The following is a 461,373-nucleotide window of genomic DNA, read 5'->3' on the forward strand; positions in this document are numbered from 1 at the left end:
CAGCTTACTATGCAATGCAAAAAATGCAGCAAAACTAAAAAATAACTAAATATTATTTGTTATCTATTGAGCTGGGTGAGCAGTTTATGCTGCAGCCCAGCTTTTGTTATGCCAAGTGTTAGGGTAGTTTCGTGCGATTTTCTTCTAGAGTAGATGTGAGTGAGCCAAATCCTATTATTTTAGCTCAGCGAAAAGCTATTTTTAATGGCGTAAAGCTTACTAAATTAAACGATTCCAATCCAACGTCTCACGGCTTAGCTCCTCAATGTTTAAGCGGATGTTACACAGCAGACCCTAGAGGTCCTAAGGAAATTCGCGATATTCTTTCAAACTTCATCAATAAGCGAGATAACCGCACTGAAAAGTCTGTTCCACCAAAGCTTAATCCAGATCAGCTTTATGTGCTTTCTTCAACTTCTCAAGCTTACGCATGGCTTATGATGCTTTTATGCGATGCAGGGGATGCTGTTATGGGACCAACTCCTGGATATCCTCTTATAGAGTCTATTGCACGCTTGCAATGCGTGAATGCAATACCGTATCCTTTGCACTATGATGGTTCTTGGACTATTGATATTGCGCGTGTTAGAGAACTTTTAGAAGATGCGTCTTTGCGTATTAAAGCTCTTGTGCTTATTAATCCAAATAATCCTACAGGCTCATATGTTAAGCCTGAAGAACGTGAAATACTATTGCAATTATGTCGTGATAATGGTGTTGCGATTATTGCAGACGAAGTATTTTATGAATATTCGCTTGAATCTTTTGCTGGCAATGCTCGTTTTGCTGGAGAATCTTCTACTTTAGTTTTTGCGCTTGATGGATTCTCCAAAATGCTTGCTGCTCCTCACGCCAAAGTTGGTTGGATTGAAGTTTCAGGTCCTAAAGATGATGTTTATGAAGCACAAAAAAGGCTTGACGTTATAGCGGATGATTTTTTGCCTATTGGTAATACTGTTTCTGAGCGAATACCAGAATTATTGCAATATGCATCTTCTCAAAGCGCTATTGTACGGAATCGTGTTATTAATAATCTGCATACGCTTCGAGAAACATTGGTATCCACGCCTAAATGCTGTGTTAGCGCGTTGCGTGCAGAAGGCGGATGGAATATTTTATTGCGTGTACCATCTTGCATTGACGATGATGTATTAGCTTTGAGATTGATGAAAGATTATAATCTAGTTTCTCAACCTGGATATTATTTCGATATGCCAGTTAATGGGTATTTAGCATTGTCATTATTGCCAGAGCCGCAACAGTTTATTAGCGGATTACATGCGCTTCTTCGAACTGTAGATGCATTGTTAGAAGAATAGTAATTATATAAATAATTATTTAAAACAATGTCATCCAACTTCTAAACGCGAACCATAAGTTTGGATTAAAACGAAGCGTGCTGTCTTCACGTCCTGTAACAAACCAACTGAGTACAGCAATAGCAATAGAAGCAAATAGCAATACTGCTACAAGTAAGCGTATTGTGTAAGCAATAGTTTTTTTATGTAAAGAATTTTCTGATTGCAAGGTGGACGCATACTCTAAAAGCAAGCTAATTCCAATTGCGGCAGCTATGGCAAAAGCCCATGCAAAATCAGCAATATATCTCCATCCGATACCAGCTTTTAAACTGTCAAAAACAATAAGAACAAGCCCAACTATTATAGCTATTACGCTTGTGCGCCAAGCAATATGCGTACGGCAGTGTTTTTTCATAATAAATACGCATACTATACCAACCAATGCTAATGGTGAAAGTGTAAGCATTCCGCCAATCATAGGCTCTGCATATTGCCAACGGTCAAATGCGATAGGCTGAATACCAATCCAAGGAAAAGTTGGAATAAAACGCAAAGGTAGCGCAATATAGCTAAAAATAGACGGCAAAATATTTTGTGACGGCAAGCGCATAGTCGTCATGTCAGTAATAGTTATTTGATACTCATTGCCAAAATTTAACGGTGAGCCAAAGCGCAAAAGATTATAAATACCAAATGGAATTGCAGTAATTATGCATGGTAGTATCCAAGCTGCAAAATATTTAAAAGGCTTATACCATGAAGAAACTTGTTTCCAGTTGCGCAAAATATTTGGTAAATCTTTTTCTATGTGTGAATAAATTGCAGGAAGTGCAAAAAGAACAGCTATAGAAAAAGTAGGTCTGCATCCTAAATTTAATGCAATAAAGAAAGAACCTAAAACAATATTTAGCAAAGAGTGTGTTCTATTAAAACCTAGGTAGCACCACAATCCAAGAGATGTGAAGAAAAGTGAGGCTGCCATAGGTACGGAATAAAATGACGTTCTAAACCACAAATACACTGTATTTGAAGTAATGAAGAATAAAGTAAGAACAATAGATGTCGTTCCTAAAGATACTTTTTTTGAAGTCTGCTCAATAATTCGAATAACCAATAGGGAGCCTGCGATAAGAAAACCAATTAAGAATATTATCGTAGCTACTGTTGTTGGAAGCATAGAGCCTTCAGGAGTCCATAGTCTTGAAATAATGCGATAAGGCAAAAATAGCAATATTGCTGGAAGAACTCCAAAGTAGGAGTACCAGTGACCTTTGTAGTATGCGTAATCCCAATACATATGCTGTACTGAGTGGTTTAACAAATTATTTCTAGCCGTAGGGTCGTAAGGATTTTGCAAGTGTTCTAACTCATTAGGAACAGGAAGATTTAAATGCACTTGACCTTTTAACAATGCGTCTGCAGTGTGGGCATATTGATCAAAATCATATGCATAATTACCGTTTGTGTAAAAATGCATAGGAGTTGCGTTTCGTAAATTCCAAAAAATAGTTATTAAACCAACAGCAATAAATGGAAGAAGAGAAGCAGCAAAGCAGCAACGTTGAATAAGACTATGAGTGTTGAGTTTAATTTTCCAAAGCTTGGACCAAGGATTCCAAAGCGTAACAAGAAATGCAAAAAGAGCAAGTATTAATACGCGACCCCATGACCACCTAAAAGGCACTCGAACGTTTGCTCTTGAGTCTTCAATATTTAATATTGATCCTATTGGATGTTGCAGCCATACTCTTACAATGCAAGATTTTCCTACTGCTTGTTTTGGAAGTTTAAGCAAAGATGGGTCTAAAGAAGCAGTGTTTGTGCTTTGAGGTTTGCTTAAGTATTTGTTTGCTTCAACTAAAACATTGATGTTTGAAATAAGATTATTATTTTTGCTTTTCTTTTTAATAATTGCAGGCTCTAAGCGAATATAAGGCGAACTTCCGTCGGATGTTACTTCTAAATATGCTTCTGAAGGATCCGTTATAAGAATGCCGCCAGAATCTAAGCGTCTAATTCCAGAACCTATATCGTTGTGCGCAGAAATGCTATCTGTGCTTCCTGTAACACTGCTCCAAAATGGCAGATTTCCAATAGAACATTCAAATAAGGTTATAAGAATTATTACGATGAATGGTATTCGCAAAAAATGTAGCGCACGTTTTATGCAATGATTGTCAATTTGATTGCTTATACGGCTGTTGGCACTATTCGTCGTATTTGGCAAAGTCTTAGACGCGTATGTTGAAATCACTGCTTAACCATTCTATTGTACAATTCAAGTAATTCAGTTCAACATTTTACTCTTCGGCAACTAAATCGAGATATTCGTCATTCCACAAGTCTTCGTCGCCATCAGGCATGAGTAGCACTCGCTCAGGTTGTAAGGCTTGAACTGCACCTTCATCGTGTGTAACAAGAACGATTGCTCCCTCATATTTTGCAATAGCTTTAAGTATTTCATCTCGAGATGCTGGGTCCAAGTTGTTAGTAGGTTCGTCCAGCAGTAGCACATTGGCTTTGGAAGTTACTAGTGTTGCAAGTGCCAGACGTGTTTTTTCGCCACCTGAAAGCACTCTGGCAGGCTTCATTGCGTCGTCGCCAGAAAACAGGAAGCTGCCAAGCATAGAACGTGCTTGTGTGTCATCCAGGTTTGGTGCAACATGCTGAAGGTTTTCCAAAACTGTAGAATCCAAGTCTAATGTATCGTGTTCCTGTGCAAAATAACCGATTTTGCATCCGTGTCCGTATTGAACTTCACCAGTATCTGCTGTTTCTTCTCCTGCCAAAATTCGTAATGTTGTTGTTTTTCCAGCACCGTTATAGCCTAGAATGACAACACGTGAACCTTTGTCTATAGCAAGATTAATTCCAGCGAAAACAATATTAGAACCATACGCTTTGGAAATATCTTTTGCCATAATTGGAGTTTTTCCGCATGCAGCTGGTTCTGGAAAACGAATATCTGCAACTTTTTCTTGTTTTTGAGCTTCACTTGTTTCGCTTAATAAGCGTTCAGCTCTTCGCATCATGTTTTGAGCAGCAACTGCTTTTGTAGCTTTTGCGTGCAAGCGAATGCCTTGTTTCATAAGGCGTTCAGCTTTCTTTTCTGCAACTTCTCGTTCGCGACGACGTCTTTCTTCGTCCACTACGCGCTGATGCAAGTATGCTTTCCAGCCCATTGAGTACATGTCTATTTTTGCAAGTTGAGCATCTAAATGCCATACTTTGTTTACTACTTCGTCTAGTAATTCTGTGGAGTGAGAAATTACTAGGAAACCACCTTCAAATCGTTTAAGATAATTGCGAAGCCATATTATTGAGTCTGCGTCTAAGTGGTTTGTAGGCTCATCGAGAATTAATGTGTCTGCGTCAGAAAACAGAATTCTAGCAAGTTCTATGCGGCGACGTTGACCACCTGAAAGTGTGCCTAAAGCTTGTTGCATAACTTCTTGTGGAAGTCCCAAGCTTGTTGCCATCGATATTGCTTCAGATTGCACTGAATAACCGCCTGCTTTTTCAAAATCTTGCATTGCTTTGTCGTAGCGGTTCATAGCTTTAGTCATTATGTCTGGATCTGGATCTGTCATTTCTTTTTCCGCTTTGCGAATACGCGAAACGATAGAAGCAATATCTCGAGCACTCATAATGCGATCTATAACGCTTTGTTCTGGGTCTGCTGCGTGTGTGTCTTGAGGTAAGTAGCCTAAACCTCCACTAACTCTAACCGAGCCTCCTGCTGGCAGCATGTCTCCTGTAATAACGCGAGTAAGCGTAGTTTTGCCTGCGCCGTTTCTGCCGACTAAACCGATCTTATCTCCCTTTGTGACGTGAAAATCGGTAGGATTTAACAGCGTTCGCGCACCAATCTGAATGGTTAAAGCTTGTGCGTCAATAGGCATAATGTCTGTTCCGTTCCCCAAAATTAGGCTGCTATTATTTATTACTTATAAAAGTCATAAGCAAACTCACTATTATACTGCTTACTGGTAACGAATACAGCAAGTGGTTGATAGTCAAATACTTTACTTTTTCGAACACTTGTTCTATAATTTTCTTGTCAGTGATAAAATTGGGTATTGGTTGGGAATATTCAAGTGATTATGGGGAAGTGTGGAGGTAATTGTGTCAGAACAGGCGAATGAACAAAACGACTCGTTACAAGAATTGCTTGATAATGCTCCTATGTGCGCTAACAACGGTACTTTTATAGCTGATTTATCTAATATTCCTTCTGAATGGAAAATAACTATCCAGGGTGCTAGAGAGCACAATCTAAAAAATGTAAGTTTGTCGATTCCTAGGAATCGTATGGTTGTTTTTACTGGTCTTTCTGGATCTGGTAAGTCCTCGCTTGCGTTTGATACGCTTTTTGCAGAAGGTCAGCGACGCTATGTTGAGTCGCTTAGTGCTTATGCTCGCCAATTTTTAGGGCGTATGGATAAGCCTGATGTTGATTTTATTGAGGGTCTAAGTCCTGCTGTTTCTATTGATCAAAAAACTACGAATCGCAATCCTCGTTCTACTGTTGGAACTATTACAGAAATATATGATTATTTGCGATTATTGTTTGCAAGGATTGGTGTGCCTCACTGTCCTGAATGTGGTCAAATAGTAAGTTCTCAAACTCCTCAGCAAATGACAGATTCATTGCTTGCTATGCCAGAACGTACGAGATTGCAAATTCTTGCTCCAGTAGTTCGTGGTCGTAAAGGAGAATTTAAAGACACGCTTGAGCTTTTACGCTCAGATGGTTATGCTCGTGCGATTATTGACGGGCAAATGCATGAGCTTTCTGAAGATATTACTCTTACTAAACAGAAGAAACATACAATTGAAGTAGTAGTAGACCGTTTAGTTATTAAAGATGGCATTCGTGTTCGATTAACTGATTCGATTGAAACAGCATTAAAACTATCTAAAGGAGTAGTAATTGCTGATTTTGTTGACGAACCAGAAGACTCGCAAACGCGTCGTAAATCATTTTCGGAACATCGTGCATGTCCAAATAATCATCAATTAGAGCTTGATGAGATCGAGCCTAGAACATTTTCATTCAATGCTCCTTATGGTGCTTGCTCTGAATGTTCTGGCATTGGATACAATCTCGAAATTGATCCTGAACTTGTTATCCCGGATCCAGACAAATCTCTTGCGCAAGGAGCTATTGAGCCGTGGGCAATGAATAAGTCAGCTGGAATGTATTATCAGCACATACTTTCAGGACTTGCTAAAGATTTGCATTTTGATATGAATACTCCGTGGAAGGATCTAGCGGAAGACGTTAAACATGACATCATGTATGGTCATGATTTCACGGTTCAAGTTTCCTACACAAATAGGTGGGGGCGTCAGCGTGAATATTCTACTGGCTTTGAAGGTGTAGTTCGTACGCTTATGCGCAAACATGACGAAACTGATTCTGATCAAATGCGTCAATATTATGAGTCGTATATGCGTGAAGTTCCATGCCAAAAATGTAATGGAAAGCGTTTACGCCCAGAAGTTCTTGCGGTTACAGTATCTAATACTTCCATAGCTGAAGTTTGCGATATGCCAGTAGAGCGAAGTCTAGCATGGGTAAATGCTTTGCATTTGGATGGTTCTCAAGCAGTAATTGCAACAGAAATATTAAAAGAGATTCGTGCTCGACTTGGTTTTTTGAACGATGTGGGTTTAAGCTATCTTACTCTTTCAAGAGCTGCAAAAACTTTGTCTGGTGGAGAGGCTCAACGTATTCGTTTAGCTACTCAAATTGGATCAGGTTTAGTTGGTGTTATGTACGTGCTTGATGAGCCGTCTATTGGATTGCATCAAAGAGATAATGAGCGTTTGATTGCAACATTGCATCATCTGCGAAATCTTGGTAATACGCTTATTGTTGTTGAGCATGATGAAGATACTATTCGTCAGTCTGATTGGCTTGTTGATATTGGTCCAGAAGCTGGTGAGCATGGAGGAGAAGTAGTATATTCAGGTCCGTCTGATGGAATTATTAAAGCTCAGCGTTCAATTACTGGAGATTATATTGCTCACAGACGCTCAATAGATGTGCCAGAACAACGTCGTAGTGTAGACGAAAATCGTATGCTTCATATAATTAATGCCCATGAGCATAATTTAAAAAATATTGATATAAGCATACCTTTGGGAGTATTCACATGCATAACGGGTGTATCTGGATCTGGTAAATCAACACTTATAAACTCAATTTTGTATCCAGTTCTTGCAGACAAACTAAATGGTGCTCGAATTGTGCCAGGAAAACACAAACGTATTGATGGTATTGAGCTTTGTGACAAAGTAGTGCATGTCGATCAGAATCCTATAGGAAGAACTCCTCGTTCTAATCCAGCAACTTACACTGGTGTTTGGGATAAAATACGTTCATTGTTTGCTCAGACTCCAGAAGCAAAAGTTCGTGGTTATGGTTCTGGTCGCTTCTCGTTTAATGTTAAAGGAGGCAGATGCGAAGCATGCCATGGCGACGGTACTTTAAAAATAGAAATGAACTTTTTGCCTGACGTATACGTAGAGTGCGAAGTTTGTCATGGTAAACGTTATAACCGTGAAACTTTGGAAGTTACATATAATGGAAAGTCTGTTGCAGATGTTCTTAATATGCCTATTTGTGAAGCTGCAATATTTTTCAAAGCATATCCTTCTATTTCTCGGTATTTAGATACTTTAGTAAAAGTTGGCTTGGGCTATATTCGTCTTGGTCAAAGCGCAACAACGCTTTCTGGCGGTGAGTCTCAACGAGTAAAGCTTGCTACAGAGCTGCAGAGAAGATCTACTGGTAAAACAGTTTATATTCTTGATGAACCTACTACTGGACTGCATTTTGAAGATGTTAGGAAACTTCTAGCGGTTTTGCAATCTCTTGTAGATAAAGGCAACAGTGTTATTGTAATTGAACATAATCTTGATGTTGTCAAATCTGCAGATTGGATTATTGATTTAGGTCCAGAAGGAGGAGATAAAGGCGGAACCTTAGTTGCAGAAGGTAGTCCTGAGAGCGTAGCGCGTAATGGCGAGAGTTGGACAGGTAAATTCCTTAAGCAAATGTTACATTAAGCGTTCAAAAAAGTTACCGATTTGTAATTTGCGAACTTAGAAATTTATTCGACAAATCTTATGAATAGTTGCATAAATCTTGTTTAGGAAAGGAGGTGAAAATGAAAGATAATGATCTTAATAAAAATTCTTATAAACCATATGATTTGCAAGAAGAAAATAGGATGAGAGATAGTGAAAAATGGCGTAAAACGCAAGAAATGATAGATGAACAGTTTTCGAAAGATTCATCATTTGATAATGAAAGAGTAAATGCATTAGGAGCTCCATTGCTTGGTGATACTCGTGATTTATTCCGTCCAGCTTCTCGTGATATTCCAGCGCAACCTGGAGTATACAAGTGGCGTGATGGCGAGGGGCGAGTTATTTACGTTGGAAAAGCAAAAAATTTACGCAATCGTTTAGCGAATTATTTTCAACCTCTTTACCAACTTCATCCCAGAACTCAATCTATGGTTCTTACAGCTCGCAGTTTGGAATGGACTGTTGTAAGCACTGAATTTGAGGCTCTTACACTTGAATATACTTGGATTAAAGCTTTTAATCCTAGGTTTAATGTAGTTTTTCGTGACGATAAAACATATCCTTATGTTGCAGTTTCGCTAGAAGAAACTTTTCCAAGAGTATGGATTACTAGAAATCGTAGTGCGCGGCATGCTAGATATTTTGGTCCGTATGCAAAAGTGTGGCCTCTTCGTCATAGTTTAGATTCTTTACTTAAAACTTTTCCTATTCGCACATGCTCATCCTCTGTTTTTAACAAAGCTCATAGGACTGGTAGGCCTTGCTTATTTGCTTCGATTGGTAAATGTTCAGCTCCTTGTATAGGAAACATAGATCCTAGCGAACATCGCAAGATGGTAGAACATGTAGTTGGCATACTTACAGGCAGTGTTGGAGAGTCTTATATTTCACAAATTAAGAACGAGATGAAAGAAGCAAGTGAAGAGCTAGAATTTGAGCGTGCAGCTAAATTGCGTGACGAGATTGCTGTTTTGAACACTATTTTGCAACAAAATGCAGTTGTGTTTGACAATGATGTAGAAGCAGATGTTTTTGGATTCTGCGGAGATGAGCTTGAAGCGTCAATTCATGTATTTTTTGTCAGAGCTGGAATGATTCGTGGAGAGAAAAATTGGTCAGTAGAACGAAATGAGCATATCAGTGACAGTGATCTTATAGCTGATTTATTAACTCGCGTATACGCAGAATATGAGCAAAATTACACACAAAACCATGAAGATACTATTAGCATTAAGAAAGTTCGCGACGCTGTTAGCTCTACGCAACAAGCTACTGCAACTGATGTAATATTGCGAGCACAAGCTACTAAAACTCGTCGTGAACGTCAAGAGAGAACAGGTCGTGAGGATTTACTTGCTCCTATTTCGCCTGTTCCTCGTGAGATTATAGTTCCAATTAAAATTTCTGAAGAACGTAAGCAAGAGCTTGAATTGTGGCTTAGCAATATTCGTGGTTCTCAAGTAAGTATTAGAGTTGCAGAGCGCGGAGAAAAACGTGCTCTTATGGATCGTGCAAACGATAATGCTAGTCAGGAATTGAAACGCATAAAATCTAGCCGTATTAACAGCATAGATATGAGAACAGAAGCTATGAATGAAATAGCAAAAGCGCTTGGAATGAGTAAATCTCCTTTGCGAATTGAATGTTATGATATCTCAAATACAGTTGATGGCAGTTATCAAGTTGCTTCTATGGTTGTTTTTGAAGATGGTGTTGCTCGTCCTAGTGAGTACCGTCATTTTGCGGTTCGAGGTGAACATGGTGATGGTAAAACAGATGATTTAAGTGCTGTTTATGAAACATTATTGCGAAGATTTAAGCATAAAGATGTTTATGTAGAAGATAGGCTTGATACAAATGCATCAGATTCATCAGATATATCTGACTCATCTGATATTAATATTTGCGATGCTAACAGTATTTCTAATAAGCATTTTTCAGCTAATTCATTGACTAGTGCGCGGCATTTTGCTTATAAACCTCAATTAATTATTGTCGATGGAGGAAAAGAACAAGCAAAAGCTGCTAAAAGAGCTATGAAAGATGCTGGCGTAAGTGATATTACTGTTTGTGGTTTAGCTAAGAAGCTTGAAGAAGTGTGGCTTCCTGACGAAGATTATCCAATCATTTTTAAGAGAAGCTCAGAAGGATTGTATTTATTGCAGCGCGCTAGAGATGAGTCTCATCGTTTTGCTATTTCGTATCATCGTAAATTGCGAAGAAAAGGTTCATTGCATTCTACTTTTGATGCAATTCCTGGAATTGGAGCAGTGTATCGCAAGCGTTTGTTTGCATCTTTTGGTTCAATAAAATCTTTGAAAAATGCTTCATTAGAAGATTTGCAAAAAGTACCTGGAATTGGCGAGAATAAAGCAAAAGCTATATACAGTGCTTTGCGTAAAAATAATGATAAGTAGCTTTTGAATTACCATGAGTCTTACTATGAGTCGTAACTCGTCAGCATAAGGCACTAGCCTAAGAAGTATGTCTCAGGAAATTGAAATTGGTTTGGGCAAAAAAGCCCGAGTTGCATATTCGCTTGACGATATTGCTATTGTTCCTTCGCGCCGCTCGCGTGATCCTCAAGCTGTATCTACTTCATGGCAAGTAGATGCTTACACGTTTGATATCCCAATTATTGCTGCTCCGATGGATTCTGTTACTAGCCCGGATACTGCGATTGCAATTGGTCAAATGGGTGGTCTTGGAGTTCTTGATCTAGAAGGTTTATGGACTCGATATGAGAATCCAGAACCTTTGTTAAAAGAAATAGCTGAGTTGCCGTCAAATATTGCAACCCGCCGCATTCAGGAGATTTATACTGAGCCAATCAAACCAGAATTGATTGCAAAGCGTTTGCATACAATCAGAGATGCTGGAGTGACAGTAGCAGGAGCTCTTTCTCCACAACGCACGCAAGAATTATATAACACTGTTCTAGAAGCTGGTGTTGATTTATTCGTGATTCGCGGAACAGCAGTATCTGCGGAACATGTTTCTAAAGATCATGAACCTCTTGATTTAAAGAAGTTTATTTACGATCTCGATGTTCCTGTTATTGTTGGAGGTTGCGCAGATTATACTTCTGCTCTTCATTTGATGAGAACTGGAGCTGCAGGTATTTTAGTTGGATTTGGCGGCGGAGCAGTATCCGCAACCATGAATACTTTAGGGGTGCAAGCACCTATGGCTACTGCTATTGCGGATGTTGCTGAAGCTCGTAGGGATTATATGGATGAATCCGGCGGCCGTTACGTGCAAATTATTGCTGATGGCGGAATGGGTAATTCCGGCAGCTTTATTAAGGCTCTTGCAGTTGGAGCTGACGCAGTTATGCTTGGTACTCCATTAGCTCGCGCAACTGAGGCTCCTGGTCATGGCACTCATTGGGGCGCTGAGGCTCGTCATTCATCACTTCCTCGTGGGATGCGCTCAAATGTTGGCACTGTAGCTCCGTTAGAAAATATTCTTTTTGGCCCAAGTCATGAAGCAGATGGTACTACAAACTTTGTTGGTGCATTGCGCAGAACAATGGCTTCTACAGGTTATGTTGATGTTAAGAGCTTCCAGCGTTGTAGTGTAGTATTTAATCCATTCCATCAAGATATTCGTTAGTGTTAAGTATGATGCTTATTGCATAAAATATAGCGGTTCAGTAATTTGTTCTGAACCGCTATTTTTGTTTTCAAAATGCATATATCTATATGAACATTCTATTGATTCATGTATAAATATGATTTTTAACTATATTTGCTATTCTTTTAAACCGTAATGTGTATAATTCAACACGCATAAAATCGTTTATTTTCAATGAAAACGACGAATATTTTGTAATTTATCCACATTTTTATTAATTACGCAGTTAGAGAAAAATTACGTTGTAAGCTTTTATCTAAACTCGTTTAGTTTGTAGAAATATAAACTTAACAAGTTTTAAATAACAACAGTTTTAAATAATTGTTAAAACAGGAGAGAAATATGAAGATAGATTTTGCTGATGCCTATGGCATGGATGATAACGATTACAGTGATGATGAGCTGAAAGATAAGTCCTCAAAGACTAAGAAAAACAATGACGAGGATCCTCCACATGTTTTCTGTAGACCTCGTATTAGCTTGCCTGTATATGAGGGTGAAGTTAGTGTTGGTTTTTCTCGTGAATGCTTGAAATACCATGTTGGAATGTGTTATTTCGACAGTAGAGATGAGCAGGCTTTTGTTAATTTAGCTTTAAAAACTTGTCAAATTGCTTGTATAGCTGCAGATATTTCGAGAGGTAGGCCTATTTCTCCAGCAATGTCGCAGCTTCTAACAAAAAGTTGTATTACTAAATTAACTAACATGTGGAAACTGATGGATGAGTATTTCACTGATAATAACGATTCGGAAACTCGCTCTGCTGTGCGTAGTTTTCCTGCAGTTCCGAGTTTGTTTAATGGAATGTTAGTCAGCCCGAATCATTTTGAAGGTGTTGTGCGCATTTGTGCAGGACCTGTGAAATACTGGGCGTCGTTATCTTTGGAATTGAAAAATAATCGTTGGATTTGCACGTATGCAGATCTAGGATAAAATCGTCGCTTATAGTAGGTAGCTGAAATAAGACATCTATGATAATGCGTTTGAAGACTTATGTACATATATTCAAATAAATATGAGCCCCTTATTGCTTGATTTGCTGATTTTTCAACAATTTTAGCAATAAAGGGGTTCACTTTTGTAAGATTAAACATTCTAACTTGTACGACTTGTAGAATCTAAGTTTTTTCCCAGTGTTTGTTTGTAAATGACAATATTAAGTATTATTTTTTGTACTTCGTGCAGTCGTGTCGATTCTGTTATCAAGTACAATAAATAATATGCTCCGAGAATTTGCTGTAGAAGCCATTCACCCAACTCAAGACGGTGATACCATTTATTCCTTACTCGCCAATCGTGCTATGCGTAGCCCACAAGACTTGGTTGCTCAATGGCAAGACGATGAAACTCGTCGTTGGCATGATGTTACTTCATCTGAAATGCTCGCGAAAGTTCGTGCAGTAGCTCGAGGCTTAATAGCGCTCGGAGTTCAGCATGGCTCCAAAGTTGTTATTTACTCTGCTACATGCTATGAGTGGGGTGTTGTCGATTTTGCTTGTGCATGTATTGGTGCTGTAAGCATTCCTATTTATGAAACAGATTCAGCATTGCAGGCAGCTGACATTATCGATGAAGTTAAGCCAGTTATTGCTTTTGCTGGAGACGATGCGCATGCTCAATGCTTAGAGCGTGTTCGTCAGGATCATAAACATATAACTTTGAAAACCGTATTTAATTTCAAAGCTGGTGGCTTGGAAGCCGTTGTTGATTTTGGTAAATCTACTACTGATGATGAGCTTAATAAAGCTGTTGATGCTGTTAAGGCAGATGATTTAGCTACTATTGTTTACACTTCTGGTTCGACTGGTAGACCTAAAGGCGCAATGCTTTCAAATCGTAATTTTACGCATATTGTTTTTGCTGGTTATGATGTTCTTAACGATATGTTATGCAAGCCAAATCGTTTGCTTTTATTCCTTCCATTGGCGCATTGTTTTGCTCGGTACATTCAATATGTTGCTATTGGTGCTCACGGTGTTATTGGATATGTGCCTAATGCTAAGCATCTTTTGGCTGATTTGCGTAGTTTTAAGCCTACGTATTTACTTGGCGTGCCTAGAGTTTTTGAAAAAGTTTATAATGCTGCGTCACAAAAAGCTGGTGCTGGTATAAAGGGTCGTATCTTTGCTAAAGCTGTAAAACATTTCATTCAATGGTCTCGCGACAATGTTGAAGGTAAAACTCATTCTCTTGCTGCACGCATGAATCACGCGATGTATATGAAAACAGTTGGCTCGTCTATTCGCTCAGCTTTAGGCCCTAATCTTTCATGGTTGGCCTGCGGTGGAGCTCCAATGGATGCTGATTTGGCTCATTTCTTTAATGGTCTTGATGGCATTACTTTTATTCAAGGCTATGGAATGACTGAAACTGCCGCTCCTTGTGTAGTTAATTTTGAGCATGCAAATCAAGTTGGATCTGTAGGTCGACCTGGTCCTGGTATAGCTATCCGTCTTGCTGACGACGATGAAGTGCTTATTAAAGGTCCTAACGTATTTATGGGATATTTCAATAAGCCTGAGCTCACTGCAGAAGTTATTGATGAAGATGGATGGTTGCATTCAGGCGATCTTGGCTCAATAGATGATGAAGGATTCTTGTCTATTACTGGTCGCAAAAAAGATATTATTATTACTGCCGGTGGCAAGAATATAAGTCCTGCTCCTATGGAAGGTATTATTGCTCAATGCCCATTAGTTTCTCATGCTGTAGTAGTGGGCGATGGTAAGCCATTCGTTTCTGCTTTAATTGAGCTTGATCCAGATATGGTTCGTTCTTGGCTAAAGAATAAGGGTATGGATGTTAACCTTACTATGAGTGAGATTGCTACTAACGAAGCAGTGCGTTCAGTAATTCAGCAATTTATTGACCAAGCTAATAGTACTGTTTCTCGCGCTGAGTCTGTTCGTAAGTTTGTTATTTTGCAAGATGAATTTACTCAAGATGCTGGAACCTTGACTCCAAGTATGAAGATTGTTCGTCCGAAGATTCTTGCTCGCTATGCTGATATTATCGAAACGCAATTGTATGCTCCAAAGCCTAATACTCGTCCTTTGCCAGCAACTGTAAAGATTCTCGATAAAACTACTGAGACTGTTAAGCAAGCACAGGAGACTGTTAAGCAAGCACAGGAGACTGTTAAGCAAGCTCAGGAAGCTGTAACTCCTCGAGTACGTCAAGCTATCGATCAAGCTGCGAATCATTTGAAGCGTTTTGGTGAAGAATCTTCATCAGATTCCTCTTCGACATCGCATAGTGATCATAATGAACATGTCGAGTAAAAAGCTTACATATTTGTAGTTGTTTTCGTTATTTCTACTTACATAAAAGAAAGAGTAATCGAGTGTCTATTAGAAAAATTCGTATTGTTCCGGATCCCGTATTGCGAACTCCTTGTGATGAGATTCGTGAAATTACGCCAGCTGTGAAACATTTAGTTGATGATTTATTGGAAACGGTAAATGACCCAGGTAGAGCTGGATTGTCTGCTAATCAGATTGGTGTAAGTTTTAGAGCTTTTTCTTACAATATAAATGGTCGAATCGGCTATATTTTAAATCCCGTAATTGAAGAGCTAAAAGGTGAACAGTACGACGACGAGGGTTGCCTTTCTGTTCCTGGATTATGGTACAAAACTAGGCGTGCAAATTATGCTAGAGCTTGTGGAATTGATTTAGATGGTAAGACTGTAGTGCTTGAAGGTGAAGGTCTTATGGCTAGAATGATTCAGCATGAGTGTGATCATTTAGATGGTCATATTTATTTAGATAGGCTTGAAAAGGACGTGCGCCGTCAAGCGTTGCGTGAGTTGCGCAATAATATGCGTAACTAAGTTTTAGTTTTTATGCTTTATGCGTAAATAATTTTTTAAAAATTATCGGCGTTTTTGTTGCTTTTATCACTACAAGAATGCCGATTTTTAGTATTGAGCATCTGATATAATCGCTCTTTGCGTGTCCATTTTGAGCATGAGTATTGCCGCGTTGTATGATTGCTCGCTTTTTATTGTCTACACGGATTCGCAAATACGCGCCATGTACGCGTCCGTTCGTGTCGGTCGGCTTGGATTTAGACATGTGTTAACCAAGTTGCATGCGAACAGACATGGCCAGGAAATAACCGACAAGAAAGGTATATAGATATGGCACAGATTACCATGAGCGAAATGCTGAAGGCTGGTTTGCACTTCGGTCATCAGACTCGTCGCTGGAACCCAAAGATGAAGCAGTTCATTCTTACCCAGCGCAATGGTATTCATATCATCAATTTGTTCAAGTCTCTCGACATGATCGACAAGGCTTATGACTTCATCAAGCAGACTGTTGCTCACAACGGCACTGTTCTCTTCGTGGGTACTAAGAAGCAGGCTCAGGAAGCTGTACAGAATCAGGCAACTCGCGTAAACATGCCTTATGTTTGCGAGCGTTGGCTTGGTGGTATGTTGACTAATTTCCAGACTGTTTCTACTCGCGTAAAGCGCTTGAAGGAACTTGAGGAAATGGACTTTAGCGATGTTCGTGGATCCGGCTTGACTAAGAAGGAACTTTTGCTTCTCGAGCGCGAGAAGGACAAGCTTTCCAAGCAGCTCGGTGGTATTCGCAACATGAACCGCACTCCATCCGCCATGTTCGTTGTTGATATTAACAAGGAAGCTTTGGCTGTTGAAGAAGCTCATAAGCTTGGTATCCCAGTTGTAGCAATTGTTGATACCAACACTGATCCTGAGGCTGTTGAGTATCCAATTCCTGCCAACGACGATGCTATTCGTGGCATTGAGTTATTGACTAGCTTGATGGCTGATGCTGTAGCTGAAGGTTTGCTTGAGCATGCCGGTAAGGGCGCTAAGTCTGAAGGTAATGATGCTCAGCCAATGGCAGCTTGGGAGAAGGAATTGCTCACCAAGGAAGGCGAAGCTGAAGCTAAGCCTGCCAAGGAAGAAAATACTGAGGCAAACGCCTGATAAGCTAATTTGCAACCAGATTCTTATTTAGAAGCTGCAAAATCCAATTGATTTTGCTTTTTGCAGCTTTTAAGAATCATATTGATACGAGGAGAACAAAATGGCAGCAATTACTGCAGCGTTGATTAAGCAGGTGCGCGAAGAAACTGGCGCCGGCATGATGGACGTTAAAAAGGCTCTTACTGAAGCTGAAGGCGACGTTGCCCGCGCTAAGGAAATCATCCGTGCTAAGGGTATTCAGGCAGCTGGTAAGCGTGAAGGTCGTAAGGCTCAGGAAGGTACCGTCGCTTCTAAGGTTGTTAAGTCTGCTGAAGGCGAAACTGGTTACGCAGTTGAGTTGAATTCTGAAACTGACTTTGTGGCAAAGACACCAAAGTTTGTGGAATTCTCAAACACTGTTCTTGACCATGCTGTTGAAGCTAATGCTTCTACTGCTGAAGAAGTACTTGCAGCCCCAGCTGATGGTGCAACTGTTAAGGAATCGGTTGAAGAAGCAGCAGCTTTGTTCGGCGAGCATGTCAAGGTTGGTCAGGTTGCTAAGGTAAGCGGTCCACACGTTGAGATTTACGCTCACAAGAAGTCTGTGGAATTGCCTCCAAGCATCGTTTCCATGATTGCTACTGACGAAGCTGGTGCAAAGGTTGCTCACGAAGCTGCTTTGCAGATTTCCGCTATGGGTGCGCAGTGGCTTCGCCGTGAAGATGTTCCAGAAGAAGTTTTGGAATCTGAGCGTCGCGTTGCAACCGAGAAGTCCTTAGCTGAAGGCAAGCCAGAGAAGATTGTTCCAAAGATTGTTGAAGGACGTATGAACGCCTTCTTCAAGGAAACTGTACTTCTCGAGCAGGCATACGTTAAGGATCCATCCAAGAGCGTTGGTGACTTGTTCAAGGAAGTTGGCGGCACCGCTCTTGCCTTTGCTCGCGTTGAGGTTGGCAAAGGTGCTGCTGAATAAGCACTAATTATATAAGAATTTATTTTTGTTCTTGTATATAGGGTTGCGTGCACAAGTTGTGCGCAACCCATTTTTATATTCATTGTCCAGCTTAACGTGCGTTTTGAGTGTCGTTATTGATAGATAAACTGACAAAGATATACCTCATTCGCCGTTATGACTGGAGGAATCTGTATGGCTATTGCACAAACGGATGAAGGAAAGTCCCGTAGGGTTTTATTAAAGCTTTCTGGAGAAGCATTCGGTGGTGGTGCTGTTGGTATTGATACTCATGTCATTCGTAGGATTGCTGGCGAAATAGTAGCTGCAGTGAATCAAGGCGTTCAGGTTGCTATTGTTGTCGGCGGCGGTAACTTCTTTAGGGGAGCAGAACTGCAGCAAGCAGGTATTGATCGTAGCCGTGGCGATTATATGGGTATGTTGGGCACTGTAATGAACTGCTTGGCTCTTCAGGATTTTCTTGAGCAAGCAGGGCAAGCAACTCGCGTACAAACTGCTATTACAATGGGTCAGGTTGCAGAACCTTATATTCCGTTGAAAGCAATTCGTCACCTTGAAAAGGGTCGTGTGGTTATTTTTGGTGCTGGTGCCGGAATGCCATATTTTTCTACTGATACTGTTTCTATTCAACGTTCATTGGAAATTCATTGCGATGAAGTTCTTATGGGCAAGAATGGTGTGGATGGCGTATATAGTGCTGATCCTCGTAAAGATTCTACTGCTCGTAAGTTCCTAACATTAAACTACAAGCGCGCTATCGTTGATGGTTTAGCTGTTATGGATGCGTCTGCGCTTTCTATGGCTCGCGATAATAATCAAAAAATTCGTGTGTTTGGTCTTGAGGGCGAAGGTAACGTAACTAGTGCTCTTGTTGGAGAATCTATTGGCACATTAGTGTCTAATGCAGAGCCAACATTTGCTTAAATATTATAAAGGAGAACACATGTCAGCAATAATTGATCAAGCCCGTGAACAGATGAATAAGTCTGTTGAAGCTACTAAAGAGAATTTTATGGGTATTCGCACCGGTCGTGCTAATCCTGCTTTGCTAAACGGAATTATGGTTGATTATTATGGTGCTCCAACTCCAATTAAAGCTGTTGCATCTATTGGTGTTCCAGAGCCTAGAACTCTTTCAGTTACGCCTTTTGACGCTTCTCAAGCGAATGCTGTTGAAAAGGCTATTCGCGATTCTGATTTAGGTGTAAGCCCTAATCGTGATGGCAATGTTATTCGTGTTACTATGCCAGAGCTCACGGAAGAACGTCGCAAGGAATACGTCAAGCTTGCTAAGAATAAAGCAGAAGAAGGCAAAGTTGCAGTTCGCAATATTCGCCGCAAAGCTAAGGAATCTATTGACAAGTCTGTTAAAGATGGTGAACTTGGCGAAGATGAAGGTGATCGTTTACAAAAAGAGCTTGATAAAGTAACTAAGCAAGTTACTGATTCTTTAGACGTTTTGCTTGAAGGTAAGCAAAAAGAAATTATGGAAGTCTGAGATTTTTGTAGTTTCAAACTGAATGGGTGCCGTATGAGTCAAATAAAACAGCATAATTTTGTCAATGAAGTCAGTAAAGCAAATGCTGAAAAAACTGCATCAGAAGTAGGATTGTCTTCTGACAAAGCAGATACTGCTACACATGGCACCCATGAAACTTTAAGTGATATTAATCGTCGCACAGGCAGGAATATGCCTCAGGCAGTTGCTACCGCCGCAATACTAGTTGTTGCAATTGTTTCTTGCTTAATTATTAGCATTGATGTCTTTATCGTGCTTATGGCCATTTTTATGGTTCTGGCATTGTGGGAATTACATGTTGATTTTGCAACTCTCGGTTTGCGTATTCCTTTCGTGACGTTATCAATATGTTCGCTTGTAACTATTTTTGCAACATACTATGCAAAATGGCATGCTGTTGCTATGGCTAGTGGAATTACTGCATCTTTGCTTCTTACAGTAATTTGTGCGACTCTTAGCAGTACTATTTCAGATAGAACGATGCAAGCTGTAGAAAAAAAGCTCGATGGTTCTAACCGCTCATCATACGAACATACTTTATTTACGAATACGTCTGTTTCGCTATTCGTGGTGTTGTACATTCCACTTTTAGCTTCTTGCATCGTATTAGCTCTTACAAATACAAAATACGCAGTTGCTCACGCTATGCTTTTGGTATTTTTACCTGCATTAAGTGACACTGGCGGATTATTTGCTGGTGCATGGTTGGGCAAACATAAGCTTTCTCCGCGAATCTCTCCTAAGAAGTCTGTAGAAGGCTTAATAGGCTCAATGCTTTTTGCAATTATAGGAGCATATGCAATTATTGCAGGTTTTTATGGTTCCTCTTGGTTCAATTTCTGGTGGATGCCATTAGTCATGGGTATTTCTTCTGGAATTATTGGCACATTCGGTGACTTGTGTGCTTCTATGCTTAAAAGAGATATTGGTATTAAAGACATGGGACATTTGCTAAAAGGTCATGGTGGTGTTCTTGACCGAGTAGATTCTATTTTGCTGTGCGGTCCTGTGCTGCTTGTGCTTTTGCAACTTGCTCATTTCTGAATTTATCTGTCGCAATCGTGGGCTTAGACTAATATCGACGCCATGACAGTCTGTTTTATTCCGTCGCCAAGTATTTCGCAATTTTCTCTTGGCTTTGTAAACATAAAGTTTTACGCTCTTAGTATTCTTGCCGGTATTTTGATTGCAATGTGGATTACTACGCGTCGATGGAAGCGTCTTGGAGGAGATTTTAACCAGATACTTGATCTTGTTTTAGTCAGTCTTCCTGCTGGAATAATTGGCGCGCGTTTGTATCACGTTATTACAACTCCAGAAAAGTTTTTTGGCTCTAATTGTGATTTTTTAGAAATTTTTAGAATTTGGAATGGTGGTCTAGGAATTTGGGGCGGTATATTCTTAGGCGCATTGGCTGCTTGTGTATTATGCAAGTATCGTAAATATCCTATTGGATTACTAGCTGATTGTGCAGCTCCTGCTGTGCTTATTGCTCAAGGTATAGGAAGATTGGGGAATTGGTTTAATCAAGAACTTTACGGAGCTCCTACTAACTTGCCGTGGGGTTTGAAGTTAAATTATGATACTACTCAAGCAATAGGTCATAGTGAAAGATGTTATGATGGGTTAACGTGCCCAGAAGGCACATTATTTCATCCAACATTTTTATATGAGATGATTTGGAATTTCATCGGTGCTGCATTGCTTATTTATTTTGGCAAAGTTATAGCTAAGAAGTTAAAAGCCGGTTCCGTATTCGCACTTTATGTTATGTGGTACACAATTGGACGCGTGTGGATTGAGGCATTGCGAATTGATTTTTCACATGTTTTCTTAGGTGTGCGCATTAATGTTTGGGTTTCTATTATCGTATTCATGTGTGCAACTATTGTTTTTGCTTTGCTGCAAAAGAGTACTAGTACTCGTGAGTCTCTTGTTGAACGACTTATAGATATAACTTCAGACGAAAGAGAACGTGAGTCTCAGAACACTTCTAGTAAGTAAGATTCAAGTATTTGAAAAAGCAATTTTGAAAATCTTGTTTTTATAAAACTAGTCGCTTGCATTTTCTAGAATAGTACACATGAATATACAAATAGCACCTAGCATTCTTTCCGCAGATTTTTGCAATCTTGAGCGTGACCTCGATGCAATATCTAATGCGGATCTTGTTCATGTCGATGTAATGGATCATCACTTTGTACCTAACTTGACTTTGGGTGAACCAATTGTTAAGCGAATTTGTGAGGTTACTAAACTTCCAGTTGACGTACATTTGATGATTGAGGATCCAGATCGTTGGGCTCCAGAATATGCTAGACTTGGAGCTGCTTCTGTGAGTTTTCATATGGGTGCTACTCATGCTCCAGTGAGATTAGCTCGTCAGCTTCGCGATATGGGTTGTAAAGCTTGCTTTGCTGTGCGCCCTGCGGAACCAGTTGAACCTATTTTCGATATTCTTGATGAATTCGATATGGTTCTTATTATGACTGTTGAGCCTGGTTTCGGTGGACAGAAGTTCTTAGCTAATCAAATGAATAAGGTTCGCCGTTTACGTGACGAAATTACTCGTCGTGGTCTCAATACTCATATTCAGGTTGATGGAGGAGTTAGCCCTTCAACTGCAGCAATAGTTGCTGAAGCTGGTGCTGATGTGCTTGTTGCAGGTTCTGCAGTTTATGGAGCAGAAAGTCCTAAAGAAGCGATTGAAGCTATTCGCAATACTGCAAAAGCTGCTTGGCGTGAATAAATATTAGATGTATGTTGGGGGCATGAAATATGTCCCCAACATATTAAGTATTGCACAACAAGCGAGTTTTTTTGATGCGAATATATGCTGATTAATTGTGTGATTTCGTATGAGGAAGATATTATGACTAAGTTCGTTATTAATCAGGAATATAGTCCTGAAGCAATGAATCGAGTTTTGACAATACCTAATCTAATCAGTTTTTTGCGCATATGTTCAATTCCCTATATTGCTTGGCTTATTACACAGCAACAGATGACTTTTGCTCTTATTGTTTTAGCAATATCTGCGTTTTCTGATTGTCTTGATGGTTATATTGCTCGTACTTTGAATCAAGTTAGTAAGTTGGGTCAAATTCTTGATCCTATAGCTGATCGTCTATTAATTTTTTGCAGTACGTTAGCTTTAGCTGTTGCAATGATTATCCCTTGGTGGGCACTTTTATTAGTAGTATTGCGTGATGCTATTATGGCTATACTTGTAATAGTACTTGCGCAAAGAGATTATGGTCCTTTGCCTGTTAACTTTGTAGGTAAAGCTGGCACAGCACTTCTTATGCTTTCAATTGTTTCTTTAATGATTGTTTATGCTGTACCTACTGAGTCTATGCTCGTACTTTATGCTGCTGCACTTGCATGTGGAGTGTGGGGTATTGCTCTATATTGGTATGCTGGTCTGCTTTACTATATGCAAGCTTATTTGTTACTTGCTAAGTCAACAAAAACTAAATAAGGCGTGTACGCACATATGACTAAGCAAGATGAATTTGTTAGTTTAAAAGATAGTATCAAAGATTTAGATGTAAAACATACGTCTCATAAAAGCACTATGCCAATGTCTTTTGCTGCTCCTGATGGGATGTCGCTGACTAGGCGTAGGGCATTATTTTCGCACTCATTTACTGGTATTTCAACGCATCATGTTGTAATGTCTTCCAGTGGTTTTGCTCACAATCATGATCGTAGACGTTATATTGACGATTATGCTTTGCGTCTTATTGATGATTTAACTAATCGTCCAGTTGATCCAATGTTTATGGATGCAAGATTAAGTAAACAACCTGTTAAACCGTTTAATCTGTGGTTCACTAGAGCTATAGTATTTTTATTGTGTGTTTCTATTGGTACTGTTGGGAGCCAGTTTGTTCGCAAATTGCACACTGATCCTAGAAAAGCAATACGTTCTTCATTAGCTAATGAGTTGTCTGGCTATACGTCTCGTTTCGATAAGCTTGTAGAAGAAGTAACGTCATTGAGAAATAACGTAGATCATGAGTCGCAAAAAATTACTACGCCTGAAGAGGATGAAGTTAGTAAATCAGATGATATGGTTAATGGCACTCATGCTGTAGAAGGTTCTGGGATTACTTTGACTATTGCTAATCCTATTTCTGCTTCGAGCGATGTGAATAGCGGTTCTTTACCTCGCGAAAGTAATGGCGCAAGAATGCGATTAGTTACAGATCGTGATATTCAACAATTTGTGTCATTATTGTGGGAAGCAGGTGCTGAAGCTATTTCTGTTAACGGGCATAGACTTGGAGCGCAAACTTCTATTCGTGTTGCTGGTCAAACTATTCTTATTGGAGTTAATCAAACTCAAAGTCCATATGTTATTGAAGTTATTGGCGATTCTGATGATTTAATTAAACAATGTAATGATATGAAACGCATGAAATGGTACGCATCTTTAGTTAATGCAGGCATTAATCCACAGGTTTCACCTTCGAGAGTTATACGACTCAGTGCAGCAAACACAGGCGATATTAGTTTTGCCAATGAGAGAATTAGGAGATAAGCATGGCAGCGATTTTTGGATTAATTTTGGGAGTATTAATTGGAGTTGTTGTTCATCCAGATATTCCTATTGTCATTCAACCTTATTTACCTATTATGGTCGTTGCAGCACTAGATGCGTTGCTTGGTGCTGCACGTGCATATTTTGAAAGAAACTTTTCGGATAAAGTTTTTGTTATTTCATTCTTCTCAAATGTTATAGCAGCTACGTTGCTTGTTTTGCTTGGAAATCAGCTTGGCGTAGGTGCGCAATTACAAACTGCAGTTATCGTTGTTTTAGGAATTCGTATTTTCTCTAACGTTTCTGCAATTCGTCGTTTCATCTTCAGGAGTTAGCATATGGTTTCAATGTTTTCTCATTCTCCACAAGATGATGATATTCTTCATAAAATGCGTCGTCAAAAATCGCATGATCGTGAAAGTGATGAAACTCAAACTGGATCTTTCCCAGCAGTTCATCGTAAAGTAAAATCTTCACTAAGCGGTCACGTTACTCGAGCGCGTATATTTACGGGTTTTTTAATGATGTTGCTCTGCGCTTTATTAGGTTTTGCGTACATGATTCAAGTTAATCGTAGCAACTCACTTTTGTATGAAACAATGAGCGAAGAAGAATTGACTCGTCTTATTACAGAAACTCATTCTCAAATTCAGAGTTTGGAAAGCCGAAAAAGTGAATTAACAGGTCAGCTTAATTCGTTGCGTGAAGCAGTAGATAAACAAGATGAAGCTCGTCGTATTGCTCAGCAGAATGCTCAAGCAAATGGTCTTATTTCTGGACGTCTGCCGGCAGTAGGTAAAGGTATTGTAGTTCACATTACTGCAGGTGAAAAAGAGAATATTGATGCCGCTACGATGTTTCAGCTAATAGAGGAATTGCGAAATGCTGGCGTAGAAGTTATGTCTATTAACGATGTAAGAATAGTTACTTCAAGCTATATTTCGCAAACTAAACATGGTCTTATATGCGACAATATTATAATTGATCCTCCTTATATTGTGAAAGCAATTGGTGACCCTCAGAATTTGCAAAATGCTGTTAATATTGCAGGCGGTGTTGGGTCGCGTTTAAAAATTAAATTTGGTTCTTCTGTAATGGTTTCAGTGCCTGATGAAGTAGAAATTACTTCGACACGCGAACCAAAACAGTACGAATATGCAAAACCAGTCGAGTAACAAGGTAGAATAGCAAGTATGACTGAACCGATTCCTACAGCTGGCGAAACCACTATTATTGGTATGCCAGCTATTCATATTCCAATGAATACAACTTCAGATCGTCCTATGCAGCAGGATGATTTTGATACTATAGCGAAATTACTTCCTGGTACTGCGTTGTTGATTTCAACTAGGGGAGCAGTGTCTGGTTCTCGCTATCTTCTCGATGAAGATTTAGTAACAGTTGGACGTGATTCGCATGCTGATATTTTGTTAGACGATTCTACCGTTTCGCGTGCGCATGCAGTGTTTAAGCGCCATAATGGCGTGTTTAGCATTTCAGATTCTGGAAGCCTAAACGGTACGTATGTAAATCGTGAACGTGTTGATGAATCAGTGCTGCATAATGGCGATGAAATTATGATTGGCAAATTCAGACTGGTATTTTTCGCACATGACGCAGTCACAGTCCGATAATGTGATTAATGCAGTACAGGGGGAGCTTTTTAACTTTTCCTTGTCTGCTGATCACGCTTCAGGATACCGTGGTAGTGTCGCTATGAAGGTTGCCGGTATTACTTACCGGCAACTCGATTATTGGGCTCGTAAAAGCATTATAGAGCCTTCAATTCATGCATCTAGCGGTTCTGGTTCTCGTCGTTTGTATTCTTTTAAAGATATTGCGATTATGGCTGTAGCTAAAAGGCTGCTTGATGCTGGTGTTAATTTAGTTAATGTTACTACGGCTATTATTTTTCTTAATCGATACTCAGAAGAACGTTTGAGAAGTATGACTATTATTTGTGATGGTCAATCTGTTCAAGAGTGCGATGAGAATCAAGATAATATGCGTCGTATGCTTGCTTCTGGTTTAGCAGTATTTGCTATTGCTGTTGGTCGCATTGTTTCTAGAGTGGAAGAGGACTTATCTTCTGAAAATTCTGTTGATGCTACGCAAGTTGAAGAAAAAAGTAGTAAGTCTACTCGCAAATCTTGTTCAAAACCTACTTCTCATACATCTTCAAACTCATGGAGTCTTGTTCAGGAAACGTGGGGATAATGGCATGTTCGTAGTTGTTATTATCGCTGTTATTTGCTGGTTTGCTTCAGTATCATTGTTTTTATATAGTTTATTTGCTTGCGTACGTTTTTTAGTAAAATTTCGAAAAAATGCTTATTTGAAATCAAATAGTATTAGCAATAGTGATAAGAGAAGTTCTATTGGTTTAATGCCTTGGAGTATTGTTATTACGCATTGTTGTGGGCTTCCTTGCGCAATGCTTGCATACATGCTTTTGCATATTGTTCGCGATTTTGGATTTGTTTGTGATGATTATTGGTTATTAATGAGATCAACGCTGATTGCGTCATATGCGATTATTATCGCGCTTATTTTTGCTAATATTTTTGCAATGCTATTTTGTGCGTACCGAAGTTGCAAGTCTTAGATTATTTAGCAAGAAGTATATCGTAGGGATATTATTTGATAGTAGTGTGAGACTTTGTTGGTTGCGTTTGATTATTATCTCTAATTTGACATAACGTACATTATCGGATAAATATCAAGTAAATCTAGTCAAATAATAAGCTCAACCGGCAGAAACTGTGCAGCGTTGTAAAGAAACTGTCGTTTTCTCACTAAAATCCGACCGAAACTTTACGCACGTGTAAAGAAAAAGCCGTTACGACAAAAATTCTGATTAGATTAAGCGAAATATTCGCAAATTGCAGTGCTTAATTCGCTTACGCTATCAATAATTCTGTAAGATCCGTGTGCTTCAAGCTCTCCAGGCTCAGCATAACCCCATGCGCATCCCAAGCAATCCAAGCCGCAATCTTTTGCTCCATCAGCATCAGTCCAACGGTCGCCAACCATCAAAGCTCTGTCGCCTTTTTCTGGATTGTAATCAATCTCATCAAAAACATAACGAATAACTTGAGTTTTGCTAATACGCGACATATCTTTACTCGCGCCATAAATTCCGTCAAGATACTTCGTTAAACCAAAATAATCGCAAATAGGCTTTACTTGATATTCTGGCTTGCAAGATGCGGTTGCTAAATAATATCCAGCTTCACGAAGTTTTGTGAGTTGCTCAAGTATTCCATCGTATACTTTGTTAAGTAGGCATCCTGAAATTTTTGTACCAGGATTATTAGGATCATCAAAAGTTGCTACTTCAGAATAATACTTGCGATACGTAGCAAGTCCCTTTGCTAGCAGCGATTCAGGCACATTATTGCGTTGAAGAGATTCTAAAATTGAAGGACCTATAAAACGGTGCATTTCAGCATCGTCCGGAATAGGCTGTTTCAACTCTTTCAATGCAAGCTTTGCGCAAGTAATAATACCAGCATCTGACTTTGTTAATGTGCCATCAAGATCAAGCAGAATAATGTGACGACTAGTACATCCTGAAGACACTGAGAATTCACTCATAGTCAGGAATCCAGCCCTCATGATGCATTTTTAGACGCTTGTCTAGTAAAGTTTTTAATTCTTCTTCACTACGACGTTCAAGCAGCATATCCCAATGCGTCCTAGACGGCTTGTTGAAATCATCATCTGGGCGATCATCGTCGCCTTCGCGATGTGCAATCGTGCCGCAGCGGCATTCCCACTCTTCAGGAATTTCTGCGCCTTGAGCAAAAGGAAGAATCGTGCGATGCCCCTTTGGGCACACATACACAACATCATTTCGTGCAGCGAAATCTACATTATCGTCAGATTCCAATGATTTCGCACCAATGCTCATACCGCGTAAACTGCGTTCTGCCATAGTATCTCCTTGTGTAGTACTTTATAAAATTACCGAATTGCACGGACTATATATATAAAAACGATTTATATATACAAAATACATGCATTTTATTTGTATATGCTCATACTTATACATCTGAGTATGCTACAACTCCACGGTTTAATAGTTTTGCAGCTTCATAAGCGCATGAAGCAAGATTTTTATCTACGCCATCTATAGCTTGTAAATATTCTCCTGTTGCAAAAAGTTGAGTAAGTAAATCAATAAGACGTTTAGTTTGACGCACGAAATCTCCTCCAGTGCTGTCGGTATTGCGCAAAATTTCAGCTAGATCAGCACCATTAGCCCAATCGTACATAATATCTACAGCACCAAATTCAAGCGGTCTTAACGCTGGCAAATGAGCGTCTGCGCATAATGCGCTAGTACGCATAAATAATTCTTTCATTCGCAATACTGTATTAAATATCGCGCCATCCTTGCCGCCTGGATATCGTCTAGGTTCTCCCCCTGCAGGTCCTCTAGATTCATAAACTAATGCAGACAAGCACGATAATAATTCAAGCGGCGAAAGATCATTAAAAATTCCCTCGCAAATAGCTTCAGCAAATACAATGTCTAGTTCGTTATACAACCTTCTTAACAATTGACCGCGCTCAGTAAGGTGCAAAATTTGGTTTTGTGAAGAATCTTCAGATTGTAAATAATCCAAACTGTACAATACGTCACAAATATGGTCAAAAGTTCTAGCAACAGAACCAGTACGAGATTCGTAGCGTTCACGTACTTGATCAAGTTCCTTATGTTCTCTAATCCAATGGTAGCCCCAACGCAAATGTTGTTGAATATCTGCACAACCTGCACACGGATGCGTTCGCTCAGCTTCTCTAAGATTTGCAATAACATCATCCAACGCTTTAAACGCTGCTGTGCGTTCTGCATCTGTGCGGAATAAAGTATGTTTAAGTTTACGGCGTTGATCGTGTTGAGCTTCTTTAAGCTTCATGCGTAATTGTAAGAATTCAGCAAAATCTCCATGTTCGCAGTGGAATGCTTCTTCATAGCCTTTAAGAGCTGTTTCAAGTTCGTTCATGCGATTATGTAAACGTTCAGCAGAAGCATTAGCTTCCCATTGAGCAAAAGAACAATCTAGTGTTGTTCTAGCAGTGTCTGCATCGCTTGAGTTCAGCAAATTAACTGCCATATTAAACGTAGGAACGAAGCTGGAATGTAGCGGGTATACGCGTTTACTAGAAAGTGCTGCAGCTTGTTGAGGGACGAAATCAGCATGATCTACAAGAATTGCGTAACCAATATCGTCAATTCCACGTCTTCCAGCACGACCTGTAAGTTGCGTAAATTCTCCAGGCGTAAGAGGTACATGCCCAGTGCCGTCAAATTTTACTAGCTTTTCTACAACAACGCTTCGAGCTGGCATATTTAAGCCTAAAGCAAGTGTTTCTGTTGCAAAAACAACTTTAATAAGTCCGCGTTCAAATAGTGTTTCAACAATGTGACGGAATAATGCAATCATACCGGCATGATGTGCTGCAAATCCTTGTTCGAGAGCAAAACGAAAACGTTCAAAGCTTAAAGCGTGTAAATCTTCTTTAGAAAGTTGATTTGCAACCATACTGTCGACAATTTTACGTATTTCGTACATTTCTTCATCAGAGGTAAGTATTAATCCTGCGTTTAAACATTGTTGAACAGCTTGATCGCATCCGGAACGAGAGAAGATAAAATAAATTCCTGGCAGCATTCCTAGGTAATCTAATTCGTCAATAACAGCCCAGCGGCGAGGAGTATGTCGTTTCGCGCATTTATCTAACTGTGCAACTCCCCCGTTAACTCTGTGTTTCTTACCTTTTCTGTAACGGTATTTGCTATCGCTGTAAGATTCTTTACGGCGACGAGCTCGGTACTCGAATTCATTAAGTTTCCTAGTCAATGCAGGGTTAACGCGCTTAGTTACGTTTCCATTATTGTCATGGTCGTATAAATCGAGTAACTCAGGCTCAGTTGCAGAATCCTCTTGAATAACAACATGTCTTTCTAAAGGCACAGGTCTGTGTTCGTCGACAACCAAATGAGTTTCTCCACGCACTGATTCTAGCCATGCAGAAAAATCTTCAACATTTGAAACAGTTGCAGACAACCCAATAATTTTCACCGATTTCGGAAGGTGAATAATAACTTCCTCCCACACAGCTCCGCGGAATTTATCTGCAAGATAATGAATTTCGTCAAGAACGACAAAACCTAAAGATTGCAACGTAATCGAATGCTCGTAAAGCATATTTCTTAAAACTTCAGTAGTCATTACAACAATGTCTGCTTCAGGATTTACAGAAGTATCGCCAGTTAATAACCCTACTCTGTCTGAGCCGTACAGTTCGCAGAAATCGTGATATTTTTGATTACTTAAAGCTTTAATAGGTGTTGTGTAAAAAGCTTTTACATTGCGATTTTGCGCAAGAAATACAGCAAAATCCGCAACAACAGTTTTACCAGCTCCAGTAGGAGCAGCAACTAAAACATTATTGCCATTTTCTAGTGCATCAATAGCTTCAAGTTGAAAATCATCAAGTTCAAAAGACAAAGAACGCTCAAATTTAGATGCCATCGAGTGCTCGTGCTTCATTATATTTTTAAAAGCTGCGAAACGTTGTGAAGGAGATAATACTACATCATTCTCATTGCAGTCAGTTGGATTGCCTGATTTATTTTTGCAGTCTTTTTTCTGTGATAAATGAGACATAAAAAGTATTAGTCGCTTTCTTATATGCTATAGCTGAATGTCTTCTTCGCGAAGAGATTTTTTATCCCAATGCTGCCATATTTTACGGTGATTTTCGCGAATTTTTTGATGACGCTCAATAACTTTTGTGTGCGTTCGCTCATATCGATTCGTTGCATCTTTAATAGGAAGTGTAAATAATGGATCTCGAGGATTTTCATTATCTTCTTTATTTGGTTCGTGCAAACGTTCAAATCTAGAAGAAACGTCTTCGGAAATACCAAAACAGACCTTAGCTATTTTTATTGCGCTTAAAATGACAATAACAACTCCTAGCGCTACCATTATCAGCATAAAAACTGTTATGAGTAGCCAAATCCACCAAGGCATTGTTATTCCTCTGTATTCGCATTATCAGCGTGATTAACGCTTAATTCACGTTGAGCGCGAGCAATAATCATACTGCGCAATGTTTCAGGAGCAACAGCTGTAATATGACGTGCGTGAGCAATGCAAAAAGCAACGAACCATGAATCAGAAGAAACAGTAAGATGGACTTTTACTCCGCTGCCACAAGTTTCCATAGTGGCTCCAGAAAGATTCTTCAAAAAGTTCAATTCTGTTTCATCGGTAATGAAGCAAGTTTCAGTTCCGTTATCAAAGCTCCACTTGCGAAGTTCACTAACTGGCACATCTGGAATTTTAACTTGAGATACAGGCTCTACAACTTCTGCACGTTCAATACGTGCTACGCGAAGAACTTGCCAAATGCGAGGCAATCCATTCGCTTTATTAATTGTCGTATCTTTAGCAACAAATTCACGTTTATCTTCTGGTGTTTGCTGCTCTACATCAGTCCATACTGCAACATAGTAAACGCCTTCATCAACGTAAATCTTCGACGGTGCAACAATCTTGCGACGAATACGTCCTGCCCCGTCAGTGTATTCCATATCTAGTAAAGATCCAGAGTTAATAGCACTGCGAACAATAGAACAATTTCGAGGCTCAATTTCGTAACCTGTTAAACTCAGCCATGGAGTTTGACCAGGAAGAACATGACGGCGAAGACGCTTATACAAGGATTCAGCTTGTGTGCGCTGTTCAATAGGCAAAAGCAAGGAATGCGCCAAATAATTAGCAGACGCAGTAAGCATGCTCAAATATTGCTGTGAAATTCCAGCAAGTCTTTCCAATCCTAAAGAGTTAGTAGCAGAAACAATTCCCTCGTTCTCAAGAAGAGTCCAATCTATATCAAAGAATTGGCTTCCGGCCATTTCCCCATCGTCAGAAACAGTAGTAAGAGTATTTATATCCTTGTGAAGAATTGTAACAAATCGACGAAGTTCATCATCGCTTTTTGGTCTACCAATAAAACGCTCAGCAAGCTCGTCTAATGGGAATTCCTCTCCAAGATGAGCAGACAAGAAAAGCATCAATCGAAGCCTACGATCTACTTCACTTCCAGTTTGGAATGAAGAGCCTTTTTTGGTATGCGATTTATCAGTGTTGCTATTTTGTTCTTCAATATTTTGCGCTTCTTGTATAGCACCTTCTTCATCTTTTTGCTCATTTTCGTCATATTGAGCAAAATTAACTGCTGCGTGCAAACGGCGATGGAAAGCATCAACTGCTTCTTGAGGGCTTACTACGCTAGATCCAGGATGTTCTAGTACAAACATCGCTAAATCGTCAGCATCAGTATAAGCAACGTTTAAATGTTCACCATCGACATCCACAGTTGCGGCAAATCTGCGAGAATCAATAACTTTTACCAATGAATCAGGTAGCATTTGTGTTCCAAGACCAGGTGCGATTGAATCTAATCCTAAGCCAGGAATAGGAGTTTGTGGAACTCTAGGAGCAGTGCGAGAAGTGCGCTGTTGCTCGTGTTGACCTGAATCAAGAGAAGAAATAGACATTGAACGAGCAAGATAATTTGCTGCAGCTAAAACTGGTAATTCAGATTGGTCGAAACGTAAACGTACGCGAGGCTCATCGCCTAATTGCAAACGATAAGACGCAAAGTCTTGACCTTCGGACTTCGAAGAATATTCTGGCTGCCTAGACTCTATTGCAATACCCATAGCAGCAAGCTTTGCGCGATCTCGCTGGAACTGTTTTGCGAATGCTGCTTTAGCTGCTTGATCTGCAAGCTCACCGTATGAATCTGCATATGCCTTTACGCGCTGTGCAATTTGACGCGAAGTCAGCCATTGCGGGAATGCGGAAGACAATACAGCGAGTACATCTAACTCGTGTTTGCCCCATTTGTCGGAAAAACGTCGCCTTCCGTTGCTTCCTTCTACCATTAGTCCTCACGTATCATGTTTGTATCAATTTACTTATGCGCCTTGCATACAAGCGACTACGAAATGCAGCAAAACTTGTGTTGCAATATTGCGCACACCTTTTCTATTTTAATGGTGTTTTGCGGTACGTGTGGACATTTTTTTAAAAAACTTCTAATAATTATATATTTTTTATTCACACGAACATCAACAACGTTGAAATTACGCCATTTTTTCGCGACACGCCATATAATTTTTTATAGATAATTTTATTTACTATCAATAAAAATCGCATATTTGCAAGAAATCTGCTTTAAACCCAAGAGTCTGGTTCAATTCCTTGCGGTCCCACGAATTCTCCATTTGGCACATAACTTGGTTCTCCTGTATCTTCTAAAACAGCGTCAGCAAACATTGAAACTTGGTTTCCAAATGTCCAATCTCCCCTAATAGTTACTGATTTTGCAGCAGCTAAAGCTGGAACAGAATATGGGAATCTTTCGTTGAAATCATTGATGTTTTTGTAATAACGTGGATCCAAATCAATATCAGGAAATATATAGTTACCATCTTCCATTTCATATGAATCAGTAAGATGGAATCTATCTGATCGCATAATAAATAAGTCATTGGTTGTTTTAACAGGCAAGAAACGCATGCGATCAACTTCTACGCAAATTGCGTCATCGAAAAGTGAAGCTATTGCTCCCATTGCTGTTTCCAATTGCACTACCGGAGTGCTGCTTTCGTCAGTTGGGTCAACAGTTTTGTGATTAAAAATAACAGGCAAAGGCAAAATCCCTTTGTGCTCTTTTAACTTTTTTTCTAGAGCATCTACACGAACCCAAATATTATTTGTGTTGAAGTATGGATGTTTTTTAATGCTTTGTGCGCTTCTACGATCCTCAGGATGAACCTGTGTCATTTCTCGTAGCATTAGTCTTCCTGTTTTCGCGTCCCTAACAATGTGACCGCCCTTACGATCTGCTTGAGTTCGCTTCGCAACCTCAATCATGATAGGTGCGCCAGTATTTTCAAAATGTTGAGCAAGAGTGCGCGACGGTCTAGCACCTAAATTGTCAGAATTTGAAATAAACAAATACTCAATTCCATTTTCTTTAAGAGTATGCAATAAATCAGATTCCCACAGAGTTGAAAAAATATCGCCGTGACCTGGAGGACACCATTCAAGAGATCGATCTTCCTTGTGAGAAACCGGTTCTCCAGTTTCCTCTGCTAATTTTGGTTCTTGATGTTGAATAATTTCTACAGGAATATTGTCTTGCACAAACTTGCGATTGCGTTTTAGTACTTGCAAAGTATCATGAGACGTGCGGAAAGAATTCATGAAAATAAGCGGAAGATTAACTCCTAATCGCTGACGAGCTGTAAGAACTTGTCCAATAATAATATCAATAAAGCGCATTTGGCGAGCTTTATGCCTACGAACTGGTAGTAAAGATTTTGCGCAAGACAAGCCCATAGATGTTCCCAAACCGCCATTTAATTTAATAAAAGCAGTTTTTGCGAATGCGTTAACAGCTTTGTCGTGATCAATAGTTTCGTAAATTTCGTGGAAAGTTGGAACGCTTTTAATAGGCTCAACCGTGCTCTCGCGAATAAACTCCGCAGACTTATCCCCTGATTTATCTAAATTCCAAGCATTATATAAGTGTTTAAATTGTTCAATAGCAATTTCGCTCATGCCTTGTTCGCGCATCTTTGCAGCGGACAACTCAAACGCGTCATCCATGTAAAAGCCTCCTCGTATGCATGTGACCTTAATAGTTTAGCGATTTGTGCGTTGCTGCGCAAATATTGCTTTTAACGGTTATTTTGAAATACTATTATGATTCTACCAAAGTTAGAAATTGCAAGATAGAAAATAATAAGCGCAGCCAATAATAAATACCGACTGCGCTTATGAGAAAATTTGCTACTAAACACCACTAAATATGAAATTTAGTTATTTTCTGCATTGTTGTCATCATTTTCTTCCGGTTCATCGCCAGTTTTTAGATGATGCTCGTCGTAGCCTTGCAAGTAACGAGTGTGGCGCCAATGGTGAATAGAAGCGTTCGTACCGCGATGATGTACGTGATACTTACGTGGAGTACCGCCATAAGGAAGCTCTTTAACTTCGCTAGCAACTGCCATTTGGTTCACATTAGAAGGATCCATAATAGCAATTGGAGCAACAGGCTCTGGTTCTGTTGGAGCGGCAGTTCGATTCTTCAAGTGCGATGGCAACCATTGTGCAAACCAAGACAATGCCAAGCAAATAAGGAAATATATTACTGCTGCAACGCTTAATGTTTGCAAAATATTAAAGTACATTGATCCGAGTCTGCGCGATTCCTGAAGCAAATCAGTGTACATAATAATTGAACCAAGTGCAGTATCCTTCAAAACAACTACAAGCTGAGTTACTGCTGCAGGCATCATAGCAATAATTGCCTGAGGCATTTCAATTTGTGTCAATGATTGGTACTCGCTCAATCCTAATGCAAGTGAAGCTTCTCTTTGACCGTTTGGCAAGTTGCCAACACCTGATCTAACAAGTTCTGCAACAACAGAACCGTTATACATAATCAGTGCCAAAACAACAGCCCAGTATGATGATTCTTTCATACCAGAAAGTGCGAATGCTCTCCACAAGAAAATCATAAGCATCAATACTGGTACTGCGCGGCAAAATTCTACTACTATTGCGGAAATACTACGAATAATAAAATTAGGTAGTAAACGGCAAAGTCCGAAGAATAAGCCAAATACAATAGAACCAACTACTGCAAGTAACGATGCTTTTAGTGTCATCCATAATCCAGGAAGATAAAAATCAACCCAGGCCTCAGATTCGAGTGCAGGATTCCAAAGCGTCCAAGAAAGTTGGTTTTCTCCCTCTGGAGGATTGCTCAAACGAACGAGAATAGCAATAATGCAAATAACAAAAATGCAACCGGCAATAATATTAGCTATGCGAATTTTCTTAAGAGCTTTTGGACCTGGAGTATCGAATAATAATGATTGTTCACGTTGTTTAGCCATTGTTATCACCTTCTCACAGCAAGTTTATTTGACAAATAAGTAGTCAAAATGCCGATAGGAATGATGAGCATAATGTATCCGCAAGCGAAAATTAAGAAGATTGGAACAATCAAATCTGCATGTTTCTCAATCATTTCGCTCATCATTGTTGAAGTCTCAGTGGCAACTGATGCTGCAGCAGCAACTGTAGAATTTTTAAGCAAAGCAATAAATGTATTACCTAATGGTGCTACTGAACCGCAGAAAGTTTGTGGAAGAATTACTTGTGTTGCAGATTGGAAGAAATTTAATCCAAGGGCGCGGCAAGCTTCTGCTTGACCAACAGGTACGGTATTAAGACCAGATCTCAAAGATTCGCAAACAAATGCTGCAGTATAAAGCGACAATCCAGCAACTGCCAGCCAGAAGAAATTCACTTCAAAAATTGAGGAGAATCCTATCTTAAGCTGAGCGTAAACGCCTAAAACCATGAAAACCATAATGATGGTAAGTGGCATGTTTTTAAACAATTCAACATAAACTGTAGCAATCATGCGTAATGATGAAACAGGGCAAATGCGCATAGTAACAAGAATTACGCCAATAATTGATGAAAAAAGTACACTCCATAAAGTTATTTCAATATTAACCAAGAATGCTCCTGGAATATTGTAGGAGGTAAATAGCTGCATAAAATCTTGCATATTACTTCTCTCCTTCTTGAGGAATTGGCGGATTATACTTTGCGTTCGGCTTAAAGCCAGTGCCTCGTAAATTGTCGTCTAGAGCTCTTTTCCATGATCCGTTACGAATCATGTCTTTTAAGGCTGCATTAATTTTCTTAGCTAAGCCTGTATTTCCTTTTTTAATGCCAATTCCGTAATATTCTGCGGTAAATGGCTTGTTTACAAGCTTTAAACGACCTCGAGAAGCGGTTGCTAAACCAGCAAGAATAATGTCGTCGGTAGTTACAGCATCTACAATTCCTGAGAATAATGCAGTTGCACATTCTGCATAACCAGGCTGTTGCATAAGCTGTACTTTTGAAGAGTAACGCTCCTTAATAGCAATTGCAGATGTTGAGCCTGAAACTGAGCATAAACGCTTTCCGTCCAAATCATTTGGACCGCTTACTTTATGCTCATCTTTTCGAATTAGCAAATCCTGACCGGCAATAAAGTAAGGTCCTGCAAACGAAACCATTTTCTTGCGAGCGTCAGTAATGGAATATGTTGCAACAATCATATCTACATCACCGTTTTGAAGCATTGTTTCACGCTGTTTAGATGGTGATTCTTTCCATACGATTTGATCTTCTGAATAGCCGAGCTTTTTGGCAACGTACTTAGCAACATCAACGTCGAATCCAACGTAAGTTCCTGATTTTTTGAAACCCATACCAGGCTGATCGAATTTAATACCAATGCGTATGACTTTTTTACCATCGCTACGATCGCAAGCTGTAAGCGGCATAACGCAGCATACGGTACAAAGCATCGCTAGTATCGCACGAAAAATGCGATTTTGTAATATTTTCATATCTTTTCCCTTCGTAAGAACTGTTTTAAAGTTTCAGAATTTTTACTGAAAGATAAAACAAAAAAGCAGATTAATGCGTAAGAATCTTGGAAAGGAAATCTTTTGCACGATCAGTTTTTGGATGTTCAAAGAATTCTTCAGGAGTGCCTTGTTCAAGAATTTGACCATCTGCCATAAATACAATTCTGTCAGCTGCCTTGCGTGCAAATCCCATTTCGTGGGTAACACAAATCATAGTCATGCCTTCTTTTGCAAGCTCAACCATGACATCAAGAACTTCATTAACCATTTCCGGATCTAGTGCAGATGTAGGCTCGTCAAAAAGCATAACTTTTGGCTGCATAGCAAGAGCTCGAGCAATTGCAACACGCTGCTGCTGGCCGCCGGAAAGTTGTGAAGGCATTTTGTTTGCTTGATTATCAACTCCGACTCGAGTGAGCAATTCCATAGCAAGAGATTCAGCACTTTGCTGATCCATATGGCGCACTTTCATTGGAGCAAGAGTAACATTTTCCAAAATAGTCTTGTTAGCGAAAAGATTAAAGGACTGGAATACCATACCAACTTCTGCTCGCAAAGCTGCAAGTTCTTTTCCTTCTTGAGGAAGTGGCTCACCGTCAATACGTATGTCACCTGAATCAATAGTTTCGAGACGGTTAATTGTGCGACACATTGTCGATTTACCAGAACCAGATGGACCGATAATAACTAGTACTTCGCCTTTGTTAACAGTCAGATTGATGTCTTTTAGCACATGAAGTTTTCCATAATGCTTTTCGACATGACTTAGTTCTACGAGGGGATTTGCCGCTTTTTGCACTGAAATAGTGCGATTAGTCATATCCTCGGCGTTTGGATTTGACTTTGATACTTGCTTATCCATAACAAGAAGTTTAGCTAATCTGTGTTACAGCTATTTATCACTATCGTTACGTTTTGTAACTCTTACGTTACAAAAAAGCCGTTGATTGTGATTATAAAATCAACAATCAACGGCTTATCAATAATATTTTTTACAAGTATTTCTATTTACTCGTTTTCTTCTGGATCGTAATCAACGCCAGTTTCAGCACGCTGCTCGTCAGAAATCGGAGCAGGAGCGCCGGTTAGAGGATCTCGACCGCCGCCAGCCTTAGGGAATGCAATTACGTCGCGGATTGAGCTTGCGCCTGCCAAAATTGCAGCAGTACGATCCCAACCCAAAGCAATACCGGCGTGAGGTGGAGCACCATACTTGAAAGCTTCAAGCAAGAAGCCGAACTTTTCGTCAGCTTCAGCCTTATCGATTCCAAGAACATTAAGCACACGATCTTGAATATCGTCGCGGTGGATACGAACGGATCCGCCGCCCATTTCATTACCGTTGCACACGATATCGTAAGAATCGCTCATAGCGTGCTCTGGATCTTTATCAAACTTATCAATCCAATCAGCAGATGGCATTGTAAACGGATGGTGCATAGAAGTCCACTTTGAGTGGCCAACGGCGACGTCGTCATCATCTGGATCATCAGTGCGCTTAAATAGTGGGAAGTCAACAACCCAAGTGAAAGCAAACTCATCTGGGTGAAGCAATCCTGCGCGGCTAGCAAGTTCAACGCGCACTGCGCCGAGCAAAAGCTGCGAAGACTCGCGAGAACCTGCTGCGAAGAACACTGCATCGCCATCTTCTGCTCCAACAGCTTCCTTAAGACCTGCGCGCTCTTCTTCACTAAGATTCTTAGCAACAGGACCCTTTAACTCGCCATCTTCACCAAACACAACGTAAGCCAATCCCTTAGCTCCACGCTGCTTAGCCCAATCCTGCCAAGCGTCAAATTGGCGACGAGGAGTTGCAGCACCGCCCTTAAAGAGCACAGCGCCAACGTATGAAGCTTGGAACACGCGGAATGGAGTGTTCTTAAAGTAGTCAGTCAACTCAATAAGTGGGTTTCCAAAACGCAAATCAGGCTTATCGGAACCATACTTATCCATTGCTTCCTGCCAAGTAATACGAGACAAAGGAAGAGTAATCTCGTGACCAGCTTCCTTCCAAATAGCAGCAATAACGCGCTCTGCCATAGCCATAACATCTTCCTGGCTTGCAAAGCTCATTTCCATATCAAGCTGAGTGAACTCAGGCTGACGATCTGCACGGAAGTCTTCGTCGCGATAGCAACGGGCAAGCTGATAGTAGCGTTCGACGCCAGAAACCATGAGCAACTGCTTTAGAAGCTGAGGAGACTGTGGAAGTGCGTACCAAGAGCCTGGAACCAATCGTGCTGGAACAACGAAGTCGCGAGCACCTTCAGGAGTTGACTTAATGAAAGTTGGTGTTTCAACTTCAGTAAAGTTCATGTCTTCCAAAGCATGGCGGGCAGCCTTAGCCATATCAGAGCGAAGCTTCAAATTGCGCTGCATAGATGGGCGACGCAAATCAAGGTAACGATACTTCAAACGAACATCTTCGCTTGGAAGCTTGTTCTCGGACTCGTTTTCCAAAGCTGTTGAAACCTGGAATGGCAAAGCGTCTGACTTTGCGAGAATAGTAACAGTTTCTGCAACAATCTCAATTTTACCGGTTGCTAAATGATCGTTTTCGTTGCCATCTGGGCGCAAGCGAACTTCGCCGGTCACTTGCACAACGAATTCACTACGCAATGGTCGTGCAGTTTCTTCATCGTAAATAACAACTTGCACTAAGCCTGTGTTATCACGGACATCAACAAAGGCAACTCCACCATGATCGCGGCGACGATCAACCCAACCAGCGATGGTTACTTTTTGCCCGACTAATTCTTCAGTCACTTCAACGGCATGATGTGTGCGATACGCCGTCTGGCTCATAAGTCCACTTCCTCTACAATCTAATTGATATTCATTTGTTTCTATTGACATGATTTTGCGCACAATATTCAAGCAAATTTGCAAGACATTATTTAGCGCAAGAAACTGTCTGCCGGGCATAAACAGTATCCGGTTGCCAAGACGTGGCATCCGCGGTTTCCTGTTCGCCAGTAATAATATTTTTTACTTCATCGTGAGATGACTCTGATTCAGTGCTATCAGCAGGGAACCACACATAAGGAATGCCGAGCTTGTCAGCATATTTTATTTGCTTACCAAGCTTTGCTGCGCTAGGAGCAACATCTGCTGCAATGCCTCGATCTCGTAAAGTTTTAGCAATAGCATTGCATGCAGGGCGATCTTCTTCATTCCAAACTGCAACAAGTACTGCAGCAGGAGAAACTCGAGAAACAGTAGCACCTGCAGTGTGAAGCATATAAGAAAGCAGTCGAGACATGCCGATTGAAAGTCCTACGCCTGGATACTTCTTCTTGCCTTGTGAAACTAAATTATCGTAACGACCGCCAGAGCAAATTGAACCAAGAGATTCTGCGTTGTCAAGGAAAGTTTCGTAAACAGAACCAGTATAGTAGTCAAGTCCACGAGCAATCTTCAAATCAGCAACAACAGCACCTGGACGGATACGTGCTGCTTCGTCTACAATCATCGCAAGAGTTTCAACACCTTGAGAAGCTAAAACGTAAGACTCGTTATCATCGCTTCGAGAAATATTATGCTTATCGCATAATTCGTCGAAACGAGACTTCAACTCATCTCCTGTTTCGGCAGTAAGTTCAGCTAATTCTAAGCATGCATCAGCTTGAGAAGCCGTAGCGCTGCATTCTTTTACCAAAAGCTTAGATACTTCTTCAGCACCAATTTTGTCTAGCTTATCGATTTCTCGAAGAACTCCCTCAATATCGCTTAATCCAATACCGCGATAAAAACCTTCAGAAAGCTTTCGATTGTTAGCATGAACAGTTGCCTTAGGAAGACCAAACTTACGTAAACGTTCAAGAGCTTCAACCATAACAAGTGGAAGTTCAACTTCGTAGTGTGAAGGTAATTCGCCATTTCCTACTACATCGATATCAGCTTGTACAAACTCACGGAAACGACCTTCTTGTGGACGCTCCCCTCGCCAAACTTTTTGCATTTGCCAGCGCTTAAATGGGAACGTCAAATCACCAGTATGCTCAACGACGTAACGGCTGAGCGGAACTGTTAAATCGAAATGTAAACCAATGCGTTCTTCTACAGGAGTGTCGGATTCGTGACCAACTTCTTGTAAACGCGACAATAAATAAATTTCTTTACTGGTTTCGCCTTTTTTTAATAAGCTTGAACCCTGTTCTACTGCACGTGTTTCAATTCCAATAAAACCGTTGAGTTCAAACACTTCTCTTAGTGTGTCAATTACTTGCTGTTCAACAGCGCGTTCACTAGGAAGCCATTCAGGGAAACCCGATATTGATGAGCCTTGTACCATGTCCACTATAATAGGTGGTGTTGCGGAAAAATCATGGCTTACCGTCATACTTATTCGTAACAATGTTACCGTGCATCTGCTGTAAGGAGTCGTCCCGTGACCGAACAGACTAAACCTGAAGAAACTACTAAAACTACTACCGCGCCAAAGCCAGTTGCTCCATCTCCAGCAAGCTTCGCGCATAAGACTCGTGTTGTTGCTCAAGCACCAACCATTTCTTATAGTGAAGAGGATATTAAAGCCGCAAAAACCTTTGGCCGTGTTGATGAAAATGGCACTGTTTACGTTACTGAAAACGGTGCTGAGCGTGAGGTTGGTCAATACTCCACTGGCACTCCTGAAGAAGCGTTGACTTTCTATATTCATCGTTATCTTGATTTGAAGATTAAGCTTGATCTTTTCGCTAAGCGCTTGGAAGCTTCCAATGTAAAAGCAAAAGAAATTGACGAAACGCTTAATACTTTGAAAGCTGAATTGGAAAATCCTGCTGCCGTAGGCGATATTGCTGCTTTACGTGCGCGACACGCCGAATTGACTGCAAAAGGTAATAAAAAGAAAGAAGCAATCGCTAAAGCTCGAAAAGAAGCTCTAGAAAAAGCTTTGAAAGAACGTACAAATATTGTAGAACGTGCAGAATCGTTAGTAGCACAAATGAATGAATCTACAAACTGGCGTGAATTAAACGATAAGTTACGTGCTTTATTTGACGAATGGCAGGAGCATCAGCGTACTACTATTCATTTGAATAAGTCTGATGCCGATGCTTTGTGGCAGCGTTTTTCAAAGGCTCGTTCTGCGTTCTCTCAGGCTCGCAATTCTTGGGTTAAAGAACGTGAGCATGTGCGTAATACTGCTAAGCAGCTTAAGGAAGCTATTATTGCAGAAGCTGAAAGCTTAAAAGATTCAAAAGATTGGCGTGAAACTTCTATGAAGTTCAATGCTTTGATGGATCGTTGGAAGAAAGCTGGCAATGCTGGTCGTCAGCACGATGATGCTTTGTGGACTAAGTTCCGCGAAGCTGCTGATGCTTTCTATCATGCTCGTCAAAATGACCGTGAAAAGGTTAATGCTGGAGAACACGAAAATCTTGCTAAGAAGGAAGCTTTGCTCGTAAAAGCAGAGGCTTTGTTGCCAGTAGAAAATGAAGAAGCTGCTAAGAAGGCTCGTAAGGCTTTGTCTCAGATTCAGGAAGAATGGGATGCTATTGGTTTCGTTCCTCGTGAAGATATGCGTCGTATTGAGTCTCGCTTGAACGACGTTGATAAAAAGATTAAGGCTGTTGAAGACGCTGCTTGGCGTGAGGCTGATCCTGAAGCTAATGCTCGTAAATCCAGTTTTGCTTTACAGTTGGAAGCGCAACTCGAAGAGCTTAACGCTGCTATTGCTAAGGAAACCGATAATAAGCGTAAAGCTAAGTTGGAAGCTGAAAAGGCTACTAAAGAGCAGTGGTTGAACGCTGTTAAATAATTAGTTTTATAACTAACTAAAAGTATGGGGTCGCTTGATTTTAAGCAACCCCATACTTATTTTTTCGGCTGTATTTTAAGCTTTATTTGCTTTAAGAGTTTTTTATTAAAGATTTAGCTAAATGAATAAAAGTATTAGCTAAATTAGAATCTGCCAATTTTCCATCTTCGGTTAGAACAGCAGGTCTCCCTGCTTCACCAGTTTCTCTAAGCGCAGGATCTAAAGGAAGTTGAGCTAAAAGAGGCACATTAGTGTCAAGAGCGTTACAAAGTTGTTCGCTTACTCTCCTTCCTCCTCCTGAACCAAATAATTCTAAGCGCTCGCCGTTATTTTCAAACCAGCTCATGTTCTCAACAACTCCGCGAACTTTTACAGGAATTTGCAAAGCCATAAGACCTGACCTAACTGCTACATCTGATGCGCTAGGCTGTGGAGTTGTTACTACAACAAGCTCTACGTTTGGTAAGGATTGCGCTACAGCTAATGCCATATCTCCTGTGCCTGGAGCTAAATCAAGAAGTAAAACATCAGGGTTGCCCCACCAAACATCTGAAAGAAACTGCTCTAAAGAACGTTGTAATCGTGGTCCTCTCCACAAAATAGCACGATCAGTTCCAGCAAACATTCCAATAGAAATAAGCTTTACTCCCCAAGCAACTACAGGCATAAGCATTCCGTTTAAATTTGTTGGTTGAGAATTAACTCCAAACATTCGCGGTAAAGAAAAGCCGTAAATATCGGCGTCAATAGCTGCAGTATCGTAACCTAATGCTGCAAAAGTTGCAGCTAAATTAGCAGTTATAGAAGATTTTCCAACTCCGCCTTTCCCAGAAGCTATAGCAAAAATTCTCGTGCGAGTGCCAGCTTTATTAAATGGATTTTCTTTGCGTTCAGCTTTTAAATCTGCAACCAACTTTTCTAATTTAGTTTTACTCATTGCAGTAGCGTTAACGTGCGGTATGAGTATTGCTTGAGGATATTTAGATATAGCTTCTTGAACTCGTCCTGTAATTACTTCTGCAAGAGGGCAATTTGGCACAGTAAGTTCAAGATTTATTTCTACATCATAAGCAAACTTTGTTGTATCAATGGTTTCAGCTTTTTCTATCACATGCACTCCGGTTACCATATTTAATTCGGTAACAGAGCGACCTAATTCTGGATCAATAACGCTACCCAGCAAATCGTAAACTTGTTTTTCGAGTTCACTTGTATTCATGCGTTATGATTCCTCAGCAATGAGATTTGGAACAGTATTATTTGCAATTTGTAGTATTTCTTCTAAGTTCCCAGTTTTTAAAAGAGCATTAAACTGTTGTTCGTTAAGCATAGGGATGCCAAGTTCTTGCGCTTTAGTTGCCTTGGATCCTGCATTTTCGCCTAGAATAACGCAATATGTGTTCTTGCTTACTGATCCTGATGCTTTGCCGCCTCTTGAGACTATAGCTTCTTTTGCGCTGTCTCTTGTAAATCCTTGCAAAGATCCTGTAACAACTATTGTTTTACCTACTAATGTTTGAGCGAAAGATGATGCTTCAACTTTCCCTACTACACCTGCTTCTTGCCACGATTTTAATACTTCAAATTGCCAATTAGCAGGGTCTTTAGCTTGTTGGAACCAGTTGTATACTGCTTGCGCAATTTCAGGACCAACTCCATCAATTTGTGTAAGTTCTTCAATAGATGCTTTGGAAATATTGTCTAAAGATCCAAAATTTGCCGCTATAAGACGTGCAGTTGGTGGACCTAGTCTACGAATAGATAAAGCAACCAAAACTCGCCACAGTGCCGCATTCTTGCCTTTTTGAGCTATTTCTTCAAGCATACTACGAGTAGTTTCAGAAGGTCTTGTATACCATGGCACATTTATTGTTTCTTTAGCGTTGTCGCTAGTTTTAGCATTTCTAGTAATGCGCTTATTTTTCCAAAGTACCACTTTAGCGTCAATTGGAACTTGGAATTTAGGATATTGAGGATCCCATTGTTCGTTTGGTGAAGTAGTTTTTTCGGGAGTTCCTTCTGCTTCGTAATTTGTAGATAACTTTGCTTCGATTGTGCGAGTCCAAAATGCTCTAACTTGATGCCAAAGACCAGATCCGCCTATTTTGCGTGTACGCTTTTTAAAGCTACCGTCTTTACTAACTTCTTTCCACTCTTCAACAAGAGGAATTTCTTTCCAAACCATTACATTTTGCAAATCGTCGGCAGTAATACTAAATAATCCAGCTTCATTTCTAAGTACTGGAGTTTGTGGTTCAGGTAGCGTTAAATCTGGTGACGGTATATATGGTTGTTGAGTTGCGCCTCGCTGAATTATAATTTTATCCATATCTGGGCAGTAAACTTCTGCAGTTGTAGGTCTGCAATCCTCAGGATTTGTAAGAGCTAGCGCAGCGTTATCGCCCAAATTTTCAATATCAAAAGCTTGTCTGGAAGCCAAGTGAATTATTCGTTCTGTAAGTTGAGCTGGGCAGTTTTCTACATTTGGGCAACGAATGTCTTTATCTCCCTCTTTTGCAGGAGCTAGCTTAGTTCCACAAGATGGGCAGTATTCTGGCATAACAAACTTTCTAAGTTCATTTTCTCGCCCTTCCCTAGCTTTAAGTACCGGTCCGACTAATTCTGGAATAACATCCCCAGCTTTACGAACTACGACAGTATCGCCAATTAGCACACCTTTATGTTCAACTTCGTAAGCATTATGAAGAGTTGTGCGAGAAATTGTCGATCCTGCTACAGTAACAGGTTCAAGAACAGCTACAGGAGTTACTCTTCCAGTTCTTCCAACCTGGACAATAATATCCTTCAAATAAGTATTAACTTCTTCAGGAGGATACTTGTATGCAATAGCCCATCGTGGAGCTCTAGAAGTAGCTCCTAGTTGATGCTGTAATGCTCTGTCATCAACTTTTACAACTATGCCGTCTAAAGCGTGCAAAATATTTGCTCTATGCTTTCCGTAATAGTCAATCATTTCTTCTATTTCAGAAAAATTTGTGACTTTTCTTGTGTACGGAGAAACAGGTATTCCCCACTGTTGATAGAGCTTATATGCGTCAGACTGATTAAATTTTGTTTCACTATTGTTATGGTTTGTATTTTCTTTCCAACGAAGCTCACCTAGTCCGTGTGCAAAAAAGCTTAATCGACGCGTGGCTGTAATTCGTGGGTCTTTTTGGCGCAAAGAGCCAGCTGCAGCGTTACGAGGGTTTGCAAAAGCAACTCGTCCAGCATTTTCTTGTTCATCATTTAATTTTCTAAAGTCTTCCCATTTCATAAAAACTTCGCCACGAATTTCCACGAACTCAGGAATATCGTCAGGATTATCAGAATGAAGCTGTGTTGGTATTGCTTCAATCGTTCTTACGTTTAATGTAATATCCTCGCCAGTTACGCCATCGCCTCTAGTAAGACCTTGTTCAAGAGTACCGTTGCGATAAATAAGATTTAAAGCAAGACCATCAATTTTTACTTCGCAAGTCATAGGAAGAGGCTTAGACTCATCCCATTGTAAATCGCGAATTACGCTGTTATACCAATCATGTAATTCTTCAATTGAAAATACGTCATCCAAACTCATCATTCGAGACGGATGCTTTACAGAAGTAAAATCGTTAGAAAAAGTTCCACCTACGCGATGTGTTGGAGATTGAGGTGTGTCTAAAGTTGGGAAGGCAGCTTCTAAAGCGCTTAGCGCTCGCATTCTTGCATCATATGCTGCGTCTGAACTAGTCGGAGAATCTTCTACGTAATAAGCAATTTGATCAGATTGTGCCCAAGCTGCCAATTTCGCCCAAAGTTTCGCAGCTTGCTCTATAGTAAGCGTCGCTGGCTGCAAGTTTCCAAGAGTCAACGCATCAGTGTCTGTTGGTTTCAAGTTTGCAATCCACTTTTCGGTGTCTATTGTAGAGTTCCACTCATTCGCTTCATACATGTCAGTTTTGTTATCAGTTTTGCTATCAGCCTGAGTAACAGTCCCTGTTTTAACTGTACTTATGCTATTAGTTTCGTTTTTTGGCGCTTCATGAGATATAGTTTGCTCGTCAAAATCGTAAAAAAGCGATAACTGTTCGCTCTCTGTTGACTCTTCGCGAATACTATTTTCACTCATGAATATTCCCTTCAGCTACGTTTTACTAATGCCTATAAACAGTATCTAATAAGACTGTATAAGCACAGTAAAAACTATTCAATGATGTATTGAGTATTAAGCTAATAAATTTTAAAACTGCTTGCTCTATTTCTTAAGCGTTTAAAGATCTTAAGAACTGTGTTTGTACTGTGCTACTTAGATCTTCGTTAGAAGTCATTCGAATATTTGCAACACATAAAGTTCTTGCAATTACAAACATTCCATCGTTCACAGTTAATTTTGCTGCTTTATCAATAATCTCTTCTGCTTCAATATCAGGCCAAGCTGGTACATCTTCAGAAAGAAGAGCCATCTGTGCTTCATGTATATTGCTCGGTATTAGCTTGCACTGCGATCTCATTCTAGAAAGAAGCTCATCAAGTTCCATTTCTAGCGGCTCAATCTTTCCTGGAGCTAAGTATTGTGCCATTCTATATGAAGATGCAGCAATGAGGAAATTATTCTGCATCCATTCCGCATAAGCGAGCTTATAGTAAGCAAAAGCAGCATCATCCCTATCGAGAGACACATTCAAAGCGTTAATGCAAGCTGCAATAACAGATGACCAATCCTCTTTTTGCGCAAGTATATCAGCTAATCTTAAATGAGAAAGAGCGTAAGTAGGAGCGTACGAAACCATAATATTTAAATGGCGTAAAGCTTCGTCATGTTGGTTTAATTGCGAAAGTAAATCAGCAAGTTCCATATGTGCGTAGAAAAGACCGTCAGGAATAAGTCTTGTTCGTTCTTCTTTAGTTGCAAATAGATGATTATAAATTACTCTCTCAGCGTAGGAATTAAAGTATCTTGGTACAGCTTCGCTGCTAGTAAACATAGTATCGAATTGTGCTACAGAATTTTCGTACTCTTTTAAAGCCTCGCTAAGGTCCCCATTCATAAACTGTTCGTGAGCTTTTGTACGAATATCTCTTATACGTTTTGCTGTAGTAAATGAAAGATTAGGTAAATCTGTTTCGTCAATTAGCGCTCGCGTTATTGAATCTGCTTGAGCGTTAAGTTCAGGATCGTCAATGCTTTCAATAATACTCATAGCTTCGTGAGCTTTTTGTGCAGTTGTTGGCATAAGTTCTGAAGCAATATGATGGAAGTCGGCAACAGCTTGTTGCAGAAGATCTTCACGTTGTATAGAAAGCCCTTGTGCGTATTGTGTTCCCAGTATGCTTTCCTGATCTGCTGTAAAAATTTTGTCAGAAAATTCAGGTTCTTCTTGTGATCCATGAGGAGAAAAGCGGCTACTGTGAACATCAAAATCTGGTTCGATGGTATTTAATTTTCCATGAGAATCAATGTTTAATTTGGCATTAAATTTTTCGTATGTTTTTATAGGATTATTTAATCCGTTTTGGTGAATAAGTTTTATAAATCTGTCTCTGCTAAACGTAACTGTAGTTAGAGCTCGTATGGATGGTGCTGTAGTAAAAGCTGCAAATGAATTTTCTTCTTTAGACTTATCCATGCTGTTTTCGGACAGTTGATTTTCGTTAGAATCTGCGTTTGTGTCTGTTTCTGAGTTTAATTCTTGGCTGCTTGCGCTCGCATGCATTGATATGACATTATTGTTTGTCTTGTTTGCGTTACTAATATTAGTCTGCTGCATTTCTTGCAATTTAGACGGGTCTCCATGAATGTCACCGTCTTTTGGATCTCCTTTTGGCTTGGATGAATCATTATTTGCAGCGTCACTATTCATAACGTTAAGCGCATTAAGAGTACGATTTACAAGATTGTTCATAGCATTGTTTTGTGCTGTAACCATCTCTTCTAAGCCTATTGAATCTAAGCGTATAGAAACATTTTTTACTTTACCGCTTGCTCCAAAAGCTAGAGTAGACATTATCATTCCAACTTGAAGATTGTAGTTTGTAGCTAGTTTTTCTTTATCGTCGTCGTTCAGATTTTTCCAAGATTTATCCTCATTAGCGTAAGCTACAGATGGCATAAGTGCAGCTCCAGCTGTAGTAAGGTTTATTGCCACGTTACCATCTTCTAAATTAGATCGGAATTCCGCGTCAAAACGGAACGGCAAGTATACACTTCTAATAAGATTAGAAAGACGCTGCCTATAGGACCATTCACTGTCGTTATCTATCTTATTGAAATACTTATCGTTATTTTTTACCTGCTTTGCTCTTCTCCACATGTGCAAAATAGGTCTTATTTTGTCGTCCATCAGAGGATTGCCAAAAAATTGCATACCTATTGAACCGCTTGCTGCAAAAGCAACATCTTTAATCATTGCCATGTCGATTTGTGATGCCTGCTCTTCTTTTATAGTATTTTCGCAAGTTTTTCCTCCCATAATGGAGTTAATTTGCAGACAATCATAAATTGAATATAAACGGTTAATAGCGCCTTCTATTTTAAGTACTTTGAGTGCAGCATTTGGTTCCAAAGCATCATCCCAAAGTAAGTAGTTTGCTTCTGTTTGCTGAGATTTTTGCATGTGTAGGCGTTCTGCACCATGCACTGCTTCCAGGCTGCGTTCTGTTTCTAAAGCTCCAGTTGAGCGCATTAATTTTTCGAAATATTCTTCTAAACCTGAAACTCTTAAATTCTCTTTTTTCGCTATTTTTATGTCTTCTACACTTCTTCGTATTGCTCCTAAAGGTGCTTCGTGTTCTAGTCTGCGAAGTACATTGCTGTAACCAAATCCAGTTAAAGACTTGTGCATGTCTGGAATGAATAATGCTGCAAAGAATGCTATTGTTATTGCATTTCTGTATGTAAGATTGCATCGTAAGTTTTCTGGAAGTTTAGTTCGTAACTCTTCGAGAGTATAAGTTTTTTTAGTTCCGAACCCGTGTGAGATCCATGATCCGATTTTAATTAAACCGTTATCTTCTGAAAGTTGTAAAACTAAGTCTCCGTTTGATACGCAAAATACGTTTTCTTTTCTAATTTTTGAAAAAGTTTTAGAAAAGTGGTTTATTTTTCCGGCAAAAGTTTTAGAGCGATGTTCTGGTTTTAATGCGCTTTTAGACTTACTGCTTTCTAAAGAAGCGAGAAAATCTTCTACGGTTGCGTCGCCATTTAAATAGGATTCTACGATATTATCCATATCATAGTCTGTATGTTTGGTGTACGTTTCGTCAAACGCTTCCAAAAATGCACATTTTAGAGTAATTTTTGTTTTTTTATATTGTTTTCCATAAAAACGGTGTAAATCTTTCAGTGAAGAATTATTTTTTTCTACAAATGAAAGTTGCGGTCTCATGTCTTGAATATCTTCGTAGCTAAGTTTGCTGCCGAGAAATATTCGCCCTTCTGAATCTGCTACTGCTAGTTGAAGGAATTTTCTTCCGTCTTCTTTAAATAATCCAATTGACGTGTATTCTTTTTTCTTGTTAAGTTGAACCCAGCCTAATTGATTGTTGGTATTTGTTTGTGGAAAATCTTTAATAACGTACTTTTTAGCGCGCGACGAAATATCTATTGGATTGCCTTCTGACCACAACGAGTTAAGAGATTCTTGTAGTTGCAACATACTATCTTCCTGAGATTCTGAATTTTCAGTAGTTTGCATGTTGTTAGTCATAATCCCCATTCTTTCACTTTGCTTTGTGGCATGTGAGTTTTTGTTTTATATTTTTAGCGCACATAATGTGGCGTTTAATCACATTATTTTAGTATATAAGAAATTATGCATGTTATAAAATGCGCGACATTATTTATCGAAATTATTTCATCAATAGATTGCTAATAAGAGAATACGACGGCTTCGAATATTGAGAAAAAATGGAGCGGACAACGGGACTCGAACCCGCGGTCTCAACCTTGGCAAGGTTGCGCTTTACCAACTAAGCTATGTCCGCAAACAAGTGAATACCTTATATCATTTTCATAAAAAGTGCAAATTAGGTATGTCGCAAGCCTTACAAGTACTGGCTGCACTTGTAAGGCTTACTTGTTTCAGATTTTCAGTGTTTTAAGTTGAAGACTTATTTTATTTGTTTGCTTACTTGCTTTCGTCATCGCGCTTTGGAGAAGATGGTGTTGCACCTTTTTCAAGCACTCGACCAGGGCCTGCAAGATAAGCTGCGCGGCCTGCTTCAATACCAAGCTTGAATGCTTTAGCCATAAGCACAATATCGTTTGCAGTAGCAACTCCAGTATTTGCCATTACAGCTGCAGCACCCATTTCCATTGCTTCAGCAGCCTGGCTTGGAACGCCAATGCCGGCATCGACAATAACAGGAAGATCGATTTCGTCGATAATAAGCTGAATAAACTTCTTAGTTTCAAGACCCTTGTTAGAGCCAATCAAAGAGCCGAGAGGCATAATTGCAGCAGCTCCAGCGTCGCGCATTGCCTTAGCAAAGTACAAATCTGGATACATGTAAGGAAGAACAGTAAAGCCTTCGTCAGCCAAAATCTTTGTTGCTTGCAAAGTAGCTTCATTGTTTGGCAACAAATACTTGCGATCAGGAATAATCTCAAGCTTGATGAAGTTTCCGCAACCCATTTCGCGAGCAATATGTGCAGTGTTAACTGCTTCCTCTACAGTTACGCATCCGCTAGTATTAGGCAGAATGGTAACGCCTTCTGGAATATGCTTTAAAATTCCTGCAGCTTTCTCGCTATAGCGAATTGCTACAGTAATCATTTCAGCTTTAGCACTATTTACTGCGGCATCAATAAGCTCCTCAGAATACTTTCCAGAACCCAAAATGTATCGAGAAGTAAACTTCTTACCGCCCAATTCTAAATAATCTTCATTCTCCATAATTTCCTCCATTTTTTATCCATTTCAACGCTTCTAAGGCTTCTAAACTTGCGATAATCGAAACATAAGGCAAATACAAGCCTTCTTCGGGAGAAGACTTAAAATCACCCACTAAGCACACGTTTGAAAGATGCTTAATTTTTACGTTCCTAATATCTCCTAGTCCAGATAAGCCAGAAGCAGTAATAACATATTTGTTAGGATGATTCATGAAATAGTCAAGAACCATTGCTTTCGATTCGCGATTGTCGAATGCTTCAATAAACAAGTCGGAGCGTTCAGCAATCTCATCCAACGATTCCGGCGTAACTTTTTGCACAAAAGCTTCTACTTCAACGTACGGCAAAGTTTCATTAAGTCGCGCTTTAGTAGCATATACTTTGTGTTGTCCAATTTCGTTAATCGTATAATTTTGACGGTTTAAATTCGAATACTCGATACTGTCAAAATCGTAAATGTACAACTTTTTTACGCCGGCTCGCGCAAGCATCAACGCAATATTTGATCCTAAACCGCCGCAGCCAAGTATTGAAACTGATTGTTGAGCAAACAAATCATTATCTTCCTTTAGCTGACGTTTAAGAACTTTTGCGCGAATATCGTCACTTTCCATTCATCCTCCTCCCATAATGCTAAATACTTCAATTTTTGCGTTATCTTTAACTATGAAAGTTTCAAAATCTTTGCGTTTTACTAATTCACCATCAACTTCTATTGCAACAAAAGTACTGTCGTAGCCTTCGCGCTTAAGTAGTTCAAGTAAATTCTCGTTCTCAACATAATCCACAGTATCGTGATTAAGTTTCAGCACACTTACCTCCTTTCTATAGAATATGCTTTAAGTTTTGAATATTACGTTTGAATATTACGTTTAAAGATTTTACCTAATCCTTAGCTGGATGAAGAATAAACTTGCCTTTAAAGTCTTCGCAAACGCCGTTTTCTTTGCTGTAAATTTCTTCACCGCGAAGTAAAGTTCTTACCACCTGGCAGCCAATAGTGCGACCAACGTACGGGCTGAACTTATTGCGATACTCAAGGTCTTTAGCTTTAAGAACATAAGGAGCATTTGGTTTAATGAATGCCAAGTCTGCATCATAGCCCAAACGTATGCTGCCTTTTCCTTTCAAATCGAAGCGTTTTGCAGAATTGCTAGAATTCAATGCCACAAATTGAGTTAATGACATTCCGCGCTTTTGCACAGCTTCATCAAAGAACACGTCAACATCGTTTTGAACGCTACCAATACCACCCCAAGCTGTGAAAGCATCATCAGTTTGCTTCAAACTCAAAGGAGCTGGCGAATGGTCGGAAACAATGAAGTTAATAGAACCGTCAAAAACCTTTTCCCACAAGCCATTCTGGTTTTCCTTGTCACGAATTGGTGGAGTGCACTTAGCGATATTTCCAATCTCGTCAAGCTCAGAAGTGTCGAAATACAGGTAATGGTTGCAAGTTTCGCAGCTTACGTCAACGCCATTCTTACGAGCGTCAGCAACAGCTTGAGCACCTTCTGGTGAAGAAACATGAACAATATGAATTCTGCATCCAGTTTCTTTAGCAAAAAGACAAGCGCGCTCAATAGCTTCAACTTCAGTGAAAACAGGTCTGGTTGCTACGAACTCAGAAAGTTTTCTAGCTCCCATTTGATGAGCTTTCTTTCCAAGCTGATCTGTAATAGGAGCGTTTTCGCAATGCATAATCAAAATTTTGCCTGTTTTAGCAATCTGCTGCATACCTGTGTACAAGGAGTAATCGTCGCAATTGTATAAATCAACTTGCAAATCCTTGTCGCCAGTAGTTCCGAGGAATGCTTTGTAATTAACGACACCCTGCTTATCTTGCTCGCATATTCCGCCATTGAGGTTTTGTGGTTCCAAGCCACCAGTTTGACCAACATCAACCTTGAGCTTTCCGTCGGCTTCTTCAAGCACTGCTTCAAATGATTTTCCATCAGTAGTTGCAGGAATTTGATTGCAAGGCATTTGCAGCATTGTAGTAATACCGCCTTTTGCACCGGCAGAAGTTGCGGTTACAAAACCTTCCCAATCGTCGCGAACGCCGCCGCCTGGAGCGTTAATATGAACATGAGAATCAACTTTTCCAGGAACAACTATTAAATCAGTTGCGTCAATAGTTTTTTCTGCTGCAAAGTTGCTTCCAAAAGCGGCAAACTTGCCGTCTTTAATTGCTATATCGGCTTTGGTTGCTTCATTATCGAATACAACCAAACCATTTGTGATTACTACATCGTAGTTCATATTATTTCCTTTCTTTAGCCATTGTTGGCTGAAAAACTTTTGATAGTAATATTTGACACACGAAACCTACAGCGCATCCCACAATCCATGAGATTTGAGTAAGCGGTGAAAGTAGAGGAATTATCTGCCCGGAAAGAGCAAATAAAAGCCCAAGTATCGTAGAAGTATAAGATATCCAGTTAGTTCCAGAATAAGCAGATTTTGACGAGCTATTTGTATCGTAATAAATTTGATCAAGATCAATATGCGTGCGCTTTACTACGTAATAGTCAGCAAGTAGAACACCTGCAATAGGGCCTAAAAGCATACCAATAAGATTCAAGAAGCCTGTAATATTAGCCATAAACTTCCACGGCATTAACACAGTGCTTACAAGAGCTGCAATAACTACGCCACGCTTATAATTTACAAATCGCGGAGCTAAAGCAGTTAGCTGGTATGCTGCAGGAACAATATTGCCAGTAGCATTTGTACAAACTGTAGTAAGTAGAAGCAACCCAGTAGCTATTGCAATTCCAGGAAGACTATCCCACTTGTTTATGATAACAAGAACATCTGTAATGGTTTCATGGTAAAAAAGCGATCCGCCCACTAAAATAACTACGCTTGTAAAAGCAAAAAGTGCGTAACTCAGCAAGAAGCTAGCAATTTGACCTTTTAGTTGAGCCATAGTTGACTTTGCGTTTTGCGTAAAATCAGCAATAGAAACGGCAGGAGCAGCCCAAACACCCAGCACAGAATTTACAACCATCATCATGAAAAGCCCAAGACCGCAATTAGTTGGAGCTTGAACGGTAGCATGATATTGCATGATTGCAGATAAACCACCAGCACAGCTAATAGCCCATACGCTCATGCAACCAAAAACAACGTAAATAAGCGGGCTTAATACTACAGTTAGCTTATTAAGAGTCTTTCCTCCACCTAAGCCAATCGCCAAATTAAGCAACCAAAATATTGCGAAGGAGATAATAATAGGTATGTGCGAACCTACAAATGGTATTTTGCTTCCAAGCGTAAGAAACTCAGGGCAAATTTTGCCAACTAGAATCTCTAAAGCTTTCGCGCCTATATATGTTTGAATGCCATACCAGCATATTGCAGCAACTACTCCCCTAAGGAATCCTGGTAGTTGAGCGCCTGCTTTTCCGTATGTTGCGCGCAAATGCATAGAAAACGGTATGCCGTATTTGGAACCTACAACACCGTTAGCAACCATGACAATTGCTGTAAGAATTGCGCCAAGCATGATACCAATCATTACGTAAATTGGAGAGTATCCCATCAAAAGGAACGCGCCAACTGCAGCATAATTAGGAATATTGTGTACAGACTGCATCCACAAAGTGCAAAAATTAAGAGCACTCATTGTGCGTTTTTCTTGCGGCTTTGGCAGTAAATCTTCATTAGTGTAGCCGCGCTCGCGGTAACATTCCAAGTTTTTACTATCTACTGGCTCATCTTTTAGCAGTTTACTAATTTGCATGCGCACCTCCTTACTTTTCTTGTTTGTAAATTTGATTCTTTTTTGTGTTTTGTGTTTTGAGTTTTTTGAAAGTAATAATCGCAACTTTGCTCAAAAATAAAAAAGATACGAAAGGATGTCGTACCCGTGGTGGTGCGCCCCTTCGTATCAGCCTCTTATTCGTGAATAAGCGTTGTACTCTCATTCGATATTCACTTTTCTTCGCTGCGGTTAACTAAGCAGTGAAGTTTGCATAGTATATGCCTTTTGCGTCCTTCCTAAATTTCCATTTCTTTTTGGTTTTCGTTTGGTTTTCGTTATCTTTTAGTTGGTTTTCGTTAGTCCTCATAAGCCAAACTATGCAGAGCATCTCGTAAAAGCTTTACCCCGTGAACAGCGTCTTGTGGATCTGTGTACTCTTCTGGAGCGTGACTAATACCATCTTTCGAAGGAACGAAAATCATTCCGGATTTTACAAACGGAGCAAAAATTTGCGTATCTTGACCAGCACCTGAATGCATGACCCTGTATGCATAACCTTGCTTATTAGCTTGATCTTTCAAAAGATTAATAATATCGTCGCTAAGTGGTGTAGGATCGTCAGACATCCACTTATCAATCTGCGCTGTAATGCCATAAGACTTGGCAGTTTCGTGAATGTCCTCGTCGAGTTCCTGCAAGAATTTATCAAGAAAAGCTTTATCTGTATGACGGCAGTTCATTGAAAAAGTAACTTCTCCAGGAACAATATTTACTTGATTTGGAACTACGCTGATTCTACCGAAAGTAAGTACCAGTGGGTCGCCTGCTTGCTTAGCTTTGTCAAGATTCTTGGCGATTATATGAGACATGCAATCTACTGCATCGTGCCTGTAGGACATCATTGTTGTGCCAGCGTGATTTTGTACGCCTTTAAGATGAATATCCCAACGATGCTGACCAGCAATGCTAGTGATAATACCTAAATCTTCGTGATTGCTGTAAAGCGTTGGTCCCTGCTCAATGTGTAGCTCAATCCAGGCTTCAAGATTTGCGAACTTAGGTTGAGTTGTTTGATAATTGAACCCAGCTTCACGCATTGCTGTTTCGAAAGGAACACCTTCACTGTCGCAAATATTTTCTACGTCCTCTTTTTTGGCTAGTCCGAAGAAATTCTTTGAACCCCAGAATACGTATGGGAAACGTGAGCCTTCCTCTTCTGCTAAGCAGATAATGCGAAGACTTTTCTTTGGCTTTCCATATCTAGTAAGTAAATTCTTAATTGCTAAATAGGCTGCAACTATTCCAAGTTGACCGTCAAAACGACCTCCTCTTGAAACTGTGTCAATATGCGATCCACAAGCTATTATGCTTTCTGGCTTTTCGCATCCTTCAACAGTTGCAATTAGGTTTCCAACTTGGTCGAATTCCACAGTCATACCGAGTTTTTCAAATCGTTGACGAAGAGCAAAAAGAGCCTGTTTCCAAGATTTTGTGTAAAGAGGTCGAGTAACTCCTTGTTCTCCTGGTTTTTCTGTGAATCCTGCAAGCCAGCTTATGGCTGATTCTATAGTTTCAGCACTTATGCTGCTATTAATCATGTGCAGTATTCCTCCTCACTTGTGCAAGTTTTCCCAAAAGTGACATTCAGGCGGATATTTTTTGGTTTTGGTGTTTGGTTTTTAGTTTTTTAGTTGTTTTTTTAAAAAACTTTTTAATTGTTTAGTTGATACTCGTGTAACTGCTACTACTTTGTGGCAACGCAAGATATCACGAAAATCGTGATAGAAAGAAATCACTTACTGTAATTGCTCCCTACGCATGTCTTAACAAAACAGGTTCAAAGGGTGTTTCTCAACTGTTTCCAGTACCCCTGCAATTTTCACTTGTACTCGGATGAGTATAGCACGATATTAAATGAACTCAAAATGAACATTTGCATGTGTGTTTCTGTGAAGAAATGATTGGTTGCTTGCTTGGTTGACTGGTTGGCTGGTTGATATGAGATATTGCTTCCATTTGTGGTTGCATGTATGTTAGGCTGCCAAAAATTTTCATATGTAAGTTAGGAAACAAAAAATAGCCAGATAACAAAAAACGCAGTGCTTCTACACTGCGAACATATTGTGGGTGATATAGGAATCGAACCTATGACCCCTTCCGTGTGAAGGAAGTGCGCTAGCCGCTGCGCCAATCACCCAAAATTTTTTTAATTATGCGTGAAAGGCAATCCTTTCGAGTGGGCGATACAAGGTTCGAACTTGTGACCCCTTCCGTGTCAGGGAAGTGCGCTACCACTGCGCCAACCGCCCAGGTTGTTTATTAAGCTTGAAGCTTAATCGAGGTGGGTACGAGAGTCGAACTCATCTATACGGCTTTGCAGGCCGCTGCCTAACCGCTTGGCTAACCCACCGTAAGGTCGAATAACTCATCGGACCTAGAGCGGACAACGGGACTCGAACCCGCGGTCTCAACCTTGGCAAGGTTGCGCTTTACCAACTAAGCTATGTCCGCAATGCAACTTTACTGAACAATGTCAGCGCCGAAGCACGAGTAACTACTATACCCGAAATATTCTCAAATGCAAGCCCTCGCCTATTTGGCGTGTCGTTTGGTGGTGTTTGCGTGTGTTGGTTGGATGTTTGTTATGCGTATGGATTGGAGCATTTGCGAGCGCAAGTGTTACTTTCTCAGTTGGTTAGCTGAGTTTTTAACGATGTTTTGCTTATTTGCGTTACTTTCTCAGATACTTGACTGAGTTTTTAACAGTGTTTTGCTTATTAGCGTTACTTTCTCAGATACTTGACTGAGAAAATAACGGTCATATGTTACTGGTGCAGTAGCTAATCTGCGTTAATAACGAATAATTGCGATTTATCGTTACTAGCGCAGTGCGACGACCTGCCTTCGCGCGCTACGCTTTAAGCGCTCAGGCAGGTCGCAGAGCCCCGCGTATGCGGGAAAGACTTTCTTCATCTGTTGGAGTTGGTACGCTTTCAAGGATCACCCCCGCGTATGCGACGTCAATCTTCATAGGATCACCCCCGCGTATGCGGGAAAGACAAGGTTTCATATCGTACGGTTGTAATTCCAGAGGGATCACCCCCGCGTATGCGGGAAAGACCTCATAGAAGCACGCATTGTAAACGCTTCACAGGGATCACCCCCGCGTATGCGGGAAAGACAACGATTCTGCTCTCAAGCTTGTTCTTGTTTGGGGATCACCCCCGCGTATGCGGGAAAGACGCCGTAGATTAAGCATAGTGGAATGCTTATGTAGGATCACCCCCGCGTATGCGGGAAAGACCAGTCCACGGAGTCCAAGCAGTAAGCTTATATGGGATCACCCCCGCGTATGCGGGAAAGACACGTGATGTGCAAGTAATACCTGCATATTTAAGGGATCACCCCCGCGTATGCGGGAAAGACGTATCACGATAAAAAAGATAGATGTTTAATTCGGGATCACCCCCGCGTATGCGGGAAAGACCATAATGCGCGCATGAAACACAAAGCGTTTGGGGGATCACCCCCGCGTATGCGGGAAAGACTCAGGCGACTGGGCGCAAGTCATACAATACGTGGGATCACCCCCGCGTATGCGGGAAAGACCTAGTTCTGGGTTGAGTGTTTTTAAGGCTGGCGGGATCACCCCCGCGTATGCGGGAAAGACGCTTAAAAATCCCAATAAAATGGCCATTTTTATAACAGCAATAGTCAAATTCCATTTACTTTTCAAATTCAACCTATCACAGAGAGTAGTACATCAGTATTTTATTTTTATGAAATAAATTTTAGCAATCCTTTCAAATTAAAAACAAGATGCGCTGTTAGTCTAGCATCCAGAAGAGCTCTATGTGGAACAGATTCAGCAATGTTGTATTCGTGCAGCACTGTTTTTAATTGGTAGTTTTTTAAAAATTTCTTTTCTTTCTTTACAAAACGAGAAATATCAAAAATTTTGTTAATTGAAAGAGAATGATCAAATCTTTCATCTAATGAAGATAAAGCAGAATTTAAAAATGACATATCAAATTGTACGTTATATCCAAGTACAGGTAATTTTTCGACAAAATCAATAAATTCTTTTAATGCTAAATCTAATCTGACACCATAAGATTCAAGCATGCTGGATGTAATACCAGTTAGCTCAATAATTTCATTAGGAATAAAATTATTTTTGTTAAAATTACTAACGCTATCGCAATTAATATTTATTAATTTCTGGAATTCTTCAATTTTCCCATCAATGAACTTAACGGCTCCAATTTCGATAATTTTATCAACTTTGCTATTTAAACCTGTAGTTTCGCAATCTATTACAACAAAATTTTTATCTATTTTATCTATAAAATCCTTCCAGTAATCGGTACAAGTTATCTCTTCATCATCCGTAGTAAATTTTGCAGTTTGAGAAGCATTATCATAACTTAGATAACTAATATTTTCATTAGCAAGATTATTTTCAATTGTGCTAGAAGGAGTATTAATATTTTTACGCCTTATATTTGAAAATTTCTTTGCATTATGAAAATGTGCTGCATCGCTAAATCCATGTTTAATATCGTTTTCTAATGTATCAACTGTTGGAATACGTACCAGAGGTAATCCATCCGAATAAACCACCTCACGATGCGAATGTATAGTCTTAAAATCGTAGCCAATTTCATTTCTAGAAGAAAAGCTCATTGTTACAGCACCATTGCCAACACAGTCTTCTATGCGCTTCCATAATTCTTCTCGAACTCGACTATTAAAATTGCCGACGTAAACTCCTGATGCTATTTCTTGCATCCACTTAGTTAAATCACCTCTTAAAGATAGTGGACAGTTCGTCATCGTAATCACAGTTAACGGCATATCAATTCACCTCACTGTAATTTACGCCAGAAGCTACTAGATGTTCCTTATCGTCCCAAAGATGTATTACATCAACAGTAATTTGGTTGTCAATCGGGATTTCAAGAAGATTTTGTATATCATTAACGATACGAGACATTATGTTGCAATTTGCGAAGCAATCGCGCATCTTCAAACGCATTAACTGTTCAATGTCATCGTCGGATTCACAACGAGCAGCAATTTCAAAAGATGCAGGAATAGTTAATTCAGCTTTATATAAGTCTGCAATATCGTATACAAGAGAAAGATCATGTCCGGTATGCACGAAACCTAATCCAGGTGCTAAACCTAAAGCAGATATTATGCTATGTACTAAACCGTAAAGGCATACATTACCTACAGACAATGCTTGATTAACGACAGTGCCACTTTCAAAATCATCGACTTTATAATCGCGACCATTCCATTGGACATTGTATTTATTAGACATCTCCCTATATATGCTTCTTACGCGAGCTCCTTCTCTACCTCTTAATTGTTGCATAGTATATGACGATATATTTTCATTAGGGAAACGCATTTGATACATTTTTCTCGCAACGTTCAATCTTGATCTACTATTAGTAACAAGTTTTGCTTGTTTTTCCAATAATCTTGAGCTTCTTGACAATGCTCTACCATGAGCGTAATTGCGAACACCATGCTCGCCAACCCAAACTATGCTTGCGCCAACATCTCCAAGTAATTCCATAGCTCTGTGAGTAATCTCAGTGCCAGGACCTAAAAGTAAAACGCCAATCATTGCAGCAGGAACTCTTATAGTTCCATTTGCATCAAAGACTGTAACAGCACTATCAAGACGATTAATTTTCGCATGCTCTACATATATAAAACTCACTCTGTCGCTTATACGTGGAAGCTCTGGTATTTCAGCTTTTTTGGCACCGAATTTCTTTTTCATACTGTTACAGCCTTTAATAAAAATAGCGTAATTCATTTAATTGTTTAAAGGAATTACTGTCATCATTCCAAAGCCATATGCTTTCTTTTTACCAATTCCTTCTAGCAGTGTTTTACGCATGATGTCTGCATCACTAATTGTTAAAATACCTTGGTAAACAGCTTTACTTAATCGAATAGGTTTTTCTGACTTTGTAAATAAGCTATATCCGCGTTCAACAATAGCGAATTCATTTTCGTTCAACGAAAAACCTAATTTTTGTGCGCGACTAAGCAAAAAATTCATCTGCTGATCATAAGTAACATGTGGTACTACCCTACCTCTAGTAGTGCGAGTTTCAGCAGTATCAGAAATAGAAACAACAGGGTTAAGCGTCACACGAAATTGCATTCTCATGCCATTCATCAGTGAGCCTAAAAACTTATCATAAGTTTTACTTGACGCCGTCCCTATAACACCATACATCTCTAGACGTTGCAAATCTGGTTCAGAATCACTTACGATAAGCAAGTAATATTTTCCATGCAGAACATCAACTCTCCATAGTTTTCGGCTTCTTTCATGATTCTCCCATTCGTCGGGAAAACTTTGCTCAACCCAATTGTGGAAAGCTCCGACAGATTTAAGATCTCTCAATGATGAGGGCTTTTTATAATCAATTTCAACTCTGCTTAAATAAGACATTTAAGACTCCAATCCAGAAAAAGCATCATGCTCAGCAATAAAATCTCTAGTAGATTTCACATGCTTACTATCCGATGAAATACCTTCCGAATCCGAATTATTGTGGAGAATTCTCTTAATAGGTATTTCCATTTTTGACTCGTAACGGAATCCGAATTTTCTTTCCTTGTTAGAGAAAGAATTAACGAAATCCTTGCGCAATCTACGAACTGATTCCTGAATTTTATAAGTGCTAGTATCGTCTTTAACTAATTCTGCTGCAGCTTTATCTACTAAATCAGAATCAGCGTATAGGGATATAAATATCTCATTGTGCGATTCATTCGAAGACTCTGATACTTCAGATAGTCTAGAAGTATTAAATCTTTTTTTAGACCACTTGTTTGCAAGCCACTCATGCGTTAATAGAGCCTGAATTACTCCGCAATCTTCTACGCCTAGAATAAAATCAGCTGTAGGAGGCAGCGATCTTCTACCTAAACTAGATTGAAAATACGGCGAGTGCAACGCATCGTTAATACTTTGAATAAGTTGCTCATTGTCGGATCCTATTGCAACAAGAAATATAGCATCTTCTAGATAGTAACGATTTGTAACGTAATTTTTTTCAAAATCACCATTAGGCTTATATTTTGCAGCAATATGATAATCTCTAAGCAAATTACCTTGCTGATCTATTCGTACTGCAAAATCCAAATCATTAAGCTTTGCAATCTCCTCATCACAATCTGCGCTTCTTCTATATCCAAAAGCTGCAGCAATCATACCTACTACCGCACTTTTAGATGGATAGTAGTCTGTGTGACGAGTTTCAAAATGCGAATCTGTACCCCATGATTGCAACGGTCCAGAAAACTTCAGTAATAAACTTTTCATAAGCTTCCTAACTGTTAAACACTAAATATCAACTAATAAGTGTTATTTTTTAAGAAATTTACTGAAGAAATTCGGATACTTTAGAAGAAAAATCATCCAGTAATTGCTGCATACTTTGCTCTTCCGCCCCTAATTTAAGATTCTCATTTGAAGAATCCATGGTTACGTAGAATGATGCAAGTGGCTTATGGACGAATTTTTGAACTTTTTCGTATTCTTGAGATAGCTTATCTATAGACTTTGAGACATATCCGTCTTTAGATTTTACTGGATCTTCAAATGCACTAACTAAGTTCACTGGCCTGTCATCTCTTAAAGTTACCACCAGCATTTGCGGCAAAGTTTGGTTAGCAAAAGTATTTGCTTTTCCAGTAGGCATTGCATTAGCGAAAGCTTCAATAAAAAGTCTAAGAGCATTAATTGTAGATTCTTTGTTATCACTCAACTGATGGCTAAATTCATGTACTGCAACATTTGCATAACGATACAGCGTTGAAGAATTATATTCTATTGTGCCTAGCATTCCAGCTCCAGCATTATCCTCAGTAGATAAGTCATCAACAGCAGTATAGTAATCAAATTCAGTCCGAATAGCATGAGTGGAAATTGCGTGAGCAACTTGCGAAGAAGCGTCCTCATTAAGCGATGGATCGTCTGCAAGCATGCGACCAAATAACGCAATATCGATAGGTGGATTATCTTTCAAGATTTCTTGCAGTTGCTTCTTGTCAGTAACATTATTGATTGCTGCTTGAGCTAGAGAATTTGCTTGAGTTTCGCCTAAGAAGAATAAAGCTTTTGCTGTAGGAATTGTTTCTCCCTTATCTGTTTTAGTTTTAACTCCAGCAGTATTTAACGTTTTATCTGCTAAATCTAATGCTTCTTGTTCAGATAATTCTGGTTTTAATGTAATGATTTTATCGGCAACGTATTTAACAATATTTTTGCTTCGTATTCCAACATTAGATTCTCCGCTGTGTTCTTTGAAGTATTCGCGCATTGAGTGTTTCCAGCATTGAGAACTTATTCTGGTTCTAGTTACACCGCCATATTGAGCAGTTTTAGGGCTGCCTGCATCATCACGATTAATATTGCATGGTGGAACAGTTTGGATTGCTTGAATATCTAAGAATAAATGAGCGTTCATGATTTTACCTTTCTAAGTTTTAGTTAATTGTTTGAATTGTTTAATAACGTTGTTTTTGAAATATGTAATTTTTAAAATATGTGATGTTGCTAAAAAGTTATTGCTACTAGCTGAAGCGATAGTATTCTTGTGCCCAAGAAAGTCTTACTTTTTCTGAATCTTCAAACTGAAGCAAATATAAATCGTGAGCTAGTTTAGAATAATCAATTGCTTGTTGATTTTCTTTTGTTCTACTTTTTAGTAGTCGAACTAGTTGACGAAGGTAGTAGTAAAAACTTTCGTAATCGCTTGCAGTGATCATAACACTAAAGCGTCTATCCATAGCTCCACGTACGCCTTCATCACTTCTTAGTGATCTTAAAGCTGTTCCCATATTGTTATAAGATTTTTCATTTACTGAATCTTCAGATTTATTCAAATCTTTATAACTTGATTTTTCTGCAACACCTTGCTCGTACAATGCGTATATTTGCAAAGTGTTTATAACAGCTCGCAATTGGTAGCTAACTTCGCCATATTTATTGATGAAGCTTTCTGGCACATTGCTTAATATCCATGGCCATATTTCTACTGACTGACTTAATGGCTTACCGATTGTGTGACGTAGTTGAGCAAGCATAGTCCGTCTCGATGCGATATCTGAGCCGTTCAAGAATTGATTTATAATTTTACTGACAACGCTTGATACTTCAACAGATTTGCTTTTATTTTCAGCCATAATAGCCTCCTTTCTATGTCTTTTATTTTCCTGATAATTTTTTTAATCGACTAGTAAAAATGTTGTAAGCTGTAACTATATTTTTTGTAGATTCTTTCTCGCTTTGATCAGATGGTCTACCTGTAAAATCGCGCAATGTTGCATTTTCTAACATTCCTTTTGCCTCATTTATGAGTATGTTATGCAACGTATTTCTCCATTGAGTACAACGTTCATTCATTGAATCTTTTGGTTTAATATTTGCTAACCATTCTCTAAACGGTCGATCAACTAAGAAATAAACATGACTAATATACTTAGCAGAATATTTAGTTGCATCATCTTTATTTCTATTGCGTATTTCACATATGTCGAGAAGAAATTGCTTGTAAATGAATCCTATGGCAGATCTTGTATACTCAACTTCATTGTTAATTCTGTATACCCATCCATCGTCAGCATTATCAGTTACTACAACTTCATCAATATATAGAGTATCGCATATTTCATCTGTAGGAACCCAAGATGTAGCATTGCCATCATCTTTCATACTTATGGCTTGCAGTGAAATAGAACAACCAGTAATATCATGTTTAATTTTGTTAAGCCATTCCATAATTCCTGGTTTGTGATTTTTTACACTCCCATCATATGATTCTTGCGATGTAAGGAGTCCAAATGATCTCCACATAGCTTCTTCTGTTCTATGCTTCCTTGGGGTGTATTTATCTTTGTTTTCACCTTCCTTGTTATACTGCCATACTGTCATTGGTTCAATAAAAGCATTTTTATGATTAATATCAGGAAGTTTCACTATAGAAACCGATATTGGCTTGTCAAGATCAATATCAGGATTTATATATATTGCTCTACTCCATCGAGTGTAAAGCTGAGAAATATTGTCAATAAATGTTTCGTAAAATGAATTTTCAATATTTTCTGTTCCTGAATATTCCCAACATGGCTTTTGCCTTTTCTTAGGAGATTGCATTTCACCAACAAGCACACAGTTGAGCATAAGAGTTTCAAATAAATTGGATCCTACTATCTCAATACCGCCGAGATCAAAAAGCCAACCTTTAGAAGCCTTATATTTTTCCGTACCAAACATGGTCTTATCTGCTAATCCAGCGTATGACTGTAAGGTAATAATCCATCTTGCTAATTGTGGTTCATTAAGTGACGATTTGTTGTTATCAACATTATCTTTTGGAGAAAATACGGCTATTTTATTGTTACTTTCAGAAATCAATCGATTTATATTTTTACCAGATATCTCACTAGGAGATTTACCGCCAAGCTTTTTACTATCTATATCCTGTTTAAGTACTTGGAAAAATGGATATTTGTCATCAAAAAGGTAGAAATGATCATGCCATTGTTCTAAATATTTGAAAACTGCGTCTGGAAACTTTTTTGAATTCCAAACTTCGCGCCAAATATCCATTGTTTCTTCATTGAAATCATCTTTATCCTCTTCATCTGAATCAAATTCACGAGAATTTCCCTGAATATCGTACCTAGAAAAAACAGTATGAAGTACAGCTAGAAGAATACGAAGTAATGCAAAATCTTGAGTTTTCATATCGCCAGCAAGAGCTTTATATTCAGATGCATTCTTAAACACATCTGTAATTGATACGAGTTTATTGTGGCCTTTTTCGTCTACAATGACGGAAATCCAAGGCTCATCTAATAAATTAAATCTGCTCACCGTTTAATTTCCTTTCTGTCTTCTTCTGAACTCTTAATACATACAATACCACTTTTTTCAGAATATGCAACTCTGTATTTCGATAATTCGCAAATATTATTTTCATCGAATAGAAGCACCAAAGAACCTCGCAGCCAAGGCTGATCATCCCAATTTTGGAATTGCTTTTGTTTTCGCATTCTTTCCAATTCTGCAATTGTTTCTTCAACACGATTGCTGTTTATCGTAAACATCCACGGCAATCCTACTGTCTCTTGAGCAAGTTTCATTGCAACTTCCACATCATCAATATTTTGTGAAATATCTTTACAATCATGGAAAGTTCCATAACCAGAGCCGACTCTTTTAACAGCAATAACTTCTATAGATTCACCGCTATTACGAACTTGAGCATGTGCAAATTCATCAGACTCTTTTACAATTGGATTCTCCAACAAGCCAACAATAGATTTTTTACCGATTTCTGTTTTTGGATTTTCAATTCTATATGTTTCAGCATTACTTTCATTGTTATTTTTGTCTGAATCATATTCTCTTTTTGCAGCAACATACGCATCTGTCAAATCTTCTTGTAACTCTAAAGGATTATCACCATAAACTATTTGTACTAATCGAGAAATATCTTGAGGCATGTTTATAACATCTGGCAAATAGTATTGAGTCCTCATAAGTAAATATTTACTGTAAATAGACTCAGAGCCTTTATCAAATTCATACCGCTCACTGGTCCCCAACACATATAAAATTGGTTCTTTAAGAGAATTTGGGCGTTCTATCGTATGCCTGTGTAATCTGCCAGCACGTTGAAGTAATAAATCTATAGGAGCAAGATCAGTAAACAAAACATCAAAATCAATATCAAGTGACTGTTCTAATACTTGCGTACCAATAATTATTGCACGAGCAGGTCTATGAGCATTCTTGCCAATCATATTGCAAACCTGTAGTTCTTTTCTAACTCTATCCGTAGCAATAAATTGCGAATGAATAACTATAACTTCTTCATCACTAAACTCATTAACGCAAGCATTATAAATTTCTTGAGCTCTTTTAACGGTGTTTACTATAATTCCAGCAATACCGCCATTAGTTAACAAGTATTTAAGCTCACTAACAAGTGATTCATGTAAGTTATCATCTGTTATTTTTCTTACAGAAACAGATTTATTATCACTAGCATCATTTTCAATAAATTTTTGTTTTACACAGTTTTTATCACTGTATGTAATTAAAGGATAACCATTTGTTTCAAAATCAACATTAGACTTATCACATTCACTCCATTTAAATCCCAATCCACGCAGCAAATAAGATTTTATAAGTTCTTTTCTACGCTTTGCAGGTAAAGTGGCAGAAAGCAACACTACAGGAACACCATACGCTGCCATCCAAATAAGAGATTCTTCAAGATACTTATTCATATAAGCGTCATACGCGTGCACTTCGTCAATAATTACAACTTTTTTACTTAAACCCAGATGGCGAAGCATAAGATGTTTTTGTTTTAGCGACGCTAACAAAAATTGATCTACCGTACCAACTACAAAATCATCCAACATTGCGGTTTTTCGCCCCGTAAACCAATCATTAAGTATTACTCCATTGTTATTTGCCTCATTATTACTTGAAGCATTTTCACAACCATCATTCATATTTTGCATTCCATGAGGCAAATGGGCATAATCTGCATTCAGCTCAGCTTTACCATGAACTAAACGTAAACCAATTTCGCCCTGAAAATCACTATTCACACTTTTAAGCCAATTCTCAACTCGCCTAAACATTCCGTTAGAAGTAGCTTGAGTAGGAAGACCGAAGAATACTCCGCTTCTTCCAGTTAGATTTGCCAATTGCTCAGCAGCAACTAAAGAAGCCTCTGTTTTCCCTGAACCCATTGCAGATTCAAGAATAAAAATTCCAGGTTTTTCGCAATGAGAAATAACATTGTGCAACGCTGACTGAATATTATTTGGCAAGAAACCAAAACGATGTTTGTATATTTGCGAAACATCGCTATAACAATTTAATGATTCCCATACGTCTTTAGAACCATGTTGCAACCACTTTTCCCAACCTTTTCTATATCTTTCTTCCTGATTTTCTATTAAATCTTTTTCTATTGGAATAAGCGGAAAATAGTATTCATTACTAGCAATCCAATCAGCCATAATTACTAAACCACACAATAAAACTTGTGCTGGCTCGCTTATTTCTGGAAGATCATCTACATTAGAAAAATCGTTTCTTTCTAAAGCCCAATCCAAAATATCATTCTGCAACTTTTGCCATAATTTACTATTCTCACTTTCAGTTTCACTTTGATAGTAATTGTCAGGATATTCAGACTTATTACTTTTACAAACAGAATCATTATCTAAAGGTTTACCATGATGAGCTCCAACTATTGCACAAATCCCTTCAGGAACTCCAGCATTAGAAAGAATAAATTGACCAGTTATAGTGTGATGACTACTTGACCAACCTTCTGGTTTATCAATAAAATCATCAATATTTGTGAAACCAACAGTAGCTAACTTATTTTTTAATGCAATATCTAAATCTTTTGAATTTGAAGACGATTTGCGAAACTGGAAAACGGGAGTAGCTTTACCAATGTCATGGATGCATCCTAAAAATTGGGATAATTTTTTTGCATCAACATGTTTATTTAAGGAGGATTCAATAAATTTTCGCTGACCATCGCTAAGCCAATGATCCCATAATTGACCAATAACATTTCCAGTATCTTCAAGGTGTTGAGCAAGAGGAAGCCATTGCATAGTACCACTAACTTCTCTCTTTTTACCCCATAATTCAGGATTAACAACGTGATTACAACTCATGATCACCGTCTTTCCATTTTCCTAATCCACAATGATTATTAAATAATGGCAAATATACTCTCAATAAGAGCTTTAAGAAAGATTGTGTTGCATATTCATTACTAAAATATTTGAGCTTCAAACGTATTTGCATGCATTTGAAGCTCAAATAATTGCCTCGCCAATGCGAGAAAGACGATAGAACACGAAACACAGAAGGATCACCCCCGCGTATGCGGGAAACTCTATCAAAAGCGATTATACATCAAACAACATTGTTATTGTGATTCCTTGAATCTAGATCTTGTACGCCTTCAGTTAATCCGTTTGTAGTATAAATTTAAAATTGTTCAAAGTTGTATAACTCTTACAAAAGTAAAGCAGATGTAGATGTTTAATGCGTAAGAAAAGTATCATTCACAAAAATAGATATAACGCAAGTGTATCAAAATTGTTGCGTTAAGGAAACAGTTTTGATACGCGGGTGCGAGCGGTTTTAAATACTTTGCGGTTAGATTATAGCGACAAAAAAATATTGGGCACCAACTGCAGTGCTCTAGTGCCCAATATGATTTATTGCTTTGCTATGTTGCTTTCAGATTTCCACTTTTCTACGAGTTGCAGTACTTCATTCTCAGATACATGGTTAAAGTCGTCATTATTATTTTCATAATTTAGTACAAATGACGCTAATATTATTTGTTCTTCCTTAGTGAATTCGTCTAAATGATTTTTGTCAAAATCTTTAATTTCATTGTAAAGATCTTTTCTAGAAATATACTTTGAGTAACTTTTTAAATTAAAATTCCATCCATAATCATTCAAACCACGGAAGAAATATGCTTTAGTGCATATAAATTTAAGTTTACTCACTTTATCGTTAAATAGTTTTTTAACATAATTTTCAGATCCTTCTTTATCAAGATCTTCCCACAAATGAAATACTATGTTAAATACTCGCATATTTATCATATTTTCAGATTTTGCAATGAGTTTAATTTTATCAATATAAATTTTTTCGAGAGATTCTAAATGCTTTAAGCTAACTAAATGCAAATCCTTACGCTCGGTTTTATTAAATCTTCCAAATGACATTTCTTCTCGACTAAGAATATCTGCAATAAGTCCAAGATTAGATTTATTGGAATTTTTAAGAATAGAATAAATTATTTCATAACGTTCATATTCAGAGTCTAATGTTTGAATAAAATAGAGTACAAATTCAGATACTGAATCAGAAATATTATTTATATTATTTATTTCTGTTGCTTTATTTACAAATTCTCCATACAAATTTATAAGCGTAAATACAACGAACTTAAAACGCTCATAATGTTCTTTATCAAACAATGACTCCATGCTTCTTAACAAATAGTCAAGGTTGCCTTGTGAATTAATATTTTTAACAGTACTAATTAAAAGATCTTTGTCATATTTATACAAGCAATCATAAATTTTCTCTCTTGAAACCTTAATTCTACCTATATCGAACATAAAATATAAACTAAATTTTTCAACAGACGCGATGCGATTATATCTTAAAAGTTGCAGATTGCTTGAATGAGAATATTCACCATTGTAATGAATCAATCTAGCAAATGTAGGAAACATTAATATAATAATCTGCATAGATGATTCTGGATTTAAACCCAGCTGTTTAAATTCATTTTTATAGTATTCATAAGTTCTTTCTTCATATTTATTTAAATCGTTATATGATTGTGGCCCATATACATAGATTGCATTATTAATAATCCATTCATATAACTTCGGCTCGAAGATTTCTATTGCAGTAATAGCTAATAAATCAACAAATGATGTTTCTTTCCATAAAGCGCCATATTTGAATTGGAAAGAATTTAGCAACCTATTAGTATCTCTTATATTTTTGATATATGGATTCACGCAATTTTCAAGCACTTTTTCAAAATAATCATTGTTTTCAAATTCTTCTTCGCAATCATTTTGTATACAATTTTATTGAGTCTACTTTTTAATATTTCAGGCAATAGTGATTTATCAATTTCAGGAATTTCAAAAGAAACTTGAACAATTTTCTTTAAATATTCATCCCCGTCAATATTGTGATATTCAGACAAAGCATTGCAAACAATTTCCCTATCCATTGTAAGAACATAAATTATGTTTGGAAAATCGCCTACTTGTTTAACCAATTGGAAAATATCTTTAATTTGAGGAGTAGTCAATCTATCTATATCATCAATAAAAACAATTATTTTGTGGTTAAAATCTTCTAGCGCTTTACACAGTTTTTCTTTAGCTTCATCCAAACTAGGCGTTTTCATTAATTTAGATCCTGCTGCTTTGAATATAGTTTTCAGTATATGAGCGATTGCAGGCCCAGCTACTGGAATAGATGGCAAAGCGTCAATAATATAGGAATATTGACTTATAGCCTTTCCGATTTTTTCTTTATTCTCTTCGCCTTTAGCTACACCTAGTTTATTCTTCAATTCATAGAAAAATAAACTAATCAAATTGTTTTTATCTGAATAATTCCATGGCGAAAATCTTATAATTATTGGATAGTGACATTGATCTTCTTCTGCAGATTTTTGTGAAGTAAAAATTTTTTTGATTCTTTTGTATACTTTTGAATACCATTTTTTCTTCTCTGATTTAGCTACTGGAATCTCAGATATTGCCATATTTATAATAGATGTCTTGCCACTACCCCACTTTCCATACAAACCGATTACAAGACCATCTTTGCTATCATATTCACAAATCGATTTTCCAAATTGTTTAGCAAAATCAGATCTTCCCAACAAATCTTCATCAGCTTTTTCAATAGGTTTATCCGCAACGTAGCTCATATGCTTTCTCCCTACTTTTGCAATTGCAGTATTTCGTATAATAATTTATATTCTAATCATTTATGCAAATTATTCTTTGGCTAATCCTTACAATGTTAGGTATTCTAAAAAATTGAGTTATAAGATTATAAACACAAAATTTGAAAATACTATTACATAAAATACAAACTGGCATACAGAGTATTGATGGTTGAAAATCAAAAAAATAAAGGAGCCCACACAACGCCTAAGGTGAGTAAATCAACCGACGGCATGGAGCCGACTTTCAACGCAGGAAGACTCCTATAAAGGATATTAGTAAATATTGCATTATTGCACAACATTGATATTGTTTGTATATCAAATCTAATTTACAAAGTTAGTGTGAAGATGTATCAAAATTGTTGCGTTAAGGAAACAGTTTTGATACGTGAAGTTCGGTATTCTCAAAAGAAATTATCGATTGCTGGATTGGTTTATATCTCTAAAATTGCAAACAGTAAATTGTGGATATTTATATTTGTATACTAAAATATTCTCATTAAAAGCAACAAGTTAGTTGGAGATTAAGAGATTATGGAAGATAAAAGTCTTGATTTAACTACACCAGTTCTTGGTTTTTTAAAAACAGAGAATAATGATTCTTCTGAAACTGTAGTTATGTTACATGATAACGGACTGAAATTTGAACTGTCTGTATTATTTAAAGAACTTAGTGGCCAAATTTTTAGGTGGTTTTTAGGAAATAACGTTATATATGTAAACTCTGATGCAAAATATAAAACAATAAACAGATTGCCCGTACCTAATATTCTGCAAGTTTTATCACCAAGTAAAACATATACGTTAGTTGGATGTAGATATGTAAAATCATCTACGAATGTAATGCGTCAAATTGGAATTGGAACAATTACATGCGATTATATAATCGTTGGTTCTAATGAAAAACAATTCGAAAAAATAACTAATTTGAGAACGAGTTGTTCAAACCTATATGATTGGTTTACATCTGGAGGAATTGGTGTTAGCAATCTTACAGATAATGACGAAAGTATAAGAATAGATATTAAAAAATCTTGCAGCAAAGAGTTATGTAAAATAAATCCAATGCAAAATGAAAGCGATAACTCGTGCATCAGTCTGTCGCTTGCTATCGATCAGCAGGTAAGAAAAATATCAAAAAATGGCAGTATTGTAAGCTTTACAGAAGAAGCATTTATTGAGACTCATAGTGAAGCTGAATTGAATTGGGAAAAGCATATTTCAATTCATAATTGGATTTTAAATCTTATCTCTATATCTAAATTAGAGCGATGCGAATTTTCAAAAATGGAAGTAGGTGTGGAAAACAATAATACTTGCAATGATTCAACAGTAAAATGGTTCCATGTTCTTCATCATTTAAATGCTTATGCGCAAAACATTGATAAAAAGCATAATAAACAATTCTTGTTTGATTTTGACGATATTAATATTTATGGAATAGAAAAATGGTTTGAATTATTGCAAAGATATGGAAGAGCAATGGGAATAATATCGCACATAGCAAAAGAGCAAAATAATCTTCCAGTTGAATCTGTGAATATAATCTTAGGTGTTGCACTAGAAGATATTGGGTGGGAAATAATAAAAAGTACAGGCCAGAAAAATAGAATGAACAAAAACGGTGGATTGGCATGTTTTATGTGCGCATTATGCGCGATAAAAGACGAATTTGGCGAATATTTTCCAGTAGATATCAAGGATTTTGATTGGTTAAAAGAAATGAATGATATTTATAAGAAAAATAAACATGATGATGCTAACGAAAATATGGAAAAAACTCCGAAAGATTATGAAAAAATGTACAGAATTAATGTTTGCTTTATAAATATTATTAGATTATGGATTGGCAAGCAGCTTGGAGCTGATCTACAGACAATGCTTAAAAGACTTAATTCGAACATATTTAGATACAGTGAAACGTCTATATAAAAACATGCATACTGAACCATTTTATCTTGCATAAATATTAATTTTATGTAAGATAAAATGATGAATAGAGTAAAAAATAATTAAGATAAGCCTAATTTATTTTTTAGGTACAATTTAGCCAAACTAGTGAGAATATCAAAAGGAATATTGATAATTTTATCCGAAAAATTATTTTTTATCTTTTCCCATATTTCGTTAGAACTTATAGAATCAAGAAACTCATTACCATACCAAGTTATATCTAGAACGATAACATCTACAACACCAACTCCGCGTTTGTTGATTACAATTATTTTGTAAACTCTCTAGACATTTTTTAACACGTATATTATAAGCAATGCCTTAAAAGCGCACAAACTTCGGCGGATATGTAGTAAACTGAAATAATTAATGCATAATTAATTAGTAATAAAGCTTTACCGGAAAATATTATATTCTCTAATTGCAACAATGATCTCATCGACAGATTTATACCGTTTAGAATGTTCACTAGACAATCCTTTATACACAAAATTTCGGAGATTTTCTTTTTTTATTTGCGAAATATTTGTTTCACCTGTCAAAACATAATAAATTAACCTAGTTAATGCATAGGTCTCATGAATTATTTTATAATTTACAAAACCTTCAGTTCTTAACTCAGTATCATTAAACCATCCCTTAAATTCTGTATTAAAAGTTGTTAAATTGCTGTCTGGCACTTTTACCAATCCAAAGTCAGATACCTTAACAACAAGTACGTCATCGTATTTTTTTAAAAGTATGTTTTTAGGACTTATATCTCTATGCAATAATCCTTTTGAGTGTATGTATTTAAAGGCTCTTAGTATTTGAATTATGATGGATTTTTTGTATTCCATAGTTAAACTAGAGTTGTTTTTATTGATATAATCAAACAACGAGCAATCCATAAACTCCATAGTATATTCTTTGTTTTTATCATCGTATTTAAAAACTTCAACAATATACGGAGAATTTAGAGAGTGCATTTGAATAAATTCTTGTTTAAATCGTTTCACTTCCTTGTCTGTTAAGTCATCAAATGCTCTTTTCAATACAAACTTTCTATCATAGACAGGGTCATAATAGGAAAATACTTTAGCGTATGAGCCCTCGCCTATTAACTTTAAATCAGAATAACTTTGTTTACCAATGTGATTAAGACTGATTGAATCCCTTTTAATGAAAATAGGTTTCGTAAAATACAAATTAACTTTATTCATGTTCGAAGGTATTACACTTCCATTTGTAGAGTCAAGGAAACCCTTAGCTTTTTCAATGAGATTTTTATAATAATCGTCTATGTCAAAAGCTAAATCAGATTCTTCCAAATTTTGCTGCACTTCACATATAGTGTCTATTGCAAAAAGTAAATTTCTGCTTGATTCTGCCCAAAAATGAGCGGTGTCATTTTTAGTAGGCAATTTACTATTCATTTCTTTAAAATTGACTATAAGCAAATTGTGTAATGTAGAAAACATGATTCGCATTTTATTGTCATATACATCCTCATATAAATAAGCATATTTATCATTTATATATAAGTTAATTTCTCGCAATTTATTTTCAATATAGCTATCTACTATAGACACAGTTACCTCTTTCATTTACAGAATTCATTCAAAATTTTTTCAACAATGAACCACAGTCTTCATCTAAGTTCACAGCACACTATTCCATACGCTGTACTTTTTCTTCTATAAAGGCAATTTCTTCATCATTAAGACCATACTTACGGTAAAGTTGCTGATCGATATCATCGATGGATTTTGACCAGTCGATGTCGGATGCGCATGTGAAGTCTTGCATTGGTACATATTCCCATGTTTCAGATTTATTACCCTGAGTTACTTTTAATATTGCTAATAAAATTCTACAAAACTTAGTCTTTATATATTTAAGTAATGATTCTGCCTCAAATTGACTATCAAATGCGCCAAAACCTATAAATGTTTGAGTTATCCCATCTCCAGGAAGTCCAAGTACAGGCTTACTAATCATTCTTGCAGGCTTATCTCCTAGAGTTCCAGAAGCTCCATTAGAAAATGGAACAAATATTTTATATTTATCAATCCAAATCTCATCTTCTACATATTTCTTTGAAATATATCTATATTCTCTAGATCGTTTTATTAAACCTAATACCCTAATATCGCTATCTTCAGTTTTTTCTTTCGTAAAAACATCCAACCTTTCCATTATTATCTGTCTAAATCTCTTATCCCTGCCATTGCTGCCAATAATTGACGCATATTCGGGGTAATCACGATATAATAAATCTAAATTAAATCTATTTTGGCTATAAATTATAGACCTTATGCTATCATGCTCTTTTTCCCAAACTTTGTTTCGAATTATATTTAACTTAGGATAGCTAACAAACTTACCTATTTTACCAAATTCCACTCTTGAATCTCTATAAGTTATAGCAATTCCGCCAGGGATAAGTATATCCTTAAATATTTTTGTACTGTCATTTTCGAAAAATGGAACCCTCAAATGCGTATCGTTTAACATTTTTTTATTCCATTCTGATGGAGTTTTTCCTGCATTAAACAAAAATCTTGCTGGAGTAATTAAAATAACTATTTTCCCAATATGATGCGATATTTCTAGAAACATATGATATATTGGATCATCGCTTGAGCTTGTACCTTGCGCTGAAGCCTGATACGGCGGATTTCCTACGATTGCTCCGAATTTCACTTTTTCACCCCCTTGAATTTTATCTGTCAGCGTAATTTTATCAAAATCTTTCTTCTGACTGAGAAGTTCAGTTATTCGATTATAGTCCACCTCCTCTTTATCGTTTTTAATATCGAGAAGTTTGTAACTTGTAAAGTTCTTAGCAATACAAGCGGTATTTAGTCCAAGTATTTCGTAGAAATGTCTTGTGAACTCATAAGCAACGCTTGAAGTAGGAATAGCGTAGATACTGTTTCTTATTTCGTCAAGCGAAAAACCTAATGCCTGTAGACGTTTTACGAGCGCTACTGTATATTCGCCTGCCTTTGATGCAATATCAAGTAATTTTTCACCTGATTTAATGATATTGCGCAATTGGTCTTCGGAAAGCATCGCCACCATTTCATCAGCTACTTTTATCGGAGTTATGATTTCAGAAGTAGACATACGACTAAATTTAGCAAGTGAAGTTACTGCACGCTCAAGGGGCTTTAAGTTTTCGTCAGTGGCAAGTGTAGATATATTTTGGATTTTATAATCTAAAGCACTGAGCTTAAAAGCATTGAGTGAATTTCGCAAAACCTCGATATCATCCGTATTGATACCTAGGTTTTTAGCGAGTCGATCATTTTTACCGTTATGCAATGTTTCTAAAATGTCATCTAATGACTTTACTGATTCTGGACAAAGGAATGAGAAGAAGAGGATACGCTGATAATATGTGCGTATCCTGTTTTCTAAATCTTTGATTTCTTTATCATCAGTTATAGCTGTGAAAGATGGTTGTTTATGTGGCTCTATGTCCTCATTATGATCATCCAATGTTTCATCTGTATCATCATTAACATCAAAATCCTGGCCATCTGTTTCACTTGCATGGGCTTCCAGAGTTAAGCCTGTCTTAGATCCAAATGGATTTTGTGCTTCAATTACAGACCGCATATGCTCGTTATTTAGGATTGATAAATCTATCGGTAAATCTATTACCTCGTCGCTAATTGAACGAGAATTGTTGTAATGACTAACCTCTTTTAAGATATCAGTAGCTTGCACCTGTTCTAGGCGGTTATGATTCATTGTAATAACTGGCGATATACGAAGCTCGTCAGCAATACGCTTGTCAAGCAATGAATTACCATTCTTTTCAGTGTTAGCATTGTAAATTAAAGATTTTTGCTCCTGCATAGTAAAAAGACGATGTGGATCAAAATCTACGAGTAGCGTTTGCGGTTTTAGGCACTCTTTGATAACTTTTGTGCCGTCACTTAGTTCACGGACATATTGATTTTGTAAGCGAAATATCGCTTGATCGTATTCTTGCGGACTCGCTGTATCTTTCAGATAAATCATCGTATCCCATTGCTCAACAGTTGAGCCCGTAAGCATTCTATTTACTGTTAAAGTGAGTGTCTTTTTACCTTCTGATTCAAGTTTTGCAATACGATTTTTAATATCTGTTGGCGTATGGAAGTGATGTTGTGCATCTACGCCTGAAATATTTAAAATCTCATACTCACCAAGATTCTTAAATTCTAAAGCACGATCTTTAATAATCTTTTCCATTGCATCGCAAGAAGCACAATATGGCAAAACCATTACAATATGCCTGCACATTTGACCTTGCTTAATTTTATCGTAGTCTAAAAATCCTAAAAGTTTTGAGTCACTAGAAGTACCATCGATAATTTTTAGAAGGTCAAAAATTTCCTCCTCATGTTCAAATTTTTGATGCCTATTCGTTTTTGTGTCTTTCTTAATGGATTGAGGCTTAAAAAGAGCAGATAAAGCAAGACTAACTCCATGCTTTTTCAGTTCGTTCATTTTTTCTATAGCTCGCTTGCTTGGGTGGAACGCAAAACGAATCATCTGAGGAAAACCAAAATAAGGGTTATCCCATTCCTCAACATCATCTTTATCTAAGTTTTCAGCATCCCAAGCTGCCTGTTCTCGAGCAATATCAGTAAATTGAACAAAAGAAATAATATCTTCCGGTTCAAATTCTGAGCCCATTAATATTCGATAAGGAGTACCAGAGAGATGTAATCGAACTTTAGCTTTTAATTCCTTGATTTGTTTATCTGCATCTTCAAGATCTATTTGATTATCTTCCTGTTTATCAAGAAACTTAATATTTTCTTTTAGGTCTTTTTTCTCGTCTGTTTGCATATTACGCAAAATCTCGCCATAACTTTGAGCGCGAGCGCCAAAATGTGTTTCATCAACAATTAATAAGTCAATTTTATTTTCAAAAACTTGTGCATGCTTTGCCTTAATCTCGGTACCTTGCAAGTCTTGTAATGTTAGGAAAATAACTGCCGTTTCATCTTTGGCATGAATATCTGAAATAGCATTATCATTCTCTAATAATTCTTTTGAACTTAAAAAGTTATAGCCTTCAAAATTACCAGGCTGTTCTACATTTTTCTTCCATTCTTCGCGAACGTCTGCTTTAGCAGAAACAATAAGTACAGTCTTTGCATTTATAGCTTTGGCACATGCAAGCGATGTAAATGATTTACCAAATCGCATAACAGCATACATTAAAAGATTTGTACGTCCTAAGTTCATTGCCTTTATAAAATTGTCAACTGCTTCTTGTTGATTTGGGCGTAGTGTCCACTTTGTGCCGCGCTCATAATGTATCGTAACAGGCAATCGTTTATTGGAATCATAGTAGTCATATGTAGAGTTTTTCAATTTATATTGTTCGCATATATCGTTAATAGCTTCATCTAGTTCAGAAGTATTAACATCTTTAAAAAATTCCCTACTATAGTAAACATTATTTGTAGATAAATCTTCTGGTTTAAGACGTTTTTTGCCAAGCGAATTTTCTAAATAATCATGTACAGCATAATCGCGAAAATATACATTATCCGAAACTGTTGCTTTATGCTCATATTTTTTGATTAGGTCAGGGAACTTTTGTTCCCATTCCTTTAAACGAACACTGACTGGCCGATAAGTATCACCAACTTTGAGATAGTTTGGTATTGTGCCTGTTCGGAAAGCATAAATGTGAGGTGTAACTCTACCAAAAATAAGATTATCTAGCAATTCAAGATTGTCTACTTGTTCCATCGTTTTTCTCCTGTAAAAGTAAGTCATTAAATGTGTTGGTTTTATTAGTTCGCCAATCTTTTATTTGGCAGGATGTTGAAGTTTGAGAATCTATATTTTTTTCAGATTCTTCAAAATCAAATAAAGTTGGTTGTACGCTTGCTGGTATCTCACTACAGTAAGGGGGACATCCTGTAAGACCATCCATTTGCCAGATGTTCCACGAAATAATAGTTGCTATGCTTAAGAGTTCTGATTCTGTAGGTTTTCTATTAAGCGAATCACGCATATAATCAACATATGTCGCAAGAAGATTTTCTCTTGCTAGAAGCAGACTGTCTCCTTGATATTCAAAACCGTATATAGATTCAAATGCGCGTTTAGACCACTTGAGCCAATCTATTTCATTACTAGTATTCTCTTTAACTACTCTAAGCTTACGATCCAAAAGTCCGATACGTTGCTTAAGTGGAATTATTTCGCCAGTTGTTGCATCATATCTGCTAACTAAATAAGGAGCCTCTCCACATGTTATTTCCATTCGACGTTCATCTACATACGCCATCCAATTTTTTGAGTGATTATCTGAAAACTCGATTTTTTCTGTGGTAGAAATCCAACTTTTGTCATTAGTACGATTAAAAACATTAGATCTGCCAAACCATACCTCATCAACCAAATTATTTTGTTCATTGCAAATCCAAGATGGAGTAAATACCTCAGCCTTATTTTTAGTTCGAGATATTTGCAATTCACGAGATTTTGATGTTCTAGGTGCAATCAATCCTGCATATTTACCAGTAATTGAAGCAATGGTTATTTCGGAATGCGCTTGATGAATATGACCATAATTTTTATAATCATTCGTTGCCCAGCAAATATTGCGTTTTGTTGTATGATCTAACAATAAAGTGGAGAAAACCTTAGGATATTTCTCATAGAATGTTTGTTCATCAACATTTTGCTCAAAAGTATAATCAAGAATTGATTTACTCATTTACTCATTTCCTTAAAATTAGCCACCATTTCAATCAGTCTTCAATTTTTTTAGTCAAATGAAGCAAATAATTTTGTTGATATATTCATATAATCAAACTCTTTTTCCCCCTAAACTTAGTAATCAAATTACTGCCGCAATGACTTTCTTCTTAAGTTATATATCACTTATACTTATTAAAGTGCATTTATATAATCTGCTTATAATTCTCATTCTTCCCCTATAAACACATATAAGCATCACATATCCCTACTCAGTATGAGAAGAATAATCAGATAAATCTACTATTATTATATTTAACAATTATGACTGCAGCAACACAGTCATAAAATTTGTAAAAACATCAAAATTTGTACATACTCATACGTACAACAAGCTCACTTCACTATAGGAAGTGTTGATTGCTGTTGCATTTCTACTAAGAACTTATTAATTAGCTTTTTAAACACTATAAGTGTATAATGAAAATGTAATTGCGGTGTGCGTTTGCGGACACACACCTGTGGGAGCTGACATAGTTTCGGCTCCCTCTTTTATTTTGAGTCGTTGAATAGTAATAGCGGGTTATAGGCCAAAAAGTGTGTAAAGCCAATCTGGTGAATATTATTGGGGCATAATCCAAGATCTAAACACCGTTACTAACTCAGTCAACGAACTGAGAAAGTAACGGTAAAACGCAAAATGCCGTTAATATCTCAGCTAACGAACTGAGAAAATAACGGTGTTTAACGATTGCTACATACTACTTTCTGAATCAACCAGCTTAAAGCCGCAGCGCACTAAACTTTTTAGCGATAGTCTTCACTAAGTACGAACAACAGCCTAAAGCACGCAAAACCGTCTGATCCTAATACCCAATCACATCTTTTTCAACTTCGCGTATAACGTCCTCGGATATATTTTCAACAGCAATACGATAGACCTTATTCATGCGAGGATTATAAATACCCAAGTACTTAATATTCTGAAACTCTGGATGAATAGAATGCAAACCCATACGCCAATACATAAGCAGTTGAAGAGTCTGATCCTTATCCAACTTTTCTTTAGAAACTTTGAGATCCCACAAAGTATCAGCTGTTATAAAATCACCATCGCCAGCACTTACCGTATCGGTGTAACCGCCCTCTAGCGTAAAACCGTCAAGCACCTTCGGGTCATAACACTCAAGAAAATGAAGCGAGCGTTGAACCATAACTCTAATGTTTTGGATTGTGTGCTCATCGGGATTGATTTCATCAAAAGGCCTGTAGCCAATAGGATCATATCTAAAGCATACATCGAATCCAACAAGTTTGACGGCGTTAACTATATCTTCATCGCTAAGTCCTTTAATGCCGGACATAAGTTTCAACGCATTATCGCGTTCGTTTATAATCATTGCGCCCAGTAAAGAAATTTTAAACGCGTCTATTGCACTCGATCCAGACATTAAACGAGTCATGTAGTCAACTACTATACCAACTAAATTTGGGTGAATGTTCTCTTTATCGTATAAGTCTTCTATTCCATCACCTAACGATTCTTCAACAAAATCTTTTCGTGGCAAATACCCACCATAAGGTTGTTTAATGCTCTTAATGCGTTGTGTAACTGAATATCCCATAACTAAACACTCTCCTCTTTAAAAGTGCGTACAGATTATGAAAATAATTTAATAGAAACAACGTACGTATTTAATAGGATCAGCGTACGTACGAATTTGTTGAGACAAAAAACTGATATGTAGTCCTTTTTGTACTACCCCACTGCAATTTTTAACGTGTTAACAAAAGGCTCAAGTAGCGTGATACTTGCGAAACATATAACACAGAAAGCAACAGTTTCAGAGTACAAAAGGAAAAGTTTCATTGCATACAAGAGTTAAGAAACTAGACCTGCCCATTTACTACTTATTACAAGGCTGAGCAACCTCATAAATTCCTTATCTCCAAATCTCTAATAAAGTCTATGAGGAACTTGCCAAATGAAGTATTTAACACGAGAACAGGTGATTAAACTTTTGCTTTCAATTGCTTGCGTATGCTTGCAACTATTTTGTAAAATAAGCATAGAAAGGACGCGAACACAATGTCAAATACGAATGCTGTATATGCAAGAATCGATACAAATCTTAAAGAAAACGCTGAAAGCATATTGAACCAGCTTGGCATAACACCGTCTTCTGCGATTCAAATGCTTTACAGCCAGATTGTTTTACAAAAAGGCATGCCATTTGAACTTCGCTTGCCAACTAATAAGCAAGAAAAGCCGCTTGCTTTAGGCAGCTTAACAAGAGATGAGTTGGATAAGGAATTGCAAAAGGGTATCGACTCTATTTCGACTGGCAAACAATATAGTGTAGATGAAGTAGATCAGTTCTTTGCAAAGGAATATGGTGCATGAGTACAACTTATAACATCATCTATTCTCCGCAAGCGTTCCTTGATCTTACAGAACTATACGAATACATTCGCTTTACATTACAAGTTCCAAAAACAGCTGAAAAACAAGTCAACCGCATTAAGTATGCTATACGTTCTCTTGAGACTATGCCTATGCGATATCCTCCTGTAGCGTGGGAACCCTGGCATTCTGTGGGAATACGCAGAGTTTCAGTCGATAACTACACAGTTTTTTACCAAGTAGACGAAAACCAAATGACTGTAACAGTTATTCGTATCTTCTACTCAGGCAGAAATATTGAAAACATTGTTAACGACTCAAACAATTAATGCGCGATTTGGGATAGAAAAGTACTGGCAACGTATTCACACTTTTTTGAGTGCACACTATGGATATTGGGTGCACCTTTTAACGATAGGAAAATATCGCAAAAAGGTTTAAGATTGGCTTGATAACTTGATTCTTGAGCATAAAAACAGCCTAGAAGCTCCCCTAGGCTGGTTGCAACGTTTCGTGGGATTTGACACTCTTTTAACTTTTGCACTAGTTTATTTCTATGTCTTCTAATCGTTCCTTTTTTTAATTATCTTTCTTTATCAATCGTTCTCTTTCAGAGCAAGTTCTATAAGCTTATCCGTGTAATCAGCCATAAATAACGGAATATTCAACATATCATCGTCTAGTTTGAGATTATTCAGCGAGAATCGTATACGTAATTTCGTTTGATTAGGGAATAATTCTTTAAACTTTTTCAAACTTCTACTATTAATATTTGCTTCAGATTTAACTTCAATAGGGAAAATATCATTTTCTCGTTGAATAAGAAAATCCACTTCATACGGCGGATTCGTTTGAGACCAGTATCTAGGCATCACTTCAAATTGAGTAAGCAGCGCTTGCAAAACATAATTGTCTGTTAAAGCACCCTTAAACTCAGTAAACAGTCTATTGCCTTCCGCAAACGCAGTCGGAGCAAGTTGAGATAATCGCCTTAACAAACCAACATCTGCCAAATAAATCTTAAAAGCAGATACATCATCATAAGCAGCAATAGGTAAACTCGACGCAGTATTTCTATAAATTTTATACACCAATTGTGCTGACACCAACCATTGCAAAGCATCTTCATATTCTCTTGCTCGCGCACCATTTTTAACAACTTTATACAAGAATTTTTTGTTTTCACGCGCAAGTTGAGACGGAATAGAATTCCAAATCATTGATATTTTAGGAAACTCACTAACACTAGGATGTTTCGCAAAATCTCGTTCATAAGCTGTTATGATCTCAAACAACGTTTCTTGCATTGCGTTTACATCTCGCGCTTTAGCCCACATTAAAACTGACTCAGGCATTCCCCCTGTAACATAATACATTTTTAATTTCTCGCATAGAGGGTTAAAAAATGCGTCTGGAATCTGCTCTATTTTATCGATTTGTTTAATATACTTCGCTAGATTTTCATCTCCATTAGCAAGTAAAAACTCAGTGAAATTCATTGGGTTTATTTGCATAAAATTAACTTTTCCAACTGGGAATGAAGATGGTTTTGCAAGTGTTATTCCAAGCAACGATCCAGCGCAAGCAACATGATATTGCGGAGCGTTTTCACAAAAATATTTCATCGAGTTTATTACTTCTGGGCAATCCTGAACCTCATCAAATATAATCAACGTGTTTTCTGCTTCGATTTTTTGACCACTTGCAAGCATTAGATTTTGTAAAATTCGCTCCACGTTTTTAGTGGTTTCAAAGAATTGCTTATATTCTTTGTTTTCATCGAAGTTAAAATAAGCAATATTTTTGTAGTAAAGCTTACCAAATTCTTTTAGTATCCAAGTTTTACCAACTTGACGCACGCCTTTTAATATCAATGGTTTACGATACGGTGAGTTCTTCCATGCTAAAAGTTTACTCATAATCAGCCTTTTCATGACTACTCACCTTTCACTTGACGCTACGCTATTAAATATTGCAACCGTATTAACGCTTGACTATTTCTACGCGAGTTGCACTGTTGTTCTGTTATATTTTGCGGTATCTTTTATCGTATATCACATTATTATATACGTTTTGGCGCATTTAATCACATTATTATACGTATTTTAGTGTTTTTTATCACATAATTATACGCATTGAGCAATGCTGAGCATAAAAACACGTAAAAACACGCAGCAAAAATTACTTCACACGCACTAAATATCTTGCCCTTTATGACTCGATAACATGTATTTCACATACCGTGCTTTCCAATCATCTTCACGAACGCAAGCAAACGCATTCGTCACAGACTGCAAGCCTAAACTTTTAACATACTTACAAGCAATACTAAAACTATTATCAACGCTAATCTCTTCATTCACTAGCAAACTATACTCTTTCATAAACAGCAAGATTTACAGAAACAGAAGAACCAATATCATCGCGCGCGTTTAACGCCTCCAACAACATTCCCTCATAAACGAAGCAATCACATGCAAATCTTCACACTCATAATACTCAACAAGCAACTTCTTAAACTCAGGAACCTTATTTTCTGGAATAACCAACAAGCCCCTGCCATGAGAAATCAAATAATGTAGAGAACTTTTTTACAATTTTTACACCGTTTTGTTCTCCAAAACATAAGCAACTAGAGTACACAACTATGGATGCTACTATCTGGCAATCTTCCGATAGTCTTATATTCCTACATATAACCACTCTGCCCCACTACCAATATGCCCTACTGCTCTCTGCAATTACTCCAGTGCTATATTCATACGTGTAGGTGCTCTGCATATGAGCATCACTCGGCGACCAGCTTCCATTTGAAGATTTTGAAGCCTTAAACAGAATATAAAGACCACATTTTCCATCCTGAGAGTCCCTGTTATACTGCAGATAAGTAATGTCCGAACGGCTTTCACTCAGAACAAAGTACATATCTCCCTTGGCGGTATAGTTCTCCTTGAACGCAAAGCCTTTCGCCGCAAAATACTTATCAAATATCTTAAGCGCTGCATTTCTTTCCTTCTTTGATTCTAAATCATGCTCAGCGGAATCATGCAAATCGTAATTTTTATCTGGCTCTTCAACCTTTAATCTTGTATCTTTTAATCTTGTATCTTTCCTGTTATTACGATCAATTCTGCTATACCACTCAGATTCACTTATTTTTGGATCAGTATCAGTTGAATCTTTCATTGGTCGAAGATACTTAAGGAAAAACGGGCCTTCAGACTTATAAAGATAATACTCAAAAGGAGCATACATATCGTCCACGTGCTCTGTGTATGTACCATTATCATTTTGTTTCACAGAATATCTGCCAACAATAAACAAAACGTCAAAAAATCCAAGACCTAAGATAATCAATACACAAAGCAGAACATGTAGACAACGAAGTACAATTCTTATACCTATCTTCCGTACACGCGAAATAAGATAGAGATTATAGAAGACACATACAAGAGCAATCGTAATCATCCAAACAACTGGCATTGCCGCGCATATAACATATACCCAAGTCTGCAAAAGCCACTGATTTGGAAGACGTACCGCAGTTATTTCAAAGAATGCAGTTAGAATACCACTTAACACAAAAAAGCAACAAAGAATTAGCGAGATTCTACCCTTCCACCGTTGCTTGCCATAGCTAAGAAAAGATTTATTACGCTCTACATTTGCACTACTAAAACGGCTGTGTAGATTGCGCTGCCAAATAACACCAATAACCCAAATAAGAGAAACTACAACAAGAAGCAGAATTGCAAAACAATAGGTGAACCATCCAAAAAGCTGTAGCTTATTGGATGCCATAAAAACAGTTCCAATAATCATTAAGATGGAAAAGATTTCCGCACTCGGCTGCAAAACCTTATACTTGGATAATTCCTTATTTGCACTGCGAAGGTTTTCACATATTTGCTCATGTGATTCACAATATAGAGGATTTTTCTCATCTGTGGGAGTATGTTCCTGCTTTTCTTTCTCTTTCTCTCTTCCCCCTTGTAGATTATCTTTCTTTCTCAATTATTCTCCTTCAGCGCAAGTTCTATAAGTTTATCTGTATAATCAGCCTTTTCATGATTACTCACCTTTCATCTTGCATTACACTATTAGATATTGCAGCCGTATTAACGCTCGGCTGTTTCTACGCTTAGTTTCACTGCTGTTCTGTTATATTTTGCGTTATCTTTTATCGTGTATCACATGTTTTGGTGCATTTAATCACATAATTATACATATTTTAGTGTTTTTTATCACATAATTCTACACATTGAACAGTGCACAACGCAGTGAGCACATCCATCTGTTTTGCACACAATATTATGCAACCAAGATTTACTTTATTCTTATCAGAAACCTCGGTAATACCATTTTCCAGTTAATCATTCAACTCACCTTAAGTTCGCATCACTCAAGGTCTTATAAAACAATCTACCTTAAGAAAATAAACCTCAAAAAACCGTTTCTATAAACTTTTCTCATCAAATAGATAGATTCTTGTTACGATCTTCAATACAATTGCAAATTAAATCTACAGCTTTATAAAACTCATCAGATGATAATTCATCAATTTTTCTATTAAACGCAAAATGATTTGTCCAAAATTCTTTTGGATACCAAGAATTACTTTGTTGATCAACAAATGCACCTAAGTAATTTAAACGAACAAATTCCTTCCAATTATTGTTAAAATTATCCATCCATTTCTTGAATCTAAATACAGACTCAGCCATATGATCATTTCCATTATATCTGTTAAGCAATTCAAAAAGATATTTGTCATCATATGAATGACACCATTTAAAAATACAATACATGACTATATCCCAATAATCAGAATCGGCATATTCTCCACTCCTCTCTCTATTAAAATACAAAGGAACTGGAATTAAATTGCCCTTCGAATGTGCTAACTTTGAAAAATCCTCCATCCTTTTTGGCAATTTTGAACCCGCAATGATTTTGTCCGCGCATCTAATCTTGCCAACACTACGCATACCTTTAAGTCCTTCAGTTAACACAAAATACTTTCTTATAAAATTACCAAATGAAGTCATTGTATCCCCGTGATACACTATGCCATCTTTTACTATTTCAAATTTGTGTTTACTCTTACCTTCATATTGTTTTTTACACTTACCATTTTTTAAATAAGAATATTTTTCCAAATATTGATCGATAGCCCACTTCGATACATCTACATCTATTATGTTATTCTTTTCTTTATTAGTTTTACAATAAGCTGCCCATAATAAACTCGAAGACTTTTCAAGCTCTTCTTTATTGAATCTATTTTTTATATACAATGAGATAAATTCTTTTTTACCGTCATATAATTCCATAATGATTGCACCTACTTAATAATCTTTGTGAATTGTGAATTGTGAATGTTATATCATATACCTTTAATACTTCCAACATTTTAGCAACCCCTCAATCATTTTCCCATCCACTCGCGCCTTCCACATACCTACTTGTTGCCTTTGTTTCTACATTGAAGTATGTTATCAGCAATAGGAGGTACAAATTCATGGATAAAAATGAAAACATTAATTTACCTACGAAGGTCACCATTACTTTAGATCTTGACAAATTATACAATGAACTAAAAGAAAATGGTTGGAAACCTAATAGTACGGCTAAATACTACAAGCATTACATCCTTAAACATATTGGTAAAGAAGATACTATTCTTGGACCTGATGAAAGCGTGCGATATCTAATTGATCTGCTAGCCACAATTTCATCCCGTCATTTCTTATCAATGATTGAACCAGGCCCTGGCAAAGACGCTCTTATAAAACGTGTTATACACGAATATGAAAAATACCCCCCCCTATTTTTTCAAACACAAAAGTCTAACTTTTTTTGGGGGGGCACATCACATTTACATCTGATAACTATTTCTTAGTTCTAAATAATATTATTTATTCAACTCCTATGGAATTTAAAAAATCAATAAGTGTTTTTCCAAGTTCTTCGTTTTCTTTTACTAGTTTTATGCATTTTTTAGGAATGTAGTAGAATTTATTGGCTTCATCTCTTAAAACTATGAAATTTTTTTCTTCGCCTTCAGTGCAATTGTTTTTTCGCATAAAACTCCGTAGTGAGTTTGATTTTTACTTAAGGTATTTCTTACTAGCATGATTTGTTTAATTTCTGTTTCTTTTATTACTCCCTTCAAAGCATCATGTGGGTGAAAATTACCTGTAGTTATATCTACGTTATAATTGTTAGAATGTATTTTAGCTTTTTTATAATTTTTTTGTTTACTTATGCAATCAAATAAATTATTACCTTCTTCATCAACCAACTCATCATTTTCTTCATAATTTTTCAAATCTATTATATCCGTACTTGTATTTGTATTTAAATCATCTTCTGTAAGTCCAAAAGTATATGGCATTAAAAAAATTTTGTTATATTTACTGTAAATATCCACTTCATTTTCTAGATTTATTGCCCACCAATATAAATTTTTGAATTTACCTCTACCTCTAGTAGGCATGTTAATTTGATTTTGAATTGTTTTAAATTTACTTAAATACTTATTCAATGTTTCTATCTCAGAATATGCTTTTCCAGCATTTTTTATTTCAGTATTTAACTCTTCGTTCGAACTATTGTTACCCATAATAAACTCTCTTTCCTTCTGCGTAAAATCCACATACAAAGCCAGGTGCAAAAGCACTGGCCTTACATTCGTCTCACCCATCATCTAACCCTAGGAAAGGCAATTACGAGTAATTGGCTCGATACCGAGAATCATTTCCAAAAACTTAGCTCCATCAGAACCAAGATGAGCTTTAAGCTCTCCTCGCGCTTTCCAGATAGCCGACACAGTTCTATATATTTGCTTCGCTCGCTTCAGCCAACCAAGTGCCTTAGCAATAGGCACACCATATTGAAATACAAATGAAGCTATCGCTAATGCACATCCGACCCAATTAACCATCGGTGCGTAATGTCCAAACATAGAAACCCTATTCCTACGCATCAGTGACTTAAACGTTAAGCCATGCAATGCTGCATTTAAGCGTGCTTCATAATTTGAAGTTGTACGTGGATTAGCATACTGCAAATCAGCAGGCACTGATTCAAATGCACGGATCAACGCATCCAAGTCTGCATCTGTCATAGTTGTAGTAGAAGATAGGCTACCAGCAGCATATGTGAAGTTACCGCGCTCTGTCAATGTGTTAGCGGAAGACACTTCAGCTGAACACAATACTAGTGAGACACTAACAATCGGTACAGATAACATTTTCATTGCTTTACGCATCATTCTCTCTCCTCAAAAATCAGAAAACCCGAATTGATCCGCATTGTTAAGATGCGCGTCGGGTACTGTTATTTGCGTATGCTACACCAATGAGAGTATTTTATTAAATATTGCAAACTAAAACAAATTTTTCTTTCTAACAAGATTATTTAGTCTTACACTCACCTTTATGAACACAAATAAATGTCAGAACGAAAACGCTACAACAGGCTGCAGGCACAGTAGAAATCATCAAAACGCTATTGCGATTCAGTGAGATTTGCAAAGAAGCGCTACTGATTTTCTGTATGACTCGACTGCTTCATCTTGGTGTCGAGTGTGTAGCCAGATTCGTGCTCATTAGCTGGAATTGGTCAAAGCGCATTTTTGCCCGGAAACACACTGATTTTTGCCCTCATACGTTCTCGGAAACAGGTCAAAGACCATGTTCCTGCCTAATAATATGCAAACGCACAGATTTACCAACCGCCTCAAGACTTCGCTCTGAGGAAATAAGTCCGAAATCCCATCGTCTCGGCATACCTATTTGTGAAACCAAAACTATACATTGAATGTCCGTTTTCCTCTATTCGATATATGGTTTCTGTCTCCAATGGTCGCTTTTTAATCTTCAATGTTTACTTTTTTATATTTCTGGTTCCTGCTGTTTGGCTTATCTGGTATCGTCATTTCTATTTTTCCTGCACTAAGCAAAGGCTTGATATATTTTTCAGAAAAGTTTCTTCTACCGGTCAGACCCATAAATTCTTGCATTTCTTTCCGACTACGAGGAACGATACAAAATTGAAGGAGAGCTTGTATCGTAACTTGCTCCTTTACTTGCTCCCTATCTTGTTCCCTATCTTGTTCCCTTGGATCAAGTTCTTCGGTCGGCCCGACTGTAGCCGTTGCCGCCTCAGAAAGAGGAATCACTGTCGTAAAAACATCTGCCTCTGTAAAGACAGGCTCTCCACCAGAATACATCTTCGTGTATTTATAGCTGTTGCGCATACCGCTTCCCAGTTCGTCAGCAAGACCTATCTCACGAAACACTTTTGCTATCGGCGGATTCTTTGCAAATGGCCTGAATGTTTTCAGATTCAAGTTTCCGTGCCCATGCGCAAGGTTCGCATTCTCTGTTGTAATCTTATCCCGTTCAATGACAAGCTTCGGTACATATCCACTGGAAAAATCACGGTGCATCAACAAATTGGAGATAATCTCACGCAGGATTTTATCTCTGGCGCTTATCCGCTGGACACCATCCAATGTAAAAACATCATTCAGATGCTTCTTTCCAAATTCCATCAAACGATCATAACTTTCAATCAGGTTTGTAATCACCACGTCCCTGTCATCATAACGATCAACATTGAACACTCTGAAAATAGCGTCTGTCTTATGCTGAGGTAACACGGACATGATACGGTTATCCGTACCAAAGAGCAAGACTGCCGCAAGTGTTATACCTTCTTTGTTCGTTTCCGGATCCTCAAGTATAAGCCCACAGCTTCTGAGCATCTCCTCATCCGTCATGTCAACCCACGGATGGTGCTCAGTATTCACTCTCGTCATTCTCCTTGCCCGATTCATAAGATCATGGCGAAGGCTTGAAACCGGGATGGCAGGGTAGACCTTATTCACAAAATAGGTACTTTGCTTACGAGCATAAAGGTTGAAAACCATGTCCGCATTATCTGTAATATCGATGTCCGACTCATTATTGCGATCAAATATTCTGCCCGCATTGCGGTAAACGGTTTTTCCAACCGGGACATAGACATAAAGAACAATACGCCCATCGATCTCATATTCCTCTGTAGTCAAATAGAGTGGCGGATACATTTTTCTCTCATTGTTAATCGTAGTAACAAAATTTTTCTTCATCTGCTCAACGCAGTCTTTATCAACACCGAGAATCGTCCCGTTATCCTTCACACCAAAGAAAATATGACCGCCATCCCGATTAGAAAAAGAACAAACGGTATCATAGACATCCTTCGTAATATCTGTTGTTGATTTTTTGAATTCGACTGTCAGCCCCTCGCCCTGACGAATCAAATTCATCAAATTTTCAGGGAGTATCATATAACTCACCCCTTTCGATTATTCACTTATCAATTCCATTAGGCAAAATGGAATCAACCTCGTTCTCCTTAAAAGTCTGTTCTTCTTCCTTTTGCAAAGCCTTCTGCGCAGCCCTGTAGCTTCTCTCATCAGTTGCAGGATAATTATTATTGACTTCTGAAACTTTATTACAAAGAGCATCTCTCTTTTTTTGTATCTCACTATCGTCAAGCACTTCAAAATCAACTAATAAGGAAACATACTCTTCTCGAATACCCCACAACACATTTGCTGCATTTCGATGCTGGCTTACTTCATTTTGAATCTTATATTCCTTGGCATATAGATTTAGGCACAAAGACAATACAGCAGTAATTCCACCTACCCATGTCGATATGACCTTGTTTGTTATAATGCTGGCAAAAAATCCGCAAGAAGAAAGTGTGGTCAATATAATCTGTGCATTCTTCACATACTTATTTTCTTTCTCAAGTCGATCAGCTAATTTGTGATGCGCAGTATATGTGTATATAACTTTTCCACAAGCATCCTTTATTTGATTTTTTAATCGTGCCCTATAGCTTTTATCACTTTCCATTTTACTCCGATACCATTTTATTTAGGATCTTGCCGAGGACATCCCATCCCTTTGTAGTATCAATCGACATTCCACTTCCGGGAGCATATAGACTTGACGCAGATATTCCGTTGCATGGAATATGATTATAATAATTAAGTAATGCCTGTTCATACGATATTGGTTGGCTTGAGGAATTGCTATCTCCATCCGTAAAATGCCATTCTCCCATCGCAACATATACAAAGGAATCAATTAAAATTCCTGACAGATGATAGCTCGAATAAGAATCATCTCTGATCGTTCTTATGTGCTTACAAGTAGCACACAATAACCCATTAGATGAGCTGTTCTTTCCCTTTATTGCTTTTTGCTCAGACTTAGGATCTGTTGTTCTCCAGTTTCCTCCCATATTCGTATCTGGATATTTGTATGAAACACTACCACCCAAACTTGTCTGCGGAAACGCTGGTAACACTTCAAATTTCATCCCATCAGAAAAGGCAATTTTAACAACCTGACCATCTGCCCTAATATCGCTTCTTGAATAGGAAGTTTCAATCGCGTTCTTCACAGCCTGTAAAAGTCGAGATTGCCCATTCCATTTAGAATATGAGTACCGATTATATTCAGCTTCCGGAATTTCAACAAGTATATCTATGTCGCTTGTATTTTTCCATAAGAACCAACATAGAGACTATGTGTGGTTTCACTCGTTGAATTCCAAAACTCTTGATTTATAGCTTTCGTAACCGTATGATATCTGCTTGCTATGCTTTGACGCGTTACTAAAGGGATAATGTTATCATGTCTTATTACGTTTGAACTCATAATTATTTCTCCATTTCATTTTTGCCTTTTGATTATCAGGAAACTCTATTCGAAAGCCGCCAGAAACCACAACATCTTCTTTTCGTTATATCAGCTGTATCAGCACTTATTATTGTCATAAGCTCCTCTGTCTTCGGCAACCATAATCAATTCCTGATTATTACTCTCTTTCAGTACCTCACTATAGTTAACTACCCGATGCTCCATATCATTGTTGTCCGTCCAGAGGTCACACTGAAGCATTACAGTAGCAACAGCGTCATCCATGCCCTCCGTCGGTTATTTATGTTTCTTAAGGAGCACCACTATCCTCCTGAAGGTATGGAAGATGCTGTTCAAACAGTAATGACTCAGTGTGAGCTGTGGACTGATAGAACAGATCTATAGTTTTGCATAATTATCGTAATTGAACCACTTCGATAATTAGCCTAAACCTTATTTTCCCACTCCACAAGGTGGGTGCAGGGTGGGTGCAAAGTGGGTGCACTTTTTAACGTTATCCATCCTGTGCACTCGACCCTAGAGCGTTGATATGTTTCCTCAAACAGCAAAATCACGCTCAAAAACCGCGAGAACCCAGCTTAAAGCCGCCATACGCTAAACCTTTTAACGATAACCCTCGCTAACCCCTGCTACACAAGGGCAAATTTGCACCCACCTAATCAGCCTTTGACATCAATACAACACTCTCGACGTGAGGTTGTTAGGCGTTTTTGAAATCATGTCTTAATTCCATACTTTTCGCCTATTTATAGGCATGATCATCGGTTGGCTTACACCTGTTATTTTCTATCTCGATTAGGCAATTTGAAGACACTAAATATATACGCATTCTTTATTTAAATTTAATATATCTTTAATACTATTTACTTCAATTTTTATTTGCTTTTTATTAGCTTTCTTTTTAAACTCATAAACACTTAACGACCTATAGTAATAATTACATAATAGCAATCTCACAATAATATAACTATCTAGACTAAAATTTCTTCTAATTCCTTCTTTACCAAGCCTTATGAATTCCTCATATTTCTTTTCATCAAATTTTTCAAATAATGAAGACCACATCCATTTAATAAATTGACAAAATATAAAATGAGAAACATCTGACTTTGAAATTTCTCTACATATTTCATCTATAAATTTTGATTCTTTTAACTCATCAATATCTTTTCTTACTGTAAGTTTATTGAATGCACTTTTCCAAACTTTAAATTCATCAACTGTCATTATTCCTCTACCAGAACGTTTCGAATAAGCAAGTCTAAAAATCAATACTACGATAGCATCTTCTAATTGAATAAAGCCTAGAAGATACTCGAGAATATCATTTGATATCAAGTACCCACTCAATAATATATTCTTAGTAACCTCATTTCTTTTGCTAATAAGATATTCTGGTAAACCCTGTTTTTTCATCTCATCATAAAATAATTGAACAAACTCATTGTCTACATTTTTATTATCAATAGTATGTTTAAATATGGTACTAAATATTGGCGAAAAATATCTATCCTCTTCAATTTGACTATCTATCTTATTTAAGACATCAAACAAATTCATCATTGTATCCATATTATTAATACAATCTAGGAATTTAATATCTTTAAACTTTTTTTCTAAAATTTCACATATTTTTGAAATGCAGAAGTTACTTTTTTTATCTTCTCTAAAATAATTCTCATTCCTTGTGTAAATTTCCCAAAATATATTTTCATATTCTTTATTTCCATGCAACTTTGTCTCTATTTTCAACAATCTCTTTAAATCTTGAATTGCAATATTTATAATCCTTGACGGTAACACATGTAATTTAGTTATCATATTCCATTTTGTGTGATAGTACAATTTAAGTAGTTCCAAAATTTTGCTAAGCATATGAGTATAAATAAAAAATTTTATTTTTTTATCTTTTTTACATTCTGCGTATTTATACACTTTACTTAGTACATCGTCTATCTTATTCCCTTCACATTCAAATGCAATGTTATAAAATTCTATAATTTCAGAATCACTTGCACTAACTGCATCCCCAGTATTAACAATGCAATTAATGACGCTTTCAACATTGCTATAAAAATTATTTTCTAATCCTAATCTGCTTTTAATATTGAAAATATTATTAAACATTTCTTTAAAATACCGCTCTATCTCAATTTTAATTATGCGCCTTTCAAAGTTATTAGTTATATTATATAAATAACTTTGAGAGAAATTTTTTCTTGATAAATTCACTGACTCTATCAAAATTGCGGTGCAATAAAATGAGCTAACTATGAATGTAGCAAGCCATATTGAATCTATATATTTAATATGTGCAACTATTATTTCAACCATCTCATTTAATACTTTAGATTTGTATTTTAACTCAACAAAAATTGTGATAATTGGAATAATAGCAATCGCCCAAAACAGAAGTTTAACTGGAAGTTCATTAAATTTTTTAAGCCAAAAATTTTTATGAAATTTCAATTTTTTTATATTATATCCTAAGTAGAAATTATCTTTATTATCAATATCTATCGTCTGCTTCTCTAAAAAGTTCGATATGAATGTAATTATTGATACCAATCCAGCAGACATAACAAACATATCTTTTCCTTTTATTCCTATAGATAGATTTCCATAAATCAGTAGCGCCAACAATCCTACTAACCATATTGAAATATTTTTTATCGGATGCCTTATAATTTCATAAGCAAAAAATAAAGCTTCCATAAATTTTCTTAAACATACAACAAATAGATACCATAATTTGTCTTTTAAGTTTCCCATCATAATTTAGTACCTCTCTTTGAGCTATATTTTTTCTTCTTTCTAATAATAGTTCCGTCTTCTAAAACCTCTACATTACTCCGAGCCGCCATCTCAAGCTCAACGGCTTCAAACTTCTCTTTAGAAATAATTCCGGAATGATGATCCGAATACAAATATTGCCTGTCAGAACCGCCTGAATCAGCTATAGCCACATCGCCTGTATATTTACGCCTAGTCAAAGTGCTCTCAACAGCCCGTTTACTCCAACTGTCTTTTCCCTTTGGAGACTTAACACCTTTACTTTTTAATCTTTCAATAATTCTACCAACGCTTAAACCTTCCAGATACCAATCAAAGATAGCTCTCACTACCTTCGCTTGCTCTTCATCAATAATAAGCATTCCATGCTTATCTTTTTTATAACCATAACAAGCCCTACTATAAAGACCTGATGTGCCATCTTCTGCTCTATGTTTTAAGCCAAAGCGTATATTTTCACTTCGCCAATCATTTTCAGCCTGACTACAAGCTTGAACCACACTGATTAAAAGTTCATCATCGACAGTTTCCGTATCAATCTTATCGGTCTCAAAAATAATCCTTGTACCACATGATCGAATCTTTCTAATAGCCTCTAATCCTTCTTTCGTATCACGACCAAAACGGCTCACACTTTTAGTAAGAATAATATCAAGATTACCTTTCTCGCATTCTTCAATCATTCGATTAAACTCGTTTCTTGAAGATCCAACCTTAGCTGAAGCAACATCAAGAAAAATATCAGCAACAAACCAAGTCATGTGAGAAGCAGCAAGACGAGTAAGACCAGACACTTGAGTCGAAAGACTATCCAGCTGCTCTTTACGATTCGTACTCACACGAGCATAAATACCCACAGCATAATCCTTAACAACCCGCTTAGGTTTGATGACTATCACATCACTATTTAGCTCATCTATCTTATCCATAGCCATCTCTCCTTATTTTTAGACTAACGAAACTTAGATTTCTTCTCCACGATAATTAGCCTAAACCTTATTTTCCCACTTCACCAGCTGGGTGCAAAGTGGCGAATCGACTTGCATGAGCGATTAAATATAATTCGCGAATGCACTTCGATTCGCTGAGCTTGCTCAAAGTTGAAAGCACAGTGTGCTTTCAACGCAAGCGAAGTACGTTAACATCCTGTGCACTCGACCCTAGAACGTTGATATCTTCCCTCAAACAGCAAAACTGGTCTCAAAAACCGCGAGAAGTAAGCTTAAAGCCGCTTCGCATTAAACCTTTTAACGATAGCCCTCGCTAAGCCTTGCTACACAAGGGCAAACTTGCACCCACCTAATCAGCCCTAGACATCAATACGACACTCTCGACATACGAACTTTTGTCCAAACTCCCACATGTAAATATCAACATAAAATATATCTATGAGGATTATTTTCCTATTTTATTGCAAACCATCTTCTATCACGTTTTGTTCCGATTCTTTCGATGACTTTTTCATTTTGTAAGAAATAAATGTTCGCTCTATGGTTCTTTTTGTTAAACCAATTTAAATTGCTCGCTCATCTGAAGTGGAAGCTGAATCTTCAATAAGTAAAGAAACAACTTTCTTTTCAGATTTGTTCAAACCAACATTTTATTTGGCTTTATTATCTAAATATTCATTAAATGTATAAATATTTTCTAATCCAACTATATCGATTAGAAAATTTCTAAAAGTGGAATTAAGAGGTATTGAAACAAATAAAAATAATCTTTTCTTTGGTCTTGAGCAGCATACATAAAACAAATTTCTATTTCGTTCATATGATGCCTCTTTACCTACTGGTATTGGAACTTTCCCAGTTATCATAGGTGCATAAGTCTCAAATTGATATTGGTTCCATCCCTTACTGATAACGAAGACAACATTATCGTATTCTTCGCCCTTAACACCATGTTCTGTCGAAAACTCTGATTCAGGGTACAGAAATTCAATGGCCGCCTTAAATTGACTGTAATCTAAATCTAAAACATCCTGGATTGTTGCATCCAATCCATAGATTGTATCAGGGGCATCAAAATATAGATGGTAGTATCCATCAACCAATGATGGAATAGGCACTAACTTTGTCTCTACGATAGTGTTGATAACATCAATGGCTCTGCCATTACGAGCTTTCTTTAGCTGCGACTCAAACTCTTTCCATTTCATCTTATCAGCTTTTTTCGTGATAGGATATCGTATGATTCCAAGCGTATCAAACAGAAGTTGCATATTTGATGTGCTGAGTGCTTCATATATCGGTTCAACGGTATTCATGAAGAATAGCAAAAATGGATCTTGTTTATCTCGGAGTCCATCATCAATAATGGCTAATAGACGCTCATATCCTTGCTGTGTGGCAAGAACCTTATGAGTAATCATCAAAATTTTGATATTTTCATCCTTTGACACGTTTTTCTTGATGTGTTCTGAAAGCTGGAACAGTCTGGATTTCAGTTCTTCTGCGGGGAGATCGTCTTTGAATGTCCGTTCTGTTCGACGTTCTCCAGAAAAATCATCGCAAGTCACAACAACTACTTCACCTTCAAAATTATCTATTGCAGATTGTTGTGGTAAATCTGGGCGAATATCATTTAAAACCTTCACAATTCTGGGAGCTGATCTAAAGTTTGAACCCTTTTTAATTTCCTGAAGCTTGCTGTGCTCTATCGCACCGCAAGCGTTGTTGGTTTGGTAAATAGTTTGCCATGCATCTCCGAAAAAGCCAAATTGTGGGCCTATTCCTTCTGCAATAAAAAAGTTTATAAAACGTGTGATAATCGGTTTGTAGGAATCTTGGTATTCATCAATTAAAATCAACGGATAATTGTCAGAGAAAACACGGCGAAATTTTGCATTATCCAGCATAGTACAAAAAAGTTTCAAAACATCATTATGGTGCAAGTAATGAACTCCTTGGGATACATAACGGTGTCCTAAAGTATAACGAATCTCTAACACCTTGCTGAAGTCCGTTTCCGTCGTTGTTAATGACGCATCATTCTCGATAATGCTAATAAGGGTACTTTGATACTGCTTGATTGCATTCCAAGCAAATGAATGGATTGTTGACGGAAGAATAAATGAATCTTGGGATAAGCGCTGCGAAATCACATCAACAGCTGCATTTGTATATGTAATACATATTACATTCTGCTTTTTTCGGCGATAATCATTCCACTTATTTGCTTGAATCCATTCGATTACACGGTTTAGTGAGTAGGTTTTTCCAGAACCAGCGCCTGCCTCCACGCGGAAGCTACGCCCAGCCTTGAGTGCAGAAATTATTTGTTCGTCGACTTTATCTGCTTCCGCCTTAGCTATGTTATAATTTAAATACTCATAATTCTTAGACAATTCTCAATACCTCCTCATTCAAGAACTCGCTGCCGATTAAGCCATATTAAACCATTTTTAATATATTGAGGAATAGAATAATTAGGATTGTTGCAAATCAGATTGAGTGCAAAGTCCGTCTTTCTTTTCTCAGTAAACTCCAAATCTTCTTCGGCAACAGGTTCTGTGAACCCATAATGACTACGATTCACATTCATGATGGCTTCTTCCAAAGATCTGCCACATATCCCATTTTCCGAAGTTTGATATTCAATATGACATTTCCCCAAAGTCTTTTCTGCATCTGTTGCAGCGGTGATATCCGCAAGGTAAATCTTATCTTTACTATTCTGCGGAATACCCTTAATTTTGCGCATCCACCATTTTATTGTTGCATTGGAGGTAGTCTTACCTTTGCTGACAACAGCCTTTGTTCTGCCATCTATCATAGAATCTATATCCGTAAGGATTAAGCAAGGGAGTCCAAGGAAGTCTGCAAAAGGTATGAATTTGTATGCGTATGCTCCTCCAATTTCGATCAAAGCATAATACTGTGCGGGCAGTTTATATTTTTCTGAATCAAACAGTTTTTCTTTCTCGCATTTCTCTATCATGTCCGGTAGCAGCAACCGCTCCGAAGCACCCTCAACAAAAATGATCTTATCTGCAAAGAACAAATCGCATCTGCTAAGGGTAAGGTATTTCTTGATGAAATCCATGTTGTCAGCATTTTCTCTCGCAAAAATATCAAGGTTCTTATAAACAACTCCAGATTTAGACTTTTTCGCATACCGGATTTTAGAGAAATCCATAGTATTCGCTATATGTGCAGAGTGAGTAGTTAAAAACGTCTGAATATGAACAGTTGTAATTTTATCGAGGAATTTTTCTAAATGCTCCGCAAACGCATGCTGCATTTGAGGATGCATATGTGACTCAGGTTCTTCAATGAACAACAATGGAATGCAGGCGTCTCCCTTTTTCTCAACATCTTGTGCAAACGCAGCCAAGAGAAATTCCATTTTAATCAAATTCTTGTACCCCAATCCGTTATGGGAGCTGGGCAGGCTTTCGTCACCGGCGCCAGAGCTATATGAAAGCCGTGTCTGGTTTTTTATTTGATCGTCAATTTTTAACTCAGTAGTAACACCAAGCTGCAATTCTTCAACATTAGGATATCCAAAACCAACTGCCTTGCTGACCAAGTCACTGAGTATTCGATCGCTTTCTTTTTGCACATTTTTGTTTGCACCATCAACTACTGCACGGAGTTCCTTGACTTTCTCTGCTATATCAGGTGTCAAATCTTCCTCGTTCAAGCTGAAATAGTCCGCAATCAACGAACTAAGGGACTCGTTCTTTTGAGTACCATCTTCTCCAAGTATGCGTTCTGCAGGAATCGGATAATAAGGGAAAAGGTCTTTAAGTTCTCTATGACTTTTAACTTGCCAATCTTCTAAATTCTTTGGATTAACCGCATAGATAATTAAGCCAAACAACCTCGAAAAATTGGTTGCAAGCATAGCGTGCATTTCCTCTGCTTTGGGCGCAAATTTATCATTACTATAGCAACTATCCTTAAACAGTTCCCGCAGTTTGCTTTCGTCAGTTTTCAACTGATACTCCGCACGAATTAACGCTGTAGTGGTATCCACATCAACGTCAATAATGAAAGGTGATAATGCCCCCAATTTTGTATCTTGATCATCCAATGAATAATCAACTACAAACTCTATAGAAATAGGTTCTATTCCTCTGCAGAGATCTTCATAACTCAATTTTTTCTCCATGAACTGAAAAAACAGGTTGTAGAGGTTTTCTCGCTTTGATATAGGATAATCATTATATGAAAAATCGTTTCCTTGTAGCACGGTGTTGATACAGTTACTGCAGGAGGTCTTGGCCGTATTATTCCTGCCAACAATAAGGGTTGTTTTTGCATCGACATCCAATTCGGCATCAATAAGCAATCTGTAGTTTTTAATCTTTATCTTCGATAATCGCATTTTAGCCATCCTTTCACTATTTTTTTTAACTCTAACATTATTCCATAGGCTTAATCTTTTCTTCGAAAAATCAATTTCATATTCTGATAATTTATATTTATATAATAGTGCTCGCCTATTGCTAAAATAGACTTACTCTATTCAATATTTAATTATTAATAGGATACTAAACTTAAACATTTTCAAATACTAATTTTGAAATTTTAGCTTTAGCAAACATCTATTAGATCATCTGAAAATATCTAAACGCATCTTTTATTGCCTCTTCTTTTTCTATTGGACAAATTGGTTGTTTTAAGTCTTCTCTTTTAGGTTTATTATAATTTTCTCTTTCTTTAATTCCACATTTTTCTTTTACTTGTGCTATATATAAAACAGAATAAATCGGGCTTGACACTGCAAAATCATTCACAAGCATCAAGCCCAATACGTCAATTGCCGATCATTGCAACCATTTTGGATTCACAGCTGGAATTCCCGGATATAAATTCGTATTTTTCTAAGCTGTCAAATAGAGAAAATCTTTATTAACTTTTATTTTTTTCAATAATTTTCCAGTCTTCCTATCAAATCGTTCGATAACAAAATCCTTCAAATTAGAGGTATCGATAATCGATGGTATACGAACTATTTCATGGTTTCCTATCAGCAAACGATAGTTGACGCCCGCTGACGACTCTTGACGCGTAGCTTTATCTAACAATCGGCGAAGAACACCTGTTTGCGTATCAAGAGTAAACACTCGTCCATTCTCGGTATCAACAATATGAAGAAGCTTTTCATCGTATGCCTGTGCGTTTATGTAACCAGCAATCTCATAAGAGACCGTGGTCGGACCATACAACACTTGACCTTTGCTGTTCTTCAATGGAATTGTTGTTATTTTACCAGTTTTCACATCCCATCGCACAAGAAAATGTTCCTGAATAGTTTTAACATCATCAGCAGAATCGCTGTGTTCTACTGCCATATCCTTTGTGCGAGCAGACGATGGACCATACGAATATAAGAAAGTAATCACACCATTGTTGCATCGTGGGCTATAAGCAGCATCAATTACTCCTGTAGATTCATTTTCTCCTTGATATAATTGCTCACCCACCATGTCTTTTTCATGGTGCCGCGATACCTCATTTAGGCCAACATTTGCTTCATTGACCATGCGATACAATACAACTTCATGCTTGTCTGTTTGAGCAATTGCATACGCTTGATTGCCACAGGTAGAACAAGTTTTAATAAATAGGCTCTCTGAAAATTGTATTGTTTGCTGCTTACTCTCACCTTTAGAAGTCGTAGAAAGAATCTTATATGTTGTTTTACCTCTATGCTTCATCATGCTTTCGTCATACAGATCAACAAAACCGCCATTAGCAAGAGAAAATGCAAAATTCTGACGTTGCACCTTTTCTATAGAGTTTACCGTAGGTTTTCCAGCGTTCACTGGTATGAAATAACTATCACGGGAATCTGTATAGTGAAGCGCCTCAGTATTCCAAATTGGCGTTTGGCCTTCTATATTGCTCACCTTATGCAGCTTAAAACTGCCATCTTCATAAACAATTGACATAAATGCGTTGCCATTGGGAATAAGAGATGTCTGAGGGTTATGCAGCGGGATTGCAACAACCGCATGCTGCAACCGAAGATTTTCAAATTTCTCCGAATGAGCAGATACTGTATATTCTGTCGATAAAACCCAATGAAAGACACCTATAGTAACGGCTGCAATTACAGCAATTATACCTATAACCCCGAAAATCCAGACTACTACTCTATGAGTTTTATTCCCAGTTGTGCCTATTATATTTTTCAAAATATCTCTCTCTTTATAAGAAGGCATACTATGCATCTTTACAATAGTAAAACACCTTCCTCTTATGGTACGCTTCTATGAAAAAACATGCAATACTCTTTCCCTCATAAACGCAAAACATTCAATACAAATAGTAAATTATTCTAACATAAACGATAGGAAATCCGAAATGAAAGTTAATAACACTGACAAAATATTGCATACAGGAAATACAAAATAAATCGTTGATCACGACTTATTTATCAACAAACGAAACGCCAATAATTTACCTAAACACCGTTCTATCAGCAACGATATTTGCATAAAAACGACACACCAATTCTATGCACACTTTCTAGGAAATAACCACTTTAATTTGGAACGTTGAAAACATATATTAATTCTCCGAATATTATGGTGTTAATTCCTAAAAAAAAATAAAAATATAATTTGGACTTTCTTGAATAAGAGATTGACGCATTATATAATTATGCTGCATGTTGGATTCAGTATGACAAACATAAATACTCTAAGGAGGACATTGTGGAAATAACAATGTTGTACGAACCAGATGCAGTTATGTCACAACCAACAGAAATGAATAGCGTGTGGTGCTGTTGTTGTTACTTCTGCTGCTCGTGTGCATAAAGTGTGCATAAAGTTATTGAGTAGAAGGCGTTATATATGATTAAAATTTCTCACGGAGTTCAGTTTGTTCAAGATGGAGATTGCGTCTTGGTAAAGAGCAAAGGTGCATTGTGTAGATTATCTGGACCCGATGTGCAACAAATTCTAATACCCTTGCTACCAGAATTAGAATCAGGCTTTGATATAAAAGAATCCACGGTAGTTAATATCTTAGATTCTAGCAAAGTCCAAAAAGTTCTTGGGCAGCTGTTAGAGGCTAAATACCTTATGCTCTGTAATAAAGCTGAGCGCATTACATCTAACAATGAATCTCCTGAGAGCATCACTAGTACACCTTCTTTGGGAGTGATAGGTAGCGAGAGTCTTTATCACGAGTTGATCGATATCTTCACTCCCAACTTTCCTACTTGGACAGTAAGAAACCTTGATTTATCAAAGTTACAGCAAATAGCTGAATGTAATATTGCAATTTATGTTAACCATGGTATTGATAATGCTACAACACTCTCTTTTGCAGATCGCATGAATACCATGCATATTAATTATATAAACGTATCAATAGAAGAAGGCACGGTTAAAATAGGGCCTTATGTTACACAAGGTACAGGATGTCTACGTTGCTACAATTTGCGGCGTCTCTCTAACCTAACTTTCGCATATGAAGCTAGATTGTTTTCTAATGCAAGTAAAATTTATGCCAATCAAGAGGTACAGGAAATCTCACCACAAGAGGCTAAGTTTTTATCTGGAATACTTGCTAAACAGTGTCAACAAATTGTCAACGCTTCTTCTAGTATGTTTCAATCCCCTCTTCAAGAACGAGTTCTTGCCTTTAATTTATCTACTATGCAAATAACTGTAGAAGAGTTTTATAGGAATCCCCGGTGCTCTACATGCAGCTGTGATAATAATCACGTATCTGAAATTAAGCAATGGTCTGTCAATCCTTTTTTGAAAGAAAATAATGATGATATCGACTAATTTATTTTCTCCAAAACTTTTAAATTCTAAATTGGGTCTGATTAAAGAAGTTACTCAATGGTTGCCAGAATACGACGATCCAAGAATTTGTGTTGTTGCTGCTCTTGTATCAAATGTTGAACATTTAGGTCTTCCCAAGATAGGATCTACGCTCAATAGTGGGGCTGGCACTGATTTCAAAAGTGCTCTAGGAGCAGCAGTCGGAGAATCACTAGAACGTTATTGCGCTGCACTTATTCCTGATAATTTGACGTTATGCTCATTTAAAAACTTAAACAAGATAGCAGTACATCCTAGCAAATTCCAATTCTATTCTGATTCCCAATATGCTTCAGAGAATTTTCCTTTTAAAAAATTTCTTGAAACAAGTAACATCGCATGGACAGAGGCAGCTGAGATCGTCTCTGGAATAAAAACATATGTGCCTGCCGCTACGGTTTATCTCCCCTACTTTGTTAGACAAAAAAATGAATCAAACATTTGGGCACCTGTATCAAGCGGCTTATCTTGTGCGTCTTCTCCTGATACAGCCGTATTAAGTGGTCTTTTTGAAGTAATCGAGAGGGACGCATTCATGCTCTTTTGGCTACTTGGGCGCAAAACAAGAGTCTTAGATTGGCAAAGTAGTACCAGATTAAGCAATTTTATTTCCCGATATTTTAGGCATAGTATTCAATATATTCAATTACTTAACATTACTACTGATATTAATGTGCCGACTATTCTAGGTGTTTATAACAAACCAGGAGAAGGACTATTAGTAGCCGCAGCTAGCCGTGCAACATATGAGGATGCAGCAGAAAAAACTTTACTCGAACTAGCACAAGGTAGAATAACTTGGAGAAAAACATTTGAAAATGCTGCGAAACTAGATACGTCCATTCCTTCTTATGATAGCATTAGAACTTTTGAAGATCATGTTGGATTATTTACAAACCCTAAAATGATTAACAAAGTTCCTTATTTGTTCCCCAAACAATCTATTTCTATTGCTGAGCTTCAATCCTCAATTAATTCTCACTTGAATACAGCATTTGATCTTGCTAAGCATTTGAAAGATGCAGGATATGAGAGTTATTGCGTTAATTTAACTCAATATGAGGTAGCTGCAACTAATAACTGTGTTTATCGTTCTTTGATTCCTGGACTATTAGAAATTTCTAACGATCATGTTTGGCAGCGTTTGGGTAGCAATAGAATATCTCGCTTTTACAACACAAGATGTAGCGAAGAGTTTACATACACACCTGATTGTCTTAATCCAATTCCCCATCCATTCCCATAGGAGCAATATATGGCTAATGAATTTTCTTATACCGAAATAGCTTCCTCAACAGCGCAATTGAGAGGATTAGACGTTCCAACTGTTTACGAGCTTTATCATCTTCGTTCAAGCTTAGATGAGAAGCACTTAGTAGAACTCAGTTCAAGTATCCAACGAGCAGTCTCACAACCAGCTATCATAGACTCTTTTGGTAAGACTATAAACGCTGAAAACCTCTCGTCGGTGCCATTGTCTGACATATTAGATACTCACAGTCAACAGATTATGAATATATGGAGCAAGAGAATCTCAACGCGTACTTTTTCGTCAGAGGCTGTAGAATTGGAAGAGTTGTCTGTAATTCTTAAGGCATTATTAGGATCTTCACCAACGTTACAGCACCGAAGTTATGCATCAGCTGGTGCATGTTTCCCTAATGAGGTTTTCGTCAACGTAAGGAATGTCAAAGGAGTAATTTCTGGTTTCTATTATCTAGATTTGACTAGTTTGTCTTTGCGACTGGTAAAGCAAGGGAAGTTTAGACTAACACTAGAAGATCATGAGCAATATGCTTCTCTATCAATTGTCATAATTTCTTTGTTTAATAAAGTTACTTACAAATATGGCGAACGCGGTTATAGATTTTCACTACTTGAAGCTGGAGCCATGACACAGATTATCGAAACTACTACGAATCTAATAGGCTTAGGATCAGTTAGTTCTGGCGGCTTTAGAGATGACACTATCCTTAAGTTAGCTGAGCTATATCCACCACAAGCAGGAGTTATGGCTGTCGTACATATAGGAAAGAAGGCGTAGTATGAAAATTTGGTGCTCACAGAGAATTCTTGATGAAACACATATTAATGTCATGCTCGTTCTTCCAGTAGGGTCAAGAAATGATAGATTTCCACATGAACATCATTTACTAGAACACCTTATCCTTGAAATAGAAATGCCTAATGGAAATACATTACGAGAATATTTAGATAATAGAGGAATACAGTCTAAAGCAGCTACTTCTCGAGATTTAATAACATTAGCTTTCACCGCGCAAGCGACTAAAAAAGCAGCAAGTTTCATTAATGATGCTATATCCTCCATTATTTCTTCTCAATGGAATAAAAGCACTGAAAACAGCGTCGTATCTGTTTTAGAAAGTGAAATGTTCGCTATTCCTACAAACATGACAAAGGCAGCTCGCCTTAGTGCCGAATTTTCATATTGGAGAGAAGAGAATAATCTTGATCCACACTACGTTCACACTACAATGGATAATCTTTCACAACAGCTTCCAAGCTATTTGAAGAGTCTCATAAATGAGTCTCTTATCTTGATTGATGATCCAACTAATTTTCTTTATAAGGCTCTCAATGAGAGATTATCAATCAATAGAACTAACTCACCTTTACCAAAACTTCATACAGAGTATGCTTACGATAAAGATGAGAAATTCTCAGTTTTTGCACGCCCAACAAACCTCTCATCAATTATTATTGGAACAAATAGGAAATTACATATAGAAGAACAATTGTCTATGCTAGCTATTTCTTACTGCTTATCTAGAGGTATGCGAAGTGGTTTGCTTTGGAATATAAACCAAATGCGCCAATTTGCTTTGTATTATATGATAGCTTGGTTTAAAGCCAGTGCTAAGGATGCGATACTAGCTGTCGATTGGGTTTCAATTCCCGATAAAGAGCTATCTATTAAACACGAAGTACTTAATACTCTTACTTTAATTGCTAAAAATCATGATCTGTTAAAAAAGGAATTACCTTTTGCAATAAATGAAATTCATATACAAGCTCAAAGAATAAAAGAAATGCCTGTAATTGAACGCTTTAAAGCAATGGCGATAGAAATTTTAGATGGTAATGAAAATCCTAGCTATGATAGCATTTTTAGGAAAATAGACACTATTACTATAGAAAAATGCTCGCATTTATTGAATGAATTTATTCAATATCCTGTGCTATTTATTAATCAAAAAGGGCAGGCACAATTCCAAAAAATAACGGAAGAGGATTGATATGACTATTACAATTAATAACCTTATTGTTCAATATTCAAAGAAACAAAAACCTGCTTTAAATATTGAACATTTACAAATATCAGAAGGAGCCGTTGCAGTTATTGGCGAAAACGGCGCTGGAAAGAGTACACTATTCAAAGCTTTGCAAGGTTTCTTACCACTCAGCACTGGATCTATTTCCAAATCTAGTAGTTCTTGTGATACATTTTCGTCAGTTCAAGTTTTTCAATCAGAACAGTGCTTTGAAAATGCCACGGTGAAAGATTGGATTCAATTCCAAGGTCTTCTTCGAGGAGTGGAAATAACTCCATCTTATACCAACACTATCATTAATATGGCTAAGTTAAATGGTAAAGAAAAACAATTAGTAATTAATCTTTCAGGAGGTCAGCAGCGCAATCTTAATTTACTCTGCGCAACGTTTGGAGATCCTGATTTAATTATTCTTGATGAACCAACAACTGGTCTTGATCAGGAAGCGCGTAAAGAGTACTGGAAGATTATAAATAAATACCGTCATACACATCCTACTATCTTACTTTTTAGTAGTCATTATATGGATGAAGTTCAAGAAAATGCTGATCAAGTAATTATGTTAAGTCATGGGAAAGTAATTGCAACAGGTTCTCCAAAAGAGCTAATTGATGCGCTTGAAATTGAATATGTTGTAATTGTTTCTAAAAATAATACTTCTTTATTTAACCTTGAAGAAATTGAGAATACATACGACGGCGATAATTTAGTTCTTTATGTAAAAGATGCTAACCGCTTCTTCCGCCACTATGGGACTATGGATAATCTCATACAAATGGGAAATCAATTTCGCATTCCCAATATGACCGACGTTTATACTCTTCATTACTATAAGGAGAAAAACTACCATGCATAAACTAATTAGATTAAGCTACATCTTTTTCAAAATGGAATTGCGAAATAAAGCTTTTCTAGTGCCTTCCTTTATTTTTCCACTAGTCATGCTTACACTTATGTCTGTTGCAGGCGAAAAAGATGGTACACACTATGGCATAACATATTCAAGCTTTTTAACACCTGGAATTTTATGCATGGCTTATGCAGCTGTTGCTCTAGTAGCCATTCCAGTTATGATTTCTTCATACAGAGAAAAAGGTTTACTAAGGATTTTCAAAACCTCTAAGTTGCCAATTAGCATTATAATATTCGCAATTATCATATCCCAGATTATATTTATGCTATTGCAAACAATACTATTGCTTGCATTTGCTCATTTTGCATTACAAGCCCAATTTCATTTTAATTATAATAGTTGGATGGCAATACCCATTATTTTAGTTGGAATCTTCGCTATTCTATCACTGGGATTTTTCATTAGTTCTTTTCTGCCTACATCAAGATCTGCCACAATGGTTGGCAATCTGAGTAATTTGATCGCTATTTTTCTTGGGGGTGTTTTCTTCCCCATCTCTGTGTGGCCATCATTCCTACAGCCAATTATTTGGTGTAATCCGCTTACTTGGATTATTAAAGCCTTGAGACAATCTTTGTTGTACGGCACTATGAACCTTTATAACTTATATACCACGGTGGGAATTCTTTTCATAATTGGTGCAATCAGTTTCTTTTTATCTCGCAAACTATTTAAATACGAATAAAACTATAGATAACATATGAGTATGTGATTACTTATGAAATATAGTTTTCACATACTCAGTGTTTTATTTTCTCCTAGTATATAGAATTAATTAGTAACATCCATATGCTGTCCCTTTTACGGGAATTCTTACAGCAAAAACTAGGACTTTTTTGGACTTCTATTGTAATTACTTTTATGGTTACTTTTGCATAAACCACCCTGGGTGCAAAGTGGGTGCACTTTTTAACGTTAACATCCTGTGCACTCAACCCTAGAGCGTAGACATGTTCCCTCAAACAGCCAAACTGGGCTCTCAAATAACACTAAAAAGATAACATACAAAAAGATGGCTCTAACATATCGCTAGAGCCATCTTCTAATAACCAATACTCGTTACTTAAAACAAGCAGCGCCTACTTACTTGTTTTCTTCCATCATTTTCTTCTTACGAAGAATTGCAAGTCCGGCAATCGAGAAACCAAGTGCTGCAAGCAAGCCTTCAAACGATGCCGATTCGCCTGTCTTAGGAATCATGCCAATACGCTTTTCAGGCTGCGGCTTAGGAGCCGGTGTCGGTGTCGGAGCCGGTGTCGGCGTCGGAGTTGGTGTTGGAGCCGGCGTCGGCGTTGGAGCCGGCTTAGGAGCTGGCGTCGGTGTTGGAGTTGGAGCAGAATCTTTCGTGTAAATGGCATACACAGTCATATCACCATTAACTACGCTTTCTCCCGTAAACGTCTCACCCTTACCATTTTCCTTCGTATTCCACTCCTTGAAGGTATAACCGTCCTTCGTTGTATCCTTCGGCATGGACTCATTAGTCAACGCATCAGTATTAATAGCCTTACCAGTTTCCACTTTCACTTTTGCATGAGTCTTATCGCCATCCTTGAAAGTAACTGTTCTTTGAATCCGCTTCCACTGAGCGACGTATGTTACGTTAGCAGTCACCTTATCTGCAACGGTAGGAGTCCAGCCTGTAAAAACATAATCTTTTCTGCTTGGAGCGGTTCCCTCAAAAGCAGGAGTATCGGAACCCGAAGCAGCTTTGTAAACCTGATCGGTAAAAATTGCTTCGTTGTCAACGCCATCAGTATAAGTTATCGTGTATTCTCTTACAAAGCTTACTTCTATAGTGTGAGGCGATTTTACAGCCTTGAATTCATATGAACCCGAAGCTGTATGTTCGACGGTCTGTTCTACTCCGTCTATCTTCAGCGAAGCTATTCTGTATCCTTCGTTGGCTGTAAAATTGTATTTCTGATTTTCTCCGTATGTGACTTCTGTCTTTCCGGCAGGAGTTATCGATCCGCCTTCACCGGCAGTTGCCGTGATAGTAGGATTAAGGTTTGCATAGACCTTATAAATTCGCTTAATTAATGTTGATTCTCCTATAGTTCCCGTTCTGTTTACGGAAATCACATTTCCCGATGTATAAGGAATGCTCTTGTTGTTGTGATCTTTCGAAAATGAATAGAAAATACCTTTTTGGTTTCCGTAGTCCTTGCCTTTTAAAAACTGCTTGTACGTCCAATTCTTAAAAACCCAACCTTCTTTTGCAGCGGCAGTGTACTCCCTTACGCCTGTAAGCTGAGGGTCAACTCCACCCGAATTTTTGTGAGTGATAGTTATCGCGGCTGCAGGCGAGCCATTATCGTCTTTTACAGAATAAACATGCAGCTCTGCGTCTTTTATATACGGTTCCTGCATGTCTATTTCCGTATATTTGTCGGCTTGCTTAGATGCTACCGCATCGCCACCAGCAAATGCCTGCGTAGTTCCAGCTACTACGCCAAATGCTACTAATGTTGCCAGCAGTAGCCCCATTGTCTTTTTTGCTAATAATTTCATCTTATTCATATCTCCTTATAAATCTAATAATGTTCTTTTTATTGTTTTGAAAAATTGCATAAAAATAGGCAGAAACACATACCTATCCATCAGGTATATATTTCTGCCAATTAAAAAATTCTACGTGAAAATAGACAGAGTTATGCTGTCTGTCTGTTTATCTGTCAAGGATTTTGTCAGTCTTTTCATGGCTTGCCAACCTTTTATGCTAAATTTATTTGACGTTATTCACAAGCCTTCATTTTTTTGTAAAGTACTACAAGACCAGCTAAAGATAGCCCCAACGCAGAAAGAAATGCGCCAAGAGAGCTGGATTCACCAGTCTTAGGTAATGTTGATGGTGGTGTTGGAACTTCTTTCAGTTTGTCTACCATCACTATCGTGTTTCCTGTTACAGCTATACCTTTCACTATTGCTTTTCCATTTTTTACTTCAAATGTTATTGCTGTCGCTACTTGATATTTAGCTGGTGCAGATGTTTCTGTGAATGTGTACTTTCCGTCTTTTAATTCAAACTCTGTTACCGTTCCATCTGTTACCCATTTTTTGACTAAGCTTCCATCTTCTTTTGTCAATTGGATAGTTGCTCCCTTAAGATCTTCTCCATTCTCTGTTAATGCTTTCTTAGAAAACTTAACTTTTGTTGATGTTGGAACTTCTTTCAGTTTGTCTACCATCACTATCGTGTTTCCTGTTACAGCTATACCTTTCACTATTGCTTTTCCATTTTTTACTTCAAATGTTATTGCTGTCGCTACTTGATATTTAGCTGGTGCAGATGTTTCTGTGAATGTGTACTTTCCGTCTTTTAATTCAAACTCTGTTACCGTTCCATCTGTTACCCATTTTTTGACTAAGCTTCCATCTTCTTTTGTCAATTGGATAGTTGCTCCCTTAAGATCTTCTCCATTCTCTGTTAATGCTTTCTTAGAAAACTTAACTTTTGTTGATGTTGGAACTTCTTTCAGCTTCGCGCTAATTAAATTTTGCATCTTTGGGTTTTTTGATTTATAAATAAAAACTTCCATTATGCTATTAATCTCATCATCATGAGAAGAATCCTCAGCAAAAGTTCTTAAGTCTTGTTTTTGCTTGTTCAATTCTGGGTTTTGACTATAATGTGTATCATAAATTTTAGTTTTATTGTCTTGCTGATAGTAATATTCATTTTGTAAGACTGTATAATTAAGTTCCGGATGTTTTAATTTATAAAATAGCATCCTTTTGATTTTCTGAAAATCTCCTTTTCCACCGTTACTAGCATACGTATCTTTCGTAGCATTTTCGTTTTTTGAATATTTCCCTGTGGCTTCACCGGGTTTTCCTGGAGATTGTTTATGATGATCCATACATAAGGACCATTCTGAATCTGTTGTTCCATTTTCACTTATAACTTTTCTATGCTGACTAGCATCATACGCCTGATAAGTCTTATCAGTTTCACTTGCACTTGCACTTGCACTCACATTTAATGGAGCCATGCTTATAAGCATGACCACCGCCAGTAATAGGATCATCCATTTTTTTATTATTCTTGCTGTCATATTTATTCACCCCGCATTTTCATGTTGATGGCAACTAAAGTAGGGTTTAATTTACACAGTGGCTTTTTGTCAGCAAGCGTAGTAAAATCAAGGAAAAGGCAGGGTTGATTTGCAATATTTATTTGTAAATTAATTCCTAGATTTATTTACAAATTTTTTCAATTTTTCTTGCATGTAGCCACTTAGAAAAGGTAGTATGCGAAACAGAAAGCATTTCTGCACCCTCACGCAAATTTACCTGTCCACGCTGCCACCTAGTCGCCACAGCATAAAAATCATCAGGGATCTCAATCTTTGACCTACCAAACACCACACCTCTTTGTCTGGCAACACGAATCCCTTCCATCTGTCTTTGATGAATATTTTCTCGCTCAACTTGAGCAACATACGATAAAATCTGCAATACAAGATCGGCAATAAACTTACCTGTTACACCATTTACATGTTTTCTCGTATCCAGCAAAGGACAATCCAACACTACAATATTTGCTTCTTTTTCTTTCGTGATTTTGTTCCACTGCTCAATAATCTCATCATAGTTTCTACCTAAACGGTCAATCGACTTCACAAACAACTCATCACCAGATCTCAAACGTCTAAACAATCTCAAATAATTTCTACGGTTGAAATCCTTCCCTGATGCCTTGTCAACATAAATACAGCCTTTTCTAATGCCACTGTCTTCCAAAGCCTTAAACTGTCTGTCTACACACTGATCCTTTGTAGACACCCTTGCATACCCATAGCGCATACTTTTTATCTACTCCTTTTTTGAACACCATTATTTCCAAAAAAGAAAAGAATAATTCAGCATGAAGAATCTAGTTTCATTACGTGTTGGATACAATGAAACCTTGCCCTTGAACTCTGAAACTTTGACTTTGAACTCTGAAACTTTGACTTTGAACTCTGAAACTATTTATAGGAATCCTGAAACTTTGACTTAAAGCATCATACTTTTTTTTATTGAGAATAAGAAAGCTTACATCTCAAATAACACTTAAAAAATAGCATACAAAAAAGATGGCTCTAACATATCGCTAGAGCCATCTTCTAATAAACAATGCTCGTTACTTAAAACAAGCAGTGCCTACTTACTTGTTTTCTTCCATCATTTTCTTCTTACGAAGAATTGCAAGTCCGGCAATCGAGAAACCAAGTGCTGCAAGCAAGCCTTCAAACGATGCCGATTCGCCTGTCTTAGGAATCACACAAATATGCTTTTTAGGCTGAGCCTTACGAGCATCTGTAAGCGCCTTACGAGCATCTGCAAGTCTGCGTGTAGCAGAATCCACCTGAGCCTGCGTTGCGTTTGGATTAGCCGCAACACGCTTAGCCTGCGCCAAAGCCTCGTCTAACAATATCCGCCGCCTGCTTAACGGCCGCACCAGATCCATTTCCAGCATAGCCAGACTTATAATCACTTTCAGCACTATCAATCTGAATATTCAACTCGCCCTTATCCACAGTAGTAGGCGCATCATCGTTCATACCAGAACCAGAGCCAGAACTTGGGTCAAACACTCTCGCCTTCACCTTCAAAGCACTTGTTTCTGCAGTCAATCTTCCTCTTGTTAAGGTTACAGGCTTTCCATCAGTTAACTCTAGTTTCTTACCATTCTCAGGAGTTGCCGTGATGCCATTCGCTTCAAATTCTGCAGGAGTCACGTCTTTCGTCACACCCTTAGCATCGTCCTTTAACGTTACAACAAGACCAGTTAAATCTAGGGTCTCTCCCTCAGTGTACTTCAACTTAGTAGGCTGGCTCGTCACACTCATAGACGTTGGCTTAAACTTCTCTACCGTCAGATTTAAAGTCACAGCATCAGCCAAATCTTTTTTAGTTAAAGTAACAGGATTTCCACCATCAGTTAGTGCTAGTTTTGTACCATTCTCAGGAGTTGCCTTAATCCCATTTGCCTCAAAGTCTTTAGGCTCTACGACTCTTGTCACATGACCATCTGACAACTTTACAGTAAGACCATCTAAGTTCAGATTCTCACCCTCAGTGTAACTCAACTTATTAGGCTGATGCTCAACACTCATAGAAGTTGGATTAAACTTCGCTACCTTCAAATCATTTGTTGTTGCAGTCAAGTTTCCTCTCGTTAACTTAACAGGATTTCCGCCATCAGTTAGCTTCAGTTCTGCACCATTCTCAGGAGTTGCCGTAATGCTATATTGACCAAAATCTTTAAATTCTACTTCTTGTGTCAAGGTTTGATTGTCTGTTAACTTTACTTTTAGTCCTGTTAGGTCTAGTGGTTCTCCGTCCTTGTAGATGAGTTTTGTAGGCTGCTGTATTACTGCCATAGCCGTTACATGATCTTTATCAAATACTTTTGGATTTACTGTAAATGCATTCGTAGTACTATTCCATTTTGCCTTATATTTCCCTTTAGAAGTAACAAGGTCATGGTCTTGTCCTGTCAGATACAGATAAAATGCGGTATCTCCGCCAGGATGGTTGCCTGCTCTTGTGAATGTTTTTGCATTTCCTGTGCCACTGTCTACAGTATTCACACCGTCCTGATTTTCCAGTTTAGCAAGGTAGACGTTATTGCCCTTGCCATCGGTTGGTATTGCACCGAATCCACTCACTTTGACGCTTCCGCCAGTGATTTTGATGTCTGCTGAACCACCACCAATGCCAGCAGCAGCATATCCGCCTGTTGCGGTTACGGTTCCACCAGTGATTGTAAGGCCTTTTCCTGAACCCCAAGCACCACCACCAATGCCAGCTCCATACCGCATGCCTGTTGCGATCACGGTTCCACCAGTGATTGTAATGTTTTCTCCTGAACCACCCTGACGACCACCACCAATGCCAGCAGCATCCCACCCGCCTATTGCGGTTACGGTTCCACCAGCGATTGTAATGTTTTTTCCTGAATAACTACCACCACCACCAATGCCAGCAGCATCCCACCCGCCTATTGCGGTTACGGTTCCGCCAGTGATTTTGATGTTTTCTGCTGAGTTACCGCGATCACCACCAATGCCAGCAGCACCATCTCCGCCTGTTGCGATCACGGTTCCACCAGTGATTTTAATGTTCCTTGTACCACCGTTATGACTCCAATTCGATCCAATCCCTGCTGCATTTTTTCCGCCTGTTGCGGTTAGAGAACCATCACCCTCGATTTCTAACATTGAACTATTATCGGAATTGTTCCATGTTAACCCAGCCCGCTCTCCACCTGACTTCAACAAATTTGTTCCTTGTAGTATTATCGTTAAATGAACATTAGATTGACCATAACTTTTTGCACGAAAAGCCGCGTTGTAAGATTGATTAGAAACATCAATGTTTACATTGTTTAGGGTAATCTTAGCGGTGATATTACTTCCTGTCACACTAATCGTATTTGGCGTTGCTCGACCTGTTCCGTTAATCGTATAATTACCGCTTTTTGTTATATTTACACTACCAGCATTGATATTAAAAGTATTCTCCTCTGCATAGCTAGCTATTGGATTTAAAGACAGGCAACCCATAAACACTGCTAGAGCAAGGAATAATCCCATTATCCTTTTCATTTTCACTTTCATCTCACAACTCCATTTATTATTTCTATATTTCTTTCATATGTTCAAATGATTTACATTACTGTTTTGAAAAATCGCACAAAAATAGGCAGAAACACATACCTACCCATCAGGTACATGCTCCTGCCTATTAAAAAATTCTATGTAAAAAGAGACAGAGTTATGCTGTCTGTCTGTCTGTCTGTCTGTCTGTCTGTCAAGGATTTTGTCAGATTTCCCATAGCATTGTCAACCTTTTATACTAATTTTTCTTGTGCTAATTATACGAGAAAAAATCTATATTGACTAGCCTTTATATATTGTATATCTGTTATTTACTCGTCTATTTTCATTACGCTCCCATCAAGGAAGGTAAACTCAACCTTTCCATCTTTATGTACGGTTAGATAGTCGACCATGCTGAGCCAGACGTTTTCATCGAAAACTGTTAACAAGTCCTGCTTTTTCAAGCCATCAATAAAATATTCAACCTCATCACGTCTTGCTTGCTTTTCAACAATGCCGGCTTTTACTTCCTTAAGCCTTGATTCTACAGTATTAAACCTGTTCACTAGACTCGTATATTTTTTCTCCCACATATGATACAGTACATTTCCTTCTGCATAAATTTTTCCCACTTCACAGGGTGGGTGCAAAGTGGGTGCACCTTTTAACGTTAACATCCTGTGCACTCGACCCTAAAGCGTTGATATCTTCCCTCATACAGAAAAATCGCACTCAAAAACCGCAAGAACCCAGCTTAAAGCTGCTTCGCATTAAACCTTTTAACGATAGCCCTTGCAAACCCCTGCTACACAAAGCCTTCAATGCACCCACCTAATCAGCCTTTGACATCAATACGACAGTCTCGACATGGATTGAGTGAACGGGTAGTATATCTACACTTTTTTGAGTGCACACTATGGATATTGGGTGCACTTTTTAACGATAGGAAAAGCTATCGTTAAAATGTTTAAGATTGGTTTAATAGCTTGATTCTTGAGCATAAAAAACAGCCTAGAGAGGATTTCCCCCTAGGCTGACTTTTGTAACATTTCAAACGCTCACATTCTTTTGGCTTTTACGATGCCCTTTCAATATTCACACTAATCTCTGATTTAAAAGTTACGCTGAACTTGTCCTCGTAAACTTTTATTTTCTTGATGTACTTTCTTACTAGCTTCTCATCATACTCACCAATATCATGACGCTCATTTTTCAGAAAATCTTCCATTTCTCTGATTCGTCTTTTAGCATCTTCTTGACCTGCTTTTTCTATAAGAAGCTGCTGTTTCTTAGCCTTCAGTTCATCAATCTCATCAGCTATTTTCGTGTAGTCTTTTTTAGCTTTTAGCAAGGTTAGTAGTGTCGCTTGTTTGTCTGCGATTTTTTTATCAACCGTTTCAAGCTCGCTTAAGTTGTTGCCCGCGATAATTTCTCTAATATTGTTATTCAACGTATCCAATACTTCATCCGGTATACTAAACACCTTGTTTATGGCTTTCACTATGGCAGATTGCAGTTCGTTCTCTTGTACTGTCGGAGCATCGCAAGCACTAGGACCGTTTTTCACTCTGGTGCAACAACGCCAGACAACAGAATGCACTCCTCGGTTGTTCCAAGCAATTCTTCTGTAAACATCCCCGCATTTAGAACAAACACACAGGCTGGATAGAGCGTACTTACTGGAATAAACTCTCCTTTTTTTGTTCTCCTCACCGCTAAACATGTTGGCTCGTCTTAACATTTCTTCTTGAACTTTAAAGAAAATATCTCTTGGAATAATAGGCGTGTGGCTATCTTTTACATAATACTGTGGTTCTGTTCCATCATTTTTTATACGAACATGGTTGATAAAATCTGTCGTGATGGTTTTTTGTAAAAGAGCATCACCAATATATTTTTCGTTTTGCAAGATGCCTTTAATATTAGATAAATTCCATTTTAAATGCCCGGCACCGTTTTTAATGCCGTCTTTTTCAAGGCCCTCCGCTATGTCTCTAAGGCTTGCTCCTTCTAAATATTCTCTATAGATTCTTCTTACGACTTTTGCTTCCTGTTCAAGAATTACAAGATTCCCTTCATCGTCTTTTGTGTATCCTAAAAACCAGTTATGGTTGATTTGCACTTTGCCTTCCTGGTAGCGAAACTTAAGTCCAAGCTTCACATTCTGAGAAAGCGACGCTGATTCCTGTTGAGCTAAAGAAGCCATGATAGTAAGCAATAGTTCTCCGCTTGCTTCCATGGTGTTGATGTTTTCTTTTTCAAAAATGATCGGGATGTTTTTGTCTTTTAACTGTCTAACAAACTTTAAACAGTCTATAGTGTTTCTCGCAAAACGGCTAATCGACTTAGTGATAACCATGTCTACTTTGCCACTCATGCAATCGTGGATCATGTCGTTGAAACCGACACGTTTTTTCGTGCTGGTTCCTGAAATACCGTCATCAGCGTAAATGCCAGCAAACTCCCAGAGAGGATTTCTCGAAATATAATCCGTATAATGCTGAACTTGCGTGTCATAACTTGTTGCCTGTTCTTCACTGTCAGTACTGACACGACAATACGCTACTACTCTTAACTTCGGCTTATCTTCATGCTTATCTACCGTATTCCCCGCTATTTTTCTTGGTGGAATAATTGTAACGTTGGCACTCATTTTACACCTCCTTGATTTGACTGTAAGCGTATGCTGCTTGCCGATAAGGATCATCGTATTTCTTTTCTACCTTTTCTAACTGGTAGCTTGTAATAAGCCGAATTTCCTTTATTGGCTTAGGCTCTTTATAACGATGATTCCTGATAGCATTCTCATGCCTTATTTGTTGTACTTGTCTAAACATATCCTCATCGATAATCTGAGGATAAAACTCTGTTCCTAAATACAATTTCTTGCTAAGAATTTTGCCCGTGACTGGCCAATCCCTTTTTATACCTGATTTTTTAGCAGCTTGAGAAATATTTTTAAATTCAAGATAGAAACGAAAAAACTCTCTTACTTCTTGAGCTTTTACTTCATCTATAACCGCTTTACCGTCTACTATTCTGTAACCATATGGGATGCGTGCCATGTTTCTTTCACCTCTTCTTCTAATTCCAATCCGCATTTCAAATGAAAAATAAATTCTGTTCTGCTTTTAACTACGACATCGTCTACAAAATCTAGAAAATCCTCGTCCTTAAACTCGCTAAATACTTCTGTGACGCTTACGAACCGTTGAAGTTTTTGTGCCTCGTTTAAGTGCGTTAAGTTACCGTTTAAACTGTTGGAAAGCTTAAGTTTTTCCTTAAGACAAGTATCTATTTCCGTTTTAAGCTGATTGCTTTCTAGATAGTAGGAATCCATCTCAATGTATCCACCGGCGAAAAGCTTACTGAGTACTTGCTCTTGTTCTTGCAATTTAGCTATTTTTTCTTCGAGTTCGATAACTTTGTTCAAACCGTCTTTACTATTCACGTTTCTTAAGCTTTTTATGAAAGGCGTTAATATTTGAACGTATCCTGCTTTTAACTTGTTTAACATTTGCAGGAAGGAAATTTTAAGATAACTTTCCATAACAGACTTTTGTGAACAAGCATGAATATCTTCAAGATGCGTTATACAAACCCATATGCCATACGCCTTATTATGTTGATAAATTATTCGTCTTTTACACTTGCTTCCACACACACCACAACGAATTTTAGCTGAAAACGCATAAAGCTTATTGTACTTACCACTACCACATACTATGTTATTTTCACTTCTTCTCCACGCGATAATCTCTTTTACAAGATTAAAAGTTTCATGACTGATGATAGCCTCGTGATGGTTTTCAATAACATACTGTTGTTTCTCGCCACAGTTTTTATGACGGTTAAAACTATCATCCGTGTATGTTTTCTGAAAAATCACATCCCCTGTGTATGTTTTATTAGTCAAAACAGCGTTCACGGTACTTGAAGTCCAACTTCCGCCCTTTTTAGTTGGAATCTTTTTATCGGTCAATACTCGTGCTATTGCTTCTCCACCCATGCCGGAAAGAGCCATGTTGAAAATTTCTTTTACTACCCTGGCTTGCTCGGGAACTATAATCATTTTCTTATTCTCGTTTTTATACCCATACGCAGGGCAGGAAATGACGAAGCTTCCGTTTTCGAACCGTTTTTGAATTGCCCACGTGTTGTTTTCCGAGATGGATTTTGACTCGCTTTGTGCAATGGAACTCAGGATGGAAAGCATAAGCTCTGAACTCATATGCTCGGTATCAATGTTTTCTTTCTCAAAATACAAATAAATACCAAGACCGGTAAGTTTTCTAACTATTTCAAGACAGTCAACCGTGTTTCTTGCAAGCCTACTAATAGACTTTGTAACAATCCTGTCTATCTGACCGCTCTGACAGTCTTTAAGCAGTTGTTTAAGACTTTCACGCTTACCGATTTTCGTGCCGCTAATACCCTCGTCAAAGTAAAGCCCCGCATACTCCCAGCATGGATTAGACTTAATATAGTTTTCGTAATGCTCCTTCTGCACTTCTAGACTGAGAAGCTGCTCATCACTATCACTAGAAACTCTCGCATACGCTGCAACCCGCGTCTTTTTCTCAAAACCAGTTTTTCGTATTGTAGAGTCTATTTTTATTATTTCTTTCACTATTTCCCTCACTTTCAGCTAATACTATTCATCACTCTAAAAGCAGTGTTTATCAAGCTTTTAACCCAATAATTCCTTGTAAAACGGGTGAAATTTTTCCCTGTTAAGACGGCTTATTTTTTCTTTTTCTTGCTCGCTGATAAGCCCTTTTTTAAAGAGTGAAACGGTAAGTTTTTCGGCTATTTCAAAACAAAAATCCGCCTGCATACTCTCTTTTGTCCAAGCCCTCGCTTTAACATCCTTTAGCCCGTGAGCATCATTACTTATTTGCATGATGCTCACCTTCAAAACGATGTTCTATATAGCAGGCGTGGCAGCAGTATTTTCTGGTTTTATTACCGTAAGAGATAAAAGAATTTTTGCAGTTAAGACAAGCACACTCATAGTTTGCCTGTCTTTTTACCAACTGTGTATGCTTGTTCCACCACGTGTTTCTACACGCGTCAGAGCAGAAACGTTTAACTTTTCTTCCTTTGTTTTGCTTAATTGGTTTTGAACAAGATTCACATAATTCCGTCTGTGTTTTCATAGACTGGATTACGCCTAGACTGTTACGTTTGCAGTAGCTTTTAATCGTATTAACGGAAACATCCATACGGTTTGCAATCTGCGTATAGCTAAGGCCTTCATCTCTTAGTAATTTGACTTGCTGTTTTTCTTCCATATTCATTTGCCTGTGCCTCCTTACATCACAGGCAAAGAAAAAACAGTGTTTTTTAACCTCTTGACTTGACAATTTAACCTTAAAAAAAAAATAAAAAAAGCCCGAGGATTGCTCCAGTGTAGGAACAAGCCTCGGGCTTTACATGTTTCAAACTGTTTTACAAGAGTTCGTTTACTCGTTTTTGTACCGTATCATAATCGTATCCTGCTTGAGCTAGACGCTGTTTACGCTCATTTCCGTTACCCCACGTGCCTCGGATTACTTCACGTGCAAGCTCATCAACTGACTTTCTACAGGCTTTAACACCGAGAAGCCTATTAACCTTATTTTGCACGCTCGCATAATCGTATCCGGCAGAAGTTAAACGCTGTTTACGCGTGCTGCCGTTACCCCAAGCGCCGTTAATAACTTCTCGCGCCACCTCATCAATACTTGACGTGCGCGCAGCTTGATTGGATCCGCCGTTTTTACACCCGTTTAATCCAGCGTTTTTAATAATGCTCGGATAATCCTTGTAAGCATAATCCATGTCAACTCTGCCGGCTACTCCAGGCACACTGCCACTTGACGAGTATTGCCAAAGACCATACGAACCTTGATAATTGCAGTGCGTGTTCCACTGTGCGATCCACAAAGCGTAACGGTTTCTAACATGAGATGACACAAGATTATTAGCAGTTGAAAGCGAAGTGTAAAAACCTGCATAATACCCGCAAGCTTCCAGCTTATTGCAAAAACTGGTAATCAGCGAATCGCAGAAAGCTCGCCCACGGTTAAGCTGGCTTTTTTCTTCCAAATCAAAGTAAACAGGATACTCAAAACTCTTACCTGAAAGCATGTTCACACAGCTTTGAGCTTCCTCAGACGCTTCAGAAGCAGAGTTTGCGTACGAATACCAGTAGGCTCCAACATCAAGACCGCATGTTTTTGCTTTACGATAGTTCTGTTCAAACCACTTGTCTTTGCATCCGATACCGTATCCTGCTCGAATGATCACAAACTCAATGCCGGATGCTTTCACCGCGTTGAAATCAATGTCACCCTGCCATTCTGACACGTCTATTCCTTTTTTACTCATGAGTATTGTCCTTTCTGTTCTTGTCGTGTAATTGTTCTAAAACGTTTTTTAATTTCTCAGGCACGGGAAGCCCCAGGTGAGCCGCGTTTTCGGTTAAAGATAATCCTTCGTTAGATAGGTAGAAGAAAATTACTGCGGTTCTCATCACGCTTCCTTGTTTCAAAACATGAAAATCTATAATGTTTGCTATGCCAACAAGCATAAAAATGAGCACCTTTCTAAAAATGCCCTTAAAACCAATGCTGCTAGACAGTTTCTTATCCGTAACAGCACACATCACGCCTGTAATATAATCCGCAACCACAAATAAAACGAGTGCGAGGATAAGCCCGTCGCACCCGCCTAAAAAGTATCCCAGCCAGCCGCCTACCAGTGTGAAAGCCAGTTGAGCAATATTCCAAAATCCTCTCATAATTCTCCTTACAAGTTTTCCTAACATTTGCCAGTACTCTTATAAAAACAAAAAACAAAAAGTAGAAAGTAATAAAAAATGGCAGGCATGGTTTAACCCACACCTGCCCTAACATTTCAACATTTCAGCATTTCAACTGATATTATTTTTCAACACATGACTACTAATTAACACATTCTTCAGCATCTTCACCTTTCCCAGCCGTTTCACCTTTTTCAGTTTTTTCAGTTTTTTCGGCTTTTATTTTCAAAATTTCGTCGTTAAGTTCGCGTTCTCTAGAGTTAAAATAGTCTTCTAACTGTTTCACATACGCTTCATATTCCATCGAGTTTTCCGCAATCACTGCCGAACGCATATCAGATAATACGCTTGCAACAATGCCTTCTATCATGTAAGTAGGTATTGGTATTTGCTTATTCAACTCGACTATTTTTTCGTTTAACTCAGCCTTATATTTTTGCACAGCTACCGCGTAGCTAATTGTCGGTTTTACCACTACTCTCCTCCAATCTTTTTAGAATAATATCCAGCTTGTGGCTGATTTCGCATAAAATTTTCGTATTATCAACTACAGGTGTTGTAATACTTTCTGTCACATCTTTTAAGCGCGTACCCTTATTAGCCACTATTTTGTTTGTGGGAATAATTAGTTTCTCCATAACAAATTCTCCTCTACTTTCACTTAACGCTTCCACCCGCGCTTTTTAATAGTATTTAACTTTCATGAGTATCCCGTTTTTAAACACCATGTGAGCGTTAGAACCCCATTTTGAAGCTTTACCATCCTGGTTCATTTCAATAATCTGCACATAGTTAATATCCGCGTCTACTCCTGCACCGTCTTGCCAAACAGGATCTATAATCTTGTTACCATGCATGTAAAAGTTGCATCCAGCGTGAATACCATACTCTTTATAAATGCTTTGCGAACGTGAAAAACACAGCATAGTAGCGTATGTTTCTTCATCAGCCGTTTTACGCTGCGCGAAAGCCATATACTTTCCGTCGTTAGTAAGATGAAAAACTAGACCCTTGTGAGAATTATCTTCTTCCCACTCGCCGGTTCCAACATAGCCAATATACACGCCGTTACGGTAGAAGTTGTTCCCGTTTTTATCAAAAACAGCTCTTTTATGATCCTCATCAACTTCACCATCGTAAAGTTCTATCTGCCCGGGTGTTATTTGCACGTATTTACTCGAATGGTTAAACCCGAGAAGGAAACTGTTATAGTTTTGCTGCATGAAACTACCAAAATCACCTTTTTTAACCATTGAAGATATGGAATCTTCTACTATGGTTAGTTTAGAAATAGCCTTATCAGCCGTGGATTTAGCAGCCTCAATGTCTTTATCTTTAACTCTGATCCAAGCAAACGTTCTAAAACTACTTATACTGTCAGCTGAAACGTAATGCCATAGTTTGCTTGTTCCACCTTTATACGGGTGTTCAGACTCAGGATAATTTTCACCTTCAACCTCAATAATGTTAATATCTTCAGGCAGTTTAGACGCGTATCCTGAAATTTCTCCTGAATACTCTTTTTTAATGCTATCAATCTTAAAACCATAATTGTCAAACGGAGACCAGTTAGTTCTAAAATGTAGCCAAAACTCGTTTGATGGAACAAACACTGTTGCGCCAGAAATTTTTTCACCAGTTAAACCCGGTATAGCGTAAATTTTATCCTCATACTTGTAAAAAATGTCTACAAAATCGTCAAAAGCTGATTCCGTGTGCGACTTCTCATTAAATTTTACGGCTAAACTTTCCTGCTTAACAATAAGCCTGTAAGCGTAGCCGGTTGACGTGTCGTAGAAAAAATCACCAACATGCTGCATTTTTTCACTATCATTCAGCCACAAGCTCATAGGAGCGTTAAACTGGCTTGGAGTATACGAGCCGTAATAGTTACCGTTTTTCTGTTTAAGACTATGGTTAACGCTTTCAACACCAGCCTCAATCTTACCGTCTGTAACATTCAGTTTCGTGTTGATTTCACTTATCGTGTAATAGTTTTCAAGCCGCCTACCAGTGTCTTTTATAGCCTCGTTTTTTGCTTTACTAATCTGCTTTTCTACCTGGGAAGTGTAAGAAACTGAAAGTTTTTCCGCGTCAATCGAATGCCCGATAATCCTGTCACCATACACCATGCCGTCAAGAGTCATCGCAGTACTGTAAGGGCCTGAAAAACCGTTATGGCTTCCAGCAATACCATTCATGTTAACCTGTAAAACTTTCGTAGCAGTGTTCTTATCAGGCGTATCCATGTAAAGGTCACGAACCCACATGCCTTTACTATCGTATTCGCTTATCTTATAGCCGCTTTGAGAATTACCCATTTGCGCTTTAATATTATCGATCGCAGCTTTAACACGCTCGTTATCAATTTTTCTAGCTTCAACCGCTTCTTCTTTTAACGTTTGAACAGCATGCGACACGTTTTGCACATACCCTTTAGAAATCCTGCTCGCAAGCACGATTCTAACTTCGCCTGGTTTTTGAATCGGTATAGTCTGTTTTACTACAGGAAACACTCGGTCCATGCCAAATTGTGGAGCGAGACAACGAACCCTATCCCCACACTTAATCGTCGCATAATATAAACCTAACTCGGATAAGTCAACCGCGCTAAGGCTTATTTCTACATGCTCAAACTGGTTATCCTGTAACCATTTAGTAGCTTTGCGCATAAGATTAGTTGGAACTGTCACATTATTGAAATTAACAACTTTACAAACCCAGCCGAATGTTTTTTGCGCTTCACGAGATACTATATAGTTTTTCCCATTGTTTATTGAAGTAATATCAACATGCTTTTTAAGAACCTCGTTTTCACCATTCTCGTTTTCCAACTCTTTTCCGAGAGGAATAACCGCTGTAGTAACATCCTCTGCTGAAAGGTTTTCCGCGTATTCAAGCAGGTTCAAGCCGAAACTAATATGCTGGCTTGTAGCTTTACCTATTTCTTCTAAACGTAGGTAATCTAAGTAAAGTTTCCCGTCTTCTTTTCTAAGACGCACATATCCGCCAAGCTTTTCAACCATTTTTCCCATAATCGCTTCAAGCGTGGTTTCAAAATTAGTAAACCTGTAGAGTGAATCATTCGAGTCAGATACTGTGACGAAACCAATTCTTATTTTCTTATAATCATCTACCTGACTGTTATGAGCTTGTAAAAGTTTTTCTAAAAGCTGGTAGGAACTCTGATCATGATATTCTTTCTGAGGTTGAATACTATCAGCTAAGTAAGTTAACAACCCTACGCAAGTTACTTTCTTACTACCATACAAGTCTTTTACTTGTTCTCTAACCTCGCCGAAGAAAATCTCCTCATCGTCACGCCACACGCTTACTATTGATTTCCGGTTTTTAATAAGCTCATAGCAAGGGTTTTGACTCGGGCAAGTAAACGTTAACGTTCCTGCAGTATTAAGCTCCAAATTTAACGTGATATCATCAAGTACCGCTTTGTCATCATTTGGATAGTAAATCGTATTATCATCAAGCATGATCCTGTACACTCACAACCACCCCCTTTTATAGGAAATATTTACCATCCCGTTTCCAACGAATGTTAAACTCATGTTTATTTTTGAACGAAGCTGTGGGAAACGGTTAACACCTGTTTTAATCTCATAGTTTTTACCATTAGAATCCAGTAGCATACTGTTAGATGACAGGTTGTTAAATTCTGGAATCAGTGTCATGTCAAAATCGTGAACGAGTGTTATTTCCCGCTTATCATCTACTTGCACACCCCATATTGTGTGAACACCATCCGAATCATCTACACTATACTTATATGGTTGCAGCTTATAGTTGAGTGTGAGAGTTGAATAGTTTTTATCCGATTTAAAACCACTAACCCACATTCGACCCTGATAGTAGAACAATGGTTCATCATCAAGAGACAGTTTCACACTCTTGCCGTGGATTAACGTTTTAACCCTATGGCATGTTTCACTCCACTTGTTTTTGTTTGCAACAATGAATTCGAAACAGCCTTCACGCATCTCGTATAACACTTCACCAGCAAGACTTTCACTAATATCAATACTTTCCTGCCTGCCTGGTATTTGCAAATACTCTAATTTAGGTTCTGGAAGTTGAACGAGCGGACGGCTTGTAGCAACAAGCCCTAGATCGTTAAAACTATGCAACCCGTTTATTAGCATCCCATACACTTCTACCACCCCCTTGTTTTTCTTGTTTGAAGCTTAAAAAGCTCACTGTCCATCCTGTGCGCGATACCACCCACTAGTTCGCCAGTGTCGAGCACAATACTCTGGTTGGAAAACTGTGGGAAATACGCGTCCATAATCGCTAGAATCTGGTTCATAACACTAAGCATTTGCGTGTTCGCTCCAGTGGTCATGTTTTCTAAACTATTCAACCCCATAATCACTTCCGGGCCTTTTTCACCTCCGCCAAGCATACGCCCGTTTTTCTCACCGAAAATAGTCGCCCCGTTTAACAGCATCGGCTTGTTCATTGCTTTCTTATACCAGTCGATAGCAAGATACGGTACAGACGGTGGCGTAAGAGAGAATTGTCCTTTAATACTAAAATGCGGCAGTTTAATATGAGGAAGACTAAGTTTTATGCCAGAGAAAAACCCTGTTATAGCGTCGATTACTGCTTTAACCTTGTTTTTCGCAGCTTCAATTGGAGTGATGATCGCAGTTTTAATACCATTCCAAATTGACACAACCGTGTTTTTAATACCGTTAAACACAGACTTAACCATGTTTGCTACTGAATTAAACACTGTTGAAATGCTTGTTTTAATACCGTTTACCACGCTCATGATCGCAGTTTTAATACCATTCCAAACACTTGTTGCCGTGTTTTTAATACCGTTTAAAACGTTAGTGAAAAACGATACGATACCATTCCAAACATTCATGAAAAAGTTTTTCACACTCGACCACAGTTTGTTCCAACTAGTGCCAAAGAAAGACAAAAACACGTTAAAAACGTTTTTTAACGTGTTCAATACTGTCATGAACGTGTTTTTAACCGCGTTCCAAACAGCAGTAAAAATTTCTTTTACACCATCCCAAAGCTGAGACCAGTTACCGGTAAACAAGCCTATAAAAACGTCTAAAACGCCTGTGATTAAATCAAGAACGGTTTTGAAACTAGTAAAACTTAAATTTAAAGCGCCTTCAAACAGTGGAGCTAGAATAGCACACAAACCATTCCACACTGTTTTAAGCCCTTCAACAATACTCGTAAAATCAATACCAAGGCTTGACAGTTTTTCTTTAACACCATTAACAAAACCGGTGAAAGTTTCCTTAATTTTCTCCCAAACAGCAATAACACTGTTTCTAAACTCTTCATTCGTGTTCCATAAGGTTACAAAAGCCGCTACCAGAACACCAATAACCGCAACAACCGCGAGTATTGGCGCGGATACTCCACCTAAAACAGCGCCTAACCCTTCAAGAATGCTAGAGCCGGAAGTAAAACTTGCGAACATTTTACCTATAAACAAAGCTAGTTTAGAAAACCCTTGTATAGCAACACCTATTTTAGAAATACACGTTCCAAGAACCACTAAAAAAGGGCCGACTGCCGCAGCAATCAGCCCAAGTGTCACTATAAGTTTTTGGCTTTCTGGAGAAAGCTGTTTAAATTTAGAAAGCCATGCTGAAATTTTCTGCATTAATGGTGTTATGACGGGAAGTAAAACATTACCAATAGTCGCAGCAATATTCTGCAACTCTGTTTTTAGAATCTTCATAGAACCCGAAGCGCCAGCGGCTTCACGCCCAGCCTGCCCTTGAGCGTCAGCAGTCTGCTCCATAATAAGAGCCAAAGTAGCAGCCTGTTTCGCTTGCAAGCTCATCGCGCCTCTACCATCATGCAAACCCATGGCAAGAGCTTTAGCTTTAATAGTCGCCTCGTTAACACCCATACCATAATTGTCAAGCATCGCATTATTACCTTTAAGCGCGCCTGTTAAAGCAAGAACAGCAGACTCGGTTGTGCCACCAAACATAGCAGACAAGTCGCCTGCAAGAGCAACCAGCTTCTGACTCATCTCGGCTGCTTCAGCATCACTTTTCCCACCAATATTTTTCAACATCGCGCCCATAGTATTCGCATACTCTAAAGCTTGACCTTGAGCAATACCATAATAGGATTTCAAACTTCCTGACCATTTAAGCATCTTGTTAGCAGACTTACCGTAAATCTGCTCTGTTGCACCCATAGCATCCTGTAAGTCTGCTGCAGCAGTAAAACCAGCAGTACCAATAGCAGCAATCGGCAGCGTAACTTTCGTGCTTAAACTTTGACCAAGAGATGACATACCATCTCCTAGTTTCTTTATCTTTTTGCTCGTACTATCAAACTGGCTACTAAGCTTGGTTAAACTAACACTACCTACCTGTTTTAATTTTTCTTTTAAACTATCAAGATTATTTTCTGTTTCAACAATCTCACGCTGTAACGCATCATACTTGTCTCTGCCAAGCTCCCCGTTTTCCAACTGTACTTTAGCCTGCTTATCCGCCTGTTTCAAAACGTTAAGCTTATTAGACGTTTCTTTGATTTCTTTCTGCAAAAAAGCCTGCTTTTGGCTTAGAAGCTGCGTGCTTGTCGGATCAAGTTTCAAAAGCCTATTAACATCACGAAGCGACTGCTCGGTTGAGCGAATAGTCGAATTCACCTGTTGTAAAGACTTATCTAAGCCTGTAGTATCCCCACCAATTTCAACAGTAATACCTTTAATCCTGTTTGCCATAACTTCACCTCCCTTGACTCTTAATTTACGCGTGAAAAAATTCAGATTTTCTGTTTAATACCGCAATGTGAGAATGTTTGGTTCTCGTTTAGAACCTGTCAAATTCTGTTTGGCTTGCGAGCTTATCGTATTTCACACTATCGTTTGCTTTCTCCGTCCACATGTCTAAAACCATGCCGATGGTTAAAAGATCCAGTTCGCAAATACTAATACCGATTTCTGTGCATCTAAGAAGAAACAACGCGGTTGTCATTTGCCGTGTTGTTGTTTTAAATTTTTTTTAGATTTTACTTCAGTTTCCAAGTTTGCTCCCCAAAGTTCTAGAATTTCAGGAAGAATCTCGTAGATAGAAAACATTTCAAACTCGTCAAGCCACTCATCAATACTTGCTGGAATACTATTATCCGCATGGTAAGCCATGATATAGGCTACGTTTTCAAAAATTTCAAGATCTGCTATTTCAAAAACACCCTCGTTGATTTTGAAAGACTGCTCTAATTTTGACAGGTCTTTGAAAATATCACGCTTGAATTTAATACGATACAATCTTGGAATAGTGGCTGAAGAACGAAACTTCACGTCTTTACCATTTACTTTTACTGTTTTTTCTAACACGTTTACCCCCTTTAAAACTTATTTGTTTTCCGCGTTAGCTTGCGGAACGTACACGCTCTTATACCAGTTCTCATAGGTTTCTTTTGAAGTAGTGTCACCGCTACGGGATTTCACCAAACCATCTTCTCTAGGATCAGCCGTAAGCGACAAAGTTTCAGTACCCGGTTCTATAGTGTCTTCCTTAGTTTCTGACTCGATAGACGGTCGTGTTGCTGAACAGTTATATAAAACGTGTCTGATCGCGTTCACGTCACCATCAAACTCAAACAGGAGCGCGAATTTTTCTGTTTCACTAATCTTCGCGTTTTCAACCAGCACACCGTTTTTATCTAGTTCTTCTCGTAGTATTTGCGTCCTAAACCATTCAGGTATAAGAGCAATTTCCAAGTCGCCACTGTAACCGTTGTTAGCAGTCGACCTGAAGTAAACAATCCCGTCAGCGTAAAACGGTGAGGATTCACCCTCAGCCTCAAGGCTTATGCTCACCGCCCCCGGAATCGGCTTAGGCTCATCGTAGGAGAAACCACTCGAATCTTTTTTAAGTTTTGCCGCGTACACGTTTTTCAGATTGTATTTAACCTTGTTTCCCATTTATTGTTACCTCCATTTCAAAAATGTAGAGTGTTTCATAAAGCTGTTCCGACTCTATGAACGTTTCTGTTTTGTTATAAAAAATGCCGTGCCTATCAAGCACGGCCTCAACTTGTTCTTCCAGTACGGGGTTCTTATAGTCCGCGTATAGTTCAATATGAACTTCGTTTGCTTTAAAATACGTTTTCCCGTCTGCCGCAAAATTACTGCTCGCAGGCGTAAGAAACAGGAGAAAAGGCGGATTAGGTGATTCTCCCTCAGCAAAATGATGGTATGCGAAAGGAAAACCTATCTCTCTCATAATGTTTAAAAGATTACCCATTTTTAACCGCCTCCTCTATTTCTTTTTCAAAACTTCGTACTGCTTTACTTTCAGCCTCAGCAATGTGTGCTCTAGCTTCCACGCGTCCGCCTCCTCGTTTAGCATGACCGTACTCTAACAAGTGTGTAAGCTGATACTTGTTTCTAGAATGCACTACGAGAACTAGCCTGCTGCCTGTTTCGCTTAATGTTTTAACAGCCCAACTTTTCGCATACGCGCCAGTTCGTTTAGGAGCTGTCACGTTAATTTCTTCTTTTGCTGTTTTACCAGCGTTTTTTACTGCTTCTTTTACTTTCCCGGTTGTAACTTTCGCGTAAGTTTTAAGCTCTCTAATAACTTCTTTAGAGAGGCTTCCAATACTTACTTTGCTCACTTTTTACACCTCTTACAGTGAAGTTTCAGGCTTTTCTTCTTATAATTCATGTGGTCAACACCTAAAATCTCGTAAACCGTATCACGGAAAATAATCCTGTAACCAAGCGATGAGACTACAGCGGTTTCTTTCGAATATCGGATAGTAAAATCTATTTTTGACTCATCCCACACGTTTCCTGCATTAGTCTGCTCAGATGGGCTTTCAGCACTCACCGTAGCGTAACACTCGTAATATTTACTCCACTTAATCTTATGGTTACCAATATCATCAATTTCAACACTGTTTTTAAGCAGCACAATACGCTCGTTTAATAAGCCTATTCTCATTTAAAACCCCGTTTTTCTAACAGTAAAAAGCATCGAACGTAAAGTGAGCATAAGCGCGTGGTGGTCGGCTTCTTCCCGATGCTCATACAAGTAGCCTGTAGCGTATAAGACTGCGAGCCGATACTCGTCAAAGTTTTCACTAATCAAACTAGTATCGTTTTTACGAGCTACTCCCTGGCAGAGTTTTTCAGCAGAATGAATAAGGGTGTTGATAAGCTCATCATCTTCTCTACTATCCACCCTAAGATAGTTTTTTGCTTCCTCAACTGTAACTATCATCAACACCCCTCCTTAACTTTTAGCCGTCTTTTAAGCTGCTACGCTTGTTTTAACAGGTAGAATCTGTACTGCTTCTTTAAGCACGAGTTTGCCATCTACACGCTCTTTAGCGACGAAACCTATCATGCCGTTTCCAGCGAAAAGCTCGGTAAGCTCTTTAAACGAGCGTGAACCACGGTCACCAATGTTGTAGTACGAGTAGTCGCCAAAAGCCACCATGTTTTCAGGCGCGTAAGCAGACGTGTATACCGGGTATCCGAGAATCCTGTTCGGCTCATCATCCTGGTATGAAGGCTGCCAAACGTACGCGCCATTATTGTCTTTAAGTTTTCGTATGCTCGCGACTGTTTTATCGTTCATAATAAAACTCGCGTTTTTACGGTATGGTCGCCTCAAAGCGTGAACAAGATCAATCAGATCATCAGTTTTAATACTGGTAGTTTCTTTAAGGAACGTGCCACCGTCTTTCTTGTTGAAAATACCAGTCGGTTTTCCCACGCCATCCCCGTTAAGAAAAGCGTCTTCCTCAGCGTTAGCCAGCGCCATGCCGAAGGATGTGAGAAGATGATTCTCGAGGTTAAACGCATTATCATACAAGAGTTCTTCAGTAACTTTTACCGCAACGTGAAGCTTATGAGCGTCAAGCAGGATTTGAGCAAACTTGGAATCCCCAAAGTTAAGGCTTGCGCCTTCTTCAATCCAAGCCGCCGCAGGATCACTCATCGCAACATTAATCTTATGCTCTCCACTAGTGGTAATCGTGGTAGCAAGAGAGCGAATAATGTTTTCTTCTTTCAACGTTTCAATCAGACGATTATCGTATTCTTCCGGCACAAGATACCCACCGTCAGCGTCCACGCCTTCCTGCAACACGTTATCGACTCGTTTAAAATTACTTCTAAGAGCTGTAAGCATTGCCTGCTTATACTCGTCACGCGCACGACCTTGTTTTTCAAATTTCACGCCTGTTTTCATAGGTTTTGCAACAATCGCCTCAGATGTTGGTTTTGAAAGCTCCTTATCCATCACTTCCATCTGCTCCAAGCGATCAATTTCCATACTGTAAGCTTTCACTTTCGCTTCCATCTCATCATAAGTTTTCGCGTCTTCTTCTGAAATAAGCCCGTCCTTGTCACGTTTAGACTCAAGGAAAGCTTTCGCACCCTGCCAAGCCTTATTACGTTTCTCAACCATGTTTGAAATAGTGTTCATCATGTTTACCTCCAATTTTTGATTAAAAAAAGACGATCCATAAGATCGTCTGCACTAATATTGTTTGTTTCCTTACCGCTTATCCGGCAGGCTTTAGATATTTTTTCCAATAACGTGTTTTTCACGCTTGCTTTCGAATACAATGTTGAAACCTGTGGTATGCCAATATCAGCGGTTTCACCTCTAGTTAAAACACCGTCCGCGAACCCGAGTTCTACCGCCTTGTTAGCATCCATCCACGTTTCCGAATCCATTAAATGCGACAGTTTCACACGGTTAAGCCCTGTTTTAATCTCGTAAGCGTTAATAATGGACTCTTTGACCTCATCAAGCATTGATATTGCTTTTTCCATTTCGTCTCTGTTTCCAAAAGCAACAGTCATAGGATTATGAATCATAAGCATTGACACCGGGCTCATATAAACCTTCGTGCCAGCCATCGCAATAACCGAGGCAGCCGACGCAGCAATACCATCAATCTTTACCGTCACACAACCCTTGTAATCCATGAGCATGTTATAAATTTGTGCCGCAGCCACACAATCGCCGCCAGGCGAGTTAATCCACACGGTAATATTTCCACTACCAGCGTTTAACTCGTCTTTAAAAAGTTGTGGTGTAATATCATCATCAAACCATGATTCTTCAGCAATCGTACCGTTAAGAAACAGTGTCCTCTCCAAAATCTCATTATTCTCACTGTTGACCTTCTGGTTTTTCCACTGCCAAAACTTCCTCATTACCTTTTTCCTCCTTTCCGCTACTGTTTGCGAACGCTCCCGCACGGTTAAGTGGGAGCATGTTACCGTTAATCAAATACAAGTCACCACCCTCACAGGCGGGAATCTTATCCAAGTTTTCTAACTGTCTAATATCGTTCGCGCTCATCCAACCGTTTTGACGAGCGGTAGCATAACCATTCATACGACTCTGATAGTCTCCTCGAAGAAGACCATCCACGTTAAACTTCACATAATAAGTTTCTTTCTCCTTATCAGTAAAAAGCCGCCTCGTAATAGACTGTTCAAAACGCGCCACCCAAGGATCAAGCGTGTATTTCACAAACTCCAACGACTGCTGCTCAATATTAGAAAAACTTGATTTTTCCAAATCACCAACCATGTGTGGTGGGACTCTGAAAATACGAGCGATCTCGTTAATCTGAAACTTACGAGTCTCTAAAAACTGTGCTTCGTTAGGCGAAATAGAAATAGGCGTATACTTCATGCCTTCCTCTAAAATCGCTATCTTATGCGAGTTAGAACCCGAGAACCCCTTATTCCAACTATCCCTCATACCAGACGGATCTTTCACTGTTCCGGGGTATTCCAAGATTCCGCTTGGTGTAGCACCGTTAGCGAAAAACGATGCACCATACTCTTCCGTAGCTATCGCCATACCGATAGCGTTTTTTGCCATCGCAATAGGCGAATATCCAACAAGACCATCAAAACCAAGACCGGGAATATGAAGCACGTCAAAAGGTTTAAGTTTCACACTCGTTTCTTTACCCGCTAAAACATCACTATCATTTAACGTATACTCGTAAAAAATTTGACCACTCTCATCCCGGTCAACTCTCATACGATCAGGCATTAAAGGGTATAAGCCTAAAACCTCGCCTTTACCGTTTCGAATAATCTGCGCGTAAGCATTACCCCATAACAGTAGATGCGTCATCAAGGTTTCTCTAAACACGAAGCTTGTCATTTCAAGATTCGGCTCATCATGAAGCACCTTATACAAAGGATGTTTAACCGCTTTAGCTGTACCCGTACTCGTCCGCTCATACACGTGAAGCGGCAGGCTCGCCACCGCCTCAGACAAAATACGCACACACGAGTAGACAGCCGTCATCTGCATCGCCGAACGCTCATTCACCCTCTTACCGGACGAGGACGTACCCATTAAGAAACGATAACCGCCGCCTAACATCTTGTTTTCAGGCTTATCTCTGCTCTTAAAAATCTTACTGAAAATGTTCATGACCCTCCCTTTTACATGAATAGGATTCCTCGAGCGTCATACACGCTTTGAGTGTTCGTGTTACCGCATCTGATAGCACGGTCAAGTGCCATGATGGTGGCTATAGCACCGTCGATTTTCTCGGTTGATTTTTCTTTATCGCATTTAATGTTTCCTGCAGGATCTGTCCTAATAAATATGTTGTCCATGTTCCAGCGAAGCACCGGATGAGCGGAGTGTGCGATTTTCTGCTCGAGCACAAGCTTCATAAGCTCCTTGGTAGGCGGACTCATATCCTTGAATCCCTGTCCGAACGGAACCACGGTAAACCCCATGTTTTCAAGGTTTTGCACCATTTGCACCGCGCCCCAACGGTCGAAAGCAATCTCACGAATATTGAAACGTTCGCCTAATGTTTCGATGAATTTTTCAATGAACCCGTAGTGAACAACGTTTCCTTCCGTAGTTTTAATAAACCCTTGTTTTTCCCACACGTCATAAGGCACGTGATCTCGTTTCACGCGTAAACTCAAGGTTTCTTCAGGCACCCAAAAATAAGGTAGGATACGAAACTTATCCGACTCATCTAAAGGCGGAAACACAAGCGAAAAAGCCGTAAGATCGGTGGTGCTTGAAAGGTCAAGACCCCCGTAGCAGACCCTTCCTTCGAGTTCTTCCTCGTTCACCTGAAAACCGCAAGCATCCCATTTTTCCATCGGCATCCAACGAATAGACTGTTTCACCCACTGGTTAAGACGAAGCTGACGGAAAGCATTCTCTTCACCAGGATTTTGCCGAGCGGACTCGAAAGCAGCCTTAACTTTCTCCATTTGAACCGTCACTCCAAGAGAAGGATTAGCTTTCTTCCACACCTTAGGATCCGTCCAATCATCCGAATCTTTTGCACCATAAATCACTGGGTAAAAAGTTGGATCAATTTTCCTACCCTCGAGAATATCAACTGCTTTCTGATGCGTCTCATAGCAGATAGAATGCGTATCCGTACCGGCTGTGGTAATCAGAAAATATAGTGGCTGCATGCGAGCATCCCCGGAGCCTTTAGTCATCACGTCAAAAAGTTTACGGTTAGGCTGCGTGTGAAGCTCATCAAACACAACACCGTGAATGTTAAACCCGTGTTTAGAGTACGCTTCAGCCGACAACACTTGGTAGAAACTGTTAGTTGGTAGGAAAATAATACGTTTTTGCGAAGCTAAAATTTTAACCCTACGATTAAGAGCCGGACACATTCTAACCATGTCCGCCGCCACATCAAACACGATCGTTGCCTGCTGACGGTCCGCCGCACAACCATAAACTTCCGCACGCTCCTCATTATCCCCACAGCATAAAAGCAGTGCCACAGCAGCAGCCAGCTCACTTTTACCCATCTTCTTAGGTATCTCAATATAAGCAGTATTAAACTGACGGTAACCATTCGGTTTAACCACGCCAAACAAGTCCCTAATAATCTGCTCCTGCCAGTCAAGGAGCTTAAAAGGCTTACCAGCCCACGTTCCCTTCGTATGCGTTAAACATTCAATAAAACTTACGGCATAATCCGCTAAATCCTTACTATAGGTTGAATTTTCTTTTTTAAACTTAGTAACCTCGTATGCTTGCAACTTAAGCTCCTCCTTTCTTTAGGCATAAAAAAAGACGCTTTCAGCGCCCACATCATTTTCTCGTCTTTCTTACGAGAAACAGGGCCTTAAAAAGCCCTGCTACTTTTAATAAAACTTCAGTTTCTAGTTTCTAGCTTCAAGGATCATTTCTAAAGCCTCATTTGCAAGCTTGCTTGTTGGCATAATGTCCCAGCCTCTATCGTAGTTTGCGATAACCTTGTTATTGTTTTTCAAAGTAAGCTTGGAAATTCTTCCCTGGTTAATCCCATATTCGCTTGGCTCTTCAAAAACTTTCATGCTGTAGCTTACAACCTGATCTTCTACTTTAAGCGTATCTTGTTCCCACATGGTTTTTCTCCTTTGTTTCTGTGCTTTTTGTTAGTACTATATATCACTCTAAAAGCACATAATAGCAAGTCATAAATGAGAAAAAATCGCAGGTAATTCCACGATTTTTCTTTGGTTTAACCAATTTTTCTTTTTAATTTCTTGCCTGTTTAATCGCTTGGTAGGCTTTTTGAATATCCTTGTCCAAGGTTTCAGCATCCGCAAACAGTTCAAACTCCGTATCGTTTAGTTTTCCTTCGCTTACCTTCCAAAGCTCCTCGTGAGCTTTACTGGCGCAGGTTTTTGCTGTTTGTGCAATGTCGAGCATGCTGATAGCCGAACTAATTTTTCCTTCTTCAGCTTTTTTGATTGCGTTTAGTGTGTAGCGTCTGCAGGCTTTAACTTCGCTTGTAAGTCTTTGTAAGGTTTCTTTTTTCATAGGTTTTTCTCCTTTGCTTCTTTGCTTTTGCTGATACTATATATCACTCTAAAAGCACATATTATCAAGCAATAAATGGGATAAAACCGCTGATATTTCCACTAATTATTGTTCTTACAAGTCGCTAATTTTTCGGCACTTATCCACGCCATAAACAACACTTAGCCCGCTTCCTGTTTCCCAAGAAACCATGATTGAACCCATATCATCAACACCTCGTACTCTGCCTTTAGTGCCGATAGGAGGTGCCTGAACATCATCCATTAAGATAAGCTCTACCAAACAACCTATCGGATAAGTTTTTCTAAGCTTTTCAACCTGTTCTCTACTTACCGTTCTCATCATTCACCTCTTTCGTTTCTAAAAGCACAGGAGCCTTCTAAACGGGAAAGCAGAATCTTTCTATCCTTTTTAAACTCATCTCCGATAAACCCGAGCCTAAGAAGAAAACATCTGAAAGCATACTTATCGTTAACCGGCTTATGCTTAGTTTCATTCACATGTTTTACTTCCAAGCTCATTTTGCAAAGAGCAGAAACAAGCTTCATGTAAGTATCCATATGATCTTGGCTTACATCTTTAAACCAGGGAAAACTAACTGTTTCATCGTTTTCTTCTATTTCAAGGCTTGTCACATCGAGTGCTTTTTTGATTAAATCACCCTTGTTTTTGATGATTTTTCTAAGCTTAGTCACATCAAGCTTATCTTTTGGAAACTCGACTGTAAGCATGCGTGTGCTTTCATCTTGTGTTTTAGGAAGGCTTATACCATAGTCGCCCTCAAGTATTTGTTTTAGATCCTTTAGGTTTTCATCATCCGCAGATGTTACTGTCCCGGTTTTACCAATTGTGAAAGGACCTATCTTGTAAGCCATGCTGGGAGTTTTCAGATACGTGGCTTTAAGACCTGTTAAGTTTTCTATTGCTTGTATGAGTGGTTTTCTTTTAGAACCTTTTAAACCATATTCTAAGCTCATTTTAATACCTCCTTTAGGTTTTTCCTTGTGTATATACATCACTCTAAAGAAGGTATTTAGCAAGTCTTATGTGCTTTCTTTTCCCTGAAAATAAGCGATATTTTTGAGAACGAAATACACGCAGGGAAGTGCCACGCCGTTGCCCCACATCTTGTATTCTGCCGAATCAGTGTGAGGATTTTTAAGCCATTTGATTATCTGATTTTTACTTTTCGGCTTACAGGCGTTCGTGACTAGTTTTCGATGTGTTTCAAACACGTCCTGCCAAAAGATAAGCTCTTCATCGCTCGGATTTTCTGTTTGAAGATTATCACACCAACAGTCAGGAAAACCCTGCAGTCTTGCACATTCTTTCGGTGTTAAACGTCTAACCACATAGTGTTTATCCTCATTCATATCGTTTACGACAGGAGGATCTTTATAGTCACTTGCCACAAGCGTGTCTGTCATTTCAGCCCGAGCATTCGTGTGATGCGAGTTTTTACTCGTAGAGTACACGATTGCAAGACCGCCTTGATTAGCTTCAGGCGAGTTTAGCCCTGTGTTAATTGTTCTTGCCAGTTTCGTTTCATACACGTTAGCACGCTTGTTTTTCGTGTTGAGTGATGTTAAACGAACGTCAAAACAGGTTTTATCACAAACCACAAAAGGCTGATTATTCCCACCTGTTCCAAACGTGGAAAGTACAGTTTGAGACACGCTAAGAGGCCCTTTATATCGTGAGTCCTGACCGTGATTTTCAAACACGAGCGGTGGATGGTTTCCCACACTTGCTGTAAGCGTACCGCTTTTGTTTTCAAACACGTCCATTCTGCTTCCACCCTGATCGTTTAAACAGTATCTTTCGATTGCATCACCAGTGCCTGTTTCAAAATGTCCGGTAGTTTCTTGCCACGGCTTTCCGCTCGCCGTAAAATCCCCAGGCATGCTTTCTTGCTCAAATAATATTTTTCCGGCACTTTGTCCATCAAAATCTGCGACAAGAAAGATACGTTTTCTTCTCTGGGGTACTCCGAAGTATGAAGCATCAAGTACCCGCCATGCGAGTGAGAAATCTTCTGCCATGACAAGTCCTGCACTGCTCCATTTTTCAGGTCTAGGAGCATTAAACGAATGTCCTTTGACAGCACAGATTTCTTTGATAACTTTCTCGAAGTCTTCTCCTTTATTTGAGGAAAACGCTCCCGGAACGTTCTCCCAAACGATATATCTTGGTTTTTGTCCACCTGTTTTCCTCCTCATCTCTTTAATAATCCGAACCGCTTCAAAAAACAGGTTCGAGCGAGAACCGCTAAGACCTGCCCGTTTACCTGCAATCGACATGTCCTGACATGGGCTTCCAAACGTGATAATATCAACCGCTTCCACAGCATCGCCTTTAATCTTTGACACATCACCTAAATGCTTAACATCAGGCAATCTTTTAGTGGTAACTCTTATAGGAAACGGCTCGATTTCACTTGCCCATAAAGGTTTAATCCCTGTAAGCGTAGCTGCTAAAGGGAAACCGCCCGAGCCATCAAAAAGGCTGGCGAGTGTAAGTGTTTTACTCATCGCCAGCCTCTTTCATCATTTCAATTGCCTGCTTAAAGCTATACTGTTTCCCATCTCGTATAAGAAGCACGTCCTTGGTTTTATCATCGTGAAACTTCATGTAGCGTTTAACCGCAACATCAATGAATTTAGGTTCAAGCTCCACTCCAAAACAGACTCTGCCAATCTGCTCACAGGCTATAAGCGTAGATGCCGAGCCTAAAAACCCGTCTAACACAAGACTGTTTGTTTGCGTGCTTTGTTTAATAAGATAAGCGATTAACGGCACGGGCTTACTGGAAGGATGCCCACAGCCTTCTTCCTTCGAGTTTTTAATCCCGTCAAATTCAAACACGGCTGTCTGTTTCTGATCACCATACCACTTATGTTTACCGTCTTTACGCCAACCGTAAATAATCGGCTCCATGTTAAACTTCCAGTCCGTTCGCATAAGTGGAGCTCTTGGCTTTTTCCAAATTAAACCGGCTGCCACCTTAAACCCCGCGTCCTCAAAAGCATCGTAGAAAACACGTGCTTTCATGGTCGCGTAAAACTCGTAAATAGACGCGTCAGCTGCCATAGAGTTTTTGAAGTTGGTAAAAACTTTCATTAAAAACTCGTAGCCTTCTTTATCGCTTAAATCATCGTTTTTAATTTTCCCTGACGCGTTTTCAAGGTTCACGAAATAAGGTGCGTCCGTGCAAACAAGATTTACTTTTGTTTCACCCAGCAGTTTTTCAAACGTGGAAGAATCGGTTGAATCACCGCAAATAATACGATGCTTACCAAGCGTCCATATGTCACCTGTTTTAGAAAAACATGGTTCTTCCAGCTCTTTTTCAACATCAAAATCATCATCGCTTACGTCTTTATCAGCATCAAAAATACTGGAAAGCTCCGCCTCATCAAACCCGAGAAGCTCAAGATTAAAATCCGCGCCTTCAAGCTCCGATAACTCGACTGCTAAAAGCTCATTGTCCCAGCCGGCGTTAAGTGAAAGCTTATTATCCGCGATAATATAAGCACGCTTTTGTGTTTCAGTTAAATGGTTTTCTTTCACGCACGGAACTTTTTTAAGACCCAGTTTTAATGCCGCGGCAAGCCTACCATGCCCTGCGAGAATCGTATTATCCTCAGCCACCAGAATCGGGGATAGAAAACCAAACTCACGAATACTTGCCGCTATCTGAGCTACTTGTGCCTGAGAGTGAGTGCGAGCGTTTCTCACATACGGGATAAGCTCACTTACGTCAGCCAAATAATACTGCATTTCTTTTTCCATAAGCTTTCCTCCCGTTAGAAAAGACCCCAGCAAGCCAGCTTTTCAAAACCACCCACCGAGTCAATATAATCTTTCGCAATTTTCACAATCTGCGAATACGGTTTACCATCAACCATCTCGTCCCCGATAGCACAAGAAAACTCAACCACCCGACCGGTTTCCTGTGCTTTCAAAAACGCGTAAATGTTAACCGACACGTCAGCTTTCGTAAGATCCTTACCATGAAGGCCGCCGCCTGTAACAGAATCAGCCATGTCTGACCCGAGTTTTCGGTTAACCGCTCCCGTATCAACGCTGATACCGCCCGTCCAATCACCTAAAGGATTAACAAACGCATTCGGATACTCTTTCAATAAGTCTTCTCGTTTAGCGTGAGACTGGCAGATGATAAGCTTTTCACCATCAAGAACATACTTGCCGTCATACGGATACTTTTCATAAACCTTTCGAGCAATAGCAGAGAGTTTCTTCTGCTCGCCTGTTAATGGTACGCCTTTAAAAATCCCGTTATCAGCGCAGCGAACCATACCATCCTGGTTTCGGCTTAAATGCTTATCCTGCGGCACAACCGTAATATCAATCTTTACTTTCCCAGGGCTTAAACGGTGGATAATATTTTTAATATCCTTAAACTTAAACATCACCGTGCTTTCAATACACACGGCACACTTACCATGCCCGAGCATCACTTCAACAGCAATCTTCGGATTCTCATCCAGCTTGTATGCAAGATCAACAATTGCTCCGGCAATACGATCCGCAATCTTGTCCGGGTGACTTGGATTTACTTTTTCTATCATAATTTTTTCTCCTAAATGTTTTTACGTGTAATAAGCAGGCGTTCCATTAAATCGTTTTGAGGTGAAACGCCATCAAACTCAGTCGAACAGTTTTCTTTCACAATTTGGAAAATCTCATTCCAAAGCCTGACCGCCTGATTCATGTAGTTAATACCAATATTGATAAAAGGCGATGGTATCGGTTTACCCGTGGTTGGATGCTTGGAAAGAAACCCGAGTTTACTGGTTACTTCCTCGCATTGAATCCAACGAGCACAGCTCATCGCATACCGTTCAATAAGAGGAGATGGCACTTTACTGCTCACACCAATGTCTTTTAGCCACTTCCATGTTTCTTCAAAAATTTCTTTAGCCTGAAGCTGAGTACCGTCTTTTTGTGTGGCGGATAAAAACTCGTGAGGAACAGGCATTTCAGCACCTTCAAGCTCCGGAATATCAAGAACGCTTAAAGGCCTGCCACCGGGGTTTCCGTCATTCGCTTTTTCAACAACTGCTTTCCTTTTACGCCCGGCACCTACGCGTCTGCCGCCACGACCGCCAATATTATTTGATTTTGTAGGCAAACTTTCCGCCTCCTTCCCACGCGAGTTTTAACTATTAAAAAATTTTTGTGTCTGATTTTGCCTATTACCCTTTTGAATACGCTGTTTTTGCACGCGAGACCCTGCGCCCGTTCCCCAGGGAATAGGTTTTTAGAGATTTTGACCGCCCCTGGGGTGGTTTTTATCTGTTATGCCAGCGATCTCCACGCTTAGCGTGAATTTTAGAGTGACAGGATTTGCATAGAGAAATAAGATTATTCCTCTCATTCGTTCCGCCTTCAGCAATCGGTTTAATATGATGAACCTGCTCAACAGGAACAAGCACACGATTCTTAAAGCAAAGCTCACAGAAAGGATGCTCTTTCACATAAGAATCCCTTACTTTCTGCCATGCTCTACCGTAACGCTTGTGAGCATCATAAGGACGCTCGTATTTTTCGTATCGTCTATTCTCTTGTTTTAAGTGTTCTTCACAAAACCTGCCGTCAGTTAGGTTCGGACAGCCTTGATAAGAACACGGTCTTTTAGGTTTTCTTGGCAAGACTTATCCTCCCTTCGGGCATGAAAAAAGCCCTTTGAGATAATCTCAAAGAGCTTTTAACAAAATCATTTACAAAACTATATCACTATTTTCCAATTACATCGTTTAATACTTTCCAGCCTTTTTCACAAAAATTTATGTTTTCATTACATATAGTTTTTCCATTTTTCTCAATGATGATACTCGCCGCAAGGATACTATCACTATCTTGCTCAATAACATCACCATTTGCGGTTTTCCACTTTACTAGAATATCACTTTTACTTAATTTACCTTCAAATGGAACAACAATCCGATTTGGTTCGTCAAACTTACTATCAGAATAGGTGTTGATAATTATTTTATCTTTTTGCTTATATACATCTATGTAGTTATAGTTAGCCCTATATGAAGCTATTTTCTCTTTACTATCAATTTGAGCATTAAATGCATTATTATCAATACGATGCAAGAATAAGGTGATAAAACAAACGATAGCCACAACTATTGAAATACAAAATATCAGCACTTTCGCTTTTTTACTTATCTTATTCATACTCCACCAAATTCTAATATCTAACTTTACCTTATCATAAAGCAGATCCTATTCTCTTTCATGCATTCTATGCATCAGCAGCAACAACCAACCCTAATGTTACTAAGAATCCCAAAATACCTGTAATTAATACTGGAACAAAAGCACAAATAGCAACTACTCCCGCTACTGCTACACCTATTTCAACAACATCTTCAGGAATTTCAGGAACCTTTATTGTAAAATCACGAAATGTAATTAAGTATTTTACAATCACCGTTATATGTTCATCAACATCATCTAATGTTGGTAATAGATTTTCTGACATTACCTCAATAGCTAACTCCACTTGATTTGGAGAAATAACTTTTCCAGTGAATGCAATATCACCCGATTTTACTGATGCTGCAATATTTGCTATAGATTTTTGAATCATGTCTCCGCCCTTCATAATTCTAATATCTTTAGCAATTTTAGAAATTTTATTTTCACATGCAGCACTTAGAGAACCATCACTATTTAGTTCTATCGAAACGTTGTAGGAATTATTAGGCACTGTCATCAATTCTGTTACTGCTTCTACCGAGGTTTGAATACTAATAGTAGGCAGTTCAGTATAACTAAGAATAATTTCTTTATTATATGAAAGACCAAAACTAGTAAGCTGATTTAGCAGATGTAGAGGCTCTACTACATCATACACAAACTGTGTTCTTGCAATATTTACTTTGTCTTTTATATTTTCCTTTTCTAGTTCGCCTTTCGTCATTTTTGTTACACTATCAAATTTTGCGATACCTTTATCTCTTCCAGAATATGCATCTTTATCAAGAGCAAAAGTCGGTCTAGATTGGAAAGAGAATTCATTAAATTGGTCGAACGCCCAATTGTTAGGAATTGCATAACCTAAATTCCCACTAAAACCAGTAGACATATCCGCTACAAACGAATATTTAGCATATCCTGCTTTGCTTACTTTTGAGCAGATTAATCTTGGGCCATATACACCAACTTGGTATTTCTTAATATTTTCACAACTGTTGAATAGTAAACTTATCTTCTTGAAATACGGTAAAATCATGCTGTCCAGCTGATATCCATAAGCATCAAAATCAACAGCAAAGTATATTGTACTACCAGAAGGAATACCAATCCTTTTTGCAGCGGAAATAGCAACCTGTGCATCAACAGTTCCCTGGTTAGGATTCGCAAAATATTCAGGATAATATCCTCCATCTTGATAAATTGGAAATACGGAAAGACCAGCGTTTTTTATGTTTTTAATTTCATCTAAAGTTAGAGCTTTAGATGTTGACTTTCCAACATACCCAGTCAAATATCTTCCAACAATCTGGTATCCTGCCGCTTTTAAATCTTTAGCTTGTTGAGCATTTAGTACCGTTGCACAGTCACACGCCTTGGCAGCTCTGTCTGGATTGCCTTTACTAGTTAACAACGACATCCACGTGTTAACATCAAGTGCTCCGCTGACTGGAAGCTTATAGTCTTTCTGGAATTTAGTGAGTTGCTCAGCAAAATCATCATCCCAATTCTCATTTTGAAGACAATCATATCTAATACAATTAAGTACAGCTTTTGCTAGCCATACCCACTTACCATAGGAAGAAGCGTTTTGCCTGCTAATAGTTTTCAAATTACCTCGTGTACCATGTCCAAAATTACCCGTGGCATCATCAGGCGAATAGCCTTCTAACGACTGTAAAATTTGGATAAGTGCGGTATTCATTTCTCGACCATACAAGCCGTCACAAGGAATGATACCTGTATAATCCTTATAGGTTCGGTTAATAGTTTGTTGAATAATCCTAATAACGTCAATACCACCGTAACGCTTTAGTAAAACGAACTGCTGCATAGAAAGAAGAGCTTTCATTACATCAATTGTGACAGTAGAATCACCACCAATGCCCATATCATTCTTCAACTCTTTAATAGCATTCCCAGTACCACCATAAAAGTTTTGTGTAATATCATTACCAGTAGAGTAACCCTTGCACCATAAAGCACCTTGAATAATCGAGTAAACATTACTTTGCGACTTATCACTATCGGATTGTTGCTTAACACCATGTGGATAACGTTGATTAAATTTACGTGTTGTACCAGCACCAAAATTATTTGCTGTTGCTGTTATACCAAGCTCAATCTGCAAAGCACGAATAAGCCCATTAATTGTATCCCAACCAGTATTCCCATCAGTAATAACTGAACCAAACCCAGGCTTATCACCATAGGTTTTGTTTAACCATTGCTGTGTTTGCAATACCATCTGATCCATGTTGTGCCCTCCTTTTAGGCATGAAAAAAGCCCTGAAAGATTACTCTTCCAAGGCTTAGTATTTATAATTTTTGCTAACTATATAATACCATATAGAAGGCAGTGTCATCTCGTATCAGAGCGTACCAAACCGTACCATTTTTTCAGATTTGGATTAGATTATCTGGTAAAACCATGTGCTCTAACGCTTTACCATGCCACCTTATAATCGTCATTCTGCTAGCATGGAGTTCTTTACCAATATCCTCCCACGTCATGTTACTCATGTAACGGTAGCGTAAAATCATCTGCTCATCCACGCTTTCAAGTTTAGAAATCACATCCAAAATCTGCTCTTTCAAACTGATAAGCATCGTAATCTCCATGTTAATCTTTGCTTCTAAATCCATAACCCTTATAAGAGCTTTCACAAACGGAGCTTCTATACTTCGAGTCGTCTGCACATACTCCCTGTCGTATCTTAATGAAGAAACACTTGTAGCAAGCTCACGCAGTCTTACTACCTCATCCATGTCAGCTTTAATCCGCTTATCAAGAAGATAGGCTTGCCGTAAGTATTCTTTTTTGTTCATTCTTACCTCCATTTTGAGGTAAGTTCTCTCTAGAACCCCTTTCCCTCACTTCGTTAATTGATAGTCTTGCCTTAACCGACTCGATTAAAGCATCCTGCACTTTAGCCTTCATGCTTAAAGCCCTCATCACATCCTCATCAATCGTGTCCTTAGTGATGATGTGATGGATTACAACCGTGTCGGTTTGCCCTTGACGGTTAAGCCTGGCGTTCGTCTGCTGGTAAAGTTCCAAACTCCAAGTCAGGGAAAACCAGATAAGAGTTGAACCGCCAGCCTGTAGGTTAAGACCATGACCCGCGGAAGCCGGGTGAATCAATGCTACAGGAATTATGCCGGCATTCCAGTCAGCAATATCAGCACTCGTTTTAATCTCACGCACGTTAAAACGTTTCTTAATCCGCTCAAGATCATGCTTAAACCAGTAAGCTACAAGCACCGGTTTACCGTTAGCAGCCTCGATTAAATCCTCTAAAGCATCAAGCTTACGATCATGAATATGAACGCTTTCTTTTTTCTCGTTATAAACCGCGCCGCCTGCCATTTGAAGAAGCTTATTTGAAAGAGACGCTGCGTTAATCGCATCAATCTCTTTACCCTCCAACGACACCACCATATCCTGTTTCAGCTCATCATAGAGTTTTCGCTCCTTACCGGATAACTCTACTTTCACCTCGTTTATCACACACGCCGGCATTTTCAAATAGTCTTTCGACTTCATCGAAATCGTAATATCAGCTATCTGCTTATAGATTAAACTCTCAGCACCATCTTTAGGCTTATAAGAAAAAATCATGTGCTGGTTACGCTTATCAGGATCAAAAAAGTTCTGCCGATAATACGTAATATAACGGCCTAGCCTTTCACCCATATCAAGCAGCCTAAACTCAGCCCATAAATCCATTAGCCCGTTAGAAGAAGGAGTTCCTGTAAGACCAACAATCCTTTTAACTTTCGGCCTAGCCTTCAGTAATGCTTTAAAACGTTTCGCCTGATACGATTTAAAACTTGAAAGCTCATCTATCACAACCATGTCGAAATTAAATGGTAGTTTGCTTTTCATTATTAGCCACTCCACGTTTTCACGGTTAATAATATAAACGTGAGCAGGCGTTTTTAGTGCTTGAATCCGCTCCTTCTCAGTGCCTGTTACCACAGAATAAGTCAGGTGTTTTAAATGCTCCCACTTTTCTAACTCTAAAGGCCATGTAGTGTTTGCAACCCTAAGAGGAGCGATAACAAGAGTCCTGGAAACATCGAATGAGTCAAGCATCAGGTCGTTAATTGCTGTAAGACTTATAACACTCTTACCTAAACCGCATTCAAGGAAAACTGCTGACGCTGTGTGTGTGATAATGAAATCAGTCGCGTACTTTTGATACTCATGTGGCTCGTATCGCATCAATCACACCTCCAATCTGACTCTTCTCATCAACCACGAAAACCTTAAAACCTAAAGCCTGTAAATCCTTCATCCGTTTCACCTGTAAGACTCTAGGCTTTTTACCTGGTGTTTTAAGCTCGACAAAACCAATCTTGCCGCCGTTGAGTAAAACGAGCCTGTCTGGAAGCCCGTCAACGGAAGGACTCGTAAGCTTTAAACAAAGTCCTCCCGCAGCTTTGACTTCACGGACGAGTTTTCGCTCAGTTTCCTTTTCTCGTAAAAAGCCCATCAGATACCTCTTTTGCCATTTCAATGATTTTCTTATCAACTTCGTTTCTTGGCTCATCGGAAACATCGCCGTAAAACACGTCAATATAGTGATTGTTTAATTGTGGGTGATCTTTGAACATGTTGTCCTCAGCGTGTGAGGATACTTCATCAATCATGTTCATGGCTTTCAGCAGTCTGTCTTGGTCTTTCGCTAAAAGCACCGGGCTAATATCAACCACTAATTGGCTAATCAGACTCTTAGTCAGTCGCATTGTTGCTCCTGCTTGCTTGTAGGTTTCTACTGTTCTCTCATTTTTGTTAATCATGGTTTATTCCACCTTTCTCAAATCTTATTTTTTATCTATTGAATAGAGTTGTTTCATTCGTTGGTTTTGCCCCGTTTACATCAGGCGAATGTTATTTGTGTAGCCATGTATGCTTTAGACCCATCTTTTACTTTTCTCTATATATACTTATATTTCTTTTATTTTTTTCTCTTATATAAAAAGTAAAGAAAAAGGGTACACTACAATACAAAACCCCTATTTATCAGGCTTTTCTTTCTTGAAAACGTGCATGGTAGCGTGTAGGCAACGCCTATTTTCGTGTATGAAAAAATCCTATAGAACATTTTTCTCTGAACCCGGTTTTTACCATACGAAACATTTGCCTACACGCCTATACATTTTTCAGGAAGTATCTTTCAGTTTTACAGTGTTTTCCATCAAAGAAAATCCTCCTGTGCCTGCAAATTCGGATTGATGGAAAGACCACACCACTGGTAGCCTTTACCAGTCCGTTTTTTGCTATAACCTGCTAACAGTAAAGCCTTAGAAAAATCCCTATCGTTTCTAACATATTCACCGTTAAGGTTTGCCCACTGGCGGTAAGACAAGTAAAGACTCCTACTCATCTCCGTTTCATTCACACCCTTAATGCAATAATCAGTGATGAAATGGCCTATCCAGTCGTTTTCAGCCCGATAAGCGTCCTTAGCCTGCTCTACCACCTTACAAGCAGGGAATTTATAACTGTTTTGGATATAAATCTTGGCTCCTTCAATCATCCATTGAAGTATTGCCCCACCTGCTTTTTGCAAAAGTTCATCAACATAGTCTGTTTTCGGATTCTTGATTTCTTTCGTAAACGGTGCGACAAAGATTCTCCGCCACGTTCCCTTATCGTTTGAACCGACTTTCGGCAGATGGTTCGTGTAGAGAATAGTTGAGTGGCTTGGTGTAAACGTAAAAGGAGCATAATATTTCCTCTCAGCTGAAATATCATCCACGCTTGCTATCTGTTTCAGCATGGAAATAGAAAGCCTTTGTCCTTCCTCGGTTTCCGAGGCAAGAATAAACCTTTTACCGCAAAGCTCTGCTAAATCCACTTTCACGTTTTTAGCCCGAGTGGTTAAAGACTCTGCAGGTATTTTCCCAGCATAATCTCCAAGCACGTGTGCTTCCGCGTTAAACACGGTCGACTTACCGTTGCCGCCTGACCCGTACACCAGCAAAAGTGACTCTTCAAACACTTGACCTATAAGCGTACTACCCGCATGGCTTTGAAGAAATGTTTGAAACTCTTTATCGCCTGCGGTAACCATATCAAGCGTTGTCTGCCACAATCCCATGTTCTCCTGTGAAGGGCAAACAGCGGTCATTTTCGTACAGTACGAACACGGATCATGTGCTTTTAGCATGCCTGTCTTTAAATCCACGATTCCGCAAGGCGTGTTTAGAATGAAAGCATCACGGTCCAGTTCTTCGTTTGCAACTTCCAGCATGGATTTAGCAAGTTTCAATATTCCGGACACTTTACTGTGATCATTCATCTTCTTAGCAAACGAAAGATACTGTTTTGCCCGATTCACTTCACTTTTCGCTTTATCCGCCTGCTCTTTATCACCTGATGATTCGGCTTGAATGAACTGTTCGTAAGCTGTCTTAAACTCGATACCAGCATTTTTCAAAACCTTTTTAGCAATAAGCATGTAAAGTTTCATAACTTTAAGCTCAGACGCTTCCCACTTCTTGCCTGTCCAGTAAAGCCAGCCGGCAGACATCGTATAAACAGCCTTATTCTTGTTATGTTTGGCAAAAACCTCAGCCATCGCAATATCCGTTAAATCATCCGGCTTATACTCCTCATAGCTTTTGCCATACTCGCTAGGCGGAATATAACCTTCCTGACTTGCTACTTTAAGCCCGAACTTTTTAGCCGAATACCAGATTTTAGATAATTCTGCGTCAGGCAAAGGAGGATTACACCTCTCAGCTTCACTCAAAAACTTCTCATGCGCTTCATCTGTCGCCCCATAACGTTTGATGAGTTTTCCGGCAATATGACTAAGCCTAGAGTTTCTCTGCCCTGATGGTATTTCTTCTGTTCCTGCATCAAATTCACTGAAATCTTCTTCCGAGAGGAAATCAGTGATTGTTTTTTCACCATCGTAAAGTTCTACCTGTGGAGTTTTAACACCGTAGAGGAAACGTGCCGCATCAAGAGCGTTACTGTCAAAATACGGGAATACTGATTGAATCTTTGTTTTAAGCTCCACATAAGCTTTAGCATCGCTTACTTCTTCAATTGGAAAATAAACGTGAAAACGTGGTCTTGCACACTTCCCATGCTTGTCTTTCATGTGGTTTCTACTATAAGACGCGTAAAAGCACACGTTCGGAAACGCTAAAGCAACATCAAAAGGTGTCACCCAGTCTTTACCAACATCAGAATGGTCGTTATCACAGTCCATCGGAATACAGGTAGATGAAATGAAATTATCTTTAGACCTATAACTGTTAGTAAACTGTGCTGTGACATGGTCAAAAGAGATAGCCTTATTAAAACTATCTCGATCACAGACTTTTATTTCGTCAGGATACAAGCAGTTACTACTGTTTCCCACACAGGAAGCTGTATAAATTTTGCATTCAAGCATCAATATTCACCCCCTAAATCCTTATCCGTAAAATACTTAATCGGCTGGTTTCGTTTTTCAGCCAGATCAATTTCTACTTGCATGCCGCCTGTGATTTTCTCCCCGAACACCCACAGCTCGTTGCACTTGCCTAAGAGAATAATGTCCATAAACATCGCATCCCCTCTATGCTTTTGATTCTCATCATCCATAAACGGGAAAAGCAGGTGTGGTGTTACTGGGATTGCTCCGCGTGAATACGCGTAAGCCGCACACCGGATAGCGTGTTGCACGTTTCTTTCCTTATCTCCACGGTAGGGAGCACAAATGTAGACGATAGGCTTAAAATTCGGTGTCGTTTCTAAATGCTTTTTATAAGACTTACTCATCTTTAGCCTCCTGTTCAATCAACGGGTAGATCCCGTGTTGTGTCATGAGGTGATAGATGAAAAGCCTGCCTTTCTGAGTCCAATAAGTATGCATTTTTGAGTGTGTAACACCATTAGAATCCTCGTATGTATTTGTGCGAGATTTCGTATATTCCTGATTGGCATACTTTTGATATAAAAGCCAAATATCAGACTGCCTATACTGCACACCAAGGTCATGCAAAAAGTTATTCATCCACTGTGCTGACTTGCCATAATCTTTTGCAATCACACGCATAGAGATTATGTCTTTGCATTTAAGCACAACATCGTAATAGCTGGCTTTTGGCTTAAGCTCTGCTATCTGCTGTTTTTGCACAGCGGTCGTAAGCTCTAACGCTTCTCTTTTAGCACGCTCTTCTTTCAATGCGTTAAAAACAGCGATAGCCATATCAGGGTTGTTGATAAGCTCCTCTGTCGCATACATACCGTGCTTACGGATACTTGGAAGAACCTGTGATGTAACCCAGTGTTTAAACTGACACGCTTTAGGGAGCTGACTTCTAAGAATAAGACTGTATAAACCAGACTCGTTAATAACATACATTTCTCGGTTCTGACCTGAGTCGGTGAAACACCGAGTCAGCTTATCATCTTCATCTACATGCCTTTTCAGTGCATCAGATGTATCACGATAACCAAGAATCTCAGCCACATCCTTACCCACAAAATAAGGAATACCATCTACTACTGTTGTGCGAACATAGCCAAGCTCTACATTCTTAAAAACTTGTAATTCATTCATAAAATTACCTCCTATGATTTTTTTCTGAAGGCGGGATTACCTTCTAAATCACAGGCAAAGAAAAAGAGCAGGTTTTTAACCCTGCTCCTAAAATTTTTTTTAATTTTTTTAATCTTTTTTGTAAAACTCGCACTCGTAGCCGTCAGCTCGTAAAACAAGCCCTTCCGCCCAAGGTGGTGTTCTTCCCATTAGCTCACACACGCTTTGAACACTCACATTCTTATCGGCTTCGATAATGGCTTCATCATGCACGTGAGCGACGATGCGATATTCTTTCAGCGTTTGCATGGCGTAAAGTAGAATGTCACGAGCTATAGCTTGCGTAATGTTTTCCACAAATTTAGGCCCATAACTTTCCAGCCGCTCCCATTTTTTAGTAGACCCCACACCCTCATAGGTGACCGATTCACCACCATACTTGTTTTCTTCCACACGTGGCTTCACATAGTAAAGGCATCTTTTCGAAGGCAGTTCGATGATAAGAAACCCACTCTTGTAAGTGAACACAATATTGTGTGTTCGAACAGAAATGTGTTCGTGTACACACTGTTTTACCGCTCTGTCCACATCCCACCACAGTGAAACAATATGTGGGTTAGCAGATCTCCAATCATTTACCAACTGTTGCAAATCATCTTCATGTAAACCCATATCAAGAGCGCCCATTGCCTTTAATGCTCCTACTGCACCACCGTAGCCACAGTTATGCACGAGCTTTCCCGATACGGTAAAACGATGATTTGGTCCGGCATTTTGTATGTCATAAACTCGAGTCTTGCTTCGATTAAACGCCAGTTTTTTCTGTGTTGTGCTACAGCTGTATTTGCTCTTGATATGATTTCTTCTCTGCTTATTCCTTTCGATAACATTCTTGTAACTACCGATCTTGCGTATGGCCAATATTGTTGCTCCCAGCGTGTTAGGATAGCGTTCTGCTTGTTGTTTTGATTGACTATTCTTGGAACAAAGCGGATATTTCCTTTTTCGTAGTTGCCGTTTGTATTTATCCGATCTAATTCCCAGTCTTTTCGCACATTGTCTATCTCTTGTAAAATCCAAAGACCTGCTTCTAAAACAGAATGGAAGCACCACTTTATCCCTCTTGCTCCATAGTTTTTGTAGTTTGGATCTCTTGGATTGATGCATCGCTGTTTTGCAGCACTTAGCCGCTTTTCTAGCCATATTGGTATTTGTTTCGGCTGTGAGCAAGCTTGACACCCTTTTGATTTGCCCGACTTTAGACTGTTTAAGTCCTGCCATTGGACGCTTCCACACCCTACGCATTGTGTCAGTACATAACAGTGGTTTTGCTTTTGATTCCAATGTTTTTCTGCACTGATGATTTTCACCCAGCCATATTGTTCTCCGACCATCTCCGGTTTGTATGAGATGTGTTTTGCAGATGGCGGATTCAATAAACCGTATTGGCTTCGGTTTCCCTTTAACCCAGACGAGATGGTCTGGTGTTGCTCTAAGTCCTTCATACTCGATTACCTCCTTTACACCCTTAAAAACAACTCCGTTATGGTTGACCCAGTTTTCTCCGTCCCACACTTTTTGTTTTGTAGTGACTTCTTCAATTGGAACAAGCCCTTCATCTGTGAGTACAAGTTCACCTTCAGCAATACAAGCGAGCTCCGCGATCTTACCTTTCTGCCGCAGGTGCCCGTTTACCCCGTGCTTTTCAACAGGCACGCTAAACATTTGAGAGGCTGACGAGCAGTAAATGTCTTTACCTTCCGCGAATACTCGCATACGCCATTTTTCACCTGCAAGCCAAGCCAAGACTCTCGCTTCGATCGCTGAAAAGTCTGCGACAATAAACTTAAATCCCGTGCGTGGAATAAAAGCAGTGCGAATAAGCTGGGATAAGGTATCCGGAATATCCTCATAAAGCATTTCCAACGCTTCAACATTTCCCTGTTTAACAAGACTTCTAGCCTCCGCTAGATCAGGCAAATGGTTTTGAGGCAGGTTTTGTAATTGCACGAGCCTTCCCGCGAACCTTCCTGTACGGTTTGCACCATAGAAGCGAAACATGCCACGCTCCCGATAATCCATACAGGCAGCGTTTTTCATCGCCGTATACTTTTTCACCGATGATTTGGCAAGCTGCTGGCGAAGCCGTAAAACTTCCGCCAACTCTTTACCCACTGTCTTAAGCTCTTTAGCAACTTCTTTTTTACCAAGCGACTCCATTTCAAGACCATGCTCTTTAAGCCAAGAACGCATCTGCAAAACTGAGTTCGGGTTTTCTAAACCTGTAACATGCTTAAGCTCACTCATGAGATGCGTTTTCACCTCCTGGTCGAGTTTTATAGCTGACTCAACGAAAAGAGAATCTATTCCTATCCCACGGTCGTTAATCTCTTGGTCGAGATAAAACTCCTGCCATAAAAAGTCTGGCACGGGAAAGCGTGAGAGCTTTTCTTGAATACTCATCTCAACTTCCACATCACGCTTGTTATACGATTTAAACTGCTCCCATTTTTCCTTATCGTGAAAATACTTGTTTCTTGTTCTTCCACCGTTTACTTTCGTAGGATTACACGGCAGGCAGAAGTATTTAATAAGATTCTTACCTTCAGTTAGTTTCTGCTTATCAAGACCCAGTACTGCTCCCACGCTTTCCAAAGACATGGGAAGCCCCAGGGTGGCTGACCAGATCATTGTGCAATGCCACGAGCTGGGATTTAAAAACAAGCCTTCACTTTTCACTGTCTGACCGGGGTTAACATTGATGCCTTTATCTCGCAGGTAGCGTGATAGGCAGACTCTTTCAAACTGAGCGTTAAACGCCCACTTGGTCACCGTTTCATCCGTTAAAGCAGAAAGCACAACCTCGGGTATGGTTTCACCTTGCGCTAAATCAACGACCTGAACTTCACTACCGTCCACACTGTAGCCAAAGAGCAGTATTTCAAAATCATCCGATTCTGCGTACTTGTAAACACCACATTTACCAAGATTTACACTCGAAAACGTCTCTAAATCTATACTCAAATTTTCCAAATTACACCACCTCCAAGTTAATAAAAGAGGTGACAGAAAACATGCCACCCCACTTATAGAATCTTCTAAATCCTGTTTTTCAGGAATCTTCTAATTCCTATTTAGAATGTGTTTAATATCAACGTAAAGACTCACGAGTTTCTTTACCGTGAAATCAAGAAGTAATACTCCTATAAACACTGAAATAAAAACCGCTATAACAATTTCCATAATTAACTCACGCTCCTTATGCTAGAAAGTCATCATCTTCTAAAGTCGTAAAATCATCGGTTGCGAGGCTACGTCCGCCGAGTGGTTCACCGTCTCGAATTTTTTGAATATTGCCAAGACCGCAAGCGATACCCTTATTACCGTTAGAGTTAAACGCGTAGAAGTTGATGGAAACTCTCGCATAGCAGCCTGAATACACTTCGCTACGGTCCATGATTGGTTTTACCTGTTTGTCTACAATCTGCGGAGCCGTGGTTGAGTTCGCGTTAATGAAGTAGTGTCCTTTATACGCTTCATCATCACGCTCAATATCCCCGTCCCTGAGTGGTGTTTTAAGAGCAGCCTTGTTTGGTTTCTTACCGCCGAACTTGCCGACACCTTCCTCAATCGCAGCATCAATAGCTTTCTCAATAGCCGTAATCGTTTCAACATCACTTTTAGGGATAAGCAGTGAAACACTATATTTTTCAGGGCCGCCGTTAATAGACTTTGGCTCCCAACCGTTGAAATAGGAAAGGCGTGTGTTTTTGCCGGTGATAACCTTAGTGTTATTTAATTTAGACATAGTACTAATTCTCCTTTTTGAATTCTTGATTTACATTTGTTACGTTAACTTTTGCTCGCTTATCCGAGTCTGGTACGAGCGTAAGTTTTCCGGACGGTTTGATAATGAGGTCGCCCAGAATATCCTCAAATTTTTTCTTGCCCATCAGCTTTTGCATTTCTGTTAAACCGATAAGACTAGTTTTGAAAATGTCAGTAAAGCCTGCGGCTTTTGCTTTCTCAATAACCGCTGTCTCATCCTTAAACTTGCGAACTGATCTGCCTTCTACGAGTTTGAAACCGCTCCACTCTTTGCCGTGGTTAATAGCGGAATCTGTGGCGTACGCTAAAACATCATCAGCCCACTTCGTGAGCTTAGGTATAAGCGTGAGTACTTCTTCAATCTCACTATCTGTTAAAACAGAAGGCGGTTTGAACTCAAGTTCTGCAAGTTTAAGGTTTTCTTCCGCACGTTTACGGCACGTGTCTTTTGCCCTGCAAAACCTGCACCAGTCTCCGGCTTCAAATTCGCCTTCGCCTTTAATAGCAAGCCCTGCTTTAGGTTTAAGCACGCTTTCAGCCCAACAGATAAGCTCCGCGACAGGTAGTGTGAAAGTTGATACGTTGTCACGCCGCGGCTGAAAAATACTCATCTCAACAGTTTGAATCTCATACAAGCTGTCGAAAAGCGTTAAAGCTCCAAGCGCGTAGCATTTCATCTGAGGATTCTCGTAAGCATCAACCAGCACGCCTTGACCGTACTTAAAGTCGATAACCTGCAGCGTTTTTTCGCCTACAATAATGCAGTCCGCTGTACCAAAACCGTCAGGCACGTAAGCTGAAAAATCAACTTTCTGCTCTATGAGAAGGATAGGATCTTGACAGTTAAGTTTTGCCTGCTCGTATTTTTCCATTACGAAATCCACGTAAGCATCCGAGCATTCCTGCATCTCGTTTGAGTCATACTCTGTTGACGGTTTTTCACACGGACGGTTAAGAAGCTTATTCAGCTTGTACTCACACCACGCGTGTGCCGCTGTTCCTTCCTCAGCCGCTGTAGAAGTAGTGTTTTCAAACTTTTCTTCTAAAACAGCACTCGGAGTACACTTAATCCACCTGTGAGCAGAAGATGGGGAAAGTAAAGCATGCTTAGTCACTTGTCATACCTTTCGCCTCTTCAAGAAGCTCAGCGTACTTACTTTCATCAAGTTCTGAAAGCTTGTTAGCTCCGAACTTGACGATAAGCGCTTTTACTTCCGCGGTTTTACCATGTTGGCTAAGCTTTGCTAAAACCGCTCGCACATCCTCCAAACTCACCTTTTTAACAGACTCCTTATTATTAGGAACTGTTTCTTTACAACCAACACCAGAAGCACCGGCATCATCAAATAGCGTTTTAAGATGAGCTGTTAAGTTTTCCAAGTCTTTGATGACTTCTCTCAATATTTCCTTTTTCACGGTTTTCCTCCTTAAACTTCTTTGACATCAACTGACTGAACACTTTTCCCGGGATCTAATAGGTAGACTTGCGAGTAATCACCAAACAACCAGCGGATAAACCGTTGAGGTAATCGCATCACAGCTCCACGTAGAACCTGTTTCTTCTCACAGTTTTCACCGGTGACGTTAATAACGATCTTGTGTTTCACGAGTTTTGCCTCCTTTCTATAAGGGGTTTCTTCCTTACACATCACAGGCAAAGAAAAAGGAGGAGTTTTTAACCTCCTCCTAAAAATTTCTAGAATTTTTTAACGCGTTTTTCTAAGCTTTTCGAGAGCCTTATCCAGATGCTTTTTCACACCGGCAGACGAGATACCAAGCATGCTTGCAATCTCTGACTGAGTGTATCCTTCAATAAACATCAAACGAATAACCTGACGCTGCTTGTCAGTGAGTGTTGAAAACGCATGCTCCATTTCTTCTGACCATTCAAAACCATGGTCATCACCGCTAAAACCATAATCATCAGTAGTACTGAGAGCTTCAGCAATATAACTTTTATCTACTTCAAGCTCACCATCTGCATCAAAATCGAGCGAGAAATTATAGTTGGATGGGAAATGCTCTTCAGCAGCGTAGTCAACGTCGTCTTTGTTGGGTTTGTAGCCGTGTCTTTCTTCGAAACGTTTGACGTACTTCTCTTTCCACGCCTTAATTTCAGCTTTTTCTTCAGCAGTTCTACCTGGACGCAGGTTCTTATTGTTGTAGTAAACCTCGCTGTCATCCATTGAGTGAAGCATCTTAATATCCGCAACGGTTACACCGTTTTCGCCAGGTTTAATAACGATGACTTCTTTTTCATAGCCACCATTGTTGTTGGAAAGCAACCTCTCGTAAGTGTAGATATTTCTTTCCTTAATATTTGTTTTGCGAGTCTTCATGCTCACCCTTCCCGCCTGCAGCGGTAGGGTGAAGACACATACAAAAAAGAGCCGATACTTTATGAAGCACCGACTCTAATACCTGAAAAACAGCCATAGTAGAATAGAGGTACTTCATAGGAGTCATGAAAAACCATGAGGATCCTATTGACGTATCTCATCGCCCTATAGCTAATCAGGCTTTAACTGTTTATTAGTAGTGTCTTATTGATTAATCATTAACCACAATCTTGTTAATTGTTCCAAAAATTCTTATAACATTTACCCGCTCTTTCTTAAAACCCGTATCATGAGTGTAAAAAAGAGTGGAATAATCTCGTTTTTATAACAGTTTGACATGTAAAAACCACACTTGCCTTGAAAGCTACGTGCTTTGAGGTTTAAGCGTTAACAATGTTTTCACCCCCCTTCTCGTTAAACAACACTCGTTTTAGAAAACAAAACGAGCATTAGCCACGCTCTAATAGAGTCCCAACCGTGGCTAATAAAGTCCCAACTGTATTTAATACAATCCCAACAAATCTAATATAATCCCAACCGTATTAATATCAGAAATCCTCACTCCGCAAAAAGTGTTATAGGCCTAACTACTTTTAGTGTTACCGTTAGAGCTTCTGATTAAAACACTTCAGATAAAACGTTCAAGTTATTACTATGCTAAAAAGGCTCTTCAAAAAAACCTGACGAATACGCACATATACGGAGTTGCATACACGAGATTGCAGAAGAAAACTTCTTTACTTATGACTCTCCTAGAATATGGTTAGTGTTGAGAACTAAAGGTATTAGAGTATCTGAAAAAGTAGTAAGACGGCTCATGAAAGAAGAGTTAATTGAGGTTAGATATGCTAGGCGTAAAAGACGCTATTCAAGCTATAGAGGAGAAATTACTCCTGCATGTAGTAACATTGTTAATAATAATTTTCATGCAGATTCACCTAATAAGATTTGGCTTACAGATATTACTGAGTTTTCAGTAAAAGAGTCAAAACTCTATTTAAGCCCTATGATTGACTGTTTTGATGGTAAAGTGGTCTCTTACGCTCTTTCAAACCACCCAGATCAGTGTCTTGTAGATGAAATGTTAGAAGGGGCTTTAACTACCCTTGACACTACAGAATGTAAAAGCTTAGCTATTCATACCGATAGAGGAAATCACTATAGAGGTGGCAGGTGGATTGAGAGATTAGAAGGTCTTGGTATTACACGCTCCATGTCAAGAAAAGGAAACAGTTGAGATAATGCTGCCTGTGAAGGCTTTTTTGGACGAATGAAAACAGAAATGTATTATCCACTTAACTGGGATAGTACAGAAGAATTACGTAAAGCTATTCATACTTACATTGATTTTTACAACAACCACAGAATTAAAACAGGTCTTAATGGAAAGACAATTACGGAACATCGTGCTATAGTTGCACAAAATGTCTAAAAACTGTCCTAAGCCCCTTTTGGCCTATATCTCATGAGACGCAATAGCACTCGCAGTGATGAGAATATATAAAAATCTAGGCGAATAGCACAAAGGTTATTCGCCTAGAATCTGGCAGGTATATAGCAATCGGTACTACATTCCCTTATGAGAAAAACTAGTCATCGAATGCGCAAGAATATACCTAACTGTAGATTTTTCATATGGTTTTACTGTCACTTTATTTTGCGTTGTTCCCAGAATGCTAGGAATGTCACCACAGCACCGGACAAGATTGTAGCAACGGTGTTAATCTGCGTTCCAGGGCTCCAAGCATAGCTAACAACAGGCAATTTCAGCACACTGCATGCTATATAATCGCCAAATAGAATAATCAACAATGTAATTATAATCACTGTCACATCCACGATAGCTATAACTTTTCTGCGGTACAAACAAGTAGTTGTTATTGCAACCAATAACTGAATCAACGCACCAACAACCCCGCACGCCATGAGAGCGTAGAATGGAGCGTACAGAGCAGAGGTGTTCAACCAGAAGCGATAAACTAGTATTCCTAGGCCTGCTAGCACAGCTATTAGGGGTATTAGCTGTAGCCTATTACCTTTAGCGGCGGACACGATAGTACGTTCCTCTGCCATTTGAATCTGGCCATCCGCCATTCCATTTAAGGTAGTTGTTGGTATGTTGTGCAATCCGCAACTTTCTACCGCTCTTGGTGTGGACGAAGCCCACATGATCTACAGTCCCATCACTTGTGAAGTCTACAGCAATGAAATCTCCACTACGCACATTAGACACGAAACTATCCCAGTGCTTTGTGCTATAACCAGACCCCATGTAGTTTTTGAAAACATTGGCATTCACCCATGATGTAGAGCGATCTCCCTTCGATTTCCACCACCATCCTTTATTTTGATCATTATAGGTATCCATTGGTACACCACCGGCGTGTAGGATCTGCGAAGCAAAATTAGTGCAGTCAACAGGGGCACCATACCATTTCTTTTCCTCACCATATTTGCCATTAATCCCTGTTGCCCACTTCTCGGCATAAGCGCGAGCCTTACTAAGGTCGATACCGGAATTTCGCAAAGCATAAACTGGTCTATCATTCCCATTTTTAGGCTTGGTTGGAATCCACATTTTTGCGAGAGCAATACCATCGTCTTTAGAAAGCTCACCTTCGGAAATCTTAAGATTGAACGCATCTAACTGTTCGATAATTTGTGAGTTCTCTTTAGGGTTTTCATAAACATCAAGAAATTGAACCAATGGTTGTAAATCTGGACGGCCATCCAAAACTTCAGTAATAATAATCTGTTTGTACATAGATGCTGTGTCGACGGTTAGTTCTGGTAGAGAATATTTGGTTTGAGCAGCTCTGAGGTCACTCGCGTAGAGAGCAACATATTTAGCCTTGGCAGCATCGCCATTGACATAGGTATCTAATAAATATAAAGTCTTCCCTTGGAACTTAACAGTATTAGTTGCAGTTTCTTGATTGGCAAGAAAGTCTTCACTGTGAGGCGGGGATGCGGATGCCATTGATGGAAATATTCCAATTGTAAACAATAGGCAAAATGCACACATTTTTACTGTGGATTTGTGTTTCATAATATTACTCCTTTGAATTAATTACAACAACACAATTATATATTATACACAAACTTCTTTGAATGTCAAAATGTCACAGTATTAGTAGATCATTGCTGCTTTAGACGCTTTGCTCGGTTGGTTAATTGCCGCATCTGATGGTGCGGTTCAACGCAATGATGGCAGCGACAAGGCGAAGCCAACACAAGCTTGGTTGGCTTTCTTCAATACCTACTCGTTCGTCCAGTCATCTTCTGATGATGCTTCGTAGCACGTGAGATGATTCAAGGGATGATTAGATGAGTGCATTTTAAGCTTTGTATAGAATAGTTTTTATTTCAAAAAATATATAAAACCAATCTAGTGATTTTTGAAAATAAAATTAGGAATATTAAATTTATTGCATTAAAACTAAAAAGAAGGTCTATAGGCCGAAAAGGGGCTTATGATAATTTCTTAAGTATTTTATGCAGTAATAGCACGATTATCTTTTAAGCCCCTTTTGTTTTCAATGTCAAGTAATGCTGAATGTTAAGCTTTTTTAGCTTAATAACAGCGAGTTTTCCGTGGTATTTCAACGATAACTCGGGTTTTTAGACACACTTTTTTGCCGCTTATCCTCAAAAATGGTTCCTTCATTAGGCAACGACATCGTTGTCATCAAAGCAAGCATGAACATAAGCGGACCGAGCGCATTCCCATACGTTTTGAACATCACACCAAAATCATGGCCGAATACCACCATCGACAAGTAAAGGAACATAAAATTCACAGCTGTAAACAGAACCAACTTCAGCACGAACATAAGAACCTTGTACATAAGAATATTCTCCTCACTTACTCCACGGAGTCGCACACCAAATAGCAGAAGCTGCTAAACTTGCAGCTAGGGCCACAGCTCCACCTCTAAATGCGGCTGGACCAACTGCCTTTAAAATATACATAGCAGCTTGCTTCCAAAGCTGATTTTCAAGTAACTTTGTTAAAGCACCATGAAATATTCCAATAAGGCTGCTTAGACCAGTAGTTTCAAGTACACATTTAGCATAATCCTTCGAACGCACTGCATGATTATCATTAGACGAAATCTTATCAACAGATGCATTTGCATTGAGCTTATGAATTAAATTCTCAAGCACTTCTTTCGGAACATGAGAAAACTCCCCTGCTTGTGTTATAGTCCATTTTTTATTAATTTTATTAAACTTGAGATACCTTGAAAAAATAATTTCAAGACGCTTAGCATAATTATCTATATTCGCATCACTGACATTACTTTCTACAACACTTGGTCCATTATCCACTATCTCACTAGCTTGAGCAGTTGATACCAGAGAAATACAGGTTGATAATGCTGCAACAACTACAGCAATAGACTTAAAAATATGACATTTCATAGAAATTCTCCTTTGTAATTACAATATATAAAAGACCTATCATTAGGTTTAGTACTCATCTTATTCCATAATTTTTTGCCATACAATTGTTGTTGTTATTTTTGATAATATATAAAATGTATAAGGTGTTCTCAGTTTTACTTGTAACAAATAGGAATAGGGTTATCCCCCCCCCAAATACTAAATTATGCAAATAGACTACAATTAGAATACTCAAAATCACAACTACATCCCTAGTCTGTAGCGTAGCTCGTGTTTGGTAGCTGCGGCAAAACAACAAGAAGACCGGCGGTAAAAATCAGCGCGAGTATAGGCAAAACCGATCCTTCATACGCTTGATTGCCGAGCATAGAAAAACATAAGCCAACCAGAGCCCATCGCAATGCCGGACTAATAGATCTCATGCGAATAAAAATATTATTCTTACTAAATATTGACTTCACAGCAACCAGCTCTCCCCTAAAACTCTCTCCAAACAATGCAAACTTGCATGCAAGACTACATAACTACTTACACGCAGGCTTACATGCAAACTTACATAACTACCTTCAAATCGCTACCAAACTTAAATAATTCACTACAAACTACACAAATCCAATAGCTTATTTGACAAATTTGATAACACTATACCCTTGGCCAAAAAACAACAAATAATAATACAAAACAACAAAAACACTACAAAAAAACAGGGATCATAGACTAAAACAGTTCAAAACAAAAAGAGTGAAAAACAAAAAGCTTTCGGTTTTGAATGTCCCTAGTAGCAAACAAAACCGAAAGCAACACACTCAACACTCAAAACACACACGCATACGCAACCAACGCCAACACAAACCAGAGATAAAAATGTTAAAACAAAAACACAATCACTTTTATAACTCAATAAACATTACTGCTTTAATCAAAAACAATCTTGTTATACACTAGCTAAGCAATAAACAATAATGTAAAATAGTTTCATTATATTGTGTAGACTGTTTTATATTGCGTAAACTATTAAATTCTCATTTGAGAATCAAACCGCACTAGCAAAAGGTAGGAGTTTGTGAAAAATGATTTCAATTATGCCGACGATTCCGAGCGCGAATCAGACTCAGAAGCTGGAACAATATCGCCAGGCGTCAATGAAGAACGCTCAAAAACAAATCATGAATCGAAGAATGACTCGAATACTGCTGGGAGTGTCGACGGAATTACGTCAAATGACATTAACGAAACAATAGATTCAACTACCTTTGAAGAAAAACAAGCTGCTTCACTTATATTTGCACTCAAGACTCTAGGTTATAGCGACGAATGGAGCGGAATACTGCCAGATCCAGAAAGTTTTAATTTGTACCCAACGAATGTACAAGAAAGAATACTTAATCAGGCAGATGCTTTTACGGTCGATGAGTCTAAACGACAAGACAAACTTGTTAAAGCAGAAATAGAAACATCTAAAAGAAATACATGGATAAGCGCTGTACTATTTGTTTTATGCTTGCTTTCTGGACTAATAGCTTTCCTTATTACAAATAACCAATGGTCATGGACGCCATTGGCATTACCAGCAATTTCGTTCCTAAGAGATTTAATAACACACATAAAATCTCATTCAAGTAAGAATGAAACGGATAAAAACAGTAAAAACTAAATAGACAGGTAAAAACTAAATATACGGAATTGAAGCCAATAAAACCATTGAGTTTATGCCACTGGACTTTTTCCACGACAGTCTTCCGAGCGTAGATGTCGTTCTGTTGGATTCGATTTTAGCTGATTGGGATGATGACTGTTGTACAAAAATACTAAGAAATATTCTTCGATCGATTCGCCAATCTAGGGCGAACTTGGTTATCTCCGAGGCGATCAGATTTTCTTCTTCATCACATGTTGATGCTATAGGCAAACTGGCGCTAGCTTGTGCTGTTCAAGGACGGGTCAGAGAACCTGAAGATGTTCGGTCACTTGTTCTAGCTGCGGGTTTCACAGACTGTGAGCATGTTACAGAAAGTCCGATGCGCTTTTCCTTAATAGCACGACCTTAATTCATCTTTATTATTTCTCTGTGAGGTAAGAATATGGATCAGAGTGCTGTACGTTTGAATGGCGTGAGTCACAGTTTTGATGGAGATGTGCTCGTATTGAACGACATCTCAAGCCATGTTTCTAATACACGTATCGCAGTTGTCGGTGATAATGGAAGTGGCAAGTCAACGCTCTTGCGTATCATCGCAGGCACGATTTCTCCATCTCATGGCTCCGTAGTCCTAGGATCCGCACCGTATTTCATGGCACAGAATCGTAGCCCTGATGATAATCGCACGGTTGCCGAGTTTCTTGGTGTTGAGTGGTTCTTGAGGTCTTCCGAAAGACTTGAGGAAGGTAATTATAATGAGGAGGACTTAGCGTATTTAAGTGATAAATGGGAACTTGCGAGCCTGCTTGAGTCTGTTAAAGAAGAATGGTTCCCACAACTAGAGTATTCACGGTTGATCTCAGAAATCTCTGGTGGTGAGTTCGCGAACTTGGGGTTAGCGCGAGCTCAGATTGCCAAGCCGAGAATCTGTTTGCTTGATGAACCATCGAATAACCTTGATTTCGCTGGAAGAGAGCGGCTGGTGCGCTTTATTGCCGACTTTAAATACACCCTTATCGTGGCAACACATGATCGAAATATCATGGATTGCTTTGACAAGATTTGGGAAATCCGTGATGGTAGATTGACTCAGATAGATGGATCCTTCGCTGATTACTTGAACCATGTAAAGAATAGGCGAGCTGAGGCCACTCACGAGCTTAACAAAGCGCGAAAAGAGGTAAAAAGGCTGAAAAGTTCTCTTAGAGAATTAGAGCAACGGCAATCAATTCGTAGGAACGGTAATCAACGTGCATCGATTCAGAAGCGCGGCTCTAAAATGTCTATGAACGGTCTCAAAAGTAAGTCTGAGGGTACCTTAAGCAGACAACGATCACAGTTAACAGAGAAACGCCAAGATGCCGCTGAGACCGAATTGGCCGCAAAAAATAACATCGAAAAAGAACATACTATGCGTCTCGACGGTTTGCTGTCAGATCAAGAGGGCAGTAGGCGTCAGATTATATGTTTGTCTTCATGCACTGGCTGGCAAACCATTATCGGTGGTGACGATCGCGTTGCACTTGTTGGTGCTAACGGTGTTGGAAAGTCGCGCCTCATAGCAAGCATTAACAATAGCTCCTTGAGGTGCTCTGGTCCGGCTTGGGCAGAACCTTTGACCCCTGATCTTGAAAGTATTGGTATTCTCTCTCAGAACTCACTACATCTTGATCACTCAAAAACGATCTGGGACGAGCTTGTGCAAGGGATACCCAACCTTGAACGGCAACGAGTATTCGCTGTCATTGCTCGGCTTGATTTTAGCAGCGCAACGCCTGACAGCCTTGTATCTGAACTCTCGGGTGGCGAGCAGTTTAGACTTTCACTCGCGAAGCTCCTACTAGCTACCCCACCAAAACAACTCATTGTTTTAGATGAACCTACTAATAGTCTAGATATTCAAAGCCTCCGTGAGGTGAGAGATTTGCTGTCGCAGTTTGAAGGCGCTCTGCTAGTAATAAGTCATGATCGCGACTTTTTAGAGAGCCTCTCAATCACAAGATGGCTCGAACTTAGCAGTTCTGGATTATCTGAACTCGCATAATATATGCACCCGTCTTTCTGACAATATTAGATTTATGTGACCGAAGTGAGGTAAGCGATACACTTGCGATCAAAGAATACGTCGTTGAGTCTGCATCACTCAAAACCATGATGAAACTAAAAGAGCCCAAAGCTGGTCTAAGTTCAAACTATTCTCTTGTTCTGTATCTTACCTTTGAAAAAAGGGAAATTGGAGTCGAAATCCTAGCCAGTCGCTAGATATAGGGCATCCACCCTGAAGGATGTCGAATCCAAAAAAGTTGCAAAACTGTTGCTGCGCTTGCTGTTATAGCTGCATCATCTGCTATGTTGTCCGCTTGTGGAGAGCCAAAAGCTGTTCCTATGAACGATGAGTTCGCTGACAATTCTGGTCAAAGCGCGGATGATGGCGGTAATCCTTCAGGGAAGTACGATGCTGGCGCTCAGCAATCTCAGTCTTCTGCGCAAAGTGAAGATTCTGGGGATTCTAAAAACCAGTCTAAAACCGATACTGGCAATTACAAAGATGGCGATTACAAAATCAAAGCTACGTATGGTCCGGTTGCAGAAGATAGTTTTGATGTGCGCTTAAGCGTCGCAAATGGGAATATTAGCGATGTGCAAATGACTCCTCATCCGTTTACGCCGATTTCAAAAAAGCACATGAATGCTTTTGCTGGCGCTATTCCAGGTAAAATAGTTGGAAAGCCGTTGAAAGATTTGCATATTTCAGTTGTTGCTGGAGCAAGTTGGACTAGCGACGCATTCAATAAAGCGCTTGATGTTGCTCGCCAAGAGGCTTCAATTCAATCCGCACAATAATTGCAAGGCACAATCGCGATTATTGCGCAGATTGAATCAGCATCTAATCTTTTTTATTTTGAACGCTATCAACTGATTTTAATCGTACATTTTCCTTATATTTGTGCAACATTAAAGCAAAAGCTGTACAAGTGATTAGGTAGAAATTCCACGTAGTAACAAGAGTGAAAATATGAGGTCCAGGGTATGGATTGATTGAATACCCATACAATAGTTCTGTATCACTTGACCATAGCAATGTACCTAATGTATCAAAAATAATAATTACAATAGGTATTAATGCTTTCCATCGCATTGAATCTTTGCGCAAAGATAACACAGCAATTGCAAAGCAAATTGGCACATAAAATCCAGACAATTGTACTGCCTTATACAATGTTGAATTAACTGCATCATGCAATCCTGTAAACCAAAATCGAAGAAGTAATACAATACTTATAGCATCAATCACTACTAAAATAATCCACAAATATTTTGCACAGAAAGAATGAATATTTTTAAATTTTTTCTCCTCGGGAACAATATTGCAAGATGCACTATTTTCTGATTGTTCTTTCTCGATGAAAGTCTTATAACTATTAAATGCAAGAAGCATAACCAATACACTATGTACGCAAAAATTCAGGCATATAAGAACTGTATTTACTTCAGAGCCGGGATAATATGCATAATTTACCATAGGAACTTGTAATAGCTCTGCTAATGATTGCGCATACATGCAAATAAGCGTAGATATAACGAAAAGCGCTACTAGTGTTATTGACATTATCCAGCGTTTGCGCTCGCGACAAAATGCAATAACGCAAACCAACAATACAAGACTTACTACACTAGTCCATGCAAGACCGTCATATAAAACATACCCATTCGATGTGTTAATAAAATATCTATATGCCAGAGTAAGTAGGCATATAGTGTCAAGTGGAATAAACAATAACCACGCACACTTGCGTTTACAAATATTCTTTAGCAAATTCATTATTTACATTCTTCTTAAATGAAAATGTTACAAAATTTTACTATTTATCGACGTACTCTATAATAAATAGCTTTTCCGTCATGTTTTGGCCATCCACCATCCCACGCTAAATAATTCGTGGAATGTTGTGCAATCTTCAAACCATCGCGACCTTTTTGATACACGAAACCGATATGATCAACTTCTCCATCTTGGTTATAATCAACGCCGATAAAATCACCGTCAGCAACAGAATGAACAAGCTGTTTCCAATGCTTTGTATTGTAGCCACTTCCCATATAATTTTTGAAAGTATTAGCATTAACCCAAGAGATAGAAGTGTCATTCTGTGCCTTCCACCACCAACCTTTAGATGGATTATTATACATATCCATTGATACGCCACCGGCGTACAAAATTTGAGAAGCAAAATTTGTGCAATCTTCATCGCGTTCCCAAATCCACCAGCCTCTTTTTTTATAACCGTATTTTGGATTAGGTTTTACAGCATATTTTGCAGCATATTTTTTCGCGGCAGAAACATTAATCCCTAAACTACGGTCTGCGTAATATGGTTTATCATTATGATTTTCTGGTAATGTTGGCAAAAGTAGATAAGCGTTTTCTATGCCTTCTTCTTTAGATAGAAATCCATTAGAAATTTGTTTATTTATTTTTTCAAGTTCAGCAAGTATTGCATCATTCTCAGATCTATTTTCATACCAATCTAAAAATTCAACAGATTCTGTCGCGTCTGTTCTCAATGTATTTTTTTCATCCTCTTGTGAAAGAATGCTTTTATAAATTGTTGCTGTTTTTTCAGTTAATTCAGGCAATGAATAACTTTTCTTAGCCTTGTTGATAACACTAAAATGTTTAGATAAAAAGTTTTGCTTTGCTGAATTTGGGTCTTGGAATGTATCTAGTAATCTGAAACGCTCACCTTGGAATGCTATATAATTTCGTACTTTTACAAAACTACTTTCTTGAGTTGTAACGCCAGAATTATTATCGGCATATGCTACATTTACTAATCCATTAGCAATCAGTAGACAGGCAAAGCATGTAGCTATCATTTTATAACAAATTTTCATCTTATCTTCTCTCCTAATTAACCATGATGATCAGCAACCGTACTGATAAAAGAAACTAGCAAAGCGCTAGTTGCATGCATCTTTACGGTGCAACTAAACAACACATTAGAAATTCTACTATTGAATTTATATGGATGTCAATAAAATCATAAAACGATGTTTTATGTATATGGAATTGTTGTTCTGTTGCTATAAGTGCCATTTTGTTTCAAATATCAACTAAATATATTTAATATACTAAATGTATTAAAAATGTATGTAATTCTAGTCTTACGCCTTACAATTCAGTCATTGTAATTGTTGCATGACGCTGTAAACAGGACGCACGTTATCGTGGCAGATTTTGCTAGATTTGCGATTTTTGCCACGATAACTGTGTGTGTCACGCATTTGCTGGTTCTATTGCAATGCGTCCACCTAACGCTTGAACAACCTTCGCAATAGTTTGAAAGCTAGGATTGCCATCTCGTCTTAGGCTTTTATAAAGGCTTTCCCTACCAACCTCAGCTTTTTGAGCAATCTCTTTCATTCCTCGAGCTTTTGCAATATCACCTATAGCAGCTTGCAACAAGCGAGGATCGTTAAGTTCTGCTGCAGCATTGAGATATGCAATAACATCATCATCGTCCTCAAGATACTCACTCGCATCCCATTTACTTATATTTACCATTTCTTCTCCTCAATTAACTGTGCAAGAAGTATCTTCGCTTGCTTAATATCTTTACTTTGACTACTTTTATCCCCACCAGCAAGTAATAGCATTAACTTTGAGCCTTTTTGTGCAAAATACACACGATATCCTGGTCCAAAAGCGAAACGCAGTTCACTAATACCATTGCAAACTGGATGTAAATCACCTACTGGCTTACCTGCAATTTCACATAATCTCAGCCTCGCATTAATTCGAGCTTTAGATTGCAAGACCATGAGCCTACTAAGTCTCCTAAATTAGCGGATTTAGCTGATTAGTCGCGCGGGTTTTAAAATATACAAGGTTTGAAGGTGATGATTTTATGATTTCAGATAATATCTTCCATGATTCTTCACATGATAATTTGAAATCTAGCTTCATTACGTGTTGTATACAATGAAGCTTTGCTTTTGAACTCTGAAACTATTGCTCTGTACTCTGAAACTTTGATTTAGAACATCATATTATTTCTTACTATATTATGCTTGTAATACTGTATATCCCCACTTCACCAGCTGGGTGCAAGGTGGGTGCACTTTTTAACGTTATCCATCTTGTGCACTCGACCCTAGAACGTAGACATGTTCCCTCATACAGCCAAAACACACTCAAAAACCGCAAGAACCCAGCCTAAAGCCGCCACACACTAAACCTTTTAACGATAGCCCTCGCAAACCCCTGCTACATAAGGGCAAAAATGCACCCACCTATTAAGCCCTAGACATCAATACAACACTCTCGACGTGATGAGTGTTGGGATATATAACACAGAAAGCAATAGTTTCAGAGTATAAAAGCAAACAGTTTCAGAGTTTAGAAGGAACAGTTTCAGAGTACGAAAGCAAACAGTTTCAGAGTATCCAAGAGTTAAGAAACTAGACCGACCTACATGCCTCCAGATTTGCGCAAAGCTCACAACGAGCTAGATAAAATAGTAGATGTTGCTTTTGGTGCTACAAAGCCTTGCACTAATAATGACGAGCGCCTAGAAATTCTCTTCAAATCCTATATTCACATGACTAAGGAATGAATTTAATATAAACAAACCCACAAAACTAAAAACAAATCTGTAGTTTCTACAAGTCAGGATTTATATTAAGAAGTGTTGATTGCTGTTAGCAGAGGGTCACAAGTTTTGTGTGACCTTCTAGCATATTCATTCTTCTGAAACAATACGCAGTTGAATTGTGAAACTCGTAACTGAACCTTTTATCCTCATAGTTCGAAAAAAATATTGCTTTTTTTTTAAGTGAATAAACTTTATTGTGATGTATGCAAATTTTGGGGCTGACTCTAATTTTGCATAATTTTCAAATCGAATTAAGAAAGGAAGAAAGATGAATGGGGAGAATATGGAAATGCCTCCAGTGAATAATGATAACAATAACAAGCATTTGAGTGGGCTTGGAGTATCTGCGCTTGTATTGGGTATTATTAGCATTGTATTTTCTGTAGTTCCAATTATTAACAATTTGTGCATAGTGTTGGGAGTTCTAGCAATAGTTTTTGCTGGATGCTCTTGGAAATCAACTGGTAAAAAAGGACACAAGCGTGGTCATGGAATGGTAATCGCTGGTCTTGTTCTAGGTATCCTTTCAATAGTAATTACTTTATCTATGCAAGCAAGTTTTAGTGCTTCTATAGATAAAGCTAAGTCTGGCTTAGATAAAGCAAGTAAAAAGCTAGACAATATGGCAAAAGGTATTGCCAATGAGAATGCTAAAGAGATGAAGATTCAAGTTAAGGGCACTGCTCCAACTGATATTAACTTATTAGTTTCTGGTTCTAACAGCAATGAAAGCACAAATAATGGTGTTTGGGAGAAAGTCTTTACTGGCAAGGATGCTCAAAAGGATTGGACAATCATGGCATCGCCAAAAATAGACGTTGATAATCCAACGCCAGACAATTACAAAGTTGAATGTTCAATTACTGTTGATGGCAAAGAAGTGTCTCATAAGAGCGCAACTGGAACTTCTGCTAATGTAATGTGCACTGCGTCTGACATAACTGCTAAGTAATTTATACGTTTTTATAAAATTTATTCAAACAAAAGCCCGACGAGTTTACGCGCCGGGCTTTTAGTGTATTCAGTTAGTTATTGTGTAACTTTACTTATTCTTATTGCTATCTTCTTTAGCTGCGCTATCTTCTTTTTCGCTATCTTCAGACTTATTATCCTCAGATTTATTTTCTTCAGTAGCAACAGCAGCAGTTGTGTCTATTGTCTCAAACTTTTCGCCTTTAATTGTGAACTCCCCCAGCAATCCTTCGCCTTCAGCATCCACCTTAATGTGTTCGCCGTCAGAAAGTTCACCAAGCAAAATCTTTTCAGAAATAGTATCCTCAATATCTCGCTGAATTACGCGACGCAACGGACGTGCACCAAGCAAAGGATCAAAGCCTTTCTGTGCAAGCAAATTCTTAGCGGCATCCGTAATTTCTAGAGACATGTGACGATCAAACAGCCTGTCGTTAAGCAACTTCACGTCCATGTCAACAATTTGACGAACTTCTGGCTCCGTAAGCTGACGGAACACAATAGTGTCGTCCAAACGGTTTAAGAACTCTGGACGGAAATGACGCTTAAGCTCAGAATTAACCTGATCTTTCATGCGCTGATACGTGGAATCAGCGTTATTTCCAAGTGTAAAGCCAGTGTTTGCAGCCTTCGCAATATCGCGAGTACCAAGATTGGTGGTAAGAATAATAATCGTATTCTTGAAGTCCACTTTTCTACCCTGACCGTCTGTTAAGTGACCGTCATCGAGTACCTGCAAAAGCGTGTTGAAAATATCTGGATGAGCTTTTTCAATCTCGTCGAAAAGCACCACAGAGAATGGCTTTCTGCGAACTTTTTCAGTAAGCTCGCCACCTTCTTCATATCCAACATATCCAGGAGGAGCACCGAAAAGCCTAGACGCAGCATACTTTTCTGCAAACTCTGACATGTCAACTCTGATTAAGGCATTATCGTCATCAAACAAGAAGTTTGCAAGCGCCTTGGCAAGCTCAGTTTTACCAACTCCAGTAGGACCAGCAAAAATAAACGATCCAGAAGGACGTTTAGGATCCTTCAAACCAACTCGAGCACGACGAATCGAGCGAGCTAAAGCAGACACAGCTTCATCTTGACCAACAATACGCTTGTGAAGTTCAGATTCCATTTGAAGAAGCTTCTGTGATTCCGCTTGAGTAAGCTTTACTACAGGAATGCCTGTAGTGCTTGAAACAACGGAAGCAATCATGTCTTCATCAACAACCATCTTGACATTAGACTCGCCTTCGCGCCAAGCCTTTTCCTTCTCTGCAGCTTCATTCTCAAGCTTTTCTTGATCGTCGCGAAGATTGGCAGCTTCTTCAAAATCTTGCTGCTTGATTGCTTCATCTTTCTTTTCAGAAATCTTAGCAATCTTATGGTTTAATTCTTTGAGCTCAGGCGGCTGAGTCAAGCGCTTAATACGCAAGCGCGCACCAGCTTCATCAATAAGATCAATAGCCTTATCTGGAAGGTGACGATCTTGAATGTAACGATCAGAAAGCTCAGCAGAAGACTGTAAAGCTCCATCGGTAATAGTTACATGATGGTGATTTTCGTAGCGAGAACGCAATCCTTTAAGAATCTCGATAGTTTCAGCAATTGTAGGTTCTGGAACTTGAATCGGCTGGAAACGACGCTCCAAAGCAGCATCTTTTTCAATATACTTGCGATACTCGTCAGTAGTAGTAGCACCAATTGTCTGTAGCTCTCCACGCGCAAGCATTGGTTTAAGCATATCGGATGCACCAAGAGCTCCATCAGCAGAACCTGCTCCAACAATAGTGTGAATCTCATCAATAAAAAGCACAATATCGCCGCGTGTTTTAATTTCTTTAAGCACTTTTTTCAAGCGCTCTTCGAAATCGCCACGGTAGCGAGATCCTGCAATCATTGAACCTAAGTCTAGAGAATAAACTTGCTTATTTTTTAACGTTTCCGGCACATCGCCTTCAACGATTTTCTGTGCGAGACCTTCTACAACTGCAGTCTTACCAACTCCAGGCTCTCCAATAAGCACAGGATTATTCTTCGTGCGTCGGCTAAGTACAACCATAACGCGTTCAATTTCTTCAGAACGACCTATAACAGGATCAAGCTTTCCTTCTTGAGCTTCAAATGTTAAATTGCGTCCAAATTGATCAAGAAGAGCAGAGCCGGATTGATTTCGCTTATCTTGCACACTTCCAGCATTAGCTAACTCGCCCTTCTCGCTACCATTAGGAGCATTATCTCCACGAATTAAATCAACAGTAGTGCTTCGCAAGTCTCCAAGATCAACTTCCATCTTTATAAGTACTTGCGTGCCCACACCTTCGCCTTCGCGTATAAGCCCTAGCAAAATATGCTCAGTACCAATATAACTGTGACCAAGCTGAAGAGCTTCGCGCAAACTCAGTTCAAGCACTTGCTTAGCGTGAGGCGTAAAAGGAATATGACCAGCAGGCGAAACAGTGCCTTTGCCGATCATCTCTTCAACCTGTTTGCGAGTGCCTTCTAGGCCTACGCCTTTTGAGCTTAACGCTTTCGCGGCAATGCCCTCACCTTCGCGAATAAGCCCTAGCAAAATATGCTCAGTACCAATATAATTGTGCTGAAGTGAGCGAGCCTCTTCCTGAGCTAGCACAATCACGCGTCGTGCGCGATCAGTGAACCGTTCAAACATAACTGCCTTCCGTTCTTTTCTTTCATTCCATGGTAACGAGTCGCCATGACGCGAAGCGTCGTATATATTTATTCATTCGTACAGCATTCCATAGCATCACAATAATCATGAATGATGAACCTAAATATTCATATTCTCGTTTCTTGCATAATTACTTATGTTGTCTGCGAGATTTTCTTTTATATAATCGCATTGATGTGAATGCTGTAGTTTTTGAAGTGTCTTCAGATTCTTGTGACTCTTCCACTTTTCCTGTTAACGGTATTTCTTCTGTAACAGAATTTTCGTCTACTAAGTTTACTTCTGAAGAATCAGGATAATCTGTATCTTTTTGGGATTTTTCAAATTTTTCAGATTCATTAGCTACAGTCTCTTCAATTTTTTCAGTTTGATTTTCAACTTCAATTTCGCGATTTTTGTCATCATTATTTTCATATGATTTTTCGCCAATAGTTGAATTGTCTATTAAATCAGATTCAGATAAATTATTTTGTTCATCGTTGTCTGTTGAGACTTCTCTTTTGTTGCGCAATTTTGAATCTAATTTTCTGCGCTTACGACGATGCATCTTACTGTCTTCGATTGCTTCCTCAATAAGCTCAACGTCTGCTCGCTCATCTCGTGGAGCTTGTTGCAAAATGTCAATATGATAATCGTCGTATGCAGGCTCAGATTGAATCCAAAGCTGCGATGGCTCAGGTGGTTCAATGTCAGAATGCTCACCACAAGCATGATCAAGCGATACAACTCGCCCATCGTCTGGGCTCCACATGTTTGCGCATACGCCAAACATAGAGCCTAAACTTCCAGCTAGAGGAATGAGGAATCCGCATGATGAACATGCTTTGCCATCGGCAATTTTTGTAGATAACGACTTTGGGCCATGTTGACCTGCGTACCAGCGTTTAGCTGTTTGCGAAATTGCTTCCGCAGTCATTACTCGTCTGCGAGACAGTCTTAGCGTTGAAACAGCTTCTTCAAGATCTTCGTCAAAATCATTATTTGCATCGCAAGATTCTTGATTTTGATTAATATCTTTTTCTGCGTTTGCGTTTGTGTCTGCATCTTCTTCGCTAGTATTAGCTTTAGCGTCATCTTCAGTTTTAGACTCAGAATAATCATCTGAATTTGCTGATTCTATATTCTTTTCAGAATTATTATCATCAATATTATTTACTTGACGGAAGCCATCTTCTAGTCGAGAATCGTCTTCAGATGTGCCAATAGAGTCCATTACAGAAAGATCACTTGGTTTCAAGCGGTCTTTCCACGGAATCCATGGTGGTGAAAGCAAAGAATTTTCAGTAGGAACAAGCGTTGATTCGTTCACGGTCCAACGTTGCGTTTCTTCATCATGATACAACGTAACTGACCACTGCCAGCCTTCATACCCAACTAAATTGCTTACGAAACGAAAGTCTGTAACTCCGTTGCCAAGCTCTATAGAAGATACAAAATCTCCTACTGCATCAGTACGTTCTGAAGTTTCCACAGCTATACTTCTAGCTAGTTCTTGTGGATCCATCACTTCATCAGTCATAAATAATATTCCAGACACTATTCCTGAACGTCAAAATTATCTGCCACTGCACGCAACAATGTAGCAAGTTTTTTGCTTTCAGCAGTTGATGGGTAATGACGTCGACGCAAACCATTACCAGCAGAATCAAGAAGCTTAATAAGATCTTCTACAATAGCTGCCATATCTTCGGCTTTAGGACGAGTAGCCTTTACAAGCGATGGTGCTGTTGCAATAACATTCAAGCCCATAGCCTGTGGTCCTTTGCGACCTTCAATTACAGAAAACTCAACTCGTGTACCCTTGTGTAAACTTTTTACAGTAACTGGCAATGCTGCTGCTGGCAAGAAAACATCCTTACCATCATCTCCAACAATAAAGCCGTACCCCTTCTGCGTATCGTACCAACGCACGCGCCCATTGGGCATAACACACCTCACTCCAAATAATTCTCATTTCGCACGCTGAAGTGCACAAGGCATAAAGTATCAGCATATGCGATAGGTTTATAGATAGTGTACCAAATATTGTTATTACTTGTTTCCTTATTACATTGTAGCGCATACACGCGGGCAATAAAATTTTTTTAACCTACGCAAGTGTTGCTAATGCCAATATTTTAATCGCTAACAATTTTAGAAGGCTCATCGATTTCATTAACTGGCAGAACTACAGTAAGAGTTAGGCCATGAGCTTTAACATCTATTTGCTCAGACCCATCCATAGTGTCATCAAGATTAGTTTTAGAATTGGTCGATGCTTCTAGTGGAGAAGATATAGTTGCGCAAATAAAACCATGATGTGCTTTTACTACAGATTGCGCAATTGCCATACCCAAGCCAGTTCCACCTTTTTCTCTAGCTCTTGATGGGTCAGCAATATAGAAACGCTCGAAAATTCTAGACAATGATTCTTCTGGAACTCCAGGGCCATGGTCAACAACTCGAATTACAGCATACTTATGACCCGTATCAGTAGATTGGCTGACTTCCGCTGCTTCCAAAAACTCCTTCAGTGATTCTTTTACAGAAGGTAATTTAGATAATTCATTTGGAGTTATAGACGCCTTCATAACTCCTACTGCAATTTCTACAGGAGAATCAACAGGGGTGTATCTATGAATATTTCCTACGATATTTGTCATTACTTGGCGTAATCTAGCACCATCACCGAGTAGCGTAACAGTTGGAAGTGTACCAACATGGAATTGGAGCTTACGCTCAAAATCGCAATTTGTGCAACTCATAAGCTTCCACTCATCCGAAATAGTTAAATAGCCTTGTTGAACGGATCTAGCAGGATCAAGAGCATGTAGATCATTAGCCGCGTCAGAAAGTATTGGAGATAAGCTAACTTGCTGTGAAATATTAATTCCACGACCCTCATCAAAACGCGCCAAAGAAAGCAAATCTTCTACTAGTTCAGTCATTCTCTCGCTAGAAGCCTTAATGTGGGCAATAGAGTCATCTGCTCTCTCCTGCTCTCCTGGCATGTTGCGCCACATTGTATATAACTCAGCATATCCATGAATTGCAGCTAATGGAGTACGTAATTCATGACTTGCATCTGAAACGAATCGCTTCATTTTTTCTGTCATATCTTCTTGCTCATTAAATCCTCTTTCAATACGAGCAAGCATAGAGTTAAGAGAAGCTGCTAAAGATCCAACCTCAGTATTTTCAGGAGCAGATGGAACTCGTTTGCTTAAATCTCCAGAAGCAATTTTTGAAGCTGTTTTTTCAATTCGTTTTAACGGTCTTAAAGCTGATTGAATAATAATTGCTGAAAATACTGCTCCAAACAAAATAACTGCAATACTCACCATTATACAGTAACGAGTAAGTGTGCTAACGGTATCAATTTGATCGCTAAGAGATAAAGCAATATAGACATAACCGCTAACACTTAACTCTGAATTATAGCTATTTTTTTGACCCCACGTTAATACTAAAACTCTCCATGGAGCTGTTGCAGCCTTTTTAGTGATTGCATCGACTTTATTAGTATTCCCCTTGACGATTGCAGGTGCTGTGTAAGGCTTGTGGGTAACAATTTTTTTACTATCAAAACCGTCTGCAGGAAGTTTAGGAACCGAAACAACCGATCCTTTAATTGGTATTAATGGAGTAGAAATAATTTTATTATGCGTATCTCTAACTTGCATAAAGTAATTATTTGGACCTACTGAAGATTGATTTGAGTTTTTCATGCGCAATGAATCAACATTGTCATAAACAAATTGCGCTTGACTTGCTAATTGTACATCAGTTTTTTCTAGCAAATAATTTCCTACGAGCTGCTGAATTGATAGTGATATGCAAAAAGCGGCTACAGTTAAAATAGCGAGAGTACATGCAACTAAACGCGTACTCAGTGGTATTGCATTTATGCGACGACGTAGCCAGCAGGTTTTACGAGGCTTTTTGTTTTTTTTGTTATTTTCACTTAGCTCTATCGCAACACTTTTTCCAGCAGTTCTAACATCTGAATCATCTTTAGAGTTATTATTTGTGCTGTTGCTAATAGTTGATTCAGCGTTATTGTAGTTATTATTACTAGATTGCATGATCAGGCTTGACCTGCCTTAGGCTCTCGAATCATATAACCGATGCCACGTTTAGTTTCAATAAGAGGAACTACTTTTTGCTGTTTTCCTGAATCATCAGTAATTTCAATGCCATCAATCTTCTTTCTTAAATAAGAAATATAAGATTCAACGATTGCTGCGTCTCCGCCCCAATCGTACTGCCATACGTGATTCAAAATCTGGCTTTTTGACAGAACTCGACCTTCATTGTCCATAAGATAATGAAGTAGTTTGTATTCAGTTGGGCTAAGTTCGATTGGCACGCCACATCGAGTTACGTCATGAGAATCCTCGTTAATCTCAAGATCCGCAACTTTTATAATATGAGTTTCTTCATCAGGTTCTTGTGTTCTGCGAAGAATTGCTCGTATTCTTGCCACTACTTCTTCCAAGCTGAATGGCTTTGTAACGTAGTCATCTCCACCAACGGTTAGACCCATAATTTTATCTTGTGTATCGTCTCTTGCAGTTAGGAACAATACAGGAACTTTAATTCCATTTTGACGAATACGCCTCGTAACAGTAAAACCATCAATATCTGGGAGCATAACATCCATAACGATAAGATTTGGATTTACTCGTTCAATTACTTCAACAGCTTCTGAGCCGGATGCAGCAGTTTCTACTTCAAACCCAGCAAAATGCAAAGATGCTACCAAAAGTTCACGGATTGATGGCTCGTCATCGACCACGACAATAGATGCTTCAACGTTCTTACTCATATTGATTAGCATCACTTATCAAGCTGAATGTTTCCTGAATAATTGCTGAAAATAAAACAAGTTATCGAATATTTTTGTCTACCTGTGACGAGCGTGCCTTCTACGAGCTTTTCTAACACCAGCAAGTATTTGACGTTGTATGCGATTCTTTCTAAACAGAATAATCGCGACTATTGAGAATAATGCCAACAATATTAATAGCATAATAATTGTAGAAATAAGACTTGCAGAAGAAGTTGTTGACGTACGTTTTGCACGCATTATTTGTTTCATCATCATTATTGCAGATTGATCCCAATGCGTTCCAGTTGTGCTTACTAATGGCTTATAAGCTGCATCGGATAACAAGTCTACAGTATTTTTATTTTTGAGCCATTCATCGGAATTAGGCGAAACAGCTACAACTAATCTTCCATCATGAGTTGCTACTGCAAGCAGCACAGTATTTTTAGCTGGAAGCGTACTAATCAACAAATCACTAGCCCATTTTGATGAATTTTTTGTATTTCCAAAAGTAGACAAATATAAGAGCCTAACATTTACTCCTGTACGCTTTTTTGTTGTCTCAATCATGTCAGCAACTTTACTGACAGAATCCCCAAGCAAATTTTCTGTGTCTGTTATTGAGTCTGTTGCAACTATTCCAGAATTTTGCTCATTGCTTTCAGCATATGCATTAATTGTATTTACTCTATTTAAAGGTAAAAATATGAGCGAATTTATTGGAAGAGTTGGAAGAATAAAAGAAAAACTAAATAAAAATGCCATTAATAAAAGCAATACGCGTTTAGCTAAAAATAGTTTTGAATGAGAATGCTGGTAGTTAAAATTTGCAATACGCGTGCAAGCTAAGCTTTTAACCACATTGGTGCATAAATCTTTTTCGTAGTTTTTTGATGGCATATATTCATAATAGCGTGACATCACACAAGTAAAAGTAGCATTATAAAAATCTTTGCTTAATTTATTTGGAATGTTTCGCAAAATAATTTATAAAAAAGCGTTTATTTAGACGCAAAACAAATGGAGGGGAAATATGGCACAATTTCGAGTTGATTCAGAGCAAATTCAGCAGGCTGCGGCAGCCGTTGGAACCTCGGTTAGTGCAATTAGAGATGCAGTCAACGGGATGTATACCAATTTACAGCAATTGCAGAGCGTGTGGACTGGATCGGCGGCTACACAATTTGCGTCGACCGCTCAGCAGTGGCGAGCGGCGCAACAACAAATGGAGCAATCATTAGAAGCAATTCAGCAAGCTATGCAACATGCGTCAGGAGTGTATCTTGATGCGGAAGCTCAAGCTACTTCCCTATTTGGAATGGGCTGAATAGTCTGAATAATCTAATGAAATATAAATGGCGGTATACTTCATTTGCGAGCATACCGCCATTTACTATGAGCTATTCAGTCTATGAGCTATTCAGCTATAAAATTTTTACAACTTTTAATTTAGTAGCCCATGTCGGCACCAGCTTGTGGTGCTGCAGCTGGTTTTTCTGGCTTGTTAGCAACCACAGCTTCAGTGGTTAAGAACAAACCTGCAATAGAAGCAGCGTTCTGTAGAGCAGAACGAGTTACCTTAACTGGGTCAGTAACGCCAGCAGCCATCAAATCTTCGTAAGTGTTGGTTGAAGCGTTGAAGCCTTCGCCTTCTGGAAGCTCACGCACCTTGTTGAGCACAACATCTCCAGAAACGCCAGAGTTCTGAGCAATCTGCTTGATTGGAGCTTCTACAGCGCGGAACACGATTGCAGCACCCGTCGCTTCTTCACCCTTAAGCTCTGTGATTGCTTGAGACTTTTCAATCTTTGCAGCAGTCTGAACCAAAGCTACGCCACCGCCTGGAAGCAAACCTTCCTCAATAGCAGCCTTAGCGTTACGAACTGCATCTTCAATACGATGCTTACGCTCCTTAGCTTCAACTTCAGTAGCAGCGCCAACCTTAATAACAGCAACGCCGCCAGCAAGCTTAGCAAGACGCTCCTGAAGCTTTTCGCGATCGTAATCGGAATCAGTGTTCTCGATTTCTGCGCGAATCTGAGCCACGCGAGCATCAACATCTTCCTTAGATCCAGCACCAGAAACGATAGTTGTTTCATCCTTAGAAACAATAACCTTAGCTGCGTGACCAAACACAGAAGCGTCGATAGAATCGAGCTTTAAGCCAAGGTCGTCAGAAACAACCTGTGCACCGGTCAAAATAGCCATATCTTGGAGCATAGCCTTACGACGATCGCCGAATCCTGGAGCCTTAACAGCAACAGTGTTGAAAGTGCCACGAATCTTGTTCAAAACAAGTGTTGGCAATGCTTCACCATCAACATCTTCAGCAATAATAAGCAATGGCTTGCCAGACTTCATAACAAGCTCAGCGATGTGGACGATATCCTGCTGGCTTGAAACCTTGCCAGAAGTGAGCAAAATGTATGGATCTTCAAGAACAGCAGTTTGATCGTCAGCGTTAGTGACGAAGTAAGGGGAAATATAGCCCTTATCAAAGCGCATACCTTCAGTGAAGTCCAAGTCAAGACCAAACTTGTTGTTGTCTTCAACTGTGACAACACCATCCTGACCGACCTTATCCAAAGCTTCAGCGATCTTTTCGCCAACTTCAGGATCAGCTGCAGAAATCGTAGCAGTAGCAGCAATCTGTTCCTTGGTCTCAACATCCTTTGCAGAAGCAAGCAATTCCTTGACGATTGCTTCAGCAGCCTTTTCGATGCCGCGGCGAAGAGCGATTGGGTTGCTTCCTGCAACAACATTCTTCAAACCTTCATGCACCAAAGACTGTGCCAAAACAGTAGCAGTTGTAGTACCGTCGCCTGCAACATCATCAGTCTTCTTAGCTACTTCCTTAACAAGTTCGGCGCCAATACGCTCGTATGGATCTTCAAGATCGATTTCCTTAGCGATAGAAACGCCATCATTTGTGATAGTTGGTGCACCGTAAGTCTTATCTAATACAACGTTGCGACCCTTTGGACCAAGTGTAACTTTAACAGTGTCTGCAAGCTTATCCAAACCGGCGAGCATACCCTGACGGGCGTCTTCCTGGTAGGCAATAATCTTTGCCATAGTTCCTCCACATACGTTATTTATGAACTTTTCACTGCAATCTTGAGTAATAAGCCGTCAGCTGCTTATTATCACTCTCAAGGCTTGAGTGCTAATTTGAAGATTAGCACTCTATGTACCCGAGTGCCAACTTTTTTGGCGTTTATACATAAAAACCGGTTAGAAAATAATTCTAACCGGTTATTTTTATGCTAAAAATATTACTTGCAAAGCACAACTACAATCGGAGAAACGATTTGTTTTTCATTTTCGACAGCACTAATACCTAAAGTCTTTGCAATATCTTCAGCTGCAGCTTTTTGTGAATCGTCTTTATACCAAACAACAGACTCGCCTGGGACTTTACCAGTTGGATTCCCAGCTGTCACATTTGCGTATCCCGCTTGCTTTAACTTATCTGCTCCAGCAGCAGCATGACCGCTTATCTTGGTTGCGTTAAGAACTTTCACAGCAACTGATTTATCTAGTGAAGTTTGCGTCTTAGAATCATTTGCTGAATTATCCTTAGAGTCACCAGCATCTTTCCTATCTGATTTATTTTCTTCAGATTTATTATCGTCGTCATCTCCGCCTTCAGAAGATTTATCTTCGTCGCTTTTAACCGACTTTTTGTTTTCAGAAGTCTTAGAAGGCGATGCTGATTGAGATGATTGTTGCTGATGATTCCAAGGCAACGGAAGATGTGAGATTTCGCCAGAAGCGATAGCCCAAACCAAAACACCAACAACCGCTGCAACAATTAATGCAACAAAATAAGGAAGTATTACGGCATACCACGCAGGATTTCCACGATGAACTCCAATCGGTCCCTCTGGTGGCTCATCAAAAGCATCAGGCGTATACGACACGTTCTGATTATTTCGCGCCATAATTGCACTCCTTATAAAATCATTTAAACAATAATGAATCTATACTATCTAATGCTTAGCACAAAGCACAAATTTAGAAAATTTGATTGATTTCCTTTTATGGTATGCCTTGACATACAGTAGCAATATGAATCCTCAAAATATTAAACCCTTAAACGAGCTAATGGATCCTGATTGGGCTGAAGCATTAAAGCCAGTTGAGCCACAAATACGCGCAATGGGAGTATTTTTGCGAGAGCAGATAGAAAGCGGACATCATATTCTTCCTGCTAGCCACAACATTTTGCGTGCTTTTTCTATTCCACTAAAAAGCATTAAAGTTTTAATTGTTGGCCAGGATCCATATCCAACGCCGGGCCATCCAGTAGGCTTAAGTTTTTGCACAGCTGCAAAAGTGCGCCCACTGCCAAAAAGTCTCATAAACATTTATAAAGAATTAGTAAACGATTTAGGTGTAGAAACTCCAAAAAGTGGAGATCTAACACCGTGGACCAGGCAGGGTGTGATGCTTCTTAACAGATGTTTAACTGTTGAGGCCGGTAAGGCAAATAGCCACCAAGGAAAAGGTTGGGAGCCTGTAACCGATGCAGCTATTCGAGCATTAAACAATAGAACTGATTGCAATGGTAATCCATTGCCGCTTGTAGCTATTTTATGGGGTCGTAATGCGCAAAGTTTGGCTCCTTTGCTGACGAATGCAACTCTTATTACATCAGCGCACCCAAGCCCTCTTTCTGCAATGCGAGGATTCTTTGGATCGCATCCATTTTCAAGAGCTAATCAGGCCTTAATTAATATGGGAGTTTCGCCAATTAATTGGTCCCTAGATTCTCAAGAAATCTAATTGTCTTAAATATTGCAAATTATCTTATAAAGACAATAAAAATGCCATTTTTGAACATGTCAGTACTGCATATCGGTTAAAATGTCTCTTATGGCATTATTTCCACCGCAACCACAGAAGAAACCGTTAACCGATAAAACTTCAATTGCTTCTAAGCTTGGCATTGGATCAGCTGTACCTCAGCCGTCTGCTGTTTCTAATACAAGTGCGCAAGTCACTGCAACTATTTCGAGTGATGACATACGTCGTTGCCAACAAATTGCAAATATTTTGCGCGCACGTTTTGCACAAACCTTAGTCGGTCAAGACGCTTTACGAGAGTCTCTTATTCTTACTCTTATTGCAGGCGGACACATTCTTATTGAATCAGTACCAGGTCTCGCAAAAACTACTGCTGCTCAAACTCTTGCAACAGCTATGTCAGGTAGTTTCCGTCGTGTGCAGTGTACTCCGGATTTAATGCCAGCAGATTTAGTTGGTACTCAAGTTTTTGATTTTGCTTCCCAACATTTTACTACGCAAATTGGTCCTATCCATGCAAATGTTATTTTGTTGGATGAGATTAATCGTTCAAACGCAAAAACTCAATCTGCAATGCTTGAAGCTATGGCAGAAGGAGCAACAACTATTGGAGGCGAAAGAATTCCTCTGCCTCAACCATTTATGGTTATTGCTACGCAAAATCCAATTGAGGAAGAAGGAACATTTAATCTTCCAGAAGCCCAGATGGATCGTTTTATGGTAAAAGCAGTTATGACTTACCCTAATCCTGACGAGGAAGTTCGTATGCTGCAATTACTTACTCAACGAGGATTGGATGTCGTTGATCCTTCAAAGCTAAATACTCAACGCATAAGTTTGCAAGATGTTGTTTTTATGCGTACTGCAGCGCGTCACATACACGTTTCTGAAGCAGTTATGAAGTATGTAGTTGATCTTGTTGCCACTTCTCGCGGTGAAGGTACGCATCCACTTCCTACGATTAATTCATTGGTTCGTATGGGAGCTAGCCCTCGTGCATCAATTGCACTTATTCGTATTGCTCAAGCTCACGCTTTACTTTCTGGACGCGATTATGTGATACCTGAAGATATTAAATTGTTTGCGCATGAAGTGTTAAGGCATCGCATACTTTTAACTTTTGAAGCTTTAGCTGATTCTATTACTACAGATCAAGTAATTGATGCATTAGTTAAGACGGTTCCTGTGCCATGATGCGTACGAAGCGGTTAGTATTATCTGAACCTGCTAAAGCCGTGCGTCGCAAAATTGAGCTTTTGGATCAGCGAATTGATTTGCCTATTGCGCGTAAAGCTTTAGGCTTATTAGAGGGAGACCATCCTTCGCACAGACGTTTTGGCACAGGTGATGTTATTGACATACACGCGTGGCAGCCAGGAGATGAAGCTCGCATGATGAATTGGTCTGCGAGTGCTCGAACTGGACAACCTATGGTGTCTTCTAGAGAGCGTACTTCGTCTTCTCATACTTGGATTGCTTTAGATACAAGCATCAATATGAATGGAGCTTGTGTTTCTGGAGAATCTCTGTATGAAGTTGCGTCTAACTCTGCATGCTTTTTTGCATCTTTGAGTTTAAAACGTCATGATGCTGTTTCTTTGTTGTGTGCAGATGGAAAAAACGTTATCAATGTTCATTCTGCTAGTAATCTTTCTGATTTTGAGCGAAATCTAGATTATACGTTGCTTAATACTCGTAGGAATACCAGAGACATTGATGCGTTGCTTACTTCGTTACTAAAAAATATTGACAATAATGGTCTGGTAGTTTTAATAACTGATGAGTATGCATTACAAGCTCATAACTCTGAATCTTTGCGTAAAATTACGCAAAATCATAAGCTTGTAGTTATTGTTGTCTCTCCTATTAATCCTTTTGATGCTGCAATTGATTTGCAAATATTTGATGGAATTACTTTACGTAAAGTACCAGTGTTTTTGAAAAAAGAATCAAATAAAAATGAAGTCGAAGCTCGTAGAAATATTAGAATAAACGCTTTATACGATATGCTGCTTGGTGTTCAATCTTCAATAATTCATGGTTCTTCAAGTGAAGAAGTGTTCCATATTTCTGCACAAAAAGTGAGCCGTACAAATTATCTTGCTGACTCATTTAACAAGGAGGTTGAATAGAATGAGCCTGGAAGATATTCAAAAGCCTTTACATGATGAAACGCTTTTTTTAATACTACTTTCTGCATCGCTTGTTGTTATCTTTATTGCTTTTGCGGTTTTATATTTTTCTTTTAAAAAGCCAAAAAAATTAACTGAAAGTAGCAATTCTACAGAAGCAGTTCACGTTCATAATGTAAACAAACAAGCTTGGCGTAAAGATATTGATGCGATTGTTGAGAAGTATCATAACAATGAACTTACTAAAGATCAGGCTTGTGCAAAATTGGCGTCTATTGCTAGATCTTATATTTCGAAGATGAGCGGTGAAGATATTCAAACTCACACTTTGGGAGAATTGGCTTCTTTACGTTTGAAATGGCGCAATAAAAAAGGTGCTGATATGTTACGCCAAACAATATCTGCTTTGTATCCTCCAGAATTTGCTGATCGCAAAGCAAACGAGCAAGCGCGAAATACTACTGTTGAGCAGGCTGCTGAATGGGTTTTAGTATTGCTTGAAGGCTGGCAAACGAAGGACAAACGTTGATGAGTAATAATGTTTGGGAATACATATGGCCATGGAGATGGCAATGGCCATTGCTTTTTGTTGCAGGCGTTGTTGTTTCTGCATCAATTTTTGCTGTCTTACTAATTTTAGATTCCATTCGTAGCAATATTTTAAAAAAGAAGTATAAGAGTCAAACTAGTAATATTACGCGAAAATTCTATACTTTTACTTTTGACAATGATCTACAAGGAACTACTACTAGTCATTCATGGTATATGTGGCGAATGTTTAGAAGGTTTGCTACGGCTGCATTGGTAGTATCTTTGTGCAGTGCGCTTGCTGTTGCTTCCAGGCCAGCACGAGTGTTTAATGCGAACGAGCAAGTTAGTTCTAGAGACATTGTTTTATGCTTAGACGTTTCAGGTTCTGCTCTACCATATGATCGCGAAGTGATTCAAGCGTATCTTAATTTTATTGAGCATTTTCAGGGTGAACGCATTGGATTGAGCATTTTTAACTCCACATCTAGGACAGTTTTTCCACTGACTGACGATTATCGACTAGCTAAAAAACAATTGCAGTATGCTGCAAATTTGCTTGGCGGAGTTCAATCGCAAAGTCGTATTAATCGTTTACAACAACGCCAATATCAGGAAATTTCTGACTGGCTTGAAGGAACTCAAAATCGCAAAAACGCAACATCGCTTATTGGAGACGGTTTAGTTAGTTGTGCAGCAATGCTTCCAGGTTTTATTTATGGTTCTGTTCATAATAACCATAAAATACAAAGCCGTTTTAATAGAAGTGCTTCCATTGTTCTTGCTACAGATAATGTTGTTTCTGGAAAACAAACTTACTCATTAAAGCAAGCTTTAGATTTAACAAAGCAAGCTAAAATTACTGTCGACGGATTATATTCTGGCGCAAAACAGAATGAGAATGATGACACTACGTTAGAAATGAAACAGCTTATTGAATCTCATGGTGGAATTTTCCTTTCTCAACGCAATTCTGATTCTGTTATTAATTTAGTAAAAGAAATTGAAAAAAGACATACAGCAATTCCTCAAGGCGCTGCTCAGTCTGCATTTAGTGACGATCCTGGTCTTTGGGTTTTGTTTACTGTGTTTAGCGTTGTGATTTGGCTAGCTATTGCAAAGAGGATGAAGCGATGACAACAACACTATTTTCTGCTACTACCCTACTGTTTGCACACGCTAAAACTGAAGCTTCTGACACTTCTCAAGCAGGTCAGTTGGTTTTTTCTCCGTCATATGGTTGGATTATTGCGATTATTGCAATATTGGTTTTGTTGGCAGCAATGTTTTTTGAAATTGTGCCTATACGTAGGAAACCTGGATCAAGTGATGAAACTTTTTGCATGAGATTAAGACGTATTGGCATATGTATAATGCTAATAATTTGCGTGCTATCTCCAAGTATTATGCGTTCAACTTTGCAAAGAGCAGTAAATGCAACAAATGTGATTATTGCTCTAGACATAACAGGTTCAATGAGAGCAAAAGACGCTGATTATGCAAAAAATAGTAAGATTGAGCGTATTGAAGCAGCAAGGAATATTATTCATCAAATAACAAAATCCTATGCTAACTCAAGTTTTGCTGCTATTTCTTTTGGTGCTTCTACGTCTGTTGATGTCCCATTAACGCCTGATGCTAGAGCAGTTGACAATTGGATAAATACTCTACGAACTGAGCCAACTAGCGTAGCTACTGGAACTAGTCTTGACGCTCCTATAGATCAAACTTTGCTTACTGCAAAAGCTATACATGATGCTCATCCAGATGATACAACAGTTTTGTATGTTTTAAGCGATGGTGAGGAAACAACACAACGAAAGCGCCGCACATTTTCATCGCTCAGAGCTTATATTACTAACGCATTTGTTATTGGAATAGGCTCATCTAAAGGAGCTAAAATACCTTTGGAAAAAACACAGCTGCAACTTGACGACTACAGCGAAGACAATACCTCTAATCAATGGGTTATTGATCCTGCTACAGGAAATCCTGGAATTTCAAAGCTTGATGAAAAGAACTTGCGAAATATTGCCGATGAGCTTAGCGGCAAGTATATGCACTCATCTTTAAACGTAACATTTGGAGACGAAGCAAAACCAATTCTTTCACACCAATGGAGAATGAACGAGACAGCAAAACCTCGTTTGAGACCTGAACCAATTATTTGGCCGTTTGCAATATTTGCGTCGATACTTTTAATTTGGGAATTAATGTCGTGGTTTATAACTTCAAGGAAATTAGTATGAAGCACATGTCTAGTCGCACAATTATTCGCATTGTTACATTCTTATTCTTGATTATTGCGATATTCGTAGCGTATTTTGCTATCGTAAATTGGAGAGCACAATACACATATAATGCTGCTACTGATAGCCTTATTTCCAACATAAAATCTTCCAAGAGTATAGATAGCGACAAGAATGTGCTTTTAACTCAGCAACAGCAAACTGATGCGCAATTTGATGATGCTAAATCTCAAGAAATGATACTGCTTCCTCAACTTCGAAATAGTATTGACAAAAATGCTGAATTATCACGAAAGTTAACAGAAAAATTAAAGCAGAATCAAAACAATACTAATAAGCAGCAGAAACCGAAAAAGCATAACAATCATTTTAAAAACGATAATTCTAACAATTCTTCTAAAGATAAAAAGCAGTCAGATTCGTCTAAGCCTCAGTTGGACAATACTCAGCGCAATAAAGTTGAAAACTTGCTAAAACAGAACGATCATGTGGATTCTCAATCTTCACAGAATCAAGAAGACCAGCAAGGTTTAGAAAAGACAGAAAAACGTACTAAAACTGATGAAAGCAGCAATAAGCCTTGGTAATTAAATCTTCAACGATTATCTATAAGCGAAGCAATAAGCATTAATAACCTTTTAACCACATTGAATATTTTTTAGTGACTTTTCATTAATAAACGTGTGTAATAACGATTATGCACACATATTACGAATGGCAATGGCTTATACAACGCACTCAAGAGTGCGTTCGCTGCGTTATGGCAGAATCCGCAGCGACTGAATTAGAAGATTGGCAAGGGCTTGCAGCCGAACATTTTCGTCATAGTATGAAAAATATTTCTGCACAAGCGTATGCGTTATATAACATTCGCGGAGGAATATAGTATGTCTTGGAAAGTTAAGTCCTCTGTTGTAGGTGGAATGACGCTTAGCGTTGCTGATAGAGAAGCGTATATTAGTTTTTCCAGAAAACTCAATAATATTGCTAAAGAATTACTTACGCTAAAAAATTTATGGCTTAATGCAGCGATGGTTATTGCCGGTCAAAATTATGGTATACAAAAAGAATCAGGAGCATATATTCATGATTCTTCGCAATCATTTTTAACTGAAAGCATATGTCATGAATATGCTCATAAATGTTATTTAATGTCTCAAAATTTAGAAAATCTTGCTTTTCTTATTGCAAGAGCAAATAATTTGTATGAAGATGCAGAATTTCGTGCAAAAGACGAGTTAGACAATAAAATTTCTTTCTTGGCTCTTGCAAACCCTATTTTTGCTTTACATGTTTTATTCTCCGCAGGTCTCGCCGTTAATCAAGATAATAAAAATCATTCAGGTTTCCAAAATCTTGCTAGATGGTCCTACGCAACTAAGAATATACAACAAGGAATTATTCGAGGTCTATCGCAGCACCTTATTTTAAATCCTATTACAAGTTTGCCAATATTTATTGCCGGAAATGCGAAAGGCCCCATAAATAAAAAAGAGCGTGAAACCTCACTAAACTTTTTATCCAATGCTCAAAAATATTTATCACAAGCTATTCCATTTATTTCTAGTGCTCTTAGCTTCGTAAGCGCGCCTATTAATGATCGAAAGCAAGGTAATAATTTACTTCTCACTAAAGTAAATGAGATGTGGAGAAAACCTGAATCTGTTCTTGCTAGACCTGGACGTAATCTGCTTGAAACTTTAGAAAATTTAACGGAACTTGGAAGCGAAAATTTGGGCGTTAGACCACCACTTGTTAATCCAGATGCTGCTACTATTGCAATTCAACGTTTTAGGCGCAGCGATGGCAGTTCGTCATGGTTAGTAATAATTCCAGGAACTGACGGTAAAGCACACTCTCCTTTTGGTTGGGCACAAAACGCAGAAGTAATGAGTCATAGTTCTTTAGTTAGAAAACAAGCTGATAGCACTCGAATGGTTGTAGAAGCTATGAAACGTTCTGGAATTAAATCTAACGAGCCTGTTGCTTTAGTAGGACATTCTCAAGGAGGTATTGTTGCAGCAAGCATTGCAAGCGATTACGCTAAGCAATACAACATACAGCATGTTGTTACTGCTGGATCTCCTATTGCAAATCATCCAATTCCTAAGAAAACTTGGGTTACTAGTATTGAGATGGACGATGAGATTGTGCCTTCTTTAGATGGCAAAGAGAATCCTCGTAGAAATAATTGGGTGACTATTCACGGTCATGCAATTCATGTTAAAGAATCTAAGTGTTCTTTACCTCCTGGAGTCACGCGTTTTTCTGGCAAACAATATTCGACTAAAAAATTCGATAATGACGGAATATTCGTTAATGACGTTCCAGAAGAAGGAACTTTAACTCATGATTTGCATTACCATACTGCAGCTTATGAAGATGCTCTTCAACTCGGATCTAAAAGTGTGCGCGAGCAAGATCGACATTTTCAGAATACTATTAATGGCAAATTGCAAAGTACTACATTGTGGCAAGGAGTAATGAAAAAATAAAATAATTAAATTCTTATTGAGTAAAATTAAGCTAATTCGCAGCATGATGTAACCTTAAAACTATGAAGCTTACCGATATTTCTCCTGCAATAGCTCTGACTCCTCTCGATGGGCGTTATCATAATCAAACATCCGCACTCGTTGAATATTTAAGCGAACCTGCGTTAAATCGCGAGCGCATGCGTGTAGAAGTTGAGTGGATGATTCTTCTCGCAAATGGTTATGAAGCTAATCAATTCCAGCCAATTGTTAAGGGTGTTAATCCTTTAACTGATGAAGAATGCTCATATTTGCGTTCTATTCCTGAAAATTTTGATGCTGAAGGAATTGCTCGTCATGCTGCGCATGAGGCTATTACTCATCACGATGTTAAAGCTGTTGAATACTACATTGACGATGCGTTAGACGAAGCAGAAAATAAGCTTGGTCGTGCTACTGAGCTTTCAAATTTAAAAACTTTAGTACATTTTTCATGCACAAGTGAAGATATTAATAATCTTTCTATTGCGCGTTGCGTAAAGCAAGCTGTTTTAAACGTTTATCGTCCGAATTTAGAAGCGATAGTTGATTATTTAGTTAAGAATGCTAACGAATATAGAGATTTATCTATGCTTTCGTTAACTCATGGCCAGCCTGCTACTCCAACTACTTTAGGTAAGGAATTGGCAGTGTTTGCATATCGTTTGCGTCGTCAACTTCGTCATCTTGATACTCAAGAGTATTTAGGAAAGTTGAATGGTGCTACAGGAACTTTTGGAGCTCATTTAGCTGCTTTCCCAGAAGTTGATTGGATTAGCGTATCTCAAGAGTTTGTTGAAAATAGAATGGGTCTTCAATGGAATCCATTAACGACTCAAATTGAAAGCCACGATTGGCAGGCTGAACTTTATAGCACTGTAAGTCACATAAACCATATTCTGCATAATCTTGCAGTTGACGTATGGATGTATATTTCTAGAGGTATTTTTGTGCAAGTTCCTGTGAAGGGAGCTACAGGATCTTCTACTATGCCTCATAAGGTTAATCCTATTCGTTTTGAGAACGCTGAAGCTAATCTTGAGATTTCTTGCTCACTGTTTGACACATTATGTGCAACTCTTACTGAAAGCCGCTGGCAGCGTGATCTTACAGATTCTACTACTCAAAGGAATGTTGGCTCAGCTTTCGGTTATGCTCTTCTTGCTTTGAATAATCTTTTAGGCGGTTTGAAGTCTATTCATCCTAATAAAGAATTTATGGCAAAAGAATTAGACGAAAATTGGGAAGTTCTTGGAGAGCCAATTCAAACAGCAATGCGTGCTGAAGAAATTGCTGGCGTACCTGGTATGGAACGACCATATGAGCAAGTAAAAGAATTAATGCGTGGTCACCATATTTCACAAAGTGACGTAGAAGAATTCATTAAATCTCGTAACTTTGATGCCAATACTGCAGCTCGTTTGCAAGCAATGACACCAGAATCTTACACTGGATTTGCTTCACAATTGGTGGACTTTATTGATTAAGTAGACGGTAAAGCCATGCAATCTAGCATAAATCCAAATCTTGTTATTGAAGATACTCAGCCTAGCTTAGTACGTAGTTGGGCTGATTTGTTGTATGCAATATCATCAGTTGTAATTGGCGTTTTTACTTTGTTGTCGTCAATGTGTTTATCAGCAACGGCTGATGCTATGAAGATTGATGCACGAAGTGCTACTCAAATTATAGGATTATCTTTTAATAATCTTTCATTTGTTCTGATACAGCAAGGTCTTACTCTTATTGTTGTTGCAGAAGTTATTGCACACATGGTTTCTGACAGGCGTTGGATTGATACCGCTATTTCTGTTATTACGCTGTTTATAAGTTATGGTTCAGTATGGCTGTTATCTATTGCGATATTTTCTACACACAATATAGCTTTGATTGAATCTTTACAAATGCGGTCTAATAACACTTGGGCTGATTTGCTTCCAGACATGTATGCTGTTCTGGTTGCTTTTCTTACAGTTAGTGGTCCTAGACGCGAATATAAGCATGTAATGTGGGGCTGGAATGCTTTATTCATTGTTACAGCAATACTTCTATTTTCATCTTGGGATTCCTACTCTGCTATTCTTGTATCATGTTGCTTAGGAAGAGCAATTGGTACGCTTATTCGTTTCGCAAAAGGCACACGCAGTAAGGGTGCTTGGGGTGACGATATTGTTCTTGCTTTAAAAAATATTGGCATAGATAATCTTACTCAATTAACTCGTAGAACTCAGCAAGCTGATCATACTGGAGTTCTTCGTTCAAGTCTTGATGACGATTTAATTGAAAATTCAAGATTGTATGATGCAACAGACATCCACGGCATACGTTATGTAATTTCAGTATTAGATAATCAAGTTCATTTACCAGGTTATTTAAATCAATTATGGCAGTGGGTGCGTTTAGTAGATATACCAACTCGTAGAGATCGTTCTGCTAGACATTCTGTTCATCACCACCTTTCTATGCTTCTTGTTTTACGAAATATGCATTTGCCAACAGCGAATGTTTATGGAGTAAGCGACAGTGATAAATCTTCAATAATGGTTTTTCACGCTTCTAACGCTCTACTGCCTTGCAATTTGAACACTTTAACTATTGATGATGCAGCAAAATTAATGCGTTATGTAGATGCTGCTAACACTCGCGGTATTACGCATAGACGCATCACTCCTGAAACTATTGCTAGGCTTGAAGACGGAACACCAGTTATTGCAGGTTGGCAAAACGGCGACGTTGCCAGCGATGATACAAATATTGCACTTGATAAAGTTCAGCTTTTAACGCTTATTGCATCTTGCACAGATATTGACACTGCTCTTAAAGCTGCTATTAACACATGGGGTGCAGAAAAGTTATCTGCACTATTGCCTTTTATGCAGAAAGCTGCTATTCCTGCTTCCACGAGATCTTTGCCATCTTGGAATAAAAAAGTTTTCCAAAATCTTTGCAATAAGTTAAGTCAAATAGTTGCTTTACACACAGATGAAGAAGATTATGATACTGTGCGTTTAGCGCGCTTCAATATACGTTTCTTTGTTAGCTTGGTTCTTTCGATTGTTGCTGTCGCTGTTATTGCTACACAGTGGCATCCTCAGGAAGTATTTGCTGCCTTGCGTCACGCAGATAATGTAATGGTATTTATGTGCTTTGCTTGCAGCATGTTTGCTTGGATTGGATCTGCAATTACTCTCGGCTCATTCATGGATGATCAAAAACCTTCTGCACATGTTTTGTTTGCATCTCAAGCAGCTACTGGTTTCACAGCAGTTTCTATGCCTGCTGGTGTTGGTCCTGCATTTGTAAATATGCAATTATTAAAGAAAAGCGGGTACACTTCAGCTCAAGCTACAGCAATTACTAGTGCAGTATGGCTTATTCAAGCATTAATGACAACTTTAGTATTACTTTCTATAGGCGTTTTCACTGGTAAAAATGTGCTTTCTGGAATGATTCCTACTCATATGCTCATTACTTTCATTGGAATAATCACACTTATAGTTTGTGTTTTAATGGTTATTCCGTCCGCTCGTAAAGCAATTCGAAAGCATTATTTGCCAATATTATCTGATTACGGCCATCAAATTAAGGAACTTATTTCACATCCTATGCAACTTATTGCAGGCTCTTTTGGTGCTATTGTGCTTGTTTCATGCATTGGATTGGGTTATTGGATTTCTTTGCTTGCATTTGGATATTACGCAAATCCTTGGGAAACAATCTTACTATTCTTACTTGCTAACGCTGCTGGATCGGCAGTGCCTACGCCAGGCGGCTTGGGTGCTGTTGAAGCTTCTCTTACTTTCGCATTTACATCTGTAGGTGTTCCTCCAACAGTTGCTTTGTCTGCCACTCTTCTGTATAGGCTTATGTTCTACTGGTTGAGAATTCCGTTAGGCGCGTTTGCAATGAAGTGGCTCAGCAATAATGAGCTTATATAAGTGAGATTTACAAACATTTGTGTATTTTTATTAGCAAATATCGTATCTGTTTCTATGCAAGTGCGTTTTAAATAAAAAACAGCAAAAAATAAATAAAAAATATTAAGAAAAAATGCAAAAATGGCTACATTTGTAGGGAAAATGTACTAATATCTAGTATGAACGTGACCTTTGAAGAGAAGGTCCCCTGACACAAAGGATGCTGCATGGCATACAACAAGTCTGATCTCGTTTCTAAGATCGCACAGAAGTCCAACCTGACCAAGGCACAGGCCGAAGCCGCCGTCAACGCATTCCAGGATGTGTTCGTTGAGGCTTTACAGTCCGGTGAAGGTTTGAAGCTTACTGGTCTGTTCTCCGCAGAACGCGTAAAGCGTGCTGAGCGCACTGGCCGCAACCCGCGTACCGGTGAAACCATCAAGATTCCAGCTTCTTACGGTGTACGTATTTCCGCTGGCTCCTTGTTGAAGAAGGCTGTTACTGCCTGAAATTAAGCGTTTTTCGTATTTATTACATTAAACAAATACTATTTGCGCAAAAACAAAGATGGGCACTCCAAAGCTGGGGTGCCCATCTTTTATAGATTTCCTCGTTCCATTTTTCGCAAACGCGGCTCTGCGCTATCTTTTGCTCCCGTAATGCGGTAAACGTCAAAAACGCCTTCAATTTTACGGATAGCAGCAAGTAGAGTTGCTAAGTGCTGAGGATCTGCCATTTCAAAGGTAAATTGACTTGTTGCAACACGGTCATCGCCTGTAGCAATAGTTCCGGAAAGAATATTTACTCCATGATCTGAAAGAACGCGAGTAACATCCGAAAGAAGATGTTGTCGATCCAATGCTTCAACTTGGACCTTAACCAAGAACAAGCCTTTATCGCTAGTCCATTGAACAGGAATAACGCGCTCTGATTGAGTTTTTTGCAAATCGAGCATGTTCTGGCAGTCAGTCCTATGCACAGACACACCTTGGTTTCGTGTTATAAAACCAATAATCATATCTCCTGGAACTGGCATGCAACATTTTGCAAGCTTGACCCAAACGTCTCCAACACCCTTAACTGATACTCCCAAAGCACCGTTAGACTTATGGCTGCGCTCAACATGGCGTAAAGGCAATGCTTCTTGTTCTACTTCTTCTGCAACTTCATCAGCGCCCGCATCTTTTACTAAACGCGAAATAACATTCTGTGTAGAAACTTGACCTTCGCCAATAGCCGCATATAAAGACTCAACATTAGTAGGCAAATTCAATTCATCAGCAACGCCAATTAATGCCTGCTGCGTCATCAAAGTAGTTAAAGGCAAGTTACGTTTACGCATAGCGCGAGTTAGCTCATCCTTGCCCTCTTCAATCGCCTCAGAGCGGCGTTCCTTGCTAAACCATTGACGTATTTTATTTCGAGCACGAGGAGATTTTACAAAACTCAGCCAATCGCGAGATGGTCCAGCTGTATCCGACTTTGAAGTAAGCACCTCTACAGTGTCACCGTTTGAAAGTTTCGTATCAAGAGGAACCAAGCGTCCATTTACACGCGCACCCATCATGCGGTGACCAACTTCAGTATGCACAGAATATGCAAAATCAACAGGAGTTGCATCCTGCGGAAGCGCAACAATACTCCCCTTTGGAGTAAAAACATAAACTTCAGAAGCACCAAGATCTTGTTTTAATGAACCTAAGAATTCATCTGAATCTGGAGTCTCACTAGTCCAATCAGCAAGCTGTTGAATCCACTTAAGATTATCTGCTTCGCTAAGCTCTTTTTTGTCATCAATATTATTTTCGCGTTTTAAATCATCATTATCAGGCTTACTTAAAGCGCGACCAGCCTGACCATTAGCTTTGTACTTCCAATGAGCTGCGATGCCGAATTCAGCACGCCTATGCATATCCCATGTGCGTATTTGAATCTCTACTGGCTTTCCACCAGGGCCTACAACTGTAGTATGCAAGCTTTGATACATATTCAACTTTGGAGTTGCAATGTAATCCTTAAAACGTCCTGGAACAGGGCTCCATCGAGCATGCACTGCACCTAATGCTGCATAACAGTCACGAATAGAATCGACTATTATTCTCACACCAACTAAATCGTAAATATTAGCAAAATCATGACCTCGAACGATCATCTTTTGGTAAATAGAGAAATAATCTTTTGGTCGACCTTTTACCGATGCTTTAACATGTTGTTCTGCAAGATCTGCATTAATTTCTTCGAGAATTTGTCGTAAATAAACTTCACGCTGACCTGCTCTACGAGCAACTAAAACAACAATTTCATTATAAATTTTTGGATACAATACTTTAAAACTCAGCTCTTCAAGTTCAGTTTTAATTGCATTCATGCCTAAACGGTTAGCAAGAGGCGCATATACGTCAAGAGTTTCTCTTGCTTTTTTATGTGAACTTGATGGCTTAACATACCTCCAAGTACGAGCATTATGCAAACGATCCGCAAGCTTTACTACAAGCACTCGCACATCGCGGCTCATTGCAACAACCATCTTACGAATAGTTTCTGCTTGAGCACTTTCGCCATATTCCATGTTGGATATTTTTGTAACACCATCTACAAGACCTGCTACAGTATCGCCAAATTCAGCTCGACATTCTTCTAGCGTGTAATCTGTATCTTCTACAGTGTCGTGTAATAATCCTGAAGCAACAACAATTGGTCCCATTCCAAGATCTGCAAGAATTTGAGCTACAGCAAGAGGATGAATAATGTATGGCTCACCAGATTTGCGTCTTTGACCTGTATGCTGCTTTACAGCACGATCATAAGCTCTATGAAGAATGCTCATATCCTCATTAGGATGATGCCATTTGCACATGCTCAATATTGGCAATAATGGATTTTGAGAATCTTCGCTGATTTCACATCCGAGCCTATTGGATCCTTTTATATCCTCTTGAAGTTCACCCATTTGGCACCTCCTGGTACTTTTTACTATCCTACCTGCAATTCGCTCAATACACTACCAAAACAAAAAATACATACAATAAATCCGACTCAGTTTTAAAAACCGGTCGGATATTTATAAAAAGATTATTGTACGCCAGTGGAGCCAAAACCTTTATCAGAGCGATCAGATTCAGGTAATTTAGATGCGGGAATAAATCGTGCTTCTACATAACGTTGTATAACCATTTGAGCGATACGATCACCTTTATGGAATTGCACTGTGTTCTCAGGATCTAAATTAATAAGAGGAACCTTAATTTCACCACGATACCCGGCATCAACTGTTCCAGGTGCATTTAGCACAGTCACACCCTGTTTTGCTGCTAAACCAGAACGAGGATGCACTAAAGCAACATAACCTGCAGGTAAAGCTATAGCAACTCCAGTAGGAACAAGCGCTCTCTGGAAAGGACGCAAAGTAAAATCTTGGGTAGTTCTTAAATCGGCACCTGCATCACCTGCATGCGCGTAGCAAAGCGGCTGTAATGTAGATGTTTCATCATCGAGATACTTAATTAGTACCTCAACCTGTTCGGGGCCAGTATAGGTCTCGTCATATGCCATTTAAGCTGCGCACTCCTTGCAAACAGGCTGACCATCAGCATTAGTTTCAGCTAACTGGCTGCGATGCTTAACTAAGAAGCATTCAGAACAAATAAATTCATCGCCTTGCATAGGGATAACAGTTACGGATGCATCTTCGTTACTTAAATCAGCACCTGGCAACTCGTAGTCTTCAGCAATAGCATTTTCATCATCGTCAATATCGCTGTTTGAATTTTGAGAACCTTTACTCAAAGCTTCCAACGACTCTTCGTCCTCATCTTTGCTACGAGGAGAATCATAATCCTGTGCCATTATGGTCCTTTCGTTTTTAAAGCTACTTACGCGCATAGCATACACGAATGCTACCCCGTATATTACACATTTTTTATTTTAAATAAAATGGTAAAGAATGCAGTGTATGGACTAAAGTATATAAATAGTATTGTTAAAAGCGAAGAAAGTGGTGCATAATGCTTGAAAATCCGCCAAAAGAGGCGAGTTTCGACCATATTGACGCAGACGGTAATTTGATTTTCATTTGTGAAAACACGCCGTTACGTATTCAAGTGGACGACACGCTGGAACGCGCCATCGCTGGTTCACATAAAATTACGAGTAAAAACAGCGATGAACATAACTCAGCAGATGCTGGCACAAATTCTATACAATCTAATGCAACATTGCCTATTTCGCAAATTCAGGCATTGATTCGCGCAGGAGTTGCACCTTCACATGTGGCGCAAAGATACAATGTTAGTGAAGCACAAGTTAGGCGTTTTTCTGCAGGCGTTGAAACCGAAAAGCAGTATGCAATTGAGCAGTTCCTTCTAGTACCTGCTCCTAAACAAAGCAATATGCGCACTATTGCAGATTTAATTGAAAGAACATTAGCTAAAGCACATATTGGCATGGAAACAGTGCAATGGAAAGCAACGCGCAGAGGATTAGAGCCATGGCGAATTACTGCTACTTTCAAAACTGCTACTCGCACTATTAAAGCTGAGTGGACATGGAACATGCATGACAACTCTGTTACATGCGCGAACCCTTCGTCTAGATTATTGCTTGGTGAAGATGTTAATGCAGCGGATACTTCTAAACAATCTCCATATGGTGGAGCTTATAGAGACACTGTAAGCATTAATTTCCCATTCAACACTGAAGAGCTTCCAGGAAATTCTATTCGTTCTGCCAGAATCGAACGAGCTGTTTCTCAATGGGAACTTAGAAACAGTGACAAACTTGCAGATGCACAAGCCCAATCTTCCTTCGAAAATCAGGACAATAATTCTGACATACAGCAAGTATTAGAAAAAGGCTATTCTAGGCGTTCTACTGAAACAAATACGCAATTTATTAAAGAAGATAATCCTCAGCAGACTTCGCTAATACAACCAGATGCTGAATTTATTAATAGAAACGAAACGAATAGCAAAATCGTCAATGCGTCTAATGAAGCACAAAAATCATTGGCTGCGAAAGTTCAAAATGCTGAAAAAGCAGATATTGTTAGTACGAATTTGCAAAAAAATGCTGCTGAAAGTAATCAAAATTCTACTAAAAATAATCAAGAAATTAATACTAATGGCCAAGAAAAATCATCTTCTGAGCACAATAAACGTAAAGCTGGAAGAGCAGCAGTACCAAGCTGGGATGAAATATTATTTGGCGAAAGCTAAATAAGAAGTTTAAAAATAAATTTTTCGCTTATTAATAATATGTGTGACACTCTTAGTAAAATTTGAGTGTCACACATTTTATTTGCTAAGTTACGATTTATAAAATATTCTCAATAATAGAAGCAAAAAATCGCTTACACTAAATCTATGAGGCACGGAATATCCATTTCCATATGAGTCATCGATCCATGAACGCTAGGTAAACTCATAGCTTTATCAGATTGAATGCGAGAATCAACAATTGTGTAAGCTCCACAAGCTTGCACAATAACATCGCCAATAACATCCTCTGCCCTGTTGTTTACTAAACCAAAAATACCATCGTCAATGGCTTGTTTTTTACTGCGTACAATTGCATTAGTTCCAAAATATTCACGCCAACGGTAAATAATATCTTCAGGATTTGCGTCACTGTTAGCATACAACATTACAGAACGAGGTTCACCGCCAACCATCGATACGCCTTTTATCAGCTCATCATGTTTAGCAATATCAATTCGCTTATTGGGATCGGATTTAATCATCCCATGATCTGCAGTAATAACAATTAATGTTCCAGGAGCACAATTTGCTCGCAAAAGACGCAACTGCTCGTCAATTTGCTCAAAAACAGAAACCCACTGCTGAGAATCCCAACCATAATTATGACCGGTTTTATCAGCGTCACGTAAATACATATAAGTTAAACCTGGAGTTTTACTGTTATTAGCAGCCTTAAGAATGCGAGCTCTAGGAGTTCCAGCAGTAATATAATTTGCTCCACGAAAAGCAGCTTTGGTAAGAGGAGTATTTTCAAACTTTGGTAATCCCACGCTATCTGCACGGACTCCATTAGAAACTAAACTTTCAAATATAGTCGGCTCTTGCTGCAAAACTAGCGGATCAGGCGCATCATTAAATTGAATAAGCTGCGCAAGTTTACCAGTTTGAGAATTCTTTTGCGTGTAACCGGTCATGCAAGTAAGACCAGGACATGTGCCTGTTCCAAAAGTAGCCATTGCAGCAACAGTTGTGCTTGGAACGCACGTGCTAATTGGTCGTTGATTTATTGATTCGTTAAGCAAGGATCGTAAATAAGGAGCGTGACCTTTGCGCATAAGAATATTCCAGTATCCTAAACCATCTATTAACACTACAATTGCAGAATTAGATTTAGGGAAACCAAGACTTTCTCGCAAAGCGTGTGGATCGTTATGAATAGCTGTTTTAACAGGAGCATCTATTGCATCACTTAAAGCTGGAAGAACCGAAGATATATGTAACGCTCCACCAAGATTTTTTTCATTAAAATCGTAAGAAAAATTTTCATTAACTGCGGAATTAGAAAAATCACCGTACTTAACATTACCAACAAATTGCAAAAGATCATTTTCAGACGGTATTTCAGCACTCATACTTACTATTGAACCACTTATATTGCATTGAACAAAACGCGAATAACAAATATTTATATAAATAACTAGTCAAATTGCTGAAAAATTCAGCAAAAACATGCTGTTTGTGCATATAAATTGGTAAGATTGATAGCCGTAATGTCATTCAAGGAGTTCTAAATATGCCCTCACGCCATCACTCAACACAGCAAGCTTTCGACCCAAGAAAAGTTAAAGAGCATATTGTTGAAACACCATTAAACGAAGAAATGAGCAAATCCTTCTTGGAATATGCTTATTCAGTTATTTATGCTCGAGCTTTACCGGACGCACGAGACGGAATGAAACCAGTGCAGCGACGCATTGTGTATCAAATGGGCAATATGAATTTGAGTCCTGATCATGCTTATATGAAATCAGCGCGTGTTGTTGGTGAAGTAATGGGTAAACTTCATCCTCACGGTGATTCTGCAATCTATGAGTCAATGGTTCGTCTAGCTCAACCATTTTCCCTACGCTTGCCGCTTGTTGACGGACACGGTAATTTTGGCTCTCTTGACGACGGTCCAGCAGCTTCTCGATACACCGAAGCGCGTTTAGCTCCTGCATCACTAGGTATGAACGCGGATATCAACGAAGACACAGTTGATTTTGTACCAAATTACGACAATAAACTAAAAGAACCTACTGTGCTTCCTGCAGCTATTCCAAATCTTTTAGTAAATGGCGCTTCTGGAATTGCTGTAGGCATGGCAACAAATATGGCAACGCATAATCTAGGCGAAGTAGTTGCTGCAGCAAAATATGTTATGAAACATCCTGATGCAACCCTAGATGATCTTATGAAACTAGTTCCAGGACCTGACTGGCCTAGCGGAGGAATTATCATTGGTCGAAGTGGCATTCGCGAAGCTTACGCAACAGGTCGCGGAGCATTCACTACAAGATCTACAACACATATCGAAAATATTACTGCTCGCAAAAAAGCTATTATTGTTACAGAACTTCCGTTTATGGTTGGCCCAGAGCGCGTTTTGGAAAGAATTTCTCAAGGAGTTAAATCAAGAAAATTAGACGGTATTTCAGGTGCTATTGATTTAACAGATCGACATAACGGAACTCGTATTGTTATTGAGATTAAGACAGGTTTTGATCCTAACGCTGTGCTTGCTCAACTTTTTAAGCACACTCCTTTGCAAGAGAGCTTTACTATTAACAATGTTGCACTTGTTGACGGTAGACCTCACACAATGGGCTTGCGAGAGCTATTAGACGTTTGGATTTCTCACCGCAGAACCGTGGTACGCAGACGCAGCGAATTTAGGCGCAAAAAAGCTCAAGAACGCTTACATTTGGTTGATGGCTTGCTTCTTGCACTTCTTGATATTGATGAAGTAATTCAGGTCATTCGTTCATCTGAAGATGCAGATAGTGCAAAAACTAAGTTAATTAAAGTATTCGATCTTGATGAAATTCAAGCACAGTATATTCTTGACTTACGTCTTCGCAGACTTACTAAAATGAGCCGAATAGAGCTCGAAGCTGAACGCGACGATTTGCTCAAAAAAATTGAAGAGCTAAATCAAATATTAAGTTCTGAAGCTAAACTCGACAACGTCGTAATAGCAGATATGGATTCTGCAGTTAAACAATGGGATACTCCACGCAGAACAATTTTGCTTGACGAAAATGAAGATGGTAGTTTTACTCCAGTAGCCTCCAGCATAAATAAAAACAGTGAGGATATTGCGATTAAAGCCGTTCAATCAGCAAATAAAATTACTTCAACTCAAGCAGATTTGGCTGCAGCAGCTAATGCAGCTCGTAAAACTGGAGAAGCTGACGCATCTTCTGTTGCAATGCAATTAAGTGACGAACCTTGCGCAGTAGCATTAAGCACTTCAGGGTTAATTGCCAGAACAAGCATTGCAGTGTTAGAACATTGGAATTCGCACAACAACAACGTATTTAACACTCCTTGTAAAACAATGTTTGCAACAACAACGCGTTCAACTTGTGCTCTTGTTACTTCATCTGGTCGACTAGTTCTAGCTCATGTTGCAGATTTGCCACAACTTAACTATGAAGAAGGAAAACCTGCGCTGCTCAACCACGGAGTAAAAGCACAAGAACTGCTAACTTCCACGCAAAGCACGGATCCAGTAAGAGGAGAACGCGTAGTTTCAGCAATAGCATTTGATGCCTCACAAAACGCTACTCCACTTGCAATTGGAACACGAAACGGTGTAGTTAAAAGATGGAATTTTGAAGCTCCAACTACCATGGATTCATGGAGCATAATTGACTTAAAAGACGACGACACCGTTATTGCCGCAGCTCCAGCAAAAGACAACGACAGACTCGTGTTCATTAGTAGTGATTCTTCATTACTTACCTTTGACGCTAAACAAGTTAGACCACAAGGACGCACAGCAGGCGGAATGGCAGGCATTCGTTTAGCAGAAGGTGCTAAAGTTGCAACCTTCGCAGTAGTGCCAGAAAAATCAATAGAGTGGCATTACGAAGAAGGTGAAAATGGTTTATTCTCCGCTTCTGGAACAGTTGTATTCACCGTTGCTGGAGACAGTGAAGCTCTTCCTGGAACCGAAAACGGTTCTGCAAAGATTACTCCATTTGACATGTACCCAACAAAAGGTCGCGCAACTGGTGGCGTGCGCTCGCAAAGATTCCTTAAAGGTCAAGATACGTTGATACACGCATATGTTGGATACTATCCATTGCAAGCAGTTACGGAAGGCGGAAGCAATGTTGAGTTACCTAAACCAGATATGCGTAGGGACGCTTCTGGAACTGAGCTTGTTTCCCCAATTGCACATATTGGGTAGTAATGTTTTTGCTTGCTAGTTTTACACTTTTTAAAGCTAGTTTTTGCGAGCATGCTTGGAATATCTGCGAAGTGATTTTCTAGCTTCTACAAGTGCAAAAATTCCTGCAGTCACAGATGCAAACAAATAATTTATTACCATAGCTACTGAAGAGCCAGTTTTAGGAAGATGCTTAACAACGCGCTTAGCTTCCGGTTGCTCCGGTTGCGAAAGAGCTGGAGCAGACTCAGGTTCTGGCTCAGGCTCAGAAGGTGTCAGAATCGGACCTGGAGCGACAGGGGCCGACGACTCAGGAAGTGGAACAGGAGTTGGAGTTAGCTCCGGTTCCGGCGCAGGAGCTGGTGGAATTAGAGGCGTTGGCTTCTTATTAACAGTTACTGTTGCAACTGTTGTTGCAGTAGCACCGCCATTGTCCGTTACGCTAAACGTGATAGTGTAAACGCCTGGAACATTGTTATTAAAACCACCGTCACTAATACGCTTAACCTTAGTTGTTATAGAATTATCCTCAATATCACTAACAGACACAACAAGACTATTCAAATCGAGTGAATTACCCTCAGTAATAGTCTTATTCTGAACTGTAATAACTGGTAAGTAATTCTTAAAAATGGAGTAAACTTTCAAATTTTTGTTTACACTAGTGCTGGCAAGGAACACTGCACCAGTACCGTCTTGATCTTCATTCCACCCTTCAAAAGTGTACCCAATCTTCGTAGGATCTTTAGGCATAGACTGACTATCAACACTCTTATCGTTTATGCTTTTGCCTTCCTTAACTTGCACAGAAGCATAATGAGAATTAGCGCCATTTACAAAAGTAACTGTGTAAATCGTAGCTTTAGGAACAATGTTGTACGTAAAATGCGATCTACCAATCATCCTAGGCACACGCTGAACAAAGTCATAAAAAATGCACTGACCTTCAAGTGTGCCAGTTTTTACAGCTACATATTTGCCATCAGCATTTTTCTTAAAATATGGTGAGAGGTCAATCGTTACAGGATTTCCATTCTCCTCAAAACCCTCCATAACACTGATTGTATGACCAGCGCTTTCTTGCGTAATTTTGATAGGACTTTTGTATTCCTCTCCCACTTCAATAGTGAAAGGTCCAGGATTTTGATTGTCAAACGGTGAATCATTTTCCCCTGAGCGAAACTTATATTGTCCTAAATTACCTTTTACGACAATTTCAGAAATTTTATTACCTTGGAAAGCAACACTACCAACTCCAGCAAGATAATACGGATTAGTATCTGTATCGTGCTCTTTTCCCTTATCATCAAGCACGCCTTCAAACACAACTTTTTCAATTTCATTAGCAACAAAGGCTGCATCGCTTACTGAAACCACATTTTTTGGAATAACAACGGTTCCTTTAATTTTATTCCAACCAAAAGCTCCATATTCTATTATTCTAAGAGATTGCGGAAGAGTGACACCCTCAATATAAGTCTCGCCGTCAACGTGTTTATGCTTATTCCCGACTTTGTCAGCCTGACCGGTAAAAGCACATTCATGAATTACCTCAATACCCTCAGGAATCACAACATGATGATTTTTCTTAAGTTTCTCCTTGCCTTTGGCACTAAGTCCGTCCACATACTCATTTACCGTTTGACCGGTCTCCGGATAATAAACATTTTTCCTACCTCCAATAGTTTTACCATCGTCAGAAATGTTAAAGTCGTCCTTCGTCCAAGTTAAAGATGCATCATCTGTAGTACCCGAATCAGTTGATGCTGCTTTAGATTCTGCAGATGCGTGTACGCTTCTATCTTCACGATTATTTGTTTGAAGATTAGTATTGCTTACATCTATAAGAGTTTGTGTAAGTCTAGCATTTTCAGAATTTTCAGCATCAGTTACAGATTCAGAAGCTTTAGAAGATTTAGTAGATTTTGTGGTTTCGGCAGTTTTTGCAGTTTCGCTAGACTTGGAAGGTACAGTATTTCCAGAAGGTTTTGCGGAAGTGCTATCTAAAGCAGACCCCCCCCATTGGGCGTATTAGAAGCTGCGTTATAAGAAGTTACGGAAGAAGAACCTTCTGTAGAGGAAGTTTCTGTATTAGAAGCTGTGGTAGAAGAATTATTTGTAGAAGAATTTACAGTCGTATTAACACCAGAAGAAGCTGAAGTTTCGGCAGCATTCGCACTTTGCGCCATGCAGAAAGCACAAGCAGCAGTAGCAATACCCATCATAGTGCTAGTCAACATAAGACCAGTTCTCTTATTCATTTACCCTCTTAAAAAATAGATAACGAGATAATGTAAAAACGTATACACATTGTACGCTTTATAGTCGAAATACAAATGCAAGCATGGTATATCACACAATCGTTTAATTTATTACAAAAGTCATGCATTAACACACATTTTAGAATTATGCATCTCATCAAGCAAATCTTGAACCAAATATCCGTCGCTCATACAATGCATATCCGAAATACCATTACGCATCAAATCGTAAGTAACAGAATGGTAAAACACGTCAAGCGCCTGCTCATAACTCAACCCAGCACGCTCAGCCAGAAGACTTACAACCCTAGCATACTTCTTTTGCAACAAAATAGGATTCGCCTTCAAAATCCATCACTCCCCTAAAAACTTACTATTTACACACTCGCTTTTTATGTATGTAAGACACAAATCAATAGCTTTTTGACTTCTAAAACATATTTGATTATTAGGTTTTTCATATTTTAGTCTGCCTAAAGCTTCAGACTTAGTAATTAAATCATCAAAAAACAATTCAAGTGTGTTATAAACCTTATCGTTTGCTACACCGCCAATTACTACATCAAAACTGCTTGTATCATTTCCAGAACGAGCATTAAGTATGAAATTAAGCCATTCTTCAGAATATGAATCAAACTTAAGAACAGATAATTCATTAAGAACATTATTGTCAAAATTATAAGAAGAAACAAAAGCATCTTTGTCCTTGCGAATAAATTTCTTCGCCCAATTATCAGCCTGACTACGTATTGATGTAACGTAGAATCCTGCGCCAAAATCAACATCTTTACGCGAATGCAATACATCTGGAAATTCAACAGGCATAAAAGAACCGTGATAAACAATCATACTTTTACACCTTTTTCGCGCATGAAGGAAATAATATCGTTTGTAATATACTCTTTGCCTTGAGTGTGCAAAACGTCATAAGATGGAACAATATAAGACATAAGAATATTACTCTTCTTAGTCAAAGCATCATACGTATCGCGAGGGTTTTGATTAAGCTTCTTAGCAACATTTTCAATACAAAATATTGCAAAATCAAGCTTATCTTTGTCAAAGACTTCTTGCTTAATATCATTCATAACCCCTCCTTTTGTAAAAACATTATTAGAAATACATCTACTAGATAATGCGTATACAACAAGTTCTAACACACCTAGCACACATAACACATCTAACACAAGTCTACATCAAAAAAATATAAGCAATCGCGCATACAAATACTTTCACGCTCAACTTTCGCAAGTTCGAAGCAAGCGCACGTGCATAAAAGTCATTACAGCGAGAAGAATAAGCAAATAAGCCGGAAGAAGCACCATAGAAACATTCTGCGCAATTAGTCCAAAAATCGCAGGCATTACCATAGACCCAATATATGCGCTTGCCATTTGCATGCCAACAATAGCTTGAGACTTATCTGCACCAAAATAATGCGGCGTGGAATGAATAATGCATGGGTAAACTGGAGCGCAGCCTAGTCCAATAATTACAAATCCTGCAATAAGCTCAATATGATTCGGCAAAGGCAGCAACAATACTAGAATGCCCATAAGCATTACGCACTGCCCAATACGAATCATCGTTGCATCGTTAAAACGCATAGTAAGAAATCCGCTTACAAAACGACCAACTGTAATGCCAACATAAAACAAGCTTGCCCAACCTGCCGCAACAATGCGGCTAACTCCTCCATGCAAAACCATGTAACTACTAGCCCACAATCCTGCAGTTTGCTCCAACGCACAATAGCAAAAGAACATAATAAGAATATTCTTAGCTCCTGGAATGCGCAAAACTTCTGCGTAAGATAGCATCCCAGAAGATTGTTTCTTTACCTCAGTAAGATTATGCGTCTCTGCCTTTTTATTATTATTTTTCCACAGCGGCAAACTTATGAATAACACAAGAGTGAGAGCAATTTGTATAACAGCAATATACTGGTAGCCTGCAGGCCAGCGCTGACCGTGAGAAAGTGCGAAACCCATAACATAAGGACCTGCGGAAGCACCAATTCCCCACATGCAGTGAAGCCAGCTCATGTGCCAGCTTTCATAGTGAATTGCAACGTAATTATTAAGAGCCGCATCCACTCCTCCAGCACCTAAACCGTATGGTATAGCTAGAAAAATAAGCACAAGATAATTCGGAGCAAAAGAAAAACCTAGTAACGCTAAAGCTGTTAAAGCAACTGAAATAAGCGTAACCTTCCCAGGGCCAAACTTATGCGTAAACCTATTAGATAGCAGCGCAGAAACAATTGTTCCTGCAGAAATAACCATTGATATTCCACCAGCCCAAGAAATTTGCGCACCAACATCATGACTCATCGTAGGCCACGCAGCTCCAAGAAGAGCATCCGGCAAACCCAAGCTTATAAAAGCAAGATAAATAACAGCAAGAAGAAGGTTAATCATAAAAATTCCCTAACATCAGTACTTCATATTTCTAACGCAAACACGCCCTCATAAAGCAATATAAGGAATATAAATATACAAGGCAACATAATGCAATGCAAACAACATGCCGATATCAGGTATCGATTTTGGAACGATCGAAGTCGTCTGCGTTATCAACAATAAACTGCTTGCGCGGAGGAACATCATCGCCCATTAGCAAATCAAATACTTCACTCGCTTGCTGAGCATCTTCCATACGAATCCTTCGAAGCATGCGAGTTCTAGGATCCATGGTTGTGTCTGCAAGCTGATCTGCATCCATCTCGCCCAAGCCCTTGTAACGCTGAATATCGCTGTTAAAATCAATGCCTTTAGCTTGCAAATCATCAAGCTTTCCAGCCAATTCATCGTCGGAATACGTGTAAATATACTCGCCCTTGCGCTTTCCAGCGAGCGCAATCCTGTGAAGAGGTGGCACTGCAGCATAAACATGGCCATGCTCAATAAGCGGGCGCATATAACGGTAGAACAGCGTCAGCAGCAAAATACGAATATGCGCGCCGTCAACATCTGCATCGGTCATCATAACAATCTTGTTATAACGTGCTTGTGAAATATCGAAACTTGCGCCAGATCCTGCTCCAACAACCTGAATAATTGCAGCGCACTCTTTGTTGGAAAGCATTTGTGCAAGACTTGCCTTTTGCACGTTCAAAATCTTACCGCGAATTGGAAGAAGAGCTTGGAAAGCAGAGTTTCTAGCAGCTTTTGCAGTGCCAAGTGCAGAATCGCCCTCGACGATGAAAAGTTCTGCAACATCGTCGTTTCCAGGCTGGCAGTCAGAAAGTTTCGGCGGCATTGAAGCAGACTCAAGAGCGTTCTTTCTGCGGGTAACTTCCTTAGTTTTACGCGCTTGAATACGCGCATGCATTTCGGAAACTATTTTTTCCAAAACTCTAGAAGACTGCTCTTTGAATCCTCTCTTAGAACCGGTAATCATCTCACCGAATTGAGCGTCAGTCATTTTGGTAACGATTGGCTTAACTTGAGCAGTTCCAAGAACATCCTTAGTTTGACCTTGGAATTGAGGCTCAGCAATGCGAACAGTTACGACTGCTACCAATCCTGCCATAATGTCATCGCGCTCAATTTTTGTGTTGGCGTCTTTAAGATTTACTTTAAGCTTTCTAGCATTATCTTCCACGGCTTTACGAATTTGCTTAGTTAATCCCTGCATAAAGCCGTCAACGTGCATACCTCCGCCAGGAGTTTCAACAACGTTTACGAAACTAATAATCGTTGAATCGTATCCGTTTACCCAGCGCATTGCAATATCAACACCGCATTTTCGAGTTACTTGCTGCGCGTGTAATTCACCAGAAGAGTCAACGGCTTGCGTTTCTTCTATATAAGTATCTTCGCCAGAAATGCGCCAAATATCGGATACTGCTTCACCTTTTGAAAGAAAATCAACGAAATCTTTAACACCACCGTTGTGCAAAAACTCAATAACGCGAGGGTGACGCTTATTCTGCACTGAGTTAGCAGACTCAGCATTTGCAATAGATTGTGCTGTTGATTCTTCAGATTTATTGTATTCAGACTCGCTATCTTCAGACACATATTCAGACTTATCTTCATCTTCTAATGCTGTTTCAGATTCTAATTCTTCAAATTCAGGCACAGAGTCATCGATATTATCAGGCTGATTTTCAAGAAGATTATTTTCTGCAATATTATCTTCTGCAATATTATTTTCCGCAACATCATCTTTAGTAGAATCAATTTCTTCAATATTTGCAGATTCACCTTCAGGAACATGCTCGTCAATAACAGTAATTTTTAAGCCTGGAACCAGGAAACTTGTTTGACGCACGCGAGCAATAAGCTGCTCATAGCTGAAATGCGCAGTCGAATTAAAAATTTCTGGATCCGCCCAGTAGCGTACACGAGTTCCGGTAGTTTTTGGCGAAACAGTGCCAATAATTTCAAGCTCAGTAGGCTTGTTCTTACGCGTACGCTTAAATGGAGAGACTGGAGATGGATGCTCTGGGTCAGCATCGCTATACACACCAGGATGCCCTTGATGGAACGCCATATGATGCGTTTTACCGTCTCTATCGACTTCAACATCTAAACGCAAGCTTAAAGCGTTTACAACAGAAGATCCAACACCGTGCAAACCGCCTGCAGCATTATAAGAAGCGTTACCAAACTTTGCTCCAGCGTGAAGCTTAGTTAGAACAACTTCAACGCCAGTGAGCTTTGTTTTTGGCTCAACATCTACTGGAATACCACGACCGTTATCTGCAACTTCAATAGATCCATCATCGTGAAGAGTAACAATAATATGGTCACAAGCACCCGCCAAAGCCTCGTCAACCGCATTATCAATAATCTCCCAAAGGCAATGCATTAAGCCTTGGCTGTCTGTAGTGCCAATATACATGCCTGGACGCTTTCTTACAGCATCTAAGCCTTCTAGCACTGTCAAACTGTCGGCATCATACTGCTCTTTATGAGAGACCACTTCTACCCCTTGCACTTATTAAACGTACAACCGATTATTTTAAGCAATAAGTGTCGTACTATCGCAAAAGCAACAATACGACACTTTGTAATATAACTTCACACAATCACTGATCTAAGAAGTCACGCAAAGTTTGCGATCTAGAAGGATGACGCAGCTTAGACATTGTTTTAGACTCAATTTGACGGATACGTTCACGAGTAACACCATAAACGCGACCAATATCGTCTAAAGTTTTTGGCTGACCATCTTCCAAGCCGTAGCGCATCTTAATAACTCCAGCCTCCCTAGGAGCCAAAGTTTCCAAAACTTGCCTGAACTGTTCTTGAAGGAGCGAGAACGCAACAGCATCAGACGGTGCGATTGCGTCAGTATCTTCAATCAAATCACCGAACTCGGAATCGCCATCCTCGCCCAGAGGAGTGTGCAAAGAAATTGGCTCACGACCGTATTTTTGTACTTCCTGAACCTTTTCTACTGGCATATCTAGTTCGCGAGCAAGCTCATCCGGCGTAGGTTCACGACCTAAATCTTGAAGCATTTGACGCTGAACCCTAGAAAGCTTATTAATAACCTCAACCATATGCACTGGAACTCGAATAGTACGAGCCTGATCTGCCATAGCACGCGTAATAGCCTGGCGAATCCACCAAGTTGCGTAGGTTGAGAACTTAAAGCCCTTCTTCCAGTCGAACTTTTCAACTGCACGAATCAAACCAAGGTTACCTTCCTGAATTAAATCAAGGAAAAGCATGCCTCGACCGGTATAACGCTTAGCAAGAGAAACAACAAGACGCAAGTTTGCTTCAAGAAGATGATCTTTAGCTTTCTTGCCATCTGCTGCAGCCCACTTAAGCTCACGTTTACGCTTAAACTCCATTTGATCAATTTGAGTATCAAGCAAATGCTGAGCATACAATCCAGCTTCAATACGCTCTGACAAATCAACTTCTTGCTCAGCATTAAGCAAGCTAACTCTACCTATCTGCTTTAGATAATCCTTAACAGGATCCGCAGTAGCACCTGTAGCAATTACACGACGCTTAGGATTACCAGATGGAGTTAGATTATCGTCATCGTCATCATCACGTACAACAAATGCGCCTTTTGCTTGTGGCACTTGCGGAGCATCATGCTTAATTTCGTCGTGATCATCAATTTCATCAAGATCTTCAGACTCTTCATCATCAAGATCATCTGCAACGTCAATATCGCTTAAATCGTCAACATCAGATATATCTTCTGGCTGAATATCGTCCAAATCATCAAGATTCAAATGTTCATCATCAACATCAAGATGTGAATCGTCATCTAAAGAATCGTCAATAGATAATTGATCTTGAGATTCAATATCTACGCTATCTTCAGTTTCGTCATGTTCAGCATCAGCCGATACTGATTCAGTATCAATCTTGTTGTCTTCAGTTTTCTTTGAGCGAGAACTGCGCGTCTTGCTATCAGCTGACGAAGTTCGAGTACTGGTTTTACGCGCAGCGCTAGCCTTGCGAGTTTTTACAGGCTTAGTATCATCTTGCATTTCGTCGCTGTCGACCGTTAATCCAACTTCACTCGTCAAACTGTTCCTCCTGTATTATCCCCTTGTAACGCATATAGGCATAGTTCATGCAAGGGCAAGTTTTACCTTAAGTAGTAAACCATTTAAGCAAGACGATTATTCCACAACTAATTTTTGCGGCGTGGCGAATTATTCAATCCATGCTGGCTCAAGACCATTTTCGAATGCTCCACACACTATTTTTGCCATAGAACAATCAGGATCAATGCGCAATGCACAATCACAATAATATTTTACTTCTCCGAGCCTAAACCACCAGCTGATATAAGCTAACAAAGCGTAAACTTGCACAGATAATTTTGGAATGCTTCTAGTAATAATAGCCATAGATTTTAAAATTTTGCACGCGAAAATAGCTCTCTTTATATCAGGCTTATTATTTGTTTGAGTGAATTTTGCTTCTAAACAATGCCGCAAATTACGAGATACTTCAGGTGTATGAGGGCACCAAGCAAATTCCGACAAAGTTTTTTCGTCATACCATTCTTGATTTTCATCCAGAATAGAAATAAGCATTGCATCACGAACATTAATATTATGCAACATTGCTATTGGCAGATTTACTAAATCATATCCAAACATTTTTTCATCGTAAGCAAACATGTTGTACCATCGCATAAGTGCTCTGCTTGCAATATCTCTAATAGCATATTGCTTGCCATTTTGATCAACATTTTCTATAAAAGCTTCCGAAACTGCCGGAACCCAATATTCTAATCCTTTAATCCATTGCGCACTATCACTACAGTTGTTGTAAATATATTCCTTAGAAAAAGTCATAAAAAAGCTGCACTCTTTGGAAGGATATATAGTCCCATTAATATCTGAAATTTCTCTTCCAGCAAAACTTTCAAAATCTTCTGAACCTGCAAAATCTAAACAACCATTAAAAGAATTAGCACTTTCACCATAAATTTGCATAAGACTTTGCATATCAAAGTCATCAATACAATTATGCGATATCTTCGTTTTCAAATCATCCTCTACAATTTCCATGCATACTCCCCCTCATTTTTTACATGATTCTTTATTTTGATAATCAAACTATGCAATAGCATTTTTGATATATTGAAGTTTCTCAAGATATGAGTCAGCATTCAATAAAAAACTATTTCCGCGGTGAAAAGCTTATTAAACCATAATAATAACTGCGTTTTGTAATGTTCAGCCCTGTGGATAACTTTCATAATATGAGCACATTTATAGGCAACAATTACAGTCTTAACGATATTGAATCTAGAATTACTTTTTTAATTTCTCAGCAATTTAATACGGGATTAGAAAATAATCTTTCATCCACATGTGCGCAAATACTACAGCAAGTAATAAAGCAAGCTATTGTTTCAAGCGAAGGCGGAAAACGTCTTAGAGCTCTTCTTACGATTTCAGCATTTTGCGCTGCATCAAAAGAAACCAATATTCAAAAAATCCATGAACAGTCTGTATTTGACATAGCTTGTGCTCTAGAAGTATTTCAAACAGCTGCATTAATTCATGATGATATTATTGACGAATCTTATTTAAGACGTGGAAAGCCTAGTGCGTATTGTGCATTAAGTAAAGCTTGCAATAATAAGCATATTGGCACAGGCTTAGGTTTAATGCTGGGAGATCTACTTGCCACAGAAAGTTTCGATATTGCAAGAAATCGTGCGAAGAATTTTACTTATGGCGAGGAATTGTTAGCAGCATTTGCGTCTATGCAAAGAAATGTTGGTATTGGTCAAGTATTGGATTTGTCAATAGAAATGATGCAACTAGATAATCCAATACAACTTGCGGAATCATCTTTGAATGTTTTTAGATGGAAAACAGCCAGTTACACTACTGTTGCTCCATTAACTCTCGGCTTTCTTGCAGCAAATATGCAACCAACTGAAGCATACAATCTTGCTAATTCTATTGGCAATTCGTTAGGTGTTGCTTTCCAAATTGCTGATGATTTGCTTGATATTGTTTCGGATAGCAAGATTACAGGTAAGCCTATTGGCGGTGATATTAGAGAAGGTAAGCGTGCGGTTCTTCTTGCAGATGCTTTGCAATACGGAAACGATAATGAAAGAGAAATACTATTAAAAGCTTACACGAGTAGTACTCGAAGCGAAGATGATGTAAATAAAATAATACAGATTTACCATACTTCTGGTGCTATTGAAAAATCAAAAAAGCGAATTGAGAATCTGTGGAATGATTCACAACAAGCAATCGAATCAAGTACATTGAGCGACAGTGGAAAAGCTATTTTGCATGAAATTAGCAAACGATTTATACCTGAAGCATGGCGTAATGTACAATAATATTTAGCAAATAACGCTCGAAATTAGCTTTCTTTACTATCTTGCTTGTACACTCGTAAGTAGTAAAAATGGTTTTACGCGTATAAGGATTGTGACAATGGATGAAGCTACGCAGGCGCAGCCAGGTATGCGCATTGAAAATCGCTATCGCATTGTGCGCAAAATAGCTCAGGGTGGCATGGCTACTGTGTATCAAGCAGAAGATGAACGCCTTGATAGACCTGTAGCAATTAAAATCATGCACACTCAACTTGCTCAAGGGGTGCATCGCCAGCAATTTATTGCTAGATTCCGCAGAGAAGCGACTTCTGCTGCAGCAATTGCAAATCCACATATTGTACAAGTTTATGATACAGGCGAATATGACGGGCTCGATTATCTCGTAATGGAATATGTTCATGGCGTTAATTTGCGTTATGAAATGAATATGCAAGGCACATTCAGTGTGCGAGATACGCTGCGTTTACTTGCAGAAACTTTGGATGGTCTCGCTTCTGCACATAATGCTGGAGTTGTGCATAGAGATATTAAGCCGGAAAATATTTTAATTAACGATCGAGGTCATGTTCAGATTACTGATTTCGGTTTAGCTAGAGCAATTTCGCAAGCAACATTATCTTCTACAGGATTGCTTCTTGGCACAGCAGCTTATCTTGCTCCTGAACTTATTGAGCATAATCTTGCAACTCCTCAAGGTGATTTGTATTCAGCGGGCATGATGGCTTGGGAAATGCTTGCAGGAAGAGTGCCTTTTACTGCAGATAATCCTGTTACGCTTGTTTTCAAGCATGTGCATGAAAACACTCCTTCAATTGCTACAGCTTGCCCTGGAATTAGCGAAAAAGTTGCACAATTCATAGCAAACCTCACTGCTCGCGACATGAACGAACGACCTAAAGATGCAAGTGAAGCATTAGCAAAATTACGTGCACTTTCTACACAATTAAACCCTGAAGATTGGCAATACAAAGCAGAAGAACCACAAGAGTTTTCAGAAGAAACAGACTTTTCTCCTATTAATAATTTGCGTGTTCCCCCTGAAGCAAATTATTCGGACAAATTGAATCCTAATAATGACTCAGATGCTACACGAGCGATAAATACTTCAGGCTCTAATTTTTCTGCTAATTCCAACTCTTTATTGCAAAATGCTACAGACGAAACTGTTGCAATGCCTAGAGATAATTCTGTAGGTGAACTCGATTCACGCACAAATAATGATCTACATAATCCTGAAGTCAATAATGTAGCAATAGACAATTCACTAGCAAAGTCCGACAGTGCTTTCGATGCGAATAATCTTCAAAAAACACAAGCTATGCAATGGCATACTACTAATGCAGAAGATGTGTCATACAATTCGCAAGATAATCCTTTAGAAGAATTTGACGATAGCAATATGCCAACAATTGCTATTAGCTCTCGCAATTTTAACAACAAATTAAATGCAACAAAACCATTGGGCCTGTCATATACAGAAAAGGACTTAGGAAACAAGTCTAACCGCTCTTCTAAAAAGCGTGTTTTCATTATTGCAGGTTTAAGTACAGCTGGAGTATTAGCAATTGCTGCTATTGGTGGTTTTTGGTATTTCTTAGGTCCTGGCAGTTATTGGACGCTACCTAAGCCTGACGACCTTCAATGCAACAATTATGCATCTTGCAAAATAACTGATGTCAATTGGCAACGATATGAGCACACGCTTAAAGTTGCTGGAATTCCTTACACAGTTTCAAAAGATTATAGTGACGATGTGCCAGAAGGAAAAGTAGTTTCAACAAATCCTGATGTTGTCGGAAGCCATATTCAAAAGCACAATAATAGCACTCTTAATGTTGTAATTTCGCGTGGAATTCGTAAGGCTACAATCCCGGACGATATTACAGATCCAAAGACTTACAATGGCAAAAATCCTTTGAAAACATTGCGTAAAGCAGGCTTTACTAACATTATTCACGATAAGTCAGGAGATACGTATTCTATAGATATACCAGCTGGCAGCTTAATTGATATTAGCCCTAAACCTGGCACGCGCATGAACCATAACGAAGAAGTAAGTATTTTACTTTCTAAGGGACCTAAGCCTGTACAAATGCCAGATATTGTTGGGAAGGCAAAGAGTGAAGCTGACTTAGCTTTGACTGACGCTAAGCTGGATGTAAAGTACGAAGAAGAAAATAGCGATACTGTAGCAAAGGGTAAGATTATCCGAGCTTCTGTTGAAGCTGGTTCTGACTTACATTGGGGCGATAGCGTTAAAGTTGTTGTTTCAAAAGGTCCAAAAACTGTTACATTGCCAAACGTTTGCGGAAAGAGCAGTGATGAAGCTAGAAGGATTATTGAAAGTCTAGGGCTTAAAGTTCGTATTTCTGCTCCACTTGGTGATTTAATGCACGTAGTGCGCTTCCAATCCCCTGGAGCTGGAAGCGAAGTGCCATTGAAGGATTCTAATGGAAATCCTTCTATTATTACTCTTACAGTAATATAAGCGTGTCTTAAGTATTATGTAAGCGGCGGAAGCTCAATAACTTTCGCCGCTTACATATTTGAACATAAATAAAATTTAAATATATAAAATGTTAATCTAATAGCATGAGAATCAGCATTATATTTTACTTATTTTCGTTACTTTCTTCACGTTTTTGACGCATACGTTCTTTTACGGTTTGAGCATATTCATCAACATATTCTTGACCACTCATTTGCTGAATAGACTTAGTTACTTTATCTGTAATTTCGCGTAAACGCTCGTGAGTGATCTCACTTTCGTCACGAACACGCTCTACTTGAATAGGCTCGCCATAAATCGCCTTAGTCTTGCCTTTTGCTGGAATAACTTGACCATGCACTTGTAATTCTCTAGTTCCAATAATTGCAACAGGTATAATCGGGCAACCTGTTTCAAGAGCAAGACGTGCAGCACCAGTATGACCACGATATAAACGACCGTCTGGGCTTCTTGTGCCTTCAATATGAATGCCAAAAAGCTGACCTTTTTCTAATATTTCACGAGCATGATTCAAAGCGCCAAGAGATTTTGCGCCTCCAGAACGATCTACAGGGAAAACGCCCACAGAAGTAAACCACCACTTCTTAAAACGACCCTTTAAACCTTTGCCTTCAAAATATTCTGCTTTACCCATAAAGTGGATCATACGAGGACAAGTCAATGGCAGAAGCGCGTCATCAATAACAGCAAGATGATTTGCAGCAATAATAGCTCCACCCTTTTTAGGAACATTTTTAACACCTTGCGCTGATGGATGAATCCTCATGCGGGCAATACCCCCAAGTCCCTTCACGAAGAACCAGTACAACATACCATATCCTTTCTTGCAAGTCCAATTTCGAACATTTTAAGCATAGAATCAGGAAGACTTGCTACAGTATAGTTCATGACTTCTTCTAAGAATACCAACGACCCTCGCCGTGATGACGAGTTAACGTCAGAATCATTAAAGAATAATCAAAAACAAAACAATAGAAATTTTGATGATGATTGGTCATCTTTTATTGCAGAGCATTCTGACGATATGAATGATATTGCTAATTCACATAGCGCAAAAAGCTTTGAAAAGCATGCTCAGAAAGAAGAAAAAAAGAAAGAACGCAACAGTATAGCAAGCGATAATAATTCTAAAAATCAAAAAAATGCTATAAAAAATAAATTTAGCTTAAAAAATCTAAGCAGCCATAAATCCTATATTATTCCTACTAGAATGCAAGACCCTCACACGATCATAACTGCTAAAGGTCCTCGTGATAATACACGCACAAGTTGGCTTGATTTAGATAAGACTATGGAAGACTATGGAGATGATTTTGTGCCCCCAAATCCACGATTTTATAACGTATCTTTAGTTAATGTAGTTTTGTGGATTCTATTTGTTATAGGTATCTTCGGTGTTATTGTAAGTGCTTTTATTCCTGCTATAGCAAACATTGTTGGTATTATATGCGGCCTATTAATGCTACTTAGTGGAGCAGGATTACTTATGAATCGCAAAAAACCTGATCCGTATAAAGAAGATTACAGCGATTATGGAGATGGTGCTCGAGTATAGCTAATAATCAATCGAATATAATAAAAAGGCGGCATGATTATAATCACACCGCCTTTTATTTATTTTACTTAGCAGCTTTCAAGTTACTCAGCTTCATTTTCAGATTCGTTTTGACCATGGCAAAGCTTGTACTTACGACCAGAACCACATGGGCACTCTTCATTCTTATTTGTTCCTGGGAATGTACGACCATCAGACCATGGAGTCTTCCATTCTTCATTCTTTGGTCGCATGCTCAACGGAACATCTCCCTCAGCATGACTCAAAGGTGCAGGACCAACAATACCAGCAGCCTGATCTTCAGCATCTACCTCAGACGAAGCTTGTGCAACATCTTCATCAAGCTCATCGTCAGAAGAAATATCTTCAGTAGAAGCAATCTGATTGATATCAATGTGGAATAGAAGCTGAATGCTTTCTTCCTTAATTGCCTCAATCATCGAATTGTACATCTGGTAGCCTTCACGCTGATATTCAACGAGCGGATCACGCTGACCCATACCACGCAGACCAATACCATCCTTCAAATAATCCATCTCATAAAGATGTTCACGCCACTTGCGATCGAGAACAGAAAGAACAACGCGACGTTCAATTTGACGAAGTGGATCAGCGCCGAGACGATCTTCGATGAGAGAGTAAACCTTTACTACACTGTCGACAATCAAATCACGCAAAGCAGAAACAGCTTTTTCGCCCTTAAGATTGATAATCGTTTCACGCACCTGATCCCAATCAAGAAGTACAGGCATTACAGAGTTAAGAGCATCTTTTAAGCCGTCCAAATCCCAATTCTTTGGCTTATCAGAACCGTTCATTGCGCCACGCACATAACTTTCTACGGTGTCACTGATGAACTTCAAGATGTCCTCGTGAATATCTTCACCCTTAAGAACCATCTGACGCTCTGCATAAATCACAGTACGCTGCTTATTCATAACATCGTCATACTTCAAAACGTTCTTACGCATTTCAAAGTTACGAGCTTCAACAGTCTTCTGTGCCGTGCGTACACCGTTAGAAACGTACTTAGACTCAATTGGTTCGCCTTCTGGCAATCCCTTAGCCATAACACGAGCAACAAGCTGAGTGTTGAACAGGCGCATCAAATCATCTTCCAAGCTTAAGTAGAAGCGGGACTCGCCAGGATCACCCTGACGGCCAGAACGACCTCGAAGCTGGTTATCAATACGACGAGATTCGTGACGCTCAGTACCAAGTACATACAAGCCACCAAGATTCTTAACTTCTTCGTGCTCGTCCTTAACTTGCTCTTTAACTTCAGCTAAAACGCCTGGCCAACGCTTCTCATACTCTTCAGGAGTATCGTCTGGAGAATATCCTTCAGCCTTCAACTTAGCATCTGCAAGGAACTCAACATTGCCGCCAAGCATAATATCGGTACCACGACCTGCCATGTTAGTAGCAACAGTTACAGCACCCTTACGACCTGCAACAGCAACAACAGCAGCTTCCTTAGCATTCTGCTTAGCATTCAAAACCTGGTGAGGAATGCGAGCAACGTCAAGAAGCGAAGAAAGAATCTCAGAAGATTCAACAGAAGCTGTACCAAGCAACACAGGCTGACCCTTTGCATGGCGCTCAGCAACATCTCGCACAATAGCAGTAAGCTTTTCTTTCTTTGTGCGGAAGATCAAATCGTCCTTATCTTTACGAATTACTGGACGGTTGGAAGGGATTGGAAGAACACCAAGCTTGTAAGTTCCCATGAACTCTGCAGCTTCAGTCTCAGCAGTACCAGTCATACCAGCAATCTTGTCGTACATGCGGAAGTAGTTTTGCAAAGTAATAGTAGCAAAAGTCTGATTTTCTGCCTTGACTTCCACGTTTTCCTTAGCTTCAATTGCTTGATGCAAGCCCTCGCTATAACGACGACCTGGAAGAACACGACCAGTATGCTCATCGACAATCAAAACTTCGCCGTTTGTAACAACATAGTCACGATCTAGAAGGAAAAGCTCCTTAGCTTTCAAAGCGTTATTCAAATAACCAATAAGAGCTGTATTGCTTGGCTCATAAAGGTTATCGATGCCCAAGTAATCCTCAATTTTTGCGATGCCAGGATCAAGAATACCTGCGGTTTTCTTCTTTTCATCAATCTCGTAATCAACATCGCGAGTAAGCTTCAAAACAAGCTTTGCAAATTCACGATACCAATGAGTTACATCACCTTCAGCAGGACCTGAAATAATAAGTGGCGTACGAGCCTCATCGATAAGAATGGAATCGACCTCATCGACAATTGCATAGTGATGACCGCGCTGCACAAGCTCGCTCTTTTCCCACGCCATGTTATCACGCAAGTAATCGAAGCCAAACTCATTATTTGTACCGTAAGTAATATCAGCATTGTATTGCTTACGACGCTCTGGCGGCTGCTGGTCTGTAATAATGCATCCAACACTCATGCCAAGGAATCTATAAATACGACCCATAAGCTCGCTCTGGTAGCTAGCAAGGTAATCGTTGACTGTGACAACGTGCACACCTTTGCCTTCCAAAGCATTCAGATAGCTTGGCAAAGTAGCAACCAATGTTTTACCTTCACCAGTTTTCATTTCTGCAATATTGCCCCAATGCAATGCAGCGCCACCCATAAGCTGCACATCGAAATGACGCTGGCCAAGCGTACGCTTTGAAACCTCTCGCACAGTAGCGAAGGCTTCAGGCATCAAATCATCAAGCTTTGCACCATTGTCTAAACGCTGCTTGAATTTAGCAGTTTGACCCTTCAATTCTTCATCGGAAAGCGCGGAAATTTCATCTTCCAACGCATTCACAGCCTTTGCTACATTCTCAAGGCGCTTCAATTGACGGCCTTCACCCATACGCAAGGCTTTATCGACGATATCTACCACGTTTTGCTCCCTTAGGTCATGTCTATGACGACGGCCTAGCCAACATAGACGTAAACTGTGCCCATATTACGCGACGGCTACGATTTTTATAAGTTAGCGAGTCTGATTACTACATAAAAATGCCCGCCCAACATTGTGCTAGACGGGCATACGCACTTATTCGCGCATTTTAGACGTGTTTTTTAACCATTACTTTTGCTTAGCAACATTTTCAGGTGTATCAATTTCAAACACGCCATAGCTCCAACCATGTCTGCGATATACTACAGATGGTCTCATAGTTTCTTTGTTTACAAACAGGAAGAAATCATGTCCAATAAGCTCCATCTCATACAAAGCCTCATCTATGCTCATAGGCTCTGCAATATGTAGCTTACGACGAATCACAATAGGAGTGTCGCCAACACTTACTTCCACAGATTCACCAGGACCTAAATCGGAAGCAACAGCGGCATCTGCGCTATTAACCTCATTTTCTTCTGGCTCTTCAACAGTAGTCTCAATTTCAGGCTCTACAGCACCCATATCTACAGGAGTCATTTCCGTATATCCACGGCGATGATCCTTACGACGATCGCGAGTACGACGCAAACGAAGCGTCAACTTATCAAGCGCCATATCTAATGCACTAAATTGATCAGTGCTAGAAGCTTCTGCGCGAATCACAGTGCTTCCTGCAACAACAGTAATTTCAACTCGCTTTGCTGTGTCAGCCTGCCTTGGATTGCCTTCATGAGTCAACACGATTTGCACGCGCTGCGCATCAGGTGCAATGGCGGTCACACGATTCATCTTACTTTCTACAACGTCACGGAACCTTTGATTAATCTGCGTATGACGACCAGTAATGACGATTTCCATGCGAAACCTCCCCATATAGACTCGAACCTTAAGTTCGATTTGTACAACCCGACTGCCACGATGCCGTCGGTTCTTCTATTATATCTGCTAAATCCATACAAACCTAGCAATTTATTAAATTAAAATAAAAAAATTAACGTTTATTACGGAATTTCTTATAAAATAACGAATTTTTTACGATATTAATATCATCTGCTATAATTGGGAAGGTTGAGGTTTCACGATGGCCGCGGTCACAATGTTCATTCGGAGTGGCTGAGGAACTTCCGGGCTCCACAGAGCACAATGGCGGATAACGTCCGCCCAGGGCGACCTGAGAGATAGCGCAACAGAGAATAGACCGCCTGAACGTTTCGTTCGGGTAAGGGTGAAACGGCGGTGTAAGAGACCACCGGACTTCTGGTAACAGTAAGCCGCATGGCAAGCCTCATTGGGAGCAAGGTCAAGCAGAAGACGCTTTAGAGCTGCTCGCTCAAGTCTTCGGGTAGACTGCTAGAGTTTGGCGGTAACGTCAAATCGAGATGGATGGCCATCCGCATGCACTTGTGTATGCGACAAAACCCGGGGTATGTGAAACCTCATCAACTCAACCAATAGCATATTTTCAACTTATATCGCTGATTCTTGGAGCGAAAGAAAAATCAGAAAATACTGCTAAGCATTTATTAAACGACGAGTCTAAATCAATTTTTACGTTTGAATTATCAACTACCCCACATGTTTGCATACCAGCTTGCTGAGCTGAACATAAAGCTGTAGCAGAATCTTCAAAAACTACACATTTAGCTGGATCTACTTTAAGTTGATTAGCAATATCGATATAAGTTTTAGGACTATGCTTACCTTTTTCAGATAAATCTTCTCCAAAATGAATAAAATCAAAACAATCAAAAATGCCAACTCTTTTTAAAGCTGGAATACACAAGCGTTTAGAAAGAGTTGTAACAAGAAAAAGCTTTATACCATTAGAACGCAAATAATGCACATATTCATACGCGCCTTTTCTTAGCGGAAGATGATTAGCATAAGCGTCAAAAGCCATATCTGACCACTCCTTCATCAAAGCTTCAGGAGCATCAGTAAATCCGTAATTTTTAATAACATATTCTGCAATTTGTCTAGGATTCATTGTTGCAGTTGTACTAGCAAAGATTGAGGGAACGCTCATACCACGTTTCGCAAAACTTACTCGATCAATATCATCCCAAACGCTTAAAGAATCAAGTAATGTGCCGTCAAAATCAAAAATCGCTGCAACAATAGACGAATTATTTTGTAAATCCATCAATGATCTTCCTACTTGCATTCAATAGCTCACGAGCATGTCCTAATGAAGTTTTTGATTCACTTCCATCAAGCATCCTAGCAATCTCTTGTTCACGCATCAAATCATTAAGCTCAATAACAGAAGTATCCGCAACTATAGCAGAAGAACTATTCTCGCTATTCTCAACAAGATTTTTTTGTACTGCAAATTGTGCATCTGCAAAAGAAGCAACCTGAGCTAAATGAGTAACAACAATAACTTGAGCATGTTGAGAAAGTTGAGCCAAACGTTTACCGAGTTCTACTGCCGCAACACCACCAACACCAGAATCTACTTCGTCGAAAACAAATGTAATATTTTCTTCGTCGCAATCTGTCAACTTCGCAACAACAAGCTCAATTGCAAGCATAAGCCTACTTAATTCACCACCAGAAGCACTTTTACTCATCGGCAAATCTGAAGAAGCAGGAAATGGTCGGAACAAAAACTCTACATCATCACATCCGTTAGAATCAAGCGGAATAGAACCAGATAAATCTTCGCAACGCCTATTTACACTGATAATTAATTGAGCACCTGGCATAGCCAAAGAATGTAATTCTTCACTAACTAAAGTGCCAAAATCATGAGCTGCATTTAAACGAGTTTTATATAATTCTTCAGCAAGTTTAAGAGCATCATCATATCGTTGAGCACACTTAGCACGCGCTTTGGCAATAGCTTCAGGAGAATCATCTAAATCTTCAAGTTCAAACTGAGCTTTTTCGGACCAATCAAGTACGTCATCTAATGTTGGACCCCACCTACGAGTTAAATCAGTAAGATCATGAATACGAGAATTTAAATCATCTAAATCTTTTTCACTTACATCGATATCCAACTGTTGAGCAAGCTGCATTACAATATCGTCAAGTTGAGCATGAATATCGTCAAGTTGATTTGCAATAGAATTGAAAGAATCATCTACACGAATATTTCGTAATGCTTGAGAAGCTTTATCTACAAGAAAACAAGCATCTTCAGATGATTCTGAAGCACCATAATCTATTTGACTGGAATCAAGGGATGCGAGCGCAATGCTCACTGCTTTAACAATTTGAGCAGAATTCTCAATTCTTTCTCTTTTTGCACGCAATTCCTTATCTTCATTAGGCAGCGGATTCACATCTCGTATTCTCGCTAACGATTCTCTAAGGTAATCTGCACGTTGCCGCGAAGAAGACGCTTGATTTTCTAGTCGATTACATGTTTCTTTAGCATCTTTCCACGCTTGATACGCACATGCGTATTGCTTAAGTAATTCACTATTTTTAGATACAGTATCAAGCAATTCGCGTTGTTTTGAATTTGTTGCTATGCGTAATTGGTCACTTTGTCCATGAATCACTATCAATCGAGAGCATACTTGTTCAAGAACTGTTTTTGGTACTGCGAAACCAGAAATTGTTGCTCTTGAACGACCTTCTTGCGGCACTGTTCTAGAAACATACATATCTGATTTATTTTCGTCATTTTCTGAAGGCTCTAATTCAATACCGGATTTTCCAACAGCATCTACTAATTCACTTGTTTTAGGGATACTAAATATGCCTTGAACCCATGCTTCTTTAGCATTTGGAGAAATCCTTGCAACTTCTGCTTTGGATCCAGAAATAAGCTTGATAGCACTTAAAAGCATTGACTTTCCAGCGCCTGTTTCGCCCGTAATAGCTGTCATGTGAGACGAAGGAGTAATAAGCGCATGTGAAATTGGCCCAAGATTACGTATTTCTAACTCTTCAAGCACGCTGTACCTCGTTTTATAAATGCTATATTTAATATTATTTTCTACTTAAATAATTCAGTTTAAAGAATTATTATTGTGCTCACGCCATCCAACTATTGGCAAATCAAATTTTGTAACTAAACGCTTCGTAAAAGGAGCACCAGAAAGTCTAGCTAATAATAGGTCATCTTTTGATTGACGAACTTGAATCCTTGATCCTTGAGGAAGAGCGCGCTGTCTTCTACCGTCGCAACAAATCCAACCTCCAGAAGACGATTCATTAAGAATATCAATAGTAAAAGTAGAACCGGCACCAATAATTAGAGGACGCGCAAAAAGAGCATGAGCAGCTAATGGCACTAGTTGTAACGCTTCTACATTTGGCCACATGATTGATCCACCTGCTGAAAATGCGTAAGCTGTGGAACCAGTCGGAGTTGAAACTATTACACCATCGCAACCAAAAGATGACATTTCAACATCGTCTACTCGTATTGAAAGTTCTACCATTCGACCTCTGTCTTCGCGATCAAGAGTTATATCGTTCAACGCCCAATCACTTAAAGGCTTACTTTCGCCAGGAAGCCACACATCTACATGAGCTTCCATTCTCCTGTCAATAGTGTAATCCTTGTTTGCAATCCTACGAATAGCATCATTAATTTGAAAACTTTCAAATTCTGCCAAAAAACCAACATGACCAAGATTTATGCCGATAATTGGAACAGTAGTACAATGCACTAACTCAGCAGCCTGAAGCATGGTGCCATCTCCCCCAAGCACCACAACTATTTCCGTATTTTCATCAACTATACGAGTAGTTTTTTTAGCAAAATCAGACACAGAAGCACTGTTGAATATGTCAACAACGAATCCAGCTTTAATAAGTTGAGTCTTGACTTGATTTACCACATCACTGTGAACATCGATTCTAGCGTGAGTAACTACAAGAGCACGACGAGCCGACGAAGCGGAATTAGTATCGAAATGTTCCTGCATATGCAGCCCCTTCGTACTGTTTAAACACAACTACTACTATTATAATTGTTAGGATACATATTGAAAAATGCTAAACATTCAATGATTAATTTATTTCTCGTAACGTGCATAAAGAAGATACTCCGTATTGCCATGCGTTCCTTCAATAGGAGATTCGCAAGAGGAGATAACCTTTAGACCGTTTTGATTTGCACAACTTTTTATTGTTTCTAAAGCTTTAATTCTTAAAGTCTCGTCAGTTACTATTCCACCTTTTCCAAGGTTTCCTTTTCCTACTTCAAATTGCGGCTTAACTAAAAGCACAATATCTGCATGCAATTGAGCTATTCTAGAAATTACTGGAATAACAAGCGTTAGAGAAATAAAAGAAACATCCGAAACTATAAGATTTGGTTTATATGGCAAGTTCTCTTCGTACACATCTCGAATATTTACGCCACTCATTTCAATTACATGTGAATTGTTAGCTATTTTTGGATGCAATTGACCATGACCAACATCTAAAGCTATTACAGAATGAACACCTCTTTGCAAAAGAACGTCGCAAAAACCGCCCGTTGATGCACCTATATCTAGAGCTTTAGTTGATTTGGAAGTAGTTAAACCATTTTTAGAAAACGCTTCGAAAGCACCTTCTAACTTAAGTGCTCCACGAGAAACGTATCTAATACAAAATTGCGTATTTTTTGATTCGTCGATTGTTATTGTATGTGAATTGTTTACTAAAAATGAGGATTTCGTAATATTTCGATTGTCAACACTCACTACGCCAGCATGAATTAAACGCTGAGCAGTTGTCCTACTTTCTGCTAAACCACGATTAACCAAAGCGCAATCTAAGCGTTGTGAAATATTGCTATTTGAAAGTTTACTTAAATCCTCATTCACAGTCATAAGGAAAACTCCGGAAGAGTATAATTTTCCATATTTTCACCGCAATCTTGCAAGCTCCATGCCAGCGCACAAGCAGCTCTTAAAGCATTGCAATCGTTAGTGTTGTTAACTTCAATAATATTATTATTCACAACTCTTGCTATAGCATCTTCACAAGTAAAAGTACTACCGTTAACGCGTTCAGGAGCGTTATGAGATTCGTTTAATCCTCGCAAGTCTTTAGAAACAAAACTTGGACGCAAATGTTTTGGCGCAAGCATAAGCATGCGAGGATCTGTAACTCCAGTAAGAACAAGTAATGAAGCATAGCCTCCTCTTGTTCCAGCCTCAATATCAGTATCTAAACGATCTCCAACTGCTAATGAATGCTCAATACTAATTACAGGATTCCCATACTCGTCTTTTTCAGTGTATTCTTCACATTCAGAATCATCATGCTTAGCATTAGCAGCAACCAAAAACCTTGCTTCATCATACATTGCAGATTCTGGTTTTCCAGCAGACGAAATAGGCTCTACACCCGTAGCATTAATAACAGCTTGAATCATGGAACCGCATCCAGGAGCAATACCATGCTCTCTTGGAATAGTTAAGTCGCGGTTAGTAACGAAATATTTTGCACCATGCTCAACAGCGAAAGAAACTTCCGCCATTTCTTGCCAAGTCATTTGAGGATACCAGCCTTGAATAACAGCTTTAGGATTATCTTCGCACGAATCTACGAGTTGTAATCCTACGCGTTGCACTTCTTGACGCAAATGTTCAGTGCCGAGAACAAGAACTTGAGATCCTTTCTCAACATTGCGAGCTACCATCCTTGCTGCAACAACAGAAGACGTTATAATCTGCCATGGTTCTACTTTTAAGCCAAAACTTTCCAGTTGTTTTGCAACAACAGATTGGAAACGCGAAGAATTATTAGTTGTATATTCAATTGCCATTCCATTTTTTTGCGCAAACAAAATGGAATCAGACGCATATTCAACAGCATTTCCACCACGATATACAACACCATCTAAATCAAGCAGTGCTAAACGAAATGCATCGCTTAACGGACGATTACATGAAGAAAAATTCTTTTTCGTTTCAACTTGCATACTATACCTCATTTAAGTTTGCTAAACACTGCACTTAATTTAGATTCAAATTTTTCAAATATATTTTATAAATATCAACTCTCAAAGCAGCAAGTGCCCGGCTTACTTAAAAGCAGCCGGGCGCAAATATTCAAATGTTACGAACTACTCTTCGTCAGCGTGAACAGCACTCATCTCGATTGTATCCGTATTATCCGCATTCTCAGAGTTACTTGTCTCTTCTGAGTCTTCTGAGTCTTCTAAATCTTCAGAATCTTCAGTTGCTTCAGATTCTTCATCAGCATATTCATCAGATTCTTCATCAGGAGCAAATTGAGCATCATCTTCACTCATGCCAATTTCATCCATCATGTCATCATTCAAATGCTCTAAATCATAGTCGATAACAATATCATCAGGATTTATATCTTCGTCATCAACATCAGCATACTGTTGCTCAAGCTTATCAAGCAAAGACTCTAATTCAATTGCTTCGTCACTACGCCCGGCTTCTTCCAAGAAGTATTGTTCTGCTTGAACTGCACGCATACGATACTCCCCAGGAAGACCCTTTGAACGACCCATTGCATGAACCAATTCAATAGCCTTATCAGCATGACCAGTATCAGCCAAAACACCTGCATAAACGAGGAACATTTCGGCTTTTACTTCTCCCCTTAAGGTTTTTGCTTCATCTGACATGCAAATTTCTAAAGCCTTATCTAGATTTCCCATACCGCGCTCGCAATCGGCAATAAATGGCAAATAATCAAGGTAACCATTCATTCGCATTGCAGTGCGGAATTCCTTAGAAGCAAGCTTGTAATCGCCCTGACGATAGGCCACAAAAGCTAAAGTTTCGCGAGCAAAATCAATACGAGAAGCTTGCTTAGCAGCCCACTTTGCATGTTCTAATGCAAGTTCAGGATTTTCTTCTTGCAAAGTATAAGCTGCAAGAATATGAAGACCAATATTTTCAGCATGCTCCTTTGAAAGACCGCGCAAACGCTCGCGATCTTCTTTAGAAAGCATTGCCCATTCCAAACCTTTTGGCATCTTAGGCTCACCAGGGCGACGTGCTGTATAAGGATTTTGAGATGGATAAGAAACAGTTCCGTCAGAATTGCGGCGTGGACCATCTTCAAAGCGGAAGTTACTACGCGAATTTGCGCTACGATTATCTCTGCGATCGTCACGACGATCAAAACGACGCTCAGTATCTCTGCGCTCATCGCGACGATCGTCTCTGCGGTCATCACGGAAGCCACCCTTAGAGCCTTTATGGAAATCGCCATTGCGATGGTTCTCACGACGATTATCCCTGCGATCGTCACGATGGTTAAAACGATGTTCACCATCAAACTTCTTGTAGCGTGGGTTGCCACCTTCTTCACCAGAATGTTCAAAATCTCTAGAGCGACGATCATCGCGACGATCATCTATACGATCAAAATGACGGTTACGATCAAAGCGACGATCATTATCGCGATTCTCTGAGCGGAATCCGTCCTTCTTAAAACCATTCTTCTTAAAACCACCGCGACGGTCATCTTTACGATCGTCATGACGGTTAAAACGACAATCACCATCACGCTTTACGTCAGAGTGGAAGCTCTCTTCACGGTCATCATCATTACGGCGGAAACCACCCTTCTTAAAACCGCCTTTATGGAAACCATCCTTATGGAAACCACCGCGACGCTCGCTACTTTTACCACCATTGCGATGACCAAATCCACCACGTTCACCAAAAGATTTCTTACCACTCCGCGAGTGTTCGCGTTCTTCGCCCATTCTGGCATACCTCTCATCTATGTGCAATTTTATTACAAAATCACATTTTAATTATATTCATAAAACAACTAAACATCTGCTGAAGCAAGCTATAGCATACATCAAGCAGCAAGCTTACAACAGATGTATTTTTTAATACATCACAAACATTTATTAAGCGCGCTCTACGGCACCGATAGCTTTCTTGCCACGGCGAAGCAAAGCGAAACGACCGTGCAAGAAAGAGCCCTCACTTAACACATCGTCGACACCACTTACACGTTCATTATTCAGATACAAACCGCCTGCTTCAATAGCACGACGAGCTTCAGAAACAGTGCGGAACAGACCAGCGGCAACTGCAGCCTCAACAACACGATCTGCAACTTTAGCCTTAGCGAAATCTAAACTACCGTCTTCAGCCTTAACCTTAACGCCATCTAAAGCAGCTTCAAGAGTCTGCTCATCAATATTGCAAAGATCACCACGTCCAAACAAAGCGGAAGAAGCTTCAATAGCCTGGTTTGTTAAATCTTCACCGTGAACGAAACTTGTAACTTCCCACGCAAGCACGCGCTGAGCTTCACGACTTCCAGGATCATCCTGAATTTGCTGAGCTAAACGCTCAATTTCATCTTTTGGCAAGAAAGTGAACACCTTAAGCAACTTAACAACTTCATCATCAGGCTGATTGAACCAGAACTGGTAGAAGCGATAAGGGCTAAGCATAGAAGGATCAAGCCACATGGCATTACCTTCTGACTTACCAAACTTACGACCTTGATTATCTGTAATAATCGGGCTAGTAAACACGTTTACGGATGTGCCACGAACCTTACGAATCAAATCCATGCCGGAAGTGAGATTACCCCACTGATCCGAACCGCCAAGTTGCAAAGTTACGTCGTAATTATCAAACAAGTACAAGAAGTCGTTGCCTTGCAAAACTTGATAGCTAAACTCAGCAAAAGAAATACCTTCATCGGAATTTAAGCGACGAGCCACAATATCCTTAGAAAGCATTGTGCCAACACGGAAATTCTTACCAACATCACGCAAGAAGTCGATAGCAGACATCTTAGAAACCCAGTCGTAATTGCTGACAAAACGAACAGGATTTTCACCATCAAGAGGCAAAATTCTGCCAATCTGCTTACGCAAACGTTCAGCCCAGCCAGCCACAATATCCTTAGAATTAAGAGTGCGTTCTCCGCTTTGACGAGGGTCACCAATCAAACCAGTGGCACCACCAACTAAAGCAATAGGATGATGACCTGCAGCCTGCAAATGGCGCATATTAATAAGCTGTACAAGATTACCAATATGCAATGAAGCAGCAGTAGGATCGTAACCGCAATAATACGTTAATGGTTCTCCGTCAAGCGCTTGAGCAAGCTGCTGCTCATCAGTAGATTGTGAAATTAATCCACGCCACTTAAGCTCTTCAAACAAAGAAGCAAAACCTGCTTCCTTGTAGTTCCTGACCTGAGCCATTCGTATCTCCTTAATACAGAATACCGATAAATATCGGGCGCTTTGCGCGTCCACAAGCCTTTCAATTTTTGCAGCACATGACGACACGCATAATAAAAAAGTGCCAAATATCATAAAGTACAATATTTGGCACTATAACGTGACAGCTAATAATCTAATTTTAAAATTATTTTATAGGCGAGATATAAGCAGAGCCATCACTTTTCGAATTTGCAAATTTATAATAATTATCCATTGCGTTTTCAGTCTCTACAATTTGCTCTTTAACTCGCACGAAGGCTGTACCACCACGACCGCATCTGGCAGATACAGATCCAGCACTAGACAATATTGTTCTAATATTCGCAATTTCTGCGCTATCAACAAAACCGCTTAGAATATTTGAAAAATCATCATCGCTTAAATCAGCAAGATCTCCCCCAATTTCCTCAGCTCGCTTTACACACAAACCAGATAAAGTATGAGCATTACGGAATGGAACACCCTTTTTTACAAGCCATTCTGCAATATCTGTAGCAAGAGCGAAACCAGTAGAAGACTGTTCATAAAGTCTATTTAAATCAAATTTCATAGTTTCTACCATTCCAGCAAAAGCTGGAAGAAGCACTTCTAAAGTGTCAATTTGATCAAAAACAGCTTCTTTATCTTCTTGCAAATCGCGAGCATAAGCAGTAGGAAGACCTTTAAGAGTTGCCATTAAACCAGTTAAATCGCCTATTAATCTACCAGCTTTACCGCGAGCAAGTTCAGCAATATCTGGATTCTTTTTTTGAGGCATAATCGATGAGCCAGTTGAATAAGCATCATCTAAACGAACAAATGCAAATTCTTGAGTATTCCAAATAATAATTTCTTCACTTAATCGTGATATATCAACGCCAATCATTGCTGCGATGAATGAAAATTCTGCGACTAAGTCTCTACTTGCAGTTGCGTCTATAGAATTAGCGCAAACTTTAGAAAAACCAAGCTCTTTAGCTACTTCTTCTGGATTAAGACCAAGAGTATTGCCTGCCAAAGCTCCTGCTCCATAAGGGCTTTCATCTGCACGCAAATCCCAATCTATGAAGCGATTTACATCTCGTAAAAGCGGCCAAACATGTGCCATTAACTGATGCGCAAGCAAAATTGGTTGAGCATGTTGCATGTGAGTGCGACCCGGCATCACTGCGTCTTTTGCATTTTTTGATTGATTCAGCAACGCTTGGCAAACTGACAACAATAATGATGCAATAACGCGCGCATGCCTACGCAAAAACATACGTATTAAAGCTGCAATTTGATCATTCCTAGATCGACCTGCACGAAGCTTTCCACCAAGCTCATTTCCAGCAATTTCAAGTAAACCGCGCTCTAATGCTGTAGCTTCATCTTCATCTTCCTCAATGGGTGCAAAAGTTTCATCATCTACACGCTTTTGCAATTCATCTAATGCACAAGATAAATCAGCATACTCTTTTTCGTTAAGAAGACCTGCACGATGCAACGCATGCGCATGAGCTCTAGAACCAGCAATATCATCATCCGCTAATCGCCAATCAAATTGTGTGGACTTGCTTAGTTTCGCCAGCTCTGCTGAAGGACCTGAACTAAATCGTCCACCCCACAATGCAATAGGGTGATTAGTATTATTACTTTCATTATTTTCTAGTTCTGCGGCTGCTACTTTTGTTGCATCGTGCATAGTTTATTACCTTTATATCTTTTTATATATATCGTATTAGTTGTTGTTTGCAACGCGCATATCTCTTGCTGCTGCAACCTTGCTAGACAATCCGTAGATTTCAATGAATCCATTGGAAGCACGCTGATCAAATGTATCTGAAGAATCATACGTTGCTAAATTAAAGTCATACAATGATTCCTCAGAACGACGTCCAGTAACTACAGCTTTGCCAGCATACATAGTCATTCGAATCTCTCCAGAAACATGCTCTTGAGTTTCATTAATAAATGCGTTAAGAGAACGCACAACTGGAGAGAACCACTGACCATCATAGACAAATTCAGCCCACTTTTTATCAAGAGCACGCTTTAACCTATGCTGCTCACGCTCCAGGCAGCAATTTTCAAGCTCTTGGTGTGCAACAATTAAAGCTTGAGCACCTGGAACTTCGTACAATTCACGAGATTTAATTCCTACAAGACGATCTTCAATAATATCGATTCGTCCAATTCCTTGCGCTCCAGCTCTTGCATTCATTTCTTCAATTGCTTGCAAAGGCGTTACGCTATGACCGTCAATTGCGACTGGAACACCTTTTTCAAAAGTAATTGTAACTTCATCCGGTTCTTGAGATTCAAGAGGATTTTGCGTATAAGAATAGCACTCTTCAGTCGGAGCATTCCATGGATCTTCTAGGAAACCGGTTTCAATTGCACGACCCCACACGTTTTGGTCGATCGAATATGGGCTTTTCTTGCTTTGTTCAATTGGAAGCTTGTGCTCGTTAGCGAACTCTATTTCAACATCACGAGTAAGCGACAAGTCTCGAATTGGGCTAATAGCTTTTAATTCTGGATCCAAAGATTGGATTGCAACTTCAAAACGAACCTGATCGTTTCCTTTGCCAGTGCAACCATGCGCAATTGTGTCTGCATCAAATTGATGAGCTGCATTCACTAAGTGGCGAGTAATCAAAGGCCTAGAAAGAGCAGAAACCAATGGATACACGTCTTCATACATTGCGTTAGCTTTTAATGCAAGCATGCAATAGTTATCTGCGAATTCTTCGCGAGCATCGACAACATATGCCTCAACTGCACCACAAGCCAAAGCACGATTCTTAATTACTTCAAGCGCTTCACCGCCCTGACCAACGTTTAGTGACACAGCTACAACATCTTGACCTGTTTGCTCTTTAAGGTATGGAATTGCTACCGAAGTATCGAGGCCACCTGAATACGCCAAGACAATACGTTTTTTATTAGTCATTGTGACCTCCCAGGTCATGTATTGAATAAATAAACAATAAAGAGCATATTATACATCTAAAATAAAATCAACAGATGCGCCAAAAAATTATTATATTTTTACCATCTTCGAAGAGTTATTATAAAATATAAAAAATATATCAATTATAGTTATACATATAAAAACGCGCGCAGCTCAACAATGCACTGCACGCGTATAAATCTTTTCGTTACTGCAAAATTATTTTTTTAATACAATATTTAATTAAATAGCCACAATATTTTTTAATAAATTGTTTAACGAGAAGCTACTGAAAGCATCCAATTTGCTCGATTTTCAGCTTCTTCATTTGAAACGCAAACCATAATAACTGTATCATCTCCAGCAACTGATCCTAAAATACCTTTCAAAGGCTGACGATCTATAACACTTGCAACGTATTGTGCAGCGCCTGATGGAGTGTGAATAACAACAATATTATTTGCATGTCCAACTTCAGTGACAAGACCTGCTAAAGTGCGAGCAACTTGCTGATCAATTCGCACAGTATCCATAGCATGACGATTGCCAGTACCATCCCCCAGCACATACGCAATCCTGCCATCCGTCAATCGAATTTTAACGGCATTTAACTCATCTAAATCTCGGCTCAAAGTAGCTTGAGTAACATTAAAACCATGACACGCCAACACTTTAGCGAGTTGAGATTGAGAAGTAATCACTTCTGCCAGTAACGCTTGTTCAATAGCGTTTAAACGCGCTGCTTTTGTTGCAGGACGTTGCTGTTTTATTGACACTTCGTTATTTGATTCTGCATCCGTTTCTGGATTCATCATAGTTTTATCAAAACCTTTCATAAACATATTTTCAATTAAATATATACGAATATATGTATACATATCTACATGCATAAAAAATTATTTGTGTGTTCTTCGTCACACATATCTATTATGCATAAAAACGCTATATTTTATTTAAAAAATAGATGTTACTTTACATAAAAAGAAAAAGAGTTAATAATACAATAAATGCGACTATGCATACTATTATTAGAACGTATGCACAATCGCATTAACTAAAATATATTATGTTTTACACTCGCAAAGTTGTGTGCAAGACTTCAGCAGCATCCGTAATCTTCTTACGAACTTCTTCCATCTCTTCGCCAGAAAGTGTTCTATCATTTGCTCGGAACGTTACGGAATAAGCAAGAGAACGCAAACCTTCTCCAAGCTGCTCACCCTCATACACATCGAACAACTCAACAGATTCAAGCAAATCTCCAGCAGACTTTTCAATAGCAGACTGCAATTCATTCGCTTTCAACTCAATTGGTGCAGTGAAAGCGAAATCTTGCTTTACAGGAGGGAAAGTCGAAATTGGTTTAGCTTGAACAGGCTTCATAATCATATTCTTAAACAATTCAGTTAAATCAAGCTCGAATGCTGCAGAATGCTTAGGTAAATCTAGCGCTTCACAAACATGTGGATGCAATTCGCCAACAACACCGAGATTGACGCTTGAACCATCTTCAGCAAGAACACAAACTTGAGCACTACGACCAGGATGCCAAGAAGATGGAGCATCTTGAGCTTTAAACTGTTCGAGAATGAACTTAACACCAATTCTCTTACCAACTCGCTGGAGTGCTTCAACAGCATCGCTCCAATCAACATCTCTATGAGTACCAAGCCAACCAGTTTCTTCAGCATGACCAGTTAGCAAAGCAGCAACATGCAAAGGTTGTTCCGGTAATCCAGCATCCAACGCAGCAAGCTCAGCATTAGAAGGTCTAACAGAACCAGGTAATGCAGGAATTGCAGGAGCATTTGGATCGCTAAAGTACACATGACCAAGCTCATACATGGAAATATCTGTTAAACCACGATGAAGATTGCGTCGAACAGTACCAGCCAAAGTCATCAAAACAGAACGACGAAGCCAAGGCCTGTCTCCAGCTAAAGGATTAGCAATACGAACACTTACTTCAGCAACTTCATCCACATTTTGACGGAAAGCTTTAATATCTTCCTCACCAACAAATGGATAGCTTAAAGATTCAACAAAACCAGTTTCCGCTAACTCATAAGCAATAGCTCTTCTAGTTTGCTGTTGCGCAGTTAAGCCAGTTCGACCAGTAACAGGAACAGCAGGAACCTTAACAGGAATCTCATCATATCCAACAAGTCGAGCGATTTCCTCTACTAGATCGCAAGGCTCATTCAAATCAGGACGCCAAGTTGGAGGAAGAACGGGGAAGGATCCATTGCCACCACCAGCAACAGAGCAACCGATATCGGTAAGAATATCGCTAATGCGATTCAAATCAACATCCAAACCGGCAACTCGCTGCACTTCATTAGCTTTAAACACAATCACATTTCGCGACTGAGTATTATTGACATCACACGGCGATGTAGATGGCTTAGCTCCACCAAACTGTTCCAAAAGATTTGCAGCCATTTGTGCAGCTGCTGGCTGCAATTGGGTATCAACGCCACGCTCAAAACGACGAGAAGCCTCAGAAGGAATCTTATGTCGACGAGCAGTACGAGCAATTGAAACGGGATCAAAGTGAGCTGCCTCAATCAAAATATTTTTCGTTTCACTCGTAACTTCGCCATACATGCCGCCCATAACACCTGCTAAGCCAAGCACGCGTGAACCATAGTTTCCACGAGGAGAATCGCAAATAACTAAATCCTCAACATGCAATTCATGATCTTTGCCATCCAAAGTCGTAAGATGTTCGCCCTCATGTGCACGACGAACTACAATTGGACCTTCAATTTTGTCCAAATCATAAGCATGAAGAGGTTGACCCAAATCAAGCATGACATAATTAGTGATATCAACAGCAAGAGAGATACTGCGCATACCTGCACGCGTTAAACGACGCTGCATCCAACGTGGGCTTGCACAAGCGGAGTCAAAACCGTGTACAGCACGCGCATAATATCGATCACAACCAGGTACACCATGAATTGGATTAGTATCTTCAATACTCACGTCAATATCTGAAGTCTTGTGACCTTCATCATTAATTTGCGATACCTGCTCATTCAACTTTGAAACAGGATCCGTATAAACAGCACCAGTTGAATGATGATATTCACGAGCAACACCTCGATAAGAGAAGGCATATCCACGATCAGGCGTTATGTTAATCTCCAAAATCGGCTTATTAAGATGCAACAACTCCATTACATCGTCGCCAGGCTTCAACTCATCATATTCAGCCTTAGAGAAGCCATATTCACGCAACAGAATAATGCCATTGTGGCTATCTCCCAAACCAAGCTCACGCTCTGAAGCACACATACCGTCAGAAATATGACCGTAAGTCTTACGCGGCTCAATCTTAAAATCTCCAGGCAGAACAGCACCAGGAAGAGTTACAACAACCTTTTCACCAGCAGCCATATTAGGAGCACCGCAAACAATGCCACGAGGAACTTTCTTGCCGTTCTCGTCAACATCGTTGTATTTATCTCCAACATCAACATGGCACCAATTAATAGTTTTGCCATTTTTCTGCGGTTCAGGAGTTGCATCAACTACGTAACCGACAACAATTGGACCGGTAACTTGAGAAGTATGAATTTCTTCTTCCTCTAAACCAACACGAACTAAATCTTTAGCAAGCTGTTCGTAAGTTAAACCTTCTGGCACTTCAACATGATCTTTGAGCCAGTCAATATCTACCATTGGCATGAGTTTTACTCCCCCATTACAAACTGTTCACTGAAGCGCTTATCGCCTTCAACCAAATCATGCATATCATTAATATCGTGACGAAGAAGCAGAGTCCTCTCCAAGCCGACACCAAAAGCAAAACCGGTATACACTTGTGGATCTAAACCTGCAGACTTCAACACATTAGGATTAACCATTCCGCAACCGCCCCATTCAATCCAGCCTGGGCCGCCCTTTTTATCCGGGAACCAAAGATCCAGCTCAGCACTAGGCTCAGTAAATGGGAAGTAGCTTGGTCGCAAGCGGCTCTTTGCATCTGGACCAAACATCGCAACAGCTAAACGATCGAGAACACCCTTTAAATCAGCCATTGTTAAATGCTTATCTACAGCCAAAGCTTCACATTGATGGAAAACTGGAGTATGCGTTGCATCCAGTTCATCAGTGCGGAACACTCTACCAGGAGAAGCAATATACAGAGGAACTCCACGCTCAATTAACGCACGTACTTGATCAGAAGAAGTTTGCGTGCGCAAAACCATATTTGAACCGACAAAGCCTGCAGCATCCTTAGCTTGATTACCCTGAACGTAGAAAGTATCTTGCATTTGACGCGCAGGATGATCCGGACCAAAGTTCAATGCATCGAAATCAAACCATTCAGTTTCAACTTCTGGACCCGCAGAAATCTGCCAACCCATAGACACAAAGAAGTCTTCAAAATCCTCAATAATACGAGCAATAGGATGACGAGCACCTAAAGGCTTACGATTAATTGGAAGAGTCATATCTACAGTTTCTGCAGAAAGCATGTTAGCCTCTTCAACAGCTTTAATTCGCTCTGTAGCTTCTGCAAAAGCTCGACCAAAATCAGCTCGCAAAGTTGACATCACCTTGCCAACTTCCTTCTTTTGATCCGCAGGCAAAGAACCAATTGCTTTACTTGCAACAGTCATCACTGACTGCGCGCCAGCATACTTAGTTTTAACAGCCTTCAGCTCTTCCATAGTTTGAGCAGCTGTAACGCTAGCAATACCTTCTTTTACTGCTTTAGTTACAGCTTTAATATCGAATGGCTTATTATCGGTCACAGCACCCTTCCTATCTGTGTTATACGTATATTCATTGTTTATATACGATATTGCAAAATATTGCCCAAAGTTATATTTTTCGCTCATGACTCGACATAGCCAAGCCCATAAGCATTACTGCTGCACTTGTTGCAAGGTTCATTGATTCCGCTTTTCCATATATTGGAATTATTGAAATATCGTCAACCTGTTGCAATACTTCTTTAGGTAAGCCTCTAGCTTCATTGCCAAATAAAATAGCCAAAGAACTGCTAATAACCTCGGAATTGACTAAAATTTTTGGAAATGGCACAGGTTTAATCTTGTCAGTTCCGTAAATATCAGCTGCAATAACTCGAATATTTGATTTTGCAGCGCATTCGAACCAGTCTTGAACGCTTAATTGCACTACAGGAAGATGAAATAGTGAGCCAGCAGTCGAACGCACAAGCTTAGAATTCCACCGACTTACGCAATCATCAACAAAAACAACAGCATCGCATCCAGCAACATCTGCAACACGAATAATAGCACCAGCGTTGCCAGGATCTCTTACCTGCCAGCAAGCTGCAATACGAAGAGGCTTAAAATCGTTTTTTACTTTCACTTGTGCTGATTGTTGCAAATTTTTAAACTCACTAAAATAAATATCGTCCAAAGATTTCGAATTAACAACCGCAACAATTCCCTGTGAATCAGCACTAATTTTTTGCATAATATTCGACTCAACAGGATGAACATAACAAGATCGAGATAAAGCTTCTTTAACTATTTCCCGCAAAGAAGAAAATTGGGAACTTTCCTTTTCATTACCTTCACAAGCATCTTTAGTAACATAAATATCACATAACGAATCTGTGACATAACGTACAGCTTCGCGCACACTTTGCGGACCTTCAACTAAAAAACGCTGCAAATCATGCGACTTTGCGCGACCTAAAGAAACGAGTCTGCGCACGCGCTCACTGTGAGTATTATCAATTAGTTCTTTTAACGGCATAAATATAACTTTACTTCAAAAACAATTACGACACAGGAAATACGCATTCACGTATTTATGCAAACTTGTCACGTTCTTTACAACAAGACTTATAAGCAAAACCTTATAAACTCTATTCATGATGCTCTGAAGCACTAGAAGTGGTATAACCCTTAGGCTCAAGCTGGAAAGTAGTGTGAGAGACAGAAACAGGAAAATGCTCGCGCAAGCAGTCCTGAAGCTGGGAAAGCACCTGAGAGCATTGAGTCATTGTCATATTAGGATCCACAACAACATGTGCCATAAAAATCGGCATACCAGTAGAGACAGTACTAGCGTGCAAATCATGAACTGCAAGAACATGAGGAACATGCTCTAGATGTTCACGAACTTTGTTTAAATCAAGACCTTCAGGAGTCTGCTCAAGAAGAACCTTAACAGCATTCTTAAGAAGCTTTAACGCACGAGGAATCATAAGAAGCGCAATAATACCGCCAGCTAAAGCATCAAAACCTGCCCAACCTGTACTCATCATTACAATAGCTGAGACTACAACTGCAACAGATCCAAGAGCATCGTTCATAACCTCAAGAAAAGCAGCACGCATATTCATATTGTCTTGCGATTGAGACATAAGAATTACAAGAGAACCTAAATTCGCAGCTAAACCAAGGATACCAAAGAATAGCAGCTGATTTACATCGTGAATGCCTTGATGGCCACTACCAAAAAGACGCATTCCAGCTTCAACAAGAGCATACACTCCTACAAGCAGTAAAATAAGAGCTCCCGCAGCAGCTGTAATAACCTCAAGACGCGCCCAACCCCACGTGCGCTTACTATTTGGACGACGACGCATAAGAATTGCAGTAACTGTTGAAGCTGCAAGAACCGAAATGTCTGTAAGCATATGACCTGCGTCTATAAGAAGCGACAAGGAATTGGTTATGAAAGAACCAATTACCTCAGCAAAGAACACAGTTGCAGTAAGAGAAAGCGTAAGAAGCAAACGATGCTGATGTGCATGACTTGCGTGAATTGCTTCTGCTTGGGAAGCTGCGTTGGCGTTATTGTAATTAGTATCGGAAGAGTTGACATTTGCATTCACACTGCTTGAGCGTGAACCAGTGCCGTTAGTTTGAATTACATCGTTATGATTATGCACTTTCCAACCTCCTAAAATATTAAAATATTTGGGCGATATCGTTTCTCAATATCATTCGCATTTTGCCTTATACGCAATGAACCCCAGCCTAAGCCGGGGTTCACTATTATCAATTACTTTGTCTATAACTATGTAATCACAAGCTGTCAACATGCACGCATTATGGGTTATAGGTAAAACCAACAGAAAAGCAAAAGGCGCCACACAGCTAAAAACTGTGCAGCGCTTTGTTTGTGCCTCCGGTGGGACTCGGACCCACAAGCCCGTAAGGGCGTCAGATTTTAAGTCTGATGCGTATGCCAATTCCGCCACAGAGGCAGCAATCACTTATTATGCCATATATCTAAGCAAAGAACAAGCTCAGCGTGTGGCGAGTAACTTTCTTCCCAAATCAAGCGTAATTCCGTCAAGCAAACCATGCTCACTTGCAACAAACGTATCCAAAACCCCACCGTGATCCTCATACGCAGCTTTTGCTAATCTCTCCAACACACGGCTCCAAATCACTGCTCCACCGCCGACAACATCCACACGCCCTGGGTGAATCGTCGCATACGTGCGCCTGCAGTCCCTAGGCATACGCAAAAAGCGATTATTAACAGCATAAGCCTGCTCTAATCCAATATGCACACCATCGACAGCAGTATGATCATAATGCTGCAATCCCATAGTCAAAGCAGCCATAGTTGTCACAGTTCCAGAAACGCCAATAATAGTACGAGCTCGCCCTGCAGGGACAACTTTGAAAGCATCATCAATATGCTTGTCAATATCTTCAATCGCAGCTTGAATTTCCTCTTCCGTAGGAGGATCAGTATGCAAATGCCTTTCAGTCATTCTAACAGAACCAACATTCATGGAGTATGCTGCAGAAACCTTGTGCGCCGGCAAGCAGTCCCCATCCCCTCCAAGCACTAACTCAGTAGAACCTCCACCTAAATCAACTACGAGATACGGTGGCTGCAACTCATCGCGAGACACAACGCTTGTTGCACCAAGGAAGCTAAGAGCTGCTTCTTCAGTACCACTAATAACTTCAGGACGAACACCAAGCTCATCAATCATCATTTGTTCAAAAATCTCACGATTTTCAGCATCTCGTGTAGCTGAAGTTGCCACAAAACGAATCGCATCAACTGGATGTTCTTTCAAAACTTGCGCAAATTCGTGCGCAGCATCCCTCACTCGCTCCAAAGCGTCATCTGCGAAACGATGAGTTTCGTCAATTCCCTGACCTAGTCTAACAACGCGAAGCATACGAGGTACAATATCTTTCATTCCATGCTCAGAAACTTGCGCAATTTTTAGTCGAATAGAATTCGTACCACAGTCAATTGCGGCAACCTGTACTGTTTTTTCTGCACAAGTAGTCGTGTCGCTTTTCACAGCTTCGCCCTCTGCAGTTTTATCTTTTGCAATCGTTTCGTCTTCCACAACAACTTCCGTTTCAGTAGCATATGCATCATCGCTCCACGGAGTAGTACAACGGCACACGTTAGGATCAAACTCATCTTTAATGCGCTCTAGCACCATGTCACCAATCGGATTTACACCTTTGCCCATTACCAATGTTTGCGCGAGCAAAGCATGCAAGCATTTAACACGAACTGGCATTCCACCAGCGCTCATCTGACTAATATGCTCTTCACTATCCCCCAAAGACACAGCTAATTCATGACGGAATTCCAAATAATACTTATGCGCACGCTCATATTGTTTCTTCAGATCTTCGTCCGATTGTAATAGCTCGTTATATTCTCGCATAATACCGTCTGCTTCTACGCGAGACACCGCTTTTACAGCTTCAGGACTGGTAAGGTAGCATGTAGTTGGGAATGGTGTGCCATCTTCTAAGCATGGTCTAGTAATAACAGCAAGAGGTCTACCACAAACGCAACGCGCACCAACAGCTACCATTCCTCTAGGGAATCTTCCAAGTTGCTTTTCAACAATTGTACGCTCAGCATCACTTGCAGGTGTAGTAAATAAACGTTTCACAGCTTCTTCTGGAATATATTTCTTATTACTGTTCTGCATTTTATCTGAACTTTCTTGGCTGTTAGCCATGCGTTTCTACTCCTGTTAAAGCTGTTTTACAAATAAATAATCTTTTACTTTATCAGTTTATATATTTTATCAGTTTATATGTTATAAGGATGGCACAGTATCTGGTTTGTCTGCTTTATGTATTGCATACATTAAGTCACTATACCAAGGCAAGACTGAATGAGTCTTAGTTTCGCTATTTTCTTGAGCAAATTCATTCGGAACTTTTCCAGTTACTGCTTCAGGATGCTCTACGCGAACAGCCTGCTCACCGGGAAAAATAAAGCCGAGACGATCTCTAGCTTGAGCGGTAACGTATGCTTTGTCTTTCCATCGGTCAATATTATTATCCAACGTACGTTTTTGTTCACGTAAATCACTTTCTTCACGCTGAAGTGCATGAAGCTCAGATAAGCTTAACGCATAATTTCTAACTGTTGAAATGCACTCAATTGAACCAACAGTAACTACAAAAACCATAAATAAAAACACAAGTGGTCCTGAAAGTAGTCGACGCTGTTGCAATGGTGCTACATCTTCACCTAATGCTGTTTTACGACGCTTTTTCATAACCATACTCTCTAAATTACTTGATGTATTCGACGTGAAAACATCATACATTCCGCTAGTATCTTACGCGCTTTTAGATGCAAAATGCTGTTGTGCCACATTTACAGTCACGCTACATTTACAGTAACTCACATTTATTCGTTATTAAAATTAAAAAAACTGACGAACAAAACTGCAAAAAAATATTCAAATTTTTCTACTTAAACCAGTAATTTCTATTAATAACATCGATCATTTCAACTAATTGCTTTGTTTCTGCAATATCATGAGCACGTATTACACGTCCACCAGCCATAAACATCGCTGTTTCTGCAACTAAAGTGACAGGCAAACGATCTTCTTTATCTAAATTAAAAAGCTTCTTACCAAAGCCTTTTCTAGAAATCGCAACCAGTATTGGTCGACCAAAACGATGCAATTGATTAATATTGCGCATCATTGCATAATCTTGTTCACCATCAGCAACCTTTGCATAGCCAATTCCTTGATCAAGAATAATCCTATTTAAGTCAACTCCTCCATCAACAAGCATTTTTAAATTATCGCTAAAGAATTGACACATAACCTTTGTTAAATTGTCATATTCTGTATCTCTATTGCTATGCATTGTTACTAATCCAACGTTAGAATCTGCCATAAGCTTTACTTTTTCTGGAGAATCAAACGCACGAACATCATTTATAATATCTACGCCAGCTTCAATTGCAGCTTCCATTACAGGTAACTTGTAAGTGTCTACTGCTACAGCAATTTGAGGATAATTTTTGTGAATATACTTAATAGCAGGTATAACGCGACTTATTTCCTCTTCTGGAGTAATTTCTAAATAACCGCCAGGTTTTGTAGTTTGACCGCCTACTTCTATAACATCAGCACCAGCTTCAACTATTTCTTTAATATGGCTATTTATCTCGTCTTCACTTTGGTACTTGCCGCCGTCATAGAATGAGTCAGGAGTAATATTCAAAATCGCGTAAACTATCGGCTTGTCAAGTGTATCAAAGCAGAATCGCCCTGCATTCCACACAATTGCTTTTTGCTTTAATATCGAGCGCAAACTTGCAAGTAATTCTTGATCTTCGTACCATGCTTTTTCGCATTCTTGCATAAAAGGTTTAAGAGCAATAAGCGGCAAAATGAAGTCAATAGAAGACTCGGAAACTTTGATAGCTGTATCAAAATGATCGAGAAAATCAGCTACTTTGCTTAAATCGTTTTCGCTAATATTTTCCCACGTGCATAAAATTTTTTGATTTACACAAAGATCCTGCAGCAACGCTATATCTGCAATACTTTTAGAAGACGCATTCTCCAAATTGCTTTCAATAATTCGCATTTGTATTCTTTCTTTCTAAAACCTCATATTTAAAAAAACTAAATTTATATTCCAAACTAATTAAAAACTTCGCTACTTTCAATAATATTAATCCAATTAGTGTCGCTAGTTTTATTAAGCTTATCTTGTATAAGTTCATGATAATTTGCATCGTCTGCGCTTATTTCAAGCAAAGGAACTAATACAAATCTGCGATTATCTCTTTCTTTGTGCGGAATCGTAAGATTTTCACTTTTTATAGTTTGACCACCAAAATCAATAATATCCAAATCGATTGTTCGAGGACCCCAACGAACTATGCGCTTTCTGTGAAGACGCTGTTCAATATCATGAATAAAATCAAGCAATTCAAAAGCTGTTAAATCAGTGTCCAAACGTAAAGCAATGTTATAAAAACTGTCTTGCACTACGTCACCAACTGGTTCAGTTTCATACACTGAAGAAACGATAATATTGCTTATATGTGAATTTTGCTTCAATAGCGAAACAGCTTGACGCAAATTAAGTAATCTATCACCTATATTGCTTCCAACACTTATGTATGCACTGGAAATCATATTTCCACCCCCAAAAAAATAATTCAATTTATAGTTAAAAGTATATATCATGAACAGTTAGGACTAGCCAACTTTATAAATTCAAATAATAAATAAGCTAATATCAAAAAATTTTTATAACAAAAATGTCGCTGTAAATTCAACACTCTTTAGGAGCAATTAAACCTACAACGACATTTTCCAATACGCTTTTATCTAAAATCTGTAAAATATTTTAGATTCAAAAGTAGTATTTTTTAGTTATTTTATTTTTTGACTTATCTATTCTGCTTGAGCTTTACTCAAAATTGTATCTGCAGAATGCTGCAACTTTTGCAACTCTTCTTCAGTCAAGTCAAGTTGGCATTGCTTAACAATTCCTTCTCTACCAACAATTGCTGGGTAAGAAAGATAAGAATGGTATTCTTCGCGATAGTTTGAAACAGGCATTTGCTCTTTAGAATCCGAAAGAACTGCATCCACTAAACGAACTGCAGCAGCAGCAATACCGTAGTTTGTGTACTTCTTTCCGTAGAACACTGTAAATCCGCCTTCGCGAGTTTCCTCATCAATAGCGTCTAAATCCATGTTCTTTTCTTTAATAAGCTCTGTTATAGGCTGCTCAAAGACTTTAACTGTGGACCACGCAACAAATTGCGAATCACCATGCTCTCCTAAGCTATATCCCTTAACAGCCTTTGGATGCACGCCAAAGAACTTGCCTACTGCACGATGCAAGCGCGCAGAGTCAAGCAAAGTGCCAGTTCCAATAATCTTTTCGTAAGGAAGACCAGTAGCTTCCTTGTAAAGCTGGCAAATAGCGTCGCAAGGATTTGTTATGTCAATCAAAACACCGTGGAATCCAGAAGCCTTAATCTTTGCACCAACTTCTGCAACTTCCTTACGATTATACTTAAGCTCTGCAAAACGATCTGGATGAGGAACGTCCAAAAGCTTTATGTGACCCAAGGCGCTTACGATTACCTCTACGTCTTTTAATGCTTCATAATCATTAACCGTAATATTAACATTAAAAGGCACATTATCCATTGAATCTTCAAAATCCAATGCGTCGGCATTCACCTTTGCCTCGTTTGTATCATAAAGGTACAAATCATCAGCGTGACCGCCAACAACAAGTTGATGCGCTACTGCTGCACCAACGTTTCCCATGCCTATAACTGCGACTTTTCTCATATGAAACATCTCCTTCCGTTTTTAGTTTTCCATAAAAAATAGCACTATTTTGATGAGAATAAAAGTAATGTTAGAAAAATTTATATATTTTTTTCAAAAAATCGCTAAAATATACAAAAAACGGCCAATCGCACGAATGCGACTGACCGATTTATGCTACAGTCTAGATCTTAAACAAGACTTACGTAGAACTTATAAAAGCTCTAGCATATTACTTCATATACTTCTTGCAAGCCTTGAATGCGCTGTAACCAGCATATTGAGCAGTAGAACCAAGCTCTTCCTCAATCTCAAGTAAGCGGTTGTACTTAGCAATACGCTCGCCACGAGCAGGAGCACCAGTCTTGATTTGGCCGGTGTTCTTAGCAACAGCAAGATCAGAAATGGTGGTATCTGGGGTTTCGCCAGAACGGTGAGAAACCATGGAAGTGAAGCCATTCTTGGTTGCAAGCTCAATAGCGTCGAGAGTCTCGGTAACGGAACCAATCTGGTTCAACTTCACGAGCAAGGAGTTAGCTGCACCAAGCTCAATACCCTTAGCCAAACGCTTTGGATTGGTGACAAGCAAGTCATCGCCAACGAACTGCAAACGATCACCAAGACGCTTGGTGATTTCTGCCCAATCATCCCATCCTTCTTCCTGGAATGGATCTTCAATGGAAACGATTGGATACTCGTTGATGAGCTTCTCGTAGTAATCAAGCATGTAAGCAGATTCGCGCTCTTCGCCATCGAAACGATACTTACCAGTTTCCTTGTTGTAGAACTCAGAAGAAGCAACGTCAAGAGAAATACCAATCTGCTTGCCTGGCTCGTAGCCAGCGGCTGCAATTGCATCCATGATGTACTTCAAGGAATCCTCATTGGACTTCATCTTTGGAGCGAAGCCACCTTCGTCGCCAAGACCAGTAGCCAAGCCTTCCTTCTTCAAAACATTCTTCAAGGTGTGATAAACCTCAACACCAGCGCGCAAAGCATCGCTGTAGGTTGCGAAACCGTAAGGAGAAATCATGTACTCCTGAATATCGGTTGCGAAATCAGCGTGAGCACCACCGTTCATGATGTTCATGTTTGGAACTGGAAGAATGTGACCATTGGTGCCGCCAATGTAGCGGTACAACGGAAGCTGAGCGGATTCAGCAGCAGCGTAGAGAGCAGCGAGGGAAACGCCGAGAATTGCGTTAGCACCAAGCTTGCCCTTGTTTGGCGTGCCATCAAGCTCAATCATCGTCTCATCAAGAGCGCGCTGATCGGTGGCATCCATGCCAATAACCTTAGGTGCAATTACCTCGTTGACAGCCTTAACAGCTTCCAACGTGCCCTTGCCTTGATAACGGGACTTGTCGCCATCGCGACGTTCCCAAGCTTCAGCCTCACCAGTAGAAGCACCAGAAGGCACTAAACCAATACCCTGAGCGCCATCTTCGGTCTCCAAATAAACCTGAACAGTAGGATTTCCACGAGAATCCAAAATTTCGCGTGCATATACGCTTTCAATAGCTGCCACAACTACTCCTTTATACCTATGGGTTGTGATGACTCTTTTAAGATTAGTGCGTTTTATGGACGTTATATTGAGTACCAGCGTATTTATGCCGTGAACGTTCACAATATTTTGATTCAACTCGAGTCATATGAGCCAATTGTATATTTTTAAGCAATATTGTTTATAAATATCGATTTAAAATATACTTGTCCATACCCTTAAGTGATAATGACCTCAGACACGGGGTGCGCAACTACATCGTGCCAAACAACAATACATATAGTGTTGCGCTGAGAATACACTCGTTGAACCTGATATAGCTAAAACTATCGAAGGGATTGTCGCATGACTTACAGTTCGCCTAATAAAGCGAAGAACATATTGAAGATTGCATTTAAAGCGGTATCTTCATGTAAAGTGTGGATTTCAACTATCCTCATTTTGGTTTTGTGGTTTTTCACAACTCTTTCTCCAACCGAAGACCGTTCTTTGCCATCCCCATATGAAGTAATACAAGCTTTTATTGATTTAAACAACGAAGGCATATTATTAAAATCCTTAGGAATAAGTATTTTACGAGTTCTTTTAGGACTTTTGTTAGGAATTATTTTTGCTGTTCCAGCAGGAATACTTGCAGGAGGCAGTAAGCTTGGCAATATTGTAGTTGATAAACCAAGCCACATGTTGAGGTCAATCCCATTCCCGGCTTTAGCTCCAATATTAATAATTTTCCTCGGAATAGATGAAACGATGAAAATAGCACTTATAGCTGTCGGTGTTTTTGGACCTATGTACGTTAATATTCGCGACGGAGTTCGTAATATTGATTCAAAACTTCTTGAATTAGCGCAGGTTTATCACGTTAAAAAATCTACTATTTTTATATCTATTTTGCTTCGCGGCACACTTCCAAGTTTTATGACAGGTTTGCGATTTGCAATATCTGTAGCATGGGTTGCATTAGTGACTTGCGAAACAGTTAATTCTTCTATTGGAATTGGATACATTCTTTCAAGAGCACAAGAATTCTTTAGACCAGATCAAATGATGGCATGCGTTATTATGTACGCAATTGCAGGTCTTGGATCTGAGCTTACTGCAAACATATTAGAGTATCTTCTTATACCTGAACGCAGATTAAATAAAAAATCACGCCAATAATCTAGTAATATCAACATTTTTCTAAAGTTAACTACTTTTTAAAATGCATTAAATTGCTTTTTAAGAATTAGTCAATATTTAGATTCAACAACCAAATAACAACAACCAAACAAACAACAGATAAACAAAACAACAAACAAAACAACAAACAAAACAACAAACAAAAGGAGCTGTATATCATGGCCAATTTAAAAATGCGATTTTCTAAAAAGAGCATTATTGCATTAATCTGCGCTGCTTGTGCAACTGTATCTCTTGCAGCTTGCGGAAGCTCACAAAAATCATCAAACGCTTCTTCAAAAGAAGATGCTGGAGCTATGAGAGTTGCTTATCTTTCTACAGCAAATTATCTAACTACTTTGAAAAATGAGAAATTCCTTCAAGAAGAATTTGGAAAATCTAAAGTAACTTACACTGGTCCTTACACTCCAGTTGACGGTCTTACTGCTGTGATGAGCGGAAATGCAGATGCTACAACTACTGGAACTGGACGCTTCATTGATTTGATTGCTGAAGGACAGCCATGGGTAGCTTTTGCGCTCGAATATTACAATGGTGATTCTCAAGGAATCGTTGCATCCGCAAAAAGCGGAGTGAAAACACTAAAAGACTTATATGGTAAGAAAGTTGCTATTATTCACAACGGTGACACTGGCGATTACATGCTTCACCGCGCATTTGATAAAAGCGGTTTAGACGTTTCTAAAGTTAACAAAGTTGAGATGAACCCTAAGAACTTCCAGGCAGCATTTACTTCTGGACAGATTGACGCAATTTCCTCATTCGATCAGAATCTTGCTGCAGCAATGACAACTCCAGGCGCAAAATTGCTTGTAAATGCTAAAAAGTACGGCAATATGAACGTTACTATTCACATTGTTTCTAAGAGCTTTGCCAAAAAGCATCCAGATCTTGTTAAGAAGATGTACAAGGCTCTTGTTCGCGAAGCAGAAAAGTCTCATAAAGAAAACAATGTTATTGGAAACGCTTACAAGCAGCTCGGAGCAAGCGAAACTATTATTAAGCAAATTGAAAAGTTTGACAATCCAACTATTCGTCCAATCGATGAAAAAGGTTTGAAAATGATGGAAACTCAGGCTAAAGAATACGTGAAATATGGTTTAATTAAGCAAGCTCCAAAGAATTTGAAAGATTCTGTAATGGATTGCACAAAGTAAATTAATTCATTTATCCATAAAACACATATTCATAAAAAACAAAATAAAATATCAAAATAAAATAATATATAACTGATTAATCAAAATTAAAACAAAGTTATATAACAAGATTATATAAACATGATTTAAAGCAACGCAGTAGGAGTAAATATGAACACTCAAATAGAAGAAAACTATGAGACTAAAGATAACTCTTACTGCGTTACTCTAGAACATATTGGCGTGACTTTTAAAAATAACGCTAAAATATTACGAGATATAAATCTAAATATTAAAAAAGGCGAATTCGTATCTCTAATAGGACGCTCAGGATGCGGAAAAACCACTCTTCTTAAAGTTATTTCAGGATTAATCAAACCTGATTCTGGAACAATAAACGTCACACAACATCAAGCAATAGGTTTCCAAGATGCAAGATTAATACCATGGCTAACAGTAAGTAAGAACGTAGTTTTCGGCATGCAAGGAAACAAATCAGAACTAAAATCTATTGCAGAAAAAGCTCTTAACGATATGCAACTTAATAATTATGGTTCGAAATGGCCATCAGAACTTTCAGGTGGTCAAGCCCAACGAGTCTCATTAGCTAGAGCTTTAGTTCATAATCCTGAATTACTACTTTTAGACGAGCCTTTCGGAGCATTAGACGCTTTAACTCGTTTAGACATGCAAGATTTGCTTGATAATCTAAGGCAAAAACATGGCTGGACCACGATAATGGTCACGCACGATATTTCCGAAGCAGTAAGACTTTCTGACAGAATTCTTATGATCAAAGACGGAATTATTGAGAAAAACTGGAATATTGATCGAAGCCAACTTGATGCACAAAAGCGTCCAAATAATCACGTTGAAATAGAAGACGAACTACGCATGGCATTGCAATAAATATTTTTAACACTTATATTGCAACAGATATTACAAATCACCACGCTGAGTCTTCAAGTAATTGCTTAGACCACTTAAGAATATCTGATTCACTCATTGAACTAGCACCGAGTGAAGATTCAAAAGGAGCTGGAACAATAAGCATATGAGTAAGAGGACGATACTGCAATCCTCTATAAATACGCTTCAAACGCATCATCACAGACTCTTTTGGATCGACGCCAACAACTCGCACTGATTTTCCTTGAGAGCTGATTTGCGTAATACCAATCTCGCGTGCTTTAAAACGCAAACGAGCAACATCACACAAAGACTCAAACTCTTCAGGCGGATTACCAAAGCGATCAAGAAGCTCATCGTGAAGTTCTTGCAAATCACTATTATCCTTAGCAGCAGCAAGCTTCCTGTACACCTCCAAACGAAGCTTGTCAGAAGCAATATAATCAACTGGAAGAGAAGCCTCAACAGGAAGATCAATAGTTACACAAACAGGCTCAACTCTTTCAGGTTCCTTATATTTTTCAACAGCTTCAGAAACCATACGAACATACAAATCAAATCCGACACCCTCAATGTGTCCACTTTGCTCATCTCCAAGCAAATTTCCAGTTCCGCGCAATTCCAAATCTTTCATCGCAACATCAAAACCAGAACCAAGCGCAGTATGCTGAGCAATTGTTGAGAGCCTATCGTGAGATTGTTGTGTCATAGGCTTAGACGGATCATACAAAAAGTAAGCGTAAGCACGCTCATGACCTCTACCTACTCGACCACGAAGCTGATGCAACTGGCTCAAACCGAATCTATCTGCGTGATCGACAATAAGTGTATTTGCATTAGAAATATCAAGACCTGTTTCAATAATCGTTGTACAAACAAGCACATCAATATCTCTATGCCAAAAATCACGAATAACAGCATCGAGCTGCTTCTCGCCCATTTTTCCATGAGCAATAGCAACACGAACATCTGGCACAAGCTCCTGAATCTTACTTGCAACAGAACTAATATCTTCAACGCGATTATGGACGTAAAAAACCTGACCGCCACGCAACAATTCACGTTTAATGCACGCAGCAACTTGAGAATTATCATACGCACCAACGTATGTAAGCACTGGAAGCCTATCTTCTGGAGGAGTTGCAAGAGTAGACATTTCACGAATACCAGTTACAGCCATTTCAAGAGTTCTAGGAATTGGCGTTGCCGAAAGACTTAATACGTCAACGTTTGTGCGCAAAGCTTTAAGCGTTTCCTTATGTTCCACACCAAAACGCTGCTCTTCGTCAATAATAACCAAACCTAAATCTTTGAACTTTATACTAGGATTCAAAAGCTTATGCGTTCCAATAACAACGTCAATGCTTCCATCTTGCAATCCAGCTAAAGTTTCTTCAATCTCTTTAGAAGTTTGGAATCTACTCATTGCAGCAACTTTTACAGGGAATCCTTCAAAACGATTTGTAAAAGTCTCGTAATGCTGTTGAACAAGCAAGGTCGTTGGAACTAAAACAACAACTTGCTTAGAATCTTGCACAGCTTTGAAAGCTGCACGTAACGCAATTTCAGTTTTACCAAAACCAACATCTCCACAAATTAAGCGATCCATTGGGATTGGGTTTTCCATATCTGCTTTTACTTCATCAATAGTTGTAAGCTGATCAGCAGTTTCTTGATAAGGAAATGCGTCTTCCAACTCTTTTTGCCAAGGAGTATCTTTACTAAATGCAAATCCGCGAGATTGCTGCCTTGCTGAATAAAGTTTAATAAGATTTTCAGCAATTTCATGAACATGCTTTTTAGCTTTTGCTTTAGTTTGAGCCCAGTCAGAACCTCCGAGCTTGTTAAGCTTTGGTATTTCTGCACCTATATATTTACTCACTAAATCAAGCTGATCAGTTGGAATAAAAAGCTTATCGTTAGGAGCGTTACGTTTGCTAGGAGCATATTCAATGACTAAATATTCGCGAGTTGCACTACCACCCGAAACAGCAATATTACGTTGCTTCATGCCGACAAAACGTCCAATACCATGCTGCTCGTGCACAACGAAATCACCAGGCTTTAGTTCCATTAGGTCGATTGCTTTGCGCCTGCGTTTTGGAGTTTTTAGTTGAGCTGATGCAGAAGATTTACCTGTCAGATCACGCTCTGTAAGAATCGCAATACGCGCAGCATTGTCAATGAAGCCATCCGAAATACTTGAGCGCACTGTAGTAAATTCATGTACACCAGTCGCATATATAGCGCGTCTCAAGCGTGCAAGAGTACCAGAAGCCGCTGCAGTAATAGTTACAGCAAAACCATTGTCGACAAGAGAAGTGATACCACCAGAAACTTTCGATTCATCTCCTCGAAACTCTTGTGGCGCCGATGCTGGCAAAGCAATATTTCCATAAATTTGATTGTCAACACCAAAAGATGTTAATTTCCATACATCATGATTAGACAATTCTAACGATGAAATCGTTTCATCAAAATCCAAGAAATTAGCTTGATCGAATGTTATTGGAGCTCCAGAACCGTGTCCAGAAGCAGCAACATGCCAACTAGCTGCTAAGAATTCGTTAGCTGTAGCAGTTACGTCATCTGCAGCTCTACGGCATTTTTCGGGATCAGATAGAATAATAACAGATTCCTTCGGAAGCATATTTTGCACTGATTCCATGCGATCCACTAGTGCAGGCAACAAGGACTCCATACCTTCTACAGGTATAGAATTTGCGATTGATTCAAGCATATCGTCAGCATTTGGAATTGCGCCAATAAGAGAACGCGCGCGCTTGCAAATTTTTTCTGTAATCTGAAGCTCACGGCAAGGCGTAGCCCAAATGCTTGAAATATTATTGCCATAAGTACGCTGATCAGAAGCATGAAATTGCTTTATAGTATCAATTTCATCACCAAAAAATTCAATTCTCACAGGATGTGTCATCGTTGGCGCAAAAACGTCAATAATTCCACCACGAACAGCAAACTCTCCACGTTCCATCACCAAATCAACACGAGTATATGCGTTTTCTACCAAACGTTTCACAGCATATTCAAGAGTTAATTCTTTTCCGCACTCAAATAACAGAGGATCTATATCACCAATGCCTTCAACTACAGGCTGAATAAGCGATCGCACAGGCATAACCAACACGCGAATCGGACCAAAAAGTGATGTGTTATTTTCAGGATGACAAAGCCTACGAAACACTGCAATCCTGCTAGCAACAGTATCTGCCCTAGGCGAAAGCCTTTCATGAGGTAACGTTTCCCACGCTTCTAATTTAGCAACGTCTTGAGCATCACCATCGTACCAATCACGCACAGACGCAATAAAATCTTCAGCATCTCTACTCGATGGAACAATAACAACAACTGGCTTTTTCTTAGCTAATGCAGCAACAATAGCAGAACGAATTCCAATAGGAGAAGAAATTGTTAAATCTTCACTTATTGAATCTAAATCTTTACGATTTTTATTTGCACTTTCGCAACAATAATCAGATATCGCATCAAGATCATATTCAGATAAAGCTTTAAAAAGTGAATCCTTAGTTGATAAATCATTAAGAATATCTCTCAAGCTTATTACTGAAATATCATCAGTATTATCATTCTTGTTGTTTCTGGTATTAGACCTGCTATCAGCGGCCATTAAACTTCTCCTGCGTTGCTGCTAATCCATGGAAAATAATACTTTCTGCAGCATCAGCACCATCTGCTAAAAAGTTTGGAAGATCGGATTTTTGAGCTGCAGCAAAACCTCCAAGAACCCAATTGACGGTATTATCGTGCGCGTGAGCACCACGCTGCGCATGACCAACACCCATTCTCACTCGAGAATATTGAGGAGTACCAAGAGAGCGATCGATAGAACGAATACCGTTATGTCCTCCAGCAGAGCCTCCTGCTTTTACTTTAATGCGCCCAAAATCTAAATCCATATCATCGTGAATTATCACAATATGATCCGGTTCTATTTGATAATAGGAGCTTATAGAAGATACTGCAGCACCAGAATCGTTCATAAAAGTCAACGGTTTAGCAAGGAAAAACTTTGCTACGCGACCATCAAGATTCATAACACCTTTGCCAAGTTTAGCTAAACCTTTGTGATCCGAAAGAGATACTGACCAACGTTGTGCCAAAACGTCTGCAACCATAAAACCCATGTTGTGTCTAGTACCCTCATATTTTGTACCAGGATTTCCCAAGCCAGCAATAAGCCAAAAATCCGATGCCATGGCAGACCACTCCCCATTCAAATATTTAGCAAAACAACAAAACGGGCGCATCGATTGTAGCTGAACGTAAAATTACAACTACTCGATACGCCCTTATATACTTCAGCCTATTCTATCAAGACTCAAGTCATTATGTTATTTATTTCAAAAATTCGTCAGTAGACAATTCTTTTGCTTGCGGAGTTTTATGAGTTACTTTGCCTTTAGAATCAGTGTAAGCACCTTCCTTACTTAAGAAGTTAAAGTAAGCTTGAGCGCCTTTAACATCAGTGGTTCCGAACACAAATTTTCCGCTCTTAATATCCGCGCGATTGCCCCAATATTGACCGTCAACAATCATCTTCATGCTACGCTGAACAAACTTTATGTCGAGATTAGCATCTTTTGCTTCTTTCACAAGAATTTCAGAAGCCTCATCAGGATGTTCATAAGCATACTCATATCCGCGCTTTGCAGCTTTAACAAATGCTCGAACAAGCTTAGGGTCTTTAGCTACAGTACGCTTATTTGCGATTATTCCAATAGTATCTGGCTGACCTGGTACACCGTAGTCGCCCTCCATGAAGCAGCGAAGCTTTGGTCCAAACATTTCAGACTGTACACCTTCCCAAGTGCCGTAAAAACCACCAAAATCAGCTTTGCCAGATTCAAGAGTTCTAAAAGTTGAAGTTCCAACAGTCACTTTGTCGAACTTACCTTGACCACCATCGTGTTGAATCATCCTACGAATTACAGCATCACCTTCAGCTGAACCAAAAGTTGCAAAAGTACGACCATCAAAATCTTTTGGAGAATGAATTTTATTGTTCGAAGCAAGTGAACACCAAATAGCACTTGGCTTTTGCTGAACTTGCATAACTTGCTCAAGATTTGCTCCCTTTGTTGAAAAATCAGCAGCATTTGTCAAAGTACTAAGAGCAAAATCAGCAACACCACTATCAACTGCGTGTTCCGAACCAGTCTGAGCAACAGCAAGTATATTGACATCTAATCCAGCATCTTTAAACCATCCTTTATGCTTAGCAACATAAATACCAATATGATTAGTATCCGGTGCCCAAAATAGCATAAACGACACTTTACGAAGATTTGCATTCTTACTACTACTTGCAGATCCACATGCCGAGAAAGAAAATACGCAGCACGCAGAAAGAACAAACGCAAGAGTACGCTTTACAATACGCATATTCATGAGTTCCCTACTTTGTTTCTTGTACCGTTCTTCTGGGAAAGTGACACGAACTCGGCAGAAAACGGTAACAAAGGACCTAGCCCGCGCCGTTCAATGCCCCTGCGCAGATTCAACCTGCTACAGTTTGCCACACATTGACTCACGAAACATTTAGATTATGCATGATTAAATAGACAAATAAAAAAAATCTCGTACACTATTAAACTCACAGAAGTTGTGCGTTTCTAATAGAATGTACATGCTATTTGTAGTTTTAAATAATTCGATTGGGGCAGCAATCGAAGTCGTTTAAAGAAAGGAATCGAGTTTTCATGACGCAATCGCGTTTTAAACGTATGCTAATTAAATACCTGCCAACTGTATTTTCTGTAATAGTTTTACTTGTTTTTTGGCAGTATGCATGCGACTATTATAAAATTTCGGAAAATTTGATTCCAACACCATCTTCAATTGCTCAATCAACAGCTGACTCTTTGCCAACTCTATTACCTGCAGCATTAATTACAACACAAGAAACAGTTATCGGTTTTTCTATTGCAATAGTAGTTGGAATTCTTTTAGGTGTTATTTTCCATGTTTGTAAGCTTGTTAAATCTGCTTTATTCCCGCTTTTATGCGCAGCGCAAACTATGCCATTAATTTCTATTGCGCCAATTTTTTTGATTTGGTTTGGTTTTGAAATATCTGGAAAAATTGTAATAGTAATGGTTTTCAGCATGTTCCCTATTGCTGTGCAAACTATACGAGGTCTTGACGCTGTTCCAAGTTTTTATACAGATGTTGCTTTAACTTGTGGAGCAAGTAGAACTTGGACTTTGTGGCATGTTAAATTAAGGGTTGCAGCTCGCCAAATTTTTGGTGGCATACGCATTAGTGCAGCTTATGTTTTTGGAACTGCTTCAACTGCAGAATATTTGGGAGCCAAAGATGGGCTAGGAATTTGGCTTCAATTCGCTTATAACTCATTTAGAACACCACTTATTTTTTCTGCAACAATAGTAATAATAATTCTTACTGCGCTTCTTATGTGCATTGTTAATGCTTGTGAAAGAATTCTGCTTGGCTCAGCAGACGAAGATGAGGATCCAGATAACCAATTGTGAAATGAATTAAAATAGCCCATGTGAGCTACAAAAGTAACGAAAATAACGTAACATTCGCTACTTTTGTAACTCACAAACTGATATATTAACGAAAACCTACTTACTTACCTGATTCTTCTTTCATTGCTTCATTAATAGCATCGCTCAACTCTTTTTGTGCCTTTCCGTAAGCTTCCCAGTTTCCGGATCGCATAGCAGAATCAGAATCTTTTAATGCTTGAGCCGCACGTTTAAGTGCTTCTTTAGCTTTTTGGCTCATAGAATGAGATTTTTCTGAATTCGTAGACTCATTTTCCTTAGAAGTACCTTCTTTAGAATCAGCATCCTTAGATTCATTATTTTCAGCAGCATTGTTTGAAGAAGAATTATTAGAAGCATCTCCAGCCAAAGCGCCCGAGTTTCCGCCAAATACTTGATTAAGTGCTTCATCTAACGTATCTGCAAATCCAACTTGATCTCCAAACGCAACTAACACCTTCTTAAGCAAAGGATAGCTAGTAGAACCGCTAGATTGCACATAAACAGGCTCTACATAAACCAGCCCACCGCCAAGAGGCAATGTAATCAAATTGCCGCGCTTAACTTTAGTAGAACCGGATTCAAGCAAATTCAATTCTTTAGAAACATTTGCATTAGCGTTGAAATTATTCTGAGCTTGACCAGGTCCTGGAACATTAGATATCTTAGGTAATTCTTGCAAACGAATCTTACCGTAATTTGGACCAATCTTTCCAGGAGTATCCCCCGCATCTGAATCAACAGACAAGAAACCAGTTAATATTTCGCGAGTACTTTTACCTGCCGGAATATAAGTAGAAACAAGCGAAAATACTGGTTTCTTTGCGTCTCCAGTTTGCAAAGTCAAATAGTATGGAGGTTGCAAAATATCTTCTTTTTGTGCTTTTTGAGATTCAGTTGGATCAACAGGAATCTGCCAGAAGTCTTCTCCAGAGAAGAATTGGCTTGCTGTATCGACGTGATACTTTGCTAATAAGTGACGTTGAACTTTAAACAAGCTTTCTGGGTAACGCAAATGCTTCATCAAATCGCCAGAAATCTTAGAAATGTCATGATAATGACCTGGGAAAATTGAACGCCATGCTTTAATCACAGGGTCTTTCGTATCCCACACATACAAATCAACAGATCCATCATAAGCATCAACTGTAGCTTTCACAGAATTACGAATGTAGTTTGCGCGCTGATTTGTCAACCCTTTAATAGAATGAGAAGTTGTTGTTGTGGAATCTTGAGTTACCTTACCAAAATCAGTCATTTGAGAATAAGGGTAAGAATCAGAAGTAGTATAGCCATCAACAATCCACTTAACGCGACCATCTACTACTGCAGGATAAACTCGACCATCCAAAGTTAAGTAAGGAGCAACCTTAGACACGCGTGTCTTAGGATCACGATCATACAAAATTTGAGATTCAGAAGTCACACGGTCAGAAAAAAGAATCTGATCAGACTCAAATCTAATTGCATGCAAAAGTTTAGAGAAGAAGTTTCCTAAACTTGGACCACCATTGCCTTTGAAAGTAGTTAAAGCACCTTGAGAGCCAGTCGGATAATCAAATTCCCATGGAGATGTCCCTTTTGGAGAACCAACGATAGAATACTCAGGAGCATTTGGTGAGAAGTAAATACGCGGTTCATACTTTTGTGACTTAGTAAGTTTGCCTTGAGCAGGAATACCATACTCCATAAATTGTGGCTGTCCATCTGTTGTTACTTTATTTCCGTAAGCTGCAACAATTCCATAGCCATGCGTATAAACTGTATGATCATTAACCCAGTTTCGATTATCGTTGCCAGCTAAATCAAGCTCGCGCGCAGCAATAACCGTATCTTGACTTACACCGTCAATATCGTATTTATCAACTGAAAGCGTATCTGCGAAAGTGTAATATTGCTTCGATTGCTGCAATTGACGGAACGTTGGAGACGTAACTTGTGGATCTAACAAACGAATTTGCGCAGTTGACTCTGCTTCTTTTGATAATGCACCTGATTTACCTTTAGAAGTAGCGTTATACGATTCTTTCTTTACGTTATTTAGCCCGTAAGCAAACTTTGTTGCATCGATATTACGCTGAATATAAGTAGCTTCCAATTCCTGAGCATTAGGAGCAACTTTAAATCGCTGCACAAGTGCCGGCCAAGCGAAAGATATAACAATTGAGCAAACAATCATAAAAGCTAAAGCAATAATTGGTGTTTTCCATGCCTTAATTGCTGTTTTAAAACGCACTGAAATTGGTGCTTCTACAGATAAAGCATGAGATTTCATAAACCAAAATGCAATAACAGAACCAACTAACACTGTTATCACTGCCATTGCTATGCTTCCAGGAACACCAGCATTCATGTCAGTGTATGAGCCGCCTGTAATTCGAGATCCATCAAGAGTTACTAAAGCGAACATGTCTAAAATCTGTTGAAGTGCCCATGTCAAAATCACAAGCATAAACCATACAGAAATTTGTCTACGTGCTCGTTTTGTAATAATTAATATGCCTTTACCATCGATAGGCATACTAAAACGAATTGCTCCCATAAGAATGTGCGTAATAATAGAGAAAACAAGAGATATTACCAATAAAAGCACAAATGCGCTTATAAATAACCTTAATCCTGGAAGCACAAATACATAGAAGCCATTGTCAATTCCAAATTGCGGATCTTTAATGCCAAAAGGTTGGGCGTTAAACATTAACAAAATTTGCGCCCAATGATTGTAGAATTTAAATCCAAATACTGCGCCTACAATCAATGAAAAAATTCCTGCAACATGCAAAGCAAGCTTTGAACTAATTCCCTGCTTTAAATCAATAACATTGCCTTTAATTCGAATATAAGTTCCATCTGCATTGCTTGGACGCGCTTTTATTGCCAAAGCTGCAGACAAGTATCCAAAAGCAGACATTAATATTGCATAAAGCACCCAAACGCCCACTTTTGCTGCAAGCTGAATCCAAATAACACTTTCAAATCCAAGCTGCGAATACCACATGCAATCAGTTATGAACCTTGCGAGAGCAAATATTGCAGCTACAGCAAACGCGACAATTAACACTACTATCGCAAGAATCCACCTCCACTTTTTTGCAGTATAAGTAAATTTTGCAAAATTCAGATTAACTTTCATAGAACAATTTCTTTCATTCTTAAGCTTATTGTTGTTATCTTTCTCATCATCATTGAGAATATAGTCTGTACATTTTTGTTACTTTTATTGCTCGCACTGCTCTTACTATTTTTATTATTTTTAGCCATATATGCACCAGCAACAACCCACATAATGCCAATAATTACTTCTATGATGAGCTTCAACATAAGGTTAATGATACTATACTAATTATTCCCAATCTATATATTATGTAATCAAAATTAATTACAAAAAGCGCACCCGCAAGTTAATGCGAACGCGCTTAAAGCGATTAAATTAAATCAAATTGGAGTATTTAAGCTAGGCAACATCAGGATCATCTTTAGCAATCGTACCAGTAAGCTTTCCAATAGCCTTCAGTAAGTGGTATACAACCAACACCACAACGGTTCCGATTGCAATACCGTTGAACTGAATTCCAGAAATAGCAAACTGGAAGTTAGCAATACCAATAATCATAACGATTGCAGCAATCATAATATTCACTGGCTTATCGAAGTTAACTTTGTTTTCTACCCAGATTCTTACGCCAATCATGCCAATCATGCCGTAAAGCAAAGTGGTCACGCCACCAAGAACACCAGCTGGGATTGAATTTACAACAGCGCCAAACTTTGGGCAAAGGCTCAATATAAAAGCAAAAGCTGCAGCACACCAATAAGCTGCAGTAGAATAAACCTTTGTTGCAGCCATAACACCGATATTTTCACCGTATGTGGTGGTACCACAGCCGCCAAATAAACCAGCAATAGCTGTACCAAAACCATCTGCGAATAATGCAGTTCCAATCTTAGAGTCATAGTCGCGACCAGTCATTTGAGCTACAGACTTTACGTGACCAACATTTTCTGCAATGAGAACAAGTACTACCGGCAAGAACATAAGTAGAACAGAGAAATCAACTTGTGGCGTGTGGAATTTAGGAAAACCAATCCAAGAAGCTTCTTCAATCTTTTTAAAATCGACTTGACCTTGGAAGCATGCATAAGCGTAACCAACGAGAACACCTAAAAGAATATTTAAACGACCAAGAAGACCGCGAAATACTACAGCAATAAGCATTACAGCAACTAATGTCACAAGAGCTGTATCTGGAGCTTTCTGGAAGTTAGTCCAAACTGCAGGTCCTAAATTAAAACCAATAATTGCAACGATTGCACCGTTTACAACAGGTGGCATAATAATGTCAATCCACTTAGCTCCTGCAAAATGTACAAGCACACCTATAAGAGCAAGAAGCAAACCTGTGCACATAATGCCAAAGCTTGCAACTGCAATACCTTTATGAGCTGTTGTTACAGCCATAACAGGTGCTATAAGACCAAAAGAGCTTCCCAGATAACTAGGAAGCTTATTTGCGTTAATAAGTAAGAACAGTGCTGTAGAAATAGCAGTGAACATCAATGTTGTTGATGGATCAAAGCCCGTAAGAATAGGCACCAAGAACGTAGCACCAAACATTGCAATAACATGCTGAGCACCAATTCCAGCAGTACGAGTCCAAGTCAAACGCTCGTCTGGCTCTACAACTTCACCAGGCTTTAACGTTTTGCCATTACCGTGAAGCTGCCACGTGAATAATGAATTCATTTCTTCTCCTTGCAAAAACAAGCTATGCAAAATGTTGTGTAAAACAAGTGTCGCTAAAAAACAAGCACTCATTGAGCGCTGGGATGGCAGCTTCTGGGAGGTCCATTGCACCACCGACCCATATGCCAAAGGGACATTCTAATGTCGCAAAACGAAAGTGTCGAGCATAAGAAAAAAATTACAGTTTTGTTTTTTATTTTTGTTGGAATATCAAGCAAGGTCGGCGTGTTGAAAAGAATGCAATGAACACCAACTAAAGTTGATACTTACTAACTTATGTTTATAAAATAATTAAAGTTAGGCAAAGTTAAATAATCGCAAAATTAGTAAACACATACTCAAGCAAGTAATTTTTGTAAATATTCTTGCAAAACTAATGCGTGATTTACTTTTGGATTTTTTGCAGCATACAACAAAGTTATAGTTTGATACTTATTAAACAAATCCATAATCACACCAACAGCTTCATGATTTGAATCAAGTTCTTCAACATAACGATGTGAAAATTCTTCAAAATGCTCCGGGTCATGATTAAACCACTTGCGTAACTGCGAAGTAGGAGCAATATCTTTAAGCCATTTATCAATATGAGCATATTCTTTGCTTATACCACGCGGCCAAAGTCTATCAACCAAGACTCTCACACCATCATCTTTACTAATCGTTTCATACACACGCTTAATCTTCACAGTGCACTTGTTCATAAAATCTCCTTTATACGTTTACCATAATCGCAGCTTTATTTATTTTTTCAAGGAATTATTTACTAGCAAAAGATATCTGCGATATAAATTGAGTTATTATGTTCGATTATGTGATTTTATGTCGGCGTGTCGCGTTTATTTGCAGCAAAATTATATAAAATTTGCTTAATTTTTTTAATTTATGTTCGTTTTTGTCCGATTATGGGAGAATACTTGGCTAAATGGTTAATTTCTTTGATACATGGAAAAAGAAAATCTGCACCATCGATATGGCTCTTATTGCTGTATTGACACTTCTAGCTTCCTTTATTGGCAGCTGGCTTAAGCAGTACCCAGGTTTCCAATTACTTGGTGCTCTTATTATTGCGTTGCTTGTTGGCATGGCTCTGCAGCTGCCATTGCACGTGTACAAAATGAATAATGATTCAAGGCGAGCAGGCGTTAAAAGCGCTGCTGGTTTGATTGCAAACAAACTTCTTCGCCTAGGTATTATTCTCCTCGGATTTAAGCTGAATTTGCATGATTTGTTTACCAAGGGCATTAAATGCTTGCCTATTGCAGCTGTGTTAGTTGCAATAATGGTTTGCGTAACTTATAACATTGCTAAACTCTTGAAAGTAAATCCTCAGCTTGCAATGCTTACAGCAGGAGGCACAAGTATTTGTGGAGCTGCTGCAGTTATGGGTCTTTCTGGCTCAATGCCAGTTCTTCCAGAAGAGGAAGATGAGAAAGAACAGAACGAAGTTATGGCTGTTGCAACAGTTGCAATTATGGGCACTATTTACGCTCTTGCTGAAATCTTCATCCTGCCTAACTTTGGCATGACTAAGCAGCAGCTTGGCATTACAGCAGGTGCATCACTTCACGAAATTGCACATGCTGTTGCAGCTGGCGGAGCGTTCAATAGTATCGATGTTGCAACAATCATGAAGCTCTCGCGAGTTCTTATGCTCGTTCCAGCCTCCATCTTTATTGCAATTTGGTGGAATGCTCGTCATAGCAAAGTTGAAAATGGCGGAAAGCATAAGATTAGCTTCCCATGGTTTATGCTTGGCTTTATTGCAGCATCTGTTATTGGAACTTACGTTCCTTTCGTAGCGGCACACGCATCAACTCTTGTAGAAGCAGGATACGTTTTCCTTGGCATGGCTATGGCTGCACTTGGAATTAACGTAAACTTCCGAGCTATTTTCAAGCAAGGTCGCGCAGCATTTGCAGCAAGCTTCCTAGCTTCTATTGTTTTAGTTGCTTTGGCTTATGCAGCTGCAGTACTGTTCTTCTAAATAAAACATTACAGAATAGTTTTGCTTAACAAATGAGGGTCTTCGTTTGAAGATCCTCATTTTATATTCTCGATAATTTATTTTCGCGTATTCTTGAAAAATCTATCTAATATGCACAGCCGTTCCATCAGGAATATTTTTATAAAACCATTTGGCATCCGCAACACTTAAACGCACACAACCATGCGAAGCAGGCTTACCAAGTTTCATGCCCTCCGACGGAATATATTCACCAAAGTTGTAGCGCGTTGGAACCGAATGGAATAAGTATTCTCCACCAATAAAACCAACCCAATAATCAGCACCAACTTTTTCCTCATGATTAAAGAAATGTTTTCCGCGCATATTAATGTGATAATCACCATGAGGAGTGGAATCATCCATTCCAGAACTCATAATCATTGTATATACAGTTTTACCATTGGCAAGAATATGCACTCGTTGCTTTTTTAAGTCCACATTAACTTTTAAGTCAGAAACTTTAGCCCCTGAAAGATTTGGATATTCACCACCAGTAGGATGTTTCCAAAAAACATGATTAACCGTTGATTTATCTAACTTTTGTTTGCAATATTTATCGAAATATTTTTCAAACGACTTATTATCAGCAACCTCATTGTTTTTATTACCAAGATTGTTACTATAAGCATTTTTTTCGCGCTGAATTAATACAGAATTCTGCAATTTTGCGCTGTATCTAGACGAGTAAGAAACCATATTAACAGTTTCGAAAATAATAAAGCACAACCATGCAATCAGCAAAGAAGCTAATAAAACAGAAGACGTAATACGAGCAGCTTTAGAGCTTCTCCTCCACCAGTTGCGCATTTTCGCAGCAATGCGAATGCACTTTTTAATGTCATTCATTATGTTACGAATAAACTGCATTATGTCTCCTATATAAATGCAAAAGCGTTGCATCCAATAGTTTAGCAGGAAATTATTAGATGCAACGCGCAAAAAGCAATATTTTTTCACTTATTAATTCAGCAATATTAAATATGAATCATACTGCTTTTATTTTCGCAAACAATCTCATACGTTGAACTTAAATTCAACAATATCGCCGTCTTGCATAACATAATCACGGCCTTCAAGACGAAGCTTGCCTTCCTCTTTAATTTTGACCATAGATCCTTCAGCAGCAACAAAATCATCATATGACACAATTTCTGCCTTAATAAATCCACGCTCAAAATCAGTGTGAATCACACCAGCAGCTTGTGGAGCAGTCCAGCCTTTATGAATCTGCCAGGCGTGAACTTCCTTAACACCGGCAGTTAAATAGGTTTGAAGACCTAAAATATCGAATCCTACGCGAGCAAGCTGATCCAAACCAGATTCCTTCAAACCAGCATCTTCAAGCATTTCACGAGCATCTGCTTCGTCGAGCTCAGTAAGTTCGGACTCAAATTGAGCATTAAGGAATATTGCTTTTGCAGGAGCGACAGATGCAGAAAGTTTAGACTTTAAATCTTCATCAGCCAACTCCGAATCATCCACGTTAAACACGTAAATAAATGGCTTAGCAGTTAGCAAGTGCAAATCATACACGTCGTTTTTATCAATAAGCTTTTCGTTATGAGCCTGGTCAATAGTTTTGCCAGATTCAAGAATTTCCTTAGCTTTATTTACAGCGTCTACGTATTCTTGCGTAACTTTCTTACCGCGCAAATCTTTTTCAAGCTTTGGCAAAGCATTATCAATAGTTTGCATATCGGCAAGAATTAGCTCAGTATTAATCGTGTCAATATCGTCAGCAGGATCTACTTTTCCGTTAACATGCACAATATCGTCGTCATTAAACGCGCGAACAACTTCGCAAATAGCGTCTGCTTCGCGAATATTAGCAAGGAACTTATTGCCCAAGCCTTCACCCTCGGAGGCACCCTTAACAATTCCTGCAATATCAACGAAAGTAACTGTTGCTGGAACAATCTTTTCAGTATTAACTAATTTAGCTAAAACTGGAAGACGATAATCCGGAAGCGGAACAATACCAGTATTAGGCTCAATAGTTGCAAACGGATAATTCTCCGCCAAAACGTTGTTGCGGGTTAAAGCATTAAACATAGTGGACTTACCAACGTTTGGCAATCCAACAATTCCAATAGTTAAAGACATATTTACCTAGTTTAGACCAGCGCCGGGAAAGCCGACACAACTTGATTTTATTTACTATTTATTTTCAATAGCATCAACTGCAGCAATCACATCTCCCCTAAATCCGCGAGATTCTAGCTCAGCAACGCCACGAATAGTTGTTCCTCCAGGAGAGCACACTGCATCTTTCATAATCCCTGGATGAGTGCGCGAATCCATATATAACGCACCTACTCCTTCAATCATTTTTGCAGCCAAACGGTAAGCACAATCACGTTGCAAACCATATTTCACACCAGCATCGCCCAACGCTTCCATATACATTGCTGTAAAAGCTGGAGCACAGCTAGAAATACACATTGCAATATTCATATGATCACTATTCACTCGCTCTACCAAAGAAATTGGCTCAAATAAAGCACTAAACATTGAAAGTTGACTATCACTAAGCGTATGAGTAGTTTCAGCTAAAGTCACGCCTTGGCAGACCGCAATAGGAGTATTCGGAATAATGCACTGAACATGAGCATTCTTGCCAAGCAGTTCCATGTAACGCTCAAGCGTCCAACCGGCTGCAACGGAAATAACAGCAATACCTCGTTCATTAATAACTTCACAAACTGGCTTAAGCACTTCAGCAACCTGATACGGCTTTACAGCAATAATAATCACATCACTTGCTTCACACACTTCTTGAGCAGTACGCATAGCGCGAGCGCCAATTAGTGAAGTATTACGCTCGAGTTTTTCAAAATTATGCGCGCACGCAACAATATTTTCACCTTGCAATACTCCTGCATTCAGCGCACCTTTAGCGATTGCTTGTGCCATATTGCCATAGCCTATAAAACCAACAGTTCCAGATACACAAGTACCCATACATGACTCCCTTTAGCGCATTGATAAAACAGTAGTGCACTCATTACTAAGCAAACAGATGTATAGCATAGCAAAGAGTGCACTATAATCATTGCGCATATTAAAATTATTACCTTTGTATACGGCTTATCTCTTGTAAATTCCCTCTAAATCACCGCGATTTAAAGCCTCATCAAATAGATGACGGAAAACAATGTTTCCATGCAAACCATCATGCTCAAACTCATTCGTTGTCCAATAATGGGAGTTTGCAATACGAGAAAGCGTATCTAACTGAAGACCAGAATCAACATACATGTCATCAAAGTAGACTGCAGACTGTAGTGAAACTTCATTATTAGCAAGCTGCTCTTGATCATAAATCTTGCCAAACTGCTTGTCGCTCATTAAGCAGTCAACTGCTGGCAAGAATGGCTGCAAAGCTTTTTCTTGATCAAACATCCAAGGAAACATAGCTTCGCCCGTAAAAAGAAGCGGACGTGCAGAACCAGAAAACTCTGGCATAGTTTCTCGAACCTGTTGAGCAGCCCACAAAATTGGGTGTTCCAATTCACCGTCAGCATAAATAAATTCTTGCAGCGGCCAATAAAGTGGACTAGAAGCTGTAGAGTCCATGACACCGTAAACAAACTCGTCGCTTAAACTACCAGCAACAGAACCGCCAGCGTGTTTGAAAGCTTTAAGCGAACCGTCACCGTCAGAAAAAGCGGAATCAAGAAGCCAGTGCACTCGCTCAAAACTTGGTTTCATACCAAAGGAAGAGCCCAACATTTGGAATCGTTCAACCGTAAGTTTTTCGCCATTTGGAAGCATAACGTCTCCTTGAGCAATACGGTCTGCAATAGCAGCGGCGCGAGCCACATCCTGCGGATAACGCTCATAGAATTGCTCTGTTTTGCGAGCCATACGCGGGAACGTGTGTTCGTAAACTTCACGCGCATTCGCCGGAACATGAGGAATACCGCCGGTTGTGAAGCTTGCAATTAATCCTTGCGGGAACAGTGACAAATATGTAAGCGTAAGGAAACCGCCGTAGCTTTGTCCCAAAGACACCCACGGCTTCGCATCAAACTCAGTAAGTCGCAAATGCTCAAAATCGCGAATAATTGAATCAGCTAAGAAACGCTTCAAATACCATGCTTGACGCTCAACACTAACGCCGTCATCCAACATACGCTTCATGGTTGAAGCATCTACCCTTGAGGAACGTCCAACACCGCGCTGATCCGGCAAAACTACGCGAAAATGCTTAATAGCCTCTTGAATCCAACCATCGCTAGAAGGTGAAAGCGGACGTGGGCACTGCCCGCCTGGGCCTCCTTGCAAGAACACAAGCAGCGGCAAATCGTCATGCACATGCTCAGGAGCGCAAACTACTCTGCAGAATAAGCGAATAGTCTCACCTTTGATAGCACCACCCGGAGTGTTACCCTCCCAATCAAGCGGCACATCAATCGCTCGTTCTTCAATATGCAATCCCGGAACATAATAGCTTGTAAGCAATGCCATCTTGCCATCCCTTTCTTTATTTTCGTGCTACATTGCAACTATCAATTACACACTCTATTTATAAATCATACTCAAGTTTGATTGTTCTATAAAGTACTATGCACTAGCCTAGTAATTATGAAAGTACCTAATATGTTTCAAAGTGTTATACAGCGCTTACGAAAAGAGCTCTCATTAAACGACATATTATGGGGTATTATTCCGTTTATTCTTTTTATGCTTTCAAGCGATCGCTACGTTATAAGCAACGTTGATGGCTTTTTGACTCAAGGTTCGCTTATTACAGTAACGCTTATCAATATTGTTGTTGCATTACTACTTTCAGTCCGAAAACTATGGCCTGAACAATCGGCTACTATTTTTATTGTTATTTGCATTGTGCAAGTAGCATTTGGCTCTACTCAACTTTTCGCTGATTTCTTTGGTTTCGTGCTACTTGTTAATGCTATTGCGCGCGGAAATCCAGAACATTCAAAAGCTTTTGTTATTGCAGCTTACGTAACAACAGTATTATCTTGCGCAATAATATCGTGGAATATCGTAATGGGGCCAATATATGGCAACAATCATTCAAAAGCTAGTTACACTTGTAGTGTACAAAATATAAATAGTAGTAACATAAAAAATTGCGTTTCAAATATACTTAATTTTGCAATTCCTTCAATAATTTTTGCGATTATTATTACTACTATTACGGTTATTATTGGCTACTGGCAGCGCACTCACGTGCATACTATTCAACTTTTGCAAGATCACAATAATTCTATTCGCGCGTACCGCCGAAAAGCTCAACACATTGCTGTTACTGCAGAACGCGCAAGAATTGCAAGAGATATGCACGATATTGTTGCCCACACGCTTTCTATTATTATTGTTCAAGCAGATGGTGGTCGTTATGCAGCAACCAAAGATATTTCTCTTGCTAAAAAAACAATGTATATTATTAAAAACGAAGCCGAGCGCGCCGTTCATGACATGCGCCGACTTCTAGAAGCTTTAACAGACGCTCCATCGGGTCAATTGGATTTCAATCACATACCTTCGCTTATTGAGCAAGCAAAAATTGCATCTCCTAAAAATATTTTTTGGCATACTGTTGATGGCATAAATTCTCAAAATAGGTTTAACACTGACGCACAAACCGTTGCATACCGCGTTGTTCAGGAATCTCTTACTAATATTCGAAAGCACGCAGGAGATGGCGTTAAAATAAACATTCATGAACAGTGGAAGAACCAAGGCTTAACACTAAAAATCACGAATGAAATACACAAAACCGAAGCTAACCAAACGCAAAATAGCAATGCGCAACATAAAAACGGTTATGGCTTAATTGGTATGAAAGAGCGACTTGAAAATCTTCACGGAACGCTTGATTATGGGAAACTCAATGATGGAACGTTTAGTATTGTTGCTTTTATTCCATATTCTTACAGCACAGACCAATCAAACACTACTGCTTCTGTATTAAATAGTATTCCTAACGTTACTCATAAAAATCCAAAAGTTAATAATGAATCGGCGGCGCAAGCAGAACCGGCAAATGTGAAACCAGCAGATGTAAATGTTCCAACCTCATCAAAAGTTTTGCCAAAAGTTTTACCAGAAACAAATGCTTCAAAAAATAGGATTGAGAAAGTATCTCAATGGTTTGAACAACATTGGCTTATTGGAGACATTATTTATGCATCACCTTGGGTTGTTATGATGCTTTTTATACCAACTTACGATTTTACTGTTGGAACTGGAATGACTTCACAATATTCAAGCTCGCTTTCATCACAAATACTTTATAGAGTATTTACTCTTACAACCATGATTCCATTCATGTTACGTAGAAAATCTCCAACTACGTGCGCAATTGTTGCAGCAGTATTTTCTGCAATACAGCTTATATTCCTGCCTAACATTTTATTCGCTAATTTTTTCATACCAAATATTATTTACGCTGCGGTTCTCTACGGCAAAAAACGCGCATGGCAATGGGTTAGCGCAGTAGTGCTTGCCGAATCTGCTATTTTCGCAGTAAAAATTGGTATTGTTACAAGAAATATTCCACAAAATGAAACTCCAATACGATTCTTTACATCGAATATTGTCACAACCAATTTTTATGACATTATGCAAATGGCGTCCGTTGGATTAGTTTTTGGTTTCATAGTTGCAATAATTTGTTTTACAGTTATTGCGTTTGCTTATTCCCGAAGAAATGATGACAATAATTTACTGCTTCTAAAATCGCGCAGAACGGAACTTGAGAAAGAACAAAAACAGCTAGCAATTCTTGCAGCAAACGCAGAAAGGCAACGACTTAGCGCAAATATTCAGCAAAAAGTTGCCGTTACACTACACAAAGTAATTGATGCCGCAAATAGCGGTATCGATATGCTCAACGAATACGAAGAAGCAAGAAATAATATAGAAAATCAAAACTGCGTAAAACCAGAGCAAGCACTTGAACAAAGTGAAGCAATTAGAGAATCTTTCAAAAATATTAGCGACGAAGGTCGTTCAGCACTTAAATACATGCGAAAATTGCTTGGAGTTTTGCGAGAAACAGGTTCAAGCGTTCATTCAGCAAATAATGCTGCGAATGTAACTGAGATTGCTATTCGCCCTGCTGCCCCACTTGATGAGCAAATTCAACACAACGCTATAAATAAGCAAGAGTAACTTGATACTATGGAATATATGGAAAACAAGGGAGTAATTCGCGTCGCAATAGCCGACGATCAGGAGCTTGTGCGAGCAGGATTTGCGATGGTAATAAATTCGCAGCAAGATATGCACGTTGTATATCAGGCTTCTAACGGATCACAAATTGTAGAGCTTTCTAAAAGCCAGAATCCAGACATTATTCTTATGGACGTTCGCATGCCTGTAATGGACGGATTGGAAGCAACTCGCAAAATTCTGCAGCAAAAAACTAACGAAAATACTAAAATTATTATTCTAACAACTTTTGATTTAGACGAATATGTTATGGCTGCAATTCATGCTGGTGCTTCCGGGTTCCTTTTGAAAGATACTGAACCTGAAACTTTGCTTAATTCAATACGAACAGTGTATCAAGGAAACGCAATTATTGCTCCGACTGCTACGAAGCGTTTGATTGAAAATATGATTCAGCAAGGCAAAGTAGCAACAAATACTACAGAAAACAGTGCTGCGAATTACACTGCACAAGTAAGTTACGACGTACAAGCAAATCCGGCTGCGCAAGAAACACAAAGTTGCGCGTACACAAATTCAGCTATTACAGAACTTACTGATAGAGAACGCGAAGTTCTTGTTGAAATTGCTCACGGACTTTCAAATCAGGAAATTGCTGACAAACTATTTATTAGCTTACCAACAGTTAAAACTCATGTTGCGCATATTTTAGGAAAAATCGGTGCTCGAGACCGCGTGCAGGCTGTAGTTTTCGCTTACGAAAATGGCTTAGTTAAGTCGTAAGCATATAAAAATGCGGCTATTTATGCATAGACACAAATAGCCGCAAATTCAGATTATCAACGTACCGAGTAGTTTTTTAATTTATGCTCTCGGAAGGCGACGGTGACGCATAACAGTAACGCCGGCAGCAGCAGCTCCAGAAATGGTTAGCACACCCAAAACACCCAGCATTATAGTGCTAAGCATATTGCCAGAAGACTTGTTCTCGGCTGTAGCACTAGCTTGAGCTTGTGGCTTTTCGCTTTCAACAGGAGTCTTTTCTTCAACTTCCTCAGTTTCACCATTATTATCTTCAGGCTTCTTCGAGTTTTCTTCTGAAACTTGAGATTCAGTTGACTTATCTGCTTGCGAAGTATTGTTCGACGGAGCCACAGCAGCTGAAGTACTAGCAGCAGCTGGAGCATGAGATGCAGCTGCGGAAGAAACACTTTTAACCAATTCAGCAGCTGGAGTTACTGCCTTCTGAGTATTTGCAACAGTAGGATTTTCTGCAGGTGCTACAGGAACTACAGATGCAGAAGGCGTTGCAGGAGCTGAATTATCTTCAACCTGAACTGCTGGCACTACTGGGGTAGCAGGAACAACAGAAGCAGGTGGCATAGCTGGAGCTTTAATAGACGGAGCTGGAATCTTAGATTCAGGCACTGTAGGAACTGGAGCAGTTACTTTCGGAGCAGATGCTTCAGGAGGTACAGGTACTGGAGCAACATGCTCTTTAGATTCAGAATCAGAAGGTACTGGAGCAACAGGATTAGTCTGTTTTTCAGATTCTTTGGCATTATTATTACCATCAGAGCTGCTACCACTTTGCTGATTCTTTTGAACTTTTTCCTGTTCCAATTGAGCTTTGAGGGCAGCAACTTTAACTCTAGCTTCCTCAAGATTCTTTTCTGCGTCCTTTAAAGAATCCTCAGCTTTCTTCTTTAAATCACTTTTCTCAGTTTTCTGCTGAATCTGATTGTTTTTAAATGTTTTAGCGCCTTCAAAGCCATTTCTTAATGATTTAATTTTTTCATCTAGTTTCTTTTTGTCGTCAACTAACTTATAGTTCTCAATAATATTATTAAGAAGCTTTGTTTCAGACTCTGCTTTCTTTACTTCAGAATCTTTACTGTTAGAAGCTTCAAGCTTACTAGCTACATTTTTCTTAGACTCATCAATTTGATCTTTAATCTTTTGAAGTTCTTCATCTGCTTTTTCAAATTCTTGCTTTGCTGTTGTGAAAAGAGTCTCTAATTCGTTCAAAGCTCTTTCTTTATCAGCAACAAGTTTCTTATTTTCTTCAACTTTTTTGCTAAGCGAAACTTGATCATTAGAGACTTTTCTAAACTGGTCCGCTAGAGAATAAATATTACCGGCATCGTTTTGATCAACTTTTTCTAACGCAGTTTCTAATTCACTGATTTTTGTATCATACTCTTTAATTTGAGCAGAATCGCTTGCAATAGATTCCTTAAGATTATCTACTTCTTTGTGAAGATTTGAAATCTGTGATTCATATTGTTTTATGTTAGCTGTAGCTCTTTCTTTTGTTTGACTTTTTTCTTCTTCGTCACTTTGCAAAGCATCAAGAGCTAATTTTGCATTATCATATTGCTCTTTTAAAAGTTCATATGCGGCTTTTAATCCAATAAGTTCGTTATCCTTTTCTTCTTTGGATTTTTCAAATTCTGCAATTTTTACTTTTGCAGCTTCGGAATCCATTTTCAATGCATTTTCAGCTTCTAAAAGTTCCTTTTCCTTATCTTTCTCAACGTTTTCAAATCTTTTTTCAGTTTCAGAGATTTTATTTAAAAGATCGTCAAATTCTGCAACTTTTTTCTTATACTCTTCAATTTGAGCTTCTAATTGCTGAACCTGCTCTTCAGCTTTTTCAATTGCTTCTTCAGTAGATGCTTTTGCAGTCACCTCTGTTTGAGCTTGCGTATTTTGTACAACCTCAGCAGCTTCTTGCGCCCATGCTGGCATTGGACCTTGCAGGAACAAAACAAATCCTGCGATTGCTGCGGCAGATTTTTTCTTGACCGTTACCATATTTGTTACTCCTTGCTCGTAGCGGCCTTCATGTCTAACTTATGTCAGCAGTCATTTTGAGCATAACAAAGAAATAAATACATTTTCAATGCCATTTATTCGGAATATTTCCGATAAAACTTGTCATGATGAATAATAATCGTATTATTTTTGAATATTACTAATAAAAAATGCTCTTTTTTTTTACATAATATTATGCTAGTCGCATAATTATACGCACGTTTTAATAAAAAAATAATAACAATATTACAAATTTTTTCAGAGTGTCGAAAAAGCCTAAGAAAAAGATAATGCCGATAAGTAAAATTTACATACCGGCACTATCTCTATTTTTTCTGCAACTTAACTTCTACAGACTATCTTTTCACATATGTTCTTACGAAATTTAGTCCTCCGCGAGCGCAACTACTGGCGAAGACTTCACTGCTCTACGAGCTGGAAGCACGCTGGAAAGAAGAGCTGCAAGCAAAGCGATGAGAGCAAGAACCGCGTAAATAGTCCAATCAACTACAAACGGAACTTTGCCAATTGTGCTAAATACCATGTAGGATCCAATCCAACCAAATGCTGTTCCAACAATCAAGCCTGAAACAGTGCTTGTTAAGGAAATCAACGTTGCTTCCAATGCAAGAGACCTTCTAACCTGTCCCCTTGTCATGCCGATTGCGCGCAAAGTTGCAGATTCTTTGGTTCGCTCAATAACAGACAAGCTTAATGTGTTTGCAACGCCTATTAAAGCAATCACAACAGCTACTGCTATTAAGCCAACAAGCGCCATCATCATTGCGTCGATAGTACTCTCCCACTTTGCTCGCTCAAACACGCTTCCAGTAGACACAACCTCCGCATAACTAGATGTAACATTTCGAATGTTTTTAGCAATATCTACAAGATTAGCTTTGCTAGAGTCTACCGAAATGAGCAAAATATGCGTTGTGGGCTTAAGGTAGTTATTGAAGTAGGATTTGCTCACAAAAGCAGTATTATTTGAATACACACCAACATTTCGATACTTCTTAAACTGAACTTGCTTTACAGTAATGCTCTTATCGTTATTACTAGAGTCTGTATTCATGCCAGTAAATGGCGTAATATTATCACTGTCTGTTTCACCAGAACTGTACTTTTCTACATAAGCCTGCAGATTAAGACTTCCTTTTTTAAGATCAAAAGGCTCTCCACCTTCATCATTAAACTTAGGCAAAAGCACAGAATCTTTGTTTATATTAACGCCATCAAGGTCAGTGTGCATTACATTTCTAAGTTGATTTACATTATCAACTCCAGCTGCCATAGCGTACTCAGTTTTGCCCTTAGCGTTCTTAAAAGTCATAGGAACTGCAGGAAGCAACTCAGTATGCTTTATTCCACTAATCTTTGAAATGTCGGCAGCTAAAGATTCATCAACATTCTTGCCTTGAATAATAATGTCAACACTGTAACGGTCATCAACAACACCTTTAAGAGTTGCTTTACCGCACATTGCGCCAGTTACTACTGTTGAAACAAGAGTTACGCCAATAAGCAAAGCTGTTCCAGTTGCTGCAACTCTTCTAGGGTTTCGTTGCACGTTTGCGTTAGCAACTTTAGAAGCAGGCCCACAAAGTGCCATAACTGCGCCAGTTGCCTTCATAGCAAACGGCATCCAGAATGTTGCTGTAATAATAATTCCAATAAACACAAGCGCGCATCCAAAAACTGCTCCAATCAAAGTCCTCCAAGAGTCAGCACCAGCATTAGGTGACTGCTGAGCAATCATGCTTGCTAAAGAAGTAGAACTTAAAGCCGTAAATAAAATACCTACAACAATAAATAGAACGCCAAAAACAGCGCGAATAATGCTTGCACGCTTATCTTTCATCAAATCCATTGGTCGCAACGCTTCCATAGGCGTTACTTTTGTAGCAGATCGCGCAGCACCCATAGATGCAAGAACTGTTACAATCGCGCCAATTACTATTGGCCACACAATCGCCGGAAGTGAAACAATCAAAGGAATTTTAGATAATGGTCCAGAATTAATATTCAAGTTACTAATTGCGCCCATAAATCCTATTGCGCAAAGCACGCCAATAGCCGCAGAAATAACTCCAAGTATTGCAGCTTCAAGCAAAACTGCTGTATAAAGCTGATGCGATTGTGCACCGATTACGCGCAAAAGCGCAAGAGTGCGTCTGCGTTGAGCAACCAAAACTTGGAATGTGTTTGCTATAACAAGCGAAGAAATAAGCAACGCTAGAACACCAAACGATAGCAAGAACATAGTCACAAAATTTGTGCCGTTTGACACACTTCGAACAGCTCTTACACCAACTTCGTGCCTAGACATAAGAGAAAATTGCTCTGGAAGCAAAGCGTTAATCTTAGGAGATAAATCGTTTATTTTAGATTCATCAATACTCATGTACACTTTGCTTTGCACAACTTGATTGTCAAAATTTTTAAGATTGTTGAGTTTTGCACAAAAATCATTCGTTATGCCACCAAGATACGTGCCGCGATTTGAAATTGGTATTTGAGAATGTTCTCCATCGTCAACAAGACCAACCACACGAACATCGTATGATTTTTCTTTATTTCCGCCAGCTTCATCTACTTTAACCAAGGTTATAGTATCGCCAATATTTGCATGTATGGATTTAGCAATACTTTTAATAAGCGTAATTTCGCCTATTTTTTGCGGATCTCTACCTTCTGTTGATTTATACACAGGAAGATTTCCATACAAACCACTAGACCAAGCAATACTTGTAACTGATTTATCACCTTTTTCTACTCCTACAAGCGCAGTCGCATCGTCACTACGAATACCGTTGACACCAGGCATCTTCGATATTTCGTCTAAATGAAGGTCTTTATAATGAATTCCACTATTCGGAGAACTGTTAGAGCTTTTAGATGAGATTGCATAATTTGCGCTATGGAATTCTTCCGTTGCATTGCGAACCATCAAGTCGTCAACACTGTTTACAAAAAGCAAAGTAGCGCTCATAAACATGCTGCCTATAAGAATTGCAATTCCAGAGGCGATTAGCATGCGCACGCTTTTACGCATAAGTTTTAGCGCGATTTTCCACATTCTAACTTCACCACCTTTTATTGCAATTGAGCAGACTGATTACTAATACCAGCCTCGCTGCGTTCCATAAGCATCTTGCTCATGCCTTCCGCAGTAGGATTTTGCACATCTTCAACGATTTGGCCATCTGCAAACACGATTGCTCGATCCGCGTAAGAGGCTGCAACAGCGTCGTGAGTAACCATAATCACAGTTTGACCAAGCTCCGTTACGGACTTCTTCAAGAAATGCAAAACTTCTGAGCTGGAAGCAGAGTCAAGATTTCCGGTAGGCTCGTCTGCAAAAACTACGGAAGGCTTAGAGATTAAAGCTCGAGCAATTGCAACACGTTGACGCTGACCGCCTGAAAGCTCAGCAGGTCTGTGATGTAATCGATTTTGCAATCCAAGAGTTAAAACCAAAGTATTAAACCATTGCTTATCTGGCTTTTTGCCCGCCAAAGTAAGAGGCATGAGAATATTTTGCTCAGCGCTAAACATTGGAAGAAGATTAAAACTTTGGAAAATAAATCCGACCATTTCGCGTCGCATAAGCGTAAGCTGCTTATCGCTCATGCCTGTAATATCTAGGCCATCTACCAAAACTTTTCCAGAATTAACGCTGTCAAGACCAGCCAAAGAGTGCATTAAAGTTGACTTTCCGGAACCAGAAGGACCCATAATCGCCGTAAACTTGCCGCGTTCAAAACTTACGCTTACATCTCGCAAAGCGTGAACAATGCCTGCACCCTTGCCAAAATCTTTAACAACATGCAAAGCTGCAACTGCTGTTTCACCAATCAAGTTTTGGTTAAAATCTGCTCTAAAATCTAAAGCATTTTCTTGCTCGTATGAGCTTGTTTCGTACGGACTGTTCATAACTGCTCCTTTTCTTAAAAAGTAGTAATCGCATAATTATCTACTGCTAATACTTAAATTTACGGAAAAATACAGCTGATTACCATCGTGCGTAAGGCGGAAATTATTGAGAAAAAATTAGCGTCTCATCCTAAAGTATGATGCACAAATTTACAGAATGTATAAAAAATCGGAGCGCATACAAATACAATATGCGCTCCGAATAAAATGGTAATGGATCTTCAGGAATATTTTTAATTAATAATTTTTTACTTTTACTTTCTCTTTTCTATTTAAGCAAGACCTGCTTTACGAACAGCGTCAAATCCGCGCTGCAAATCGGCAAGAATATCGTCAATATGCTCAGTTCCAATAGACAAGCGAATAGTTCCCTCATAAATGCCCTGATCTTCCAATTCTTCAGGAGTTTCCTGAGAGTGCGTAGTAGATGCAGGATGAATAACCAATGATTTTACGTCCGCAACATTTGCAAGCAATGAGAAAAGCTGTAAATTGTCAATAAATACGCGAGCTGCATCCCTTCCACCTTTAATATCAAACGTGAAAATAGAGCCTCCACCATTCGGGAAGTAACGCTTATAAAGCTCGTGATCAGAACGACCTTCAATAGAAGGATGACTTACAGATTCAACCTCTGGCACAGTTTGCAAATATTGAACAACCTTCAACGCATTCTCAACGTGACGCTCAACACGCAAGCTCAAGGTTTCCGTGCCTTGCAAAAGCAAGAATGCTGCAAATGGGCTAATGCAAGCACCAGTATCGCGCAAAATAATCGCACGAATACGCGTCACAAAAGCCACAGGTCCTAAAGCTTCATAGAAGTTCAAACCGTGGTAACTTGGGTCAGCTTCTGTAAGAGTTGGGAATTTTCCAGGGACTTTAGCCCAATCAAAATTGCCGCCTTCAACAATAATGCCACCAAGAGTTGTACCATGACCGCCAATAAATTTCGTAGCAGATTCGACTACAATATCTGCACCATGCTCAAGCGGACGGAAAAGATATGGAGTTGCGAAAGTATTGTCAACAAAAACAGGAAGATTGTGGCGATGAGCAATCTCGGAAATAGTCTCAAAATCAGGCAAATCTGCGTTAGGATTACCGAAAGTTTCAAAGTATACAAGCTTTGTATTTGGTTGAATAGCATCCTCGAAGTTTTGAGGATTCTTAGGATCGACAAAAGTAGTTGTTACACCATCTCGAGGAAGAGTGTGACGAAGAAGGTTATAAGTTCCACCATACACATTCTTTGAAGACACGATGTGATCGCCCTGCTGCGTAATGTTACGAATAGCATAGTCGACAGCGGCCGCGCCAGAAGCAACAGCCAAAGCTGCAGTACCACCTTCAAGAGCTGCAATTCTGCGCTCAAAAACATCTTGAGTAGAATTCGTTAAACGACCATAAATGTTTCCAGCGTCACGCAAATCAAAACGAGCTGCAGCATGGTCAAAATCATGGAATACGTAGCTTGTTGTTTGATAAATAGGAACTGCACGAGAATCAGTTGCCGGATCCGCCTGCTCTTGACCTACATGCAATTGCAAGGTCTCAAAATGATACTTTCCTTGCGTTTCTTCAATATCGCTCATAATACCCCTCCAGTTTTGCGACTTTTTAAACAGTAGATTAGTTTGCTTCAGCTTACTTTGCGCATCCGCTTACTTTTCCGTTTTCTGTTTACATATTTATTTAAGTGATAACGACAATATGCCACTATGGTTCATTCGTACATACCTGCGGTTATCAAAATTAGCTATAACGAATTAACAGTTTGCAAAAAATAGCGAAATTTGTTTTAGAAAAATACAGAAAATATACTGAATTTCTAATACAACACGCCGTATACAGCTTTTATCCACAATGCTTAAAAAATCTGGATTACTGCTCAATAAGCACAGAAAATAGCAGCATGATTACACAAAAACACATTATTGACGATGAAATTATCTCGCTTGACGAGATTGACAACGCTGAAACTGCTCAAGTATTTTTGCAAGAAAAACTTGAACAAGTGTCCAACGAGCTTCAAGATGATTCTCTTGAAAGTAAAGAGTTGGGAAAACTGGGAGAAACATACGCCGCTTTGCGACTTATGCAAAAAGGGTGGCACGTTATTGACAGAAACTGGCATTGCCGCAATGGAGAGCTAGATTTGGTAATGATTACTCCAGAACAAAAATTGGTATTCGTAGAAGTAAAAACTCGAAGAAGCGTACGTTGTGGCACTCCACTTGAAGCAATTACTCAAGAAAAATGTAGCAAATTACGTACAACTGGTATGAAATGGCTGGAAGAATGCGGAAGCGACATACCTCATTACCGTATTCGATTTGATGCTGTATCAATTCTCGTTATTAACAAATACACTTATCCAGATTCTGCATATGAATTGCAATCCTTGGAAGAAATTGAAGATAATTCATCAATCCAATTCAAGCATGTTCAAGGAGCATTCTAATGCATATTGGAAACGCAACATCAATAGGACTTATTGGTCTTAAAGCTTTTACTATTCAGCTGCAAGCTTTTATATCTGGAAATATGCCAAACTTTTCTATTATCGGCTTACCTGACACTTCATTAAGCGAAGCAAGAGAGCGCGTTAAATCAGCTCATTTTGCGTTGCATTGCAAATGGCCTGAAGGAAGGATAACAGTAAACTTATCACCTGCTTCAATGCCAAAAAGCGGAGCATCATACGATTTAGCTATCGCAGCAAGCATACTAAGCGCAGAAAAGTATATTCCACTTACAGAATTAGAAAATACAGTTATTCTAGGAGAACTAAATCTTGACGGGACAGTATTACCTATTCAAGGCATTCTTCCTATTGCACTTTACGCAAAAAAGATGCATTTTAAACGAATGATTATTCCACAAGAAAATCTTGCCGAAGCACAACTTGTAGATGGAATTGAATCTATTGGAATACACCATATTTTAGATTTAGTGACGCAATTGCATGGCAGTTTGAGCGAGGAATCACTAAAGCTTATTGAAGAAGACCCTGCGTATAAATATATGCAAGTTCTTGAGCGAAATGGAAATTATAACAATGGAGAAGAAGATTATAATCCGTCAATTCACGAAGAAAGCACTTCCCCACTACAAATTGAACCAAAATATGAAATTGGAGATATGTCTGAAGTAATAGGGCAAGAACATACAAAATGGGCTCTACAAGTTGCTGCAGCTGGAGGACATCACGTGATGATGATTGGACCTCCAGGATCTGGAAAAACCATGCTAGCTTCACGAATACCAAGCATTATGTGTCCACTTAACGAACAAGAACAGCTTGAGGTTGCTTCAATTCGTTCACTTTGTGGCACACTTCCCTACTACGGAATTAGCAATATTCCACCATTTGAAGCACCTCACCATACTGCTTCAGCAGCTTCTCTTATTGGAGGAGGAACAGGAGTTGCAAAACCTGGGATTATTACTAGAGCACATTGCGGAGTGCTGTTTATGGATGAGGCTCCAGAGTTTTCTCCTAGAGTATTGCAAACCCTAAGAGAACCATTGGAATCAGGACATATTGCTATTTCTCGTTCAAAAGGTACAACTCTTTATCCAGCTAAATTCCAGCTTGTTATTGCTGCAAATCCTTGTCCTTGCGGCTACGCATACGGAAATGGAGAAAGATGCACTTGCAAAGAGCGCGAAAGAGCACGATATTTTTCACGCCTTTCAGGTCCAATTCTTGACCGTATTGATATTCAAATGGATGTACCTCCAGTAGAACGAATTATTATTTCAAACCATCATCAAGACAATGCACAAAACTCAGTTAAAAACACGTATCTGAATAGCAAAACAATGCGAGGTAACGTAATAGAAGCTCGTAAAATTGCTCGCGATCGTTTTATAAAACAAGGTTGGGATTGCAACGCACAAGCATCTGGAACGTGGCTTAGAAAATACACTTCACAGCAAGCTGTAGGACTTATTAACCGTGCATTAGAAAAGCATCAATTGAGTTTGCGCGGAGCAGATAGAGCATTGCGACTCGCGTGGACACTTGCTGATCTTTCTGGACACACTTCACCAGACATGACAGACATGGCACAAGCTATCAGTTTAAGGACACGAATATGAACACTAAGAGCATAAACAACACGGATAACACTAAAGAAACCATTAGTGCATCTAGCGATTTTTCTTCACCAGACGAAGAAACAATATCTCGTGCAATACTTACATTCTGCCTTGAAGGAGTGGATGCAATTATGTACACACTACTATTGGGATCTAAAAGCGCTAAAGAAATTGTTTCACTATTAAAAACAATTGTGAAAAATTATACGAAACAACAATCAACAGACTCAGCTCAACAAATGCAACTTCCAATTATTAGTGAAGTAGCAGATCAAGAAAACGATGCCAATTCTAAAACTTTTAGCTCAAGAAAACGTAACAAAAATCAAGAATTAGTATCTACAATGTTAAGTTTCATAAAAAAACATAAAGAGCTTGCTCTCTTAGAAAATTATTTCAAGAAGGGCTTAACAGCGTGGGGTTATCACAACAATAATGCGCCTAAATCTTTAGAAGTGCTACACAATTCTATTTCAAAATGGTGCGTTCGACTATTGCATTTGCCGACATGGAATAATGAATCACTATGTCAATGGTTCACTTGTGGCGGAAAGCAATGGATTATTGCACCACACAGCAAATATTGGCCGAAACAATTACAAGATTTGGCTTTTCAGAGTCATTTCTCACCACCTTTATGCTTGTGGGGCGTAGGGAATCCACAAACATTAACACAATGTCATAATCCACTTGCTATTGTTGGTTCACGCTCTTGCACAGACTACGGAAGAGAACTCGCATATCAATTTGCTTATGATTGCGCTTCGAAAGGTCATACTGTTATTTCTGGTGGAGCGTACGGAATTGATGCAGCAGCACATTGGGGCGCATTAGATGCACAAGATATAGATGAAAATAAGCCTACAGGAAAAACCATTGCTGTATTTGCAGGAGGATTAAATCATATGGGCCCCAGATGCAATTATCAGCTTTTTGAACAAATTATTGCAAAAGGCGGAGTGTGTATTAGCGAACTATGCCCAGATACAACACCAGTAGGCCACAGATTTTTATTGCGAAATAGAATTATTGCAGCTCTAGCATCAAAAATTATAGTTGCTCAAGCAAGATTACAATCCGGAGCACTAAATACTGCAACATGGGCAACGAATTTAAATCGCGAACTATACGCTATACCAGGAGATATCAATCAGCCTAATAATGCGGGATGCAACAAGCTAATACACGATTCACAAGCTATAATATTGTGTTCAACTCAAGATATAGATATTCTGTTTCCTCAATCTCATCACTACTTTGCTTATTCTCAACCTAAACCAGAAAAATTAAGTATAGACTATAAAAATTATGACAATACACAAAAACTAATTATCGACGCAATTACAACGTGCAAACGCGAACGCGAACTTGCAAATGTTGACAGAATATACGAAATAATAAAAACTTCTTACAAAGAAAAACAATTAGATTACATACCATCTATTGCTGAAATTTCTGGAAAAATTGCATTGCTAGAATTGGAAGGAATTATTGTACAAAATAAAGAAAATTTAACATTATCACAGCAAAAAGTAGCGTAAAATAACGCGCTCAATACAAGATATGTGAGAAAATAAAAGTATGCAATCAAGCGAATACTACGATGTTATTATTGTTGGCGCTGGAGCTGCAGGATTATCTGCAGCACTAGGATTAATTAAATCCGAAGAATACGCATGCATGAAAAAAGAAGGAAAAACACCATCAATTTTAGTGATTTCTAAAGTGCCAGCATTGCGTTCACACACGGGTTCTGCTGAAGGAGGTATAGCAGCAAGCCTTGGGAATGTAGAGCACGACAAATGGCAATGGCATTATTATGACACAGTTCATGGCGGAGATTGGCTAAGCGATCAAGATGCAGCAAAGCTACTTGCAAAAGAAGCACCAAAAACAGTTATTCAGCTTGAACATGATGGCGTAGCATTTTCTCGAACACAAAATGGATATATTAACCAACGCCGTTTTGGTGGACATACTGCTAATTTTGGAAAGAATCCAATTGAACGTACAGCTTTTGCTGCAGATCGTATTGGTCACCAAATTTTACATAGCTTATGGCAACAATGTGTTTCCGAGAATATTGTATTTGCTGAAGATTGTTACGTAACAGATGTTGCTATAAACGATCAAACTATGAGCGTTGAAGGAATTGTTGCATTTGATTTATCTGCAGGAAACTTGCGAGCAATAAAATCTAGATTCCTACTTTTAGCTACAGGCGGATCGGGAAGATTATTTGCAACAACATCTAATTCGTGGGATTTAACAGGCGATGGCATGGCTTTAGCTTTAAAAGCAGGATTACAACTTGAAGACTGCGAGTTCATTCAATTCCACCCTACTGGACTAGCTCATACTGGTATTCTGCTTTCAGAAGCAGCAAGAGCTGAAGGCGGCGTGCTTAGGAACTCAAATGGCGAAGCTTTTATGAAAAAATACGATGAAGTACATGCAGATTTAGCTCCAAGAGATGTTGTTTCTCGTGCAATTGCCCAAGAAATTCGCGAAGGCAGAGGTGTAAACGATTCAACAACTACGCAACAAAGCAATTCACATAACGATTGCGTTTGGCTAGATATGACACATATCAGCCGAGAAAATATGTTAGAATACTTGCCACAAGTCACAGAAACTATTGAAAAATATGCTCATCTTGACCCAACTTGCAATTTAGTCCCAATTCGTCCTACAGCTCACTACACAATGGGCGGAATACCGATAACTTTGGATGGAAAAGTATATAGATTGCAAAATAACAACCAAACTATTGTTTATGGTTTATACGCTGCCGGAGAATGCTCATGCGTAGGAGTGCACGGAGCTAATCGATTAGGAGGAAACTCCTTGCTTGACGCATGCCTTTTTGGAAATCGCGCGGGAGCAACAATAGCAAAAGAATTGAAAAACTTAAACAAGGATGACGAAACTAACAGTAACAAAACCAACGAAACCAACGAAACCAATAAAACTTTCTCAAATAATACTGCGCTACAAGTCTTATATAAACAAAGAAATAATGAGCTTAATCAGCTTATGAAAACAAGTGCGAATCAAGCTACAGATTTTACAGACAACAGCTATAACGACGAATTTTCACAAATAGAAGAAGAATATAATCCTTATAAATTATTTGCAGATTTAGGAAAAATCATGGAAAACGCTGTTGCAATATCATGTGACGAGCAATCAATTAAGGAAGCACTTAATGAAATACAAGAATTTATAGATCCTAAAATTCAGTCATTACACATCCATAGCAATAATTTAGTTTTTAACCAAGAAATTACTGCAATATGGGAAATAAAGAACATGTCACTACTTGCAAAGGCAGTATTGCAATCTTCACTTGCTAGACATGAATCTAGAGGTGCTTTCTTTAGAAGAGACTATCCAAAACATGATATTTCTTCATTGCCACAACACTCGTTCATTGACTTTGATGGAAACTTGGCAAAAAAGTCAGTGAATATTATTGATTTTAAACAAGATAGTAAAGGAGATTTTTATACTGAAAATAGCATAATTTAAAACTATTATTACTATTTTCATATATAAATATTTTGAAAATTCGTAATTTTTTCAACACGCCGAAGCGAAGAAGAAAAAAAGATGTTATAGTCTTATCTGTTGTCTAAAACACCTGTCCGGGTGGCGGAATGGTAGACGCGCTAGCTTGAGGTGCTAGTGCCTATTTGTTACAGGCGTGCGGGTTCAACTCCCGCTCCGGACACGAAAAAACCTTGCTGGAAAACCAGCAAGGTTTTATTGTTTTTTAACACAAAAATGGGCTAGCTAAGACATTCTTAGTTAGCCCTAAAGTTTAATTAAGCAGCATTTGAATGCAGGTGGAAACGAATCTCACCAGAATTTGGCGCATAAACAGATGCACCAAAAGCAATAATCGTACCAAACTTATCTTTTACAGTAGAATAAGCTGTAATTGCAGGAGTTCCAACTTCAAGGTTAAGTACTGCTGCAAGCCTGTCACATAGATTTTCTATATGCACAGACACTTCATTTTCTACAAGTTGAACAGCGTACGCTTTAAGCAAAAAATCAGATAACGACTCATCTGAAAAATCATGCGTCAAAATTTTAGGAAAACGAGAAGCAGGCAAATAGAGCACACTATAACGCGATAAAACATCGTCAACATAACGCAAGCGTTTCAAACATATCAATTCATCTACTGGATCAAGGCCTAAACGAGCAGCAGCATCTTCATCATGAATAACATCGTTTTCAATAACTTTTATTCTAATTTTTGCATCATTAGAATAAGTCTGCTCGTAAAATCCTTGCGCACGATCAGAAATTACTTCTTGACTATAACTAGGAATAATTGAAGAAGCTCGAAATGTTCCTCTACCCTGCTCACGAACAAGTAATCCTTCAGTAATAAGGTTATCGACTGCATGCCTCAAAGTAATACGGCTCACATTGTATTGTTTGCACAATTCAATTTCAGGAGGTAATTGTTCGTTCGCTTCCATAGAATCAATGCGAGCGCGTAGATTATCTCGCACAGCAATGTATTTAGGCACACCTTCGACCATTATCACTCTCCCCTAGCTAAACGCTAATATGAAAAAGCCGTTGATACTAGTTTGTGTAAAACACAGCATAGTAACAACGGCTCATGCAAAACTAATAACTCTGTTATCCTACCAGTCATACAATAAAATGTACAAATAAATAAGAAAATGAGTAAAAAAATTTTTAATTTTTATATGTATATACAATTATTTAATTGTATTTTTATTTTCTTTACTTATTTTATTTCTTCAACCTTTTCAAAATTATTAGAATCGCGTTTATTCATCAATATCGAAACAGAATAGAACAATATTAGTGCAATAAGTATTACAGAAATTAAAACAGTACGACCACCGACAATATTTGCGTGACCAAGTATTACACCAAATACACCATAATCCGCATCAGAATATGTAGAATTTGCGCTTCCCAAATCGCCAAGCACTGGCAAAAGGAACAACGGAAGGAAAGTAATAAAAAGACCATTAATAAATGATGCAGTCAAGCAACCACGTATTCCACCTTGACCATTACCGAATACTCCTGCAGCACCACCAGCCATGAAATGCGCAACAATTCCAGGAATAATAATTGTCGTTCCCAAAATCGCCATAAGCGTCATTCCAAGCAAACCGCCAAAGAAACTAGCTAAGAAACCAATAAGAACAGCATTAGGAGCAAAGCCAAAAGTCATTGGTGCATCTAAAGCAGGACGCGCATTTTTAACAAGCTTTTCCGATATTCCCTTAAAAGCTGGAACAATTTCGTCAAGAACAATCTGCACGCCTGCAAGAATAATATAAACACCTGCAGCAAAAGTTGCAGCCTTCAACATAACGAAAACAATGAAGTTTTGACTATTAGATAAATGTGTTTCGACATACGAAGATCCAGCAAAAAGTGCCACTACTATATAAATAACAGCCATAGAAAGCGTGATAAGAACTGTTGTATCACGCAAGAATCCCAATGCTGCTGGGAATTTAATATCCTCAGTTGACTTAGAAGGACGCTTTTTTGAAGCAGTAAGCTTTGCAATTAACGCACCTAAAGCAACACCAGTACCAGCAGGATGTCCTAAAGCAACATCATCTTTGCCTGAAGCTTTCTTCATAAACGGCTGCACCAGTGCTGGAGAAATTGTCGTAAACAATCCTTGAGCAATTGAACCCCATAAAAGAACTTCCCACATGCTAAATCCTGCAACATTAAATATAACTGCAAGCATACTTGCCATATAGAAAGCTACGTGACCCGTTAAATAGATAAATTTAAAACGAGAAGTAATAGAAAGAATAATATTAACAATCATTCCAAAGAAGAAAATAAGCGCAGATTCAGAGCCATACTTCAATAAAACAGTTCCAATAATTGCTTCATTATTCGGCACTACGCCTTGCACATGAAATGCGTATTGAAACATTTTGCCAAAGGGGTTCAACGCTTCAGTAATAACTCCAGAACCAGCTGCTAAAACAAGAAAACCAACAAGAGTACGGATTGATCCTTGCAAAATATCCGAGAATTTCTTTCTTTGCACTGCAAGCCCAATAAAAGAAATAAGCGCAACTATAACAGATGGCTGTCTGAAAATATCGAGCAGTACTGACAGAATTCCGTCCACGTAACTCTCCTTACCATATTAATCGATATAGTTTGAGCGGCTTACGCAATTATTGGCGGCAAAAATATCTTACAAACTTCGCAAACGATACCGTAGGCGAAACTATTCGAAATACACGATTAGTTTCGTAGCACAGTAAAACTACACATACAAAATTCACGGTTCCGCAATGAAGCAAAGTAGTAAGAGCTACTACGAGCAGTAGTTTTTATACCCAGCCAACAACTACTGTTACAGCTCATACTGTTGTTTCATGTCAAATTCATTATATCGTTTAAACATTATAAACAATTAAAATAACACTATTTATAACTAAAATATTTATTAAATATCAATAAAATTCGAAATTTTTACCTGTTTTTAGAAAATTCGACACACCAATATACAGAAAAAAGCACTCCATTTTCACGAAGTGCTTTATAAAATCAGTAATTATTACAGTTTTTAATGAAAATAAACATATGTTTTACTGTATAAACATATGTTTATATTTCGGTCAATAATTCTCATCAAAAACTGTCACTCCCACTTTTTCAAATATACAATACATATAAAACTGCTGAGTAAAATATTTTTAATTTTTAGCACAGTTCATACCACATAATTGTTTTTATCGTTTTTGAGTGCAAAACTATTAAATTTTTCGATTTATTTCGTAAATGTGAATTGTCTTACATATGTCTAATTAGAGTATGACTTTTATTTTTACTCAATTAGAAGTTTTTATCCATTCTATAGCTAGTTGCACGCGATCACGCATCCCCAGTTTTGCAAGAATACGAGAGACAGCTTTTTTGGCTGAATCAGGTTCAATAAAAAGCTTCTCAGCAATTTCTGCATTATTGAGACCACATGACACAAGGCTTACTATTTCAATTTCATGTTCTGTTAGAGCATCAAATTTAGCTCTAGCTATTTGCACATCTTGACTTGCACTGATTTGAGAAACATGACGAGCTAATATCTTTCCTGTTATTCTTGGAGTTAGCACAGCATCTCCTGCATTAATAGCTTCAATAGCAGATATAAGTTGCGGTCCGCGCACATCCTTTAGTAGGAAACCGGAAGCTCCAGAACTTAGCATTTTAAATGCATAGTCGTCATAATCATAAGTAGTAAGTGCAAGAATCTTAATATTTCTGTATTTAGTTTTAATATGTTTTGTCGCAATGATCCCATTCATAACAGGCATCCTAATATCCATAATTATTATTTCCGGCAACTGCTCACCCGATGCAGATAACCTTTCAAGCATATCTAATGCAACTAGCCCGTTTTCACAAGATCCTATGACAGTACATGTAGCAGATTTGTTAATTATCATTGAAAATCCATAACGGATAGCTTTCTGATCATCGACAATAATAACTCGGATTTTTTTGCGATCAATCATAGATATTTTCCTTTGGTATAATTGCATGCACTCTCCAGCCACCTCTAGCATAGACCCCTGCAGTAATAGAGCCTCCAATACTGACTAAATCAGCAGCGATATGAGCAAGACCATAACCAGTAGACGGAGTCTGTTCATGAATACCCATCTGTTTGCCATTATCAATTACAACAACTTCGAGTTCTCCTTTCAACGTTATGGTGATTTGAACACTAATTTCTGTAGCATGTGTAGCATGTTTCAAAGTATTCGTTATAGATTCGCGAATAATCCTGTATGCCCATTGAATTTGAACCCCCACTTCTGGAACTACTGGTGTTATTTCTAGCTGTGCACGTATTCCAAGTTTATTGATTCCTGCAACCAGTTCTTCAATATCGGTAATAGAATGTTCCTTATTACTATCTTGTTCTCCACCAGATATCGAGTTAACTAGAGTTCTCGTTTGCCGTAAGCCACTTCTAGCATATTCGTTGATAAGTTTCACTATTTCATGCTGTTTCACATCTAAATCATCATCTACTTGCAGACCCTCAGTTAGGCTAATAATTGCGGTAAGACAATGTCCAACAGAATCGTGTAGCACAGTTGCCATTCTCGTAGCTTTCTCATTAACTCGTGCTTGGGATTCACTCTCATGTAGTTCAGATAATATGGCTTGTTCTTGTTGTTTCTCTCTGACCTGATTTGCTCTCATTCGTATTAGAGCAGCAGTTAGAGATGTAAATACAAAAACAGAAATGGCAGGAATAATTAATTTCCTGCCGAAGACTACATATCCATAAAGAGTTGATAAGACAACTCCAGCACCTAAGGCTAATATACCTATTAACATTTTTCGCATATCAAGCAAACATATACCTGAAGAAGCCAGAATATACATGGTAAGCAATCCAATATTTACATCTCCACAATAGGCAGATATACTAGCGGCCATAAGAGATAAAGCAACAGAAATATGCCAATATCGGCGCCTACCAAATACTGCAATAGAAGTTAGCACAACCGTCATCCACACTATAATCGGATCAGCATCACTACGTAATCCAATTATTATTTGATAGATAGTCGAAAGTATTCCAATAATCCATACCGGCTCAGAGTTATTTATCCAAGCTGCATATATTTGGTCAAAGAACCCAAGCCGGTAACTACTTGAGGATATTCGTCTAGCGTTATAATCGTGATGAAATAAAGCTTTCTCACGCATATAAGTGCTCATAGCCTTGCTCGTTTGAATTGAACCTTTATGAATATCATTCCCAAAATTATCCACATTAGATTCATCATAACAGAGATAACAATCGAACCTACCGCATAAAAATCACCTATACAACGTACAGCACTTGCATACGCAAGAAGAGCCGGTGGATAAACAACAGATAATGCGGGTGCAACAATAGCCATTCCAAATCCTATGAGTGATGAAACCAACACAACTGTAACAATTGAAGAAAATCCTGAAAGGCGAACCCCAATACCCACTACAATCAGTTGCCAAGCTGTCATCGCTAATGCAATCGCAAATAAACGAGGAACTAGAGAAAATACATCAGAAATATGAAAATGAAGAAATATGCCAGCAACAAGTTGTAAAGTGCCAAACAGCAATACAGAAAACATAGAAATAACAAAGGAATGAAGCGTCAATGTTGTAATATACTTATTAACAACTCCAATAGCCTTTAAACGAGCAATATTACGGCCATTATGCTCATTAGACATTTTCTGCGCTTGCAGTGCACCAAGCAATATAGGAAAGAATAATGTCGTTGGCAACAACGCAGACTGACCCCATACTGCTAAATAGGTAACTCCTTGAGCCTTGAACTCTGCTTCATATGACTCATATTGACTAATTCCCATAAGCAATCCAAGAAAAGACGTACACAATAAAGCAATCCAATACCAAGTAATGTTATTTTTCCTACATTCCCAAGCAAATGTTTTTTTTATCATTGTTCCACCTTTCTAATTTTAATCAAAAACATGCACACACTAGACCAGAAAATCCCAACAATCACTGCTACTACGCCAAACAGTAGTGCTTCGGAGCTAATAGTAACCACGCCACCAGTTGAACCAAGTACCGGATTCGCAGCACTAACAATACCCCAAGGCAAAATCCAAGATAAATAATTTAAACCAGCAAATGGAAGTGCAGATGTACCTATAGCAGCAACCACAGCCATTCCAAGAGTCACACCTTGTTGTGAAAATTGTGTAGCAGCCCATGTATGTATAGCACTTACAGCAATCGCATCTCCTACCAGTGCAAGTAAAGCAGATAATGATATTATTGTAATGTTGTTTGGTCTATTAAATCCATATATTAACGATGATACGAGCGCTAATGCCAAAATGAAAACAGCAACTAGCGTAGTAATCATTATAGTTACAACAAGATTTGCACCAAACTGGCGACTAGCAGAAATTCCCATAGAACGCAGTTTAGTATCCATACCACCATCACGCGATGTGGTTACCACCCTAGAGGCGACAATTGCAGCAATAATCGGTAACACGTAGATAGCTAACATCATCACCTCATTCAATGCTAGCAAATAAAGGTGAATCTCTTTGGGGCCACGAGCACGTTTAGCAAGCGCTGCACCCAACCATAAGCCAACAACAGCAATGAATAATAATGTAATCAGCAAAATCTGTCGATGACGCAAACTTTTTAGCGTTAAAATAAACTGCTTCATTTTGCGACCACCTTTGATGTGTAAATTGGATCTGTTAGTTCTAAGAATGCTTCTTCCAAAGATTGACGAACCATTTGTACCCTATATACTTTCACATTTTGATTCACAAGATGTGCAACCAAATTTGCTACTACTTCATTAGATATAATTGGCAATATTAGGGATCTACTAGCCTCTTCCACTTTATAATCAATACCACAATTAGATAATAGAACTACTGCAGATTGCATATCAGAAACTTGTAGTTGCAAGTACCCTGCAGAACAAATATCCTGCATACGCCCCTCAAAGCGTAAAGTTCCTGCTGAGATAATCCCCACATAATCAGCCATCTGTTCAATTTCAGAAAGTATATGAGATGAAATCATCACCGTCGTACCACGGTTATGCGCCCAATTAACAATTAGCTGACGCATTTCTACTACACCAGCAGGATCTAAACCATTTGTTGGCTCATCTAAAATCAACACAGGTGGATTCGCTGCCAAAGCTAGCGCTATACCTAGACGCTGCTTCATTCCTAAAGAAAACGCTTTCACTGGTTTTTTACCAGTTATACCTGAAAGCCCAACCATGTCGAGTGCTTCTCGACCTTGAGCACGAACAATGCCAAGATAATCGCAAACCAAATCAACGTTCTCTAAGGCACTTAAATTAGGATAAAATGCCGGACCTTCTATCAACGATCCTACCAATAACCCCGGCAACACTTTCTTAGAGCTACCATTACTTGCAGAATTCCGAAACTCTACAATCTGACCACTTGAAGGTTTAACAAGACCAAGCAACATCTTCATAGTTGTTGATTTGCCAGCACCATTTGGTCCAAGAAAACCATAGATGCTTCCACGTGGAACATGAATAGACAAATCCCGCACTACAGCCTGATCACCATAGACTTTTGATAGTCTACAAGTTTCAATTGCGTACTTAGACATTAATATCTCCATTCATTTGTGATTTGTAATAATTTCGATACATTTCGCTACTATTCAATAGCTGCGAATGTGTACCAATTTCTGGTGATGCAATATCACTGAAAAATATAACTTTGTCTTGCGGTTTCAACATTCGCAAGTTGTGCGTAACTAACATAATTGATAATTGTTTGTTGTTTTTAAGATTCGAATGAATAGTTTTTATAAGTTCTTGATTTAACCCAATATAAGGCTCATCCAAAAAAACCCATCCGTTTTGAGCCGAAACAAGAGCGCGAGCAATAGCTAATCTCTTTTTTTCTCCACTTGACAAATTAGAAGCATTTTCCAACAATAAGGAATCCAATTTTAAAGGAAATTCTTTTATACGTTGATCTAAAGAAACTATTTCCAGTGCCGACCAAAGTAAGTTAGCATCTTTTTTATCATATTCACCCACAAGAAATTCTCGGATGGTAGATCCGCCTAAAGGTGTATCAGCTAACGAAACTCCAACTTTATCGTTAAAACTACTCGGCTGATACAACAGACCTTGATGAGGTATTAAACCAAGCAGAGTCTTAATAAAGGTTGTTTTTCCAATACCAGATCTGCCTATTAGAAATACCTTCTCTCCAGGAGTGAAATGAATAGTCCCATAATCTAAATGTTTATTTCCTGGTAAAGTTACGCTCAAATTTGTAGCAACTAATTCAGAGCTAGAAGAATCTTCGACAAATAATTGTTTAGGTTGCGTAGCAGTAAGGTCATTATTCCTATCTAGATTTTGTCGTACAGTTACATATCCAGTAAACGAGTTAAGCACATCTTTTAATCCTGATACAGATAGTGCTGCACATGATTGTATCATTAGCATTTCACCCAGGTTAACACTGCCCATTTTGAAACAAAATGCTAGATAAACGGCCAGAAAAATATTTGAAGCATATGTGAAAAAAGAAGAGAACGACTGAGCTAACGTAACTAGTTTTGTTAGCGATAGATAACTAGACGTTAGTGAATCATTTAATTGAATCCATTTATCTGCAATATAATTGGTTTTACGAGTAGAAATAAGAACAGCAATATCTTCAATATCATGTTGAATTCTAGTTGATAAGTTTTGCTGAGATTGAATAAAATCAAACGTCAATTCTTTTTGTCTATTAACAATGAAATAGTTAATGGTTGCAAAAAAAGCTAACCCTAAAAGTAGAACGACTGAAATAATAGGGGTAAAATAGGCTATGAATCCAAGAAGGACAGTAGAAGATATAGCTGAAAACAGTTGAGGAATGATTGCCTTTTGTAGCGTATCACGCACCGTAGTGCGTAAAGCTAACTTCTCGATTAAAGCACCTATGCTGGAACGTTCGAAATAAGATAATGGCTGTTGTGTCATTGATTTGATTAGACGATTTGAATAAGCCCTATCAAAATCTCTAGCCCCTTTTTCTAATGCTTTTACCTGCACAAAATAATTCAATACAGTAATTAGCCCTATACACCCTACTGCTATAAACAAATAGTTAAAACTATTGTTTTTCTCAACTATACAACGCAATAACGCAGCGTATAATAATGAAACACCTTGAATACAAATAAAAGAAAGCAGCATCCACAAAAAACCAGTTTTTGAAAATAAAGAAAAAACATTAGTTTTTTTCACAGGATCTTTTTTATCGATTTTCACTTTTGATGAAGAATCTTTAGAAATCGACAACACTGTTCCTGAAAAAATTCTACTAAGTTCATCAATACGAATACGTCTTATACCGTATGCTGGATCGTTTATAACTAAAAACTCTTTTTTTACTTTTGATAGCACAACATAATGATTGTTGATCAAATGTAAAATCAAGATTGAATCACTTTGCTTGGCATATTCCAACAACTCTAAAGAATTAATACGATATGCTTTTAACAGTAGACCATATTTTTCACATAAAGATCGCAAACTAGATGCTCGTAATCCATCAGACTCAAATAGGTAGTGTTCAGGATTAATCGAATATGGATCTCTGCTAATCCCATAAACAGACAAAACCATGGCAAAACATGCGAGTAAACAATCTTTTTCTGACTGTTGTTTAATCATTTTCATTTGCATCACTCCTTACTGGAATAAGAGGAAACAAAGTTGCTTTGTCATTAGAGAGTTCATCGAGGAACAATTTAATCCCGGCTAGTCCTGTCATAAGTCCTAAAGATTGAAAACGATTATTACCGAACCCACATCCAAAATCAACAATATAACGTAGGAATAGTTTAATCTGACGACTCAATTCAACACTTTGATTTACAGATAAAAGACCTTGCTTATCAAGAAATATTAGCAACTTAAGGTTACCTGAAATGCCATGGCACATAGAAAAACTTGTTAATGAATAAAAGCTAGAAAGAATATGTTGAATCCCTAAATGAATTTCTTCACGAGCTTTTTGACGTTCAAAATAATCTAGAAATCCTACTGTTTTATCCAATTCCAATAATAAATATCGGCTAAGAACCATACCAGTTGTTCCATTACACCAGTTAGCAGTTGGAATTGATGGAATATGACGCGTATCCACCCATAAACCACTTGCATTTATAAATGAATCATCTGTCTTTATAGCTTTTAATCCAAGATCGACGTATTCTTCGTTATGGAGAACTATTCCAGCCTTAAGAAGCGACAATCCTATGCCAGCATTACCATGCGCAAAGCTGGCATTAGCTTTTCTTACTTCATTTCCGATAGGCCATCGCAAAATCCCTTCTTCACAGATCATTTTTTTCTTTAAACTGTATGCAGCTTCTTGAATAAGAACATGCGTATAATCAGTGTTCATATCAGCCAAAGAAAAAATAAAACCCGCGTTCCCTCCAAGAACATCATGAACACTATCTTTTCGAACACAATTCAAGATTTCATTAATATTGCACGATAAAAATCGATTACGATCTTCACCAACAATCAAACGAGACATATAACTCAAATAAACTGAACTAGATGTAAATTGACCATTCTTATCATCGGGAAGACTATTTTTAAGAACAGTCTCAATACCGTCTCTTCCAGAATATAAATTACTGGAAACAACATCAATAACTAGATTGTCCCGATCATCAACATTGGCTCCAAACCAATATCTATTCTTCGAATTATGTTTATCAATTACAGCATACTTTGTAAAGAATTCTTCAATACTAAAAGATAAATCGGAAGCTATCTGTGTTTGTGACTTTAGCGCAATTAAACTATTTTTTTTGCAAGTCTCACAATAGGTTAACCATTGCGTGTTTTGCACTGTAGCTACACCTTTAAGAGAAAACTCAATCACATCAACTTGAAATTTAAGATCTTTTGTATTCAGCCTTTCAAGTTGTTGTTTCATTAAAGTAATGGGAGTCAAAGAAAGCTCACATAGTAGCTGTTTATTCCCACCATAAAGATCTTTTGAATTTGCTCTACAGTAAAAGGACGGAATAAGTCCAACTTCTAGAACCGAACGCTCGTAGTCAACTAAATTTGAAGATAAAATACCATACTTCTTTTCGCAAAAAATCTTCCAAATATATTCCTTACGTTCTTGAAAACGATATGATTTCAACGCCTCTATAACAGCAGCATATTCTCGGGTATTACGTAATAAAATTCTACTTTCGATAGATGTAGCAACACTTTCTAACTTAGCAATCAACTCCTTACGCACTTTAAGAATAGCTGTATACGTATAATGAAAACCATCTAATATATCATCGTAATAATCTTCCCATGCCAAATTTTCTTCACCATCATATTTACTTAAGAAGGGAGAGGCAGTGTTAGTAGAGACTATTCTATCTTTTCTCTCAAACCTCATATCTAAAGTTCCTATATCAACCAGTTCCTTAACAGATCTAAGTATTCTCTTTGAAGATATAGCACCAACATCATCACGCTCAGATTGATTTGCAGCTAGTGGAAGCATTCCTGTCATAAGAACACTGTTATTTATCCGCTTCAATAGTTTATAATTAAAACTAACATCATTCTTGCGATAACTTTCATTTATATTTAACGCACCTAGTGTCTCATAATCAATAATTACAGGATATTCTCCATGAGCAATAATATTTTCATAATGCAAATCGCTCATACGCAACGCATAAGCCAAACACATAATTTGTCCAAATCTCCGGTAGTATCTTGAAGCCTGTTCTTTTGATGATAATGGTTTGCGATCAATAGATTCATACCAAGAATGATCCCCCAAATTTAAACTTTTTGGCCAAACCAAATCCAATATTTTCTCATCTTCAGATATTAAGCTCCATAGAACTTCCAATACTTGTAAATTACCATTTGAGCCACGCTTCAAATACAACTTAAAGTCTTTTGATTCTACTAGGAAAGAAGGAGGTGTTTCATGTAAATCACCGCAAACTTTAGTTAATATTTTATTATTCTTATTGAAAGAATAATTGAAAACCTTGTTTATCTGATGAACATCACTATGCAAACAACCTGTAACCCATTTTTTATATTCTTTCTTTTTTAATTCTAGTTTTGCTACATTTTCTAGCCTATGCCTTGCTAAATGCATGAATTCTGAAAAGAAAGTATCATCATGCTCTAAACGACTGATGAAATCAGCAAAAGACGGTTTCCCATTCTTGGCTTTATAGTTCGCTAGGAACAGTACTATCGTTGGCCCAAGCACATGCTCCAGCTCCAGATTAGAAGTATCTATAAGACGAATATCAGCACTTCTAACTTTTTCGAATACACCATTAAACTGATATAGCTCATTGGTTTCATCAGTAACCATTTTAGGTGAAATCCTTCCTAACTTCTTTATGGTCTTAACAGCAGGTTAACAAGAATTGCCAAGTGTTCATATGGCATTCATGAGTCAATGTATGCATGACTCCATCTCCAGCACCGAGAATTTCATCTAATTCAGCATCTGTAATCTCAACAAGTACATCTTTCATGTTCGTCTCCTTTGAGGTATCCAAATAAAATAATGTAGTCAATAGAGATTAGGAAGAACTTCACCTATTCCTAGTTACTTAGGACAATTTAATAATCACAAATATAAAAGTGCCTATCCATCAACATGCATATTTTGTCCACTATAGGGTACATGTAGTTCTATGCATAAGATATATATCTTCATGTTAGTTTTTGATACATGCAACTCACCTAGGCTATTGAATACACAGCATCATAAACATTCCTCATACTAAAATGATAGCTTTTAAAACATATCTACAAATAACTTCACCACTCAACAACGTTAGGGATCCTCTTCAAACAATACAGGAATAGCTAAGTTTGTCATAGCCTATGTCTTTGCAAAATAAAAACCTCTAGAGTAAAACACCAACTATTAATGATCCGTGCACACAACTCGGATTATAGGCGAAAAAAATTCGATGAGGACCAGACAAAAGACAACTTTTATTGAAAACTCCCATTTATAAGAGTATAAAAAACTTTTCATATTACTTTTGCAAAACAGCAAACAAAGAATCATAATATTTAAACAACAAATATAAACAATAATTCAATCTATAGATTATAGATAAATATCTATTAATTGATACGTATTATCCAAGATCTTTACCAATACAGAACTAATTATAATCATGATACATCAAATAAGAAATGAAAAAGTTACAATACAAAATCATTAACAGATATACTTTCTGCAACTCACTCTGATACTACATGTGCCCCTTTTCTAAACATTTATAGGAAAGGGGCACACATATCCACGTCATTTTAAAAACACACTGGTAATAGTAAACGCGACTCATAAAATAAAACTTCTAAAATTAAGCATGCTACTTTTGAAAGTCATTGACAATCTATTTCAGTTATAAACAAATTAATTTATATAATCTTAATTTAAGAAGACTTAAATAATCGTTACAGATTACATATTTACTTTGACGGTCACTCCCACTCAATCGTGGCAGGCGGCTTAGAAGTTACATCAAGCACTACACGATTAATTTGACGACATTCATTCGTGATTCGAGTAGAAATATTTGCCAATACATCGTAAGGCACACGAGACCAATCAGCTGTCATGGCATCCTCAGAGCTCACAGGACGCAAAACAATTGGAGAACCATATGTGCGCTCATCACCCTGAACACCAACAGAATGAACATCAGCAAGCAAAACAACTGGGCATTGCCAAATATCGCGATCCAATCCAGCTTTAGAGAGCTCTTCGCGCGCAATAGCATCTGCTTCACGAAGAACAGCTAAGCGTTCGCGTGTAATCTCACCCACAATACGAATACCTAAACCAGGACCCGGGAATGGCTGACGCCAAACAATTTCATCTGGAAGTCCAAGCTCAGTTCCAATAGCACGAACTTCATCCTTAAACAAAGTACGCAAAGGTTCAATAAGCTTAAACTTCAAATCTTTTGGCAAACCTCCAACATTGTGATGAGATTTGATATTTGCAGCACCATCACCACCACCGGACTCAACTACATCCGGGTAAAGTGTGCCTTGCACAAGGAACTTAACTTCAGCTCCAGTTTTACCAGCTTCTTCAATAACTTGACGCTGAGCTTTTTCAAAAGTGCGTATAAACTTTTCGCCAATAATCTTGCGCTTGCGCTCCGGCTCACTCACGCCTTTAAGTGCGTTCAAAAAGTCATCTTCTGCATCAACTGCAATAAGTTTAATGCCTGTTGCTTCAACAAAATCATGCTTAACCTGCTCAACTTCGCCTTTACGAAGCAAACCGTGGTCAACAAAAACGCAAGTAAGCTGATTGCCAATTGCTTTATGCACCAATGCTGCAGCAACAGCAGAATCTACGCCACCAGAAAGACCACAAATAACTTGTGCATTCCCAACTTCTGCGCGAATCTTAGCAACCTGATCTTCAATAATGTTAGAAGGATTCCAATTATTATCTAATCCTGCACACTTATGTAAGAATGTAGATATAAGTTCCTGACCCAATGGAGTGTGTTTAACTTCTGGATGCCATTGCACACCGTAAAGTTTGCGACTTTCGTCTTGCATTGCTGCAACTGGAGCACCTTCTGTGTGAGCCAAGACCGTAAAACCTTCTGGAGCACGCTTAACAGCAACACCGTGACTCATCCAAGTATTCTGCGCAGATGGAGATCCGGAAAGTAAACCTTCAGAATCATCAATAGTTGCAGCAGTCTTGCCATACTCACCAAGTGCAGCTTTATCGACATCGCCACCAAGCTCATGAGCCATTACCTGGAAGCCATAGCAAATACCAAGAACCGGTACACCTGCTTCAAAAATCTTTGGATCAATGTCAGGAGCACCTGGTTCATAAACAGAAGCAGGACCACCTGAAAGAATAATAGCTTGAGGATCCTTAGCAAGCATTTCGTCAACTGGCATAGAGTGAGGAACAAGTTCTGAATACACATTTGCTTCGCGCACTCGACGAGCAATAAGCTGAGCGTATTGAGCGCCAAAATCAACGACAAGCACTGGTCCTTTTGCCATGATTCTCCTTATATATAAGTTCTAATACGATTCAACTTATAATAGTGAAACTTTGCGACGTTACGTAATTACAAAACGCCGAAAATTAAACACAAAAGTTACACGTACAGTCTAACACTGCAAAATAACGTTGACAGATTTTTGTGCGAAACGCTTAACTATAAAGTATAAAATGAACATTAAATATAACATAATCTATACAAATGGCTCATTTTTTACGCACATAATCACACATTTTTTCAACACAAATGCACGAAGAAGTAACCAAACGAACAAAAGTCAGACGCTGGCACTATACTGAAACGGATGGAAAAAGAGCTGTAATACATTTGTTTTCCAGTCTCTATAACCAAATGGTAATGATCAAATTGCACTGAAAAGTGCTTGAGTACAGGAGTACACATGACGAGTCCTGTTATTGGCACACCTTGGAAGAAGCTCAACGCTCCAGTTTCCGAGGCAGCTATCGAAGGCGTAGACAAGTACTGGCGCGTTGCCAACTATCTTGCAATTGGCCAAATTTATCTTCGCAGCAACCCTCTAATGAAGGAGCCGTTCACTCGCGAAGATGTTAAGCATCGTCTGGTGGGCCACTGGGGCACCACTCCAGGTCTTAACTTCCTTATTGGCCACATCAACCGTTTCATTGCTGACCACCAGCAGAATACCGTGATTATCATGGGTCCAGGCCACGGCGGCCCAGCTGGTACTGCTCAGTCCTACCTCGACGGTACTTACACTGAGTACTATCCAAAGATTACAAAGGACGAAGCTGGTTTGCAGAAGTTCTTCCGCCAGTTCTCTTACCCAGGCGGTATTCCTTCTCACTTCGCTCCTGAAACCCCAGGCTCCATCCACGAAGGTGGCGAGCTTGGTTATGCACTCTCCCACGCTTACGGCGCTGTTATGAACAACCCAAGCTTGTTCGTTCCAGCAATCGTTGGCGATGGTGAAGCTGAGACCGGTCCTTTGGCTACCGGTTGGCAGTCCAACAAGCTTGTGAACCCACGTACCGATGGTATCGTGCTTCCAATCCTGCACTTGAATGGCTATAAGATCGCTAACCCAACAATTCTTTCCCGTATTTCCGATGAAGAGCTTCATGAGTTCTTCCATGGCATGGGTTACGAACCATACGAGTTCGTTGCTGGCTTCGACGATGAGGATCATATGTCCATCCACCGTCGCTTCGCTGACATGTTCGAAACTATCTTCGATGAAATTTGCGATATTAAGGCTGAGGCTCAAACTAACGATGTAACTCGTCCTTACTACCCAATGATTATCTTCCGCACTCCAAAGGGTTGGACCTGCCCGAAGTTCATCGATGGCAAGAAGACCGAAGGTTCTTGGCGTGCACACCAGGTGCCACTGGCATCTGCTCGCGATACCGAAGCTCACTTCGAGGTTTTGAAGAACTGGATGAAGTCCTACAAGCCTGAAGAGCTCTTCGATGAAAAGGGTGCTGTTAAGGAAGACGTTCTTTCCTTCATGCCAAAGGGCGAACTCCGTATTGGCGAAAATCCAAACGCCAATGGTGGTCGTATTCGTGAAGACTTGAAGCTTCCAAAGCTTGAAGATTACGAAGTCAAGGAAGTTAAGGAATTCGGTCACGGCTGGGGTCAGCTCGAAGCTACCCGTCGTCTTGGTGTTTACACTCGTGACATCATCAAGAACAACCCAGATTCCTTCCGTATCTTCGGACCAGATGAGACTGCTTCCAACCGTTTGCAGGCTGCTTACGAAGTAACCAACAAGCAGTGGGATGCTGGCTATCTCTCCGGCTTAGTCGATGAGCACATGGCTGTTACCGGTCAGGTCACCGAGCAGCTTTCCGAGCATCAGATGGAAGGCTTCCTCGAAGGTTACTTGCTCACCGGTCGTCACGGCATCTGGAGCTCCTACGAGTCCTTCGTACACGTTATCGACTCCATGTTGAACCAGCACGCAAAGTGGCTTGAGGCTACCGTTCGTGAGATCCCATGGCGTAAGCCAATCTCCTCTGTGAACTTGTTGGTGTCCTCTCACGTATGGCGTCAGGATCACAACGGCTTCTCGCACCAGGATCCAGGCGTAACCTCCGTGCTCTTGAACAAGACCTTCAACAACGATCACGTAATCGGCATTTACTTCCCAGTAGATTCCAACATGTTGCTTGCTGTTGCTGAAAAGGCTTACAAGTCCACCAACATGATTAATGCTATCTTCGCTGGTAAGCAGCCAGCTGCTACTTGGTTGACTCTCGACGAAGCTCGCGAAGAGCTCGAGAAGGGTGCTGCTGAGTGGAAGTGGGCTTCCAACGCTAAGAACAATGACGAAGTTCAGGTTGTTCTCGCTGGTGTTGGCGATGTTCCACAGCAGGAATTGATGGCAGCTGCCGACAAGTTGAACAAGCTTGGCGTTAAGTTCAAGGTTGTTAACGTTGTTGACTTGCTCAAGTTGCAGTCCGCTAAGGAAAACAACGAAGCTTTGACTGACGAAGAGTTCACTGAGCTCTTCACTGCTGACAAGCCAGTCCTCTTCGCTTATCACTCCTATGCACATGACGTTCGCGGCTTGATTTATGATCGTCCAAACCACGATAACTTCAACGTTCATGGCTACAAGGAGCAGGGCTCCACCACAACGCCATACGATATGGTTCGTGTGAACGACATGGATCGTTACGAGCTTACCGCTGAAGCATTGCGCATGGTTGACGCCGCTAAGTATGCCGACGAAATCAAGAAGCTCGAGGACTTCCGCCTCGAAGCCTTCCAGTATGCAGTCGACAAGGGTCTTGATCACCCAGACTACACCGATTGGGTATGGCCAGGCGTTAAGACCGACAAGCCAGGCGCTGTCACCGCTACCGCTGCAACCGCAGGCGATAACGAGTAGTTTTAAGCTGATAAAGTTAAAACTGGTTAGCTAAAACATTTCGGGAGTCAATCGAAAGATTGGCTCCCGTTTTGTGTATTAAAACAAACAATGCAATAAAACTAGTTATACGCAAAATAAATTACATTTATAATTACTATTTTGTGCGTGTACAACATAGATAAGCCGTACAATAGAAAAAGTTTGTTTATATTGCAAAATGCAAAACTTACATTAACAATATAAACCTAGCAGTAACACGAAGTATCAAAGGAGAACGCATCGTGTCGCATATTAATGTAACAATTATCGGCAACGAAGATATGTACGGCAGAAATGCTGTTGCATTCGGAATAACACATATTCTGTCTAATAACTACAGCACTACTGTTTTTCGTCCATGCGCTCAACCAAACGACACTTTTACTAAGCAACTTTTGGGTATCACAAATACTTCAACGAAATTAGAGCAAGTTATTGCAACAACTCCAGAAATAGTTAGAACAAATAAAGACACAGTGCGAGGAGATATCGTTGCGCGCTATAACGAATTGTTGCAATCCACCTCTGCTCAAGCTTCTATTATTGTTTCTAGTGACGCAAACCCAGCATATGATCCAGAACTGTTTTCTTTCGACGCAACTGTTGCAGCTGACTTGGCATCACCTGTTTTTCTCACAGTTTCAGCTCAAGGCAGAAACTCACAACAAATTTTACAAACTATAGATTCTGCAAATGCTTGTGTTCTTAAATCATGCACACAAGTTTTAGGAGTATTTGTTACAAACTGCGATCCAGAACTTGGAGCTGAGTTAATGCGTGACTATAGCTCTAGGAATTATGCAAACTCAAACGACGAAGCATCCCGAGTAAGCCAAACTCCATTATGGGTTTTGCCATCAATAGATGAAGAAACTAAAAATTCTTCATTAGAAACATTCGTAAATTGCGTTCGAGAAAATGATGTTCTTAATGCTCTCCACCAACCATTTAAAGTTCCAACTACACCTTATGCTTTCCAATACAGTTTATTAGGGAAAGCAAAAGAAAATAAGAAAACTATAGTTCTTCCGGAAGGAGAAGAAGATCGTATTCTTAAAGCAGCAAACTATTTGCTAGAACGTGATATTGTAAATCTAATTATCATTGGAGAACGCGAATCTATTCTTGCTCGAGCAGAAGAACTAAATCTCAATTCTCTTTGCAAAGCTAGTTTCCAATCTATGCACGATGAAGCAATGCTAAGCCATATGATTACAAAACTTTGCGAATTAAGAGCAAAGAAAGGAATGACAGAAAAGCAAGCGCGTGAACAATTAACAGATGCAAGCTACTTCGGCACCATGCTAGTAGTACTAGGTCAAGCAGACGGTCTTGTTTCTGGTTCAGTTAATTCAACCGCTAACACTGTACGTCCTGCTCTTCAAGTTATCAAAACTAAGCCTGGTTCTAAGCTGGTTTCTGGAGCATTTCTTATGTGCTTCAAAGATCACGTATCTGTATTTGCAGATTGTGCAATCAACCCAAATCCTAGTGCAGAACAGCTTGCTGATATTGCTATTCAGTCTGCACACACTGCTGAGACTTTCGGACTCAACCCTAAAGTTGGAATGCTATCCTATTCAACGCTTGGTTCAGGAAAAGGGCCAGATGTTGATACTGTAGAGGAAGCAACACGCATTGCGAAAGAAAAAGCACCTGATTTAGCAATTGTTGGATCTATACAGTTTGATGCAGCATGGTCTCCTACAGTTGCTGCAGCAAAAGCAAAAAATAATAGTATTGCTGGTCATGTGAATGTATTTGTATTCCCTGATTTATGCGCAGGAAATATCGCTTATAAAGCCGTGCAACGCTCTAGCGGAGCACTGGCTGTTGGTCCAATTTTGCAAGGATTAAATAAGCCTGTAAATGATTTGTCTAGAGGAGCTTTAGTACAAGATATTATTAATACCGTTGCTTTAACCGCGTTAGAAGCACAATCAGAATAAACATAATAAAGCTCCTAAAACAGCACCACAGTGCATACACGATTTTTAGGTATTGCATTGCACTCAATATCTTTAAGTTTGTAGGAACTTAACGCTAAACTAGAGCGTGGCAATTTATAAGCCTTATCAATACTTATGGAGGATGCCCACATGGCAAAAACCGTTCTTGTTATCAATTCTGGTTCCAGTTCGATTAAGTATCAGCTCGTTGACTTGGAAAGCGGTGAAGGTATCGCTTCCGGCATCGTTGAGAAGATTGGCGAGCCAGTTGACGGACACTACAAGCACGTATTCAATGGCGAAAAGCATGAGTTCGATGAGCCAGTTCACGACCACGAGCAGGGCTTGAAGCGCGTACTTGGATTCTTCGAAGAATATGGTCCAAAGCTTTCAGAGTCTGGCATTGTTGCTGTCGGTCACCGCGTTGTTCAGGGTGGCTTAACATTCCCTAAGCCTGCATTAGTCAATGAAAAGACAATCAATAAGGTTAAGGATTTGGCAGTTTTGGCTCCACTTCACAACGGCCCAGAAGCTGTTGGCGCTGAAGTCATGACTGAACTTTTGCCAGATGTTCCACAAATTATGGTATTCGATTCTTCCTTCTTCCATGCTTTGCCACAGGTTGCAGCAACTTATGCTTTGAATAAGGAAATTGCAGACCGCTATCATATTCGTCGTTACGGTGCTCACGGCACTTCTCACGAATACATTGGCTCTGTTGTTCCAAGCGTTGTAGGTAAGCCTGCAGAAGGTTTGAAGCAGATTGTTTTGCACATTGGTAACGGTGCTTCTGCTTCTGCTCAGATTTCTGGTAAGCCAGTTGAAACTTCTATGGGCTTAACCCCACTCGAAGGCTTAATGATGGGCGGTCGCACTGGCGATATTGACCCAGCTGTAGTCTTCCACCTTATTCGCAACGCTCACATGAACGTGGACGAACTTGATACTCTCTTCAACAAGCGTTCAGGCATGATGGGTATGACTGGTCATGGCGATTTGCGTGATATTCACAAGCTCATCGCAGAAGGCGATGAAAACGCTAAGCTCGCTCTCGGCGTATACGTGCACCGCATTGTTGGTTATATTGGCAACTATACTGCTCAAATGGGCGGCGTTGATGTCATTACCTTCACAGCTGGTGTCGGCGAAAACGACGAAATTGTACGCGCTCGCGTATGCGAAAAGCTTGAGCCATTCGGCGTTAAGCTCGATAAGGAAAAGAATTTGGTTCGTTCTAAGGAGCCACGCGTTATTTCCACTCCAGACAGCTCTGTGATTATTGCTGTGATTCCAACGAACGAAGAGTTGGCTATTGCGCGCAAGGCTGCAGCTATTGCTGAAGCTGGTGAAGATAGCTACGGCAACAAGTTTGAGCACTAAATTGTTTGCGCTTAACTGCGTAGAACAAAATAAATAAATATGAATAATCCCGGGTCAAAAAGGCTCGGGATTATTTGTTATTCAAGCATTTTATGCCACATGCCTGGAAAATCAGGAATCGTTTTGCGAGTAGTAGAAATATTTTTGATTCTTATATTTTCTATGCGCAATCCAAGCATTGCAGCAAAAGTTGCCATTCTGTGATCCGCATAAGTTTCCATTACTTCCCCATGCATATGGTTACTTGGCTCAATACGAATTCCATCTTCGAGCTCTTTAGCGCCAATCCCAACTCGATTCAATTCATTAACTAACGCTTGCAAACGATTCGTTTCATGCCCTCTCAAATGCGCGATACCATGAAGTTCACTTGGACCGTCCGCAAAAGCAAGAATAGCTGCAATACTAGGAGCAATCTCCCCTGCTGCACTCAAATCAAGATATGGAATTGCTTTAATCGCACTATCGCTTTCCACATGCATTATTCCAGCATCATCACCTGTTTTTTCAAAATTAACTTTTGCACACATTTTTTCTAATATTCCAGGAAGCAATCCTCCAGGTTGAGTTGAAGAAAACGGCCAATTAGGTATACTGACACTTCCTCCAGCAATCAATGATGCTCCTAAAAATGGCGCAGCATTAGAAAGATCAGGCTCTATAGTAACAACGTTAGCTAGATTTATTTTACTCTCTTTAACATGCCACATTGCGTTGCTAGTCATATTTACAGACCCACCCGCTTTGCAAATATCGTCCATAGTCATGCGAATATGTGGCATACTTGGCAATGTGTCACCAATATGTTTAAGCTCTAATCCACCAGGAATACGTGAACCAATCAGAAGCAGCGCAGAAATAAATTGTGATGATGAAGAAGAATCAATTTGCACGATTTTTTCAGAAAAATTATTTATTTTAAATTCGACTGAAGGTGGCGTAATAGTAAAAGGTAAAAAACCCTCTTCTTCGTGATATTTTACGCGAGCACCAAGCTGCTCTAAACCGTCAAGAACTGGCTTCATAGGACGAGCATAAGCTTGCTTATCGCCATCAAATCGCACAGCTTTATTTGCAAATAAAGCTAAAGCTGCAACGAAACGCATTACAGTTCCAGCTAAACCGCAATACACTTCAGCATTATCTGGAACTCTAAAAACTCCGTCTTCTGGAGGAATTACACGAAGCTTAGTTCCATCTTCATTTAATGACTCACATCTAACGCCAAATGTAGATAAAGCGTTAATCATAAGATCCGTGTCGCGCGAGCGCAATAATCCTTGTAAAACTACTGATTTTGTGCCCAAAGCTGCCAAAATTAAATAACGATTCGACAAAGATTTACTGCCAGGAACCTCAATATAAGCTTTTAATTGATGATTAGCATACGGTGCTTTCCAAGGAGTAGTGCAATCTGCAATATCGTTAATATCACTCATACTATGAATACTATCGATTAACATGTACTGCTAAATAAGAATAAAAAGCAAAAATACGCATATTTCATTAGATATAAAAAGTCGGGGTGACAGGATTCGAACCTGCGACATCCTGCTCCCAAAGCAGGCGCGCTACCAAACTGCGCTACACCCCGAGACTTTTGAACTGATTACCAGTTCCAAGCACAATCAATTACAATAGCGCACTTTGCAGACAAATGCAAATTACGACACACGTATTATGAAAATTTTTTCTTCATTACAAAATTCAACTAGCAAAACTCATTACTAGCTACCAAACGATACAATAGAATTAGTTTGAAGAAAAAGGGGCTAAGTATGGGACGCTTCCAGCGAACAGAGGCAATGGGCTTAATATCATTCATAGTTTGCGCAGCTTGTGGAATGATTATTATGAGAATGTATATGGTAACAATGCCAGCGTTTTGGCAAATTAGTCAGCGACTATTCCTTACAGCTTCAACTATTGTGTCTTTGTGCAGCGTAGGCGCTTTTATTGTTGGATACTTGCGTACAAATAAAAAAGTTATCAGCCATCACTTAATTCGAGTAGCTAAGCATGCGTTTGAAATAACAGCACTTTCTACGATTTACGGCGCGACAATGTTTCTTATGTCTTTTGCTTTGCTATCTATTATTAATAGTATTATTGGCAGAGCAGCAATGAACAGTTATTTACCAGTATTATGCTCAGCATTATCTGGAATTGTTGGATACGCAACTCTTATTCAGGCTGAACTTCTCGAAGCTAAAACAGTGGCTTCTCTCCTGCCATTATTCGTTATTTCTGGAGCTGCAACTGCAGGTCTTACGACAGATGATCCGTACTGGTATAACAATAATTTCTCTCAACTTGGAGACCGCACAACATTTGCAGCTAGTATGTTTAATGCAACACTTGTTTTGTCAGGAATTTGCATTATCATAACGAGCTACTTTGCTATTACTGAATTCGTTGCAACGCAGCATGAAATGCTGCAACACAATAGCCAAAAACTAATTAAACACTTCAAGATGCGCACAACTGTTATGGCAGCTTTGCTGATTCTTGGAGGAATATCGTTTATTGGAATAGGAACTTTTAGATACACACCACATCCTTTCTTACATGATTTGTGTGCTCGAGGAGTAACAGGATTAATTTGCACAATGCTTGTATGTCTTCCATGGCTTGCGCCTAAGCTTTCTCGCACATTCTATATTGCTTCCGATTTAGCGGTTATTCTTACTGCGTGGGCAGGAAATCAGTGGATACATGGAAATAATACTCTTACAAATGTTGAAGCATTATCGTGTCTGCTATTTCTTGGATGGATTATTGTATTTTCACGACAAGTTGCGGCTATGCAAAGCGATCGTCTTCAATCAAAAATAAATCAAGCTTTAGTATTAAATAGAAGCTCAAAAGCACAAATAGAATAAGAACAAAAAGATAAATTAAACTAACAAAAGCAGCGTAGAAACTTAAATTTCTGCGCTGCTTTTAGTTTTTACAAGTCACGAAATTCTTTACAAATAAAGCATAATATTTAATGTTCTGGTTTATGCTCACTCATAAGAAGCAAGAAACTACGAGATTGTGCAACAATATTAAATCCTGCCTCATATAACAATTCTGGACCCTTTGGATTATATGTGTCCACAATCAACTTCCACTTCTCACCATAACGTTTATCTGGCAAAGTAAAAGTAATAGGTTCATAATGCGCATTAAAAATAAGAATAAAGTCATTATCAACCATTCTCGTTCCATACCAGTCAGTTTCTGGAATATCCGAACCATTCAAATAAATCATCACAGATAAAGCATGAGTATTTGACCAGTCCTCCATATCCATAACAGTACCGTTATGATCAAGCCATTCAACTTGTGGAATATCGCTTACATCATCTCCAGCAGAACGACCCGTAAAGAAACGACGACGATGCAACACAGGGTGCTTTAATCGCAAGTGAATAAGCTTGGAAACGAAATCGAACATATCTCGTTGAGTTTCGTTATAATCCCAGCTTATCCACGAAATAGCGTTATCTTGACAATAAGCATTGTTATTGCCCTTCTGCGTACGCATGACTTCATCACCAGCGCATATCATAGGAATACCCTGGCTCATCAAAAGAGTTGAGAACAAATTACGTATTTGACGTTCACGCAATTCATTAACATCGTGAATATTAGTAGGTCCTTCAACACCGCAATTCCACGAACGATTGTCGTTCGCACCATCGCAATTGCCTTCCTTATTAGCTTCATTATGCTTTTCGTTATAGCTAACTAAATCGTTCATAGTGAAGCCATCGTGAGCTGTAATAAAGTTCACGGAAGCTACAGGCTTTCGTCCATTTTGCTCATATAAATCTGAGCTACCCATAAGTCTACTGGCAAATTCAGGTAATGTAGATGGTTGTGAACGCCAAAAGTCGCGGACACAATCGCGATATCTTCCATTCCATTCGGACCAACTTGGAGGGAATCCACCAACTTGATATCCACCAACACCAATATCCCAAGGCTCAGCGATAAGTTTTACACTTGAAATAATAGGATCCTGCTCAATAATGTCAAAGAATGCAGAAAGTTTATCTACTTCTTGGAACTGACGCGCAAGAGTTGCTGCTAAATCGAAACGGAAGCCATCAACATGCATTTCAGTTACCCAATAACGCAAACTATCTGTGATTAACCGCAATGCTTTTGGAGAACGCATAAGTAAGGAATTACCAGTACCGGTAGTATCAAAATAATGACGCTGGTCATTATCTACAAGGCGATAATATGCGCGATTATCAATACCACGGAAACTCAAAGTAGGACCACGATCATTGCCTTCAGCAGTGTGATTGTAAACCACGTCTAGAATAACTTCCATACCTGCAGCATGATATGCCTTAACCATTGATTTAAATTCGTTAACTTGCTCTCCGCGCTGACCAGAACTGGAGTAAGAATTTTGAGGAGCGAAGAAACCAATAGTGTTGTATCCCCAGTAGTTACTTAATCCTTTATTTTGCAAGAAAGAATCGTTTACAAACTGATGAATAGGCATCAATTCTATTGCAGTAACACCAAGCTTCCTTAAATAAGAAATAACGCTTGGATGTGCAAGTCCAGCATAAGTGCCTCTAATATCTGGAGGAACACGTTTATCAAGATTAGTCATTCCACGAACATGAGCTTCGTAAATAACAGAATCATGATACGGAATCATAGGATGCTGATCATTACCCCAGTCAAAATACGGGTTAATAACTGCAGCCTTCATCGTATGGTCTGCAGAATCTAAAGTATTCATTGCTGAAATATCATCTGGATTATCAAACCAATACGAGAAAAGACTCTCATCACCGTCTATATTTCCTTCAATCGCCTTGGCATATGGGTCAAGCAACAACTTATGAGGATTACACCATAAACCATGAGAAGGATCATAAGGTCCGTGAACACGATAACCATAACGCTGACCAGGCTGTATGCCTGAAACATAGTTATGCCACACGTATGAGTTCTGCTCAGTCATATCAATACGTGTTTCGTTATCATGCTCATCAAATAAACATAATTCAACGCGCTTTGCAACTTCGGAAAACAGCGCAAAATTCACGCCAGCGCCATCATAGTTTGCGCCAAGCGGATACATGGAACCTGGTCGTATATGCATAATATAAGTATCTCATATATTCGAGTAGTTTTCACGTCATGTTGACGTTATTTAAAAAAAGATTGAATTTAAATGAAAGCCTCAATTAATAACGTAATTCCATGGATCGCAAGCTTCACCTAACCAAGCAACTTCTGGACGCTCTCCATACATTTCTTCTATGCAATCAGCAATATCATTAATCGCATAAGTAAACCACAATGATTCAATAGCACTATGAGAAGTGTTAATAATCATAGGATATGTGTGTTGAATGTAATCTTCACCAGAAGAAAGACGCAGTTTCGATTCATATTTAGCTCGCTCAATTGCATCAAGTGCAGGATGATGACGCAAATCGCTTGTAACATATACGTCAACTTTTTCCTTGCGAACTTCATCTAACAAGCTTTCCCCAGAACCAGGCAAAACAGCTACTGTACTAACTTTCGCATCAAGATTTCCAGCAACTTGAACACCAACTTTTGTATGAGGAAGAACGTTAAAAACATTTTGCGCAAAATCACGCAATGATATTGGCACATCCAAAACACCAATTCTGCCTAAGCCAATGTTACGTCCAGCAGAATCAATCTGTTTAGAAACAACAATTGGACGCAAATTATGAAGACCAAAATACTCTGCCGCAGCATGAGCAACTCCGCGCCACGCGACATCCGCATTAGTGTGACCAACCCATAGCGCACAATTATTACTAATTAAGCGCTGCACAATTTCACCACGAACAGTTTCGTTTGAAACTCCATGCACAGCTTTGAAAAATAGCGGATGATGAGTCACTAATAGGTTTGCATCCATTGATAACGCTCGATCAACTGCGCTAATCGTAGGATCACTAACACATACGATTCGCTGAATTTGGGAATTCAAGTCTCCAACAATAAGACCAGGCTCATCCCACTCTTCAGCAAAGCTTAATGGGTACAATGTTTCTATAGCTTCAATTACTTTGCTTAATCTAATCATTTCTTCTACCTTTAAGCAGTGCTAATGCGCTGCTAGTTGCCAATCTACACCAACTCCAGTAGAAACATTAAGAGGAACGTCTAAATGCACAGCATTTTCCATAGCTTTACGCACAATATTTTCTACCTGCGCTTGCTCACCATGTGAAATTTCCAGAATCAATTCATCATGTATTTGCAATATTACGCGGCTGCGCACTTTTGCTTCACGCAATCCCAAATCAACACGAAGCATAGCAAGTTTCATAATATCTGCGGCAGTACCTTGTATTGGAGCATTAAGAGCTCCGCGCTCAGCAGCTTCACGAGATGCACGATTATTGGAAGAAAGTTGCGGGAAATACCTACGTCGACCAAACATAGTTTCTGTGTACCCAAGTTCTTTTGCCTTCGACACAAGAGATTCCAAATAGTCATGAACATTGCCAAAAGTATCAAAATACTTATTTTTTAACATTTCAGCTTCAGCCGGACTAATAGAAAGCTGTTTTGCCAGCCCATAAGTACTCAATCCATATGCCAATCCATAGCTCATAGCTTTTACGTGAGAACGTTGATCCGGACTTACTTGTTCAACAGGAATCTTATAAACTAAGCTAGCAACATATTTATGAAAATCTACGCCGGAACGGAATGCTTCAATAAGAGTTTTATCATGAGATGCATGGGCCATAATACGAAGCTCAACTTGTGAATAATCACAACTCATTAAATATTCAAATTCTTCTCCTGGAATAAAAGCAGCACGAATTTCACGACCAGCAGCATTCCTATTAGGAATATTTTGAAGATTAGGATCAGCAGAACTTAAACGACCAGTTGCTGCAATAGTCTGCTCAAAAGTTGTATGGATGCGCCTATCGTCATAATGAGCTGCATCAATTAAACTTTGCACAATCTGTTTCAATTTATTAGTTTCGCGATGTTTAAGTAAAGCACCCAAGAATTGACTTGCAGGTTCTTCGGGATCGAGTTTAACGTACATAGCTTGCAAAGCTTCGGCATTAGTCGTGTACGAGCCATTCTTTGTGCGACGAGTAGGTTTAAGACCAAAATGCTCAAAAAGTATTTGTTGCAACTGCTTAGGGCTTTGTAAATTAACAGAACTACCTGCAACTTTCCAAGCCATATTTTGCGCAAACTCAGCATCTGCAGAAAATTGCTTAAGCATACTACTTAAACGTTGCATATCAACTGCAGCACCGACGTCTTCCATGCCACGCAAAACTCGCGAAATAGGCATTTCCAAATCAGTCATCAAACCAGTTTGTTTTCTATCATCAAGTGTTGAAGCAAAATGAAGAGCCAAAAGACGAATAAGAAGCGTAGTTCTTAAGAATTTAGCTTCACACGCTTGAGTTTGCTTTTCATTAGTTTCTTCTTCACTAGCTGGCATTCCATCGTCAATAAGAAGATCAAGCTCACCCTGCTTAGCTTCATTTTCACCCAAATTATCTTCATCTGACTGAATATCTAAATAATGTTCAGCCATATTTTCTAACGTTTCAGCTCGAAAATCAGGCTCCAATAAATATGATGCCAATCGAGTATCAAGAAGTGGAGTGCCAAATGAATTATTCGAATCGAATAATTTTAGCGATTTTAGCAATCCCAAATGCTTTTTATAATCATGCAATACTGTTATTGAGGAATTTTTTTGCAAGAACTTTCGTAACATCTCAAGCAAAGCTTGATCTGACGATTGCAAATCAGTCGTATATAATATTGCAGCTTTATTAGCAATAAGAATTATTAAACAATCTGCAATCAACTCAAAATGATGTTTTGAATTCTTATTGCACTCATGAGCGTATATTACAACTTCTTGATTTTTCAGTATAGGTTCGGCACATTTACGAGAATTATTTATAATTTTTTCGGAATTTAATTCTTCAAAAGTATCTTCAGTATTTTTTGAATCTTTCTTTATTTTTGTATAAAGCAAAGAAGAAACTGAATTCTCCCAATCAATAAAGTCCTCTACAGTTTTAACATGATGTAAGTCAATGCCTGCTAGCATTTCTTGAAAATTTTCTGCGTCAATATTTGATTGAGCACTTTGAGCTAGCTTATCGTTATTAGCGTCACCTTCATACGTAGACGAAAACATTATACGCATATTATTTTCGATAGATTGTTGCATACCGTTGCTAAAAGTTTTGAGAATCTTTCTCTTTTTTAATTCGCCAAATTCAAGTTGAGACAGCAAGATTCCTAATTTTACAGCATCAACATCACCAAAGCACAAATCATCTACAGTTACGCCTAGATCCAAATCGCAAACTAAAGCATTAACTTTACGGTTTAAACGAACTTGATCAATATTTTCTCTTAAAGCTTCTCCCTTTTTACCGCTAATCTCATTCGAATGTTCAATAATATTTTCTAGGCTGCCGAATTGATTAATCCATTTAGCAGCGTACCCATCTCCAACACCTGGAACTCCTGGAATATTATCTGCAGTTTCTCCTCTTAACGCTGCTAGATCAGGATATTGCTTAGGCGTAACATGATATTTTTCATAAACAGCATTCTTATCCATTTTTTTTAAGTCTTTAAAATGCTGTCCTGGATATAAAACAGTAATATTGTCATCTATAAGTTGGAATGCATCACGATCGCCAGAAAGTACTAAAGTTCTATAACCGGCATTCGAACCCATTACTGCAAGAGTGCCAATAACATCATCACCTTCATAACCGGGTTTCTCAATATAAGTGACACCAAGAGCTTTAAGCATCTGTTGAATGATAGGAAGCTGCGAAAGAAGCTCCTGTGGAGCAGCATCACGAGTACCTTTATATTGAGGCAGCATAGTATTTCTAAAAGTTCCACCTTTAACGTCAAAAGCAATAGCTAAGCGGTCAGGCTTCTCTTTTTTTACAACCTGTGAAAGCATAGTAATAAATCCCCAAATGGAATTTGTTGCTTGCCCAGAGCGAGTAGAAAAATTATCTGCAGATATTGCAAAAAAAGCACGGAACGCAAGAGAATGGCCATCGACAACCAACAACGTTCCTTTCTCATTCTTAAGTTCCGAAGAATGTTCTTCAACGATGTCGGTATTCACTGTTGACTACTCACCCACGTTCCGTAAATTACTAATAAATAACTATGCACTTATATAAAAATGAATAAATATAACCCTACTAATTTTCAGATGAAGATTCTACTTTATCATCGCTATACTTTGCAATAATAGCCATTGCAAGACGCTTCTTAGGGATACGCTGATCCATAGAAGTTTTTTGAATCCAGCGGAAAGCACCCTGCTCAGAGAATCCAGCCTTATCCATAAGAAGACCTTTAGCACGGTCTACAAGCTTACGTTCTTCTAAAGTATCTTCAGCTTTCTTCAACTTTTCTTCTGTTTTCTTCAACTGATCTTCAGCATCGTGTAACTTGTTTTCTGCACGCTCAACACTATCTAATAAATCGTTGATTTCACTAAAGCGACCCATAGCAACTTCCAAAGCAGGAAGAAGTTTAGATTCTTCATATGGCTTAGTAACGTACGCCATCGCTCCAGCACCAGTTGCTTGTTTTACTAAATCTGACTGTGAAAAAGCAGTGAGCATTACTACAGGAGCAATATTCTCATCACAGATTGTTGCAGCGGCAGTAATGCCATCCATAACAGGCATCTTAACATCCATGCATACAACATCTGGATGATTTTCACGAGTCAACTCAATAGCTTCTTGACCGTTAGCAGCCTGACCTATAACTTGATATCCGTTATCTTCAAGCATTGCAACTAAATCCATACGATTAACTGATTCATCTTCTGCAACTACTACAGTACGAATATGATTGGCCTTTTTTTCTTTAGCTTCTCGCTGAACAGCTTCATCATCTGCAGCTTTGCGCAGCTCATCATCAGTAAGTACCTCAGGCATTGCTGGCTCTGTCCCTTCATTTTCATCCATACCTGGCATATCCAAAACCTCACTTCATTGCCACACATTCACAGGGCAACATCGCCATGCATCTTTAACATGGCGTTCGCGCAACGGCACACTCACAAACACTAGCGAAAATTGCGCATCATAACACAATCTGCAAGTCATTAAAATACCGCATGCGCACCATGTTCGTGTCAATTAATAATATCATAAGAATTGCAAGACGCGCGAACAAGCACATACAATTAGCACTATTTTGCTTATTTTATATAATCGCAGATAATAATACAGCCAACGCACCAAGTATTGCCTGAGCAACGCACATAGGAAAAGCATCCTTATAGTCACCCATAAGCACACATTTAGTAAATTTATAGGCTTTAATAATAATAACTAACAATAAAATCCACTGAAAAGTAGCAAAAAATAAATGCCACGAAGAATTGCATACAATTGCACTAAAACTGAGGAAAATTTCAACACTATAAAAGCGCCATATTGACGGCACTGCTGAAGGTAACGCAATAATCAAAACAGAATATGCAATCAAAAGAACAGCAGAAACAATGCTCATAGCAGCACATAAACGTCTGCCATTGCGCTCGCCAATTTTAACCATAGCAGTTATTTTTCCATGTTCTTTATCGCTTTTAATATCTCGAAGATTGTTTACCATCATTAAGCAAGCCGAATAAGCACCAGGAATGCAAGATATTAGCACACAAGCCAAAATCCTTTGCCTGTTATTGATAAATATGCTAGTTTCTGGAATACCAATTCCATATGTAATTGCGCATAACGAACCAATAAAAGGAACAGGGCCGAAAAATACAAACGCACTTACTTCTCCCCAACCCTTATAACCGTAAGGATGTTTACCTCCTGCATAAAACCATGCTGCAGCAAAGCACGCAATTCCAAGTAAAATAAACCAATATATTCCAGTTCGCAAAACAATAATCAAACCAAAAATACAAGAAATAAAAGCAGAAATTATTACGGCTTTAAGCACAGATTTCGCGGAAATTCCAGCATTTGCAAGGCGCCAAGATACATCGCACAAAGGTTTTGAATTATTGCTACTTAAAGCACGCAAACTACGATTCTCATCCAAGCCATTCAATCCGTCACAATAATCATTGGCATAATTGACGGCGATTTGTATAAACGCAGCAACCATGCAGCACAAGAAAAATTGTATAAAACATTGCTCTAGATGCATAACTGGTTCTTCAAAATACGAAAATCGTATCATTCTAAATGAAACCGCAAACGCCATAACAACAGGAACTAAGCCTATTGGAAGCGTGTAAATTCTTGCACCCTTAAGCCAAATTTTTACACTTTTCATCAAAAGCCTCATAAATTATTTATGATTTATTTATTTATGATTTACACAAATATTTTATACTAAATTTGGCAAAAAGATTGAAGTGCATATTGGTAAAGCAATAATAAGTGCAGAAATAACTAAAGACAAGAATCCACGCCATCCGAATGGGTATTTGTAATACGAAGACTTGCGTGTGCGCAAATAAAAGCCGCGCTCTTCCGCTGCTAGCGCAGAACTATCTGCTTTACGCACTGAAGAAACCAAAAGAGGCACAATAAGAGGCATCATGAGTTTTAATTTTTTAAATGGATTTTTACTATCGTATTCAACTCCGCGAGCCATTTGAGCTTCTGTGATTTGAGACATTTCTTGCGCAAAAATAGGCACAAAACGAACCGCAGTAGTTATAGTAAAAGCGTAACAATATGGAATATGCAAATATTGGACTACAGCATTTGCAAGATCGTTTAATTTAGTTACTGTTAGTACGGTAACAAGAGGAAAAGCAAAGCAGAACAATCTCAAAGCAGCTTTTGCACCAATATCAATGCCGTGCAATGTGAACCACAAGAAAATATAGTTGCCACTTTGAGCAATAACAGTCTGCAGCAAAAACATTACGCAAGAAATTATTAACATAGCTTTAATAAGACCAGATAATGTTTTAACAACACGAGTAAAAGCCATGCCAATAAAAATAATAGCTGCAAGCGCAATAAGCGCGGAATACTGTTTAGCAATAAACACGCTTATTACAACACTCGTAGCAAGAATTAGTTTTGCAATAGGATTAGTGCGATGAAGAAAAGTGTTACCTGGTTGGTAAGTTAATAATCTCGTTTTCATAAATATCAGACGCCTTTACTTCTACTTTTATTTGCTACTTTTATTTGCTATTGCTTCTGTTAATTCTGCTGATTCTGTACAGTCTGTTTTGTGATTTTTTCGCCGCGCAACGCTTCTACTAATTCTTCGCGCACATACAAGCCATTGCACTTATTAAATCCATGCGCAACCAAGCCTTGAGAAACGGAACACAATAATGGTGGATACAATGCTGCAGCAGAGCACACTTCCGGTTTTTCAAACACATCGTACGCTGAACCATCAATAATAAGCTTTCCATCATTAATTGTTATAAGTCGAGTTGCATAATCAAGCACAACTTCCATATCGTGACAAACCATAATCACGCAACAACCGTTTTTTCTTAAACGCTCTACAACTTGCATAATTCTCATGCATTCCTTGTAATCAAGACCGCAAGTTGGCTCGTCAAGAAGAAGAATCTTAGGATTTGTTACAACTGTTGCAGCTAAAGCAACCATTTGACGCTGGCCACGAGAGAGCATAAACGGGCTAGCTTCAGAATCCAGCTCCAACTCATCAATAATTTCCATTGCGTGAGCTTTAGCTTCGTCCTCATTCTGACCAATCAAAATACAGCTTAAAGTAACTTCTTCAAGTACCGTTTCTTTGCATAATTGTCGGTCAGGATTTTGAAATAAGGTAGATACATATTTTGCTATTTGACTAATACGAAGAGACTTAGTGTCAACGCCATCAATTGTTACGTTGCCTTCTGTTGGTTTTAATAAACCATTAATAATTTTGGTAATAGTTGTTTTGCCAGCACCATTTCTACCAACAAGAGTTACGAGCTCTCCAGCGTAAGCTTCAAAAGACACGTTTTTTAGCGCACTAACGCCACTTTGATACAAAAAACTGACGTTTTTAAGCGAAAGACATGGTGAATCGTTTTTCGATTTATTTTGTGCGTAAGATTGTGTAGAGACTTGCGATTCGTGTGAAAAGTCGCAAGCAAGCGCCGATTTATTTGAATCGCATTCACGATTATCAAATTCACTATGTGAATCAACATGTGAAGTCAAAGATTTTTCACTATTAATCGTATTAATAATAGTATTTACTGTATCTTCTACAGACACAGGCAAATCGCTTTTAGAGCAAATATTCTCACGCTGTAAATCATTAACCAAATGCGTAGTACGCGGATAATTTATTCCAATAGAATAAAGCAAATCCATATTTTTCAACGCTTGGCTAACAGGCAAATCAAGCGACAAAATGCCATTAGAAAGCACAACTAAACGCTTGCAATACTCGCTTAAAAGCGCAACTTTTTGCTCAATTACAACAACCGTTATTCCAAAATTCTTATTCAAATCTTTAAGAATCGAAAAAATCATTTTAGAAGAAACAGGATCTAAAGCGCACGTCGGCTCATCTAACACCATAACTTTAGGCTTTAGCGCAAGAATAGCAGCAATTGCAACCTTCTGCTTTTGACCTCCAGACAAAGTGTCTAAATCACGGTTACGCAAATCACTAATGCCAACAATTTGCAAAGCTTCATCTATTCGACTTGGTATTTCGCTATGCGCAACGCCAAAATTTTCTAAGCCAAAAAGAATCTCATCTTCAACATTTGCGGCAACCATTTGCGCATCAATATCTTGAATAACAGATCCAACCAAGCAAGCAATGTTAGTTAAAGCAAGATTGTTAGTGTCTTGACCCGCAATCTTAACGCTTCCTAAAAGTTCGCCAGAATAATGATGCGGAATCGCGCCAGAAAAAAGCGAAGCAAGAGTTGTTTTTCCAGAGCCAGAAGGACCAATAATTCCCACAAATTCGCCAGATTCTACGCTAAGACTTACATCTTTTAGTGCAAAAGTGGAATCTTGTGCCTCTGAAGAGTCTAAAGAATCATCTTTATTCCGATTCACATACTTAAAAGACACATCTTTTAGCTCAAGCAAAGGCACAATAATTCCTAACTCTTAGAAACCTAACAATTACAATTACTAATGATATCTTACGATTATATTTATTCTGCGATTATATTCTTTGATGATTATATGACTTGCTGCATATTATCCAGCACAAACTATTCAACAAAATCATCAAATACATATTATCCAAAATACATATCATCTAAAATAAATCATCCAAAACAAATTCAAACACTTACTTATGCAGAACGAGTCGAATTGGGGTGTAAAGCACTTCAACAACAACAGCATTAAACACAGCAGTTCCAAAAATGATTGGAAGCATAACAAAAATCGTCTTAGGAGAATGAAGAACAAAGAAAGATGCAGTAGAAGCAAATATTAAACCAGAAACAACTGTAGTTATAAAAGTTGCTATAAGTGGGAAAATACTGAACTTTCTAGCAGCATCCTTAGGGAAAACGCGAACATAAGCCATAATCATCAAAGTCATAACAATCGCTGCCGGAATATCGCAAACATAATTAAGACCAGGAATAGATGCGTTAAATTGCATCAAAGTTGCAGCCAAAGCACCAATAATCGCGCCCTGAATAACATTTGGACGAACAAGCAAGATTGCAAGACAGAATGATGCGATTAAAAAGTTTGGTTTAATGTTTCCAATTGAAAGTGCTTTTGCAGCAGTAAAGTCAAGAATACATCCTGCTGCAAAAAGAACTGCAACCAACACTAAAGACGTAATATCTAAAGCATGCTTTTTAATGCTTACAGCATTAATCATGCTATCTGCATGTTCGCTAATTTCCTGATTCATAATCTTCTCCTTCATAATGCGATAATCAAATTTTAATTATCGACTTTTGATATTTATTTATGCTTACTTACATTCATTTATGTTTGTTTATATTTGTTTGCGTTTATTCAAGTTAATTTATTTACTTATTCTTCAATGTTGTTTTACTTGTGCAAAACAAGTCGAATTGGAGCGTAAAGCACTTCAACAACAACTGCATTAAATACTGCAGTTCCCAAAATAATTGGCAACATAACCATTACCATATTTGGAGAGTGAAGAATAAAGAAAGCTGCAATAAGAGCAAAAATGCAACCGGAAATTACTGTAGTAATGAAAGTAGCAATAAATGGGAATACGCTTACTTTACGAGCTGCATCCTTTGGGAACACGCGAATATAACCAATTAATATTGCAGTCATAATGATTGCAGCTGGAATATCACAAGCATACTCAAGGAACGGAATCGAAGTATTAAATTGAATTAACGTTGCAGCCAAAGCACCAATAATAGCACCCTGGTAAATCTTCGGTCTAACAAGCAAAATCGACAAGCAGAATGAAGCAATAACGAACTCAGGCTGAATATTTCCAATAGAAAGAGACTTTGCAACAGTAAAGTCAAGAATGCATCCTGCAGCAAAAAGCACTGCAACTAACACCAGTGAAGTAATATCTAATGCGTGATTCTTAACTTTCACATTTTGCATCATTGCAGCTGCAGCATCTGTAGTTGCGTTTGCACCATTGTTGTAAGCTTCCTTAACGGTTTCGTTAATTTCTTGAGCCATGATTTCTCTCCTTGTTTAAGCTTCATATTATTTGAATACAAAGCTATCGAATATTTTGTTGTTATTTGTGATTTGTGATTTGGTTATTTTTTAAAATTTAAGCTTATATACAAAAAGACCTCCGGGCTTACCCCGGAGGTCTTTTATAAGCTTTTATACGCAGCTTCTAAAACTTCAGAGTAAACTCACACCAAAGAGAAGACTGCCACCACCACATACGAGCAGCGTTAAGAGCATTGTGAGATTCAGCATTCATGTTCATGTTACGCATGATAACTGCCTCCTTAAGCTCATTAGCTGACTGTGGCTCACACACAAACCTCAACCGAAGTATTCGATATTTATTTGTGTTGGAAATGATGCTAACACTGCAAAAGTACAAATGCAAATATTGATTCGTAAAATATAATCATATTTTCAAAAATATAAGCAAAACATTGCTTTTTAAAAATCTCCTATAAACCATTCTTACATAAGGAAAACAGCTACTATAATTTTAAAAAACGCCCGAAATTATTCAAAGCAAAAAATTTCTAAAAATAAGCGCAACACGCAAGCAAAAATAAAAAATGAGGGTAATAGCTTAGCAATTGCTACTACCCTCATTTTTTATTAAAACCTCAGTACTTAATCACAAAACACAAAATTATGCGAAAAGCACTTTGGATTTTAATAATTGCAAGACAGATGCTTAGAACGCCTTACTTTAATCAAGAAAGCACCTGCAACAGGCAACAATATTGCAATAATAAATGCGATTTGCGCTACACTACTGCCTGTTGAACTTAACGCATGAACATTCTTCTTAACAGCATTATTTACTACTGTTATTTCAGTCCAAGCAACTTGATTACCTTTTTCGTCAACCAAAACAACCGTATGCTTTCCGGTATATCCAGCTGGGAACTGAGCATCAAATTGAGGCTTGCCATTAACCATGCGAACAGTCACAAACTTTGAACCATCAGCACCCTTAAGCAAGCGTGGAGATGAATAGATATACGCGTAAGCATAAACTACTCCATCACGCTGCAAACGCTCGGTGAACTCTTTGTTTACAACATTAATTCTCACACTGTTAACAACACCTGCAGTTGCAACGTTATTGTTACCAACGCTAAGAGTTCCCTTTAATTCTGGATTAAGCTGCTGAACTGTTTTCGGAGCAACAGGTACAGGAGTAGATTCTGCTGGCTTAGCTGGAGCTGGTTTAGCAGAATCAGCTGGAGCCGGCTTTTCTGTTTTTTCCGACGGAACTGGCTTTTCCGACGGAACAGAAGGCTTAGACGGCTTTGATTGTTCACTGGACTCAGACGGAGTCGGCTTCGGAGCAGGAGCAGGAACTTGCTGATGCTCACCAGGTTTTGGAGCTGGAGCTGGCTTTGTGCCAGGCTGATCAGGTTTTGGCTTCTCAGGCTTCTTACTAGGATCCTCACCAGGCTTTGGCTTTTCACCAGGCTTTTCACCAGGCTCAGACGGATTCTCAGGCTGTTTGCCAGGCTCATCACCAGGCTTTGCATCCGGAGGAATTGGCTTAGATTCCTTATCTTTACTAAGCAATACTGCTGTAGAAACAGGAGCAATCTTGTATGTGCCATCATCAGCAACAGTTGCGTCTTGAGCAGTATCATTCACTTTGCCATTAGCAACAAGTGCAGAATACTTTCCTGCTGGAATCTTTACTTGAGTTTCAGCATTATTAGCATTGAACACTACAACATATTGCTTATCTGCATCGTTAAGTGTGTAAGCAATTACACCATCAGGAGTGCCATCAATCATCTTCATGTTCTTGTTAATTGTTGCATAATCAAAATCACGAAGAGATTTAATGCTCTTGCGTAGCTTCAACAATCCCTTGAAATAGTTCACGGAATCAGACTTGTCAGCAGCACGATTCCAATCAAGAGCATTGTCTTTATCGCCAGCATTGTAACTATTATCGTTACCATTCTTAGTTCGCAAGAATTCCTGACCAAGCTGAATAAACGGCATGCCGCGCGAAAGCAAAATCATTGAATTTGCAAGCTTTACTCTCTTCAATCGTACGTCTTCAGTGTCGTTAGGAGCAGAGACCTTTAGCTTATCGTACAACGACAAGTTATCGTGAGCTTCAACATACTGAACAATTTGACCTGCATCAGCAAAGTGCGTTTCAGCATTACCATTCCAGCACTTAACAGTACTACTCGTGCCAAATTGGCAACCAAGCAAATTATGCTCAAGCAAAGCCTTAACACCTTTATCTGTATTGCCATTGACAAAACCAGTACCCTTAGCAGCAAACACAGAACCTTTTACAGAATCGCGGAATGAATCGTTAAAGAACGCTACTCCTGGAATCTTATAAGCATTTGGTTGAATAGTAGACTCGCTCTTAGGAAGCAGTTCATTCATATCCCAGCCTTCACCAAGCACAATAATTGAAGGATCAATCTTATTAAGCTCAGCACGCACTTCTTGCATAGTCTTCAGGTCAATTAAGCCCATCAAATCAAATCGGAAGCCGTCGAGGTTGTAATGCGTAGCCCAATACTTCACAGAATCCAAAATATACTTGCGCATCATTTGACGTTCAGACGCAGTATCGTTACCGCATCCAGAATTACCATTCAGAGCACCATCCTTATAGCGGAAGTAGTATCCAGGAACTGTCTTGTTAAACGAATGATTTTGTGCGTTGTAAACATGGTTGTAAACAACATCCATAATCACGCGCAAACCAGCCTTATGAAGGCCAGCAATCATTTGCTTAGCTTCCTGAACTCGCGTTGTTGGATTGGCAGGATTTGTAGAGTAAGATCCTTCAGGAACATTGTAGTTTTGCGGATCATAACCCCAGTTTTGAGCGCCTTGCTTTCCATAGCTCAAGTCACCAGTTTCATTCACAGAACCAAAATCATACATTGGCATGATTTGTACGTGAGTGACACCAAGCGACTTCAAATAATCAAAGCCAGAAACATTCTGCTTATCTTTAGTCTTAGTGCCTTCTTCTACTACGCCAAGATACTTGCCACGATGAGCATCGCTAATACCAGAGTTTGGATTGATCGAAAAGTCACGAACATCCATTTCTGCAATTGTTGCGTCACTTGGATTCGTAAACTTTGGCATACGATTTCCAGCACTGCCTGCGTCTTTATCTGCTAATACAACAGAACGCTCACCGTTTACTACTGCAGCTTTCGCATAAGGATCAGCAGAAACATTCACTGTGCCATCAGCAAAATGAACTTCATATGCGTAAGCTGTATTAGCTTTGTCACCTTCAAGCTTTACAGACCATACGCCACGATCTTCTGCTTTCATAGCTGTTTCTTTGTCTTTTTCAGCTTTTTCAGCAGTCGACTTATAAGTAATCAGCTTTACTTCAGTTGCTGTTGGAGCCCAAAGCTTGAAAGTAGTTGAAGAAGCAGAATACACAGCACCTAAATCATCACCATTGTACGCATATTTCTTATCGAACTCATCGGTACGAATTACGCTAGCACCAGTTTTTGAGGAAGCAGAAAGCTTAATACCTGTAGCTAATCCTTTAATACTCAACTCATACTTATGCTTAATATTAAGGTCATTCTTGGTTTCGATAGTAATCTCTGAACCATTAGCTTTAGCAGAAGCAATTTCAACTTTCTTGCTAGGATTTTCACTAGTATCCAAAAGTGTTACGTCAGAATCTTTTACAGAAGACACGTCACCAGACACTTTTACAACTAACTTCTTTAAGCCAGCAATATCAGCAGACATCACGTGAGCTGTAAGTTGTGGCATAGTAGCGTTTAAGTACACTGTCATGTCATCTTGCATTAACCAGACTTCAGCACTACCCTTGTTTGGATTATTTGCATCTAGCTTAATCGCATTGTTTGGAATACTGCGATTGCTAGGATCTTGTTGATCCCAAGCGTTAATTGGCGTAGATTTTCTAACTTTGAAGCCAACACTGTCAATACCAGCATCATTCTTAGCAGTAAAGGTTGCAACTTTGCCATAATCGTCATGCGAAGTGAAGTAACGAGCAGTACCACCGGTTCCGTCATTCCAAGTCCACATGTTCCAGCCTTCATAATCGCCAGCATTCCTGCGATAATGAACTGTTACCTTTAGCTCTTTTGGCTTCTTCTTAAGGTTGTCTGGAGCAGCAAACTGCGTAGTATCCGATCCGCCTGTTACCCAAGCTTCAGCAAGACCACTTGCGCAGTTTTCAATAGCACGATCGCCACCGTCTTTATTCCAATCTTTTGTAGTAGTAATAAAGGAAAGTGACTTGTTTTCAAAAGAACCATCAACCGTAGTTTCAAAAACTTTTCCGAATTTATCAGTGCCATTAAATTTATGCCAAGCTCCAGGTAAATCTTTACCATCCTTGTCTTTGCCCCACAAATAAACGCCAATATCGCGAGTATCACCAGCTTTTGGCTTGTAGTGGATACGAACAGTAGTCTTTGGATTATATGCTACTGGGCAAGGATTTACTCCAACGCTACCCTTGTGATCTTGAGCTACATACGAATCAGTGTGAGCTGGAATCTTAAAGTTATTATTATCTCCTTCGTGATACCAGTAACCTTTGCCATCGTTAAACACTGCTTCATAAACTTTGCCATTGGTTCTAATTGTCTTCTTATACCAACTATCGCAAGCCTTTTGCATCTCATCGCCAGGAGCTTGAGTCCAGCTTGAGCCTATACCGTAGTGAACATATACTTTTTTACCGTTAAACTTTTCATCTGGCTTAAAGTAAATGGTCGTTGTAGGATCTTCTGGCATACCTGCATCAGGCTTTTCTTCACCATATTTAGGATCAGATGGATCAGCGGCAGAGCCTTTTGGATGATTAGCTTTTGTTGCATCAACGTGCAATGCTACTGCTTCGCGAGCGCCAATCTTGGTCTTAACTTCACCTTTTTCAACTTTAACAGTCTTAGAGCAGTCTCCTGCAGCATACACATTGCAGTACTCACCATCAGGCAAATCAGTCTTATAAGAAACTTCTTTTTCGTCAAGCGAATTGTTGATCGCTAAGAAGCCCTTGCCTTCACGGCTAAAAGCAATGTTGTTATCGCCATCATCCTGCCAATCAGTGACTTTCGCACCTTGAACAGCATTGTAGAATCCAATCATTCCACGAATCGAAGTCCAACGCTGAGTGCACTGCCACTTTGAATTAGCACCACAAGTTACTTCCGGAACAGACGTTTCAGTTGCACCAGGAGCACCATCATCATTCTTATCGAACTTGTATCCGGAATACACGTTTGGAGTGCCGTATGGCCACGCGAGCATGAAAGCGTTTGCTAAAGCGTAACGACGACCGTCCTTATACGTAAGCACGCTGTTACCGCGCTCTGTATCCCAATTCGTAACGAAAATAGCAGCTTTATCGCTCTTAACCATTCCGTCTTGAACTTTGTTCAAAGGCTTACTTGCCTTCATCAGCGAGCCTTTGAAACTTTGCATAAGCTGGTAAGAGTAGCCAAACTCGTTAACTTCGCCTTCATTCAAATGCGCAGCTGGCTGAATTTGTTGAGCTTCTGAAGGATTGCCAATAGTTTCCTGCATCCACCAGATGTCATGAATCTTTTTGCTATCTTCAACACTTTCGTTGTATTGCCTTATAGCAGAAGCTTTAATGCCCCTCATATCTTCTGGCGAAATATGCTTTACAGCATCAACACGGAAACCAGCAACACCAAGCTTCAACAAATCTGCAAAATACTTACCTAAAACTTGCTGAACATGCGGCTTAGAAGTATCCAAATCAAGCAAACCAACAAGTCTGTGAGTCCAAACTTCTTCAGCATTCGTGTAATCTTTAATATTTTCAGTGCTCTTATGGAAATCATCCTTAGTGTATCCAGCGTCTTCAAAAGTCTGCGAAGCAGCATCATACTTACTACCACCAACGCCAACAGTATCCTTATTATCAACGCCAGCCATGTGATTAATCACAGCATCAGCAATAATCCCAACGCCCTTTGCCCTGCAAGTAGTAATCATATTCTTAAACTCAGATTCAGTGCCAAGTTTAGAATTTAATTTGTAGCTCACAGGCTGGTAAGAAGTCCACCACGCTGTACCTTTAATATGATCCTGCGGCGGAGACACCTGCACATACTTCACACCTTCAGGACCATAAGTTTGCTCACATTCCTTAGCAATACTTTTCCAATTCTGCTGGAATGCAGTAACAATAACTCCCTTACCTTTAAGAGTTACATTAGTAGAAGTTTCTTTGCTATTGGCAGACTCCCCGCTAGTCGCAGCGTTTGCGCTAATTGTAACAGCAAAACCAGTTACAAGCATTGCAACAGACGCAACAACAGCAACCATCTTCGATGCAAAGTGTCGACGATGACTCATCAGTATCCTTTCCTCCATTGGTATTAACGCGCTTCTTCCTTGGATGCATTAATAGCTTTAATACACAAGCGATGGCTAGCACAACCATGATGCTAACCATCGCCCATAATGTGTATAATCAGCGGAGAAAATTGTATCATTCAAACACTACAATACCAATTTATTTACAATCAGTATCTGCTTTCAGCTTATTTATTAAAATCAGCTTACTTGTTAGAATCTAATTTTTACTAGGATCTAACTTTTGTTAGAATCTAATTTTTACCAGAACCTAACTTTTTATTAGAATCAGCCTTGTTCTTGCACAGAATCAGCACTAATTCAATCAACAGAACAACGAAAACAACTACAATCATCAACACTGTAGTCAGCACAGAAGTACTTCCAAAATGCTCTACAGCCTTAACATGCAAAGCAATAGCAGAATAAGCTGGAATAGTTGTCTCTACTTTCCCACCATTTACAGTAACTGTGCTAAAGCATTTACGTGAAGCATATACGTTGCAATACTCACCATCAGGCAAATCAGTTTTATAACTCACATTTTTAGGCTTGTCAGTATTGTTAATCGCCAAGAATCCCTTGTTTTCGCGACTAAAAGCAATGTTATTATCGTTGTCATCTTGCCATCGAGTCACTTTCGTGCCCTTAACAGCATTATAGAATCCAATCATTCCACGAATCGAAGTCCAACGCTGAGCGCATTGCCACTTTGAATTCTTGCCGCACTTTACATCTGGAATGTGCGTATCAGTTGCACCAGGAGCACCATCATCGCGCTGCGTGAACTTATATCCAGAATAAATATTTGGTGTTCCATAAGGATAAGCAAGCATAAAAGCATTAGCTAACTCGTACTTTGCTCCATCCTTATAAGTGAGAACTCGAGTCGAATTGTCACGCTCAGTATCCCAGTTAGTCACAAAAATAGCGGCTTTCTTATTAGGAATAAGCTGATCTGTAATATGAGACAAATTCTCAATTGAACCATAGAAATAATTACGCAAGCGATACGAGTATTCAAACTCATCTACTTCGCCTGTACCAACATATTGATCCGGCTGAATTTTAGGATCTTGTTCAGGGAAACCAATTGTTTCTTGCATCCACCATATGTTTTCAGGCTTCGTTCCAGCAGCTTTAGCAGCAGCTTCTTTTATGCCTTTCACATCCTCAGGACACATATGTTTTGCGGCATCAACTCTAAAGCCTGCAACACCCATTTTTAGCAATTTTGCAAAATAGTTACCAAGAATTTTTTGCACATGCGGCTTAGAAGTATCCAAATCAAGCAAACCAACTAAACGATAATTCCAAACGACTTGCGCATTTTTATATGTGTAAATATCTTTATCTATTTGGTGAAAATCATCTTTTGTGTAACCAGCATCCGGATAGCTTTGATTTGCCGCATCATACTTACTACCGCCAACACCTACAGTATCTTTATTACCATCGCCGGTTGTGTGATTAATTACAGCATCAACAACAATTCCAACACCAGCAGCCTTGCAAGTAGTAATCATATTTTTAAACTCGTCTTCAGTGCCAAGCTTTGAATTTAGATTGTAACTAACTGGCTGGTAAGAAGTCCACCACGCTGTACCTTTAATATGATCCTGCGGCGGCGAAACCTGTACATAACTCACACCCTCAGGACCATAAGTTTGCTTACACTCTTTTGCAATACTTTTCCAATTTTGCTGAAAAGCAGTAACAATCACACCTTTTGGCGGAAGACCGTCTGTTGATTTAGTTGAAGCAAATGCCGAAGAGTTTGGGACAATAGCAAAAATACACATTAATACTGTTGCTACAGCAGCAATTGCAGTAAAAGAGCACATTACATTGCGCTTGTAATTATCGATTAATTCGCAAGCATAATTACTTTTTTTACGCTCACTTACTTGCAATTGTGCACTGTGGATCATCGTTGTTCCTTTCACATACGTACAGCACTTTTCATTGTGCAGAATACTTTTATCATTATACGCTCATTGTTTATGTACAAAACATTAAAATACAAAATAAAAACGTCGCCTAGCAAACTAAGCGACGTCGTGCACGTGCCCCCGGTGAGACTCGAACTCACACTGCACAGATTTTGAGGCTGTTTCCTCTACCAATTGGGATACAGGGGCATTTTTAATTTTCCGCATTTTTTGCGACTTGTTGACTATAGCACACTTTAAGCCACATGCAAATAGTTAAAGCGTTTTGCGCGTGTCGCAAATCAATAATATTAATCATACATAACATAATGCGCGCAAACTGCAAAACAGCTAGCGCGCATTATGCAAACTATACTACTGCGCAAATGCACTTAAACTAGAAGAACTAGCATATTAGTACAAGAACGCAGAATCAAATAATTAGTCACAAGCACCAACGGTGTGAACGTAGATGGAGTCAGTACGACCAGCCTGGCGTTCACCCTGAGCAGTGCTCAAGATAACAATCTGATCACCATCGGAAACCTTACCGGCTTCGCGAAGAACCTTGTCGGTGAAGATCATCAAATCGTGACGATTCATGTCATGGTAATCTTCATCAATCAAGAAGCCTTCAGTGCCCCAGCTCAAAGCCAACCAACGATAAGTGTGCTCATTGTTAGTCAAACCAAAGATTGGAGCGGTTGGGCGTTCACGAGAAATACGATGAACTGTGCGACCAGTCTGAGTGTAAGCAACAATAGCCTTAGCATTAAGCTTATCTGCCAAATCAACAGCTGCAGAAGAAACAGCACCGGTGCTAGACATATCAAGCTCAACAGCAGGAATGCGATCATAGCCGTGCTCAGTTGCGTACTGAGAAATACGGGACATGGTCTTTACGGTAACATCTGGGTACTTACCAACAGCAGTTTCGTTAGAAGTCATTGTTGCGTCAGCACCGTCGAGAACAGCATTAGCGCAGTCAGAAGCTTCTGCACGGGTTGGAACTGGAGAGTTAACCATTGTGCCAAGAACTTCAGTAGCAACGATAACTGGCTTTGCATAGCGACGAGAAAGCTCGATGCAACGCTTGGTGACCAGTGGAACCTCTTCGAGAGGCATTTCAACAGCCATATCACCACGAGCAACCATAATGCCATCGAAGGTCTTAACAATCTCTTCCAAGTTTTCAACAGCCTGTGGCTTTTCAATCTTGGCGACGATTGGAATACGACGACCTTCTTCGTCCATGATTTCGTGAGCGCGATCAATATCGGTAGCGAAACGCACGAAGGACATAGCAATAATGTCAGCGCCGGTGCGAATAGCCCAACGAAGATCAGCCTCATCCTTTTCAGTCAAAGCTGGAAGAGAAACTGCAACACCTGGGAGGTTAATGCCCTTGTGGCTGGAAACTGGACCAGCAACAATAACCTTAGTGTGAACGTCGTTGCCTTCTACCTTGGTTACCTCAAGACGAACCTTACCGTCATCGATAAGGATTGGGTCGCCTGCGTGGCAATCTCCTGGCAAGCCCTTAAAAGTTGTAGAAGTGCGGTGCTCGTCACCTTCAACATCATCAGTAGTGATGATGAACTCCTGACCTTCTTCCAAATAAACCTTATCTTCGCCTTCAGCGTTCTTCTTGAACCAGCCGCAGCGAATCTTTGGACCTTGCAAATCAACAAGAGCAGCAACATTGCGGCCAGTGGACTTGGAAGCTGCACGAACGTTGTTGTAAACGCGCAAATGATCTTCAGGAGTGCCGTGAGAACGGTTCAAACGAGCAACATCCATACCGGCTTCAACAAGCTTGGTAATACCTTCCAAGGATTCGGTAGCTGGACCAATAGTATCAACGATTTTGGCTTTACGCATAATGCCTACCTATTTTCTATTTCTGTTTATTTTTTATGAGCGATTTAATGATAGAAACCATAAAACGCCCAATTCCGCTTTCCAGTGTATCAACGTATTGTGACCGCTTATTGTATTTATTCGGCGTTTTGTGAACGCTCACAAAAAATAACATAAAATCGCAGATAATACTTGAATAACGCTCAGATAATGCTTGAACAATAGTTGAATAATAATTGAGAATAATAGTTATTTTCTAACTTTGAGCATCGCTTATTTGACGCAACTCTTTCTTTAGATCGCGTATTTCGTCGCGCAATCGCGCTGCAAGCTCGAATTGCAACTGCTCTGCAGCAACATGCATCTGCTCGCTCAAATTTTTAATCAGCGACATAATATCGTCTTGCGGAAGCTCAGAAATATTCGCCATACGCTTTTCTTTGCTTTGCTGCCCAAGATTTGGCTCTTTTGGCACGCCATAATGCGAGTTCCCAGCCTTATTAGCATTCCTGTAACCGCCTGCTAGCAAAGTTTGAGTATCAACATCCTCTTTAGCAAGCATGTCGTTCACATCACTAATCTTCTTTCGCAAAGGCTTAGGATCAATTCCATGAGCCTTGTTATACGCGATTTGCTTTTCACGACGGCGCTCTGTCTCGCTAATCGCCTTGCTCATAGCATCAGTAACAGTATCCGCATACATAAGAACAGTTCCAGAAACGTTACGAGCAGCACGACCAATCGTCTGAATAAGCGAACGGTAAGATCTTAAGAAACCTTCCTTATCTGCATCCAAAATCGCAACAAGCGAAACTTCCGGCAAATCCAAACCCTCACGAAGTAAATTAATGCCAACAATCACGTCAATTTTTCCTTCGCGAAGCTCGCGCAAAAGCTCCACTCTGCGCAAAGTATCAACATCCGAATGCAAATACTCAACTTTAATACCAAGCTCAAGGAAGTAATCAGTTAAGTCTTCCGCCATTTTCTTCGTAAGCGTAGTAACAAGAACGCGCTCATCTTTTGCTACTCGCGCCTTGATTTCCGCAAGCAAATCGTCAACCTGCCCTTCCACAGGTCGAACCTCAATCTTAGGGTCAAGCAAGCCAGTTGGGCGAATAATCTGCTCAACTACGCCATCCGAAAGCCCAAGCTCGTAATCTCCAGGCGTTGCAGAAAGATACACAGTTTGACCAACATGCTCCAAAAATTCTTTCCACTTTAACGGGCGATTATCCATTGCAGAAGGCAGCCTAAAGCCATGCTCTACAAGCGTTCTTTTGCGCGAAGCGTCGCCTTCATACATGGCTCCAATTTGCGGAACTGTTACATGTGACTCGTCTAAAACAAGCAAAAAGTCATCTGGGAAAAAGTCAAGCAAAGTATGCGGAGGCGTGCCAGCCGCACGGCCGTCAAAATGCCTAGAATAATTTTCCACTCCTGGGCACACTCCAACCTGGCGGAGCATCTCCAAATCATACGTAGTTCGCATCTCTAAACGCTGAGCTTCCAGCAATTTATTTTGCTTTTTAAGCTGCGCTACTCTTTCATCACGCTCTTTTTCAATCGCCTTTACCGCGCACTCCATGCGCTCAGGTCCTGCAATATAGTGAGATGCTGGGAAAATATGAACGCTACTCTCCTGGCGAATTACTTCCCCCGTAAGCGGATGCAACATGGTAATTCTGTCAATTTCGTCGCCAAAGAACTCAATTCTCACAGCTAATTCTTCGTACACTGGAATAATCTCGACTGTGTCACCTCGCACTCTAAAAGTTCCGCGCGTAAACGCAATATCGTTGCGCTTGTATTGCATGCTCACAAATTGGCGTAATAAATCGTCTCGCTCAAGCTGCTCGCCAACGCTTAGCATAAGCATTCGCTCGGCATACTCCTCTGGAGTACCAAGGCCGTAAATGCAAGAAACAGTAGCCACAACAACGCAATCCCGTCGAGTAAGTAAATTTGCTGTAGCTGCGTGACGAAGACGCTCAACATCGTCGTTAATATTCGAGTCTTTTTCAATATACGTGTCTGTTTGCGGAATATACGCTTCTGGCTGGTAGTAATCGTAGTAAGACACAAAATAGCTCACAGCATTATCTGGCATAAGCTCACGAAACTCTGCGCAAAGCTGAGCTGCCAAAGTTTTATTCGGCTCAATAATAAGGGTAGGCCTTTGCAAACGCTCAATAAGCCAAGCGGTTGTAGCGGTTTTACCAGTTCCTGTAGCACCCATTAAAACAACGTCGTTTTCGCCGTTTTCAATGCGATTAGCCAGCTCGTCGATTGCTTGCGGCTGATCTCCTGAAGGCTTGTATGGCGCTTTTACTACAAAAGGCTTGTTTGTGCGCTGAATTTTATTCGACATGTATTTACTTCCCCAGTTTCGTCATTTCAGCACTTTTATTGTTTGCGTCACACAACCATGATTTTAGCGTATTGTCAACACTGTTAAGCATCGATTCCATTGGTTTAGTGGAATCAACTACAAAATCTGCGATATTTTTTCGCATTTTACTAGGAAGCTGACTATTTATGCGCGCCAAAGCCTGATCCTCAGTCATATTTCGCTCGCTTATCATTCGTTTAACGCGAATTTCTTGAGGCGCTTCAACAGTAATAATATGGTCAAAACTAAATGGAATGCTGTCGATTACTTGCGCAAGGAGCGGAATATCGTGCACAATAACTGAATTTATACTGTCCAACACGTTGCGATTTTCCTTAGAAATTTTACTAATATACTCGCTTTCATACTTGCTTTCTAAGAGCTTTGCGCAATCATAAATAGCAGGATGAATAAGCGACTCAAGCTTCTTACGATTTGCACAACTCTCATCGGAGTACCCAAAAACATGCTTTGCAATAAACTCGCGATTTAAAGAGCCATCATTCAAAACGACATTCTCCCCAAAAATGCTTACGATTTGCTGAAATACGTAACCTCCTGGCTTCACAACCTCGCGCGATAAAACATCGTAATCTATAACAAAAGCGCCAAGCGAACGCAAATGGTTTACTACAGTAGATTTTCCAGCTGCAATTCCGCCCGTTACAGCAATCCGCATCATTGTCATATATAAATTATAAATAATGCCCCGGCAAATAATTACCAGGGCATTATACGCTAAATAATAATTGTAAAATTAGTCTTGAAGTTCAGCTCCATCGGCATCCTTATGCCACTTAGAACCAGGCTGAGAGCAAAGAATGCAAATTCCTTCAATAAATGCCCAAATTCCAGAAACAAAAGCCAGCAAGCCGAAAGAAAGAATAGAAATAAGCAGCTGAGCAACAGCCTTGCCTTTAAAACCAAGATAGAAATTGTGCACACCCAAAGCACCCAAAAAAATGGCTAACAGGCCTGCAGCAATCTTGTTACGAGAGCTTCTGTATGTGTTTGATGAATAATTAGACCCATAGTTAGAGTATGAAGATGCTTGATTGTACTGAGGAGTAGACTGAGAGTACTGACCATATTGCGGCTGAGCATTGTATTGCGGCTGAGCATATGAATTCTGATCATACTGAGTCTGACCATACTGTGGCTGAGCATTGTACTGAGTATGAGCACCATACTGGGATTGGTTGTTATATTGTGGCTGAGCCTGGTTATACTGCTGGGACTGATCATTGTACTGTGGTTGTCCGTACTGAGTCTGTCCGTCAGAGCCGGAGTAATCTCCAGTTTGATTATCTAAATCACTCACAATAATCACACTTTCTCTCGTAAGAAATTTATTTTCTTAAAAACTGTATAATAAAAAATTAATAAATCAAAGCGTTATTACTAAAGATATTAAAAGATGCCCCGATGATTACTCACCGAGGGCATCTTATTTATAAGCTTTTAGTAGAAAACTACTTCTTTTCGCTCAAAAGCTGTTCACACAAAGCTGCGAGCTGATCGGAATCAGCTAAAGCACCTTCGATAGAAGTTTCATTCACGCGCTAAAACATCGTAATCTATAGCAAACGCGCCAAGCGAACGCAAATGATTTACTACTGTAGATTTTCCAGCTGCAATTCCGCCCTTTACCGCAATCCGCATCATTGTCATATATGAATTATAAATAATGCCCCAGCAAATAATTACCAGGGCATTGTTTATTAACAATAATTATAAAACACTAATCCTTTAACTCGGCACCATCAGCATCTTTGTGCCACTTACTTCCAGGCTTTGAGCAAAGAATCAAAATACCCTCAACCAATGCCCATATTCCCGTAATAATCAACAGGAACCCAAAGGAAAGAACAGAAATAAGCAGCTGTGCAATCGCCTTTCCTTTAAAACCAAGATAAAAATTGTGAATACCTAATGTGCCTAAGAAAATCGCTAGCAAACCTGCAACAATTTTATTGCGCGAGCTTACTAAAGTTGCTTTAGTGTTCTCCTCACTATTTCCATCGTACGAAGGGAACTGAGCATTTTGCTGGTTGTTTTCCAAAGTGTTCATATTTTAACCATCCTTTTAGTAAATACGATTAGTAAATACGAATGACGTTTTACATCATATAATCACGATTATTAAAAGAAAATTGATTGTACCTATATTTAATTACAAAACTTGAGTTATAAAATACTTGTCAAATATACTCAAGATACTCGTAAAACATTATGAACAACAATACGCAAGATGCCCCCGATGATTAGTCACCGAGGGCATCTTACTGTTTTATTTACAAGCTTCTAGTAGAAAGTAGAAACTACTTCTTTTCGTTCAAAAGCTGTTCACGCAAAGCTGCGAGCTGATCGGAATCAGCTAAAGCACCTTCACTAGTTGCTTCAGAAGAATAGTTGGAAGCAACTTCTTCCTTCTTTTCTTCCTTAGCTGGCTTCTTTTCAGCTTCTTCGCTCTGACCGTCAGCAGCAGCAGATTCAGCTGCAGCCGCAAGTTCCTTAGCAGCGAATGCCTTGTGTTCTTCCCAAAGCTGGTGTGCTGCAGCATACTGAGCTTCCCACTCTTCGCGCTGCTGCTCGTAACCGACCATCCATTCGTTAGTGTTTGGATCGAAGCCTTCTGGGTACTTGTAGTTGCCTTCAGCATCATATTCAGCTGGCATACCGTAGAGAGCAGGATCAAAATCTTCAGAATTTGGATCTACAGCTTCAGTAGCTTGCTTCAAGGAGAGGGAGATGCGACGACGATCGAGATCAACGTCGATAACCTTCACGAATACTTCTTCGCCACCCTTAACAACAGTTTCTGGGTTCTCTACGTGACGGTTTGCAAGCTCAGAAATGTGAACCAAGCCCTCAATGCCATCTTCAACGGAGATGAACACACCGAACTGAACAATCTTTGTGACCTTGCCCTTAACGACCTGTCCAGGAACATGAGTGCGAGCGAAGCGCTGCCATGGATCTTCCTGAGTTGCCTTAAGGGAAAGGGAAATACGTTCGCGATCGAGATCAACGTCGAGAACTTCAACGGTAACCTTATCGCCAACCTTAACAACCTCAGATGGATGATCAATGTGCTTCCAGGAAAGCTCAGAAACGTGAATGAGACCGTCAACTCCGCCGAGATCAACAAACGCACCGAAGTTTACGATAGAAGACACAACGCCTTCGCGAATCTGACCCTTCTTAAGCTGCGAGAGGAAGGTTTCGCGAACTTCGGACTGGGTTTCCTCAAGGAACTGGCGACGAGAAAGCACAACATTGTTGCGGTTCTTATCGAGCTCGAGAATCTTAGCCTTAATCTTCTGGCCAATGTATGGAGAAAGATCGCGCACGCGACGCATCTCAACCAAGGAAGCTGGCAAGAAGCCGCGAAGACCGATATCAACAATCAAGCCGCCCTTAACAGCTTCAATAACGGTACCTTCAACGATGCCGTCTGCATCCTTAATCTTCTCGATGTCACCCCAAGCACGCTCATACTGTGCACGCTTCTTGGAGAGAATAAGACGTCCTTCCTTGTCTTCCTTAGTTACAACAAGGGCTTCAATGGTGTCGCCAACCTCGACAACATCATCTGGATCAACGTCTTTTTTGATGGAAAGTTCACGGGAAGGAATTACACCTTCAGTTTTGTAGCCGATGTCCAGCAATACTTCGTCGTGATCAATCTTTACGACTGTACCTTCAACTAAATCACCATCATCAAAATTCTTGATGGTTGAATCGACTGCCTTGATGAAGTCTTCTTCGGTGCCAATATCATTAATCGCAACCTTGGCGACTTCGTTATTATTCTCTGCCATTAGTTATTAGTGGTTTCTTCTTGGGGTGGATATTACTCGATATTTAATTATGTATTTATGTTACGTGTGCATATTATGCACACGCTTTGTCGATTTTATATACAGGTATAGCCAAAATTTACGTTTTACTTCGGGCGTGTCGCATTTTATTTGCAATTAGCTGCTCGCTCAGCCATATCTACAACATTCGCCAGCAACATAGCTCGAGTCATCGGACCTACCCCACCAGGATTCGGAGAATACGCTCCAGCAACTTCTCGACAAGCTGAATCAACATCACCTTTTACACGATATCTGCCAGCCTCTTCATCAAAAACACGAGATACACCAACATCAACAAGAACAACGCCAGGTTTAATATCTTCAGGCTTAACAAAACCAGCACAACCCATTGCTGCAATTATTACATCAGAACGGCGCATAATCTCCTGAACATTCCGAGTATGAGTATGGCACAACGTAACAGTTGCATCTACTCCCCTGCGTGTTAACAGAAGACCAATAGTACGCCCAACCGTAATGCCACGACCAAGCACACAAACTTCCTTACCAGAAAGTTCAATACCATACTCATCAAGCAAAGCTAAAATTCCACGCGGCGTGCACGGCAAAGGTGTTGTAATATTACCGGAAATATGCGTAACAAGTTCACCCAAATTATATGGATGCATTCCATCACAATCTTTTGCAGGATCAATAGAAGAAATAACTTTTTGAGCATCAATACCTTTGGGCAATGGCAGTTGCACAATAAATCCAGTACAAAGAGGGTCATTATTTAATTTCTGTAAAGCAGCAAGAATCTCATCTTCACTAGCATCTTCTGGCAGATCGCAACGAATAGAATTAATCCCCACTTCTTCGCAATCACGATGCTTACCAGCAACATATTTCAACGAAGCAGGATCACTACCTACAAGCAACGTACCCAAACCTGGATTAATGCCTTTTTTATGTAAAATAGCAACGCGCGCTGCCAAATCTTTTTTAATTTTACTAGCTAAAGCCTTACCATCTAGCACAATAGTCATAAAAAATTCCTCCCAACTCGCACAATTCGTAAGGATAGGCTATCGTGAAGTATAGAAGATATGGGTCGACTAACAATTTTACGTGCGCCGACGCACCATTATCACGGGAGGAGTCACAGTGATGCGTACCGTTCTTTGTGCAGTAAAGAAGTTTGGAAAAACTGCCATAACATGCCTTATTGCTTCTGCAGTAATACTTGGATTTGCAGCTTGTGGAAAAACTGAGGAAAAACCAAAAGAAAAACCAAAAGCTGCAACAAATATTTCTGTTGTATCCACTGTTGACACCTGGGGTAGCTTAGCTCAAGAGATTGGTGGCTCTGACGTCAAAGTTGAATCAGTTATGACTGGTTCAGATACAGACATATCGTCGTTTAAACCTAGCTCAAAAGATTTAAAAAATATGCAGAATGCACAAGTATTAGTTACAAATGGTGCAGGCTACGATGATTGGGCAAACAAAGTACACCCAGCTAAAGCTGAAGTGCTTAGTGCAGCAGGTACTGTAGGAGCACTTAACGGAGACAATCCATATCTTTGGTTTTCTCACGATGCTAGGAATGCTATGGCATCTGCCATGGCTGACACCTTCTCCAAAGTTTTGCCATCAAAAAAGCAAGCTTTTTCTAAGCGACTAGCACAATGGCAGGAAAAGGAAAAGAAATTAACCACCTACTTAAGTGATTTCTCTAAAGAAAATGGTAACGCAAAGTATGCTTCTACATCTCCTATTCTTTTCTGGCTAATGTCTGATGCCAATTTGAAAGATAGCTCACCTAAAGAATATGTTGACTCAGTAAATAACAATAATGAACCAGAACATTCAAGCGTTGAGGAGTTTCAGAAGCTTATTGAAGGTCGCAAAATTGATGTGTTGATTAGCGATAGCCAGCAAGGAAACGATGTTCTGAACTTGCTAAGCGGAATCGCAGGACGCAGCTACACGTCTACAGTACGAGTAAGCGAACTTATGCCAAAATACGCAGATCAGCTTGATAAATGGATTATGAAGATTTGTGACGACCTACATAATGCTGTAAAAGCAACAAAGGATATGCGTAAAGACATTGATGATAAAGAGCCTCAAAAAAAGCCAATCACTGAGAAGCCACATGTAGCAAAGAATACTAATCCTAAAAATTCTAACCAAGGTCAGCAAGATCCAGGCAAGTAAATTTAGGTGAATCTATAAACATAAAAATCCTTGTATTTTACAAATGCAAGGATTTTTTATTATCTGTTTTAAGCAAGAACAAAAGCAAAACATACAATAAATACGTAAGCAAATATATAAGCAAAAGCCCTTCTAACTCGCCGATATACCGACATTTAGAAGGGCTTAAATAATATGAACAATTAATATTTATTTATTTTGCATATCGCAAATCATTTTTTCTTAGATTTCTTGCTACGCTCTTCTAACAGCGCTAAAGTTCGCGATGCAGGCTCTTCTGGAGCTACAGTATGGTGATTTTCATCGCCTTCTTGAGGCTCCTTGTATCCAAGATTCACATCTAAAAGTCGCTCCGCCTCAATCTCATCAATCTTTTCAGACAAAGCAATTTCGGAAATTAAAATACTGCGAGCGCGAGCAAGCATTCGCTTTTCTCCTGCAGATAAACCATGTTCATCAACATCTCGCTGAGATAAATCACGAACTACTTCAGCAATATTGTTAACATCGCCAGTAGCAATCTTCTCTACATTAAGCTTGTAGCGTCTAGACCAATTCATCTCTTTTTCAACTATTGGAGTACGCAAAATCTCAAAAACTTTTGCAACTTCTTGCGCTCCAACAATGTCTCGCACGCCAACTTTTTTAACATTATCGACAGGTACGTTAATTTCTAAACCATCAGATGATAACACTACCAATCGTAAATATTGACGAGTTACACCTTTTACGGTGCGCTCACTAATTTCTTCAACACGAGCCGCACCATGACGAGGATAGACGACCATATCGCCGACTTGATATTCCACAGAACCCTCCGTATGCACAGAAAAACTCATAACAGTTTCCCATAAGGTCACGACTTGAAAAAATTTTCATATTTTTTTCACAATAGCGCGAAACACACGCGACTTACAGCAATAAAGCATGTATGATAGTCAACATGAGTACAGTTACTAACATCAATGAAGATGCAGTCGCAGTTCCAGTCCGACAGGACGTATTAGCTGCGGTGAGCAATGCAGAATATTACAATCCACATGAGGTTCTTGGAGGTCACCTTGGAACTGGCAAAGGTGCCGACACTGTAACCGTCCGCGTATTGCGCCCTATGGCAAAGAAAGTTGTTATTCTTACTAAGAACGGTGAATACGAAGCTAAACACGAATATAACGGCATCTTTACAGCTGTTATTCCTGCAGTAAAGCATACAAAAACAAAGTCTTGGTCTGTTCCTAGTTATCGCGTTTACACTGTGGAAATAGACGGTTCTGAGTCCACAGATGATGATCCTTACCGTTATTTGCCTCAAGTTGGCGAACTTGACATGTACTTATTTGGAGAAGGTCGTCATGAGCGTCTTTGGGAAGCATTAGGCGCACACGTCAAAACGATAACAGATTCATGGGGACTTATATCTCCTGAAACTGGAAAGATGGTAAAGAAAGTTACTGGTACTGCTTTCTCAGTGTGGGCACCAAATGCTCGTGCAGTACGCGTAGTTGGTAACTTTAATTACTGGAATGGTCGTCGCCACGCTATGCGTTCACTCGGCTCTTCTGGCATTTGGGAACTTTTTATTCCAGGAGTTACAGCAGGAGAAGTATATAAGTACGAAATTCTTACACAATCTGGCAATTGGATTATGAAAGCCGATCCAATGGAGCGCTCTCATGAAGTTCCACCAAACACAGGATCTGTTGTTGTTGATTCTGAGTTTAAGTGGCACGATACTGATTGGATGGATGAGCGCGCAAAAACAGATGCTCACAATGGTCCAATAAGCATTTACGAAGTACAAGCTAACAGCTGGAATCGCGATTTGGGTAATTATCGCGAACTTGCTGATCATTTAGTTGATTATGTGCAAAGAGAAGGCTTTACTCACGTCGAGTTTATGCCGTTGACACAATATCCATTCTCTGGATCTTGGGGATATCAAGTAACGGGTTATTATGCAGTAGATTCTCGCCTTGGCTCCCCTGATGACTTTAAGTACTTGGTAGATAAACTCCACAAAGCAGGCATTGGCGTCATTATGGATTGGGTTCCAGCTCACTTCCCTAAGGATGACTTTGCACTCGGTCGTTTTGATGGCACAGCATTATATGAGGATCCTGATCCTATGCGAGGTGAGCATCCTGATTGGGGTACTTACATCTTCAACTTTGGTCGTCATGAAGTTCGTAACTTCTTGGTTGCTAATGCTTGCTTCTGGCTTGATGAATACCATGTTGACGCGTTACGCGTTGATGCAGTATCCTCAATGCTTTACTTGGATTACAGCCGTGAAGCAGGACAGTGGAGACCAAACATCTACGGCGGACGCGAAAATCTTGAAGCAATTGACTTCATTAAGGAAGCAAACGCAACTGCATATAAGAATAATCCTGGCATCATGATGATTGCTGAGGAATCCACTGCTTATCAAGGCGTAACTGCACCAACCGATATGGGCGGCTTAGGATTCGGCTTGAAGTGGAATATGGGCTGGATGCACGACACTTTGCAATATCTTAAAGAGGAACCAATTAATCGTCGTTGGCATCATAACGAAATTACATTCTCAATGGTTTATGCATACTCTGAGCATTATGTGTTGCCATTAAGCCACGATGAAGTTGTGTACGGTAAGGGTTCGTTACTTGGAAAGATGCCAGGAGACGAATGGCAACAGTTCGCAGGATTGCGAGCATTGCTTGCATACCAGTGGTCTCATCCAGGCAAGAACCTTCTGTTCATGGGTGGAGAAATTGGACAGTCCAGCGAATGGAACTTCAATACTTCGCTTAACTGGAATGAGCTGCAATGGCCGTTCCATCAAGGTGTGCAAAAGCTTGTTGCAGATTTGAACACTCTATATAAGAGCTCTCGTGCATTCTGGAGTCAAGACTTTACTCCTGATGGTTTCCAGTGGCTTACAAGCGACGATTCCGATCACAATACTTTAAGCTACATGCGTATTGGCGACGACGGAGAAGAAATCGTTGTAGTAGTAAACTTCTCAGGTCAAGCTTGGCAAGACTATCAGGTTGCGTTACCAAAAGGCGGACAGTGGGAAGAGATACTCACAACTGATGATGCAAAGTATTGCGGATCTAATATTCACAACGGCACATTCACTGCTACTGCTGAAGAGTATCATTCTCGACCATACTCTGCAAGAATCACTGTTCCAGCGTTAGGTGCGGTATTCTTGAAGCCAGTACAACACTGAAAGGTCTTTTTAAAATATGCTAAACGCTCCATCAGCTGGCGTAAATGCTCGTACAATTCTCGTTGTTGAGGATGAGCCGGATCTTGCTACAGCAATTGCACAACGCATTACTGCACAAGGCTGGAGAGCAAGAGTCGCTACAGATGGAGCGTCTGCTGTTAGAGCTGCCGAACAACTAAAACCTGATCTCATAATTATGGATATTATGCTTCCTATTATGGATGGGATTGAAGCAACTCGACGAATTATCTCCAAAATGCCTGTTCCTATCCTCATGTTAACAGCACGCGACGCAGAAGCCGATAAAATTGTTGGCTTAAGCGCAGGCGCAGATGATTACATGACTAAACCATTTTCGCCACGTGAGTTAATTGCTCGTTGCGCAGCATTGCTGAGACGCGTAGAACGCGCATCGCAAATAGCAAAGACAATGGAACATGAACGCACAATTAATTTTGGGTCACTTATTATTAGACCTCGTCAAAGACTTGTAACTTTAAACGACAAAGAGGTACATTTTACACCAACTGAGTTTGACTTGCTCGCTACTCTAGCTCGTCATCCTCATACTGTATTTAAGCGTGAAAAGTTACTTGAAGAGGTGTGGGATTGGCCGGATGCTTCTGGAACTCGCACAGTAGATTCACACATTAAGTCTTTGAGACATAAAATTGGATCGGAATGGATTCGTACTGTACACGGAATAGGATACGCATTCGAGCCACCTATTAGTGATTACGACAAAGTTCTGCAATCACAAGTTTCATAAATAATTACTACTTTCATAAATAGTAAATAATTACAACACTTTAGCTTCGGAAAATTCGTAAATGGTATTAGAAAATAAAATAGATAATGCTAATTCTGAGCAATATAAAAATACTAAACAACGTAATTTATTAAATAAAAACTCAAATGCTCAACTTAAAAATAAGTCAAAAATGCGATTTACGAATTCTTCTGTAAAGCATAATTATCCAAATCGACCTGTCGGATTTTTTTCATCTCTAAAAATTGAACTTTCGGCAATTATTGTTTTTGCAACAGCAATTGCTTTCGTAATGGCATGGTTTTTACTTAAAACTGGTCTAAATGGCTGGATTGCAATGCCATTAACACTTATTGTTGCTCTGGGAATTACATACATTTTTTCTAGAGGACTTACAGCACCACTTCGTCAAATGAAAAATGCTGCAGAAGCTATGGCTGACGGAGACTATTCTGTGCGAGTTGCTGTAGAAAATCGTCGTGACGAAGTAGGTAAATTAACTCTTGCATTTAATGAAATGGCAGAAGAACTTGAACATGCAGATCAAATGCGTAGAGAGCTTATAGCAAACGTAAGTCACGAACTGCGCACTCCTGTTTCTGCTTTACAAGCGATGCTTGAAAATCTTGCAGATGGAGTTGTTGATCCTACTCCATCTAATATGGAAGCTATATTAAACCAAACTCATAGACTTGCTGATCTTATTACTTTCCTTCTTGATTTATCTAGAGTTGAAGCAGGCGCGGAAAGCCTTAATATAACTTCATTTAATTTCACAGACTTTATTGACGAAATTATCGAACCACTAGAAATAGCTGATTCAGGTCATAATCATAATATTGAAGTTCAAATTAATGATGAGATTGAATTAACAGGAGATCAAGCTCGCCTTTCGCAACTTTTTACTAATATTATTTCTAACGCTCTAAAACATTCAGATGATGGAACTCGTGTTCTTATAAGTGCTCATATTAATCACAGCCAAAACTCTGTAATATGCAATGTTGTGAATTTTGGAGAACAAATTCCTCAAGAAGATCGCGCCGATATTTTCAGAAGATTTGTTAAAGGAAATCAGCGAATTGGCACAGAATCAGGAGGAACAGGATTAGGATTATCAATTGCTCGTTGGGCTGCACAATTGCACCATGGAACTGTAAAAGTAGTAGACGATAAACGCGGTCCGAACTTTGAAATTGCGCTTCCACTAAACTATAGCAATACAATAGCAAACTAACATTCGTAATCTGCTGTACGATCATCCTTATTGCATACACATGCTAAAGAAAAGCATGCCAAAACAGTAATTCCACTACTCTGTAAAGTTGAAACGCAGCTATTCATAGTTGAGCCAGTAGTTACAATATCATCCAATACAATAGCTTTGTACTCGCGTTGATTTTCAAACTTTTGCTTTCTCAATTCTTTAAAATCGATGCTAAACGCCTTAGAAATTCTGTTAGACCTTCCGCGAAAACCGGAAGTTTGCACTGATTTCGCAGTAATTCTAGCATCCATACTTACAATATCTAAAACGTATGCTCTAATGCCACTATTACACAATCGTTTAGCAACACAATTTGCAACAGGCAACATATGCTTACGTCCACGATGCCTTGATGAATGCTTAGACGACGGGACTGGTATAACAAATATAGGTTTTTCACTTATATAACAAGAATGCGAGCGCAAAAATTTAGATATAACTTCTACTACTAAATCGCCAATAAGTTCACCAAATATTTTGTCACATGCAATATCGAAATGATCCTTCCACAATAATATTGAGCGGCGAACAACCGTAGAATACGAACCACACGCGTAGCGATATCCACATACTGTTCTGGCAAATGGTGCACGTTTCCAGCATTGCAACGCTTTCTTGCAGTTTTCACACAATATATAATCTGGAGTATCACAGCCTGCACATGCGCGAGGCAAAAATAAATTAAATAAAGCAATCGCTACATTCTTCCAACTAGCAAAACGCCAATTTATAAAATCAACATCCTTGTTTTCACATACACCACAAGGTACAGATGCGTGACATGCTAATCCCCCATGAGATGTCACGCTTCTATACTTCTTTTTGTTTTGGTGGTTTATAACCTTGCGTCTCCCAACCATAATGACAGCATATGCGATAGCTTATTGGCTATGCAAATAAAAAATGTTATTGTGGATAAAAGGTATCTTAAAATGAAAAATTAATAAAATTCTATATTTCTAAAATATTAAGTACCTTATTACAAAGCTCTAAAGTATCCGAAGGATTACTTACTTTAATAATTAAAGCTCCTGTAAAGGCAGTAGGATAATCGTTTCCTCCAGGATACATACGATCGCCAATAAAAGTAATTTTTTCAATATTAACATCACAATATTGAGACAGCATTCGCAAAGCTTGAGCTTTATCGTCACCGCGCCTGTATATATCGATGCTAGTATCTCCTCCAGCGCGTACAGCAAAATTAGGTAAAGCTTGAGAAATGCTTTGTGCAAGTTGAGCTTTCAAACAACCGCTAGGATCCCAAGTTTTTTTATATTCAATAGGAGCTAGTTGTCCTAGTGCCGAAAAAGTAATTTGACTACCGCGGTTCTCTATCTGTTCTCCCCACAGCATTGGATCGCCGGGTTCTTTCCAAACGCCTATATTTTTTGCACACTTGTGTATTGCATCAATAACGCATTGCGCTTGCTTAAAATCGATAGTATGTTCATAAACACATTGCAATGACATGTCATTATTCACACGATAATAACTAGTTCCATTAGTGGGCATTATGTGAATATTTTTAAGATTAGTGCCAATAGTTAGCATATTTAAAATTTGCTTCTTAACTAACTCTAAGCAGCCACCTGTTATTACAGCAACAGGAATTATATCAATCAGCTTACTTAATGATTCAGCCATCGATTTAAGCATAGGTTTTTTAGAACATGCCAGTGTGTTATCTAAATCAAAAGCAATAAGAGACGATTTAGCAATGCTCAAGTCAAGATTAAACTCATTCCAATCATGCACTATTGGTTTGAGCATTACAAATCCTCCTGACTTTTAAAACCATATATACAGTATTCTATAGTGTGAGCGTATTTCACACACCGCATATTAATTATTTACATATTATTGCCCTAGCCTTCTCGTAAAGTGGAAGCATGACAGGTCTAATTTGGGAAGAACGTCACTATAGAAATAGGCATGGTAGAGGTCTTAGGGCACCAATATTTGGTACTCGACTTCCACAATATAGAACTGCTAGCGGAATGTTTGATGCCATGGTAGCAGCTCAAATTAGACGCCTTAACAGTGCTTGGCAAGCATTAACTAAAGACGTTCAATTCGCGGTAGAAGATGTGCCGCCTTCGCAACCACTGTTATGGGAGCAAAACCGCAGAATACTTTCGCAAGCTTTTCCAGCTAGCCGTGGTATGCAATCTAGAATTGTATTGTATAGGCTTCCGCTATACACTCATGTAAGCAGCAGAAGTGAACTTCAATATGCTATCAGAGATGAGCTTGTGCAATGCTTAGCAGAACTATACGGTCGCAGACCAGAAGAAATTGATCCAGATTGGGGTTTGTAAACAATTTTTAAATTAATTAAAATTATTAAGTATTTTAATTAATTTATAGTCGCTTATAGCAATATTTTTATTCGTATTATTGCACAATATGATTGTCAGTTTTAACGTATACCTTCATTTCTTGCGGTTCCAAAGATTGCGCAGAAAGCCAAGAAATACCTGCTATACCAGCCTTATCGATTTCATCTTTATGAATACGGGCAGACAAAGCAACTTTGCTATGCGATTTCGCAATAAACATAACTGCATCGTGCGAAATTTCTGAAACAGGAATTCTTAAAGATGCATTCGCAGGAATCGTTACGTTTTTTGTAGCAGCTAATACACCATTTAAATCAAATCCTTGCAAACGCACAGCAGTATCTTTATCACTTGAAGAAGAAAGGTATAGAGCTGTTTCATTAGCAGAAACAGGCGATACAATTGCGCCACTACCTTGTACGTTAGATGGTGTAATAAAAGCTACATCTGATTGATTATCTTTGCCATCTTTAGTAATGGACATCATTACTTGAGTAGGAACATCTCCACTTACGCTCAAAGCATTAGCACGCTCCGGAACTTTTCCAAGATCGACAACTTGCAAATGGTGTGCTTTTAACGTCAAATTCTTTACTTCTTTAGAACCTGTATCATTCATCCATGAAAGCGTTACATTACCATCTTTATTTGGCCATATATATAACTTAGATTGATCGCCTTCACTAATACCTGAAAGAATATTTGTATTAGATTGAGTGCTTAATTCATGAACAATATCTACACCTTTTACAGATAAGCCACTCATATGAACGACTTTTACAAATGATGCTATAGGTGTCTGCTCGCTTTCAACTTGCACGTATAATCCAGAAGTCTTAGGAGAGGCAGCAGCAAGATCAAAATATACATGAGAACGAGCAGGAACAGTAGAAGCACTTCCTGTAGAAAGATTTAACTGATTGCTGCCGTGCTCAGCAGACCAAGCTCTAACACGAACAACAGTGGATTTTGAAGCAGCATTAAACGCTTCTAAACGAATAGAAATTCCATCAGCAGATTCTGGAACTAGGAATGTCTGTTTCATAGACGGCATTGAACAGGTAGTTGCAGATAAACCTTTTACGTCACCTTTAGTAGCCCATGAAACCATGGAAGCAGATATTCCAGTGCCAGATCCAACTCGTGACAAATGTCCTTCTAGAACTTGAGCGTCATGATTTACATTATTGTTAGCAATAAAAGCTGACGTATCATCATCAGTTGATTTTGAATTCAACGTAATAGATTGATCATTGTTATCTCGTATGTTACGCAAGCTAGAACTATACACATCTCCAAAAGCACCATAACGAGCAGAAGATTGTAAATCGCCTTCTGATTCGTTATATTCGCTATCACCATATTGAGTCAAATCTGGAAGAGACAATCGAATAGGACAAATAGTTTGCAAACGAGTAGAACCAACACTACTTATAACGCCACTAGATGGAGTATTAGGATTGTCTACAAAGTGAGGCATTGGTAAGCATAATGCAACAACACATGCAGAAGCAATAAGTATTATTGCACTAAAAATAGCAAGTGAGACAATACTGACTATTTTGTTCTTGCGATTAATATCTACATCCGCATTTACTTCACCATGCTTAGAGCCCTCATGAGGATTTTTATGCCAGTTCATCTAATTCCTCCTCATGCCTGTCATCTGAACGTTCTATCATTGCATGTCTGCCAAATCGAGGCACGGCAACAATACAGTACAGCAGTAATACCATAGAAGAAACAATAATCCAAGGAACTCTCCACGCAAGAGGCCTAGATCGATAATACGGAGATGTAGAAGACAACGACTTAGAATCAGGCACACCATCAAATCTGCAATAAGTTCCTTGCGGTGATGAAACAACCAATTGTGTACCGTCAGAAGCGTTAACGTGTGCAATTAATTGTTCAGTAGCTTCTTTGTTAACATTACTCACTGTTTGCACAGAAGGATGTAACAATTGTTGTATTGACATAGAAGTTTTATGGGAAACCTGCTTATTTTCTGAACTATTAACAATATAAATACCGCCAATTCCAAGTTGCTTTAACGTTGAAATTGCGCCATTATCTGCATGAGATAACAATTGTGCTGAGGCACGATATATTGCTTTATTGCTTGATGAATCACCAAACATTACTTGTCTAACACGAAGTGCTGGAGATTCGTCTATTGCATCTCCCTTAGATGTTCGCATAATAGAGATTGACAAATCATGGCTACTTTGAGCTCTTAAAGCAAGTATTCGCCGAGTATCGTCTTTTCGCAAATAATCAGAAACAACCATAGGGAGCTCATTGTTATTTGCGCAAATAGATGTAGCAGGTCCGCTCAATACAGCAAAAAGACCCAAAAGAACCGCCATAGTCAACATGCTACTTGCAAGAACAGCGCGTGCTATGCGAATTATGCGCTGCAACAATTGTGCCGCAGAACGACGCATTGCAGCACGTCTACTTGCACGAGTTTTATAGTTATCAAAAATTTGAGACTCAGATTCCTTCGAAGTACGCAGTGGCTCAAAGCGTCGAACAGCTTGACCGGCAACCATGCACATACAAGATAAAATGCCGACAGTAGATAATGCGACTCCAGGCAAAACGCTTGCAGCAACAGGTCCTGAAATATCGGATGCAACTACAACACGAGCGGCAATAAGAGATAACAGCATTCCGGAAATAATCACAACCCACATCATTCGAGAAACTCGCAAAGCAAAAGGCAAAGTTAATGACGTAACAGCCATAACAACAGCTAGAATTGCAAAAATTACCATTATTATTGTTCTTAAGCTCATCAATGGCATATTAATTTCAACATTAGGAGAAGCCATATTAAAAGCGTGCAACAAAACATCAGCGTAATCGCTTACGCGTGGAGCACCTTGCACACTTCTCAATGGCAAAGCCATACTAGAGAACAATTGACGCCACATTCCAGATTCGCCATATCTAATAGCACTTCCTATTGTAGGAAGCAAAACAATTATCGATGGTATAGGCATAAGCGCGAACATAATACGATGAGAGCGCACCATAATAAACGACGCAATAAAAATAACAATAAGAGACAAAACAAGCTGCGGTTCTGCAGCTACTGGAACCATAAAGCATAATGCTGCGCATGCTGCACATTGAGTGGATTTAACAGGACGCACAGGATCTTCTGTTACGTACATTCCAACAGCATGGAACGCAAAAGCAAATGCTGCAGGCAAAAATGCCATAGTCATTAACATTGGCAAATCACCGCGTGCAAACAAACCAAAAGCAATAGCAATCATAGTCCAGCAAATACCAGCGCATACACGCACAGTATCCGAGCGCGTAAATACGCCAGCAAGAGCCCAAAAACTTAAACACATAGCTGGAGCAGCTAAGAAGAACATTAATGTGACAGCCAATAACGGGTTAGCACCAACCACAATTGATGCGATTGCCCAAATACTTAGCCATGGTGCTGGAGGAATTGCAGGTCCAAAACCATCATCAGGAACCCATGCACCAATAGCAGAATTCCATAGTTGATTGAAATCTGCACCCGTTGGTAACCATTGCTGTGCATTCCAAGAAGCGCCACTTAAAATTTCACGCCATGGAGAGCCATATAAATTCAATATGACTGCAAAAAGAAGAAGAGATGCAAGAATAACAGCACTCCACCTACGCAACACTCGAATATGCAAATGCCGCTTCGCTAGAGGACTCAACAGCACGAAATGCTGTTGAGCTTGGAAAGCAGAACTACGATCACGCCAACGTGCAACTTGATGACGATCTGCGATAAGAGGAACAAGTCGTTTTAAGGGAACACGAGTATTCCTTGCAACCCTTCTGCGAGCAAAAACTGCTCTAGGTAATTGCATAATAGCAAGCCATGGCAAAAGCAGACGAATCCACGCTATATAAGGATGTTTGGCAAACAGCGAATGCAAAGCGCCAACGAAACAAGCAGGCAAACTAAGAATCCATATAAGAGGCCACAAAAAAATACTAATATCAGTGTATTTGTAACGCTGCTTAGCTACGAGAGAAGCTGCTACACCATACTTAGATCCTGAATTATTATGATTTCTAGCATCACCGTTACGAGTACGGATACCTTCTAACCTTGCACGCCTGTGTGCGATACGAGCTGAAGGAACTACAACAACACGACCTCCAGATAGACATACTCTACGACAAAAATCTCTTGATTCGCCAAAAGTTGTCATCCATGGTTGCGTACCGCGTAAAGTCTGCCATGCAGTTAATGTGACTAAAGCACCTGCTAGCGATACTGCATACACATCTCCACGCCCATCATACTGTTCTTGATCTGGCTCGCCGTCAACAGTAAGAGTATGAACACCGTGACGCCAAGCATACATTCCAACGTTGTGCAAGATATTTCCTTGCCAATCAACTTGTTTAGCTCCCAATACTGATGCAGTCGGAGTATTGCGCCAAGTTTCACGCAAATATTCTAAGCAATGGAAGTCTGCAGGACGAGAATCATCATGCAAAAGCCATAATGCAGAAACTCCTGCACAAGGCAAAATCTTGCGCAAAGATTTTTCTATTGCATCTCCAAAAGAATGAGCATAAGAAATGGGAATAATAATTATGTGTACAGATTTATTTTCACTATTGTTTACGCGAGTATTATTTACGCGATTAGTATTTGGTCTATATTTTGAATCGCTATCAATTGCATTATTGGAATCGATATTATTAGCATTCTGCAATAATGATTTCCTAGTATTAATTGCTCCCGCAAGCTTAGATGAATTAATTTTTATTTGTAAATTCGTTTGCATAGTCTGCTTTACTCGACTAGCACAATCGACTATTACTAAAGTTCCAGGAAGAATTGATTGACTTAGTACTGCATGTAACGTATCAGCATAAAAACGAGTATCTCGCTCCACACACATCATTGCCATAATGGACGAATCCACATCATGAGGATGCGCATCTTTCGCAGATGACAGCACCTGTAAAACTTCGTCTTCAAATGTAAGATTATGAGCGGTTATCGAATCCATACTTACCAGTTTACGCAGGGGGTATGTATCCGCCAAAACACAAGTCGTAATTCTAAATAAATTTATACATATTTTATTAATTATTTTTGCTCATATTAACCAGTATGCTTCATATAAATTTAATTAGAATATTTGCGTAAACTTATTAAAATTTTCTTTAAAATATCAAATAATATTCAACACAACCAGATGTCATAAATCTCACTGCAGCATGCTATAATTACACGCTATATGTGTCCATTGAATATTGATTTATTTGATGACAAAAGAAATGATATTGCCACAACCTAAAAGGTTACTCATTATTGAGAAAGAAGGTACGATGACAACTTCACGGTATCCTGAAGGCATGCGGTACCAACCAGGCGAAGATTGGAACTCAACTCCTCATCATAGTCTTGGTTATAGAATGATTAACCGCACGCGCAAGATACTGTGCATGTTTGTTATTTCAGTACTTACATTCTTTTCAACAATCATAGCTGCAGTGTGGTTAGATTTTTCTTCTGCTGTAAGTAACAGAGTCATAAACGTTATATCTAAAGATCCAGAAGCTAATCAAACACTTGATATTAACGCAGGCAAACCAGTAACTTTTCTTGTTTTAGGTCAAGATTCTCGAGATGGGAATAATCAGAGCTTTACACATGACGGCGAAACTGGTGATCATCAGTCAGATACTACTATGGTAGTTCAAATTAGCGCAGATAGATCATACATGAATATCGTTTCTATTCCACGAGATTCTATGGTAAACGCACCAGCATGCGACACTACAAAAGGACATATTCCTGCAAGAAAACATGTGATGTTTAATTCAATTTTCGCCTTAGGATATGCGCAAGGTGGAGATTTAGCTTCAGCAGCATCATGCTCGTTAAAAGCTGTTAATTCACTTACCGGTTTAAATATTCATCATTTTATAGTCGCTGATTTCAGTGGATTAAGCAATATGATTGATGCAGTTGGTGGAGTATCTGTGTGCATCCCAACAGCAACTCGCGATGCCTATACGGGCGTGAATTTCAAACAAGGAATGCAGCATCTTAATGGTCGACTTGCTACTCAATACGCTAGAATGCGCCACGATACAGCAAGCGATGGCTCTGACATAATGCGAACAACAAGACAGCAATACTTGATTAAACAGCTTTTACATCAAGCACTATCTAAAAACTTATTTACTCAGACAAGTGAGCTTTACCAGCTTGCAAAAGCATCGTTGGGAGCATTGAATATAAGTGAAGGCTTGGCCAATCCTACCACTTTGGTCGGTTTGGCATTAAGCATGCGTAAATTAGATTCTTCACATATTTATGCTCGTACTACTCCTGTTATTCCAGATCCTTATGATCCAAATCGTGTTGTGTGGTCTGATGAAGCAAACAATATTTGGGATTTGATGCGTGAAAATAAACCGCTATCGCTAAATCATAAAACTAACGGCACTAACAAAAAGAATGCCAATAATTCGTCTAAGAATACGAATAATCAAGACAATGAAGATACGGATGACGATAACAATATAAACGAAAACGACAAGCTTAATAAAACTACAGATCCAAAGAAGATGGGACGTGTTGATCCAAAAACAGGATTAATAAAAAATTCTCAAGGACAACTTATTGATCCAAATACTGGAGGAATTGTAAATCCTGAAAATGGAACTATTCACAATCCACAAACAGGACAATACGTTGGCTTTGCAGACAAGTATGCAAACAATGTACTTTGCGCTGTGCCTAGAAAAAAATAAACACTTAAGCAAGATGTAATCTATGAATATATAATGTACGAACATAAAATTTATATATTATGTATTCATAGTCATTGAAGATACATGCTTATTTTGGAGGATGAATGAATTCGAGATTGTATGAGGACCCTTCTGAAGATAATATAAACCCACCTATCTTCACTCCTTCTCATAATAACGATTCATCTAACTCGAACGTGCCTCCTAGTTTCACTCCAAAACGCGTAAAAAGAGGCAAAATAGAGTCTAATGCACTTCCATCACAAGCGCCGTCTTTTGCGCCTACAACTCAAAGAACAAGAATCTTAAAAAGTCCAGAACAATGTTCTTCTAGACCTGTTTCTTACACATCGCAATTGCAACCAAGACCAGCACCGCGCACAAGTTCTATTTCACAAATGCGTATTCCAACAACTATAAATAAAGCAGTTGGAAGTACAGCAAAAATACTACCGCACAAACCGCACAGAATTTTACATGCATTTATTGCATTTTTTGTTGTTCTGGCAATAGGTGTAACTGGTTTTGGGGTATATTCATGGAACTGGGTTGACTCAAGAATTAACCGCACTACTTGGCTTACTAGTACTCCTAGCACTCAAGGCAAAGCATGGCTTATTCTTGGTTCTGATCAACGAGAAGGCGAAGAAGCTAAAGAGATAACAGGATTTAGAACAGATACTATTCTTGTATTGACAAAGCCGAGCAATGGTCACAGCTCTCTAATTTCTATTCCTCGAGATTCTCTTGTTTCTTTAAATGGCGAACAAGTAAAAATTAATAGCGTTGCGCAAGCAGCTGGAAATAAAGCATTAACAGCAGCAATAGAAAAAATTACAGGTCATCGCATTGACCATGTTGCAGAAATACGTTTTGGCGGTCTTACTAATGTTGTTAACGCTATAGATGGCATTGATTTATGCTACAACCGTACAGTAAGCGATAAGTTTAGCGGGTTAAATTGGACTTCTGGATGCCATCACGTTGATGGGAATACAGCGTTGGCATTTTCGCGAATGCGATACGCAGATCCAGAATCTGATTTTGGACGAGCTGCACGCCAACGAATGGTTATTGCAGCTATTATGAAAAAAGCTTTAGATCACAATACCTTATTGAATTTTGGAAAAGTAAAAAAGCTTGCTGAAACGGGACTTGCTTCAGTTATTTTTGATGAGAAAACCAATCCAGGAACATTATGGGAAATGGCTCAAGCATTCAAAGAAGCAACTGGACCGTCAGGCATATCTGGAACAGTATATTGGACGAATCCTGACTATCAAGTTCCAGGAGTTGGTTCATCTGTGCTTCTCGATGATGCTAAAAACTTAGATTTATTCAACCAACTTGCATCAGGAACTCATAAACCTGGATCAGTTGGAACTCTTGCAGAGCAACAATAATTTCGAAGTATTGTTGTGTAAACAACACTTCAATTAGATACCACAACTTAGAAAGCACTAAACTCGTATCTTTTAACCACAATCTTGCATAAGTATTGCACAAAAATCAAAAATATTGTCTCATACATTTATGGGCAACAAATCTAATACAGGAATGTCTACAACTAAAGTACTTATGCATGTACAGATGACAGCGAGTATAGTTCCCATATTCGCTCACGTAGCATTGGCTATAATGGCATGGATGCAAGATAATTGGATGATGCTAACCATGATTATTCCAAGCATTATGATGTACATAGCAAGTCTTATTCCACAAATTTTTCAATACATATCTGAGAAAAATTCTGTTCAAAATGTTCAACAAAATCAGCAAATTCAATTATTAAACACTACGCAATCGTCAAATAACGTAACTTATAATCAACAAACTGTAGAAAGTTTGCCAGATACTATTACACCAGTAAGTTTAGAAACATTACTTATGAGAAGAAATGCAATTTCTAATACGCAACATCACTGGAAAGAAGTATTGCAAACATGGTTAAAAAATGCAGGAACATACGACATAAAAAACAAATCCAATAGTATGAAGGAAAATCTAAATACAAATATTTATAACTACTTGCCTAATTCAAAAACTAAACACCTTATAGCTCCACTTGGAATAAGTAATAATGGCTACTGCTATTTAGATTTAATTAACAATGGGCCACATGCTTTAGTTGCTGGAACAACTGGTTCTGGTAAATCAGTACTTCTTACGACTTGGTGTTTAGCTTTGGCTTTTCAATACGGTCCGCAGCAGCTACGGTTTGTTTTTATGGATTTTAAAGGAGGAGCAACTTTTGACATACTATCTAAACTCCCACATACTATGGGAAACGTAGGAGATCTAAATCTTAAACACGCAATACGCGCTCTAAAAGGTCTCGAACTAGAACTAAATAGACGAGAAAGACTAGTAGCTCATCATGGATGTAATAATATTGCACAAGTAACCCCAGCTGAACCTTCATTGCTTATTGTTATTGACGAATTTCATGCTCTAAAAGATCAACTTCCCGACTACATGCCTCGTCTTATACGAATTGCATCAGTAGGCAGATCTTTGGGAATGCATATTATTGCTGGAACTCAAAATCCACTCGCACAAGTAAGCGCAGATATGAAAGCTAATATTTCTATTAATATTTGCTTGAGAGTTAGAGACGGAATGCAATCGCAAGAATTATTAGGAACAGCGCATGCAGCTAGAATAAGCCCAAATACGCCAGGAGCCGCATATTACAATATTGGAGAAGGAGTAGAAGCTTTGCGATGTGCTCAAAGCAGCAATCCTGCACATTTAGTACGAGCAATACAGTTAGCTGGTAGATTCTGCCATCATGATCATTCTCCAGAATTATTTAGCAAACCATTGCCGTCGATTCTTTCAGCAAAACAACTTGCAGAGTATTCAAATAATTACAAATACAAAAATTCGGAGCAAAAAATATCTCAAAGTTTACGTACTCAAGAATTTTATACGAAGCATATTATTATTGGGTTGCAAGACGATACCATACACTTATATCCTGCTCTATTACCAATTCACCTTGGGAATATAGCTGTTATTGGTAGTAGGAAACAAGGCAAAACAACAATATTAAAAATAATTTCTAAAACTTTAAACCTACCAATATATTCAGGAAAATCATTATGCGAACAAAACATTAATAACATTTACAACGAAAATACGCCAATTATTATTGACGATGCAGATGAATTGCTTGATCCGCTAAATACTAAACAAACTGCTATTGCTTTTCAAAAAAGATTAAATAGTAAACAATGCCCAGTTATTATGAGCACTAGCACTTCTCGCTACTTACGTTTACCTGAGCAAGCACCAGTAAGGATAATATTTCCAACAGGAGATGTGGGCACAGATACAATGCTTGGAATACCTTCTGCTTTATCTAAAAGTTTTGATATTGAAGACTATCAACTTCCAGGACGATGTGTTTTAATCACTCCAGGATCAGCAAGTTTAACTCAAATAGTGCACCTAGAATAAAATTATCTATAGTGACGCATCTTGATTTTTACGTGCGCGCAGTACTCGACGCTTTAGAGTTCTACGCTCATCCTCGCTTAATCCTCCCCACACACCGTAATCTTGGTTAGTTTCTAATGCGCATTTTAAACACTCTGTTGCAACATCACATGAGCGACATACTGCTTTTGCTTCTTCAAGCTGTTGAACTGCTGTACCAGCACTTCCAAGAGGAAAGAACAGTTCAGGATCTTTGTCACTACATGCTGCTGTTGTGCGCCAATCAAACGAGTTGCTCATGAATTATTATCCTCATTTCTTACCTACAACGGTGAGCTTTAGAAGTTCCCCTGAATGTAAGGAAATCATGAAAAGAAAGTTTTTTCAAGGTATTTTGCATCTTTATTAGCAATTTTAATTGTTCCTGTACTTTTTACACTAAATGTATAACATTTAATACACGTTGGAAAACAATTTTTACTAAAGCTACTCAATACCAGATACACGCAATTTAATGTCTAACACTACCCTAGTTCCGCCCTCTCTTCGAGGAGACCAACGAACTGTACCACCAAAATCGTTAGTGACAAATGTGTTTATAATCTGCGTTCCAAGGCCAGAGCCAGATGGTTTAGCCATTCCATGAGAAGACTCGCTATCTATACCATCTCCATCATCTTCAACGACAATATTAAGATTGTCTCCGCCCCTACCAACTGCAATACGAATATGACCTTTTTCACGACCTTCAAAACCATGTTCAACTGCATTCGTCACTAGCTCAGTTAAAACAAGAGATAATGGTGTAGCATCCTGAGCTGCTAATCTGCCAAATTTTCCAACAAAATCAATATCAATATTTTGATTCTGAGACGCCAACTCAATTGACATCTTCAACAAACTCGAAATAACTTTGTCAAAATCAACAATTTCGTCAGCAGTTTGGCTCAAGCCTTCATGAACTAGTGCTATAGTTTGCACACGACGTTGAGCTTCCTCAAGTTCTTTTCTAACTTCAATAGATTTTGTCTTACGAGCTTGCAAACGCAAAAGAGCAGAAACAGCCTGTAAATTGTTTTTTACGCGATGATGTATTTCAGAAATAGTGGCATTTTTAGTACGCAATTCTTGTTCGCGCCGCAAAACTTCAGTAACATCACGGCATAACACTACAGCTCCAACACGATTATTTGGACCCCACAGAGGCAAGGAGCGCATGGAAACTATAGAATGGTTCGCTTCAAGTTCACAATCTACATCAGCTTTTCCAGTTAATACAAGAGGTAAACTTTCGGGAACATTATCGTTCGTATGCAACAACCTAGTGCCAAATTCGCTTAAATATTCACCTTGCATAGTGTTTAATCCGCCAAGTCTGCGGAAACAACTAATGGCATTAGGGGAAGCATAACGAACTATTCCATCGTCTTCTAGCACAATAAAACCATCGGATACTCGAGCATTATGTCGTTGATTTAATACAGATTCACGATATGGGAATTGTTCACGAGGAATCATGTCAAATAAAGTCTTACCAGCATTAATACTTTCAGTTTCATAACGACCATTAGATTCACGCGTTGCCAAATTAGTTTCGCGCATAACCAATCCGAGAGTTTTACCCCTATGACGAACTGGAGCATAAACGTAGCATACAGTAGCTCTACCAATAGAACGTAAGGTCGAAGAGTGGAAACTTGTCTCAGATTTCATCGCCTCATTAAGCTCAGGTACTAAAGAATCATCTAATTTTTTACCTAACAAATCATCAGTACGCAAAGTAATAGCTGTTGAAGGACGACATTGTTCAGCAACAACATAATCACCGTCACCATTTTGAATAATCAGCAGCAAATCTGCGAAACTCAAATCTGCAATAACCTGCCAATCGACCACCAAATGGTGAAGCCACTCACGATCACTGTCATTAAAATCAGGACGAGTAGCAAGAATGTTAGAAAAATCAGCCATAATGTAATAATATATCGAACTCACAGAAAATTCTGTGAGGTATGTTGTTGTTTTAAATAAGAAAAGCCGCTCCTCCTCAATTAAAAGAAGAAGCGGTTTAATAATTTATAAATTACTCTTTAAAACTAGAAACCAAACTTAGCAGCAGTTTCGCGCAAAGTTTCAGCAGAACGCTTCAAAGCAGCCAACTCACGATCAGAAACTGGAGTGTTTAGACGAGAGTTTACACCATTGCGATTAAGCAATGTTGGCACAGACATGCACACATCAGAAATGCCGTGGAAGTCATCGAGCAAAGAAGACACTGGAAGAATGCGGTTAGTATCGCGAAGAACAGCCTCAACAATATCTACACCAGACATAGCAATAGCATAGTTTGTTGCACCCTTACCGTTGATAATCTTGTAAGCAGCGTTAACAACTTCCTGATGGATTTCTTCGCGCTTAGCAGCATCAAGTGGCTCATGACCTGGAAGAGCGTTCCAATCGCACATTGGAACACCACCAATGGTTGCAGAAGCCCACAGTGGAACTTCAGAGTCACCGTGTTCGCCAGCAATGTATGCGTGAACGTTCTTAACATTAACGCCAGTGTGCTGAGCAATCAAGAAACGAAGACGAGCGGAATCAAGGTTGGTACCAGAACCAAACATTTGGTTTGCTGGAAGACCAGAAAGCTTCATAGAAACGTGCGTAACAACATCAACAGGATTAGTAATCAACATGTAAATTGCGTTAGGAGCAACCTTCACAACGTTCGGAATGATTGACTTCATGATGTTGATAGTGGCACCTGCAAGCTCCAAACGAGTCTGACCTGGCTTCTGGCGAGCGCCAGCAGTAATCACAACCATGTCAGCATCACGGCAAATTTCCACATCGTCAGAACCGGCAATAGAAACTGCAGGATAGAAGCTAGAACCATGCTGCATATCCAAAACTTCAGCTTCAACACGTTCCTTAGCAATATCTTCAAGCACAATCTCACGCGCAACACCACGCTGAGCAGCAGCGAAAGCGAGAGTAGATCCGACCGCGCCGGCACCAATAATTGCAAGCTTAGTTGGCTTAACCTGCGAACTCACCATGAGCAAAAACCTCTTTTCAACAACCTATCACACCCTTATAAGCACACAAAATACCACGATTTATGCATTACTAAGGGCTGCTCTCACATTAAGAGCTTTTGGTATGAACACCTTTACTCTAATCGCACCACCGGAATTTATTATTACAACGCTACTTTCATAAGTTTTGCAGCTAACGATGGTCCAACCCAAGCAATAAGTTCAACCCCCGAATCTACATATTCTGCTTTTTCAACTACACCATTTTCACGAACTTTTGATAATAATCCACCAAACTCGTACGGCAAAGTTACATCTACACGAACACGAGGAGACGGTAACAATTCTTCTAAACGATTGCGCAATATTTGCAAATTTTCGCCACTAAATGCAGAAACAATAACGGCATCAGGATAAAGAGAAGAAAAACGTTCTCGCGCAGCATCACTCATCATGTCTGATTTATTTAATGCCATAATTTGAGGTATATCTCCTACACCAGAAATATTGGCGAGAACTTCGTTTACTGCATTAATTTGCGAAATAGGATCTGGATGCGAACCGTCAACTACATGCAAAATAACATCTGCTTGTCCAACTTCTTCCAAAGTGGATTTAAATGCTTCAACTAGTTGAGTTGGAAGTCTGCGAACAAAACCAACAGTATCTACCAAAGTATAGCTTCTACCATCTTGAGTTTGAGAACGACGTACTGCAGTATCAAGAGTTGCAAACAGTGCATTTTCTACTAATTCTTGTGAACCAGTAAGGCGATTTATAATAGACGACTTGCCAGCATTCGTATATCCAACAACAGCTACAGTTGGAATATCTCGTCGTCTACGAGAACCACGTTTTACATCGCGCGCAGGTGCCATATTCGCAATATCGTGACGAAGTTTAGAAATACGATTGCGAATAGCTCGACGATCCATTTCGATTTTAGTTTCGCCAGGACCTCTAGAACCAATACCAGCATCTCCTGCAGCTCTACCACCAGCCTGCCTAGAAAGAGCAGCACCCCAGCCTCTTAACCTAGGTAGCATATATTGCAATTGAGCAAGCTCAACTTGAGCTTTACCTTCACGGCTTGTAGCGTGCTGAGCAAAAATATCCAAAATAACAGCAGTGCGATCGACAACCTTAACTTTGGTTGCATCTTCTAAAGCTCTACGCTGGCTAGGAGGTAAATCATCATCAACAATAATCGTATCCGCATCATGCTGAGCAACTACTGCTGCAAGCTCACGCGCTTTACCTGAACCAACATAAGTTGCAGCATCCGGCCTATATCTTTGTTGCAACATGCCATCGCAAACAACAGCACCAGCAGTCTGTGCCAACGCTGCAAGCTCACGCAACGATTCTTCAGCTTGAGCAAGAGTTCCTTTTGCGCTAGACCACACTCCTACCAGCACAACGCGCTCAAGACGAAGCTTTCTATACTCAACTTCGGTAACATCTTGTAATTCGCCAAGACCAGCTACTCGCTTTAAAGCATTACGAGATTCACGCTCCTGCCAAACTTCATCATGCTTTTCACTGTCAGAAGTAGTGTCTAGAAGCACATCCGAATGAGCATAAAGCACTGCATTATTGGTGAGATTATGCTCATTCATATTATTAGAATCATTTTCGAGGGAGGAAAAATCGTTTGAATTAAGCACATCATCTCGCCCGGATGCCACATTACTATCCGCCAACTGTCCCTCCTCTATTTCATTGTAAATAGCGTTTTACAACGTTTGTCTTATTATGGTAACTTGAGACGACAATATATGAACACAACATATATGTATGATATGTAAATAAAGATACAATAGAAAAAAGTATATTAATAAATCTAAATTTATAGGCGAAATACGGTATTTTTGAGCGAGATCATGGACAGTCATCAACAATTTAAACAATACGATAAAACCAAATCACCAAAATCAGAAAAAACGCAAAAAATCAGTGGCGAACAATACTTTTCTGCAACACCATCATCTTGCGATGAGCGAAGAACGTTACATGTAACTTTGAGAAATCATGAAACTGTTGTACAAGTTTCAAACGGAGTATTTAGTGCTTCTAAGCTTGATCTAGGCACGTCTGTGCTACTAAAACATGCTCCAAAACCACCGGAAAATGGCAAATTCCTTGATATTGGATGCGGATGGGGGCCTATCAGCATTGCAATGGGCTTAGAATCTCCAGAAGCTGAGATTGTAGCTGTAGATGTAAATGAGCGCGCGCTAGAGCTTACTGAGCTAAACGCAAAAAACGCTGGCTTAAAGCATATTCGCACTTCTTTAGTAGATGACGCTTTAAAAGAAAATAATACTTTGGAATTTAATAATTTTGATCTCATATGGTCCAATCCCCCAATTCGCGTTGGAAAAGAAATGCTGCACGACATTTTGATGACTTGGATTCCGCGTTTAAAAGTAGGAGGAGCAGCTTACTTAGTTGTGCAAAAAAATCTTGGCTCAGACTCACTTATTCCTTGGCTTGCTGAAAATCTTGGCGAAAACTACATAGTTGAAAAATATGCAAGTTCTAAAGGATACCGAATTATAGAAGTAATAAAAACGAAATAATAAAACGTACTAATACTAAAGAAGTACTAAAAAGCAAAAATCTACGAAAAGAAATATACACTATGAAATTCGACTACCCTGCTGAGCTTCCTATTTGCGCAGCACACGACGAAATAATAGAAGCAATTAAGTCTTCACAAGTCGTGATTGTTTCCGGACAGACTGGCTCCGGTAAAACTACGCAAATCCCAAAAATGGTGCTTGAGCTTGGAAGAGGCGGAAGAGGTAAGCAAATCGTGCACACTCAGCCTCGCCGTTTAGCTGCACGCACTGTTGCTGAGCGAATCGCAAACGAAATGGAAGTAAAACTAGGCGAAGAAATCGGCTATCAAGTGCGATTTACCGACGAAAGTTCACCTAAAACAAAGCTTCGAATTGTTACTGACGGTATTTTACTTGCGCAAATTCAGCGAGATCCTCTTCTTACTAAATACGACACGATTATTATTGACGAAGCTCACGAACGCAGTCTTAACATTGACTTTTTGCTAGGATATTTAACGACTTTACTTCCGCAAAGACGCGATTTGAAGCTGATTATTACTTCAGCAACAATAGATTCTGCAAAATTCCGTGAACATTTTGAGCAAGCTTTACACACAAAAGTTCCTGTTATTGAAGTTTCTGGACGCACTTACCCTGTGCGAGTTCTTTATGAACCACTTGGATCCGCTCCTTCACTTATGCAACACGTCCCCGGCTTTGCAGACATAACAATGGATGAGGAAACTGTTGCAGAAAGCCAATCTAACGAAAGCAATCGAGACGATATTACAGATGAAGATATGACATCTGCAGTAACTCGCGCATGTGCTCAATTAGTGATTCATTCAAACCACGAGCAAGGCGCGCGCGACATTATGGTTTTCGCTTCTGGCGAGCGCGATATTCGAGAGTTTGAAGCAGGATTACGCTCATATTTTGGCACTCGAGCAAGTGATATGAAGCGAGCTGATGCTATTGAAATAGTGCCGCTTTTTGCGCGTCTTTCTGCAAAAGATCAGCATCGAGTATTTGAACATCACTCTCATCAACGCATTGTTATTGCTACGAACGTTGCTGAAACTTCGCTTACTGTTCCTGGGATTCGATACGTTGTCGATCCTGGTTTTGCGAGAATTAGCAGATATTCTAAGTCTGCAAAAGTGCAAAGGCTTCCTATAGAGCCGATTTCTCAAGCGAGCGCAGATCAGCGTTCTGGACGATGCGGACGAATCGCGGACGGAATTGCTATTAGACTTTACTCGCGCGAAGATTACGAAACTCGACCTCGTTTTACCGATCCTGAGATTCTGCGCACTTCGCTTGGAGCAGTAGTATTACACATGCTTTCAGTAGGCGTTGCTAAAACTGGCGAAGATATTACGAATTTCGGTTTTATTGACCCTCCTGATATGAAAGCAGTAAGCGACGGCTTTAATGAGCTTAACGAGCTTGGCGCAATAAGCAGAAAATCAGGTTTCATTACTTTAACTCATATTGGACGCGAGCTTTCGAAATTGCCGATTGACATTCGTTTAGGACGCATGATTATTGAAGCGGCGCGTAAAACAACTCCGAATACTCTTGCAGCTGTGCTGGTAATTGTTGCGTTTTTGAGTTTGCAAGATCCTCGCGAGCGCCCTGAAGAACAGCGTGAAGAAGCGGATAGACTTCATAATCGTTATGCGGATGAAACAAGCGATTTCTTAACTGCTTTAAATATTTGGGATTATATTTTCCAAGCAGACGGAAATATGAGCAATAATGCTCTTCGCAAACTTTCTAAAGCGGAATTCTTCCACTTTTTGCGTTTAAAACAGTGGAAAGATTTAGTTAATCAACTTCAAGACTTATGTAAAGAGTTGCATTATAAAGTTGGCGAGCCTATTCCATCTAAAAGAGTATCTTTGGAAATTCGTCAGCTTCCTAATAATCAACAGGCTGCTCACAGCTTGTGCTGCTCTTGGGATTCGCAAGGAATACACTCGTCGATGCTTGCAGGATTGCTTTCTATGTTGGGAATGCAAGTAGTGCGTGAACCAAAAGCTTCAGATTTTGCTAATTTGCATGGATCAGCAAAAATTCGAGCTATGAAACGCGCTCAAAAAATGGCTAAAAACGACTATCAAGGCGCACGCGGAGGAAGATTCGCAATATTCCCAGCTTCATCTGTTTCGAAAACAACTCCTTCATGGGTTATGTGTACGCAATTAGTTGAAACATCTAGACTTTGGGCAAGATATTGCGCACAAGTCGATCCTGCGTGGGCTGAGCCTCTTGCTAAAAATCTTACTAGAATCACGTATTCTGACGCTCATTGGAGTGCTTCTAAAGGTGCTGCTGTAGCAAAATCTAAAGTATTACTATACGGATTGCCTATTGTTCAAGATCGCACAGTTCAATGGACTAGAGTTAATCCTTACGAAGCTCGAATGATTATGATTCGTCAAGGCTTAGTTGAAGCAGATGTGCAACAGCGTTTTGCACACGATGAGTTTATTTTAAATAATCACAATGTGCTTGAAGATGCAGATAATCAAGCAAATCGCACTCGTCAAATAAGCGAAACTGTAAACGACGAAGATTTATTTACTTTTTACGACACTCGCATTCCTCAAGAAGCAACTACTATTGCAGCTCTTGCAAAATGGTGGAAAGATAACCGCGAAGAAAATCCACACAAGTTAGACTTTAATCCCGATGAAGTTGAACGTTTACAAACTACGCAAAGTACTGATTTAGCTGACTATCCTGACCATTGGGATACAGTTGGTACAGATGGTCAGATTATAAGGTTGCGTTTAAGTTATGTGTATGATCCAGCTAATCCTTTGGACGGCGTAACTGTACATGTGCCGCTTTACGTACTTTCGCGCTTAACTCCTGAAGAATTTACTTGGAATGTTCCAGGTTTATTAGATGAGCTTATTATTGGCATGATTAAATCTTTGCCTAAAGCTCTACGAGTACAGTTTGTTCCAGCTCCTGATACTGCTCAAAAAATTCGCTCTTGGATTGACGAACATTACGACGAGCTTCCTGGGACTGGAGAAACAGAAAGCAATATAAAAAGCGAATGGCAAGATTTTAGAGAAGTTTTCACTAAAGCTGCAATTTGTGTAATTGGAGCGCAAATACATCCTGAAGTTTTCGACGACGAGCAAATAAGCAGACTCTCACCATACTTGCGCATGACGTTTAGTGTTGAAGAGAGAAAAGCTAACGAAAGTCGCAATAAACCTGCAGGTCGTAACAAATACTCTAATCGCGTAAAACCTACAATTCTTGGAACAGATAAGTCATTAATTGCATTGCAACAACGCTTTGCAAAAGAAGCTCAAGAATCTGCGCGAGCGGTTGTAAATCGTAAAGCAAGTAAAGCAGCTCAAGCTGGAAACGTTGTAGAAAGAGCTGATTTATTGCACAAATCAGGCGCTACAAATCTTTCGCGCGCGCAAATGGTATGGCAGGGTGCGCTAAACATGTTGCATTTAGACAATAAGCGTATTACTTCTCGCTGGCTTGGCGCTGAATCTTTAATGCTCGCATCTGCACCTTATTCAACTTCTAACGCTTTAGCAGAAGACTTGCAAATGGCTGCAGTAAAACGACTAATTGCGAACACAGATAATATTACTGACGACAATTTATTACGCGAAACTGTTGCCAACATTTCCGAAATATACGAGGATACGGTATACGATGTAGCTCACGATGTGATTGCTATATTAAAGCGTGATGCGGAAGTTAGTAAAGCTGTTTCTGGCAAAGCAGATTTGCCTTTGCTTTCAGTGTTGCAATCAATCCGCGAACACACTGCAAGTCTTGTATACGAAGGGTTTATTGCCAAAACTCCATCTGATTCTCTGCCTCGTATTGAACGCTACTTGCATGCAGACGTGATTCGTCTTACTAAAGCTAAGGCAGACAAAAACCGTGACGTACGTTGGGCTTGGCAGGCAGATGAAGCACATAAGCTTGTAGTAAAAGCTCAAGAAGACGCTCAGAAAATCCCATCAGGACCAGCACATGACGAGTCACAAATAATCGCTGAGAAATTACGTTGGATGTGCGAAGAATTCTATGTATCTCTTTGGGCGCAAGAATTGGGAACTGCATATCCGATTAGCATACAACGCATGCGAAAGATGATTAACGGAAGGTGAAAGCTGTTTCGCATATATGCATATATTTTTTCTTAGCGCTTGCAATGTTGTAAACAATATTGCTCATAACGTTGCAAACAAACTTTATTTGCACAGTTGCTAAGCTATTGCCAATTATAATTCTATTGCTTTTGCTTTTACTATTATTTTGGTCTTATTCTTGATCTTCGTTTACTTCAATTGCATTGCTTTCTTTAGTAATAAAGTTTCTGAATATAAATACGATAATTCCTAATAATGCAACAGCAGCACACATAAGAGATATGTTTGCAAATCCAGACGAAATACCAGAAGCACCCGTTATAGAATTTCCACTCAGCATGTTTTTATCTAATATTCCGTCAAAAATTACTACACCAACAGAAGCAGAAACACTAATAGCTAAATCATTCATTCCGCACCCTCTTCCAGATTCTTCAACTGGAAGAGACGAAAGAATTGTTGAGGCCAGTGGAGAATACACCATTCCACAACCTGCATAATAAACGCATGCACATAAAGCTATAGCTAAGAATCCAGAATTTATTAATACTGCAATACCAATCCATCCGCAAAGTATAAACATTATTGCTAATAATAAACCTGTTTTTCTTCCTATACGACTAATTATTAAGCCTGAGCATGAACCGAATATTGCAGCAACAATAAAAGCCCAAACTAAATAAGAAGCTATTTGTGAAGTAGTCATGTTATACAAAGTTTTTCCAACTCTATTGAACAGTGGGCTTATGCAATAATTTGTGAAGTATATTATGCCCATCAAAATTATGCCAGAAAGCCAACGAATATTTTTAAAGAAAGCTGGTGTAACAAACGGCTCTTTAGCTTTACTAATGTAAATACCAAAAATTATAAACAATATAATTGCTGAAATAAGCATCAACAAGTTTCTGTATGAAATGAACAATGTAAGAGATGCAACAGCAAATCCAAAGACTGTAAAACCAACAACATCAATTTTTTTACCATTGCCGTTTTTTGTTGGTAAATAATGCAATAATGCCGGCAATATTAGAATAGTTAATGCTGGAATTAAGAATAAATATTGCCAAGCAATAGAGCTTAACAATCCCGCTGAAAACACTCCAATACATGCAGAAAGCTGGTACGATGCTGTAAATAATCCGAAGAAGATAACTTTCAAATCATTTCGCAAATATTTTGTTGCAATTACTAAGAATGATGAACCTGCTACTTGTTCACCAGTTGTTTGCATAATACGAGCAGCAATAACTGTCCACAAATTTGGCTCAAAACAAGAATTAGCTACAAATCCAAAAACTGAGCCTATAAACAAAGATGTTAATCCAATAGTTACTAGCTTTTTTAATGACACAAAGTCGCCTAAAGAACCGTAAATAAAGCATACAATTCCTAAAATAATGCCAGGTAAACCAGTTATAAGAGGCGCTTGATCAACAGCTTTCACATCTATACCAACTTGTTTATAAACAAGGTTGAAACCTTGCAAGCACAAGGTGCTAATAATATATGTAATAAGCAGTAGTATTAACGCACGAACAGCAACCTTATCGCGCTTTTCTGGGTCATCATAAGGATCCACAGAAGAACAATCAAATCGTTTAGTCCCAATCATCACCGTCTTACTCCCCTACAACAGCCTAATAATTCCAAATATTTATGCAGAAAACTACTGCAAATAAATCAATCTGCCCTAACAATCTAAAGTTAATCGCAACAAATTCTTCGCGCGTAGCTACTCAATCGGATAATTCTACAGTTTGATAGTTACAATCAACAATAAAAGTTAGGAACAATTTTAAAAAATAATCACAATAATAAAATGATTCGCATATCACTTATAATGTAACAAGCTAAGTAGGAGGAAACATGGTGCAGAGAAGAAAGAAACATGATTCTATTCATGTCAACCTAAATAGTGAACATAATAGTGGTGCTCATCACAATAAAAACAACAGTTCATTAAAGCATAAGTTTTACTCCAATAAAATTTTACGAAACATTATTATTGCTGTCATAGGCATTGCTATTATCATTCCTGTTGTTCAGTGGATACGTTGGGAACAGACTGTTTCTAATCTTCGCAACAAACAAGAACAACTTGTGTCACGCTTCGATTTTAATCCAGGCAATATTATTTCTGATTCTCAATTTTTTGACGATAACGCAATGAGTAAAGACGAAGTACGCAATTTTATACGCAAAAAAGGAGCAAAATGCACTGGTAAAAATTGCTTAAAAAATGCGTACTTTAATACTCACACTATTCCTGCCGATTCACTATGTTCAAAGTATCAAAGTGTAAGCAAAGAATCTTCTGCAGACATAATATACAAATCAGCAAAAGCATGTCATATCAGTCAACGAGTATTACTTACCATGCTGCAAAAAGAACAACATCTTGTAACAGACACTGATCCTAGCGATTTCCAATACGAATCAGCTATGGGATTAGATTGTCCAGATGATTCTCATTGCAACCCACGTTTTGCAGGATTCTTTAAACAAGTAATTGGTTCCGCAAGAAGATATAGATATTATCTTCTTCATAACGATCAATATAACTACCACCCTAACACGATTAACACAATTCAATATTCGCCAAATAAATCATGCGGATCTAGCAATGTTTATATCGAAAATAAGGCTACTGCATTACTTTATATCTATACTCCTTATCAGCCAAATATAGAATCGTTAAAAGCTGGATACGGCGAAGGAAATTCGTGCTCAGCATATGGAAATCGCAATTTTTCATTGATTTACTCTGCTTGGTTCGGAGATCCTCGCAAATAATATTCGTTAGATCGACATAGGAATACAATCTCGGTGTATAAGCTTCGAGGTATACTTCAATGTCTAATTTTTGGCACAATTGGTTAAAGATTACAAATTAACTGCTTCTATATTTAACAAAAACAACAAAGACTCACTTACTACAGATTTAATTTTTAATGCGAAAGTTAAAGATGATTTTGTTTTAGGCAGAGAATCATGGTGGAAAGAAGTATTAAAAAAGTAAGGATTTTGGCTATAACGCTAATTAATTTAAATAATCATTAAAAATAAGCCTCACCAATACAATATCAAAAGATTAGTATTCAGCGCATGAAAAAACTATGTTAGCGTAAAAACTATATTAGTTTAAAAATGCGCGGCATAAGACTACAAAAAAGTGGTCACTATCCACGCAGCCAAAGATGACTGCAAGATAGTGACCACTAACATATTGAGTAAATAATAATTACTCTTTAACCATAAGGCTACGAGCAATGTAAACTACTAAGCCGATAAAGGCTACAATAGCGCCCATCATAAGCAAGTTAGAATAGCCTGCACTTAAGCCTTGGATTCCAGCAAAAGAGAATCCTTTTAGCAAGTTTCCACCAAAGAATCCGCTGAAAATGGAAATACCGATTGATGCTGTAACATTCATAACTAAATCGTTCATACCGCATCCACGACCCGATTCTTCAACAGGCAATGCGCTAAGAACCGTTGAAACGATTGGCGAATACATAAGTCCGCAACCAGCGTAGTAAACGCATGCGCACAAAGTTAGAACAAGGAATCCGCAATTGATGAATACAGCAGCTCCAACCCATCCAAGAATCATAAGAACAGCAGCTGTAATAATACCAGCTTTACGTCCAATGAAACCGATAATTGCTCCAGAGCATGTTCCAAACACTGCTGCCACAACAAATGCCCATACAAGGTAGGAAGAAACTGCCTCAGTGCTCATATGATACAAAACTCCACCAATAACATTGTAAATTGGAGGCATGCAATAGTTAGTAAAGTAGAAGATGAATATTAAGACAATGCCCGAAAGCCAACGCTTATTCTTAAAGAATGCAGGGGTTACAAACGGGTTCTTTGCCTTCATAATATAACCAGCAAACACAACAAACAGCACGATAGATCCAAGTAGCAATCCCCATGCCTTGTACGAGAAGAACAAAGTCAGCAATGCAACAGCAATACCAAACACTGTAAAGCCAAGCTTATCTATCTTCCCACCAATACCGTTCTTTGTAGGCAAGCACTTAACAAGAACTGGCAAGAACAGAATAGTAATTGCAGGAATCAAGAACAAATACTGCCAAGCAATAGAGCTAAGAGCACCAGCAGCAAAAACGCCAATAGAAGCAGAAAGCTGATAAGCAGCAGTAAAGAGTCCAAAGAAAATTACCTTAAGATCGTTGCGCAAATACTTAGTTGCAATAACAAGGAAGGAAGAACCTGCTACCTGCTCGCCAGCTGTTTGTAAAATACGCGCAATAATAACAGTCCACAAGTTTGGAGTGAAGAAGAAGTTTGCAATAAAACCAAACAACGATCCAACAAACAGTGTCACAAGTCCGATTGTTATGAGTCTACGAAGCGACACAAAGTCACCCAAAGAACCGTAAATAAAGCACACAATGCCTAAAACAATAATTGGCAAACTCGTAATAAGAGAAGCCTGATTAGGAGCACCAACAGCTTTACCAATCTGATCGAATACCAGATTAAATCCTTGCAAACACAATGTTCCAAGAATAAAGGTTATAAGAAGTAAAATTAGCGAGTAAATCGCCACTTTGTCGCGGGTTTTTGGATCCTCGTATGGGTCTACCGCGCTAGATTTTGCAATCTCAGTCATAATAATCCAATCAATTAATATTTTTAGTTTCTACATTGGTAAATAAGGCACGTCGTATATTGCGGAAAATATTGCGATTTACGGCGTGTCGAACAACAAAAAGCGGAGTTAAAACGGAATTAAAAAACGCGTAAAATCCACACTCAGCCAGCGATTTTTGCCAAGCCAGAAATGCGCGTCATAAACTCGTTCAAGAATCGTGGAACATCAACACCAACAGCAACTTGCATTGTTTTAACAGGGTCATTCAAGCGCGTAACATCACCAATTGTGCGTCCACGAGTTGGGCCTTCAACATCTACCTGCATGTTGATTGGTAGAGTTGTAGCAAGCGTTGGATCCACAGCTACCGCTACTGCCAAAGGATCATGCAAGCCGCATCCGCCAAGGTGCGGAGCCGTAGTCTCATATGCCTTAATGTAAAAATCGGTCATATCTGCAAGGAACTTGCCAGCCTTTGTGCCAAGGTCACGCCACTGCTTTGTCTCCTTGTAAGTAAGCAAAGTCTGTAATGTAACATCCAAGCCAACCATTGTTACTGGAGCGCCAGAGCGGAAGAGTACATCTGCAGCATCTGGATCTTGAGATATATTCGCCTCAGTCCAAGCGTTTACGTTTCCATGAATGGTAAGCGCGCCGCCCATAAGAACAATCTTGCCAATCTCATCTTTGATTTCTGGAGCCTTCTTCAATGCAGCAGCAATATTTGTCATAGGACCAGTTGGAACATAAATAAGATCCTTGCCATAAGTCTTAACTGCATCAATTATGAAATCAACAGCTGGCTCAGACTCAGCTTCACGCTTTGAATCTGGAATAACAACATCGCCAATACCATTGTCACCGTGAATGAATGCAGAAATAGGCAGAACTTCAAACGAATCTTTCTTGCTCGCATGCGGCAAACCACGATACACTTTAACTTCTGGATGTCCAAATAAATCTGTTATAGCAAGAGCATTACGAACGCCCTGTTCCATTAAAACGTTGCCATACGTACCAGTAATACCGATCAGCTCAACCTCAGGGCTACCAAGAGCATAAGAAATTGCTAAGGTATCATCAACACCAGTATCCAAATCAAGAATAAGCTTCTTCATGTGAACTACCTTTCTGATTACAAACTCGCTACATCAACAGTGATGCAGTAAGCCATTCTGTTTATTTCTAAGTTGCAACAAACTAGTAGGCGTCAACCTCATCGTTTTATGCTTCACAACTCAAGAATTCTATCTCTCTATAATTCAAAATCAACCCTTATAAACATATGTTTAGATTATATTTTTGCGGCAAAATAAAACGCAATTATTCGCTAAGCTTTTAGCTTGTTTTAATTTAGATTACAACACGAAATAAATCAGTGGTTTATGCCTCGAGATACACTTAAATGCCTAAAAATTGGCTTTGATTTGGCTGCAGATTCTACGAAGAATGGAAGCGTATGTCTACCTATTCCTCACAACTTAGCGAAGAACAACAAGCTGTTGACCGAGCTTATAGCCGTCTAGATGATTTGCGTAATACTATTCGCGCGCGCTTAGACGCTGTGCGCGCGTCAGGTTCGCACGGTTCACCAACACAGCGCACAGAGCGCGACTCATTCGCAACCATGTACGAAGATCGTCTTACACAATTACGAGCTGTTGAAGATCGTCTTGTTTTTGGAAGACTTGATAACACAGAAGGCATTAGGCGATACATTGGTCGCATTGGTTTGCTTAGCGAAAACCATGATCCTATTCTTACAGATTGGCGCGCTGAAGCTGCACGACCTTTTTATGAGGCAACCCCTTCGCATCATGGCGATATTGTTATGCGTCGTCATATTACACTCCGTTTCAGAGACGTTATTGGTGTTGAAGATGAAGTACTTGACATACATTCTGATGAAATAGGAAAAGCTTCACAACAAGGTACTCTTACTGGCGAAGGAGCACTGCTCGCATCTTTAGGTTCTCGCAGAACCGGCAAAATGACTGATATTGTTGCCACTATTCAAGCAGAACAAGATCGAATTATTCGCGCTCCTCTTGATCACACTATTGTTGTACAGGGAGGTCCTGGCACAGGAAAAACAGCTGTTGCTTTGCACAGAGCAGCCTATTTGTTATACACTCACAGGCGCAAACTTGAGCGTTCAGGAGTTCTTATTGTTGGTCCAAGTTCGGCATTCTTGCGTTATATTGATCAAGTACTCCCTTCTCTTGGTGAAACAGGTGTAGTAAGTAGAACTATTTCCGACTTAATTCCTGGAATTTGTGCTACAGATGAAGATTCTCCATACGCAGCAAAATTAAAAGGAATGTATCGTATGCGAACAGTTATTGCGAATGCAATTGCCGCTCGTATTCGCGTTCCTAAAAATCTTCCAACAATTCATGTTGGAGGATTTGGTATTCCTCTTCTAAAAGAAGATATTGAGATAGCTCAATCAGATGCTCAACGGACTCACCAGCCGCATAACCAGGCACGAAATACTTTTATAAAAACCGTGCTCAGCATATTGAAAAATCGTTATTTGGAAAAACTTGATTATGTTCCAGATCAAGCTGAATTAAACGATATAACTTCTCAACTTCGTCTTGACGATAAACTGCGCATTACTTTAAATCTTGCATGGTTACCTATGACTGGAGAATGGCTCATTGACCAACTTTTTGCTAAACCTGACAAATTACGCACATACGCACCTTGGTTGAGCGACGAAGACATTAACTCACTTACTAGACCAAAGGGCAGCCCGCTTACTCGTTCTGATATTCCATTACTTGATGAAGCTATGGAATTGCTCGGTCCTGATCCAAAACTTGACGCTCAAAGATCTGCAGCACAAGCAAAAAAACTTGAAGAACAACAATTTGCAGCTGACACTTTAGCACAAGCTGGTATTGGAAATGGCATAGTAACTGCTGATATGCTTCTTGATAATCTGCAAGGCGACGATGCAGGAATGCTTGCCCGTAAAGCAGCTTCTGACCGCGAGTGGACATATGGTCACGTAGTTGTCGATGAAGCTCAAGAGCTTACAGCAATGGATTGGAGAATGCTTATTCGTCGTTGTCCTTCACGCTCCTTTACTATTGTTGGCGATGTTGCACAAACTTCTGCGCTCGGAGGAACTCACAGATGGCAGAAGAATATGAATTCTCTATTTGGAGAACCAAATTGGGATCTTTACGAGTTAACAATTAATTATCGAAATCCTAGTGAAGTTTCTGAAGCAGCAAGCAAAGTTGCAACAGATTCAGGATTATACATTTCTACTGTTCATGCAGTTCGCTCAGTACCTGATTCACTCGTATCACAAACGGTTGAATCACAAGATGAACTCGATACTGCACTTGCAGAATCTTGTATAAAACTATTCGAAAAATTTGTCTCTGATGATGGTAGTGGTCGTATTGCAATCATTACTCCTAACAGTATAGTTAGCCATGCTAAAAAGGTTGTAAATCAAGCATTAGAACATGCATTACCTGAAAAATTATGGAATCAGTTAAACAAACAAAATGCCGATGATTGCCAATGCGGCGTTTGCACAGCTGAGGAAGTAAAAGGTCTTGAATATGACGCTGTCATAGTGTTGCAACCTTCTCAAATTGAGCAGGAAGCAGCATCTAGACTAACTGCTGCAGCCAATCTATATGTTGCAATGACTAGACCAACTCAAAAATTGCATATAATACGCACTGCAGATGACGCAAATTTTGAGAAATAGAACTCAAAATAATGCAAAAGCGCAGGGAATAGATATTCTGTAACAATAATCGATAAAATTATTATTTTTCTGTTTTACTGCGCTTTAAATCTTCAATGGCATGTTCAAAATCTTCAAGACCTGCGAAGTTTTGGTACACACTTGCAAAACGAAGATATGCAACTTCATCTAATTCACGCAATGGCTTAAGAATAGCTTTGCCAACTTCTTCAGATGTAACTTGCGCTAAACCTCGTGCTCGCAAATCAGCTTCTACTCGCATACCAATTGTCTTTAACGCTTCAGTATTAATGGGACGTCCTTGACATGCTTTGCTAACACCGGCAACAACTTTTGCCCGATCAAAAGGTTCAATAGAGCCTGAACGCTTCATTACAAGCAACTGAGTTGTTTCCACCGTAGTAAATCGATTACCACAAACTTGGCATTCACGTCTACGGCGAATAGAGTAACCATCTTCACTGATACGAGTATCTATAACTTTCGTATCAGAATTCTTACAAAAAGGACAATGCATATATTCAGCATACTAAAAAATAGCGAAAAACTACATAATATTATTTACTTTATTCAAATATTTCCGAATATTATACGATTTTATTGTCCATAATCCGAAATACTCCATAAAACACACTGAATATTACATCATCATTTTCAGTAAAACTTAGCTCATCAGTTTCAATTTCAAATATAGTAATATTTTCCCTTCTCATATTTCCCCCATTTTCATACTATTTGTACTCAATCAACTATTGAGCATCATTTAATGGAACATTAATAGACTGTCCGATAACCAAATCTTCAGAAGAAAGATGATTTAAAGCCATTAAACGCTCTACATTATCTGATATATCACCGTTTTTAGGAGTAATAGTAGCAGCATAATTCCATAACGTATCTCCAGGACGAACTGTATATGTAACAACTCTTTCAGGTATTGCAGAAACAGCAGTCTTTGGCATAAACAATGTACAGAATGTTATTGCTGTCATCAAAAGTACAGTTACACGAAAAACTCTAGTTTTGCGCGCATGCTTATTAGAAACGCAGCGTTTACGAATCAAATAAGTATTTTCTTGCATACCTACTCTAACTTCCCTGCCACTTCTAATTAATGACGTACTCATAATTATCCTTTCTCCTTCCTTAATCGACTGAACATTTGTTCTATCGAACAGATGTATTAATAATGACACATTTGTTCGATAGTTGCAACGGCGTGTCGAACAGATGTTTGATTTTTTTAAGAAAGTGCGTTAAAATAGTAAAAGCGAAAGGAGCACCATGAATAACGATGGCACAAATAACGATAACAATGGCATTAATGCTAGTGATATTAGCGCAATGTCACTTACTGACCGCCAACGCAATATTATCAATGCCATCCAAAACAATATAAAAATTCATGGATTCCCTCCTTCTTTCCGCGAAATCGGAGAAGCGGTTGGACTTAGAAGCCCATCTTCTGTGAAACATCAATTGCGAACACTTGAAGATAAAGGGATTTTGCGAATTAATGCAAATAAAGGTCGCGCTATTGAAATTCTTGATAATTCAATTGTTGAAAACAATTCAAATAACAAAATTAATAAAAATTCTTCAAGAGTTGCCAATATTAGCGCATACGAATCTGATTCTGTTATAAATTCTAGAGATGTTCCTCTAGTGGGAAGAATCGCAGCAGGAGCTCCAATAACAGCAGAACAGTATATTGAAGATGTAATGCGATTGCCAGAACGTCTTACAGGTACAGGAAATCTTTTTATGCTTGAAGTACACGGCGATTCGATGATTGACGCCGCTATTTGCGATGGCGATTATGTAGTAGTTAGAGAGCAGCATGAGGCTGTAAATGGAGACATTGTTGCAGCACTGTTAGATAACGAAGCAACTGTTAAAACTTTCAGAAATGACCACGGTCACGTATGGCTTATTCCACATAATCCGGCTTACTCTCCTATTGACGGATCACACGCAACTATTATGGGAAAAGTTGTTACAGTTTTGCGAAAAATATAATAGAACTTACCCACCAACCCCTCAAAAAATATTCTCCCCACTTATTTCAAAATATGGACTAAGTGGGGAGAATAATATTTATAAAATCAACTTATGCAGATTATGAAAATCATGTAACTTACGCAACTTACGCAAGTGGATGCGAATCCTTAATTGTCACTGAAATTTCACGTCCATTTGGAGCTGCATAGCTAACAGTATCACCAGCATGAGCACCCATAATAGCTGCCCCAATTGGAGATTCCGGGCTAATAACGTCATAATCCGTAGCTACAGCAATATCGCGAGAACCAAGAACATAAGTCATTTCTCGACCTGCAAGCTCAAGAGTAACCAAAGAACCATTGCCAACAGTGCCATCCTTCGGTGCTTCAAGAATCTTCGCATTACGAAGCTTTACAATAAGCTCATTAATGCGACCTTCATTCTTTCCTTGCTCTTCACGAGCAGCCTGATAACCACCATTTTCAGACAAATCACCTTCAGCACGAGCTGCAGCAATACGCTCAGTGATTTCTTCTCGATACTCACCTTCACGATGTGCTAACTCTTCTTTTAGTTTGTCATACGCTTCCTGCGTAAGTAAAATAGTTTTTTCTTCAGCCATTGCTACCTCCTTATACAACAATCTCTAAAAATAAAAACTATGCGCGCGTAAGTAAAATTCACGCTCTTCTATCAACGAGTTGAAATAATATCAACAACAAATACCAACGTGTCTCCGCCGCCAATACCGGCTTGCGGTATGCCACGAGAGCCATAACCATACTCTGGAGGAATAGAAATCAACAAACGAGATCCAACATTATGACCTGGAACAGTACGATCCCAGCCCTGAATCACTTGACCTACACCAATACCAAAACTAGCTGGAGTATGACGAGCAAAGCTTGAATCAAATGGCTTGTCGCTACCCCAAACCACACCATGATAATTCACAGTTACAGTGTCACCGGCACGAACTACAGGACCATTACCTTCAACTAATTCAACAACTTTAAGACCTGCTGGCGGTTCAGATTCAGGGAACGTCACCGTTGGCGTAGTGCCAAATTCTGCAATCACTTCTGGCATATCTTGTGCCATATTTCCTCCTTTACAAACTCCAAACAGTATAATCTGAACAGTATAACATCTACACAGACAGCTTTTAACCATCCTGCATTACTAAAGCAGCGCATTTTAAATAGTACATTTAAGTAAATGCACATTCGAATAAATGCAGTTTAGACTAACACTTCCTAGATTAACCTGTCCTAGATTAGCACTGAAACGTTACGTATGTACATGAAATATACGCATTGTGTATAACTTAGCAAAAATTAATCTCAAAACATCAACGAATTAATGCAAAATATTAGCAAATTAGCACTCAACAACGTTTACAGCTAGCCCACCTTTTGAGGTTTCGCGATATTTAGACATCATGTCATGACCAGTTTCTTTCATAGTCTTAATCGCTTTGTCAAGGCTTACCATGTGCGAGCCATCTCCAAGCATTGCCATTCGAACAGCATTAATTGCTGTATTTGCAGCCATAGCATTGCGCTCAATACAAGGAATTTGTACCAAACCGCCTACAGGATCGCAAGTTAATCCCAAATGGTGTTCTATACCGATTTCTGCAGCATTTTCAACCTGTTCCGGGGTCCCTCCCAACACTTCGCACAATCCTGCAGCAGCCATCGAACAAGCAGAACCAACCTCTCCTTGACAACCAACTTCAGCTCCAGAAATTGAAGCATTTCGCTTAAATAAGTAACCAACAGCACCTGCAGCAAGCAAGAATCGCACAACTCCATCTTCATTAGCAGAATCAACAAATCGCCAATAATACTGCAATACTGCAGGAATAATTCCTGCAGAACCATTCGTTGGAGCAGTAACAATACGCCCACCACCAGCATTCTCTTCACTAACAGCGAGCGCAAAAAGATTAACCCACGCAGAGTCTGAACTTTCTAAAGCAGCATCCGAACGACGACGATTGTTGCGAAGCATGTCTGAATTTGCAGCTAAACGCTCATACATGTGAGGAGCTCTGCGAGGCACATCAAGACCTCCTGGCAAAATCGGTTGCTTTGAGTTGCATCCGTTTTCTACACATTTACTCATAACTTTCCAAACATGCAGCAAATAGTTGCGCACGTAGTCAGCAGCACCTTCATGCAATGCAAGCTCGTTTTGCCACACAACATCGCTTATTGACATATGCTTTTCTCGGCAAATATTTATAAGCTCGTCGCATGAAGTAAAAGGATAAGGTACAGTGGAATCTTTTGTTTGATTTGAGGAGCTTGCAGCATTATCACTACTATTTCCGTTATTACTTTCGCTATTATTCTCGCTTACACCATTCTTATTGGCATTATTTTCATCTTGCTCAGTAACACGCTCATGCAAGCCAACCATTGCATCATCTGCACACCCTTGACGAATAAATCCGCCGCCAATTGAATACCAAACTTGCTCATCGATTTTATTTCCGTCAGAATCAATTGCAACAAAACGCATTCCATTAGGATGAACAACCATTCGCATCCATTTTTCAAAAATTACATCCTTATCGTAATCAAAAGCAATAGTATGTTCACCTGCGAGCGTTAAAGTGCCAGTTTTTTTGCATTCCTGACGAATAGTAAGCATATGATCAGTGTCTACATTATCTGGAAGATTTCCTTCAAGACCTGCAACGCAAGCGCGATCAGTGCCATGACCAAGACCTGTTAAAGACAGTGATCCGTAAAGAGTCACACTTACGTGCGCAACGTTTGCAAGACTACCACTTTTTTTAAGCGATGAAACAAACGAACACGCAGCTCGCATAGGACCTACTGTATGTGATGAACTAGGACCAACGCCTACTGAAAACATCTCTAAAATACTAAACACGTATCTATTGTAAGCATCATTAAGCTCACGTCGACACACTAATTACATGAGAAATATGTTAGATTGTTCACTTCTTACTTTGTTTAGATAACAAGTTTGCTAAACTCACGCACACAAACCATAAGATTACAGCTAAAACAACAGCTATAAGCATTACAGTAAACGCGCTTCCTGCAGTCGGCACGTGAATTTCGAAGAATTTTGCAGTAAACGGTATAAAAGCTCCAGCAACTCCAGCTGCAGCAAATAGCGCAACCATAATTCCTCTCCACGAGCGCAACGGCTTGGCAACGCTTGCAAGCACGAGTATGCCGAGAACAAATACGATTACGGAACAAATACTGCGAGTAGTTGCCAAAGCTTGCACGTTTGAGACAATAAAACGAGATGCTATCAAATTATTTGCAACAACATCGTCAAGATTTAATCCCAAAACTCGCGGAGCTATAACAGCAGTAGCGAGCACAGAAGCAGCTATAGCAAATCCGCTAGGAACAGCAAAACGAACAACTCGCTTCAAGAAACCTGGAATGTATCGACAAGTATTAGGCGCAAGAGCGAGCAAAAATGCTGGAATACCAATAGTTAAAGAACCAATATAAGTAATGTGACGAGGCAAATACGGGAAGTGCAACGCTAGAAGCACAACTCCTGCAGAAATAAGCGCAGAATAAACAGTTTTTACAAGGAATAAGCCAGCCACACGTTCCATATTTGCCATCACTTGCCTACCGCGAGCCACAACATCCGGCAAATGCGAGAATCGCGAATCAACAAGAACCACTTGAGCTACAGCTTTTGCAGCAGGAGCAGCATTGCCCATAGCAACGCCCAAATCAGCTTCTTTAAGAGCCAAAGTATCGTTCACGCCATCACCAGTCATAGCAACAACATGACCTTGAGTATGAAGCGCCTGAACAATCGCTTTCTTTTGATGAGGAAGCACGCGCCCAAGCACATCCACATTTTCAAGCACTTTAGCCAATTCGTTAATATCTTCTGGCAATTTTCTAGCGTCCATTGCAACAGGCTTGCGATCTCCTGTTAAGCCAACTTTTGCAGCAACAGCCGCAACCGTTGTAGGGTTATCTCCCGAAATTACGCGGCAACGCACACCCTGCTCACGGAACCATTTAAGCGTTTTGCGAGCATCGTCACGAATACGCTCAGAGCAGCGAACTAAAGCAATAGGATGAGCATTTACGCAAATAGTTGGAGAATCGCCAAAAGTTTTATCTGTTTCTGTTACGCTACTTAAGCTGCTACTATCGACGCTACTTACAGTACTACTTTCGCTACTTACTTTTGCAAGCAGCAGCACGCGCTCACCTTGCTCCGCATAAGAATTAACTTTCGCTAAAAGTTCATTAGAATTTGCATAATTAATCGCGCTTAGCAATACTTCCGGAGCACCCATATACCAAGTTTCATGTTCTCCGCTGCTTTTCGCATATTGCACCGCACTCCACTTTCTAGCAGAAGAGAATGGAAGACGGTTAGATACATGCTGGCTAGCTGCAACTCCTTTAGAGCCAAGCCCTTCCATAATCGCAACACCTGTTGCGTTCGGATTTTCTTCATTTGATAAGTCGAATAAAGCTTGATTGGTTTGCAAGTTGGTCTGCAAAGATATTTCGGCACCACTATTATCTAGATTTTCCACGCCAACGAATGCAATACCACCGTCGGTTATAGTGCCAGTTTTGTCCAGATTCAAGCAGTCTACGCGCGCTAAAGTTTCTACAGATTCCAACTCCTGAACTAACGTTTGCTTACGAGCAAGCCGCATAGCAGCCACCGCAAAATTAAGCGAAGTAAGAAGAACCAATCCTTCTGGAATCATGCCAACAACGCCTGCAACAGCAGAAACAACAGCTCCCCTCCAAGCACCAGTCTGCCAAGCTTCAACAAATCCGCCAACCTTGTGCATTTGCGACCACACAAGCAGCACACACAAAGGCACCACAACCATCGTCATATACTTCAAAATCGTGTTAATTCCACGGCTTAAGTCGGAAATTGTTTTGGTATAAACTTTCGCTTGCGCCGCCAATTTTGCCGCATAACTGTGCTCTCCTACGGCAGTAACACGCGTTAAAGCCATTCCAGAAACTGCAGTAGATCCGGAATAAACGTTATCACCTTTTGCTTTTCGAACTGTAGCAGACTCGCCCGTGAGCATGGACTCGTCCATTTCTAAGCCCCACGATTCCAGCACTTCTACATCTGCAGGAACTTGTTCACTAGCCCTAAGCCACAAAATATCTCCAAGCACAATATCTTTGTGCGCAATCTCAATATTTTCTCCGCCTCTACGAACCATTGCGTAAGACGCCACAAGTATAGAAAGCCTATCCAAAGTGCGCTTTGCTTTTAATTCAGTCACAATGCCAATTCCAGTATTTACCAGAATTACCACACCAAAAACAGCATCCTTCCACGAACCAGTGGCAAGCACAACAACCATTGCTGTGAAAATAATCGCGTTAAACAATGTAAACACGTTCGCGCGCACAATATCCATTAAAGAGCGAGAAGTCTGCTTAGAAGTAATATTCACATCTCCGCGAGAGACTGCCTCTGCAACTTCTTCTGTGCTCAAACCAGAAACTTCTACTTTAGGAAGCACCGCAATAGCGTTATTTTTGCTAATTTCTGTAGATGCCATTGCGTTTTGTTCGTTATTTGTCATTTATAATCACTTCCCTACTATGCGGTGTATTGTCGATTATTGCTCGAACGATGCTTAGCAAAGACGAACGCTCAAATTTTGATTTATTGCTTTTATTGTTTAAAGATTCGCTATTTTTTGATAAATAAGATTCATGAATATTTTTTCCAATTCCACTTCCATCGCTATCAAAATACAAAGTAGCTGCGTATAAAGTTGCGTCTTTTGGTGCTTTTACAGGATTTATTAACGCAACTGGCACTCCAGCGTAACGCACGTATTGCAGCGCAGAAATCCATGCTTTGCTTTCGTTTTGTTTATTGCGAGTGCTGTTATTAAGCTTGTTATTCTCTTTTATATTAGGTTGATTATTATCATTATGCAGGTCGTCAACGCCTGTTACGTCGAGCGCGTCTATAAGTATTAATGAAACAGGTTGCTCGCTTGCAGCGCGAATAGCTTGCTGAGCAGCTTCGTTAGGATTAACAACATTTGATAGCGGCACATAAGAAGCACTCAATTTTGACGTTTTACAATGTTTCATAACTTCGTCATCAAGCGCAGCTAATTTTGAACCAATGACCAGCAAATGGATGTCATTAATATCTATGCCGTCGTGAATTATGTCTCCAGCGCGGCCAGTGCTACCAACGGCTTTACCCTGCGGCTCACAAGCACTCAACGTACCCAACGTTAAAGCAGTTACGACAGCAGCCGCAAAAATGGTAATAGCGCGTTTAGAAAACATAAGACTTTTATACCACACCTTCAACATAAGTGGTGGTTTGGCAAGTTTCAACATTATCGACCGATTATCCTACCCCTTTTCAACTAGTTCTGCTACTTTTGCTGAGTCTCCTTGTTGTATTTAATCATAATGAAACTACACCTCCCAAATTGGTACTTTTAGTTCAAATTCAGAGATGCAGTTCAACGTATACGCAGGCTCTACAAACTAAATCCTCCCATTTTGTTATCTGTAACTACATTTTGATTCTATAGCGCTAATTTCTATTCCCAATAACTTCTTAGTAATATTTCTAACATCACTCTTATTCAATAAACATTTTGGACCAATACATATTTTTTCTATAATATCTGGAGTAAAGTTTAGTTTAACAAACTCAGTAATGTTATCATTCCCAATAATTCTAAAATCATGTTCTAATGATTTTAAAGACAATCTTTCAGTAAAAGCATCATGATTGTTAACTATCTTTTCAAATTTCAAATCGTCACAATAAATAAGGCGTATTTCTTTTTCTTCAGCAAAAGCAGGATTTTTATATTTCACAAGTTCAGGAATTAATTCATGTAAAAACACCTCTATTTTTTCTTCTCTCTTTGTAATATTTTGCTCACTAATCACCGTATTTATTGTGTCTGCTACACATTCAACATCACTTTCTATACCGTCGTGAACCACACTATTCGTATAAATTACTTTTTTAAACAATAAATTATCGAATTTTGTCAATTTTTCTAAATTAAATCCTATTGAAACTCCTTTTCCATCATCGGCATATCCTCTCCACTGACTTAGCATATCTGATTCTTCAGAAAAACAGCAAATATATACGCTGTTCTGTCCTTTAGATTCTAGTATTTGCATTAATTCTTCAGATGTAAAATCTAGGCACGAACGATTTATCATCAGATGGAAAAGTGATTCTAATGCATTAAATCCGTCATTTAAATTGATTCTTTCATCATTTAGTTTATCAATATACCATTTTATTTCTAAATTATCATTCATTTTTAGTGGATCTGAAAGATAAATAGATTTATTCTTTATAATATTCAAAAATGTGCTTAAAGAACAATAATAGTAACCTATCATATATACTAGCCTCTAATAAAATTCATTTGTTTATTCATCTTGCCAAGCATATCTAATTCATATCTTACACTTTTAGAATTAAACTATCTCATTTTAATTTATTTTTGCACTATTACTCAATACACTGTTCTTATATCAACGATATTTTTCTTTTACCTTTATAGTACTATAAATAATCTATGATTTTATATTTTGGCTGTGTTTGTATTACCAAATAAAAAGATTCTTCTATAGGTTGATAAACAAATTAAATTTATAAAACTAATTTCTTCCGTTGCACAATTTTAGTTCCAAATACTTTAAAAGTCACTACTGCATTTAGATGAATAAACTTATAAACTTCCCAATTAAATGTCTTAGTTGCTTCACCTGTTCATTTGCTCATATTTTGTTTAAATAGTTTATTCTCTGTAAGCTCATCTAGCATAAGATGATAATCTTCTACACTTTTGTTAATTGATTTTTTAATTCTTCTAAAGCTCTGAAGCATAAATATCTGTAAATCATTGATATAATTCACCAATTGACTTCCACTTAAATTCAGATATATAGACTCTTTGACTTATAAACTAAGATTCCACTAATTAAAATTAGAGTATAGAGAATTAAAGTATAGCAAAAATAACTCAACCATTGAGACCACATGTAACACCACTTATACTCTTATAAAACTTTTGAAAAATCAGCAAAATATGAAATCAAATATGACTAAAACAAATAAAACACTCAGCTACTACATGTCACTACCGTATAAGCTGGAAATTGTGAAAGATCCGGATGAAGGCGGATTCGTGTCTTACTACCCTGATTTGCCAGGATGCATAAGTTCGGGAGACTCCGAACAGGAAGCAGCAGCAAATGCACAGGACGCTAAGCACGCTTGGATTGAAGCAGCTCTTGAAAGCAAAATCAACATAAAAGAGCCGTCTTACCATGAGCTAAATGACTATTCTGGTCAATTCAAACTGCGTCTCCCTAAAGAATTACACAGGCAATTGGCTGAGCAATCTCAAGCAGAAGGCATAAGCATGAACCAGTATTGCGTGTATCTTCTTTCGCAAAATAACGCTATTGAACGCGTGCTTGAGCGAGCGTAGAGAATAAATACTGCATACTAATTATTAGCAATTACTTACAAATTAAAGATTTGCTGGCGATTAATCTGCAATCACTTGCAATCATCCGCAATTACTTGCAGCGCAACTTCAATACCTCGAAGCATATCAACTAAACTCATAGAACTCGTAGTAGGCTTATCAAGAATCTGCTCAGGCAAATATGGAACGTGAATAAAACCACTCTTAATCGGCAATTTTTTAGTCTGGCAATAATGACAAACACTGTAAAGCACGTCATTACACACGTACGCGCCAGCAGAAAAAGACACAGACGCCGGCAATTTCGCCCTATTCAAAGCCTCAACTATATTCACAACTGGCAAAGTCGCTTTATAAGCCATATCACCATCCTGCACAACAGGCTCATACCAAGGCTTATACCCACTATTATCTGGTATGCGCGCAGCCCTACAGTTAATGCCAACATACTCAACGTTAAAACAAGCAGAACCACCAAATTGCCCTAACGAAAGCACAGCATCCGGCTGAACTTCCTCTATTTTCTCAATAACTTTTTGCGCGCCCTTGTTAAATTCCGTAGGAATCTGCAAACGAACAAGTTCCACACCCTCAGGCGCATGCACTGATTGCGCAATCTCCCACGACGGATTTATAGACTCATTATCAAACGGCGTAAAACCAGTAATCAAAATACGCATCACAATACCCCTTCACACGAATATCACTTTATTAAAACATTAAAACGCATCACAAAAAACTGTACATATGTGAATGTCACTGTATATAAACAGTATACAAACTTCAGGATTCTACTACGTAATTCATGTTCGCAAAAAGATAGTCAGATTGTGAAATAACCACCTCACTCCCCCCACAACACGCACAAAATCAAAATTGGTAAGACTCGCATTCGTGTAATAGTATTGTGCATTGGATGTGCATTCGCGCCGCAGCGTGAATTAAACAAAGCAGTTGAAGCACATACAATAATTTCAACAGAATTTAGCGGAATTAAATTAAACTAAATTAAATTAATTTCAGCAGAATTCAACAGAAATAAACAAAATTAAAACTAGATTCAACGACGAAAAGAGATTACCGATGACGAAGATCATTCAGATTGGCGCAAATCACGCCGGCACTGCCTGCGCTAACACCATTTTGAGCTACCCAGGAAACGAGCTTACCATTTACGATCAGAATAGTAATATTTCCTTCCTTGGTTGCGGCATGGCTTTGTGGATTGGCAAGCAAATTCAAAGCAGCGACGGACTGTTCTACCAGAAGCCAGAAGATTTCGTTAAAAAAGGCGCTAAGGTAAATCTTGAAAGTAAAGTTTTAGACATTGATTACGCAAAGAAAGAAGTAACAGTCGAACTTAAAGACGGCACTGTTATTCACGATTCTTACGACAAGCTGGTTCTTGCTACCGGCAGCCTTCCAAACAAGCCTCGCATTAAGGGCATTGACTTGGAAAACGTGCAAATGGTAAAGCTTTTCCAGAACGCTCAAACTGTTATCGCTAAGCTTCAAGAGCGCGATTTCCGTAACGTCGTGGTTCTTGGCGGAGGCTACATTGGCGTGGAACTGGCTGAAGCCTTCGAGCGTCTTGGCAAGAACGTAACTCTTATTGACATGGAAGACCATATTCTTAACGGCTACTTTGACCCAGAGTTTTCTAACAATTTGAAGAAAATTATGGAAGATAAGGGCATTAAGTTTGAGCTTGGTCAAGCTGTTGAGGAGATTGTTGGAGACACTGAAGTTAAGGCTGTTAAAACAAGCAAAGGCACTTACGATGCAGACATGGTGATTTGCGCTATTGGCTTCCACCCAAACGTTGCGCTTGGCAAGGATCATTTAAAGCAGTATGCTAACGGCGCTTTCCTTGTTGACAAGAAGCAGCAAACTTCCGACCCAGACGTGTACGCAATCGGCGACTGCGCTACAATCTACGACAACGCTCGAGACCGCGTAAACTACATTGCGCTCGCCACTAACGCCGTTCGAAGCGGCTTGATTGCAGGTCACAACGTTTGCGGAACTCCTGTAGAAACCGAGGGCGTGCAAGGCTCTAGCGCAATGATGATTTACGACTACAAGCTTGTTTGCACCGGCTTGAGCTTGACTGCCGCTCAAAAAGAGGGCATGGACGTTGATTACGTTGATTTTGAGGATACTCAAAAGCCTGCGTTTATGGAAGTTGAGAATCCAAAGGTGAAGATTCGCATCGTTTACAAGAAGGATACGAAGGTTATTGTTGGCTGCCAGTTGGCTTCTAACTACGATATGTCTGCCGCAATTCACCTGTTCTCGCTGGCTATTCAAAAGAAAGTCACGATTAAAGAGCTTGCTTTGTGCGACATCTTCTTCATGCCTCACTTCAACCAGCCGTACAACTACATTACGATGGCTGCTTACACGGCTTTGTTGAAGGGATGATTAGACTTTGCTGATTAGCTTAGGCTGAATCACTTTTTCTGATTAGCTTAAATCGCATTTATTAAACCAAGCAATCTGTTCTATAATGGAGCAGTTGCTTGGTTTTTTAATCATCCGCGCACAAAAGAGCGCACAAAACGCGCACTATTAGCATAAGACATGCAGATTAAAACAAAGGAGTCTAGGATGAAGCAGCTTTCTATTAAACCAACTATTCATAAGTTCGAGAACGCACGCGAGTTCGCGCAAGAATTCAAGCTCAGCAAGGGCGATTTGGTTATTACAAACCAGTACATTTGGGAGCCTTATTTTGGCGATTTGAATCTTGATTGCGACGTGATTTTCCAAGAGAAATACGGCAAGGGTGAGCCGAGCGACGCAATGGTTGATGCAATCGTTAGTGACATTCACACAACTCCAAAGCGCGTGATTGGCATTGGCGGCGGCACTGTTTTGGATATTTCGAAGGTTTGTGCGTTGAAGCAAACTAGTCCGCTTGAAGACTTGGTTGACGGCAAGATTCCTGCACAAAAAGGCGCGGATCTTATTCTTGTTCCAACTACTTGCGGCACTGGCTCCGAAGTTACGAACGTTGCGGTGTTCTCGCTTACTAAGCGCAATACCAAGAAGGGTTTGGCGAACGATGCTTGCTATGCTACGGACGCTGTTCTTATTCCAGAATTGTTAAAGAGCCTGCCTGATTACGTTTTTGCAACCAGCTCTATTGACGCTCTTACGCATTCGATTGAGTCCGCACTTTCTCCTATTGCAACCGAGCTTACAAAAATGTTTAGTTACAAGGCTTGCGGGCTTATTTTGCAAAGTTATATGCGAGTTGTTAAAGAAGGCAGCAGCGCAAAAAGCCAAGTTGTAAGCGACTTGGTTTCGGCAAGTCTTTACGCTGGTATTGCGTTTGGTAACGCTGGCTGCGGTTGCGTTCACGCGATGGCTTATCCGCTTGGTGGAACTTTCCACGTGGCTCACGGCGAAACGAATGCAGCTCTTCTTACAAGCGTTTTGCGATACTATGCTAAGCACGATGCTGAAAGCAGCACTAGTGCAGAAAACACTGAACTTTCTAAGCTTTTTGACTTTATGGCAAATATTCTTGAATGCCAAAAAGCAGATGTATTAAATAAGCTTGACGAAGTTCTTAACACGATTCTTCCTAAGCATAAGCTTCACGAGTATGGAATGACCGAGGATATGATTCAAAGCTGGGCTGCAAGCGTTGTTAAAGAGCAGCAGCGACTTTTGAAGAATTCCTACATGCATATGAGCGAAGATGCTATTGCTGAAGTTTACGCATCTACTTTCTAAAAACAGATTTCTAGCAAACTTACTTTCTGGAATTTGTTGACTTTAATTATGTTTTACTAGTTTTTCAGAATAAAACGAAAGCAAAATAACAAAAGACCCCACAAATAAATGTGGGGTCTTTATTTTATTTATTTTATTTATCGCAACTATTTCAACTATTTATAATTGAACAATAACTATTCAATAACTTTAATATTTTGAAAATGAGGCTCACCTAAAGGCAATCCAGCATCCGAAGGGAAGAATCCATCGTCTACCGTAAAACTCACATAAACTTTCTTATTCACATACTTCTCCATAATTTGTTTAGCTTGACTACCATCGTCAAACGCCAACATTCTCGCATCGCTAGGATAAGGTGGCTTGCGCATATCTCCGATTTGACGCAAAGTAACGCTGGTTTTATTATCCAGAATAAGAATCATGAAAGTTTGATTAGGATCTGAATATCCCGGACTAGGATCTGAATATCCCTGACTAGGATCTAGCATATTTTGCAATTCAAGAACCTTGTTGTATGACAAAACCTTCACAGTTCCAGAAACTACCTGCCTTCCGCTTGCTTTTTCAGCTTTAATTTTGCTATCTAAAGATTCACTACTAGCGGATTTCTTAGAATCAGCTTTCTTACTAGCCTTCTTGTCAGACTTCTTATCAGACTTCTTTTCGGCCTTCTTAGAATCCTTATCCTCTGAATTAGAGTCACTGCCTTTATTACTTACGGTTTTCTCATAAATATTATCTTCAGTTTTTGCCAAATTGTCGAGAAGTGTAGTGTCATCTGTACTGACAAAATTAATATCTTTTATATTCTGTTTAGGAAGATCAGTGATTATTCCAGACCAGTATTTTTCTTCTTTAATAGGATTGCTGTCAGCAATATTCATAGTCACCTTATAAGCCTCAGTATCCCCTGTTCCAGAAGACCACTCAACATATCTTAATGAATTGCTGTCTGCGTATTGCGATACTACAGCTCTAAAACCGCCAATGTCTCTAGCGCCATCGCAAATTAAATCATTTGAAGAAACAACGTCACTGTAATCTTTATTTGCAGCAAAAAACTTCAGCAGTGACAGACCTTCCAAATTTTTCCGCAAAACAAGCTCCGGAATATCCCTATCGCTCATATTTACTAACGCGTAAGAATACTTACTTTGGCTAGCATCAATTTCTGAATCAGCTTCATTAAAGTTATATTTATCAGCGTTTGCTAAAACTTTTTTATATAAAGCTGCTACTTTTGCATTAATAATGTTAACTTTTTTTGCATTATCAGCAGCTTTTGTATTCGCGCCCTTTTGGTTCGAGCATCCAGCACATAATGGTACGAAAAGAAATAGCGAGAGTACTAACGCAATAAATTTTTTTAGCTTCAACATAATTTCATTAGGCATAACCACCCCTTCTCAAGCTTTAACTAATTATTAGCAAGTAAGTTAAATATTCTAATACTAAATTGTAATATTTAAAAACTGCGTAAATTTAGGTTAATTAAATATAAAAAGCCTGCGCAAAAGCTATTCACTCTTACGCAGGCTAGTATTAGATAAGCAACGCTTATGCATCAAGCGTTATTACAGGATGCAAATCAAACATTTTTACAGTACGCTTCATGCGAAAGGCAATGCTTGTTATGGCAATCGCAATAACGCCGAAAAGCACAAGCATTCCAATGCCTGAAACTATTTCACCACTGTTCTTTCCAGACATTGCTTGACGCAACCCCATAATCGAGTACGTCATTGGCAAATATGGGTGAACAGCTCTAAAGAATGCCGGCGTCATTTGTACTGGGAACGTTCCTGCAGAGCTTGTGATTTGCAACATAAGTAGCACAATCGCAACTATTCGCCCTGGCATGCGGAACACCACCATAATCATTTGCATTATAGCCATAAAGACTATTGACGCTATAATCCCCAGCGCGTAGAATGCACCAACATTATCGATTTGCAACTTCAACGCTCCTTGAACAACGCCCATAAGAATAATCGCTTGCGAAACGCCCATAATCACAAACGGCGTCAAGCTAATAAGCGCGCTTTTAAGCGGATTCATGCCGTTTAGTATCGCTCGCCTATCCATAACTCTCAAAACGAATGTTGTCATAAGAGCACCAACCCAAAGGGCGATAGAAATAAAGTAAGGAGCAAAACCAGTTCCATAGTTTTCAACGTGCGAATACTCGTGCTCCTCCAAGGAAACTGGTGCGCTCATCATCTTACTTTTTTGAACAATACCGTTTACTTTTCCAGACTTTTGAGCATCTTTAAGCCCGTCATGCAATTTCTTAGTACCATCAACAAGCTTTGGAGTGTTATCAGATAGCTTCTTAGCGCCGGAATTAAGCTGATCAGAACCGTTCACTATTTTCGCAGAACCTTGTGCAGCTTCATTCACGCCACTATTTAGTTTCTCGCTACCGTTACTTACTTGAGCCAAACCGTCAGCAAGCTTATTTGTGCCAGCAACTAACTTATCTGAACCAACATTAACTTTCTCCATGCCTTGCATAAGAGCGTCAGCACCGCCCTTTATTTGCAAGCTCCCTGCAGAAAGCTTGTCTGCTCCAGCGCTTAAAGCAGAAAGATTTGTTTCTAGAAGATTAGAATTTTCACCTAATCCTTCTGCCAATCTTTGCAAATTAGCAAGCACGTCTTCCTTTGTTACTGCTGGGTTTTGCGCTTGCATAAGAAGACCAGTAATTTGTGCTTTTGTTTCAGCGTTTCCAGCTTTAACATGTTCTTCTAATTCGTTGCTTGAAGCTGCAAGCTTTTGAGCTCCTTCATAGAATTCGCTTGTCGCTGCCGATAGCCTTTGCGTTCCTTCGCTTAACTGTTGGGCTCCGTTTGCTAAATCTTGCGTTTTTTGTGCAAGATATTGAGCTCCTTCTTTGCTGCGAGCATTGGCTTCAGTTAGCATATTCGCGCCTTTTTGAAGCTCCCCTAATCCGCCTTGAAGTTTTTGCAAAGATTGCGAAAGTTTATTCGACCCATCTGCAAGCTTATTTATTCCGCCTTGCAAAGACTTTGAACCTTCATGCAATGCTCCAGCACCGTTTGCAGCAGCACCAAGAGAATCGGAAGCTGAATTAACTTTCGCAAACATGTGCTCCCAATACTCTTGAGCAATCGCCTCGCTAATCTCAGTACGCATAGTGCGGAAAGCAGTTTTACCAATTTGTGAAGCCAGCATATTGCTTGCTTGATCGTACTTTACGTGAAGTTTTGCTTTAGTTGGAGTATCGTATTGCGCGGAAGCAATGCACTTACTGAAGGAAGCTGGAATAGTTGCTACCATAAAATAGTTGCCATTTTTAAGGCCCTTATTTGCTTCAGCACTATTTACAAAATTCCATTGGAAACCTTCACTACCGTCTTTTTGATTCTTTAAACGAGTTTTGATTTCGTTTCCAATGTTTCGCATTTTGCCGTTAATCATAGCGCCATTGTCTTCAACAACAACAGCCACAGGCACAGTATCCAAAGTCTTATAAGGATTTGTAAATGCCCATAAGTAAAGCGATCCGTATAAAAGTGGAATCAAAGCTACGGTTCCAATAACAAGCTTTCGAGCTTTTCCTTTCATCGTATTGTTAATCTCACGAAATGCAAGAGCAATAGTACTAACGTGCATTGTTTTCACCACCGTTTGCTTCACTTGTAGCAAGTTGAGAATCAGTATGAGAATTTTCTGTTTTCTCATTATTTGACATAAGTCTTAAGACTTGATCCGCTTGCTTTTCTAACTCACTTTGCAAAACTCCAACAAGGCAGGAGCAGTAGTTTTTGCTAACATATTCGCGAATATCGGAAAGTAAGCATTCGCGTTGCTCACTAGTAAGCTCCGTCTCAATTCCATCAACAAATAGCAGCCACGGTTGCTTTAATAATGCCAACGCAATTGCCAAACGCATGCGCTCGCACGGAGTCAACTCTCCTATTGCTGTTTTGTGAGGAGAAAATACTTTCCATTGAGCAAGAAGATTGTACGCGTATTGGCGCAATGCTTCGCGATTTTTTACATCATTTTTATACTGTTCGCGAAATAGTGGCGAAGATGATGCGAGTTTTAGCTCACTCATCAAAGCTTCTTCTATTGTTTGCATTTTGTAGAATTCGTTAATTCCGTTGAATAATCCCAATCCCACATATTTACGTGATTTTTTAAAATCGTTAGGAAGAGTTGAGCCCGCAATAGTAAGAGTTCCGTTCGTAAATTTCATATAACCAGACAGTGCAAGCAGCAAAGCTGATTTTCCAGAGCCGTGTTCACCTGATATTGCAACGATTTGATGAGGCTCTACTTTTAACGATACGTCCCAAAATGGTGTTCTTCTAAATATTTGTAAGCCTAATTCTTTAGCTTCTAAAAGTGTTTTACTATCTTTCATAATTTGCATGTTTGACGCTTGTAATTAAGATATGTCGTAATATCCTTTTTACTTAGAGCGCCAGGCATTCCTCCTTACTCTAAATACTCTAAATAACTTATTTTCAGTTTTTTAGTTTTTCAGTTTGTTGTTTATTGTTTACTGCTTATTTTTAGATCTTCACAATTAGCAAAACAATTTTTAATTTTCGCATTGCTTTATCGCTATTTTTCAGCGGTAAACTCACGCTGCAATACTGTAATAAAACGGTGTAAAACCGAACATTTGGTGATTTATCAATTCTTCACCACTAGTCACTTAGAATACTCTTTTGTGCAAACAATTGTTGAGTTACACTAATTTTTTTATTTAATTGTTTATATTTTATATTCACTCAAGAAACAAGTTGTAAACACTTCCATGCTATATTGTCTTTAATTACTAAATGTAAGAAATACATATGTAAGAATACGTATGCAAAAAATACAGACGTAAGCAATACGAAATAAAACGTATTGCTTCAAACAATATATTAAATTCAAGCATTTAAAGGGGTGAACGGCATGCTAAGTTTGCAAATTTTAAATATTATATTTAATCCGGTTATTGTGTCGGTTGTAGTGCTATGCGCACTTAGTCTTGCAAAACTTAATGTTTTGCTATCAATGATAGTAGCTTGCATTGCAGGTGGCATTGCCGGTCATCTTCCTCTTTTTGGTGACGGAAATCACACAATTATGGCTTTGCTTTGCGACGGTTTCTCCACCAACTCACAAACTGCGCTCGCCTACATTTTGCTTGGAACTTTTGCGGAAGCAATTACTGCAACAGGCTTAGCTCAAATTATTTCTAAAAAAATTAGCAAAATTATTGGCATGAAAAAGTACGCTCTACTTGCAGTACTAACTCTAATTGCGTGCATGTCTCAAAATATTGTGCCGGTTCATATTGCTTATATTCCTATTCTTATTCCGCCTATTTTGAGAGTTATGAATAAGATGAAGCTTGACCGCCGAGCTGCAGCATGCTGCACTGCTTTCGGTCTTGAAGTTCCGTATATTGCTATTCCATTTGGCTTTGGTCTTATTTTCCAAACTGTTATTGCTACGAATCTTTCTAAAAATGGCATGAAGGTTAGTGTTGCAGACGTTAGTGCTGTGAACTGGTATTTAGGTCTTGCAATGTTTGCATCACTACTTTTTGCTGTATTTGTGCTTTACAGAAAACCTCGCGAATACAAAACTACAGAAACTGACACTCGCGCAGCCGACGCCGTTGTCGAACCTCTTAAGAAACGCCACTACGTAACCATTCTCGCAATTATTGTTGTTGTAGTAGTGCAAGTTATCAGTAAAGATCTTTCGCTTTCGTCTATTGCAGGTCTTGCAACCATGATTATTTTTGGAGCAATAAAGTGGAATGACATTGACAATCAGCTTACTGGCGGCGTAAAACTCATGGGTCTTATTGCATTTGTGATGCTCATTGCGGGCGGATATGCTAACGTGATCCAAGCGACAGGAGGAGTTGAGGAGCTTGTAAACTTTGGCGTAGCTTCTATGGGACAGAACAAACTTGTTGCCGCATTTGTTATTACGCTTATTGGTTTGCTTGTGACTATGGGCATTGGCACTTCGTTTGGCACGGTTCCTATTCTTGCTGTTTTGTTCGTGCCACTGTGCCAGAGCATTGGTTTCAGCACTCCCGCAACGATTCTTCTTATGTCTTCCGCTGCAGCTCTCGGAGACGCAGGCTCCCCTGCTTCCGATACTACACTTGGACCTACTTCCGGCTTAAACGCGGACGGTCAGCACAGTCATATTTGGGATACTTGCGTTCCAACGTTCCTTATTTTCAATATTCCGCTTATGGCTGCCGGCATTGTAATATCACAGTTTATTTAGCAGATTATTTCAGCAAACACAGCAAATAAAAAACGCAACTAGCGAATAACGCAAGTAACCAATAAACGCCAGTAGAGTTGAAATAAACTCCCTGGCGTTTATATTTAAATACCAATCAACCAATCACAAATCAGTCAATCCCAAAGTGGCCAATCACTGCAAATTCGCGGGCGATTGGCTATATTAGATATACCGTCTAGCTAAACATTTTCACTAGATAAACATTTTCACTAGCTCAGTATGCTGTCAATATTCTTCTTATTGCTTAAATCGTCCTCACTAATAAAATCCATCTGCTTTATTCCGCTTAAGCTTGCAATAAGCGACACTGGGAAGGTAACGATATTTTGATTAAGAGCGCTTATATTACTATTAACAATTCTTTTTGCTGCCGCAAGCTGCTCATTTTCGTCGTTTATTTCTTCCTGCAAGTTCAAAAATTGTTCAGAAGACTTTAATTCCGGATAAGCTTCCGCCAAAGCAAAAATCTTCCCTATTGCATGATTCTGATTTTTGATTATCGAACTAGAATCCGCTGAGCCCAATCCCTCTCTTAAACTTACTAAATCCACTAATGTTGTTTTTTCATACTTTGCAAACGACTGCGCAACTTTAAGCATTTGGCAAATCGTATCGTATCTTTTAGCGAGCGCAATATCAACGTTTTTCCGCGACTCTTCTATAATCACCCTATATTTTCTTAGCCTATTTAACATGCCAATAAACCAGACAATAAGCACTACAAGCACTATTGCAACACAAATTAGCACAGTGTTCTTATCCATAACGTCACCCATAATGTCTCCCATAACATCTCCTTTAGTTCTAGTATTTTCTAATTTTTTAGTTCGCTAGTATTGCAATTTACTAGTTTCTACTTTTGTAATTTTTACTTTTGTAATTTCTCTCTAATTACGTTAATTATTTCGTAATACTCAGCCAAAATATCTCTAAATTTTGCATATTCTCTTGTTAAAGATAGGTTTTCTATTCCAGATTTTCCTGGAGCGCCGAATAAATACCGACCAGAATCAAAGGCTGCAACAATACGCTCACTATCTAGGTATAAGCAAACTCGCATTCTTTTTTGCAAATTATTCATTAGTTCTATAAAACTTGGATCTAATACCAGTTTTGTATAAAAATCGTCTGTAGAGAAGACTGAATACGAGTCGTTAAATTCAATGGATTCTGTCTGAACTTCGCTCTCCTCTTTTGTTTTTTTACCATAGTATCCATTTAGTTTTTGTCCCATAAAGTTCTTTCCAGTAACAGGGACGATTCTAATGTGGCCATTTATGTTGGTTTTTGAGTTTATTAATAAGACTTGCCCAATAAAATCCGTTTTTTTAACACTTTTTCCACTTTCACTTCTAGAAAAGTGGATTGCTTGCATATTTGAAAATTCAGTTTTAAATTCATCGCCAAAAATTATGTGTTTACTTGAATAATACCTACTAGATATTGGCAGAAGATTATCAAAAATGCTGCTGTCAATTCCTTCGGAATTGTTTAATACTGTTCCAGGCAGAATCACATTTAAAATCGGCGTTAAAACATTATCCGCATATAGCGCGTCTACATCAACCTTATTATTTACAAAAAACTTACCTGCAAAGCAAACAACAAAAACACCTACTATTAGTAAATAATATTTGTAACGAGAGTAATCAATATTTGGAAAATAGTTATACAAAGTGCCTAAAACCATTACTACCGGTATTATTGGAATTAAACGAATTGGATCAAAAGAGTTATTTTTTACGCCTTCTTTTAAAGCACTTAATTTTCCTTGTATTTGGGGAGATTGTTCTATTTGTGCGAGTCTGTTTAAAACTTCTGGATTTGTAAATACGCTACCATATTTTACATTCATGTCATCTCCCTTTTATAAATCACTCGTCATTTTTGACATATTTTGCGAATCACTATGCACAACGTTGTAGGATTTGAATTTACAGTATCATTGTTTGGGTTTGTCTGATTCTGATTACTTGAATCATAGTTACTCTGGTCATTAGTCATACTGATTAAACTGTTCCATATATGCCTTTTCTCTAACTCTATACAATCTAAATTACACAAGATCATTAAATAAAAACAGATTTTGACTAAAATTTATTTTGCAAAATTTTAAAGCAAAGAAAGCACTGCAAGTAACAGCGTAATTCCTTAAAATGTAACTCGAAAGCAGGTTGCATTGCTGAGAAAGTGGCCAATTGCTGCAAATTCGCACTTAATGGCTACTAACACTGGCTCAGAATCGCTTGCGCTAAATTGCACAGCGCATTGAGAGCAAACCAGCTCCACATCCTCACATAGACACAGTGTAAAGCGAGTAGAAGTAAGCTTTCTGATTCATAAGCTCCTCAAAGCTTCCGCGCTCAATAAGCTCGCCGCTTTTCATCACAAGAATCTCATCATATTGCTTAAGCGAATTAGCATCCAAGCGGTGAGTTACCACAAGTCGAAGAATTCCTTGCAAATCCAAAATAGACTGCGTTACGTTCGTGCCCGTCTCGTTATCTAACGCGCTCGTTGCCTCATCAACCAGCAGAATCTCGGACTTTTTAAGCAAGCTTCGCGCAATAGCAATACGCTGCTTTTCACCGCCAGAAAGATGACTACCATTCTCACCACACTGATAATCCTTGCCTTTAGCAGCAATCAAATCATCCAAACCAGCCAAGTGAATCACGCGATCCACTTCCGAATCCGGGAACGGCTTAAAAAGCGTAATATTATCTAAAATCGAAGCATCAAACATAAACACAGACTGCTGCATAAGAGTAGTCTTATCGTAAAGCGAACTCTTGCTTACATTGCTAAGCTCGTGATTATTCAGCTTCACACTACCTTCATAATCCTTGTAGTATCCCATAAGCAGATTAATCAAACTACTCTTACCAGCTCCAGAAGGTCCTACTATTGCATAAGATTTTCCAGCTTGCAAAGTTAGATTTACATTTTTCAAGACTTTATGATCCAGGTCATAAGCGTACGAAACATCGCGCAAAACAACGCTTTTAATAGAATCGTCAATGATCTCGCCAGAATCTTCCTTAGCGTTACTCATATAATCAGCCATCTTGCTAATAAGCTTCTTAGCGCCCTTCATCTCGCCAAGCATTTGAGGAAGACTTGCAATAGGCTGAAGCACGCCATTCATCAAATTAGTGAAAGCTAACACCATTCCAGCAGTAATAACGCCCACGTGAGCGTTAACCATCCAAGCGCCAACAAGCATCACGCCAAGCTGAGTTCCAAGACTTGAAATAGTACCAAGAGCAGAAACAGTAGTCATCGTTTTTTCGCGAAGATTCTTAGTATGCTCAAGCTCCATCGACTGATTCTGATAACGGTTAATAACCTCTTGCTCCGCCTTAAAACTCTTAATAACCGAAACGCCGTTCAAAACATCCTTCGTTAAGGCTGTATAAGACTCGTTCGACTTGGAAACCTGCTCCTCGCGAGTGGCAATCCCGTTAGCTGTAAGAATCGAGCACGCCATTGGAAGCACAGAAATAATAAGAGCAATAACAGTGAGCAATGGACTATAATAAATCATAAGAGCCAGAGAGCTTATAAGCATAAGAACGTCTTGAACAAAATCAAAAATCTTCTTCAAATACTTTTCTTGAATACGCTCACAATCATTAGTAAGCACAGAAAGATACGTGCCGGAATTCGCGAGCGAAAAATCACTATAACTCTTCTGTAAAAGCTTCTTGATAACAGACTCTTTATACTGATTCATTGCTTTTTCAAGAAAGCGAGGGTACGAGCTGCGCTTCAACGCGAAAATCAGGGAGATTGCCAGCATAAAGGAAACAACAAGCAGCAAAATAGTAGTTAAAGAGAAAGCTCCTTTACCTGCCATATAGTCGAAAATAATTTGCAAAATCCAAGAAATAGCAGTGTAAATCATAGACAAGGAAATAAAAACTATCATCGAAAGAAAAGCTACAAGCTTGTTTTCCTTGAAAAATAGTTTTACGTAATTTTTTACGTCGGGATGTAGTTTGGATGATTGCTGATTCGCGGGCGATTGCTGATTTGCTGTATTGTCAGTTTTGTTCATTCTCGCTACCTCTCACTTCCTTTATATCTATTTGCTATTCTTGCTATTTTTGCTATTTTTCGCTAATAGCATTTTCGCAGCTAGCATTTTCGCTTTCGAATTGCTAATCCACTCTCTACTAAGTATTGAAAGACACACTATCATACTTATCCTGATTGGTCATGCTTATCTGCTTGATAACACCTATAAATGCTTAAACACACTTATACGTAATGCTTACTAGAAATAATAAGCATAGAGTTAAAAAAAAATCAAATCAAATACGCAACACCGCTTCAACACAAAGCTCAAGCGCATACGCTTTAGAATCCCCGCCCCAATTGCGCTCATCATAATTTTCAACATCGTGCAAAGTATCTGCAGTGTAAAGAATCTCACCCCAAACAATCTCACGCATTTGCGCACAAGCCGCTAAAGCAGAACACTCCATTTCAACAACCGCGCATCCCTCCTGCTTACGATTAGCAACTTTCGTCTTAGTCTCACGGAAGAACCCATCCGTAGTCCACGTTTTAACTTCATGATAAGGCAAATTATGCGCCTGCAAAGTTTGCAAAATAGCACGCCTCGAACGCTCTGAAACATCAACATAACGACTTGGAGGCAAATAATGATAAGAAGTCCCCTCATCCCTTAAAGCTTTATACGGAACCAGAAAAACGTTTTCCGCATAATCAACTAGCGACCCACAAGAACCAGCACTAACAACTTCCCTAACGCCGTAAGAAATCAACCAATCTAAGATCTGAACAGCAGCAGGAGCGCCAACTGGAGCTTGTACTAAGCAGATTTTTTGAGTTTCTTCTTCTACTTCGCTGTTTGCGTCTTCCTTTACTTTTTTCTCTACTTTTTCTTCCAAAACATATATTGGATATACTTTAGTTGCAGATTCAAAATTTGCTACAATCGTAGCTTTCCTACTTAAAGCATACTGATCGATTTCATCGCCTAAAAAAGCAAAAACCGCTTTAGATGGAAGCTGAACAGAAATATTATCGTGATTTGGTATAATAACCGCACTTTTATCGGAATCATACTCTAAAATCGGCAAATCATATTCTGCCATACAATCAGCTCCTTCATAAGATTAGCTCCATCCTACAAGCAACTCAATCCTATATACAAATACACGCATTAGTACACGAAAATCACAAAGTGGCCAATCTATGCAAATTCGCACTTAATGGCTACTAGAGAATCATATTTTCTGCATCATGTCCTGTCTTTTATAAAACCGCAGCAATCAATTTCTGAAAACTCAATAAAACCAACAGACTTATAAAAAGCAATAGTTTTTTCAGTGCAATCCGTGGTCAATTGAATTTGACGAACGTTAGGATAGCAATCCACAATCGCCTTTAACAAAGCAGACCCTATCCCCTGCCTTTGATACTCAGGCAAAACGAGAATATCTTGAATAAAAACAACCGTGTACCCGTCACCAACAGCCCTAATAATGCCAACTAGCTCATCATTTTTATAAGCAGCTAAAATCTTGAGCGAATTGTTAAAACCATTTTCCAAAGCAGCTAAATCATCTGTGTACGCAGACCAACCAACGGAATCATACAGCTTTGGAATATCTTCGCTATTATACTTTTTGTACTCTTTTATTTGCACGTCTGTTAAATTCATTTACAACAACGCCTCCAAACACTGTGAAATCAACGTTGAAACCCTAAATTTTCTAGCGTAATAACTCAGTATATCAAGTCGCCTATCTCTTTAACATAGGACTTTAATGCGCCAACTGCACCAGTGCCCAAAAACAGGCAAAATCAGACACTCGCGCAGAAAAAGGAGTACGTATCAAGGTATGCCAAACACAAATCAAGTTTGACAAACGCAAATCCATTCGCTATAGTCATCACCTATCACCATTTCGACGAGTAAAGGAGTGCACATGTATCATACAAATATGATGACAAACTGTTGTTGTGACGTATGCTGTTGCGCATTTCTTAATCGAAATGATGTTTGCAAGCATTAAATATGCATAACATCTAGCCTGTGTTAAAAGCATTTACGTTAGAACACAGCAAATTACGATTTAAGAAACAGCGCGCTGTTTCTTTTTTTATGCCAAAATTCGAATATAAAACGTTGAAAAGATAACAATTTAATACGGATTAGATATTAAACAGATAAATGGCATTTTTAGAAACAACTAATAAACAACAATCTCTTTATTAATAAAAAATTATTTTTTAAAAATTAAAAATAAACAAAATTAAACAAATTAAATTAAACAAAACAAACAAGTAAAACAAACAAGTAAAACAAACAAGTAAGGGGAAATATTATGTCCAACATCTACAAGTCCGTGCAAGAACTCGTAGGCCACACTCCACTTCTGGAGCTTACTCACATTGAAAAAGAGTACAATCTTCAAGCAAAAATCCTCGTAAAACTCGAATACTTCAACCCAGCAGGCTCTGTAAAGGACCGCATTGCAAAGCAGATGATTGAAGAAGCAGAAACCACAGGCACAATTAAGCCAGGCTCAGTAATTGTTGAGCCAACTTCCGGAAACACTGGCATTGGTCTTTCAATGATCGCACAAACAAAAGGATACAAAAGCATTATTGTAATGCCAGAAAGCATGTCTATTGAACGCCGAAAACTTATGAAAGCTTACGGCTCCGAACTCGTGCTCACACCTGCTAAAGATGGAATGAAAGGCGCAATTGCCAAAGCGAAGGAAATCGTTGAAAGCACGCCAAATGCGTGGACTCCGGGACAGTTTACCAATCAAGCAAATGTGCACGCGCACTACAACACAACTGGTCCAGAAATTTGGCAAGACACTGACGGAAACGTGGATATGCTTATTGCAGGCGTTGGAACAGGCGGCACAATCACTGGTACTGGCACATACTTAAAAGAGCAAAATCCGCATCTTGAAGTAATCGCAGTAGAACCAGCCGACTCCCCTGTGCTCGCAGGCGGAAAACCAGGAGCGCACAAGATTCAAGGAATCGGCGCAGGATTCGTGCCAGATGTGCTCAACAAAAACATTTATAATCGCATTGTTCACGTAACAAATGAAGACGCAATCGAAAACGGCAAGCTTATAAGCAAAAAAGAAGGCGTCCTCGTTGGTATTTCTTCCGGAGCTGCGATTTGGACAGCAACCCAAGAAGCAAAAAGAGAAGAAAACAGGGGCAAAACCATCGTTGCAATACTGCCAGATTCAGGAGATCGATACTTGTCTACCGCATTATTTGAAGACTAACTACATTTAGGAGCCTACTTTAAATACGCAAGTTTTGATTAAATAATAAAAGAATAATAAATAACATTATTAGATAATGATCAAAACTATAGAATAAAGAAAATAGAAAATAAAGAAAATAGCAAAATAACGGGAGAAATGTATGAATGATCGCCTTGATCTTATAAATCAACTGAACTCAATTCACGATTCAGACATAAGGCAAGCTACATTCATACCTAATTACCGCAATATTATTGCACTCATACATGCAACTCAGGTGTTACTTTTGCCTGAGTTGCATGTGCACAATGTAAGCAACGATACTACGCAACTCAACGCTAGTTTGAATAATAACGCTAGTTTGAATACCGTTACTTCAAACGCATTAGACACTATAGAACGCATTATATTTCACGAACTTCAATCCTATACAAGCAACTCAATTAAAATTCGAGAAACTTGCAATCAATTTATAAATACTCTTCCTGCAATTAAAAAGTTACTTTTAACAGATATTCAAGCCATGTATGAAGGCGATCCTGCTTGCACAAGCAAAGTAGAAGTCACGCTCGCATACCCTGGTTTTTATGCAATGCTTATTCACCGCACAGCTCACGCACTCTACAAGCTTAACGTGCCGCTAATTCCTAGACTTATGAGCGAATATGCTCACAGAAAAACCGGAATTGACATTCATCCAGGAGCAAAAATTGGTGCATATTTTTGCATTGATCACGGAACTGGCATTGTAATCGGCGAAACAACTATAATCGGCGAGCATGTTAAGCTTTACCAAGGAGTAACGCTTGGTGCGAAAAGCTTTGCGCTAGACGAGGATGGAAATCCTGTAAAAGGCGGAAAGCGACACCCGAATATTGGAGACAACGTAGTAATTTACGCAAATGCTACTATTCTTGGCGGCGAAACAACAATCGGAAGCGGAAGTATAATCGCAGCAAACGCGTGGATAAACCGCAGTATTCCTGCAAACACAACCTACCACTTCCCTAAAGCCTAATGCGCGCTAAAAATACCGATTCCACTTCTACTATTTTATTTGAACATCTGCTAGATTCATTTACAATAAACATCCAAATATAATAAAAGTGCGCGATCTAAAACGTAAAAACGGAAGAACGCGCACTAGCAAGAATACTTAGCAAAAACTAGCAACAGCAGAACATCTACTTTTTAAGTTGCACAGTCTCGTGATCCTTGCCCATTTTGAATTCAATACCTGCACGCTGCCACATGCGATATTCGCCAACCGCAGTAAAGAGAACATCCGTGGAAGAGTTAAGTGCGGTTTCGCAAGAATCCTGAATAACACCAATAATAAGACCAATAGCAACTACTTGCATAGCGATATCATTTGAAATACCAAACGACGAGCATGCAAGAGGTATAAGCAAAAGCGAACCACCAGCTACACCAGATGCGCCTGCAGCAGAAACTGCAGAAAGCACAGAAAGAATCACAGCAGTTGGAATATCGACGCGAATACCAAGCGTGTGAGCAGCACACAAAGACATGATAGAAATAGTTATAGCAGCTCCGCTCATATTAATAGTTGAGCCAAGCGGTATTGAAACAGAGTAATTATCTTTGTTGAAGCCAAGTTTTTCACACAAATTCATATTTACAGGAATATTCGCAGCAGAAGAACGCATGAAGAACGCTGTAACACCCGAATCGCGCAAAGTTCTAAAAACAAGAGGATACGGATTCTTGCCAGTAAGCATGAAAACCAAAATAGGATTAAGAATCAAAGCAACAACAGCCATAGTGCCTACTAACAAAGCAATAACGAAACCATACTCGCTAAAAATACGAAGACCGTTACTTGCAACTGTTGTATAAACAAGACCCATAATGCCAAAAGGTGCTGCGTTAATAATCCAGTGGACAATTTTTCCAATAGCAGACGAAATGTTATCGAAAAATGCTTTGGTGGAAGGCTCGGCTAATCGCAGAGCAACACCGAAAGCAATCGCCCAGAAGAGGATGCCAATAAAGTTACCTTTAACGAGAGCATCTACAGGATTAACAACAATATTTAGCACAAGTGAATTAAGCACCTCACCAATTCCTTGAGGAGACGGCGAAGACGCTGCTGCAACATGAGCAAAAGTAAAATCAACAGGGAAAATCATAGCCGCACATACAGCTACAAGGCTTGCAGTAAACGTAGATAGCGCGTACAGCCCTATTACCACTTTCATGTTGCCAACACTTTTTGCTTGCGCAAGCGCACCAATAACTAGGCAAAATACTAAAATTGGCGCAACAGATTTAAGCGCACTGACGAAAAGTTTTCCCATAAGATCGAGCACATAGACGTGAGCTGGCACAAAAATACCAAGTGCAGCACCGAGAAAAAGACCAATTACAATGCGTAAAATAAGGTCAATGTTATTCCATTTTTGAACAATCTTGTGCATGAGAGTCTCCTGTAATTTAGTTTGTGCAGAATGTTTTATACTCTTTTACGTGTATTAGCACTTGCAAGATTTTATTTTTTAAAGATTATACATAAGGATGCATATATATGCAAATTGTTAAGGTTTAATGTTTCGATGTTTCAATAACTTAGCAACTCAGTGACTAAACGCTTCAATAAGTGCTTTGTAAGCAAGATAACTCTTAAAATATAGTAAGCAACAATAACTTCCCGTGTAATCGCAAACTAAAATAGCAAAATGCCTCACTTTGCGTAGTAAAGAAAGACGCAAAGTAAGGCACATTTTACATTAACTTCATTATGCTAATTAACCCAATACTCAGCAAACTTACTGAATACAATTAAGCAAACATTAAGCAGCTCTAAAACTAGCTGATCTGCAATAACCAGACCAGCTAGCAAATATTCTACTTACTACTGTGACGAGAAGTACCACGACGCTTAGTTGAGAAAAGCGCAGCACCAGCAGCACTAAGAGTTGCAGCAAACAAGCCAAACACAGACACGTCACTACCAGTCTTACTAAGCTGAGCAGCACTACCACTCTTCAACACCTGAGCGCGCACAGAAGCACGAACATCAGCCGCATGAGCCTTAGCAGCAGCCAAAGCCTTACGAGCAGCAGAAAGCTTCTGAGCTGCAGCATCAACCTGAGCCTGGGTAGCATTCGGATCAGCAAGCAAACGTTTAGCTTCAGCCAACGCCTTCTTATACACATCCAAATCAGGAGCTTCACCAAGCAAGTAGGCAAACGACTTGCTAAAGCGAGAATCATCATCAACTTCAGCTTGCAATACCGTCTTATTAACACCATTCAAAGCATCTTTAGCATTCTTAAGATTCTTTAACGCAGTATCAACAAGAGCTTTACGATCTGCTTGAGACTTAGCAGCAAGATCCACACCCTTACCAGCAGGATCAGCTAGCTTAGATATAAGCTCCTTCGCATCTTGCAAAGTCTTATTATATGCTTGCTGCTTTTCAGCAGTATCATACACGTACTTTACAGATTCTTTCACACTATTCTCAAGAGCAATCTCAGCTTGCAAATCAGCAATATCAACACCATTTAGTGCAGCAGCTGCGGTTTGAAGCTGTTTAAGCGCATTATCAACCGCAGTCTGCTGCTGATCAGGAGTATTCGCTGATTGAGCATCCTTCGCATCAGCAAGAGCAGACTCAGCAGCAGCAAGAGCAGTATCATACGCAGATTTCTTATCCTGAACAGCATTCGTATACTGTACGGACTTCTTCAAAGAATCAGCTTTGTCAACTTCAGCCTGCAACTTAGACGTATCTACAGTTCCATTAAGAGCACTAGAAGCAGTTTCAAGCTTAGTCTTAGCATCGTTGATTTCTTGCTCAGTCTTGCCCTGAGGATTCTTCAAGATATCTTGAGCAGCTTGCAAAGCCTGATCAAACGCAGTCTTCGTAGTATCAGGAGCATTCATGTAAGCAATAGTCTTCTTCTTCGACTCGGCAGCAGTTACAACCGTCTGCAAAGCAGAGGTATCGTGACCGTCCAAACCAGTAACAGCATTATTAAGCGCAGAAGTAGCATCAGAAATTTCTTTCTCTGTTGCACCAGCTTTCTTTACAATGCTTTCTGCAGAGTCTATAGCATTGTTAAGAGCATCTTGCTTCTCAGCAGAAGCATTCTTATAAGAAACATCATTCTTCTTATCTTTTGCTTCTGCAAGCTTTGCCACCAATTGAGTCTTGTCGTTACCATCAAGTTCATTAACAGCTTGCTTGAGTGCAGTCAATGCAGTATCAACAGCTTGCTGCTTCTGCTCAGGAGACTTCTGAGACTGATCGTTCTTAGCTTCAGTAAGAGCGGACTCTGCCTCTTGCAAAGCCTTATCAAACGCAGACTTCTTTGCTTCAGAAGCATTCTCATACTTAGCATCGCCAACAGATTGAGGGTTAGTCGACTTCTTCAGCTTCTTAGAATCAGCAACTTTCTGCTCAAGTTCAGTTGTATTAACCGCTCCATCAAGACCGTTTATTGCAGTATTCAACTTATTCAAAGCTGTGCTGATTTCAGAATCAGTGTGACCGTGAGGAGTCTTAACAAGATCTTCGGCAGTCTTCAAAGCATCATCAAGAGCCTTTTTCTTAACAGCAGTACCATTCTTGTAAATAACTTCTTGCTGCTTAGCTTTTGCATTGGTGATAGCAGTCTGCAACTTACTCACATCGTTACCATCAAGTTCATTAACAGCTTGCTTGAGTGCAGTCAATGCAGTATCAACAGCTTGCTGCTTCTGCTCAGGAGACTTCTGAGACTGATCGTTCTTAGCTTCAGTAAGAGCGGACTCTGCCTCTTGCAAAGCCTTATCAAACGCAGACTTCTTTGCTTCAGAAGCATTCTCATACTTAGCATCGCCAACAGATTGAGGGTTAGTCGACTTCTTCAGCTTCTTAGAATCAGCAACTTTCTGCTCAAGTTCAGTTGTATTAACCGCTCCATCAAGAGCAGCTTTAGCAGAATTGATAGCATTAACAGCTTGAGCTACTTTCTCAGCAGTTGCATTAGCATCAGTAAGCACTGCATTACCATCAGCAATAGCTTCATTGTAAGTAATTTTCTTAGTCTGATCTGCGTTAATGTATGCGATCGTCTTCTTGAAGTCAGTGTCACCGTCAATAAGTTTTTGCAGTGCAGACTTATCAACAGTCTTGCCACCGAGATCCTGAACAGCCTTTTCTAATGCCTTCTTAATCTCATCAACCTTGGCACCATCAGCATTCATACCCTTAGTTGCATCAACAAGAGTAGATGCATTTGTGAACGCACTATCAAAAGCAGTCTTCTTATTATCCTTATAATCAGACTTTGCTGTAAGAGTAGACTTCTGACCATTAACAAGAGTTACAAGATCCTTGAGTGACTTCATTTTGCCGTCAAGATCTTTAGCCTTAGTAACAACATTATTGATAGCAGTTTTCACCTTATCAACAGTATCTAAATCACTCTTAGGGTCAGTTTCAGGATTTGCAACTTCTTCCTTAAGAGCCTTCTTCTGTGCATTATTAAGATTCTGAAGATTATCTATTGCAGTATTCGCATCTTTTCTAGTCTTTGCAAGCTCAGCTTCCTGAAGAATAGAATCAATGTCTTGTATAGAATCGGTATTTTTATCATCCAACTTTGCATTGAAGTTCGTAGCTTCTTGATCAGTAAGATCACCATGCTTCTTCAGATCAGCAATCTTCTTCTTAGCTGCAGCTTTAGCATCCTCAAACTCAGCATTGTTGAGAATCTCTGCAACTTTATCAAGACTATCGGTCTTACCTACCTCGTCTTGATACTTCTGCTTATCTTGTTCGTTGAGATTAGTCAACTCACCAATCTTCTTCTTAGCATCAGCCTTAGCCTTATCAAGACCTTCTTTATTACTGTTATCAGCAGCAGTCTGATTCTTATTAGCCTTTTCTTTAGCCTCTTGCTTTATATCATTTATAGCATTTGCATCAGTTGCCTTCTGAATCTTCTCAATAAACTGCTGCTTATCTTCAGGCGTAAGATTTTTATAATCTTCACCATTGCTAATTTCATCAATAGCAGCCTGCTTTTGCTTCTCAAGCTCAGCTTTCTTCTTAGCTTCTTCAGCCTTGCCTGTGTCTTGCTGCTCCTGTTGATTCTGCTTCGTTACCTCGCCATCAACCTTCGCATCATCTTTCTGCTGCTGCTGTTGCTTCTCCTGCTCAGCCTGCTGATCAGCTTGTTGCTGCTTTTGATCAGCTTCCTTTTGCTTCTTTTGATCCTGATCCTTTTGGAACTCGTTTATCTTCTCACGGATCTTTTCAGGATCAGTCTCAGTACCAATCTTCTTATCAAGTTCAGTCTTTTGCTCAGGAGTCAAACCAAGATCATTCTTAGCATCATTAATCTGCTTCTGAGCATCTTTCTTTTTCTTCTCATCTTGACCATGCTCATTAGCAGACTTAATAATCTTGTCTACATCTTCTGGCTTAGTAATATTGTTGATTTCACCTTGATGATCTTCCTTGAACTTCTTAATCTCTTGATCATTCAAGCCATTTTTCTTAAGAATCTTGTCAATAAGATTCTCAGCTTCCTTCTTAAGTTCTTTAGGCTGAGGAGCGGCAGCATTAGATACAAAGCAGTCGTTCTTAGTAAGACTGAATGCTAAATCAGAACCACCATATTTACTAGATTTTCTAACTTCAATGGAGTCGCCTAAATAAATTGTTACAATTCCATCTTCACCACCAAATCCACCTCTAACCAATTTAAGATTAGATCCATTTTTTTCAATCCACTGTCCACTATATTTGTAAAGTTGCATTCCATTACCTATACTGTCACCAGTAGTGGTAAGTTTATTCAGTAAGCCATCAGTCTTAGTTATAAAATCTGTAGTTATTTCAGCATTTCCTGATTTAACTTTCCAATTATCTTGAATGAACTTTATGACAAAACTATTCCAATCAGCAGCTTGCGGCTTATCCTTATCGGTAATAGCAATCTTAGTGATGTTGTACCTGTAGCCATTATTATCTTTTGTTTCAGTTCTTGGCTTTTCCGGATTACCCTTGGTATACACCAATTCAGAGTAGTCGAAGGTAGAAGTTGAATCATCATTAAACTTAACAGTCATAGTATGATTGCTGTCATCAAATGTGATAGCATTATTTTCATTCTTACCTTTTAGCTTGCTTTGAAGGTCATTATTGGCTGTTAAGATAGCTTGCCTAATAATTGACTGTTCTTGCTTTTGAATCTTCTTAGCATCTTGTACAGCTGTACGAGCTGGAAGCGTAATATTCGTCAAATCAGCGAGTGGCTTACGCTGATACACCAGCTTGTTGCCATCGAGCTTATCAGTAGACTTATCAGTATAAGTGATAGTTACGTTGCCTTGAGCATCTACTGTAATAGATTGCTTAGCTGCTTCTAAATTCTGAGGCTTACCAATAGCATTCATGAAGTCAGCTTTATTTTTATTTGCTTCATAAACTTTCTTCACAAGTTCTGTTTGCTCACCTTGAGTCAACCCTTGTGGATTTCCAACTGCCATTGGCACTGGATAGTACGGCGTAAACTTATCCGCAAGTGAACGCTGCTTCTTTACAAGATACTTGCCTTCAAGCTTTTTAGTTGAATGAGTACCAGTTGCATCCTTGAATGTGATTGTTGCATCACCATTAGCAGCAACATCAACCTTTTCTATAAGATCCTTAATCTTACTATTAGCATTCTTAATAGCATTTTCAACTTGCTTCTTCTCTGTTGAATCAAGAGAAGACGGATTCTTCACAGGAGTCAAATCCGGATACGTAATTTTTGTGCGCTCTGACAATGGCACGTAGCGTTTAGTCAGATTTTCCTTAGAAATAGTATCCGTAGAGTTATCTTTGTACGTTACCGTTGCGCTACCATCGTTATTGACTTTTACAGCCTTTTTGAAAGCATCTTCAGTTTGAGTCTGTTCCATACCTTTAAGTTTTTTCAGCACATCGGTATTACTCTTATTAGCTTCCCACAGCTTGCTAAGTATTTGTTTTTGTTCAGACTCTGTTGGCTGTCCAAATGTAGCAATTTCTGTAGCCTGAGGATAAGTAAGCTCTAATTCCTTGGAATAATCTGGCAAAGTTGGCGCAAGCACAACCTTACCAACAGTGTAATGCCAGTTACCCAATACCTGATACACGCCTGCAGCAAACTTCAACGGCTTTGTTTTATCGTTCAGTTTAATAACGAAGCTAATCTTAGATTTTCTATTGCCTCTACTCTCCCAGTTAATAATTAAAGAGTTAGTGGCTTTCCTATATTCTCTAGAAGTATCGAGAGTATTACCAGATTCATCATAACCGCCGGCTTCACCGGTCATTCTTTCCCAGTTATTCTTAAATTCAACACTTTGCTCTTTATTATCATCAAACCAGAAACGGCTTGCAGACTGATTCCAAGACTCCTTTGTATATGTTGCACCTGTTTGTTGAGAAGCCGAACCACCAGTCAACTCTTCGTCCTTATACAAAGTAATGCTATCGTTTACAATCGTGACGTCCTTAGGCACGCTCGCCCACCAGAATGGTCGACCACCCCACCATTCACCCTGAGAATTAAACTGGTACTCAACCTTATAATATTGTCCGTAAGTTTTTCTGTCTGCTGTTTCCTTATTATCGTTTTGTTTATCATCGCATGGCACTAGTTTAATATCCACATACCTCTGCGCCTTTGTAGAAGAATCGCGATTCGCATACCTATAGCTACCATCAGGAAGATTAAAACCATTAGCCCAAGCTTGATGAGTTGGCAAACCAGCACCACAAGCAAGCAAGCTTGCCAATGTTGCAGTCACAGCAATTTTCGGTAAACGTGAAATCGCATACGACTTACATGCTTCTAAACGAGTTCCACTTATCTCTTTCGCCATTGAACGAAGTGTACTCGGCTTCAAATACGCGTAATTTTTAGACACATGTAAAGCATTTTTAGCAGCTTGTGTTTTCTTAACCATTAACAGTCCTCACTTATATATTTTCTCTTCAACTCGCTCTGCAGACATAAACTCACATCTTGCAAAAGAGCTTGTTAATAGAGCAAAGGATACCCCCCCCCCGCGTAATAATTCAAGTAATATAGGCAAAAACTACCATGCGATTAAGGTAACAACTATATTCAATATTAAATATTACAAATAATCATGCGAGCGCCGCATAGCTAGTGTTTGGCAACTGCGGCAAAACAACAATCAAACCGGCAGTAAAAATCAGCGCGAGTATAGGCAAAAGCTGCCATTGGCACGTAGATGAGAATGCAAATCCAATCCAAGAACCAGTAGTAGCACCAATCGCAAACGCAAGGCGCGCCCAACCAGAAAACTTAGCGAGAGTACTCCCTTTAAACAGAATCTGACGCGCAACAATAATCGGCTCTACTAGTAACATTCCACCAATCGCTTGAAGGAAGAATGCGAAGCAAATCATTGGCAAAAGATTAATAAACATAAGGCAATAAGCGAGCAAGCTCACAGCAATACCTAAAATCGCTACTTTTCTTAAACCGAGTTTTTGAGAAGAGTGCGCATATAAAACGGACGCGAGCACGCTTCCTACACCAGTGAAAATATACAGTATTGTTAAAGATTGAGAGCTATATTGTTTACCGATACCGAGAAGAATATAGGAAACAGAGCATGCAGGAATAAAAGCAACCAAAAGAGATCCTGCAAGAAGCATGATTTTACTCTTGAGTGACGGATTCGCAGATTGCTTAGCTGCAGATTTATTGGCAACGTCATTTTCTTGCGATACTTGCGATACTTGCGATACTTCTCCTTCTTCACTAATCGCTTGCGATTCATTCTCTACATCTTGCAACGCTTCCTCTTCTGCGCAAGACGCTTGCGCAATGTCTTGTTTCATAATAAATCGCGTAGCACAAGCCGCGAAAGAAGTCACGGACGAGAAAATCAAAACCGCAGGAATCGACCAGCTCGCAATCCACGATCCTAATGGAGAGCCAAGTAATGTTCCTGTAATACTTGCCAAAATGCTCACAATGCCGCTGTAGTTTACAATCATGCTGTCGTCGCCGCCTGCAGCATCAACCTCGAAAACTTCGCTAGCAATATCAATCACTTGACCTGTAATCAACAATGCACAAGAAAGAGCTACAAGCGACCACTTCCACGCAGGAGAGCCAAACATAAGAAGCGGCAGCAAACCGAGCACGCCTTCTACGCCCTCAGTCATAGCAAGAGCGCGAAAACCGCCAAGCTTATCAACAATCCAACCAGAGCATGGCGAAAGAAAATCGGCAACCGTCATAAAAGTCTTACGAAAACCAATCACCCAAGCTGGCAAACCCACAATAATAATAGAAGGCAAAACCGATCCTTCATACGCTTGATTGCCGAGCATAGAAAAACAGAAGCCAACCAAAGCCCATCGCAATGCTGGACTAATAGATCTCATACGAATAAAAATATTATTCCGCTTACCAATAGCCTTCATAATAAGCCCCTTATAAATTACATTAATTGTGTTGACGAATCGACATTATTGATTTACGTTTTCTTAGACGACCTATAAGTTCAGCAGGAAAACCATGACGAATAACATGAAAACGTTCCAATCCTGGTGCGACAATTTGCACAACACTAGGATTGCATTTCATCGATTTACGCTCATAGTGGAATGCGTCACGTTTCCATATATCTATTCCGTACTTATGAAGATCATTTACTATATTATTTATCTGAATTTCTATGTTAGGAATAGATAAAGTGTCACGTATATCATATGACACTAATTTTTGTGAAAATTTCCCACTATCCTGTCTAATTTTTTCTAAGAATAAAGCTTTCTTAATATTTGGATATGAATGTACAAGATGTTTTAGTCTTTTGGATCTATCACGTTCTTCAGGATTAGAATAATCTTTATCTGCACATAACTCTTGCCATAACTCAAGAAGCGAACGATATGTTGCGTATCCTAAAAATTGCGATGCGCCGCATCCAAAAGTAGGAATTTCTTCTCTATCTGTCTTATAACATATAGATAGCACCACTGAGCCAGACAAAGCTGGAATCGATACAATATACACCTTGTTACCAGTTGCGCTCTCAATAGCCTGTTTTATTTCTTTCAATAATTCACAATTAGGAATTAAAAACTCTACGCATACATCATCAAATATATTAGAAAGAAGAATATTAGATGTTGCATCTCGTTCAATAAGTTCATTAAGCGCATGCAAAGTCGCTTCTTGGATAGAAGCACCTGCGGCCCATCCATTATTTGTATAGTAGCAACGAATTAAATTTTCATCAATAGAAGAAAACTCACCAGTAGACTTTCCACCGCAGTATTCTGGTGGTAACGAAGCAATAGCATTATCACTCATACTATAAAAAGTATAATCAGTATTTTTGCTTGCTGAATTAGAAAGATTAAGAATCGCATCTCCTTTTATTCGAAGAGATGATGAACAAGAATACAAAACAGACTGATTCGAATATACTATATGTTCCAATAATTCATATAAACCGCTAGTTAGAGATTCAAGCCCAAGACCTTTACCTCTAGCGGATTCTAAAACAATATCTGCACAATCAGCCTCATCTAAATAAACACACGAATCCAAAATACAAGTAGTGTCTAATGCTGATACTTCAACACTCCATTGCCACTTCTTTAAGGCAAATACCTCAATAATTGATGACAAAGAATCCATCAATGTAAATTCTCGTTCAGGTGAAACAAAATTAACCATAACATATCTTTTCACAAAATAATGCTGGCAATTGTATTACAAAATAACAAAACCGCCAGCATGTTTATTTCAATTTTCATCATCGTCTGGTATTTCACCAACAAAGAAATCACTCATACTAGTAAAATGTGGAGTGCTGTGTTCAGTTCTAGTACGTCCCATAATATTCACCTTTCAATAAAAAATAATAACTCATTTAATTTCCTTTTAAGTTCATTTAAGAACTCATTTAAGAACTTTGGTAAAAGATACTATTACTTCTTACAAAAAATACAATACAGTTATAAGTCATGAATACAAAACAGTAACAAATAATAAATTTTATTAATTATTTTAAGAAAGACTTATAGTAAATTATTGTATGAATGAAAAATTTTATACTAAATGGGTGTGTTAAAAAGAAAACGATCATTGAGAAAAAGTAAAATATACTGTTGCAACTAATACAAATTTTTAAAGATTAACAAAATTAGACTAAATATAATCCACTAAAAAGAAGGTCTATAGGTCGAAAAGGGGCTTATGATAATTTCTTAAGTATTTTATGCAGTAATAGCACGATTATCTTTTAAGCCTTTTTACTCTGTGGTTGTTATAAAAATCAATTGTTTGACGTAATTCTTCTGTACTACCCCAGCTCTATGTTGCAAGAAGGTTTTCTATTGACAGAAGAAGACTATCTCCTTGATATTAAAAACCATAAATAGATTCAAAAAATGCATATTTAGATCATTTGAGCCAATCTGTTTCATTATTACTATTCTCTTTAACTACTCTAATATTGCGCTCTAAAAGACCAATACGTTGCTTAAGTGGAATTATTTTGCCAGTTGTTGCATTATAACGACTAACTAAATAAGGAGCTTCTCCGCACGTTATTTCCATTCGACGTTCATCTACATATGTCATCCAATTTGTTGAGCATTTCTCTGAAAACTCAATTTTTTCTGTGGTAGAAATCCAACTTTTATATTTATTATGGTTAAAAATATCTTTTTACCAAAACACGCTTCTAGTTTCATTACGTGTTGACACAATGAAATCTTACTCTTGTACTCTGAAACTATTTATAGGAATCCTGAAATTTTGACATTGAGCTCTTAACCCTTAGTTTGGAGCATCATACTATTTATTATTGAAAATAAGAAAGCTTATCTCAAATAACACTCAAAAGATAACATACAAAAAGATGGCTCTAACATATCGCTAGAGCCATCTTCTAATAAACAATGCCGGTTACTTAAAACAAGCAGTGCCTACTTATTGTTTTTTTCATCATTTTCTTCTTAAGAAGAAGTGCAAGTCCAGCAATTGAGAAACCAAGCACTGCGAGCAAGCCTGCAAACGATGCCGATTCGCCTGTCTTAGGAATCATGCCAATATGCTTTTCAGGCTGCGGCTGAGGAGCTGGTGTCTGCGGCTGCAGCTTCAGTTCCGACGCAGGTTGATTTGGAGTTGGGTTAGGCTCTGGATTCGGTGACGGAGTTGGCGTCGGTGCCGGAGGATTCGGAGTTGGATCCGGATTTGGTACAGGATCTTTCGTGTAAATAGCATACACAGTCATATCGCCATTAACTATGCTTGCTCCCGTAAACGTCTCACCCTTACCGTCTTCCTTCGTATTCCACTCCTTGAAGGTATAACCAGCCTTCGTTGGCTTCTTCAGCATAGACTCATTAGTCAACGCATCAGTATCAATAGCCTTACCAGGCTCCACATTAACAGTAGCAACCGTAGAATCGCCATCTTTAAAAGTTACAGTATTATATGTAGGCGTCGGATCTGGTGTCGATTCTGGTTTCTTCACTTGGAAAGAATAAGAGATTTGTTTAGACTTATTTTCTTCTCCGTTCGCATCTAACCCTTTAGGATCCTGTTCAGCAGCAAAGAAGAAATAATTGCGATTAGCACAGTTATCCTCTCTTGCAGTGGTTGCTTTCACAAAATTCTCTGTGGAAGAATTAGCAAAATCATAGAAACCGGCTACCGTTCCTCGAATTCTATATTTTTACCTTCAGTAACTGTCTTTTTCACAGATAGACCAGTTACTGAAACAATGATATTGCTGGTATCTACATTCTTAACTTGGTTAATGATGTCTTGCCATTTTTGAGTTGTTCCAGGATTATCTTTCTTTAATGTAACAATGAGCGTTTTACCATCATTTGTTTTTGTTACACTTGGAGAAAATCCCTTAATTCCGCTAATTGTAGCAGATGCATCATTAGCTACTTCTACACCATCTGGAATATCTAGCGTAAAAGCAAATCCTGCATCAACCTTACCGTAGCTATTGTGGAATTTCGTAACATAGGCGTCATTCGTGCCACCAACTCTCGTATAGCTTAGCGTCCAACCATTGAGATAACGCTTAAACCATGGGATACTAACTGAAAAATCAAGATTCAGTTTATCCCCAGATTGTAGCTCACCAACCGCTTTAGAATCCGTTTCACCCTTAAGCTTCAGATCACCGTATACTTTAAGTTTATCAACTGGCTTTTTAATTTCATCTTGAGTTAATAAATCATTTTCCTTAAAGCCAAATGGGTTGACACGATTTTCGATAGGTTTTGTAGGATTTTGTCCTGGTTTTGTATCTCCTTCTGCCGTATCATTACCTGCGAGATAACCATATCTTTCTTCAAAATCCATCCCAGTAGGCATAAGCCAATACGTATTAGGGTTATTCACTATCCCCGCATTTGGCGTACTAGTCATGTCTTCTAAAGAGTTAAATGGAAAATCAGCAATCGCTGTTTTACTTGAAGAGGTTAAATACTTAGGAAATACCCCATAATAAGTTTTCCCTGTAAAACCATCGGTTATCTCTTTCTTTTCCACATCAACCCAATACGTATTCTTTAGCGTACTATCGCCCAAATATTCAGGCGTAGCAGCCAACGAATCCTTAATTAAATATAGAAGCGGTTTGCTACCATCCGCGGCAAACACTGGTGACACAAATGCTGCTGATGCAATCAATGTAGCTGATACTATCGTTACAGCCATATTTTTTAGTAATTTCATACAAAACCTCCTACGGTCTCTTGATTTCAAGTGACTTTAATGGGGAGGTAATGTTAACGATTGGATCACTAACTGGGTGATTGCCAAATTTGTATAATTGGCAAATTCCTGAACCAGTTATAGTTCCAAGTAATTCTTCTTTTCCTTCTACTATATATGGGATATTTACGTTAATTTCATGCCCAGTTTGATTACGTTCACTTTCTACAAGCTTAAAAAATTCTTTATAATCATTCCAATTTCCTAGTTGAATAGTGATAACAACTGAATTATCCTTTTCTACATATTTAGTCTCAATGGCACTGATAGTAGATGTGTTTTCGGTAGCTTTAATTCCCTTTTTATCAACGTGGAAGTTAGAAGGGAATTTTATCGTATACTGAGCAATAGGGAACTTTTCACCTTCACTGGACATGATTATATTTTCAAATTTCAAAGGTCCAAAACCTTGTCCTTTTATTTCTTTCTCATATACTTTGTAGGCTCCTTCAAAAAGGTCTGCAGCTTCCACGCTTGCGCTTATAGTACCCGTATAAGAGTCTTTTTGCCCTTCAATTGGCGTGACGGGAGATGCAGTTACCGTCTTACTCACATCAACGGTTCCTGTAATTTTCTTTAAGAAAAAGGATCCGCTTACGTTTAATTGACTATCGACTTTATATACAAGTTGTCCTTCAGCCGCAAACGCCTGTGTAGTTCCAGCCATAACACCAAACGCTACTAATGTAGCCATCAATAGACCCATTGTCTTTTTTACTAATGTTTTCATATTTTCCTCCTTATTAATCTAATAATGGGTTATAGGCCAAAAAGTGTGTAAGAAATCATGTCTTAGACCTTGCAATACAAGGGTTTTGCGGTAATCGAATCTGTTTTCTGCACATTCGCCACCTGGACAAAAAGTGTGTAAAAATAAGCTCATAACCCTTATAGCAGTAAGGCTCGCAGTATATCGAATGTGGGCTATTTCTTATATTAAGCGGCGTTCGAAGCATGTATTAGCTGAGTATTTAACAATAAATCGTCAAAGGCTGTTACTAACGCAGATTACGTACTGCACCAGTAACATATAACCCCGCTTATCTGTTGTTAACGCAGATTACGTACTGCACCAGTAACATATGACCGTTACTTTCTTAAGATACTTGACTGAGTTTTTAACAGTGCTGAGGCTAGTTTATGCCACAGAATACTCATCAGCTTAGTTTTACACACTTTTTGGCCTATAACCCCCTTTTTCCTCCTCTCTTATATAAAGAAGCGACCAAGATTTTCTTGGTCGCTTCATGTTCGTATAACACTCATATAATACCTAAAGAACTAGCTTTACAGTTAGATAATCCACCTTACTTGTATGCTCTTCCATTTAAGGAAACTAGAGAATCAAATAATTGCGTTTCATCTAGAATACTCTCAGTTGGAGTTCTTTCCGTTATTGCAAGTTCTTTATACTTACTAGTAATTCCCTTAACAGCTTCTAATATCGATGGTTTAGAAACTTTGGAATCACTTTTCCTATACTCTTTAATTAAATCAGAAACTGCAAAAATCCCTAATTCCTTAAATTTCTGAGTTCGGTCATGATCATTCAAAGTTTCATTATTACTGATTCTTTCAACATTAAACCTTGTATTGTTTACTTTTTCGTCATAAGCCATCCTAAACTCTAACGAATTTTTCCAACCATAGTCAGAATTGTAAACAAACTTTTCACCAGTTATGTCTTCAATAGCCATAGCTAGAATATACTCATAGCATCCAGCATCTCTACTATCATAAATAGCATCGTAAAGAGGTTTAATTGCCTTCAGTCCCAGTTTCAATATTCTTTGATAGTTTTTAGAATTCCTAATAAACTTTCCTGGATGTGCCTGCATAGCCACTTGTGGATTAGTCTTCGTCTCAGTTTCTAATTCCACCATCAACTTATTCATGGATCCCTTTATATCATCTAACGTTTCAGCATAAGCTACGTTTACTGGCATCAATTTATGAGCTATATTCCCACTATTCTTTGATGCTTGATTATTTCCAATAATAAAAATTCCAGTAAATACAAATAGAACCAATAAAAGTAAAGTTCCTAGCGAAATATACATTTTTTTCTTAGACATAGTATTACACCTCCTAGAATTCTATATTCTTAATTTGTTGTATACTCTCATAGTGTAGGATATTATCTTAGTTAAGTATCCATAGAGATTAAATTCTATTTTTCGCTTAACATTAAGATAATCGTTATGTCTTCGTTGCCTAAATGATTCATCCACTGTCTAAACAGTTATACTATAGCGATATTAATATAACATGTTATATTGTTTTTATCAAGACACAAATTCATCTTAATCACCTAACTTATTTCTACCAATTACAGTGAACGCTCCCGCACGGTTAAGTGGGAGCATGTTACCGTTAATCAAATACAAGTCACCACCCTCACAGGCGGGAATCTTATCCAGGTTTTCTAACTGTCTAATATCGTTTGCGCTCATCCAACCGTTTTGACGAGCGGTAGCATAACCATTCATACGACTCTGATAGTCTCCTCGAAGAAGACCATCCACGTTAAACTTCACATAATAAGTTTCTTTCTCCTTATCAGTAAAAAGCCGCCTCGTAATAGACTGTTCAAAACGCGCCACCCAAGGATCCAGCGTGTATTTCACAAACTCCAGCGACTGCTGCTCAATATTAGAAAAACTTGATTTTTCTAAATCACCAACCATGTGTGGTGGGACTCTAAAAATACGAGCGATTTCGTTAATCTGAAACTTACGAGTTTCAAGAAACTGCGCTTCGTTAGGCGAAATAGAAATAGGCGTATACTTCATGCCTTCCTCTAAAATCGCTATCTTATGCGAGTTAGAACCCGAGAACCCCCTATTCCAACTATCCCTCATACCAGACGGATCTTTTACTGTACCGGGGTATTCCAAGATTCCGCTTGGTGTAGCACCGTTAGCGAAAAACGATGCACCATACTCTTCCGTAGCTATTGCCATGCCGATAGCGTTTTTTGCCATCGCAATAGGCGAATAGCCAACAAGACCGTCAAAACCAAGACCGGGAATATGAAGCACGTCAAATGGTTTAAGTTTCACACTCGTTTCTTTACCCGCTAAAACATCACTATCATTTAACGTATACTCGTAAAAAATTTGACCGTTCTCATCCCGGTCAACTCTCATACGATCAGGCATTAAAGGGTATAAGCCTAAAACCTCGCGTCCTGGAATGCTTTTCTAAAATTCAACCCCTCCGTGTCAGCATGAAACACGTAGATAGACGCATCATCTGCCATCGCCTGCTCCATGTTCACGAACGAGTTGAAAAGAAACTGGTAAAACTTATCATTCTCCATATTATCGTTTTTAATTTTCCCAGCAGCACCCTCATAGTTCACGTTATAAGGCGGATCAGTAACCACCAGATTCACTTTAGTATCCTCAAGAAGCGTCTTAAATGTTTCTAACTTAGTAGCATCACCGCAAATAACACGATGCTTACCAAGCGTCCAAATGTCACCTGTTTTAGAAAAACACGGTTCTTCCAGCTCTTTTTCAACATCAAAATCATCATCGCTTACGTCTTTATCGGCATCAAAAATACTGGAAAGCTCCACCTCGTCAAACCCGAGAAGATCAAGGTTAAAATCAGCTCCTTCAAGCTCTGACAACTCGACAGCTAAAAGCTCACTATCCCAGCCGGCGTTAAGTGAAAGCTTATTATCCGCGATAATATAAGCACGTTTTTGTGTTTCAGTTAAATGGTTTTCTTTCACGCACGGAACTTTTTTAAGACCCAGTTTTAATGCCGCGGCAAGCCTGCCATGCCCTGCGAGAATCGTATTATCTTCCGCCACTAGAATTGGGGATAGAAAACCAAACTCGCGAATACTTGCCGCTATCTGAGCCACTTGTGCCTGAGAGTGAGTGCGAGCGTTTCTCACATACGGGATAAGCTCACTTACGTCAGCCAAATAATACTGCATTTCTTTTTCCATAAGCTTTCCTCCCGTTAGAAAAGACCCCAGCAAGCCAGCTTTTCAAAACCACCCACCGAGTCAATATAATCTTTCGCAATTTTCACAATCTGCGAATACGGTTTACCATCAACCATTTCATCCCCGATAGCACAAGAAAACTCAACAACCCGACCGGTTTCCTGTGCTTTCAAAAACGCGTAAATGTTAACCGACACGTCAGCTTTCGTAAGATCCTTACCATGCAATCCGCCGCCCGTAACAGCATCAGCCATGTCTGACCCGAGTTTTCGGTTAACCGCTCCCGTATCCACGCTGATACCACCAGTCCAGTCGCCTAAAGGATTAACAAACGCATTCGGATAGTCTTTCAATACGTCTTCTCGTTTAGCGTGAGACTGGCAGATGATAAGCTTTTCACCATCAAGAACATACTTGCCGTCATACGGATACTTTTCATAAACCTTTCGAGCAATAGCCGAGAGTTTCTTTTGTTCGTCTGTTAGTGGTACGCCTTTAAAAATCCCGTTATCAGCGCAACGAACCATACCATCCTGGTTTCGGCTTAAATGCTTATCCTGCGGCACAACCGTAATATCAATCTTTACTTTCCCAGGGCTTAAACGATGGATAATATTTTTAATATCCTTAAACTTAAACATCACCGTGCTTTCAATACACACGGCACACTTACCATGCCCGAGCATCACTTCAACAGCAATCTTCGGATTCTCATCCAGCTTGTATGCAAGATCAACAATTGCTCCAGCAATACGATCCGCAATCTTGTCAACATGTGACGGGTTTACTTTTTCTATCATAATTTTTCTCCTTATATGTTTTTACGTGTAATAAGCAGGCGTTCTGTAGCGGTCGGAGCGATGGAGAGAACATACAAAAAGAGCCGGTACTCTAGGTGAAGTACCGGCTTTCTTAACTGAAAATAACCATAGGAAAATAGAGGTACTTCACATAGCACCCCACGGAATAAACCCGTAGAGACTCTACGATGTATCTCATCGCCCTATAGCTAATCAGGCTTTGTGATTTAAATTTGATGTTCTCAACCTATGCAACGATATTCATTTCATTAGTTGAAATCACATCAGAGTTATTGATTAACTCTGAATTAAATATAATCAAGTAAAGAAAGTAATAGAAGATAGTAAAAAATAGCATAACTTTAATGGAAAAGTAATGCTAAATTATTTACATTACTCGTCATTAAAGTATATAAGCGATATATTCCAAATAAATTGACATTACTTTTTGCAACCAAAAAATAAAGCCATGCTATAATCCATGACTTTATTACAATAGAAAGGATTCAAAATGCCCTTGATCAAAGAAAAAATTCCGTAAATAATTTTGAAAATTTTTTATTTATGTTTGAAAGCTGTAGTTGTGACTGCGTTGAAGATATAGAACACACATCTCCAGGGAAAGAGCCTACAATCAGATTAAAATTACAAGCAATACCTGAAATTTGGTTACACTGCCAAAGGTGGTTTATTTCGGATTGCATCTAATGTAAGCACAGAGGATCGAAATATACTTGGTAAATTAATTTCATTATCTAACAAACTAACTAAAGAACTTTTTTCTTTCTTTAAAAGCAATGGTTTCTTATTTCCTGTATCAGAAACTTCCTATACTGGATTCGATGAAAAAATTTTGTATGAAATAATCAACCGATTGAAAGCGACAGTTGAGTTAATGACTGCTGTAGTGAAATTAGAAAGAATTATAAAAAGATTTGCGAATTGGTTATCTCTTTACTCCTCCGTAAGGATATTTCTATAAATACAGATTTTATGAATAAACCTTATTCAAGCTGCCACAATTCTTATCTTGAAACGATTAACAACTCTCCATCTGAATTATCTCCTAAAAGAAAATAGGAAAAATTTGATGGAGATACCTACACTATTGCAGACTCTTTATATGGCACATATAATCTGAGCATCAATGATTATAACGATAGTATTGGAGGTTATAAATCTGTTCAAGGATTTCAAAACGAGCTATATATTAAAGTAACTTTGAAGTTTGTTAATTATGAGAAACAAGATACAGCTAAGAAAATTTCCGATTTCCTATTTCACTTCTTTTATGACATGAATGGAGATAGCTCCAATAATTTCTCTGAAATAATGAAAGTAGCAGTAATTGAAATCGCTAAGTTTCTAATTAAGGAAGAAATTAATTACAATATTAAAGATATACATCCTGTTTATGATCCAGAAACCATGACTCCTTCCTGGAAAGTAGATTCACTTCTTAGTGCTGTATATTTCTCCATATTTTACTTGAAACCAGATCTTGAGTTATATCGCCCCTGTGATAATCCTAGATGTGGTCGGTATTTCCTTGTAAATACCACATCAACAAGGAAACGTTTCTGTAGCAAAGAATGCTGCAACAGAGTTACACAAGACCGATATAGGAAAAGAAAAGGAAAAAGAAGAACTATAAAATAAAGTCTCTGTCTGTAGTACTACAAACAGAGATTCTGCAATAGTATTTTTTATATTTAATCTATATCGTACGTGCCACGGTCTTCGGCAACCATAGAATCAGTAGGCTTACGCGCATAAGATACTATTTTAGAAAGAGATGATTCCTTTGTAAATTTTATTTCCTTCCTGCTCAGAACAGACTCTATAGATTCTGCAAGTGCAGCCTTTTCCTTTATCGGTTTACCTGAATAATGGTACATTAGATATCTTGTATCAATCACAATTCCTTGGATTCGTTCATAGTATTTTTTGTTGCGTCTCCAGTCGCCAATTGCCTCACCAATGTTTCCAACAAAAGACGTCAGACTAAAATAGTTCTTTGCCATATTGTACGGCATGATGAAAGCATTAAATAGAGATTTCGCATCTACATTCTTATTCTTTTCCAAATATTCGCCATATGTAATTTGCTTATTGATTGACGAACCGTTAGGCAGATGGTCAGGAATCCCAGTCAAACCGTATTTATAGTACTTAGCGTCAAGAACGTAATATTTATCGTTATATATCATGATTGTATCCGGTATCAAAGGCCTCTTTTCTTTGTATTTGCCGTAGTCAAGCAACCATCTTGAACGAGGAAAATATTTATTTTTGTCCTTCTCTCCAAATGCTCGATCAATTAATTTTTCCCACACGTGATCAAAGTCATCTGTACCAAAGTAGAATTGCTTATCGGAAGTCTTCTCATACATATACTCAAGCATGTCATTCATGCTACGAAATAAGGATTTCTTTCTATCGTCATTTGTAGTAGCAAGCTTGTTTTGGACAATTCTTATTGACGTCTTAATATCCGGATGTGACCCTGATTCCTCTGGCATATAGGGAACATACAGCCATCCAAGTCTCTTAAACGCTTCATACACACAGAATCTATTAATCTGCGTTATTTCTTTCGTGTCATTTGGAGTTGAAGATCGAACTTCAAACTGTGTAAATACAAAAGAACTCACACCATTTCTGCTTTGAACAAGAGGCATTTGCTTTCGTGCAGTTCTTGCCCAATCCTGCTTACCAGTTGAAGCAGTAGTATATACTTGCTCTTTCTCAACATAATAGGCGCCACCAATTGAAAAATAATATTCTATAACATTTTTATACGCATTGATAGGGAAGCCTACTAATTGTGGTGCTGTAAACTTATTAATTGCCAATAATCTGTCATCTTTTGTTGTAAATTCAGATAACACTTGTATTAAATGCTTTATGTCTGTTCTGATTTCAGCATCGGTTTTTGGCAACTCATATCCGATTGGAAAATAGACCATAGCATTATCAGAATCAGCTTTGATACCAACAAAACGATCACCATCTTCATTTGTGTTAACATGGCAGTGTTTTTTAATATCAAATTCCTTGATTGAATTTGATGCTGAGTCTAAATCCATATAAATCACCGACTTAATCTTCTTCTACATTAGCAAATGCATCCCTGACATTATCTTTAAACACCTTAAAGCGCTCAGTACCATTGGCATACATAAAAGCATGTATTATTTGTTCAAGACTTTGATATTTATCAACATCAAAAATAATTTCACGGTTGAATTTAAATGCATCATCCCAAAGATATTTTATTACCTTTTCAGGGAACTTCCTATTTTGTCGCATTGCATCACGAATCACTGCAATTCTGGACTTCTCATCATCTGTAAGGGAACCACTGGTTTCTTTCATACGAAGAGCATCGTATTCTTTCAGATCTCCCATAGTGTCATCGTATTTAAGGTCATGAACATGAACAAAGTATGCTCCAAGTCTCTTATCCTCCGCAGAAGTCATCCTTGCACTATTCCCAACAACAATCTTATTGATTTCAACACAGAAATTTTTCCATGTTATTCCAGTGTCAAGGATTTCTGCATCAGCAAGCGAACTGTCAACACTGGCAAAATCGTTCTCGATAAGACGCATATCCCATCTGCGCTGAAAAGCTGTATCTAACGTGAAAACATTTTGATCTGATGTGTTCATCGTACCTATGATGGAAAGGTTTGAAGGAATACGAACCTTTTCTGTTTTTCTATCCTTGCCGTACATCTCCTCAGCAATATTCATATTTGTAATACCGTACTCACTTGTACCGATGGGATATCCGTTGTCATCAATATCACGAATTTCTACTTTACGGTCAAGCAACTGGAACACTTCTCCGAAGATAGCAGGAGCGTTACCACGATTAATTTCCTCAATAATAAGGATGTACTCCTTGCTCGGATTGTTATATGACTCGCGAAGGATATTCGTAAAAGGTCCAGGAGTAAACTTATAACTTACCTGTCCATCATCTGAAACTGCTGGAAGAATCTGTCCAATGAAATCTGAATAAGTGTAGTCAGGATGAAATACAAGTCTTTCTACAACACTTCCAGGTTTGCAATATTCATGCTCAATAGTCCAACTCTTACCAGAACCCGGAACACCATATAGAAGAATATTACGCCCACTTACAACGCGATTATTTTCAAGCGAATCTTGTCTATCGGTCTCTTTATCTATATTTACATCCTTGGAGCCTATTATTTTTGTGGCTGATAGCTGCAGAAAGGTTTCTACCCTTTTTTGATATTCCTCTAGATTATTAAACTGACCTTTTAATATCTGAACATCTCCATTATGGCACTCAAGGTATGGGTTTAGTCCATCCGAAAGCAGAGATTTAAGTATTCTTAAAGAACCTTTAGCTTCTTCATCTCCATTTAAATCTACATTATTTTTAGTTTGCATTAGTTTCTTATACACGTCGTTTTGATTAAAAATAACATCATTAGTACCATCAACTAATTTAAAGATTGCGCCTTCAGATATTGCAGTTAACAAGCGACTCAATCGAGTCTCTATCTGCTTATCATAATTAATATCAACACCAATCCACAAAATCAAAATACGTACATAAGCATCCCAATCATTGTCAATTAGAGTATCGATAATGTCAGCATTAACCGTATAGATTAATTTTTTGGGATACCTTATTCCACCTGTCCTTTCTGCACTAGCAGTTTTATCTTCATCAATAAAGCTGATTTTTGCTAACTTCCAAATTAGCTCAAAGGCTACTATTAGCGATTCCATTTGAGACTTAAATAGTGAATTATTATTTATAGCACCTATTACTGTATCAATGTTAATACCATCTTGTTTACAAATTTGTGCTAGTTTATTTTTAATAGCAGTTTTCAAATTTGGATTAATTACTATTTTGTCTCCACTTTGCACGGAATACTGAAGCTCAGCAGACTTAATAGAGCACTCCCAAAACAAAAGTATTAGCGCGACAGCACTCTTAACATGTGGGAGCGAAGATTTAATACCAAGCTTTAAATACAATTCATCATAAACGGACATATTATCTGGTCTATTCATCAATGTTTCCCTCCATAATATCATTTTTAATTACTCTAGCGATTGCTGATGCCAATAGTGGCGGAACAGCATTACCAACTTGTCTCATTTGAGAACTCTTACTACCAATGAATATGAATTCATCTGGGAATGACTGTATCCTGGCCGCTTCTCTTACTGTTATTGCCCGATTTAAAAAAGGATGAGTAAATTTGCCTGAAGAAGGTGTATCAAATCTTGTTGTTATCGTGACGGATATATCATCTTTTTTCATTCTGGTCCACGTACCACTATATATGGATTTAGTTAGATGCTCTTTTGGTAAAACTTCTTTACCGGCATTAGGAGGAATCATTCTCAATCTTTTTAATGAAAGTGGAGAGTGTTTTGTTGCCTTATGATTATACAAAAGGTTAGCATGTCCACGTAATTTTTTTTCATACTCGCTTTGAGGCGCATATCTGTATTCTTGCACCTCATCGCCTTCTCCTGATTCTAAAAATGCCAAGTCGCTAATTGCGTCCCATATAGTTACTTTCTCATTCAGCGAAGATGGTAAAGACGGAGCAACCCCATTCATTTTGCCAATAATAACTGCTCTTTTTCTATTTTGTGGTACTCCAAAATCCGCGGCATTAAGTACTCCATGCTGCAAAAAGTACCCCATAGCATTAAATAGCGTCTCAATTTCATTAAAAAAATAACCTTTTTCAGCAGTAAGCAGGTTTGGGACATTCTCCATTACAAAATACTTAGGTTTTACAAGCTCAACTACCTTTACATAATATTCAAATAAAAAATTTCTTTTATCGTAGATTGTTTTCCGCTGACCTTTTTGCGAAAAGCCTTGGCAAGGTGGCCCTCCTATAATGACGTCAATCTTATTTTTATATGTTCCAAAAACAGCATCCAAATCAAGAGAGGTAATATCACCAACGACCATTTTTGTTGTTTTATGATTTTTCATATAAGCGTTTGCAATGGATTCATCATACTCATTAGCTAAAAGAACACTGAATCCTTCTTCTTCAAAGCCTAACGATAATCCTCCTACGCCTGAAAATAAATCTATTACCGTTGGTTGCATTTATTTGCCCTCTATCCTAGATTTAGCAATGTTGTAGTATTCTGAGTTTAATTCTATACCTATAAAATTGCGACCAGCTCGTTTTGAAACAACTCCCGTTGTTCCAGAGCCCATAAATGGATCTAGAATATTATCACCAGGGTTGGAAAGTATTTCTACAAAGTGCTGCATCAAACTTTCTGGCTTTTGCGTTGGATGTTTTCCATATTTTCTTTCGCTATTCGGAGTAACGGATGTTTCTATAAAATCATGAAACATAGCTCCACCATTGTTAAATGTTCCAGTCTTTGTTTTATAAGTGAAATACACCCATGCTTCTGTAGAATTTACAAAATGTAAATTCATATTTCTGGGCATAGGGTTAGTTTTATGCCAAATCCCTGTTGTCTTATAGTAAAATCCATATTCCTCAGCTAACTTTATAATCGTTTCAACTTTTATAATAGCCATAAACACAATCATAGAGCCACCCTTTTTCATGACTCTAGAAGATAGTTCAAAAAAAGACTCCATGGATTTCTTCCATTCCTCAAAACCCATGTCATCCCAACCTGCGGCAGCAAAAAAATTGTCTCTCATCTTTTTTAGATTAGTATCTCTAGTTTTCATAAAACTACCAAGATTATATGGCGGATCTGTAACAATTAAATCTATTGATTTTGCCCTAAGATTATCCATAGCAACAATACAGTCATCGTTGTAAAGTTCTATTTTAGACAATATGAATCACTCTCCTAACTTAACAGCTACTCTGCACTTTCTCCACTGGCAATCCATTTATCTAATTCCGAGCGTTTAAATTTCCAAAGTTTTCCTATTTTATATACTGGCATATCTGGTTTTTTTCTTATCCAGGTTCTCAGAGTGACAGTTTTTATCCCCAAGTATTCTGCCGCTTCATCAATGCTGATATAGCCTTCTTCATTTTTCATCTGTGTTATACCACCTCTAAATTTTCATCACTACAGACCCAACTACCATTATATCTGCTTTTTATAAAAGGTCAATGTATTTGGTTGTATTTGGATATATTTCATTATATTTGTATATATTACTAGATATTTTACATTATAAGAAATTGCCTATCTTTGACGTTGTAGCCTGTGAGCAAGTCGTGTGTATCTTTTACCGTTAGTATCCTGTGCACTCGACCCTAGAGCGTCGACATGTTCCCTCATACAGCCAAAACACACCCAAAAACCGCGAGAACCCAGCTTAAATCCACCGCACGCTAAACCTTTTAACGATAGTCCTCGCTAAGCCTTTCTACACAAGGGCAAATTTGCACCCACCTAATCAGCCTTTGACATCAAAACAACAGTCTCAACGTGAGATTGAGAGACAAATATGAATAAAAGTTAATAGTTTTCAAAAGCTCGCGCTCGGGAATATGTGTGGGAATATAAGCATAACTAATACGTTAAGCTATTCACTACAAATCTAAACTATTCCTATCCAATAGGAAGTCGAATAAACTAATAGTAAGTATTCCATCATCCAAAAAGGTTTTATTCTATCTTTTACGATAATTATTTTTTCTTAAATGAATCATCAATATATAACAAGGACGCTTTTTCTTGATGTATCTTTTCGATTGAAGGAAGGCTATAGGCAGATTGTATATAATATCTTTTACTTCCAAGATTAGCTATGAAATCAACTTCTAACTGTTTCTTGATGCCTTTATAACGTATATTATATCTGTGAACAACATCTCGTAAACGTACGCCTCTTCCTATTTAGAATTATTTCCATTTCGGAATTTAATCTAAATACATTATGAAGAATAGGCTCATGGAACTCAACGCTATTTAGAAATCTATCGCAAAAAAGTCTCTAACCTCACCCAAGCTAGCCGTGGACACTCTTTAGAATAAATACATCGCGTCCACTCCACTTAGGAGTTGCAAAACACGTACTTGTATGATGTCATCCATTTAATTAGTCTCGCTGTCTAGTCGGAGAATTGTTTTACTTGCTTGACTTAATAAGCACGACTGCCCAAGCGATAAGAATCAGTTCCATTGCAATGGCTACTCCAAGCAGATGATATAACTCCATAATAGCGAAAGCTGCAATAACTGGAACCATTACGCTTGTTAGAATAGAAACTAGCTGCATTTGCTTACGACCGTTTGAACATTTACTCATTTAGATGTCTTCCTAGTAAGCTGGTGCATTTAGAATCACCAAGGTCTCAAGTGGACGATAATATAATAGTAATGCTAACGTCCACTGATGAAATTCAACTATTTGAAACTAACGGTGCTAAAGTACCTCTCTCACTAATTAACAAATTATCATAGTTGGCGTGAATGGCATTCTGAGTGACGGTGGCACCATTCATGTCAAGAGGACGAATACTGTCATACTTTTTTGTTACAACGTACCTGTCACCTTATCATTCTTCTTTTTTCACATTCATTCTGCCTTACCCATTGGTAAGTAGTAGATTTTACCGTCTTTAGAAATCAATTGCACATCCTCGGCATACAGGTCAGAGGTGTCCTGCGGATGTTTAATGGATTTGACTGATGCTTGAGCCGTTATCATATCTACTGTTTTTTTGTTAATCGACCTAAAATTAAGGTCATCATCAAATAATCCAGGAATAAAATGGATGACGCGATCGATTCCATCTCTTTTACGCTTGATCTCATCTGTATCAATGCTTAAACGATTTACGGATGTCTGATGCCAGCCAGTCAATAATGCTTGAGTATCTTCCACCTGCTTTGTGTATGTCGGCAAAAGCGCTAGGCACTGCTTTCTTGAGACAGCCCCCAGATGAAGCGTATACCTCAAGTCGGAAATCTTATACAGCACATCAAGCAATGCTTTTTGGTATGTATACCAGTTTTGCGCTTCTTTTAATTCCTTTTCATAAGATGCATAATCCAGGTCATTTTTCTTTGTAAAGCCCGCCAAAGTTAAATTAACCTGACCAAGTAACTGAGTACATTCTTCTTCTAGATTATCGAGCTGCGCAATCTTTGACAGTCTCAATTCATCATTCTCAAGGATCTCTACTTGAAAGTCGGCAATTTTCTTAACATGAGCAACAAGTGAAAAAATCCGACTTCGAAATTCGTTATCTTGGAAATCAGATATTTTTGAAATTCCATCACGGATTGCTCCAAGCTCTGCATTTATCTGCGTCATATAATACTGCCCAACAACAATTGATGCCAATCCCATGGCTACACCCACATTATTCGCTACTACATTTTTAGCTTTAACCGCTACAAGGTTTGCATGACCCTTGATTCCATTAGCACCAAAATAGAGTCCTCGAACCGCTCCTTCCATAGCCTTAGAATTGGTAAGTTTAGCACCAGCCGGGATTATAGCGCGATACAAAACCTCGCTTCCCGCTTTTGCAGTTTGGACTGCATTGGAACCTGCTATACTAGCTTGCACCAATCCGGAAAACAAATTGTTCACACGCCCCAGAATTTTACTATCAGTTATCTCCACCAGCTTACTATCATCAGATATTGCTTCTACCGGAAGCATTTCCATCTGAATGACAAGTTCATCGAGCTTTTGATCTGGCTGAGATAATTTACTTGTTTTCTTTACTATCATCGCACTATTATTCAAATCAGAGCTATTCTCGTCTTTGGGAATATTTGTTTTCTTTAGCCTATTAATTAGGAAAGCAGCAATCATCACCACTGCCACAATACATATGCCAACTACAACATACTCTATATTCAAAGTTCCTCCTTTTAACGTTCTATAATAGGAATAGTAAATTTTGCGAATAAATCAAGCCTCACCAATCTTGATATCTATCTCACGACCACAACTACCCGACATCTAACCCGGCAACTCCATTTATTGACATCTATCTTGGCAACTCTACCATCACACTCTTGGTTGGTTCTCCTTTAGATAAATTTCCGCAGAGTGTTTTGTCTGCCCAATTCCGAAATCCCCCGATTGCCAGAAAACCGCAGCGTTACCGAGCTTTTGCGGCTATTTTCCTGTCACTCTCACATTCACATTCGCTGTTTTTAATCTTTTTTCCTATATATTAATCCAATACCTTCTTGTTGTAACATTTCCTCTTGATAAGCTATTTTTCACTTTATTTTCCAAAATTCCACCATTATTTTCTATAACTTTTATCGACCCAATATTGTCATCATCACACGTAATCAAAACCTTATGTAGATTCAAAGTCTCTTTACAATATGTAAGTGCCATAGAAAGCATTTTTGTTCCATAGCCCTTCATACATTCAGATTGTCTAATTTCGTATCCTATGTGACCACCATAGTTAATTAAAAAAGAATTTAATTCATGCCTGATATTAATTTCGCCAATAAATTTTTCATTATCTATCAACCAAAATGTAGTAGCTCTAACATAATTTTCAGGCAAATTTATACCATGTTCATAGTTATAAGAACTCTCTATAATTGTCTCAGGGTGTATAAAACGTCTTTCTACATTCGGCCTAAAAATTTCATCTTCTTCATTTGCCTCTATATAACTTTGGATATATTTACTATCTGGTCTAATTAATTTCATAAGTTCTCCTTATTCTTAATATGCAATATCCTTAATATGCAATTCTAATAAAAATACAATTCTATTAAAATTAGAATCCATAATAGTCTGTTTAGTTTTAATAGTATTACTATTAAAAAAACCATACATACAAGCTTTATTAAAGAAAAAATTTAATTTTTTCAACAAATTAGCACTACATTAACATCAGCATTAGCAAAGCAAAACTCACAGCAGGTGCTCCACCACATCTTTATTAAATACAATATTAAATCCAACGGAAAGCAAACTTGACATTTACTCTCGAAACAATTATCTTATATGTAAAGCTAGCTTTCCATTAGGAAGGAGAATGTAATGTGAAAAATAGACTTGAACAAATTAGAAAAGAAAAAGGCATAACACAAGAAGAACTTGCAGACGCACTTGAAGTATCAAGACAGACAGTCGGTTCTTTGGAAAATGGAAGATACAACCCGTCAATCATATTGGCATACAAAATTGCCAAGTACTTTGATTTAACAATCGAAGAAATATTTATCTACGAGGAAGATAAAAAATGAAAAAACAGAAAACACAGAATTTTTGGTACATAGGATATGTAATAGGAGTTTGCGGATTAATTCTTGCACTGACTCTTAAACTGAACAAATCCGTAGAAATTGCACTGTCAGTTGTTTTTGTTGCAATTATCTCACTTTCACACGTAAAAATCATGCACTATAAGATGATGGAAAAAGACCACAACTACAAAATAAATGTGAACGATGAAAGAAACGAGAAAATCAAAGATAAAGTAAATGCAACAATGGCATTCATACTAATACACCTAATGGGAATAATTGCCATAATTGCATTTATCACAAAAGCATATTTACCAGCTGCTCTTTTAGCTATTTCGATTGCCTTTTCTCCATTAATCATGTTTTTTATCAACAAATATTATGAGAAAAAATATTAAAATCAGACCTAACCCGCTCATTTACTATTTATTACAAGGCTGACCAACCTTCATAAATTCCTTATCTCTAATACGAAACTTTTTTATTCTCAAAGTTGCATCAGGCGAAGCAAATGAAAATGACCTTTACACTTGGATTAAAAAACCACCAAGCCTAATACTCCAACATTCCTAAGCATTTTTAGAATATGCCAAACTCTATTTCGTGCGATTGGTCAAAGTAGCGGACATAAAACACCGCAACAATATTACTTCACTACAGCTTTCCCATTCAAGCAATGCACAACGTAGTGAGCACATCCATCTGTTTTGCGCCCAAGATTATTACAACTAAGATTGACCTTATTCTTATCAGAAACCTCGCTAATACCATTCTCACAAACTACTTCAAGACATGCATCCTTAGGTATTTCTCCTTCTAAAACACTCGTACCATTTAACGTATCCACCATGCAAGAAGCAACAACCTTAACATTATTCGCCACAAAATCGACGCTGAAAGTCACTTATTTCTTTCCGAGCATCCACGCTTTGAGCACCACTTCTATTACTCCGTAAGTCAATGCGGCCAACGGCCAAACAATCCAACTTTTTCCCCAATCGGACGTAATGAAACTGTAGGCTAAATAAATGCAGACAATTATAAGCCAGTAAGCTTGGAGGAATAACCTAATCTTTGCAGGATAGACAATCTTTTTCTTCGGCTGCAGCAAACGGTAATAGGACGAGCGGACAATATTCGCCTGTACGAATAAATAAACAGCTGCTGCCACCAGAGCAATAGCGACAACTACAAAAAAGCCGGATGAAAGTTGATAAAATTTCGGCGCTATATCCGAAATTATAAGAAAAATAAAAGCAACCATACATAAAACGACACCGCTGACCGTACGCAGCACATACGACGGCATGAACCGTTCCAAGCGTTCTTTGAGCACACTGTCAACGCCGTAAGCCGTTTCAAAGTCCTCTTTTTCCAAATATTGATAACGCTTTCCGTGGAAACTCTGAATAATAAAAATAGCTACAGCAACGGTAATAATCGCAACACTAAATGCTAAGCCCATAGTTTTACCGACTTGCGCATTTACTGTGTGAGAAAGCAAAAGATCACTGCCGACCAACGGGATTGCCGCCAGAATACAAAGAAGAACACCTAGAGCAACATAGGCGGCAAATGATATTCTGTGAGCAATATAAGCGGAGGCTTCTTCCAGCTCAATTACCCGCATGCGAACGCCAGCTTCTTCCTGCCAGGCATTTCCATCTTCATTGACGTTCTTCCCCATAACATCAATTTCATCTTTTACAAGAAGATCTGTACTAACACCAAACAAACGGCTCAATGCAATTATCCGTTCCATATCTGGGATACTTTGTGCGCCTTCCCATTTGGAAACAGCTTGGCGACTGACGCCCAATTTGTCCGCCAATTCTTCCTGCGACCAACCGTTTTGTTTACGCAGTTCCAATATTTTATCTGCTAAAATCATAAAAACATCTCCATTTGAAACTCGAATTCATCATGATCATGGTGAAATTATATCTGAAACAGCAGTTGCGTAGTAGCAAGTGCAGTTGGCAATTGCCGTTAAAAGCGCAATTTCTGCCGACAAATGAGCGCAACCGACCGCCAATTCGTTTTCTTTCATTTTCACACCGCGCTTTCCAATCATCTTCACTGATGCCGCCAAACATCGAAACAGAAATCCGCCAATCATCGGAACGAAAACCCGCCAATCATCGGAACGAAAACCCGCCAATCGTCGGAATGAAAGTTCGCCAATCGTCGGAAAATGATGATAGAATTCATAATTATCAGTAGAAAATACGAGCAGACTTAATTAGAAAACAGGGTGACAAAGTTGAAAAAATATAGGAAAAGAATTGCCGACGATATTTTGAAAAGAAAGCTAGAAGGCAAAGGCGCAGTACTGATTGAAGGACCGAAATGGTGCGGAAAAACCACTACTGCAGAACAATATGCAGCAAGCGTTCTATATATGGACGACCCGGAAAAGAAAGAACAGAATATCGCTATGTCGGAACTAAGTCCAAAGCGATTACTGAATGGCGATACTCCAAGATTAATTGATGAATGGCAGCTCGCTCCAAAACTTTGGGATGCAATACGGTTTGAGGTGGATCATCGTAGTAAGCTTGGTCAGTTTATACTAACTGGTTCTGCCGTTCCTGCGGACACTACAGAAATTACTCACTCTGGTACTGGGCGCTTCACGTGGCTAACAATGAGACCAATGAGCTTGTATGAATCAGGTGATTCCACGGGCGAAGTTAGCTTGGAAAACCTTTTTTCGGGAACTAAGGATATTGAGGGTGATTCAAACTTAAGTATTGACCGCCTAGCTTTTCTTGTATGCCGTGGAGGATGGCCACAATCGGTGGATATGCGTGATGAAATTGCTTTAGATCAAGCTTTTGATTACTATGACGCTGTTGTACATTCCGACATTAATCGTGCAGATGACGTACAAAAGAATGCTGAAAAAGTTAAGCGTCTTATGCGCTCATACGCAAGGAATCAAGGAGCGCAAGTACCAAATACTGTGCTTTCGCAGGATATTTCCACTAACGAAGATACGCAAATTAGTGAGGAAACTGTTGCATCTTACGTTGATGCGCTTCGCAAAATATTTGTTGTAGAAGATATGCCTGCCTGGAATCCAAATCTAAGATCAAAAACTGCCATTCGTTCATCCGATACACGTTATTATATCGACCCATCTATAGCTGCAGCGGCTTTGGGGATTGGACCAAACGACTTGATAAATGACTTAAATACTTTCGGCTTTCTATTCGAGACACTTTGCGTCAGAGATTTGCGTATTTTTGCAGATTCTCTAGGCGGCGAGGTTTATCACTACAGAGATAAAGACGGACAGGAATGCGATGCGGTTATTCATTTAAGAAACGGTAAATATGGTCTTATTGAAATTAAACTCGGTGGCAGCAAACTCATTGAAGATGGTGCAAAAAGCCTTAAAGCGATGAAAGATAAAATCGACACCAATAAAATGGACGCGCCATCTTTCCTTATGGTTTTAACTGGAACAGGTGACTTTGCGTATTGCCGTAAAGACGGTGTTTATGTGGTTCCTATTGGCTGCTTAAAAAACTAATAGGAAGCCTTGCTCTGACAATAATGCGCTATACCTTTTTAACGATAGCCCTCGCTAAGCCCTGCTACACAAGAGCAAAATTGCACCCATCTAATCAGCCTTTGACATCAATACGACAGTCTCACATGTTTCAAGACTGCCCTGATGATAACTCTCCATCAAGAAGCTGATCTTAACGCTAGTTGCATGATGGAAGATGGCAATGGGAATGTCGTTGGAACGTGCGTATCTAAGGTATAATTTTGAGCTTAAGTATCCTTACTAACCGGGATTAGTCTTCGTAATCAATCCGTTCTATCTTGAAGATAACTGGTCTTGTTTCATCAGAACAGCAGGCTATCATTTCATTTACTTATCTATATACCATTCAGTTCATTTCGCAAAATAAAGACAAAGGCAATTTCGACAGCTGCAGCTGTTCCTGCAACAACAAATCCGCCAAAAAGATTTCCTAAAACAAGCGATAAAACAGGAATGATAATTGCGAAAACCCGGTAGGCTTTTGATTTGTACAGCCATGAATACGGCAGTAAATGTGCGCCAAAGACCATTGCATACACCATAATCATCTTTTCCGGAACCGCACTAAACACCCACATAACGATTAATAAATAAATCATTTGATTTAGGGTGAAAATGAAGCCTAATTGTCCAAGTGGATTTTGTTTTGAAAAGATATCAACCTTTATAAGGTTACCAATGAGCCAAGCCAGCGGTAATAATGGGCATGAACAGCAAAATACCAATAAATTTTTCATATCCACATTGATATCTAAAATTGACACAAGTACTATCAGAAGCCATATAATCACCGATGCCATGATAAATGGCAATCCTTTTTTCTGCTTTATGATGATATCATTCCTCAATTCATCTAAGCTCATTGATTTCTCCTTCAAATGCTAATTTATACAATCTGATATTCAACGTCGTGGCAGTGTAAAAGCACTACGGTAATCAATCCAAAACATAAGTGTTTCAAGTATCAAGGTTTGAGACTCCGCTTTAGCCTTCTGATTTTCTTCTTCCTCTCCACCGAATTCAATAATCATTGCTCCGGAATCAACGCGTATTCTGCGCCTTTCGAGACTCAGATAAGCGTAATTGTATCATGATCTATGTTTTCATAATTTATGTAAGAGAGTACATCTTCGAACTGCTCTAATGGTATCCTGGCTAATGTTTTCGGCTGATTGTTCTGTCCGAACATAAACAGAAATAATGTTTATGCAACGATCTCTTGCCATAATAGCGGGATTCATTAATATCTTTCATCTGAAATTATATGCTCTATTCCACTATGCTCCGATTTAAGATATTCTTTCATAAATGTCGGGTAAGCCTTGAACTTATCAAGCTCATCTATAGGTAACCAATGCATTGTCTCTTTAGCACCTGACTCTGTAGTACTATGGCTCGTAAAATCTCTTTTGCCCATGGACTTCATCAAGTAGTAGAATGTCAGCTCATGGAAGTCTACTCCATCTAAGCCGGAGCTACCGATGAATAAGTTCTCGTGTATGACAGCAATGTGATCTACTTCGTAATTAAGACCTGTCTCTTCAAATACTTCTCTCTTAACGGCTTCTTCTGATGTCTCGCCCACGTGAACCGCTCCGCCAACTGAGTAGAAATAGTCGTCCTCATCATTTCTTGCAAATAGCACACAACCTTCTTCTACTATGATGGCTGCTGCTCTATATCTAAATGCTTTTTTATCGTTAATAAATCCGCAATTATGTTCCATAGTTTACTCCTTTATTTTTTATCTAATGACTGTGACTTATGGTTCAAATGCAAACAAGTTCCCAATCTGAATTGAAAATCAAAGTGATTGATACATTTGTATATCACATTGTGCACAAGCAACAGTCATTGAACTTATTACACTCGACCCTAGAGCGTTGATATCTTCCCTCATACAGCCAAACTGCGCTCAAAAACCGCGCCAAGCCAGCCTAAAGCCGTCGCATACTAAACCTTTTAACGATAACTCTCGCAAACCCCTGCTACACAAGGGCAAAAATGCACCCACCTAATCAGCTTTTGACATCAATACGACACTCTCGACGTGCATCAAAGTCAAGTGAAAGATTATAGTTACGTGGAAAATGCTCTTCAGTAGCATACTCCACATCATCTTTATTCGGCTCATAACCATGCTTAAGATTAAAATGCTGGATATATTCTTCTTTCCAAGCTTCAATTTCAGCTTTTTCTTCAACAGTTCTAGTAGGACGCAGGTTCTTATTGTTGTAGTAAACCTCACTGTCATCCATTGAGTGAAGCATCTTAATATCCGCTTCAGTGACACCATTTTCGCCAGGTTTAATCTCGATAGTTCCTTCACTATAACTACCATCTTCATTACGAACACAACTTGTGTACTTATATGTTGCTCGATCGTTGCTATTAGTTTTGCGAGTCTTCATGCTCACCCTTCCCGCCTGCAGCGGTAGGGTGAAGACACATACAAAAAAGAGCCGATACTTTATGAAGTACCGACTCTAATACCTGAAAAACAGCCATAGTAGAATAGAGGTACTTCATAGGAGTCATGAAAAAACCATGAGGATCCTATTGACGTATCTCATCGCCCTATAGCTAATCAGGCTTTAACTGTTTATTAGTAGTGTCTTATTGATTAATCATTAACCACAATCTTGTTAATTGTTCCAAAAATTCTTATAACATTTACCCGCTCTTTCTTAAAACCCGTATCATGAGTGTAAAAAAGAGTGGAATAATCTCGTTTTTATAACAGTTTGACATGTAAAAACCACACTTGCCTTGAAAGCTACGTGCTTTGAGGTTTAAGCGTTAACAATGTTTTCACCCCCCTTCTCGTTAAACAACACTCGTTTTAGAAAACAAAACGAGCATTAGCCACGCTCTAATAGAGTCCCAACCGCGGCTAATAAAGTCCCAACTGTATTTAATACAATCCCAACAAATCTAATATAATCCCAACCGTATTAATATCAGAAATCCTCACTCCGCAAAAAGTGTTATAGGCCTAACTACTTTTAGTGTTACCGTTAGAGCTTCTGATTAAAACACTTCAGATAAAACGTTCAAGTTATTACTATGCTAAAAAGGCTCTTCAAAAACCTGACAAATACGCACATATACGAGGTTGCATACACAAGATTGCAGAAGAAAACTTCTTTACTTATGGCTCTCCTAGAATATGGTTAGTATTGAGAACTAAAGGTATTAAAGTATCTGAAAAAGTAGTAAGACGGCTCATGAAAGAAGAGTTAATTGAGGTTAGATATGCCAGGCGTAAAAGACGCTATTCAAGTTACATAGGAGAAATTACTCCCGCATGTAGTAACATCGTTAATAATAATTTTCATGCAGATTCACCTAATAAGATTTGGCTTACAGACATTACTGAGTTTTCAGCAAAAGAGTCAAAACTCTATTTAAGCCCTATGATTGACTGTTTTGATAGTAAAGTGGCCTCTTACGCTCTTTCAAACCACCCAGATCAGTGTCTTGTAGATGAAATGTTAGAAGGGTGCTTTAACTACCCTTGACACTACAGAATGTAAAAGCTTAGTTATTCATACAGATAGAGGAGGTCACTATAGAGGTGGCAGGTGGATTGAGAGATTAGAAGGTCTTGGTATTACACGCTCCATGTCAAGAAAAGGAAATAGTGGAGATAATGCTGCCTGTGAAGGCTTTTTGGACAAATGAAAACAGAAATGTATTATCCACTTAACTGGGATAGTACAGAAGAATTACGTCAAGCTATTCATACTTATATTGATTTTTACAACAATCACAGAATTAAAATGGGGATTAAAAGACAATTATGGAACATCGTGCTATGGTTGCACAAAATGTCTAAAAATTGTACTAAGCCCCAAGCGACATTTTTATGTCGCCAAAATTGTCGCTTTGTCGCCAACGGATACAAAATTTAGTCATTTTGCTTAGAGTTAAGAACGTTCAATAAGTTTATAATTTCATCAAGTACGCTTGAAAATGTGATTCCTTTTGTATAACTATATTTTTAAGCAAGTTATCGTGGTAGATTTTGCTATCTAGAATAAGTCGTCGTGAGATCCTAAGCGTAGAAATATAATGCAATCTTCTTTAACTTGATACAACAGTAGAACATCTGCAGACACATGCAATTCATGCACGCCTTTATATGAGCCTTTAAGAATATGATCTCTATAAGTTGCAAGTTCGCGAGAATCTGCACCATTGCAAATAAGTCTTACAATATTGATTACTTGCTCAATATCGTAATGCTTCTGCTTATATTTCTTAACATCTCGCAGATAGATTAGACTATAAAATGGCGGTTTAGGCATTGCGCATCAGCTCAGCAAAATCGTCTACAGTACCTGCAGCTATTGGTTTTTCTTTCATAGCTTCATCAATAGCATGCTCGTATGGAGAACTTTCAAGTGAAAATGGGAAACGTTGCGTATTTACAATCTGATATAAAAATAGGTTGACTGCTGAACTCATATCAAGACCATAATGTTCAAGAACTTGCGATGCGCTATCCCGTATTTCTGGATTAACTCTTACACTTAATCTGCCTGTTCTAGCTGTTTTTGTAGAAGTCATGTCGTTTCCTTTAAGCTCAAAATCATGAATTTGTTATTCATGCTTTGCTTTATTATAACAGACCTACAGCACCCAACGTAATACCAAAGTAGCACCATTGTGCACACAATTATTACTAAATCGCGCGTTATCGTGGCAAAAATTGCAAAATTAGCAAAAACTGCCACGATAACTGGTATAACATAGCAACGAAGCAGCATTCTGCATTGCAAATTAACCACCTACTTGCATCTGCTGCACAAAGGTTCGTCCAAATACTCGATTGAAGCGCAAGAAAGCACAATAAGCATCTTGCGCAATGGCTATTTCTCTGCATGAAGCGGAACATGTACATTAATAATCCACGAATCGTCATCTTCAATAACTTTAAAAGTTCCACCAACGCATTCCGCAAGCATCTTATGAAAACGCAGTCCATATCCTAATTGCAAGTTAGCAAGAATACCTCGTTGCGCACTATTTATACACGTAATATGACATTCATGGTCATTAAGCATTACATTCATGGCGTATTCTTTAGGCTTTGCAGCATGCTTTTTTACGTTCGCAAGCAGTTCTCGGCAAATATACTCAATTTGAGCACATTCTTCAAAAGGCAAATGGATTGATTGAGAATCTTCAGTAGCTAAATCACTACTCAAGTCAATGGAACCAATATAGCCAAGCTTTTCAAATGACTTTTGTTCACAGTCAAATAAAACGCGTAAGCCTGTACAAAAATCTTTATAACATGTAGTCGATTGCATAACATCGCCAGTGCTTGCAGTTGTAGCATTGTCAAGAAGAGAAATGATATTACGTGCTCTATGAACAGTTGTAGTAGCACGTTGAAGAATCTCTCGCGAATTTTCATGCTCTTGCTCATGAGTTGTTTGAGGTTCAATAGATTGTTGAGCCATCATCATAATGCTGGAAAGCTCATTAGTTACTTCATCATGCATGCGAATTGCTGCAATAGTGGCATATTTTTGAAAAACGTTGTAACGCTGCGCAAATAACTGTTCCTGCTGTTGGTGAATAGTAGAAATATAGTATTTTACGATTGCACTAGAAATAAGAGTGATAAGAAGCCACCACGCTAACACATAGGCGTTTTGAAAATCGCAGATAATAAAGAACCATGAAGATACTCCGCAAGAAGAAAGCACGGTGTACCAAGGTTGAGTAATTACAGCAATTGCCAAACAAATCAATATGGTAAGCATCATAGATGAGTAGTTGATATTTGGCGCAATAATTACCAACGGCATCCAAATAAGTACAATAAAAGATGCTTTACGTGGCCATATTGCAATGCATAAGCAGATTACAATCCATACTATTTCAACTGTAATTGCATGCCAATTAGAGTAGTAATGAAGATTATTATAGGAACAAATCTCAAGAATCAAAGTACAACTTATGATTACACCAATTCCAATTTTCTGCCAGGCATCATGCGGCAAAAAATTGATCATACGCGTTAATAATTTCATAACTACCTACTTTTACACGTTAATTTCTTACACGTTATATGTCATGTGAATATTTTGCGAGCACAGCAAGCGCCTGCATGCGACTTTTAACTTGAAGTTTTCCATAAATACGCCGTAAATGCGTGTTGACTGTTGAAACTTTCACATTAAGCTGATCTGCAATCTCTTTTGACGAATACCCCTGTTTACACAAGCGCATAATTTCCGATTCTTGAGGAGACAAAACTGAAGTCTTCGGAAGTTGAGAAATCATATTAAATGATTCTTGCGGAGTGTGAAAATAGTCAATATATTGTGGCAATTCTGGACACCCGTAGCTCGTTGCGCGCGATTGGATAGCTGCAACTACGTCTGCTAAATTGTCTTTATGCACTAGCGCTTGACCACCCGACTTAGCAACTTGCAATACGTATTCATCCAGCATGTAGGAAGTAATGCCAATTAAAACAATATTGCTATTGCGCTCGCGAATTGCTTTAATTACATCAACACCACTCATTTCTCTCATTGACATATCTACTAAAAGTACGTCAGGAGTATTTTCTGTAACGCAACGATGAATAGCTTGTTTTGCAGAAGAACACATCCATGCACAAACAAAGTTTTCAGGCAAACGACTTTTTAAAAGAAGTTGCATATATCGCAATACAAACGTGTCATTATCAACAATTGCATAAGTAGTGTTCATACAATATATGATATCTTGTTTTGGAATTTGCTTGTCAATAGATGTTTAGAATGATGATTAAAATGCTTCGGCTCTGTCGCAAAGTAATTGTGCGATAAAGCCAAAGCATTATTTTCATATTTTGCAATACAAAATTGCAATACATGCATCATAAATCTATGACAAAAGTGAACAATTTATTACTATTTCATCCAAAAATGAGACATTTCCCAGCGCCAATTGCGATTGATGCTACGATACCTGCAACATTCACCTTCAATCCAAATTTAGCGATTTGTTTTGCAAGGAATTTAGCAAGCTTATCCCAAGCATGCCCTTCAATATAAGCTTTAAAATCACCACTGGAAAGCAGTTGAGCAATATCCATCCCAGGAATTAAACCTATAAGTTCGCCGCCCATGCAAGACCAAAAATCCTTATCTTGGCTATTCGCGCGGATTGCGTCCAACAGGTTATCATTTGTATATACTTGTCGAATACCTTCAGCAATGTATGCGGCCATTACTTTTCCATATTTCATCTTAAGGAGCTCATCTTTAACAGAAACCACGCCATTCTTATAACTGCTAGCTTCTTCAAAAATAAAACGAACTTCTTGTTCAATTTTCTTAACATCCTGTTGTACAATAGCTGTAGACTTATTTTCAGTCGCTTCCGCAGCTGGAATTGTTGTTGACAAGAATCCGAAAGACAAAACAGTCACAATCAGTGATGTTACAATCTTTTTTACCTTTAACATAACCATATCTCCTTACTTAATGTGCGATTGTATTGTTTTTCTCAAATTATCAAGATTGTACACATTAAAGTGCCATACGCTAGCACTTTCCGTTGGTACACTCCATTCTTCGGTTTTACTATTGACAGTAAAGCGAATTATTTGAGTTGTTGGCTTATTTATAACTTCAAAATTAGTGAGTTGATTCCACGGAATGCGACGAAGATGCTTATCGTCTAATTTAGCTAGATTACCCGAGCCTAAAATGGCATTCGGATTAACCACAATAAACTCATTATTAGTGGCAGCGACAATACGCGCATCAACGCCTTGCGCTACATAGAATAATTTAGGTAACAAAAATAGTTTGATTAAATCTTTCCACCAAGGGTCGTATTTCATTGTAAATACATACGTCTTATCAACTGAAAGATTGTGATCTTTAAAATACTTGACGATATCTTCTTCTCGTATACCGCGCAAAGGATTAGTCATAATAAGCACCTCCTCGTGATTCTCGTTTCGTAAATTACCAACATACTAACGTGCAGATTTTATCTACACAAATAGGTGTACCTATTTTTAACGATAGTGCTTTTAGAAAACTTTTTAAAAAAACTTTTACTATTAGTAGTTTGTATGTTCCTAACAACCAACATTTAAAAATATTTACATTTTGGAACCATTCTTAAATAAAGACATATTTATGGAGCTATCGTGGCAGTTTTTGCTAATTTTGCAATTTCTGCCACGATAACTTGTTATTTTTGTGTTTTATAAGTCCTGTAATGCGATTCTTTTATCTTCTGCAGACTGCTTAGATGACTTATCGTCTTTCTTAAGAGAATGCGCATATCGAATAAGACTTCTTGCAATAAAGAACACTAAAGCACATATAGCAAGTGCGATAAGAATGTCAATTATCGGACCAAATAATGCATAGCTCATGATTCATCCTTCCTTTTTCTATATTCGTTTATGAGTGTTCGAGCTGTGTCAACATCGTATTTATCGTCAATAGCAAGACTCTTTACCAAAAGAACGAACGGATCTTCTGGTTCATTGTCGCTTATGCGCAGTTTTTCAATAAGCCTGTTAAGCCTGATTCTCATCGTTGGGTAAGAGACTTGATACATTTGCGACATTTCTTTTAACGACCCAGACGATAATACAAAGTTCTTTATAAACGACATATCTTCATCTGTGAGATTAGCCATCCATTTTGGAATATGATCCATATCACCCCTTTCTTCAACCTACAAAACTTTAATTAAATTAAACTTTTATTAAAAATATTAAAGTTGTTGTATGGGTTTGTCAAGAATGAGCATGAGAGATATGACGTAAAGGGGGCTTAGGACAATTTTAACCTATAACTCCAATCCTTATTTTTGTTTTACGCCTTCGATTCGCTGAGCTTGCTCAAAGTTGAAAGCACAGTGTGCTTTCAACGCGAGCGAAGTACGTTAACATCCTGTGCACTCAACCCTAGAGCGTCGACATCTTCCCTCATACAGCAAAATCGCACTCAAAAACCGCGAGAACCCAGCTTGAAGCCGCTTCGCATTAAACCTTTTAACGATAGCCCTCGCTAAGCCCTGCTACACAAAGCTTTCAATGCACCCAGCTAATCAATCTTTGACATCAAGACAACACTCTCGACGTGGCACGATAGGTCCGGATTGATGTCAGTCATCAGGAACCTATTCAGACTAATACGAAATGTAGCAACATATCTCCGTTTGTTAGTGGAAACATATCCACAAATTCTATAGCAGAAAATTCTTGATACATTCCGCTATCCATATCACGGTCTGAACCTCACCCATCCAAGGAAAAAGTTCAACTTTTTTATTTGTTTCTACTATTTATAGTGATTCCAACATAAAAGTCAAATCTTGCGAGGAACCGCCATCGCCTCAACCTTGTCCGTTCTTCCTACAAAAACAGGTCAACAGCTATTTTTCGTCCTAACTGATAGCCAGGTTTCCGTACACTCGACCTTATCATACCTGAAAATCCTGCATTGAACGAGAGAAACATTTTAACTATTTCTTTGCATTTTCTTCCAGTTCCAACATGTATTTATCAAAGTCAGACATGAACAATCTGTCCTGAATAACACGATACTTTTCAAATTCAGTCTCGGCTTTAGCCTTGGCAATCTCTGCCGTAATCTTTCCTGCATCCTGAAGGACCTCTCTGTCATCAGCCATCAGGAATAGATCCAGACGCTTTGCCCAGTCCTCCATTGTCATCGGAATGTGACGTTCAGCACGATCCTCTGCCAGATCTAAATACGCTGAAACAATACGCTCTAATGAACGCATTTCCCGATCAGAAAGATAATTTTTTGCAACAGTCACATCACTTTTTACGATCTTGCCTTCTGGTACTGCTGCCCATGTAGTTAATCCCATATGCGGCTTGCCTGCATCTGCTCGCTCATAAATTAACTCTGCTGCCGTATGTCCGTGAACTGCATAATGCATCTTGTTCTGCACCTTTGCAAAAAACTGCTTTGTCGTTTTTGCTGTGCGGTCATAATCAAGAGCTGTAGCATAGATGTCCGTTATCTTCTGATAGAATCTACGCTCAGATAAACGAATCTCACGAATCTGCTCAAGCAAACGATCAAAATATTCTGTTGTGAGCACGGAACCACCGTTTTTTAAACGCTCATCATCCATAACCCATCCTTTGATGGTATAGTCCTTTACGATGCCATTGGCCCATTTACGAAACTGCACTGCTCGTTCATTATTCACCTTGAATCCAACAGCAATAATCATTTGAAGATTATAATGTTTCGTATCACGAGTAACCTGACGCGAACCTTCGGTTTGAACTATCCGGAAATTCCGGATAGTTGCATCTTCCTCAAGCTCTAAGTCGGAATAAATCTTCTTAATATGCTCATTAATTGTACGAACATCCACGCCATACAGCGTGGCCATCATCTTCTGTGTCAGCCATATATTTTCATCCTCATAGCGAATCTCAATACTGTCCTGCTGATCGCCGACAGAGGCAACATAGGTCAGATATTCTGCTGCACTGGAACGAATGGTTATGTCATCTTTTTTCTTTTTCAAATAAGAGACCTCCTTCTTCGATAAATCACTCTATAATAAACAATGAATGAATTTCTGTATGCTCTCATCGCCCATGACAACGCTTATACTTCTTCCCACTTCCACATGGACACAATTCATTGCGGCCTATCTTCTTCGGCCAATTTGCTCTTTACTGAACCATAATAGGAATTTTTCCGTCATACATAAGTTCAAGTTCTCTAAGACGATATAAATATTCAGAGACTCCCAATATAGCTTGAAACATACACATTGCCTCATTTTCAAATTCAAGCAAATATTCTGTTTTCTTTTTTGTTCTATCTTTCGGATTAGGAATATAAGTTATCAGCTGGTCTACTGAATTGTATTCAACATCATTATGACCGATAGCATTTCTCAATTTCGCATTCACGAGGATTTTCAAAAAGCCTGTATAGTCCTCAGAATCCAAGCAAAAATGATATCTTGATGCTTTTGTGAGTTTAATATAATCCTCTAAAAACTTTACATTTTTCTCAATCGGATTCATAGCATTGATATCAGACCTATACTTAATATTGTTAAGAGCAACAGGAATAATCATCAAATTACCTAATGCCTCATAAACATCCAGATAAAACTGTTTTACACTATCAAAACTGCTCGTTGTGGAACCTTCGTATTCAAAATCAAAAGAATTATCTTTACAGTATTGTATAGACAATGCAGGTATAAGTCTTTGATATACGACCATAAACTCATCGTAGACCTTGTAGATCAGTTCCTGTAATTCTTCAAGGTGGAATCCATCATGAGAATTAAGGAACTCAATCAGGTCTTTCATTTGCGCTGAATCCATTTTCAATATTCCAGTGCTAAACGAAAGGTCATTAAAGATATCTTTTCTTAATGATGAATAAAATCCATATACCTCAATCATGTGGACAGCTCTCAATGTTTCGAATTCATCTCTACATTGAAAAAAATGACCAGAAAACTCCTTTTGAATCTCTTGAGTTAAGTATTCGCTATTGTTTTTTGCTAAATTGAGAATTCTTTTATAGTTCTTCCACTTTTTGGCAGTTACGTTCAACTTAGACACATCTTGTCCAAATTCCTCATAAGAATCATTCGTTTTCATACAATTCATATATCGAATAAACGGTGTAATCACTAGTCTCTCTAAATCAGCTGCTTCTACTTGTTTTAAGGTAGGAAATTCACCAGAACACTCAATAATGTAATCCGCATTTTCGCCCTGAACTTCATCAGCATTATCAAAAGAAAAACTTAACCCCGGACGATCTTGCCCTATCTTCACGCTACCAGACAAAGAGGTTCCACATTTACCGCATGCTACTTCTATCGGATGTTCTTCTTGACAGCCAACTTGTAAACGAACTCTAGTAATACATCCGCAAACCTGACATTTTATAAAAGTATTAAAAACCATAAAACCTGCCTCCTTTCGCTGGATTACATAAACATATCATCGTTCCAAACGAGTTTTACCAAGTCAATGAGTACTGCTATTCTTTCAGCAATTTCATTCTTACCAAATGAAGCATACGATTTGAAGCCAAGATTATTATCTAAAACGAACTTCTTAAATTGGGGATTATTCTGATATGCCAGATCACCAAGTGATTCAGTATAGATATTTCCTTCATTGGAACAGTACTTTTTCAATTTGTAATCATACTTTGCATCATTTAAGCTTGCATTGATGCTCTTATGAAGAAGCAATAACGCACCGATGCTATTTCTCCAACGTCTGAAATCGTCTTGGTCAGAATATTCCGCGGTAAACCATTCATAATGGTCTGTAATAATGTGCTCAATCTCAAATGGATTCTTTGTTTGAGTGTTCATGTAATTGCAGTAGTTTGATGCAACACCAGTATGTTCTTCAATAAATCCTGTAATACGTGCAAGGATATTCTTAATGTATTTCTTAGTAAAGCTGTTAAGTCCTAAATTACTTAATGCTGCTGCCGGGTCAAATGCGAGATTGATATACTGCTGTTCTAATTTCTGTTTCAATGTAGGTATGTCTGTCATGCGGATATCCTTAGTAACATTGAAAACAAAGTTTTTAATTGTGCTGTAATTTACAGAGCTGCACTTCGTTACTCTGGATACAATCAAAACATCAATAAATCTTGCTACCAGATTAATCTTCTCAATAATAACTGGCCATGAATCTTCATAACATACAGGTGCTAATAATAGCTGTGGCTGTAATGTGAAGTTAACTTGCGCATTGTAATATACATACTTTGTTTCTTCAGCGAACGTTGTTTCTGCCTGACGGATACGCTCATAAACCTCTGCGAATTTTGCAAATTTCTTTATGAACAACTCAAAGTCATCGGAACCATTAAGTCCCAGCTTATCACGTTCATCTCGTACCCATTTGTGGAAGAAACCGCCGATGATATCAAAATCCTTATTTACTGCACCAGCTTTTGCTTCACGAATTGTTTCTGCATAGTGAGCTCTCAACCATGCCTTAATAAAGATCTCATCGCCTTTGTCATCGTACTTCTTCAAAGTAAGAACTTTTTCTTTCCAAAGGCCATTCATTTTTTCTCGTATGGAGTCAGATTTTATCTCCGAAAGCAAATAGCCCTTCAACATTTCGGTGGATGTCAAACTCAAACCACGATCATTCATTGTAACGAATATCTTATGAGCGTCCTGTTCTGTTGTTGCTACAATCTCAATAAAGAATACTTTCTCCGCAACCCAATCACAAAAATGCAGCAACATATCATCTGTAATGCATGCCGGGAAAACATCCTGAATATCTTGATAACGACCATATAGATTTTTTACGGACTCACCAGCACCAGTAGTATCAAAGTCAGTATCGTTGAAAATTGCATTCATACAATCCTGCCGGTCATCTACATTGATATTAAAAGACTTCGAGCCAAAGGACTCAGAGAAAATCATGGTCTCAATCATGTTATAACTCTGACCGATGCTCTTTAATCTGTTATTAAGATACATCAGTAGCAATGTCAAAGATGAGAATCTTTGCTGACCATCGATAATAGCATTCTCCCTACCAGCTAATACAATAGATCCCATAAAATACGCTCCATAATCAGCAACTGCTAGTCTAGAGTCCCCCGGATGATAATACTCTAAAAATTCCGAAGTTAAATCGTCTATCAGTTCTTCAATATGCTTTCTCTGCCACATATACTCACGCTGATAATAATGAATTGAATATTTTGTATTCTGCAAAAGCTGCTTGAGATTCTTTGGTGAACCTTCTATCTTTTTCATTAAGCTTCCTCCTCCAGAAACAGTTCCGGTGTATTATACCAAGCCAACTCAGCATCTGCTTTAACACCCTTGTTAAGACATTATAATAGTGATTTCTTGAGTTCTAGCCCTGTTCCTGATTTATAAAAAACGTATTCTGCTTCGTGTTGTAATATGTACAGAGCAGATTTCCTTGAAAAGCCATATTTTTGAATTTCAATTGAACGCTTATTTGTTGAACCATTTCTATGTTTCCAAATTCTAAACCTTGTTCTGTCTTTTTCTTTGGAAGCGGAACGGTTAAAACTTTGTCAATCGCCTTTAATGCCTCCTTAAATACAATAGAAAAATGTTGTAGAGTAGCTGTCTTGCTTATGGATGCTGTAAACGCAGATGATAAAATAATTGCAAGTATAAAATTAAGGGTTGTAATATTTCCATAGTAAAGAAATATACTTCCCAAAATCATGACAATAACTACTCCAATTTCCATAAATATGTCAATAAGTCCCATTGGAATTGTGATTGCCCCCATACTCTTTTTAACCTAGTAAACATACTCTCTTGCCGTTTTTAATGCTCTTTCACTTATCTCCTCTTCTTTCGAAAAGGCCTTAATAACAGAAATATTTTTTACATATTCCATTAGCTCTTCTCTCATCTTCTTTTCGTGATTAAAATAAATAGCAAAGTTTTTATCCATTGTTTTCTGCGAAAGAACTTTTACCAAATACATAAGTGGAACTCCGGCAATCATTCCAAGAGCAAGACGCCAATCCACAAAAATCATAGCTACAAAAATAATGGTAGGTAGAAGTGTAACTGACATTATTTCAGGAAGACCATGGGCAAGGTATACTTCCACTTGTTCCACATCATGCTGAACAATGTTGGTAAGCTCTCCTGTATTATGTTCTTTAAAAAATCCTAAACTTAGTTTTTTTAGATGATCAATAATATCTAACCTAAGTTCTGTTAATTTTTCGTATGCTTTCTCATGAGCAACCTTTGTTGCAAAATAGTAAAACACGCCTTTTAACACAAATGAGATAAAGATTCCAAAAAATACATACTTTAAATCAACTTCGTTAGTATTGTTTGTGATTAAAGAACTAATCAAATATACAAGTAAGATTTGTGGTATCAAATCAAATACTATTTTTAAAGCAAGGAGTGCATTGGATAAGCCATTTTACCTATCACTTTTTCCTTAATTCTTTTTCTGGCATAAACAACGCTCCTTCCAAAACTGAATAATATTGAATTTTAATTCAATATTAAGGTTTAAAATAAGACTTTGCTGATTACGCAAAGTCTATTTTTAGTGCTTATTATAAGGATTCCACTCCCTTGTAATAACACCTTGCAATAAGTTTTAGCATATCTTTCGCCCACTTTTCACTTTGATAGTGCCTTACTATCTCAAGAAACCCCTCTGTAAAGTTACTGGCTAAAATATGGGCAAGCATTGGATCATATTTCTGTTTAGATTGTCTTTTTAAACTTACTTCAATATGAACCTGCATTTGCGATATGAGTTTTTGTTTTGCTTCTGCATGCTTTGTACCTGAACTTTTATCCATTAAAATAATTAACTTCTTACGCTCTTTTAAAAGTTCATGAATATAATTTTCTCCAACTTCATCAAACCTTTCAGAAGCAGAACCCTTTTCCAAAGATTCTTCCTCATTAAAAGCTGAGTCAAAGTTTATATAAACAGAACTTACTACTGCATCAAACAAAACTTCCTTATTTTTGAAATAGGTATAAATGAGTGCCACAGGAATATCTGCTTCTTTTGCAATTTCTGTTAATTTAGCACCTCTATAATCATTTTTATAAAATACTTTTTCTGCTGCATCAAGTATCCTATTTCTAACTTCTTCTTTCAATACTTGTGCCATATCACACCTCTTTCAAATAAAATACTGAACCTAAATTCAATATTTGTCAAGAGTTTAGTGTATTAGTTCAAAAAGAAACTGGATTTAAGACTGCAAGAAAAAGCAGATTTCCGTTAAATTACATCTCATTAATTCTGTTTGATAAAATTGTAACCACGCCAACAACCTTATTTTCCCACTTCACAAGGTGGGTGCAAAGTGGCGAATCGACTTGCATGAGCGATTAAATATAATTCGCGAATGCACTTCGATTCGCTGAGCTTGCTCAAAGTTGAAAGCACAGTGCGCTTTCAACGCGAGCGAAGTACGTTAACATCCTGTGCACTCGACCCCAGAGCGTTGATATGTTCCCTCAAACAGCCAAACTGCGCTCAAAAACCGCGAGAACCCATCTTAAAGCCACTTCGCATTAAACCTTTTAACGATAGCCCTCGCTAAACCCTGCTACATAAGGGCAAAAATGCACCCACCTATTAAGCCTTTGACATCAATACGACACTCTCGACGTGGATTGAGAGAACTCCTAGTATAGCTACACTTTTTTGAGTGCACACTATGGATATTGGGTGCACTTTTTAACGATAGGAAAAGCTATCGTTAAAAGGTTTAAGATTGGCTTAATAGCTTGATTCTTGAGCATAAAAAAACAGCCTAGAGAGGATTCCCCCTAGGCTGACTTTTGTAACATTTCAAACGCTCACAGTCTTTTGGCTTTTACGATGCCCTTTCAATATCCACACTAATCTCTGATTTAAAAGTTACGCTGAACCTGTCCTCGTAAACTTTTATTTTCTTGATGTACTTTCTTACCAGCTTCTCGTCATACTCACTAATATCGTGACTCTCACTTTTCAGAAAATCTTCCATTTCTCTGATTCGTCTTTTAGCATCTTCTTGACCTGCTTTTTCTATAAGAAGCTGCTGTTTCTTACCTTTCAGTTCATCAATCTCGTTGACAGTTTTCGTGTAGTCTTTTTTAGCTTTAAGCAAGGTTAGTAGTATCGCTTGTTTAACTGCAATTCTTTTATCAACCGTTTCAATCTCGTTTAAGTTATTGCCCGCGATAATTTCTCTAATATTATTCTTCAACGTATCCAATACTTCATCCGATTACCCTAACTAATCACCGGCTAAACAGGACGGACATTGAGCCTGACTTTAAGATTCATAAAAAGAAGTGGCTATTACTGACAGAGATCAGTAATAGCCACCCAACGTGAGATATTCGACTATTGACTTGAACCAAACAAACTTCAATCAGTCTTTCGAAGGACAGTCTTAAGCGAGATCACGGTGACACCAATAACAAAAGAGGTAAAACCAATTCTAATAGCAAATGTGCCATCCCATATTAAGGCAACCAGCATCGCGATTAAGGCAACCGTCAAGCCGAATGTCGCTACTTCACGGCAAAAACGAACGAGCTTGTCCATTTCCTTAAACACCTCCTCGTGCACATACTAATAATCAGGTTTCATTTTACCTTTTGAGCTATATTTTCCCACTTCACAAGATGGGTGCAAAAGGAGTGTTCAGTAAGGGATTAAAAGAAAACCAACTGAAAGCCTTTAAGCGGGAACATAAGAAATAAAACGACCATACAAGAGTAGAGATACTCTGTGTGGCCGTTTTCTTATACTCAGATACCGAAATAGTATTTGAGATTTTTAGAACAAACCTTGTATTTGAGCTTGTATTAACACTGCAGTAACGCTGGCACCTGTATTAATTAAAAAGTCTTTTAGTCCAACCAATGCTGATTTTAAAATATGCGGTTTCTTCTCTTCTTCAATTTTTAATTTGATGTCAGCTAA

General features: G+C 38.9%; 364 protein-coding genes, 9 tRNA genes, 1 other RNA gene, 10 pseudogenes, 1 CRISPR repeat array and 2 riboswitches (2 of these 387 running past the window's edge). Of the genes and pseudogenes, 104 read left to right on the forward strand and 280 right to left on the reverse strand.

The features are described from left to right. A protein-coding gene (gene ppgK / locus HXT32_RS02550; RefSeq protein WP_004108876.1) for a polyphosphate--glucose phosphotransferase crosses the window boundary here: on the forward strand, nt 1-38 show its 3' end. 736 nt of this gene lie to the left of the window's left edge; 38 of the gene's 774 nt are visible here — the last part of the coding sequence; its start codon lies beyond the left edge, outside the window; it ends in the stop codon at nt 36-38. A gap of 93 nt (nt 39-131) precedes the next feature. After that, a complete protein-coding gene (locus tag HXT32_RS02555) occupies nt 132-1,319 on the forward strand; it encodes a pyridoxal phosphate-dependent aminotransferase (RefSeq protein ID WP_004108878.1) in 1,188 nt (395 codons plus the stop codon). Nucleotides 1,320-1,338: 19 nt separating this feature from the next. Here HXT32_RS02555 and HXT32_RS02560 read toward each other — a convergent pair whose 3' ends face one another. Both HXT32_RS02560 and HXT32_RS02565 read right to left on the reverse strand, forming a co-directional pair. Then, nucleotides 1,339-3,555, reverse strand: coding sequence for a hypothetical protein (locus HXT32_RS02560; RefSeq protein ID WP_050770711.1), 2,217 nt, complete (start codon nt 3,553-3,555; stop codon nt 1,339-1,341). A gap of 46 nt (nt 3,556-3,601) precedes the next feature. Beyond that, on the reverse strand, nt 3,602-5,203 hold the full coding sequence (locus HXT32_RS02565; protein ID WP_012914200.1) for an ABC-F family ATP-binding cassette domain-containing protein: 1,602 nt from the start codon (nt 5,201-5,203) through the stop codon (nt 3,602-3,604). A gap of 283 nt (nt 5,204-5,486) precedes the next feature. On the opposite strand from HXT32_RS02565, the gene uvrA reads away from it, so the two are divergent. The 19 genes from uvrA (at nt 5,487) to HXT32_RS02660 (ending at nt 26,232) form a co-directional block, all read left to right on the forward strand. Further along, nucleotides 5,487-8,378, forward strand: a complete 2,892-nt coding sequence (uvrA, locus tag HXT32_RS02570; RefSeq protein WP_415707588.1) for an excinuclease ABC subunit UvrA — start codon at nt 5,487-5,489, stop codon at nt 8,376-8,378. A 101-nt stretch (nt 8,379-8,479) separates the two neighbouring features. Further along, nucleotides 8,480-10,819 carry an excinuclease ABC subunit UvrC gene (uvrC, locus tag HXT32_RS02575; protein ID WP_415707580.1) on the forward strand — a complete coding sequence of 780 codons (2,340 nt, stop codon included), beginning with the start codon at nt 8,480-8,482 and terminating at the stop codon, nt 10,817-10,819. Between the two features lie 67 nt (nt 10,820-10,886). After that, nucleotides 10,887-12,017, forward strand: a complete 1,131-nt coding sequence (locus HXT32_RS02580; RefSeq protein ID WP_004108887.1) for a GuaB3 family IMP dehydrogenase-related protein — start codon at nt 10,887-10,889, stop codon at nt 12,015-12,017. A gap of 363 nt (nt 12,018-12,380) precedes the next feature. Beyond that, complete coding sequence (locus tag HXT32_RS02585; protein ID WP_004108888.1) at nt 12,381-12,971, forward strand: hypothetical protein; 591 nt, start codon at nt 12,381-12,383, stop codon at nt 12,969-12,971. Between the two features lie 287 nt (nt 12,972-13,258). Beyond that, the gene (locus HXT32_RS02590; RefSeq protein ID WP_422119030.1) at nt 13,259-15,319 is read left to right on the forward strand and encodes an AMP-dependent synthetase/ligase; all 2,061 of its coding nucleotides are present in this window, start codon (nt 13,259-13,261) and stop codon (nt 15,317-15,319) included. A 62-nt stretch (nt 15,320-15,381) separates the two neighbouring features. Next, nucleotides 15,382-15,870 carry a peptide deformylase gene (locus HXT32_RS02595; RefSeq protein ID WP_004108893.1) on the forward strand — a complete coding sequence of 163 codons (489 nt, stop codon included), beginning with the start codon at nt 15,382-15,384 and terminating at the stop codon, nt 15,868-15,870. A gap of 309 nt (nt 15,871-16,179) precedes the next feature. Beyond that, a complete protein-coding gene (gene rpsB / locus HXT32_RS02600; RefSeq protein WP_032842488.1) occupies nt 16,180-16,998 on the forward strand; it encodes a 30S ribosomal protein S2 in 819 nt (272 codons plus the stop codon). Nucleotides 16,999-17,098: 100 nt separating this feature from the next. After that, nucleotides 17,099-17,950: a translation elongation factor Ts gene (gene tsf / locus HXT32_RS02605; protein WP_076002884.1), complete on the forward strand. Its 852-nt coding sequence runs from the start codon at nt 17,099-17,101 to the stop codon at nt 17,948-17,950. 174 nt (nt 17,951-18,124) lie between these two features. Beyond that, a complete protein-coding gene (pyrH, locus tag HXT32_RS02610; RefSeq protein ID WP_004108906.1) occupies nt 18,125-18,874 on the forward strand; it encodes a UMP kinase in 750 nt (249 codons plus the stop codon). Between the two features lie 19 nt (nt 18,875-18,893). Further along, nucleotides 18,894-19,448, forward strand: coding sequence for a ribosome recycling factor (gene frr / locus HXT32_RS02615; RefSeq protein ID WP_004106603.1), 555 nt, complete (start codon nt 18,894-18,896; stop codon nt 19,446-19,448). 33 nt (nt 19,449-19,481) lie between these two features. Next, nucleotides 19,482-20,513: a phosphatidate cytidylyltransferase gene (locus HXT32_RS02620; RefSeq protein WP_004108908.1), complete on the forward strand. Its 1,032-nt coding sequence runs from the start codon at nt 19,482-19,484 to the stop codon at nt 20,511-20,513. 42 nt (nt 20,514-20,555) lie between these two features. Next, nucleotides 20,556-21,473 (forward strand): prolipoprotein diacylglyceryl transferase, encoded by a 918-nt coding sequence (gene lgt, locus HXT32_RS02625; RefSeq protein ID WP_415693006.1) that lies wholly within the window; start codon nt 20,556-20,558, stop codon nt 21,471-21,473. A gap of 79 nt (nt 21,474-21,552) precedes the next feature. Beyond that, entirely contained in the window at nt 21,553-22,218 is a 666-nt protein-coding gene (gene rpe / locus HXT32_RS02630) for a ribulose-phosphate 3-epimerase (protein WP_004108916.1), read from the forward strand. Nucleotides 22,219-22,341: 123 nt separating this feature from the next. Beyond that, nucleotides 22,342-22,950 (forward strand): CDP-alcohol phosphatidyltransferase family protein, encoded by a 609-nt coding sequence (locus HXT32_RS02635; RefSeq protein WP_033888436.1) that lies wholly within the window; start codon nt 22,342-22,344, stop codon nt 22,948-22,950. A gap of 15 nt (nt 22,951-22,965) precedes the next feature. Then, nucleotides 22,966-24,015 (forward strand): DUF881 domain-containing protein, encoded by a 1,050-nt coding sequence (locus HXT32_RS02640; RefSeq protein WP_081378935.1) that lies wholly within the window; start codon nt 22,966-22,968, stop codon nt 24,013-24,015. A 2-nt stretch (nt 24,016-24,017) separates the two neighbouring features. After that, nucleotides 24,018-24,350 (forward strand): small basic family protein, encoded by a 333-nt coding sequence (locus HXT32_RS02645; protein ID WP_004106615.1) that lies wholly within the window; start codon nt 24,018-24,020, stop codon nt 24,348-24,350. 3 nt (nt 24,351-24,353) lie between these two features. Then, complete coding sequence (locus tag HXT32_RS02650) at nt 24,354-25,190, forward strand: DUF881 domain-containing protein (protein WP_004108919.1); 837 nt, start codon at nt 24,354-24,356, stop codon at nt 25,188-25,190. An 18-nt stretch (nt 25,191-25,208) separates the two neighbouring features. Further along, entirely contained in the window at nt 25,209-25,649 is a 441-nt protein-coding gene (locus HXT32_RS02655; protein ID WP_004108920.1) for an FHA domain-containing protein, read from the forward strand. Continuing rightward, nucleotides 25,627-26,232 carry a MerR family transcriptional regulator gene (locus HXT32_RS02660; RefSeq protein ID WP_102703127.1) on the forward strand — a complete coding sequence of 202 codons (606 nt, stop codon included), beginning with the start codon at nt 25,627-25,629 and terminating at the stop codon, nt 26,230-26,232. The genes HXT32_RS02655 and HXT32_RS02660 overlap by 23 nt, the downstream gene beginning before the upstream one ends. A gap of 645 nt (nt 26,233-26,877) precedes the next feature. On the opposite strand, the gene HXT32_RS02665 is transcribed toward HXT32_RS02660, so the two are convergent. The 12 genes from HXT32_RS02665 to hisS all read right to left on the reverse strand — a co-directional run bounded on the left by HXT32_RS02665 (nt 26,878) and on the right by hisS (nt 41,846). Next, complete coding sequence (locus HXT32_RS02665; protein WP_050770710.1) at nt 26,878-27,612, reverse strand: HAD hydrolase-like protein; 735 nt, start codon at nt 27,610-27,612, stop codon at nt 26,878-26,880. Continuing rightward, on the reverse strand, nt 27,605-27,952 hold the full coding sequence (locus HXT32_RS02670; RefSeq protein WP_004106625.1) for an RNA polymerase-binding protein RbpA: 348 nt from the start codon (nt 27,950-27,952) through the stop codon (nt 27,605-27,607). The genes HXT32_RS02665 and HXT32_RS02670 overlap by 8 nt, the downstream gene beginning before the upstream one ends. 109 nt (nt 27,953-28,061) lie before the next feature. Continuing rightward, nucleotides 28,062-30,695, reverse strand: coding sequence for a DEAD/DEAH box helicase (locus HXT32_RS02675; RefSeq protein ID WP_285089210.1), 2,634 nt, complete (start codon nt 30,693-30,695; stop codon nt 28,062-28,064). Between the two features lie 27 nt (nt 30,696-30,722). Beyond that, complete coding sequence (locus HXT32_RS02680; RefSeq protein ID WP_064622067.1) at nt 30,723-31,064, reverse strand: hypothetical protein; 342 nt, start codon at nt 31,062-31,064, stop codon at nt 30,723-30,725. 2 nt (nt 31,065-31,066) lie between these two features. Then, complete coding sequence (locus tag HXT32_RS02685) at nt 31,067-32,986, reverse strand: helix-turn-helix transcriptional regulator (protein WP_004108930.1); 1,920 nt, start codon at nt 32,984-32,986, stop codon at nt 31,067-31,069. A gap of 292 nt (nt 32,987-33,278) precedes the next feature. Next, nucleotides 33,279-34,718 (reverse strand): UTP--glucose-1-phosphate uridylyltransferase, encoded by a 1,440-nt coding sequence (locus HXT32_RS02690; RefSeq protein ID WP_064621583.1) that lies wholly within the window; start codon nt 34,716-34,718, stop codon nt 33,279-33,281. Nucleotides 34,719-34,927: 209 nt separating this feature from the next. Next, nucleotides 34,928-36,013 carry an amino acid ABC transporter permease gene (locus HXT32_RS02695; protein ID WP_064621584.1) on the reverse strand — a complete coding sequence of 362 codons (1,086 nt, stop codon included), beginning with the start codon at nt 36,011-36,013 and terminating at the stop codon, nt 34,928-34,930. Between the two features lie 5 nt (nt 36,014-36,018). Further along, the gene (locus tag HXT32_RS02700) at nt 36,019-36,696 is read right to left on the reverse strand and encodes an ABC transporter permease subunit (protein WP_004108938.1); all 678 of its coding nucleotides are present in this window, start codon (nt 36,694-36,696) and stop codon (nt 36,019-36,021) included. Between the two features lies 1 nt (nt 36,697). Continuing rightward, nucleotides 36,698-37,531, reverse strand: a complete 834-nt coding sequence (locus HXT32_RS02705; protein WP_102155150.1) for a glutamate ABC transporter substrate-binding protein — start codon at nt 37,529-37,531, stop codon at nt 36,698-36,700. Nucleotides 37,532-37,601: 70 nt separating this feature from the next. Beyond that, nucleotides 37,602-38,414, reverse strand: a complete 813-nt coding sequence (locus tag HXT32_RS02710) for an amino acid ABC transporter ATP-binding protein (RefSeq protein WP_012914189.1) — start codon at nt 38,412-38,414, stop codon at nt 37,602-37,604. 146 nt (nt 38,415-38,560) lie between these two features. After that, nucleotides 38,561-40,357, reverse strand: coding sequence for an aspartate--tRNA ligase (gene aspS / locus HXT32_RS02715; RefSeq protein ID WP_116994708.1), 1,797 nt, complete (start codon nt 40,355-40,357; stop codon nt 38,561-38,563). An 88-nt stretch (nt 40,358-40,445) separates the two neighbouring features. After that, nucleotides 40,446-41,846: a histidine--tRNA ligase gene (gene hisS / locus HXT32_RS02720; RefSeq protein ID WP_119522816.1), complete on the reverse strand. Its 1,401-nt coding sequence runs from the start codon at nt 41,844-41,846 to the stop codon at nt 40,446-40,448. 96 nt (nt 41,847-41,942) lie between these two features. Between hisS and HXT32_RS02725 the strand changes: the two genes are divergently transcribed. Next, the gene (locus tag HXT32_RS02725) at nt 41,943-43,313 is read left to right on the forward strand and encodes a DUF349 domain-containing protein (protein WP_004108949.1); all 1,371 of its coding nucleotides are present in this window, start codon (nt 41,943-41,945) and stop codon (nt 43,311-43,313) included. Nucleotides 43,314-43,404: 91 nt separating this feature from the next. Here the strand turns inward: HXT32_RS02725 and HXT32_RS02730 are convergent, their stop codons facing one another. From HXT32_RS02730 to HXT32_RS02845, 24 genes are all read right to left on the reverse strand, one after another. Beyond that, complete coding sequence (locus HXT32_RS02730; protein ID WP_004574245.1) at nt 43,405-44,532, reverse strand: Mrp/NBP35 family ATP-binding protein; 1,128 nt, start codon at nt 44,530-44,532, stop codon at nt 43,405-43,407. 3 nt (nt 44,533-44,535) lie between these two features. Further along, nucleotides 44,536-47,247: an NAD-dependent DNA ligase LigA gene (gene ligA, locus HXT32_RS02735; RefSeq protein ID WP_422119071.1), complete on the reverse strand. Its 2,712-nt coding sequence runs from the start codon at nt 47,245-47,247 to the stop codon at nt 44,536-44,538. A 310-nt stretch (nt 47,248-47,557) separates the two neighbouring features. Continuing rightward, nucleotides 47,558-51,001 (reverse strand): tetratricopeptide repeat protein, encoded by a 3,444-nt coding sequence (locus tag HXT32_RS02740; protein ID WP_041160578.1) that lies wholly within the window; start codon nt 50,999-51,001, stop codon nt 47,558-47,560. A gap of 201 nt (nt 51,002-51,202) precedes the next feature. Continuing rightward, a tRNA-Gly gene (locus tag HXT32_RS02745) sits at nt 51,203-51,278 on the reverse strand. 143 nt (nt 51,279-51,421) lie between these two features. Beyond that, nucleotides 51,422-52,189, reverse strand: a complete 768-nt coding sequence (locus HXT32_RS02750) for a thiazole synthase (RefSeq protein WP_004108959.1) — start codon at nt 52,187-52,189, stop codon at nt 51,422-51,424. After that, nucleotides 52,179-52,802 (reverse strand): sulfur carrier protein ThiS adenylyltransferase ThiF, encoded by a 624-nt coding sequence (gene thiF, locus HXT32_RS02755; protein WP_004108962.1) that lies wholly within the window; start codon nt 52,800-52,802, stop codon nt 52,179-52,181. Before thiF ends, HXT32_RS02750 begins: the two co-directional genes overlap by 11 nt. Then, entirely contained in the window at nt 52,803-53,000 is a 198-nt protein-coding gene (gene thiS, locus HXT32_RS02760) for a sulfur carrier protein ThiS (protein WP_004106666.1), read from the reverse strand. A 73-nt stretch (nt 53,001-53,073) separates the two neighbouring features. Beyond that, nucleotides 53,074-54,450 carry an allantoinase AllB gene (gene allB, locus HXT32_RS02765; protein WP_004108966.1) on the reverse strand — a complete coding sequence of 459 codons (1,377 nt, stop codon included), beginning with the start codon at nt 54,448-54,450 and terminating at the stop codon, nt 53,074-53,076. 1 nt (nt 54,451) lies between these two features. Further along, nucleotides 54,452-55,936, reverse strand: a complete 1,485-nt coding sequence (gene allW, locus HXT32_RS02770) for an allantoin permease (protein ID WP_004108968.1) — start codon at nt 55,934-55,936, stop codon at nt 54,452-54,454. A 317-nt stretch (nt 55,937-56,253) separates the two neighbouring features. After that, nucleotides 56,254-57,495 carry a hydantoinase/carbamoylase family amidase gene (locus tag HXT32_RS02775; protein ID WP_004108971.1) on the reverse strand — a complete coding sequence of 414 codons (1,242 nt, stop codon included), beginning with the start codon at nt 57,493-57,495 and terminating at the stop codon, nt 56,254-56,256. A gap of 194 nt (nt 57,496-57,689) precedes the next feature. Beyond that, a riboswitch (TPP riboswitch) is annotated at nt 57,690-57,779 on the reverse strand. Between the two features lie 242 nt (nt 57,780-58,021). Beyond that, nucleotides 58,022-58,094 (reverse strand) — tRNA-Val (locus HXT32_RS02780). Nucleotides 58,095-58,134: 40 nt separating this feature from the next. Continuing rightward, nucleotides 58,135-58,206: transfer RNA gene (locus HXT32_RS02785), tRNA-Val, on the reverse strand. Nucleotides 58,207-58,236: 30 nt separating this feature from the next. Then, nucleotides 58,237-58,307 (reverse strand) — tRNA-Cys (locus tag HXT32_RS02790). Nucleotides 58,308-58,335: 28 nt separating this feature from the next. Then, nucleotides 58,336-58,408: transfer RNA gene (locus HXT32_RS02795), tRNA-Gly, on the reverse strand. A gap of 520 nt (nt 58,409-58,928) precedes the next feature. Next, nucleotides 58,929-59,567: direct repeats of the CRISPR family, unit length 29 nt; unit sequence GGGATCACCCCCGCGTATGCGGGAAAGAC. Nucleotides 59,568-59,674: 107 nt separating this feature from the next. Further along, a complete protein-coding gene (gene cas2e, locus HXT32_RS02800) occupies nt 59,675-60,754 on the reverse strand; it encodes a type I-E CRISPR-associated endoribonuclease Cas2e (protein WP_422119031.1) in 1,080 nt (359 codons plus the stop codon). A gap of 1 nt (nt 60,755) precedes the next feature. After that, complete coding sequence (cas1e, locus tag HXT32_RS02805) at nt 60,756-61,697, reverse strand: type I-E CRISPR-associated endonuclease Cas1e (protein WP_004106692.1); 942 nt, start codon at nt 61,695-61,697, stop codon at nt 60,756-60,758. A gap of 36 nt (nt 61,698-61,733) precedes the next feature. Beyond that, nucleotides 61,734-62,381, reverse strand: coding sequence for a type I-E CRISPR-associated protein Cas6/Cse3/CasE (gene cas6e, locus HXT32_RS02810; protein ID WP_422119032.1), 648 nt, complete (start codon nt 62,379-62,381; stop codon nt 61,734-61,736). After that, nucleotides 62,382-63,257, reverse strand: a complete 876-nt coding sequence (gene cas5e / locus HXT32_RS02815; protein ID WP_410295883.1) for a type I-E CRISPR-associated protein Cas5/CasD — start codon at nt 63,255-63,257, stop codon at nt 62,382-62,384. A gap of 58 nt (nt 63,258-63,315) precedes the next feature. Continuing rightward, nucleotides 63,316-64,404: a type I-E CRISPR-associated protein Cas7/Cse4/CasC gene (gene cas7e / locus HXT32_RS02820; protein WP_174191557.1), complete on the reverse strand. Its 1,089-nt coding sequence runs from the start codon at nt 64,402-64,404 to the stop codon at nt 63,316-63,318. A 106-nt stretch (nt 64,405-64,510) separates the two neighbouring features. Next, nucleotides 64,511-65,122, reverse strand: coding sequence for a type I-E CRISPR-associated protein Cse2/CasB (gene casB / locus HXT32_RS02825; protein ID WP_422119033.1), 612 nt, complete (start codon nt 65,120-65,122; stop codon nt 64,511-64,513). 22 nt (nt 65,123-65,144) lie between these two features. Beyond that, nucleotides 65,145-66,815 carry a type I-E CRISPR-associated protein Cse1/CasA gene (gene casA, locus HXT32_RS02830; protein ID WP_422119034.1) on the reverse strand — a complete coding sequence of 557 codons (1,671 nt, stop codon included), beginning with the start codon at nt 66,813-66,815 and terminating at the stop codon, nt 65,145-65,147. Then, nucleotides 66,812-69,658 carry a CRISPR-associated helicase Cas3' gene (gene cas3 / locus HXT32_RS02835; protein ID WP_422119035.1) on the reverse strand — a complete coding sequence of 949 codons (2,847 nt, stop codon included), beginning with the start codon at nt 69,656-69,658 and terminating at the stop codon, nt 66,812-66,814. The genes casA and cas3 overlap by 4 nt, the downstream gene beginning before the upstream one ends. Nucleotides 69,659-70,210: 552 nt before the next feature. Beyond that, on the reverse strand, nt 70,211-71,542 hold the full coding sequence (locus HXT32_RS02840) for a hypothetical protein (RefSeq protein WP_422119036.1): 1,332 nt from the start codon (nt 71,540-71,542) through the stop codon (nt 70,211-70,213). Continuing rightward, a complete protein-coding gene (locus HXT32_RS02845) occupies nt 71,539-72,474 on the reverse strand; it encodes a KAP family P-loop NTPase fold protein (RefSeq protein WP_422119037.1) in 936 nt (311 codons plus the stop codon). Before HXT32_RS02845 ends, HXT32_RS02840 begins: the two co-directional genes overlap by 4 nt. Before the next feature lie 555 nt (nt 72,475-73,029). Between HXT32_RS02845 and HXT32_RS02850 the strand changes: the two genes are divergently transcribed. Beyond that, nucleotides 73,030-74,427 (forward strand): hypothetical protein, encoded by a 1,398-nt coding sequence (locus HXT32_RS02850; protein WP_422119038.1) that lies wholly within the window; start codon nt 73,030-73,032, stop codon nt 74,425-74,427. An 80-nt stretch (nt 74,428-74,507) separates the two neighbouring features. Here HXT32_RS02850 and HXT32_RS02855 read toward each other — a convergent pair whose 3' ends face one another. From HXT32_RS02855 to HXT32_RS02875, 5 genes are all read right to left on the reverse strand, one after another. Continuing rightward, nucleotides 74,508-74,720 carry a DUF2513 domain-containing protein gene (locus HXT32_RS02855; protein WP_422119072.1) on the reverse strand — a complete coding sequence of 71 codons (213 nt, stop codon included), beginning with the start codon at nt 74,718-74,720 and terminating at the stop codon, nt 74,508-74,510. A 123-nt stretch (nt 74,721-74,843) separates the two neighbouring features. After that, on the reverse strand, nt 74,844-76,019 hold the full coding sequence (locus tag HXT32_RS02860; protein ID WP_422119863.1) for a protein kinase domain-containing protein: 1,176 nt from the start codon (nt 76,017-76,019) through the stop codon (nt 74,844-74,846). A gap of 79 nt (nt 76,020-76,098) precedes the next feature. Beyond that, entirely contained in the window at nt 76,099-80,193 is a 4,095-nt protein-coding gene (locus HXT32_RS02865; protein WP_422119040.1) for an Eco57I restriction-modification methylase domain-containing protein, read from the reverse strand. Further along, nucleotides 80,171-81,169: a restriction endonuclease subunit M gene (locus HXT32_RS02870; RefSeq protein ID WP_174182591.1), complete on the reverse strand. Its 999-nt coding sequence runs from the start codon at nt 81,167-81,169 to the stop codon at nt 80,171-80,173. Before HXT32_RS02870 ends, HXT32_RS02865 begins: the two co-directional genes overlap by 23 nt. Before the next feature lie 847 nt (nt 81,170-82,016). Next, the gene (locus tag HXT32_RS02875; RefSeq protein WP_248893344.1) at nt 82,017-82,775 is read right to left on the reverse strand and encodes a hypothetical protein; all 759 of its coding nucleotides are present in this window, start codon (nt 82,773-82,775) and stop codon (nt 82,017-82,019) included. A gap of 464 nt (nt 82,776-83,239) precedes the next feature. Between HXT32_RS02875 and HXT32_RS02880 the strand changes: the two genes are divergently transcribed. Continuing rightward, nucleotides 83,240-83,554 carry a type II toxin-antitoxin system RelB/DinJ family antitoxin gene (locus HXT32_RS02880; protein WP_422119041.1) on the forward strand — a complete coding sequence of 105 codons (315 nt, stop codon included), beginning with the start codon at nt 83,240-83,242 and terminating at the stop codon, nt 83,552-83,554. Then, nucleotides 83,551-83,883, forward strand: coding sequence for a type II toxin-antitoxin system RelE/ParE family toxin (locus HXT32_RS02885; protein ID WP_033888429.1), 333 nt, complete (start codon nt 83,551-83,553; stop codon nt 83,881-83,883). Before HXT32_RS02880 ends, HXT32_RS02885 begins: the two co-directional genes overlap by 4 nt. Nucleotides 83,884-84,150: 267 nt before the next feature. Here the strand turns inward: HXT32_RS02885 and HXT32_RS02890 are convergent, their stop codons facing one another. From HXT32_RS02890 to HXT32_RS02905, 4 genes are all read right to left on the reverse strand, one after another. Next, nucleotides 84,151-85,488 carry an ATP-binding protein gene (locus tag HXT32_RS02890; protein ID WP_422119042.1) on the reverse strand — a complete coding sequence of 446 codons (1,338 nt, stop codon included), beginning with the start codon at nt 85,486-85,488 and terminating at the stop codon, nt 84,151-84,153. A 261-nt stretch (nt 85,489-85,749) separates the two neighbouring features. Further along, nucleotides 85,750-85,917, reverse strand: coding sequence for a hypothetical protein (locus tag HXT32_RS02895; RefSeq protein ID WP_012914158.1), 168 nt, complete (start codon nt 85,915-85,917; stop codon nt 85,750-85,752). 349 nt (nt 85,918-86,266) lie between these two features. Further along, on the reverse strand, nt 86,267-87,568 hold the full coding sequence (locus tag HXT32_RS02900) for a YcxB family protein (RefSeq protein ID WP_415697803.1): 1,302 nt from the start codon (nt 87,566-87,568) through the stop codon (nt 86,267-86,269). Nucleotides 87,569-88,026: 458 nt separating this feature from the next. Next, nucleotides 88,027-88,887 carry a hypothetical protein gene (locus HXT32_RS02905; RefSeq protein ID WP_012914156.1) on the reverse strand — a complete coding sequence of 287 codons (861 nt, stop codon included), beginning with the start codon at nt 88,885-88,887 and terminating at the stop codon, nt 88,027-88,029. Nucleotides 88,888-89,075: 188 nt separating this feature from the next. Here HXT32_RS02905 and HXT32_RS02910 point away from each other — a divergent pair. Beyond that, nucleotides 89,076-89,372, forward strand: a pseudogene (locus HXT32_RS02910) (hypothetical protein); the annotation flags it as partial. Nucleotides 89,373-89,594: 222 nt separating this feature from the next. Here the strand turns inward: HXT32_RS02910 and HXT32_RS02915 are convergent. The 5 genes and pseudogenes from HXT32_RS02915 to HXT32_RS02935 form a co-directional block, all read right to left on the reverse strand. Beyond that, nucleotides 89,595-90,260 carry a hypothetical protein gene (locus tag HXT32_RS02915; RefSeq protein ID WP_422119043.1) on the reverse strand — a complete coding sequence of 222 codons (666 nt, stop codon included), beginning with the start codon at nt 90,258-90,260 and terminating at the stop codon, nt 89,595-89,597. A gap of 9 nt (nt 90,261-90,269) precedes the next feature. Further along, on the reverse strand, nt 90,270-90,830 hold the full coding sequence (locus HXT32_RS02920; RefSeq protein ID WP_012914150.1) for a hypothetical protein: 561 nt from the start codon (nt 90,828-90,830) through the stop codon (nt 90,270-90,272). Nucleotides 90,831-91,430: 600 nt separating this feature from the next. After that, nucleotides 91,431-92,894 (reverse strand): RNA-binding domain-containing protein, encoded by a 1,464-nt coding sequence (locus HXT32_RS02925; protein WP_421782534.1) that lies wholly within the window; start codon nt 92,892-92,894, stop codon nt 91,431-91,433. Nucleotides 92,895-92,916: 22 nt separating this feature from the next. Then, on the reverse strand, nt 92,917-93,471 hold the full coding sequence (locus HXT32_RS02930) for an SLATT domain-containing protein (protein WP_421782532.1): 555 nt from the start codon (nt 93,469-93,471) through the stop codon (nt 92,917-92,919). Nucleotide 93,472: 1 nt separating this feature from the next. Continuing rightward, nucleotides 93,473-94,281: pseudogene (locus HXT32_RS02935) on the reverse strand (SMODS domain-containing nucleotidyltransferase). 291 nt (nt 94,282-94,572) lie between these two features. On the opposite strand from HXT32_RS02935, the pseudogene HXT32_RS02940 reads away from it, so the two are divergent. Continuing rightward, nucleotides 94,573-94,668, forward strand: a pseudogene (locus HXT32_RS02940) (type I restriction endonuclease subunit R); the annotation flags it as partial. A 429-nt stretch (nt 94,669-95,097) separates the two neighbouring features. Here HXT32_RS02940 and HXT32_RS02945 read toward each other — a convergent pair. From HXT32_RS02945 to HXT32_RS02970, 6 genes are all read right to left on the reverse strand, one after another. Continuing rightward, entirely contained in the window at nt 95,098-97,059 is a 1,962-nt protein-coding gene (locus HXT32_RS02945) for a hypothetical protein (RefSeq protein ID WP_422119044.1), read from the reverse strand. After that, nucleotides 97,056-97,976 carry a recombinase family protein gene (locus HXT32_RS02950; RefSeq protein ID WP_422119045.1) on the reverse strand — a complete coding sequence of 307 codons (921 nt, stop codon included), beginning with the start codon at nt 97,974-97,976 and terminating at the stop codon, nt 97,056-97,058. The genes HXT32_RS02945 and HXT32_RS02950 overlap by 4 nt, the downstream gene beginning before the upstream one ends. A 701-nt stretch (nt 97,977-98,677) precedes the next feature. Further along, nucleotides 98,678-100,423, reverse strand: a complete 1,746-nt coding sequence (locus HXT32_RS02955; RefSeq protein ID WP_421792949.1) for a UvrD-helicase domain-containing protein — start codon at nt 100,421-100,423, stop codon at nt 98,678-98,680. 14 nt (nt 100,424-100,437) lie between these two features. Next, nucleotides 100,438-102,408 (reverse strand): ATP-dependent nuclease, encoded by a 1,971-nt coding sequence (locus HXT32_RS02960; RefSeq protein WP_421792951.1) that lies wholly within the window; start codon nt 102,406-102,408, stop codon nt 100,438-100,440. A 223-nt stretch (nt 102,409-102,631) separates the two neighbouring features. After that, on the reverse strand, nt 102,632-102,820 hold the full coding sequence (locus tag HXT32_RS02965; protein ID WP_422119046.1) for an RNA methyltransferase: 189 nt from the start codon (nt 102,818-102,820) through the stop codon (nt 102,632-102,634). 87 nt (nt 102,821-102,907) lie between these two features. Then, nucleotides 102,908-104,251 (reverse strand): hypothetical protein, encoded by a 1,344-nt coding sequence (locus tag HXT32_RS02970; RefSeq protein WP_422119047.1) that lies wholly within the window; start codon nt 104,249-104,251, stop codon nt 102,908-102,910. A 636-nt stretch (nt 104,252-104,887) separates the two neighbouring features. Here HXT32_RS02970 and HXT32_RS02975 point away from each other — a divergent pair. From HXT32_RS02975 to HXT32_RS03000, 6 genes are read left to right on the forward strand one after another with little or no spacing between them, the layout of a single operon-like run. Next, on the forward strand, nt 104,888-105,832 hold the full coding sequence (locus HXT32_RS02975) for a TOMM precursor leader peptide-binding protein (RefSeq protein WP_076002829.1): 945 nt from the start codon (nt 104,888-104,890) through the stop codon (nt 105,830-105,832). Further along, nucleotides 105,819-107,117: a YcaO-like family protein gene (locus HXT32_RS02980; RefSeq protein ID WP_048730101.1), complete on the forward strand. Its 1,299-nt coding sequence runs from the start codon at nt 105,819-105,821 to the stop codon at nt 107,115-107,117. Before HXT32_RS02975 ends, HXT32_RS02980 begins: the two co-directional genes overlap by 14 nt. A 9-nt stretch (nt 107,118-107,126) precedes the next feature. Continuing rightward, on the forward strand, nt 107,127-107,915 hold the full coding sequence (locus HXT32_RS02985) for a SagB/ThcOx family dehydrogenase (protein ID WP_076002828.1): 789 nt from the start codon (nt 107,127-107,129) through the stop codon (nt 107,913-107,915). Nucleotide 107,916: 1 nt separating this feature from the next. Then, entirely contained in the window at nt 107,917-109,128 is a 1,212-nt protein-coding gene (locus tag HXT32_RS02990) for a hypothetical protein (RefSeq protein WP_048730104.1), read from the forward strand. Between the two features lies 1 nt (nt 109,129). Continuing rightward, nucleotides 109,130-110,020 carry an ATP-binding cassette domain-containing protein gene (locus tag HXT32_RS02995; RefSeq protein ID WP_076002827.1) on the forward strand — a complete coding sequence of 297 codons (891 nt, stop codon included), beginning with the start codon at nt 109,130-109,132 and terminating at the stop codon, nt 110,018-110,020. Further along, entirely contained in the window at nt 110,013-110,762 is a 750-nt protein-coding gene (locus tag HXT32_RS03000) for an ABC transporter permease (protein WP_048730107.1), read from the forward strand. The genes HXT32_RS02995 and HXT32_RS03000 overlap by 8 nt, the downstream gene beginning before the upstream one ends. A gap of 398 nt (nt 110,763-111,160) precedes the next feature. Here HXT32_RS03000 and HXT32_RS03005 read toward each other — a convergent pair whose 3' ends face one another. The 3 genes from HXT32_RS03005 to HXT32_RS03015 all read right to left on the reverse strand — a co-directional run bounded on the left by HXT32_RS03005 (nt 111,161) and on the right by HXT32_RS03015 (nt 114,886). Next, complete coding sequence (locus tag HXT32_RS03005; RefSeq protein ID WP_422119073.1) at nt 111,161-112,591, reverse strand: InlB B-repeat-containing protein; 1,431 nt, start codon at nt 112,589-112,591, stop codon at nt 111,161-111,163. Between the two features lie 224 nt (nt 112,592-112,815). Further along, entirely contained in the window at nt 112,816-114,135 is a 1,320-nt protein-coding gene (locus HXT32_RS03010; RefSeq protein WP_422119048.1) for a SpaA isopeptide-forming pilin-related protein, read from the reverse strand. A 142-nt stretch (nt 114,136-114,277) separates the two neighbouring features. Further along, on the reverse strand, nt 114,278-114,886 hold the full coding sequence (locus HXT32_RS03015) for a recombinase family protein (RefSeq protein ID WP_019261852.1): 609 nt from the start codon (nt 114,884-114,886) through the stop codon (nt 114,278-114,280). A gap of 61 nt (nt 114,887-114,947) precedes the next feature. Between HXT32_RS03015 and HXT32_RS03020 the strand changes: the two genes are divergently transcribed. After that, the gene (locus HXT32_RS03020) at nt 114,948-115,082 is read left to right on the forward strand and encodes a hypothetical protein (protein ID WP_422119049.1); all 135 of its coding nucleotides are present in this window, start codon (nt 114,948-114,950) and stop codon (nt 115,080-115,082) included. 147 nt (nt 115,083-115,229) lie between these two features. Here HXT32_RS03020 and HXT32_RS03025 read toward each other — a convergent pair whose 3' ends face one another. The 48 genes from HXT32_RS03025 to HXT32_RS03260 form a co-directional block, all read right to left on the reverse strand. After that, complete coding sequence (locus tag HXT32_RS03025) at nt 115,230-115,496, reverse strand: LPXTG cell wall anchor domain-containing protein (RefSeq protein WP_422119050.1); 267 nt, start codon at nt 115,494-115,496, stop codon at nt 115,230-115,232. Further along, a complete protein-coding gene (locus tag HXT32_RS03030) occupies nt 115,468-117,687 on the reverse strand; it encodes a hypothetical protein (RefSeq protein ID WP_422119051.1) in 2,220 nt (739 codons plus the stop codon). The genes HXT32_RS03025 and HXT32_RS03030 overlap by 29 nt, the downstream gene beginning before the upstream one ends. Before the next feature lie 311 nt (nt 117,688-117,998). Further along, complete coding sequence (locus HXT32_RS03035) at nt 117,999-118,262, reverse strand: hypothetical protein (protein WP_422119052.1); 264 nt, start codon at nt 118,260-118,262, stop codon at nt 117,999-118,001. Nucleotides 118,263-118,744: 482 nt separating this feature from the next. After that, nucleotides 118,745-120,322, reverse strand: coding sequence for a recombinase family protein (locus HXT32_RS03040; protein WP_422119053.1), 1,578 nt, complete (start codon nt 120,320-120,322; stop codon nt 118,745-118,747). 1 nt (nt 120,323) lies between these two features. Further along, nucleotides 120,324-120,734 (reverse strand): hypothetical protein, encoded by a 411-nt coding sequence (locus HXT32_RS03045; RefSeq protein WP_004111243.1) that lies wholly within the window; start codon nt 120,732-120,734, stop codon nt 120,324-120,326. Then, nucleotides 120,704-122,299 carry a recombinase family protein gene (locus HXT32_RS03050; protein ID WP_422119054.1) on the reverse strand — a complete coding sequence of 532 codons (1,596 nt, stop codon included), beginning with the start codon at nt 122,297-122,299 and terminating at the stop codon, nt 120,704-120,706. The genes HXT32_RS03045 and HXT32_RS03050 overlap by 31 nt, the downstream gene beginning before the upstream one ends. 60 nt (nt 122,300-122,359) lie before the next feature. Beyond that, on the reverse strand, nt 122,360-122,572 hold the full coding sequence (locus HXT32_RS03055) for an SHOCT domain-containing protein (protein ID WP_422119055.1): 213 nt from the start codon (nt 122,570-122,572) through the stop codon (nt 122,360-122,362). Further along, entirely contained in the window at nt 122,559-122,969 is a 411-nt protein-coding gene (locus HXT32_RS03060; protein WP_422119056.1) for an RNA polymerase subunit sigma-70, read from the reverse strand. The genes HXT32_RS03055 and HXT32_RS03060 overlap by 14 nt, the downstream gene beginning before the upstream one ends. Before the next feature lie 151 nt (nt 122,970-123,120). Beyond that, a complete protein-coding gene (locus tag HXT32_RS03065; RefSeq protein ID WP_422119057.1) occupies nt 123,121-124,041 on the reverse strand; it encodes a GH25 family lysozyme in 921 nt (306 codons plus the stop codon). Continuing rightward, a complete protein-coding gene (locus tag HXT32_RS03070) occupies nt 124,034-124,453 on the reverse strand; it encodes a phage holin family protein (protein ID WP_032812430.1) in 420 nt (139 codons plus the stop codon). Before HXT32_RS03070 ends, HXT32_RS03065 begins: the two co-directional genes overlap by 8 nt. Before the next feature lie 163 nt (nt 124,454-124,616). After that, entirely contained in the window at nt 124,617-124,949 is a 333-nt protein-coding gene (locus HXT32_RS03075; protein WP_422119058.1) for a toxin, read from the reverse strand. Beyond that, on the reverse strand, nt 124,930-125,112 hold the full coding sequence (locus tag HXT32_RS03080; protein WP_065189411.1) for a hypothetical protein: 183 nt from the start codon (nt 125,110-125,112) through the stop codon (nt 124,930-124,932). The genes HXT32_RS03075 and HXT32_RS03080 overlap by 20 nt, the downstream gene beginning before the upstream one ends. A 45-nt stretch (nt 125,113-125,157) precedes the next feature. After that, nucleotides 125,158-127,965, reverse strand: a complete 2,808-nt coding sequence (locus tag HXT32_RS03085; RefSeq protein ID WP_422119074.1) for a phage tail spike protein — start codon at nt 127,963-127,965, stop codon at nt 125,158-125,160. Between the two features lie 12 nt (nt 127,966-127,977). Then, complete coding sequence (locus tag HXT32_RS03090; protein WP_422119866.1) at nt 127,978-128,640, reverse strand: hypothetical protein; 663 nt, start codon at nt 128,638-128,640, stop codon at nt 127,978-127,980. A 2-nt stretch (nt 128,641-128,642) separates the two neighbouring features. Beyond that, nucleotides 128,643-131,210, reverse strand: coding sequence for a hypothetical protein (locus HXT32_RS03095; RefSeq protein ID WP_422119059.1), 2,568 nt, complete (start codon nt 131,208-131,210; stop codon nt 128,643-128,645). 249 nt (nt 131,211-131,459) lie between these two features. Then, nucleotides 131,460-131,825: a hypothetical protein gene (locus HXT32_RS03100; RefSeq protein ID WP_014554474.1), complete on the reverse strand. Its 366-nt coding sequence runs from the start codon at nt 131,823-131,825 to the stop codon at nt 131,460-131,462. A gap of 18 nt (nt 131,826-131,843) precedes the next feature. Then, complete coding sequence (locus tag HXT32_RS03105; protein ID WP_415704839.1) at nt 131,844-132,416, reverse strand: major tail protein; 573 nt, start codon at nt 132,414-132,416, stop codon at nt 131,844-131,846. After that, entirely contained in the window at nt 132,400-132,738 is a 339-nt protein-coding gene (locus HXT32_RS03110; protein ID WP_103014101.1) for a hypothetical protein, read from the reverse strand. The genes HXT32_RS03105 and HXT32_RS03110 overlap by 17 nt, the downstream gene beginning before the upstream one ends. Then, complete coding sequence (locus HXT32_RS03115) at nt 132,731-133,111, reverse strand: HK97 gp10 family phage protein (RefSeq protein ID WP_016815970.1); 381 nt, start codon at nt 133,109-133,111, stop codon at nt 132,731-132,733. Before HXT32_RS03115 ends, HXT32_RS03110 begins: the two co-directional genes overlap by 8 nt. Next, nucleotides 133,108-133,440, reverse strand: coding sequence for a phage head closure protein (locus tag HXT32_RS03120; RefSeq protein ID WP_422119060.1), 333 nt, complete (start codon nt 133,438-133,440; stop codon nt 133,108-133,110). The genes HXT32_RS03115 and HXT32_RS03120 overlap by 4 nt, the downstream gene beginning before the upstream one ends. Beyond that, entirely contained in the window at nt 133,441-133,719 is a 279-nt protein-coding gene (locus tag HXT32_RS03125; protein ID WP_112928570.1) for a head-tail connector protein, read from the reverse strand. 30 nt (nt 133,720-133,749) lie between these two features. Further along, nucleotides 133,750-134,934 carry a phage major capsid protein gene (locus tag HXT32_RS03130; protein ID WP_422119061.1) on the reverse strand — a complete coding sequence of 395 codons (1,185 nt, stop codon included), beginning with the start codon at nt 134,932-134,934 and terminating at the stop codon, nt 133,750-133,752. A gap of 2 nt (nt 134,935-134,936) precedes the next feature. Next, nucleotides 134,937-135,671 carry a head maturation protease, ClpP-related gene (locus tag HXT32_RS03135; protein ID WP_422119062.1) on the reverse strand — a complete coding sequence of 245 codons (735 nt, stop codon included), beginning with the start codon at nt 135,669-135,671 and terminating at the stop codon, nt 134,937-134,939. Continuing rightward, the gene (locus HXT32_RS03140; protein ID WP_422119063.1) at nt 135,628-136,917 is read right to left on the reverse strand and encodes a phage portal protein; all 1,290 of its coding nucleotides are present in this window, start codon (nt 136,915-136,917) and stop codon (nt 135,628-135,630) included. Before HXT32_RS03140 ends, HXT32_RS03135 begins: the two co-directional genes overlap by 44 nt. Before the next feature lie 11 nt (nt 136,918-136,928). Beyond that, nucleotides 136,929-138,521 carry a terminase large subunit gene (locus HXT32_RS03145; RefSeq protein ID WP_422119064.1) on the reverse strand — a complete coding sequence of 531 codons (1,593 nt, stop codon included), beginning with the start codon at nt 138,519-138,521 and terminating at the stop codon, nt 136,929-136,931. A gap of 123 nt (nt 138,522-138,644) precedes the next feature. Continuing rightward, nucleotides 138,645-138,869 (reverse strand): DUF7678 domain-containing protein, encoded by a 225-nt coding sequence (locus tag HXT32_RS03150; protein WP_422119065.1) that lies wholly within the window; start codon nt 138,867-138,869, stop codon nt 138,645-138,647. Nucleotides 138,870-139,002: 133 nt separating this feature from the next. After that, nucleotides 139,003-139,287 (reverse strand): transcriptional regulator, encoded by a 285-nt coding sequence (locus HXT32_RS03155; RefSeq protein WP_422119066.1) that lies wholly within the window; start codon nt 139,285-139,287, stop codon nt 139,003-139,005. 114 nt (nt 139,288-139,401) lie between these two features. Next, nucleotides 139,402-139,629: a DUF4314 domain-containing protein gene (locus tag HXT32_RS03160; RefSeq protein ID WP_422118832.1), complete on the reverse strand. Its 228-nt coding sequence runs from the start codon at nt 139,627-139,629 to the stop codon at nt 139,402-139,404. Beyond that, a complete protein-coding gene (locus HXT32_RS03165) occupies nt 139,629-140,264 on the reverse strand; it encodes a virulence protein (protein WP_285068263.1) in 636 nt (211 codons plus the stop codon). Before HXT32_RS03165 ends, HXT32_RS03160 begins: the two co-directional genes overlap by 1 nt. 66 nt (nt 140,265-140,330) lie before the next feature. After that, entirely contained in the window at nt 140,331-141,818 is a 1,488-nt protein-coding gene (gene dcm, locus HXT32_RS03170; RefSeq protein WP_422118880.1) for a DNA (cytosine-5-)-methyltransferase, read from the reverse strand. Continuing rightward, nucleotides 141,811-143,079 (reverse strand): site-specific DNA-methyltransferase, encoded by a 1,269-nt coding sequence (locus HXT32_RS03175; RefSeq protein WP_422118881.1) that lies wholly within the window; start codon nt 143,077-143,079, stop codon nt 141,811-141,813. The genes dcm and HXT32_RS03175 overlap by 8 nt, the downstream gene beginning before the upstream one ends. Nucleotides 143,080-143,093: 14 nt before the next feature. Further along, on the reverse strand, nt 143,094-143,879 hold the full coding sequence (locus HXT32_RS03180) for an S-adenosylmethionine synthetase N-terminal domain-containing protein (RefSeq protein ID WP_422118882.1): 786 nt from the start codon (nt 143,877-143,879) through the stop codon (nt 143,094-143,096). Between the two features lie 11 nt (nt 143,880-143,890). Continuing rightward, nucleotides 143,891-144,442: a P27 family phage terminase small subunit gene (locus tag HXT32_RS03185; RefSeq protein ID WP_422118883.1), complete on the reverse strand. Its 552-nt coding sequence runs from the start codon at nt 144,440-144,442 to the stop codon at nt 143,891-143,893. 160 nt (nt 144,443-144,602) lie between these two features. Continuing rightward, on the reverse strand, nt 144,603-144,962 hold the full coding sequence (locus tag HXT32_RS03190; protein WP_029600105.1) for an HNH endonuclease: 360 nt from the start codon (nt 144,960-144,962) through the stop codon (nt 144,603-144,605). Between the two features lie 85 nt (nt 144,963-145,047). Then, entirely contained in the window at nt 145,048-145,497 is a 450-nt protein-coding gene (locus HXT32_RS03195; protein WP_019260869.1) for a hypothetical protein, read from the reverse strand. A 67-nt stretch (nt 145,498-145,564) separates the two neighbouring features. Further along, nucleotides 145,565-147,775 carry a glycoside hydrolase domain-containing protein gene (locus HXT32_RS03200; protein ID WP_422118884.1) on the reverse strand — a complete coding sequence of 737 codons (2,211 nt, stop codon included), beginning with the start codon at nt 147,773-147,775 and terminating at the stop codon, nt 145,565-145,567. A 143-nt stretch (nt 147,776-147,918) separates the two neighbouring features. Next, on the reverse strand, nt 147,919-148,347 hold the full coding sequence (locus HXT32_RS03205) for a sigma factor-like helix-turn-helix DNA-binding protein (RefSeq protein WP_019260867.1): 429 nt from the start codon (nt 148,345-148,347) through the stop codon (nt 147,919-147,921). After that, complete coding sequence (locus HXT32_RS03210; RefSeq protein ID WP_422118885.1) at nt 148,307-149,746, reverse strand: SNF2-related protein; 1,440 nt, start codon at nt 149,744-149,746, stop codon at nt 148,307-148,309. Before HXT32_RS03210 ends, HXT32_RS03205 begins: the two co-directional genes overlap by 41 nt. Next, nucleotides 149,727-150,017: a VRR-NUC domain-containing protein gene (locus HXT32_RS03215; protein WP_422118886.1), complete on the reverse strand. Its 291-nt coding sequence runs from the start codon at nt 150,015-150,017 to the stop codon at nt 149,727-149,729. The genes HXT32_RS03210 and HXT32_RS03215 overlap by 20 nt, the downstream gene beginning before the upstream one ends. Next, entirely contained in the window at nt 149,989-150,324 is a 336-nt protein-coding gene (locus HXT32_RS03220; protein ID WP_103084950.1) for a hypothetical protein, read from the reverse strand. Before HXT32_RS03220 ends, HXT32_RS03215 begins: the two co-directional genes overlap by 29 nt. A 398-nt stretch (nt 150,325-150,722) precedes the next feature. After that, the gene (locus HXT32_RS03225) at nt 150,723-152,639 is read right to left on the reverse strand and encodes a phage/plasmid primase, P4 family (RefSeq protein ID WP_422118887.1); all 1,917 of its coding nucleotides are present in this window, start codon (nt 152,637-152,639) and stop codon (nt 150,723-150,725) included. Between the two features lie 296 nt (nt 152,640-152,935). Continuing rightward, the gene (locus HXT32_RS03230) at nt 152,936-153,304 is read right to left on the reverse strand and encodes a hypothetical protein (protein ID WP_422118888.1); all 369 of its coding nucleotides are present in this window, start codon (nt 153,302-153,304) and stop codon (nt 152,936-152,938) included. Continuing rightward, complete coding sequence (locus HXT32_RS03235; RefSeq protein WP_422118889.1) at nt 153,297-154,088, reverse strand: phage antirepressor; 792 nt, start codon at nt 154,086-154,088, stop codon at nt 153,297-153,299. The genes HXT32_RS03230 and HXT32_RS03235 overlap by 8 nt, the downstream gene beginning before the upstream one ends. Before the next feature lie 108 nt (nt 154,089-154,196). Beyond that, the gene (locus HXT32_RS03240; RefSeq protein ID WP_422118890.1) at nt 154,197-157,100 is read right to left on the reverse strand and encodes a DNA polymerase; all 2,904 of its coding nucleotides are present in this window, start codon (nt 157,098-157,100) and stop codon (nt 154,197-154,199) included. A 226-nt stretch (nt 157,101-157,326) separates the two neighbouring features. Then, on the reverse strand, nt 157,327-157,875 hold the full coding sequence (locus HXT32_RS03245; protein ID WP_014554452.1) for a DUF2815 family protein: 549 nt from the start codon (nt 157,873-157,875) through the stop codon (nt 157,327-157,329). A gap of 4 nt (nt 157,876-157,879) precedes the next feature. After that, nucleotides 157,880-159,010, reverse strand: coding sequence for a DUF2800 domain-containing protein (locus HXT32_RS03250; protein WP_422118891.1), 1,131 nt, complete (start codon nt 159,008-159,010; stop codon nt 157,880-157,882). Beyond that, the gene (locus tag HXT32_RS03255) at nt 159,003-159,311 is read right to left on the reverse strand and encodes a hypothetical protein (protein WP_422118892.1); all 309 of its coding nucleotides are present in this window, start codon (nt 159,309-159,311) and stop codon (nt 159,003-159,005) included. The genes HXT32_RS03250 and HXT32_RS03255 overlap by 8 nt, the downstream gene beginning before the upstream one ends. Nucleotides 159,312-159,601: 290 nt before the next feature. Further along, a complete protein-coding gene (locus tag HXT32_RS03260) occupies nt 159,602-160,234 on the reverse strand; it encodes a sigma-70 family RNA polymerase sigma factor (protein WP_422118893.1) in 633 nt (210 codons plus the stop codon). Between the two features lie 718 nt (nt 160,235-160,952). On the opposite strand from HXT32_RS03260, the gene HXT32_RS03265 reads away from it, so the two are divergent. Together HXT32_RS03265 and HXT32_RS03270 are read left to right on the forward strand one after the other, a co-directional pair. Next, entirely contained in the window at nt 160,953-161,471 is a 519-nt protein-coding gene (locus HXT32_RS03265) for an IS3 family transposase (protein WP_422119076.1), read from the forward strand. 33 nt (nt 161,472-161,504) lie between these two features. Beyond that, a complete protein-coding gene (locus tag HXT32_RS03270; RefSeq protein WP_103084940.1) occupies nt 161,505-161,666 on the forward strand; it encodes an IS3 family transposase in 162 nt (53 codons plus the stop codon). Nucleotides 161,667-162,272: 606 nt separating this feature from the next. Here the strand turns inward: HXT32_RS03270 and HXT32_RS03275 are convergent. From HXT32_RS03275 to HXT32_RS03290, 4 genes and pseudogenes are all read right to left on the reverse strand, one after another. Next, a complete protein-coding gene (locus HXT32_RS03275) occupies nt 162,273-162,998 on the reverse strand; it encodes an amidase domain-containing protein (protein WP_158245255.1) in 726 nt (241 codons plus the stop codon). Between the two features lie 838 nt (nt 162,999-163,836). After that, on the reverse strand, nt 163,837-164,082 hold the full coding sequence (locus HXT32_RS03280) for a hypothetical protein (protein WP_004573997.1): 246 nt from the start codon (nt 164,080-164,082) through the stop codon (nt 163,837-163,839). 13 nt (nt 164,083-164,095) lie between these two features. Next, a complete protein-coding gene (locus HXT32_RS03285; RefSeq protein WP_103014073.1) occupies nt 164,096-164,659 on the reverse strand; it encodes a hypothetical protein in 564 nt (187 codons plus the stop codon). A 296-nt stretch (nt 164,660-164,955) separates the two neighbouring features. Next, a pseudogene (locus HXT32_RS03290) lies at nt 164,956-165,102 on the reverse strand (MFS transporter); the annotation flags it as partial. A 602-nt stretch (nt 165,103-165,704) separates the two neighbouring features. Here HXT32_RS03290 and HXT32_RS03295 point away from each other — a divergent pair. The 4 genes from HXT32_RS03295 (at nt 165,705) to HXT32_RS03310 (ending at nt 169,124) form a co-directional block, all read left to right on the forward strand. Further along, entirely contained in the window at nt 165,705-166,295 is a 591-nt protein-coding gene (locus HXT32_RS03295; RefSeq protein WP_103014074.1) for a hypothetical protein, read from the forward strand. Nucleotides 166,296-166,350: 55 nt separating this feature from the next. Beyond that, a complete protein-coding gene (locus tag HXT32_RS03300; RefSeq protein WP_103014075.1) occupies nt 166,351-166,689 on the forward strand; it encodes a methyltransferase in 339 nt (112 codons plus the stop codon). Nucleotides 166,690-166,722: 33 nt separating this feature from the next. After that, nucleotides 166,723-168,324: an ATP-binding cassette domain-containing protein gene (locus tag HXT32_RS03305; protein ID WP_103014076.1), complete on the forward strand. Its 1,602-nt coding sequence runs from the start codon at nt 166,723-166,725 to the stop codon at nt 168,322-168,324. Nucleotides 168,325-168,551: 227 nt separating this feature from the next. Then, nucleotides 168,552-169,124, forward strand: coding sequence for an FMN-binding protein (locus HXT32_RS03310; RefSeq protein WP_103014077.1), 573 nt, complete (start codon nt 168,552-168,554; stop codon nt 169,122-169,124). A 43-nt stretch (nt 169,125-169,167) separates the two neighbouring features. Here the strand turns inward: HXT32_RS03310 and HXT32_RS03315 are convergent, their stop codons facing one another. The 4 genes from HXT32_RS03315 to HXT32_RS03330 all read right to left on the reverse strand — a co-directional run bounded on the left by HXT32_RS03315 (nt 169,168) and on the right by HXT32_RS03330 (nt 172,103). Next, nucleotides 169,168-169,803 carry a hypothetical protein gene (locus tag HXT32_RS03315; RefSeq protein ID WP_146024633.1) on the reverse strand — a complete coding sequence of 212 codons (636 nt, stop codon included), beginning with the start codon at nt 169,801-169,803 and terminating at the stop codon, nt 169,168-169,170. A 344-nt stretch (nt 169,804-170,147) separates the two neighbouring features. Then, nucleotides 170,148-171,176: an amidase domain-containing protein gene (locus HXT32_RS03320; protein ID WP_103014079.1), complete on the reverse strand. Its 1,029-nt coding sequence runs from the start codon at nt 171,174-171,176 to the stop codon at nt 170,148-170,150. Nucleotides 171,177-171,558: 382 nt separating this feature from the next. Next, complete coding sequence (locus HXT32_RS03325; RefSeq protein ID WP_004109873.1) at nt 171,559-171,846, reverse strand: addiction module antidote protein; 288 nt, start codon at nt 171,844-171,846, stop codon at nt 171,559-171,561. After that, nucleotides 171,840-172,103, reverse strand: a complete 264-nt coding sequence (locus tag HXT32_RS03330) for a type II toxin-antitoxin system RelE/ParE family toxin (RefSeq protein ID WP_103014080.1) — start codon at nt 172,101-172,103, stop codon at nt 171,840-171,842. The genes HXT32_RS03325 and HXT32_RS03330 overlap by 7 nt, the downstream gene beginning before the upstream one ends. 653 nt (nt 172,104-172,756) lie before the next feature. Here HXT32_RS03330 and HXT32_RS03335 point away from each other — a divergent pair. Next, on the forward strand, nt 172,757-172,897 hold the full coding sequence (locus HXT32_RS03335) for a type IIL restriction-modification enzyme MmeI (protein ID WP_004111528.1): 141 nt from the start codon (nt 172,757-172,759) through the stop codon (nt 172,895-172,897). 307 nt (nt 172,898-173,204) lie between these two features. Further along, nucleotides 173,205-173,888: a DUF4190 domain-containing protein gene (locus tag HXT32_RS03340; RefSeq protein ID WP_004111526.1), complete on the forward strand. Its 684-nt coding sequence runs from the start codon at nt 173,205-173,207 to the stop codon at nt 173,886-173,888. A gap of 90 nt (nt 173,889-173,978) precedes the next feature. Here the strand turns inward: HXT32_RS03340 and HXT32_RS03345 are convergent, their stop codons facing one another. The 6 genes from HXT32_RS03345 to HXT32_RS03370 all read right to left on the reverse strand — a co-directional run bounded on the left by HXT32_RS03345 (nt 173,979) and on the right by HXT32_RS03370 (nt 182,382). After that, nucleotides 173,979-176,570 (reverse strand): ATP-dependent Clp protease ATP-binding subunit, encoded by a 2,592-nt coding sequence (locus tag HXT32_RS03345; protein ID WP_033888763.1) that lies wholly within the window; start codon nt 176,568-176,570, stop codon nt 173,979-173,981. 151 nt (nt 176,571-176,721) lie between these two features. Next, a complete protein-coding gene (locus tag HXT32_RS03350) occupies nt 176,722-178,110 on the reverse strand; it encodes a DUF3027 domain-containing protein (protein WP_033888762.1) in 1,389 nt (462 codons plus the stop codon). A gap of 17 nt (nt 178,111-178,127) precedes the next feature. Beyond that, complete coding sequence (locus HXT32_RS03355) at nt 178,128-178,517, reverse strand: cold-shock protein (RefSeq protein ID WP_012914139.1); 390 nt, start codon at nt 178,515-178,517, stop codon at nt 178,128-178,130. 191 nt (nt 178,518-178,708) lie between these two features. Then, nucleotides 178,709-180,655: a sensor histidine kinase gene (locus tag HXT32_RS03360; protein WP_012914138.1), complete on the reverse strand. Its 1,947-nt coding sequence runs from the start codon at nt 180,653-180,655 to the stop codon at nt 178,709-178,711. Nucleotides 180,656-180,657: 2 nt separating this feature from the next. Continuing rightward, entirely contained in the window at nt 180,658-181,398 is a 741-nt protein-coding gene (locus HXT32_RS03365) for a response regulator transcription factor (protein WP_004111521.1), read from the reverse strand. Nucleotides 181,399-181,476: 78 nt separating this feature from the next. Next, nucleotides 181,477-182,382 carry a hypothetical protein gene (locus HXT32_RS03370; RefSeq protein WP_012914137.1) on the reverse strand — a complete coding sequence of 302 codons (906 nt, stop codon included), beginning with the start codon at nt 182,380-182,382 and terminating at the stop codon, nt 181,477-181,479. Between the two features lie 52 nt (nt 182,383-182,434). Between HXT32_RS03370 and HXT32_RS03375 the strand changes: the two genes are divergently transcribed. Further along, complete coding sequence (locus HXT32_RS03375; protein ID WP_004111519.1) at nt 182,435-182,728, forward strand: WXG100 family type VII secretion target; 294 nt, start codon at nt 182,435-182,437, stop codon at nt 182,726-182,728. Nucleotides 182,729-182,850: 122 nt separating this feature from the next. On the opposite strand, the gene groL is transcribed toward HXT32_RS03375, so the two are convergent. Both groL and HXT32_RS03385 read right to left on the reverse strand, forming a co-directional pair. Continuing rightward, nucleotides 182,851-184,476 carry a chaperonin GroEL gene (gene groL, locus HXT32_RS03380; protein WP_102155205.1) on the reverse strand — a complete coding sequence of 542 codons (1,626 nt, stop codon included), beginning with the start codon at nt 184,474-184,476 and terminating at the stop codon, nt 182,851-182,853. A 200-nt stretch (nt 184,477-184,676) separates the two neighbouring features. Continuing rightward, a complete protein-coding gene (locus tag HXT32_RS03385) occupies nt 184,677-185,345 on the reverse strand; it encodes a LytR C-terminal domain-containing protein (protein WP_012914135.1) in 669 nt (222 codons plus the stop codon). 127 nt (nt 185,346-185,472) lie between these two features. On the opposite strand from HXT32_RS03385, the gene HXT32_RS03390 reads away from it, so the two are divergent. The 12 genes from HXT32_RS03390 (at nt 185,473) to HXT32_RS03445 (ending at nt 198,058) form a co-directional block, all read left to right on the forward strand. Further along, nucleotides 185,473-186,189 (forward strand): uracil-DNA glycosylase, encoded by a 717-nt coding sequence (locus tag HXT32_RS03390; RefSeq protein ID WP_004106746.1) that lies wholly within the window; start codon nt 185,473-185,475, stop codon nt 186,187-186,189. Between the two features lie 90 nt (nt 186,190-186,279). After that, nucleotides 186,280-187,404, forward strand: coding sequence for an AAA family ATPase (locus HXT32_RS03395; protein WP_041160574.1), 1,125 nt, complete (start codon nt 186,280-186,282; stop codon nt 187,402-187,404). Then, nucleotides 187,401-188,342: a DUF58 domain-containing protein gene (locus tag HXT32_RS03400; protein ID WP_012914133.1), complete on the forward strand. Its 942-nt coding sequence runs from the start codon at nt 187,401-187,403 to the stop codon at nt 188,340-188,342. Before HXT32_RS03395 ends, HXT32_RS03400 begins: the two co-directional genes overlap by 4 nt. Before the next feature lies 1 nt (nt 188,343). Beyond that, nucleotides 188,344-188,871 carry a hypothetical protein gene (locus tag HXT32_RS03405; protein WP_012914132.1) on the forward strand — a complete coding sequence of 176 codons (528 nt, stop codon included), beginning with the start codon at nt 188,344-188,346 and terminating at the stop codon, nt 188,869-188,871. Next, on the forward strand, nt 188,871-190,007 hold the full coding sequence (locus tag HXT32_RS03410; protein ID WP_012914131.1) for a vWA domain-containing protein: 1,137 nt from the start codon (nt 188,871-188,873) through the stop codon (nt 190,005-190,007). Before HXT32_RS03405 ends, HXT32_RS03410 begins: the two co-directional genes overlap by 1 nt. Continuing rightward, nucleotides 190,004-191,119 (forward strand): vWA domain-containing protein, encoded by a 1,116-nt coding sequence (locus tag HXT32_RS03415; RefSeq protein WP_422118894.1) that lies wholly within the window; start codon nt 190,004-190,006, stop codon nt 191,117-191,119. The genes HXT32_RS03410 and HXT32_RS03415 overlap by 4 nt, the downstream gene beginning before the upstream one ends. Continuing rightward, a complete protein-coding gene (locus HXT32_RS03420) occupies nt 191,116-191,706 on the forward strand; it encodes a DUF6466 family protein (RefSeq protein ID WP_033888760.1) in 591 nt (196 codons plus the stop codon). The genes HXT32_RS03415 and HXT32_RS03420 overlap by 4 nt, the downstream gene beginning before the upstream one ends. Before the next feature lie 110 nt (nt 191,707-191,816). Beyond that, nucleotides 191,817-192,005 (forward strand): hypothetical protein, encoded by a 189-nt coding sequence (locus HXT32_RS03425; RefSeq protein ID WP_004111497.1) that lies wholly within the window; start codon nt 191,817-191,819, stop codon nt 192,003-192,005. A 1-nt stretch (nt 192,006) separates the two neighbouring features. After that, nucleotides 192,007-193,614, forward strand: coding sequence for a hypothetical protein (locus tag HXT32_RS03430; protein ID WP_004111495.1), 1,608 nt, complete (start codon nt 192,007-192,009; stop codon nt 193,612-193,614). Between the two features lie 62 nt (nt 193,615-193,676). Then, a complete protein-coding gene (gene purB / locus HXT32_RS03435) occupies nt 193,677-195,119 on the forward strand; it encodes an adenylosuccinate lyase (protein ID WP_004111491.1) in 1,443 nt (480 codons plus the stop codon). Nucleotides 195,120-195,134: 15 nt separating this feature from the next. Further along, nucleotides 195,135-197,570 (forward strand): lysylphosphatidylglycerol synthase transmembrane domain-containing protein, encoded by a 2,436-nt coding sequence (locus HXT32_RS03440; RefSeq protein ID WP_004111489.1) that lies wholly within the window; start codon nt 195,135-195,137, stop codon nt 197,568-197,570. Nucleotides 197,571-197,776: 206 nt separating this feature from the next. Then, nucleotides 197,777-198,058, forward strand: coding sequence for an HU family DNA-binding protein (locus HXT32_RS03445; RefSeq protein WP_004119480.1), 282 nt, complete (start codon nt 197,777-197,779; stop codon nt 198,056-198,058). A gap of 89 nt (nt 198,059-198,147) precedes the next feature. Here HXT32_RS03445 and HXT32_RS03450 read toward each other — a convergent pair whose 3' ends face one another. The 3 genes from HXT32_RS03450 to HXT32_RS03460 all read right to left on the reverse strand — a co-directional run bounded on the left by HXT32_RS03450 (nt 198,148) and on the right by HXT32_RS03460 (nt 201,395). Then, the gene (locus HXT32_RS03450; RefSeq protein WP_103014015.1) at nt 198,148-200,499 is read right to left on the reverse strand and encodes a RelA/SpoT family protein; all 2,352 of its coding nucleotides are present in this window, start codon (nt 200,497-200,499) and stop codon (nt 198,148-198,150) included. Between the two features lie 122 nt (nt 200,500-200,621). Further along, nucleotides 200,622-201,101: a dUTP diphosphatase gene (gene dut / locus HXT32_RS03455; protein ID WP_004111486.1), complete on the reverse strand. Its 480-nt coding sequence runs from the start codon at nt 201,099-201,101 to the stop codon at nt 200,622-200,624. Then, nucleotides 201,102-201,395 carry a DUF4193 domain-containing protein gene (locus tag HXT32_RS03460; protein WP_004111484.1) on the reverse strand — a complete coding sequence of 98 codons (294 nt, stop codon included), beginning with the start codon at nt 201,393-201,395 and terminating at the stop codon, nt 201,102-201,104. A gap of 158 nt (nt 201,396-201,553) precedes the next feature. Between HXT32_RS03460 and sepH the strand changes: the two genes are divergently transcribed. Then, complete coding sequence (sepH, locus tag HXT32_RS03465) at nt 201,554-202,762, forward strand: septation protein SepH (RefSeq protein ID WP_422118895.1); 1,209 nt, start codon at nt 201,554-201,556, stop codon at nt 202,760-202,762. 134 nt (nt 202,763-202,896) lie between these two features. Here sepH and HXT32_RS03470 read toward each other — a convergent pair whose 3' ends face one another. Further along, entirely contained in the window at nt 202,897-204,156 is a 1,260-nt protein-coding gene (locus HXT32_RS03470; RefSeq protein WP_004111479.1) for an alkaline phosphatase family protein, read from the reverse strand. 161 nt (nt 204,157-204,317) lie between these two features. On the opposite strand from HXT32_RS03470, the gene HXT32_RS03475 reads away from it, so the two are divergent. Further along, on the forward strand, nt 204,318-206,981 hold the full coding sequence (locus HXT32_RS03475; protein WP_116773744.1) for a DNA gyrase/topoisomerase IV subunit A: 2,664 nt from the start codon (nt 204,318-204,320) through the stop codon (nt 206,979-206,981). A 36-nt stretch (nt 206,982-207,017) separates the two neighbouring features. Here HXT32_RS03475 and HXT32_RS03480 read toward each other — a convergent pair whose 3' ends face one another. Next, nucleotides 207,018-208,586, reverse strand: a complete 1,569-nt coding sequence (locus tag HXT32_RS03480; RefSeq protein WP_421788762.1) for an InlB B-repeat-containing protein — start codon at nt 208,584-208,586, stop codon at nt 207,018-207,020. 205 nt (nt 208,587-208,791) lie between these two features. Between HXT32_RS03480 and HXT32_RS03485 the strand changes: the two genes are divergently transcribed. Next, a complete protein-coding gene (locus tag HXT32_RS03485; protein ID WP_422119858.1) occupies nt 208,792-208,995 on the forward strand; it encodes a hypothetical protein in 204 nt (67 codons plus the stop codon). Here the strand turns inward: HXT32_RS03485 and HXT32_RS03490 are convergent. From HXT32_RS03490 to HXT32_RS03525, 8 genes are all read right to left on the reverse strand, one after another. After that, nucleotides 208,964-209,221: a hypothetical protein gene (locus HXT32_RS03490; RefSeq protein WP_421788761.1), complete on the reverse strand. Its 258-nt coding sequence runs from the start codon at nt 209,219-209,221 to the stop codon at nt 208,964-208,966. The genes HXT32_RS03485 and HXT32_RS03490 overlap by 32 nt on opposite strands. Nucleotides 209,222-209,341: 120 nt before the next feature. Beyond that, on the reverse strand, nt 209,342-209,569 hold the full coding sequence (locus HXT32_RS03495) for a DUF3791 domain-containing protein (protein ID WP_004111475.1): 228 nt from the start codon (nt 209,567-209,569) through the stop codon (nt 209,342-209,344). 6 nt (nt 209,570-209,575) lie between these two features. Then, on the reverse strand, nt 209,576-210,070 hold the full coding sequence (locus HXT32_RS03500; RefSeq protein WP_012914120.1) for a DUF3990 domain-containing protein: 495 nt from the start codon (nt 210,068-210,070) through the stop codon (nt 209,576-209,578). Beyond that, nucleotides 210,067-210,309, reverse strand: a complete 243-nt coding sequence (locus tag HXT32_RS03505; RefSeq protein ID WP_012914119.1) for a DUF3791 domain-containing protein — start codon at nt 210,307-210,309, stop codon at nt 210,067-210,069. The genes HXT32_RS03500 and HXT32_RS03505 overlap by 4 nt, the downstream gene beginning before the upstream one ends. A 150-nt stretch (nt 210,310-210,459) precedes the next feature. Further along, the gene (locus HXT32_RS03510; RefSeq protein WP_012914118.1) at nt 210,460-211,641 is read right to left on the reverse strand and encodes an MFS transporter; all 1,182 of its coding nucleotides are present in this window, start codon (nt 211,639-211,641) and stop codon (nt 210,460-210,462) included. Between the two features lie 115 nt (nt 211,642-211,756). Beyond that, nucleotides 211,757-214,153 carry a DNA gyrase/topoisomerase IV subunit B gene (locus tag HXT32_RS03515; RefSeq protein WP_116773746.1) on the reverse strand — a complete coding sequence of 799 codons (2,397 nt, stop codon included), beginning with the start codon at nt 214,151-214,153 and terminating at the stop codon, nt 211,757-211,759. A 106-nt stretch (nt 214,154-214,259) separates the two neighbouring features. Next, nucleotides 214,260-215,729, reverse strand: a complete 1,470-nt coding sequence (locus HXT32_RS03520; protein WP_410310451.1) for an RNA polymerase sigma factor — start codon at nt 215,727-215,729, stop codon at nt 214,260-214,262. Nucleotides 215,730-215,858: 129 nt separating this feature from the next. Further along, complete coding sequence (locus HXT32_RS03525) at nt 215,859-216,725, reverse strand: hypothetical protein (protein WP_012914115.1); 867 nt, start codon at nt 216,723-216,725, stop codon at nt 215,859-215,861. Between the two features lie 194 nt (nt 216,726-216,919). Between HXT32_RS03525 and HXT32_RS03530 the strand changes: the two genes are divergently transcribed. Together HXT32_RS03530 and HXT32_RS03535 are read left to right on the forward strand one after the other, a co-directional pair. Next, nucleotides 216,920-218,026 carry a polyprenyl synthetase family protein gene (locus HXT32_RS03530; protein WP_421779265.1) on the forward strand — a complete coding sequence of 369 codons (1,107 nt, stop codon included), beginning with the start codon at nt 216,920-216,922 and terminating at the stop codon, nt 218,024-218,026. A gap of 97 nt (nt 218,027-218,123) precedes the next feature. Beyond that, nucleotides 218,124-220,514: a protein kinase domain-containing protein gene (locus HXT32_RS03535; protein ID WP_422118896.1), complete on the forward strand. Its 2,391-nt coding sequence runs from the start codon at nt 218,124-218,126 to the stop codon at nt 220,512-220,514. Between the two features lie 124 nt (nt 220,515-220,638). On the opposite strand, the gene HXT32_RS03540 is transcribed toward HXT32_RS03535, so the two are convergent. Further along, entirely contained in the window at nt 220,639-221,346 is a 708-nt protein-coding gene (locus HXT32_RS03540; protein WP_032842512.1) for a lysophospholipid acyltransferase family protein, read from the reverse strand. Nucleotides 221,347-221,421: 75 nt separating this feature from the next. Between HXT32_RS03540 and HXT32_RS03545 the strand changes: the two genes are divergently transcribed. Further along, complete coding sequence (locus tag HXT32_RS03545; RefSeq protein ID WP_422118897.1) at nt 221,422-222,090, forward strand: hypothetical protein; 669 nt, start codon at nt 221,422-221,424, stop codon at nt 222,088-222,090. Between the two features lie 83 nt (nt 222,091-222,173). Here HXT32_RS03545 and secA read toward each other — a convergent pair whose 3' ends face one another. Then, nucleotides 222,174-224,969: a preprotein translocase subunit SecA gene (secA, locus tag HXT32_RS03550; protein ID WP_103014009.1), complete on the reverse strand. Its 2,796-nt coding sequence runs from the start codon at nt 224,967-224,969 to the stop codon at nt 222,174-222,176. Nucleotides 224,970-225,158: 189 nt separating this feature from the next. Continuing rightward, nucleotides 225,159-225,830 (reverse strand): ribosome hibernation-promoting factor, HPF/YfiA family, encoded by a 672-nt coding sequence (hpf, locus tag HXT32_RS03555; protein WP_004106803.1) that lies wholly within the window; start codon nt 225,828-225,830, stop codon nt 225,159-225,161. 211 nt (nt 225,831-226,041) lie between these two features. Between hpf and rnpB the strand changes: the two genes are divergently transcribed. Further along, an RNA gene (rnpB, locus tag HXT32_RS03560) (RNase P RNA component class A) lies at nt 226,042-226,415 on the forward strand. Nucleotides 226,416-226,434: 19 nt separating this feature from the next. On the opposite strand, the gene HXT32_RS03565 is transcribed toward rnpB, so the two are convergent. The 21 genes from HXT32_RS03565 to eno all read right to left on the reverse strand — a co-directional run bounded on the left by HXT32_RS03565 (nt 226,435) and on the right by eno (nt 252,114). Then, nucleotides 226,435-227,115, reverse strand: a complete 681-nt coding sequence (locus HXT32_RS03565; RefSeq protein WP_103014008.1) for an HAD family hydrolase — start codon at nt 227,113-227,115, stop codon at nt 226,435-226,437. After that, complete coding sequence (gene recN, locus HXT32_RS03570; RefSeq protein ID WP_103014007.1) at nt 227,099-228,883, reverse strand: DNA repair protein RecN; 1,785 nt, start codon at nt 228,881-228,883, stop codon at nt 227,099-227,101. Before recN ends, HXT32_RS03565 begins: the two co-directional genes overlap by 17 nt. 54 nt (nt 228,884-228,937) lie before the next feature. Then, on the reverse strand, nt 228,938-229,861 hold the full coding sequence (locus HXT32_RS03575; protein ID WP_102703056.1) for an NAD kinase: 924 nt from the start codon (nt 229,859-229,861) through the stop codon (nt 228,938-228,940). A gap of 90 nt (nt 229,862-229,951) precedes the next feature. Next, entirely contained in the window at nt 229,952-230,755 is an 804-nt protein-coding gene (locus tag HXT32_RS03580) for a TlyA family RNA methyltransferase (RefSeq protein ID WP_422118898.1), read from the reverse strand. Continuing rightward, nucleotides 230,752-231,852: an HAD-IIA family hydrolase gene (locus tag HXT32_RS03585; RefSeq protein WP_103014006.1), complete on the reverse strand. Its 1,101-nt coding sequence runs from the start codon at nt 231,850-231,852 to the stop codon at nt 230,752-230,754. The genes HXT32_RS03580 and HXT32_RS03585 overlap by 4 nt, the downstream gene beginning before the upstream one ends. Before the next feature lie 144 nt (nt 231,853-231,996). Then, a complete protein-coding gene (locus HXT32_RS03590; protein WP_422118899.1) occupies nt 231,997-233,625 on the reverse strand; it encodes a hypothetical protein in 1,629 nt (542 codons plus the stop codon). A gap of 153 nt (nt 233,626-233,778) precedes the next feature. Next, nucleotides 233,779-235,098 carry a tyrosine--tRNA ligase gene (gene tyrS, locus HXT32_RS03595; protein WP_012914103.1) on the reverse strand — a complete coding sequence of 440 codons (1,320 nt, stop codon included), beginning with the start codon at nt 235,096-235,098 and terminating at the stop codon, nt 233,779-233,781. Nucleotides 235,099-235,264: 166 nt separating this feature from the next. Further along, nucleotides 235,265-236,782: an argininosuccinate lyase gene (argH, locus tag HXT32_RS03600; protein ID WP_102155228.1), complete on the reverse strand. Its 1,518-nt coding sequence runs from the start codon at nt 236,780-236,782 to the stop codon at nt 235,265-235,267. Between the two features lie 36 nt (nt 236,783-236,818). After that, nucleotides 236,819-238,033 carry an argininosuccinate synthase gene (locus HXT32_RS03605; protein ID WP_076002803.1) on the reverse strand — a complete coding sequence of 405 codons (1,215 nt, stop codon included), beginning with the start codon at nt 238,031-238,033 and terminating at the stop codon, nt 236,819-236,821. Between the two features lie 275 nt (nt 238,034-238,308). Beyond that, complete coding sequence (locus tag HXT32_RS03610; protein ID WP_076003160.1) at nt 238,309-238,848, reverse strand: arginine repressor; 540 nt, start codon at nt 238,846-238,848, stop codon at nt 238,309-238,311. Nucleotides 238,849-239,104: 256 nt separating this feature from the next. Further along, complete coding sequence (pheT, locus tag HXT32_RS03615; RefSeq protein WP_422118900.1) at nt 239,105-241,726, reverse strand: phenylalanine--tRNA ligase subunit beta; 2,622 nt, start codon at nt 241,724-241,726, stop codon at nt 239,105-239,107. Nucleotides 241,727-241,731: 5 nt separating this feature from the next. Continuing rightward, nucleotides 241,732-242,799 carry a phenylalanine--tRNA ligase subunit alpha gene (gene pheS, locus HXT32_RS03620; protein ID WP_162861145.1) on the reverse strand — a complete coding sequence of 356 codons (1,068 nt, stop codon included), beginning with the start codon at nt 242,797-242,799 and terminating at the stop codon, nt 241,732-241,734. Nucleotides 242,800-242,869: 70 nt separating this feature from the next. Next, nucleotides 242,870-243,778, reverse strand: a complete 909-nt coding sequence (locus tag HXT32_RS03625) for a TrmH family RNA methyltransferase (RefSeq protein WP_076002801.1) — start codon at nt 243,776-243,778, stop codon at nt 242,870-242,872. Nucleotides 243,779-243,890: 112 nt separating this feature from the next. Continuing rightward, nucleotides 243,891-244,865 (reverse strand): cation diffusion facilitator family transporter, encoded by a 975-nt coding sequence (locus tag HXT32_RS03630; RefSeq protein WP_410310497.1) that lies wholly within the window; start codon nt 244,863-244,865, stop codon nt 243,891-243,893. Between the two features lie 291 nt (nt 244,866-245,156). Continuing rightward, nucleotides 245,157-245,240 (reverse strand) — tRNA-Leu (locus tag HXT32_RS03635). Between the two features lie 42 nt (nt 245,241-245,282). Continuing rightward, nucleotides 245,283-246,959, reverse strand: a complete 1,677-nt coding sequence (locus HXT32_RS03640) for a DUF501 domain-containing protein (protein ID WP_049762351.1) — start codon at nt 246,957-246,959, stop codon at nt 245,283-245,285. A 111-nt stretch (nt 246,960-247,070) separates the two neighbouring features. After that, entirely contained in the window at nt 247,071-247,544 is a 474-nt protein-coding gene (locus HXT32_RS03645; RefSeq protein WP_012914095.1) for an FtsB family cell division protein, read from the reverse strand. Nucleotides 247,545-247,734: 190 nt separating this feature from the next. Continuing rightward, nucleotides 247,735-248,874, reverse strand: coding sequence for a dihydropteroate synthase (gene folP, locus HXT32_RS03650; protein WP_012914094.1), 1,140 nt, complete (start codon nt 248,872-248,874; stop codon nt 247,735-247,737). A 56-nt stretch (nt 248,875-248,930) separates the two neighbouring features. After that, on the reverse strand, nt 248,931-249,431 hold the full coding sequence (gene folK / locus HXT32_RS03655) for a 2-amino-4-hydroxy-6-hydroxymethyldihydropteridine diphosphokinase (RefSeq protein WP_004119382.1): 501 nt from the start codon (nt 249,429-249,431) through the stop codon (nt 248,931-248,933). A gap of 261 nt (nt 249,432-249,692) precedes the next feature. After that, nucleotides 249,693-250,607: an L-lactate dehydrogenase gene (locus HXT32_RS03660; protein ID WP_415707605.1), complete on the reverse strand. Its 915-nt coding sequence runs from the start codon at nt 250,605-250,607 to the stop codon at nt 249,693-249,695. 211 nt (nt 250,608-250,818) lie between these two features. After that, nucleotides 250,819-252,114, reverse strand: a complete 1,296-nt coding sequence (eno, locus tag HXT32_RS03665; RefSeq protein WP_004111411.1) for a phosphopyruvate hydratase — start codon at nt 252,112-252,114, stop codon at nt 250,819-250,821. A gap of 210 nt (nt 252,115-252,324) precedes the next feature. After that, a riboswitch (TPP riboswitch) is annotated at nt 252,325-252,449 on the forward strand. Between eno and HXT32_RS03670 the strand changes: the two genes are divergently transcribed. From HXT32_RS03670 to HXT32_RS03680, 3 genes are all read left to right on the forward strand, one after another. After that, nucleotides 252,439-253,254, forward strand: a complete 816-nt coding sequence (locus HXT32_RS03670) for an ABC transporter permease (RefSeq protein WP_004111408.1) — start codon at nt 252,439-252,441, stop codon at nt 253,252-253,254. (Overlaps the previous riboswitch by 11 nt.) Nucleotides 253,255-253,433: 179 nt before the next feature. Further along, nucleotides 253,434-254,432 carry an ABC transporter substrate-binding protein gene (locus HXT32_RS03675; protein ID WP_415707606.1) on the forward strand — a complete coding sequence of 333 codons (999 nt, stop codon included), beginning with the start codon at nt 253,434-253,436 and terminating at the stop codon, nt 254,430-254,432. Between the two features lie 150 nt (nt 254,433-254,582). After that, nucleotides 254,583-255,320: an ABC transporter ATP-binding protein gene (locus tag HXT32_RS03680; RefSeq protein ID WP_012914090.1), complete on the forward strand. Its 738-nt coding sequence runs from the start codon at nt 254,583-254,585 to the stop codon at nt 255,318-255,320. Between the two features lie 37 nt (nt 255,321-255,357). Here the strand turns inward: HXT32_RS03680 and mfd are convergent, their stop codons facing one another. The 3 genes from mfd to HXT32_RS03695 form a co-directional block, all read right to left on the reverse strand. Beyond that, a complete protein-coding gene (gene mfd, locus HXT32_RS03685; RefSeq protein WP_076002794.1) occupies nt 255,358-258,966 on the reverse strand; it encodes a transcription-repair coupling factor in 3,609 nt (1,202 codons plus the stop codon). After that, nucleotides 258,956-259,555 (reverse strand): aminoacyl-tRNA hydrolase, encoded by a 600-nt coding sequence (pth, locus tag HXT32_RS03690; protein ID WP_004111397.1) that lies wholly within the window; start codon nt 259,553-259,555, stop codon nt 258,956-258,958. The genes mfd and pth overlap by 11 nt, the downstream gene beginning before the upstream one ends. Nucleotides 259,556-259,694: 139 nt before the next feature. After that, complete coding sequence (locus HXT32_RS03695) at nt 259,695-260,747, reverse strand: ABC transporter substrate-binding protein (protein ID WP_004111395.1); 1,053 nt, start codon at nt 260,745-260,747, stop codon at nt 259,695-259,697. Between the two features lie 311 nt (nt 260,748-261,058). On the opposite strand from HXT32_RS03695, the gene HXT32_RS03700 reads away from it, so the two are divergent. Continuing rightward, nucleotides 261,059-261,850 carry an ABC transporter permease gene (locus HXT32_RS03700; protein WP_076002793.1) on the forward strand — a complete coding sequence of 264 codons (792 nt, stop codon included), beginning with the start codon at nt 261,059-261,061 and terminating at the stop codon, nt 261,848-261,850. A gap of 100 nt (nt 261,851-261,950) precedes the next feature. Here HXT32_RS03700 and HXT32_RS03705 read toward each other — a convergent pair whose 3' ends face one another. From HXT32_RS03705 to HXT32_RS03715, 3 genes are all read right to left on the reverse strand, one after another. After that, nucleotides 261,951-265,001, reverse strand: coding sequence for a UPF0182 family protein (locus HXT32_RS03705; RefSeq protein ID WP_421783707.1), 3,051 nt, complete (start codon nt 264,999-265,001; stop codon nt 261,951-261,953). A 321-nt stretch (nt 265,002-265,322) separates the two neighbouring features. After that, a complete protein-coding gene (locus HXT32_RS03710; RefSeq protein ID WP_004119362.1) occupies nt 265,323-266,612 on the reverse strand; it encodes a uracil-xanthine permease family protein in 1,290 nt (429 codons plus the stop codon). A gap of 338 nt (nt 266,613-266,950) precedes the next feature. Next, nucleotides 266,951-267,316 (reverse strand): DUF488 domain-containing protein, encoded by a 366-nt coding sequence (locus HXT32_RS03715; RefSeq protein WP_116431753.1) that lies wholly within the window; start codon nt 267,314-267,316, stop codon nt 266,951-266,953. A 221-nt stretch (nt 267,317-267,537) separates the two neighbouring features. On the opposite strand from HXT32_RS03715, the gene HXT32_RS03720 reads away from it, so the two are divergent. After that, nucleotides 267,538-268,599 carry a YeiH family protein gene (locus HXT32_RS03720; RefSeq protein WP_033888753.1) on the forward strand — a complete coding sequence of 354 codons (1,062 nt, stop codon included), beginning with the start codon at nt 267,538-267,540 and terminating at the stop codon, nt 268,597-268,599. Nucleotides 268,600-268,701: 102 nt separating this feature from the next. Here the strand turns inward: HXT32_RS03720 and HXT32_RS03725 are convergent, their stop codons facing one another. The 4 genes from HXT32_RS03725 to HXT32_RS03740 form a co-directional block, all read right to left on the reverse strand. After that, nucleotides 268,702-269,487 carry a L,D-transpeptidase gene (locus tag HXT32_RS03725; protein WP_012914084.1) on the reverse strand — a complete coding sequence of 262 codons (786 nt, stop codon included), beginning with the start codon at nt 269,485-269,487 and terminating at the stop codon, nt 268,702-268,704. Between the two features lie 147 nt (nt 269,488-269,634). Continuing rightward, a complete protein-coding gene (gene ychF, locus HXT32_RS03730) occupies nt 269,635-270,723 on the reverse strand; it encodes a redox-regulated ATPase YchF (protein ID WP_004111381.1) in 1,089 nt (362 codons plus the stop codon). A gap of 54 nt (nt 270,724-270,777) precedes the next feature. Further along, nucleotides 270,778-271,581, reverse strand: coding sequence for a pyrroline-5-carboxylate reductase (gene proC / locus HXT32_RS03735; protein ID WP_004111379.1), 804 nt, complete (start codon nt 271,579-271,581; stop codon nt 270,778-270,780). Nucleotides 271,582-271,707: 126 nt separating this feature from the next. Further along, nucleotides 271,708-273,090, reverse strand: a complete 1,383-nt coding sequence (locus HXT32_RS03740; RefSeq protein WP_064621612.1) for an alpha/beta fold hydrolase — start codon at nt 273,088-273,090, stop codon at nt 271,708-271,710. Between the two features lie 117 nt (nt 273,091-273,207). On the opposite strand from HXT32_RS03740, the gene HXT32_RS03745 reads away from it, so the two are divergent. Both HXT32_RS03745 and HXT32_RS03750 read left to right on the forward strand, forming a co-directional pair. Beyond that, nucleotides 273,208-275,763 carry a sensor histidine kinase gene (locus tag HXT32_RS03745; RefSeq protein ID WP_422118901.1) on the forward strand — a complete coding sequence of 852 codons (2,556 nt, stop codon included), beginning with the start codon at nt 273,208-273,210 and terminating at the stop codon, nt 275,761-275,763. Between the two features lie 9 nt (nt 275,764-275,772). Then, complete coding sequence (locus HXT32_RS03750) at nt 275,773-276,546, forward strand: response regulator (RefSeq protein ID WP_004111374.1); 774 nt, start codon at nt 275,773-275,775, stop codon at nt 276,544-276,546. A gap of 81 nt (nt 276,547-276,627) precedes the next feature. Here the strand turns inward: HXT32_RS03750 and HXT32_RS03755 are convergent, their stop codons facing one another. The 4 genes from HXT32_RS03755 to HXT32_RS03770 all read right to left on the reverse strand — a co-directional run bounded on the left by HXT32_RS03755 (nt 276,628) and on the right by HXT32_RS03770 (nt 284,111). Beyond that, nucleotides 276,628-278,580, reverse strand: a complete 1,953-nt coding sequence (locus tag HXT32_RS03755; protein WP_285089294.1) for a chromosome partitioning protein ParA — start codon at nt 278,578-278,580, stop codon at nt 276,628-276,630. Between the two features lie 385 nt (nt 278,581-278,965). Next, on the reverse strand, nt 278,966-281,659 hold the full coding sequence (locus HXT32_RS03760; protein WP_102155245.1) for an ABC transporter permease: 2,694 nt from the start codon (nt 281,657-281,659) through the stop codon (nt 278,966-278,968). Between the two features lie 17 nt (nt 281,660-281,676). Then, nucleotides 281,677-282,516 (reverse strand): ABC transporter ATP-binding protein, encoded by an 840-nt coding sequence (locus HXT32_RS03765; protein ID WP_004111369.1) that lies wholly within the window; start codon nt 282,514-282,516, stop codon nt 281,677-281,679. Nucleotides 282,517-282,788: 272 nt separating this feature from the next. Then, the gene (locus HXT32_RS03770) at nt 282,789-284,111 is read right to left on the reverse strand and encodes an O-acetylhomoserine aminocarboxypropyltransferase/cysteine synthase family protein (RefSeq protein WP_004111368.1); all 1,323 of its coding nucleotides are present in this window, start codon (nt 284,109-284,111) and stop codon (nt 282,789-282,791) included. A gap of 320 nt (nt 284,112-284,431) precedes the next feature. Between HXT32_RS03770 and HXT32_RS03775 the strand changes: the two genes are divergently transcribed. From HXT32_RS03775 to HXT32_RS03795, 5 genes are all read left to right on the forward strand, one after another. Continuing rightward, a complete protein-coding gene (locus HXT32_RS03775; protein ID WP_033888751.1) occupies nt 284,432-284,980 on the forward strand; it encodes a YraN family protein in 549 nt (182 codons plus the stop codon). After that, nucleotides 284,980-286,623, forward strand: a complete 1,644-nt coding sequence (locus tag HXT32_RS03780) for a YifB family Mg chelatase-like AAA ATPase (protein ID WP_102155247.1) — start codon at nt 284,980-284,982, stop codon at nt 286,621-286,623. The genes HXT32_RS03775 and HXT32_RS03780 overlap by 1 nt, the downstream gene beginning before the upstream one ends. Beyond that, nucleotides 286,620-288,164, forward strand: coding sequence for a DNA-processing protein DprA (dprA, locus tag HXT32_RS03785; protein ID WP_076002789.1), 1,545 nt, complete (start codon nt 286,620-286,622; stop codon nt 288,162-288,164). The genes HXT32_RS03780 and dprA overlap by 4 nt, the downstream gene beginning before the upstream one ends. Nucleotides 288,165-288,204: 40 nt before the next feature. Then, on the forward strand, nt 288,205-290,154 hold the full coding sequence (locus HXT32_RS03790; RefSeq protein ID WP_422118902.1) for an FAD-binding protein: 1,950 nt from the start codon (nt 288,205-288,207) through the stop codon (nt 290,152-290,154). Between the two features lie 114 nt (nt 290,155-290,268). After that, nucleotides 290,269-290,356, forward strand: a tRNA-Leu gene (locus tag HXT32_RS03795). 94 nt (nt 290,357-290,450) lie between these two features. Here HXT32_RS03795 and HXT32_RS03800 read toward each other — a convergent pair. The 11 genes from HXT32_RS03800 to guaA form a co-directional block, all read right to left on the reverse strand. Continuing rightward, nucleotides 290,451-291,182 carry a GntR family transcriptional regulator gene (locus HXT32_RS03800; protein WP_012914074.1) on the reverse strand — a complete coding sequence of 244 codons (732 nt, stop codon included), beginning with the start codon at nt 291,180-291,182 and terminating at the stop codon, nt 290,451-290,453. Between the two features lie 215 nt (nt 291,183-291,397). After that, entirely contained in the window at nt 291,398-292,786 is a 1,389-nt protein-coding gene (locus HXT32_RS03805) for a PTS ascorbate transporter subunit IIC (RefSeq protein ID WP_004111362.1), read from the reverse strand. Between the two features lie 709 nt (nt 292,787-293,495). Beyond that, on the reverse strand, nt 293,496-294,179 hold the full coding sequence (locus HXT32_RS03810; RefSeq protein WP_004111361.1) for a response regulator: 684 nt from the start codon (nt 294,177-294,179) through the stop codon (nt 293,496-293,498). After that, nucleotides 294,172-295,401: a sensor histidine kinase gene (locus HXT32_RS03815; RefSeq protein ID WP_004111360.1), complete on the reverse strand. Its 1,230-nt coding sequence runs from the start codon at nt 295,399-295,401 to the stop codon at nt 294,172-294,174. The genes HXT32_RS03810 and HXT32_RS03815 overlap by 8 nt, the downstream gene beginning before the upstream one ends. Then, nucleotides 295,398-296,138, reverse strand: coding sequence for a hypothetical protein (locus HXT32_RS03820; RefSeq protein ID WP_004111359.1), 741 nt, complete (start codon nt 296,136-296,138; stop codon nt 295,398-295,400). Before HXT32_RS03820 ends, HXT32_RS03815 begins: the two co-directional genes overlap by 4 nt. Next, the gene (locus HXT32_RS03825; RefSeq protein WP_004111358.1) at nt 296,135-296,887 is read right to left on the reverse strand and encodes an ABC transporter permease; all 753 of its coding nucleotides are present in this window, start codon (nt 296,885-296,887) and stop codon (nt 296,135-296,137) included. Before HXT32_RS03825 ends, HXT32_RS03820 begins: the two co-directional genes overlap by 4 nt. Then, nucleotides 296,884-297,825, reverse strand: coding sequence for an ABC transporter ATP-binding protein (locus tag HXT32_RS03830; RefSeq protein ID WP_004111357.1), 942 nt, complete (start codon nt 297,823-297,825; stop codon nt 296,884-296,886). The genes HXT32_RS03825 and HXT32_RS03830 overlap by 4 nt, the downstream gene beginning before the upstream one ends. Continuing rightward, complete coding sequence (locus HXT32_RS03835) at nt 297,818-299,908, reverse strand: cysteine peptidase family C39 domain-containing protein (RefSeq protein WP_004111355.1); 2,091 nt, start codon at nt 299,906-299,908, stop codon at nt 297,818-297,820. The genes HXT32_RS03830 and HXT32_RS03835 overlap by 8 nt, the downstream gene beginning before the upstream one ends. Beyond that, complete coding sequence (locus HXT32_RS03840; protein ID WP_103013981.1) at nt 299,895-302,600, reverse strand: DUF4135 domain-containing protein; 2,706 nt, start codon at nt 302,598-302,600, stop codon at nt 299,895-299,897. The genes HXT32_RS03835 and HXT32_RS03840 overlap by 14 nt, the downstream gene beginning before the upstream one ends. 34 nt (nt 302,601-302,634) lie before the next feature. Further along, nucleotides 302,635-302,766, reverse strand: a complete 132-nt coding sequence (locus HXT32_RS03845) for a lacticin 481 family lantibiotic (protein ID WP_004111352.1) — start codon at nt 302,764-302,766, stop codon at nt 302,635-302,637. A gap of 967 nt (nt 302,767-303,733) precedes the next feature. Continuing rightward, the gene (gene guaA, locus HXT32_RS03850) at nt 303,734-305,296 is read right to left on the reverse strand and encodes a glutamine-hydrolyzing GMP synthase (RefSeq protein ID WP_064621521.1); all 1,563 of its coding nucleotides are present in this window, start codon (nt 305,294-305,296) and stop codon (nt 303,734-303,736) included. Between the two features lie 402 nt (nt 305,297-305,698). Here guaA and HXT32_RS03855 point away from each other — a divergent pair, with 402 nt between their 5' ends. The 3 genes from HXT32_RS03855 to HXT32_RS03865 all read left to right on the forward strand — a co-directional run bounded on the left by HXT32_RS03855 (nt 305,699) and on the right by HXT32_RS03865 (nt 311,526). Then, the gene (locus HXT32_RS03855; RefSeq protein WP_004111342.1) at nt 305,699-308,176 is read left to right on the forward strand and encodes a phosphoketolase; all 2,478 of its coding nucleotides are present in this window, start codon (nt 305,699-305,701) and stop codon (nt 308,174-308,176) included. A gap of 263 nt (nt 308,177-308,439) precedes the next feature. Continuing rightward, nucleotides 308,440-310,146, forward strand: coding sequence for a phosphate acetyltransferase (gene pta / locus HXT32_RS03860; RefSeq protein ID WP_102703028.1), 1,707 nt, complete (start codon nt 308,440-308,442; stop codon nt 310,144-310,146). 150 nt (nt 310,147-310,296) lie between these two features. Continuing rightward, the gene (locus HXT32_RS03865) at nt 310,297-311,526 is read left to right on the forward strand and encodes an acetate/propionate family kinase (RefSeq protein ID WP_285089452.1); all 1,230 of its coding nucleotides are present in this window, start codon (nt 310,297-310,299) and stop codon (nt 311,524-311,526) included. 77 nt (nt 311,527-311,603) lie between these two features. On the opposite strand, the gene aroA is transcribed toward HXT32_RS03865, so the two are convergent. Both aroA and HXT32_RS03875 read right to left on the reverse strand, forming a co-directional pair. Then, nucleotides 311,604-312,965 (reverse strand): 3-phosphoshikimate 1-carboxyvinyltransferase, encoded by a 1,362-nt coding sequence (gene aroA / locus HXT32_RS03870; RefSeq protein ID WP_033888764.1) that lies wholly within the window; start codon nt 312,963-312,965, stop codon nt 311,604-311,606. Nucleotides 312,966-313,046: 81 nt separating this feature from the next. After that, a tRNA-Pro gene (locus HXT32_RS03875) sits at nt 313,047-313,120 on the reverse strand. A 184-nt stretch (nt 313,121-313,304) separates the two neighbouring features. On the opposite strand from HXT32_RS03875, the gene HXT32_RS03880 reads away from it, so the two are divergent. Next, nucleotides 313,305-314,408: a hypothetical protein gene (locus HXT32_RS03880; protein ID WP_004111335.1), complete on the forward strand. Its 1,104-nt coding sequence runs from the start codon at nt 313,305-313,307 to the stop codon at nt 314,406-314,408. 107 nt (nt 314,409-314,515) lie between these two features. On the opposite strand, the gene glgX is transcribed toward HXT32_RS03880, so the two are convergent. From glgX to HXT32_RS03980, 20 genes and pseudogenes are all read right to left on the reverse strand, one after another. Then, entirely contained in the window at nt 314,516-316,645 is a 2,130-nt protein-coding gene (glgX, locus tag HXT32_RS03885; RefSeq protein ID WP_012914065.1) for a glycogen debranching protein GlgX, read from the reverse strand. An 81-nt stretch (nt 316,646-316,726) separates the two neighbouring features. Beyond that, on the reverse strand, nt 316,727-317,611 hold the full coding sequence (locus tag HXT32_RS03890; protein WP_004111331.1) for a Nif3-like dinuclear metal center hexameric protein: 885 nt from the start codon (nt 317,609-317,611) through the stop codon (nt 316,727-316,729). Nucleotides 317,612-317,632: 21 nt separating this feature from the next. Further along, the gene (polA, locus tag HXT32_RS03895) at nt 317,633-320,680 is read right to left on the reverse strand and encodes a DNA polymerase I (protein WP_004111328.1); all 3,048 of its coding nucleotides are present in this window, start codon (nt 320,678-320,680) and stop codon (nt 317,633-317,635) included. A gap of 79 nt (nt 320,681-320,759) precedes the next feature. Next, nucleotides 320,760-321,548: an ANTAR domain-containing response regulator gene (locus HXT32_RS03900; RefSeq protein WP_004111325.1), complete on the reverse strand. Its 789-nt coding sequence runs from the start codon at nt 321,546-321,548 to the stop codon at nt 320,760-320,762. Nucleotides 321,549-321,780: 232 nt separating this feature from the next. After that, nucleotides 321,781-322,866, reverse strand: coding sequence for a 1,4-dihydroxy-2-naphthoate octaprenyltransferase (gene menA / locus HXT32_RS03905; RefSeq protein WP_033888750.1), 1,086 nt, complete (start codon nt 322,864-322,866; stop codon nt 321,781-321,783). Between the two features lie 54 nt (nt 322,867-322,920). Then, complete coding sequence (locus HXT32_RS03910; RefSeq protein ID WP_004111322.1) at nt 322,921-323,694, reverse strand: energy-coupling factor transporter transmembrane component T family protein; 774 nt, start codon at nt 323,692-323,694, stop codon at nt 322,921-322,923. Nucleotides 323,695-323,753: 59 nt separating this feature from the next. Continuing rightward, nucleotides 323,754-325,637 (reverse strand): ABC transporter ATP-binding protein, encoded by a 1,884-nt coding sequence (locus HXT32_RS03915; RefSeq protein WP_004111320.1) that lies wholly within the window; start codon nt 325,635-325,637, stop codon nt 323,754-323,756. Between the two features lie 202 nt (nt 325,638-325,839). Then, nucleotides 325,840-326,421: a tryptophan transporter gene (locus tag HXT32_RS03920; RefSeq protein WP_012914058.1), complete on the reverse strand. Its 582-nt coding sequence runs from the start codon at nt 326,419-326,421 to the stop codon at nt 325,840-325,842. Nucleotides 326,422-326,564: 143 nt separating this feature from the next. Then, nucleotides 326,565-327,191 carry a hypothetical protein gene (locus HXT32_RS03925; RefSeq protein ID WP_004111317.1) on the reverse strand — a complete coding sequence of 209 codons (627 nt, stop codon included), beginning with the start codon at nt 327,189-327,191 and terminating at the stop codon, nt 326,565-326,567. Between the two features lie 669 nt (nt 327,192-327,860). Then, nucleotides 327,861-333,527 (reverse strand): type I pullulanase, encoded by a 5,667-nt coding sequence (gene pulA, locus HXT32_RS03930; RefSeq protein WP_422119077.1) that lies wholly within the window; start codon nt 333,525-333,527, stop codon nt 327,861-327,863. Nucleotides 333,528-333,811: 284 nt separating this feature from the next. After that, nucleotides 333,812-335,401: an alpha-amylase gene (locus HXT32_RS03935; protein ID WP_420870295.1), complete on the reverse strand. Its 1,590-nt coding sequence runs from the start codon at nt 335,399-335,401 to the stop codon at nt 333,812-333,814. A gap of 223 nt (nt 335,402-335,624) precedes the next feature. Next, nucleotides 335,625-335,698: transfer RNA gene (locus HXT32_RS03940), tRNA-Leu, on the reverse strand. A 231-nt stretch (nt 335,699-335,929) separates the two neighbouring features. Next, nucleotides 335,930-337,369 carry a pyruvate kinase gene (gene pyk / locus HXT32_RS03945; protein WP_004111304.1) on the reverse strand — a complete coding sequence of 480 codons (1,440 nt, stop codon included), beginning with the start codon at nt 337,367-337,369 and terminating at the stop codon, nt 335,930-335,932. Between the two features lie 235 nt (nt 337,370-337,604). Next, nucleotides 337,605-339,719: an excinuclease ABC subunit UvrB gene (gene uvrB / locus HXT32_RS03950; RefSeq protein WP_004111295.1), complete on the reverse strand. Its 2,115-nt coding sequence runs from the start codon at nt 339,717-339,719 to the stop codon at nt 337,605-337,607. 4 nt (nt 339,720-339,723) lie between these two features. Further along, nucleotides 339,724-340,428, reverse strand: coding sequence for a dephospho-CoA kinase (gene coaE / locus HXT32_RS03955; protein WP_004111294.1), 705 nt, complete (start codon nt 340,426-340,428; stop codon nt 339,724-339,726). Between the two features lie 69 nt (nt 340,429-340,497). Further along, the gene (locus tag HXT32_RS03960; protein WP_004111293.1) at nt 340,498-341,070 is read right to left on the reverse strand and encodes a TM2 domain-containing protein; all 573 of its coding nucleotides are present in this window, start codon (nt 341,068-341,070) and stop codon (nt 340,498-340,500) included. A gap of 224 nt (nt 341,071-341,294) precedes the next feature. Next, a pseudogene (locus HXT32_RS03965) lies at nt 341,295-341,411 on the reverse strand (dephospho-CoA kinase); the annotation flags it as partial. Between the two features lie 70 nt (nt 341,412-341,481). Beyond that, nucleotides 341,482-341,811, reverse strand: coding sequence for a TM2 domain-containing protein (locus HXT32_RS03970; protein WP_422118903.1), 330 nt, complete (start codon nt 341,809-341,811; stop codon nt 341,482-341,484). A gap of 250 nt (nt 341,812-342,061) precedes the next feature. Then, the gene (gene rpsA, locus HXT32_RS03975; RefSeq protein WP_012914051.1) at nt 342,062-343,564 is read right to left on the reverse strand and encodes a 30S ribosomal protein S1; all 1,503 of its coding nucleotides are present in this window, start codon (nt 343,562-343,564) and stop codon (nt 342,062-342,064) included. Between the two features lie 146 nt (nt 343,565-343,710). After that, nucleotides 343,711-344,595, reverse strand: a complete 885-nt coding sequence (locus HXT32_RS03980; RefSeq protein ID WP_004110747.1) for a bifunctional methylenetetrahydrofolate dehydrogenase/methenyltetrahydrofolate cyclohydrolase — start codon at nt 344,593-344,595, stop codon at nt 343,711-343,713. Nucleotides 344,596-344,716: 121 nt separating this feature from the next. Here HXT32_RS03980 and HXT32_RS03985 point away from each other — a divergent pair, with 121 nt between their 5' ends. Further along, the gene (locus HXT32_RS03985; protein ID WP_004110751.1) at nt 344,717-345,769 is read left to right on the forward strand and encodes a metal ABC transporter solute-binding protein, Zn/Mn family; all 1,053 of its coding nucleotides are present in this window, start codon (nt 344,717-344,719) and stop codon (nt 345,767-345,769) included. Between the two features lie 212 nt (nt 345,770-345,981). Here HXT32_RS03985 and HXT32_RS03990 read toward each other — a convergent pair whose 3' ends face one another. Next, nucleotides 345,982-346,578 carry a CarD family transcriptional regulator gene (locus tag HXT32_RS03990; RefSeq protein ID WP_012914048.1) on the reverse strand — a complete coding sequence of 199 codons (597 nt, stop codon included), beginning with the start codon at nt 346,576-346,578 and terminating at the stop codon, nt 345,982-345,984. A 134-nt stretch (nt 346,579-346,712) separates the two neighbouring features. Here HXT32_RS03990 and glgB point away from each other — a divergent pair, with 134 nt between their 5' ends. The 3 genes from glgB (at nt 346,713) to HXT32_RS04005 (ending at nt 350,992) form a co-directional block, all read left to right on the forward strand. Then, on the forward strand, nt 346,713-348,986 hold the full coding sequence (gene glgB, locus HXT32_RS03995; RefSeq protein WP_033888684.1) for a 1,4-alpha-glucan branching protein GlgB: 2,274 nt from the start codon (nt 346,713-346,715) through the stop codon (nt 348,984-348,986). A gap of 16 nt (nt 348,987-349,002) precedes the next feature. Next, the gene (locus tag HXT32_RS04000) at nt 349,003-349,755 is read left to right on the forward strand and encodes a response regulator transcription factor (RefSeq protein ID WP_102155265.1); all 753 of its coding nucleotides are present in this window, start codon (nt 349,003-349,005) and stop codon (nt 349,753-349,755) included. A gap of 61 nt (nt 349,756-349,816) precedes the next feature. After that, nucleotides 349,817-350,992, forward strand: a complete 1,176-nt coding sequence (locus tag HXT32_RS04005) for a sensor histidine kinase (protein ID WP_004110763.1) — start codon at nt 349,817-349,819, stop codon at nt 350,990-350,992. Here the strand turns inward: HXT32_RS04005 and HXT32_RS04010 are convergent. Together HXT32_RS04010 and HXT32_RS04015 are read right to left on the reverse strand one after the other, a co-directional pair. Next, complete coding sequence (locus tag HXT32_RS04010; RefSeq protein ID WP_004110765.1) at nt 350,989-351,882, reverse strand: ComF family protein; 894 nt, start codon at nt 351,880-351,882, stop codon at nt 350,989-350,991. The two genes, HXT32_RS04005 and HXT32_RS04010, sit on opposite strands and share 4 nt — an antisense overlap. Before the next feature lie 91 nt (nt 351,883-351,973). Further along, nucleotides 351,974-352,795 carry an HAD-IIB family hydrolase gene (locus tag HXT32_RS04015; protein WP_033888683.1) on the reverse strand — a complete coding sequence of 274 codons (822 nt, stop codon included), beginning with the start codon at nt 352,793-352,795 and terminating at the stop codon, nt 351,974-351,976. 119 nt (nt 352,796-352,914) lie between these two features. Between HXT32_RS04015 and HXT32_RS04020 the strand changes: the two genes are divergently transcribed. Next, nucleotides 352,915-353,343 carry a metallopeptidase family protein gene (locus tag HXT32_RS04020; protein ID WP_285089390.1) on the forward strand — a complete coding sequence of 143 codons (429 nt, stop codon included), beginning with the start codon at nt 352,915-352,917 and terminating at the stop codon, nt 353,341-353,343. 76 nt (nt 353,344-353,419) lie between these two features. Here the strand turns inward: HXT32_RS04020 and HXT32_RS04025 are convergent, their stop codons facing one another. Beyond that, entirely contained in the window at nt 353,420-355,006 is a 1,587-nt protein-coding gene (locus tag HXT32_RS04025) for a DUF5719 family protein (protein ID WP_285089389.1), read from the reverse strand. Next, the gene (locus HXT32_RS04030; protein ID WP_285089388.1) at nt 354,993-358,394 is read right to left on the reverse strand and encodes a glycosyltransferase family 2 protein; all 3,402 of its coding nucleotides are present in this window, start codon (nt 358,392-358,394) and stop codon (nt 354,993-354,995) included. The genes HXT32_RS04025 and HXT32_RS04030 overlap by 14 nt, the downstream gene beginning before the upstream one ends. 322 nt (nt 358,395-358,716) lie before the next feature. Here HXT32_RS04030 and HXT32_RS04035 point away from each other — a divergent pair, with 322 nt between their 5' ends. The 3 genes from HXT32_RS04035 to HXT32_RS04045 all read left to right on the forward strand — a co-directional run bounded on the left by HXT32_RS04035 (nt 358,717) and on the right by HXT32_RS04045 (nt 363,612). Further along, entirely contained in the window at nt 358,717-360,150 is a 1,434-nt protein-coding gene (locus HXT32_RS04035) for an LCP family protein (RefSeq protein WP_041160486.1), read from the forward strand. 104 nt (nt 360,151-360,254) lie between these two features. Further along, entirely contained in the window at nt 360,255-361,553 is a 1,299-nt protein-coding gene (locus HXT32_RS04040) for an LCP family protein (RefSeq protein WP_012914040.1), read from the forward strand. 187 nt (nt 361,554-361,740) lie between these two features. Then, nucleotides 361,741-363,612, forward strand: coding sequence for an FtsK/SpoIIIE domain-containing protein (locus tag HXT32_RS04045; RefSeq protein ID WP_421783738.1), 1,872 nt, complete (start codon nt 361,741-361,743; stop codon nt 363,610-363,612). 6 nt (nt 363,613-363,618) lie between these two features. On the opposite strand, the gene HXT32_RS04050 is transcribed toward HXT32_RS04045, so the two are convergent. The 4 genes from HXT32_RS04050 to hflX form a co-directional block, all read right to left on the reverse strand. Further along, a complete protein-coding gene (locus HXT32_RS04050; protein ID WP_422118904.1) occupies nt 363,619-363,891 on the reverse strand; it encodes a WhiB family transcriptional regulator in 273 nt (90 codons plus the stop codon). 186 nt (nt 363,892-364,077) lie between these two features. Further along, complete coding sequence (locus HXT32_RS04055; protein WP_004110792.1) at nt 364,078-365,562, reverse strand: sensor histidine kinase; 1,485 nt, start codon at nt 365,560-365,562, stop codon at nt 364,078-364,080. A gap of 125 nt (nt 365,563-365,687) precedes the next feature. Beyond that, entirely contained in the window at nt 365,688-366,650 is a 963-nt protein-coding gene (locus HXT32_RS04060; protein WP_004107125.1) for an L-lactate dehydrogenase, read from the reverse strand. 143 nt (nt 366,651-366,793) lie between these two features. Beyond that, the gene (hflX, locus tag HXT32_RS04065) at nt 366,794-368,248 is read right to left on the reverse strand and encodes a GTPase HflX (RefSeq protein WP_100066741.1); all 1,455 of its coding nucleotides are present in this window, start codon (nt 368,246-368,248) and stop codon (nt 366,794-366,796) included. A 264-nt stretch (nt 368,249-368,512) separates the two neighbouring features. Between hflX and HXT32_RS04070 the strand changes: the two genes are divergently transcribed. Then, nucleotides 368,513-369,211, forward strand: coding sequence for a class I SAM-dependent methyltransferase (locus HXT32_RS04070; RefSeq protein WP_004110795.1), 699 nt, complete (start codon nt 368,513-368,515; stop codon nt 369,209-369,211). 62 nt (nt 369,212-369,273) lie between these two features. Then, on the forward strand, nt 369,274-373,359 hold the full coding sequence (hrpA, locus tag HXT32_RS04075) for an ATP-dependent RNA helicase HrpA (RefSeq protein WP_422118905.1): 4,086 nt from the start codon (nt 369,274-369,276) through the stop codon (nt 373,357-373,359). 154 nt (nt 373,360-373,513) lie between these two features. Here hrpA and HXT32_RS04080 read toward each other — a convergent pair whose 3' ends face one another. Next, complete coding sequence (locus HXT32_RS04080; RefSeq protein ID WP_076002777.1) at nt 373,514-374,956, reverse strand: MFS transporter; 1,443 nt, start codon at nt 374,954-374,956, stop codon at nt 373,514-373,516. Nucleotides 374,957-375,210: 254 nt separating this feature from the next. On the opposite strand from HXT32_RS04080, the gene HXT32_RS04085 reads away from it, so the two are divergent. Further along, the gene (locus HXT32_RS04085; protein ID WP_004110800.1) at nt 375,211-376,137 is read left to right on the forward strand and encodes a hypothetical protein; all 927 of its coding nucleotides are present in this window, start codon (nt 375,211-375,213) and stop codon (nt 376,135-376,137) included. Between the two features lie 448 nt (nt 376,138-376,585). On the opposite strand, the gene HXT32_RS04090 is transcribed toward HXT32_RS04085, so the two are convergent. Continuing rightward, complete coding sequence (locus HXT32_RS04090; protein ID WP_116440586.1) at nt 376,586-377,989, reverse strand: MFS transporter; 1,404 nt, start codon at nt 377,987-377,989, stop codon at nt 376,586-376,588. A gap of 143 nt (nt 377,990-378,132) precedes the next feature. After that, a complete protein-coding gene (locus HXT32_RS04095) occupies nt 378,133-379,089 on the reverse strand; it encodes a nucleoside hydrolase (protein WP_285089479.1) in 957 nt (318 codons plus the stop codon). Between the two features lie 341 nt (nt 379,090-379,430). Between HXT32_RS04095 and HXT32_RS04100 the strand changes: the two genes are divergently transcribed. Next, on the forward strand, nt 379,431-381,707 hold the full coding sequence (locus tag HXT32_RS04100; protein ID WP_004110810.1) for a HelD family protein: 2,277 nt from the start codon (nt 379,431-379,433) through the stop codon (nt 381,705-381,707). A gap of 61 nt (nt 381,708-381,768) precedes the next feature. Here the strand turns inward: HXT32_RS04100 and nrdR are convergent, their stop codons facing one another. Beyond that, entirely contained in the window at nt 381,769-382,224 is a 456-nt protein-coding gene (gene nrdR / locus HXT32_RS04105) for a transcriptional regulator NrdR (RefSeq protein WP_033888678.1), read from the reverse strand. Between the two features lie 232 nt (nt 382,225-382,456). Next, entirely contained in the window at nt 382,457-382,834 is a 378-nt protein-coding gene (locus HXT32_RS04110; protein ID WP_012914030.1) for a LysM peptidoglycan-binding domain-containing protein, read from the reverse strand. A gap of 217 nt (nt 382,835-383,051) precedes the next feature. Here HXT32_RS04110 and lexA point away from each other — a divergent pair, with 217 nt between their 5' ends. Continuing rightward, nucleotides 383,052-383,726: a transcriptional repressor LexA gene (gene lexA, locus HXT32_RS04115; protein ID WP_422119078.1), complete on the forward strand. Its 675-nt coding sequence runs from the start codon at nt 383,052-383,054 to the stop codon at nt 383,724-383,726. Between the two features lie 127 nt (nt 383,727-383,853). Here the strand turns inward: lexA and HXT32_RS04120 are convergent, their stop codons facing one another. From HXT32_RS04120 to HXT32_RS04145, 6 genes are all read right to left on the reverse strand, one after another. Next, complete coding sequence (locus HXT32_RS04120; protein ID WP_004110818.1) at nt 383,854-384,333, reverse strand: GreA/GreB family elongation factor; 480 nt, start codon at nt 384,331-384,333, stop codon at nt 383,854-383,856. A gap of 71 nt (nt 384,334-384,404) precedes the next feature. After that, nucleotides 384,405-384,812, reverse strand: a complete 408-nt coding sequence (locus HXT32_RS04125) for an FKBP-type peptidyl-prolyl cis-trans isomerase (protein ID WP_004107148.1) — start codon at nt 384,810-384,812, stop codon at nt 384,405-384,407. Nucleotides 384,813-385,091: 279 nt separating this feature from the next. Beyond that, nucleotides 385,092-386,600, reverse strand: a complete 1,509-nt coding sequence (locus HXT32_RS04130; RefSeq protein ID WP_116440637.1) for an L-serine ammonia-lyase — start codon at nt 386,598-386,600, stop codon at nt 385,092-385,094. Nucleotides 386,601-386,685: 85 nt separating this feature from the next. Then, a complete protein-coding gene (locus tag HXT32_RS04135) occupies nt 386,686-389,310 on the reverse strand; it encodes an HAD-IC family P-type ATPase (protein ID WP_422118906.1) in 2,625 nt (874 codons plus the stop codon). Beyond that, nucleotides 389,300-390,037, reverse strand: coding sequence for a hypothetical protein (locus HXT32_RS04140; RefSeq protein ID WP_004110825.1), 738 nt, complete (start codon nt 390,035-390,037; stop codon nt 389,300-389,302). The genes HXT32_RS04135 and HXT32_RS04140 overlap by 11 nt, the downstream gene beginning before the upstream one ends. Before the next feature lie 225 nt (nt 390,038-390,262). Further along, nucleotides 390,263-391,129, reverse strand: a complete 867-nt coding sequence (locus HXT32_RS04145; RefSeq protein WP_422118907.1) for a DUF2971 domain-containing protein — start codon at nt 391,127-391,129, stop codon at nt 390,263-390,265. A gap of 692 nt (nt 391,130-391,821) precedes the next feature. Between HXT32_RS04145 and HXT32_RS04150 the strand changes: the two genes are divergently transcribed. After that, the gene (locus tag HXT32_RS04150) at nt 391,822-392,226 is read left to right on the forward strand and encodes a toxin-antitoxin system HicB family antitoxin (protein ID WP_410311160.1); all 405 of its coding nucleotides are present in this window, start codon (nt 391,822-391,824) and stop codon (nt 392,224-392,226) included. A 71-nt stretch (nt 392,227-392,297) separates the two neighbouring features. Here HXT32_RS04150 and HXT32_RS04155 read toward each other — a convergent pair whose 3' ends face one another. Next, nucleotides 392,298-392,906, reverse strand: coding sequence for a pyroglutamyl-peptidase I (locus HXT32_RS04155; RefSeq protein WP_410311210.1), 609 nt, complete (start codon nt 392,904-392,906; stop codon nt 392,298-392,300). Between the two features lie 403 nt (nt 392,907-393,309). On the opposite strand from HXT32_RS04155, the gene nox reads away from it, so the two are divergent. Together nox and HXT32_RS04165 are read left to right on the forward strand one after the other, a co-directional pair. Next, complete coding sequence (gene nox, locus HXT32_RS04160) at nt 393,310-394,650, forward strand: H2O-forming NADH oxidase (RefSeq protein ID WP_174182738.1); 1,341 nt, start codon at nt 393,310-393,312, stop codon at nt 394,648-394,650. 186 nt (nt 394,651-394,836) lie between these two features. Continuing rightward, complete coding sequence (locus HXT32_RS04165; protein WP_076002765.1) at nt 394,837-395,970, forward strand: 4-hydroxybutyrate dehydrogenase; 1,134 nt, start codon at nt 394,837-394,839, stop codon at nt 395,968-395,970. A 176-nt stretch (nt 395,971-396,146) separates the two neighbouring features. On the opposite strand, the gene HXT32_RS04170 is transcribed toward HXT32_RS04165, so the two are convergent. The 3 genes from HXT32_RS04170 to HXT32_RS04180 all read right to left on the reverse strand — a co-directional run bounded on the left by HXT32_RS04170 (nt 396,147) and on the right by HXT32_RS04180 (nt 400,375). Next, nucleotides 396,147-397,367 carry a hypothetical protein gene (locus HXT32_RS04170; RefSeq protein ID WP_033888676.1) on the reverse strand — a complete coding sequence of 407 codons (1,221 nt, stop codon included), beginning with the start codon at nt 397,365-397,367 and terminating at the stop codon, nt 396,147-396,149. A 163-nt stretch (nt 397,368-397,530) separates the two neighbouring features. Next, complete coding sequence (locus tag HXT32_RS04175; RefSeq protein ID WP_421783105.1) at nt 397,531-399,609, reverse strand: YhgE/Pip family protein; 2,079 nt, start codon at nt 399,607-399,609, stop codon at nt 397,531-397,533. Next, complete coding sequence (locus tag HXT32_RS04180; protein ID WP_422118908.1) at nt 399,599-400,375, reverse strand: ATP-binding cassette domain-containing protein; 777 nt, start codon at nt 400,373-400,375, stop codon at nt 399,599-399,601. Before HXT32_RS04180 ends, HXT32_RS04175 begins: the two co-directional genes overlap by 11 nt. Before the next feature lie 533 nt (nt 400,376-400,908). Here HXT32_RS04180 and HXT32_RS04185 point away from each other — a divergent pair. Continuing rightward, the gene (locus HXT32_RS04185; RefSeq protein WP_422118909.1) at nt 400,909-402,249 is read left to right on the forward strand and encodes a Na+/H+ antiporter family protein; all 1,341 of its coding nucleotides are present in this window, start codon (nt 400,909-400,911) and stop codon (nt 402,247-402,249) included. Nucleotides 402,250-402,479: 230 nt separating this feature from the next. Here HXT32_RS04185 and HXT32_RS04190 read toward each other — a convergent pair whose 3' ends face one another. The 5 genes from HXT32_RS04190 to HXT32_RS04210 all read right to left on the reverse strand — a co-directional run bounded on the left by HXT32_RS04190 (nt 402,480) and on the right by HXT32_RS04210 (nt 407,965). Continuing rightward, the gene (locus HXT32_RS04190; RefSeq protein ID WP_004110843.1) at nt 402,480-403,058 is read right to left on the reverse strand and encodes a LemA family protein; all 579 of its coding nucleotides are present in this window, start codon (nt 403,056-403,058) and stop codon (nt 402,480-402,482) included. Between the two features lie 80 nt (nt 403,059-403,138). After that, entirely contained in the window at nt 403,139-404,125 is a 987-nt protein-coding gene (locus tag HXT32_RS04195) for a DUF3137 domain-containing protein (RefSeq protein ID WP_116431794.1), read from the reverse strand. A gap of 438 nt (nt 404,126-404,563) precedes the next feature. Then, nucleotides 404,564-406,330 (reverse strand): ABC transporter ATP-binding protein, encoded by a 1,767-nt coding sequence (locus HXT32_RS04200; protein WP_422118910.1) that lies wholly within the window; start codon nt 406,328-406,330, stop codon nt 404,564-404,566. 256 nt (nt 406,331-406,586) lie between these two features. Further along, nucleotides 406,587-407,396: a nucleoside phosphorylase gene (locus HXT32_RS04205; RefSeq protein ID WP_012914012.1), complete on the reverse strand. Its 810-nt coding sequence runs from the start codon at nt 407,394-407,396 to the stop codon at nt 406,587-406,589. Nucleotides 407,397-407,542: 146 nt separating this feature from the next. Next, nucleotides 407,543-407,965 carry a GNAT family N-acetyltransferase gene (locus tag HXT32_RS04210; protein ID WP_004110858.1) on the reverse strand — a complete coding sequence of 141 codons (423 nt, stop codon included), beginning with the start codon at nt 407,963-407,965 and terminating at the stop codon, nt 407,543-407,545. A gap of 667 nt (nt 407,966-408,632) precedes the next feature. Here HXT32_RS04210 and cysK point away from each other — a divergent pair. Next, the gene (gene cysK / locus HXT32_RS04215) at nt 408,633-409,565 is read left to right on the forward strand and encodes a cysteine synthase A (RefSeq protein WP_116431797.1); all 933 of its coding nucleotides are present in this window, start codon (nt 408,633-408,635) and stop codon (nt 409,563-409,565) included. A gap of 142 nt (nt 409,566-409,707) precedes the next feature. Continuing rightward, complete coding sequence (gene epsC / locus HXT32_RS04220) at nt 409,708-410,565, forward strand: serine O-acetyltransferase EpsC (RefSeq protein WP_116431798.1); 858 nt, start codon at nt 409,708-409,710, stop codon at nt 410,563-410,565. Between the two features lie 166 nt (nt 410,566-410,731). On the opposite strand, the gene sstT is transcribed toward epsC, so the two are convergent. The 12 genes and pseudogenes from sstT to HXT32_RS04280 all read right to left on the reverse strand — a co-directional run bounded on the left by sstT (nt 410,732) and on the right by HXT32_RS04280 (nt 429,100). Continuing rightward, complete coding sequence (gene sstT, locus HXT32_RS04225; protein WP_421783094.1) at nt 410,732-411,988, reverse strand: serine/threonine transporter SstT; 1,257 nt, start codon at nt 411,986-411,988, stop codon at nt 410,732-410,734. A gap of 427 nt (nt 411,989-412,415) precedes the next feature. Next, complete coding sequence (locus HXT32_RS04230) at nt 412,416-418,505, reverse strand: GA module (RefSeq protein ID WP_422118911.1); 6,090 nt, start codon at nt 418,503-418,505, stop codon at nt 412,416-412,418. A gap of 184 nt (nt 418,506-418,689) precedes the next feature. Next, nucleotides 418,690-420,003: an MFS transporter gene (locus tag HXT32_RS04235; protein WP_064622165.1), complete on the reverse strand. Its 1,314-nt coding sequence runs from the start codon at nt 420,001-420,003 to the stop codon at nt 418,690-418,692. 22 nt (nt 420,004-420,025) lie between these two features. After that, nucleotides 420,026-421,267 (reverse strand): YcaO-like family protein, encoded by a 1,242-nt coding sequence (locus HXT32_RS04240; RefSeq protein WP_102155297.1) that lies wholly within the window; start codon nt 421,265-421,267, stop codon nt 420,026-420,028. A 729-nt stretch (nt 421,268-421,996) separates the two neighbouring features. Next, nucleotides 421,997-422,152 (reverse strand): hypothetical protein, encoded by a 156-nt coding sequence (locus HXT32_RS04245; RefSeq protein WP_233186361.1) that lies wholly within the window; start codon nt 422,150-422,152, stop codon nt 421,997-421,999. 355 nt (nt 422,153-422,507) lie between these two features. Continuing rightward, entirely contained in the window at nt 422,508-423,209 is a 702-nt protein-coding gene (locus HXT32_RS04250; RefSeq protein WP_064621847.1) for an InlB B-repeat-containing protein, read from the reverse strand. Nucleotides 423,210-423,250: 41 nt separating this feature from the next. Beyond that, nucleotides 423,251-424,297: a hypothetical protein gene (locus HXT32_RS04255; protein WP_064621845.1), complete on the reverse strand. Its 1,047-nt coding sequence runs from the start codon at nt 424,295-424,297 to the stop codon at nt 423,251-423,253. A gap of 10 nt (nt 424,298-424,307) precedes the next feature. Then, a complete protein-coding gene (locus HXT32_RS04260; RefSeq protein ID WP_064621843.1) occupies nt 424,308-425,066 on the reverse strand; it encodes a hypothetical protein in 759 nt (252 codons plus the stop codon). 577 nt (nt 425,067-425,643) lie between these two features. Continuing rightward, nucleotides 425,644-426,411 (reverse strand): hypothetical protein, encoded by a 768-nt coding sequence (locus HXT32_RS04265; protein ID WP_064621841.1) that lies wholly within the window; start codon nt 426,409-426,411, stop codon nt 425,644-425,646. Nucleotides 426,412-426,639: 228 nt separating this feature from the next. Next, nucleotides 426,640-427,521: pseudogene (locus HXT32_RS04270) on the reverse strand (phage portal protein); the annotation flags it as partial. Further along, nucleotides 427,515-428,300: pseudogene (locus HXT32_RS04275) on the reverse strand (ParB N-terminal domain-containing protein); the annotation flags it as partial. The pseudogenes HXT32_RS04270 and HXT32_RS04275, both read right to left, overlap by 7 nt. A 14-nt stretch (nt 428,301-428,314) precedes the next feature. Continuing rightward, a complete protein-coding gene (locus tag HXT32_RS04280; RefSeq protein ID WP_422118912.1) occupies nt 428,315-429,100 on the reverse strand; it encodes an S-adenosylmethionine synthetase N-terminal domain-containing protein in 786 nt (261 codons plus the stop codon). Between the two features lie 1,428 nt (nt 429,101-430,528). Between HXT32_RS04280 and HXT32_RS04285 the strand changes: the two genes are divergently transcribed. Next, complete coding sequence (locus HXT32_RS04285; RefSeq protein WP_422119867.1) at nt 430,529-430,759, forward strand: CGNR zinc finger domain-containing protein; 231 nt, start codon at nt 430,529-430,531, stop codon at nt 430,757-430,759. Between the two features lie 53 nt (nt 430,760-430,812). Here the strand turns inward: HXT32_RS04285 and HXT32_RS04290 are convergent, their stop codons facing one another. From HXT32_RS04290 to HXT32_RS04325, 8 genes are all read right to left on the reverse strand, one after another. Further along, nucleotides 430,813-432,189: an LlaJI family restriction endonuclease gene (locus HXT32_RS04290; RefSeq protein ID WP_064621851.1), complete on the reverse strand. Its 1,377-nt coding sequence runs from the start codon at nt 432,187-432,189 to the stop codon at nt 430,813-430,815. 13 nt (nt 432,190-432,202) lie between these two features. Beyond that, nucleotides 432,203-434,164, reverse strand: a complete 1,962-nt coding sequence (locus HXT32_RS04295; protein ID WP_102704504.1) for an AAA family ATPase — start codon at nt 434,162-434,164, stop codon at nt 432,203-432,205. Beyond that, nucleotides 434,157-435,230, reverse strand: coding sequence for a DNA cytosine methyltransferase (locus tag HXT32_RS04300; RefSeq protein WP_012914001.1), 1,074 nt, complete (start codon nt 435,228-435,230; stop codon nt 434,157-434,159). The genes HXT32_RS04295 and HXT32_RS04300 overlap by 8 nt, the downstream gene beginning before the upstream one ends. Continuing rightward, nucleotides 435,231-435,950, reverse strand: a complete 720-nt coding sequence (locus HXT32_RS04305) for a DNA-methyltransferase (RefSeq protein WP_004110918.1) — start codon at nt 435,948-435,950, stop codon at nt 435,231-435,233. It lies immediately after the preceding gene. A 26-nt stretch (nt 435,951-435,976) separates the two neighbouring features. Beyond that, on the reverse strand, nt 435,977-436,162 hold the full coding sequence (locus tag HXT32_RS04310) for a helix-turn-helix domain-containing protein (protein ID WP_012914000.1): 186 nt from the start codon (nt 436,160-436,162) through the stop codon (nt 435,977-435,979). A gap of 1,039 nt (nt 436,163-437,201) precedes the next feature. Further along, entirely contained in the window at nt 437,202-437,381 is a 180-nt protein-coding gene (locus tag HXT32_RS04315; RefSeq protein ID WP_004110924.1) for a hypothetical protein, read from the reverse strand. A gap of 270 nt (nt 437,382-437,651) precedes the next feature. Then, nucleotides 437,652-438,950: a hypothetical protein gene (locus tag HXT32_RS04320; protein ID WP_050770737.1), complete on the reverse strand. Its 1,299-nt coding sequence runs from the start codon at nt 438,948-438,950 to the stop codon at nt 437,652-437,654. A 312-nt stretch (nt 438,951-439,262) separates the two neighbouring features. Continuing rightward, nucleotides 439,263-439,769, reverse strand: a complete 507-nt coding sequence (locus HXT32_RS04325; RefSeq protein WP_415692948.1) for a GNAT family N-acetyltransferase — start codon at nt 439,767-439,769, stop codon at nt 439,263-439,265. Nucleotides 439,770-440,107: 338 nt separating this feature from the next. Between HXT32_RS04325 and HXT32_RS04330 the strand changes: the two genes are divergently transcribed. Further along, nucleotides 440,108-440,311, forward strand: a complete 204-nt coding sequence (locus HXT32_RS04330) for a helix-turn-helix transcriptional regulator (protein ID WP_004134772.1) — start codon at nt 440,108-440,110, stop codon at nt 440,309-440,311. Continuing rightward, nucleotides 440,308-440,709, forward strand: coding sequence for a DUF2178 domain-containing protein (locus HXT32_RS04335; protein ID WP_116440568.1), 402 nt, complete (start codon nt 440,308-440,310; stop codon nt 440,707-440,709). Before HXT32_RS04330 ends, HXT32_RS04335 begins: the two co-directional genes overlap by 4 nt. A gap of 248 nt (nt 440,710-440,957) precedes the next feature. Here the strand turns inward: HXT32_RS04335 and HXT32_RS04340 are convergent. Further along, a pseudogene (locus tag HXT32_RS04340) lies at nt 440,958-441,194 on the reverse strand (hypothetical protein); the annotation flags it as partial. A gap of 21 nt (nt 441,195-441,215) precedes the next feature. Continuing rightward, entirely contained in the window at nt 441,216-442,202 is a 987-nt protein-coding gene (locus tag HXT32_RS04345; protein WP_422118913.1) for a helix-turn-helix domain-containing protein, read from the reverse strand. A 372-nt stretch (nt 442,203-442,574) separates the two neighbouring features. Here HXT32_RS04345 and HXT32_RS04350 point away from each other — a divergent pair, with 372 nt between their 5' ends. Beyond that, a complete protein-coding gene (locus HXT32_RS04350) occupies nt 442,575-443,849 on the forward strand; it encodes an ATP-binding protein (protein WP_422118914.1) in 1,275 nt (424 codons plus the stop codon). Nucleotides 443,850-444,205: 356 nt separating this feature from the next. On the opposite strand, the gene HXT32_RS04355 is transcribed toward HXT32_RS04350, so the two are convergent. The 3 genes from HXT32_RS04355 to HXT32_RS04365 form a co-directional block, all read right to left on the reverse strand. Continuing rightward, the gene (locus tag HXT32_RS04355) at nt 444,206-444,733 is read right to left on the reverse strand and encodes a DUF7010 family protein (protein ID WP_422118915.1); all 528 of its coding nucleotides are present in this window, start codon (nt 444,731-444,733) and stop codon (nt 444,206-444,208) included. Nucleotides 444,734-445,110: 377 nt separating this feature from the next. Further along, nucleotides 445,111-445,596 carry an NUDIX hydrolase gene (locus HXT32_RS04360; protein ID WP_422118916.1) on the reverse strand — a complete coding sequence of 162 codons (486 nt, stop codon included), beginning with the start codon at nt 445,594-445,596 and terminating at the stop codon, nt 445,111-445,113. Between the two features lie 292 nt (nt 445,597-445,888). Further along, complete coding sequence (locus tag HXT32_RS04365) at nt 445,889-446,281, reverse strand: hypothetical protein (RefSeq protein ID WP_012913987.1); 393 nt, start codon at nt 446,279-446,281, stop codon at nt 445,889-445,891. Between the two features lie 597 nt (nt 446,282-446,878). Here HXT32_RS04365 and HXT32_RS04370 point away from each other — a divergent pair. The 3 genes and pseudogenes from HXT32_RS04370 to HXT32_RS04380 form a co-directional block, all read left to right on the forward strand. After that, nucleotides 446,879-447,079: pseudogene (locus HXT32_RS04370) on the forward strand (IS3 family transposase); the annotation flags it as partial. 18 nt (nt 447,080-447,097) lie between these two features. After that, a complete protein-coding gene (locus tag HXT32_RS04375) occupies nt 447,098-447,391 on the forward strand; it encodes a DDE-type integrase/transposase/recombinase (protein WP_421783736.1) in 294 nt (97 codons plus the stop codon). 171 nt (nt 447,392-447,562) lie between these two features. Further along, complete coding sequence (locus tag HXT32_RS04380; protein ID WP_422119079.1) at nt 447,563-447,784, forward strand: IS3 family transposase; 222 nt, start codon at nt 447,563-447,565, stop codon at nt 447,782-447,784. Between the two features lie 120 nt (nt 447,785-447,904). Here HXT32_RS04380 and HXT32_RS04385 read toward each other — a convergent pair whose 3' ends face one another. The 17 genes and pseudogenes from HXT32_RS04385 to HXT32_RS04465 all read right to left on the reverse strand — a co-directional run. Continuing rightward, nucleotides 447,905-448,180, reverse strand: a complete 276-nt coding sequence (locus HXT32_RS04385; RefSeq protein WP_004110346.1) for a type II toxin-antitoxin system YafQ family toxin — start codon at nt 448,178-448,180, stop codon at nt 447,905-447,907. Continuing rightward, entirely contained in the window at nt 448,173-448,442 is a 270-nt protein-coding gene (locus tag HXT32_RS04390; RefSeq protein ID WP_004110348.1) for a type II toxin-antitoxin system RelB/DinJ family antitoxin, read from the reverse strand. Before HXT32_RS04390 ends, HXT32_RS04385 begins: the two co-directional genes overlap by 8 nt. A gap of 302 nt (nt 448,443-448,744) precedes the next feature. Continuing rightward, on the reverse strand, nt 448,745-449,917 hold the full coding sequence (locus tag HXT32_RS04395; protein WP_012913983.1) for an exodeoxyribonuclease V: 1,173 nt from the start codon (nt 449,915-449,917) through the stop codon (nt 448,745-448,747). A gap of 34 nt (nt 449,918-449,951) precedes the next feature. Next, nucleotides 449,952-450,605, reverse strand: coding sequence for a response regulator transcription factor (locus HXT32_RS04400; RefSeq protein ID WP_004110353.1), 654 nt, complete (start codon nt 450,603-450,605; stop codon nt 449,952-449,954). 187 nt (nt 450,606-450,792) lie between these two features. Then, the gene (locus HXT32_RS04405) at nt 450,793-451,344 is read right to left on the reverse strand and encodes a hypothetical protein (RefSeq protein WP_076002703.1); all 552 of its coding nucleotides are present in this window, start codon (nt 451,342-451,344) and stop codon (nt 450,793-450,795) included. Between the two features lie 12 nt (nt 451,345-451,356). Continuing rightward, on the reverse strand, nt 451,357-451,818 hold the full coding sequence (locus tag HXT32_RS04410; RefSeq protein WP_004110362.1) for a hypothetical protein: 462 nt from the start codon (nt 451,816-451,818) through the stop codon (nt 451,357-451,359). A gap of 279 nt (nt 451,819-452,097) precedes the next feature. Then, nucleotides 452,098-452,271 (reverse strand): hypothetical protein, encoded by a 174-nt coding sequence (locus HXT32_RS04415; protein ID WP_004110365.1) that lies wholly within the window; start codon nt 452,269-452,271, stop codon nt 452,098-452,100. Then, a complete protein-coding gene (locus tag HXT32_RS04420) occupies nt 452,268-452,561 on the reverse strand; it encodes a DUF2089 family protein (protein WP_004110367.1) in 294 nt (97 codons plus the stop codon). The genes HXT32_RS04415 and HXT32_RS04420 overlap by 4 nt, the downstream gene beginning before the upstream one ends. Nucleotides 452,562-453,371: 810 nt before the next feature. Next, entirely contained in the window at nt 453,372-454,418 is a 1,047-nt protein-coding gene (locus HXT32_RS04425; protein WP_119522986.1) for a virulence RhuM family protein, read from the reverse strand. A 64-nt stretch (nt 454,419-454,482) separates the two neighbouring features. Beyond that, nucleotides 454,483-454,533 carry an SEC-C metal-binding domain-containing protein gene (locus HXT32_RS04430; protein WP_422119080.1) on the reverse strand — a complete coding sequence of 17 codons (51 nt, stop codon included), beginning with the start codon at nt 454,531-454,533 and terminating at the stop codon, nt 454,483-454,485. A gap of 36 nt (nt 454,534-454,569) precedes the next feature. Next, entirely contained in the window at nt 454,570-455,832 is a 1,263-nt protein-coding gene (locus tag HXT32_RS04435) for a hypothetical protein (protein WP_422118917.1), read from the reverse strand. A gap of 23 nt (nt 455,833-455,855) precedes the next feature. After that, complete coding sequence (locus tag HXT32_RS04440) at nt 455,856-457,676, reverse strand: DUF262 domain-containing protein (RefSeq protein ID WP_422118918.1); 1,821 nt, start codon at nt 457,674-457,676, stop codon at nt 455,856-455,858. Between the two features lie 160 nt (nt 457,677-457,836). Further along, nucleotides 457,837-458,884: pseudogene (locus HXT32_RS04445) on the reverse strand (ABC transporter transmembrane domain-containing protein); the annotation flags it as partial. A 102-nt stretch (nt 458,885-458,986) separates the two neighbouring features. Continuing rightward, nucleotides 458,987-459,559, reverse strand: a complete 573-nt coding sequence (locus HXT32_RS04450; RefSeq protein ID WP_116440553.1) for a TetR/AcrR family transcriptional regulator — start codon at nt 459,557-459,559, stop codon at nt 458,987-458,989. Between the two features lie 714 nt (nt 459,560-460,273). Beyond that, nucleotides 460,274-460,648: an integrase gene (locus HXT32_RS04455; protein WP_410311178.1), complete on the reverse strand. Its 375-nt coding sequence runs from the start codon at nt 460,646-460,648 to the stop codon at nt 460,274-460,276. A gap of 164 nt (nt 460,649-460,812) precedes the next feature. Then, nucleotides 460,813-460,992, reverse strand: coding sequence for a hypothetical protein (locus HXT32_RS04460; RefSeq protein WP_010241855.1), 180 nt, complete (start codon nt 460,990-460,992; stop codon nt 460,813-460,815). 234 nt (nt 460,993-461,226) lie between these two features. Further along, nucleotides 461,227-461,373, reverse strand: the end of a protein-coding gene (locus HXT32_RS04465) for a hypothetical protein (protein WP_004122116.1). Its footprint extends 750 nt past the window's final position; 147 of the gene's 897 nt are visible here — the last part of the coding sequence; its start codon lies beyond the right edge, outside the window; it ends in the stop codon at nt 461,227-461,229.

This window comes from Gardnerella sp. DNF00747, assembly GCF_049262675.1.
GTDB lineage: Bacteria > Actinomycetota > Actinomycetes > Actinomycetales > Bifidobacteriaceae > Bifidobacterium > Bifidobacterium swidsinskii.

Bases quoted from the DNA above. Each gene is read 5' to 3' on its own strand.
- HXT32_RS02565 (WP_012914200.1), bottom strand. From the start codon at position 5,203: ATGCCTATTGACGCACAAGCTTTAACCATTCAGATTGGTGCGCGAACG.
- uvrA (WP_415707588.1), top strand. From the start codon at position 5,487: ATGTGCGCTAACAACGGTACTTTTATAGCTGATTTATCTAATATTCCT.
- uvrC (WP_415707580.1), top strand. From the start codon at position 8,480: ATGAAAGATAATGATCTTAATAAAAATTCTTATAAACCATATGATTTG.
- HXT32_RS02580 (WP_004108887.1), top strand. From the start codon at position 10,887: ATGTCTCAGGAAATTGAAATTGGTTTGGGCAAAAAAGCCCGAGTTGCA.
- HXT32_RS02585 (WP_004108888.1), top strand. From the start codon at position 12,381: ATGAAGATAGATTTTGCTGATGCCTATGGCATGGATGATAACGATTAC.
- HXT32_RS02590 (WP_422119030.1), top strand. From the start codon at position 13,259: ATGCTCCGAGAATTTGCTGTAGAAGCCATTCACCCAACTCAAGACGGT.
- rpsB (WP_032842488.1), top strand. From the start codon at position 16,180: ATGGCACAGATTACCATGAGCGAAATGCTGAAGGCTGGTTTGCACTTC.
- tsf (WP_076002884.1), top strand. From the start codon at position 17,099: ATGGCAGCAATTACTGCAGCGTTGATTAAGCAGGTGCGCGAAGAAACT.
- pyrH (WP_004108906.1), top strand. From the start codon at position 18,125: ATGGCTATTGCACAAACGGATGAAGGAAAGTCCCGTAGGGTTTTATTA.
- frr (WP_004106603.1), top strand. From the start codon at position 18,894: ATGTCAGCAATAATTGATCAAGCCCGTGAACAGATGAATAAGTCTGTT.
- HXT32_RS02620 (WP_004108908.1), top strand. From the start codon at position 19,482: ATGAGTCAAATAAAACAGCATAATTTTGTCAATGAAGTCAGTAAAGCA.
- lgt (WP_415693006.1), top strand. From the start codon at position 20,556: ATGACAGTCTGTTTTATTCCGTCGCCAAGTATTTCGCAATTTTCTCTT.
- rpe (WP_004108916.1), top strand. From the start codon at position 21,553: ATGAATATACAAATAGCACCTAGCATTCTTTCCGCAGATTTTTGCAAT.
- HXT32_RS02635 (WP_033888436.1), top strand. From the start codon at position 22,342: ATGACTAAGTTCGTTATTAATCAGGAATATAGTCCTGAAGCAATGAAT.
- HXT32_RS02640 (WP_081378935.1), top strand. From the start codon at position 22,966: ATGACTAAGCAAGATGAATTTGTTAGTTTAAAAGATAGTATCAAAGAT.
- HXT32_RS02645 (WP_004106615.1), top strand. From the start codon at position 24,018: ATGGCAGCGATTTTTGGATTAATTTTGGGAGTATTAATTGGAGTTGTT.
- HXT32_RS02650 (WP_004108919.1), top strand. From the start codon at position 24,354: ATGGTTTCAATGTTTTCTCATTCTCCACAAGATGATGATATTCTTCAT.
- HXT32_RS02655 (WP_004108920.1), top strand. From the start codon at position 25,209: ATGACTGAACCGATTCCTACAGCTGGCGAAACCACTATTATTGGTATG.
- HXT32_RS02660 (WP_102703127.1), top strand. From the start codon at position 25,627: ATGACGCAGTCACAGTCCGATAATGTGATTAATGCAGTACAGGGGGAG.
- HXT32_RS02665 (WP_050770710.1), bottom strand. From the start codon at position 27,612: ATGAGTGAATTCTCAGTGTCTTCAGGATGTACTAGTCGTCACATTATT.
- HXT32_RS02670 (WP_004106625.1), bottom strand. From the start codon at position 27,952: ATGGCAGAACGCAGTTTACGCGGTATGAGCATTGGTGCGAAATCATTG.
- HXT32_RS02675 (WP_285089210.1), bottom strand. From the start codon at position 30,695: ATGTCTCATTTATCACAGAAAAAAGACTGCAAAAATAAATCAGGCAAT.
- HXT32_RS02680 (WP_064622067.1), bottom strand. From the start codon at position 31,064: ATGCCTTGGTGGATTTGGCTACTCATAACAGTTTTTATGCTGATAATG.
- HXT32_RS02685 (WP_004108930.1), bottom strand. From the start codon at position 32,986: ATGGTAGAAGGAAGCAACGGAAGGCGACGTTTTTCCGACAAATGGGGC.
- HXT32_RS02690 (WP_064621583.1), bottom strand. From the start codon at position 34,718: ATGGATGACGCGTTTGAGTTGTCCGCTGCAAAGATGCGCGAACAAGGC.
- HXT32_RS02695 (WP_064621584.1), bottom strand. From the start codon at position 36,013: ATGGCTAAACAACGTGAACAATCATTATTATTCGATACTCCAGGTCCA.
- HXT32_RS02700 (WP_004108938.1), bottom strand. From the start codon at position 36,696: ATGCAAGATTTTATGCAGCTATTTACCTCCTACAATATTCCAGGAGCA.
- HXT32_RS02705 (WP_102155150.1), bottom strand. From the start codon at position 37,531: ATGAAAATATTACAAAATCGCATTTTTCGTGCGATACTAGCGATGCTT.
- HXT32_RS02710 (WP_012914189.1), bottom strand. From the start codon at position 38,414: ATGGATAAGCAAGTATCAAAGTCAAATCCAAACGCCGAGGATATGACT.
- aspS (WP_116994708.1), bottom strand. From the start codon at position 40,357: ATGAGCCAGACGGCGTATCGCACACATCATGCCGTTGAAGTGACTGAA.
- hisS (WP_119522816.1), bottom strand. From the start codon at position 41,846: ATGGTACAAGGCTCATCAATATCGGGTTTCCCTGAATGGCTTCCTAGT.
- HXT32_RS02730 (WP_004574245.1), bottom strand. From the start codon at position 44,532: ATGAATACAAGTGAACTCGAAAAACAAGTTTACGATTTGCTGGGTAGC.
- ligA (WP_422119071.1), bottom strand. From the start codon at position 47,247: ATGTATGAAGCGAATGAGTGGAACTCTACAATAGACACCGAAAAGTGG.
- HXT32_RS02740 (WP_041160578.1), bottom strand. From the start codon at position 51,001: ATGACTAACAACATGCAAACTACTGAAAATTCAGAATCTCAGGAAGAT.
- HXT32_RS02750 (WP_004108959.1), bottom strand. From the start codon at position 52,189: ATGGAGAATGAAGATTATTTAGAATTGGGCGGTAAGAAGTTTACTTCT.
- thiF (WP_004108962.1), bottom strand. From the start codon at position 52,802: ATGGAAAGTGACGATATTCGCGCAAAAGTTCTTAAACGTCAGCTAAAG.
- allB (WP_004108966.1), bottom strand. From the start codon at position 54,450: ATGAACTACGATGTAGTAATCACAAATGGTTTGGTTGTATTCGATAAT.
- allW (WP_004108968.1), bottom strand. From the start codon at position 55,936: ATGCAAATTAGTAAACTGCTAAAAGATGAGCCAGTAGATAGTAAAAAC.
- HXT32_RS02775 (WP_004108971.1), bottom strand. From the start codon at position 57,495: ATGATTAATAGCAGCATAAGTGCTGAAACTATAGAATCAGCCATAAGC.
- cas2e (WP_422119031.1), bottom strand. From the start codon at position 60,754: ATGCCGTTAACTGTGATTACGATGACGAACTGTCCACTATCTTTAAGA.
- cas1e (WP_004106692.1), bottom strand. From the start codon at position 61,697: ATGAAAAAGAAATTCGGTGCCAAAAAAGCTGAAATACCAGAGCTTCCA.
- cas6e (WP_422119032.1), bottom strand. From the start codon at position 62,381: ATGTCTTATTTAAGCAGAGTTGAAATTGATTATAAAAAGCCCTCATCA.
- cas5e (WP_410295883.1), bottom strand. From the start codon at position 63,257: ATGAAAAGTTTATTACTGAAGTTTTCTGGACCGTTGCAATCATGGGGT.
- cas7e (WP_174191557.1), bottom strand. From the start codon at position 64,404: ATGAACGCTCATTTATTCTTAGATATTCAAGCAATCCAAACTGTTCCA.
- casB (WP_422119033.1), bottom strand. From the start codon at position 65,122: ATGGCTGAAAATAAAAGCAAATCTGTTGAAGTATCAAGCGTTGTCAGT.
- cas3 (WP_422119035.1), bottom strand. From the start codon at position 69,658: ATGAGTTGTAATCACGTTGTTAATCCTGAATTATGGGGTAAAAAGAGA.
- HXT32_RS02845 (WP_422119037.1), bottom strand. From the start codon at position 72,474: ATGAGCTACGTTGCGGATAAACCTATTGAAAAAGCTGATGAAGATTTG.
- HXT32_RS02850 (WP_422119038.1), top strand. From the start codon at position 73,030: ATGGAAGATAAAAGTCTTGATTTAACTACACCAGTTCTTGGTTTTTTA.
- HXT32_RS02865 (WP_422119040.1), bottom strand. From the start codon at position 80,193: ATGGAACAAGTAGACAATCTTGAATTGCTAGATAATCTTATTTTTGGT.
- HXT32_RS02870 (WP_174182591.1), bottom strand. From the start codon at position 81,169: ATGAGTAAATCAATTCTTGATTATACTTTTGAGCAAAATGTTGATGAA.
- HXT32_RS02875 (WP_248893344.1), bottom strand. From the start codon at position 82,775: ATGGGATATTCAGTTACACAACGCATTAAGAGCATTAAACAACCTTAT.
- HXT32_RS02880 (WP_422119041.1), top strand. From the start codon at position 83,240: ATGTCAAATACGAATGCTGTATATGCAAGAATCGATACAAATCTTAAA.
- HXT32_RS02885 (WP_033888429.1), top strand. From the start codon at position 83,551: ATGAGTACAACTTATAACATCATCTATTCTCCGCAAGCGTTCCTTGAT.
- HXT32_RS02890 (WP_422119042.1), bottom strand. From the start codon at position 85,488: ATGAAAAGGCTGATTATGAGTAAACTTTTAGCATGGAAGAACTCACCG.
- HXT32_RS02905 (WP_012914156.1), bottom strand. From the start codon at position 88,887: ATGGAATTATATGACGGTAAAAAAGAATTTATCTCATTGTATATAAAA.
- HXT32_RS02915 (WP_422119043.1), bottom strand. From the start codon at position 90,260: ATGGGTGAGACGAATGTAAGGCCAGTGCTTTTGCACCTGGCTTTGTAT.
- HXT32_RS02920 (WP_012914150.1), bottom strand. From the start codon at position 90,830: ATGATGCGTAAAGCAATGAAAATGTTATCTGTACCGATTGTTAGTGTC.
- HXT32_RS02925 (WP_421782534.1), bottom strand. From the start codon at position 92,894: ATGATACTCCCTGAAAATTTGATGAATTTGATTCGTCAGGGCGAGGGG.
- HXT32_RS02930 (WP_421782532.1), bottom strand. From the start codon at position 93,471: ATGGAAAGTGATAAAAGCTATAGGGCACGATTAAAAAATCAAATAAAG.
- HXT32_RS02945 (WP_422119044.1), bottom strand. From the start codon at position 97,059: ATGATGGGAAACTTAAAAGACAAATTATGGTATCTATTTGTTGTATGT.
- HXT32_RS02960 (WP_421792951.1), bottom strand. From the start codon at position 102,408: ATGCGATTATCGAAGATAAAGATTAAAAACTACAGATTGCTTATTGAT.
- HXT32_RS02970 (WP_422119047.1), bottom strand. From the start codon at position 104,251: ATGCCTTCTTATAAAGAGAGAGATATTTTGAAAAATATAATAGGCACA.
- HXT32_RS02975 (WP_076002829.1), top strand. From the start codon at position 104,888: ATGATTAAAATTTCTCACGGAGTTCAGTTTGTTCAAGATGGAGATTGC.
- HXT32_RS02980 (WP_048730101.1), top strand. From the start codon at position 105,819: ATGATATCGACTAATTTATTTTCTCCAAAACTTTTAAATTCTAAATTG.
- HXT32_RS02985 (WP_076002828.1), top strand. From the start codon at position 107,127: ATGGCTAATGAATTTTCTTATACCGAAATAGCTTCCTCAACAGCGCAA.
- HXT32_RS02990 (WP_048730104.1), top strand. From the start codon at position 107,917: ATGAAAATTTGGTGCTCACAGAGAATTCTTGATGAAACACATATTAAT.
- HXT32_RS02995 (WP_076002827.1), top strand. From the start codon at position 109,130: ATGACTATTACAATTAATAACCTTATTGTTCAATATTCAAAGAAACAA.
- HXT32_RS03000 (WP_048730107.1), top strand. From the start codon at position 110,013: ATGCATAAACTAATTAGATTAAGCTACATCTTTTTCAAAATGGAATTG.
- HXT32_RS03005 (WP_422119073.1), bottom strand. From the start codon at position 112,591: ATGAAATTATTAGCAAAAAAGACAATGGGGCTACTGCTGGCAACATTA.
- HXT32_RS03010 (WP_422119048.1), bottom strand. From the start codon at position 114,135: ATGACAGCAAGAATAATAAAAAAATGGATGATCCTATTACTGGCGGTG.
- HXT32_RS03015 (WP_019261852.1), bottom strand. From the start codon at position 114,886: ATGCGCTATGGGTATGCAAGGGTGTCTACAAAGGATCAGTGTGTAGAC.
- HXT32_RS03020 (WP_422119049.1), top strand. From the start codon at position 114,948: ATGAAGAATCTAGTTTCATTACGTGTTGGATACAATGAAACCTTGCCC.
- HXT32_RS03030 (WP_422119051.1), bottom strand. From the start codon at position 117,687: ATGAAAGTGAAAATGAAAAGGATAATGGGATTATTCCTTGCTCTAGCA.
- HXT32_RS03035 (WP_422119052.1), bottom strand. From the start codon at position 118,262: ATGTGGGAGAAAAAATATACGAGTCTAGTGAACAGGTTTAATACTGTA.
- HXT32_RS03040 (WP_422119053.1), bottom strand. From the start codon at position 120,322: ATGAGTGCCAACGTTACAATTATTCCACCAAGAAAAATAGCGGGGAAT.
- HXT32_RS03045 (WP_004111243.1), bottom strand. From the start codon at position 120,734: ATGGCACGCATCCCATATGGTTACAGAATAGTAGACGGTAAAGCGGTT.
- HXT32_RS03055 (WP_422119055.1), bottom strand. From the start codon at position 122,572: ATGCAAATAAGTAATGATGCTCACGGGCTAAAGGATGTTAAAGCGAGG.
- HXT32_RS03060 (WP_422119056.1), bottom strand. From the start codon at position 122,969: ATGAATATGGAAGAAAAACAGCAAGTCAAATTACTAAGAGATGAAGGC.
- HXT32_RS03065 (WP_422119057.1), bottom strand. From the start codon at position 124,041: ATGAGTAAAAAAGGAATAGACGTGTCAGAATGGCAGGGTGACATTGAT.
- HXT32_RS03070 (WP_032812430.1), bottom strand. From the start codon at position 124,453: ATGAGAGGATTTTGGAATATTGCTCAACTGGCTTTCACACTGGTAGGC.
- HXT32_RS03080 (WP_065189411.1), bottom strand. From the start codon at position 125,112: ATGGAGAAACTAATTATTCCCACAAACAAAATAGTGGCTAATAAGGGT.
- HXT32_RS03085 (WP_422119074.1), bottom strand. From the start codon at position 127,965: ATGCTTGATGATAATACGATTTACTATCCAAATGATGACAAAGCGGTA.
- HXT32_RS03095 (WP_422119059.1), bottom strand. From the start codon at position 131,210: ATGGCAAACAGGATTAAAGGTATTACTGTTGAAATTGGTGGGGATACT.
- HXT32_RS03105 (WP_415704839.1), bottom strand. From the start codon at position 132,416: ATGGGAAACAAGGTTAAATACAATCTGAAAAACGTGTACGCGGCAAAA.
- HXT32_RS03110 (WP_103014101.1), bottom strand. From the start codon at position 132,738: ATGGGTAATCTTTTAAACATTATGAGAGAGATAGGTTTTCCTTTCGCA.
- HXT32_RS03120 (WP_422119060.1), bottom strand. From the start codon at position 133,440: ATGAGAATAGGCTTATTAAACGAGCGTATTGTGCTGCTTAAAAACAGT.
- HXT32_RS03125 (WP_112928570.1), bottom strand. From the start codon at position 133,719: ATGATAGTTACAGTTGAGGAAGCAAAAAACTATCTTAGGGTGGATAGT.
- HXT32_RS03130 (WP_422119061.1), bottom strand. From the start codon at position 134,934: ATGATGAACACTATTTCAAACATGGTTGAGAAACGTAATAAGGCTTGG.
- HXT32_RS03135 (WP_422119062.1), bottom strand. From the start codon at position 135,671: ATGAGGAAGTTTTGGCAGTGGAAAAACCAGAAGGTCAACAGTGAGAAT.
- HXT32_RS03140 (WP_422119063.1), bottom strand. From the start codon at position 136,917: ATGAACATTTTCAGTAAGATTTTTAAGAGCAGAGATAAGCCTGAAAAC.
- HXT32_RS03150 (WP_422119065.1), bottom strand. From the start codon at position 138,869: ATGTGGGAACAAGATACGCTTAAAGTAGAAGATCAGGTTGTAAGCTAC.
- HXT32_RS03155 (WP_422119066.1), bottom strand. From the start codon at position 139,287: ATGAAAAAAGAAACCTTACAAAGACTTACAAGCGAAGTTAAAGCCTGC.
- HXT32_RS03160 (WP_422118832.1), bottom strand. From the start codon at position 139,629: ATGAGAACGGTAAGTAGAGAACAGGTTGAAAAGCTTAGAAAAACTTAT.
- HXT32_RS03165 (WP_285068263.1), bottom strand. From the start codon at position 140,264: ATGAGCTTAGAATATGGTTTAAAAGGTTCTAAAAGAAAACCACTCATA.
- dcm (WP_422118880.1), bottom strand. From the start codon at position 141,818: ATGAGTAAAACACTTACACTCGCCAGCCTTTTTGATGGCTCGGGCGGT.
- HXT32_RS03175 (WP_422118881.1), bottom strand. From the start codon at position 143,079: ATGGAAAAAGAAATGCAGTATTATTTGGCTGACGTAAGTGAGCTTATC.
- HXT32_RS03180 (WP_422118882.1), bottom strand. From the start codon at position 143,879: ATGATAGAAAAAGTAAATCCAAGTCACCCGGACAAGATTGCGGATCGT.
- HXT32_RS03195 (WP_019260869.1), bottom strand. From the start codon at position 145,497: ATGAATAAGATAAGTAAAAAAGCGAAAGTGCTGATATTTTGTATTTCA.
- HXT32_RS03200 (WP_422118884.1), bottom strand. From the start codon at position 147,775: ATGGATCAGATGGTATTGCAAACACAGCAATGGTTAAACAAAACCTAT.
- HXT32_RS03205 (WP_019260867.1), bottom strand. From the start codon at position 148,347: ATGAACAAAAAAGAATACTTACGGCAAGCCTATCTTCTTGATAAGCGG.
- HXT32_RS03210 (WP_422118885.1), bottom strand. From the start codon at position 149,746: ATGCGATACGAGCCACATGAGTATCAAAAGTACGCGACTGATTTCATT.
- HXT32_RS03215 (WP_422118886.1), bottom strand. From the start codon at position 150,017: ATGGGCTTTTTACGAGAAAAGGAAACTGAGCGAAAACTCGTCCGTGAA.
- HXT32_RS03220 (WP_103084950.1), bottom strand. From the start codon at position 150,324: ATGATTAACAAAAATGAGAGAACAGTAGAAACCTACAAGCAAGCAGGA.
- HXT32_RS03225 (WP_422118887.1), bottom strand. From the start codon at position 152,639: ATGAAAGACAAGCATGGGAAGTGTGCAAGACCACGTTTTCACGTTTAT.
- HXT32_RS03230 (WP_422118888.1), bottom strand. From the start codon at position 153,304: ATGAGTAAGTCTTATAAAAAGCATTTAGAAACGACACCGAATTTTAAG.
- HXT32_RS03235 (WP_422118889.1), bottom strand. From the start codon at position 154,088: ATGAATGAATTACAAGTTTTTAAGAATGTAGAGCTTGGCTATGTTCGC.
- HXT32_RS03245 (WP_014554452.1), bottom strand. From the start codon at position 157,875: ATGTCTAAATTAAATAACACTAAGGTTATCACCGGCAAAAACACACGC.
- HXT32_RS03260 (WP_422118893.1), bottom strand. From the start codon at position 160,234: ATGAAGACTCGCAAAACAAATATTAAGGAAAGAAATATCTACACTTAC.
- HXT32_RS03270 (WP_103084940.1), top strand. From the start codon at position 161,505: ATGAAAACAGAAATGTATTATCCACTTAACTGGGATAGTACAGAAGAA.
- HXT32_RS03275 (WP_158245255.1), bottom strand. From the start codon at position 162,998: ATGTACAAACAGATTATTATTACTGAAGTTTTGGATGGCCGTCCAGAT.
- HXT32_RS03280 (WP_004573997.1), bottom strand. From the start codon at position 164,082: ATGTACAAGGTTCTTATGTTCGTGCTGAAGTTGGTTCTGTTTACAGCT.
- HXT32_RS03285 (WP_103014073.1), bottom strand. From the start codon at position 164,659: ATGAAATGTCATATTTTTAAGTCTATTGCTGTAGTTGTTGCAGCATTA.
- HXT32_RS03300 (WP_103014075.1), top strand. From the start codon at position 166,351: ATGCCACTGGACTTTTTCCACGACAGTCTTCCGAGCGTAGATGTCGTT.
- HXT32_RS03305 (WP_103014076.1), top strand. From the start codon at position 166,723: ATGGATCAGAGTGCTGTACGTTTGAATGGCGTGAGTCACAGTTTTGAT.
- HXT32_RS03315 (WP_146024633.1), bottom strand. From the start codon at position 169,803: ATGGTAAATTATGCATATTATCCCGGCTCTGAAGTAAATACAGTTCTT.
- HXT32_RS03320 (WP_103014079.1), bottom strand. From the start codon at position 171,176: ATGAAAATTTGTTATAAAATGATAGCTACATGCTTTGCCTGTCTACTG.
- HXT32_RS03325 (WP_004109873.1), bottom strand. From the start codon at position 171,846: ATGGTAAATATAAGTAAATGGGATGCGAGTGAGTATCTTGAGGACGAT.
- HXT32_RS03330 (WP_103014080.1), bottom strand. From the start codon at position 172,103: ATGGTCTTGCAATCTAAAGCTCGAATTAATGCGAGGCTGAGATTATGT.
- HXT32_RS03335 (WP_004111528.1), top strand. From the start codon at position 172,757: ATGCCTCCAGATTTGCGCAAAGCTCACAACGAGCTAGATAAAATAGTA.
- HXT32_RS03340 (WP_004111526.1), top strand. From the start codon at position 173,205: ATGAATGGGGAGAATATGGAAATGCCTCCAGTGAATAATGATAACAAT.
- HXT32_RS03345 (WP_033888763.1), bottom strand. From the start codon at position 176,570: ATGTTTGAACGGTTCACTGATCGCGCACGACGCGTGATTGTGCTAGCT.
- HXT32_RS03350 (WP_033888762.1), bottom strand. From the start codon at position 178,110: ATGACTGATGAAGTGATGGATCCACAAGAACTAGCTAGAAGTATAGCT.
- HXT32_RS03355 (WP_012914139.1), bottom strand. From the start codon at position 178,517: ATGCCCAATGGGCGCGTGCGTTGGTACGATACGCAGAAGGGGTACGGC.
- HXT32_RS03360 (WP_012914138.1), bottom strand. From the start codon at position 180,655: ATGCAATCTAGTAATAATAACTACAATAACGCTGAATCAACTATTAGC.
- HXT32_RS03365 (WP_004111521.1), bottom strand. From the start codon at position 181,398: ATGAGTAAGAACGTTGAAGCATCTATTGTCGTGGTCGATGACGAGCCA.
- HXT32_RS03375 (WP_004111519.1), top strand. From the start codon at position 182,435: ATGGCACAATTTCGAGTTGATTCAGAGCAAATTCAGCAGGCTGCGGCA.
- groL (WP_102155205.1), bottom strand. From the start codon at position 184,476: ATGGCAAAGATTATTGCCTACCAGGAAGACGCCCGTCAGGGTATGCTC.
- HXT32_RS03385 (WP_012914135.1), bottom strand. From the start codon at position 185,345: ATGGCGCGAAATAATCAGAACGTGTCGTATACGCCTGATGCTTTTGAT.
- HXT32_RS03390 (WP_004106746.1), top strand. From the start codon at position 185,473: ATGAATCCTCAAAATATTAAACCCTTAAACGAGCTAATGGATCCTGAT.
- HXT32_RS03395 (WP_041160574.1), top strand. From the start codon at position 186,280: ATGGCATTATTTCCACCGCAACCACAGAAGAAACCGTTAACCGATAAA.
- HXT32_RS03400 (WP_012914133.1), top strand. From the start codon at position 187,401: ATGATGCGTACGAAGCGGTTAGTATTATCTGAACCTGCTAAAGCCGTG.
- HXT32_RS03405 (WP_012914132.1), top strand. From the start codon at position 188,344: ATGAGCCTGGAAGATATTCAAAAGCCTTTACATGATGAAACGCTTTTT.
- HXT32_RS03410 (WP_012914131.1), top strand. From the start codon at position 188,871: ATGAGTAATAATGTTTGGGAATACATATGGCCATGGAGATGGCAATGG.
- HXT32_RS03415 (WP_422118894.1), top strand. From the start codon at position 190,004: ATGACAACAACACTATTTTCTGCTACTACCCTACTGTTTGCACACGCT.
- HXT32_RS03420 (WP_033888760.1), top strand. From the start codon at position 191,116: ATGAAGCACATGTCTAGTCGCACAATTATTCGCATTGTTACATTCTTA.
- HXT32_RS03425 (WP_004111497.1), top strand. From the start codon at position 191,817: ATGCACACATATTACGAATGGCAATGGCTTATACAACGCACTCAAGAG.
- HXT32_RS03430 (WP_004111495.1), top strand. From the start codon at position 192,007: ATGTCTTGGAAAGTTAAGTCCTCTGTTGTAGGTGGAATGACGCTTAGC.
- purB (WP_004111491.1), top strand. From the start codon at position 193,677: ATGAAGCTTACCGATATTTCTCCTGCAATAGCTCTGACTCCTCTCGAT.
- HXT32_RS03440 (WP_004111489.1), top strand. From the start codon at position 195,135: ATGCAATCTAGCATAAATCCAAATCTTGTTATTGAAGATACTCAGCCT.
- HXT32_RS03445 (WP_004119480.1), top strand. From the start codon at position 197,777: ATGGCATACAACAAGTCTGATCTCGTTTCTAAGATCGCACAGAAGTCC.
- HXT32_RS03450 (WP_103014015.1), bottom strand. From the start codon at position 200,499: ATGGGTGAACTTCAAGAGGATATAAAAGGATCCAATAGGCTCGGATGT.
- dut (WP_004111486.1), bottom strand. From the start codon at position 201,101: ATGGCATATGACGAGACCTATACTGGCCCCGAACAGGTTGAGGTACTA.
- HXT32_RS03460 (WP_004111484.1), bottom strand. From the start codon at position 201,395: ATGGCACAGGATTATGATTCTCCTCGTAGCAAAGATGAGGACGAAGAG.
- sepH (WP_422118895.1), top strand. From the start codon at position 201,554: ATGCTTGAAAATCCGCCAAAAGAGGCGAGTTTCGACCATATTGACGCA.
- HXT32_RS03470 (WP_004111479.1), bottom strand. From the start codon at position 204,156: ATGAGTGCTGAAATACCGTCTGAAAATGATCTTTTGCAATTTGTTGGT.
- HXT32_RS03475 (WP_116773744.1), top strand. From the start codon at position 204,318: ATGCCCTCACGCCATCACTCAACACAGCAAGCTTTCGACCCAAGAAAA.
- HXT32_RS03490 (WP_421788761.1), bottom strand. From the start codon at position 209,221: ATGAATAAGAGAACTGGTCTTATGTTGACTAGCACTATGATGGGTATT.
- HXT32_RS03500 (WP_012914120.1), bottom strand. From the start codon at position 210,070: ATGATTGTTTATCACGGTTCTTTTATGCCTGTTGAATTTCCAGATGTA.
- HXT32_RS03505 (WP_012914119.1), bottom strand. From the start codon at position 210,309: ATGAATGATATTAAGCAAGAAGTCTTTGACAAAGATAAGCTTGATTTT.
- HXT32_RS03510 (WP_012914118.1), bottom strand. From the start codon at position 211,641: ATGATTAACCTTCTTCTTGCTGTTATTTATCTTGCTTTTATAAGCTTG.
- HXT32_RS03525 (WP_012914115.1), bottom strand. From the start codon at position 216,725: ATGGAAATTGTAGAGGATGATTTGAAAACGAAGATATCGCATAATTGT.
- HXT32_RS03530 (WP_421779265.1), top strand. From the start codon at position 216,920: ATGAGCACATTTATAGGCAACAATTACAGTCTTAACGATATTGAATCT.
- HXT32_RS03535 (WP_422118896.1), top strand. From the start codon at position 218,124: ATGGATGAAGCTACGCAGGCGCAGCCAGGTATGCGCATTGAAAATCGC.
- HXT32_RS03540 (WP_032842512.1), bottom strand. From the start codon at position 221,346: ATGTTGTACTGGTTCTTCGTGAAGGGACTTGGGGGTATTGCCCGCATG.
- HXT32_RS03545 (WP_422118897.1), top strand. From the start codon at position 221,422: ATGACTTCTTCTAAGAATACCAACGACCCTCGCCGTGATGACGAGTTA.
- hpf (WP_004106803.1), bottom strand. From the start codon at position 225,830: ATGGAAATCGTCATTACTGGTCGTCATACGCAGATTAATCAAAGGTTC.
- HXT32_RS03565 (WP_103014008.1), bottom strand. From the start codon at position 227,115: ATGGATTTACAAAATAATTCGTCTATTGTTGCAGCGATTTTTGATTTT.
- HXT32_RS03575 (WP_102703056.1), bottom strand. From the start codon at position 229,861: ATGCAGGAACATTTCGATACTAATTCCGCTTCGTCGGCTCGTCGTGCT.
- HXT32_RS03580 (WP_422118898.1), bottom strand. From the start codon at position 230,755: ATGACTGTGAATGAGGATTTAAGTAAACTTTCAAATAGCAATATTTCA.
- HXT32_RS03585 (WP_103014006.1), bottom strand. From the start codon at position 231,852: ATGCAAGTTGAAACGAAAAAGAATTTTTCTTCATGTAATCGTCCGTTA.
- HXT32_RS03590 (WP_422118899.1), bottom strand. From the start codon at position 233,625: ATGGGCGAAGAACGCGAACACTCGCGGAGTGGTAAGAAATCTTTTGGT.
- tyrS (WP_012914103.1), bottom strand. From the start codon at position 235,098: ATGGCTCAGGTCAGGAACTACAAGGAAGCAGGTTTTGCTTCTTTGTTT.
- argH (WP_102155228.1), bottom strand. From the start codon at position 236,782: ATGCACGATGCAACAAAAGTAGCAGCCGCAGAACTAGAAAATAATGAA.
- HXT32_RS03605 (WP_076002803.1), bottom strand. From the start codon at position 238,033: ATGACTAATAAAAAACGTATTGTCTTGGCGTATTCAGGTGGCCTCGAT.
- HXT32_RS03610 (WP_076003160.1), bottom strand. From the start codon at position 238,848: ATGATGAATCCAGAAACGGATGCAGAATCAAATAACGAAGTGTCAATA.
- pheT (WP_422118900.1), bottom strand. From the start codon at position 241,726: ATGCCAATGGTAGATATTGACTGGCTCAAAGATCATGTTGAAGTGCCA.
- HXT32_RS03625 (WP_076002801.1), bottom strand. From the start codon at position 243,778: ATGCCGTTAAAAGAACTAATTGATAATACTCACAGTGAGCGCGTGCGC.
- HXT32_RS03640 (WP_049762351.1), bottom strand. From the start codon at position 246,959: ATGCAGAACAGTAATAAGAAATATATTCCAGAAGAAGCTGTGAAACGT.
- HXT32_RS03645 (WP_012914095.1), bottom strand. From the start codon at position 247,544: ATGGTTATGAAAAAGCGTCGTAAAACAGCATTAGGTGAAGATGTAGCA.
- folP (WP_012914094.1), bottom strand. From the start codon at position 248,874: ATGCGAATTATTGAAAGCAATTTGGAGAATGCGTCTTCTAAAAGTATT.
- folK (WP_004119382.1), bottom strand. From the start codon at position 249,431: ATGATTTCCAGTGCATACATAAGTGTTGGAAGCAATATAGGTGATAGA.
- HXT32_RS03660 (WP_415707605.1), bottom strand. From the start codon at position 250,607: ATGAGAAAAGTCGCAGTTATAGGCATGGGAAACGTTGGTGCAGCAGTA.
- HXT32_RS03670 (WP_004111408.1), top strand. From the start codon at position 252,439: ATGACTTACAGTTCGCCTAATAAAGCGAAGAACATATTGAAGATTGCA.
- HXT32_RS03675 (WP_415707606.1), top strand. From the start codon at position 253,434: ATGGCCAATTTAAAAATGCGATTTTCTAAAAAGAGCATTATTGCATTA.
- HXT32_RS03680 (WP_012914090.1), top strand. From the start codon at position 254,583: ATGAACACTCAAATAGAAGAAAACTATGAGACTAAAGATAACTCTTAC.
- mfd (WP_076002794.1), bottom strand. From the start codon at position 258,966: ATGGCCGCTGATAGCAGGTCTAATACCAGAAACAACAAGAATGATAAT.
- pth (WP_004111397.1), bottom strand. From the start codon at position 259,555: ATGGCATCGGATTTTTGGCTTATTGCTGGCTTGGGAAATCCTGGTACA.
- HXT32_RS03695 (WP_004111395.1), bottom strand. From the start codon at position 260,747: ATGAATATGCGTATTGTAAAGCGTACTCTTGCGTTTGTTCTTTCTGCG.
- HXT32_RS03700 (WP_076002793.1), top strand. From the start codon at position 261,059: ATGACGCAATCGCGTTTTAAACGTATGCTAATTAAATACCTGCCAACT.
- HXT32_RS03705 (WP_421783707.1), bottom strand. From the start codon at position 265,001: ATGAAAGTTAATCTGAATTTTGCAAAATTTACTTATACTGCAAAAAAG.
- HXT32_RS03710 (WP_004119362.1), bottom strand. From the start codon at position 266,612: ATGAATTCATTATTCACGTGGCAGCTTCACGGTAATGGCAAAACGTTA.
- HXT32_RS03715 (WP_116431753.1), bottom strand. From the start codon at position 267,316: ATGAACAAGTGCACTGTGAAGATTAAGCGTGTGTATGAAACGATTAGT.
- HXT32_RS03720 (WP_033888753.1), top strand. From the start codon at position 267,538: ATGGTTAATTTCTTTGATACATGGAAAAAGAAAATCTGCACCATCGAT.
- HXT32_RS03725 (WP_012914084.1), bottom strand. From the start codon at position 269,487: ATGCAGTTTATTCGTAACATAATGAATGACATTAAAAAGTGCATTCGC.
- ychF (WP_004111381.1), bottom strand. From the start codon at position 270,723: ATGTCTTTAACTATTGGAATTGTTGGATTGCCAAACGTTGGTAAGTCC.
- proC (WP_004111379.1), bottom strand. From the start codon at position 271,581: ATGGGTACTTGTGTATCTGGAACTGTTGGTTTTATAGGCTATGGCAAT.
- HXT32_RS03740 (WP_064621612.1), bottom strand. From the start codon at position 273,090: ATGGCATTGCTTACAAGCTATTATGTTCCGGGATTGCATATTGAAGAA.
- HXT32_RS03745 (WP_422118901.1), top strand. From the start codon at position 273,208: ATGAAAGTACCTAATATGTTTCAAAGTGTTATACAGCGCTTACGAAAA.
- HXT32_RS03750 (WP_004111374.1), top strand. From the start codon at position 275,773: ATGGAATATATGGAAAACAAGGGAGTAATTCGCGTCGCAATAGCCGAC.
- HXT32_RS03755 (WP_285089294.1), bottom strand. From the start codon at position 278,580: ATGGTAACGGTCAAGAAAAAATCTGCCGCAGCAATCGCAGGATTTGTT.
- HXT32_RS03760 (WP_102155245.1), bottom strand. From the start codon at position 281,659: ATGTGGAAAATCGCGCTAAAACTTATGCGTAAAAGCGTGCGCATGCTA.
- HXT32_RS03765 (WP_004111369.1), bottom strand. From the start codon at position 282,516: ATGAACAGTCCGTACGAAACAAGCTCATACGAGCAAGAAAATGCTTTA.
- HXT32_RS03770 (WP_004111368.1), bottom strand. From the start codon at position 284,111: ATGAGCGATATTGAAGAAACGCAAGGAAAGTATCATTTTGAGACCTTG.
- HXT32_RS03775 (WP_033888751.1), top strand. From the start codon at position 284,432: ATGATTACACAAAAACACATTATTGACGATGAAATTATCTCGCTTGAC.
- HXT32_RS03780 (WP_102155247.1), top strand. From the start codon at position 284,980: ATGCATATTGGAAACGCAACATCAATAGGACTTATTGGTCTTAAAGCT.
- dprA (WP_076002789.1), top strand. From the start codon at position 286,620: ATGAACACTAAGAGCATAAACAACACGGATAACACTAAAGAAACCATT.
- HXT32_RS03790 (WP_422118902.1), top strand. From the start codon at position 288,205: ATGCAATCAAGCGAATACTACGATGTTATTATTGTTGGCGCTGGAGCT.
- HXT32_RS03800 (WP_012914074.1), bottom strand. From the start codon at position 291,182: ATGGTCGAAGGTGTGCCTAAATACATTGCTGTGCGAGATAATCTACGC.
- HXT32_RS03810 (WP_004111361.1), bottom strand. From the start codon at position 294,179: ATGATTGATCGCAAAAAAATCCGAGTTATTATTGTCGATGATCAGAAA.
- HXT32_RS03815 (WP_004111360.1), bottom strand. From the start codon at position 295,401: ATGAGCACTTATATGCGTGAGAAAGCTTTATTTCATCACGATTATAAC.
- HXT32_RS03820 (WP_004111359.1), bottom strand. From the start codon at position 296,138: ATGATAAAAAAAACATTTGCTTGGGAATGTAGGAAAAATAACATTACT.
- HXT32_RS03825 (WP_004111358.1), bottom strand. From the start codon at position 296,887: ATGAAGCAGTTTATTTTAACGCTAAAAAGTTTGCGTCATCGACAGATT.
- HXT32_RS03830 (WP_004111357.1), bottom strand. From the start codon at position 297,825: ATGTCTAAGTACGCAATTGAAACTTGTAGACTATCAAAAGTCTATGGT.
- HXT32_RS03835 (WP_004111355.1), bottom strand. From the start codon at position 299,908: ATGAAAATGATTAAACAACAGTCAGAAAAAGATTGTTTACTCGCATGT.
- HXT32_RS03840 (WP_103013981.1), bottom strand. From the start codon at position 302,600: ATGGTTACTGATGAAACCAATGAGCTATATCAGTTTAATGGTGTATTC.
- HXT32_RS03845 (WP_004111352.1), bottom strand. From the start codon at position 302,766: ATGAAAGATGTACTTGTTGAGATTACAGATGCTGAATTAGATGAAATT.
- guaA (WP_064621521.1), bottom strand. From the start codon at position 305,296: ATGGCAAAAGGACCAGTGCTTGTCGTTGATTTTGGCGCTCAATACGCT.
- HXT32_RS03855 (WP_004111342.1), top strand. From the start codon at position 305,699: ATGACGAGTCCTGTTATTGGCACACCTTGGAAGAAGCTCAACGCTCCA.
- HXT32_RS03865 (WP_285089452.1), top strand. From the start codon at position 310,297: ATGGCAAAAACCGTTCTTGTTATCAATTCTGGTTCCAGTTCGATTAAG.
- aroA (WP_033888764.1), bottom strand. From the start codon at position 312,965: ATGAGTGATATTAACGATATTGCAGATTGCACTACTCCTTGGAAAGCA.
- HXT32_RS03880 (WP_004111335.1), top strand. From the start codon at position 313,305: ATGGGACGCTTCCAGCGAACAGAGGCAATGGGCTTAATATCATTCATA.
- glgX (WP_012914065.1), bottom strand. From the start codon at position 316,645: ATGCATATACGACCAGGTTCCATGTATCCGCTTGGCGCAAACTATGAT.
- HXT32_RS03890 (WP_004111331.1), bottom strand. From the start codon at position 317,611: ATGATTAGATTAAGCAAAGTAATTGAAGCTATAGAAACATTGTACCCA.
- HXT32_RS03900 (WP_004111325.1), bottom strand. From the start codon at position 321,548: ATGCCAGGTATGGATGAAAATGAAGGGACAGAGCCAGCAATGCCTGAG.
- menA (WP_033888750.1), bottom strand. From the start codon at position 322,866: ATGAAAAGTGTAAAAATTTGGCTTAAGGGTGCAAGAATTTACACGCTT.
- HXT32_RS03910 (WP_004111322.1), bottom strand. From the start codon at position 323,694: ATGAAAACGAGATTATTAACTTACCAACCAGGTAACACTTTTCTTCAT.
- HXT32_RS03920 (WP_012914058.1), bottom strand. From the start codon at position 326,421: ATGAATCAGGAAATTAGCGAACATGCAGATAGCATGATTAATGCTGTA.
- HXT32_RS03925 (WP_004111317.1), bottom strand. From the start codon at position 327,191: ATGGCTCAAGAAATTAACGAAACCGTTAAGGAAGCTTACAACAATGGT.
- pulA (WP_422119077.1), bottom strand. From the start codon at position 333,527: ATGGTTGCTGTTGTTGCGTCTGTTGCAATGCTTGTAACTGGTTTTGCT.
- HXT32_RS03935 (WP_420870295.1), bottom strand. From the start codon at position 335,401: ATGTGCTCTTTTACTGCAATTGCTGCTGTAGCAACAGTATTAATGTGT.
- pyk (WP_004111304.1), bottom strand. From the start codon at position 337,369: ATGCGTAAAGCCAAAATCGTTGATACTATTGGTCCAGCTACCGAATCC.
- uvrB (WP_004111295.1), bottom strand. From the start codon at position 339,719: ATGTCGAATAAAATTCAGCGCACAAACAAGCCTTTTGTAGTAAAAGCG.
- coaE (WP_004111294.1), bottom strand. From the start codon at position 340,428: ATGACAATGATGCGGATTGCTGTAACGGGCGGAATTGCAGCTGGAAAA.
- HXT32_RS03970 (WP_422118903.1), bottom strand. From the start codon at position 341,811: ATGAACACTTTGGAAAACAACCAGCAAAATGCTCAGTTCCCTTCGTAC.
- rpsA (WP_012914051.1), bottom strand. From the start codon at position 343,564: ATGGCAGAGAATAATAACGAAGTCGCCAAGGTTGCGATTAATGATATT.
- HXT32_RS03980 (WP_004110747.1), bottom strand. From the start codon at position 344,595: ATGACTATTGTGCTAGATGGTAAGGCTTTAGCTAGTAAAATTAAAAAA.
- HXT32_RS03985 (WP_004110751.1), top strand. From the start codon at position 344,717: ATGCGTACCGTTCTTTGTGCAGTAAAGAAGTTTGGAAAAACTGCCATA.
- glgB (WP_033888684.1), top strand. From the start codon at position 346,713: ATGAGTACAGTTACTAACATCAATGAAGATGCAGTCGCAGTTCCAGTC.
- HXT32_RS04000 (WP_102155265.1), top strand. From the start codon at position 349,003: ATGCTAAACGCTCCATCAGCTGGCGTAAATGCTCGTACAATTCTCGTT.
- HXT32_RS04005 (WP_004110763.1), top strand. From the start codon at position 349,817: ATGGTATTAGAAAATAAAATAGATAATGCTAATTCTGAGCAATATAAA.
- HXT32_RS04010 (WP_004110765.1), bottom strand. From the start codon at position 351,882: ATGGTTGGGAGACGCAAGGTTATAAACCACCAAAACAAAAAGAAGTAT.
- HXT32_RS04015 (WP_033888683.1), bottom strand. From the start codon at position 352,795: ATGCTCAAACCAATAGTGCATGATTGGAATGAGTTTAATCTTGACTTG.
- HXT32_RS04020 (WP_285089390.1), top strand. From the start codon at position 352,915: ATGACAGGTCTAATTTGGGAAGAACGTCACTATAGAAATAGGCATGGT.
- HXT32_RS04025 (WP_285089389.1), bottom strand. From the start codon at position 355,006: ATGAACTGGCATAAAAATCCTCATGAGGGCTCTAAGCATGGTGAAGTA.
- HXT32_RS04030 (WP_285089388.1), bottom strand. From the start codon at position 358,394: ATGGATTCGATAACCGCTCATAATCTTACATTTGAAGACGAAGTTTTA.
- HXT32_RS04035 (WP_041160486.1), top strand. From the start codon at position 358,717: ATGACAACTTCACGGTATCCTGAAGGCATGCGGTACCAACCAGGCGAA.
- HXT32_RS04040 (WP_012914040.1), top strand. From the start codon at position 360,255: ATGAATTCGAGATTGTATGAGGACCCTTCTGAAGATAATATAAACCCA.
- HXT32_RS04045 (WP_421783738.1), top strand. From the start codon at position 361,741: ATGACAGCGAGTATAGTTCCCATATTCGCTCACGTAGCATTGGCTATA.
- HXT32_RS04050 (WP_422118904.1), bottom strand. From the start codon at position 363,891: ATGAGCAACTCGTTTGATTGGCGCACAACAGCAGCATGTAGTGACAAA.
- HXT32_RS04055 (WP_004110792.1), bottom strand. From the start codon at position 365,562: ATGGCTGATTTTTCTAACATTCTTGCTACTCGTCCTGATTTTAATGAC.
- HXT32_RS04060 (WP_004107125.1), bottom strand. From the start codon at position 366,650: ATGGTGAGTTCGCAGGTTAAGCCAACTAAGCTTGCAATTATTGGTGCC.
- hflX (WP_100066741.1), bottom strand. From the start codon at position 368,248: ATGAATGAGCATAATCTCACCAATAATGCAGTGCTTTATGCTCATTCG.
- HXT32_RS04070 (WP_004110795.1), top strand. From the start codon at position 368,513: ATGGACAGTCATCAACAATTTAAACAATACGATAAAACCAAATCACCA.
- hrpA (WP_422118905.1), top strand. From the start codon at position 369,274: ATGAAATTCGACTACCCTGCTGAGCTTCCTATTTGCGCAGCACACGAC.
- HXT32_RS04080 (WP_076002777.1), bottom strand. From the start codon at position 374,956: ATGATTGGGACTAAACGATTTGATTGTTCTTCTGTGGATCCTTATGAT.
- HXT32_RS04085 (WP_004110800.1), top strand. From the start codon at position 375,211: ATGGTGCAGAGAAGAAAGAAACATGATTCTATTCATGTCAACCTAAAT.
- HXT32_RS04090 (WP_116440586.1), bottom strand. From the start codon at position 377,989: ATGACTGAGATTGCAAAATCTAGCGCGGTAGACCCATACGAGGATCCA.
- HXT32_RS04095 (WP_285089479.1), bottom strand. From the start codon at position 379,089: ATGAAGAAGCTTATTCTTGATTTGGATACTGGTGTTGATGATACCTTA.
- HXT32_RS04100 (WP_004110810.1), top strand. From the start codon at position 379,431: ATGTCTACCTATTCCTCACAACTTAGCGAAGAACAACAAGCTGTTGAC.
- nrdR (WP_033888678.1), bottom strand. From the start codon at position 382,224: ATGCATTGTCCTTTTTGTAAGAATTCTGATACGAAAGTTATAGATACT.
- HXT32_RS04110 (WP_012914030.1), bottom strand. From the start codon at position 382,834: ATGAGTACGTCATTAATTAGAAGTGGCAGGGAAGTTAGAGTAGGTATG.
- lexA (WP_422119078.1), top strand. From the start codon at position 383,052: ATGTCACTTACTGACCGCCAACGCAATATTATCAATGCCATCCAAAAC.
- HXT32_RS04120 (WP_004110818.1), bottom strand. From the start codon at position 384,333: ATGGCTGAAGAAAAAACTATTTTACTTACGCAGGAAGCGTATGACAAA.
- HXT32_RS04125 (WP_004107148.1), bottom strand. From the start codon at position 384,812: ATGGCACAAGATATGCCAGAAGTGATTGCAGAATTTGGCACTACGCCA.
- HXT32_RS04130 (WP_116440637.1), bottom strand. From the start codon at position 386,600: ATGTTTTCAGTAGGCGTTGGTCCTAGTTCATCACATACAGTAGGTCCT.
- HXT32_RS04135 (WP_422118906.1), bottom strand. From the start codon at position 389,310: ATGACAAATAACGAACAAAACGCAATGGCATCTACAGAAATTAGCAAA.
- HXT32_RS04140 (WP_004110825.1), bottom strand. From the start codon at position 390,037: ATGTTTTCTAAACGCGCTATTACCATTTTTGCGGCTGCTGTCGTAACT.
- HXT32_RS04145 (WP_422118907.1), bottom strand. From the start codon at position 391,129: ATGATAGGTTACTATTATTGTTCTTTAAGCACATTTTTGAATATTATA.
- HXT32_RS04150 (WP_410311160.1), top strand. From the start codon at position 391,822: ATGAAATCAAATATGACTAAAACAAATAAAACACTCAGCTACTACATG.
- HXT32_RS04155 (WP_410311210.1), bottom strand. From the start codon at position 392,906: ATGCGTATTTTGATTACTGGTTTTACGCCGTTTGATAATGAGTCTATA.
- nox (WP_174182738.1), top strand. From the start codon at position 393,310: ATGACGAAGATCATTCAGATTGGCGCAAATCACGCCGGCACTGCCTGC.
- HXT32_RS04165 (WP_076002765.1), top strand. From the start codon at position 394,837: ATGAAGCAGCTTTCTATTAAACCAACTATTCATAAGTTCGAGAACGCA.
- HXT32_RS04170 (WP_033888676.1), bottom strand. From the start codon at position 397,367: ATGCCTAATGAAATTATGTTGAAGCTAAAAAAATTTATTGCGTTAGTA.
- HXT32_RS04175 (WP_421783105.1), bottom strand. From the start codon at position 399,609: ATGCACGTTAGTACTATTGCTCTTGCATTTCGTGAGATTAACAATACG.
- HXT32_RS04180 (WP_422118908.1), bottom strand. From the start codon at position 400,375: ATGCAAATTATGAAAGATAGTAAAACACTTTTAGAAGCTAAAGAATTA.
- HXT32_RS04185 (WP_422118909.1), top strand. From the start codon at position 400,909: ATGCTAAGTTTGCAAATTTTAAATATTATATTTAATCCGGTTATTGTG.
- HXT32_RS04190 (WP_004110843.1), bottom strand. From the start codon at position 403,058: ATGGGAGACATTATGGGTGACGTTATGGATAAGAACACTGTGCTAATT.
- HXT32_RS04195 (WP_116431794.1), bottom strand. From the start codon at position 404,125: ATGAATGTAAAATATGGTAGCGTATTTACAAATCCAGAAGTTTTAAAC.
- HXT32_RS04200 (WP_422118910.1), bottom strand. From the start codon at position 406,330: ATGAACAAAACTGACAATACAGCAAATCAGCAATCGCCCGCGAATCAG.
- HXT32_RS04205 (WP_012914012.1), bottom strand. From the start codon at position 407,396: ATGGCAGAATATGATTTGCCGATTTTAGAGTATGATTCCGATAAAAGT.
- HXT32_RS04210 (WP_004110858.1), bottom strand. From the start codon at position 407,965: ATGAATTTAACAGACGTGCAAATAAAAGAGTACAAAAAGTATAATAGC.
- cysK (WP_116431797.1), top strand. From the start codon at position 408,633: ATGTCCAACATCTACAAGTCCGTGCAAGAACTCGTAGGCCACACTCCA.
- epsC (WP_116431798.1), top strand. From the start codon at position 409,708: ATGAATGATCGCCTTGATCTTATAAATCAACTGAACTCAATTCACGAT.
- sstT (WP_421783094.1), bottom strand. From the start codon at position 411,988: ATGCACAAGATTGTTCAAAAATGGAATAACATTGACCTTATTTTACGC.
- HXT32_RS04230 (WP_422118911.1), bottom strand. From the start codon at position 418,505: ATGGTTAAGAAAACACAAGCTGCTAAAAATGCTTTACATGTGTCTAAA.
- HXT32_RS04235 (WP_064622165.1), bottom strand. From the start codon at position 420,003: ATGAAGGCTATTGGTAAGCGGAATAATATTTTTATTCGTATGAGATCT.
- HXT32_RS04240 (WP_102155297.1), bottom strand. From the start codon at position 421,267: ATGGTTAATTTTGTTTCACCTGAACGAGAATTTACATTGATGGATTCT.
- HXT32_RS04245 (WP_233186361.1), bottom strand. From the start codon at position 422,152: ATGGAAATAACGTGCGGAGAAGCTCCTTATTTAGTTAGTCGTTATAAT.
- HXT32_RS04255 (WP_064621845.1), bottom strand. From the start codon at position 424,297: ATGAAATTACTAAAAAATATGGCTGTAACGATAGTATCAGCTACATTG.
- HXT32_RS04260 (WP_064621843.1), bottom strand. From the start codon at position 425,066: ATGAAAACATTAGTAAAAAAGACAATGGGTCTATTGATGGCTACATTA.
- HXT32_RS04265 (WP_064621841.1), bottom strand. From the start codon at position 426,411: ATGTCTAAGAAAAAAATGTATATTTCGCTAGGAACTTTACTTTTATTG.
- HXT32_RS04280 (WP_422118912.1), bottom strand. From the start codon at position 429,100: ATGATAGAAAAAGTAAACCCGTCACATGTTGACAAGATTGCGGATCGT.
- HXT32_RS04285 (WP_422119867.1), top strand. From the start codon at position 430,529: ATGACTCCTTCCTGGAAAGTAGATTCACTTCTTAGTGCTGTATATTTC.
- HXT32_RS04290 (WP_064621851.1), bottom strand. From the start codon at position 432,189: ATGGATTTAGACTCAGCATCAAATTCAATCAAGGAATTTGATATTAAA.
- HXT32_RS04295 (WP_102704504.1), bottom strand. From the start codon at position 434,164: ATGAATAGACCAGATAATATGTCCGTTTATGATGAATTGTATTTAAAG.
- HXT32_RS04300 (WP_012914001.1), bottom strand. From the start codon at position 435,230: ATGCAACCAACGGTAATAGATTTATTTTCAGGCGTAGGAGGATTATCG.
- HXT32_RS04310 (WP_012914000.1), bottom strand. From the start codon at position 436,162: ATGAAAAATGAAGAAGGCTATATCAGCATTGATGAAGCGGCAGAATAC.
- HXT32_RS04315 (WP_004110924.1), bottom strand. From the start codon at position 437,381: ATGAGTAAATGTTCAAACGGTCGTAAGCAAATGCAGCTAGTTTCTATT.
- HXT32_RS04325 (WP_415692948.1), bottom strand. From the start codon at position 439,769: ATGAAATTAATTAGACCAGATAGTAAATATATCCAAAGTTATATAGAG.
- HXT32_RS04335 (WP_116440568.1), top strand. From the start codon at position 440,308: ATGAAAAAACAGAAAACACAGAATTTTTGGTACATAGGATATGTAATA.
- HXT32_RS04345 (WP_422118913.1), bottom strand. From the start codon at position 442,202: ATGATTTTAGCAGATAAAATATTGGAACTGCGTAAACAAAACGGTTGG.
- HXT32_RS04355 (WP_422118915.1), bottom strand. From the start codon at position 444,733: ATGAGCTTAGATGAATTGAGGAATGATATCATCATAAAGCAGAAAAAA.
- HXT32_RS04360 (WP_422118916.1), bottom strand. From the start codon at position 445,596: ATGGAACATAATTGCGGATTTATTAACGATAAAAAAGCATTTAGATAT.
- HXT32_RS04365 (WP_012913987.1), bottom strand. From the start codon at position 446,281: ATGAAGACTCGCAAAACTAATAGCAACGATCGAGCAACATATAAGTAC.
- HXT32_RS04375 (WP_421783736.1), top strand. From the start codon at position 447,098: ATGAAAGAAGAGTTAATTGAGGTTAGATATGCCAGGCGTAAAAGACGC.
- HXT32_RS04380 (WP_422119079.1), top strand. From the start codon at position 447,563: ATGTATTATCCACTTAACTGGGATAGTACAGAAGAATTACGTCAAGCT.
- HXT32_RS04385 (WP_004110346.1), bottom strand. From the start codon at position 448,180: ATGCCTAAACCGCCATTTTATAGTCTAATCTATCTGCGAGATGTTAAG.
- HXT32_RS04390 (WP_004110348.1), bottom strand. From the start codon at position 448,442: ATGACTTCTACAAAAACAGCTAGAACAGGCAGATTAAGTGTAAGAGTT.
- HXT32_RS04395 (WP_012913983.1), bottom strand. From the start codon at position 449,917: ATGAAATTATTAACGCGTATGATCAATTTTTTGCCGCATGATGCCTGG.
- HXT32_RS04400 (WP_004110353.1), bottom strand. From the start codon at position 450,605: ATGAACACTACTTATGCAATTGTTGATAATGACACGTTTGTATTGCGA.
- HXT32_RS04405 (WP_076002703.1), bottom strand. From the start codon at position 451,344: ATGTTAAAGGTAAAAAAGATTGTAACATCACTGATTGTGACTGTTTTG.
- HXT32_RS04410 (WP_004110362.1), bottom strand. From the start codon at position 451,818: ATGACTAATCCTTTGCGCGGTATACGAGAAGAAGATATCGTCAAGTAT.
- HXT32_RS04415 (WP_004110365.1), bottom strand. From the start codon at position 452,271: ATGAGCTATGCATTATTTGGTCCGATAATTGACATTCTTATCGCACTT.
- HXT32_RS04420 (WP_004110367.1), bottom strand. From the start codon at position 452,561: ATGGATCATATTCCAAAATGGATGGCTAATCTCACAGATGAAGATATG.
- HXT32_RS04435 (WP_422118917.1), bottom strand. From the start codon at position 455,832: ATGGTTTTTAATACTTTTATAAAATGTCAGGTTTGCGGATGTATTACT.
- HXT32_RS04440 (WP_422118918.1), bottom strand. From the start codon at position 457,676: ATGAAAAAGATAGAAGGTTCACCAAAGAATCTCAAGCAGCTTTTGCAG.
- HXT32_RS04450 (WP_116440553.1), bottom strand. From the start codon at position 459,559: ATGGCACAAGTATTGAAAGAAGAAGTTAGAAATAGGATACTTGATGCA.
- HXT32_RS04460 (WP_010241855.1), bottom strand. From the start codon at position 460,992: ATGGACAAGCTCGTTCGTTTTTGCCGTGAAGTAGCGACATTCGGCTTG.